Raw genomic sequence first — 461373 nt, 5'->3', positions numbered from 1 at the left:
GCCGACACGCCGGATATTCTCGATCCGATCCGCCTCGGTAAAGCCCAGATCCTTGTTCAACCCGTGGCGGATATTGTCGCCGTCCAGCAGGAAGGTGTGCCGGTTCATCAGGTTGAGCTGTTTCTCGACCTCGTTGGCGATCGTCGACTTGCCCGCGCCCGACAGCCCGGTGAACCATAGCACCACCTGTTTCTGGTTCTTCAGACCGGCATGGGCCTCGCGGCTGATGTCTGTCGCCTGCCAATGGACGTTCTGCGAACGCCGCAGGCTGAAATGGACCATCCCCGCCGCGACCGTCGCGTTGGTGATCTTGTCGATCAGGATGTACCCGCCGAGCACCTTGTTCGGCGCCGCCCCCTCTTGCGCATAGGACTCGAAAACGATCGCGCGGTCGGTCAAGATCTCCGCGACGCCGATCGCGTTCAGCTCCAGCGTCTTGGTCGCAAGCCGCTCCATCGTGTTGACGTTGACCTGATATTTCGGCTCGCGAACGGTAGCGGATACCATTTGCGTGCCGAGCTTCAGCCAATAGGAGCGGCCGACGATCAGCGGCTCGTCGTCCATCCACACGATCGTCGTCTCGAACTGGTCGGCGGTCTCGGGCGGCGCATCGGCGGCAGCGATGACGTTGCCGCGCGAGCAATCGATCTCGTCGGCGAACGACAGCGTCACGGACTGCCCCGCGACCGCCTCGTCGAGGTCGCCGTCGAGCGTCGCGATTCGGCTGATCGTCGAAGTCTTGCCGCCGGGCAGCACGCGGATCGCGTCGCCGGGCTTGACCGTGCCAGCGGCGATCTGGCCCGAAAAGCCACGGAAATCGAGGTTGGGGCGGTTGACCCACTGCACGCTCATCCGGAACGGCTTGGCCTGGTCGTCGTCGACATCGACATCGACGGCTTCGAGATGCTCCATCAGCGTCGGCCCCGAATACCAGGGCATGGTGTCGGACGCGATCGAGATGTTGTCGCCCTTGAAGCCCGAGATCGGCATCGGCGTGAAGCTGGTGATGCCGATGCTCTTAGCGAACGTCGAATACTCCGCGACGATCTCGTCGTAACGCGCCTGATCATAGCCGATCAGGTCCATCTTGTTGACGGCGAGCACGAGGTTCCGGATGCCGATCAGGTGCGCCAGATAGCTGTGCCGCTTGGTCTGAGTCAGCACGCCCTTGCGCGCGTCGACCAGGATCACGGCGAGGTCTGCGGTCGATGCGCCGGTTACCATGTTGCGCGTATATTGTTCATGGCCCGGCGTATCCGCGACGATGAACTTGCGCTTTTCGGTTGAGAAGAAGCGGTAGGCGACGTCGATAGTGATGCCCTGTTCGCGCTCTGCGGCCAGCCCGTCGACGAGCAGCGCGAAGTCGATCTCCTGCCCTTGCGTGCCGACCCGCTTGCTGTCCGCTTCGAGCGCCGCAAGCTGATCCTCGAAGATCATCTTGGAATCGTAGAGCAGCCGGCCGATCAGCGTCGACTTGCCGTCGTCGACCGAGCCGCAGGTGATGAAGCGCAGCATCGTTTTGTTGCGATGCTGGTCGAGATACGCGTCGATATCTTCGGCGATCAGCGCCTCGGTCTGGTAGGCCGACTCCTGGGTTGCGATGTCGCTCATCAGAAATAGCCCTCCTGCTTCTTCTTCTCCATGCCCGCGCCGCCGGCATCCTTGTCGATCGCGCGACCCTGGCGCTCGCTGGTGGTGGTCAGCAGCGTCTCCTGGATGATCTCGGACAGAGTCGACGCCGTGCTCTCGACAGCACCCGTGAGAGGGTAACAGCCGAGCGTCCGGAAGCGGATCGAGCGATCGACAGGCACCTCGCCTGGCTGCAAGGGGAAGCGATCGTCGTCGACCATCAGCAGCATGCCGTCGCGCTCGACGGTCGGACGTACGCCCGCGAAATACAGCGGCACGATCGGCACGTCGTTGAGCTGGATATATTGCCAGACGTCGAGTTCGGTCCAGTTCGAGATCGGGAACACGCGGATGCTCTCGCCCTTCGATTTGCGTGCGTTGTAGAGGTTCCAAAGCTCCGGCCGCTGGTTCTTCGGATCCCAGCCATGCGTCGCGGTGCGGAACGAGATGATGCGTTCCTTCGCGCGCGATTTCTCCTCGTCGCGCCGCGCGCCACCGAACGCCGCGTCGAACCCATGCAGGTTTAGCGCCTGCTTCAGCCCTTCCGTCTTCCACATATCGGTGTGGAGCGCGCCGTGATCGAACGGGTTGATCCCACGCGCGATCGCTTCCGGGTTCTTGTAGACCAGCAACTCCATGCCGCTCTCGGCCGCCATCCGATCGCGCAAACGGTACATTTCCTGGAATTTCCAGGTCGTGTCGACGTGCAGCAGCGGGAAGGGCGGCGACGACGGGTAGAAAGCCTTGCGCGCGAGATGCAGCATCACGGCCGAATCCTTGCCGACCGAATACAGCATCACCGGCTTGTCGGCCTCGGCGACGACTTCGCGCATGATGTGGATCGCCTCTGCTTCGAGCCGTTCCAGATGGGTGAGTGTCTTCGCCATGATGTGTCTCCGCGGCGCCGTTTGCCCGGCATCGGGCGGTGTCGGCAATCAATGCATTCTTCGGCAGGGGAACGCTTCGCTATCTCATGCACTTGGCGATGGCGTCGCACCCTGCACGATTTCGCCGCGGACCATACGCCGGAGTTGCCCGCTCGCGATCGACGCCGTACGCCACGTGCCTGTTTCGATCCGTCTGGGACCATGACGCCATGTCCGTTGCATCGTTGAAAATGCGCTCCTGGTTGTTCGCGCCGGGCGACAGCGAGCGCAAGATGACCAAGGCGGTCGAGGGCAGCGCCGACATCGTCCTGTTCGATCTCGAAGACGCGGTGACGACGGAGAACAAGCCGCTCGCCCGCCAGACCGTCCACGACGTATTGACCGCCAACGTCGCGCACCGCGCGCGGATGTGGGTGCGGGTCAATCCGCTCGACGGACCGTACACGCTGACCGATCTCGCCGCGATCATGCCGGCGCGTCCGGGCGGGATCATGTTGCCCAAGGTCGCCGGGCGGCAGGACGTCGAGCGGCTCGACCATTATCTGTCTGCATTCGAGGCGGCGAACGGCATCGCGATCGGATCGACCCCGGTGATCGTGCTGATCACCGAAACCGCGGAGGCGATGTTCCACACCGGCGATTACAAGGGTGCCCCGCGGGTGGTCGCGCTGACTTGGGGCGCGGAGGATCTGGCGGACTCGATCGGCGCGAGTGCGAACTGCAATCCGGATGGAAGCTATCGCTTCACCTACGAACTCGCGCGGTCGATGTGCCTGCTGGGCGCCGCGGCTGCGGGGGTGACCGCGATCGAGACGATCCAGGGCGACTTCCGCGATCTCGATACGCTGAGGACGCGCGCCGAGCAGGTACGCCGTGACGGCTACCGTGGGATGCTCGCGATCCACCCGGCGCAGGTCGATGTGATCAACGCCGCCTTCACGCCGACCGAGGCGGAGATTGCCGAGGCGCAGGCGATCGTCGATCTGTTCGCGGCCAACCCCGGCGTCGGCACGATCGGCTACAAGGGCGGGATGCTCGACCGGCCGTATTTGTCGCGCGCGGAGCATCTGTTGCGGCAAGTCGGACGCGCGTGATCCAGGCGATCTAGCCGACGCCCCAGTCCGCCAGCAGCGCCGCGCCATCGGAGGTCGGTGCGATCCTTCCGGGCGTGCGGGACAGGCGCGGGGCAGGGGCCGCTTGCCAGATGCCGTCGACGACGACGCCGCGATCCGCCATGTGGCGATGCGTCGGCACTTCGTCGAGTTCCAGCACGGGCGCGAAGCAGGTGTCGGTCCCCTCCAACGCGTCGCACCAGTCGTCTCGCGATCTGGTCACGAACACCGCGGCGAAACGTCGCGCGGTTTCGGGCCAGCGCTCGAAGACCATCTGTTCCCCGGCGAGGTCCGCGGGAAGCCCCAGCCGATCGAGGAGTTCGGCATAGAATTTCGGCTCGATCGCGCCGACGGAAACATACCGTCCATCCGCGCAGGTGTAACAGCGGTAGAAAGGCGCCGCGCCGCCGAGCAGGTTGCGGTCGCGGTCCATCGACATCACCCCGGTCGGGACCATTCCGGCGAACAGCGCCATCATCGACGAAACCCCGTCGACGATCGCCGCATCGACGACTTGCCCCAGCCCCGATCGTGCGCGTTCGAGTAGGGCTGCGAGAATACCCGTGACGAGATACAGCGACCCACCACCGAAATCGCCGATCAGGTTGAGCGGTGGTGGCGGCGGCGTCCCCGGCGTGCCGATCGCCGCGAGCGCGCCGCTGAGCGCGATGTAATTGAGGTCGTGCCCCGCAACCTGCGCGAGCGGCCCGGTCTGTCCCCACCCGGTCATCCGCCCGTAGACGAGCCGAGGATTGTGTTCGAGCATCACGTCCGGACCGAGGCCGAGCCGCTCCATGACGCCCGGTCGCAGCCCCTCGATCACGACGTCGGCGCGGTCCGTGATCGCGAGCGAACGGTCGCGTCCCTCCGGCGTGCGAATGTCGAGCGCGAGCCGCGCGCGGCCACGGTCGAGCACCGGATTGCGAAAGCCGCCGCCGACCCGCTCGATCCGCAGCACCTCCGCACCGAGATCCGACAGCAGCATCGCGGCGTGCGGGCCGGGCCCGATGCTGGCGAACTCGACGACGCGGAGCCCGGCGAGCGCGGTCACGCGCCGATACTGCCGGATACGACAGCAGGCGTCTTGGTGAGCATCATTGCCATGCGATCCGATATCCGCGCTGTTCGACCGCAAGGTGCGACCGATGCCGAACCGGAGTCAAGAAAGCGGCACCATGTCCTTCAGCATGACGGCGGGATCGGCGAGGATGGCCCGGTCGATCACCGCGCCGGTCTCCACCAGCTTGCGACCCTGGACGTAATCCTTGACCGCACCCACGCAGTCGAGCGCTATGACGCGGCAGTCGCGCAGGTATACGACCGAGAATTTGCGCGTCGCCGGATCGCCGCGCAGGACCGCGTCGTCATAACCGATCGACAATCCGACGGTCTGCAGCTTCAGGTCGTACTGGTTCGACCAGAACCACGGCACCGCGTCATACACCGCTGGCTGGCCGACGATGTCCTTCGCCACGACGGTCGCCTGGTCGTTCGCGTTCTGCACCGATTCGACGCGCACCACCGCGCCGCCGGCAAACCGGTTGGCATGCGACGCGCAGTCGCCGATCGCATACACGTCCGGCAGGCCGGTCCGGCATGCGCCATCGACGGCGACGCCGTTGCCACCCGGCGCACCCGCGTCGATCAGGGGGGCGACTTCGGGAAGTATACCGATGCCAACGATGACCATGTCGGCGGCGATGACGGTGCCGTCCGCGAGCCGGACTCCGGTGACGCGGTCGTCGCCCAGGATACAGTCCACCGACTGACCGAGCCGCATGTCGACGCCGTGCGCGCGGTGCTCGGCCTCGAAGAACCGCGACAGGTCTTCGCCGGCGACCCGCGCGAGCACACGGTCGAGCGCTTCGAGCAAAATGACGGATTTGCCGAACTTGCGCAGCACCGCCGCGGCTTCGAGTCCGATATACCCGCCGCCGATGACGACCGCGGTCCCGACGTCGGGCAGTTCGGCGATCATCCGGTCGGCATCCGCGCGGTCGCGGACGGTGTGGACACCGGTGAGGTGATGACCCGCGCACGTCAGTCGCCGCGGCGTCCCGCCAGTCGCCCAGACCAGTCGACCATAACCGATCGTCGCACCGTCTGCGGCGGTCACTTCATGCGCGACCGTATCGACCGAAACGACGCGTGCTCCGAGCCGGAGACCGATCCGTTGCTCGTCCCAGAACGCCTCTTGCCGGATCAGGATTCGGCCGAATGCCTTTTCGCCCGACAGATACTCCTTCGACAGCGGCGGCCGTTCGTAGGGAAGTTCGCTTTCCTTGCCGACGATCAGCACCGATCCCTCGAAGCCTGCCTTGCGTAATGCGATCGCGCAGGCCGCACCGCCATGCCCGCCTCCAACGATGACGACCTCGGCAAAAGCGGGAGCTAGGTGTGACGTGTCGCCTATCGTGCTGGCCATTCGACATCCTCGTCCACGGAAGGCACCTGGCCAGATTGCCCGGCGCCTATCCGTGAGACGGCACTCCTATGGCTGATCCGCCGAGACCTCAATCCGCGAACCAGCTACCTGCCGGTCAACCCGCGCCTGGCTTCTTCTGCTCTTCCTCATAGTCGGCATCCGTTCCGACCTTCCCGGCAGCTTCGGCTTCGGCAACACCGGATGTCTCGACGACCTCGATCGTCTTGCCCTCCGCCGCGATCGCATGGGGTTTACGGTCGGCATCGGGGTCGGACGCGATCGTAGACGGTGCGTCGCCGCCCGATCCGGCCACGCCGTTAGCCGCGCTGCCACCGTCTTCGCCAGCCTGTCCGCCGCCGTGGTAGGCGATATCGGTCTGGCCGCCATGTGCCATGAAACCCGTGTTGGTCGGGGTCTTGCCAGCGTGGGGATTGGGATAGGCGCCACCGCCGCTTTCGCCGCCCTCGGACCGGCCGTGAACGTCACGGGTGGTGTCTCCCCGTGGCGAGTCCGAAACGCCGTCGGGTTGGCCCTTGGTTGCGGGATTGCCGGGAACGGGAGTTTGAACCTTGTCACTCATGGATATGTCCTTCTGAATGGGTCGGAACGCCGTACCGATCCGACCCGCTCGATAAGAACGGATCGGATCGCCATTAGTGTCACGGCCGCAGCACGACCTTGATGACCCCGTCCTGCTTGTCGCGGAACTTCTGGTACATTTCAGGCGCATCCTCGAGGCTGGCCGGGTGCGTCACGACGAAGCTCGGGTCGATATCGCCCGCTTCGATCCGCGCGAGCAGCGGCTTGGTATAGGCCTGGACGTGAGTCTGGCCGGTCTTGATCGTCAGTCCCTTGTTCATCATCGCGCCGATCGGGATCTTGTCGCCCATCCCGACATAGACGCCGGGGATCGACACCGTGCCGCCCATCCGGCAGCTCATGATCGCCTCGCGCAGCACGTGTACGCGGTCGGTGGCGAGGAAGGTCGCGGCCTTCACCTTGTCGATCACCGCATCGACTGCGCCATGACCGGATGCTTCGGCACCCACCGCATCGATGCAGCTATCCGGACCGCGACCCTTGGTGCGGAACTGGAGCTCGTCATAGACGCTGTCGACTTCGGCGAAGTTGATCGTCTCCGCACCGCCGGCCTCGGCCATTGCGAGGCGCTCGGGTACTTCGTCGATCGCGATCACGCGCCCTGCACCCAGCATCAGCGCCGAGCGGATCGCGAACTGGCCGACCGGACCGCAGCCCCAGATCGCCACGGTATCGCCCGCCTCGATGTTCGCGTTCTCGGCTGCCATATAGCCCGTTGGGAAGATGTCCGAGAGGAACAGCGCCTGGTCGTCGGTGACGTTGTCGGGCACCTTGATCGGACCGATATCGGCCATCGGCACGCGCAGATACTCGGCCTGGCCACCGCAATAGCCGCCCAGCATGTGGCTGAAGCCGAACAAACCGGCGGGCGAATGGCCCATCGCCTTGATCGCCATCTCAGCATTCGGGTTGGTCCGCTCGCATGCGGAGAACAGCCCCTTGCGGCAGAAGAAGCAATCGCCGCAGCTGATCGTGAACGGCACGACGACGCGGTCGCCGATCTTCAGATTGGTGACTTCGGAGCCGAGTGCGACGACCACGCCCATGTTCTCGTGACCCAGGATGTCGCCCGCCTGCATCGTCGGCTGGTAGCCGTCGAGCAGATGAAGATCGGATCCGCAGATCGCACAGGCCGAAACCTTGATGATCGCATCGCGGGGATGCTTGATCTCGGGATCCGCAACAGTATCGACCCGAACATCGCCTTTTCCATGCCAAACAAGTGCGCGCATCAGAACGTCTCCAATTCATAGTAACGGGTCGTAGAAATACGGTCGGCGCGACATGATTACGCCGGCCGATTAGAAACCAGGTCAGTCGTCATCGGTCTGCTCAAGTGACGCGAGGGTGGCACCGGGTAGCAAGCGACCCTGCGGATGCCGCCAAGTCTACGCTTCGAAGAGCATAGCGTTTGTGACCGCGTCATCGTTCCTGCGAAGCCGCATTAACGGGCATTTATATTTCATGTTGATCGGCATCAGTATTGGCGAGATTGTACCAGGATAACAAAGAAGATTGGGGCCAATTTCCCCGGCGAACCGTTTCAGCCGTGTCGCATTTCGCCGACGCGCCGGAGAAACCGGACCGTGATCGGTTCCGGGGCCTGGCGATCGGGCGCACATTCATTCCAGGATTTTACTATGCAGATCAAAGCGATATTCTTCGACATCGACGGCACGCTGGTCGACACCAACGACATGCACGTTCTCGCCTGGGAGGAGGCGTTCGCTGGTATCGATGCGTCGTTCGATCGCCAGGTGATCCACGATCAGATCGGCAAGGGGACCGACATGCTCGTGCCCACGCTCTTGCCGGATGCGGACGAAGACCAGCAGGAGGCGCTCGGCGAGGCGCATGGCGCGGTCTTCAAGGCGAAGTATCTGGAGACCGCCAAGCCGTTCGCACGCGCGCACGACCTGCTGGCGCACGCGCACGGTCTCGGCCAAAGCGTGGTGCTGGCATCGTCGGCGTCGGGGCCGGAACTCGACCACTATATCGACCTGCTCGATGCACGCGACCTGATTGCCGCGACGACGAGCAGCGACGATGTCGAGAAGACCAAGCCTGCCCCCGACATCTTCGCGACCGCCCTTAAGAAGCTGCCGGGAGTCGATCCGAGCGAAGTGATCGTCGTTGGCGACACGCCCTATGATATCGAGGCAGCCGCGAAGTGCGGTGTCGCTGCGGTCGCCGTACGGTCGGGCAAGTTTGACGACGAGCAACTCGAGGCTGCGGGTGCGGTCGCGATCTATGACGACGTGGCGGCCTTGCTCGCCGGTTACGCAACCTCGCCGCTGGGACGCTGATCGACATGGCCATCACGCTGAAACGCCTGCGCGATCAGGTCATCGTCGTCACCGGCGCGACCAGCGGCAATGGCCTCGCGATCGTCGAGGAGGCGGTAAGGCGCGGTGCCGCGGTCGTCGCGACGGCGCGTAACGAGGCGGCATTGGAGGCGCTTCGCGATCGCTTGTCCGCCGACGGGGGACGCATCGCGATCTGCGTGGCGGACGTGAGCGACATGGCGGGAGTCGAGCGGGTCGCCGCCGTCGCGATCGAAACGTTCGGCGGGTTCGACAGCTGGGTCAACAATGCTGGCACGGGCACCTACGGCACGCTCGAACAGGTGCCGGTCGCCGATCACCGCCGGGTGTTCGACGTCAATTACTTCGGCCTGTTGCACGGATCGCTCGTCGCCGCGCGGCATCTGCGCGGGCGGGGTGGCGCGATCGTCAATATCGGCTCCATCCTGAGTGATCGCGCGATCGTCGAGCAGGGCCCATATTGCGCAACCAAGCATGCGGTGCAGGCGCTGACCGATACGCTGCGGATGGAGTTGGAGCAGGAGGGGGCCCCGATCTCGGTCACGTTGATCAAGCCCGGCGCGATCGACACGCCGTTTCCTGAACATGCGCGCAACTTCATGGACCAGCCACCGCGCCTGCCGCCGCCGCTCTACGCGCCGTCGGTCGTCGCCGATGCCGTGCTGTTCGCCTGCGAGACATCGCGGCGGACGCTGTACGCGGGGGGCGGCGGTCTCGTGTCTTCACTTCTGTCGCGCGCCGCGCCGCGGTTGAGCGACAGGATCATGGAACTGGTCGGCACGACCACGCAGCAGAAGCCGGACGATCCCGGCGACCCGACGCGCCGCGACAATTTGTATGAACCGCGTGTCGATGCGTTGCGCGGAAGCCAGAACGTCCATGCGCGGACATCGAGCACCGTGTTGCAGGCGCAGAAGCTCCACCCTGCCTTTCTGATGCTCGGTGTCGTCGGCGCCGGGATCGCGGTGGCGCTCAGCCGGCCGAAACCTACCCGCCGATGACACCAGGCGTCGAAGCGGAAGAGGCCGTACGCAACTTCGACGTCGTGCTCGTCCTCAGTGGCGGCAACGCGCTCGGCGCGTTCGAGGCCGGGGTCTACGAAGCGTTGCATGACCTTGGCCTCCAACCCGACTGGATCATCGGCGCATCGATCGGTGCCATCAACGGCGCGCTGATCGCCGGTTCGGCCCCCGATCGCCGGATCGAAACCTTGCGGACGTTCTGGGCACCGGCTCGGTCGCCCGTAGCGTTCGATTTCCCTTGGCCAAGTGCGTTCGAAACGAGTCGCCGGACGAATGCGGTGGGTTGGTCCACCGCCCTCGGTCGCCCCGGGATCTTCGGGCCGATGTTGTCCGCCTTAACGCCGTGGAGCGACAACCGCCCGTCGATCTTCGAAACCAACCAGCTCGCGACAACGCTGGAGACGCTGGTCGATTTCGAGCGGCTTAACGTGGGCGCGTGCCGCTACACCGCGACCGCCGTCGATCTCGAAACCGGCGAGGACGTCGTGTTCGACAGCACCACGACGCAGATCGGACCCGAGCACATTCGCGCCAGCGCCGCGCTGCCGGTCGCGTTTCCACCGGTCGAAGTCGATGGCCGCTGGCTGGTCGACGGCGGCCTGTCCGCGAACCTGCCGCTCGACCCGGTTTTCCGCGACCCACCGTCGAGACCGACGCTGTGCATCGCGGTGGACCTGTTGCCACTCCACGGGCCGCGACCGACGACGCTTGGCGAAGCGGCCAGTCGCATGCAGGACCTGATCTTCGCCGCCCAATCCCGGCGTACCATCGAGCGGTGGCAGGTCGCCTATGCCGGCCGCGAGGACATTGCGGTGTCGCTAGTTCGGCTTGCCTATACCGAGCAGCAGGAGGAGGTCGCCGGCAAGGCGCTCGACTTTTCGCCCATTACGGTCGCGCGGCGCTGGTCCGCGGGGAAGCGGGCTGGAATGCTGGCGGTCGAAGCGATCGAAGCAGGGACGCTGTCGATCGGCGTTCCCGGTCTCAACACGGTCGAAGTCGGTAAACATCCGGTCTCGGCACGCGATTAACGTAAACCGCTCGCACTGTGTATTAGCAGCGTACCGGGCCCTTCGTTCGGACGGGGGATTGCCGAAGTGATTGCGGACGAAACTGCCGAGATACCGAAGGCGCATGCTTGGAAACCCGAGCATCTCCGCCTCGCCGTGGGTGCGGCGGGGGTCGCGCTCTGGGCCTGGAACGTCGACACCGATGGCTTCACGATGGACGAACGCGGTTTCGAGCTATGGGGCCTGCCGTGGCGTGCCGAAGTCACGTTCGAGGAATTGTCCGCGCATATCCATCCCTCCGATCGCGACCGCGTCCGATCGGCATTTGCGGCGACGCGCGCCGTGCTCGGCAGTTATGAAACCGATTTCCGGATAATGATCGGCGAAGAGGTTCGCTGGATTTCCGCGCGGGGGCAGGGTGAGGACGTCGGGATCGTCGGGCGGACGATGTTCGGAATCTTCCTCGACGTCACCGGGCGCAAGCAGGCGGAAGAGGGCAACGAACTCCTCGCCGGCGAGATGAGCCACCGCGTCAAGAACCTGCTCGCGATCGCCAGCGGCCTGACGGCGATCACCTCGCGAACCGCGCCCAATACGCAGGACATGGCGCGCGAACTGACCGAGCGGCTGAGCGCGCTGGGTCGGGCGCACGATCTCGTCCGTCCGCTGCCGGGCGGACAGGGTAATGCGGCGTTGCTCGGCGACCTGTTGTCGGTGCTGCTGGCGCCCTACGACGACATGGGTGCCTTCAAGGGGCGCATCCGTGTCGCGGTCGAACGGATGGGCGTGGGCGAGGCGGCGGCGACCGGCCTGGGACTGGTCATCCACGAACTCGCGACCAATTCGATGAAATACGGTGCGTTGTCGGCGCCGACTGGGACGCTCGACTTGTCCAGCACGGCGACCGACGACGACGTGATCCTGACCTGGCTCGAGCGCGGCGGCCCCGAAGTCGAGAGCCCGAACGCCGGCGAAGGCTTTGGCAGCAAGCTCGTGCGGCGATCGGTCGCGGGGCAACTCGGCGGCTCGATCGCGTATGAATGGTCGGCCGGTGGCGTGATCGTTACGCTCACGATGCGGCGGGACAGGCTGTCGTCGTGACGGAGTGTACCGATCCCGCCTAGTATTTTAGTACTGGGTTCGGGTGCAGGAATACTGCGGAAACATCCGCCGATCGATGGGTTATGTAGCTGTGCGATATGAGTTTCTGGTTCGTCAGGACCCGAACTTCACGAATTTGTGCGCGCCAGCGTTTTAACCAGCTGGACGAGGGTGGGATATTCCCGTCGGCTTCATCGTTTGAAGCCCCATCGTCCACTCATCGAAGGAGATCATTCATGAACACCGACACCCTCAGCGGCACGGCAACCGACACCAGCGGCAAGGTGAAGGAAACGCTTGGCGGCGCGATCGGCGACAAGTCGCTGCAGAACGAAGGCGTAGCCGATCAGCTTTCCGGTACCGTTCAGAAGACGGTTGGCCAGGCCAAGGACGTCGTCGAAGAGAACGTGCGCCCGCTGGTCGATTATGTCCGCCAGTTTTCCAAGGAGCGTCCGTTCGCCGCAGCGGCAGTCGCCGGCGTCCTCGGGATCGCCCTGATCAATACGCTTCGCGGCAAGTAAGCGGCGACGGAAGGACGACGGGATGCCGCAACATCCCGTCGTCACCATTTACCATCTCGACTTGCTCCGGTTGGAACAGGCAGAATGGTGGTGCATCGGCGCAATGTCGCCGAAACAGACGTTCCGTCCCTCGTGAGACGAACGGTCTAAACTAGAAATACGGAGCCGCGCATGGCGGATCATACCGATTACGACACCGACCTGGACTCAGATCTCGTTCTCGCGCACCGCGAACGTCGGTCCGAGCAGGACTGGGACGACGTGTGGAACAGCGACGACCGCAATCGCGAGACGCTCCACAAGATCGAGCTAGGCCTCGCGGTCATTGCCGCCGGCGTGGCGTTCGTGATCGTACGGGCGGGGTGGCTGCGGATGACATCACCACCGAAGCCCACCGTGCCGTCCGCTGGCGACATTCACGTGTGTCTGCCGACGCCGCGCTAAATATATTGCTCGAATTCGATTTTAATGTCGCGATGAAAGCAACTGCCGGCGCGCAAGCCGGCAGTCGCTTTCGATATTATGCCGCGGACCGTTCCGCCTGCTGATCTTCGATGCGATCAGCGGTCCGGTCGTTGGCTGCCGGTCCGGTAATCTCGATCCGGCGCGGCTTCATTGCTTCGGGCACCTCGCGCTTCAGGGCGATGCGCAACAGGCCATTGTCGAAGCTCGCATTCCGCACCTGCACGAAATCGGCAAGCTGGAAGCGCCGTTCGAACGCGCGCGTGGCGATCCCGCGGTGGACGAAACGGCCATCGTCACGCTCGTCGGGTTTGCGCCCGCTGACCGTCAACTGGTTGTTCTGCGCGACGATCTCGATGTCGTCGGGCCGGAACCCGGCGACCGCGAGCGTGATCTGGTAGCTGTCCTCGCTCTCGCGTTCGATATCGAACGGCGGGTAGCCATCGACCGTCTCGGTCCGCGCGGTAGCCTCCAGCAAGTCGAACAGCCGGTCGAAACCAACCGTGGACCGACGATACGGCGTAAAGTCGAAGTTCGTCCTCATATCCAAATCCTCCTCATGAGCAATCTGAGCACAAGGAGCACCGGTAAAGCCGGTGCCCTCAGTCACCGGACCGATCGACGCGTCCGGCGACCGGGGAAATAATCGCGCGATATCAGCCTTCAAGATTTGCCCGCGAAATTTTTTTCGGCTGGACCGAAGCGCCTATTTGATCCGCTTCCACGACTGCGTCTTGCAGCCGAACCCGGCGAACATGCAGCCTTCGCCGATCAGCGTGCGCGCATCGCCCTGGGTGATGGTACCGGAGACGGTCTGGCCGACATCGGGGATGAAAACCTCGCCGCTCCACCGACCGGGTTCGTCCTCGACGAAGTCACGGAACAGTTCTTCGCCGACCAGTCGATCGGCGCCGCCAGCCCGAGCGTCTTCGATCGCGGTTCGGCTGGCCCATATGACCGTGCCGCAAATCGCATCGCGACACCGCTTGAACGTGACGTGCACCGTGTTGCGCGGGTTGGCCCAGACCCCGGCGGGCGGCGACGTCCGCGCCGATGCCGGTGCTGCGATCAGCGCCATCGCCACGATCGCAGTCGAACATCTGAACAGCATGATACCTCTCACAAATCCCACCGGCTTCCAACGTACGAAGCCCCGCTTCGAGCCCCGTTTATTGCCCAGTTTATTACCTTGTCCGAACAGACTTCGCCGACTTGCGTATTGGCGGGTACCGTGTTGAATTGCCTCGTGTTGTATGTCGCAGCGTTGCGGTGACTTTGACACCATCCTAAATGTCGATCTTGACGCGACAACCGACGGGTAGACGGCCTTGACTGACACAATTGATCGCGCCGCCGAAAGCGCCCCGAAAATGACGGCGGATGCCGAGCGTATTGCGGCCGAACTGATCGCTCAGGATGTCGGGACCGATCCGTTCGTTGCGGCGGTACGCGCCACGCGGATGCCGATGATCATCACCAATCCACGCCTGCCCGACAACCCGGTCGTCTTCACCAACGACGCGTTCTGCCGGCTCAGCGGGTACAGTCGGGCGGAGATACTCGGCCGCAACTGTCGTTTCCTCCAGGGGCCGGAGACCGATCCCGCGACCATCGCGAAGATCCGCGAGGCTGTCAGACGCGTCGAATCCATCGAGATCGACATTCAGAACCACCGCGCGGACGGAGAGCGGTTCTGGAATCGCCTGCTGATGGCGCCGGTCTACGACACCGAAGGCGTGCTTGCCTATTTCTTCGCAAGCCAGGTCGATGTGACGCTGGAGCGGGATCGGCTGAAAGGTCTCGAATCGAGCAATGCATCGCTTCTGGCCGAACTGACCGACCGGTTGCGGATGCAGCAGGAACAGGAACTCGAGCTTGCGTTCACGTTGCGGGCGGCGCGTTTCGGGACGTGGAGCCTGGAGATCGCCAGCAACCGTCTGACCGCGTCCGAGACGTGCAAGGAAATATTCGGTCGACCGCTCGACGAACCCTTCACCTATGAAGACCGGCTCCAGGCGATCCACCCCGACGATCGTGCGAAAAGCACCGCCGAAGTCCTTCGCTGCGTCGACGAAGGTACCGACTATGACGTGGTCTATCGCATCTATCGCGACGGCGAATTGCGGTGGATCGCGTCACGCGGCCAGCCCTTCTTCAATACGGAAGGCGTGGCGTTGCGGATCGCGGGCGTCTCGACCGACATCACCGATCAGCGTCGCAGCGAGATCATGCGCGCCGCGCTCGTCGAATTGGCGGACGTGTTCCGCGATACCGAACAGCCGGAGGACATCTCGTTCGCGGCGGCGCGGATCATCGGCCGGACCGTCGAGGTCAGCCGCGTCGGCTACGGCGAGGTCGAACACAAAACGGAGACGATCACGATCGTTCGCGACTGGAGCGCGCCCGGCGTTAAGCCGCTCATCGGCAGCTTCGCGCTGCGCGATTACGGATCGTATATCGACGATTTGAAGCGTGGCGAGGAAGTGTGCATCGAGGATGCGCGGACCGATCCGCGGACGCAGTCCTCCGCCGTCGCGCTCGAGACGCTGGGTGCCCGCGCGCTGATCAACATGCCGATCATGGAGAACGGGCAACTCGTGGCGATGCTGTATCTCGGCAACGCATCCGAACGCCGCTGGAGGAAGGACGAGATCGGGTTCGTTCGCGAAGTCGCAGAGCGAACCCGGATCGCCACCGAGCGCCGCCGGACCGAGCAGGAGCTCGCCGCTCTCGCCGCGTCGCTGGAGCAGCAGGTCACGGACCGGACCGGCGAACTCCAGCATGCCGAGGACGCGCTGCGCCAGTCGCAGAAGATGGAGGCGGTCGGCCAGCTCACCGGGGGCGTGGCGCATGACTTCAACAATCTGCTGACCGTGATCCGATCCGCGACCGACCTGCTCAAGCGGCCGGACCTCAGCGCCGAGCGTCGCGAACGCTACGTCGACGCGATCTCCGACACCGCCGATCGCGCCGCGAAGCTCACCGGGCAGTTGCTGGCCTTCGCGCGGCGGCAAGCGCTCCAGCCCGAAGTCATCGACGTCGGGCAAAGCCTGCGCGTGATTGCCGATATGCTGGGGACGCTGACCGGATCGCGGATCGTCATCGACATCGACCTGCCCGAGACGCCACTGTTCACCAGCGTCGATCCCAGCCAGCTCGATACTGCGCTGGTGAACATGGCGGTCAATGCGCGCGACGCGATGGACGGTGCGGGACATATCCGTATCGCCGTGCGGCACGCCGAGGCCATCCCGGCGGTCCGCTCGCATCCGGCGGTGCAGGGTCGCTATGTCGCGATCTCGATGACCGACAGCGGATCGGGCATCGAGCCCGAGAAGCTGGAGCGGATTTTCGAACCGTTCTTCACGACCAAGGGCGTCGGGCAAGGCACCGGCCTTGGCCTCAGCCAGGTCTTCGGTTTTGCCAAACAGTCCGAAGGCGACATCATCGTCGAAAGCCCACCGGGCGAGGGTGCAACTTTCACGCTGTACCTGCCCGAAGTCGACGAGACCGACCGCCCGGCGGACGACGACGCTGTCCAGACGCTCGCGGACGGCCACGGCACGTGCGTGCTGGTCGTCGAGGACAACAAGGAAGTCGGTACGTTCACGACCCAGTCCCTGGCCGAACTGGGCTACGTCACGGTCTGGGCCGCCAATGCGCAGGAGGCATTGGCGGAGCTGGCGAAGGACGTATCGCGCTTCGACATCGTTTTTTCGGACGTGGTCATGCCGGGGATGAACGGCATCGAGCTCGGCAAGGCGATCCGCGCCGATTACCCGAGCCTGCCGGTGGTGCTCACCTCCGGCTACAGCAACGTCCTGGCGCAGGACGGCACGCACGGCTTCGAACTGCTCCACAAACCCTATTCGGTCGAGCAATTGTCCCGCGTACTGCGCAAGGCGGCCGGCTGGGCAAGCGCGGACCGACAGTCGGACGGCCCTTCGGAATAGGCCGCGCCACTGCGCTCACGTCCTGATGGGATCTGAGCAGGATACGCGGTGGGAAGATGCCGCTTGCGTCGATGTGCGCGACGGGACCATCTTGCGGCATCGTCTTCGGGGGGCCTCATGCGTCGTTTGTTCACTGCCATACTTCTCGCCTGTGTCGCGACACCCACGGTCGCCAGGACGGTCGCCGTCGAGGAGGTCTCGCTCGATCGGTTGAGAACGCTGATGACCGACGGCTCGGCAAGCAGCGTCGACATCACCCAGGCCTATCTCGCGCGGATCGCCGCGATGGATCGCAAGGGACCGGCGCTGCACAGCGTGATCGCGGTCAACCCCGATGCCCTTGCGCAAGCCCGGGCACTCGATGCCGAGCGCAAGGCGGGGCATGTGCGCGGTCCGCTGCACGGCATCCCGATCCTCATAAAGGACAATATCGAGACCGCGGATCCCATGCCGACGACTGCGGGCAGTCTGGCGTTGCGCGACAACATGACCCGCCGGGACGCGCCGATGGTCGCCTATCTGCGGCGTGCGGGTGCGGTCATCCTCGGCAAGACCAACTTGTCGGAATGGGCCAATATCCGCTCGACCCATTCGATGAGCGGCTGGAGCGCGGTCGGTGAGCTGGTGCGCAATCCGTATGCGCTGGACCGCACCGCGTGCGGTTCCTCGTCTGGATCGGGCGCCGCCGTCGCCGCGAGTTTTGCCGCGGCGGCTGTGGGCACCGAGACCGACGGATCGGTCGTGTGCCCGTCGTCGTTGAACGGGCTGGTCGGTTTCAAGCCGTCGATCGGCCTGGTCAGTCGTACGCACGTCGTGCCGATCAGCCACAGCCAGGATACGCCGGGGCCGATGGCGCGCAGCGTGACCGATGTCGCGATCCTGTTGTCGGGCATGGTCGGCGCGGACCCGGCGGACCGCGTGACGGCGGCTGCGGTGACCAAGGATTATGCCTCGGGGCTCTCGGCCAACGCACTGTCCGGCATCCGAGTCGGCGTCGTCCGGCCCGACACCATGTCCGCGGATCTCACCGTCCGCTACGATGCGGCGCTGGACGTCCTGCGTGCAGCGGGCGCCGTGCTGGTCGAGGTGAAGACACCGAAGCTGGCCGGCCTCGGCGAAGCGGAACTCATGGTCCTGAAAACCGAACTCAAGGCCGACCTGAACACCTATCTCGCCACCACGCCACCGGCGGTCCAGACCAAGACGCTGAGCGCGGTGATCGCGTTCAACCGCGCGAACGCCGCGACCGAGATGCCGTTCTTCGCGCAGGAATTGTTCGAGGATGCGGACAAGACCAAGGGGCTCGACGATCCCGCGTACAAGACCGCGCGCGCGACGTCGCTTCGGCTGGCCGGTGCACAGGGGATCGACGCGATGCTGCGCGCGGCGGGCGCGCAGATCCTCGTTGAGCCGACCTACGACGCGGCGTGGCTGAGCGATCCGGTATACGGCGATACCTATGGCGGACCCTCTGCCGCGACGCTGCCCGCGGTCGCCGGCTATCCGCATCTGACCGTCCCGATGGGATTGGTGCGGGGGCTACCCGTCGGCCTGTCGTTCATCGCCACCAAGGACGCGGACGAGACCGTGCTGGGTGCCGGCTATGCCTATGAACAGCGCGCCAAGGCCAGATCAGCGCCGCGGTATCTGCCGAGCATCGCGGTCGACCGGTAAGGCGAGGGGGCTTACCCGGCCTTCCGCTTCGTCTCGGGCATCGCGAAGACATAGAGCGCAAAGCCCGCGCCCGCGATCGCGGCCAGCGTCAGGAAGCTCACGCTGTATCCCGCCCAGACGATGATCGCGCCGGCCAACGTCGCGGACAATGCCGCGCCCAGACCTTGCGCGCTGGCGACTGCACCCTGGCTGACGTTGAAACGTCCGGTGCCCTTGGTCAGGTCGGCGATCACGACCGGGAACAGCGCACCGAAGATACCCGCGCCGATACCGTCGAGTGCCTGCACGCCGACCAGCCACCACGGATTGTCCGACACGGTGTACAGCGCACCGCGCGCCGCGAGGAACGCGAACGCAACGAGGAATAGCGGCTTGGTGCCCCATTTCTCGGTGTTCCGGCCGACCACGATCGCGACCGGTACCATCACCAGCTGCGCCGCGACGATGCATGCGGCGGTGAGCGACGTCGCCTGATCCTTGCCGACGGTGCGCGCCAGCAACTGGCTGACCGACGTCAACATCGCGGCATTGGCGAGGTGGAACAGGAACGCCGTCGCCGCGAAGATCATCAGCGGCGTATTCTCGACGAGCGCCTTCCACCCGCTCGGCTCTTCGCAATCGTCCTCGGGCTCGCAATCGAGTCCACGAGCGACCGCGTTGTCGATGTCGTCGTTCCGGATGCGCGACGCGGTCACGATGCTCGCTACGGTCAGCGCGCCCATTAGGTAGAAGACGACAACCGGTCCGAACTTCCACGCGAGCACGCCCGCCAGCGCTGCCGACACCGCATTGCCCGCGTGGTTGAACGCTTCGTTGCGACCGACGCGCTTGGCGAACAATTTGGGCCCGACCAGTCCGAGCGTGATCGCCGAGATCGCCGGGGCGAATACCGCACCAGCGATCGCCGCGATCGACTGGGTGATGGCGACGGCGGTGAACCCGCTCACGATCGGCAATGAGACGCTGCTCAGCGTAACGAGCAAAGCAGCGATCATCACGATCCGCGGCTTGTTCCTGCTGCGATCGATCAGGCCGCCCGCGGGTGTTTGCGAGATCAGGCCGACGATTCCGGCGATCGTCAGGATCATGCCCACCGTTGCCTCGTTCCAGCCATGCGCGGGCCCACGCACCGCGACGAGGTAGATTGCCAGGTACGGCCCAAGCCCGTCGCGGACGTCGGCCAGGAAGAAGTTCAGCGCGTCGAGCGTCTTGTTCGGCGCGGATGCCGTGTCCGTCGTGGCCATGAGAATATCCTGAAAGTCGGTGTCGTTGGAACCGGCGCCGCACGGAAACCCCGCCGCCCATCGGGCCGCTAAAGCTGTGGAGCGGTGACAAAGTTTCCGCGCTGCCGAAATTTCGTTCGGCTCGATAATCCCTAATGATGTCAAAAGCTAAACCGAAACTGAACCAGCCGGTTAAGTCGCGAAACATGACGCTATTGTCACGGAACGATCGGTGCCCAGTCTCGCTATGGGCGGCATGTGCCGATCATCTGTCGAACGACTTGAACAGCATTCAACGACAGGAATGCTGACCCGGATTTACTTCGCGATGTGCGCGCAGCAGATGACACGGGTCGCAGCGACATTCGCGCTGTGGACCGCAGCTATCGGCACTGTATCGGATTGGCTCCGGCGCAACGCGGACCCAACAGGAACGGACTCGATTGGTGAACCCCGCAATGACCGAACCTGCACGCTGCGCCCCAGCCCCAGCCCCGGTAACCGCTGCATGAGCGTGTTGCCGACGCTCGCCACCTACGCGATCTGGCTGATCTGCCTCGTCGCGACGATTGGCGTGATCACGCGCCCGTTCAAGCTGCCCGAGGCGGTGTGGGCTGTAACCGGCGCGGCGCTGTTGCTGTTGTTCGGGCTGATGCCAGTCAGCGACGCGTGGGCCGCAGTCCTGAAGGGCGGCGACGTCTACCTGTTCCTGATCGGCATGATGCTGCTCTCCGAAATCGCGCGGGAGCAGGGGCTGTTCGACTGGGTCGCCGAACACGCCGTCAGGCTGGCGAACGGATCGACCAGCCGCCTGTTCGCGCTCGTCTTCGGCGTCGGCATCGTCGTCACGACCTTCCTCTCGAACGATGCGACCGCGGTGGTGCTGACGCCTGCCGTCTATGCCGCGGCAAAGAGGGCGAAGGCCGATCCGCTGCCGATGCTGTTCGCCTGCGCGCTTGTCGCCAATGCGGCGAGTTTCGTGCTGCCGATCTCCAATCCGGCGAACCTCGTTCTGTACGGTGGCGCGATGCCGTCGCTCGGTGCGTGGATGGCGTCGTTCGCCCTGCCGTCGCTGCTGTCGATCGGCGTGACGTTCCTGATCCTCCGCTGGGTCGAGCGCGAGCGGCTGGCGGGCAAGTGCGAGACGCTCGTCGAGACCAGCACTCTGTCGCCCGGCGGCAAGATCGCGCTTGGCGGCATCGTCGCGACGGCGGTGGTGCTGATCGTCGCGTCAGCCAAGGGGCTGGATCTCGGCCTGCCGACCTGCATCGCCGGCATCGCGACGATGGTCGCGATCTGCATCGGTCGGCGGCGGTCGCCGGTCGAGACGTTGCGGTCGGTATCCTGGGCGGTCCTGCCACTCGTCGCCGGCCTGTTCGTCCTGGTCGAGGCCTTGGCGAGCACGGGCGTCATCGCGATGCTGGCCCGCTGGCTCGCCGACGGCGCTGCCGGATCGCCGACGACGACCGCCGGCGTCGCGGGGACGATCCTGGCGTTCGGATCGAACCTGATGAACAACCTGCCAGCCGGCCTGATCGCCAGCACCACGCTGCAACAGGCGCACGTCCCGCAGATCGTCACCGACGGCTTGCTGATCGGCGTAGACCTGGGGCCGAACCTGTCGATCACCGGCTCGCTCGCCACGATATTGTGGCTGACCGCGATCCGCCGCGAGGGCGAGGATGTAGGCTTCTGGCGGTTCCTGAAAGTCGGCGCGGTGGTGATGCCGCCCGCGCTGTTCGCCGCCCTCGGCGCGCGCCTGCTTATAGGCTGATCGCGCGCGCGGACGGTGGCCGATCAGATGCCGGCCGCCGATGTCTTCGCGACCGTCCCACGGTGCATGACGAACTCGACGTGTTCGAGCCGCGTGACGTCCTGCAGCGGGGAGCCTGTCACCGCGATGATGTCCGCGGTCTTGCCCGGCGCGAGTGTGCCGATGTCGTCGCGCCCGAGAAGGTCCGCTGCACCCACCGTGGCGGCGGCGATCGCCTGTGTCGGGGTAAGCCCGTTCCTGACCATCAGCGCGAATTCGGTCGCGTTGTCGCCGTGCTTCGACACGCCCGTATCCGTCCCGAACGCGATCTTGACCCCCGCGCTATAAGCACGGCTGTGGTTGGCCGCCATCGCTGCGGCCGCTGCCTCCGCCTTGACGATCGTCGCTGGCGGCAACGCACCGCCGCGCGCCTGGGCCAGTGCCGCGACGGGAGCGATCTCGGTCGGCACTAGATATGCGCCCTTGGTCTTGAACAGACGGATCGTCTCGTCGTCGAGGAAGGTGCCGTGCTCGATCGAGTCCACCCCGGCCTCCAGCGCGGCCTTGGTGCCCTCCGCCGCATGGCTGTGCGCGGCGACCTTGCGGCCGAGTGCATGCGCCGTCTCGATGATCGCGCGCATTTCCTCCGGCGTCATCGCGCGGCCGAGACCACCGCTGACGTTCGACAACACGCCGCCAGTCGCCGCGAACTTGATGACGCGCGCGCCCAGTGCAACCTGCGCCCGCACGGCGCGGCGGCAATCGTCGGGGCCGTCGCACAGGTTCATTTCCTTCGCGTGCACCATGTCCGCGAACTCCTCGGCCAACCCGTTGCCGCCGTCGCCGTGCCCGCCCGTCACCGAGATCATCTCGCCGGCATTGGTGATGCTCGGCCCTTCGACCGCCCCAGCATCGATCGCGTCGCGCAGCGCCCTGATACCGCGTGGATCGCCGCCCAGATCACGTACAGAGGTGAAGCCCGCCGCCAGCGTCGTGCGCGCATTGGCGACCGCGGTCATCTCGTCGTCGAACCGGTCGCGGTTGAGCGCCTCCAGTCGCGCGCGCATCGGATCGCCGCCGATACCCCAGAGATGGACGTGCATGTCGACCATTCCGGGCAGCACGAACGCGGTGCGCAGGTCGATCAGCCTCGCCCCCTGCTCCGGCACGACGAAGCCATCGCGCAGTTCGACGATCTTGCCGTCGCGAATGATGATCGTGGTGTTGCCGCGCGGCGCCTGGCCGGGCCGGTCGAGCACCGTGCCTGCCTGGATATAGGTCGTGGTCGATGGCTTGCCCTGCGCCAGTGCCGGAACCGCGACGATTGCCGTCAGCCCGATCATCAATGCCCTGATCATCACATATTCCCCCTTTTGATACGTGATGCTCGCCGATGCGCGACACGGCGGCAAGAGGGCATCGATCTATCTTCGAAATGGGGCGAGCAGCCGCGTGGCAGACTGCGCTGCGACGATCGGTAGCGAAATACGGACTCGGCGGCTGCAAGGACCCCGCCGGCCCAACAGGAAAGTAGCGATCGCGTGCGCGACCTGCCGATCACGCTGGACAAGGTGCTGATCTGATCGGAAAGCATACCGGCTGCGTCCACTATCGCCTCCAGGAACCGGCGTGACGGGCGTTCCGATCTGGCAGGGAAGAGTTGCGCGATGGCCTTTCGTTTCGTCTCCGCGGCATGCTTCGTCGCGCTGCTTTCTCTCGCAACGCCTGTCGCCACCGTAGCGAAAGAGGCGCCTACCAAGCGGCTCGTCCTGATCGATGACGACATCGTCGGACTGAACGGCGCGCCCGCGTTGCTGCTTCAGGCACCCGATGTCGAGGTGCTGGGGATCACCACGACCAGCGGGTCGGTCTGGCGCGATACCGCCACGGCCTATGCGCTGCGGACCGTCGAGATCCTTGGGCGAACCGACGTGCCGGTAGTGCCGGGCGCGACCTATCCGCTGCTCAACACGCAGGAGTCGACCAAGCGGTGGGAAGGGCTGTACGGACGGCTCGAGTTCAAGGGACCCTGGACCGAGCCTGCGTCCGGCGGTTCGCCCGGTACGCCGTCGCCTTCGGTCGTGCCCAGCCTGCCGATCGGCGATCCCGTCACCAAGCCTTCCAGCGAGATCGCCGCCGCGTTCCTTGTCCGGATGGTCCGCGCGCATCCGCACCAGATCACGCTGTTCGCCACCGGCCCGATGACCAACATCGCGCTCGCGCAAAGCCTCGACCCGAGCTTCGCCGCGAACGTGAAGGAACTGGTCTACATGGGCGGCAGTCTCAATCCGCAGCAGACTCTCGGCACGCCGGCGGCCGCTGCGTTCGCACGCGAGTTCGTCAACACGCCGCGACGCGAGTTCAACATCCGTTGGGATCCCGAAGCGGCGCGAATCATGGCGCACGGCGCGTGGCCGAAGGTGACGATGGTCCCGATCGACCCGTCGACCGGCACGCAGTGGACGCGCGGTTTTCTCGACAGCTTGAGGTCCGCGCATACCGCGCTGACCGACACGCTCCAGACCGGGCTCGAGCCGGGGTTTCCGATATGGGACGAGATTGCCGCGATGGTCTGGCTGGAGCCCGCGATCGTCACGCGTGCCGAGACGCTCTACATCGATTTCGACACGAACCAGACCGCCGGATACGGCGATACGCTGTCGTGGCACGAGGCGTACCGGCCGCATCTCGGCGAACGCGCCCAGACCGTCGTGCTCAGTATCGATCGCGTGAAGATGGAGGCGACGATGCGCGCACTCTACAAACGACCTTTAAAGCGTTGACCGTTGGCACGGTGACAGTTCGCGTTTCGGTGAATGTGAATGTCTGCGCTGGCGGTGATAACACCGGGCGCAGGCGACCGCTTAGGCGGAATAGGATGGCGTGAAGTCAAGCCATCGTAAAGAAGAAGTACGAGTAGAGACTACGCTTTACGGGTCGCTCCGAGGATCATCTCGTCGCCGGCAAGAGGATGGGCCGGTGCGTTAACACCGGCCCAGACAGTCAGTTGCTGTCCGAATCGTCGTCATTTTCTTTGTCGATGATCAGATATGCAACGCCGGCGATGATGCCTGCACCGATGACGAGCGGAACGATGCTCTGACCAGCAAGGTTGCTGGACTTCTTGGTCGACGTGCCTGCACGCGTTGCGGGAGCCAGCGAGAGCGACCCCGCCGAGTTCGCGCCGACGGGTGCTGCGGTGGCTGCAACCGGCATCGCGGTCATTGCGATGGCCGAAGCGCCCAGAATCCATGTTTTAATCATAAGTCACTCTCTCATGTACGAGCCGGTTCGGCCGCCTCGCCACAACGGTTTTGCCGGCTGATGGTTCCTTCCGCCGGCAAATGTCACGCTCGTGCAGCGCGGTGACGCGCGACATATATTGCACATTGATACAGTAACTGGCCTCCTCGAACGACGGCTCAGTCCTGTGACGTCCGCCACGCGCGTAGAGCGTCGTCATACGCGCGACGCGTTTTGTTCAGCGTGTCTTCCGCGTCCTGCAATCCCGCGGATCGTTCCTGCTCCAACGCGCGTCGCTCCCGCGCAAGCGCCGCTTCGCGCTTGACCAGATCCCTCGTCTTTCGGTCGAAATCCGCCTTCAGCGCGTCGAGAGCCTCTTCAGCGGCATCAATCTCGTCACGTTTGGGCTTCGGTTTGGGCGGCGGTTTGGGTTTCGGCTTCGATACCGTTTTCGGTTTCGACCGAGGCCCATCCTCCGTGGCAGGTTCGGCATCGACCGGTTTTGCACGCGTCGTTGGTTCGGGCAGTGCGGCAATCTGTTCCGCCGTCGTCCCGCGAGAATGCTTCACGACCGTACCGGGAGAGGACAGCGGCTCCGCCATCAACGCCGGGTCGGTGACCAGCTCCGCAATCCCACGCGCGAACAGGTCCCGTTCGCTTCCCCAGGCCTCCAGCGCCGCCTTCTGGCTCGGTGCGGCGACATACGCATCGTAGAAGCCGGCAACGGTGCGATACACCTTCAGTTTCTGCGCGCGCGCCATACCCGCCGATAGCGCGCCGGCGAAGTGATCGGAAGTCGTTCGTCGGAGATCCTGAGGAAGGCCTCTTCGCATACGGATCGCCGCACTCTTGAGTATGCGCGGAGATAGAACAGAGGCTCGGCTCAAATGCAGGCTGGAATATCTCCACTGCGAAGCAAGCCCACATCACGGCTGCCAGTGCACGGTCGATCCGACAATTTGGAGAATGGTGGACGCACTTGGGCTCGAACCAAGGACCCGCTGATTAAGAGTCAGCTGCTCTACCAACTGAGCTATGCGTCCATTCCGGGGCGGTTTTGAGTGGCGCCCTGGTGTGGCGCCCCGCTGCTGGAGGCGCGCTGTTAGCAGACTCATCGGGGGCCGCAACCCCCTTTTCGTCGATCCGAGTCCGTTTTCGTCGATCGAGCCGCTTTTTCGCGAATTAAGTCGGTTTTCGCCTCACCAGCCGACCGTCTTGCGGTTCTGGCGGTCGATCGACATCAGGACGCCGAGGCACAGCAGCACCGTCATCTGCGCCGAACTGCCGAAGCTCACCAGCGGCAACGGGATGCCGACGACGGGGGCCAGGCCCATCACCATCATCAGGTTGATCGCGACGTAGAAGAAGATCGTCGTCGACAGGCCCGCCGCCGTGAGCCGGCCGAAGCGAGTCTGCGCGCGCTGGCCGACCTCGATCCCCCAACGGATCACCAGCAGGAAGGCGAGGATCAGCAGGCAGCCGCCGACCAGCCCCCATTCCTCCGCCATCGTCGCGAAGACGAAATCGGTATGGCCTTCGGGAAGATAGTCGAGGTGGCTCTGCGTGCCTTGCAGGAAGCCCTTGCCCCACATACCGCCCGAGCCGATCGCGATCTTCGACTGGCTGATGTGATAACCGGTGCCGAGCGGGTCGCTCTCGGGATCGAGGAAGATCAGGATGCGGTTGCGCTGGTAATCGTGCAGCGCGAAGTTGATCGCGAGCGGGATCGCGACCGCGGCCCCGATCGCGCCGCCGACGAACAGCCGCAGCGGGACGCCGGCAAGGAACATCACCGTCGCACCGCCCGCACAGATCATCAGCGCGGTGCCGAGGTCGGGCTGTTTCATCACGATCGCCGCGGGCACGGCGATCAACAGAGCGGCGGGCCAGACGCCACCGAACCGGCGCGTCTCGCCGGGCGGGAGCATGTCGTAGAATTTTGCGACCGCCAGCACGATCGCAGGTTTCATGAACTCGGACGGCTGGAGGCGGATGAAGCCGAGATCGAGCCACCGCTGCGATCCGCCCGAAACCTTGCCGAGGATCTCGACCGCGATCAGCGACAGCACGATCAGCGTGTAGGCAGGCAGCGCGGCCGCCTTCCAGGTGCGCTCGGGGATGTAAGAGAGCCCGATCGCCCCCGCGAGCAGAACGAAGAAGCGGACACCTTGTGATAGCGCCCAGGGCTTGAGCGAGCCGCCGGCCGCGGAATAGAGTACGACCTGCCCGAAACAGCCGATCGCGACGACCAGCAGGAGAACGCGCCACGGCAGCTTGGCGAGCGGCTCTGGAACGATGCGGTTCATTGCTGGCGATCCCGGGACTCGTCCTCGGCGACCGTGTTGCCCGGGGTCGTGAGGGCTTCCTGCGTGGCGTTGGCCATGTTGGTGGCGTTCTCGACGGCAGGGGCGTCGCTCGGCACCGTGGCGTCGGTCTTGGTGGCGATGGCGGCCGGCGGGGCGGACTGCGCCTTGCGATAGGCGTCGGCGGTCGCCGCCATGCGGGTGCGGATGTCGCCGCCCCAGGTCGGTTCGACCTCGGCGAGCGACTTCAGCGCGCGCTCGCGGTCGAGCATGTAGGTCATGATGTCGCGGCCGATCATCGGTGTGTCGAGGTTGCGCACGGTGTGGCCGTTATGCTCGAGCACGACCGCCAGCGCATACCGCGGGTTGTCGGCTGGCGCGAAGCCGATGAACAGCGCATGGTCGCGCATCTTGAACGGCAGCTGCCCGTTCTTGAGCACGCCCGAACGGCGCTCCGCCATCGTGATGCGGCGGACCTGCGCGGTGCCGGTCTTGCCCGCGATCGCGACGCCCGGGATCAGCAGCTTGGCCGCGCCGCCGGTACCACCCTGGTTGATCACCCCGAACATCGCGTCGCGGACGCGCGCGAGATGCTCGGAATCGATCGCGAGGGCAGGGGAGTCGCGGTGGACGTGGTCCGCGAGGATGCTCGGCTGCAACGCGCGGCCCGACGCGAGCCGTGCCGCCATCACCGCGAGCTGCAGCGGGTTGGCGAGCACATAGCCCTGGCCGATCGACGCGTTGAGCGAATCCGCGACCGTCCAGTCGTGCTTGTATTTCTTCAGCTTCCACGCCGGGTCGGGTACCGTCCCATATCGCTGCGTCGAGAAGGGCAGGTCGAACTTCTGCCCCATTCCCAGGACGCGCGCGACCGGCGCGATCGCGTTGTATCCGACCCGCCGTGCCATCTCGTAGAAATAGATGTCGCAGCTCTGCATGATCGCGTTCTTGAGATCGAGCGGACCATGGCCGCTCTTCTTGTGGCAATGGAACACGCTGGTCCCGAGCCGCATCGCGCCCGAACAGTTGATGCGCGTCGACGGATCGACGCCCGCGTTCATCAGCGCGAGGCCGTTCATCGGCTTGACAGTCGAGCCCGGCGGATACAGCCCCTGCGTCACCTTGTTCATCAGCGGCACGTGATCGTCGTCGCTCAGCATCTGCCATTCGAGATGGCTGATCCCGTCCGAAAAGCTGTTCGGATCATAGGCCGGCATCGACACCATCGCGAGCATCTCGCCGGTTCGGGTGTCGAGTACCACGACCGATCCCGAGTTGGTGCCGAGACGCCGCGCTGCATATTCTTGCAAGCCAGCGTCGATCGTCAGCCGTGCGGTCTTGCCCGGCACGTCCGGTTTCGTCGCGAGCTCGGCGACCAGCTTGCCGCGCGCGGTGACCTCGACGCGCTTGGCCCCGGCGACGCCGCGGAGTTCATCCTCCAGCATCTTTTCCAACCCGTCCTTGCCGAGCTTGAAGCCAGGCGTGACGAGCAGCGGGTCGCGGGTCTTCTTATACTGTTCGGCGTTGGGCACGCCGACATAGCCGGTCAAATGCGCGACCGCGGCGCCCGCCGGATAGCTGCGCGCGAACCCGCGCGTCGGCGCGACGCCCGGCAGCTCGGGCAGGCGGACGCTGACCGCGGCGAACCGCTCCCAGTCAAGATTCTCCGCGACCTGGACGGGCTGGAACCCGGCGGCGTGTTCCAGGTCGATCGCGATCCGCTCGACTTCCTCGGGCGGCAATTGGAGGATGCGGCCGAGCAGCGGCAGCACGCGCTCCTTGTCGCGCAGGCGGTCGGGGATGATGTCGACGCGGAAATCGGTGCGGTTGTTGGCGATCGGCACGCCGTGGCGGTCGATGATCCAGCCGCGGCGGGGCGGCAACAGCGTCATGTTGACGCGGTTGCTCTCCGACAACATCGTGTAGCGCTCGTTCTGCGCGATCGACAGCCACGCCATCCGCCCGGCGAGCATCAGCCCGACGCCGCCTTGCGCCGCGCCCAGCATCCACGCGCGGCGCGAGAAGCTATACGCCTGCGACATCTCGGTGACGATGCGCGGGGTGTTCCTCATTCGGCGCCGCGCTTGTTCTGGATCGCCGCGACGATGCGGGCCGCGAGCGGAAACATCAGGATCGTGACCGCGATCTGCGCGATCAGGATCGTGTCGACATGCGCGCCGACCGGCACTGCGATGAAGCGCCCGACCAGGATGCACGCCGCGATCAGCCCGCCGGCGATCAGCCAGTCCTGCCAATAGTCGCGAAAGGCGAGGCGTTGCTCGATCATGTCGATCGCGACGAACGCGAGCGACCACATCAGCACCGCGCTGCCCAGCGGCTGGCCGCTGACGAGATCGTCGAAGAAGCCGAGCGGCGCTGCGGCCCAGGGCCGGAACGCGAACCGCGCGAGCAGCCGCCACGCGAGGAGCATGACGAACCCGAACGGCGGGAGCAGCGGGATCGTCGCGACCACCGGGATGATCGTGATCAGCGATCCGGCCATCACCGTCGCCCAGGGGATCGCGCGCGATCGGCCGGCGGGGATCTTGGTCTCGAACGGCTTGTAATCGACGCTATCGACGATGCGGGCCCTGCTCATGGTAATGCGCTCATTGCTGAGTCACCGGTCGGGGTGGCGGCACCGGCATGAACATCCGCTCGACCAGCGCGAAGTCGAGCGTGTCTGGATCGGCGAACGCGCGCGCCATCACCGAATCCGAACCCGCCTTGGTCACCCGCGCGACGGGAACGCCGGGCGCGTAAATGCCGCCGGTGCCGGTCGTCACGAACAGGTCACCTGCGTTGAAGCGGACGTTGGTGGCGTTGACCGATCGGATGTCGATCATCCCGTCACCGCGTCCCGCCGCGATCGCGGGCAGGCCGTCGCGCGTCCGGCGTACGGGGACGATGCTGTCGCCGTCGCTGAGCAACAGCACGCGCGCCGCGTTCGGCCCGGTCTCAACCACGCGACCGATTAACCCGTCGGGCCCGCGCACCGGCATGCCGGGCAGGACGCCGCTCCACCGACCTGCGTTGAGCAGCGCATAACGCCGCCCGCTCGACGCGCTCGAACTCACCAGCCGCGCGGTCACCACCGGCACGGTCGAGCGTTCGCGGATCGCGAGCAGGCTGCGTAACCGGCGATTGTCGTAGGCGATCGTCCGTGCGCGCATCAGCAGTGCCCGCGTCCGCTCGCGGTCGGCGCGCAGCGCGACGTTCTCCTGCTTCACGAAGAAATAATTGCCGATCGCATCCGGGATGCCGGAGATCGAAGACCCGACCGTCGCTAGCCCCGTCGATACCGGCGTCGTCACCCCCGCGACACCCATGCGCAGTGCCGAAAACGCGGGCGGATTGAACGTGGACGCGACGAGCAGCACCAGGCCCACCACCGCTCCAGCGACGGCGAGCACATAGCCCATGAACACACCATATTGCCGACGCCGGGAAAACCCCGTGCGCCGGTCGCGGGCTGGCGCCATGCGCCTGTCCCCCTGTCTCGGGCGCCGCCGAAGCGCTGGGGGACCTACCCCTGCGACTCGGTCGACGCGATTTCGTGTCCGTGTGTCTTAAAGCAAAACCAAACTCTTAACCGCTCATCAGCACGCCGCGGAACAGCGGGTCCTCGAGCGCGCGACCGGTACCCAGCGCGACGCAGGTCAGCGGGTCCTCGGCGACCGTCACCGGCAACCCGGTCTCGTCGCGCAAGACTTCGTCCAGACCCTGCAGCAACGCGCCACCGCCGGTCAGCACGATGCCCTGGTCAACGATGTCCGCGGCCAGCTCGGGTGCGGTGTTCTCCAGCGCGACGCGGACGCCCTCGACGATCGTCGCGACCGGCTCGCTCAGCGCTTCGGCGATCTGGCCCTGGTTGATCTGGATCTCCTTGGGCACGCCGTTGACGAGATCGCGGCCCTTGATCTGGATGATCATGCCGATGCCGTCGACCGGCGGCTTGGCGATGCCGACTTCCTTCTTGATCCGCTCCGCCGTCGCTTCGCCGATCAGCAGATTATGGTTGCGTCGGACGTAGCTGACGATCGCCTCGTCCATCTTGTCCCCGCCGACGCGCACCGACGTCGTGTAGGCGAGGCCACGCAGCGACAGCACCGCGACTTCGGTCGTGCCGCCGCCGATGTCGACGACCATCGAGCCGATCGGCTCGGTCACCGGCATGTCCGCGCCGATCGCAGCCGCCATTGGCTCCTCGATCAGCCACACCTGCGACGCGCCTGCGTTCGACGCGGCATCGCGGATCGCGCGGCGCTCGACCTTGGTGGAGCCCGACGGCACGCAGATCACGATCTCGGGCCAGCGTGCGAACTTGCGCGGGCCGTGGACCTTCTGGATGAAATACTTGATCATCTGCTCGGCAACGTCGATGTCCGCGATCACGCCGTCGCGCAAAGGCCGGATCGCCTCGATGTTGCCCGGCGTCTTGCCCATCATCATCTTGGCGTCGTCACCGACCGCCTTCACGCGCTTGATCCCGTTGATCGTCTCGACCGCGACCACCGACGGCTCGTTCAGGACGATGCCGCGGCCACGGACGTAGACGACGGTGTTCGCGGTGCCGAGGTCGATCGCCATGTCGTGCGACATGAACTTGAAGAAACGCGAGTAGAAGGCCATTCAATCAGGGTCCCGTAATCCTGTCCGCCGGACGGGGCGAACCGCCAGCAAAACATGCGCACACACATCATCTCGCGGAGCCCGCCGGTGTTTTCGAGCACCGGGTGCCTATACTGTATTAAGTGGCGTTTGCGGGTCGCGGGATGCCGTCGCTTGGTCTAGACGCAAACCCATGTCAATACGGCGTCTCCCCGAGCATCTGGTCAATCGTATCGCCGCCGGTGAAGTGGTGGAAAGACCCGCCAGCGCGTTGAAGGAGTTAGTCGAAAACGCCATCGACGCAGGCGCAGGGCGCATCGCGATTCTCCTCGTGGAGGGCGGAACTTCGCGGATCGAAGTTTCCGACGACGGCTGCGGGATGACCCCCGCCGACATGGCCCTGGCGCTCGAACGCCACGCGACCTCGAAGCTGCCCGACGAGTATATCGAGTCGGTCGTGACGTTGGGCTTTCGCGGCGAGGCGTTGCCCTCGATCGCGAGCGTCGCCAGGCTTACGATCGAGAGCCGGATCCGTGGCGCCGAGGGCTGGGCGCGCACCGTCGACAACGGCCGGGTCGAGCGCGAAGGCCCCGCCGCGCTTCCGCCCGGCACGCGCGTGGTGGTCGAGGACCTGTTCGCCTGCGTCCCCGCCCGCCGCAAGTTCCTCCGCAGCCCCCGCGCCGAATACGCCGCCTGCCTCGACGTCGTCCGCCGCCTGGCAATGGCTAGGCCCGATATCGGCTTCACGCTGGAGCATGACGGCCGCCGCGCGCTGTCGGCGATACAGGTAGAGGACCGGCCGGGCAGGGTGGCGACACTCACCGACCGTGCACTCGCCGACAATTCCGTCGCGATCGACCTGGAACGGGAGGGCCTCGTGCTGGGCGGCGTCGCGAGCCTCCCGACCTACAATCGAGGCATCGCCGACCACCAATACCTCTTCGTCAACGGCCGCCCGGTGAAGGATCGCCTGCTGATGGGCGCGATCCGCGGCGCCTATGCCGAGATGCTCCCGCGCGACCGCCACGCCGTCGTCGCGCTGTTCCTCGACATCCCGACCGACCAGGTCGACGTCAACGTCCACCCCGCCAAGACCGAAGTCCGCTTCCGCGACCCCGCAATCGTCAGAGGCCTCATAGTCTCAGGCCTCCGCCGAGCCCTCGACGCCGCCGGCCACCGAAGCCAGCGCGCCAGCGAGTCCGCCCTCTCGATGTGGCAGCCGGAAAACTCCTCTCCCCTCGGGGGAGAGGAAGGGGCCCGTCCGCAAAGCGGATGGGAAGGTGAGGGTACGCCCCAAAGGCTACCGTTAGAAAGCCGCAGCTACGGCGCAGTAAACGACTCCCGCCCAACCTTCTTCGCCTCGCCCCCACAGGCAAGAGCCGAACCCGCCTGGACGCCCCCGCCCCAAACCACAGCCTTCCCCATGGGCGTAGCGCGCGGCCAAGTCGCCAAGACCTACATAGTAGCCGAAGCCGAAGACGGCCTAGTCCTCGTCGACCAGCACGCCGCCCACGAACGCCTCGTCCTAGAACGCATGCGCGCAGCCCTGATCGGCGGCACCATCGCGTCCCAGGCCCTCCTGATTCCCGAAGTCGTAGAACTCGACGAATCTGCCTGCGACCGCCTCGAATCCCGCGCCGAGGAACTCTCCGAATTCGGCCTCGACCTCGAACGCTTCGGCCCCCACGCGATGCTGGTCCGCGCCACACCCGCGCTCCTAGGCCAAAGCGACCCCAAAGGCCTCGTGACCGACCTCGCCGACGAACTCGCCGCCTTCGATGAAGCGCTCTCCCTGAAAGAACGCCTCGACGCGGTAGCCGGCACGATGGCCTGCCACGGCTCCGTCCGCGCCGGCCGCATATTGTCCGTCACCGAAATGAACGCGCTCCTCCGCGAAATGGAGGTCACCCCGCACTCCGGCCAGTGCAATCACGGCCGCCCAACCTGGGTTAAGCTCGCGCACGGGGACATCGAGAAGTTGTTCGGACGGAAATGAGTGGATGGGTGTGAGCGCGCCACGACGAGCCTAACCGAATTCCATCTTTCGCCGATACCGTTGCGACGACGGAACAACCTGTTCTTCGGAGTGTTTTTCCGAACAGTAACAGGGAGAGTATGATGTCAGATTACCGCACCACCGATACCGTTGTCGTGAAACGCCGCGGCCCGGGCCGGACGATCGCGATCGTCCTGCTGGTCATCGCCGTGATCGTTGGCCTGCTGTTCGCTACCGGCTTCTGGAGCGCCGACGTCACCAAGAGCGGCGCGCTTCCCGAGGTTTCGGTCAAGGGTGGCGCTCTACCCAAGGTCGATATGGACTCGAAGGAAGTCGTCGTCGGAACGTCGAAGACGACGGTCGAAGTCCCGAAGGTGAAGACCGAGACCGAAACCGTCGAAGTGCCGACCGTCGGCGTCAAGGACAACGGCGAGAAGTAAGTCGCACACTACCGCGATACGAAGGCCCCTGCCGTCCGGCGGGGGCCTTTTTTGTATCCACGGCGCGTCCCGGATATCCGGAAGAACGGTCGTCCCCGGCGCCGTACCAACCATGGCACCGGTCGATACTTGTCGCCATAGGGGCAATATGGACGCTCTTTCCCTATTCGGCCTAGCCGCGGTATCCTTCACCCTGCTATGCTACGCCAAGGAAGCCGGGTCGCACTGGTGGACGCTCGGCTTCGCCTTCGGGTGCGTGCTTGGCTCGATCTACGGGTTCCTCCAGGGCGCGTGGCCGTTCGGCGTGGTCGAGATCATCTGGACGGTCGTCTCGTTCCGCCGCTGGCTCGCGATGCGCCAGGCCGTGGCCGTTCCTGCGGAACCGCTGGCTTGACAGCGCGTTGGCGCGCGCTTATTCGAACTCTCCCCGACACGACGGTTCCGGCGGCGCTTGTTTGCGTTCGTCGCTATCGTGCGTTTCGGTTCATCGCTAAGAGATGAGGTTCGTGCAGCCATGCCGGACCTCGTGGAGCAGGAGAACCAAGTTCATGGCACGTATCGCGGGTGTTAATATCCCGACCAACAAGCGCGTGGTGATCGCGCTGACTTACATTCACGGCATCGGTTCGACCAAGGCCAAGGAAATCGTCGCGAAGCTCGGCATTGCCGATACCGCACGCGTTCAGGACCTGACCGACCAGGAAGTGCTGCACATCCGCGAGACGATCGACGCCGATCACACCGTCGAGGGCGATCTGCGCCGCCAGACCTCGATGAACATCAAGCGCCTGATGGATCTCGCCTGCTATCGCGGCCTGCGTCATCGCAAGGGCCTGCCGGTCCGCGGCCAGCGCACGCATACCAATGCGCGCACCCGCAAGGGCAAGGCCAAGCCGATCGCCGGCAAGAAGAAGTAATCCACTTTTCGAATGGATTACTCCGCCGGCGCTGGTCCCAACGGGCCGCCCGGCGTCACGCAGATACAGGTCAGGAAATACACCATGGCACGCGAACCTCAGCGCATTAAGCGGCGCGAGCGCAAGAACATCACCTCTGGCGTCGCTCACGTGAATGCCAGCTTCAACAACACTATGATCACGATCACCGATGCCCAGGGCAACGCGATCTCGTGGTCGTCGGCCGGCGCAATGGGCTTCAAGGGCTCGCGCAAGTCGACTCCGTACGCGGCCCAGGTCGCAGCGGAAGACGCCGGCAAGAAGGCCGCCGAGCACGGCGTCCGCACGATCGAAGTCGAGGTCAAGGGCCCCGGCTCGGGTCGCGAATCGGCACTGCGCGCACTTCAGGCAGTCGGTTTCCAGATCACGTCGATCCGCGACGTGACCTCGATCCCGCACAACGGCGTCCGCCCTTCGAAGCGTCGTCGCGTCTGAATTCTCCGACGTTGTCCGCGCGCGGTCGTCCCTGATCAGGTCGAACGTGCGTCGCGGATGCATTTTAATGGCCGGCGGAAGTCCTTTTCGTCGGCCCCCAAATTAGGGGAAGCATGTGTCTGTCAACGCAAAGAACTGGCAGGAACTCAAGAAGCCCAGCGGCCTGGAGAAAAAGGCCGGTGGCGACACCAAGCGCAAGGCGACCTTCATCGCCGAGCCGCTCGAGCGTGGCTTCGGCCTGACGCTCGGCAACGCGCTGCGTCGCGTGTTGCTCTCGTCGCTGCAGGGCGCGGCCGTCACCTCGATCAAGATCGAGAACGTGCTGCATGAGTTCTCGTCTCTGGCCGGCGTCCGCGAGGACGTGACCGACATCGTCCTCAACGTGAAGCAGATCGCGATCCGCATGCAGGGCGAGGGGCCAAAGCGCCTCCAGCTCTCGGCAACGGGTCCGGGTGAAGTCAAGGCCGGCGACATCGCCGTCTCGGGCGACATCGAGATCATGAACAAGGATCTCGTGATCTGCCACCTCGATGAGGGTGCGACGCTCAACATGGAGCTGACCGCCGACATCGGTAAGGGTTACGTGCCCGCTGCCGCAAACCGCCCGGCCGATGCGCCGATCGGTTTGATCCCGGTCGACGCGCTGTACTCGCCGGTACGTCAGGTGTCGTACAAGGTCGACCCGACCCGCGTCGGTCAGGACCTGGATTACGACAAGCTGACGCTGACGATCGAAACCGACGGCACGATCACCCCGGAAGACGCAGTCGGCTATGCCGGTCGCATCCTTCAGGACCAGCTCGCGCTGTTCGTCCACTTCGACGACTCGTCGGTCACGCGTTCGTCGGCCCCGATCGGCCAGGCAGCACCCGCTGCCGGTGGTGCGGAGCCAGCAGGCGACACCCAGCAGATCAACCGTTACCTCCTCAAGAAGGTCGACGAGTTGGAGCTGTCGGTGCGTTCGGCGAACTGCCTCAAGAACGACAACATCATCTACATCGGCGATCTGGTCGGCAAGACCGAAGCCGAGATGCTGCGTACGCCTAACTTCGGCCGCAAGTCCTTGAACGAAATCAAGGAAGTGCTGTCGTCGATGGGTCTTCGCCTGGGGATGGAAATCCCCGGCTGGCCACCTGAGAACATCGAAGAGATGGCCAAGAAGCTCGAGCAGGAGATTATGGGGTAAGCGGTTCGGAGCCGAGTAATATCGGCCCCGACCTCTTGTTCACCCGCGAAGGCGGGTGCCCAGACTGGATCCCCGCCTTCGCGGGGAGACAACTAGGGTGACGGTGGCAGCCCTAAATGCCACCAGCTCCCGGGTACCTCATACGGCCCCTGAACGAACGAAAAGGTATTAAACATGCGCCATCGCGTAGGCGGCCGTAAGCTTCAGCGGACCTCGGCCCACCGTCTTGCTCTGTTCCGCAACATGAGCGCCGCGCTCATCAAGCACGAGCAGATCACCACCACCGTCGCCAAGGCGAAGGAACTGCGTCCCTACGTCGAAAAGCTGATCACGCTCGCGAAGAAGGGTGGCCTGTCCAACCGTCGTCTCGCGCACGGTAAGCTGCTCGACGATGCGCAGCTGATCAAGCTGTTCGACACGCTCGCGACCCGTTATGCGGATCGCAACGGCGGCTACACCCGCGTCATCAAGGCCGGCATCCGCATGTCGGACGCCTCGCCGATGGCCGTCATCGAGTTCGTCGACCGCGACGTCTCGGCGAAGGGCCAGGATTCGGGTCCGGTAATGTCGGACAACGAGTACGACGACGCAGCGTAAGACTGTTCTCCTGCGAACGCAGGAGCCCAGGATCAAAAGCGCAATCGTCCGTTACCCTGGCCTCCTGCGTCCGCAGGAGAACACGGAAACCGTAGAGGCCGCGTCCAGCAATGGGCGCGGCCTCTTTCGTTACGGGCCCCATCCGGCTATGCGCCCGACATGGAGCACCCAGACAGCATTCTCATCGTCGATTTCGGCAGCCAGGTAACCCAGCTGATCGCCCGCCGCGTGCGCGAGGCCGGCGTCTATAGCGAGATCGCCCCCTTCCAGTCCGCCGAGGCCGCGTTCGACCGGATGCAGCCCAAGGGCATCATCCTCTCCGGCGGCCCCGCCTCGGTCACCACCGAGAACTCCCCGCGCGTGCCGCAGCGCTTCTTCGAGGCGGGCATCCCGATCCTCGGCATCTGCTACGGCCAGCAGGTCATGTCCGCACAGCTTGGCGGCAACGTGATCGTCTCGGGCGACGGCGGCGAGTTCGGCAGCGCCTTCATCGAGGTGAAGAGCGCGTGTTCGCTGTTCGACGGCCTGTGGGCCGAAGGCGAACGCCACCAAGTCTGGATGAGCCACGGCGACAAGGTCGACGCGATCCCACCCGGCTTCACCCCCGTCGCGGTCTCGACCGGCGCGCCCTACGCGATCGTCGCGGACGAGGCACGACGCTTCTACGGCGTGCAGTTCCACCCCGAGGTTGTTCACACCCCCGATGGCGGCAAGCTGATCGCCAATTTCGCGCGCCATGTCTGCGGGCTGAGCGGCGACTGGACGATGGCCGAGTTCCGCGAGACCAAGATCGCCGAGATCCGCGCGCAGGTCGGCAAGGGCCGCGTCATCTGCGGCCTGTCGGGCGGCGTCGACTCCGCGGTCGCAGCCGTGCTTATCCACGAGGCGATCGGCGAGCAGCTTACCTGCGTCTATGTCGACCATGGCTTGATGCGCGCGGGCGAGAGCGAGCAGGTCGTCAGCCTCTTCCGCGGCGCCTACAACATCCCCCTGATCCACGTGAACGTCGAGGAACTGTTCCTCAGCGGCCTCGCCGGGATCACCGACCCCGAGCTGAAGCGCAAATTCATCGGCAAGACCTTCATCGACGTGTTCGACACCGAGGCCAAGAAGCTTGGCGGCGCGGAGTTCCTTGCGCAGGGCACGCTGTACCCCGACGTGATCGAGAGCGTCAGCTTCACCGGCGGCCCGTCGGTGACGATCAAGAGCCACCACAATGTCGGCGGCCTGCCCGAGCGCATGAATATGAAGCTCGTCGAGCCGTTGCGCGAACTGTTCAAGGACGAGGTTCGCGTGCTCGGCCGCGAACTCGGGCTCCCTGAGATCTTCGTCGGCCGTCACCCGTTCCCCGGACCCGGCCTCGCGATCCGCATCCCCGGCGAAGTCACCAAGGAACGCTGCGATATCCTGCGCAAGGCCGACGCGATCTACCTTGAGGAGATCCGCGCGGCAGGGCTCTACGACACGATCTGGCAGGCATTCGCGGTGCTGCTCCCGGTCCGCAGCGTCGGCGTGATGGGCGACGGCCGCACCTACGACAACGTGCTGGCTCTGCGCGCGGTAACCTCGACCGACGGCATGACCGCGCAGGCGTTCCAGTTCCCCGGCGACTTCCTGCCGCGCGTCGCGACCCGGATCATTAACGAGGTGAAGGGCATCAACCGCGTCACCTACGACTACACCTCCAAGCCCCCCGGCACGATCGAGTGGGAATAAGCTAGACGCACACTACGCGATCCTCCCCCGTAAGGGGGAGGTGGCTGGCCCTTGCCAGACGGAGGGGGAGGATAAGATGCCGACGTTACCGCTGACCGTCCCCTCCGTCAGGCTACGCCTGCCACTTCCCCCTGGCGGGGGAGGATCGTTACGCCGCACCAAATCACCGGTAGGCGCACTGGCGATCGCCGTTACGGCTCCACTTCTTCTAGGCGCAGCCGACCCGCCGGCCTGGACACGCCCGCAGGCACCGTTCCCGATCGCCGGCCCGATCACCTATGTCGGCAGCGAAGGCATCGCCGCTTACCTCATCAAGACCAGCGCAGGTGCCATCCTGATCGACGGCACGCTCGCCGAGAATGCAGGCATGATCGGGCGCAACATCGCCAAGGCGGGCGCCCGCCTTCGCGACGTGAAGCTTATCCTCGTCACTCACGCGCACTTCGATCACGCCGCCGGTGTAGCCGCGCTCAAGCGCGCAACCGGCGCACGCGTCGTTGCGGGCATCCGCGACGTCCGCGCGCTCGAAACCGGCGTGCCACCCGGCGAGACCAACTACGGCGTCATCCGCTTCCCGAAGGTGCACGTCGACCGCGGCATACGCGATGGCGAGACGGTGACCCTCGGCACCACCACGCTGACCGCGCGCGCGACACCCGGCCACACGCCCGGCTGCACCACCTGGACGATGCGCATCCCCGCCAGGCAGCGCCCGCTCGACATAGTCTTCCCGTGCAGCGTCAGCGTCGCGGGCAACCGCTTGATCGGCAGCCGCGCCTATCCCGGCATCGTCGCCGACTACCGCCGCAGCATCGCGATGCTCGGCACGCTGCACGCCGATATCGTCCTGCCGTCGCATCCCGAACTGACCGACGTGATCGCCCGCGGCAAACGCTACCAGGCCGGCGACACCACCGCGTTCGTCGACCCCACGCTACTCCCAAAGATCGTCGCGAAGGCCAAGGTCGCGTTCGACGCCGACCTCGCCAAGCAAGCGCGCTAGACGGCATGCTGGTCCTGTGCGGCATCGCGGTGATCGTCGCCGGCTTCCTGCTCCGGTTCAACCCGCTGCTCGTCGTCGCCGTCTCCGCGCTCGTCACTGGCCTCGCCGCCGGCATCGCACCGCTCGCGGTCCTCGCCGCGTTCGGCAAGGCGTTCAACGAGAACCGCTACGTCACCGTGATCTACATCGTTCTGCCGGTCATCGGCCTGCTCGAACGCCACGGCCTGCAGGAACGTGCCCGGCTCGCCATCGCCAAGCTCCGCGGCGCGACGGTGGGGCGCCTGCTGATCGGCTATTTGCTGTTCCGCCAACTCACCGCAGCCCTCGGCCTGACCTCCATCGCCGGCCCGGCACAGAGCGTCCGCCCGCTGGTCGCGCCGATGGCTGAAGCCGCCGCCGAAGCGCAAGGCGTCGCACCCGGCGGCGACCGCATCCCCGCGATGGCTGCGGCGACCGACAACATCGGGCTGTTCTTCGGCGAGGACATCTTCATCGCGATCGGCTCGATCCTGCTGATGAAGGGCGTGCTGGAGGGATACGGCATTGTCATCCAGCCGCTCCACCTCTCGATGTGGGCGATCCCGACAGCGATTGCCGCGTTCCTGATCCACGGCTTCCGCCTCTGGCTGCTCGACCGCCGACTGGCGCGCACGCAGTGATCGGCACCGGCTTCATCTACGGCGTCGCCGGCCTGATGTTCGCGGCGTTCGCGATCCTGAGCGCGACCGACCGCACCAACCCGAAGCGCTTCGGCAACGCAGCCTTCTACGCGGTGCTGGCGATCAGCTTCCTGCTCGGCGGGCGGCTGGGCGATATCGGCAACGGCGTGCTGGTCCTGGCCCTCGTCGCGATCGCCGGATCGAGCGCGATGGGGCGGGGCGGGCGTGCCACTACCACACTCGACGAACGGCGCGTCGAAGCCGCGCGGCTCGGCAACCGGATATTCCTCCCCGCGCTGATCATCCCCGCTGCGGCACTAGGCGGGACCGTCCTCTTCCGCGCGGTCCCGAACTTAGTCGACCCGAAACAAGCAACGCTCGTCGCCCTAACCTGCGGCGTCCTGATCGCGCTGGTCGCCATGCACCTCTGGTTCCGGCCCCGTATCGCCACACCGCTCGCGGAAGGCGTCAGGCTGATGGATGCGATCGGCTGGGCCGCCGTCTTGCCGCAAATGCTGGCGAGTCTCGGCGCAGTGTTCGCGTTGGCCGGCGTCGGCGACGTCGTCGGCGGGCTCGCCGGCCACGCGATCCCCGAAGGCAGCCTGATCGGCGCAGTCCTCGCCTACACACTAGGCATGGCGCTGTTCACGATGGTCATGGGCAACGCCTTCGCGGCGTTCCCCGTCATGGCCGCGGCGATCGGCATCCCGCTGCTCGTGCGCCACTATGGCGGCGACCCGGCGGTAGTCGCCGCGATCGGCATGCTCAGCGGCTTCTGCGGCACGCTGATGACGCCGATGGCCGCGAACTTCAATCTCGTCCCCGCGGCACTACTCGAGTTGAAGGACAAGAACGCCGTCATCCGCGCGCAGATACCGACCGCCTTGCCGCTGCTCGCGGTCAATATCGGCCTGCTCTACTGGCTCGGCTTCCGCTGACCTGATGTCCTGATCTTGGTCCCTAGCATGACCAGCTTGCCGTCGATGCCGAACCAGTGCGGCACCCCCGCCGGGATCAGGAACACGTCCCCGACCGCGAGCTTCCGCGTCGTCCCGCCCTCGATCCGGTCACCTTCGACAAGCCCCGGAAAGCGCAGCTTCGGCGCGACCAGCGTGCCGCCCGAGACCAGCGTCCCCGAACCCGCCATTACCGTCGCATATTCGGCCTCGTCGGGGTGCACCGCAGGCTTGCCCGGCGCCTTCCAATATTCGAGCGCGGCACTCGTCCCGTCCGCCTCCACCAGCGAAGCCATGGCGAACCCCTGGCCGGGCTTCATCGTCTTTTCGAGCGCAACGATCCGCGTGCGAACATCGGCCGATGCGGCAAAGCTCGTCGGATCGGTAGCAGTCTGCGCGGGCAGGGCAGAGGCTGAAACGAACGCCACCGCAGCAACAAGCAACGGCCGCATCACAGCTTCACCGTCCGACCTTCGCGCGCGGAGCGGTAGATCGCCTCGACGATCCGCATGTCGCGCAGGCCTTCCTCACCGGAAACGATAGGCTCGCGTCCGTCGAGAATGCATTCCGCCAGATGATCAAGCTGCCCCGCGAACTGCGTCTTGCCAGGCCCTGGAGGAGGACTGGTGATCGCGGTCTCGCGACCGTCGCGTCCGGTCCACATCTTGTTACCGTCATAGCGTGTCGCCGGTTCCAGCTCGACGCGCCCCTTGTCGCCCATCAGCAGGATATGGTTCTGGTTAGCGCTGTACATCGACTGGCATCCGGCGATCGCGCCGGAGGGAAATTCGAGCGTCCATTCGATCATGTCCTCGACCTCGCGGAAGCGCGGGTCACGGCGGTCGGTGGATTCGCGGGCGGTGACCGCGATCGGCTCCTCGCCCGTCATGTAGCGTGCGGCCTGCAGGCTGTAGATGCCCATGTCCATCAGCGAACCCCCGCCCGCCATCGCGCGCTTCAGGCGCCACTTGTTCGGGTCGCCCTGGACGAAGCCGTGCTCCGACCGGACATAGCGGATCTTGCCAGCCGCGCCGGACTTCGCCAGCCGCATCGCCTCCAGGTTGAACGGCTCGAAATGGCAGCGATAGCCGATCATCAGCTTCTTGCCCGCGGTCTTGCACGCGCGGATCATCGACTCGCACTCTGCGACAGAGATCGCCATCGGCTTCTCGCACATCACGTGCTTGCCGGCCTTCGCCGCGCGGATGGTGTATTCGGCGTGCATCGAATTGGGCAGGCAGACATAGACGATGTCGACGTCGGGATTGTCGCGGATGCGATCGAAATCGGCGTAGGTATAGATCGACCGCTCGGGCACGTCGTATTTGGCTGCGGTCGCAAGTGCCTTGGTCCGGTCGCCGCTGACCAGCGCGGTCACCCGCGAATGTTCGCAATTGACGAACTGCGGCAGGATCGTCTGCAACCCGTAATAGCCGAGCCCGACGATCGCATAGCCGAGCTTGCGATCGGTAGCCGCGCAGGCCACGCCGCTCGATGTGGCGGCCAGCGTTGCCGCGGCGACCAGGAGATCACGCCTGCCGAATTCCATCAGGGTTCCTTTCGAGAAACTGGGGGTATCTTCGCCGATCCATGCGGAATGAGCCAGCCTCCATCGGCAAGCCAGTCCGCCAATCGATCGGGCCAATGCTGGATCGAGATGCGCTCCGATCGCGTGCCCAGATTGAACGCGTGATCGGTGTCCGCGTAAAGGTGCAGCTCCGCCGAAACGCCCGCGGTACGAAGCTGTGAATACAGCGTCATCGCCGATGTCGCACAGCATTGGTCCAGCGAGCCCGCGACGAGGAACGCGGGCGGCGCACCGGCGGGAGCCTTTGCCGGTGTACCAAGCGGCCCGGGATAGACGAGGACCTGGAAGTCCGGGCGTGCGCTCACGCGGTCGATCGCATCCGCCGGCGTCTGTGCCGGCGCGGGGTTGTCGGCGACAAGCGACACGAGTTCGCCGCCTGCGGAAAAGCCCATCACGCCGATCCGGGCAGGGTCGATCGCATAGTCGCTCGCATGCGCGCGGACCCGCCGGACCGCCCGTCGCAGATCGGCCACCGCATCGCGCTCGATATCGTAAGGCGAGCCGGGATCACGCGCGAGGCGGTATTTCAGCACGAACGTCGTGACGCCGTAGCGGTTGAGCGCCTTCGCCGGTACCTCGCCCTCGTTAATCCACACCAGCATGCGGTGACCGCCGCCGGGCGCCACGATCACCGCGGCGCCGTTGGCATGGCTCGGCGCGGGGCGGTAGATCGTCAGAGAGGGGTTGTGGACGTTGCTGACATAGCTGTCCTTCACCGTCTCGGCTTCGGTCCGCCGCGCTTCCGATCCGGGCGCGCCGTTCGGCCAAAGCGTAATCACAGGGGCCTGCTGCGCGACGGCGGGCGCTGCGACCAGCATCAGGGCGAAAGCTACGCGTAACGACATCGACGATCCTCGACCGCACTCGTGCACGAGTGTCCGCTGCCGAGTGTCGGCGTTGTCCGCCGCCGTGGCTATTACGACCTTGGTCGTGCGTCTGCGGGTATCTCGGCAGCGCTGGGCATCTCGTGACCGATCCAGGCAAGCGCTTCGGCACAGAGTCGATCGGGCGCGTCCTCCGCATCGAGCGTGACGGCGCGCTCGTCGGGGCCGAGTTCCTCCAGGGTATCGAGCTGGCTCGCGAGCAGGCTGGCAGGCATATAATGCTCCGTGCGGTGGGCCAGACGTCGTGCAAGTTCGCCGCTGTCCTTCGTATCGAGGAACACGAACAGCAACGGCATGCCGACGGCCTCCGCCAGTCGATCGCGATAGACACGCTTCAGCGCCGAACACGCTGCAACCGCAGTACCATCCGTGCGGGCCGCATTACGCAACCCTGCCGCGATCCGGTCGAGCCAGGGCCAGCGATCCTGGTCGTCGAGCGGTTGGCCTGATCGCATCTTCGCGACGCTGTCCGCGCTGTGGAACGCATCGCCTTCGAGGAACGCGCAACGCAGACGTCGCGCAAGTTCGGCACCCAGCGTCGACTTGCCGCTACCGCTGACGCCCATCACGATCAGGGCATAGGGTGGCGCGTCGGCCTGATTTGGGGTCGGTTCGGGGGAAGGAGGCACTGGCTCTCCATAAGCTGCGCGCGGTCGGTTCGTCACCGTCTATCGTCCGTGCGCGCGGCATCGGCTACTACGACCTTGGTCGTGATCGCCTATGGTCGCATGCGGCACTACCTGCGATGCAGACTGGCGGACATCGTCCGGCGCGTCCCACAACAATCTCGGGTGAGCCTGTGAAACTGACGCTAACCACCGCGATCGCGCTTCTCGGGACGACCGTTCCAGCGTTTGCCGCCCCTCGTTCGGCCTCTCCATCTCGATCGGTATTTCTCACCGCGCCGGCAGATCCGCGTGCGGTGACGGTACGGGGCCGCGGTGACGGCCGGGCGGACGATACCGCCGCCATCCAGGCCGCGATCGATAGCGCGGCGAGCGCGAAGGGCGGCGAGGGCATCGTCTTCCTTCCCGCCGGCCGCTACCGCATCTCGCGGACGATATTCGTCTGGCCGGGCGTGCGCGTGTTCGGAACCGGCAAGACGCGCCCCGTCATCACGCTCGGCGCCGCGACACCCGGATTCCAGACCGGCGTGGCGAACATGCTGTTCTTCACCGGCACGCGGGCCGACACCCGGGCTGCACCACCAAGGGTACCCGTGCCGCCGCCGACCAGCGTACCGTTGGATGCTTCGATCGCCGACGCGAATTCGGGCACGTTCTATTCCGCGCTCGGCAACGTCGATTTCGAGATCGGCGACGGCAATCCCGCTGCGACCGCGGTGCGGTTCCACTTGGCGCAGCATGCGTATCTGAGCCATGTCGACTTCCACATCGGCTCCGGGTTGGCCGGTATCTACCAGGTCGGCAATGTCGGGCAGGACCTGCGTTTCTTCGGCGGGCGGTACGGCATCCTGAGCGAGAAGACCTCGCCCGCATGGCAATATACGCTGCTTGATTCGTCGTTCGAGGGCCAGCGCGATGCCGCGATCCGCGAGCATGAAGCCGGGCTGACGCTCGTCAACACCAGCATCCGCAACGTCCCCGTCGGGATCGAGATCGACCGCGGCTATGGCGATTGGCTATGGGGCCGCGATGTGCGGTTCGAGAACGTCTCGGACGCCGCCGTCGTCATCAGCAACGAAGACAATGTCTATACGCAGATCGGTTTCCAGGACGCCACCGCCAGCGCCGTACCGATCTTCGCGCGGTTCCGCGATAGCAAGAAGACCGTGACCGGGCAGGGCGCGCGATACCGGGTAAAGGCGTTCACCTATGGCCTGACGCTGCCGGGTCTCGGCGCAACCGGCAAATACGAGACGCGCGTCGATGCCGCGCCGATCCCGGCAATGCCCAAGCGGATACCGCCGGCGATCCGCTCGCTCCCGCCCGTCGCGCAATGGTTCGACGTGCGGACCGCGGGGGCGAAAGGCGACGACGCGACCGACGATACCGCGGCGATCCAGCGCGCGATCGACACGCACCGCGTGGTCTATTTCCCGACCGGCTTCTACCGCGTCTCCGATACGCTGAAGCTGCGGCCCGACACGGTGCTGATCGGCTTGCATCCCGACATGACCCAGATCGTGCTCGCCGACGACACGCCAAGCTTTCGGGGTATCGGTGCCGCCAAGGGCCTGATCGAAAGCGCAAAGGGCGGCGCGGCGATCGTTTCCGGAATCGGCTTGACGACAGGCGGCATCAACCCGCGCGCGACCGCGCTGCTGTGGAAGGCCGGCGCGAACTCGCTGGTCGACGACGTCCGCTTCCACGGCGGCCACGGCACCAGCCGTGCCGACGGCAGCCGTATCGTTCCGTACAACGCCAACCATACCGCGGATGCTGATCCGCTCAAGCGCTGGGACGGGCAATATGCCAGCCTCTCGGTCACCGATGGCGGCGGCGGCACGTTCAACAATCTGTGGACTCCCAACACCTTCGCGGCTGCCGGACTCCACGTCTCGAACACGAGCACGCCGGGGCATGTTTACGAGATGTCCGCGGAGCATCACGCGCGTGCCGAGATCGTGCTGGACGGCGTGAAGAACTGGGAGTTCCTCGCGCCGCAGACCGAGGAAGAGGCGGGCGAGAGCCGCAACGCGCTGTCGCTCGAGGTCCGCAATTCGAGCAACATCCTGTTCGCGAACTATCACGCCTACCGCGTGACGCGGTCGCTCCAGCCGGCACCATCGGCGGTACGGATCTACAATTCCGACGATATCCGCTTTCGCAACATGCACGTGAACGGTGAGAGCGGGCTGGCATTCTGCGACGCGGAAGGCCTGCGGTACGGATCTGCGCGCGAGCAAGTTCCCGTACGAGAACGGGGTCCAGGACATGACCACCGGGGCGGAGGTGCGCGAACGCGAGTTCGCGGTGCTGGACGTGAAGCGCGGGGCGACGCCGGTCGCGACGAGCACCAGCCCCGTGGTTCGCAAGCTGGAAGACGGGTTCTACTCGATCGCCGGTGCAGCGGTGGATGCGAAGGGCAAGCTCTACTTCGTCGAGCATAATACGCACCGCATCTATGGCTGGACGGCGGGCGAAGGGCTGTCGGTCGCCGCCGACGCGCCCGTCGATCCGGTCAACCTCGCGGTCGATCGCTCGGGTAACCTGATGGTGCTGTCGTCCGACGGCGCTGCGGGGACGGTCTACAGCATCAAGCCCGGCGACCCCGACAGCATCGCCGTGATCCCGCTGACGCCGATCGCCAAGCACAGCAATGCCGCCGTCGCGCTGCCCGGCAATTTCTGGGTGAACGGCGAGTTCAAGGATCAGATCGATCCGCGAACCTACCAGTTCACCACGCTCGGCGAGATGTTCACCCGCGACATGGCCGTGCCCAAGCCGCGCGAATACGTCTCGCCGGACGGATCGCTGGTCCTGCCCGCCTATCGCACCGTCCAGCAGGGGCCGCCCAACCATCTCGGCTGGCGCTTCTCGGACGCACTCGACACCTATGGCTTCGTGAAGGCCAAGGTCGGCGAGCGCGTCTTCGTCAGCAACGGCTCCGAAGCCAGGACCTATAGCGGACTGGTTGGCGCAGGCGGCAGCCTCACCGATCTGAAACCGTTCGCCAATCGCGGCGGAGAAAGCGTCGCGGTCGGGCCGGACGGTCGCGTCTACCTCGCCAACGGCCAGGTGTTCGTCCACGACGCCGACGGTCGCGAGACCGGACGGATCGACGTCCCCGAGCGCCCGCTGCAACTGATCTTCGGCGGCCCAAACGGATGCACCCTGTTCATCCTCACTCACCACGCGCTCTACGCGGTCGAAACCTGAGCCACGTTCGTTGCCTCGGCCGCACCGCTGAAGCATGACACGCGCCGATAGCTGCAAAGGAACGGGCATGACCGACTGGACCACGACACGACGGTCGGCCCTGACCGCGATGGCGGCAACGATCGCTTTCCCCGCAGTCGCGGCCGGCGGTGCCAAACGGGCGGTACGGCTGATCGCCGGCACTTACGCACGCGAAGGCGGCAAGGGCGTGTATCCGATCTCGTTCGATCCCGATCGCGACGCATGGCAAGTCGGCAGCCCGGTATCCGGACTCGAGGACGCCTCGTTCGGCGTCGGCGGCGGCCCAGGCGGTGCGTATTGCTTCGTCCGCGAGAAGGCCGCGGGCGAGATCGCCGCCTACGCGGCCGACTGGTCGCAGCGCGGCATTGCCTCCACGGCAGGTGCCGACCCATGTTATGTCGCGATCGACCGCGCCAGCGCCTGCCTCGCCGTCGCCAATTATTCGAGCGGCAGCGTCGCGTTCCACCGGCTCGACGCGCGCACCGGCGTGCCCGGCGAACCGGTGGTGTTCCGCCACACGGGCCATGGCCCCGACAAGGCCCGGCAAGAGGCACCCCACGCGCATTGGGTCGGCTTCAGCCCGGACCGCCGGTGGCTGCATTCGGTCGATCTGGGGACGGACACGATCTTCGCCTACCGCTTCGATCCGCGTGCGCGAACGCTAGCCGAGCCGGTCGCCGCGTGGCGTGCGCCGCCGGGGGCGGGGCCGCGCCATCTCGTCCACCATCCCCGCCGCCCGCTCGCCTACGTCGTGTGCGAACTGTCGAACGCGGTCATTCTACTCGACGCCCGCGCGGACGGCAGTTTCGCGACCCGCCATAAGATCTCGACGTTGCCGAGCGGGTATCAGGGCATATCCCAGGCCGCGCATATCGCGATCGACCGAGCCGGGCGGCGGCTCTACGTCTCCAACCGCGGGCACGACAGCGTTGCCATCTTCGCACTCGATGCCTCAGGCGTGCCGAGCCTGCTCCAGCACATCCCGAGCGGCGGCAACTGGCCGCGCTTCCTGCTGGTCCTCGAAGCGCAACGCCGTGTCCTCGTCGGCAACGAGCGGTCCGGCACGCTGGCGATATTCCGCATCGAAACCGATGGCCGACTGACCACAACCGGACAGAATTTGTCGGTGCCCGGAGTGGTCTTCGTCGGCCAGATCTAGCCTCAAGGCACTCGCCGCTCCAACAACGGCGTCGCCGCAACATAGCGCGCCTGCTCGACGAACGGTTCCGAACGCGTCTGCACGTCGACGATCTGGCGCGGAATGACGCCCCCCGCGGAAGGTGCCGGCGACCAAGCCGGCAGCCCCGCAGCATTCGGGTTACCGGTCTTGATGAACGCGGTGAAATATCCCTGGAACACCGTCGAGATCCGGCGATCGTCCGCCGTCCAGGCATAGGCCGGGTTCGTGTCGAGGTTACCCAGCGCGTATTCGATCTCCGCGCTGTGCACCGCCCCGATCGGCGGCACGTCGGGGTTCGTGAGCGGCGGCAGCGCGGCGGGGCGAGGGTGCGCGAAATGATAATAATAGGTCGGCTGACGCGTGCCGCGGTGCAGGTCGAACCACTTCCACGTCGACGCGCCGAGAAACGCGTCGCTTGCCAACGCGGTCGCCGCGACCGGTACGTCGGCATCCGACTTCACCGGGTACAAGGCGAGCAGTCCGTCCGCGTCGGTAAAGAGCTTCGCAACGCCCGCCCGATAATTCGCGACCGTCGGCGGTTGGCCCGCCAGGATGCTCGTCCAGCTTCCCTCCTGCGAGTTCGCACCGACCAGCAGCGGCACGCGCGCCGCGCGTCCCGCCGTGTAAGTATCGACCGGCGGCTCCGTCAGGAACTGCCCGTCGACGATGAAGTCCGCGCGGAACCGCTGCGTACCCTGCGCCGCAAGCAACGCTTCGGCGGGCATCGCGCGAAGTGCGTCGAGCGAGGGCGCCCCCGCCCCCGCCGCGACCGCGACCGCGAACGCGTCGCCGTCCTTCGTCGCCACCGCGAGCGGCTTGGGGCGGAAGGTCGGCGGCAGGACGCCACCGCTCTCGCCGATCGCCCCTGCGAACTGCGTGCGGGTGAGCGGCGACGTCATCAGCACGCTGACCGACATCGATCCCGCGCTCTCCCCGCCGATTGTGATCCGCTGCGGATCGCCCCCGAACGCGGCGGCGTTGCGCCGGACCCAGGCCAGCGCTGCTGCCTGGTCGAGCAGGCCGTAATTCCCCGCGGAATGCGCCGGCGACTCCGCTGCCAGCGCGCTGGTCGCGAGGAACCCGAACGCGCCCAGCCGGTAATTGATCGTCACGACGACGATACCCTTCTGCGCCATCGCCGCCCCGTCGTAGCGCAGTTCCGACCCGTCACCCGCGATCGCGCCGCCACCGTGAATGTAGAACAGCACGGGCAGGCGCGCGCCCGGTTTCGTGCCCGCCGGCGTCCAGACGTTGAGCGTCAGGCAATCCTCGCTGATACCCGGCGAGCGGAACTTCATGTCAGCGAACAGCGGTTGCTGCATGCAGCGCGCGCCGAACCGGTCGGCTTTGCGCACGCCGGTCCATTGCGCAGCCGGTCTCGGTGGCTGCCATCGCGATGGGCCCACCGGTGCCGCCGCATAGGGAATGCCGAGATACGCATCCACCGGCGTCGCGGCGGTCGAGACGTGTGTACCCTCAAGCTGGCCGGTCGCAACTTGCACCCGCTGCGCCGTCGCCGGTGCAGCCAGCAAGCCGACCGCCATTCCCCAAGTCGCCAACCGCATATCGCTCTCCCTTATCGTTTGCGACGATGGTCGCACCTCGGCCGTCATTTGCCAAGGCGGTGGGAAACCCGAACCGGGAACGAAAGTAGGTCTTCGAGGAAATGCCGATCAGGCTGAGGCGAAACCTGCCGCGAGAGCCGGCAAATCGAGCTCGCTTTCGGAGACCACGCGGATCGTGCCGCCAAGCCGCCGATACTGCTCGGCACGGCGATACGCACCGCTGTTGCGCACCGAATAGCTGAACGGCGCGCGCCCGGTGATGACGAGCATCGTCGTCGTGTTACCGACCGCCGACACGATCCGTCCGCCAAGCGCGGCAATCGCGCAAGCAAGCCGCCCATCGCGTGGCTCGCCGAGAAGCGCGATGCGTTCGCCAGCAAGTGGTCCGGCCGCAGCGGGGCGCGGGGCCGGGCCGGGCTTGCGCGGTGGCTTCAGCCATTCGTCGAGCGCGATGCCCGTATGGTCGATCGCCTTGACGATCACCCAGCCGGCGGCACGCGCGTCGCTCAGCGCGTCATGATGCTTGTGCGTGATCCCGAGATATTGCGCGAGGCCGCCTAGCCGGTGACTCGCCAGATCGGGCCAAGCACGCTGCGCAACGCGGACGCTGTCGAGCCAGACCGTCTGGATCGGCGGACGGTCGTGAATGCGGCATGCGGCGGCGAGTGCGCCCTTGTCGAAATAGGAATGCGCCACCGTCGTCCGGCCCGACAAATGGCCGTCGACGATGCCGTGGATGTCCCCGAAGCACGGTTTGCCCGTGACGTGATGCTCGGTGATCCCGTGGATCCGGGTATTGAACACGTTGAACTCGTCGCGTGGATCGACCAGCGTCTCGTATTCGAACATCTCGCGGCCATCACGAAACCCGACGATCCCGACCTGGCATATACTGCTGACGCGCGAACATGCCGTCTCGACGTCGATGACGACGAAATCCGGTGCGAGGAAATCCGGCGCGAGCATGTCGGCGTCGTCGGTTTGGCTGGCGGGCGCGGGGTCGAGCATTGCAGGTCCATATGTGGCGCCGGGTGCCGTAAGCAACCATTGCCGCCGAACGTTCGCTTGCGGCCAGGCCTTACTTCGCCTGAGAGGCGAGGTCTGGATAACGATCGAGGATCGCGCTGGTGACGCCGTTGGTCCAGCCGAAGCCGTCCTGCACCGGATATTCGCCCCCGCCGCCCGGCGTACGCTGCTCGATATTGTATTTTTCGAGCATCTTGCCGGTCTCGGCATACGCCGCGCCGACCGTCCCCAGCCAGCGTTTGGCGATGTCCTTGGCGAGTGCCGGTTCGCGATTGGCGTCGAGCCCAGCGATCGCCACCCATTGCAGTGGCGCCCAGCCATTGGGTTCGTCCCATTGCTGCCCGGTGTTCAACGTCGTCGTCCGCAGGCCACCCTCTGCCACCAGCGATTTGCGCACCGTCGCGGCAACAGCCTTGGCCTGCGCAGGCGAGGCGAGTCCGACGAACAGCGGGTGCAGCATCGCAGCGTTGATGCTGGCGGTCGGCTCGCGCTTCGACAAGTCCCAGTCGGCGTAGCGCGCGGTATTGGCCTGCCAGAGATAACGGTCGATCGCGGTCTTGCGCTTCGTCGCGAGCGTCGTGAACGCGGTCGCGCAGGGAGTGTCGTTGACAGTACGACAGCGCTCGGCGATGCGGCGCTCCATCATCCATAACAGGCTGTTGAGATCGACTGGCACGATGTCGATGGCATGGATCGTCGCGAGCGACTGCGGATCGCGGAGCCAGCGCGAACTGAAGTCCCATCCGCTTTCGGCCCCTGCACGTAGGTTGCGTTGCGTATCGGCAGCAAGGCGCGGCGCCGCCTTCCCCGCGGTCTCGACGTCTTCGGCATAGGATTCGTCACGCGGCGTATCGCGGTCGTCGTAATAGCGGTTCAGCACGCTGCCATCGGGCATTCGCACCACGCGCAGGCAGGCGGGCTTGCCGTTCAGGCAGGCCGTGCCCTTCATCCAGAATGCGTGCTCGGCCCGCAGCGCAGCCAGCCGGCGCTTCGCAACCACGGGGTCGGTGTTGGTCGAGAGATCGAGCATCAGCGCATAATAAGGCGGCTGCGAGCGGCTGAGATAATAGGTCCGAGTCCCGTTCGGAATATGGCCGTATCGCTCGATCAGACTGGTGAAATCCTCGATCATCGACTCCACGAGCGGCTCCTGGCCATCGACCTTCAACCCCAGCATCGTGAAATAGCTGTCCCAGTAATAAATCTCGCGGAAGCGCCCGCCGGGGACCACGTAGGCGGCAGGAAGCGGCAGCGCGGAACTGCCCGCGACCGGCGCGACCGGCTGGCGCACGAGTTGCGGCCAGAGCCTCCGGACATGCGTCCTGAGATCGCCCGAGCCACGATCATTCTCGCCGGGCACCACGAAATTGGCGAGCACGAACGCCTTGAGGGCAGGGCCCGCGGGTTTGGTCCGCGCATAATCCGCCATGATCGCAGCCGTCGCCCGCTTCGGCACGGCGTCGACGAACGTCTTCCCGTCGGCAAACACGTGACCCTGCTGCACGGCGTCGAACAACGGGCCATAGAGGTCGGCGGGCGAACGAACGGACGAAGACGGCGTGGTCTGTGCAGGGGCCATCGTCGCGATCGATGCCAGTGCGGCGAAACGGCAAAGGGTTCTGATCAAGTACGAATTTCCCGGTCCGGTGGGCGATCTCGAAGCAATGAGAGTATCGCCCGCACGAGGCAAGCGTCCCGCGCGTCCAATCCTGTCCGGTTCAGGCAGGGCTTGGTCCCACTCGTCGCTGGCGGCGACCGTCATTGGCGGGCTATGGCACCGCCATTCTCCAAGGCGACCGACCCGATCCGATGAAAAATCTTCCCTCCCGTTTCCGACGTCTCGACGGTGCCCTCGCCGATCTTCCGCTCGAGGAGCCGATGCTGCTCACCGAACTCGACGGCTTCCTGACGGCCTTGGTGGTCGGCCCCGATACGATCCCGCAGGGCGAGTGGCTCCAGAGCATCTGGGGGTCGGACGACAGCGACGAACCGCCGTTCGACGATCCCGCCGACGTCCAGTGGTTCGTCGATGCGGTGATGGCGCGCCACGCCGAGATCGTCCGGGACCTGACACGCGGCAAGCCCCAGCCGATCTTCGATACCGACGACCGCAATGGCGACGTACTCTGGGAAGGCTGGATCGACGGTTTCGCCGAAGCGGTGGCGCTCAGGCCTGAAAGCTGGACGGCGTTGGGTGAGGGTACCGATCCGGATACCGCAGAGGCTCTAGCGCAGATCATGGCGTTGATCGCGATCGTCACCAACGAAACCACGCTCGACAGTATCGAGGTCAACGCCCTCGACGCGCACGCTCCCGCGCAGATCGTCGCCGCGGTCCTGAAATTCCATGCTCGAAGCACCGGCGCAACATCGACCACACCGGCGGCCGCACCCTCGACGAAGATCGGCAGAAACGATCCCTGCCCATGCGGCTCAGGGAAGAAATCTAAACGCTGCTGCGGATAACAGCGCGGTACGTCGAGAATGTCCGGGGCGCAGACAGCGGCAACGGCCTGCTGACGAAAAGCTGGTGCCCCCGGCGAGATTTGAACACGCGGCCTACGGTTTAGGAAACCGTCGCTCTATCCGGCTGAGCTACGGGGGCATCCGATGGCGCATTACGCTCGTCGGGTGGGACGATCAAGCGTGGGAAATCTCGAACAAGCTCGCGGCTTGCGTCGGGTCGTTCACGATCACGTTCGCGCAACCACGGTAATTTCGGGATTGCGAACCCTCGAACGGTTCGATCAAGGGCGACGGGTATCGCTTGCGATGCCCCGTCGCCGCTTGCCGTGCAGTGCGGGCGGTTAGGCCTTGACGTGCTGCGAGATGTACTTGTTCATCTCGAACATCGTGCACTTGTCACGCCCGAAGACCTTCTTCAGCTTCTCGTCCGCGAGGATCTCGCGCTTGTTCTCAGGGTTCTGCAGGTTGTTGGCCTTGATGTAGACCCAAACCTTGCTGATCACTTCGCTGCGCGGGAGCTTGTCGTTGCCGACGATCTCGCCGAGCTCGGGAGAGGGCTGGACGGGGGCGTGGATGCCGCCGGTCTTGGGAGCTGTAGCCATAAGCATTCCTTCCTGTTGCGCGCGTGCGTTAGGCACTGCGCGCGTGGTCACGCCTTGGTGAGCGCGTCCGCCTTGTGCGCTGCCTTGCCGCCCTTGTCACTCTTTACGATGAACTGGGGCTCGTCCTTGGACGCCCTGACGGTGTGGCCCTTTATCTTGGTGTCGGTGGTCTGCTTCTTTTCGACCGTGCCGTGCGCCTCGCCGCCGTGCGATTTCCAGGTGACCTCGTCGCCCTTCTTCGGATCCTTCATCGTCGCATCTCCTTGATAAGCAACGATCAAGCGCGGGAACGCGGCATTGGTTGCATCGCCTACGGGTTGCGGAGCCGGGGCGCCGGGGGCATCAGGGCGGCAATCAAGGAGACCGACCGATGAAGACCCGCGCCGCCGTAGCCTTCGAGGCAAAAAAACCGCTCGAGATCGTCGAACTCGACCTCGAAGGGCCGAAATTCGGCGAAGTGCTCGTCGAAATCATGGCGACGGGCATCTGTCATACCGATGCGTACACGCTCGACGGGCTTGATTCGGAAGGGTTGTTTCCGAGCGTGCTCGGCCATGAAGGCGCCGGCATCGTCCGCGAGATCGGCGCGGGGGTGACCAGCGTCGCGGTCGGCGATCATGTCATCCCGCTTTACACCCCCCGAATGTCGCCAGTGTAAGTCGTGCCTCAGCCAGAAGACCAACCTGTGCACCGCGATCCGCGCCACCCAAGGCAAGGGCCTGATGCCCGACGGCACGACGCGGTTCAGCTACAAGGGGCAGCCGATCTTCCATTACATGGGCTGCTCGACCTTCTCGAACTTCACCGTGCTGCCGGAGATCGCGGTGGCGAAGATCCGCGAGGACGCGCCGTTCGATACGTCGTGCTACGTCGGCTGCGGCGTGACCACGGGCGTCGGTGCGGTGGTGCACACGGCGAAGGTCCAGCCGGGCGATACGGTCGTGGTGTTCGGGCTCGGCGGGATCGGGCTCAACGTGATCCAGGGCGCGCGGCTTGCCGGCGCGGGGATGATCGTCGGCGTCGACATCAATCCCGACCGCGAGGAATGGGGGCGTCGCTTCGGCATGACGCACTTCGCCAATCCCAAGGATGTGGGCGATATCGTCCAGCACATCGTCGCGCTCACCGACGGCGGCGCGGACTATACGTTCGACGCGACTGGCAACACGACGGTTATGCGGCAGGCGCTGGAGGCGTGCCATCGCGGCTGGGGTACTTCGATCGTGATCGGCGTGGCCGAGGCGGGCAAGGAAATCTCGACACGACCGTTCCAGCTCGTCACCGGGCGCAACTGGCGCGGGACGGCGTTCGGCGGCGCGCGCGGGCGGACCGATACGCCCAAGATCGTCGACTGGTACATGAACGGGATGATCGAGATCGACCCGATGATCACGCACCGCCTGACGCTCGACGAGATCAACAAGGGCTTCGACCTGATGCACGCCGGCGAGAGCATCCGCTCCGTCGTGATCTACTGAGGAGCGCGCCTATGTTCACGCACATCATGCTCGGCGCCGACGATATCGCCGCGTCGAAGGCGTTCTACGACGCGGCGCTGGGCGCGCTTGGCGTTCCCGAGGGTGTCGTCGATGACTGGGGGCGCGTCGTCTACGCGCATGATGGCGGGCGTTTCCTGCTGACCAAGCCGATCGACGGGCAGCCGGCGAGCCACGGTAACGGCAGCACGATGGGCTTCGCGGCGGCCTCGACCGAAGCGGCCGATGCGTGGCATGCCGCGGGGCTGGCGAACGGCGGGACGGCCTGTGAGGATCCGCCGGGCATGCGGCAAGCTACCGGGGGGCGGAAGCTTTATCTGGCGTATCTGCGCGATCCGTCGGGGAACAAGATCTGCGCGCTGCACCGGATCGCGTGATGGAGACCGTCTCCACCAGCAAGGCGTATGGCGGCACGCAGGGCGTGTACCGCCACGCCTCGACCGCAACCGGTACCGACATGACCTTCGCTGTCTACGTCCCGCCACACGACGAAGGCGCGCAATTGCCGGTGCTGTGGTTCCTGTCGGGGCTGACGTGCACACACGCCAACGTCATGGACAAGGGCGAGTACCGGCGAGCCTGTGCCGAACTGGGCGTCATCCTGGTCGCGCCCGATACCTCGCCGCGTGGCGACGACGTGCCCGACGACGACGCGTACGACTTCGGCAAGGGCGCGGGCTTCTACGTCGATGCGACCGAGGAGCCCTGGGCGACGAACTTCCAGATGCGGTCCTATGTCGAGGACGAACTGCCGGCACTGATCGCAGCGCAGTTTCCGATGGCGGACATGGCGCGACAGGGGATCTTCGGACATTCGATGGGCGGCCATGGTGCGTTGACGATGGCCCTGCGCAACCCCGACCGCTTCAAGAGCGTATCGGCGTTTGCCCCGATCGTGGCGCCGTTGCAGTGCCCCTGGGGCGAAAAGGCGCTCGGCGGGTATCTCGGGCCGGACCGTGCGGCGTGGCGGGCGTATGACGCCTGCGCGCTGATCGCGGATGGCGCGCGGGTGGCGGGGATACTGGTCGACCAAGGCGATGCGGATGGCTTCCTGGCCGAGCAACTAAAGCCGGAACTGCTTGCCGAAGCGTGCAAGGCCGTAGGAATCGCGCTGATCTTGCGAATGCAGCCAGGCTACGATCACAGCTACAACTTCATTTCGACGTTCATGGGGGATCATGTCGCCTGGCACGCCGAACGCCTGAAATAGCCTTCCGAATCCGTCACCTCAGCGGACGCCGGGATCTCATCTCGGGGCGAACGCACGTGCCACGTGAGAGACCCCAGTTGCCGCTGGGTGACGGATCGGACCGCCCGAAAGCTAGAACCTGAACCCGGCGGCTACACCATAGCGACGCGGTTCGACCGTGAAGACGTTGGTGAACAACCCCGACGACTGGTCCGTCACATACTGGCCGGTGATGGCGTCGTTGCTCGTCAGGTTCTGGACGAAGCCGCGGACGTAATAGCGCTCGCCCGGCCCGTTGAACTGGATCTGCGCGTTGACGACCTCATAGCCCTGAACGCGGTTGATGTTCTCGTTGAAGATGCTGGCCGAGAAGCCACCGGTGTAGGCCAGATCGACACGCGGGACGATCGTGAAGTCGCCGATCCCAGCGACATACTGCGCGCCCGCCGAGAATTTGTAGCGCGGCGCTTGCGGCAGTTCGTTGCCACGGATGTTGACCAGCACGCCGCTGCGATCGACCACGAACGGCAATGCGCCGCTTGCATTCGTCCCGAACCCCGCGTTGAGCGGCGCCTGCAGCGCAGCCAGTGCCGGGTTGTAGTTCGCCAGTGCGCCAGCGGTTGCGGCGGCGAGCGCGTCGCATGACGAATACGCGCCGGTGGTACCGTTGGTCAGCAACGCCGTTGGTGGCCGCAGCCCAAGTGCCGAGTTCACCGCGCCGACGAACGCGTTGACCCCGGCCGCATTGCCCGGCGTGGTCGGCCGCACCGCGCAGTTCGACGCGGTGGTGATGTCCTTGATGACCACTGAATCGGCTCGACCGCCCGACGGATCCTGCGGATTGCCGATGAACTTGTCCTGCTTCACCTTCGACTTCAGATAGCTGAAGTTCATGTTGACGGTGAACTTGGGCGACGGCCGCATGATCGCTTCCGCCTCGACGCCGTAGATATCGGCGTCGATATTGTCGTTGACCGCGGTGCGGGCGACGATCCGGCTCAGCTGGAGCTGTTTGTATTTGTAATAGAAGCCGGTGAGATTGAGTTGCAGCGTCCGGTTCAGGAAGCTGTTCTTCGAACCGATCTCGAACGAGTCGACAGATTCCGGCCTGAACGCCTGGTCGACCGCGAACACCGGCGACAGCGGCGGGTTGATGCCGCCCGATTTATACCCGCGCGAATAGGACGCGTAGACGAGATTGTCGGGCTTGATCTTGTATTCGAGGACCGCGCGGCCCGTCAGTCGGCCAAACGAGACGCTGGCGACGCCGAACGGCTGGTTGCCCGCGGTGAACGGATCGTAATCGAGCGCGGCATAGTTGATCGCGTTCTCCAACGCGTTGGTACCGTAGGGGCTGAGCGCGGTCGTGACCGCGGAGACGACGATCGCATTACCCTCTGCATCGCGTACCGGTGCACCGCCCGCGCCGACGAGTGTACGCGTCTTGTTGTCGAAGATGAACGACGTGCGCGCGCGAACCTCCTTCTCGTCGTGATTGTAGCGCAGGCCGAGCGTCAGCTTGAGTTTTTCGGTAAAGTCGAAATAGGTTTCGCCGAAGGCCCCGTACGACTTGAGATGCACCGAGTCCGTGAAGCTGCGATAAAACGGCGTCGAGCCGAATGAATTGGGCAACGTAGCGCCGGCGACGCGCCCGCCCAGCACGTTGGCAGCGCCGATGACTGCGGCACCGTAATCGAGCGGGAACGCGGTCACGTAATAGCTGTTGTCGCGGATCTTCTGGTCCAGATAGATGCCGCCGATCAAGAAATTGAACATCCCGTCGAAACGGCTGTCGAGATGCGCCTCGGCCGAGAATTGCCGCGAGCGTGCGTTCGAACGATCGACGTCCTGGCTGCTCGGGCCGCACAGCTTGCTGCCGCTGAAGACGCCCAGATCGGGACCCGGCGCCGATTGGCAGATCGTGCCGGTATTGCCGTTCGGGAACAGCGCGGCGACCGCGTTGGTGAAGGGATTGACCCCGCCGGGGAACGCAGCCCCGGGTGCCGCTGCGGTGCCGATCAGCGTGAGCGCGCCGACGTTTGCGCCGAGCGGGTTCTCGACGGCGAGGTTATAGTCGTTGGTCGAATCCACCGAGTTGCGCGCATAGCCGCCGGTGAAGTTGAACGAGACCGGCCCGAAATCATGGAAGATCTTGGCGGTATATTGTTCCTCGTCGCTGAAATAGGTCGGCTTGTAATCGATGTTGACGGTGCGGACGTCGGTCGGGTTGACGACCCCGGTATAGGTGTCGCGGCCATACAGGCTCTGCAGCGCATAGGGCGTGAACGCGGCGCCGAGCGCGAACCGGTAGAATTCGCTCGACGAATACACCGCGGCGAGCGTGGAATTGCCGTTCGTCGTGCCGTAGTCGAGCCGATCGGGGAGGCAACCGAGCACGCCGGTCGGATCGCGGTGGCAAAGCTGCTTCTGGATGCGCGAGCGATTGTCGCGTTCATGGAAATAATAGCCGATCAGGTCGATGCGCGTGGCGCTGTTCGGCTCCCACGACAGCGTGCCGCGGACCGAATAGAGATCGCGGTCGTCGATCCGGCCGCCGTCGAACAGATTCTTGGTGTAGCCGTCGCGCTTCAGATACTGGCCGGCGACGCGGATCCCGATCGTGTCGGTGATCGGCAGGTTGAACATGCCCTTCACGCGCTTCGAATCGTAATTTCCGTATTCGAATTCGCCCGCGGCGTGGATCCCGGAGAGGTCCGGCTTGGCGGTGATGAAGTTGACCACGCCCGCGGTCGCGTTTCGACCGAACAACGTGCCTTGCGGACCGCGCAGCACCTCGACGCGTTCGAGATCGTAGAACTCGGATTCGAACAGCCTCGTTGATACCAGTGGCATGTCGTTGACGTGGATCGCGGTGGCGCTGTCGCAGGACGCTCCGACGCAGAGATCGCCGATGCCGCGGATCGTGAAGCTCGACGAGGTGAAGTTGGTCTTGGTGAACGTCACGTTGGGCAGCGTCTGCTGAAGCGCTATCGGATTGACGATCTGCTGCTTCTCCAAATTTTCCGCGGTAAAAGCGCTCACAGCAATCGGAACATCTTGCAGACGTTGCGATTGGCGTTGCGCGGTAATCACGATATCCTGCGACGCGTAGACGCTGGATGGGGTATCGGCGGGGCCAGGTTGTGTTGGGACAGTCGGCGTTGGGCCGGTCTGCGTTGAGTTTGTCTGCGCCGATGTTGCCTCCTGGCCGGGGCCATTGGTCGGTGCGGTGTCTTCGGCCGACGTCGTAGTGGCCGTTTGTCCCATTGCCGGCGCAATCGACAGGAGTATCATCGCCGAAGCGGCGAGCAGTTCGAACTTAGCCATGTCAGTCCTCTCCCCGATCGTGCCGGTCTTTGCCGATTCACGATTTAGTTTTTCCGGTATGGCGAAGTAACGACGAAAAAAATCTACCGTCAACGCTTTTTGAAGCCCGGATTACTGGGATTTATGCCGCGTTGCTCAAATAAAACAGTTGCAAAAGAGGACCCATGTTCTGATGTTTGGGTATGCTGACAAAGGGTGTTGCGATGCGGGATGAAACGGGCGGGGCGGATGGTCGGTCGGCCATTGCCGACGAACTGGGACCCGATGGCAAGGTGATTGTGCCCGAAGACGTAGCGTCGGCGATCCGTACGCTGATCCAGTGGGCGGGCGACGATCCGACCCGCGAAGGGCTGCTCGATACGCCGCATCGTGTTGCACGTGCGTGGAAGGAATATTGCGCGGGCTATGGCGACGATCCGGCGAAACATCTCGAGCGCGTGTTCGAGGAAGTCGGCGGCTATGACGAAATCGTGCTGCTCAAGGACATCCCGTTCCAGTCGCATTGCGAGCATCACATGGCGCCGATCATCGGCAAGGCGCACATCGCCTACCTGCCGCGCAACCATGTCGTCGGCATTTCGAAGCTCGCACGCGTGCTCCACGGGTTCGCGCGGCGTTTGCAGGTGCAGGAGCGGCTGACCGCGGAAGTGGCGGACTGTATCTGGGACAACCTCAAGCCGCAGGGCGTTGCGGTGGTGATCGAGGCGAGCCATGCGTGCATGACCGCGCGCGGCGTGCGGACGCCCGGCGTGACGATGGTGACGAGCCGGATGATGGGCGTGTTCCGCGACGACGAACGCAGCCGCAAGGAAGTGCTGGCGTTGATGGGGCGCGGCGCCTGATGCGGACCGTGCTGGTCACGGGTGGGGCTAAGCGGCTGGGGGCTGCGATTGTCCGGCGGCTTGCGGCGGATGGTCATGCCGTGATCGTGCACCAGGGCCATTCGCCGGATGAGGCGGCTGCGCTGGTGGCGGAGGTCGTCGGCAAGGGCGGGCGTGCTACTGCGGTGGCGGGCGACCTGAGCGACCTCGCCGCGATCGGCGACCTGTTCGCGGCGGCACGCTCTTCGATTGGCGGCCCGATCGACGGGTTGGTGAACTGCGCGTCGAAGTTCGAGTTCGATCGGCCGCCGAGCGTCGATCCGGCGCTGTTCGCCGAGCTTGGCGCGATCAACTGTGGCGCGCCGGTGCTACTGGCCTCCGCGCTCGCGTCCCAGGACGATGTCACAGACGGCGCGGTGGTCAATGTGCTCGACCAGAAGGTGGCGAACCTCAACCCGGACTTTTTCTCGTACAGTTGCGGGAAGATCGCCCTGGAGGGTGCGACGATGATGCTCGCACAAGCGCTCGCGCCACGCGTCGCGGTCAACGCGGTGTCGCCGGGCCTGACGCTGCCGAGCGGCGACCAGACCGACGATGAGTTTGCGGCGGTGGCGAGCGACAACCTGCTCAAGCGACCGGTCGGCGCGGAGGCTGTCGCGGATGCGGTCGCTTGGCTGCTGACCGCGAAGGGCGTGACGGGGCAAAATGTGTTCGTCGATTGCGGGCAGCGATTTCTGACGCGCGACAGCGACGTGATGTTCGACCGGGATCCTGGGGGACGACATGGCTGAATTCACGACGATCCTCGACGGGCTCGAGGTCATGATGCGGCTCGGCATCCACCCGCATGAGGTGGCGCCGCAACGCGTAGTCGTCTCGGCCGAGATGACGGTCGTGTATCCCGCCCCGCTCGGTGAGGATGCCATCGACGAAGTGCTCGATTACGACTTCGTCCGCGCGGGCATATTGGCCATGGTCGCGGACCGCCCGTTCGCCTTGCAGGAAACCCTCTGCGAGGCGATCGCGACGCTGTGCCTCGCGGACGAACGGGTGCGTCGAGTGAGGGTCCGCACCGTGAAGGCCGACGTCTACCCCGACGCCCGCGTAGGCTGCGAGATCGTTCGCACCCGCTAATCCTCCCCGCGAGCGCCTGACTGCTCCCTTTCCCTCCGGGGAGAGGGCTGGGGTGAGGGGCTGTTCCGGGCGAAGCACTGCTTGGCTGCCCCTCACCCCGACCCTCTCCCGTAGGGGAGAGGGAGAGCCGCATTACGCGCGGTTCGCGGCCGACAACACCGCACGGACCGAGGCGGTCGCGATGTCGGTGTCCATCCCGACCCCGAACACCGTCTTACCCTCGGCAGTCCGGCATTCGACATACGCCGCCGCCTGCGCATCTGCACCGTGGCCGATCGCATGCTCGTTGTAATCAACCACGTCCAAAATAGGCCCGGTCGACTCCGCGATCGCCGCAATCACGCCCGAGATCAGGCCGTTGCCACGCCCCGAAATCGACCGCTCCTCACCATCGATCGCAACCCGACCGATGAAGACCCGCTGCCCCGAGGCACCGCTTTCCTCGTAATCGCGCAACTCCACCCGGTCGTCCGCCTGCGGCATGTAGGTCCGCTCGAACAGGCCCCAGATATCCGCGGCATTTAGTTCGCGGCTGGTCTCGTCCGCATAGGCCTGGACGTGCCGGCTGAAGTCCGCCTGCAACCGCTTGGGCAGCTTTAGCCCCTTATCCTGCTCGATCACCCAGGCGACGCCGCCCTTGCCCGACTGCGAATTGACGCGGATCACCGCCTCGTAGCTGCGGCCGAGATCGGCGGGGTCGATCGGCAGATACGGCACTTCCCACAGCGTGTCGTTCTTCGCCTCTTGCGCCGCGAACCCCTTCTTGATCGCATCCTGGTGCGACCCGGAAAACGCGGTGAAGACCAGATCGCCGGCATAGGGCGTGCGCGGGTGGACGGGGATGTTGGTGCAGTAATTGACCGTGTTCACGACCCCGTCGATGTCCGACAGGTCGAGCTTCGGATCCACCCCTTGCGTGTACATGTTGAGCGCGACGGTCACGAGATCGCAATTGCCGGTGCGTTCGCCGTTGCCGAGCAGGCAGCCCTCGACCCGGTCAGCACCCGCCATCATGCCGAGCTCGGCGGCGGCGACGCCGGTGCCGCGATCGTTATGCGTGTGCAGGCTGATCGCCACCGCGTCGCGGTTGCGGATGTTGCGCCCGAACCACTCGATCTGGTCCGCATAGATGTTCGGCGTCGCGCACTCGACAGTCGCGGGCAGGTTGAAGATGATCGGGTTGTCGGGCGTCGGCATCAGGACGTCCATCACCGCCTCGCAGACCTCTAGCGAGAAATCGAGTTCCGCGGTCGAGAAGGTTTCGGGGCTGTATTCGAACTGCCAACGGACGTTCGGCTGCTTGGCGGCTTCGTCCCGCAGCACTTTCGCGCCATCGATCGCGATCTGCTTGACCTGCGCGCGGTCCATCCCGAACACGATCTTGCGCCAGGCTGGCGACACCGCGTTATACAGATGCACGATCGCGGTCTTCGCGCCGACGAGGCTGGCGAAGCTCGTCTCGATCAGGTCGCGCCGCGACTGGGTGAGCACCTGGATCGACACGTCGTCGGGGATCCGTCCGGTCTTCACCAGGCCGGAGATGAAGTCGAACTCGGTCGCCCCGGCGCTCGGGAAGCCGACCTCGATCTCCTTCAGGCCGACCTTGCAGAGCAGGTCGAAGAAGCGCGTCTTCTTTTCCGCATCCATCGGGTCGATCAGCGCCTGATTGCCGTCGCGCAGATCCGTCGAGAGCCAGCGGGGCGGCTTGACGATGGTCTTTGACGGCCATTGGCGGTCGGGCAGGTCGACTTGCGGGAAAGGTCGGTATTTGGTCGATGGGTCGCGCAGCATGGCCAGTCTCTCGTATCGTCGGGAGCGTTCGGGTCAGCCCTTAGGCGCGAGGCGCGGGGCATGGCCACCGCGCAAACGATCGGCGCGCCTAAGGGCGCGTAAGTCGAAGCAGCAGAAGGCGGCCATACGTCATTGATAGCGTCCCTATCGCGCGGACATGCTCCATGTCCAGCGCGATAGGAATTTTGGTAGTTTATTGCGCGGCGAACGCGGCGTTGATCGTCAGGTCGACCTTGTCCGACACCACCGGTGCGTAGGCGCCGACGTTGAAGTCGCTGCGCTTGATCGAAGTCGTCGCGCGGAAGCCGAAGTTGAGCTTCTTGTTCATCGGGTTCGCGCCTGCGCCGACGAAGGTCGCCTGGAGCACGACCGGCTTGGTGACGCCTTTGAGCGTGAGGTCGCCGGTGATGGTCGCCTTGTCGCCGGTCGCGACGACCTTGGTCGAGACGAACTTGGCGGTCGGATAGGTCGCGGCGTCGAAGAAGTCCTTCGATTTAAGATGGCCCGCGAACGGTGCCGAGGTGACCGAAAGCTGGTCGATCGCGAAGTTCACTTCGACCTTGGTCGCGTTCGGCTTGGCGGGATCGATGGTGATGCTGCCCCCCGACGCGCCGAGCTGCCCTTCGAGCATCGAGAAGCCCATGTGGTTGACCTGCCACGTGACCTGCGTGTGGTTTGCGTCAACCGCGTAAGTGCCAGCGGTCACGCGCGCCTTGACGGGGGCGCCGGGGACGGCGGCGGTCTGGGCGAGAACGGGTGCCGCGGTGAGGGCGAGGACGGTGGCTAGGACTAGGCGCATGCGGGGTCTCCTGTTGATCGCGCGATGCTGGCCGAGGTGAGGGGGCGCGTCAAACGACGTTATGCCAACGCTGTGTTTCAGGATTGGGTCGGTGGGGGCGGGGGGGTAAGGGCACCGCCAGCTCTCGTTCCCCCGCGAACGCGGGGGCCCAGCTAAACCACGATCACCGCCCGAGATCCTGGGCCCCCGCGTTCGCGAGGGAACAGGATAGGCTGCGACTGACGCTTCCTCCAAACCGCCGCCACCCCGGCGAAGGCCGGGGCCCAGTTGGAAAGGTCGAGGTAACGGAGCGTTGCCTTCCCTTAGCAACATCCCCCAACTGGGCCCCGGCTTTCGCCGGGGTGGTAGGGTAGGGGCATGCTTCACGCTGACCTCAGCACGTTCCCCACGCCAACCCGTCGGAGCCGGCGAAGCCGTGCCCTATGGGCAGGCTCCGTCGTGCCGGCCGCGCTCACGCGCGTTCGCTTCGCTCAGTTGCGCTCGCGATCCACCAGCGCATTCTTCCCGATCCAAGGCATCATCCCACGCAGTTCCGACCCGATTTTCTCGATCGGATGCGCCAGCGCCTGCTTCCGCGCCGCCTTCAGCTCAGGCTGCCCCGCACGGTTGTCGAGGATGAAGTTCTTCACGAACCGACCCGACTGGATGTCGGCCAGCACGCGCTTCATCTCGGCCTTGGTCTCGGACGTGATGATCCGCGGACCCGTCGTGATGTCGCCATATTCCGCGGTGTTCGAGATCGAGTAGCGCATGTTGGCGATCCCGCCCTCATACAGCAGGTCGACGATCAGCTTGGTCTCGTGCAGGCACTCGAAATACGCCATCTCGGGCGCGTAGCCGGCCTCAACCAGCGTCTCGAACCCGGCTTGGATCAGGTGAGTGATGCCGCCGCAGAGCACGGCCTGTTCGCCGAACAGATCGGTCTCGCATTCCTCGCGGAAGTTGGTCTCGATGATCCCCGAGCGCCCGCCGCCGACGCCGCTGGCATAGGCGAGAGCGATGTCATGTGCGTTGCCCGACTTGTCCTGGTCGATCGCGATCAGGCAGGGGACGCCGCCGCCGCGGACATATTCGCTGCGCACGGTGTGGCCGGGGCCCTTGGGCGCGATCATGATGACGTCGAGATCGGCGCGCGGCTCGATCAGGCCGAAATGCACGTTCAGGCCGTGCGCGAACGCGATCGTCGCGCCCTGCTTGAGGTTGTCGTGCAGGTCCGCAGCGTAGATCGCCGCCTGATGCTCGTCGGGGGCGAGGATCATGACGATGTCGGCCCAGGCGGCGGCCTCCTTGTTCGACTTGACCGCGAAGCCCGCGTCGATCGCCTTCTTGGCGGTGGCCGAGCCTTCGCGCAGCGCGATCGCGACGTCCTTGACGCCCGAATCGCGGAGGTTCTGCGCGTGGGCATGGCCCTGCGAGCCGTAACCGACGATCGCGATCTTCTTGTCGGTGATGAGGTTCAGGTCGGCGTCGCGATCGTAATAGACACGCATTGGATTCTTCCTTCTTTCGTCATTCCGGCGAACGCCGGAACCCAGGGTTCCAGGCGGCGCCAATTGTGGCTCTGGGTCCTGACTTTCGTCAGGATGACGCAGTAATTTAAGCCGGCTCTTTGCCGCGGGCGATCGCGACGATGCCGGTGCGGGCGACTTCGATCAGACCGACTTCGCCCATGAGTTCGACGAACTTGTCGATCTTGTCGATCCCGCCAGTGACCTCGAACACGAAGCTCGACGTCGTCGCATCGACTACGCGCGCGCGATAGACGTCGGCGAGGCGCAGCGCTTCGATCCGGTGATCGCCGGTGCCGCGAACCTTCACCAGCGCGAGCTCGCGTTCGACGTGCGCGCCCATTGCGGTGAGATCGGTGACCTTGTGCACCGGCACCAACCGATCGAGCTGCGCGATGATCTGCTCCATCGTCGCCGCGCTCGCCGACGTGACGATCGTGATCCGGCTGACCGACTTGTCGGCGGTGATCTCGCTGACCGTCAGGCTCTCGATATTATAGCCGCGCGCGGTGAACAGGCCAGCGATCCGGGCAAGGATGCCCGGTTCGTTGTCGACGATGACGGCGAGCGTGTGCCGCTCGGCCTTTTCCTGGGAAATGTGCATGGTTCAGTCTCCCCCCCGCCCGCTTGCGGGAGGGGGTAGGGGGTGGGCGCGCGGATGGCCGCAGGCGATGCCGGTCGGGATTGAGCGCGAGCCCACCCCCGGCCCCTCCCGTTCACGGGAGGGGGGAAGAAGTGAATGCCCCATCAAACCAGCGCCTTCGCTTCGTCGTCCATCGTGCCGGACACTTCGTTCGCCTGCAGGATCATGTCGGTATGCGCCGCCCCCGACGGGATCATCGGGAAACAGTTGGTCAGCTGCGACACGCGGCAATCGACGATCACCGGGCCGTCATGGGCCAGCATCTCGGCGATGCCGCTGTCGAGCTGGTCGCGCGTCTCGATCAGGATGCCCTTCCAGCCGTAAGCCTCGCCCAGCTTCACGAAATCGGGCAGCGAATCCGAATAGCTCTCGGCGTAGCGGCTCTCATAGGTGAGCTCCTGCCACTGGCGGACCATGCCCATATACTGGTTGTTGAGGATGAAGATCTTCACCGGCAACCGGTATTGCGACGCGGTCGCCAGCTCCTGGATGTTCATCTGGATCGACGCCTCGCCGGCGATGTCGATCACCAGCGCGTTCGGATTGCCGAGCTGCGCGCCGATCGCGGCGGGCAGGCCGTAGCCCATCGTCCCGAGACCGCCCGAGGTCAGCCACTTGTTCGGCTTCTCGAACCCGAAATGTTGCGCCGCCCACATCTGGTGCTGGCCGACCTCGGTCGTGATGATCGGCGACTGGGCCTGCGTCGCGTCGAACAGCGCCCGGATCGCACGCTGTGGCATGATCTCGTTCGGGTCGTTCTCGGGGAAATCGAGGCACTTCACCGCGCGCCAGCCCGCGATCCGCCGCTGCCAGTCGGTCGTGTCGGGCTTGGGATGCTGGCGGCTCTTCCAGATCCGGACCATGTCCTCGAGCGCATGGCCGACATCCGCGATGATCCCGAGATCGACGCGCACCGTCTTGTTCACCGACGAGCGATCGATATCGATATGCACTTTCCGCGAGTTCGGGCTGAACGCATCGAGCCGCCCCGTCACGCGGTCGTCGAAGCGCGAACCGAGCGCGACGACGAGGTCGGCCTGGTTCATCGCCATGTTCGCCTCGTACGTGCCGTGCATCCCGAGCATGCCGAGCCACTGCGGGCCGGACGCGGGATAGGCGCCGAGGCCCATCAGCGTCGACGTCACCGGCGCACCGGTGATGCGAACGAGTTCGCACAGCAACTGGCTCGCAGCCGGGCCCGAATTGATGATGCCGCCGCCGGTATACAGGATCGGGCGTTCGGCCGCGGCGAGCATGTCGACGAGCTGCTCGATCTGCGACTGGTCGGCCTTGACCTGCGGGCGATAGGTCTTGTGCTGGATCGGGCCGGGCTTCTTGTACCGCGCCGTGGCGACCTGCACGTCCTTGGGAATGTCGACGACCACCGGGCCGGGACGACCCGAGGTGGCGATGTGGAACGCCTCGTGGATCACGTCGCCCAAGCGAGCGGGATCCTTCACGAGGTAATTATGCTTCGAGCAATGGCGTGTGATGCCGACGGTATCGGCCTCCTGGAACGCGTCGGTGCCGATCAGCGCGGTCGGCACCTGGCCGGTGATCACGACCATCGGAATTGAATCCATCAGCGCGTCGGTGATCCCGGTGACCGCGTTGGTCGCGCCGGGGCCCGACGTCACGAGCACCACGCCGGGCTTGCCGGTCGAGCGCGCGTACCCTTCCGCGGCATGCGTCGCAGCCTGTTCGTGGCGCACCAGAATGTGCTTGATCCGGCCGCTGCGGAACAGCGCGTCATAGATCGGCAGCACGGCACCACCCGGATAGCCGAAGACGACCTCCACGCCGAGATCGCACAGCGCCTCGATCAGGATATCGGCTCCACTCTTCTCGGTCATTTCATATCATCCTTTGCGAGAACGCTGCCTTTAGCGTCTCGTGGATGGGCCGGCTACCGATATAAAAGATGCGTGTCAAACATCATTTGAGCAATATAGTTTCAAATTGCTGCAGGCGCGTTGGGAGATCGAGGGCTTCGGTGCGGGTCCACGCGGCGGGCGGCTGGTGTCGGACCCACGTGTATTGGCGCTTGGCGTAGCGCCGCGTGGCGAGCGATCCAGCGGCGATGGCGTCGGGTTTCGAGGTCTCGCCGCGAACGAGCGCGGCGATCTCGGGCACACCGATCGCGCGGCGGATCGGGGCGTCCCAAGGGATGTCGGTGCGGGCGAGCAGCGCGGTGATCTCGTCGCGGCTGGTGTCGGCCATCTCGGCGAAGCGCTGGTCGATGCGCGCGTTGAGCCAGTCGCGGTCGGGGATCAGGATCAGCGCACGGACGTCGATCGTGTCGCCGATCCCGCCGACCTTCTCGGTCTGCCAGTCGGCGAGCGTGCGGCCGGTGCCGCGGACGACTTCGAGCGCGCGGGCGACGCGGGTAGTGTCGGCTGGGTTCAGCTTGGCGGCGGCCTGCGGGTCGAGGTGCGCGAGCGCCGCGTGGGCCTCAGCGACGGGGAGGGCGCGGACTTGCTCGCGGAGGGCCGGGTCGATGGCGGGGACGGGGGCGATGCCATCGAGCAAGGTGCGGACATAAAGCCCGGTGCCACCAACCAGGATCGGAAGCCTGCCGTCAGCGAGTGTGTCACGGATCGCCTGCGTCGCCTCGGCGGCCCAACGCGCAGCGGAGTAGGTCGCGTCGGCGGCATCGACATGACCGAACAGCCGGTGCGGGGCGCTGGCCTCCTCTTCGGGCGAAGGCCGCGCGGTGAGGATGCGGAGGTCGGCGTAGACTTGCGCGGAGTCGGCGTTGATGATGACGCCGTCGTGGGCGGCGGCGATGGCCAGCGCGAGCGCGGACTTGCCGCTCGCGGTCGGCCCTGCGATGAGCGCGACCTTCGGGAGAGCGCCCGTTGATTGGGAGATGGGTATGTTCACTGCAACGCTTATAGCCTCGGGCACGCTGACCGCAGGCGATATTTCGACCGCGGTGGACCGCCTGCGCGACGCAGGCTGCGCGCCGGGCGCGAGCGGCTGGATCGACGAGGGCGACGCCGCCGACCTGATCTTCGGGATGGCGCCGGATGCGGCGCGCGTCGCGCTGGAGGGCGCTTTCGCCGGGGCGGACGTGGTCGTGCAGTCCAGCCTGACGCGCACCAAGAAGCTGCTGGTCGCCGACATGGATTCCACCATGATCACCGTCGAATGCATCGACGAACTCGCCGATTACGCCGGCATCAAGCCGCAGATCGCCGAAATCACCGAACGCGCCATGCGCGGCGAACTCGATTTCGAAGCAGCGCTCGATGCCCGTGTGGCGCTGCTGAAAGGACTGGCCGAAAGCGACATCGAACGCTGCCTAACCGAACGCGTCACGATCATGCCAGGCGCCAAGGCTTTGGCGCGGACGATGCGCGCGCGTGGGGCACTGGCGGTGCTGGTATCAGGCGGCTTCACCCGCTTTGCAGAGCCTGTCGCCAAGGAGATCGGTTTCGACCGCGCGATCGCCAACGTGCTGGAGATCGACGGCGGCATGTTGACGGGGACGGTTACGAAGCCGATCGTCGGATCGCACACCAAGCTGACGACGCTGCGAGCCGCAATCGCCGAACGAGGGATCACAGTCGAGGAATCTCTCGCGGTCGGCGATGGCGCGAACGACCTAGCGATGATCGAGGCGGCAGGACTTGGGGTGGCTTACCACGCCAAGCCGGTCGTCGCGGCGGCAGCGGCCGCGCGGGTCGATCACGGCGACCTGACAACGCTCCTCTACGCGCAGGGTATAGCGCGCCGTGACTGGATGCTGGACTAAAGTCTTCCCCCCTCCCTGGAAGGGAGGGGCAGAGGGTGGGTCGGCTTCCGCATGTCCAAACCCCAGTGACTCAAGCGGGCCGACCCACCCCCAACCCCTCCCTTCAAGGGAGGGGCGCAGAAGTGAAGGTCAGCCCTTAGCCAACGGCGTACCGCTCGCCGCACACACATACGTCGCCAGTTCCTCACGCAACGGCAGCCCCTTGATCGGCCGCAGCGGGCCGTCATGCGCGATGTTGGTCTCGACCAGCGCACGGTTCGGGCCGACGCCAAGCACATGGAACAGACGGTTGGCGCAATCGGTCTCGGTCCGAGCATAGGCGACCTTGCCCGCATGCTCCTGCCGCAGGATCGCGATGATCGTGCCGCCGACGGCTTTCCGCTCGCGCAGCAGGAAATGGCGAGAGGTCGGGTCGGACGGGGTGGGGATCAGCCGCCCCTTGACGGTCATTTGGCCGGGTTTTGGCACTGCCACGTCGGTCTCGGCAAGGTTGCGCAACGATACGCCGTTCTCGGTCATCGTATCGGTATTGGTAGTCGCAGGCTGCTCGCCGGAACACGCGGCCAACAGCGTCGCGCCGGCAAGTGCCAGCGCCAAGGTCTTCGAAATCATTCATCTAGCTCCCGGTCGATGTCGAAACGAAACGACCGGTCCGCGTCTTTCGATCCCTGCCAGACCCGATCGTTCATTGGCCGACGGTCAGCGCGCCCGCTTGTCGACACCCCGGTCGGCTCGTGCCGCAGCCTTCGCAGGCGCGGGAGGCTCGCAGATGCGACGCGTCGGCTGGCAGGCGATACCGACTGTCGAACATCCTTTTACGCTGCCCTCGGTCGGACAGGCACGGCATTGCTGTTTGATCTCGGTGCAGGTCGGTGACGCGGACACCAGCGCCAGGGTCAAAAAGAACATTCACACATCCTCGCCATAAATATCGGGTTCCAGCGCATCCCGTCAGGGCGCAACGATCACGCACGGCACGCCCGCCGCCGAACAAGCCCGCGTCGCGTCCGCCTTCGACGCGAAGCCGCCGGCCTGGAGCCGCGTGACGCCGTTAGCCTTCGCGTAGAAGGGCTGGGCACCGCGCAGCTTGCCGCGAACCTTGCTCCACTGCGTCTCCGCATTGCCCTGATCCCGGAACGCGCCGAGCTGTACCCGCCAATTGCCCGTCGAACGCACAGGCGCAGGCTTGGACTGCGCTTGCATAGCCGGGGCCGTCTCCCGCGTAGGCCCGGGAACGCGAGCAGGAAGCGAACTTGGCGGCAGTTTGGACGGGCGAGGCGTGTCGACGATCCGTGAGGGCGCCACCGGCGTCTGCCCGATCGTCGCACGAGCCGTCCCCTGGGCCGGTCCCTCGCCCGGTCCCTGGGGCGTCGACTGCACCGCATATTGCTGGGCCAGCGCAGTGCCCCTCTCGCGGTCGGCCGGCGATATATACTGGTCCATCTGCGCCAGCGCCTCAGAGGCGGGTTGCAGCCCCGACGCCGAGGCCCGCGTCATCAGCGCATAGGCCCGCGGAAAATCGCGCGACACGGCATCGCCATTGAACAGCATCGTCCCCAGAACGAGTTGCGCCCGCGGCTCCCCATGCGCGACCGACTTCTGCAACCAGGGCAGCGCATCCGTCTTCTTGCCCGCCTGGAACAGGGCAAGGCCGTAATTGTCGGCGGCCTGCACATGGCCTTGCAGCGCGGCCTTGCGGAACCAGCTCTCGGCCAGCGCGGGATCAAGCGGGACGCCGCGACCGAGCTTGTACGCTTGCGCCAGGTTGAACTGCGCATCGGCATCGCCCGCCACCGCCAGCGGGCGCCACTCGGTGATCGCCCGCGGATAGTCGCCCTTCGCCCAGGCGTCGACGCCAGCCTTCACATCGCCAGCCTTCACATCGCCAGCCTGCACATCGGCAGACGCAGGGACGGCGGCCAGCATCCCGCTCAACGCGACCGCACCCACCAAAAGCTTACGCCCAACCGTCATCGCCATCCCTCATACCGTCCGACCGTCCGACCGTCCGACCGTCCGACCGTCCGACCGTCCGACCGTCACCATGCCGTCGTTCGTCCCGCAAGGCAAAGGGCGACCGTTCCTTCGCCGACCATCGTCGGTCGGTAAGTCATTATGAAGTCGCGTTAACCGCTTGGACCCCGCCATGACAATCGACGCAAGAATACCGGAGGTCGGGGACTTATGCGCGTTCTGGCGTTTGCATCGCAGAAGGGAGGATCGGGCAAGACAAAGCTATCTGCAGGCGGCCGCTTCACGTCGGCGTTTCGCGCATTCGCGGATACGCTGGAGCTATCGCCGAGCAACGGCAAGGCCGCGCCCAACCTTGCTCTGTCGCAGGTCGCGACCGGGGATTGGCAGCAGCGCGGCATACGCTCGAGGGCAACGCGGCGACCATTCCGGCGATCGATCAAGGCCTGGCGCTGTCGTTGTCGGGGGATACGGCGGGCGGCGTCGCGTTGCTGACCAAGGTTGCACCCTCGCCCGCAACGAGTGCGAAGGTCCGGCAGAATCTCGCGCTGAGCTATGCACTGGCCGGTCGTTGGCAGGAGGCGCGCGTCGTCGCGGAGGCCGACATGGCGCCCGTGGACGTCGACGCGCGACTGGAGCAATGGGCGCTGCTCGCACAGTCGACGGCCGCGTCGGATCAGGTCGCAGCCCCGCTCGGTGTACGGGGCGGTGGCGGACGCGGGGCAGCCGGCCGCGCTTGCGTTGAACCGCGGTGCACCGGCCGGGCCCAGTGTTCCGTAACAAGCCTTAGCGGCGGCGGATCCGGCCGTTGCGCAGGTCGGAGCCGCCCCGTTCGGGGTCGCTTCGCCCCCTGCTGCCCGTCTTTCGAAAATATCGTTCGGACCGCGACAGGGGATCGTCCAAGCCTTGCCCGCGATCATGCTCCGTCCGGCGGGTGGCCCGGTCAAGCTCGCATCAGCTTCCGCGTCGCCCGGAAGCGGCACAGCGACCGCAGCGTATGAGGTAAAGGCACCGGCGACGGGCACCCGGTACGTCCAGCTCGGCGCGTTCGACAGCGCGACCGTAGCCAAGGACGCCTGGAACCGCGCCTCGCGCCGGTTCGCGATGCTCGCCGGGCATTCGCCGAACGGCATGACTTTCAAGGCGAACGGCGAAGATGTCTACCGCCTCTCGGTCGGAGGGTTCAGCCGTTCGTCGGCCGACACCCTGTGCCGCCAGTACCGTGCCAAGGGCGGCGCCTGCTTCATCCGCCAAGGCGCGGGCGACGTAATGGCGCAGTGGTTGCGCAAACCGGAATGCAGATGGCGCAGATGGCGTCGCGGTAAGGGCGGCTGTTCGTCCCACCGCTTCGACCAACACCACCCCGGCGCAGGCCGGGGCCCAATCGGGAAACGTTGCCAACTGAGCGCAGCGTTCCGTCACTCCGGCCTCGCCAACTGGGCCCCGGCCTCCGCCGGGGTAGTGCCATGTTGGTTGTGAGGATGTCCTAACCGAACCTCGCGCCCACCCTCCCACAAGCGCAACACGCGCCCCTGCACCGGCAGGCCACCGAACGACGTATTCCCCGCCTCCGCCTCGAACGCATTCCCTTTCATACCACCCCGGCGGAGGCCGGGGCCCAGTTGGGAAAAGCCGTTAATTGAAGGCAGCGCTTCGTTACGCCGAATTGCCAATTGGGTCCCGGCCTCCGCCGGGGTGGCGCACTGTGACCCGTGAGGGCAGCCTCACCGAACCTCGCGCCCACCCTTCCACAAGCGCAACACGCGCCCCTGCACCGGCAGGCCATCGAACGGCGTATTCCCCGCTTCCGCCTCGAACGCATCCCCGACGATCTGCCACGGAGCCTGCTGGTCGAACAGCATCAGGTCGGCCGGCTTCCCTGCCTCTAGCGTCCCCGTATCGAGGCCGAGTACCCGCGCCGGGTTACTGGCCAGCAACGCGAACAGGCGTTCCAATGTCAGCAGTTCGTCGCGCACAAGCATCAGTGCGAGCGGCAGCAACGTCTCCGCACCGGCCATCCCGCTGCTCGAATCGGTGAACGGCAGCCGCTTCTCCTCCGGGCCGCGCGGCTCGTGTCCCGAACACAGCACGTCGATCGTCCCGTCGGCAACGGCGTCCAGCGCCGCGCGTCGATCATGCTCGGCGCGCAGCGGCGGCGATAGCAGCGCGAACGACCGGAAGTCGCTGACCGCGATCTCCGACAGATGCAGGTGCGCCGGCGTGATGCCGCACGTGACCGCGACGCCACGACGTTTCGCCGCACGGATCAGGTCGAACCCGGCCGCTGTGGTCACCTGGCGGATGTGTATACGCGCACCGGTATCCTCGGCGAGCATCAGGTCGCGCGCAATCGCCAGCGCCTCGGCAACCGCCGGCGCGGCGGGCAAGCCGAGCCGGGTCGCGGTTTCGCCCTCGGTCGCGACCGCCCCGGCCGTCAGTCCGCCATCCTCGGCATGCGCGATCACCGTCACGTCCAGGTCGTGTGCATAGGCCAGCACGCGACGCATCACCCCGCTGTCGGCGATCCAGTGCTTGCCCGTGCCGACCGCCTTGGCGCCTGCGGAGAGACAGATCGCCATTTCGGCAAGGTCATGGCCTTTGAGGCCGCGGGTGGCGGCGGCGATCGGGTGGATCCAGAGGTCGGGCTTGCCGATCAACGCGGCGCGCTGGACGATGCCGGGGTCGTCCAGCACCGGCGACTGGTCGGGCATGAGGCCGATCCGCACGATCCCGCCTGCGCGGAAAGCCGCACGATCGACCTTCGCCACGCCGAGATCGACGATCCCCGGTGCGATGGTCTTGCCCGCGCAGTCGATGATCTCGGCGTCCGACGGGATGTCGACGATACCGGTCGCGACGATCGCGCCATCGCGAACGAGCATATTGCCCTTCGACACGCCGCCGACGGGGCAGACGAGCGTTGCGTTGGTGAGTGCGAGGATCATGCCCAACCCTCCACGCCGCGCGCTCTTCGGGTCAGCACGTCGAGGCAGGCCATGCGGACGGCAACCCCCATCTCGACCTGCTCCGTGATCGCCGAGCGTGCGTGGTCCGCCACGGCGGAGTCGATCTCGACGCCACGGTTCATCGGGCCGGGGTGCATCACCAGCGCATCGGGCGCAGCCTTCGCCAGCCGGTCGAGCGTCAGCCCGTAGCGCAGCCGATATTCACGGGTGGAGGGCACGTAAGCCCCGTCCATCCGCTCGTTCTGGAGCCGGAGCATCATCACCACGTCCGCACCCTCCAGCGCCCTGTCGAAATCGGTGAACGCGGTGACGCCCATCCGCTCGATCATCGGCGGCATCAGCGTCGACGGGGCACACACGCGGACCTCGGCAGCGAGCGCGGTGAGCGCCAGGATGTTAGACCGCGCGACCCGGCTGTGCAGCAGGTCCCCGCAGATCACGACGCGCTGGCCGGCGATGGCGCCCTTGCGCCGGCGGATCGTCAGCGCATCGAGCAAAGCTTGGGTCGGATGCTCGTGGCGCCCGTCACCCGCGTTGAGCACCGGACAATCGACCTTGTCCGCGATCAGCCGCACCGCGCCCGACGACATGTGCCGAATCACGATCACGTCGGCGCGCATCGCGTTGAGCGTCATCGCGGTGTCGATCAGCGTCTCGCCCTTTTTCACGCTCGACTGCGCCGCGTGCATGTTGACGACGTCGGCGCCCAGCCGCTTGCCTGCGATCTCGAACGACAGCAGTGTGCGCGTGCTGTTCTCGAAGAACGCGTTGATCTGGGTAAGACCCGCAAGCCGCTTGTCCGGCGTCGCATGCGTGCGGTTCGCCTCGACCCACGTTTCCGCCTCGTCGAGCAGGAAGGCGATCTCGTGTGGCTGAAGCCCGTCGATACCGGTGAGGTGCCGGTGCGGGAAGACGGCGCCGCCTTCGATGAGGGCGGCGGGGCGGTGATCTGAGGTTCGCATAAAAGCTGCGGGATAGTGGGGGTAGGGGCAGGGGGCAAGCGCCGCGGAGGCGGTCGGTTCCATTCGTCGTGGTTAACCCGAATTTTAGCGTGGGCGTGGCAAGGCGAAGGCGAACGGGGGCATGATGCAGGGTACAGCGGCGCGAACGATGGGGCGATGGTGGGAAACGCAGTGGTTCGCGCTGGCGCTGGTCGTGGCGTCCGCGGTGCTTGCTATGGCCCGCGCTGCCTCCGCTCGGCGACCTGCCGGGACAAATGGGCCGCTGGCATATCGCGATGGCACTGCCGACCTCGTTCACCAACGAGCAATGGGCGATCGACGGTCAGCAGGCGCTGCATATCCGATACGCGGTCGCCGCACCCTATACCGTCGACCCCAGCCAGAGCGTCTACCCGTCGATCTGTCCGGAGATCGGGTCCGACTTCGCGACCGCGATCGCACATTTCCCGCGCGCGGCGTTCACGCACGTATGGACGATCGGCTTCCCGCCCGGTGCCGCAAAAGCGCGCGATCTCCGCGTGATATGGACCAACGGCAACTCCACGCTCTACCGCGTCGCCCGCTAGATCTGCGCCGTCACCAGCGCATCGATCGCCCCCTGGAGGATGTAGGCGGCGGCCATCTTGTCGACGAGTTCGGCACGTTTGGCGCGGCTCGCATCCTGTTCGATCAGCGTGCGGGTGACCGCAACGGTCGACCAGCGTTCGTCCTGGAGCAGGATCGGGAGCCCCATGTCCTTGAGGTTCTGCGCGAACGCCCGCGTCGATTGCGACCGCGGGCTCTCGCTACCGTCGAGGTTGATCGGCAGGCCGATGACCAGCCCGACGACCGCCTGCGCCTTGATGATCTCCGCCAGCGCAGTCTTGTCCTTCTGGAACTTGGTGCGGCGGATCAGGAGCGCGGGGCTCGCGAACGACCACCCGGCGTCGCACAGCGCGGTGCCGATCGTCTTGCTGCCGACATCGAGCCCGATCAGCCGGCCCCCGTTGGGGAGCGCGTCGCGGAACTGCGCGGCGGAAAGCGTGATCATTGCGCGAAAGCCTCGAGGCGTCGGTTGGCGTCGGCGCGGATGTTCGCCCAGAACAGGCTATAGTCGTAGACGTGGTAGTTGTTGCCCGGCAGCACGTACGGCCCGAGGTTCGGGCCTTCGCCGATCAGCAGGAAACCGTGGTCGGCGCAGCGCGCGGGAACGTTGCCGACCGCCATCGTCGCAGTCCTCAGGTCGGCGGACGGAACGAGCGTGCCGAGGTTCGCGGTGGCGGGCGCGGTCGCGTCGGCGGTGCCGGTCAGCGGGTTGGTGCAGACGATCGGCGTGCCCTTGCGCGGTTGGCCGTTGAAGCCGGTGGTCTGGTCGTAGGTGTCGACGATCAGCGACGGATCGGCCGGTTCCGCAAAGCTTTCCCACGACAGGATGCAGCCGGTCTGGTCGACGGCGCGGCATTCGGGCAGGCCCATGCGCGGCAGGTCGGTCGCGCGCGAGACGGGCCAGCCGACGACGTATGCCGCAACGATCCGCGCCTTCAATTTCGGGTCGGTGGCGACGCGGTCGCGGAGCAGGCGGGTCAGGTGCAACGCGCCCTGGCTATGCCCGGCGAGGATGATCGGCCGCGTCGGGCCGGCTTCCTTGAGGAACCGGTCGAACGCGGCGGAGACGTCGCCATACGCCAGCGCCAGCGCGCGTTCGCTATCCGCGACGCTCGTCAGGAACGCGCCGAACGTCGCCTGGCGATAGCGTGGCGCCCAGATGTCGCCGGCCTCGTTGAACGCGCTCGCCTGCCCGCGCAGGAAGAGTTCCGCCCGCGCGTTGGTTTCCGGATCGTCGATCGGCGCGTTCCAGTGGTCGCGATTGATGTACGAGGTCGGATGGATGAAGAAGATCGCCGCACCCGTGCCGAGCTTGCCAGGGGCGTAGCCGGGCGGCGTCCAGAGCGCGGGATTGCCGGGTGCGTCGGGACGCGCCAGCCACATGATCTTCCGCGCATAGATGTTGCGCGGAGCTTCGCGTTGCGCCTGGAAATTCTCGCTCGGGACCATGACCGCGCGCATCAACTGCGTGCCGAACAGGCGGTAGGCGAGCAGGGCGGCGATCGCGAGAACGATCATCGCGGCGACGAAATAGAGAAACTTGCGGGCCAAGCGGGACCTTCCGTGCAGGCGTTGGGGCTCCCGTGCCGTAATGAGCGCATGGTTGCAATCGGCGGCAGTCTACGGCGGATCGACATTCTGCACGCGCGCCTCGGTTGTCGCGGTCGCAACTCTTCTCCCCTCCCTGAAAGGGAGGGGCTGGGGGTGGGTAGGTCGGCTTGAGCCACCACTCTCTGAACATGGGGAACCCGACCCACCCCCGACCCCTCCCTTCCAGGGAGGGGAGAAGAACTGCGAACGCCTCTATTTCAATCGGCCAGCCTGAAGCACCCACGCCAAAGATGTTGCGCCCCCGGCGCGCCGGGTGCTAGCCGCACGGCATGTCCGTAGATACTGCAACCGTGAAGCGGATCGCGAGCCTTGCGCGCATCGCGATCACCGACGAGGACGCCGCCCGCATGGCGCCGGAACTCGGAAACATCCTTGGCTGGATCGAGATGCTCGAAGAGGTCGATACGACCGGCGTCGAGCCGATGACCGCCGTCATTCCCAACACGCTGCGGCTGCGCGACGACGTCGTCAACGCCGACCCGCTGACCGGCGGCGGCATCCGCGAGCAGGTCCTCGCGAATGCGCCCGCAGCAGAGCACGGGTTCTTCGCCGTGCCGAAGGTGATCGAATGATCACGGTACGTTATCATTCGATCATCCCCGCGCCGGCGGGGATCCAGGAATCAAAAGCATGACCGACCTCACAGATCTCGGGATCGCCGGCATCCGCGACGGCGTCCGCGATGGCTCCTTCAAGGCGCGCGAAGTCGCCGATGCGTTCATCGCAAAGGTGAGCCAGGCCAAAGCGTTGAACGCGTTTCTCGTCGAGACGCCAGACCACGCGATCGCCGCCGCCACCGCCGCCGATACCGCGCGCGAAGCCGGCGAAACGCTCAAGCCGCTGGCCGGCGTGCCGATCGGCATGAAGGACCTGTTTTGCACCAAGGGCGTCACGACGACCGCGGCGAGCCACATCCTCGAAGGCTTCACGCCGACCTATGAGTCGACCGTCTCGCAGAATTTGTGGGACGCGGGCGCGGGGATGCTCGGCAAGCTGAACATGGACCAGTTCGCGATGGGCTCGTCGAACGAGACCTCGGCGTTCGGCAACGTGATTTCGCCTTGGAAGCGCAACGACGGCGGCAACGCTTCGCTCGCGCCGGGCGGTTCGTCGGGCGGTTCGTCGTCGGCAGTTGCCGCACGGCTCTGCCCCGGCGCGACCGGCACCGACACCGGCGGCTCGATCCGCCAGCCTGCCGCTTTCACCGGCATCAGCGGCATCAAGCCGACCTATGGCCGCTGCTCGCGCTGGGGAACGATCGCGTTCGCCTCGTCGCTCGACCAGGCCGGACCGATGGCGCGCGACGTCAAGGATTGCGCGATCCTGCTCGAGGCGATGGCCGGGTTCGACGCCAAGGACGGCACCTCGTTGCAGCTCGACGTGCCGAAATGGGAAGCGGGTTTGTCCGCCAATCTCAACGGCCTGCGCGTCGGTATTCCGAAGGAATATCGCGTCGACGGTATGCCCGAGGAGATCGAGGCGCTCTGGCAGCAGGGCATCGACTGGCTGAAGGATGCCGGCGCGACGATCGTCGAGGTCTCGCTCCCGCACACCAAATACGCGCTGCCAGCGTACTACATCATCGCCCCCGCCGAAGCGTCATCGAACCTCGCGCGCTATGACGGCGTCCGCTACGGGATCCGCGACTTGCCGACCGGTGCCGGCCTGCAGGACATGTACGCCGCGACGCGTGCCGACGGCTTCGGCCCCGAGGTGAAGCGCCGCATCATGATCGGCACGTACGTGCTGTCGGCCGGCTTCTACGACGCCTATTATACGCAGGCGCAGAAGGTCCGGACGCTGATCGCGCGCGATTTCGAGCGGGCTTGGGAAACATGCGACGTCCTGCTCACCCCGACCGCGCCTTCCGCAGCGTTCGCGCTCGGCGAGAAGTCGGCCGATCCGATCGCGATGTACCTGAACGACGTCTTCACCGTGCCGTCTTCGCTGGCTGGGCTGCCCGCGATGTCGGTGCCGGGTGGTCTGGACAAGCAGGGTCTGCCGCTCGGGCTGCAGATCATCGGTAAGCCGCTCGACGAGCAAGGCGTGCTGAACGCAGGGCTCGCGATCGAACAGCGGGCGGGGTTCGTCGCGCGGCCGGATGTTTGGTGGTGAGTTGGATCGGCGAGATGTTTTTCCAAGTCATTGGGGAAGGTCTTGCCGATAGCTTTAAGCGGTTACGCTTCGGTCGATCGCGATCGACGCCCATTAGCCGAGAACGACAGAAAACGCTGAAACGGCGCGCGCTGCAGCGCCAGAACAGACGGAAGAACCGATGAGCGATTACAGGATTCAGGGCGAAACCGGCGAGTGGGAGGTCGTGGTCGGCCTCGAAGTGCACGCGCAGGTGACGTCGAACGCCAAGCTCTTCTCGGGCGCGGCGACCGCGTTCGGCGCGGAGCCCAACACGCAGGTGAGCCTCGTCGACGCGGCGATGCCGGGCATGCTGCCGGTGCCGAACCGCGAGTGCATCCGCCAGGCGGTCCGCACCGGCATGGCGATCGAGGCGCAGATCAACAAATGGTCGCGGTTCGACCGGAAGAACTATTTCTACGCCGATCTGCCGCAGGGTTACCAGATCAGCCAGCTCTATCACCCGATCGTCGGTGAGGGGGCGATCGATATCAGCCTCGACGACAAGAACCCCGACGCCGCCGGCAAGCGGATCGGTGTCGAGCGCATCCATGTCGAGCAGGATGCTGGTAAGCTGATGCACGACCAGCATCCGACCCAGTCCTACGTCGATCTGAACCGCTCGGGCGTCGCGCTGATGGAGATCGTGTCGAAGCCCGATCTGGCATCGCCAGCGGAAACAGGGGCTTACCTGCGAAAGCTGCGATCGATCCTGCGCTATGTCGGATCGTGCGACGGCAACATGGAGGAAGGCTCGATGCGCGCCGACGTCAACGTCAGCGTGCGCAAAGTCGGCGACGAGCTGGGCACGCGGACCGAGACGAAGAACGTCAACTCGGTGCGCTTCGTGATGGCAGTGGTCGAGCAGGAGGCCAAGCGTCAGGTCGAGGTGCTCGAAGCGGGTGGCAAGATCGTCCAGGAGACCCGGCTCTACGATCCCGATCGCAACGAGACGCGCTCGATGCGGTCGAAGGAAGACGCGCATGATTACCGCTACTTCCCCGATCCCGACCTGTTGCCGCTGGTGCTCGACGACGCGTTCCTCGCCGAGTGCCGCGCGTCGCTGCCGGAGTTGCCGGACGCAAAGCGCGCGCGGTACGAGGCGCTCGGGATCGCGCCGTACCAGGCGACCGTTCTGACCGCCGAGGTCGAGGCGGCACGCTGGTTCGATGCGTTGCTCGATGCGGGTGCGAAGCCGGCGGCGGCGGCGAACTGGACGACGTCGGAGCTGTTCGGGGCATTGAACCGGACCGGCAAGGACATCGAGAACTCGCCGGTCTCGCCTGCTCAGGCCGCGGAACTGCTGGGACTGATCGCGGACGGTACGCTGTCGGGCAGCTTGGCGAAGCAGGTGTTCGAGGTTATGCTCGAAACCGGCGACGGCGCGGCCAAGGTGGTCGAGGATCGCGGGTTGAAGCAGACGAGCGATACCGGCGCGATCGAGAAGGTCATTGCTGAGGTGATGGCCGCGAATGCTGACAAGGTCGCCGACTATCGCGGCGGCAAGGACAAGCTGTTCGGCTTCTTCGTCGGCCAGACGATGAAGGCGATGGGGGGGAAAGCCAACCCCGCCGTGGTGAACGAGGTACTGAAGGGCGCGCTAGGGGAGTCGGTGGCGCCATAACCCGGCGGTCGGAGGCCCAACCGCTCCCGCCCTTTTCGCGTTCCCGCCCCTCCCGTCCTCCCGCGAAAGCGGGAGCCCAGGGTAACGGAACACAACCCTGCTCGATCCTCGCCCCCCGCATTCGCGAGGGGAACAGCAGAATTAACACCAGCGCGTCCCAAGTACCGCCACCCCGGCGAAGGCCGGGGCCCAGTTGGGGAACGCTGCTGACTGTTCCCGGCGCTCCGTTACTGCAACCTTCCCAACTGGCCCCCGACCTCCGCCCAAACTGAACCACCCCGGCGAAGGCCGGGGCCCAATTGGGGGACGTCGCTAACGCAGGTCGGTACCTCGTTACTGCGGACGTTCCAATTGGGCCCCGGCCTCCGCCGGGGTGGTTGTTTCGTGAGATGAGGTCGGAGTGAAAACCAGCACAAGTAACCTTACGCCCCCTCAACCTTCTGAGGATGATGCGGCACAAGAATCAAAATATTCCCCTCCACCCGCCAAGACGCCAACCGCGACAAAAAGTTCATCCCCAGCACGTTCGTCGCGCCAAACGCCGGCGACACCACGACCTGCAAGTCCCGCGCAACGATAGCGCCCAGCGACAGTTCAGTGATCTTCCCCGTCTTCGCCGCGATAGACCCGTTGGCGGTCTGCAACACGATCGGCACCAGCCCGACCCGCGCGTCGATCCCCGCAGCCTCCGCTGTCTTGTCCGAGATCGCGGTAATCGTCGCCCCGCTGTCGATCAGCAGCCGCTGGCTCACCCCGTCGATCGTCGCGCGCGCCCAGAAATGGCCATCCGGCGACATGCGGATGCGGACCTCGCCGCCCACTACCTGCTGGTCCTCGATCTTCAGGAAGCGCGCGATCTTGCCGATGTACGGATCGAACTGGCGCCGCTGGTCGACTGCTATGAACAGCATTCCGACCAGTACCAGCGTCATCGCCACGTTGACTAGCGTTCGGATGATGGGGATGCGCTGCGCGACGATCAGCACCAATACGGCAACCCCGAGCGCTATATAAAGGCTCTGGTGCTCGGCGAAGTTGGGAATGGTGGAGATTATCGGGTCCTGATTGGCGGGAGTGACGCCGTATGGATAGCCACTCCCGCCTGTATGGTTGCTGACGCAGGCTTACTGCGCGTCGTTGTCCTGGTTCTTCACGACACCGCCCGTGCCACCGACGCCATCGTGCAGGCCGCTGTCGGTGAACGTCTCGGGCTCGTCGCCGCCTTCGCCGCGCTCGACCGCGTCGGAGCGGGACTCCACCGCCTGTTCGATGTCGCTGCGGGTATCCTCGTCGCGCTTCTCGGGGAGCGTTTCGGGGTTCGTGCCGGAATGCGGATCACTCACGGTCAAAACTCCGGCTGCACGGGTGCGGGATCGTTCGACGGAGTCCCAGGTGCCGGAAAGTCGACGTCCGGCGCGGGCGGATTGAACTCGGGCGGCGGCGCGGTCGGCTCGACGGGCGACGTCGGGGTCGGAAACTCTGCCGGGGGTTGGGTAGCCATGATGTCTCTCCTTCTGGGTGCTCAACGCCCGTAATCGAGCACGGTTGCCTCGGGAAGTTGCCTATGTACTTGCCCCCGCATACATCGTTGGTATAGACGCGCCCGCTACGGCGATGTCCTGTGCGGGCGTGGCGGAACTGGTAGACGCGCTTGGTTTAGGTCCAAGTATCGCAAGATGTGGGGGTTCGAGTCCCTTCGCCCGCACCAGCCCGCCCGCAGGCGAGGCGACCGCCTGACGAAATTATCCCGAATGCTCTTATAACAAAGGCCGGACATGCAGACTGTCGAGACGTTGAACGAGGGCCTCAAGCGCGCCTACACGCTCACCATCACCGCGAAGGATATCGATGCCAAGGTCGATGTCGAACTGAAGCGCCTCGCGCCGCAGATGAAGATGCCGGGCTTCCGTCCGGGCAAGGTGCCGGCGAACCTCATCCGCAAGATGCATGGTCCGGCACTGACCCAGGACGCGGTGAACGCCGCGATCCAGGAGGGCGTTCAGACGCTCGTCGCCGAGAAGCAGCTTCGCCCGGCGATGCAGCCTTCGGTCGCGCTGGAAGACGGCTATGACATCGGCAAGGACGCCGTGGTCAAGGTCGATATGGAAGTCCTGCCGCAGGTCCCAGCTCCCGCGATCGACGGCATCAAGCTCGAGCGCCTGACCGTTCCCGTCGCCGACGAGGCCGTTACCGAGCAGCTCCAGAAGTTCGCCGACCAGCAGAAGAAGTGGGACGACGCGGCCGACGATTACGCGGCCAAGATGGGTGACCTCGTCACCGTCGATTTCGTCGGCAAGACCGCCGATGGCGTCGCGTTCGAGGGCGGGCACCGGCACCGACATGGGCGTCGAGCTCGGTTCGGGTCGTCTGATCCCCGGCTTCGAGGATCAGCTCGTCGGCGTGAAGACCGGCGACGAAAAGGTCCTGAACGTGACCTTCCCGGAGGAGTATCAGGAGAAGTCGCTCGCGGGCCAGCCGGCGACGTTCGACATCACCGTCAAGTCGGTGAAGACCGCGGGCGAGAGCAAGATCGACGAGGATCTGGCGAAGTCGCTCGGTCTCGAGAGCCTCGAGCAGCTCACGGGCTTGCTCAAGGGTCAGATCGAGCAGGAGCATAACGGCCTCACGCGTACCCACATGAAGCGCAAGCTGCTCGACCAGCTCGCCGAGGGTCACGACTTCGAAGTGCCGCCGTCGATGGTCGAAGCCGAGTTCAACCAGATCTGGTCGCAGCTCCAGCACGAAGCCACGCACGAGGCCGATCCCGAGGCCGCGATGGCCGAGATGGAAGGCGAGCGCGACGATTACCGCAAGATCGCCGAACGTCGCGTGCGCCTTGGCCTGCTCCTGTCCGAGATAGGCCAGGCGAACGGCGTCGAGGTTTCGAACCAGGAGATGCAGCGTCTGCTAGCGCAGGCAGCGCAGCAGTATCCGGCCGAGCAGCGTCAGCAGTTCATGCAGTACATCCAGCAGGAGCCGATGGCCGCTGCTCAGCTGCGTGCGCCGCTGTACGAGGACAAGGTCGTCGACTTCCTGTTCGAAAAGGCGGAGATCACCGACCGGGAAGCTACGCGCGAGGAGCTTGAAGCCGCGATCGAGAGCGAAGACGGTTTCGCCAGCGGCACGCACACGCATGATCACGACAACCACAAGCCGAAGAAGAAGGCTGCCACCAAGAAGAAGGCCACTGCTTCGGACGAAGCCGTGACCGAAGAGGCGCCTGCTTCGGACGCCGCGGAAGACGATAAGCCCGCCAAGAAGGCACCTGCCAAGAAGAAGGCGGCGCCTGTCGAAGCCGAGACGACCGTGACGGAATCGTCGCCGGTGGCTGCCGAGAACGCAGAGGGCACCGAAGCTGCCGACGCTCCGGCGAAGAAGCCGGCCGCGAAGAAGCCAGCTGCCAAGAAGGCCGCGACCAAGACCGAGGCGTAACACCTTCCCGTCACCCCGGACCTGGTTCGGGGTGACAGGTCGCACTGTACGACCCGTAAAAGGGGCACTTCCCCGGCGGAGGCCGGGGCCCAGTTGGAAAGGTAGCTGTAACGAGCCGCAAAGCTCCGTTATGGGCCTTCCCCAACTGGGCCCCGGCCTTCGCCGGGGAAGTGCGTTTTGGGATGGTGCGTTGACTGACGTTTCGACCGCTGCTCGATCTCCGATGTCGTCTTTCAACTCCGTAGGGCAGGGCATGACCGAACCGAGAGTCGCCGTCCTGCTCCCGTGCTACAACGAGGAAGCCGCCATTGCGCAGACGATCGCCGGGTTCCGCGACGCGCTGCCGGGCGCCACCATCTACGTCTACGACAACAACAGCGCCGACCGCACCACCGAGGTCGCGCGCGCCGCGGGTGCGGTCGTCCGGACCGAGCGGATCCAGGGCAAGGGCGCGGTCGTCCGCCGCATGTTCGCCGACATCGACGCCGACATCTACGTCATCGCCGACGGCGACGCGACTTACGACGCCGCCTCCGCGCCGAACTTGGTCGCGCGCGTCCTCGACGAGCAGCTCGACATGGTCGTCGGTTCACGCATCAGCCAGGTCCAGGAAAGCTATCGTCGCGGGCACCGCTTTGGCAACGCTCTGCTCACCGGCATGCTCGCGCGCCTGTTCGGCCGCAGCTTCACCGACATCCTGTCCGGCTACCGCGTGTTCTCGCGCCGGTTCGTAAAGAGCTTTCCGTCGTTGTCGGCCGGTTTCGAGATCGAGACCGAGATCAGCGTCCACGCGCTCGAACTTAAGATGCCGATCGGCGAGGTCGAGACGCCCTATTACGCGCGCCCGGAAGGGTCCGAATCGAAGCTCAGCACCTATGGCGACGGCTGGCGCATCCTCCGCACGATCATGACGCTGTATCGGATCGAGCGGCCGCTCTGGTTCTTCGGCGCGATCGGCGGCGTGTTCGGGCTGCTCGCGCTGATCCTCGGCATCCCGCTGGTGTTGACCTATATCGAGATCCATCAAGTGCCGCGCTTCCCGACCGCGATCCTGATCACCGGGCTGGGCATCTTCGCCGCGCTCAACGTCTTCACCGGCCTGATCCTCGACACGGTAGTAAGAGGCCGCCGCGAAGTGCGAAGGCTGGCATACCTGGCGTATCCCGCCCCAGGCATCTGACTCCCTCGCCCCTCCGGGGAGAGGGAAGGAGGAGCCACTTGGCGACGGAAGGGGGAGGGGAGGTTGGCGAATCCCAACGTCCCCTCACCCTCCCACCCGCAAGTGCGTGCGGGCCCCTCCCTCTCCCCGGAGGGGCGAGGGGAAGCTGTCCCCATGCCAAGGTGCGAAGGGCTTGAACTCCCCTCCCGGACAGCCGATGTTAGCGGTTCACTGGGGCATAAGAGAGATTTCCATGCACAATCCGTTCGAGACCGGCGATTTCGCGAGCCCGTTGGCCAGCGCCGGGCTCGGCCTGCAGCAGACGCAAGCAGGCCTGGTTCCCATCGTCATCGAGCAGTCGAACCGCGGCGAGCGTTCGTTCGACATCTTCTCGCGCCTGCTTCGCGAGCGCATCATCTTCGTGACCGGCGGCGTCGAGGACGGCATGGCCTCGCTGATCACCGCACAGCTGCTCTTCCTCGAGTCCGAGAACCCAAAGAAGGACATCTTCATGTACATCAACTCGCCGGGCGGTGTCGTCACGGCGGGCATGGCGATCCACGACACGATGCGGTACATCCGTCCGCGCGTCGGCACCGTCTGCATCGGCCAGGCCGCCTCGATGGGCAGCTTCCTGCTCGCGAGCGGTGAGCCGGGTATGCGCGTCGCGATGACCAACGCGCGCATCATGATCCATCAGCCATCGGGTGGTGCACAGGGCATGGCCAGCGACATCCGAGATCCAGGCCCGCGAGATCCTGCGTATCCGCAAGCGCATGAACGAGCTGTATTCGCAGTACACCGGTCAGCCGATCGAAGAGATCGAACGCCGGATGGATCGCGATACGTTCCTCGAAGCGAACGAGGCGAAGGATTTCGGGCTGATCGACGAGGTATTCGACAAGCGTCCGGCGGTATCCGAGGATGCCCCGAAACCCGCTTGAACGAGACGGGCATGGGGTGAATCGTAAACCCCGCCGGTTTATTTGATTGTAGGAACTCCGGGGTGCGTTACGGTAGCGGCCCCGGAAACGGCACGTGCACCGACATGCGCGAGAGGTGATTGAATGACGAAGCTGAGCGGTGGCGACTCGAAGAGCACCCTCTATTGCTCGTTCTGCGGCAAGTCGCAGCATGAGGTACGCAAGTTGATCGCGGGTCCAACCGTGTTCATCTGCGACGAGTGCGTCGAACTTTGCAACGACATCATCCGCGAGGAGACGAAGTCGGCCTTGGTGTCCAAGAAGGATGGCGGCGTCCCGACTCCGCAGGAGATCTGCGACGTCCTCGACGATTACGTGATCGGCCAGAAGCGCGCCAAGCGCGTCCTGTCGGTGGCGGTGCACAATCACTACAAGCGGCTCAACCACGGCGCCAAGGGTGCCGATGTCGAGCTGTCCAAGTCGAACATCCTGCTCGTCGGGCCGACCGGTTGCGGCAAGACGCTGCTCGCGCAGACGCTCGCCCGCATCCTCGACGTGCCGTTCACGATGGCCGATGCGACGACGCTGACCGAGGCGGGTTACGTCGGCGAGGACGTCGAGAACATCATCCTCAAGTTGCTCCAGGCGTCCGACTATAACGTCGAGCGGGCGCAGCGCGGGATCGTCTACATCGACGAGATCGACAAGATCTCGCGCAAGGCCGAGAACCCCTCGATCACCCGCGACGTGTCGGGCGAAGGCGTGCAGCAGGCGTTGCTCAAGCTGATGGAAGGCACGACCGCGTCGGTGCCGCCACAGGGTGGGCGCAAGCATCCGCAGCAGGAATTCCTGCAGGTGGATACGACCAACATCCTGTTCATCTGCGGCGGTGCCTTCTCGGGTCTCGAGAAGATCATCGGCGATCGTCTGCAGGGCAAGTCGATCGGTTTCGGCGCGTATGTCGCCGGACCGGACGAGCGCAAGACCGGCGAGACGCTGAAGTCGGTCGAGCCCGAGGATCTGCTGAAGTTCGGGCTTATCCCCGAGTTCGTCGGCCGTCTGCCGGTGATCGCGACGCTCGAGGATCTCGACGTCGACGCGCTGGTGAAGATTCTGAAGGAGCCGAAGAACGCGCTGGTCAAGCAGTACCAGAAGCTGTTCGAGATGGAGGACGTCGCGCTCGGCTTTACCGACGACGCGCTGGTTTCGGTCGCCAAGAAGGGCATCGAACGCAAGACCGGCGCGCGCGGACTTCGTTCGATCCTTGAGAGCATCCTGCTCGACACGATGTTCGACCTGCCCGGCATGGACGGCGTCGACGAGGTGATGATCGACAAGGACGTGATCGAAGGCCGCAAGGAACCTATTCGGGTGTATGCGGAAAAGAAGAAGACCGGCGACGCTGCTTAAAGCGGAAGCGGTTTGAGATATGGGAGAGGGCGCCGAGCGATCGGCGCCTTTTTTTCGTTTTGGTGAGAGCGTGCGGTACACAAACGCCCCACCCGTTGGGGTGAAGCTCGCCCATAAAACCCGATCCGTCATCCTGACGAAAGTCAGGACCCAGAGCCAAGAAGACCTGCGCTTAGTACCCTGGATCCTGACTTTCGTCAGGATGACGGACGGCATCAGCCGGGCAGGGATCACTTCGATCCTCCCCTGCAAGGGGAGGTGGCAGCGCAGAGCGCTGACGGAGGGGTGACCCGCTCTCGATAGGCCATCACCCCTCCGTCGCTTCGCGCCACCTCCCCTTGCAGGGGAGGATCTCTTGCTTGGCCTGATCGTCCGCCTCGTCGTCCCCTTTGTTCGTGGTAAGGCTGAGGGCGATTCTGATGCTACGTCAACGAGGTCAAAAGCCGAACCCGTTCCAGATCCTTCGGACGCCCGAACAGCCTGAGCATCCCGGCTAACTCCGCGCGCTCTGGTACGTAGACAGCGCACGCTTCGACGAGGACAGGTACGCGCGTCCTCGGTAAAACCTCCGTCCACCCAGCCGACGTCGCAACGTGGAACCCCGCCATGATCTCGACGACCAAGGGTGGCGTCTCCCACCGCCCGAACACGGTCGACCGAAAGAGCGAACTGGCGCCATCCTCGATCGGAGGGATCCCTAGCCCATGCATCACCCGCCGAGCATCTGCCACGCTCGCGACCACATCGACATCGCCAACCTCGATCGGCGTTACCCCGTGCAGCGCCACCGCCGCGCTGGAAATGACCCACCACGGGCCCTGCGTGTCGCGCATCGCCTCCTCCACCATGACCAGCGTTTGGCGGAGATCGGGAGCCAGCATCGCCACAACCTACGCCATCCCGTCTGTCACACAACCGCCCCGACTCGGACCCTTATCGGCCGTCACGCATTCGTTATCCAAGTGGAACGAGGGAGACTGCATGACGATCGAAGTGGCCGACCGACCGAATAACTATGTGGCGGAGACGATGCCGGACCGCCTGGCGCTCCCGCTCTGGACGCTGATCGCGCCGGGCCTGGGTTTGATCGCCGTCCTCGTCGGGCTCGCCAAGTTGGGCGCGCTCGGCACCGCGGCCGCCGTCATCGTTTTGATCGGCAGCGTCCTCGCCGCAGTGCATCATGCCGAAGTCATCGCGCACAAGGTGGGTGAACCGTTCGGCACGCTCGTCCTCGCGATCGCCGTCACCGTGATCGAAGTCTCGCTGATCGTGTCGCTGATGCTGGCGGATGCGGCGGACGCTGCGGCGCTTGCGCGCGATACGGTGTTCGCCGCGATCATGATCATCCTCAACTTCATCGTCGGACTGTGCCTGCTGGCGGGGGCGGTGCGGCATCATGAGCAGTGCTTCACGCTGAAGGGTGTGAGCGCGGCGCTGGGCGTGCTGGCGGCGATGTCGGTTCTGTCGTTGATCCTTCCCAATTATACCTCGTCAACGACGGGCCCGACCTATGCGCCGTCGCAGTTGATATTCGTCGCGATCGTCTCGTTCGTTCTCTACGGGACGTTCGTCCTGGTCCAGACCGTGCGCCACCGCGATTATTTCCTGCCCTCGGCCAATGACGCGCACGCGCAGGCTCATGCCGCCCCGCCGTCAATACGAGCGACGGGAATCGCGTTCGGTGTGCTGCTGGTCGCGCTGGTTTCGGTGGTGCTCCTCGCAAAGACCTTGTCGCCGACCATCGAGGCTGCCGTGCTGAGTGCGGGGTTGCCGCTCGCAGTGGTCGGCGTGGTCATCGCGGCGCTGGTGCTCGCCCCGGAGAGCCTCGCGGCCTACAAGGCGGCGCGGCGCAACCGGCTCCAGACCAGCCTCAACCTCGCGCTCGGCTCTGCACTGGCAACGATCGGGCTGACGATCCCGAGCGTCGCGATCGTATCGCTGGTGCTCGACCTTCCATTGGCCTTGGGGATCGACGGCAAAGGCATGACGCTGCTCGCGCTGTCGCTGTTCGTCGCGACGCTGTCGCTCGGCACCGGGCGGACGACGGTGCTGCAAGGCGTCGTCCATCTCGTGATCTTCGCCGCCTATCTGTTCACGACGGTTGTTCCCTAGGGGCGGGGGCCTTGCGTCGACAGATAGGCGATGACGTCGGCGCGGTCCCTCGGGTCGGGCAGGCCGGCGAAGGCCATCGTCGTGCCGGACACCATCCGGCGCGGGTTGGAGAGCCACCGGTCCATGCGCTCCGCGTCCCAGTTGCCGCCCAGCGCTTTCAGTCCGGCCGTGTAGGAGAAGCGCGGGCGCCGCTCGCCGATCGGTCCGCCCATCACGCCGTAGAGATTGGGACCATCCGTATCGCCGGCATATTGCCCGATCGTGTGGCACGCGGTGCAGCGCCGGAACACGCGTTCGCCCCGCGCGATCTGGTCGGTCGAGGCTGCGTCGTCGCCTGAGCCGCACCCGGCGAGCGACAGCATGAGCAGGAGCCAGCCCGTCGCCTTCATCGTCTTTGACGTGCAGCCAAGGCAAGACCCGCGGCGATCTGCACCACCGCATAGAGGCGCCGACGACCGGGGCGGTCGACGAACGGCTTTACCAGCTTCTCCGTGCCGAGTGCATTGTCCTTCCAGAGGTCGACATGACGGCGCGGCTGAAGCAGGCCGATCAGGCCATCCCCGACCATAAAGATCGCCGCCATTTCCGCCCCGCACGCGACCCTGTTCTCCTGCAAACGCAGGAGAACAGGGTCGCGTGCGCTAGCGCCTGGGACTCCTGGGCTCCCGCCTTCGCGGGGGAGCGGCTGTGATGTCATTGCGTCTTCTCCTTCGCAGCTTGCGCGGCTTTCCAGGCGGCCGCGTCTTCCAGCGCGACACTCCGCCGCAGGACCAGCGCGTCGGGATCGATCACGACATGCGCGCCGGCCGGGACGGACAGGCTCGCCTTCCCCCCAGTCATCGGCAATTTCCGCGTCTTCCCATCGATCTGCACCTCAACCGGCAGCGGGAACGGTCCGTTACCCGGCATCTTCCATGTCAGCGACAAAATATTCCCCGTCCGCGTCTCGACCAGTTCGGGCAGCGCCGCTTGCCGCAGATACACGTCGAAGAACCATTTATAGTTCTTCCCCGTCACTTTTTGGACGAGCGCCTCATACTCCTTCGTCGACCCGAACCGCGGTGCGAAATTCCCCGGCTTCGGATCCGCGCGCCCATACACCGCGAGCCGCGTGACGTCGAAGAACGCCTTGTCGCCGATCAGCCCGCGCAGCGTGTGGAGCATCCACGAGCCCTTGTAATAGATGTCCTGCCCGGCGCCGCCCTTGTCGAGTTCGTACACCTCCTCCTCGGTGGTGACGCGCTGCTGCGTGATCGGCTTGAGGTTCATGATCGAGGTGCGCTCGCCCTGCATCATCGCCGCATACCGCGCACGCCCCTCGCGCCACTGGCCGTAGAGCGGCTGCATGTACGTGCCATAGCCCTCGTGGAGCCAGTAATCGTCCCAGTTGGCGGCGGTCAGCTGGTTGCCGAACCACTCATGTGCGAACTCATGCTGGAACAGCCAGTCGAACCCCTCCGGCGCCTTGGCGTATTCGTTGCCGTACGCGTTGATCGTCTGGTGCTCCATGCCCTTGTGCGGCGTCTCGACCACGCCGAGCTTCTCGTCGCCAAACGAGTAGGGGCCGATCATGCTCTCGAAGAAATCGAGCGTCGGCGCGAACTCGGCGAACAGCTTCTCCGCCTGCGGCTTTTCGCCCGGCAGATACCAGTAATACATCGGAATGCTGTTGCCGAAGCGGCTCTTGTAGCTGCCGCTGATCTCCTCATACGGCCCGACGTTCAGCGCGATACCGTAGGTGTTGGGGTGCTTGGCACACCAGTTCCAGGTCGTGCGCCCATCGGCCAGCGTATCGACGCCGAGCAGCACGCCGTTCGAGGGCGCCTTCAGCCCCTGCGGCACGGTGATGTGCAGCGTCACCAGCGCGGGCTCGCCGGTCGGGAAGTCGAGGCACGGCCAGAACAGGTCGCAGCCATAGCCTTCTGCGGTCGTCGCGAACCAGGTCCGGCCGTCGGGGGTCTTCGACCAGACCATGCCGTCGTCCCACGGCGCTTTCACCGCGACGTGCGGCGTGCCGGCATAGGTGATCTTCGCGGTGACTTTCCCGCCGGCCGGGACGGGTTTCGGCAACGTGATGATCAGCCGTCCCTCGGGATTGCTCCACGCCGAGGGGGCGAGCGGCACGCCGTCGATCGCGATCGCGCTGACCGGCAGGTTGCGGTCGAGGTCGATAGGCAGGCGGGCGAGGGGGGCCTTGGCGGTGAAGACCAAAGTCGCCACGCCGTTCAGGCTCTCCGTCTCCGGCAGGACCTCGAAGGCGAGGTCGGCGCTGTCGAACCGGAGCGCGGTCTGCTCGGGCGTAAGCACCCCGCCGGAGCGCTGCGTCTGCGCGGTGATCGCCGGTTCGCCCTTCTTCGGTAGCGGTGCGGCGGCGAGGAGCGCGGTGGCGCTGGCGGCGAGGAGGAGACGGGAAATCATGCCACGTTCTCGCGCCTGGGAGGCCCGCATACAAGTGCGATCCGGCCTCTTCGGTTCTCCTGCGAACGTAGGAGCCCAGGATCACGAATACCGCCGCTTGCTACCATGGACCCCTGCGTTCGCAGGAGAGCGGTTGGGCTGGGGTGCGCGCGAAAACCCGTAACAACCGCCAACCAATTGATGGACGCTTCATCCTCACCATATAAGCTACAGACTATGCCCCCATGCAGGCACCCACCGGAGCGTTCATGACCCAGTACCCCGTCCTTCCCCTTCGCGACATCGTCGTCTTCCCGCACATGATCGTGCCGCTGTTCGTCGGCCGCGATAAGTCCGTTGCCGCGCTCGAAGCGGCGATGGCGGCGGACAAGGAGATCTATCTCGTCGCGCAGGTCGACCCGGCCGAGGACGATCCCGCGCGCGACGACCTGTATTCGATGGGCGTAACCGCGACCGTCCTCCAGCTGCTGAAGCTCCCCGACGGCACCGTCCGCGTGCTGGTCGAGGGCAAGCAGCGCGCGACGTTGGAGACGCTGGACGAATCGGGCGACTTCCTGACCGCCACGGTCGAGACGGTCGCCGATGCCGAGGTCGAAGGCGCCGAGGTCACCGCGCTGATGCGATCGGTGGTCGAGCAGTTCGAGAATTACGCCAAGCTCAACCGCAAGCTTGCGTCCGAGACCGCGGTCCAGATGTCGGAGATCGACGACGCGTCGAAGCTGTCCGATGCGGTCGTTGCCAACATCGCGATCAAGGTCGCCGAGAAGCAGGCGATGCTGATCGAGACCAACCCGTCGAAGCGTCTCGAAATGGCGATGGTGGCTATGGAGGGCGAACTGGGCGTCCTGCAGGTCGAAAAGAAGATCAAGAGCCGCGTCAAGCGCCAGATGGAGAAGACGCAGCGCGAATATTACCTCAACGAGCAGTTGAAGGCGATCCAGCGCGAGCTGGGTAACGAGGACGGCGAGGGCGAAGGCGACGAGATCGCCGAGCTGACGCAGAAGATCGCCACGCTCAAGATGAGCAAGGAAGCGCGCTCTAAGGCCACAGCCGAGCTGAAGAAACTGAAGACGATGGCGCCGATGAGCGCCGAGGCGACCGTGGTGCGCAATTATCTCGACGTGCTGCTCGGGCTCCCCTGGGGCAAGAAGTCGAAGATAAAGAAGGACATCGCCGCCGCACAGGTGACGCTGGACGAGGATCATTACGCGCTCGAGAAGGTCAAGGACCGGATCGTCGAGTATCTCGCCGTGCAGGCGCGCACCAACAAGCTGAAAGGCCCGATCCTGTGCCTCGTCGGCCCTCCGGGCGTCGGCAAGACCTCGCTCGGCAAGTCGATCGCCAAGGCGACCGGGCGCGAGTTCATCCGCCAGTCGTTGGGCGGCGTGCGTGACGAAGCCGAGATCCGTGGCCATCGCCGGACCTATATCGGCTCCCTTCCCGGCAAGATCGTGACCAATCTCAAGAAGGCCGGCACGTCGAACCCGCTGTTCCTGCTCGACGAGATCGACAAGCTCGGCCAGGATTTCCGCGGCGATCCCGCGTCCGCGTTGCTGGAGGTGCTCGACCCGGAGCAGAACGGCAAGTTCCAGGATCATTATCTGGAGGTCGACATCGACCTGTCGGACGTGATGTTCGTCTGCACCGCGAACTCGCTCAATCTTCCGCAGGCGCTGCTCGACCGGATGGAGATCATCCGTCTGGAGGGCTATACCGAGGACGAGAAGGTCGAGATCGCCGAGCGTCATCTGATCGAGAAGCAGATCGAGGCGCATGGCCTGAAGCCGGGCGAGTTCACGTTGACTCAGGAGGGGCTGCGGACGCTCATTCAGCAGTACACGCGGGAGGCGGGCGTGCGTACGCTGGAGCGCGAGATCGCCAAGCTGTGCCGCAAGGCGCTGCGCCAGATCCTCGAGAACAAGACCACCAGCGTCACGATCACGCCGGAAAACGTCGGCGAATATGCGGGTGTCCAGAAGTATCGCCACGGGCTCGGCGAAACCGAGAACCAGATCGGTGCGGTCACCGGGCTCGCCTGGACCGAGGTCGGCGGTGAGCTACTGACCATCGAGAGCGTCACGGTCGCGGGCAAGGGGCAGGCCAAGCTGACCGGTACGCTCGGCGACGTGATGAAGGAGTCGATCGAGACCGCGTTCAGCTATGTGAAGGCCCGTGCGCCGAGCTACGGGATCAAGCCGAGCCTGTTCGCGCGCAAGGACATCCACATCCATCTGCCCGAGGGTGCGGTGCCGAAGGACGGTCCCTCGGCGGGTATCGGCATGGTCACGTCGATCGTCTCGACGCTGACCGGCGTGCCGATCCGGCGCGAGGTGGCGATGACCGGCGAGGTCACATTGCGCGGTCGCGTGCTGCCGATCGGTGGGCTCAAGGAGAAGCTGCTCGCGGCGCTGCGGGGCGGGATCGAGACGGTGCTGATCCCGGCCGAAAACCAGAAGGACCTCGCGGAGATTCCGGCGAACATCAAGGCGGGGCTGAAGATCATTCCCGTCAAGCATGTCGACGAGGTGCTCCGTCTGGCGCTCACCGAGCCGCTGGAGGCAATCGAGTGGACCGATGCCGACGAGCTGGCGGCCCTGCCGCCGGCACCGATTACGCCGGTCGGGGGTGGCCTTCACCACTGATCCATGTTTGGATCGTAAGCTATAGCGCGGCGGTTTCGTTTGACAGCAGACGGGGCCGCCGCATTATTGCGCGCTGATTGCGGCCGCGACTCCATCGCGGCTGATTCGAGTTTTCCCGGGGGATTATATGAACAAGCAGGAGCTGATCGCGACGGTTGCCGACACGTCCGGACTAGTGAAGGCTGACGCGGTTAAGGCGGTCGAGGCGGTGTTCGATGCGATTGAGGCATCGCTAAAGAAGGGCGACGAGGTTCGCTTGGTAGGCTTCGGCACGTTCTCGATCTCGAAGCGCAAGGCCTCAACCGGCCGCAATCCCCGCACCGGGGAACCGATGACGATTAAGGCCTCGACCCAACCGAAGTTTAAGGCCGGCAAGGGCCTGAAGGACGCGGTTAACTAAAGCGGCGTGGCAGTATGATTCTCTCCCGGTTGGGAGCGATTGCTGGCGATTGCCAGACGGAGGAGGCGGTAGGCGAGCATTGAGGTTCCATGTCCTCCTCCGTCGCCTACAGCGCGCCCCCTAGTTGTGCCGATCGAAAGGCTAACCACTTAAGGGCTGGACAGGCAGGCATCGTCTGCCTAAACGCCCGCTTCCGAACGAGTTTCGGGCGCGTAGCTCAGCGGTAGAGCACACCCTTCACACGGGTGGGGTCACAGGTTCAATCCCTGTCGCGCCCACCAGATTTACGCCGGTTCCTTCGCACGAAGGGGCCGGCGTTTCTGATTCTGGCCACGGCGTCACCCTTCGTCCTTTGCTTTTAGGAAGGCGCTCCTTCTTCCCCCCTCCCTGAAAGGGAGGGGCTGGGGGTGGGTCGGCTTCCGTATCGGCGGACGGTTGCGGCACAAGCGGGCCTACCCACCCCCAACCCCTCCCTTTCAGGGAGGGGAGGAGCGTCTGAATAGAGCCTGACGACCCTATCCCCAAACATGACATCTTCTTCATTAGGCTCATTCGTTCGATCGAACTAAGGACGCGGTGTGGTCCAGTCTCGACTCCTCGACATCGCGATCAGCGAATTCGGCGCCAAAGGCCTCGAAGGCGCCAGCACGCGCGGCATCGCCGCCGCGGCCGGCACAGCGATGTCGTCGATCACCTATCACTACGGCGGCAAGGAGGGGCTGTACCTTGCCGCTGCCGACCGGATCGCCGAGCGCATGACTGCGGTGATGGGAGACCCGAACGACCTTGACCATGACATCGCCGCGGACGACGCAGCCGGTGCGCGCGCGCAAATCCATCGCATCCTAGGCCGTCTCGCAGACAAGATGGCGAGCGCCGATAGCGCTGACTGGACGTTGTTCGTGCTGCGCGAACAGATGAAGCCGAGCGAGGCGTTCGAACGGATCTACGGCGGCGTGATGGGCCAGATGGTGCGACAGCTCGGCGAGTTCGTGTGCATCGCGACCGGCCTGCGCAACGTCCGCACCGCCCGGATCGCGACAATCACGCTGCTCGGGCAGGTAGTGGCGTTGCGATCGAGCCGCGCGACCTGCCTCAAATTGCTCGAGCGCGACACGCTCGAGCCTTCCGACATCCTCGATATCAAGGCGCGGATCGACGCCAATATCGACGCCATTCTCGATTCGATGCGTGCTGAAGAACAGGGCCAGGCATGACCGACCAGACGAACCACTCAGATGCCGACCACGAGGACGACGGCCGCAAGCCCGACCCGAACGGCGAGGACCAGCAGTCCGATACCGAGCAGCAGGACGAGGCGGACGAAGACGACAAGAAGCCGTCGGTGTTCAAGAAACCGTTGTTTTGGATCATCCTCGTCATCGTCGGCGGCGGGCTTATCATCGGCGGGGTGCTCTACTGGCTGCACGCGCGGCAGTTCGAGTCGACCGACGACGCGTTCGTCGACACGCACATCGTCCGCCTCGCGCCGCAGGTCGCAGGCACGCTGGTACAGGTCGCCGACATCGACAACCGCCACGTCGAGGCCGGCCGCCTGCTCGCCGTCATCAAGGCATCCGGCCGCGACGCCCAGGTCGCCGAGGCGCAGGCGAACGAATCGCAGGCCCGCGCGCAGTTCGCGCAGGCGCAGGCGCAGGTGACCGCTGCCGAGGCGCAACGCCAACAGGCCGCGGCGCAGGCGCGCGTGCCGATGGCAGCTGCGGTGAAAGCCCAGCAGGATCTCGCGCGCTATGAGGCGCTGCTCCGGCTCGATCCGAGCGCCGTCGCGGGCCAGCAGCTCGATCAGGCGCGTGCCACCGCGCGCCAAACAGCCGCCGATGCCGCCGCCGCGCGCGAGCAAATCGACACCGCCACCGCCCAGATCAGCGTTGCCCGCAAACAGGTCGGCGCCGCGAAGTCGGTGATCGACGCCCGTCGCGCACAGGTCGAGCAGGCGAACGTCACGATCGGCGATCTCCGCCTGACCGCCCCGGTCGCAGGGCAGGTCGTCAACCGTTCGGTCAACGTCGGTTCCTATGTCGCTCCCGGCACGCAGCTGATGGCGATCGTCCCTGATAAAATGTGGGTGACTGCCAATTTCAAGGAGACGCAGCTCACGTTAATGAAGATCGGCCAGCCGGTTGATATTCATGTTGATGCTTATCCCGGGGTGGAGTTCAAAGGTCATATCGACTCGATCCAGCGCGGGGCGGGCCAGGCCTTTGCCTTGCTGCCTCCGCAGAATGCGACCGGCAATTACGTGAAGGTCGTTCAGCGCGTACCCGTCCGGATCGTGTTCGATGCCAAGAACGGCCCCGATCCGAAGCGCTATCCGATCGGCCCCGGCATGTCGGTGGTGCCTACCGTCAAGGTGCGCTGAGGTGGCCAACGCGCCCGCTCAACAAACTGGGGCGAAAGTCGATGCGGGGGGCGGTCACACCTGGTCGCCGAGCCGGTCGGCGGCGGGCAAGTACAGCCCGTGGCTGATCGTCGCGATCATCTCGATCCCGACTTTCATGGAGGTGCTCGACACCTCGATCGCCAACGTCGCGCTCGATCATATCTCGGGCGGGCTGTCGATCACCACCGATCAGGCGACCTGGGTGCTCACCAGCTACCTCGTCGCCAACGCGATCGTCATCCCGATCTCGGGCTGGCTGTCCGACGCGATCGGGCGGAAGCGCTATTTCCTCCTCTCGATCGCGCTGTTCACGCTCGCCTCGCTGCTCTGCGGCCTGGCACCGAACATCGGTACGCTCGTTGTCGCACGCGTGCTGCAAGGCATAGGCGGCGGCGGATTGGCGCCGGTCGAACAGTCGATCCTCGCCGACACCTTCCCGCCCAAACAGCGCGGCATGGCGTTCGCGGCCTTCGCGATCGTCGTCGTCGTGGGACCCGTGCTCGGGCCGACGCTCGGTGGCTACATCGTCGAATATTCGAGCTGGCATTGGGTGTTCCTGATCAACGTGCCGGTTGGCATCGGCGCGTGGTTCCTCGTCGAGACGTTCGTCGATGAGCCGCCGCAGGTGAAGAAGGACCGCGACGAGCGCTTCAAGAATGGCCTGACGATCGATTACGTCGGCGTCGCGCTGGTCGCGCTGGGGCTCGGCTTCCTCGAACTCACCTTCGATCGCGGCGAGCGGGAGGATTGGTTCGCGAGCGGCTTCATCGTCATGTCGGCGATCATCGCCGCGGTATCGCTGGTCAGCCTCGTCATCTGGGAATTGAACCACAAGGACCCGGTGATCGACCTCAAGCTGATGAAGAACCGCAACTTTGCGCTGACGATCGGCATCATGGGCGTCACCGGGATGATCCTGTTCGGTACGACGCAGCTGATCCCGCAGATGCTGCAACAGGTGCTCGGCTACAGCTCGCTCGACGCAGGCCTCGCGCTGACCGCCGGAGGTCTCGCGACGCTGGTGATGGTGCCGTTCGCGGGGCGATTGAGCGGGCTCGTCGACGTCCGTTTCCTCCTGTTCCCGGCGTTGCTGGTGCAGGCGTTCGCGCTGTGGAACATGAGCCACCTGACCGCCGACATTGCGTTCTCCGATGCGGCCTTCGCGCGACTGTTCCAGGCGATGGCGCTGCCGTTCCTGTTCGTGCCGATCAACGCGATCGCCTATGTCGGGCTCAAGCAGACGCAGACCGCGCAGGCATCGAGCCTGCTCAACGTCTCGCGCAATCTCGGCGGGACGATCGGGATCTGTTTCGCACAGACGCAGCTTGCAGGCGGGTTGCAGCGGCACCAGTCGGAACTGACCCAGACGCTCAACCCGCTCGATCCGAACTATAACGACTGGATGCAAAAGGCGGCGGGAGTGTTTGCAGGGCAGGGGGATCCATCCACCACACCACTCGCGGTACTTTACAGCCAGATGCAGCGGCAGGCGACGATGCTCGCGTTCCTCGACGTGTTCCGCGCGATGATGGTGGTCGTGCTGGTCGTCGCGCCACTGGTTTTATTCATGCGCTCCGGCAAGACCGGCGGCGCACCCTCGGGAGGGATGCATTGATGCGTGCGCGGTTCATGGTGGTTGCGGTCGCGGCCCTGCTCGCGGGGTGCACCGTCGGCCCGAATTACATTGCGCCAGAGATGCCGGTGCCGCCGGCATTCGTCGGGCCGCAAGCGACTGTTGGTGCCGCGGTAGATCCGGCGCGCTGGTGGTCGGCGTTCCGCGATCCGCAGCTGGACGGGCTCGTCGAGCGAGCGCTGAAGGGCAATCCCGACATCGCGATCGCCGCATCGCGGGTGCGCCAGGCGCGGTTGCAGGAGATCGTCGCGCGGTCGCAAGGGTTGCCGAGCGTCAACGCGAGCGCCAGCCCGAGCCATATCGAGTTCAGCAAGAACGCCGGCCTCGCGTCGATCGCGCGCGCATTCAGCGGCGGTACGGGCGCAGGCGGCACCGGCTCGACCGGCGGCATCGCGCTGCCCGGTAGCGGGATCACGACGTATTCGGTCGGGTTCGATGCCAGCTGGGAGCTCGACCTGTTCGGCGGTGTCCGACGCAGTACCGAGGGCGCGCGGGCGCGGACGGAGGCTGCGGTCTGGTCGAAGCGCGACGCTGCGGTGACGCTAGCCGCCGAAGTCGCGCAGGCGTATTTCGCGCTGCGGCTCGATCAGGCGCAACTCGCAACGATCGAGAGCGAGATCGCCAACCAGCAGCGCGCGCTGACGATCGCTGGCAACATCGCCAAGGTCGGCCTCGTCCCGCCGATCGACGTAACCCGGCAGCGTGCGTCGATCACCTCGACTGAGGCGCGCGCCGAGCCGGTCCGCGCCGATGTCGACGTGCGGATGCACGCGCTGGCGATCCTACTGGGTGAGCCGCCCGGCTACGTTGATGAGCGAACTCGCGGCGCCTTCGGTGGCACCGCTTGGTGTGCCGATGATTCCGGCCGGGTTGCCGTCGGAGCTGTTGCGTCGTCGTCCTGACGTGCGGGCGGCAGAGCGCGATCTGGCGGCATCGACCGCGGATATTGGTGTGGAGGTCGCGGATATGTATCCGAGGTTCAGCCTCACCGGCATGAGCCAGTTGATCTCGACTGCGCTCGGCAATCTGTTCTCGGGCGACAGCCTCCAGCTGACCGCGTCCGGCGCGGCGCAATTCCCGTTGCTCGACTGGGGGCGGCGCAAGGCGACGGTGAAGTCGCGCGAGGAGGACCGCGAGCAGGCGTATCTGCGCTATCGCTCGACCGTGTTGCAGGCGTTGCGTGACGTCGAGGATCCGCTCGCGCAGATCGCGGCCGAACGGCGTCGGAATGCAGCCTTGCAGCGGGCGGTAGTCGATGCGCAGAGCAGCGCGAAGGCGGCGGAGTCGCAGTACCGGACCGGCTTCGTGGCGCAGACTACGCTGCTGAATGCGGAGACGGACGTGCTGACGGCGCGGGAACAGCTGGTATCGAGCGATGCGCAGTTGCGGCAGCTGACGGTGGCGCTGTTCAAGGCGCTGGGGGGCGGTTGGGAGCAGGCGGAGTAGGGTTTCGCCGACGATCCCCTCCCTTTCGGGGAGAATTGCTGGGGGCGCTGACTTCTGCGACCGCTCACATTGTTCTCCCGCGAAGGCGGGAGTCCAGGCTGGGCTCCCGCCTTCGCGGGAGAACAACGTGATTAGAGGACTGCGCTGTTTTCAAGCGCCACCCCGGCGGAGGCCGGGGCCCAGTTGGGGTACGTCACCAACGGCGGTCTGCGCTTCGTTACTTCGACTTTGCCAGCTGGGCCCCGGCCTTCGCCGGGGTGGTGGCTTAAGTGAAGCGAGCGGTTTGTAACATCGCGGTAGCAAGGGCGGCACGACGGCCGCCCCGAAATCACTTCTTCTTGTTCTTCCGTGCCGCGTACTTTGCGTCGCGAATCGCCTTCTTCTCGGCGTCGGTCAGTTCGACCTTGGCTTCGGCTTCGCGCTTCTTCGCGGCAGCAGCCTCGGCTTCGGCCTTCTTGGCGGCCTTGGCCTCGTCCTCGGCGGCGCGCTTAGCAGCGCGCTTCTCGCGCTCGGCTAGTTCTTTGGCTTCGCGCGCGGCGAGGCGTTCGGCGACGACGGCTTCGTCGATCGGCGGCTTGGCACGAAGCGCTTCGAGCGCCTTCTGCTTGGCGGCGGCTGCGCTGCTCGTGCGGTCCTGGAAACTGGGGTCCTTGAAAGAGGCCATTGTCGTCGAATAATCCTGTAATGATGGTCTGGCCACGCAGTCGCAGGGATGCGCCGCGGGTGACTCTGGCAGCGCCTGTAAATCATCGCGCGCCGGATCGGAAGAGATGTGTTCGATGGCGCGGTTTTCAACCCCGTGGCCGAACACGTTGCCGAGCACGCCCCCGATCGACAGTCATCGAACCGTCATATCATCGTCATGCAAGCGTCACCTAAATCGCATCGCAGCGTCATCTGGCCAGCCTAACCGCCAAGTCACGGTCGACAGGGGGGAGCCTGGGTCGATCCGAACACACAACGGTACGACTCGGGAGTCCTTCGCATGACCAGCTTTACTCGCCTCGGCACGATCCTGCTGACCGGCACGGCCTGCCTCGCACTCACCGCATGCGGTGGTGCCGACGACGTCGCTTCGCCGGGCGCGGGCACGGTGATCATCACCCCGCCAGCCACGCCGACCCCGACGCCGTCCACACCGACGCCGACCCCATCGGCGATCACCGCCGCCCAGTTCGCCTCGACCTCGGGCGGACGCTCGGATGGGACGATCACGATCAGCGCCGACGAGCAGCTTGCGATCGTCAATGCCGGCACCAACAACAACGTCAACGGCACCAACGTCCTGACCGGCGTGTATCCGACTGCCGCGACGTCCGCCACGACCGCGACCGATCCGTCGTCGATCAACCCGTTCTTCACTAGCACCAACTTCGTCGGCGCGCTGAACGGCCCGACCGACACCGCGTTCCAAGGTTGGACCTGCGCCTCCACGTCGGCCGAGTTCGGCGGCAGCACGACCGCGCGCTGCACCGCGGTTCCTGCCGTCGGCGCTGGCGGCTCGGCCGCAGCGTGCCCGACCGGCACGATCGACGATGGTCTGGTCCAGACGTTCCGCGCCTGCCGCCTGCCGACCGTCATCTCGTCCAGCCTGACGCTGCCGAAGATCGCCGGCGTGTTCTATCGCCTGCGTGGCCAGACCGAAGTCGGCGCCGATGTCGGCACGACCGGTGCCGATACCGGCGTGACGCTGACGATCGCACCGGGCGTGGTCGTCGCAGCCGACTCGACCGAAGTCACCGCCGATCTCCTCCTCGTCAACCGCGGGTCGAAGATCAGCGCCGTCGGTACGCGCGACGCGCCGATCATCTTCACGTCGCAGCAGAACCTGACCGCCAACGGCGTCAGCGATGCGACGCAGGGCCAGTGGGGCGGGATCATCCTGCTCGGTCGCGCCCCCGTCGGGGTCTGCGCGACCGGCACCGGTCCGAACAATGCGGGTGGCACCAGCACGACCTGCCAGCAGGCGATCGAAGGCGTCACCGGGCGCTTCTACGGTGGTCCAACGCAAGCGGACAACAGCGGCACGATGCAGTATGTCCAGATCCGCTACAGCGGCATCGCGATCAGCGACGGCAACGAGCTTCAGGGCCTGACGCTCGGCGGCACCGGTTCGGGCACGACGATCGATCACGTCCAGAGCCACAATTCGGCCGATGACGGCGTCGAGATCTTCGGCGGGACCACGAACGTCAAGTATTTCGCGGTTACCGGTGCGGACGACGACGGCTTCGATATCGACAACGGTTATCGCGGCTTCATGCAGTTCATCATCGCCGCACAGCGCCTGCTCGGTGCGACCGCCGACTCGTTCTCGACCGAGATCGACTCGAACGGCGCCGAGGATCTGTTGCCACGCACCTTCGGTCAGTTCTCGAACTTCACGTTCGTGCAGACCGCGCTTGCGCCGGCCGCGATCCGCCAGCGTGGTGGGTCGGACATGCGCTTCGTCAACGGCATCGTGAAGACGCCGGCGACCGTCGCCTGCCTCAACCTGGTCGCGCAGGAAGCCAGCCAGGCCGATCGCTCGACCGTCCGTGCGGCTGATGCAGCGAAGCAGGACCAGGGTCCGCCGATCTTCACCTCGGTCTACTTCAACTGCAACGGCCGGTAACGGCGCGCCCTCGACCCCTTAGTCGGCCTGCTAGCCAGCTGGTGCGGTCGATGACGTGAGCAGCGATGCCGGGGTGGTTCGAAAGACCGCCCCGGCATTCGCCCATAGACTCCTGATCTGGATATTCGGCCATGCAGACGCGCTTCGGCTATGCCACCTTACTTCTCCTGACCTCGCAGCTGGTCGCGCCCGCGGTGCTGGCGCAGACGGCCCCTGCGGCTGGCGGCGCTGCGCCGGCTCCGGCTGCACCACCGCCCGCGTCGACCACGCCGACCGGGCCGACCTCGACGCCGGTGGACACGTCCGCGCCACAGGCTGCCGGTGCGCAGGCCGAAGTCTCGACGCCTGGCTATGATCCCAATGGCGGCGAGGACATCGTCGTCGTCGGTCGCAACATCCCCAATTTTGTCCGCGCGACGCCGCAGGTCGTGTCGATCCTGTCGACCGAAGATATCGCGCGCACCGGCGAAGGCGACATCGCCGGCGCGCTGTCGCGCGTCACCGGGCTCAGCATCGTCGGCAACGGCTTCGTGTATGTCCGCGGTCTCGGCGATCGTTACTCGTCGTCGCTGCTCAACGGCTCGCCACTGCCTAGCCCCGAGCCGCTGCGTCGTTCGGTGCCGCTCGATATCTTCCCGACCACGATCGTCGGGTCCGCGCTGGTCCAGAAGACCTATTCGGTGAATTATCCGGGCGAGTTCGGCGGCGGCGTGATCAATCTCACGACCAAGGCGATCCCGGACAAGAACTTCCTGTCGTTCGGCGGCTCGGTCTCGGCCGACACCGCTACGACCAGCGAACTCGGCTACACCTATTATGGGGGCGATGCCGACTGGATCGGCTTCGACGACGGCACGCGGAAAGTGCCGAGCTTCATCAAGAACGCGCCTAGCGGCAACGGCAACATCTCGGCGGCGCAGGCTGCGACGCTCAGCAACGCTTCGACCTCGCTACTCCAGCGCAATAACCAGCTTCCCGCAAATTTCTCGGGCGAGATCAGCGGTGGCTCGGTGTTCGATATCGGTTCGGGGCGGCTCGGGGTGATCGCGTCGGTCAGCGCGAGCAACACGTTCCGTACGCGCAGCATCACGCAGCAGGATTCGGTCACCAACGAGGGTCTGCTGCGCAACGATTTCCAGACCTTGCTGACCGACAACCGGATGGTCGCCAACGCGCTGATCGGCGTCGGCTATGAGTTCGGCGAGAACAGCATCAAGCTGACCAACGTCTATATCCACGATACGCTGAAGCAGGCACGTGGGTCGGCGGCGACCACCTACAACAACTCCAGCGGCCTGCGTTTCCAGCAGAACACCAACTGGTTCGAACGCCAGCTGTTCGAGAGCCAGCTGGTCGGCGCGTTCAAGCCGGTCGACGCACTGACGCTCGACGTGCGTGGCGCCTATGCCAATTCGAAGCGTAACGCGCCGTACGAGCGGCAGTTCGACTATCTCTGCTCGAACACCACGACCACAGGCCAGCCGATCGCGGTGCAGGATCCGAACGGGACCGGCGGCGCGCAGTGCAACGGCGCGTACCAGGTGACGCAGCGCTTCTCGCCGTTCGCGTCGATCATCTTCAGCGAACTGAAGGAAGACCTCTACAGCGGGCAGGCGGACGCGGCGTACAAGCTGTCGACCGATCGGCCGATGACGCTGTCGACCGGCTATTTCTTCTCGGATACGAAGCGTACGTCGTCGCGCCTCCAGTTCAACTACCAGACGCCGCGCGGTGGTGGCACCGCGCCGGGCTATCCGTACAATCTGCTGCGTCCGGATTACCTGCTCGCGATTGACACCAACGATCCGCTGAACTCGCTGGAATTGCAGTTCAACACGCCGCTGGGTGCATATCAATATGACGCGTCGCTGCGGATCCATGCGGGCTATGTCCAGGCCGAGGCAGAGGCGACCGACGGTGTCCGTGCGACGATCGGCGTACGCTACGAGACGGCGGACGAGCGGGTTACCCCGATCGGCTCGGGGACGACGCGGCTGAAGAACGATTACTTCCTGCCGGCCTCGACACTGACCTGGAATTTCGCGCCCGACATGCAGCTTCGTGCGAGTGCGTCGAAGACGATCTCGCGCCCGCAGTTTCGCGAGCTTGCGCCGCAGCAGTTCCGCGATCCAGAATCGGATCGCCTATTCTTCGGTAACCCGCTGTTGCAGGACACCAAGCTCTACAACCTCGACGCACGCTACGAATGGTTCTTCGCGCGCGACCAGCGCTTCACGCTTGGTGCGTTCTACAAGCGGATCGACAAGCCGATCGAGCAGGTCGGTTTCTATACCGGCGCCGACGATCGTCTCCAGACCGGCTTCACCAACCTGCCCAAGGCCAAACTGTACGGCGGCGAGGTCGAGTTCCAGAAATACGTGCCGCTCGACACCCTCGGCAGCGATTTCTTCGCGACGCGCCGACTGCTGTTCATCGCCAACTACACCTATACGCAGTCGTCGATCACCGTGGATAACACCTGCGTCCCGAACGTCGTGGACCAAAGGACGGCGACCGGGGGATGCCAGGTCGGCTTCGCACCTGCGACCGGCAATTTCCGCGACGGGGCGCCGCTCACTGGCCAGTCGGACCATCTGGTCAATGTCCAGCTTGGGCTGGAGGACACCAAACGGCTGTCGCAGATCACGTTGCTCTTCAACTATGCGAGCGACCGCGTGACCAACCGCGGCCCGTCCAACCTTGGTGGCACGGGCTTCCTGCCCGACATCATCGAGAAGCCCGGCATCCGCCTGGATCTCGTCGCCCGCCAGGGTGTCGAACTGCGCGGTGCCAGGTTCGAGGTGAAGGCCGAAGCGCGTAACCTGACCAAGACCCGCTTCACCGAGGGCCAGACGTTCGAGAACGGCAACCAGGTGTACATCAACCGGTATAATCTGGGCCAGGTGTTCACGCTCGGGATCAGCACGACGTTCTGAGGACGTCTTGAGAGGGGCCTCCCCGGCGAAGGCGGGGGTCCAGTTGGCGAGGTCGGCGTAGCGAAGCGTTGTCCTCCGTTAGCGACGTTGCCCAACTGGACCCCGGCCTTCGCTGGGGAGGTGCCTGGGTGCTCGGCGCCTGAGGCATAGACGCATAGACGCATAGACGCATAGACGCATAGACGCATAGACGTTGAGGTGTCGTGGTGGTCGCTAAGATCCTTCATCGCACCCTCGAAGGCCGCCGCGCGCAATCCTGCCCCGTATGGGGGAGGTGTCACCGAAGGTGACGGAGAGGGAGGACACGGAACGGCGGTTAATGCTTACCCCCTCCTCCGTCGGGTGAGTGCCTGTCACCCCGCCTGGCGGGCGAGGATTGTAGCCCGAGCGAACCGCCGCGACGTTAGCCCCAGGGCTTCTCGCGAAACCATTTGGTGATCACGTACTTGACCCCCGACCGCACTTTCATTCCGTGATGCAGTGTCGCGGGGTTCATGCTTCCATCCGCACGCCGGTTGTTCCAGGCGAGCAGCTTGCCGGTCTCCGGCTGGACGATCTTGTCGATCGCCTTGAACCGCGTCGCGCCGCCGGCTTCCGGTTGGTTGAGGTAGATCATCACGGTCCAGGTGCGATTGCCGGCGACGCCGCAGTAGCGCTGATAATCGACGCCGTTCGGCTCGAAATAATCCGTGTGCCCTTTGAACTCCTGCCCGACCGCGTAGCGCTGCCCCTGGAGCGCTTCGCCGTGCGCCGGGTCGAGACCAGTCAGCGCCAGGATCCGACGCTCGACGTCGATCACCACCGGATCGCCCGCGAACAGGTCGCCCGTCTCGCTGGTTCGATAGCTCGCGTCGCCGTTCGAATCAGAGATCGTCGACGGCCGCCGCACCGCGTCGATCCGCTCGATCAACGCCGTACACAGGTCCGGCGGCAGGAAATCCCTGCGCACGAACAGGTCGAGCTTGGCGTTCGGCACCCGCTGCACGCCGGGGACCGACAATCGCGCGATGACCGGTTCGGGGGGCAGGCCGGAGCCGCTGGACGGAAGAAGATCGGACATGCTGCCTTCTGCCAACCCCCGGCGCGGAGCGCTACCCCGTCGGAATATGGGCAACCGACGCGCAAGCCATTGACGCGGAATTGTAACATGGCATGCCTACGCGACGAGATGCGGGAAAATGGGGTGGGTCGCGGATGCGATTGAAGCTGGACGCGCGGGCGCGCCGTATCTTGCGGCGTATGCCGGTCGTGAATGTCTATAGTGTCGTCGAACTCGCGCTGCTGGCCGGGTTGGCGGTGCAGTGCGCGCGGCTGGCGTGGACGATCGTGACGCCGATCACGCCGCTGGGCGACTGGCGCCCGGCCGCGCCGATGGTCGTCGGGTCGCCCGCCGATATTTTGCGCGGGTTCGACCCGTTCTTCCGCCTTGGTGGTGTCGCGGGAGCGCCGGCCACCGTTACCTCGCTCCAGTTGACCCTCTTCGGCACGCGCATGGACGAGGCGATGGGCCGCAGTTCGGCGATCATCGCCGGTCCCGACGGTGTCCAGCAGAGCGTCGCAGTCGGTGACGAGATCCAGCCGGGCGTGCGTCTCAAGGCAGTCGCGTTCGACCATGTCACGATCGACCGCGGCGGGGCCGACGAAGACCTGTTCCTCGACCAGTCGGGCTCCGTGACGCCGGTCGTTCCGGGCGCGTCGCCGGCTGGCGCGACCGCAGCGGCTGCCCCTGTCGTCGGCATCCCCGTCGAGCAGTTGCGGAGCGAGATCGGCTTCATACCGCGGATCGACGGTGGCCGCATCAGCGGGCTCACCGTCCGGTCGCAGGGCTCGGGCAACGCGTTTCGCTCGGCAGGACTGAAGGACGGCGACGTGGTCACCTCGATCGGCGGACGGCCCGTCTCGGGACCCGGCGACCTCGACCGCATCGCCAAGGATTTCGCGGGCGGCGGCAACGTCCCCATCACCGTAGAACGCGGCCAGGATACCCTGCCGCTCGCCATCACGATCGCGCCACCCAAATGAAAACGGCCAAATGAAAAAACTTCTTCTCGGTCCGGTCGTAGCGCTAGCGCTGGCCGCCAGCGTCCAAGCGCAGACCACGCTCAACGTCCGTGACGCCGATATCCGCGCGTTCATCGCGGATGCCGCCAAGGTTACCGGCCGCACGTTCATCATCGACAACCGGGTGGCCGGCAAGGTGACGGTGGTCACCGATCGCCCGCTGAGCCGCTCCGAATATTTCGAGATATTCCTCTCGACTTTGCGCGCCAACGGCCTCGTCGCGGTGCCCACCTCGAACGGTGCGTTCCGCGTCCAGCCGCTGGACAACGCCGCCTCGCAGCCGAGCCGGATCGGTGTCGCGGGCGCAGCGCGGAACAGTTACGTCACGGAGATCATCCGTCTTCGTGCGATCGACGCGCAGTCCGCGGTCGAGACGGTTCGCCCGCTGGTCAGCGCGCAGGGCTCGGTCAGTGCGAACCGCGGTGGGAACAGCCTCGTCGTGGTCGATTTTGCCGACAATATCCGCCGTATCCGCGAAGTCCTGCGCAGGATCGACACCGACACGTCATCGACTCGCGTCGTCGCTCTGAAGAATGCGAGCGCAAAGGAGATCGCCACTGCGCTCCAGGGCCTGATCGGCACTGGAACCGGCGGTGGTCAGGGCGGGCAGGGCGGTGGCGCCGCATCCGGCCCGAGCGCATCCGTGGTCGCGGTGGAGGGTTCGAACGCGGTCGCGTTGCGGGGCGATCCGACCACCGTGGCGCGCCTCGCGCAGGTCGCCGCCGACCTCGACCAGAAGGCGCGCAACGGCACCGAGATCAAGGTCGTGTTCCTTGAGAATGCCGATGCCGAGCAGTTGCTTCCCGTACTTCAGGAACTCGTCGGCCAGACTCCCACGCAGCCCGTGCAGACGGCGTTGTCGCGTTCGAACTTCGGATCGAGCAGTACCAACGGGGCGTCCGGTGGACAGTCGAACTTTTCGCAGCCTCAGGTTCCGCAATCCGGCCCGTCGCCGAGCGGTGGGGGCGGTGGATCGGGCCAGCCCGCGATCACCGCGGCCGGCGGCAAGACCGCGGCGGTGGTCACGCGCTTTGCCGGCGCCAACGCGATCGTCATCGCCGCACCTGCCGAGATCCAGCGGCAGCTGAACGAAGTCGTCCGCCAGCTCGACACCCGCCGCGAACAGGTGCTGGTCGAGGCGATCGTCGCCGAGGTCTCGGATTCGACCGCGCGCACGCTTGGCGCGCAGTTCATCGTCGGCGATCCCAGCGGCGGCGCGTTCGGCGCGTCGACCTTCTCGAATTCCGCACCCAACATCCTGCAGATCGCGGGCGCGATCGGTGCGCGCTCGATCGGCGGTAACGGCACGACGGTCGTCGCGCCCGATGGCACGCGCACCGAAACGAACACACCCAATGCCGCGGCGGACACGTTGCAACAGTCGGCGATCGCGTCGATCCTCGCGGCCTCCGGCGGTTTCGGCGGGTTTGGCGGCAAGATCGGCAGCACGTTCTTCGGCGCGATCATCAACGCGGTGAAGAGCGATACGACCTCCAACCTGCTCCAGGTCCCGCATCTCGTCACGCTCGACAACCAGGAGGCGCACAGCCTGGTCGGGCAGGAGATCCCGATCACCACGGGGCAGGCGCTCAGCACCAATTTTGACAACGCGTTCCGGACTACGCAGCGGCAGAATGTCGGCATCGAGCTGACGGTGCGGCCGCAGGTGAACTCGTCGGGCACGGTGAAGCTGAATCTTCGCCTGGAGGTCAGTTCGATCGCAGGGCCCGTGTCGAGCGACAACAGCGACCTGATCCTCAACAAGCGCGAGGTCGAGACCGTCCGTACCGTCGACGATGGCCAGATCGCGGTGATCAGCGGGTTGCTCGACGACAACGAGCGTCGGACGATCGAGAAGATTCCGTTGTTGGGTGATATCCCCGTGCTCGGGCATTTGTTCACGTCGAAGGCGAAGCAGCGGTCGAAGACCAATTTGATGATCTTCATCCGTCCGACGATTTTGCGCACCGCGGAGGACAGTCGGAAGCTGACCGAGCAACGTTACGGCTATGTCCGGTTGCAGCAGGGATTGCAGGAGCCGGGCGCCGAGCCGTCGATCGACCAGCTCGTCCGCGATTACATGGGGGCAGCGCCGCCGATCCCGAGCGCACCCATCCCCGGTAACATCGAGGACCCCCGCGTCGCTGTGCCGGTGCGCACCTCGACGATGGTCGTGCGGCCGAAGAAATGATCATTCGCGAAGGCCACGAGATCGACGCTCTTCCTTCCCCCCTCCCGCAAGCGGGAGGGGCCGGGGGTGGGCGCCCGACCTCCTTCATCGGTATCGCTGACGGAGAGCGCGAGCCCACCCCCGGCCCCTCCCGCTTGCGGGAGGGGGGAAGCGATGTGGTCTCCTCCAGCGCTGGCGAGATCGACCTTCCCCAGATCACCATCCCCTACGCCTTTGCCAGAAAGTTCGGCGTCGTCGTCGACCACACCGACACCGACTCGCACCTCACGATCGCCATGCGCGCCGGCGCAGACCCGAAAGTCCTGCTGGAACTTCGCCGCTATCTCGCCCGCCCGTTCGACGTGACCTTCGTCGAACAGATCGCCTTCGACCGCCTCCTGTCGAACGTCTACGCGATGGACGGCCAGGCCAACGCGCTCGCTGCGGTTGGCATGGGCGACGAACTCGACCTGCTCGCGGGCGACATGCCGACCGCGGAGGATCTGCTCGACACCGCCGACGATGCGCCCGCGATCCGCCTGATCAACGGCATCATCGCCGACGCCGCGCGCAACGGCGTGTCGGACATCCACATCGAGCCGTATGAGACCGGCCTCGTCGTCCGTATGCGGATCGACGGCGTGCTGCGCGAGACGTTGCGCATGCCGCCCAACGTCGCGCCGGTCGTCGTCAGCCGCATCAAGGTGATGGCGCGCCTCGACATCGCCGAGCGCCGCGTGCCGCAGGACGGCCGCATGGGCCTGACGCTGGGCGGCAAACTGCTCGACGTCCGTGTCTCGACGTTGCCATCGCGGGCGGGCGAGCGCGTGGTGCTGCGTATCCTCGACAAGGAAAACGCCGGCATCGACCTGGAGGCGCTCGGACTGCCGCCCTCGCTGTTCGCGCTGCTGAACGAGGCGCTGAGCGAGCCCAACGGCATCATCCTCGTCACCGGCCCGACTGGTTCGGGCAAGACCACCTCGCTCTATGCCGCGCTACGCCTGCTCAACGACGGCAGCCGCAACATCCTGACGGTCGAGGACCCGGTCGAGTACGCCGTCGACGGCGTCGGTCAGACGCAGGTGAACCCGAAGGTCGGCCTGACCTTCGCGGCGGGCCTGCGCGCGATCCTTCGCCAGGATCCCGATGTCGTGATGGTCGGCGAAATCCGCGACCGCGAGACTGCCGAGATCGCGGTGCAGGCATCGCTCACCGGCCATCTCGTGCTGTCGACCGTCCACACCAACGACGCGATCGGCGCGATCACCCGCATGCGCGACATGAAGGTCGAGAGCTTCCTGCTGGCCTCGACGTTGCGCGCGGTGATTGCGCAGCGGCTGGTGCGGCGGCTTTGTCCGACCTGTCGCAAGGCCGTGCCCGCATCGGACACCGTTGCGCCCCTGCTCGGGATTGCGCCAGACGCGGTCATTTACGTCGCGCAAGGCTGCGAGGACTGCAACCAGACTGGCTACAAGGGGCGCATCGGTGTGTTCGAAGCCGTCCGCATCGACGACACCATCCGTCGTCTGATCAACACCGACGGCCACGAATCGGAGATTACCGCGCACGCCTTTGCGAAGTCTCCGAACCTGGCACAGTCCGCGCGCGACCTAGTCCTGTCCGGCCAGACCACGGCAGAAGAAGCCGTCCGAGTATCCCGCCGCGACACGTCCGAAGTCGTGGAAGAGGTGGCCAATGCGTAACCCTTCTGCCCCCCTCCCTGAAAGGGAGGGGCCGGGGGTGGGTCGGCCGGCTCGGGCCACCGCCTTCCGCCTAACAAACCGACCCACCCCCAACCCCTCCCTTTCAGGGAGGGGGGCACGTCGTGGCTGATTTCGACTACATCGCGATCGACACGAAGGGCGCCGAACGCCGCGGCCATGTCGCTGCGCCCGACATGGACGTCGCGCGCGCCACCCTCGACGCGCGCAAATTCTACGTCGTGAAGATCACCCCCGGCGCGCCGCCTCAGGCAACGAAGGGCCGCCCGCTCTTCGGCCTCCAGCTCGGTACGCCGAAGATGTCGGGCAAGAATCTCACGCTCTTCACGCGCCAGCTCGCGACCTTGAACCGCGTTTCTCCGCTGGAGGAATCCCTCCGCACGATCACCCGCCAGACCGAACAGGACAGCGTCCGCACGATCGTCCAGCACGTCCATGCCGGCGTCGTCGAAGGCCGGAGGCTCGCCGACGCGATGGCGCGCGAGCCGAAGAGTTTCCCGCCGCTTTACCGCGCCATGGTCTCCGCCGGTGAAAGTTCGGGCTCGCTCCCGACCATTCTCGATCGCCTTGCGGCCCTGCTCGAACGCCAGGCTGAAATCCGCGGCAAGCTCATCACCGCGCTGGCCTATCCCTCTATCCTCGCGCTCGTCGCGCTCGGCGTCGTGACCGCGCTGATGATGTTCGTTGTGCCCCAGGTGGTCGAGCAATTCGATACAGTTGGCCAGCAATTACCGTTACTTACGCGGATGGTGATGGCCTTCTCGGCCTTCCTGGTCGGCTATTGGTGGGTGATCGTTCTTGGCCTAACCCTGTCTAACCTACTTTTGTGGCGCGCCCTCAAGGACCCCACCTTCCGCCTCGCCTTCGACAGCTGGCTGCTCCGCATTCCGATGCTCGGGCGCCTCCTGCGCGATCTCCATGCTGCCCGGATGGCGCGTACGCTCGGCACGATGGTCGCTAGCCGCCTGCCGCTGCTCGATGGTCTCAATCTCACCGCCAGCACGATCCACAACCGTCGGCTCCGCCAGGCATCGGACCAGATCGTCGATGCGATCCGCGGTGGTGGATCGCTTTCCGCCGCGATGCGCCGGGCGGGCGTCTTCCCCCCGTTGCTGACGTATCTCGCAGCGTCGGGTGAGGCAGCAGGCCGTCTCGACGAAATGCTGGAGCGCGCCGCCGACTATCTCGAACGCGAATTCGACCGCTTTACCGCCACCGCACTCTCGTTGCTCGAGCCGCTGATCATCGTCGTGATGGGCGGAATCGTCGCGACGATCGTGCTATCCATCCTGCTCCCGATCCTCCAGCTCAACACGCTGGCCGGACAATGAGGTTTCGTATGCGTCCCGAACTGAAGAAACGTCGCCGCGAGGCAGGCTTTACCCTCGTCGAGCTCATGGTCGTGATCGTGATCATCGGCCTGCTCGCGACGATCGTCGCGCTCAACGTGTTGCCCTCGGGCGACACCGCGCGGATCCAGAAGGCGAAGGCCGACATCGCGCAGATCGAGGGCGGGCTGGAACTCTACAAGCTCCAGAACATGACCTTCCCCAACACCACGCAGGGACTGAACGCGCTCGTCACCGCACCCGCCGGCCTGACCGATCCCTCGCGCTATCAGCGTGGCGGGTATCTGAAGAAGTTGCCGAACGATCCCTGGGGTCGCCCGTATCTCTATGCCTCGCCTGGCACGCACGGTGAGGCCGACGTCTGGACCTTCGGTGCGGACGGTAAGGAAGGCGGCGAGGGGATCGATGCCGATATCGGCAGCTGGCAATAAGCGCGAAGGCGGTTTCACGTTGGTCGAGCTGATGGTCGTCGTCACGATCATCGGTCTCGCATCGGCCGTGGCCGTGCTTGTCATGCCGGACCCGCGTGGCCGTGTGCTCGACGAGGCGACGCGCTTCGCGTTGCGCGCCCGCGCCGCGCACGATTCGGCGATTGTCGAGGCGCGTCCGGTGAGTGTCTGGATCTCCGGCGGCGGCTACGGGTTCGATCGGCGCATGGCCGGCGGCTGGACCCCGATCGCGGAGAAACCGATGCGCGTCGAACGCTGGAACGACGGGACCAGGGCCAGCATCGGCGACACCAGCGGCCGCCTGCGCGTGACGTTCGACCCGACCGGCCTCGTTGATCGGCCGGCAGAGATCCGGCTCGATCGTGGCGGGGTGGCGGCGACGATCCACATCGACGCCGACGGCAGCGTAAGAGCCGATGCGGGCTGAGCGCGGCTTCACCCTAATAGAGATCATGGTCGCGCTGGCAGTCTTCAGCCTCGCGGCGATGGCGCTCGTGCGTTTGGAGAGCGCGACGATACGCGGCGCGTCGATCCTCGACGAAACGCTGGTCGCGCAGATGGTCGCTCGCAACGTGGCGATCGACGCGGTCACCAGCGCGCAGCCACCGACGGCAGGCCGCGTCACGGGTGTCGAGACGAACGGCGGGCAAGCGTGGACGTGGACGCGGCAGGTCAGTGCGCTCGGGGGATCGAGCGTGTTGCGGATCGACGTGGCCGTCGCCGACCGGACCGGCACGCAACTCGGCCGCCTGACCATGGTGCGACCCGCGCCGCGGATGGTGATGTGAGGGTGCTTCGTTCCACGGCGAAGGTCGGGGCCCAGCTGGGTAAGCCTAGCAAGCGAACACCTATGTCCCCCAACTGGGCCCCGGCCGTCGCCGTGGAACGGCAGGAAAGCACGGAAGCCGGTTTCACGCTTATCGAAGTGATGGTGTCGCTGATGATCTTCGGCATGATCGCAGCGACGGGTGTCGCGATCCTGTCGTTCAGCGTGAAGGCGCAGAGCTCGACCGCCGCGAAGCTCGACGACATCAGCGCGCTGACCCGGACGATGTCGATCCTATCGGCCGATCTCGCCCAAGCGTCGAACCGCACCAGCCGCGATGAGGCCGGCACCAGCATTCCCGCGTTCGTCGGCGAGAGCGGGTCGGGCGTCACGCCGATGCTGCGACTCGTCCGTGCAGGGTGGAGCAACATCGACGGCGCGGCGCGGTCCAGCATGCAGAAGGTCGCTTACCGCGTCGACGGCGGCACGCTCCAGCGGATCGCCTATCCGATGGTCGACGGCGCGCAGCCGCTGCCGCCCGCCGCGTTGCTCACCAAAGTCCGCCAGGTCGGACTGCGCTATCGCATCGCGGGTGCCTGGAGCGATCGCTGGGATGGCGCGAGCGGCAGGCCGTTGCCCGACGCGATTGAACTGACCGTCCAGCGCGACGATGGGACGCAGTTTCGTCAGATGTTCCTTATCGGTACCAGTTACGTCCCGGCGCCATCTGATGGAACTGGTACCGCCACGACCCCACCGGCCGCCACACCTCCTGGACAGGAGACGCCCGGTGCGCGCACCTGATCCGGGTATTCGACGTGGGCAAGAACGGGGTGCGGCGTTGCTCACCGTGCTGATGCTCGTCGCGATCATCGCGGTGATGGCGGGCGCGGCGCTGGAGAAACTGCGGCTGTCGACACGGCTTGCGAGCAACGCCGCGACCGGCGAGCAGGCGCGCGCCTATGCACTCGCGGCGGAGACGATGGCGCTGACCCGCGTCTCGAACTTACTCGCGTCAAAACCCAAGCAGGTCACGCTGGCTGGCGGCTGGAGCAATACGCCGTTCGGCCTGCCGGTCCCCGGTGGCTTCGCGACCGCGCGCGTCCGTGACGGCGCGAACTGTTTCAACCTGAACTCGCTGGTCGGCATGACCACGCCGGGCGTGTACGTCGCGCGCGGCGACGTGCGACCGCAGTTCGTCCGCCTGATGCGGCTGCTCGACGTGCCGGCGCAGGTCGCGGAACAGGTCGCGGCGGGCACGACGGACTGGATCGACAGCGATCAGGACCAGCAGCCGATGGGGGCCGAGGACGGCGCGTATCTCGGTCGCGATCCAGCGTATCGCACGGCCAGCACGCTGATGAGCGACCCCAGCGAACTGCGCGCCATCGCCGGGATGACGCCGGATATCTACGCGAAGATCCGGCCGTGGATCTGCACGTTGCCATTCGCCAGGCCTTCGCCGATCAACGTCAACACGCTGCTGCCCGAACAGAGCGTGCTGTTGGCGATGATGTATCCCGATACGCTGTCGGTCGGGGGCGCGCAGCAATTGCTGCTGCGGCGACCGGTGCAGGGTTATGCGACCATCGACGAGTTGCAGAAGGGTGCGTCGCTGCTAGGTGCGGCGAATATAGCGCCTGGAGTCGATGCGCAGATGCTGTCGACATGGTTCACGCTCGATATCGACGTGACGCTAGGCACTACGCAAATGCAGGAACGTGCGCTGATCGACGCGAACCGACTTCCCGCGCAGCTCGTATCGCGGCAATGGGGCGAGCCATCATGACGACCTTACTGTTCCTCCCTGCCGGCGAGACCGGATATCGCTGGATGCGCGTCGTCGATGCGCGCGTGGTCGGGGAGGGGGAGGGTATCCCCGATGCGATCGACGACGAGACGATCGCCGTGGCGCCCGCCGATGCGGTGACGCTGCACTGGGCGGAACTGCCGTCGCGATCGGCGGCGCAGGCGACGGCGGCCGCGCGGATCCTCGCCAGTGAGGCGAGCGCGTCGCCGCTTGCCGAACTGCATGTCGCGGTCGGGGACGAAGGCGCGAGCGACAGGCCGATTGGTGTCGTCGGCGCCGCGACGATGCGCGACTGGCTGCGAATGCTCGCCGAGGCGGGTGTCGATCCCGTCTCGGTCATTCCCGCGCCGATGCTCCTGCCACGGCCTGATGAAGGATATGCGCGTGCTGAACTCGCCGGCAGCGGCGTGGTGCGCGGCACGTCGAGCGGATTTGCCGACGAGGCACGGCTGACCGAGTTGGTAACCGGCGGCAGCGCGCCGACTACCACTGGCCGTGAGACATTGGAGGCCGCCATCGTTGCTGCGGTTGCGTCACCGCCTCTCGATCTGCGGCAGGGACCATTCGCACGACGGCGACGGTTCGCGATCGACTGGGGGCTGATCCGGCGACTGGCACTGTTGTCGCTGACGATCCTGGCGGTGACGTTGGCGATCTCGCTGGTCCGTATCGCCAAATACAGCTTCGGTGCCGACGCTCTGGAAGCTGAGGCGAACACCGTGGCGGTAACCGGCCTGCCGCGCGGCGAGACGGTGGTCGACGCGGATCGGCAGCTCGACGAGCGCCTGTCGCGCGTGCGGGGGCCGGGGCTCGGGTTCACCAACACGACTGCGGCAGTATTCGCGGCGATACGCGCGACGCCGGGCACCGAAGTCACCGCGCTCGATTTCCAGGCGAACGGCGACCTGCGCCTGTCGGTGGCGGTTGAGCGCGAAGCGCTGGCGACCGACCTGAAGCGGGCGCTCGAAGACGCAGGCTTTTCGGTCCGCGCGGGCGTGTTCCAGGCGGCGGCCGGTCGCGTGACGGGTGAACTAACGATCAGCCCGGAGAGCGGACGATGACCGGACTGAAGACGTGGTTCGAAGGGCGCTCGCTCAGGGAGCGGCGGCTGCTGCTCGCAATGGCTGCGCTCGCGGTGCTGACGTTGCTGTGGGCCGTGATCATACGCCCGGTCGGCGATGGCCTGTCGAGCGCCCGCGAGCGTCATGCCGACGCCGTTACGCGGCTCGGCGAGACGCGAGCGCAGGTCGCGACGTTGCGCGATATCCAGCGGGCGCGCGCGACGCCGTTGACCGGTACGCTGGCCGACGTCGTGCGCGCCGAGGCAGACCAGGCCGGGTTCGCGCTCGCCTCGCTCGATCAGGATGGGGCGAGCCGGGTTCGGGTCGGTATCCAATCCGCGCGCCCTGCAGCGCTAACCGCGTGGCTGGCGCGGCTCGAACGGCTCGGCATCCTCGTCGATTCGGTGGCGATGACCGACAAGGGTGACAAGACCGTCGCTGTCGCGCTCACGTTGAAGGCGCGCGCGGCATGAGGCGGATACGGCTACGCACCGGCCCCGCCGCGCTGTTCGGCGGGATGCTGTTGATCGCGTTGATCGTGTTCCTGCCGATGCGTGCGGTGCTCGGCTGGGTCGGGGTCGGCGACGAGGGGCTGGTCGCGCGGCGCGTGTCGGGGACGATCTGGGGCGCGACGCTGACCGAGGCGCGGTTCGGCGATCTAGCGCTTGGGAACCTTCACGCGCGGTTGTCGCCGCTGCCGTTGCTGGTCGGCCGCGCGACGATCGTCTTTACCGGTCCCGAATCGGTGTCCGCCAAACCGTTGCGCGGTTCGGCAAGCGTTAGTCGCCACGGCTTCGGCGTCGATCACATGACCGCTACCGTCGCGACGGGGCGGCTGTTCGCACCGGTGCCCGTTACCGCGCTCGATCTCGACGACGTGTCGGTCCGCTTCCGCGACGGCCAGTGCGAGGCTGCCGAGGGGCGCGTCCGGGCGACGCTGGCGGGCGACGTCGGCGGGATCACCTTGCCGCAGTCGGTCAGCGGCACCGCGCGCTGCGATGGTACCGCGTTGCTTCTCCCGTTGGCGAGCCAGGCCGGGACCGAGAGCATCGCGCTCAGGATCGAAGGGGCGGGAACCTATCGCGCGGAATTGTCGCTGAGTCCGTCCGATCCGCTGGCGGTCCAGAAGCTCGAACAGGCCGGCTTCGTGCGTGGGCCGAACGGGTATCAACTCGCCATCGAAGGACGTTTTTGACAGGTTTTTTGCAAGTCGGCGGTTGACGGAAGGCGCTGACCCCCGCTAGGGGGCGACGCCTACGCGGCGGTCGTAGTTCAATTGGTTAGAGCGTCGGCTTGTGATGCCGGATGTTGCGGGTTCAAGTCCCGTCGGTCGCCCCATTTTCCCTTATTTTCGTAAGCCCCCGCAATGAGGGCGCTTTGGGCTGGTAAAACCGGCCGGAAAATAATATTTCGCCTCCCGGTAATTTTATTCCTCCTCAGGAGCCGGCGATGACAGCGGTTTGGGACCTTCCCGATTTCGACGACCACGAGGGCGTACATGCCTTCACCGATCCCGAATCGGGCCTGCGCGCGGTAATTGCGCTGCATTCGACCAAGCTCGGGCCGGCGGCTGGCGGCACGCGGTTCTGGCATTACGCCGATAACGGGCGCGCAGTGACCGATGCGCTGCGCCTGTCGCGCGGCATGAGCTTCAAGAATGCGATGGCGGGCCTGGAGCTTGGCGGTGGCAAGGGCGTGGTCCTTGCGGCGAAGCCAGGCGACGTCATCACGACGGCACAGCTCGAAGCGTTCGGTCGCGCGGTCGATTCGCTCGGTGGACGCTATGTGACGGCGGAAGACGTCGGCATGTCCGAAGAGCGGATGAAGGTGATCGCCACGCAGACGCGCTACGTGTCCGGCCTGCCGGTCGCGAGCGGCGCTGCGGGTGGCGATCCCGGGCCGTACACTGCGCTCGGCATCTATCTGGGCGTGAAGGCGGCGGCGGCTCGCGGTCTCGGTGCGACCGACATGAAGGGCGTGCGCGTCGCGATCCAGGGTGTCGGCTCGGTCGGCGGCGGGCTTGCGCGGTTGCTGGCGAAGGACGGCGCTGTGCTGACGCTGGCGGATGTCGACGAGGGCCGTGCGCAGAAGCTCGCCGGTGAACTCGGCGCGACGGCGGTAGCGGCCGAGGCGATCCTGACGACCGAGGCGGATATATTCAGCCCGAACGCGCTGGGTGCTATCCTGACCGAGATGTCGATCGCGGCGTTGAAGGCGAAGGTCGTTGCGGGCGGTGCGAACAACCAGCTGAGCGTGCGCGAGGACGGCGCGCGGCTTCATGCACGCGGTATCCTGTATGCGCCGGACTACGTCATCAACGCGGGCGGGATCATCAATGTCGGGCTCGAATATCTCGGGCAGGGTGACGAGGCCGAGGTTAAGGCGCGGATCGCGCGGATCCCGGAGCGGCTTATCCAGGTTTGGGACGAAAGCGACCGTTCGGGCGAGCCGGCGTCGGATGTCGCAGATTCGATCGCAAAGCGTCTGATCGGCCGCTGACATCCTTCTCCCCGGCGGGGAGAAGGTGGCATGAATTGCCGGATGAGGGTGGTTGGGGCGATCCCAGCCTCACTTCCCCTCACCCTCCCACCGCAAGTGCGGCGGGTCCCTCCCTCTCCCCGGCGGGAGAGGGGCTTTAAGTCCGCGATGACTTGCCATAATGGGTGTCCCAGTGGCCACCCTACACGCCTTCGCAAACCCCGCGCGCTTCCTGAAGATCGCCAAGCCGTTGACGCCAGCGCTTTTCTGGGCCGGCGTCGCGCTGATCGTGCTGGGCTGCTGGGCGGGCCTGACGCAAACCCCGCCGGATTACCTCCAGGGCGAGACGGTTCGTATCCTCTACATCCACGTGCCTGCCGCTTGGCTCGGCATGGGCGGGTGGAGCGGGATCGCGATCTCCAGCATCATGTTCCTCGTCTGGCGCCACCCGCTCGCCAGCGTGGCGGCGCGCGCGATCGCGCTGCCGGGGGCGGTGTTCGCCGCGTTGTGCCTAATGACCGGCTCGATCTGGGGGCGGCCGACCTGGGGAACTTGGTGGCAATGGGACGGCCGACTGACATCGATGCTGCTGCTGTTCTTCGTCTATCTCGGCTACATGGCGCTGGCGAAGGCCGATGCTGACCGTGGCGGCGACGGTCGCGTGCCTGCGCTGTACGGGATCGCCGGATCGGTGCTGTTGCCGATCATACGCTATTCGGTGGTGTGGTGGAACACGCTGCACCAGGGGCCGAGCATTGGCCTCACGCAATCGACGATCGATGGCTCGATCCTGTGGCCGCTGCCGATCATGCTGGCCGGGTTCACGTTCGTGTTCGCCGGGATCGTCTTGATGCGGATGCGGACGATGCTCGCCATAACGAAGACCGAAGCCCGTATGCGCAGGATGGCCCGCGCATGAATCCCTGGCCATTCGTGACCGCCGCTTATGTCGTGACGCTGGGGGGCGGTGCGATCGCCGCATTGCTGAGCTATCTCGCGATGCGGAAAGCCGAGCGATGAAGGCCAAGCATCAACGCCTGACGCTCGCGCTCCTGGCGCTGGGTGCGGTCGTCGTCGCGGGTCTGCTCGCGCTGTCCGCATTGAAGGATCAGGCGGCGTTCTTTTACGCGCCTTCCGACGTTCGCCGCGACGGGCTTCCGCTCGGTCGCGCGGTACGGCTCGGCGGGATGGTCGAAGGTGGGTCGGTAAAGCGCGCTACGGACGGCATCACCGTGCATTTCATCGTCACCGATGGACGGGCGACCACCCCGGTCGTCTTCGCGGGGATCGTCCCCGACCTGTTCCGCGAGAAATCGGGCGTCGTCGCCGAGGGCCAGTTCCAGCCCAACGGCAGCTTCGCCGCGTCGAATTTGCTCGCCAAGCACGACGAAAAGTACATGCCGCCGGAAATGGCCGGCAAGATGCACGAGACCAAGACGCTCGAACCGGACGCCAAGCAGTGATCGCAGAGGCAGGTCTCGCCGCGCTGTGGTTCGCAGGCGCGCTGGCGGCGTTGCAGTTGGTCATGGCGGCGATCGCTATCGCGGGCGGGCGTGATGATGTGGCGGCGGCCGTACGACCTGTGGCGATCGTCCAGGGGCTGCTGGCGCTGCTGGCGATGGCGCTCCTGATCGAGCTGTTCCTCCACTCCGACATGTCGGTGAAGCTGGTCGTCGAGAACAGTCATTCCGCCAAGCCGTGGCTCTACAAGTTCGCTGGCGCATGGGGGAATCACGAAGGCTCAATGCTGCTCTGGGTCACGATCCTCGGGCTCGCCGGTGGCGCGGTGGCGATCTTCGAACGCTCGCTACCCGAACGCACGCTGACCGCGACCTTGGGCGCACAGGCGACGATCGCACTCGGCTTCTACGCGTTCCTGCTGTTCTCCTCGAACCCGTTCGCGCGGCTCAATCCCGCAGCGCCCGACGGCCTCGGGCTCAACCCGCTGTTGCAGGACCCGGGCTTGGCGTTCCATCCGCCAACGCTCTACACGGGGTATGTCGGCCTCTCGGTCGCCTTTTCGTTTGCCGTTGGTGCACTGGTCACGCGCGATGTCGGGCCGGCGTTCGCCAAGGCGATGCGGCCCTGGGTATTGATCGCGTGGATATTCCTGACGCTCGGGATCACCGCCGGATCGTATTGGGCGTATTACGAGCTCGGCTGGGGCGGCTGGTGGTTTTGGGACCCGGTCGAGAACGCTTCGCTGATGCCATGGCTTGCCGCGACTGCGCTGCTTCATTCGGTGACGGTGCTAGCGACGCGCGACGGCCTGCGCGCGTGGACGATCATGCTAGCGGTCGTCGCGTTCTCGATGTCGATGATCGGCACGTTTTTGGTGCGCTCGGGCATCCTGACGAGCGTCCATGCCTTCGCTGTCGATCCGGAGCGCGGCGCGTTTATCCTAGCGCTGCTCGCGATCTACATCGGCGGCGCGCTGGCGCTGTTCGCCGCGCGGATCGGCACCGTGCGCGCTGGCACGACCTTCGATCCGGTCAGCCGCGAGGGCGGGCTGGTCGCGAACAACCTGCTGTTGTCGGTGATCCTCGGCATCGTCCTGATCGGCACGCTGTACCCGATCGTCGCGGCAAGCTTCGACGTCCAACTGTCGGTGGGCCCTCCGTTCTTCAATAAGGCAGCGGGCCCGATCGCGTTGCTGCTGGTCGCGGTGATGGCGGTCGGGCCTTTGCTGCGCTGGCGGCGTGACGATGCGAAGGCAGTGCTCCGGCGCATCATGCTGCCGATCGGCGCGACGGTAGCGGCGGCGCTTGCGCTGTTGATCGTGTGGCCGGGTTGGCTCCCCTGGGCAGGGCTGTCGCTGGCCGCCGGTCTAGCCATCGCCAGTGTCGCTCCCTTGTGGAAGCGCAACCTCAAGCGAACGCCGCTGTTCACCTACGGCATGGTCATCGCGCATCTCGGTATCGCAGTCAGCCTCGCTGAGGATGGCGTCGGACAGCGCCTTTACCAAGGAGACGCTGTTCGCGGTGCGTGCCGGTGAACCGGCACGCGTTGGACCCTACACGGTGACCCTCGACGGCATCTCGCCGGTGATTGGCGAGAACTGGTCGGCGCTCGAAGCACGGCTGACCGCAACGCGTGGGGACAGCACGAGCATCCTGCGCCCGCAGCTCCGCTTTTTCGCGAACCCGCCGACCAGCACCAACGAGTCCGCGATCCTGACGGTACTCGACGGTCAACTCTACACCGTGCTCGGCCAGCCGGATGGGCAGGGGCGGTGGCAGCTTCGGCTGTGGTGGAAGCCGTTCGTGACGCTGATCTGGTTCGGCGGTGTGCTGATTGCGCTGGGTGGGATGCTGTCGCTGCTCGGCCGGGTGCGGCGCGAGCGGCGGGCGGCGATACGGGCGTACTGGGCATGAAGCGGTTCGCACTCTGGGCGCCGCTGGCGATCTTCGCACTGCTGTTTGCGGTGGTGGCGAGCGGGCTGTTCCGGCCTGCCGAGAAGGTGGTTCGGTCGGCGATGGTCGGCAAGCCGCTCCCCGATTTCGCACTGCCGGCGATGATCCCCGGCAAGCCGGGCCTGACCAGCGCGTCGTTCCGGCAGGGTAAGCCGCGGTTGCTCAACGTGTTTGCGAGCTGGTGCATTCCGTGCATCGCCGAGGCGCCGCAATTGATGCGATTGAAGGCGATGGGCGTGCCGATCGATGCGATCGCGATCCGCGACACCGCGCCGGCTATTGCTGGGTTCCTGCGCCGTAACGGCGATCCGTACGAGCGCATCGGCAGCGACAGGGCTAGCCAAGTCCAACTGGCGTTAGGTTCTTCGGGCGTGCCGGAGACATTCGTGATCGACGGCCGTGGGATCGTCGTGAAGCAGATCATCGGCGATATCCGGCCTGAGAATGTGGCGGAGATCGTGCAAGCCGTGAAGGACGCACGGTGAGGGGGCGTAAGCTAATTCCCCTTCCGCCTGCGGGTGGGGTTAGGGGAGGGGCTTCTTGTCCCTTGCCAAGCGCGCGCCCGCGTCATGCCCTCCTCCGACCTCTCCCGCGAGCGGGAGGGGAGGTTCTTGTGGCGCTGTTGCTCTGTATTGCGCCAGCCGTCGCCCAGCCGGTCACGCCACCAGCCCATTATGCCAACGTCCAACTTGCCGACCCTGCCAAGGAAGCTTCGGCTCGCGCGCTGATGGAAACCTTGCGCTGCCTCGTCTGCCAAGGCCAGTCGATCGCCGACAGCGATGCGGACATGGCGGCAGACATGCGTGCACTCGTCCGCGAGCGGATCGAGCGGGGGGAGACACCGGCGTCGATCCGCGACTGGCTGATCGCGCGCTATGGTGATTACGTGACCTACGACCCGCCTCTATCTGGGCTGACTTGGCCGCTGTGGCTCGCGCCGATCCTGCTACTCGTGATCGGCGGCTGGATCGCGCGGTCGAGCTTTCGGCGGAGGGTGCGCTGATGGGATATGTATGGCTCGGCGTGATCGGGGCGGTGGCGTTCGCGCTGCTTGCGGTGCTGAAGGTGAACCGCGTTCTGTGGACGATGGTTGCGGCCGCGCTGATGCTCGGTGCGGCGGGATATGCGTGGCAGGGGCAGCCGGGGCTTGCCGGTGATGCGGTATCGACCGGACTGGTACCGACGCCGGACGATGACGCGATGCTCGAACTGCGCGACCAGATGCTCGAACGGTATACGGGTGCGGCGGCGTATCTGGTCGCAGCGGACGCAATGACGCGGATCGGTGACCGGCGTGCGGCGGTGCAGGTTTTGCTCGGCGGGATCCGAATCGCGCCGAAGAGTCTGGTGCTGTGGACAGGGCTTGCCAATGCACTGGCAGCGCATGACGGCAATCAGGTTTCGCCGCCGGCCCTGTTTGCTTTCCAACAAGCGAGTCGGTTGGCGCCGAAGCATCCGGCACCACCGTTCTTCCTGGGGCTGGCGTATGTGCGGGCGGGAGAGTTCGCGACGGCTCGGCCGTATTGGGCGAAGGCGTTGGCGCTGACGCCGGCTGACATTTCGTACCGCGGTGAGATTGCCACGCGGCTCGCTTTGCTGGATCGCTTTCTGGCTATGCAGGATACGTCGAACGCAGGCCAAAAATAATTCCGCCACCCTGGGCCAAACCCAGGATGACGGGTTAACGGGCTTACTGCCCGCGGCCGGTCTTAGACTGCAGTTCGTCTATCTTCTTCGACGCATCCGCTTTGGTCAGCGTCTCGTCGAATTCCTCGTGCGCTTCTTCGGACAGCGTCTTCAGGTAGCTCGCCTGTGCACCGGTCATCTTCTCATCGCCGGTGGTCCAGTCGTCTGGATCCTTCTCGGCGTTCGAGAACGGTTCGGACTTGGGGTTTGGGGTGTCGGACATTGGAAATTCCTTTCTCCTGTCCAACACCCATGTTCCGTATCCGTTCCCTGTCAGCCGGCCCAAGCTTCGTACGGTAAACCTAGATCATCGGCGACCGCCTTGTACGCGATCTTGCCCTTGTAGACGTTGAGCCCGTTGGCGAGGTGCGGATCGGCCTTCATCGCGGCCTCGGCACCCAGGTTGGCGAGCTTCAGTGCGAACGGAAGCGTGGCATTGTTAAGCGCGAACGCGGAAGTCCGCGCGACCGCGCCCGGCATGTTGGCGACGCAGTAATGGATCACGCCATCGACCTCGAACACCGGATCCTCGTGCGTGGTGGCATGGCTCGTTTCGAAGCATCCGCCCTGATCGATCGCGATGTCGACCAGCACCGAACCACGCTTCATCGTCTTCAGCATCTCGCGCGTGACGAGCTTGGGTGCAGCGGCACCTGGGACCAGCACCGCGCCGATCACAAGGTGGGCGTTCTTCACCGCCGCCGCGATCGCCGCCTTCGACGCGTACGCCGTCTTGATCTGGCTGGAGAAGAACATGTCGAGTTCGGCTAGCCGATCGTTCGAGATGTCGTAGATCGTCACGTCGGCGCGCATGCCGACCGCCATCTGCGCGGCGTTGACGCCCGAGACGCCGCCGCCGAGGATCGCGACCTTGGCTGGGGCAACGCCGGGAACGCCGCCGAGCAGGACGCCACGTCCGCCCTGCTCCTTCTCGAGATAATGAGCGCCGACCTGCACGGACATGCGGCCCGCGACCTCGGACATCGGCTTCAGCAACGGCAGCCCGCGGCGATTGTCGGTGACGGTCTCGTAGGCGATGCAGGTCGCGCCGGACTTCATCAGTCCCTCGGCCTGCGGCTTGTCGGCGGCAAGGTGGAGGTAGGTGAACAGCAGGTGGCGCGGTTCGAGCATCGCGATTTCGCCTGGCTGCGGCTCCTTGACCTTCACGATCATGTCGGCGCCGGCGAACACCGCGGCGGCGGTCGGCAGGATCGTCGCGCCCGCGTCGAAATAGTCCTGGTCCTCGAAATCGATGCCGGAGCCGGCCTGCGTCTCGACGACGACCTCGTGACCGGCCGCGACCAGTTCGGCGACCGACGGCGGGGTCAGGCCGACGCGATATTCGTGGTTCTTGATTTCCTTGGGGACACCGACGCGCATTGATTCCACTCCATTATCGTTTGCGCGATAGTAGCGCGCCTTGGACGGGAAGGGTTCGCAAACTCGTTTCGATACGATAGCGCGTTTGCAAGATACGTGCATCCATCGCTGTCAAAACGAGAAAATCTTGAGCGTTACGATCGAACGCAGGATTCTAGACCTGCTCGCTGCCAATTCCGACCTGACCAGCGCCGAACTCGGCGACGCGGTTGGCCTGTCAGCAAGTGCCGCGCATCGACGGGTCGCTCAACTGCGGGAGAGCGGCGCGATCACCGGCTACCGCGCCGTCTTGTCCCGCGCGGCACGCGGGGACCCGAGCATCGTCCTCGTCAACGTTACGCTCCGGGATCAGCGGAAGGAGACGATGGCGGCGTTCGAGACGGAGATCGTCGACTGCCCGCAGGTCGTGCAATGTTTCCTGATGAGCGGCGAGGCGGATTACATGCTCCATGTCGAGATTCGCGACGGCGAGACGTTCGAGCGCATCCACCGCGAGACGTTATCGCAATTGCCGGGCGTGACGCGGCTCGCCTCGCATTTCGTGATCCGCGAGGTCGTCACCCGTTAGCGTTTTACTGCGGATGCAGGAATTCAGGGCCAACAACGGTAGCGCCCGTTACCCTGGGCTCCTGCGTTCGCAGGAGAACGGCAGGGCCCGACCAATCCCGGTTAATCCATGCTAGTCGCCTCGCCGTTGCCGCCCTCTACCCCTCATGCTAAATGCCGCGATTGGGGCACAGGGTGAAATCGGAAATTCGATGATGATTGCTGCACTTCCGGGTCGATTCACCGTCCAGTGAGCGTCGATCAGACCGCCGCGGCTTCGACCGTGCCACCCGCCAATCTCGATCTCGAGACGGGGCATCACCATTCCGACGGCATGCTGAAGCTCGCCTTCGGGGCGATCGGCATCGTCTTCGGCGATATCGGCACCAGCCCGCTCTACGCCTTCCGCGAAACCTTCGCCGGCCACCACAAGCTAGCGCTCGACGCGGCGCACATCATGGGTGTCATCAGCCTGATGTTCTGGTCGATGATGATCGTCGTGACGGTCAAATACGTCATCATCATCATGCGCGCCGACAACAAGGGCGAGGGCGGTAGCCTCGCCTTGCTCGCGCTCGTCTCGGGCAAGACCAAAACAAAGCGCTGGAGCAAGGGCATCATCCTGCTCGGCGTGTTCGCGACCGCTTTGTTCTACGGCGACAGCATGATCACGCCCGCGGTCTCGGTGCTGTCCGCGGTCGAGGGCCTGGCCGTCGCCGCACCCGCCTTCGCCGGCTTGGTGCTGCCGATCGTGATCGTCATCCTGATCGCGCTATTCTGGGTGCAGAAGAGCGGCACCGCGCGGATCGGCCTCGTCTTCGGCCCGATCATGCTGGTGTATTTCAGCGTCATCGCGGTGCTCGGTATCCTCAGCATCGTCCAGACCCCCGGCGTGCTCTGGGCGCTATCGCCGCATTACGCGGTCGAGTTCTTCATCATCGATCCGGAGCGTGCGTTCCTGGCGCTCGGCTCGGTCGTGCTCGCGGTCACCGGTGCCGAGGCGCTGTATGCTGACATGGGGCATTTCGGGCGCAAGCCGATCGGCCTGTCCTGGCTGTTCTTCGTGCTTCCCGCGCTGATCCTAAACTATATGGGGCAGGGCGCACTGCTGTTCCGTGATGGCCAGGCCGCGCTGGTCAGCCCATTCTACAACCTTGCCCCCGAAAGCCTCCAGCTTCCGCTCGTTATCCTCGCGACGATGGCCGCGGTGATTGCATCGCAGGCAGTCATCTCTGGTGCGTTCTCGGTGACGCAGCAGGCGATCCAGCTCGGCTTTATCCCGCGCCTGCGGATCGAGCACACAAGCGCCTCGACCGCCGGCCAGATCTACATCCCGCTCGTCAACGGGGCGCTGATGGTGATGGTGATCCTGCTGGTACTGTTCTTCCGCACCTCGTCGAACCTGACGAGCGCGTACGGAATCGCGGTGACCGGCGCGATGTTCATCGACACTTGCCTGCTCGGCGTCGTGCTGTTCCGCCTCTGGAACTGGCCGAAGATCGCGGCGATCCCGTTGCTGGCGATCTTCTTCACCGTCGATGGCGCCTATTTCGCGGCGAACTTGACCAAGGTTCCAGCGGGCGGCTGGTTCCCGCTGCTGGTCGGCTTCATCATCTTCACCTTCCTTACGACCTGGTCGAAGGGGCGGCAGTTGATGATCGACCGGATGCGCGAGGCCGCGATGCCGATAAAAGTCTTTATTGGGTCGGCCGCCAGTTCCGCCTCGCGGGTGCCGGGGACCGCCGTGTTCATGACCTCGACCGCGGACGGTGTGCCGCACGCGCTGCTCCACAACCTCAAGCATAACAAGGTGCTGCACGAGCGCGTTATCCTGCTGACCGTGAAGATCGTCGGCCAGCCTTACTGGCCTGCTCACGATCGTGCGGTACGCGAGGAACTGGGCGACGGCTTCCACCGGCTTATCCTGCGCTACGGCTTCATGGAAGACGCGGACGTACCCGCAGCACTACGGCAGGTTCATACTTGCGGTGCGGACTTCAAGATGATGGACACCAGCTTCTTCCTGTCGCGCCAGACGCTGCTCGCCTCGGACAATCCGGGCATGATGCTGTGGCGAGAAAAGCTGTTCGCGTGGATGCTGCGCAACGCTGAAAGCGCGATGGAGTTCTTTCGCCTGCCGACCAACCGCGTCGTCGAACTCGGCAGCCAGATCGAGATTTGAACGTGACCGATACGGGACCCGCCCCCATCATCGTTACCGCCCTGTTCGGACGGCGAGACACGGCGTTCTTTGATGCCATGCGCCGCGAGCATTTTCGGCCCGAGCGCAATCAACTCGACGCGCATCTTACGCTGTTCCATCATCTGCCCCCCTCGGGACTGGACGAACTCAAGCACCGACTCAACCAGGAAACGCGTGGCATCCGTGCCCCGCAGGCGCGGATCGGCGGACTGATGTCGCTCGGCCGCGGTGTCGCCTACCGGATCGAGTCCCCCGAGCTCGTCGGCATCCGCGCGCGGCTCGCAGATGCGTTCACCGGCATGCTCACCCCGCAGGACGCCGGCGGTTGGCGACCGCACGTCACGATCCAGAACAAGGTCAGCCCGCAAGTTGCCAAGCTTTTGCTCGGCAATTTGCAACGCGATTTTGTCCCGAAGGACGTCGAAATCGCCGGTCTAGGCGCGTGGTGGTACCGCGGCGGACCGTGGGAAGCGATTTCCCGGCACATGTTCGCTTGACCGCCTCGAAACCGCTTCCTATAGGCCGCGCCTCGCAGGGAAGAACGCTTCCCTGACGGACGGTACGGCGAAGTAGCTCAGTTGGTTAGAGCACGGGAATCATAATCCTGGGGTCGGGGGTTCAAGTCCCTCCTTCGCTACCATTTCGGACTTAGCGTGATGCGTCGTCCGCCCGCTATCCGCAGACAGACGCAACCGATCACCGAGTGCGGGAAACTCGTCTTCGCAATAGGAAAATGCCGTTCTATTGCCCTGGGTTAACGGTCAGCCGTCGCGTCGCGTATTCGGTGCCCGCGTGGGCCTGACCTTACGGGAGACACGAATATGCGTGAGAAACGCCCTGATGGGATCGCCGATTACACGGGTCCGGCCGGCGGATGGGGAGCGCTCAAAGCGGTCGCCGTTTCGCTGAAGGCGCAACAGATCGTCGTGCGCGGTGGCCAGACGTTGCTCAAGTCGAACCAGCCCGACGGCTTCGATTGCCCCAGCTGTGCCTGGCCCGACCCGAAACATACCTCCTCCTTCGAATTCTGTGAGAATGGGGCCAAGGCCGTTGCCTGGGAATCTACCGCCAAGACGATCGGCGCTGATTTCTTCGCCGCGCATAGCGTGTCCGACATCTGGAAGCAGAGCGATCACTGGATCGAGGATCAGGGCCGCGTTACCGAGCCGCTCCGCTACAACGCCGCGACCGATCACTATGAGGTCGTGAGTTGGGACGAGGCAATGCGCGAGATTGGCGCTGGCCTCGCCGCCGTGCCGGATCCAAACCAGTCGGAGTTCTACACCTCGGGGCGCTGCTCGAACGAAGCTGCCTTCCTGTTCCAGCTCTTCGTCCGGCTGTACGGCACCAATAACTTTCCCGATTGCTCGAACATGTGCCACGAGGCGACTTCGGTCGGGCTGCCCAAGTCGATCGGCATCGGCAAGGGCACGGTCAGCCTCGAGGATTTCGATCACGCCGACCTGATCCTGTCGATCGGCCACAATCCCGGCACCAACCATCCGCGGATGATGGCGACCTTGCGCGAAGTGTCGAAGCGCGGCGGCAAGATCATCGTCTTCAACCCGCTCAAGGAACGCTCGCTCGAACGCTTCGAATCGCCGCAGTCCGTCGTCGAGATGGCGACGATGTCGGCCACCCCGATCGCCAGCAGCTATTACCAGGTGAAGGTCGGCGGCGACGCGGCGGCGCTGAAGGGCATCGCCAAGGCGCTGGTCGCACTCGACGAGGCGGCCAAGGTATCGGGCGGCGAACGCGCGCTCGATCACGCGTTCATCGCCGAGCATACCGCCGGGCTTGACGATTATATCGCGGACCTCGCGACCACCGAATGGGCGGAGATCGAACGCTCCAGCGGGCTTTCGCGTAGTGATCTTGAAGAGGTCGCGTTCGCCTATTCGAAGTCGAAGGCAGCTATCTGCTGCTACGGCATGGGCGTCACCCAGCATCGCACCGGCACCACCAACGTCCAGCAGATCGCCAACCTGCTTCTTCTCCGTGGCAACATGGGCCGCCCCGGCGCGGGCATCTGTCCGCTTCGTGGCCACAGCAACGTCCAGGGCGACCGCACCGTCGGCATCACCGAGCGGCCAATGCCGATGCTGCTCGACAACATGCGCGACGTATTCGGCTTCGAGCCACCGCGCGAGCACGGCCATTCGGTGGTCGAGAGCATCGCCGCGATGCGCGACGGCAAGGCCAAGGCGATCGTCTGCCTCGGTGGCAATCTCGCAATCGCCTCGTCCGATCCGCAGGCCTGCGCGGAGGGCTTCCGCAACCTCGATCTCGCGGTCCACATCACCACAAAGCTTAACCGCACGCAGTTGCTGATGGCGAAGGCGACCTACGTGTTGCCGTGCCTGGGGCGGACCGAACTCGACATGCAGGCGACCGGCCAGCAGTCGGTAACGGTCGAGGATTCGATGTCGATGGTCCACGCCTCGCGCGGCTTCCTCATGCCACCGGGCGAGAACGTGAAGTCGGAAATCTGGATCGTCGGCGAGATCGCCAAGGCCACCTTTGCTGCCAAGGGCCGCGCGCCGATCGCAATCGACTGGGATGCCTATGTCGGCGACTACAGCCTGATCCGCGACAAGATCGAAGCGGTGTTCCCCGCGTTTGCCGATTACAACGCACGCATCCGCAAGCCGGGTGGTTTCCACCTCCCGAACTCGGCGGCGATGCGCGAGTGGAAGACGGACAGCGGCAAGGCGAACTTCATCGTCGCCAAGGGCGTCGAGGAGGACGAGACCGTTGGCGATCCGACCGTCCTGCGACTGACGACATTGCGTGCGCACGACCAGTACAACACGACTGTCTACAGCCTCGACGATCGCTATCGCGGCGTGTTCGGACGCCGCGACATTCTGTTCATGAACGAGCGGGACATGGCACGGCTTGGGCATAAGGAGGGCGACGTCGTCGATATCGCCACCGCGCTTCAGTTCGCGCGGCCCGATCGCGTCGTGCAGAAGCTGATGCTGGTTCGCTATGCGCTGCCCGACGGGTGCGTCGCATCCTATTACCCCGAGACGCAGCCGTTGATCGCGCTCGAGGATCACGATCCGCAAAGCTTCACGCCCTCGTATAAATCCATTCCGGTGACCGTCCGTCCCGCGGCGGCCGACATGGGTTCGGATCGTGGCGTGGTGCGCGCGGGGATCGTCGGCCAGAAAAGCAAAATTGACGCATGAGCACCGGTTACACGTCGACGATCGACACCTACGCTACCCTTGCCGCAACCAAGGCGGAGGCGCTTCGGCGCTCTCCGGCAGGGTTTTTCGCCGGCGCGATCCTCGCGGGTACATATATCGGCATCGCGATGATCCTCGCGCTCAGCACCGGGTCGGGGCTCGAACCGGGCGTGCGCCCGCTGGTAATGGGCGCGACCTTCGGACTCGGGTTGATCCTGACCGTGTTCGCGGGCGCCGAGCTGTTCACCGGCTATGTGATGTATCTCGGCTTCGGTCTCGCAAAGCGGACGATCACCGTCGCGGAGGCCGTAAAGCTGACCGCCGTCGTCTGGATCGGTAATCTGATCGGTGGACTAATCCTGTCGGCAGTGTTCGCGGCTGGCGGCGGCGGCGCCGTGTTCGCCAACGCGGACACGATGTTCCATGCCTATGTCCAGCACAAGGTCGAGGCGAGTGCGGTCGCATTGCTTGCACGTGCGGTCCTTTGCAACTGGCTGGTGTGCCTGGCAATCTGGACCGCTGCCCGCATGACGGGTGACGCTGCGAAGTGTATCGCAATGGCATGGATCCTACTCGCCTTCGTCGCGGCCGGGTTCGAGCATTCGGTTGCCAACATGACCGCATTGACGCTCGGACTGATGGTGCCGAACCCTTCGATCGACATCACCGGGATGGTCCGCAATCTTGCGATCGTCAGCGTCGGCAACATTATCGGCGGGTTGGTATTCGTCGTCGGCGGTTACCTAGCCGCTGCAAAGACCGACGCGGTTCTCGCCGCGAAGTAAGCTACTCTTCGCCTGGCCGCACTGCGTGCGGCTAGGCGAAGAGGTCCCACGGATCGTTGACCACCAGGATCGCATCGCTGCGGGCGAGCGCGAGCAGTGTCAAACCGTGCGCGCGCGAGTGCTCGATCGCCAGGCTCGTCGGTGCGGAGATGCCCATCAGCATCGGCGCGCCGGCAATCAAAGCCTTGTCGACCATCTCGAAACTGATCCGCGAGGTGACGAGGATGAACCCGTCGATCGCATGGCGCTTTATCGCCACGCCACCAACCAGCTTGTCGAGCGCATTGTGGCGACCGACGTCCTCATAGGCAGCGATGATCCGGCCTTCGCGGTCGCACGCAGCCGCCGCATGAATGGCGCCCGTAGCGGCGTTGAGAGGCTGATGCGTGCGCAGCCCACCCAGTGCGGCAAAAAGCGCGCTTACGGACGTGTCAGGCTTTGGCGGCGTGTGCGGGACGGGTTTGCGTAACTGTTCGAGCCCGGAAATTCCGCACAGCCCGCAACTCGTGTCGCTGGTCCGATGACGGACACGGTCGTGAATGCGCCCCTTGCACCGCTCGGACAGGCCGACGCGGACGATCCAGCCCGCCTCGGCCTCGAACACGTCGATGTCGCGCACGTCCTCGGCGCTGTCGGCCAGCCGCTCGGTCAGCAGGAACCCGGTCGTGAACTCGGTGAGATCGGCGGGTGTCATCATCATCACCGCATAGCCGAGCCCATCGATCTCGATCGCGACGGGCACCTCGACTGCGATCGTTCGGTCTCCCGTGGTGACCGAATCAGGGCGAAGGATCTTGATCGGCAGCGTGCGGGAGGTCGTCATAGGGCGGCGATGTCTTCCGGCGTATTAATGTTGAGGATCGGCGCGGGCGCAGCGATCGGCACGGCGCCGATCGCCGCCGCCCAACCGCGAACCGAGCGGCGTGGCGATGTCGCGATATGCTCAAGCAAAGCCTCTATCGACGCGGTATTCCAATGGCCGAGCACCGGCGCATCCGGGCAATAGGCGGGCGCTCCCCGTGCGAGCGCCGCCAGCAAACCATCGGGCAGCACCGGCATGTCGCATGCGATCGTCAGGACCGACGTGAAACCCCGTTCGCCGGCATAGGACAGCGCTCCGGCGATCCCGCCCAAAGGGCCGAGATCGGGGCCGGGGAGGTCGGCGATCGGGCCGTCTCTGCCAACGATGACCGCCGTATCGACGTACGGCACCAGCAAATCTCGCGCATGCTCGGAAAGCGTACGCCCTCGAAACATCGCCCGTGCCTTGTCCGAACCGAACCGGGACGATCGCCCACCAGCCAATACGACGCCAAGGATATTCGTGTCGGTCAGCGCGTCTTCTCAATCCGTACCGGCACCGATTTCGCCGCCGGCACATGGCTTTCGCGGGCATGGTGCGCGACCGGCATGAGCAGGTTGCTCTCGGGGTAATAGGCACCGACGCAGCCCTCTGGGATTGAATATTCGACCACGCGCAGCTTGTTGAGACGGCGATCCGAATTGCCGCCCGCATCGCCGACCAGGTCGACGTCGTCGCCGTCGGTGATCCCCATCCGGATCATGTCGCTGCGGTTCATGAAGACGATGTCACGCGTGCCCTTCACGCCGCGGAAGCGGTCGTGATAGCCGTAGACGGTCGTGTTGAACTGATCGTTCGATCGCAGCGTCATCAATCGGAAGCGGCCCTCCGCCTCCTCGAACCCGGTGACGTTGAGGGATTGCGGCACGTTGATCTCCGCCTTGCCGCTCTCGGTCTTCCACTCGCGGTGCGCGGCGGGCACACCCTTCCAGAAGCCACCGGGCGTGAACATCTTCGCGTTATAGTCCTTGAACAGTTCGGGATACGTCACCTCGATCGCATCGCGAACGCGCGCATAATCCCGCACCCATGCGTCCCAGTCGAGTTTCGGATTGGGCGCGAGCGTCGCCTTGGCGATCCCCGCGACGATCGCTGGCTCGGACAGCAGCGTCTCGGCGGCCGGCGTCGCTTTGCCCTTCGATCCGTAGATTTGGCTGAACGAATCCTCGATCGAGACGCTCTGCGGCCCGGTGCCCTGCATATCCGTCTCAATTCGGCCGAGGCAGGGGAGCAGATACGACGTCTCGCCGGGCAACAGGTGCGAACGGTTGAGCTTGGTCGCGATATGGACCGTCAAGTCGAGGCCGCGCCATTTCGGCTCCATCCGCGCGTGATCCGGGATCGCGCGGACGAAATTGCCGCCGAGGCCGATGAATGCTTGCGCGCTGCCGTCGAGCACCGCCTCACACGCTTCGATCGTGTCCCAGCCCTTCTCGCGTGGCGGCTCGAACCCGTATTGCTCGGCGAGTTTGTCGAGCGGCGCGAGTTCGGGCTTCTCCGTGATCCCGACGGTACGCTGGCCCTGAACGTTCGAGTGACCGCGGACCGGGCCCATGCCCGCGCCGGGCTTGCCGATGTTGCCACGCAGCAGCATGAGGTTGACGACCATGTGGACGTTGTCGATCCCACCGACATGCTGGGTCAGGCCCATGCCGTACACTGCGATCACTGCCTTCGACTTGGCATAGACCTTCGCCGCCGCCTCGATCTCGGTGCGGGCTAGGCCGCTCTCATGCTCGATCGTCGCCCAGTCGGTCGCGCGCGCGACTTCGGCGAATGCCTCGAAGCCGGTCGTATGCTCGGCGAGAAACGCATGGTCGAGCACGGGGAGACCGTTGATCCGCTTGGCGTTGTCATCCGCCTCGATCAGATATTTGCACATCCCCATGATCGCGCCGACGTCGCCGCCGGTCTTCACTTGGTGATATTGCGAGGCGATCGGCGTCGACTTGCCCGTCACCATCTCGATCGGGTTCTGCGGATCCTGGAATTTCTCCAGCCCGCGCTCCTTGAGCGGATTGAACACGACGATCTCGACCCCGCGCTTCGCACAATCGCGCAAGGGGTGCAGGAACCGCGGGCTGTTCACGCCCGGATTCTGCCCGAAGTAGAAGATCGCGTCGCATTTCTCGTAGTCGGAGAGATGGATGGTGCCGACCGCCGAGCCGATCGCGGACTTTAGCCCGACCGAGGTCGTCTCGTGGCACATGTTCGAGCTGTCGGGCAGGTTGTGGCTGCCGTACATCCGCGCGAGCAGGCTATACATGTATGACGTTTCGAGACTGGCGCGACCCGAGGCATAGAAAATGACCTTGGTCGGGTCGTAGGTCTTCAGCTTGGCACCGATTCCCGCGAAAGCCTCGTCCCAGCTGCACGCGGTGTATTTGTCGGTGGTCGGATCGTATTTCAGTGGATGCGTCAGGCGCCCGGCCTGTTCGAGATCGTAATCCTTCCAGCTCAGCAGTTCGCTAACGGTATGCTGCTCGAAGAATGCGGGGGTGACACGGAACGAGGTCAGTTCCCACGCGGTCGCCTTCGCTCCGTTCTCGCAAAACTCCGCGACATGCGGGTGCGCGGGCTTGCCCCACGCGCAACTCACGCAGGCAAAGCCATCTGGCTTGTTCTGCCGCGTGAGTTCGCGGATCACTTCCGGCCCGACCTTTTCGCGGACGGAAATTTCCACAAGCGACTTCATCGAGCCCCAGCCGCCTGCTGGTGCCGTGTAGTCCTCGATCTCTACGGTCCGGTCGTCGCTCATGCTCATCTCCGCTTTTATAGCCCCAACGAAGCGGCAAAGCTTTCGATGCAGGCGCGACAGATTTACCGGCGGTTCAAATCTGGGCGCGCATCCACTAGATGCAGTCTCGAATCTCCAAGGAACTCCAATGACTACCCATACCACACGGATGCTTATCCTCGGCTCGGGCCCCGCCGGGCTCTCTGCCGCGATCTATGGCGCGCGTGCCGGGATGGCACCGATCGTCGTGCAGGGCATACAGCCCGGCGGCCAGCTGACCACGACCACCGACGTCGAGAACTATCCCGGCTTCAAGGACGTGATTCAGGGCCCGTGGCTGATGGAGCAGATGCAGGCGCAGGCCGAGCATGTCGGCACGCGGATGATGTGGGATACGATCGTCCAAGTCGACCTGACCAGCCGCCCGTTTCGTCTGATCGGCGACAGCGGCGACGTTTACGAGGGCGATACGCTAGTGATCGCGACCGGCGCGCAGGCGAAATGGCTCGGGATCGACAGCGAGGAGCCGATGAAGGGCAAGGGCGTCAGCGCCTGCGCGACCTGCGACGGCTTCTTCTATCGCGGCAAGAAGGTGGCCGTCATCGGCGGCGGCAACACTGCGGTCGAGGAGGCGCTTTACCTCACCAACCACTCGCCCGACGTGACGCTGATCCACCGCCGCGATTCGCTCCGGTCGGAGAAGATACTCCAGGAGCGGCTGTTCGCGCACAAGGGCGTGACGGTGCTGTGGAACAAAGAGGTCCGCGAGTTCGTGGATGGCGGCGGCAACGCGGGGCTGGTCGCGCTTGAGCTCGAGGACACTGTGACCGGCGAGCGCTCGCGGCTCGCGGTCGACGGGGGATTCGTCGCGATCGGGCACCATCCGGCGACCGAGCTGTTCCGTGGGCATATCGATCTCGATTCGGATGGGTATATCTCGGTCGAGACCGGCTCGACGCGGACCAGCGTCGAGGGCGTGTTCGCGTGCGGCGACGTCGCGGACAAGGTGTATCGGCAGGCTGTGACGGCGGCTGGGACGGGTTGCATGGCGGCGCTGGACGCCGAGCGCTTCCTGGCGGCGGCCGAGTTCGCGGAACTCGCCGAAGCCGCTGAATAACGGGCGTTATCGCGAAAGAAGATTAGGCCAGGTTACGCCTAAGTGCGGTCTCCAGCGCGGCGGCCGCCGGACCGGTGAAGCTGTGCGAGTCGGTGTCGATCGTCACTGACGGGACGGCGGTGCCGGCCGCCGCTGCGAAGGCCATGGCAGTCGCGTCGCCGCGGGCCAGGATGACGGCGGCGTTGGTTTGCAAAGCTGCGATCGCGGTCAGGACCGGGCCGGATAGCAGGTTTCGGCTTTCCTCACCAGTCTGAATGACCCTCAACAAGCCCTTGGTATATCTTGTGATATCTTACTTTCCGGACGGCGTTCGGCGCCATGTCGCCAGGTCTCGCGACGCTGTGCGGTAGTGGTGCCGGATGGCGGCGGCGGGGGGATGTCGTCGATCGGTTCGATGACCCAGGGGTTGGCGAGAACGACCTTGTCGAAGCCGGCCGACCGTCCGAACAGCGCCAGCGTGCTGGCTGCGTCGCAATTGCCGAAGCCAATCAGGCGGGTGACATGCGGGGCTACGTTCCGGAACGCGGCGACAGCTGCGATCAGGTCGAGCTTGGCGCTCAAGAAGCCACCGTTATCGCCCGTAGAGTCTCCTACGCCGCGGCTGTTATAGCGGAATACGGGCGTGCCAGTCGCGGCCAGGCGTTGGGCTATCATTACCATTCCGCGGTGTGGGCCGCTGCGGATTTCGTTGCCGCCGGAGACTATGAGCAGTCCGGTCGTGCCGGGTGCATCGTCCAACGTAGCGGCAAGCGTTTCGCCTTCGCACGCGAACCCGATCAGCCTTCGAATGGTGCTATCCAATGTGCGATATCGGCTGCAAGCTGCTGTGCCAATGCGATATTGCGCCGGGTTTCGACCGACGCCAGAGCGGCGATCCGGCGTAGGTTGCATCGGCGGGTAGGGAATCGGTGTCCAGGCGGACGACGCGGTACCGTCCGCCCTCGCACGGCACGGCATCTCGGAGTTCGGCGAGCATCTCGGTCGACAGGCTGTTGCCGGCATACTCGTCCCCCTGGCCGGACTTACCCGCAATGGGCGCGGGTGCGTTCCAGGTCGCGGATGAGTCTGCGCCCGTTTGCGGAGCGAGGTGCCAGCGGCCGGCGAGGTCGGCGTCGGTATCGAGTAGCGCGCGCTTCTTATCGAAAGCGCGTAGCTATGGGCGCCAAGCGGTTGCGTTAGTTCGCGATAGGCCTAGCGCTGGTCGGACAGTTTGGCGTCGATTGCTGCCACGACACCCTCGCCGGTGCCGGGGAAGTCGGGGAGTACGCTGCCGATGCCGTGATCCGCGAGCGCGCGGAGGATCGTGCAGGCGAACTGGCGGGTGCGGTTCGCTTCTTCGAACAGGGGGGGGCGGTGATGACGATCAGGCCGGTGTCGGGGCCGAATCGCAGCATGGCTTCGCGTCCGCCGGGCCAGTCATAGGTATCGAAGCGGAGGCCGGTCATTCCGGCGGAGGCTAGACCCCGGTCAGGGTTAGACCAGCGCCTTGCCCGCGGCGAACTGGACGAGCGCGCCGAATGTCTCGAGCATCTCGCCGTCGATCTCGTCGTCCTCGATCAGGATGCCGAGCCGGTCCTCGAGTTCGGTGAGCACGCTCGCCACCGCCATCGAATCGAGTTCGGGCAGCGCACCGAACAGCGGCGTGTCGGCGGTGAACGTCGCGACTCGGTCGGCGCTGAGGCCGAGGATGTCGGCGAGGACGGCGCGTACCGTCGTTTCGACTTGGGAAGTACCTTCGAAGATCACGAGCATCGCCTGAACCGTTACGAACCGGGCTGCGCTAGCGTGTGGGGGTGAATTCGGCAACGGGTTCGCGCGATGGGGGCTTGGCGCTATCAGGGCCGCATGATCGCGCTCGACCCCAAGCCATACCCCATTGACCACATCGCGTTGCGTGGTGCGCCCGACGCCGTTGCGCTGGTCGACAAGACCGGCGCGATGACGTTTGCCGAGCTTGAGGCTGGGGTCGGGGCGCTGGCGGGGTGGCTTGCCGGCCGGGGGCTGTTGGCGGGCGATCGGGTGGCCACGTGGCTGCCCAAGACGCGCGCCGCGTGCCTGATGCCATTGGCGGTGGCGCGGGCGGGGCTCGTGCATGTGCCGGTCAATCCGTTGCTGCGGCGGGCGCAGGTTGCGCATATTCTTGGGGATAGCGGGGCGCGGTTGCTGGTGACGCAGGGGGCGCGGGCTGGGACGCTAAACGAGGGGGACGTTCCGGATGGGTGTTCGATCGTCGACGAGGCGGACCTTCCGTTGGTTCCCCGGCGAAGGCCGGGGTCCAGTTGGGATGATGCCGATGGTGTCGCGCAACGTGCTGTTACGATGGTTCTCCCAACTGGGCCCTGGCCTCCGTTGGGGAACCGCGAGCGAGAGACGATGGGGCCTTCGGATGCCGATCCCGACACCCTCGCAGCGATCCTCTATACCTCGGGCTCCACCGGCCGACCGAAAGGCGTGATGCTCAGCCATGCGAATTTATGGCTGGGGGCGATCTCGGTAGCGCATTATCTGAAGCTGGAGCCCGAAGACCGCGTGCTCGGCGTGCTGCCGCTTTCGTTCGACTATGGCCAGAACCAGCTGTTCTCGACCTGGGCGGCGGGGGCGTCAGTGGCGCCGCTCGATTATCTGGTTGCGCGCGACGTGGTGAAGGCGGTCGAGCGGGTCGGGGCGACGACGCTCGCGGGGGTGCCGCCCTTGTGGGTGCAGCTGCTGGAGACGGACTGGCCGGCGGAGACTGCGGCACGGTTGAAGCGGCTGACCAACTCTGGCGGCGCGCTGACGCCGCGACTCGTGCACGGGCTTCGGGAGCGGTTTCCGGCGGCGGATGTGTACGCGATGTATGGGCTGACCGAGGCGTTCCGATCGACCTATCTCGATCCCGCGCTGATCGATGCGCATCCCGATGCGATGGGGCGGGCGATACCGTTTGCCGAGGTTTTGGTGGTGAAGGCCAACGGCACGCGCGCCGCGCCGGGCGAGGCGGGGGAGCTGGTGCACGCTGGGCCGCTCGTTGCGCGAGGCTATTGGCGGGATGTGGAGCGGACGGCGCAGCGGTTTCGGCCGGCACCTGATGGCAACGGCATGGCGGTGTGGTCGGGGGATACCGTGGTCGAGGGCGAGGACGGGCTTTTGCGATTCGTTGGGCGCGATGACGAGATGATCAAGAGCGCCGGGAATCGGATCAGCCCGCTGGAAGTGGAGGAAGCTGTGCTGGCGGGTGGCGAGGCGCGCGAGGCGGTTGCGGTTGGGGTGCCGGACGAGCGGTTGGGGCAGGCGATCGTGGTGATGCTGGCCGGGGACGCGAACGGCGAGGCGGCGTTGCGGGCGCGGTTACGGACGGCACTGCCTAGCTTCATGCAGCCCGGCGCGTATCTCTGGCGGGATGAATTACCGGGTAATGCCAATGGGAAGCTGGATAGGTCTGCCATCGCGGCTGAGGTAAGAACTTGTTCCCTCGCGAAGGCGGGCGTCCAGTCTGGGCCCCCGCTTTCGCGGGGGAACATGGAGGGGAGTGCGTCATGAAACCGATCGGTGCTCTTCCTCCCGAGTTTGCTGCGCAGACAGACGCGTTAGTCATCGCAGGCCGAGCGGCTGATGATTGGGCCATGCACGCCGGCGACACACCGCTGTTCGTCTACGACATGGCGGTAGTAGCCGCCCGCATCTCGCGATTTCGCGCGGCGATGCCGGCGATCGATCTGCACTATGCTATCAAGGCGAATCCGCATGCCGACTTGCTGACCACCATCGCTCCGCTGGTCGACGGGCTCGACGTTGCTTCCTCGGGGGAACTCGCCAAGGCGCTCGCAGTCAAGCCAGCGGCTTCGATCAGTTTTGCCGGGCCCGGCAAGCGTGACGACGAACTCGTTGCAGCGATTTCCGCCGGTGCGACGCTCAACGTTGAATCCGAAGGCGAAGCGGCGCGGACGTTCGCGATCGGCGACCGGCTCAGCCTCACGCCGCGCATGGCGGTACGCGTGAATCCCGATATCGAACTCCGCGGCTCGGGCATGCGGATGGGGGGGCGTGCTTCGCCGTTCGGGGTTGATGCCGTGCGCGCGGCGGCGCTCGTGAAGGCGGTCGTCGCGGCGGGCGCGGACTGGCGCGGCTTTCATATCTATGCTGGCAGCCAGGCGCTCGATGCCGGTGCGATCGTCGAGACGCAGGCGGCGACGATCGCGCTCGCGGCACGGTTGGCGGACGAGTCGGGCGTCGCGCCGCCGCTCGTCAATCTCGGCGGCGGTTTTGGCGTGCCGTATTTTGCGGGGGACGTGGCGCTCGACGTCGAACGGGTCGGCGGTGCGCTGGCCGAAGCGCTGGCATCCCGTCCTGCAATCCTTGCCGAAACGCGGTTCGCAATCGAACTCGGGCGCTGGCTCGTGGCGGAGGCGGGCGTCTACCTGACCCGCGTCATCGACGTGAAGGAGAGCCAAGGCGAGACCTTCGTCGTTGTCGACGGCGGCCTGAACCATCAACTCGCGGCGAGTGGCAATTTCGGCACCGTCGTTCGCCGCAACTATCCGATCGCGGTCGCCGCGCGGATGGGCCAGGAGGCTGCGGACACCGTGTCCGTCGTCGGTCCGCTCTGTACTCCGCTCGACCGGCTCGGTGACAAGATCGCTCTCCCGCCGGTCGAAGTCGGCGACCTCATCGCGATCTTCATGGCGGGCGCATACGGGGCGAGTGCCAGCCCGACCGCGTTTCTCGGGCATCCACCAGCCGCCGAGATCGTTACTGCGATATAAGGCGCAGTTGCAGTGCCTTGGCGGTGCGTGGTTGGGCGCGCTCCTAACGCTATCTTCACCTGTTACTTGCATCGCGAAGGCTGAGCTAGCCGCCCGTCAGCAACCGATGGATGGTGCGGCGCCAGGAAAGTTGCCCATGCGTTCCGGATCTGTATCGCAGTCCCTGCTGACCCGAGGCCTCGTCGCGACCAAGCTCGGTGCCTGCACGACCACCGGTACGCGTCCCCAGTTGCTGCCTGCGGCATTCGTCGCGAACCAGGAATTGCCGGGCGAGGAGTACGTAATCGGGCCGCTCGACCAGCTCAACATCTTCGTCTGGCGCAACCCGATCGGCAACACCATGACCGCCAGCGCTTCGGTACGTCCCGGTGCGATCGCTCCGTTCGGCATCACTTTAAGCGGCGCCTATGATCGCGAGACCGCCAGCCAGCTGAAGCAACGCTACGAGGGTTATTACGGTCGCGGCGACATACTCCAGCCGATCTCGCCCTATGTCGCACTGACCGCCGGCGTCGGTTACGAGAAGATCGAGACGAGCCAGAAGGACGCGGTCGTCGATGCTAGCGGTACGCCAGTGCTCGATCGCGACGGCCGCTTCGTCACCGACGGGGCATCGCCGCGTCGCGTCGCCTATCGCACCGACGGCATCTATTACGACGCCGGCGTCGTCTGGCGCCCCAATCGCCGCACTTCGGTGGAGGGGCATGTCGGGCGCCGCTACGGATCGCTCAGCTACACCGGCACCGCGACCTATCAGGCGTCGCAATCGGTAGGCGTCGCGGTCAATGTGTATGACGGCGTGCAGACCTTCGGCCGGCAGCTCCGGACCGGCATCCGCAATCTGCCGAAGAGCTTCCTGACCGGCAACCAGCAGGGCTTCGGCCAGCAGTTCAACGGCTGCTTGTTCGGCTCCAGCGGTCCGCAACCGGGCGGCTGCCTCAACGACGTGTTCCAGTCGATCTCGACCGCCAGCTACCGCGCACGCGGGATCGACGGCGTGATCAGCGCGACCCGCGGACGTTCCACCTGGGGCGCAGGCATAGGCTATGCGAACCGCAAGCTGTATGCACCACGGCTTGCGCCCGGACTGGTCGTCACCGGCCTCGACGACGAGAGCTATTATGGCCAGCTATTCTACACCGGCAGGCTCACCCGGGTTTCCGGGGTCAACGCCGACCTGTTCGTCAACTATTATGATAGCGGGGTAGACGACATCCCCGGCGATATCGGCATATGGTCCTATGGCGGGACAGGGACGTATTTCCATAATTTCGGGCGATTTGGCACAACCGCGTCGCTTGGACTTTACAGCTTCAAGGTCGGCGACCTCGACAACGACTGGTCGGCGCAGGCGCTGATCGGTGCGCGGTACCAGTTCTGAAGGCGAGCAGCAGATGTACGACGAACATTACGGACTGACGGGTCGGCCCTTCCAGCTTACCCCCGATCCCAAATTCTGGTTCGAGACCGCCACCCACCGCAAGGCGATGGCGTATCTCGGCTATGGCCTGGCGCAGGGCGAGGGCTTCATCGTCATCACCGGCGATATCGGCGCGGGAAAGACGACGCTGGTCGGCCATTTGATGGACACGATCGACCACCAGCGGCTGAACGCGATCAAGCTCGTGTCGACCGCGATTGAGGCGGACGACCTGCTGCGGATCGTGGCCACCGACCTGAACGTCGATCCGGCCGGGCTGAGCAAGGCCGAACTGCTCACCGCGATCGAGCGCGGGCTACATTCGGTCGCACGGACCGGCAAGCGCACTCTGCTGATCGTCGACGAGGCGCAGGCTTTGCCCGTGAATGCGCTCGAAGAACTGCGGATGCTGTCGAACTTCCAGGCGGGCGGCCACGCGCTGTTGCAGATCGTGCTGCTTGGCCAGCCCGAGTTCCGTGACCGGTTGCATGGCTCGGATCGCCTAGAACAGCTCCGCCAGCGGGTGATTGCGATCCATCATCTCGATCCGATGGAAGAGCATGAGGTCTCCGAGTATCTCACGCACCGCCTGACGGTGGTCGGGTGGACGGGTAACCCCGACTTCACCGATGACGCGTTCGCAGCGTTCTTTACAGGGTCGGCGGGCGTGCCGCGTCGCCTGAACCAGTTGGCGGGGCGGGTAATGTTGCACGCCGCGATCGACGAGCTCTCGGTGATCGACGGCGACGCGGTCCGGACGATCCAGCGCGATCTGGAGGGCGACCTGCCGGTGCTCGCGAACGACAAGGGCAAGGGTGCGCGCGTTGCGGACGCATCGCCCGAACCGGTCGGTGCGCTGCGTGGGACTATGCCGCGCACCGATCCTGCGGTCGAGGAGCGGCTTGCCGAACTGGAGGCACGTGTGGAGATGCAGGACAAGGCGCTCCGCCGCGTGCTGACGCTGCTGGTCGACTGGGTCGAGAGCGACAACGAAAAGCCGGAATATGCGCCTATCCGTGGCGTCGCAGCTTGGCATGATGCCGCGTAATATGGCTGTTCTCAGTGGCCCCGTTATCAATAGTATGTCGGTCGATGTTGAAGAGTGGTTTCAGGTCGGCGCGTTCGAAAGGTCATCGACAAGGCTGACTGGGACTCGCTCCAGACCCGGGTCGAGGCGAACACCGATGCGGTCCTGGCGCTGTTCGCCGAGCGCGATACGGAGGCGACGTTCTTCGCGCTGAGGTTGCCAGCCATGGCTGGGATCACCAGCGCATCTTCACGATGACGCCCGACGTGTTTCGCGCGGACCTTGCGCGTGCTCGGGCCGCGATCGAGGACGCAGCGGGGACGAAGGTCACGGGGTATCGCGCGCCGAGCTTCTCGATCGACCAGCGTACGCCTTGGGCGCATGTCGAACTGGCCGAGGCGGGCTATGACTATTCCTCCAGCGTCGCGCCGTTGAAGCACGATCATTATGGCTGGCTCGACACGCCGTGCTATGGCTTCAAGCCGCTTGCCGACAGCGCGTTGATCGAAGTCCCGGTGACGGTGGCCAAGTTCGGCGAGCTCAAGCTGGCCACCGGCGGCGGGTTCTTCCGTCTGCTCCCGGCGGCGATCACCGACTTCGCGGTACGCCAGGTCAACCAGGAAGACCGTCCGGCGATGTCCTACTTCCACCCGTGGGAGATCGACCCTGCGCAACCGCGTGTCGCGGCGGCACCAATGCGCACGAAGTTTCGTGACTATTCGCGTTTGGGGGCGATGGCGGGCAAGCTCCTCGGGTTGCTCGATCGACATGCATGGGGCCGGGTGGATACGGTCGTCGCACGCGAAGCGGTCCGACTGGCGTGACCGCGCCGATGCCCGTCGGCGTGCGCGAAGTGGACCTTCGCGATCCGGCTCAATGCGCGCGCATCACGGCGTTCGTCGAGGTTACCGACGGCGGCACGCCGTTTCACCTGCCGGCTTGGAGCCTCGCGGTGCAGGACGGTTGCGGCCAGCGTGCGCACTATCTGGTTTCGGAGCGCGAAGGGGCGATCGTCGGCGTTCTGCCATTGACCGAAATGCGCTCGTCCATGTTCGGGCGCGCACTGGTTTCGACCGGGTTCGCGTTGATGGCGGCGTACCGGGTGACGCGGTCGAAGAGTTGTCGGTGGGGGCTTGGAACCTTGCGCTGCGGATCGGCTGCGCCTCGGTAGAATTGCGGTGAGGCCCTGCGCCGAATAGCTGGGATAGTAACGACACGAGCTATATAGGCTTCGTTCGCGATCTGGCAGCGGACGGTGATGCGGAACTGCTCGCGATTCCCCGGAAGCAGCGTGCCGAAGTCCGCCGCGCGCTCGGTTTTGGCTTGGACATCGTCATCGGAAGCTGCTCGCCGAGCATTACCGCGTTTACGCCGAGTCGGTTCGCAATCTCGGTACGCCGGTTTTTCCCACCAAACTTTTCCGAAGCGTTGCGGGTGTTATGGACGCGGGTGTTCTCACGGTTCGCCTCGAGGGAAGGGCGGTCGCCATCCGCCGTGCGGGGTCTGGCTAGCGATCACGTCACCGTCACCGGCAAGGTCGATGATGTCCGCGGCTGGCTCGACGCCGCGGACGTTTGTGTCGCGCCGCTGAAACTCGCGCGCGGCATCCAGAACAAGGTGCTCGAGGCGATGGCGAGGCCGGCGGTCGCCTCGACAGCTGCGGCCGAAGGCATCGACCATGCCGACACGATCCTCGTCGCCACGACCACGCAGGAGTTCGCAGACCGCATCTGCGAGTTGCTCGAAGCCCCCGACGTCGCTGCAACGCTCGGGCAATCGGCGCGTGCGCAGGTCATGCGCCGTTACGGTTGGGACGCACGCCTCGGGCCGCTGGACGCGCTGCTCGGCCTTCCGGTTTGACCGTGTGGCGTCGTCACGCGCTCGCGCTTGCGGTCGTCGCGGCGCTGATCCTGCTGACGTTTTGAAGCGACGTCGCCGATCTCGCGCATATCTGGTGGACGAGCACCACCTTCGGGCACTGCCTCTTCATCGGCCCAGTGATTGCATGGCTCGTTTGGCAACGCCGTGCCGAACTCGCCCGCTCACGCCGGCCGGCTGGTGGCCTGGGCTCGCGGTCGGGGGTTTCGGCTGACTGATGGGCGACGCCGCCTCCGTCGGGTTCGCGCGCCAGCTTGGGCTCGTCATGATGCTGCAAGGCGCGATCCTCGCCATCCTTGGCCCCCAATGTCGCGCGAGCATTGCTCTTCCCGCTCGCCTACGCGTTTTTCCCGTGCCGATCGGCGAAGGTCTCAAACCGCCGTTGCAGACCGTGACGGTCGCGATCGTCATGCCGTTGCTCCATTTGGTCGGCGTACCAGCGGTAGTCTACGGCGTGCGTGATCCACGCCGGCCGCTATTATTTCGAGGTGGCGGAAGCCTGTTCGGGCGCCAAGTTCGTCATTGCGATGGTTGCGTTCGGAGTGCTCGTCGCCAACCTGTGCTTCGTGTCGTGGAAGCGCTGCGCGGTGTTCCTCGCGGTCTCGATCATCCTCCCCGTCATCGCCAATGACCTCCGCGCGTTCGGACTATCTGGGCGGCGGACCTCACCTCGGTAGAAGCGGCGACCGGGATCGACCACATCGTCTATGGATGGGTGTTCTTCGCGCTCGTCATGGCGGGCGTGCTGGCGATCGGCTGGCGCTGGTTCGATCGCGCGCCCGATGATCCTGCGTTCGATCCCGCGCGTCTTCAGGCCATACCGAGGCACCGGACCGATCTCGCCATCGCCACTGCGCTGGTGCTCGCTACGGTAGGGGCGTTCCCGGCCTGGAGCGCAGCGATCGCGGGTCGCGCGCAGCCGCTGCATGCGCATATCGACTTGCCGGACGTTTCTGGCTGGCACCGCGTTCCGATCAGCACGCGCGCGCCCTGGGCGCCCTATTACCCCGGCGGGACCATTATCTGTTCGGCCGCTATGCTGATGTGTCGGGTGCGCGGGTCGACATGAGCATCGCGGTGTTCGGCAGCCAGCAGGAGGGCAAGGAACTGATCGCATACGGGACCGGCGTCCTGCGCGAGGAAGATCGCTGGGTTCGCGTCGCCGATCTACCCGAAATCGCAGCCGGTAGCGTCATGCGGATCACGGCGCCCGGACCCGTAGAGCGGATCGTCGCGACGTGGTACCGGGTCGCCGACACGACCACGCAGGACGAAACGCTGGTGAAGATCGAAACGATGAAGGCCCGACTGTTCGGCGGCCCGCAACGCGCGGTAGCGATCCACCTCTCGGTCGAGGGCGCCGACCCGCGCCCGATCACACGCTTCCTCGCCGCGCTCGGGCCTATCGCGCCGGTCGCGGATCACGCTGCGGGAATGCGCTAGATGTGCGGCATCGCCGGGATCTTCCATCCGGGTACGCCTAAGCCGGTCGACCCGAACCGCGTCCATGCGATGATCGCCGCGCTGTCGCACCGTGGGCCGGACGGCGATGGCATCTGGACCGCACCTGGTGTCGGCCTCGGCCATCGCCGCTTGTCGATCATCGACCTCAAAGGTTCGCCGCAGCCTATGTCCGACGGCTCGCTGACGATCACCTATAATGGGGAGGTGTATAACTTCGCCGAACTGCGCGACGAACTGACCGCAAAGGGCGCGATTTTCCGCACAGCGGGTGACACCGAAGTCCTGCTGCACGCCTGGCGCGCCTGGGGGCCGTCGATGCTCGATCGGCTGAACGGGATGTTCGCCTTTGCGATCCACGACACCGCTGCGCACACGCTGTTCCTCGCGCGCGATCGGATGGGCGTGAAGCCGCTCCACTATGTCGAGCTGGCGGACGGATCGCTGGCGTTCGCGTCCGAGTTGAAGGGCCTGCTCGCGCATCCGCAGCTCCGGCGGGTACCTGATCTCGGCGCGGTCGAGGATTACCTGGCGTTCGGGTACGTGCCCGATGATTCCTGCATGGTCGCGGGCGTGAAGAAGCTTGCTGCGGGGCACTTCCTGCTGGTCGAGCGCGGCAAGTCTGTACCGCAGCCGCGCAAATGGTGGGACATCGACTTCTCCAACCGCGCGACTGGTTCCGCCAAGACGCTGGGCGAGGAACTGGTCGACCGGATGCGCACGGGCGTGCGCTCGCGAATGGTCGCCGACGTACCGCTCGGCGCGTTCCTGTCGGGCGGGGTAGATAGCTCCGCGGTCGTTGCGCTTATGGCGGAGGCTAGCCCGAAGGCGGTTCGCACCTGCACGATCGGGTTCGACGAGGCCGGGCACGACGAACGCAGCTATGCCAACACGGTCGCGCGCCGTTTCGCGACCGATCACCGCGAGCGCGTCGTCGCATCAGGTGATTTCGGGTTGATCGATACGCTGGTCGCGAGCTTCGACGAACCCTTCGCCGATGCCTCCGCGCTCGCCACCTATCAGGTCTGTGCGCTGGCTCGCGAAAGCGTCACCGTCGCGCTGTCCGGGGACGGTGCGGACGAAGCACTCGCCGGATACCGCCGCTACAAGTTCCAGTCGGTCGAGGAGCGCGTCCGCGGCTTGCTGCCCTCGCATCTCCGCGCCGACGTCTTCGGTACGCTCGGGCGCTGGTATCCAAAGGCCGACTGGGCGCCGCGGCCGCTTCGCGCTAAGTCGACGCTGCTCGCACTCGCGCAGGGTGGCGGCGAGGCCTATGCTCGCTCGGTCGGCGTCACCACGCCGGAACTGCGCGCGCAGTTGTTCAACGGAGGCGCACGCGCGAAGCTCGGTGGGTACCGCGCCGAAGACCGCTATGTCGCGACGATGGCGAACGCTCCGGCGCGCGACGCGATCGACCGCGCGCAATATGCCGACATCAAGCATTGGCTGCCCGGCGATATTCTCACCAAGGTCGACCGCACCAGCATGGCGGTCGGCCTCGAGGCGCGTGAGCCGTTGCTCGACCACCGCCTGGTCGAGTTCTGCGCGACGCTGCCCGCCAACATGCGGTTGCGGCACGGCGAGGGAAAATGGCTGATGAAGAAGGCGATGGAGCCGTATCTGCCGCGCGACATCCTCTATCGGCAGAAGATGGGCTTCGTGACGCCAATCAGCGCCTGGTTCCGCGGCGCGCTGGCGGGGGAGGCGACCGCGCTCGCCAAGTCGCGCACGCTGGGGGAGACCGGGTGGTTCGACATGGCGACGATCGCGCGGATCGCCGACGAGCACCGGATGGGTCGCGCCGAGCATGGGCGTACACTGTGGCAGTTCGTCATGCTCGAACGCTCGATGAAGCGGATGTTCGGGTAAAGGCGGCTTCGGATACCCCCCGCAAAGGGTGGCACCAAAGGTGACGGAGGGGGGATACGGGACCGGCGTTTCGCGTGTTCCCTTCCGTCTGGCAAATGCCATCCACCTCCCCCTGACGAGGGAGGATTGTAGGGTATTTAGAAAAGTCCTTCGATCAGGCCCTCGTCGTTCAACCGGATCGCTTCCGCCGCTGGAATCCGCGGCAGGCCCGGCATCGTCATGATCTCTCCGCAGATCGCGACCACGAACCCGGCACCCGCTGCGAGACGGACCTCGCGCACCGGCACGATGTGTCCGGTCGGCGCGCCGAGCAGGGCGGGGTCCGTTGAGAAGCTATACTGAGTCTTCGCGAGGCAGACCGGCAGGTGGCCGTAGCCAGCATCTTCCCAGCGCTTCAACTGCGCCAGCACGCTCGGCTCCGCGACCGCGTGTTCGGCGCGGTAGATGCGACGCGCGACGGTGTCGATCTTGTCGAACAGCGACAGCTCATCGCCGTAGATCGGCGCGAACCCGCCGCCATGCGTGTCGCACAGTTCGGCAACCGCATCGGCCAGTTCGACCGCACCTTCGCCGCCCTCCGCCCAATGCCGACAGAGAATCGCGCGCGAACCATGCTGCGCCGCCGCTTCGACGATCGCGGCGATTTCCGCGTCGCTGTCGGTGTAGAAATGGTTGATCGCGACGACCGCGGGCACGCCGAACTGACGGATGTTCTCGATGTGGCGGACGAGGTTGACCGCACCGCGGCGTACTGCGTCCACGTCTTCACGCCCCAGGTCAGCCTTGGCGACACCGCCGTTCATCTTCAGCGCGCGTGCGGTCGCAACGATCACCACCGCGTCGGGAGCGAGCCCCGCCTGACGGCATTTGATGTCGAAGAACTTCTCCGCACCGAGGTCCGCGCCGAAGCCCGCTTCGGTCACGACGTAATCCCCAAGCGACAGGGCGGCGCGCGTTGCGATTACCGAGTTGCAGCCGTGAGCGATGTTGGCGAATGGGCCGCCGTGCAGAAAGGCGGGCGTGCCTTCGAGCGACTGGACGAGGTTGGGCTTGATCGCCTCCGCCAGCAGCACGGCCATCGCGCCATCGGCCTTCAGGTCGCGTGCAGTGATCGGCGTGCGGTCACGCGTGTAGGCGACGACGATATCGCCCAACCGTCGCTCCATGTCGGCGAGCCCGTCGGCGAGGCACAGGATCGCCATCACCTCCGACGCGACGGTAATGTCGAAGCCGGACTCGCGCGGATAGCCGTTGGCGACGCCACCGATCGACTGGACGATATCCCTAAGCGCCCGATCGTTCATGTCGAGCACGCGCCGCCAGACCACGCGGCGCACGTCGATCTGGAGCGCGTTACCCCAGTGGATGTGGTTGTCGATCATCGCCGCCAGCAGGTTGTGCGCGGCCGTGATCGCGTGGAAATCGCCGGTGAAGTGGAGGTTGATGTCCTCCATCGGCGCGACCTGCGCGCGCCCGCCGCCGGTCGCGCCGCCCTTGGTGCCGAAGCAGGGTCCGAGCGATGGTTCGCGTAACGCCAGCACCGCCTTGCGCCCGGTATGGCGCAGCGCGTCGGCAAGCCCGATCGAGGTGGTGGTCTTGCCTTCGCCTGCCGGGGTTGGATTGATCGCCGTGACGAGAATGAGCTTGCCGTTCGCCGAAGACTTGCGCGCGTTCAGCCATTCGAGCGAGATCTTCGCCTTGTACCGACCGTAAGGCTCGATCGCCTCGTCGGGAATGTGCAGGCTGTCCGCGATGGCGGCGATAGGGCGCAGGGCGACGCTGCGAGCGATGGCGATATCGGTTTCCATGGCGCCAGACCTAGCGGGGGAGGGGATAGCTTTCCAGACTGATGGGCGTCTCCAATGCAGAACGGCGCCAGCTTTTCGAGGCAGGCGCCGACTGTATCCGACAATCAAACCGAACCGCGTGCGATTACATCGTCTGCAGTTCGGTGATATGCGTCTGAACGACCGGCACGATCCCGGCCGCAACCGTCTTCAAGCCCGGTACGGTGCCCTTTGCCGCATAGCCCTGCTGCAACGTCAGTGCCTTGGCGTGTGCCGCCTTCTGCTGCGTCACGTACAGCCGGTCGCGCGCCGTACCCTTCGCTGCGCGGAGTGCCGCGACGTTCTTGGCCCCCATCGGATCGAGCTTCGGCGGTGCGACCTTTACGTTCGCCGCCATCGCCGCGACCTTCACGTCTTCGGTGCTTTTCGTGTGATCGGCGATCATCATCTGCGCAAAGCTCTTGAGCTTCGGATTGGTGGTCGTCTCGAGCAGGATCTGGCTCGACGTCTTCTCGTACAGGTCGCCGGCACCGGCCTTCATCACATAGGTCGACGCAGGCATCGGCGCTTGGGCCGAAACGGCGGCGATCGGCAGCGCGATCAGCGCGGCGGCGGTCAGAAATCGTGTCATGGTCTTCTCTCCTGTTGAATTTAAGTCAGTCGTTCGCGGTGCCGGGTTCGGCCATCTTGCGGTGCATCTCGGCGAGCACGGCGTTCGGCGTTACGTTGGCGATCGACGACTGAATCTTGTTCTTCCAGCCGGATACGACGGCCGCCTTGCCGGACATCAGCGCGTCCCAGCCGTCCTTGGCGACGTCGGCCGGATCGCTCTTCTTCGGATCGGTACCGACATCGGTGTCCATCATGTGCGCGCGGTCGAAGAACTCGGTATCGACCGGGCCGGGCATCAGGTTGGTTAGCGTGACGCCGTCCGCATCCTTGATCTCGTTCTGGATCGCCGCGACGAAGCTGTCGACGAAGCTCTTCGTGCCGTTGTAGACCGCCTGGAACGCACCGGGGATGTACCCTGCGATCGATCCGGTCACGAGTACCTTGCCCGCGTTGCGCGCGACCATCGGCGGCAGGATTTTCTGCAACAGATACGCCGTACCGACGACGTTGGTGTCGACCACTTTGCGCCATTCCGCGAGGTCCTGGTCGAGGAATGCCTGGCCGAGCCCGCGTCCGGCATTGGCGCAGACCAGATTGACCGTCCGGCCGTTCGTTGCCGCTAGCAGTTGGTCGACACCTTCGATCGTCGAGAGGTCGGCCTGGACCGCCTGTACGTCGGTGCCGAACTGCTTGAAGTCCCGCGCCGCCGCTTCGATCAAGGCTTCGTCGGCTACGACCAGGATGTCGTAGCCATCCTTTGCGGCAAGCGTGGCGAGTTCGAAGCCGATGCCCGTCGAGGCGCCAGTGATGATTGCGAATTTATCAGCCATTGTCAGATATCCTCAGTTGAAGCCGGGCTTCAGCACGACCTTCGTCACTTCGTTCTGGTTGTTCTTGAACATGTCGTAGCCCTTGGGCGCGTCCTCCAGATCCATGCGGTGCGAGATCAGGAAGGTCGTGTCGATCTTGCCTTCCATGATCGCGTTGAGCAGCGCGGGCATGTAATGCTGGACGTGAGTTTGACCGGTCTTGAGCGTCAGACCCTTCTCCATGAAGGCGCCGAGCGGGAACTTGTCGACGAACCCGCCGTACACCGCAGGCATCGACACCCGCCCGCCCTTGCGACACGCGATGATCGCCTGACGGATGGAATGCGTCCGATCGGTGCCGAGGAAGGTCGACGCCTTGATCTGGTCGATTACGTTGTCGACAAAGAAGCCGTGCGCCTCCAGGCCGACGCTGTCGATCACCGCATCGGGACCGATCCCGCCAGTCATGACCATCAGCGCCTCGTAGACGGCGCTTTCCTCATAGTTGATCGTCTCGGCGCCGAATTTCTTGGCGAGCTCCAATCGGTGCGGGAAATGGTCGATCGCAATGACGCGTTCAGCACCCATCAGGAACGCCGATTGCACCGCGAACAGCCCAACCGGACCGCAGCCCCAGACCGCGACGGTATCACCCGGCTCGATCTGCGCATTCTCTGCCGCCATCCAGCCGGTCGGCAGGATGTCCGACAGGAACAGCACCTTCTCGTCGTCGACGCCGTCGGGAATGACGATCGGACCAACGTCGCTGAACGGCACGCGGACATATTCCGCTTGGCCGCCCGCATAGCCGCCAGTCATGTGGCTGTAGCCGAACAGGCCGGACATCGGCTGTCCATAGATTTCCTGCGCGATGTCCTGATTGTCGGCGGGCAGGCCGTTGTCGCACGCCGAGTACTGATGCTTGCCGCAATGGTAACAACTGCCGCACGCGATCGTGAACGGGACAACGACCTTCTGGCCCTTCTTCAACGTCGACTTCGCACCGACCTCGACGACTTCGCCCATGAACTCGTGGCCCAGGATGTCGCCGGCCTGCATCGTCGGGATATAGCCGTCGTACAAATGCAGGTCGGATCCGCAGATCGCGGTCGCAGTGACCTTGATGATGCAGTCGCGTTGATTGACGATTTCGGGATCGTCGACGGTATCGACGCGGACGTCGTGCTTACCGTGCCATGCCAGAGCGCGCATCAGGCCATCTCCTCTTCATGCTGCTTGCGGTTCATCGCGGCGGTCGCGATCTCGCCGGTTTCCATCAATTGCTTGAAACGTCGCAGGTCGCGGCGCGCCTGGATTGCGGGCTCGCGCTGGAACATCTTCGCGATCAGCTTGCCGATCGCGCCGCCCGGCGGATCGTACAGGATCGTGGCAGTCACGACCGTGCCACGGGCGCCGGCATCGCGGAACTCGACACGGCCACTGTTCGGGACGTCTGCGCCGTCTTCGGACGACCATTCGATCAGCCGGTCCGGCACTTCGTCCGTGACGGCCGATGTCCATTCATAGGACTTGCCGGCGGGGCCCTTGACTACCCAGTGCGAGCGACGCTGATCGAGGACTTCAATGCGCTCGACATTCTCCATGAAGGTCGGAAGGTTCGCGAAGTCTCGGAAATAGGCGAACAGCTCGCCGACAGGGCGGTTGATCGTTACGGCGCGCGCAACGATGCTGCTGCCCTTACCGTCGGCCAAGTCCTGCGTCGCGTCCGCGACGGCGTCGCGTCGCTTGGAAGCACTTAACGGAGCATCGTCTCTGGGATCGCTTTCGGTCATGATGGTCTCCAAGCTGCGAAGCCTGTTCAACAGCATCGGGAGAATGAATGTTCCGGGGTTTTGGTAATGAAAAGCGGGGTGTTAATCTGAATTAGGATGTTGTTGCGACTGAGTAGAAGATGTTGTCAAGAACGTTACAGATGGACATAGCTATAACGGCGTTCGTGACACCGATACCCCTATAATACGTCGCTAACTGAGTTGGCAGGTGTAAATAAGCTACACGACGATCATCGCAGCAGACGAGGATCGCCCGTGACCTACCAGACGCACATCGCCCAGTTGACCAACCTCATTGCCGACCGGAACGGTACGTGGGACGCGATCTCGCCCGAGTCCGTCGCGCGCATGCGGCTCCAGAACCGGTTCACCACTGGGCTCGACATCGCACGCTATACCGCCGAAATTATGCGCAAGGACATGGCCGCCTATGACGCGGATCCGGCGCATTACACGCAGTCGCTCGGTTGCTGGCACGGGTTCATCGCGCAGCAGAAGATGATCAGCATCAAGAAACATTTCGGCACGACCGATCGCCGGTATCTCTACCTGTCGGGCTGGATGGTCGCGGCGATGCGGAGCGAATTCGGCCCGCTGCCGGACCAGTCGATGCACGAGAAGACCAGCGTGCCCGCTCTGATCGAGGAACTCTACACCTTCTTGCGGCAGGCCGATGCGCGTGAACTCGGCATGATGTTCCGCGATGTCGATGCGGCACGCGCCGCCGGTAACGCGATCGAGGAACAGCGCCTGCTGAACGCGATCGAGAACCACCAGACGCACGTCGTGCCCATCATCGCCGACATCGATGCGGGCTTCGGCAATGCGGAGGCGACGTACCTACTCGCACGGAAGATGATCGAGGCGGGGGCGTGCGCCCTCCAGATCGAGAACCAGGTCAGCGACGAGAAGCAGTGTGGGCACCAAGACGGCAAGGTCACCGTGCCGCACGAGGACTTCCTCGCGAAGGTCCGCGCGTGCCGCTACGCGTTCCTCGAACTCGGCGTCGAGGACGGCATTATCGTCACGCGTACCGACTCGCTCGGCGCCGGCCTCACCAAGCAGATCGCGGTCAGCAAAAAGGCGGGCGATCTCGGCGACCAGTATAATTCGTACCTCGACTGCGAGGAGATCGACCCCGCCACCGCGCAGAACGGCGACGTTATTCTCAACGGCGGCGGCAAGCTGCTCCGTCCGAAGCGCCTGCCGTCGAACCTGTTCCAGTTCCGTGCGGGGACCGGCGAGGATCGCTGCGTGATGGATTGCATCGCATCGCTACAGAACGGCGCGGACCTGCTGTGGATCGAGACCGAGAAGCCGCACATTGAGCAGATCGCCGGCATGGTCGACCGCATCCGCGAGGTCGTTCCGAACGCCAAGCTCGTCTACAACAATTCTCCGTCGTTCAACTGGACGCTGAACTTCCGCCAGCAGGTGTTCGATGCATGGTCGGCTGCGGGCGAGGACGTCTCGGCCTATGATCGCGCGCGTTTGATGAGTGTCGATTATGATGGCACGACGCTTGCCGACGAGGCCGACGAACGCATCCGCACCTTCCAGGCGGACTCGGCAAAGCGGGCGGGGATCTTCCACCATTTGATCACGCTGCCGACGTATCACACGGCGGCGCTTTCGACCGACAACCTCGCCAAGGAGTATTTCGGGGATGCGGGAATGCTCGGCTATGTGAAGGGCGTCCAGCGCAAGGAAATCCGCGAGGGGATCGCCTGCGTGAAGCACCAGAACATGTCTGGCTCCGATCTCGGCGACGATCATAAGGAGTATTTCGCGGGTGAGGCTGCTCTGAAGGCTGGCGGCGCGCACAATACTATGAATCAGTTCGCGGCCTGACGCCAAGCCGGAGCGACAGCTCCGGCGCGGACCCGCGGCAGGCCCGGCCGGCGGGGCCAAAAGCCACGTCCGACCACGCGGCTTTGCTGGGGCGCTAAGCTTCGCTTCAGGACTGTTCGCGGAAACAGGTGGTTCTTCCGACGATCCTCCCCTTGGCGGGGAGGATCGTTCGGTTGCGACTGACTCTACTCCGGCGAGTCCACCCGGTCCGCCGCCAGCGGTTCCGCCAGCGCTGTCTCCCCCAGCGATGCCAGCACGGCCGCCGCCAGCGCATCCAGCCCGTACGGCTTCTCCAGCATGATTGCGTCCATATCGCCTTGCACCGATCCAATGTCACCGCTCGCAAAAACGATCCCAACGCCAGGCCGCAGCGCGCGCGCGGTGCGGGCGAAGTCCGGGCCCGATACGCCCGGCAGGTTGATGTCCGTCACCAGCGCGTCGATCGGCACGGTCTGGAGCGCGGTCATCGCGTCCTCCGCGCTCGCCGCGTCAACCACCACGAAGCCGCTGCCTTGCAGCATCTCGGCGGTGTTCGCGCGGATCATCTCGTCGTCCTCGACCAGCAGCACGGTGCGTCGCGCCGATGCGTCGAGCCGGCGCTCGGCCTCGATACGCGCATCGCGCGCGATCTTGGCGGCAGGAGCATCGTTGCGCTGCCTATTGGTAAGCACTTCGCGGAATTTCCGCGCCAGCGCCTCACGCGCATACGGCTTCGACAACAGGTCGACCCCGGCATCGAGCTTGCCGCCGTGGACGATCGAATTTTCGGTATAACCAGAGGTGAACAGCACCGCGAGGTTCGGCAACCGCTCCTTGGCTTTCCGCGCAAGCTCAGGGCTTTTCAGCGTTCCGGGCATCACCACGTCGGTGAACAGGATGTCGATCGGTACGCCGCTCTCGACCACGTTCAGTGCGCTGGCCGCATCGACCGCCTTGAGCACGCTGTAGCCGAGGTCGGTCAGCAACTCGACGACCGTCGCACGGACCTCGTCATCGTCCTCGACCACCAATACCGTTTCCGTGCCGCCGCAAATCGGACCGGCATCGGCAACGACCTCGAAATCCTCGCTCTCCATCGCGCGTGGGAGGTAGAGCTTGATCGTGGTGCCTTCGCCAACCTCGGAATAGATCTTCACATGGCCACCGGACTGTTTGACGAAGCCGTAGACCATCGACAGGCCCAAGCCTGATCCCTTGCCCTCGCCCTTGGTCGAGAAGAACGGTTCGAACACCTTCTCGATGATGTCGGGGCTCATGCCGCTGCCGGTATCGGACACTGCGAGAAGGACATATTGCCCCGCCTCAACTTCGTCGTGACTGCGCGCATAGGCGTCGTCGAGATGCGCATTGCCTAGTTCGATCGTCAACTTACCTTGGCCGTCCATGGCGTCGCGGGCGTTTATCGCGAGGTTCAGGAGGGCGTTCTCGATCTGGGCAGGGTCGATGAAGGTGTTCCAGAGGCCGCCGCCGACGACGGTCTCGATCTCCACGCCTTCGCCGATCGCGCGGCGCAGCATGTCGTCCATCCCGCGCACGAACCGCGTGACGTTGACGACCTTCGGCTCGAGCGCCTGGCGCCGCCCGAACGCGAGCAGCTGCGAGGCGAGCTTCGACCCGCGCGTGACGCCGGCCATCGCGTTGGCGACCCAGCGCTCGGCACGCTCGTTGCCGGCGAGGTTCTTGCCGAGCAGCTGGAGATTGCCCGAGACGACCTGGAGCAAGTTGTTGAAGTCGTGCGCGACGCCGCCGGTGAGCTTTCCGACGGTTTCCATCTTCTGCGACTGGGCGAGCTTGGCCTCGGCCTCGCGGCGTTCGCCGATCTCGGCGATGACGCGTGCCTCCAGCGTTTCGTTGAGCTGGCGGAGCTGATCCTCGGCGCGCTCGCGGTGGCGGACCTGACGGGCGAGCGCCTCGGCCTGCTCGCGGAGCGCGGCTTCCGCAGCGCGCTGGTGCGTGATGTCGGTATGGACACCAACCCATTCGACGATGTCGCCGGCGGAGTCGAAGATCGGCAGGCTGCGTACGGCGAAGGTGCGCCATGCGCCGCAATGCCGACGGACGCGGTGTTCGAAGACGAACATCGACTTGCCCAGGACAGCGGCGGTCCAGGCCTTGATCGTCGATGCGACATCGTCGGGATGGATCGCGTCGGCCCAGCCGAAATTCTGGTATTCGTCGATCGACTGGCCGGTCAACGCAGCCCAGCCGGGCTGTTCGCCGACCATCCGGCCGTCGGGGCTGTTGGTCCAGAGGACGCCGTGGACCGCATCCATCGCGGTGCGGAACCGGCCGTTGCTGATGCCGAGTGCCGCCTCGCGTTCGGCACGCTCCTCGACGTCGATGCCGAGCACGTAGATGCCGGCGACCGAGCCGTCCGTAACGGTATGCGGCACGTAGCGGAACTCCGCGCGGCGCGGGCGGCCGTCGCGGTGCGGGAACACGGTCTGCGCGATGAAGCTCTCGCCAGCCAGCGCGCGCTCGAACGAGGGGCGGCGATCCTGGTAGACCGCCTCGCCTAGCACCTCGCGGACGGGCTTGCCGATCATCGCCTCGGGCGAGACGCCGAGCCATTCGTCATATTGCGCGTTGGCGAGACGATAGACGTGGTCGCGATCGACGTACGCGATGAGCATCGGCACGGCGTCGGTGACGCGGCGCAGTTCGGCTTCGCTCGCGGCGAGGCGGTGTTCGGCTTCGACGCGACCGCTATTGTCGACCATCGTGCAGAGGACGCCCCCGACGATGCTGCCGGTAGGGCCGCCGGCGCAGTAGACGGGCGTGTAGAACAGGTCGAGCGTCAGCGTTTCCGGGCCATCGGGACGCTGGAACAGGATCGGCTGGTCGCGGTAGGCCACGGTCTCGCCGCGCAGGCCGGCTTCGAGAACGGCGCGGTTCCAGTCCCAGACTTCGGGGAACGCGGTCGCGACCGGGCTGCCGAGTGCCGCGGGATGGCGATCACCGGCGACGGCGCGGTAGCTGTCGTTGTAGAGCATGATGTGCTCCGGGCCCCACATCACGACCTTGGCTACGGGTGAGTGGAGAATATTGGCAAGCGTAACGCGGAGTTCCGGGGGCCAGGAGTCGATCGGGCCGAGCGACGTCGCGCTCCAGTCGCGCTGGCGGACGAGCAAGCCGCATTCGCCACCGCCGACCAGGATTTCCGGTGGCGCGGACGATGCGGAGTCACGGTCACGCATCTGTTCGAGCGCGGTGCGGACGATGGCGGCGACGTCGCCATGCCCTCCGTCGGTCAATTCGTCGATGTAGCTGCCGAGATCGGACGGCAGGGAAATGGTGCGCGACGAGCCAGGGGTTGTCATGCCGGACTAGTGGGTATGTGCCGCGCGCGTGTCAATGATTTGGGGTGGTGTGGGGGAGGGGGGCGTGGAGGCGTGGAGGCGTGGAGGCGGGCATCCAGCCATATCCCGGCACCACCCCAGCCCCACCCCGGCGGGGGCCGGGGCCCAATTGGGTGACGTTGCTAATGGAGCGCTTTCCCCCATTATTGCCACCTTTCCAATTGGGCCCCGGCCTTCGCCGGGGTGGTGTTGGGGTGGTGTGGGGGCGGGGCGGGGGGGGAACGACCTCCAGTATGTTTCCCCGCGAAGGCGGGGATCCAGACTGGGCTCCCGCCTTCGCGGGAGAACAAGGGGCAGGGGGCTGTCGTACGTAAGCCATCCCGGCGGGGGCCGGGGGCAATTGGGTGACGTCGCTAATGGAGCGTTGCCCCCCTATTATTGCCACCTTTCCAACTGGGCCCCGGCCTTCGCCGGGGTGGTGTTGGGGTGGTGTGGGGGCGGGAGCGGGAGTGGAAACGATCTCCAGCATGTTTCCCCGCGGAGGCGGGGGGGGCAGGGTGGGCTCCTGCCTTTGCGGGAGAACAAGGAAGGGGGCGCTGCCGTACGGAATACGGGAGCGCCCTCTGTCTTATCATCCCGAGTCGATCAGCCCTCGGTGCGCGGGAGGCCGAGCGGGTTGTCGTGCTTGACGGCCTTGGGGAGCAGCGCGTCGGGGAGGTCCTGGTAGCAGACCGGGCGCAGGAAGCGCTCGATCGCCGCCGTGCCGACCGAGGTCGTGCGCGGGTCCGAGGTGGCGGGGAAGGGGCCGCCGTGTACCATTGCTGGTGCGACTTCGACGCCCGTGGGCCAGCCGTTCGCGAGGATGCGACCGGCCTTGCGCTCGAGCACGGGCACGAGTGCCGCAGCGTCGGAATAGTCACCCTCGTCGATCTGGAGCGTGATCGTCAGCTGGCCTTCGACCTGTTCGAGGACCTGGCGGACCTCGGCCAGATCGGCGCAGCGGACGATGATCGAGGCTGCACCGAACACTTCGTGCGACAGCGCCGGGTCGGCGACGAACGCCTTGCCGGTGGTCGAGAACAAAGCCGCGCGACCGCGGTTTGCGCCCTCGGCCTCGGTGCCGCGGGCGACAGTCTCGACTGCGTCGTGACCGGCAAGCGCCGCGACGCCCTTGTCGTAGCTGGCGTAGATGCCCGGGGTCAGCATGACCTGTGGTGCAGCCTCACCCAGTGCGGCAGCGGCTGCTTCGACGAAAACATCGAGCTCAGGGCCATCGACGGCGATGACGATGCCCGGGTTCGTACAGAACTGGCCCGAACCCATCGTCAGCGAACCGACATAGGCCTTGCCGAGCGCTTCGCCGCGCGCCGCGAGGGCGGCCGGGAACAGGAGTACCGGATTGACGCTGCTCATTTCGGCATAGACCGGGATCGGCTCGGGACGGGCCGCGGCCAGTGCGACGAGCGCGAGGCCACCGCCGCGCGAACCGGTAAAGCCGACCGCCTTGATGCGTGCGTCCTTGACCAGAGCCGCGCCGAGTTCGTTCGCCGGACCCTGGACCAGCGAGAACACGCCCTCGGGCAGGCCGCACTTGGCGACCGCGGTCTGGATCGCCTTGCCGACCATCACCGACGTGCCGGGATGCGCGGGATGGCCCTTGACCACGACCGGGCAACCGGCGGCGAGTGCCGACGCGGTGTCGCCACCAGCGACCGAGAAGGCGAGCGGGAAGTTCGAGGCGCCGAACACCGCGACCGGGCCGACCGCGATGCGGCGCTGGCGCAGGTCGGGACGGGGGGCGGGTTTACGCTCGGGCTGTGCTTCGTCGATGACGACCGAGGCCCAGGTGCCCTGACGGAGGTGCTTCGCGAACAGGCGGAGCTGCCCGGTGGTACGACCGCGTTCGCCTTCGAGGCGCGGGCGGGGGAGGCCGCTCTCCTGAATAGCGCGGGCGACGAGCGGATCGTGGATCGCCTCGATCTCGTCGGCGATCGTCTCGAGGAATTTCGCGCGGGTCTCGGGGTCGGTCTCGCGGAAGGTGTCGAACGCTGCTTCGGCGAGCTTGCACGCCTCGGCGACGTCGGCCTCGCTCGATACCGCGAAGGCGGGCTCGATCTTCGCATCGGCCGACGGATCGATCGCGAGGAAGGTGACGTCGCTGTCTACGGCGCGTGCGCCGATCGGGAAGGTACCGTCCATGTCAGTTCTCCAAGTCAAATCGAGGGACGCGCAGGCCGGAACGGCAGAGCGTCGGGAAATCGTCGGCGGGGATGCGCGCGCGCAATGAAGGTCGCGCTATCATTCCTGGGCCCTTGATCCAATGTGGGGCGCATGCGGGTCATGTTCCAGACCGTAGTACCGTTCGCGGACGGCAATATGACATCGCCGCCGAGGCCCTGGGCGAGAGGACGGATCAGATCGTGTCGCACGCGTTCCTCTTCCCTTCGCCCGTTATGTTTGTGCCCAGTGTGCCTATACAGGCCCGGCCGAAGATCCGCATCATACGGCAGCGCAACTCGGTTGTCCGACTAATATTGGGAGCGATAACACGCAAGTGCGAACCCACCGGAGCCGATCTTCTCTGAGTATACGACCACGGCATTTGCGATTGCATGCTGATAATATCGCAATCACCTGCTAAAAAGCGCAGCATGAGCCTCGCCACGCGCAAGCCGCGCAACACTTCGGGCCGCAGAAGCGGCGCACCCACGATTTCCGACGTCGCGGTTCTCGCAGGCGTTTCACCGATGACCGTTTCGCGAGTCATCAACGGCGAGGCCAAGGTCCGCGAGGCGACGCGCGAGGCGGTCAACACCGCGATCGACACGTTGCGCTATGCGCCCAACCGGGCCGCGCGGAGCTTGGCCGGGGGCGGGCAGATGCGGATCGGCCTGCTCTACAGCAACCCGAGCGCGGCGTATCTGAGCGAGTTCCTGGTCGGCAGCCTGGAACAGGCGAGCCGCAGCGACGTGCAGTTGATCGTCGAGAAATGCGACATCGGCGACCACGAGATCGAGGTGGCGCGGCACATGATCGAGAGCGGGATCGACGGCGTGATCCTGCCGCCGCCGCTGTGCGATTCGCGCGCGGTGCTCGACGTGCTGACGGAGGCCGGCGTGCCGACCGTCGTCGTGGCGACCGGATCGCCGCCGGACGGGTCCGCCGCCGTGACGATCGACGATTTCGAAGCGGCGCGTGCGATGACCGAACATCTTGTGAAACTGGGCCATTCGCGGATCGGGTTCATCATCGGCAACCCGAACCAGACCGCTAGCCGCCTGCGTCACGAGGGGTATCTGGCGGCGATCGCCGATGCCGGTCTGGCGCCCGACGAGTCGCTCGTGGTCGGTGGCCTGTTCACCTATCGCTCGGGCCTCGACGGTGCGGAACAACTGCTCGATGCGAAGGACCCGCCCACCGCGATCTTCGCGAGCAACGACGACATGGCGGCGGCGAGCGTCGCGGTCGCGCACCGTCGCGGTCTCGACGTGCCAGGCGACCTGACGGTGTGCGGGTTCGACGACAGCGCGCTGGCGACGACGATCTGGCCCGAACTGACGACGATCCACCAGCCGATCGCCGACATGTCGCGCGCGGCGGTCGAGCTGCTCGTGTCGGCGATCTTCAATCGTCGCAGTGGCGGCCAGGATGCGAACGGCCATGTCGTGCTCGATTATACGCTGGTGCGTCGTCAGTCCGACGCCGCGCCGCGCCGCCGACCGCCGTCGCGCGTTCATGTGTAGCCGTACAGGCGCTTGACCGACCGACGATCGTCGCGGTAGCGCTCCCATAAGACAATAGACCGCGTTCAGGAGAGTTTGCAGTGGACCGTGTACCGGTGAAGCCGTTTCGATCGCGCGACTGGTTCGCCGATCCCGCCCGGTCGGACATGACCGCCCTCTATCTCGAACGCTTCATGAATTACGGGCTGACCCCGGCGGAGCTGCGCTCGGGCCGGCCGATCATCGGCATCGCGCAGTCGGGCAGCGACCTTTCGCCGTGCAACCGCATCCATCTCGAGCTCGCCAAGCGGACTCGGGACGGGATCCGTGATGCGGGCGGTATCGCGATGGAGTTTCCGGTCCATCCGATCTTCGAGAATTGCCGGCGGCCGACTGCGGCACTCGATCGCAACCTGGCGTATCTGGGGCTGGTCGAGACGCTGTACGGCTATCCGATCGACGCGGTCGTTCTGACCACCGGCTGCGACAAGACCACGCCGTCGGGCATCATGGCGGCGTCGACCGTCGATATTCCGGCGATCGTGCTGTCGGGCGGGCCGATGCTCGATGGGTGGCATGATGGCGAGCTGGTCGGGTCGGGCACCGTGATCTGGCGTAGCCGGCGCAAGCTGGCGGCGGGCGAGATCGACGAGGAGGAGTTCCTCAACCGCGCCACCGACAGCGCGCCGTCGGCTGGGCATTGCAATACGATGGGCACGGCGTCGACGATGAACGCGGTCGCCGAAGCTCTGGGGCTGTCGCTGACCGGGTGCGCGGCGATTCCCGCGCCGTACCGCGAGCGCGGACAGATGGCGTACGAGACCGGGCGGCGGATCGTCGAGATGGCGTATGAGGATTTGCGGCCGTCAAAGATTTTGACGCGCGAGAGCTTCCTGAACGCGATCCGTGTGGTCAGCGCGATCGGCGGGTCGAGCAACGCGCAGCCGCATATCATGGCGATGGCGCAGCATGCCGGCGTGACGCTGTATCCGGAGGACTGGTCGGATCATGGGTACGACCTGCCGTTGCTGGTGAACATGCAGCCTGCGGGGAAGTATCTCGGCGAGCGGTTCCACCGGGCGGGCGGCGTTCCCGCGGTTCTCCACGAACTGATCGCGGGCGGGAAGCTCGACACGAGTTGCCTGACCGTGACGGGGCGGTCGATCGGCGAGAACATCGCGGGGCGCGAGACGCGCGACCGCGAGATGATCAAGCCGTTCGACGCGCCGATGATGGAGCGCGCAGGCTTCCTGGTGCTCAAGGGCAATCTGTTCGATTTCGGGATCATGAAGACCTCGGTGATCTCTGCGGCGTTCCGTGCGCGCTATCTGTCGGCGCCGGGCGCGGAAGATCGGTTCGAGGCGCGGGCGATCGTGTTCGAGGGGTCGGACGATTATCACCACCGGATCAACGATCCTGCGCTCGACATCGACGAGGGCTGTATCCTCGTCATCCGCGGCGCGGGGCCGATCGGCTGGCCGGGCTCGGCGGAAGTCGTCAACATGCAGCCACCTGACGCGCTGATCCAGCGCGGCGTGCTGGCTCTGCCGACGCTGGGGGATGGACGGCAGTCTGGGACGTCGGACAGCCCTTCGATCCTGAACGTCTCGCCGGAGAGCGCGGTTGGCGGCGGGTTGTCGTGGATCCGGACGGGCGACGTGATCCGGATCGATCTGATTGCGGGCACTTGCGATGCGCTGGTCGAGCCCGATGAGATCGCGCGGCGCAAGGGCGAGGGGCTGCCCCCGGTGCCCGAGAGCAATACGCCTTGGGAAGAACTCTACCGCGAGAAGACCGGGCAGTTGGCCGAAGGCGGCGTACTGGACTTCGCGGTGAAGTATCGCGGGATTTCGGCGAAGACGCCTCGGCATAACCACTGAGGTTTGGGGGCGGGGCCTGGTGCCTCGCCTCTCGTCCATCAAGCGATCGTGATCTGGCGTAAGGCCGCCAAGGCTGAGCTTTTCGATATGCTCGCCATGGCCTGTTGCCCGTCCACCCGGCACGCGCTGGTCTCCCCATGCCGTCGATCTATGACCGCCACTCAAGTCGTGGTGGGTGTCGCCTTGGGCGCACCTCCCGGCGGGGGCCAGGGCTTAGGTGGGGAGCGTTTGCTGGCGGAGGGGGCGCGCCGTTACTTCGGCCTTGCCAACTGGGCCCCTGACTATGCCGGGGTAGTGATTTTAGGTGGTAGGCGGCTTTTGGCCCGTCCTACCGTCCTAAGGGGCTGCTGAGGTGAGCTGCCCTTATCCAGCGGACCGCGAGCCGGGGCCGCGGTCCGCCGGTTAGCATCAACCTACCATGTCTTCCAGCTCGCGGCCGCGGGTTTCCGAGACCATCTTCCAGACGAAGAAGAACGAGACGAACGCGGACAGGGCGTAGAAGCCGTAGGTCAGCGACAGGCCGAGCGAGATCGCCATCGTCGGGAAGCTCACCGAGATCGCGAAGTTGGCGAACCACTGCGCGAAGCCGGCGACTGCCAGACCCGAACCGCGGATCTGGGTCGGGAACATCTCGCCGAGCATCACCCACATGATCGGGCCCCAGCTCAGGTTGAAGAACACGACATAGGCGTTGGCCGCGATCAGCGCGATCAGGCCGTTCTGGTCGGACAGTCGCAGCGAACCGTCGACGATCGCGCCGCTGGCGAAGCAGATCGCGACGATCGTCAGCGCAACGGTCATGCCCGCAGAACCGATCAGCAGGAGCGGCTTGCGGCCGATCTTGTCGACCAGTGCGACGGTGAGCAGGCAGGCAATGATCGACAGCGAGCCCGACAGGATGTTGATGAGCAGCGAATCGCTCTCGCTGAAGCCGACCGACTGCCACAGCACCGAACCGTAGTAGAACACGATGTTGATGCCGACGAACTGCTGGAAGATCGCGAGGCCGATGCCGGTCCAGACGATCGGGCGGATCTTGCCGCTCGCCTTGTCGATCAGATCCGACAGCTTCGGGCGGTGCGCGTCGACCGACAGCGAGCCGCGGATCTCAGCGACCTTGCGCGTTGCCTCTGCGGCACCGAACAGGCGCGTGAGAACGACCTGTGCTTCGTCGTACCGGCCCTTGAGCACCAGGAAGCGCGGGCTTTCGGGGATCAGGAACAGCGTGGCGAGATACACGGCAGCCGGGATGACCTGCATCCAGAACATCCAGCGCCATGCCGGGTAATCGAGCCAGAACAACGCGGTCGACGAACCGGCGATGCGGGCTAGATACCAGTTGGCGACGAACGCGCCGGTCAGGCCGGTGATGATCATGATCTGCTGCACGCTCGAAAGCCGGCCGCGAACGTTCGCAGGGACGACTTCGGAGATGTAGACGGGGGCGAGCACGCTGGCGGCGCCGATGCCGAGGCCGCCGATGATGCGGGCGAGCACGAACATCGTCGCGGACGTTGCGGCACCTGCGCCGAGCGCGCTGATGATGAACAACACGGCGGCGATCATCATCACGTTGCGACGGCCGAGATTGTCGGCAAGCCGCCCGGCCATGAACGCGCCGACCGACGAACCGATCAGGATCGCGCCGACGGTGAAGCCGGTACCGAGCGACGACAGCGCGAAGGTGCTTTCGAGGCCTGCCTGCGTGCCGTTGATCACGCCCGAGTCATAGCCGAACATAAACCCGCCGATGGTCGCGACGATGACGATCATCGCAATCAGGGCGCGGTTCACTTGGGGCGCGGATTCTGCCGCAATAGTCATTGGTTTTCCTCTCCGTGACGGCGCTCTGACGGCGACGTTTGTCGTAAAATGGGGTTCATTACAGGGTAATCGGTTCGACCGGTACGCCGGGAACGGCGACGCGGAACGTGAACAGGTTTCCGGCCAGAGGTTGGGCCGCGAGCGCTTCGTCGTCGAGTCCCTTGGCTGCGGTCGTCGCATAGGCGGTGCGACCGTCGGGGCCACCGAGCGTGATCTTGGTGATGTTCGCGACCGGGAAGCGGACGATGTCTGTGCAGGTGCCGTCCGGCGCGAACCGGCGTGCCGCCCAACCGCCGAAGAACCCGACCCAGACGCCACCTTCGGAGTCGCAGATTGCGCCGTCGGGATGACCGTCGTCGGGGCCGATCGTCAAGAAAGGGCGGGGCTCGCCGACCGTACCGGCCGCGTCGATCGGGTAGGCGTCGATCCGCTTGCCGAGCGTATCGACCGCATAGAGCGTCCGACCGTCGGGCGAGATCGCGGGGCCATTGGTGATCGCGACAGGCGGGATGTCCGTCTTGGTCAGTTCACCGTCATGCCAGTGATAGACGTGGCCGGTGTCCTCGGACTCGGCATTGTCCATCGTCCCGAACCATACGCGGCCGGTGGGATCGCGCGCGGCATCGTTGAGGCGATTGCCGGGAGTCTCGGCGTGGACCACCGCGATCTGGTCGAAAGCGCCGGTCGCCGGATCGAACCGGTGAAGGGCACCACGGACGCCTGCGAGAAACCCGCCATCGTCCGCCGGAATGATCCAGCCGACCTGGTCTGGCGCTTCCCAGGTGTCGAGCGTTCCCGTCGCCGGATCGAACCGGTGCACGCACGGTGCCTTGATATCGACGAACCAGAGCGCTGCATCGCGCGCGATCCAGATCGGGCCCTCGCCGAGCGTCGCGCCGACATCGCAGATGCTTTCCGCCCTGATTTCGACGGGGCTCTCGACGGGAACCTCGTGGCTCATCTTAGCGCCACCCGGCATCGACGAAATAGTCGTGGCCGGTGCACATCCGTGCATCGTCCGACGCGAGGAACAGCACCAGCGCCGCGACGTCCGCGGGCTGGACGCGGGTCTTGAGGCACTGTGCGCCGATGATCTCAGCCTCGCCTTCGGGCGTGTACCATTTGAGCTGGCGCGGCGTCTCGACGTTGCCGGGGACGATCGTGTTGACGCGGATGCCGTCGCCGCCGAGATCGCGCGCCATCGCGCGAGTCATGCCCTCGATGCCGGCCTTGGCGGTCTGGTAGATAAGCAGTTCGGGCAGCGCGAGATGCCACGAGATCGAGCCGAAATTGAGGATCACGCCGCCGCCGGCGCGCTTCATCGACGGCACCACGGCCTGGCCCGTGAAGAACAGATGGCGCAGGTTGGTCGCCATCCGCTCGTCCCAATAGGCGGGCGTGATTTCCTCGATCGTGTGGCGATCATCGTTCGCGGCATTGTTGACGAGCACGTCGATCCCGCCGAGCCGATCCTCGATCGTCGCGACCGTGGCCTTCAGCGCGTCAATGTCGCGCAGGTCGAGCGGCAGAAATATCGGCGCGGTCGCGACGTCGGGCGTCAGCGTCTCGATCAGCGCCTCCGCGGCGTCCTTGGCCATGTCGACGAACGCGACATGCGCGCCCTGACGCGCGAACGCCTCGACCAGACCGGCGCCGATCCCCGATGCGCCGCCGGTAATGAGGACGCGCTTGCCCTTCAGGCTTGGATAGATCGCCGTCTGGTCGGCCATTTCGGTCTTCTGCAACACGCGTTACGCCCCTTGATTCTTGGTATGCCCGAGTAGGCCCCGGCTCGCGAGGTTCCGCATCAGGTCGCCGATCCCGTAATTCCACGGTGCCGCGTCCTTCGACGTCGTCACCGGATTGACGAGCGCGCCGAGCTTCGGGTTCGAGATCGTGACGATGTCGCCGACCGCGTGCGTGAAACCGCGACCCGGCTCGTCGCGGTCCTGCGTCGGTGCGAACAGCGTGCCGAGGAACAGCACGAAGCCGTCGGGATATTGGTGCTCGCTCATCGCCTGGCGGACGAGTTCCTCGGGATCGCGGCTGATCTGGTCCATCGAGCTGCTGCCTTCGAGGCGGTAGCCGTCAGCGCCTTCGATCGTCAGTGCGATCTGCGCGGCGCGAACGTCGTCCATGCCGAAAGTGTCGTCGAACAACCGAATGAACGGCCCGATCGAACAGGACGCGTTGTTGTCCTTGGCCTTGCCGAGCAGGAGCGCCGAACGCCCCTCGAAATCGCGCAGGTTGACGTCGTTGCCGAGCGCCGCGCCGACCGTCTTGCCGGTGCTGTCGACGACGAGCACGACTTCCGGTTCGGGGTTGTTCCAGGTGGAGTCGGAGCGGATGCCGATCTCGCCACCCCAGCCGATCGTCGACAGCGTCGGGCTCTTGGTGAAGATCTCCGCGTCGGGGCCGATCGCGACCTCGAGATATTGCGACCACATGCCGTCTTCGATCAACGCGGCCTTCAGCGCGGCGGCTTCGGGCGAGCCGGGCACGACCGAGCGGATGCTGCCGCCGACGCGCTCTTCGAGGCGGGCGCGGACTGCGGTCGCGGCCGACGCGTCGCCGCGAGCGCGCTCTTCGATCACGCGTTCGAGTGCGGACACCGCGAAGGTAACGCCCGATGCCTTGACGACGTGGAGGTCGATCGGGCTCAACAAGCGCGTCTTCGCGTCGGCTGCCGGTGAAAGTTTCAGGTCGTCGAGGGCGCCGAGGTCGGAGCCGGCAGCGGTGTCGAAATTCCCGCCAGCGATCAGATCGGCGACTGTCGGTGCGACGGCGGACATGTCATACACGCGACCACCGCGAACGATTACCGGCGTCGGGCCGTCGCCCAGGTCGACTCGGCCGAGCAATGCCGCCTGTTCCCAATCGGCGGGCAATGCCCCAGCCGATGCGAATGCGATCTCCACGATGTAATCCCCTCCAGATTTGTTAGCGGTACCGTATGCTGCGTAGCGGCAGCGTCAAGTCCCCAATCGCAACGCGGTTTCGCCGAACGGCAGCCGACCGACTTGCACGATCCGTAAAACCACGCCATTAATCTTACAAATGACATTCGCGGTCAACACAGACACGCGTGGCGGGAGACGGGGAGGGGTATGATCGATGAAACGCAACGCGACCGCCTCGGCCCCTTGATTCAGGTGGTACCGATATCACCCGCCCTCGTCCTTGAAGGACCAATAGCGCCTGTGTTCGGTCTCGGACCGGATGGCAGCGATGATGTGTCGGACGTGACGACATTCCCACGCGTAGCCCCATGGCCAGGCGTATCCCGGCACCGATCGGCGGGGGGCATTCGCTGCGGACCCGTCTTCACCAAGAAGGATTGATGATGGTTCGTATGAAACGCGCGCTCGCCGGGCTGGCGTTGTCGGCATCGATGATTGCCGGCATCGCGTCCGCGCAGACCGCTACCGAGACGCCGCGGATCGTCACCAAGGGCGGCCGTCATGCGCTGATGGTCGATGGGGCGCCGTTCCTGATGCTCGGCGCGCAGGTCAACAACAGCAGCAACTACGCGTCCGCACTGCCGCAGGTGTGGCCGATGCTCGACCGCATCCATGCGAACACGGTGGAGATCCCGATCGCCTGGCAGCAGGTCGAGGCGGTCGAGGGAAAGTTCGACCTCAGCTTCCTGCAGACGCTGCTCGACCAGGCGCGGGCGCACGACAAGCGCGTCGTGCTGCTCTGGTTCGGGACGTGGAAGAACACGTCGCCGGGCTACACGCCGGATTGGTTCAAGGCTGACAACAAGCGCTTCCCGCGAATGAAGATGAAGGACGGCACGGATCATTACGTCCATTCGCCGATGTTCCGCGCGACGCTGGAGGCGGACAAGCGCGCGTTCGTCGAGGTGATGAAGTACCTCAAGGCGCATGATCCGCAGAACACGGTGATCATGGTACAGCCGGAGAACGAGGTCGGCAGCTATCGCTCGCCGCGCGATTATGGGGCTCAGGCCAATGCGGTGTTTGCCAAGCCCGTGCCCGCCGAGCTGGCGAAGGCGTTGAAGAAGCCAGGCGGAAGCTGGACGCAGATGTTCGGGGCGCAGGCGGATCGCGCGTTCAACACCTGGCATACCGCGCGTTTCGTCGACGAGATCGCGGCGGCTGGGAAGGCGATCAAGCCGTTGCCGATGTACGTCAACGCATCGCTCGCCGGGCCGTCGAACGTGCCCGACCCGACCGGGGTGGCGAGCGGGGGGCCGCAGCAGGACGTGCTGGATATCTGGAAGGCGGCGGCGCCTGCGCTCGATTTTCAGGCGCCGGATATCTACGACCGCGATGCTGGGCACGTCGCGCTGTATCTCGATGCGTATGCGCGGCCCGACAATGCTTTGATGGTCCCCGAGATCGGCAACGCGAAGGAGTTCGCGCGGTTCTTTTGGGCGGCGCTGGGACGCGGCGCGATCGGCTATGCGCCGTTCGGCATGGATGACACCGGGTATTTCAATTACCCGCTGGGGGCGAAGGTGCTCGACGACGAGACGCTCGATGCGATCGGGCTGAAATACGGTGCGCTGGCGACGATGGCGCGTGACTGGGCGAAGATCGCGTTCGAACATCCGACCTGGGGTGCGGCCAAACCCGAAGATGGCGCGGGCCAGGCCCCGGCTCAGTCGATCACGATGGGCGATTGGACGATCGGCACGAGCTATGGCGAGTGGCAGTTCGGGCAGAAGGACTGGACCTGGATCAAGTCCGAGCCCCCCGTCTGGGCGAAGGAAGCGGTCGGCGGTGTTGCGGTCGCGCATCTGTCGCCGAACGAGTTCCTCGTGGTCGGCGATCATGTCCGGCTGAACTTCGGGACTGCCAAGGGCGGACCCAAGAACGGCTCGGTATTCCGCGTCGAGGAGGGGCGCGTGGTCGATGGGCGCTGGGTGATGAGCCGCGTGTGGAACGGCGACCAGACCGATTACGGGATCAACCTCATCACACCGGTCATCCTGAAGGTGACCATGGGCAGCTACAAATAACGAGCGCGAAGCTCGGCGATATCAAAGGGATGACGATGATGAAGGCTTTCGGTTTCGCGGTGCTGCTCGCGGGCAGCGCACTTACCCCGGCACTTGCGCAAGGACAGGTGGCCAAGGGCGGTTTCGAGAAGATCACGGGCGGGATCGGCGTTGTGCCTTCCAGCGGCCCGGCGGGCTGGGTCGAGGTGACGGTGCACGGGGACGGGATCATCCATGTCGTCGCGAGCCCGACGCGCACGACGACCGCGCCGAGCCTGATGGTGCCAACGCCGCCGGTCGCGGGTCAGTACACGGTCACGCAGCAGGGCAAGCGCGTTCTCGTCGCGACCGCGCGCGATACCGCCGAGGTCGATCTGAAGACTGGCCGCGTGCGGTTCCTCGATGCTGCGGGGAAGGTCGTGCTCGATCAGGCCGCGGCGCCTGCGTTCGTCAAGACGAGTGCAGACGGGAAGCCGTTCGTGGTCGCCTCGCAGCAGTTCAACCGCGGCACGGACGAGGGGCTGTACGGTCTCGGCCAACACCAGAACGCGCAGATGGATTACAACGGCGAGGACGTGGAACTCGCGCAGCACAACATGGACATCGCCGTCCCGTTCGTCGTCTCGACGAAGAATTACGGCCTGTTGTGGGACAATGACGGCATCACCCGCTTCGGTAATCCGCGGCCCTATTCGTTGGTCGGCACAGATAGCCTGAAGGTGACGAGCGGCGGCAAGCCGGGTTTTACGGCGCAATATTATCTCGGCGACCGGCTCGCGGTGACGCAGCAGGAAGCGTCGATCAACTACCAGTATATCAAGGATCAGGCGAAGTGGCCCGCCGCCGCCAAGGCCCAGACGGTCGCCGCGACAGGCGGGCAGAACACCGCGGGCAATGCGGTCGAGACGCAGAAGGTCGTGTGGACCGGCGACGTGACGCCGGACGTCAGCGGCGTGCACAAGTTCCAGCTCTACGGCTCGAGCTATTTCAAGGTGTTCGCGGACGGCAAGGAGGTGCTGAACCGCTGGCGCCAGAACTGGAACCCCTGGTACGCGAATTTCGACCTGCCGATGACCAAGGGCAAGCGCGTCGCGGTGCGGATCGAGTGGGAGCCCAACGCGGGGTATATCGCGCTGCTCCACAATAATCCCCTGGCGGCGCCCGATCGCCATTCGGTGTGGTTCACCAGCGATATCGCGAAGTCGGTCAATTATTGGTACGTGCCCGGCAAGGACATGGACGAGGTCGTCGCGGGCTATCGCTCGCTCACCGGCAAGGCCGTGATGATGCCGAAATGGGCGTATGGCTTCTGGCAGTCGCGCCAGCGCTACAACACGCAGGACGAGGTCGTCGACGTCGTCAAGAAGTACCGCGACCTGAAGATCCCGCTCGATAACATCGTCCAGGACTGGTTCTACTGGCCGGAGAATGCGTGGGGCAGCCACGCGTTCGACAAGGCGCGCTTCCCCGAGCCGCAGAAGATGATCGACAAGATCCACGACATGAACGCGCGCTTCATGATCTCGGTCTGGCCGAAATTCTATCCGACCACGGAGAACTACAAGGAGCTGGCGGCGAAGGGCTACACCTATCGCGGCAACCTCGATTACGGGAACAAGGACTGGGTCGGGCCGGGCTATCTGAACACCGACTACGATCCCTATGCGCCCGAAGCGCGGACGATCTACTGGCGGCAGATCAAGGACAGCCTCGCGAAGATCGGCACCGACGCATGGTGGCTCGATGCGAGCGAGCCCGATATTCATTCGAACCTGTCGATTCCCGAGCGGATCGCCACTATGGGCCCGACTGCCGCGGGACCGGCTGCGCAGTATTTCAACAGCTATCCGCTGGTGCATGTCGGCGCGGTCTATGACGGCTGGCGGCAGTTCAAGCCCGACGTCCGTCCGTTCATCCTGACGCGGTCGGGGTTCGGCGGGTTGCAGCGCGAGGGCGCCGCAGTGTGGTCGGGCGACGTCGCGAGCCGCTGGTACGATCTGCGCGCGCAGATTTCGGCGGGCGTGAACGTCTCGATGTCCGGCATCCCGAACTGGACGCACGATATCGGCGGCTTCGCGCTGGAGGATCGCTATGCGAGCAAGACGCCGACCGCGGCGAACCTCGACGAGTGGCGCGAGCTTAACCTGCGCTGGTTCCAGTTCGGCGCGTTCAGCCCGCTGTTCCGCAGCCACGGCGAGAGCCCGTACCGCGAGATCTACGAGATTTCGCCCGAGGGGTCGCCGATGCGCAACTCGATGGTCTGGTACGACCAGCTTCGCTACCGCCTGATGCCGTATATCTACACGGTCGCGGCGGACACGTGGTTCAAGGACGGCAGCATCATGCGCGGCCTCGTGATGGATTATCCGAACGATGTGCAGGCGCGGAAGGTGAACGACGAATATCTGTTCGGCGACAGCTTCCTCGTCGCGCCGGTGACCGAATATCGCGCGCGGTCTCGCTCGGTGTATCTGCCGGGCGCTACGGTCTGGTACGACTTCAACACCGGTCAGGCGTATCGCGGCGGACAGAGCGTGACCGTCGCGGCGCCGTATGAACGGATGCCGCTGTTCGTGAAGGCCGGCGCGATCGTGCCGATGGGGCCGGTCACGCAATATGTCGACCAGAAGCCCGACGCACCGCTGACGCTGGCGGTCTATCCGGGCGCGAACGGGAGCTTCGGGCTGTACGAGGATGACGGCACTAGCGAGCAGTATCGTGGCGGCGCGTATAGCCGGATCCCGGTGACGTATGACGATGCGACCGGGGTGGTGACGCTCGGGGCTCGCGAAGGGCAGGGGTATAAGGCGATGCCTGCCAGCCGGACGGTACGGGTGCGCTGGATGACGGCTGGGCGTCCGCTGGATCTTGATGGGACGGGGGATGCTTCGGTCGTTTATCGTGGGGCTGCGGTGGAGGTTAAGCGGCCGGCTCGGTGAGGGATTGGGCGGTCTCGCCTGGGACCGCCCTCCGTCTTGCAGAACGGCGGGTCTGAGGCGATTCAATTTCACTGGGCTACCGTGGGCATGATCTCTGCGTCATCCCGGCGAAAGCTAGGATCCAGAGCTACGGACGATGCGCTGTTTGGCTCTGGATCCTGGGTCGAGCCGAGGATGACGGAGTGGTGGATCGAAAGCTCAGGGCACCACCCCGGCGGAGGCTGGGGCCCAATTGAGGGACGGTGGTAACGGCGGGCATCGCTTTGTTTACTACGACCTTTCCAATTGGGCCCCGGCCTTCGCCGGGGTGGGGCGATATGGTGGTGATGGCTCCCTCGCGGTCGTCTTGGCGGGGTAGCGGTGGCAGGCTTAGGTCAGCCCGCGGCCTTCTAGCCTCAGTACGGGCACGAACCTCCCGCGCGTGTTCGACGGGATCGTCACAAGCAGGCCTCTTGCATCCTGCTTGTGCGCGATCACGCCGCCACCGAGCAGCGTAACCCGTTCGACCACGCCGCTGTTCACCGAGCGCGCCAGCGAGCCGATCGTCGCCGCGCCCTCCGGCCAGCCGAGGAAGAGCGCATACAGCGCGCCCTTGTTGGTCGTGAACCGGATGTCCTTCGCGGTGAACGGCTTCACCGTCTCGTTCTGCATGCCCGTCGGCAGGATCGTCGGACCCTCGCCATAGCGACGCCACGGGCGCGAGCCGAAGATCGCTTCGCCGTTGATCGCGACCCAGTCGGTCATGCCGTCGAGGATATGCTCGACCTCGCTGTCGATCGAGCCGTCGCCGGGTTGCGGCACCGAGAGCAGCAGGTTGCCGTTCTTCGACACGACGTCGGCCAGCCGCTGGATGACTTCCGGCGCGCTCTTGTAGCTTTTGTCGCGGAGGCGGGCGACGTTGTAGAACCAGTCGCCCAGGCACGTGTCCGTCTGCCACGGCTCGTCCCAGATATGGTCGGTGTAGCCGCGCTCGACGTCTTCGACCAAGCCGAAGCGGTGGCTCGGCTGGATCTTCTTCGCGGTGAGGACGACGTCGATCTTGCCGTGCCACTGGATCGAGCGGTTGTAATAGTCGGCGAGCGATTCCAGCCCAATCGGCCCGAACGGAAGCTCGTAATCGTCGAAATAGACCATGTCCGGCTTGTACTTGTCGATCAGGTCGGTCTGGCGGAGCAGCCATTTCGCCGCATAGCCGGGCGCGTTCTTCGGGCCGTGCTCCATCCACTGGCCGTCGTTCTTGTCGTGCCAGTCGTTCATCGCCGCGATGCTGTCGATGCCGTCGGGCGCGGCCATGTGCGCGCCGGTGTAGAGCTGCTGCGGGTCGAGGCCGTCCCACCATTTGCCCTTGCCGTCCGCCTTGCGGAGCGTGGACGCGTCGTAGCGCACGCCCTTCAGGGGGCCGGTCGGATCATAGGCGTAGCCGGTCTGGTACCAGTGCCAGGCGTGCGCGGCATGGTTCGAGACGCCGAACCTGAGGCCGGCTTTCCGCGCCGCCTTTTCCCAGATGCCTACGATGTCGCGCTTCGGGCCGACGCGGAGCGAGTTCCACGCGTGATACCGGCTGTCGTAGCAGTCGAGATTGTCGTGATGGCAGGCGAGCGACATGAAGTATTTCGCCCCGGCCTTTTTGTAGCGTTCGATCAGCGCGTCGGGATCCCAGCGGTCCGCGGTCCAGCGGTTCTGGATGTCCATCATGCCGGTCTTCGACGGATGGCCGTACGTCTTCAGGTGATGCTCGTACATCGGATGCCCCTGCATATACAGGAACCGGCCGTACCAATCGCCTTGTTCGGGCACCGATTGCGGGCCCCAATGCGACCATAGGCCGAGCTTCGCGTCGCGGAACCAGTCGGGGTAGCGGTACGCGTTCACCAACGAAGGCCAGTTGGGCTGCACCGGCCCGGCGGCCAGACCCATCGGGCTTTGCGCTACCGCTCCACGTGCCGCGCCGAGCGCCGCGATTCCGGCGAGGACCGACCGCCTGTTGAAATCCATCATTTGGTTTTCCCGCCAAGAGTTTTTGCGATCGCAGCCAGCGCCAAGGGCTTCATCACGGCATAGCCCTGCGGCGTCGGGTGGACGCCGTCGGTGGCATACCCCGGCTTCATGCCGCCGTCCGGGCCGGCGAGTGCGGCGTGGTAATCGACATAGGTGAAGCCATTCTTCGCCGCATAGCCGCGCAGCCATGCGTTAAAGGTGACGATCTGAGGCGCGGGTTTCATCGCCGGGCTCCAGGGGAAGGCGGCGGCGGGGGGCGTCGAGGCGAGGATCGCCTTGATGCCATGCGCGCGCGCGAGTTCGGCCATCGTCTCGATATTGCCCTGCACGGTCTGGATCGTCGCCGCCCCGGTGTTCCCGGCGATATCGTTGGTGCCTGCCATGATGTGAACGGCGAGCGGCTTCAGCGCGAGCACGTCGGCGCGGAAGCGGACGAGCATCTGCGGCGTAGTCTGGCCACCGATGCCACGATCGACGAGGCCATCGGTAAACAGCGTCGGATCGGCACCGATCCAATTGTCGGTGATCGAATCGCCCATGAACACGACGCGGACCTTCGCGCCGGACGTGGCGAGCGCGACGTTCTGCGCGGCATACCGGCACAGCTGGCCGAAATCGCGCGTGAGCATATGCAATTTCCATGCGTCCCAGCCCGCGCCATCCGCAGGCTTTGGATGCGCCGGACATGGATCGGCGACGATGCCGACCGGGTCGGCAGCATAGGGGTCGCCGGGCACGACCGTCTGCGCGATCCCGGCCTGCACTGACAGCGCGCCGATCAACGCAGCGCCCACGCTACCGACAAATCGTGAATTGATCATATCTGTTACCGTTTCCGACCAGGTGTTGTCTGACAATACTAAATGCGACCGAATTTAGCAGGAAGTTATACGATCGTCTGCAAGGATCGGGGTGTCGTGACGGGGGAGGCCGCGTCGATCTATCATAAATACTCTTTCAAATACCGATTTGCGTGATATGACAAATCAAGGCCGTTGGCGCTATCGCCGACTTCAAAGGTCGAAGGAGGGAACGGGCAGGGTCGAACGATCCGAGCCGTGCCATCGAAACTAGAGGCGGGAAACCGCGCGCCCGGAATGAACGTCCCGGGAAGCAATCGGCGCGATTGCGATGACGCGGCGTGCCATTCGATGTGTTGAAAGGGATTATCATGTTCATCCGTTCGCAGCGCGAGATCGCGCTTCGCCTGCTCGCCGGGTCCTCCGCCGCCGTACTCGCGTTCGGCCTGATCCCTGCTGCCTTCGCACAGGATGCGACGTCCGCGACGCCGGTCGCCGATGGCCAGGTCGCGCCAGCGGCGCAGTCGGCCAGCGGTGCGAACACGGCCCCCAGCGGCGACCAGGGGCAGGGCGTCGAGGCGGCCGCCGCACCCGGCGGCGACGATATCGTCGTGACCGGCGTGCGCGCCAGCCTTCGCAGCGCACAGGCGATCAAGCGCAATTCCGACCAGATCGTCGACTCGATCGTCGCGGAGGACATCGGCAAGCTGCCCGATCGCAACGTCGCCGAGGCGCTGCAGCGCATCTCGGGTATCCAGGTCACGCGCAACTATGGCGAAGGCAGTTCGGTCGCGATCCGCGGCCTGACGCAGGTCCGCACCGAGCTCAACGGCCGCGACATCTTCACGGCCAGCGGCACCGGTACGTCGCTGAGCCTCGAGGACATTCCTTCGGAGTTGCTCGCCGGCATCGACGTCTACAAGAACCCGTCGGCGGACCTGATCGAGGATCAGCTTAGCGGCACGATCAACCTTCGTACCCGCAAGGCGTTCGACTTCGACGGCTTCAAGATTTCGGCAGGCGTGGCGAACACGTATTACGACCTCGCGCGCAAGAGCCAGCCGACCGCGTCGGTGCTGCTCAGCGATCGCTGGAATACCGGCATTGGCGAGATCGGCGTGCTGGTCAGCGCGTCGTACCAGAAGACGGTATTCAGCCAGGACACGATCTCGACCGAGCCGTTCAACACGCTCGATCCGAACGATCCTGATGCAGCAACGCGCGCCGCGTCGATCGCTTCGCTCGCGACGCTCGGCCGTACCGGCCAGGTCACGACCTTGCCGCGCGGCACCGGCATCGGCCAGGTCAACGGTGCGCGCCGTCGCTTCGGCATCGACGCATCGCTCCAGTGGCGCCCGACCGATACGCTGGAATTCACCGGCGAGGTCTTCCGTAACGATTACAAGTTCCGCTACGACGACTTCAGCTATTTCGCGCAGCCAACCGAGGGTGTGACCAACGTCTCGCCCTTGCCCGGCGCGCCGTTCACCTTCGCTCCGAACGGCGATTTCCAGAGCGGCACGTTCCAGAACATCCGTGTCGCGGCCAATACCAGCCTCGAGAACCGTCACTCGACGACGACCGACTATTCGCTGAACGGCAAGTGGCGGCCAACCTCCAACCTGACGATCACGGCGGACGGCCAGTATGTCGATTCGAAGACCACGCGTACGCGGTCGATCGTCGGCTTGAACGGCAACAACGACGGCACGCTGTTCCAGGACATCTCGGGCGATGTACCGTCGTTCCAGATCACGACACCCACCGGTCTGACCAACGCCGCGACCTATGGCTCCGCTTTCTATCTGGACAACCTCAATCGCTCGCGCGGCAAGGACAAGACGGCGCGCCTCGACGGTGAGTATAAGTTCGACAACAGCGTGTTGCGGTCGATCAAGCTCGGCGTTCGCTATGCAGATCGCAGCAATCTCTACAGCGACACCGGCTATCGGTATACCGGGCTGAACGCCGTGCCGAGCCAACTCGAATTCGCCGATTTCAGCAAGTTCTTCCACGGCGACGCCGACTTGTTCGGCAACGCGCTGCTGTTTTCGCGCGGTATCACGCAGGATTACGACCTGACGCGCGCCACGCTGGGCATCACGACGCTGCCGAGCTATCTGCCGAGCAGCACGACGACGCAGTCGCAGAAGACCTATACGGGCTATGCCACCGCGTTCTTCAACGCCGCCGACCTGCCGGTGCCGATCGACGGCAATATCGGTCTGCGCGTCGTCCAGACCAAGCTCGCGGTCGCCGGCTTCTATCAGCAGACCGATCTGATCACGCCCCCGGGCGGGACGGCGCAGGTTACGGGACCGACGACCTTCGTCGCGGCCGGCAACAAGGACGACTATACGTCGGTCCTGCCGAGCGCGAACTTCCGGGCGCATCTGACCGAAAGGCTCCAGCTTCGCTTGGCGCTTTCGAAGAACATTTCGCGCCCGGACCTCAACCAGCTCAACCCGAGCCTCAACATCACCGAGCCTGGTCGCGCGCAGATCGCACAGCTGCAGTATACGTCGGGCGGCAATCCGAACCTGAAGCCGATGACCGCGAAGAACGTCGACGCTTCGGCCGAATGGTATTTCGCGCCGACCGGTTCACTGACCGTCGCAGGCTTCTACAAGGACATTTCCGACTATATCCAGACCGGCATTTCGAACCGGGCGGTGACGTTCACCGACGGTCTGACCGCGAACTATAGCGTCACGTCGTACAGCAACGTCTCCAACGCGAAGGTGAAGGGTGCCGAAGTCGCCTATCAGCAGTTCTTCGACTTCCTGCCAGGACCTCTTGCTGGCCTTGGCGCCCAGGCAAACTTCACCTTCGTCGACTCGCAGGCACCGAGCCCGGCGACCGAGGGTCCGGTGCGCGATCTGCCGCTGCAGGGTCTGTCCAAGTACAACTACAATTTGATCGGCATCTACGAGCTCGGCATCATCTCGGCACGCGTGGCGTATAACTGGCGCAGCAAGTATCTGGTGGCGACGTCGAGCAACGGCTCGGGCAACCTGCCGGTGTTCCAGAAGCCGTCGGGGCAGCTCGATGCGTCGATCACCGCCAACGTGACGCCGCATTTCTCGCTGACGCTGAACGCGGTCAACCTGACCAACACCGTACGCTCGACCTTTTACGGTATCACGACCCGCCCGCGTGATTCGATCATGAGCGATCGCCAGATCGCAGGGGTCGCGCGCATCACGTTCTGATTTCACCCTCTTTCAACGTCTCTCCCCGACTGGCCGGATCCCACGATCCGGCCATTTTTTTGTGTCTTGTCGGGATGCGGAAAGCGGTTGGCGCGCCCGGAGGGGTTCGAACCCCCGACCGAGGAGGTAGAAGCTCCTTGCTCTATCCAGCTGAGCTACGGGCGCGCGCTGCGGCGACGACTAGCGCGGATTGTGCGGGCTTGGAACCTCGATCATAACCGGCTCCATGGATATTGAAGGGAATGGGGAGCGGGGGCCCGAACCGGTTGCCGCGAGCGCGGTGTCGGGCGGGCAGTTTCGCTATTACGACTTCGTGATGGCGGCGTTCGTGACGATCCTGCTGCTGTCGAACGTGATCGGCGCAGGCAAGCGCGCGGTGATCGACCTGCCGTTCATCGGAGCATGGCCGTTCGGCGCGGGCATCCTGTTCTTCCCGGTCAGCTACGTGATCGGCGACGTCCTGACCGAGGTCTATGGGTACGCGCGGGCGCGGCGCTGCATCTGGGCTGGCTTCGGCGCGATGCTGTTCATGGTGTTCATGTCCGCGGTCGTCGTGGCGCTTCCGCCTGACCAGGGATGGACGGGCCAAGCCGCGTACGAATCGGTGTTCGGGCAGGTACCGCGGATCGTGTTCGCGTCGATCTGCGCGTTCTGGGTGGGGGAGTTCGCCAACAGCTTCGTGCTCGCGCGGATGAAGATCTGGACGCAGGAGCGAATGCTGTGGACGCGGACGATCGGCAGCACGGTCGTGGGGCAGGCGTTCGACAGCCTGATCTTCTATCCGCTCGCGTTTTACGGCGCGCCGGACTGGCCGGTCGAGGCGATGCTGATGGTGATGGTCAGCCAGTTTTTGCTGAAGGTGTCGTGGGAGGTGCTGCTGACGCCGCTGACCTATTTGGCGGTGGGGTGGTTGAAGCGGCGTGAGGGTGTCGATGTGTATGACCGGGGGACGGACTTTTCGCCGTTCCGGACTCGGGTTTGAGACCTGCGACCCTCATGATTCCGTTCCCGCATCCGTCCCCCCACACGTTCGTGCTGAGCGAAGTCGAAGCACATGGGTCTCAGGCCCTTCGACTTCGCTCAGGGCGAACGGCAGGGGGGGGGATGGCGAAGAGGTCGTGACGGAGCTAGGTGCTGGGTCGCTTAAGCGCTGACAGCCTCGAGCAGACCTTCGAACAGACGTCGGCCATCGGTGCCGCCGTGGGCCGCTTCGATGCGACGTTCCGGGTGCGGCATCATGCCAAGGACATTGCCCTTGTCGTTCAGCAACCCGGCGATGTTGCGCGCCGAGCCGTTGACGCTTTCTGCGTAACGGAAGGCGACGCGGCCTTCGCCTTCGAGGCGGTCGAGTGTCTCGGTATCGGCGAAGTAATTGCCGTCATGGTGCGCGACCGGGAACGAGACCCGCTCGCCGGCCTCGTAGCCGGAGGTGAAGGTCGAACTTGCCGTCTCGACCGTCAGTGCGACGTCACGGCAGACGAAGTTCAAGCCTTCGTTGCGCATCAAGGCGCCGGGGAGAAGCCCCGCTTCGGTCAAGACCTGGAAGCCGTTGCAGATGCCGAGCACGGGCAGGCCCTTGCCCGCCTGCTCGACGACCGCGCGCATGATCGGCGAGCGTGCCGCGATCGCGCCCGAGCGGAGGTAATCGCCGTACGAGAACCCACCGGGTACTGCGACCAAGCCGACGTCCGCAGGCAAGTCCGCGTCGCCGTGCCAGACCATAAGCGGCTTGACGCCAGTCACGCCCTCCAGCGCGACGGCGATGTCGCGGTCGCAGTTGGAGCCCGGAAAGACGATGACGGCGGTCTTCACGCGCGCTCGACCCGGTAATTCTCGATCACCGTGTTGGCGAGCAGCTTGCGGCACATGCCGTCGATCGTCGCGTCGTCGGTATCGTCGGCGACCTCCAACTCGATCAGCTTGCCCTGGCGAACGTCCTGCACGCCCTCGAAGCCGAGGCTCCCGAGCGCGTGGTGGATCGCCCGACCCTGCGGATCGAGCACGCCCGGCTTCAATGTCACGAAAACCTTGAGTTTCATTTACTTGCCCCGGTTCTTGCGATGCTTTTCGAGGTCGAGGACGGCGTTGTCGGCACCCTCGGGCAGCAGGCCAAGACGGCGTGCAACCTCTTGATACGCTTCGACTTCGCCGCCAAGATCGCGACGGAAGCGATCCTTGTCCATCTTCTCGTTGGTTTCCATGTCCCACAGACGGCAGCCATCGGGGCTGATCTCGTCGGCGAGGATGATCCGACCGAAGTCGTTGTCGAAGATGCGACCGAATTCGAGCTTGAAGTCGACGAGGCGGATGCCGACGCCGGCGAACAGCCCGCACAGGAAATCGTTGATGCGGATCGCGAGGTCGGCGATGTCGTGCATCTCCTCCTGGCTCGCCCAGCCGAACGCGGCGATGTGCTCGTCGGAGATCATCGGATCGCCGAGCGCATCGTCCTTGTAGTAATATTCGATGATCGTGCGGGGCAGCTTGGTGCCTTCCTCGATCCCGAGGCGCGTCGAGATCGAGCCTGCGGCGACGTTGCGCACGACGACTTCGATCGGCACGATCTCGACCTGGCGGATCAACTGCTCGCGCATGTTGAGCCGGCGGATGAAGTGCGTCGGTACGCCGATATGATCGAGCAGCGTGAAGATGTGCTCGGAAATTCGGTTGTTGAGCACGCCCTTGCCGTTGATCGTGCCCTTTTTCTGGGCATTGAACGCGGTCGCGTCATCCTTGAAATACTGGATCAGCGTGCCTGGCTCGGGACCCTCGTAGAGGATCTTGGCCTTGCCTTCGTAGATCTGGCGGCGGCGAGCCATGCGCGGTCCCCTGGAAATCGAGCGGTGAAAATCGAGCGGCCCCAGCCTACGCGATATGCACCGCGAAGCCGAGGCCGGAATAGGCCGCGCCTATAGGCGAAGGGTGCGGGGGGTGCAATCAGGCGTGATCGTTCTCTTCGCGGCGGCGGCGGCGGCGGCGGCGGACGCGATCGCGGACCGTACGCCATCCGACGTAACCGAGCCCGACAAGCAAGGCCCAAGGCGTAAGGAAGATCAGTGTGCTGAGTATGGCCGCGATGCCGATCGTGAAGGTGCTCCACGAGCCGGCAATAGCCTCACCTAGCCCGGACCTCGGACTGCCGGGATCGGCCGCGACCGCATCGTAGCTGATCTCGACCGTCGACATGGCGACGCGTCCGCGAAGTTGGCCGAGCCAGCCCTTGGCCTGATCGATCTCTTCCTGCGCCGCGGCGACGCTGCGTTCGGCCTCGACGAGTTCCGAGACCTTGCCGGTTCTCGTCCTGAGTATCTCCGTCAGGCGTTCGACCAAGAGCGTTCGCTGGCGCAGACGCGCTTCGGTATCGACGATATCCTTCGACACGTCCTCAGCCGCAATCGAGCTCGATACCGCGCGACCGCCGGCCTTGGCGACTGTGTCCTGCAATTGTTGGCCGAAGCGGCGGGCAATACTGCTCTGGAGGCGCAGTTTCAGCGTTCCGGTCGATGCCGTACCATCGCTTTTGCCGCTTTCCAACGCAAGCACTTGGCATCGCGCGGGACCGAGCCTGTCGCACAACGCGACGTGCATTTGTTCGGCTCGGCCAATCGCGTCGCCGGCCAGCCGGAACGCGTATTTATAGGAATACGCCATTTGCGGGATCGCGACCGCGATCGGTTGCGGCGCGTTCGCCGCGCTCGGTGCTTTCGCGGGTTCCTGCGCCGAGGGCTCAACGTCGTAGGTGTTCAGCTTCTGTGCCGGCGCTCCGTTTGGTGCCTTGCTACAGGCCGTGAGCGACAGGATTACCGCACCAATAACCACGTATCGCATGCCCGCTCTCCCGTTCTTCAGGATATACTATCAATGCGATCAGGATTGCGGTCAATCGAGATCAGGTGACGGCAAGTCGTGTCGAGAAGCGCGGGTCCTTCCAACTCTTACTAATAATGATCTGATGCAGCATCTCGCCCGCGCGCCACACATCTTCATGGCTCAGGTACAAGGGCGTGAGACCGAGGCGGAGGATGTCGGGGTCGCGGAAGTCGCCGATTACGCCTTGCGCGATGAGGGCCTGGGTAAGTTCATAGGCGTGCGGATGGCGGAAGCTGATGTGGCTGCCGCGTTTGGCGGGGTCTCGGGGACTGACGCAGTCAAGGCCTAGGGTGTCGCCTGCTGCTGCGAGGATGTCGAACAGTTGGGCGCTCTTGGTGGCGACGGCCTGTTGATCGACGTCGGCCCATAGGTCGAGTGCGGTTTCCAGTGCTGCAGTCGAGAGCATTGCAGGAGTACCGGCGAGCCAGCGTTTCATGCCGGGGGCGGGGCGGTAGGCATCTTCGAACGCAAACGGCGCGGCGTGGCCCATCCAGCCGGAGAGTGGGCTGGCCAGTACGTCCTGCCAGCGTTTTGCGACGTAGAGGAACGCGGGTGCGCCGGGGCCGCCATTGAGATATTTGTACGTACAACCGACGGCGAGGTCGGCGTTCGCGCCGTTGAGATCGATCGGGACGGCGCCGACGCTGTGGCTGAGGTCCCAGAGTATCAACGCGCCGGCGTCGTGCGCGCGCGCGGTCCAGGTGGCTAGGTCGAAGCAGTCGCTGGTCTTGTAGTGGACGTGGGTGAGGAGGAGGACCGCGGTGTCTTCGTCGAGCGCGGCGGCTAGGTTTTCGCGGGCGACGATCTTCAGGCGTGTGCCCGGAACGCAGGCGACTGCGCCTTCGGCAATGTGGAGGTCGGTGGGAAAGTTGCCGGCTTCGCTGACGACGGTGTGACGGTCAGGGTTGCTGCGAAGGGCGGCGACCAAGGCCTTGAAAAGATGCGTCGACGTCGTGTCGCCGATGATGACTTCGTCCGACGCGGCGCCGATCAGGGGGGCGATTTTGGCGCCGATCCGCTGGGGGGCGTCGATCCAGCCTTCGTTCCAGCTGCGGATCAGGCGGTCGCCCCATTGGCGGGTGGCGACGTCGGCGAGTGCTGCGGGCGTGGCTTTGGGAAGCGCGCCGAGCGAGTTGCCGTCGAGGTAGATCACGCCTTCGGGCAGCGTGAACTGGTCGCGGTAGCCGGCAAGCGTATCGGTCGCGTCGAGCGCGCGGGCGTCTTCGAGGGTCACTGGGTTTTTCCGAAATAGGACAGGATCAGGCGTTTGGCTTCGGCCCATGCGGGGGTTTCGGGCGCGATCAGTTCGACATGGCCGGTCGCCGGGATAGTGTGGAGCGTGGCGGTGTCACTGGCCGTCCTGGCCTTGGCGATATAGTCGGTCGCCATCACGGCGGGGATGATCCGGTCTTCGCGGCCGTTGATCAAATCCTGCTTTGCGCCGAGCGGGAGGAGGCGCGGGACCGAGGTATCGGCGTAGACGTCCGGGTGCTGCGGGGTGGGCGCGCCGACGAGTTTTGCGACGACCTCCGTGCCGCAGCCATTGTCCGCGTTGGTCGCCGTAGCTTCGAGATCGGGGAGACCGCCTAGGCTGATGACGTGGCGGACGCGCAGCGGGCGGGCAGTGTGGAGCACGCTCGATGCGGGAAGCTTCGGGCGGGCGGCGAGCCAGAGTGCCAGATGACCGCCGGCGGAGTGGCCAATCGCCAGCACGCGGCGGGTGTCGAGATTGAATTTCTTCGCGTTTGCCGCGAGTTGGTCAGCTGCCTTCGCAGCGTCCGCGAACGTGCCGGGATAGCCGCCGCCGGTCCGATCTACGCCGCGATAATCGATATTCCAGACCGCGACACCAGCGTTGCGGAGGTCGTCGGCGATCCAGTTCATCAGGCTGCGGTCGGCGATATCGGTCGTCCAGCAGCCGCCATGCACCATCACGACCACCGGGAATGGGCCCTTGGTTTTGCTCTTGGGGAGCCAGACGTCGACCTTCTGCATCTGGTCGGTGCCATAGTCGATAGTCGCGTCAGGCAACGGCTTCGGCCGCTCGGTCAAGTCGGGCCACGTCAGCAGCTTGGCCGGCGGGGGAACGGGCGTTTGCGCCATGACGGGCGTGGACATGGCGGCGAGCGCGAGAAAGGCGATGCGGATCATGGAGTTGGTGTAGCTGGCTCGATCGGCCGCGTCATGCTGGCATATCGTCCGGTCCCGGCGAGCGGGACGCGTCGTGCGTTCATGCTTTGATCGTTTCGCTCGCGCTGCTATCGCTGCACGCAATGGCCACCGATTTCAAAGATCCGTTCGACTCCATTGTCGACGCCCCCTTCGACAGCGCGCTGTCCGAGCGGTATCTCGTCTATGCCTTGTCGACGATCACCGCGCGATCGCTGCCCGACGTCCGCGACGGGATGAAGCCGGTGCATCGGCGTCTGCTGTGGGCGATGCGGCTGCTCAAGCTCGATCCGGCGCAGGGGTACAAGAAGTGCGCGCGCGTGGTCGGCGACGTTATCGGTAAGTATCATCCGCACGGCGACCAGTCGGTCTACGATGCGATGGTTCGCTTGGCGCAGTCGTTTGCGATGCGGTACCCGCTGGTCGACGGGCAAGGCAATTTCGGCAACATCGACGGCGATAACGCTGCCGCCTACCGCTATACAGAGGCGCGGCTGACGCAGGTCGCGATCGACCTGATGGACGGGCTCGACGAGGACGCAGTCGCGTATCGCCCGACCTATAACGGCGAGGATCACGAGCCCGAGCTGTTCCCGGGGCTGTTCCCGAACCTGTTGGCGAACGGCGCGAGCGGGATCGCGGTCGGTATGGCGACGAGCATTCCGCCGCACAATGCCGCCGAACTGCTGGAGGCGGCGATCGTGCTGATTGATACGCCCGATGCCGACGACGCGGCAATTCTGGAGCATGTGAAGGGGCCCGATTTCCCGACTGGCGGACTCGTCGTCGATCCGCCTGCGGTCATCCGCGAATCCTACGCGACCGGGCGTGGCGGGTTCCGCGTCCGTGCGCGCTGGGAGACCGAGCGGGAGAAGGGCGGCGGCTGGCAGCTGATCGTCACGGAGATTCCGTACGGCGTGCAGAAGGGCAAGCTGATCGAGCAGATCGCCGAGCTGATCAACGCCAAGCGCCTGCCGATCCTCGCCGACGTGCGCGATGAGTCGGATACCGAGATCCGCATCGTGCTCGAGCCGCGCAGCCGCACGGTCGATCCGCAGATCCTGATGGACGGGCTGTTCCGGCTGACCGATCTCGAGACGCGGATCAGCCTCAACCTCAACGTGCTCGACAAGGATCGCACGCCGCGCGTGATGTCGTTGCGCGAGGCGCTGGCGGCGTGGGTCGATCACCAGTTCGTCGTGCTGCGCAGGCGGACCGAGCACCGGCTGAGCAAAATTGCCGACCGGGTGGAGCTGCTCGACGGGTATCTGATCGCGTATCTGAACCTCGACCGCGTGATCGAGATCATCCGGACCGAGGACGAGCCGAAGAAGGTGATGATCGCCGAGTTCGCGCTGACCGATCGTCAGGCCGAGGCGATCCTCAACATGCGGCTGCGTTCGCTCAGGCGGCTCGAAGAGTTCGAGATCAAGACCGAGCGCGACAAGCTCGACAAGGAGCAGGCGGCGCTGTCGGCTTTGCTGGCGGATCCGAAGAAGCAGCGCGCGCGGATGAAGCGTGACATGGCGAAGATCCGCGACCGCTATGGGCTGGAGACGGTGCTCGGCAAACGGCGCACGACGATCGAGGAAGCGGCCCCGACACGCGACATTCCGCTGGAGGCGATGATCGAGCGCGAGCCGATCACCGTGATCCTGTCGCAGCGCGGCTGGATCCGGGCAATGCGCGGGCATAACGACCTGGCGAGCCCGGAAGCGCTGAAGTTCAAGGAGGGCGACGGCCCGGCGTTCGCGTTCCACGCGCAGACGACCGACAAGCTGTTGCTCGCGGCGGAGAACGGGCGGTTCTATACGCTGGCGGCGGACAAGCTGCCGGGCGGGCGCGGGTTCGGCGAACCGGTGCGGGCGATGATCGATCTCGACGGCAGCGTCGGGATCGTTGCGTTGTTGCCGGCGAGCAAGCATCCCAAGCTCTTGGTGGTGGCAACCGATGGACGCGGCTTCTCGGTGAGTTCGGCGGAGGTGATCGCCGAGACTCGCAAGGGCAAGACGGTGATGACGCCGCGGCCGGGCGCGCAGCTCAAGATCGTCCGGCCGATCGGACCGAACGATGATTATGTCGCGGCGATCGGCGACAATCGGAAAATGCTGGTGTTCCCACTCGCCGAGCTGGTCGAGATGACGCGCGGGCAGGGGTTGCAGTTGCAGCGCTACCGCGACGGTGGACTGGCTGACGCGATCACGTTCGTCTTCGCCGATGGGCTGAGCTGGGCGATGGGCGGCGGTACCGGGCGTACGCGAACAGAATCCGATCTTGGGCCGTGGCGTGCGGCTCGTGGGGCTGCCGGCCGTATGCCGCCGACCGGTTTCCCACGCGACAATCGTTTCGGATAATGGATGAGAAAGGCCCCATTCAGGGTTTTTCAGGGCCTCTTAACGAACGCGGGGTATCGGAAGGAATGCCGTTGCCCGCCCTTGATGAGACTGCAAAGCCGATCGTGACGCGTGACTTGGTCACGCGCGGGCTCGAACTCGTGCCGATCCCCGCGGTTCACGTCATGTTGAACGCTGGACAGTTCGACCTGTTCGCGATGAACCGTGCCTATCGTCTCGCTGGGTTTGGTGTCGTTGCGGAGCGGTCGCGGATGATTACCGAGCTCGGCGATCGGATCCGGACTTTCCTCGGTTCGGAACAGACGAGGTCCGATTTCGATTGGGTCCTCGGCGACGAGACCGACCGTCGGCATTACCGCGTCACGATCGCGCGATCCGACCCCAAGTTTCGTGAGCGCTGTACGATCAGCTTCATCGATCTGACGTCGCAGGTGCAAACCGAACGCAGCCTGCGTCGCGAGATGACCACGGACAGCCTGACCGGACTGCTGAACCGCGATGGGTTTGCGGATCTTATCGAGGGTATCGAGGATCATGCGTCCAGCGCCGTGCTGGCTATCGACCTCGATCGGTTCGGTCGACTGAACTCGTGCCTGGGCTCGTCGGCCGGTGACGAGTTGCTCATCACGGTGGCGCGTCGGATCAAGGGCGCATTGCGCGCGCGCGATACGCTGGCCCGGATAGGCGGCGACCAGTTCGGTATCCTGATGTCGATCGATAAGGATCGTGAGGAAGCGCAAGCGCTTGCCGAGCGGATCCACCGGACGCTCACGACGCCGTTCCGACTGACCGGGTATGAGATCAGCGTCGAATGTTCGGTTGGCATAGCCTATGGCGCCGACGAGTCCGGCGACAGCGCCGAACTGGTTCGCCACGCGCAGTTCGCGGTGAAGCGTGCGAAGGTGAGCGGACGCGCCGAATTATACCAGTTTCAGGATTTCGCGATCGCGCGGGCGCAATTCGGCATGGAGACCGAACTGCGTCGGGCGATCGACAACGGCGAATTGCGGCTGGCGTACCAACCGATCTGCGATCTGTCGTCCGGCCGTGTCGTCTCGTTCGAAGCGTTGGCGCGCTGGACCGACCGGGACGGCCGCGAGCATTCGCCGACCAACTTCATCGCGGTCGCCGAGGAGTCCGGATTGATCGTGCCGCTTGGGCGATGGGCGATCGAAGAGGCGGCGCGGACGCTGGTGCGTTGGGATGCGGCAGCCCTGACGCCGTGCAAGATCAGGATGGCGGTAAACCTGTCGGCCATCCAGTTGCAGCGCGACGCCATCGCACCGGTGCTGCAGGCCGTGCTCGATTCGTCGGGGCTGTCCGGCGATCGCTTCACACTGGAACTGACGGAGAGTGCGATCGTCACGGACCCGGACGGGATTGCCGACACGATGCACGCGTTGAAGGCACTCGGCACGACGTTGGCGATGGACGACTTCGGGACCGGCTATTCGAACCTGGCCTATCTTCAGAAACTGCCGATCGACATCCTCAAGATCGACCGCAGCTTCGTCACCGGGATGCTAGCGGACCGCGACAAGGTGTCGATCGTCCGCGCGATCCTCAGTCTGGCACAGGCGCTGGGGATGCGGACGACGGCCGAGGGCGTCGAGACGCACGAACTCGCACAGACCCTCGCGGCGCTGGGGTGCACGTACGGGCAGGGGTATTTTTACGCGCGACCGCTGGAGGCTGATGCGGCCTATGCGATGGTCCAGTCCGGTTCCGCCCCGAGCTAAGCGGAAACCTCCGCCACCAGTGCGTCGGCGATGATCGCCACGCGCCCTGCGTCGGGAAACCCTTCGGCGATCCACTGCGTCTCGACCCTGCGGAGCATTGCCGCGACGTCGGGACCCTTGCGGAGACCCCGTTCGACCAGCGCGCCGCCCGAGAACGGGAACGCAGGCGGCGTCCAGTCCTTGATCGCGGACACGTCTTCGCCAGCGATAAGCAGACGGTCGACTGCGCCGGCCACGCCGACACGGTACGCTAATGCCAGCGGGCCTTCCGCGCCGGGCCCGGCGGTGGCGGCGATCAGGCGCTTGCGGTCGACGTTCGATAGCTTCAGCCGCGCTCCGACGGCTTCGGCGGCGGCAGGCGCGATTGTCATGGCAAGGCGACGGATCGGGTCGGGTGCGATGCCGGCGTCCGCCTCGCGTTCGGCCAGCACGCCGAGACGGGCCGCTCCCTGCGCGTCGATCTCGGGCAATACCGCGCGGAAGATGCCGCGCTCAACCATCAGCGCGACGACGGGCACGGCGTTAGTGGCGACCAGCAGCTTCAACACTTCGCTCGCGATGCGTTCGCGGGAGAGCGCCATCAGGTCGTTGGCGCGCGCGGTACAAGCGTCGAGGCCAGCTTCGTCGATCGTGGTGCCGAAGCGCGCGTGGAAGCGGAAGAAGCGGAGGATGCGCAGGTGATCCTCGGCGATCCGCTGCAACGGGTTGCCGATGAAGCGCACGCGTCGTGCCGCGAGGTCGTCGAGACCGCCGAAATAATCGAAAATCTCGCCCGTCGCCGGATCGGCGTAAAGCGCGTTCATCGTGAAGTCGCGCCGTGCCGCGTCCTCGCGCCAGTCGTCGGTATAGGCGATGATCGCGTGACGGCCGTCGGTCGAGACATCGCGCCGCAGCGTCGTCACCTCGACCGGACCCGCGGGCGTGACTGCGGTGATGGTGCCGTGCGCGAGGCCGGTCGGGACCGCCTTGATACGCGCATCCTGGAGGCGTTCGATCACCTCCTGCGGTGGCAGGCGGGTAGCGATGTCGACGTCGGCGACGTCGATTCCGAGCAACGTGTCGCGCACCGCGCCGCCGACGAAGCGCGATTCACTTTTGGTCGCGCCAAGGACCTTCGTCAGCGCTTCGAGACCGTCACGGTCGCGCCATGGCGCGTTCGGGAGGATCATGACCACCTCAGGCGCCGTGCGAGGTTGACGATCATCGCGGCGGTCGCGCCCCAGATCCGGCGCTCGTTCCAAAGGATTTCGTAATAATGTCGGTCCTGCCCCTGCCATTCGAGCGTTGCCTCGACATGGTTCGCCTCGTCGAGCAGGAAGGCCAGCGGCACTTCGAAGATGCTCGCGACCTCCGCCTCGCTGGGCGTGAAGATAAGGTCCGGCGGAATGACGCCGATCACCGGCGTCACCTGGAACCCGGTTATCGTGCGGTAGCTGTCGGCCTCGCCGATCACCGTCACGGTATCGCGTGGCAGTCCGATCTCTTCCTCGGCCTCGCGCAGGGCGGCGGTGAAGACGTCCTCGCCAGGATCGATCCGACCGCCGGGAAACGCGATCTGGCCCGGGTGGCGGCTCATCGTGTCGGTGCGCTGCGTCAGGATTACGCCGGGATCCGCACGGTCGGTCACCGCGATCAGGACCGCGGCGGGCAACAACGTCTCGGCCGCGGTGAGATCGCCGTCATGCTGGTCGCCGGTAAGGAGGATCATGTGCGACCCGGCGCCCTTCGCCAGTGCCGCGGTCAACCGGTCAGCCAAGCTCATGCAGCGGGCTCCAGCGGGAAGAAAGCCCCGTCGCTCCACACCCCGGCTGGCGTCGCATCGTCAACGATCGCCCGTTCGGCGAGTTCGTAATACACGGAGCGGACGACCAGCGCCTCCATCCCGCCGCGGACCGTGAGATAGGGGCGTGGGCCGCCATCGCCATCGGTCGCGTCCTGAACGAACCGCAGGGGATGATCCGGGCCGGCGGTGACGAGGTCGCCGGTGTTCAACCGAAAGGCGAGCTTGGAGTCCGGGCCGCTGCCTTCGGCCTTCATCTCCACCGCGACGAACGGTGCGTCCTCGACCTCGATATCGAGCTTTTCGACGGGCGTGACCAGGACGTGGCTGCCGTCGGGCTCGCGGCGCAGGATCGTCGAGAATAGTCGGACCATTGCCGGGCGGCCGATCGGCGAGCCCTGATGATACCAGGTGCCGTCGCGCGCGATCCGCATCTCGCTATCGCCGCAATGCGTCGGATTCCATTTTTCGACCGGCGGCAGTTTCGCCTCTTCGACCAGCTTGGCGATCTCGGCGAGGCTTAGCGAGGCGATGTCGGGAATGGGATCCATGGGCATGGCGGCGGACTAGGCGGGCAGGGGGCCGAGGTAAAGCGGCGCCTTATACGGATGCGGTAACCGGTACGCATTCTGCAAGGCGGGGGCCCAACATGCCGCTGGCGTCCGGCACCGCATCGCCGCGCGCGAGCAAGCGGTGGCGCTCGACCGGGCCGGGCGCGTTCCAGCGAGCGGTGCGCTCTGCCGAGAAGCCGAAGAAGCGCCCGTAATAGTCCGGGTCGCCTATCAGCATGAGTGCCGTGTCGAGGCCTTCGCCAGCAGCTGCATCGAGTGCGTGGGCCATCAGGCGGCGACCGATGCCATCACCCTGATGATCGGGGGCGACGGCGACCGGGCCGAGCATGACGAGCGGAAACATCCTGTCGTCGCCCGCCAGCGCGATCGGCCAGCACTGGATCGAGCCGACTAGCACGCTGTCCTCGACCGCGGCGAAGCTGAGCGCGGCGACCGGCTTGGCGCCGCCGCGGATCGTATAGGCGGTGCGCGTGAATCGATCGGGTCCGAAGGCGGCATCGAGCAGCATCTCGACTGCGGTCGGGTCGACGCTGGCGAGGGGGACGAGAGTGATCAACGGCATCTCCTGCCCGCATGCGCCATATTTGGGTGCGAAGGGCAGCGCGCTTTAGCCGTGGCTACGCCGAACGCAAGGATAACCGGACCGGTATCGACCTGCTCGTGCCTGCGCTGCTCGGGTCAAAGGCGTACCTTTCATCTCGCCGTACGTCTGCTAGAGGCGCGCATATGGAAGACAGTCTCCAACTCGAAGTCCACGATCTCGAAGTGCAGGTCCTGACCGGCATCTATTCGGAAGAGACGCATCTGCCGCAACCGCTGCGGATATCGCTGACCGTCGACATGGTCTGTCCGAAGCGATTCGCGCCGGATACGCCGTTGTCGGCGTCGAAGAATTATCTGGATCTGAAGAACGCTGCGACCACGGCGCTGCCGCCCGGCGTGCATTTCACCCTGATCGAAGGCGTCGCGGATCATATCTGCGAGACGCTGTTCCTGCAGGATGCGCGCGTGCTGCGGGTGATGGTGAAGATCGTCAAGCTTGCGATCGCCGAGGCCGACGAGGCGATCGGCGTGACGCTCGTCCGCCATCGCCGCTGACCGGCATGCTGCTGGAACTGGAGCCGGGCGGGAACATCGCGGCGCTGGTGCGCGGCGCGGTTGGCGAATCGCGGATCGTGCTGATCCCGGCAACGCTCGATCCGTTGACGATGGCGCAGGCGAAAGCGGCGATCGGGCCACTCGCGATCGAACTGGCGCCCGCGGTTCGCGTGAATGCGGTGGTCGCGACGGGAGGCGCCGATCCGGCTGATGTGGATGCGGCCGTCACGTTCCTCGAAAACGCACCATCGACCACCGGGCAGTTGCTCGACATCCTCGCACGCTGAGCCTGGGCGATCCTCCCCCGCAAGGGGGAGGATCGTGACGACGGCGCTTAGCTTTTGCGAGTCCGTCCGCATGGTCCCAGCGCGGCCAGGACGAACGCATAATCTTCACGCGCAATGGTCGCGTCCGCGGCTTCGAGCGATCCCGTGCTCCGTTCCGGCAAGGTCTGCGGCAAGGCACAGCTCAACCGATACCATAGCAACGTCTCCGGAGCGGGGGGCGCGGCCGATTCGTCGACGATCTCGCTCAACGCGACCGCCCAGCGCGGTTGTTCGCCGGGGCGACGCAGCACCGACAGCGATACCGGACGCTGGTCCGCGGTGGTCAGGAATATCTGTGTCTCGCCCTCGCCGGGCAGCGCGCCGGGCACGTGGAAGGCATTGCCGATTCCGGTGATGACCGGCGGGGCGTCGCTTGCGAGCGCGTCGCGTGCGATTTTCCGCGCCCGTGCGTCGGCGGTCGGCGTCCAATCCAGCTGCGCATCGGGCGCCACGAGTTGGACCTGGTTCACGGCCCCTGGGACCGGACGCGCGAAGATCAGCACGCGGGCCTTCTTGAATTTGGGCACGCGGCCGGCGGCGTCGGGCACGACGTCGAGCAGATACCCGATTCGCGGCGGAAGCCCGTCGGCGCCGCGGATTAGCGCGGTGACATCGACCTCGATATATAGTCTGACATGTCCCGGAACGAGATTCGGCGCCTCGGCGGGCTTGATCTTGGTGGTCGACCGGACGGTCGCGTCGGCGATCACTGGGGCGGACAGAACCAGGTCCGCAATGTCCGAATACCCGATGCCGCCAGCCGTATGCTGCTGCACTGCACCTGAAGAAACCCTCGCATTATCGGCAGAAACCTGCGGCGGAACCTGGGCTTGCTGGGCGTTGACGGACCCCGCGGCAAGGATGACGGATAGGGCCGAAGCCGTAACGTGAAGGAGACGATTCATGCCTTCAGGCTACGCCACGCAACCTGAACGATACAGAAATAATTCTGCCATCGTACGGTTGTACGTTTGTTGCGTCTGACAAAGCGTTTGCGTGTCGCAGAACGTGGCGATAGGACTTGGGCACTGCCCCGTGGTTATTCCGGCCAACGGCAGACGTATGTGTCGCGTACCCAGTGCGGGCCCGTGCGTACGGAGCAGGCAGATTAAGGGAGTGTCGTTTCTGAATGGCCTATACTGACCAGAAGATGTCCGGAGGCAAAATCGTCGCGATTGTGATCGTCGCGTTGATTCATGCGGCCTTGGGCTACGCTTTCGTCACGGGCCTCGCGTACCAGTACGTGAAAAAGGCCCAGGAGAAGATGACGACGTTCGACGTGGAGCCGCCGCCGCCGCCGCCTCCGCCCGACGAGCCCCCGCCGCCGCCGCCCGACCAGCCGAACCTGCCGCCGCCACCGACTACGGTCGTGACGCCGCCGCCGGTCGTGGTTACGCCGCAGCCAGCGCCCGCGCTGACGACATCGAGCATCATTCCTCGGTTCCAGCCGACGGCCCCGCCGTCGCCGCCAGCACCACCAGCACCGCCGGCTCCGCCAGCAGTGCCGCGTGTTTCGCAGGCTGCTGGTCTGAAGGGTAACCCAGGGCAGTATTTCGGCGCGGACAACTATCCGCCGTCGGCACAGCGCGAGGGTGCTCAGGGTCGCGTTTCCGCAAAGCTGACGATCGGTACGGATGGTCGCGTGACCGACTGTTCGGTGACGTCCTCCAGCGGCAATACGACGCTGGACGATGCGACCTGCCGGATCTCCAAGGCCAGGGTGCGTTTCACGCCGGCCAAGGACGAGAACGGTAACGCCGTAGCGTCGTCGTACCAGCTGAACATCAGGTGGGTCCTGCCAGAAGATTGATCCACCTACCGTCAACCGCACCAGATAAAATTCAGTCAGAGGACTAAGCGAACATGATCACCACCATTCTTGCAGCGGCAGGGCCCGCCGCAGCCGACGCCAACCCGTACGGCCTGCAAGCCGCACTCCGCGAAGGCGGTCTGATCTCGCAGACCGTGTTCGGCATCCTTGTGCTGATGTCGGTCGTGTCGTTCTACATCTTGTTCTCGAAGCTGTTCGAGCAGCAGAAGATCATCGGTCAGGGCAAGCGCGTCCGTCAGGCGTTCTGGTCTTCGAACAGCCTTCGCGAAGGTTCGGCCAAGCTCGAGAAGAACTCGGCCTACAAGCAGATCGTCGACGACGGCCTGGCTGCTCAGGAGCAGCATTCGAAGCTGACCGATCCGGTCGAGGCGCATGACTGGCTGCACGGCTCGCTGGCCCGCTCGGAAGCCGCGATCAACTCGAAGCTGGGTGGCGGTCTCGCCTTCCTCGCGACGGTCGGTTCGGTTTCGCCGTTCATCGGTCTGTTCGGTACGGTTATCGGCATCTACCGCGCACTGGTGAAGATCGGCGCATCGGGTCAGGCATCGATCGACAAGGTCGCAGGGCCGGTCGGCGAAGCACTGATCATGACCGCCCTGGGTCTGGTCGTCGCGGTTCCTGCCGTTCTGTCGTACAACTGGCTGCAGCGCCGCAACAAGTCGATCGCAGAGGACCTGTCGGCCTTCTCGAACGACGTGCTGGGCTTCCTTGCTTCGAACGGCGCCGTGCGTCCGTCGATCGCAACGGCTGCCAAGCCGGTTTCGGCCAAGCCTGCTACGACGACCACGACCGCCGGCCAGACCGGTGGCGTACCGCGCGCCAACTAAGACGCGAAAGGCGGGGCCTGCTGTCCGCAGCGGCCCCGCTTCATTGCCGCCGGCAGTTCCGGTGGCGATTAAATGGATAGGATAGTTCGCACATGGCGATGAGTGTTGGTGGCGATTCCACCGAGAGTTCGATATCGGACATCAATACGACGCCGCTGGTCGACGTCATGCTCGTGCTCCTGATCATCTTCCTGGTGACGACGACCGTCGCGGTCCAGGCGGTGCAGCTGAAGCTTCCCGAGGTTCGCTTCGATCCGACGATGACCAAGCCAGAGAACGTCTCGCTGTCGGTGACGACCAAGCCCGACGGTAGCTGTGCGGTCTATTGGGGCATGTCGCCCGTCAGTTCGACCGAACTGCTCGATCGCGCCGTGGTCAAGCTGAAGGCCGAGATCGATCGTCAGGGTGGCCCGACCGCCGCTGGTCTGGAACTGCCCGAGGCGCATATTCGCGGTGACGTGAACGCGCCCTACAAGTGCATCGGCGGCACGATCTATACGATGCAGCGCGCTGGTTTTGCCCGCGTCGGCTTCATCTCCGAACCGCCCCCCGGCGTTTCCACTGAACGCTGATGGTCGCTCGGAAGAATTTAGGAGTAGTATAGAATGGCAATGAGCGGCGGCAAAGAAGATGGCTCGCCGATGATGGAAATGAACATGACGCCGTTGATCGACGTCCTGCTCGTTCTCCTCATCATGTTCATCATCACGATCCCAATCCAGACGCATGCGGTCAAGGTCGACCTTCCGGTCAACAGCCCGAACCAGCCGCAGAACCCGGTCAATCCCGAGAAGAACAAGATCTCGATCGATCCCGCCGGTGTTATCGCGTGGAACGGTGCGCCGGTCGACGAGGTGACGCTGCGCCAGTATCTGGACCAGTCCGCCGGCATGACGCCCGAGCCCGAACTCCACTTCCAGCCTGATCCGCAGGCGCGGTACGAAGTGGTCGATCGGACGTTGGCCGTGATCAAGCGGTCCGCGATCACCAAGCTCGGTTTCATCGGCAACGAGCAGTATCGCAACGACTTCTAAGTCGCTCTGCATACAGTATCGAACGTCCAAAGGGCGGTCCTCCGGGGCCGCCCTTTTTTGTTGTGGTCGCGACGTCCGTGGAGTGGCTGAGTTGGAGCAGTGGGGAGGGCTGGGCGTATCGCGGATGAAAGTCTGCCGTCGTGCGAGCGAACTTGATCAATGTACTTGTATGACAGTCATCGAAGTGACACACCGTTGTCACAAAAATGAAACCTTCCAAAACGCGAAGGTCAGTGGAGATGGATGATGCGCAAAAGTGTCCTGTTCGTTCTCGCAACCCTCGGCGCAGCGACGCCCGCTCTGGCAGGCCAGTCGGCGACGGTCGATCGTACCGGCTACACCGCGATCGCGGCGGGTGATCTGTCCACGGCCGAGCAGCGCATTCTTGCCGAGCGGAAGATCTTTCCGCAGCGCCCCGAACTGATGCTCAATCTGGCGTCTGTGTATCGTCGGACCGGCCGGGAGTCGGAGGCACGCGCCTTGTATGCGGCGGTGCTGGACCGGCCGTCTGTGGCGATGGACCTGCCGTCGGGCACGGTGATGTCGTCGCACGATCTGGCTAGCCGTGCGCTTGCCCGGCAGGGGCAGCAACTCGCGACTCGATGAAAGCTGAGCAGGTGATCTGATACGGTCGCTTGCAGTCTTGTTCTCCGGCGGAGGCGGGAGCCCAGTTTGGGTCCCCGCCTTCGCGGGGAAACAGCACGCTCTGGGCTAAGATTGGCTACCGTTCTTAGGTATGGACCTACGGGAAACAGCTAAGAGCTACGGTACGCCTACCCATGGCCGCGTAGTAGGATAGTCCCCGGTTCCCCAGGATCTTCACCCACGAGTTGGGTTCCGTGCGCGTTCGACTTGTGTGCGATCTTACCGTTCAGCAGCTGGAAATGTCGTTTGCTGCGACAAGCCCCACCACCACCCCGGCGAAGGCCGGGGCCTAGCCGGGGAACGTGGCCAACTGAGTGGTGCGCGTCGTTACTGAGACCCTGCCAATTGGGCCCCGGCCTTCGCCGGGGAGGTGGTGTGGTGTGGAGATGGGGTGCAGCCGCATCTGTAAGTGCATGACAGCGGGTCCGGGCGCGCGCCAAGAAGGTGGTGCGGACGTGAGGATCAGCTAATCGGGACTAACGGCACTTCGCAGTGAAACCCTGTGTAGCCGCCCGCGCAAGCCTACCCTGAGCCTGAGCCTGAGCCTGAGCCTGAGCCTGAGCCTGAGCCTGAGCCTGAGCCTGAGCCTGAGCCTGAGCCTGAGCCTGAGCCTGAGCCTGAGCCTTAAGCCAAAAGCTTTAAAGCCGTGGCAGCGTCACTCCGCGCTGCCCCATATATTTACCTGCCCGGTCCGCATAACTGACCTCGCAAGGCTCGTTGCCCTTGAGGAACAGGAACTGGCACGCGCCTTCGTTCGCGTAGATCTTGGCGGGCAGCGGCGTAGTGTTGGAGAATTCCAGCGTCACGTGCCCCTCCCATTCGGGCTCCAGCGGGGTCACGTTGACGATGATCCCGCAGCGCGCATAGGTCGATTTGCCGAGGCAGATCACCAGCACGTCGCGCGGCACCCGGAAATATTCGACGGTGCGGGCGAGCGCAAAGCTGTTCGGCGGGATGATGCAGACGTCGGTCTTGCGGTCGACGAAGCTGTTCGCGGCGAAGTCCTTCGGGTCGACGATCGCGCTGTCGACATTGGTGAAGATCTTGAACTCGTCGGCGACGCGCGCGTCGTAGCCATAGGACGACAACCCGTACGAGATGCAGCCGTCGCGGCGCTGCGCTTCGTGGAACGGTTCGATCATCGCATCGCCCAGCGCGCGCTCGCGGATCCAGCGGTCGGACATCACGGACATGGCAACTCCCTTTTCGCGAGCGGCTTTCGCGCGGATGCCGCCCGACGGCAAGGGGGACGAGCGGAATCGCGTTCGATCCCGAACCCGTCCTGCTTCTCGCGCCGTTCGCCCGCACGGTGCGTTGGCTATTGATGCGTCAGGGCGGTGGCGTCACATTGGCCCATCACGATCGCCGCGATCATGACTGTGCCGTCGGTGCTGGCCCGATGGCTATGAGGGAATCTGGCTTGAAGTTCATCGAGACCCCGTCACCCAATTTCGACGATCGTTCGCTCCCCATCACGATGATCGTGCTGCACTATACCGGGATGCAGGACGGCGCGTCGGCGATCGCCCGGTTGCGCGATCCGGAGGCGAAGGTGTCCTCGCATTACCTGGTCGAGGAGGACGGCACGGTCCTGCGGATGGTCGCCGAGGACAAGCGCGCCTGGCATGCCGGCAAGTCGCACTGGCGCGACGTCGACGACGTGAACTCGGCGAGCATCGGTATCGAGATCGTCAATCCGGGCCATGAGTTCGGCTATCGTCCGTTCCCGCTCGAGCAGATTGCGTCGGTCGTGCAGCTGGTCGCCGAGATCAAGGATCGCCACGAGATCACGCGCGGCAACATCGTCGGCCACTCCGATATCGCACCGCTGCGCAAGCGCGATCCGGGCGAGCTGTTCCCGTGGCACGAATTGGCGAAGCGGCGGTTGGCGTTACCCCGGCCGACCAAGAATCTGATGGACCCCGGCTGGACCGAGGGTGGATTCTGCCTCGCGCTCGAACGCTTCGGGTATGACGTTGAGAACCGGATGGCGGCCACGATGGCGTTCCAGCGGCGGTTCCGGCCGGAACTGGTCGATGGCGAGGTCGATGCGGAGTGTCGCTGCATATTGCTGGCGTTGTTGTTGCCCAAGCCGATGGGGGGTGACTGACCTCTTTCCCCCCTCCCTGGAAGGGAGGGGTTGGGGGTGGGTCGGTTTCCGTATCACGGGACGGTCGCGACCAAAGCTGGCCTACCCACCCCCAGCCCCTCCCTTTCATGGAGGGGAGCGCGTTGCGGTTGGAAAAGCGCGCTCGTTAAAAACGGTGGTGCATCTCACCCACCCACGCTAGGGCTCACCCCGCCAGAGGGTCGGGCGGCCGCGGGGATGTTGTAATGGCATCCGCGAGGAAAGTCCGGGCTCCGCGAAACGACGGTGCCGGGTAACGCCCGGCGAGGGTGACCTTAGGGAAAGTGCCACAGAGAGCAGACGGCCAACCCTCGGCGCAAGTCGGGGCGGTCAGAGTGAAAGGGTGCGGTAAGAGCGCACCGCGCGCCTGGTAACAGGGGCGGCACGGCAAACCCCACCGGGAGCAAGATCGAATAGGGGTGGCACATGGGCTTCGTTTCAGCTCGTCACCCGGGTTGATTGCTTGAGGCGGCGGGCAACCGTCGTCCTAGAGGAATGGTCGCCTAACTTCCGTATCGAAGGATCGGAAATGGACAGAACCCGGCTTACAGACCCTCTGGCATCCTTCTCCGAACCATTGCAAGTTGCACGCAAACGAGGCGTGGGGTTGCGACGTGGGGGATGTGATGCGTTTCAAGAAGACGGCGCTGTCGAGCGCGGGCGCTCTGGCGATGGCGACCGGGCTGGTGCCCGTGGGTGCCCAAACGCCGCCGTCCACGCCGCCAGCGACGACGACGATCCAGCAGGACTTCGACGCTGCAACGGCGCTGGACGCCAAGCCCGATCGCGCGGCGTCGCTGGCGGCCTGGGAAAAGCTGGAAGCACGGACGAAGCCTGGGTCGCGCAGCCGCGGCATCGTGCTGGTGCGCAAGGCACCGACGCTGTTCGCGCTGAACCGCGCCGACGAGTCGGTGAAGGCTGCGCGGGCTGGGCTCGCGCTGCTTCCGGCGGACGATGCCAGTCTTGCGGAGGATCGGACGCGCGCCTTTCTCGTCCTGGGTCAGGTTGCCACCGATACGCTCGATTATGCGGGCGCCGTGACCGCGCTCCAGCAGGCGGAGGCGAGTGCGGTCAGTACCGCCGACAAGCTGGGCGCGATGCTGTCGCTGGTGACCGCGCAGATCTTCATCGATCCTACGGCCGCGGCGGCGACCTTGGCGCGGAGCGACGCGTTGGCCGGTACGGTAGAGCTCGAGAAGAGCGTAGCCGCACGTTTCGCGCGCGAGCGGACCCTGCTGAAGCTCAATACCGGTGATATCGCCGGCGCCCGTGCCAGTGCGCTGCAGGCGATCAAGCTGCTGGGCGGGCTCGAAACAAACAAGGTCGATATCATGGACGCCTCGGCCCGGTCGGATGCCGCTATCGCGTTCCTGCTGGGTGGCAACGCCGACGAGGCGCGGCGGTACATGGCCTATACCGGTGCAGGGCGCATGGTGAAGGGATCGTTCGATCCCGCCGCCGAAATGCGCTCGCCGGACTGTGGCGGCGATGCCGGTCTCAGGCCGCAGGACGTCGCGGTGGTCGAGTTCAACATCGCATCCGACGGCACCATCGACCAGGCGGTGCCGATCTATGCGGCGGGTGGCGGGCAGGTCGCGCTGGAGTTTGTGCGTGCGGTGAAGGGTTGGTCATGGCCTGCCGAAAAGGTCCAGGCGATCCCCGCTTTTTTTCGCTATCACGTGCGGGTCGAGATGCGCTGTTCGACCGCGTTCGAGCGGCCGTCGATCGACGACGGACTCGACGGAGTCCTGGAGCAATGGCTATCCAGCAAGGGCGTCGCGGTTGCTCCCGAACCGACCGGGTCCAAGGCGGCTGCGCTGGCTGGACAGCGTGCCGAACTCGCATCGGCGCTGGCGCAGTCGCCTAATGGTCTGCGTACGCTCGCCGCGATCTATCGCCTGACGAACAATCCTACCGTAGCGCGGGAGGAGCGTGCCGCCTTGTCTGCGCGCGGTCTGGCGATCGCGGTCGCCAACGATGCGCCGCCGAGTGCGCGACTGACTTTCGACCTCGCGGGGCGCATTGACGCGGTCACCGACATCTGGAGGTCGGGGGTATTTCAGCGAACGCTGATGCCGATGCTGTCGGAGCCCGTCTATGCGAACGATCCCCAGGCCCGGGCGGCAATCCGGCTGATGATGGTCGATGGCGCTGTGGCGCGGACGCGAAAGTCCGAAAAGAACGACACGGCGATCGTGACGCTCAGACAGGTGGCGGACGACAAGGCGTTACGGCCGAACGACCCGCTGCGTGTCGGTGCGCTGATCCGGATCGCGTCGATCGAGGAACGCAACGGCCAGATCGATGCCGCGCGCGCGACGTTCGCGTCCAGCGGCCTGACGGCGAACCAGTGTGCGATCATGGATGCACCGCCCAAGGTCGTATCCATGCCGGGATCGGAAGCGTTTCCGATGGAAGCCCAGCGATGGGGATTCGAAGGCTGGACCCAGGTTCAGTTCGACATCGGCGCGGACGGCAACGTCATCAACCAGCGCGCGCTGCTGAGTTATCCGCCCTTCATCTTCTCGGAAGCGGGCACCAAGTTCTTCACCAAGACGAAATACGCAAAAACCTACCGGCCCGACGGTGGGCTTGGGTGTGGCGCCACGACCAACCGCATCAAGTTCCTGTTGCCGGGATAACCATGACCACATCTATCGTTTGGGCGAACGATAGATGTCGTCCTCGTTACACCAGTACCTTGTCCGGCCGTCCGACCTCTTCCAGCACGGTCTTTGAATCGATTTCCATCATCGGTTTGATCAGCCCGTCGCGGATGTCGTAGACCCAGCCGTGCAGCAGCACTTCCTGGCCACGCGCGAACGCACCCTGGATCGTCTTGGTGCGCGCGAGGCGGATCAACTGGTCGCGGACATTGACCTCGACCAGCCGGTTGACCTTTTGCTCGCGGTCGGGCTGCGCGTCGATCTCGTCTGCATGGTCGTGCAGCACGCCGCGCGCGGTCGAGAGCCAGTCGTCGACCGGGCCCGTGGTGCCGCCATCGAGCGTCGCGCGGATGCCGCCGCACGCATAATGGCCGCAGATGATGATGTGGCGGACACCGAGCACGTCGACCGCATATTGCAGCACCGACATCAGGTTCATGTCGTCGTCGTTGACGAGGTTGGCGATGTTGCGGTGGATGAACATGTTGCCCGGCGGCGTCATCGTCATCTGTTCCGGGCTGACGCGGCTGTCGGAGCAGCCGATCCATAGGAACTCCGGGTTCTGCCCGACCAGCTGGCGCTGGAAGAAGTCGGCGCTTTCCTCGATGATCTCGGCCGACCACGCCTTATTGGCGAGCAGGAGCTGCTTGTATTGCCTCATGCGAAACGGACCTCGGTCTGGGGGGCGTTGATCAGCTTCACCGTGCGGAGCGCCAGATCGCCGCGGATCAGCACGGTGATGCCGCGGTATTGCGCGCCCTTGATGAACGCGTTGATGATGTCGACGTTGTCGAGATCGACATAGCTGGTCGACGAGAGATCGATCAGCAGGTTCGCGTTGTCCGGCACGCGATCGAGCGACTTCTGCAGTTCGTATTTATGGATGAAATACAGGTTGCGGCGGGCCCGGACGAGGCAGTCCTCGTCGTCGCAGGCGAAGGTGATCGCGGTGCGGAAGTTGCGCGCGACGACGAACACGAAGCCGACGGCGAGGCCGATGACGATGCCTTCGAGAAGGTCGGTGAACAGGATCGCACCGACCGTCACGACGAAGGGGATGAACTGCGTCCAGCCCTGCTTGAAGCGCTCGGTATAGAGCTTGGGCTTGGTCAGCTTGTAGCCGGTCGCGATCAGCACTGCGGCGAGCGCCGAGAGCGGGATCAGGTTCAGAACCGCGGGGATCAGCGCGACGCTGACCAGCAGCCAAAAGCCGTGGAGCACCGTCGAAAGCTTGCTCTCGGCCTTCGCGTCGACGTTCGCCGACGAGCGGACGATCACCGACGTGACCGGCAGGCCGCCGATCAGGCCGGACAGGATGTTGCCGCCGCCCTGCGCCATCAGCTCCCAGTTCTTGTCCGTCGAGCGACGACGCGGGTCGATCTCGTCGACCGCCTTGACGCTCAGCAGCGATTCTAGGCTGGCGACGATTGCGAGCGTGACCGCGCTGCTCCAGACGATCCCCATCGTGATCCCGGAAAAGTCGGGGAAGGTGAACAGCGATGGGAATTGCGACAACGTCTGCGTGATCGGGACCTGGACGAGGTGCGTCTCCTGCAGCTGCCAATCGGGCTTCACGGCACCCAGCAGCATGTTGCCGAAGATGCCGATCAGCACGACGACCAGCGGGCCGGGAACGAAGCGGAGCGGCCCGTTCTTGGGTTTTGCGCCATCCCACCAGAACAGGAAGGCGAGGCTGACGCCGGCGATCAGGATCGCGCCCGGTGTAACCGCCGCGCTGAGGCTCTCGGTGATCCGCGAGAAGGTGTTGATGCCGTTCGCGGTCGAGAACTCGAAAATACCCTCGGCCTCGCGGTCGAAACCAACGGCGTGCGGGATCTGCTTGAGGATCAGGATCAGGCCGATCGCCGCGAGCATGCCGGTGATGACCGACGACGGCACGAACTCGCTGAGGATACCCGCACGCGTGAGCGAGAAACAGATCTGGAGAACGCCTGAGAGCACGACCGCCATCAGGAACATCTGGTAGCTCGGCATGCTCTCGATCGCAGTGAGAACGATGACCGTCAGCCCGGCCGCGGGGCCGCTGACCGACAAAGGCGACTTGGAGAACAGACCGACGGCTATGCCGCCAACGATACCGGAGATGATGCCCGCGAACAGCGGCGCGCCGGACGCCAATGCGACACCGAGACAGAGGGGAAGCGCGACGAGCGCGACGACGATGGAGGCGGGAAGATCCGCGCGCCATGTGGTAAGCTTTGGAATGAGAGTCGGCACCAGGGCTCCTGTCGCTGAGGTGTCGGCTGGGAATACGTCCGCACCGGACGCATCTATCCATGCCACATGACAAATAGTTCATGTTCATTAATCGATGAACGGGTGCTGACTCAAGGTGGAAGATCGCAACGCGGAATATAGTTGGGTCGGTGAGTTTCGGTCCTCTTCGAAGCCCATGGTTGCGTTGTCGGTGGGGACGCCTATCTCGGGCCGCTATGGCTCGAAGCACTACACGTTCGTCCGACTGGGGTTTTCCGCGCTGGCGCGCTTACGGCGCGAGCACCGAAGCGGTGACCGTTCGGCTGTGCGATCGGCATGGCTGCAACGAGCCCGGCAACTGCCCGGCACCGAAATCGCCCAACAGCCCGGACCGCTGGTATTTCTGCATGAACCACGCGGGCGAATACAACCGCGGCTGGAATTACTTCGAGGGGTTGAGCGCAGAGGAAGCCGCCGAGCGCGAGGCCGCCGAGACGCGAACCGCGGACGGCTATACGGATCCGAAGCACTATGCTTGGGCTGGTTCGGGCGACGGCAGCCGCTCGCGTGACGAGATGCGCGCGCTGGAGGTACTGGACCTGGAACCCGATGCGACGTTCGAGGACGTGCGCGCGGCATGGCGGCGGATGGCGAAGGCGAACCATCCAGATGTCCGGCCGGACGACAAGGACGCGGCGAAGCGGTTCCAGGGCGTGCAGGCAGCGTATGAGGTATTGAAGGCGGCCGAAGATCAGCGGACCTGGAAGCCGGCGTGATCCGGGTACTCGCCAGTCGCTGGCAGGGTAGCGTTCTGGTTTGCGGCAAGTGTTCGAAGAAGCTCGGTGGCGGGTTCGGCGATAAGGGGCGGACGCCGCTGGTCAAACTGTTGCGTCAGGCGCTGGGGGTGAAAAAGGGTCGCAAGGCGGACCGCGGCGTCGTTGAGGTGAAGTGCCTCGGGGTGTGTCCGAAGAACGCTGTGGTGATGGTGGACGGGGCTCGACCGGACCGGTGGATGCTCGTGCCGGCTCGGGTTGACGTTGACGATGTCCTGGAGGCGCTGTCTCATTTGGAGCGAGCGGCTCTACCGCCTGTGTCCTCACCCTCGCCGCCTTCGGCTTCTCTCCCTCTCCCCTGAGGGGAGAGGGAAGGGGCCCGCGGCCACTTGCCGTGTGGGAAGGGTGAGGGCACGTTATTTCTCGTACCGCTCCGCCGTCTCCCGGATCAACGCGATCATGTTCGGGATCCCTTGAGTCCGGTTCGAACTCAACTGCTTGCTCAGGTCGAACGGCGCGAGTTCCGCCTTGATGTCGGTCGCGACAATCGCGCTGGGCGCCTGATCCTGTACCGTCAGCAGTACCAGCGCGATGATCCCCTTGGTGATCGCCGCATTCGAGTCGGCCAGGAAGTGGAGCCGACCGTCGTCGGTCGTAGTCGGATACACCCACACCGACGCCGAACACCCTCGCACCAACGTCGCATCGGTCTTGAGCGCATCCGGCATCGGCTCGAGTTCTTTGCCGAGGTCGATCAGCAGGCGGTAGCGGTCGTCGGGTTCGAGGAAGTCGTATTCCTCGCGGATGTCGGTGAGGGTGGCCATGTGGCTGTGGGTAGCGGTTCGCTCGTAGCGCTTCAACACCGGGGGCAAACCAGAGAGCATATCGTTGGACATCACCACCCCGGCGAAGGCCGGGGCCCAGTTGGGGGACGGCTATGGCAAGGCCTAGCTCGCTGTTATTACAACCTTTCCAACTGGGCCCCGGCCTCCGCCGGGGTGGTCCACGGCTTCCGAAGAGACCCTATAGATCCACCCCGGCGGCGATCGCTTCGAGCTTTTTGATGCGCTCCTTCAGGTCCGCGATCTCGATCCGCGATCCGGTCGACACCGCCACCGGCATGCGACCGTCCTGCATCTGGTCCAGTTCCATCCGCCGCAGCGAGAGCCAGCCGCGCCATCCGGCCAATCCGCCCCCGACGATCATCGCCAGCCCTACAAGGCTCGCCAGCGCCAGGATGATGTAGACGTTAGGTTCGATCATGTCCGCCTCCTCTAGCGGTCGCGGAGCCGTTCGATCTCTCGGTCGAGATCGACGCTCTTGTGGTTGTCGGTGATCACGCGCTCCAGGACCTGGATGCGCTCCTTCATCTGCTGCACTTCGTCGCGCAGCCGAAGGGCGTCGATGCTGTCGACCGGATTCTGCGGGATATTTTCCATCGCGCGGTAACGGGCAGTCAGGACCCTGGCGACCATCACGATCAGGACGATGCAGACGACCATGGAAAAGGGATTCATCGGTATCTCTCCAACGTCGTGGGCTTAGCGGTGGCGAAGCGCTTCGATTTCACGAGCGGTGCGCTCGGCGGGATCGGTGGCGATGCGTTCGAGGACCGCGATCCGCTCCTCGAGACGGAAAACCTGGCCGGTGAGGCGCTCGTTCTCGCTGCTGAGCAGTTCGACTTTTCGTTCGCTTGCCGGGTCCTGCTTGTGCCCACCTCCCCAGTTCATCGAGTTGCCCCAGTCGTCGCTCGGCGGATAGCCGTGCTTGGTACGGATCCAGTTGTTCGCGATCCAGCCGATGGTCGTGATGGCGATGATCGCGATCACGAGCCCAGGTCCACCCCAATTCATCGTCATTCTCCCTGTTGACGCCGCGTCTCAGCGCAGGCTGTCGATCTCTGCCGCGAGGCTGGTGCTGTTGCGGCTGGTATAATGCGTCTCGATGTCGGCGAGGCGGCGGTCGATGTCGCGGAACTTGCTCCGGACCTCGGCGGTCGAGCGCTTCGGGTTCGACCGCACTCCCTGCCAGAACTTCGCGTCGTCGGGCGTCTCGTACAGCCCGATCGGCTTGGCATGCCCCATCCAGGCGACCAGCCAATAGGCAAGCAGCGTCCAGGGAAAGCCGCCGGCGAGCGTGAGCACGACCATCGCGACGCGGACGAAGAGCACGTCGATCCCGGTATAATCGGAGATCCCGGCGCAGACGCCCTTCCACTTGGCATTCTGCTTATCGAGGTAAAACTGGGTGCGGCTGCCGGACATTTCAGTTCCTCCGATCAGAAGTGCGGTCGGATTGCTGGTCCGACAGATACGGCGATTGCGTGGTGCCGAGGCCCGGCTTCCAGTCCGGATTGTCGGCGGCGATGATCCGTTCGACGGTCATCACGCGGTCTTCGAGGCGGCGGGCGAGCATCTGCATCTCGTCGAGCAGCTTCTCGTCTTCCTCGGTGATCCGCGGCGCCTGCTTCCACTTGGTAATGTAGTGCAGGATCACCCACGGCAGCCCGATGAACAATACCGCGCAGACGAGAACGGGGGTCAGGTCATCCATCTCAATCGTCCTTCTTCATGCGCGCTTTCAGCGCGGCGAGCTGGGCGTTGACCTTGTCGTCGCTGCGCAGCTCGGCGATTTCCTCCTCGAGCGTCTTGACGACCCCGAGCCCCATCGCGTCCGCGCGGCCCTCGGCCTCGTCGACGCGGCGGTCGAGGATCTCGAAGCGGCTGAACGCCTCGTGCGTCTTCGGACCGTTGTACATTTCCCGAAGCCGGGTGCGGTTGTTCGCGCTTTCGAGCCGAGTCTGCACCGCGTTCTGCTTGGTGCGCGCCTCGCGGAGCTTGGTCTGGAGCTTGGCGATGTCCTCTTCCGACGCCCGAAGCGCATCGTCGAGTACGCCGACTTCGGCCTTGAGCTGCTCGGCCATGTCGAACGCCTTTTGCCGTTCGACCAGGGCAGCCTTGGCGAGGTCCTCGCGGTCCTTGCTCAGCGCCAGTTCGGCCTTCTCGGTCCAGTTGTCCTGAAGCTGCTCCAGCTTCGAGATATGGCGGCGCATCTCCTTCTGGTCGGCGATGGTGCGCGCGGCGGAGGCGCGGACCTCGACCAGCGTCTCCTCCATCTCGAGGATGATCATGCGGATCATCTTCGACGGGTCTTCGGCCTTCTCGATAAGATCGGCGAAGTTGGCGGCGACGATGTCGCGGGTGCGGGAAAAGATGCCCATGTAAATCCTACTCCAGGGGTCGGCCCGAGGCTCTCGGGGAGCCGTCGGGGTCTTATGCCACGATCGAGGTATGTACCGCGATAGGCGTTGCGTTGTTTGCGATGGCGGGACCGACCGCACCGAGGACGCAGGTTGCGCTGACGACGATGGTGCAGAGGGTGGCGACGACGGTGCGGGCGATGTTGGTGTTGAACATGGTGGGTCCCCTTTAAGACTGGTTGGTTCCGCTATTCGGCGGGTTGCCTCAAGCATTGCATCTGTCGTGCCAGTTTCGAAAATGGCCGAATTGCAGGGGTTTGCGCGATTTTGGGTGTTCGGGCGTTGGCGTAAGCTTGCCAAGAGTTGGGAATTCGCGCCACATCTTCGTCATGGAGCGAACGACACAGGTCATCGGCGAGTCCGGCACGTTCATGGCAGCGCTCGAACGTGCGTCTCGGGCGGCAGCTTTGGACCGCCCGGTGCTGGTGATCGGCGAGCGTGGGACGGGCAAGGAACTGGTCGCCGAGCGCCTGCATCGCCTGTCGCCGCGGTGGGACCAGCCTTTGGTCATCATGAACTGCGCGGCGTTGCCCGAGACGCTGATCGAGGCGGAATTGTTCGGGCATGAGGCGGGCGCGTTCACCGGTGCGACCAAGGCGCGGGTAGGGCGGTTCGAGGAGGCCGATGGGGGGACGTTGTTCCTCGACGAGCTGGGCACGCTGTCGATGGCGGCGCAGGACCGGTTGCTGCGCGCGGTCGAATATGGCGAGATCACCCGGATCGGCTCGTCGCGGCCGATGCGCGTCGACGTGCGGATCGTGGCGGCGACCAACGAGCATCTGCCCGACAAGGTCGACCGGCATGAGTTTCGCGCCGATCTGCTCGACCGGTTGTCGTTCGAGGTCGTGACGTTGCCGCCGTTGCGCGCGCGGACCGGCGACGTGGTCGTCCTTGCCGAGCATTTTGGCCGGCGGATGGCGTCGGAGCTAGGGCGCGAACGCTGGGAGGGGTTCGGCCCGGCGGCGATGGACGCGCTGATCGCGTATCGCTGGCCGGGGAACGTGCGTGAGTTGCGCAACGTCGTCGAGCGCGCGGTGTATCGATGGGAACAGGCCGGGCCGATCGATGCGATCGAGATCGACCCGTTCCAGTCGCCGCATCGCCCCGGCGCTTCAGCTGCGGCGAAACCCATGGTGGTGACCCCACGTGCTGCCGAGGCGGACGAAGGCGAGGACCCGGTGGTCGCGTGCGAGGAAGGCCCTTCCGACTTCAAGTCTCGCGTATCCCGGTTCGAACGCGACCTGTTGTCACGCGCCCTGGCGGAACACCGCTTCAACCAGCGCGCCACCGCCGAAGCGCTAGGCCTGAGCTACGACCAACTCCGCCACGCTCTTAAACGTCACGACCTGCTCAACGCGGGAGCTTAACCCCAACGTCCGTCATCCTGACGAAAGTCAGGATCCAGAGCCAAGCAGCACGGCGTTCGTTACTCTGGATCCTGACTTTCGTCAGGATGACGGGCGGGGGTCAGGCGCTCTTCCCCACCAGCCCCGCCAGCTTCTTCAACTTCGGTGCGACCATCGGCACGGTCAGCATCGTGCTCGCGAGCGCCATCAGAAGTAGTGCGGTGAAGGTCTCGTTGGTGATGATCTTCTTATCCAGCAGGATGTTGACGAAGATGATCATTATCAGCGCCTTGGTCTGGAGCAGCCAGCCGATCGCCGAGGCCTCGCCCGGCCGCCATTTCAGGATCCGCCCGGCGGCGTGAACCCCTGCGAGCTTGCCGCCGACCGACGCGACCAGCAGCAACGCCGCCGCGCCGAACACGGCATAGCCGCCAACCGCCCACTGTGTCTTCAGGCCCGTCGACAGGAAGAACACCGGCATTACCGCGAGCAGCACGAAGTGGCGGAACTGGTCCATCTTCGCCGTCGTGAACCACTTGGCGTCGAGCACCGCGCCCGACAGGAATGCGCCGACCATGAAGTGCAGCCCCGCCCAGTCCGCCGCGAACCCGCAACCCGCAAGCCAGATTAGGCTGACATACCAGCGGTCGCTCTCCTCGATCATCCCCATCAGCTTGCGCACCAGCATTGTGGCGACCGCGAACCCGACCAGAAAGCCGCCCTGCCGACCGACGCGCTCCCAATCGAGCAAGATCAGCGCGAGTACGCCCCAGATCGCGATGTCGTCGAGGCTGGCATAGCGCAGGATACGCTGGCCAATTGGTTCGCGCAGGATCTCGAGCTTTTCGAGGAACAGCACGAGGATGGGAAGAGCGGTGACCGCGCAGGCCATGCCGATGCCGAGCACCACTTGCCACGTCGCGCCGTCCGGCCCGCGCCAGCCGGGGTAACGCAGCATCAGCGCCGCAGCGATGCTGCCGGTGATCAGCGGCACCGCGAGCGCGAGCCCTGCGGTCACACCGGTCTCCCCCCGCCGCTTCCACGCCTCGCCGATATCGAGTTCGATGCCGGCGACCCACACGAACATCATCACCGCCCACCAGGCGATGCCGTTCAGCGAACCCATCGTCGCGGGCGTGAAGATCGTCGCGTAATAATCGGGATACGCCGCGCCGAGCACACCCGGCCCGAGCAGGATGCCGCCGAAGATCTGCACTACCACCAGCGGCGCCCAGTAATCGGTTCGCCCCAGTCGCCACACCAGATACGGCGCGGTGAAAATGATAAGTATCGCGAGGAGGAAAACCTCCGTCGGCGTCATGGCGTGCATCTGGATCCCCCGGCACCGATCGGTTCCCCCCGCCGGCTTCGTTACGGGTGCGACAGTATTCGGGGGAAGCGGGCGCGGCAACCTATCGATGTCCCAATCGGCCCGTCTCGGTTCATTCTGTCCGCTGCGTCATATCGAGACAGGCGTCGAAATGGGTGGGGGGCGACTGGCCGAAGCGCGCCGTTCCAGGCGATCACGCAACGAACGTCGCTGGCGAGCCATTGTCGCGGAAAAAGGAGGGTTTTCAGGTGAAACGAACGTTGCTGGCGCTCGCGCTGTTCGCCGCTCCCGCGTTCGCGCAAGGGGCTGCGCCATTCACGGTCGACGGTCAGGGGTTCGCGACGTTGCAAGAGGCCGTGTCGTCGATCCGCATGGGCACCGCGACGATCCTGATCGCGCCCGGCACATACCGGCAATGCGCGGTGCAGGCCGCGGTCGCATCACCTTCAAGGCGGTCAAGCCGGGCACCGCTATATTCGAGATGGTGGCGTGCGAGGATAAGGCGGCGCTGGTACTGCGGGGGCAAGGCTCGGTCGTCGATGGCCTCGTCTTCCGCGGCTACCGCGTGTCGGGCGGCAACGGCGCGGGGATTCGCAGCGAGATGGGCAACCTGACCGTCACGAACGCGATGTTCCTCGACAGCCAGGAGGTCATTCTCGGATGAGAACCGACCTCGAAGAAGATCACGATCGATCATTCGACGTTCGCAGGGGCTAGGCCAGTGCGGCGAGTCCCCCGGCTGTTCGCACGCGATCTACCTCGCGAACATGGGCAGCGTGACGATCATCAATTCGCGGTTCGAGCGTGGGACGGGCGGGCACTACGTCAAGCTGCGCGTGCCGACCGTGTCGATCACCGACAACAGCTTCGACGATACCGCCGGGCGCAGGACGAACTACATGATCGACCTTCCCGAAGGCGCGACCGGCCTCATTGCGCGCAACACGTTCGTGCGGGGGCGGAACAAGGAGAACCACATCGGGCTGATCGTGGTCGCAGCGGAGGCGAAGACGTACCGTTCGACCGGGTTGCGGGTGGAGGGGAACGATGCGCGGTTGTCTACTGGGGATAGCAGCAGCCCGGCTTTCCTGGCGGATTATAGCCATGACAAGCTGGCACTTGGCACGAACCGCCTAGGAGCGGGGTTGCGGCCGTTCGAGACGCGGTAAGCGCTCGGACCTTCGCCGACCCCTCTCCGTCATCCTGACGAAAGTCAGGATTCAGGGTAACGGGCGCCGCCCTTTGTGGCTCTGGATCCTGACTTTCGTCAGGATGACGGGGAGAGGGCAGGATGACGGGCAAGGGGGAAGGCGCCATGCCAGCCTCAAAGTATGTTCTTCCGCGAAGGCGGGAGCCAGATTGGACTCCCGCCTTCGCGGGAGAACACACCAAGGCGAGCAAGACCTTGCTCAGCTCGGACACGTGCTCGCTGCACCCGGATCGAGATCGAGGCACCGCCCGTCCAGCCCCTTCACCGGCAACCCGATCGTCGCGGCCAAGGTCGGCACGATATCCACCGTCTCCACCGACAGGGGCTGCTCGAACCCCGTCATACCCTTGCGCCAGAACAGGATCGGCACCCGGCGATCGTAATCCCATGGTGAGCCATGCGTCTCGACATAGCCGCTCGCCGGCGACACGATCGTCGTCACGCGCGGCTTGAGCAGCACCACCAACTGCCCCGAGCGCTCCGGATCGAACGACGCACGGGCCCGCTCGATCAGCGTCCAGGTCTCGGGCGGAGACTTGGCCATCGGCGTCGCCATGATCTCGGCGGCGGAGTACGCCCCCGCGATCTGCGGCAGCGCGCGATACCGGCGCAGCGCTTCTCCGAGCACCTTCGCGCGCGTCTTCTCCGGCAGCGAATCATCGATATAGACGTCGCCCTCGGTGCCGAGCAGCACGCTCCTCGACAGCCCCATGTCCTTGGCGATCGCCGTGCCGACCTGCTTGGCCAGCACGTTCTCGTCCATGTGCGCCTCCATCGGCATCGCCCGCTGCTGTTGCCGCTCGGTCGCGTCGTGCGCGCCGTGATCGGCGGTCAGCACGACCTCGTAATCGACCCCGGTCTCGTCCATCACGTCAAGGAAATCGCCCAGCGTCTTGTCGAGCTGCGCCATCTGAATGCACATCTCGGTGCCCTGCGTGCCGTAGGTATGGCCGATATAATCGGTCGCCGACGCGCCGATATCGATGATGTCGGTCTGCGGCCCCTTGCCGAGCTTCATGTCCTGCACCAGCGCCGCCGCCATCGCGAACACCGCGGCATCCGACGCCGGCGACACGCGGAAGCCCTTCGCATCGCCCGACTCGCGCTCGAAGCGGCCCTGGCCGTAGGTCTTGCCCGCGATCACGATCGGATGGTTCACGCCCGCGCAATAGCCGGGCAGCGGCAACGCCGCCTGCGGCTTGGCGATCAGCGCGGCGACGGCGTCGCGCGTACGCTGCACGGCCGGCGGCACCGCGCGGTCGGCGTAGGAGACGTACGTCTTGCCGTCCCACCACCAGAGCTCGTCGACCTTGTGGCCGCCCATCATCACCGCCGCGCGATCCTTGCCCGCGACCGACACCGAGCGCGTCCGCGGATCGCGCGCCTTCATCATCTCGCCGAGCGTCGGCACCTTCAGATGCATGTCCGACACGGTGTAGCTGTCGTGCGTGCTCCCCGTGACGCGCTCGTCCTCCGAGCAATAGACGATCTTGTCGGGCCGCCCGGCGCGCTGATCGACCCAGTTGTTGGCGATGATCCCGGTATGCGCGGGCCGCATGCCGGTCAGGATCGTCGAGTGACCAGGGCACGTCTCGGTCGCGGCATGGCTCTGATACCCGCTCGGAAACACCGCGCCGTTCAGCAGCCGGGTGAAGCCGCCGGTGTAATGGTTGCGATATTGCTGGAACAGGTCGGCGGCGAACTGGTCGACCGAGATCGCAACGATCAGTTTCGGCGGGGTGGCGGGAGCCGCCGCCGGCGTTGGCGGCGCGGGTATCGGTGAGGTCTGGGCGGAGACCGAAGCGGCCGAAGTCAGCAGGAGCGCGGCGATAAGTGCTTTCACGAACAGTCCTTTAGCCAGCGACGACCATCGAGCGAGGCCGTCGCTTTGAAGTGCAATACGACAAGGTCACCGCTATGGCTTTGTGCGATGAACGAAACAAGGATGGCCATGCGCGGATTACGTTGCGTCCTGATGACGGTCTTGCTGGCCGTCTGCGGGCTGGCGAGCGGCCCTGCGCTAGCGGAATCGCTGAACGGTTCCAGCCAGCATCTGATGATGAAGCTGGTTGCCGAAAGCGATCACCCCAGGGCCGGCGCTCCGCTGACGATCGCGCTGGCGACAACGCCGGAGGCCGGCTGGCATGGCTATTGGCAGAATCCCGGCGATGCCGGCTTTCCGGCGACGTTCGACTGGACGCTGCCTGCGGGCGCGAAGGCGGGCGAGCCCGAATGGCCTGTGCCGACGACGCTGCTGATCGCGGGGCTGATGAACTACGTCTACGAGGCGCCCTATGCGCCGCTCGTGACGATCCAGGTCCCGGCGGGGCTGGCGGCGGGGACGAAATTCCCGATCCGCCTGAAGACGAGCTACCTCGTCTGCTCCGCGACGATCTGCGTGCCGGAGGAGAAGGCGTTGTCGCTCGACCTCACGATCGGTGACGGTGCGCCATCGCAGGCGCCATTGAAGTCGGGGGCGTTCGCGGGCTGGCGGCAGGCTATCCCCAAGCCGCTCGACGCGGGCGCTACCTATGCGGCGGGCAACGGGACGATGCGGATCGCCATCCCGTTCCCCGCGGGCGCGAAGGCCGACAAGGCATATTTCTTCCCCGTCACGACCGGCGCGATCGAGAACGGTGCGGCGCAGACTGTCACGCGCGACGGCGACCGGCTGACGATCAGCACCAAAATCGCGGCGAATGCCAAGACCGGCGGCCCCATCGAAGGCGTGTTGCGGATCGGGGATGGGCAGGGGCTCGGCGTCAAGGCGACGCCCGGCGCGGTCGGCGATGCGGCCGGCAGCGGCTCGACCGGCGCGAGCGGCGAAAGCATCTGGCTGACAGCGCTGATCGCCTTCGCCGGCGCAGTGCTCGGCGGCCTGATCCTCAACATCATGCCGTGCGTGTTCCCGATCCTCAGCCTCAAGGCGCTCAGCCTCGCGCGCGGTGGCGCCAGCGAGAAGGACGCGCGCGGCGAGGCCTTGGCCTATACCGCGGGCGTCGTGCTGGTCTGCCTCGGCCTCGGCGCGGCGATCCTTGCCCTGCGCGCAGGTGGCTCGGCCGTCGGCTGGGCGTTCCAGTTGCAGCACCCCGGCGCGATCGTCGCATTGCTGCTGCTGAGCACCGCGATCGCGTTCAATCTCGCCGGACTGTTCGAGGTGCCGACGCCGCGCTTTGCCGGCGAGAGCGGCGCGAGTGGGGCGTTCGCGACCGGCGCACTGGCGGCGTTCATCGCGACGCCGTGCACCGGGCCGTTCATGGGCGCGGCACTCGGCGCGGCGCTCGTGCTCCCCTGGCCGGCGGCGCTCGCTGTGTTCGGCGGGCTCGGATTGGGGCTGTCGCTCCCCTTCCTTGCGATCGGGTTCATTCCGTCGTGGCGGCGGTGGCTGCCCAAGCCCGGCGTCTGGATGGAGACGTTCCGCCACATCCTGTCGGTGCCGATGTTCCTCACCGCGATCGCACTCGGCTGGGTGCTCGGGCGTCAGACCGGCGTGGACACGCTGACGCTGGCGCTGGTCGCGGTACTGACGGTCGGCGCAGTCCTCTGGATCGGCGGCTCGCGCCAGCGCAAGGGCAAGTCGTTCGGCGTGGTCGCGCAGGTCCTGTTGCTCGTCGTGTTCCTCGGCAGCGCCGTGCTGATCTCACGCGCGCCGCCGGTCGCCGCCAAGAGTGCCACTACCGGCGACGAAGCGTTCACCGAGGCCAAGCTTGCCTCGCTGCGCGCCGAGAAGCGCCCGGTGTTCGTGTACTTCACCGCCGACTGGTGCCTGACGTGCAAGGTCAACGAGAAGGCGGCAATCGACACGACCGGTGTCCGTGATGCGTTCGCCAAGCACAAGGTCGCGGCCTTGATCGGCGACTGGACCGACGGCGACCCGGTGATGGGCCGCTTTATTCAGGCCCACAACCGTGCCGGTGTGCCACTGTACCTGTATTACGCGCCGGGCGCTGCCGAACCCACCGTCCTCCCGCAGGTCCTGACACCTGGACTACTAGAAGGCCTGGGGGCTTAAGAGGATTCCCCTCCCTGGAAGGGAGGGGCTAGGGGTGGGTCGGCCCATTGGCTGACGTCGCACTAACCCCGAGCCGACCCACCCCCAGCCCCTCCCTTCCAGGGAGGGGAGCAGGTCAGTTAGTCATATTCTTGACTTGTGCAGCGCAGCGAAGCGTTGCAGCATGGAACCGCAACGCTTGATGGGGAATTGATCGTTCCGATGGGGAAACAAGCGTTCGACGAGATCATGGGGACACCGGGCGACACGACCGCCCGGCCCGAACTGGCGGCTCTCGGCAAGTGGATCGAGGATACGCCCGACGCCGAGCTGCGCCGCCGTCAGGAAGCCGCCGAGACGACGTTCCGTCAGCTTGGCATTACCTTCGCAGTCTACGGCGAAAACGAAGCGGCTGAGCGGATCATCCCGTTCGACATCGTCCCACGCGTATTTCTCCACGACGAATGGACGCGGCTGTCCGACGGGCTGGTGCAGCGGGTCGAGGCGATCAACGCATTTCTCGATGATATCTACGGTGAACGGCGTATCCTGAAGGAGGGCATCCTTCCCGAGGATCTCGTGCTCGGCAACGCGCAGTTCCGGCCCGAAATCGCCGGTATTCGCCCCCCGCACGGCGTCTGGGCGCATATCTGCGGGATCGATCTGGTCCGCACCGGCCCCGACGATTTCTTCGTGCTCGAGGACAATGCGCGTACGCCCTCGGGCGTCAGCTACATGCTCGAAAACCGCGAGGCTATGCTCCGGCTGTGTCCTGAACTCTTCCGCGAATTCCGCGTCGCGGCGGTCGACAGCTATCCCGACCTCCTTCTCGAGACGATGAAGTCGGTCGCGCCGCATGGCACGGGCTCGAACCCGACGTGCGTATTGCTGACCCCCGGCCACTACAATTCCGCCTATTACGAACACAGCTTCCTCGCGGACTCGATGGGCATCGAACTCGTCGAAGCGGCCGATCTGGTGGTCGACGACGATGTCGTCTGGATGCGGACGATCGCGGGCCGTGTGAAGGTCGACGTGATCTATCGACGGATCGACGACGATTATCTCGATCCGCTCGTTTTTCGCCCCGATTCCGCGCTCGGCGTGCCCGGGCTTATCGCTGCCTATGCCGCCGGCAACGTCGCGATCATGAATGCGCCGGGCAACGGCATCGCTGACGACAAGGCGATCTACAGCTACATGCCCGACATCGTGAAGTTCTACTCGGGCGGCGAATGCAAGCTGCGCAACGTCGAAACCTGGCGCTGCCGCGAACCCCAGGCGCTGAAGTACGTCCTCGACAATCTCGAAGACGTCGTCGTCAAGCTGGTCGACGGATCGGGCGGTTACGGCATGCTTGTAGGCCCGACCGCGTCGAAGCAGGAGATCGAGGACTTCCGCGCGGCGCTGATCGCAGAGCCGCATCGCTACATCGCGCAACCGACGCTCGCTTTGTCGACCGTCCCGACTATGGCGAAAGGCGGCCTCAGCCCACGTCACGTCGACTTCCGCCCGTTCGTGCTGAGCGGCTCGAAGGGCGTACAGGTCGTCCCCGGCGGCCTTACCCGCGTCGCGCTCAAGGAAGGATCGTTGGTGGTCAATTCGAGCCAGGGCGGCGGTACGAAGGACAGTTTTGTCCTGATGGCGGACCAATCGCAGCGGATGAACGCTGGCGGTATGTCGCAGACGATGGGCGGGATGACGCAGACTTCGGGCGCGCAGACCTCCGGGGGGAATTCCTGATGCTGTCGCGCACGGCATCCTCGCTCTACTGGCTCGGCCGCTATTTCGAGCGCGCCGACTTTATCGCCCGACTGGTCGAAGCTACCGTCCGCCTCGACGTGCTTTCCTCGCAACCCTCGGGCGATGCCGCCTGGGCATCTGCCTTAGCCGTTACCGAGACCGACGAGGCCTTCGCTGCGACCGGCGTGGGGATCGGCCAACGCGACGTCGTTCGGTTCCTGACGCTCGATTCGAGCCATCCGGGTTCGATCGTCCGGTGTCTCGACATGGCGCGCAACAATGCCAAAGCGGTCCGTACCGCTCTGACTCGTGAGGCCTGGACCGCGATAAACCGCGCGTGGCTGCTGTTCGAGAACCGTGCCACGCCGGGCAGCACGACCTCGCAGCTGAACCTCGTCGAGGCGGTCAAGAACGAGACGCGCGGGTTCGAGGGTGCGGTCCACCGCATGCTCCGCAACCAGACGACGTGGTTCATTCGACTTGGGCAGGCAGTCGAGCGCGCTGACAACACCGCGCGGTTGCTCGACGTCAAATACCATATCCTGTTGCCCGAGGGCGAGCGGCTTGGCGGCGCGATCGATCGCGACCAGTGGACGACGATCCTCCAGACAGTGTCCGCGGTCACCGCCTATCGCTGGCTATACAATGACGGGCTTCGTCCTGCCGACGTCATCGACCTGCTACTGGCACGGTCCGAACTGCCGCGCAGTCTGGCCGCGTCGGTTGAGGAGACGGTCGACGTGCTCAACCTGCTCGCCAAGCGGACGGGAAACCATGGCGAGGCCGATCGCATGGCGCGGATGCGCGCGTCGCGGATGGCGAAGACGCGATCGGGCGAGGTTATCGCCTCCGGGCTGCACCAGTATCTGCAGGCGTTCATCGCCGAGAACGCGCTGCTGCACGGTGCGATCGGCCGTCAGTTCAAGTTCCTCTGATGCGGTTGTCGATCGATCATCACACGATCTACCGCTTCGCGCAGCCGCAAGGCCGGCTTGTGCAGATGCTCCGGCTCACGCCCGAGAACACGCACGACCAAACGGTTGCGTCGTGGCGGATCGACGTCGATTGCGACGCGCGGTTGCGACCGGGGCGGGACGGTTTCGGCAATGCCGTGACGATGTTGTACGCCGAGGGGCCCGTCGAAGGGATTGAGATTACGGTGAAGGGCGAGGTGCTGACCAGCCATTCGGATGGCGTCCTGCACGGGGTGCACGAGACTCTTCCGCCCGCACTGTTCCTCCGGTCCACCGAGGCGACTGCTCCCGACACGGCCATTGCCAAGTTCGCGGTCAATGCTGCCGCGGGCGCCCGCGATCGGATCGGCGCGCTACACCGCTTGAACCGTGCGTTTCACAAGCGGTTCGTCTTCGACGCCGGACGTCCCGAGCCGGGTCGAACGGCAGCCGCCGCTTTCCGCATGGAGAGCGCCACGCCGCGCGACATGGCACACATGTTCGCCGTCGCCGCGCGGTCGCTCGGCGCGCCGGCGCGGTACGTGTCGGGCTATCACCATAACGATCACGAAGTCGTACATCTGCCTACCCCGCACGGCTGGGCCGAAGCGTTCGTCGACGAGCTCGGCTGGGTCGGGTTCGATCCGTGCACGGGCATGTCGCCGGAAGAGCATTACGTCCGCGTGGCGATGGCGCTCGACGCGGCTGGGGCTGCGCCGATAGCGGGTTCGCGATTGGGCGAGGGCGGCGAGGAGCTCGACGTCGACGTGGTGGTCCAGCGCGAGGACTAAGCCTGTGTCCCCGCGAAGGCGGGGGCCCAGACTCCTGCTTTCGCTGGAGAACGTGAGAAGCGGAATGCGAAAAGGCCCCCCCGGCGAAGACCGGGGCCCAATTGGCAAGGTGTTCGTAACGAAGTGGTGCGCGCGATTAGCAGCGTTTTCCAATTGGACCCCGGCCTTCGCCGGGGGGTGGCTTTTAAAGTGCTGGCTAGCCACCCAACCTTCAGCATCGACAACTCAAACCAAAACCGCAACCCTCGCAGGTGCCGGCACGAGATCCGCATCCTCCAGCCGCCGCCACCCCGCCGGTCCTAAGACCTCCAGCGGCCGATACCGCGTCTTGTACTCCATCCGCGGCGAGCCCTTCACCCAGTATCCAAGATACACATACGGCAGCCCGGCATCTCTCGCGCGCAGGATGTGGTCCATGATGATGAAGTTGCCGAACCCGGGCCAGCGTGCGTCGTCGGCGGCAAAGAAGCTGTAAACCATCGACAGCCCGTCCGCCTGCCGATCGGTCAGGCAGGCGCCGATCAACGCGCCCGGCACGCCGTCGACGCCCGGTTCGCGGTACTCGACGATCACAGAATTGACCGGCGAATGCTCGACCATGTCGGCGTAATCGTCCTCGTCCATCCCCGCCATGCCGCCACCGGGATGACGCGTACCCAGATAGCGGCGGAGCAACTGGAACTGTTCGTCGGTTGCCCATGTCCTGCACGCGGTCACCTCGATATCGCCGAGCCGCTTCAGCAATTTGCGCTGCGTCGCGTTGGGCACGAACTCATCGGTCACCACGCGCACAGAGACGCACGCCGTGCATCCTGTGCAGGACGGGCGATACGCCACGCCTTGACTGCGACGAAAGCCGATCCGCCCGAGTGCATCGTTCAGTTCGTTCGCATGCGGACCGGTCAGCTCGGTGAACACCTTGCGCTCCTGCCGATCCGGCAGATACGGGCACGGCGCAGGGCTGGTGACGAAAAAGCGCGGGAAACGAAAGGGCGCGGTCACCGAGCGGAAAGTCCTTCAGGCAGGCGCGATCAGCCGCGTCGCCTCGTATATGGCTGCCCCGCGCAAACGTTCAATCGGTTTGCCACGAATGTCGGTGAACGCGGTAAATCACCGTATCAGAATGGGATTATGCCAGCTCAACGGTCGATGTCTCATACCCGCCAGCGCGCAATGCTCCCACCAGCCGGTCGAGATGCGCGCGGTCGCGAAGTTCGCATTCGATGTCGGTGATCAGGCCCTTCGCCGGCAACGTCGTGAAGACCCGCTGGTGATAGATCTCGATGATGTTGACGCGTTCCTGGTCGAAGATCCGCGCGACGTGGAATAGCGCACCCGGCTTGTCCTGCAACCGGATCCGCAATCGCGCGAGGCGTCCCGAACGCGCCAGATCGCGCAACAGCACGTTGGCGAGCAGCCGCGTATCGATATTGCCGCCGCACAGAACGATGCCCACGGTCTTCCCGGCAAACCGCTCGGGGTGCGACAGCAGCGCAGCAAGCCCGGCAGCCCCCGCGCCCTCGACCACGGTCTTCTCTATCTGGAGCAGCAAGCTGACCGATTCCTCAAGGCTCCGCTCGCTGACGAGGACGATCTCGTCGACCAGTTCGGCGACGATCTTTGAGGTGATCGCGCCCGGTTCCTTGACCGCGATGCCCTCGGCTAGCGTATCTCCAGCGCAGGCCATGTCGGTGCCGTTGATCCGGTTGTACATCGACGGGAACAGCTCGGCCTGCACGCCGACGACCTCGATCGGGTGACCACCTGGCGCTTCGCTCAAAGCCCGCGCGACCGTCGACATGCCCGAGATCAGCCCGCCACCGCCGATCGGAATGACTAGCGTATCGAGTTGCGGCACGTCTTCTAGCATCTCGATCGCGACGGTGCCTTGGCCCGCGATAACGCGTGGGTCGTCGAACGGGTGGACGAAGGTAAAGCCACACTCGCCCTCCAGGATGCGGGCATGCGCATAAGCCGCGTCGAACGTCTCGCCGTGCAGCACGACGTTGGCGCCATGGCCTTCGGTCTGCATGACCTTCACGGTGGGCGTGTTGGTCGGCATCACGATCGTCGTCGGGATGCCAAGCCGGTTGGCGTGATAGGCGAGGCCCTGCGCATGATTGCCCGCAGACGCCGCGATGACGCCCTGGGCGCGCGCTTCGGCCGACAGCTGCAACAGCGTGTTGAGCGCGCCGCGCTCCTTGTACGCCGCTGTGAACTGGAGGTTCTCGAACTTCAGATACACCGTCGCGCCGGTCATCTTGCTCAGCGTCTTGCTGATCAGCGTCGGCGTGCGGACGATCGAGTCGCGGATCCGGTCGTGCGCGACGCGGACGTCGTCGATCGAGACGGGGAGAGTGGGTGCCGCTACGGCAGCGTCGGTAGCCATGCCCGACCCGCTAGACCATCTGGCGCGCATGGGAAACACCGCTTATGCGCGGAGGCTATGGCAAAACTGGCATTCATCGGAACCGGCGTCATGGGCGCGCCGATGGCGGGACACCTCGCCGCGGCAGGGCACGACGTCACTGTCTATAATCGGACTCAGGCCAAGGCGTTGGCATGGGCCGATAAATATGGCGGCACGGTCGCCGACACGCCGGCCGCCGCTGCGAAGGACGCTGACGCGGTGTTCGCCTGCGTCGGTAACGACGACGATCTTGCCGCTGTCACGTTAGGCGACGATGGCGTGTTCGCGACGATGCGCGACGACGCGGTGTTCGTCGATCACACCACGGTCTCCGCCTCGATCGCACGGCGGCTGGCCGGCGAGCGTGCGCTGGTAGTCGACGCGCCCGTATCGGGCGGTCAGGCCGGCGCGGAGAACGGCAAGCTCTCGATCATGTGCGGCGGCTCGGCCGAGGCGATGGCTAAGGCCGCACCCTTTATGCAGGCCTATGCGGCGCGGATCGTCCATGTCGGTGAAGCCGGCGCGGGCCAGACCACCAAGATGTGCAACCAGATCGCGATCGCCGGCGTGATCCAGGGCGTCGCCGAATCGCTGCGGTTCGCGCAAAACTCCGGGCTCGATCTCGACAAGGTATTCGAAGCGATCTCGGGCGGCGCGGCGCAAAGCTGGCAGATGGTCAATCGCTGGCCGACGATGGCGAAGGACGAGTTCGACTTCGGCTTCGCGGTCGATTGGATGCGCAAGGATCTTGGGCTCGCCCTCGACGAGGCGCGGCGCAACGGCGCGGTGCTGCCGGTCGCGGCACTGGTCGATCAGTTCTACGCGGATGTGCAGGCTATGGGTGGCGCTCGGCAGGACACGAGCGCGCTGGTACGGAGATTGCCGAAGTGACCCCTCCCAAGATTTCGACATCGCCCCCCTCGCTGAAAGGGAGGGGGGCGATGTTAGCGCTGTCGGCGATGCTCCTCCCGACCCCTGCGCTCGCCGACGGGATCGTCGACAACGTCAACGGCGTGACCATCGCTGATGGCGGCCGCGTCATTCACTTCAAGGCGATCCTGATCGACAAGGACGGTCGCGTGACGCGGCTCGTACCGCCCGGCGAAGAGCCGCCCAAGCTCAGTCGCAAGGAACTCAAAAAGAACGCCGGCAAGCCGCTCTACGACTGGCGCGTCGACATGCGCGGCAAGACGATTCTGCCCGGCTTCGTCGACGCGCATGGTCATGTCCTCGAGATGGGCTTCGGGGCGCTGTCGCTCGACCTCTCGATGACCAAGTCGCTCGAAGAGGCGAAATCCCGCATCGCCGCGTACATCGCGGGTAATCCCGATCGAAAGTGGGTTCTGGGCCGCGGCTGGAACCAGGAGGCCTGGGGCCTCGGCCGTTTCCCGACCGCTGCCGATCTCGAATCCGTGTCCGGCGGGCATCCGATCTGGCTGTCGCGCGCGGATGGCCATGCGAGCTGGGCGAACCGCGAGGCCATGCGCGAGGCCGGCATCACCGGGTCGACCGTATCGCCGGCCGGCGGACGCATCGAGAAGACAAATGGTGCGCCTGCTGGCGTGTTCGTCGACGGCGCGCAGGCGTTGATCGAGAAGGTCGTGCCGCAGCCGCTGCCTAAGGAGCGCGATGCCGCATTCCTCACCGCGCAACGAATCCTGCTCGGCTACGGCGTTACTGCGGTGGCGGACATGGGCACGACGCTCGACGACTGGCTGACCTATCGGCGGATGGCGGATATCGGCGGGTTGCGCGTCCGGATCATGAGCTATGCGATGGGTGTCGAGACCGCGAGCCGGATCGGCGGCAAGGGGCCGACGCCGTGGCTGTATAACGACCGCCTGAGGATGGGCGGCGTGAAGCTCTACGCCGACGGTGCGCTGGGCTCGCGCGGCGCGTGGTTGTTGAAGCCCTATGCCGATGCGCCCGGCCAGTCGGGGATCGGCTTCCTTACCGATGATCAGCTGCAGAACCAGATGAGCCGCGCGGCGATGGACGGGTTCCAGGTCGCGGTCCATGCGATCGGCGACAAGGCCAACCAGATGGTGCTGGACGCGATCCAGGTCGAGAGCGAGACCTATACCGGCGACCGTCGCTGGCGGATCGAGCATGCTCAGGTCATCGATCCGGCCGACCTCCCGCGCTTCGGCAAGTTCGGCACGATCGCGTCTATGCAGCCCACGCATGAAACCAGCGACCGGACGATGGCCGAGGCGAGGCTGGGGCCTAACCGGCTGACGGGTGCCTATGCGTGGAAATCGATGCTGACCAATGGCGCCAAGCTCGCGTTCGGGACCGATTTCCCGGTCGAGAAGCCCGATCCGTTCGCGACCTGGACCGCGGCGTTCACGCGGCAGGATGCCGACGGGCAACCGCAGGGCGGATGGCAGCCGCAGGAACTCGTCACGCGCGAACAGGCGTGGTGGGCGATGACCGGTGCTGCGGCCTATGCCGGGTTTGCGGAGAAGCAGTTCGGTGCGCTCGCGCCGGGCCAGCGCGCGGACTTCATCGTCGTCGACCGCGACCCGACGATGGCCTCACCGACCGACCTGCGCGCGACCAAGGTCGACGAGACGTGGATCGGCGGTGAGAAGGTCTGGACGCGCAAGTAACCTCAACGACTTACGGGGGTTACTAGCGCATCCGGATCAGCCCCTCCTGCGCGACGCTGGCAACCAGTCGGCCGTCGCGGGAGAAAATGCGCCCGCGGTTGAAGCCGCGGGCATGACCCGACCACGGGCTGTCGCACGCGTAGAGTAGCCAGTCGTCGGCGCGGAAATCCTCGTGCAGCCAGAGCGAATGGTCGAGGCTGGCGGTCTGCAAGCCAGGCGTGATCCAGTTCTTGCCATGCGGCAGAAGGGCCGTACCGAGCAGCGCCATGTCCGAGGCATAGGCGAGGATCGCGCGGTGCATCGCCGGATCGTCGCCAATCGGCGCGACCAGGCGGAACCAGTTGGCGTAGTTCGGCTCCTGCGGGGCGGGCTCGATCCAGTTGCGGGGGTTGACCGGCCGCACCTCGATCGGCCGCCAGCGCAGCATGTGCGCGCGGAATTTCTCGGGGATGCCGTCGATGTTCTCCAGCCGCAGGTCGCGGTCCGAGCGGAGGGTTTCGGGCGCCGGCACGTCGGGCATCGCGTCCTGGTGGTGCAGGCCCTCCTCGGGCATCTGGAACGACGCCGCCATGTTGAGGATCGGCTGTCCCTTCTGCATCGCGATCACGCGCCGCGTTGCGAAGCTACGCCCCTCGAAATCGCGCACTACGCGGTAGACGATCGGATAGTCCTCGTTCCCCGGCCGCATGAAATACGCGTGCAGCGAATGCGCCGCCTTTGGGCCGTCGGTGGAGCGTTGCGCGGCTTGCAGCGCTTGCGCGATCACCTGCCCCCCGAACACGCGACCGACCCCGCCGGGCTGGCGCTTGCCGACATAGAGATCGGTATCGACCTCCTCGATCTCAAGCAGGTCGACGAGACCTTGGGCGAGCGCTTCCGGTGAGGTATCGGCGATATCAGTCGTCATGTGGAATCTTCACCTTTGTTCCCCGGCGGAGGCCGGGGCCCAGTTGGGAAGGTCGCAATAACGGAGGATCATGGTAACCGGCAAGGTTCGCCCAACTGGGCCCCGGCCTCCGCCGGGGAACGGGCTTTACAGTACTCGGCCTTTCAAAACGCCGCTGTTCAATACCCCGCCGCGATCGCCAGCCGATCGGCGTGGAAGTTCGCATCCCCAAACATCTCGGCCAGCACCCGCGCGCGCTTCATGTAGAAGCCGATGTCGTATTCGTCGGTCATGCCGATGCCTCCGTGCATCTGGATGCCCTCCTGCACGCTGAGCGTCGTCGCCAGCGTCGTCATCGCCTTGGCCACCGACACCGCCTCGTCCGCCCGCTCGCTGCCTTGGTCTAGCAACTGCTGCGCCTTCAGCACGGCGGCCCGCGCCACCTCCATTTCCGAATACAGATGCGCGGCACGGTGCTGGAGCGCCTGGAAGCTGCCGATCAGCGTCCCGAACTGCTTGCGCTGTTTCATGTAGCCGACCGTCATGTTCATCGCCCCGCCGCCGACGCCGAGCAATTCTGCGGACGCACCGGTGCGACCTGCGCGCAAAAGGCGATCGAGCGGCGTACGGCCGGCATCGACCTCGCCGATCACCGCGTCCGCATCGACTTCGACGCCCTCGAACTCTAGCCGTGCGGCCAAGCTAGAGTCCGCGAGGCGTTCGGCGTTTGCAGTCAGTCCTGCGGTATCCTTCGGCACCGCGAACAATGTGATACCGTCCGTGTCGTTATCCGACCCTCCGGTACGCGCGGCAACGATGATCAGATCGGCGGTGTGGCCATGCGTGACGAACCGCTTGGCGCCGGTCAGCTTGAACCCGTTGCCCGAGCGTTCGGCCTTCATCGCGACGGTGTCCCGGTGCTTGGCGCCCTCGTCGATCGCGAGCGCCGCGACGGTCTCGCCCGCGATGATGCCCGGAAACCAGCGCTCGGCTTGCCCGGTACCCTTGAGGGCCTCGACCGCCGCGACCGCAGTGGACAGGAACGGGGAGGGCGACAGATTGCGCCCGATCTCCTCCAGCACCACGCCCGCCTCGACATGGCCGAGCCCGAGTCCGCCCTGGTCCTCGCCGACAAGGATGCCGGTAAAGCCCATCTCCGCGAACTGCTTCCACAGGTCGCGCGAGAAGCCTGTCTTGTCGTCCGCATCTCGCAGCGCGCGCATGTGGCTGACCGGCGCGTGTTCGGCGACGAAATCGCGAATGGTGTCCTGAAGGGCGGTCTGGTCGTCGTCTAGATACAGTGGCATTTCTTCGTCCTTCTACTCCCTCGCCCCGTCGGGGAGAGGGTCGGGGTGAGGGGCTGTTGGGTCGGATCGTCCGAGCCTCACCGCCCCTCACCCGCCTGCGCTTCGCTGCGGCACCCTCTCCCCGAAGGGGCGAGGGATAGGTTTACGCCGGCAATTCCAGGATCCGCTTGGCGATGATGTTGAGCTGGATCTCGCTGGTCCCGCCCTCGATTGAGTTTGCCTTGGTCCGCAGCCACGACCGCGGGATCGCGCCGCCGCGCGACCGCTCGCTGTCCCATTCGAGCGCGTCCGACCCGCCCGCTGCCATCATCAATTCGTACCGCGACTTGTTCAGTTCGGTGCCGTAATATTTCATCATGCTCGGCTGCGCCGGATGCGCCTTCCCCGCCTTTAGTTCGTCGATGAAGCGTTCGGACATCGCCCCGAACGCCTTCGCGCGCACCTCGAACATCGCAATCGACGCGCGCAACAATGGATCGGCCAGCCGCCCGTCATGCCCGAGCCCAACGGTCGCGATCGCCCCGTCGATCAGCGGATTACCGCCACTCGACGCCAGCCCCATCCCCGAGATCATCTCGCGCTCATGCCCGAGCAGGTATTTCGCGACGTCCCAGCCCTTGTTCTCTTCATAAACGCGGTTGACCTTCGGCACCTTCACATTGTCGAAGAACGTCTCGCAGAACGGTGAATTGCCACTGATCAGCAAGATCGGCTTGGTCGACACGCCGGGCGAGGCCATGTCGAACAGCACGAAGCTGATCCCGCCCTGCTTCGACGTCTTGTCGGTGCGCACGAGGCAGAAGATCCAGTCGGCCTTGTCGGCATAGGACGTCCATACCTTTTGCCCGTTGACGAGATAATGGTCGCTCTTGTCCTCGGCAGACGTCGCCAGCCCGGCCAGGTCGGAGCCCGCATTCGGCTCGGAATAGCCTTGGCACCAGCGGATTTCGCCGCGCGCGATCTTAGTCAGGTGATCGAGCTTCTGCTCCTCGGTGCCGTACTTCAAGAGCGCCGGCCCGAGCATCGAGATCCCAAACGAATTGAGCGGGTTGCGCGCCTTTATTGCTGCCATCTCTTCGCGGAGGATCTTAGTCTCGGCGGGCGAGAGTCCGCCGCCGCCATACGCCTTGGGCCAGTCCGGCACGGTCCAGCCTTTGGCGGCCATCTTGTCGAGCCACTCCTTCTGCGCAGGAGACGAAGGCTTGAACTGACGTCCGCCCCAGCAGACGTCGTCCTCCGAGCGCACCGGCTTGCGCATCTCGGGCGGGCAGTTCTCCGCGAGCCACGCGCGGGTTTCGGTACGGAAGGTGTCAAGGTCGGTCATATCGGTCCTTTCTCCCTCTCCCCTGCGGGGAGAGGGTCGGGGTGAGGGGCTGTAAGGGAGGGTAGCGTTCGCGGCGCCCCTCACCCCAGCCCTATCCCCGCAGGGGAGATGGGGCGGAAGTTACTTGATCTTACCGCCGGTTGCGGCTGCATCCTTCAACGACTTGGCAACGGTGAACCCGTATTTCTCGAGTCCCGTCACCACCTTCGGCAAGCCCTCGGACTGCGCCCAGAACATCGGTCCGCCGCGGTAGACCGGCCAGCCGTATCCGTAGATCCAGACCACATCGACGTCCGCCGCGCGCTGCGCCTTGCCCTCTTCGAGGATCAGCGCGCCTTCGTTGACCATCGTGTAGAGCGTCCGCACGACGATCTCCTCGTCGCTGATGTCGCGCGGCGTCACGCCCGACTTCTTGCGGAAGTCGTCGATGATCTCGGCGACCCGCGCAGAGTTCGACGGCGTCCGCTTCTCGTCGTAATCGTAGAAGCCCGCCTTGGTCTTCTGGCCCCAGCGGTTTTCCGCCGCCAGCGCATCGCGGATGTTCTCGATCCGGCTCGGGTCGCGGTGCCAGCCGATGTCGACGCCGGCGAGGTCGCTCATCTGGAACGGGCCCATCGGCATCCCGAACGCGACATGGACCTTGTCGATCTGCTCCGGGCTCGCGCCTTCAAGCAGCAGCTTGGTCGCCTCGACCTGCCGCGGCATCAGCATGCGGTTGCCGATGAAGCCGTAGGTGACGCCCGCCACCACGGCGACCTTCTTGATCTTTTTCGCGAGCGCCATGACGGTCGCGAGCACGTCGTCCGCGGTCTTGTCGCCGCGCACTACCTCGAGCAATTTCATCACGTTGGCGGGTGAGAAGAAGTGCATCCCGACGACGTCCTCGGGCCGCTTCGTGCACGCCGCGATCTCGTCGATGTTCAAATACGAGGTGTTCGACGCTAGGATCGCGCCGGGCTTTGCGATCGCGTCGAGCTTGGTGAATATCTCCTTCTTCACCTCCATCGTCTCGTACACCGCCTCGATGATCAGGTCGCATTCGGCGAGATCGGCGAAGTCGAGCGTCGGCTTCAGCGCGCCCATCGCCTGCTCGACCTGCTCGGGCTTCATCCGGCCCTTGGCGGCGGTCGCCTCGTAATTCTTCCGCACGACGCCGGTGCCGCGGTCGAGCGCGTCCTGCTGCATCTCGACGATCGTCACGGGGATGCCCGCGGACAGGAAGTTCATCGAGATGCCGCCGCCCATCGTGCCCGCGCCGATCACGCCGACGCGCTTGATCTCGCGCAGCTTGGTGTCCCCGGGGACGTCGTCGATCTTCGCGGCCTGGCGCTCGGCGAAGAAGATGTGGCGTTGTGCTGCCGACTGCACGCCGGTCATCAGCTTCATGAATTCCTGGCGCTCGAACGCTATGCCCTCTTCGAAGCTGGAGCCGTCGGCGGCCTTCTCGACGCAAGCGATGTTCGCAGCAGGCGCGTCGAAGTTGCGAAAACGGCGCGCATTCTCCTTCTTGAACGCAGCGACCGCGTCGGGATCGGCCTGCGCCGTCTTCTCGGACGCGCGGGGCAGCGGGCGCTTGGTCGCGATCTCACGGGCGAACGCGATGGCATCGGCTTCGAGTGTATCCTCACCGACGATCTTGTCGATCAGGCCGGCGTCGAGCGCCTTCTTGGCCGAGATCGGATCGCCCTTCGCGGTCATCTCCAGCGCGAGCTTCACGCCGGCGATGCGCGGGATACGCTGCGTGCCACCCGCGCCGGGGAGCAGGCCGAGCTTCACCTCGGGCGTGCCGATCTTGGCCGACGGGACGGCGACGCGGTAGTGGCAGCCGAGCGTGACTTCGCAGCCGCCGCCGAGCGCGGTGCCGTGGATCGCCGCGACGACGGGCTTCGACGACGCCTCGATCATGTCGACGACGGTGGGCAGGCCGGGCTCGACCATCTCCTTGCCGAACTCGGTGATGTCGGCGCCCGCGAAGAACGTGCGGCCGTCGCAGCGGATCACCATCGCGGTGATGCTGTCGTCCTTCACGCCTTCCTTGATCGCCGCTTCGAGGCCCTGGCGGACCGCGGCACCGAGCGCGTTGACGGGTGGGTTGTTCGAGATGATGACGAGCACGTCGTCATGGCGTTCGGTGCGGATCGGGCTGGTCATTCTAGTCTCCTGGTGCCGGCTCCGTGATCCCGGCGAACGCCGGGACCAGAGCCAAAATGTTTGTGCGTGCGGCCCTGGGGCCCGGCGTCCGCCGGGATCATGGCCGTTCGGGGATCAGGTCATCGCGGCGTAGATCATCGTCTTCAGCTCGCGACGGATGGGATAGACACTGCTTGGCGACAGCTGCGTCATGAACACCATCGACAGCCGCTCGACCGGGTCGACGAAGAACGCGGTCGAGAACATCCCGCCCCAGTAAAACTCGCCCTTCGACCCCGGCACCATCGTCTTCGCGACGTCGTCGGTGATCGCGAACCCGAGCCCGAACCCGGTGCCGGCGTTCGACGCCTCGCTGAACAGCGACTTCGACATCGTCGCGAGATCGGATTTTCCGGGCAGGTGGTTCTGCGTCATCAGGTCGAGCGTTTTCCGCCCGAGGATGCGCGCGCCGTCGAGTTCGCCACCATTGAGCAGCATGGTGTTGAACCGATGGTAATCGAGCGCGGTCGAGACGAGCCCGCCGCCGCCGGATAGGAGCTTCGGCGCGCGGCTCCAGGCACTCTCGGCACCGCGATCGTACATCACGCGGCCCTTGCCGGCGACGAGCGTGTAGCAGTCGGTCAGGCGGTCGAGCTTGTCGGCCGGAACCTGGAAGAAGGTGTCGTCCATCTTCAGCGGTGCGAAGATGCGCTCCTTGAAGAACTGGTCGAGCGGCAAGCCCGACACCCGCTGCACGACCGCACCGAGCACGTCGGTCGCGACCGAATAATTCCACGCGGTACCAGGCGAGAATTCGAGCGGGATCTTCGCCAATGCGCCGATGAACCCGTCTAGATCATGGCCGCCGTGCCAGCTCTCGATCTTGCCCTCGCGGTAGGCGGCATCGACGTTCGAACGGTTCTGGAAGCTGTAAGTCAGCCCTGACGTGTGCCGCAGCAGGTCGACCATCCGCATCGGCTCGGCGGTCGGCTTGGTCACGAACGGAACGCGGCCGCCGCCGCCATCATAGACGCCGATATCCTTGAACTCGGGCAGGACGTGATGGACCGGCGTATCGACCGCGACGAGACCCTGTTCGACGAGCATCATGAACGCGACCGAGGTGATCGGCTTGGTCATCGATGCGATCCGGAACAGCGATCCTTCGTCGATCGCGTTGCCGCCTTCGCGCGCCGCGCCTGCGTTCGAGAAGTGGATGATTTCGCCGTCGCGCGCGATCAACAGTTGCGCGTTCGGGAGCTTGCCCGAATCGATGTAGCGCGCCTGGATCAACGTATCGATCGCCGCCAACCGGCTCGCATCGAAGCCATGCGTCGCGGGCTTGGCGATTTTCATGATTCGACCGTTCCCGCCATCATCCGCTCCATACCCCTAGTTCGAACTTGTTGCCTCTATTGCCTTGAGTGCGGCAGGAATCAACTATAACCTGTCTTCGAACAGGCGATAAGCCAAACCCGAAATTCAACTCTGGAGTCAACCGGTCTTGGCAAGCGAACCGATCATCGCACTCGATCCCTCCTGGCCGGCGATGTCGCTCGCCGATGCCGAGCGAATGCTGACCGCGCCCGGCGCGAAATTCGAGATGGAAACGATCACGATCGACGGCATCGCGACGCGCATCTGGAAGAACGCACCGCCGTCGTTGCGCTGGCTGGCCGAGGCGGCGCGCGCGCATGGCGAGCGGGTGTTCACCGCGTATGAGGATGAGCGCGTTACCTATGGGGCGAATTTCCGCGCGATCGCGGTACTGGCGCAGCGGTTGCGCGAGATGCGGATCGGTCCCGGCGACCGCGTCGCGCTGGCAATGCGCAACCTGCCCGAATGGCCGGTCGCGTTCTTCGCAGGTGCGAGCATCGGCGCGATCATGGTGCCGCTCAACGCATGGTGGACCGGCGCGGAGATGGAATACGGTCTCGCCGATTCGGGTGCGCGCGTGCTGATCACCGACGACGAGCGGCACCACCGGCTGGAAGCGGCCTATGCGACGCTGCCAGCGCTGGAGCACGTGTTCGTCGCGCGCGCCGCGGAGCCGCTGACGGGGATCGTCACGCGGCTGGAGGATGTGATCGGCACGCCGCACGACTGGGCGGCGCTACCCGATGTCGGTCTGCCAGAGGCGACGATCGCGCCCGACGACGATGCGACGATCTTCTACACCAGCGGCACGACCGGCGCGCCTAAGGGGGCGCTCGGCACGCACCGCAACATGATGTCGAACATCCTGTCGGGCGGCTATTCGTCGGCGCGCTCATTCCTGCGCCGCGGCGAGGCACTACCTGAGCCGACGCCGCGGGTGACGCTGACGGTGATCCCGCTGTTCCATGTCACCGCCTGCTCGGCGGGCATGATGGGCGTGATCGCGACCGGCAGCACGATGATCTTCATGCGGAAATGGGACACGATCCGGGCGATGGAGATCATCGAGCGCGAGAAGGTCAACGTCACCGGCGGCGTGCCGACGATCGCGTGGCAGCTGCTCGAGCATCCCGATCGCGCGAAATACGATCTCTCGTCGCTCGAATCGATCGCCTATGGCGGCGCGCCCGCCGCGCCCGAGCTGGTGAAGCGCATCCATGCCGAGTTCGGCGCGATGCCCGGCAATGGCTGGGGCATGACCGAGACGATGGCGACCGTCACGCATCACGGGGCTGAGGATTACCTAAACCGCCCGACGAGCGCGGGGCCACCGGTCGCCGCCGCCGACCTGAAGATCATGGCGGACGACGGCGTGACCGAAATGCCTCTTGGGGAAGTCGGCGAACTCTGGGCGCGCGGGCCGATGATCGTGAAGGGATACTGGAACAAGCCCGACGCGACCGCAGCGACCTTCGTCGACGGCTGGGTGCGGACAGGCGACCTCGCGCGGCTCGACGAGGAGGGGTTCTGCTACATCGTCGACCGTGCCAAGGACATGATCATCCGCGGCGGCGAAAACATCTATTCGAGCGAGGTCGAGAACGTCCTCTACGCGCACCCTGCGGTGACCGACGCGGCGCTGATCGGCATCCCGCACCGGATTCTGGGCGAGGAGCCGGCGGCGGTGGTTCACCTCGCGCCGGGTGCGACGGCGACAGAGGCCGAGTTGCAGGGCTGGGTCCGGCAGCATCTGGCGGCGTTCAAGACGCCGGTGGCGGTGCGCTTCGTGCATGAGACGTTGCCGCGGAATGCAAACGGGAAGATTTTGAAGAAGGATCTTCAGGTGTTGTTCGAGGATCGGGTCGGGGTGACGGCGTAGGTCTAATCGCTGGCAAATCTCCGTCATCCTGACGAAAGTCAGGACCCAGGGTAACGGAGGGCAGCGATTTTTGGCTCTGGATGCTGACTTTCGTCAGGATGACGAAGAGCGGGGGTCTCGGGATCAAGGCATGATCAGACATAACGCGGTCTTTTCGAGGAATTCCATCACGCTGGCACCGCGCGCCGCTTGAATGCCGACCGCGATTACGGGATGGGGGTGGCAAAGGAATTGCCATGACGGACGCCATGACGGGCGAGGGACTTCGCCAGGAACCGCACCAGCCACAGGGCGAGGGCGGCGCCGTTGCGGAAGGTCCGCCGGCGGAGAGTGCGTTCGGGTTGCCGATTGCGGTCGGGGTCGAGGATGCGATGCGGATCGCGCAGCGTCGCGACCGGTTGCTCGCGGCGCTGACGCTGACCGCCGGGGTCGGGCTGATCCTCGCCATTCCGTTCGCGCTCAAATCCGGCGCGGAGTTCTTCCTGCCGCTCACGATCGCGCTTGTCATTTCCGTCGCGCTCGTGCCGGTGCTGGAGTGGCTTGAGCGGCGCCATGTGCCGTCGCCGCTCGCCGCGATCCTGTGCATCCTCGTTTTCCTGATCGCCGCGAACATCGCGATCGCCGCGATCCTCGTGCCGGCGACCGATTTCTTCCGGCTGTTGCCGACGCGGCTCGACCGGATCCAGAGCAATCTCGCGCCGCTGCTCGATCTCTATTCGAGCCTCGAGAAATACGTGAACAAGACGCTGCGGCAGGTCGCGTCGACGCCGATCAAGCAGCCGGCGACCGCAGGCGTCGCCGCGCCGGGATCGATCCTCGAACTCGCCGCTACGTCGGCGCCGGCGGTCATCGTCCAGTTCCTGTTCGGGGTGCTGATCGTGTTCTTCTTCCTGTCGGGCTGGACGCGGATGCGGCGGCAGACGATCACCGGCCGGACCAGCTTCGATGGCGCGATGGCGACGGCGCGCGTGATCCAGGACATCGTCGACGATGTGTCGGCGTATCTCGGCACGATCACGCTGATCAACATCGTCCTCGGGATCGTCACCGGGGTGGCGCTTTGGTTCATCGGCATGCCCTATCCGGCGATGTGGGGCGGGATCGTCGCGCTGCTCAATTACATTCCATATTTCGGGCCTGTGATCGGCGCGTTCCTGCTCGCGCTGGGCGGGCTGATGACGTTTTCCGACATCTGGATGGCGATGCTGCCGCCAGCGCTCATGTACGGGCTGCATCTGGTCGAGGCGAACGCGATCACGCCGTTCGTCGTCGGCCACCGGCTGACGATCAGCCCGCTGCTGATCCTGATCTCGCTGAGCTTCTGGGGATGGGTGTGGGGCACGTCCGGCGCATTGCTGGCGGTGCCGCTGCTGATCATCATCCAGACGGTCGTGAAGGCCGCTGGCAAGCCCGATATCGCCGGCTTCCTGTTCGAACACGGCACGCTAGTGCAGCCCAAAGCCGGGCGAAATCGCCGTCGCGGCGATCCGCCCGAGGCACAACGTGAAACTGGCGGATAATTTGGGTTGACGGTATCCGAACCCTCGCCTAGTTGCCGCCTCCACGCTGTTTCAGCGGGTGTAGCTCAGTTGGTTAGAGCGCCGGCCTGTCACGCCGGAGGTCGCGGGTTCGAGTCCCGTCACTCGCGCCATCGTTTGCCCTGACTGGGTAGATGGTTTGAGATTGTGTTAAGGTTTTGACGAGCCTTCCGCTGCGTCCTTCGGGACGCTAGGGTTCGTCAATGGGAATGCGGGTGTAGCTCAGTTGGTTAGAGCGCCGGCCTGTCACGCCGGAGGTCGCGGGTTCGAGTCCCGTCACTCGCGCCACCCTGATGGGGTGGCCGAGATCCTTCAAAAAATTTTCAAGATACTAACACCTGCTGTTCCCTCGCGAACGCGGGGGTCCAGGAGTTGGGTACGCTGCCGGTATTTTAGCTGGGCCCCCGCGTCCGCGGGGGAGCAGGTCTTGTCGCGATAGCGCCTACCGCTCGATTTCCATCCAGCGCAGCACAGGCTTCAGCGGTGCGATCCAGATCAGGCCGGTGAACACGTAGAACACCAGTTGAGCCAACCAGTGCCAGCTACCGACGATGTTCGAAAAGCTGACGATCGCCACACACCACACCAGGATCAGGAGCAGGATGCCGAGCATCCCGACGGGTTTGCGCCAGGTTGGCGTCATGGCGTGATCCATTCGAGTTCGGTGGCGATGGCGTGGAGCGGGACGTCCCACGGGTCTGGGGTCAGGCTATCGACCTGCTGCACCGACAGCGCAATGCCGACGCGCCAGGCATTCGGGTGCGCGAGGAAGGCGCGGTCGTAATAGCCGGCGCCCTGGCCGATTCGGTTGCCGCCACGATCGAAGCCGACCAGTGGCGTCAGGATGATGTCGGGTTCCAACTCAGCCGCGTCCTCGGCGGGCTGGTGCAGTCCGAACGGTCCGGCGATCAGCACCGCCTCGGTTTCCCACGACAGGAAGCGCATCGGCAGCGACCGGCGGACGACATGGGGCAGGGCGATGACGCATCCGGCGTCGACCGCAGCGCGGGCGAATGGCGACGGATCGGCCTCGCCACCGAACGGGACATAGGATGCGACCGTCAGTCCGGGTTTCAACCGCGCCAGAAACGTGGACGGCACGGGAATTTCGACGGGCGGGCGCGCTTCGCGGGCGGCGCGCAACGAGGCTCTCAGCGCGCTCTTGCCGGTCATGCGCAGGGAACCTCGCAATGGGATGGGGGTGGGGTGGCGGGCCCACCATGGCCGTGTGCCGGGTTATCCACTGACGCACGGTACGTCAGGTGGGGACCATATGCTTCGGACCAGGATCCTAACAGGGACAGCCCCCTATGGATGATGAATAGCCTCAGGGATAATAAAGGCTCGTACCGGGCAGAACCCGCCAGGCCCAATCTAGGCGCTCGGCGGGCTCAGCTCAAGGGCTTCCGCGAGTCCTTCGAGACGATCCGCGATTCGGGTGAGCGCGATCTCGCTGACCGCCGAGCCTTCGGGCGGACGATGAGCGGCTTCGTCGAGGTCGTCGGCGAGCATCAGCGCCACGAACAGCATCGCACGTTCGGCGCTGAGACCGCCTGCGGCACGGTCCGCGGTCGGCCAGCGCTCGGCGAGCATCGCACCCAGCAGGCGGACACGCGACTCTTCGCCGTCGCGGCAGGCAACGGCGTGCGGCCGGCCGCCGATATCGAGCATGACCTGTGCCATCAGTTGGGACTCCCGCGGGTGATCACATCGTCGAGCGCCGCGACGGCTTCGGCCATCCGTGCTTTCAACGCGGCATGACGTTTGGCAAGGGCATCCCCACTGCGCGCGCGAGCGGTGATCGCGGCTTCGATCCGCGCGATCGCTGCGTCGATCCGGTTCACCGCCGCATTGTCCGGGGTCGTCTCTGAAGTCGTGTCTGGAGTATCTGGCATGATGGTCGAGATAGCATGGCCGGAACACGCGGCAAGCCGGTTTCGCCCCTGCGGTCGGCGATCCACGGTGTTGACAGGGCGCCCCACCGCCCCGCAAAGGCATCGCGCCCGGAACGGACTCGCGGGCGTAGCGGAGATACAGCAATGACGGTCAAGGTTGCGATCAACGGTTTCGGGCGCATCGGCCGTCTCGTCGCCCGCGCAGTACTCGAACAGTCGAACGGCGCCCTCGAACTCGTCGCGATCAACGATCTCGGCGATGCGAAGTCGAACGCGTGGCTGTTCAAGCGCGATAGCGTCCACGGCAAATATCCGGGTGAGGTCTCGGCCGAGGGCAACGAACTGATCGTCGACGGCAAGCGCATCCGCGTCACCGCCGAGCGTGACCCTGCCAACCTGCCGCACGCCGAGTTGGGCGTCGACATCGTCCTCGAATGTACCGGCTTCTTCACCGACAAGGCGAGCTGCCAGAAGCATCTCGATGCGGGCGCGAAGAGGGTGCTGATCTCGGCGCCGGGCAAGGGCGTCGACCTGACCGTCGTCTACGGCGTCAACCACGACAAGCTGACCGCCGAGCACACGATCGTCTCGAACGCGTCGTGCACCACCAACTGCCTCGCGCCCGTCGCCAAGGTGCTGAACGATGCGATCGGCATCGAGCGCGGCCTGATGACGACGATCCACGCCTATACCAACGACCAGAAGATCCTCGACCAGATCCACCCGGACCTGCGTCGCGCGCGCGCTGCGGCGATGTCGATGATTCCGACTACCACCGGCGCCGCTCGTGCGGTTGCCGAAGTGCTGCCGGAGCTGAAGGGCAAGCTCGACGGGTCGGCGATCCGCGTGCCGGTGCCGGACGTTTCACTGATCGACCTGACCTTCACGCCATCGCGCGACACGACGCGTGAAGAGGTGAATGCGGTGCTGAAGGCAGCGTCCGAAAGCGGCCCGCTGGTCGGCGTGCTCGACTGGTCGGACGAGCCCTTGGTCTCTATCGATCTGCAGCATACGCCGGCTTCGTCGACGATCGACAGTCTGGAGACTGCGGTGATCGACGGCAAGCTGGTTCGTGTCGTCAGCTGGTACGATAACGAATGGGGTTTTTCGAACCGTATGGTCGATACCGCCACGGCGATGGCAAAGTTTATCTAAGGTAGACGGACGCTGCGTTTCATTCCTCCAGTCCGTCATTCCAGCGTAAGCCGGGATGACGGTGCGATGGCAGTTGGCACGATCGCCGGGATCGCCCGTCACGCTCGCGCAAAGGCCCCGATGGAGGTAATCGACCATGTCGAGATCACCATCGAGGCTGGTCTGCACGGCGACTTCCGCGGCTATGTGAAGCCCGGCGGCAGGGGACGGCGTCAGGTCACGCTGCTCGAACGCGGCGACTGGGCGGCGGCGATGGCGGAGGTGGGTCACGATATTCCGTGGTACCAACGCCGCGCGAACCTGCTGGTCGACGGCTTCGACCTACCCCAGATACCCGGCACCCGTCTTCGCATCGGTGCTGACGTCGTGCTGGAGGTGACGCGCCACACCGATCCGTGCGAACGCATGGAGGCACTGGCGCCAGGATTGTTCGCCGCGCTGACGCCCGACTGGCGCGGCGGGGCGTGTACCCGAGTTTTGATGGGCGGCATCGTCGCCGTCGGTGATGAGATCAGGATCGAAGAACCATGACCAAGCCATTCAAGACGCTAGATGATATGGGCGATATTCGGGGCAAGCGCGTGCTCGTCCGCGAAGACCTGAACGTACCGATGGCCGAGGGCCATGTCACCGACGACACGCGCCTGCGCGCGACCGTCGCCACGGTTGGCGAACTCGCCGACAAGGGCGCGATCGTCCTCGTCTTCGCGCATTTCGGCCGTCCCAAAGGTGTGCCGAGCCCGGACTTCTCGCTGTCGCAGGTCGTGAAGCCGTATAGCGACGTGCTCGGTCGCGAGGTCCGCTACGTCGACTGGGAGGGCGCGGATGATGCCGTCGCCATGCTCGAACCCGGCGACATCGCGGTGCTGGAGAACACGCGGTTTTTCGGCGGTGAAGAGAAGAACGACCCGGCGGTGGTCCAGCGTTTCGCTCGCCTCGGCGACCTGTACGTCAACGACGCCTTCTCCGCCGCACATCGCGCACACGCCTCGACCGAGGGGCTGGCCCACGTTCTCCCGGCCTATGCGGGCCGCGCGATGGAAGCCGAACTCGACGCGCTGCAGAAGGCGCTCGGCGCGCCCGAGCATCCAGTCGCGGCGGTCGTCGGAGGCGCCAAGGTTTCGTCGAAGCTAGACGTGCTGCGTCACCTCGTTACCAAGGTGGATCACCTGATCATCGGTGGCGGTATGGCCAACACCTTCCTCGCAGCGCGCGGCGTCGATGTGGGCAAAAGCCTTTGCGAGCATGAGCTTGCGAGCGTTTGCGAACAGATCATGGAAGCCGCGGACAAGGCGAACTGCACGGTCCACCTGCCGTACGACGTGGTGGTCGCCAAGGAGTTCAAGCCGAACCCCGCCACCCGCACCGTCAACGTTCACGAAGTCGCCGCCGACGAGATGATCCTCGACGTCGGCCCCGCCGCGGTCGAATCGCTCGGCGATGTCCTCAAGAACTGCCGCACCTTGGTGTGGAACGGTCCGCTCGGCGCGTTCGAGACGCCGCCGTTCGACAAGGCCACCGTCGCGCTCGCAAAGACCGCCGCGGCACTCACCGAAGGCGGATCGCTGGTCTCGGTCGCGGGCGGCGGCGATACGGTCGCGGCGCTCAACCACGCCGGTGTTGCGGAAGCCTTCACCTTCGTCTCGACCGCAGGCGGCGCGTTCCTGGAATGGATGGAAGGCAAGGACCTTCCGGGCGTCGCGGCGCTGACGCGTTAAGGCGATGGTTCCCGCAGCATCGGGACCAGCAGAGTATTGAGGTAGCTCGAACGCGCCGGCTTTAGCATAGCGAACGATGCTGGCGCGATCGACGATGTAGTTGGTGGGGAGGGCGCCCATCACCGCGAACGGCCCCTTGATCCGGCGTGCGGACGGGATCGCCATCGCCGCGAACAGCGGCTTCAGTTTGGATTCGGGCATCGAATCCTCCGTCGCCACAGCGAAAACCCGCAGGCCATTGCCCTTGCGAAGTCGATAATAGCTGTCGAGCAGCGGGAGTTACGCCTTGCAGGGGCAGCACCACGTCGCCCAAAAGTTCAGGACGACGACTTGTCCGCGCAGGTCGGCACTACGCACTTGATCCCGTCGATCAACGTCAGCTCGTAGGCGGCGCTTGCTCACCGGTCTTCACGGTGGCCGGCGCTGCGGACGCGGCCATGATAACCGCGCATGCGATGATGCTCCGCCAAACCCTCATTGCCCCGTCCCTTGTAGTGACGGTGTCGGCGTGGAAGATCCAACGTCAATCGCTGCCTTCACCGCCCCGGCAGGGGTTGATCCGTAATCCTTCCAAGCCTATGTTTAACATGTTAAACGGAGACTCGAATGCTCGGCGTCAGGCTAGATAGCGAACTCGAAGTTCGACTCGCGGCGGTTGCGCGCACCCAAGGGCGCAACAAGAGCGATATCGCACGTGAGGCGGTACGCCGCTACGTCGAACGGCATGACGAGGCGTTCCTGGCTGAGGCCAAGCGGCAGTCGCTCGCTGCTGCCTTGCAGGACAGTCGGGTACAGGATGAAGACTGGGATCTGTTGTTCGCGGCGCCCCTTTCATGAAATTCGCGCGCGGCATGATCGTGGTTGGGGCGGGCAAGGGTGACTTTCCGCGAAAACCGCGCCCTTTTCTCGTCGTCCAGTCTGACCTCTTCGCGGATCACGCGACGATTTCGCTGTGCCCGCTGACAAGTGTCATCAGCGGGACGAATCTGTTTCGCGTTTCGCTCGAGGCTTCTCCCGAGACCGGCCTTCTTCGCGACAGCGAGATCCAGGTCGACAAGCTTAATACGTTCGACCGCAACGCGATCGTAAAAATCATCGGTACGATCCCTATCACCACCATGACCCGGGTCGACGACGCGCTGCGCCGCTGGCTCGAACTCTAAGACAGGATTTTAGCATGACCTCGACGATCACTCCGCAAGTCAAAACCATTCTCGACAAGTACGAGGCCACCAGCTCGGCGGTAAAGGCGAACCTCGCGCGCATCCTGATGCAGGGCAAGCTCGGCGGCACCGGCAAGCTGGTGATCCTGCCAGTCGATCAGGGCTTCGAGCATGGCCCGGCGCGCAGCTTCTCGGTCAATCCGGCCGCGTACGACCCGCACTACCATTATCAGCTCGCGATCGACGCCGGGCTCAGCGCCTATGCGGCCCCGCTCGGCATGCTCGAAGCAGGTGCGGATACGTTCGCCGGGCAGATCCCGACGATCTTGAAGTGCAACAGTTCGAACAGCTGGGCGACCTCCATCGACCAGGCGGTGACCGCCACCGTGTCCGACGCGGTGCGGCTCGGCTCCGCGGCGATCGGCTTCACGATCTATCCGGGTGCTGACCAGTTCTTCGACCTGGTCGAGGAAATCCGCGAGCTGAGCGAAGAGGCTAAGTCGGTAGGCATCGCGACGGTAATCTGGTCGTACCCGCGCGGTGGCGAGCTGACCAAGGATGGCGAACTCGCTTTGGATGTCGGCGCCTATGCCGCGCACATCGCGGCGCTGCTCGGCGCGCACATCATCAAGACCAAGCTGCCGACCGCGCACATCGAGCAGAAGGAAGCCAAGCCGCTTTACGCGAACACCGACTGGTCGAAGCAGTCGGACCGCGTGAAGCATGTCGTCCAGTCAAGCTTTGCCGGGCGTCGAATCAACGTCTTCTCGGGTGGCGCGTCTAAGGGCGAGGACGCGATCTTCCAGGATGCGCGCGACATCCGTGACGGCGGCGGCAACGGCTCGATCATCGGCCGCAACACCTTCCAGCGTCCCCGCGACGAGGCGCTGGCGATGCTCGACCGGATCATCCGGATCTACAAGAACGAGGAATAAGCTGCGTCTTGCCGCCACGTCATCCCGGTTATGCGCTGGGGTGACGTGGCGGGCATCAGCGGCTAGGGGGCGGACATGACCGAATTCGAAGATCCGCTGGGCCCGCTCGATCCCAATTTCGCCGAGAATTTCCGCCGCGACATGCGGCGGCAGGCTTGCCAGCTTTACCTGGTGTCGCCGTTGGATGTCGGTGGAGACTTTCCCGAACGGCTGGCCCGGGCACTCGACGCCGGGCCGGTTGCCGCGTTCCAGTTCCGCGTGAAGGATATCGACCAGCACGCCGCCGCAGCGCTGGGCGAGCCATTGCGTGCGATATGTGCCGAGCGCGATGTCGCGTTCATCGTCAACGACGATATCGGGTTGGCGAAAAGGCTCGATGCCGACGGCGTGCATCTCGGCCAGGACGATGGCGATCCGCGCGAGGCGCGCGCGCAGCTCGGACCCAATGCACAGATCGGCGTGAGCTGCCATGGCAGCCGCCATCTCGCGATGGAAGCAGGCGAGGGCGGGGCGGATTACGTCGCATTCGGGGCGTTCTATCCAACCACGACGAAGGTTGCGACGCATACTGCGGAGCCGGTGATCCTGTCCTGGTGGTCGACCCTGTTCGAGATGCCCTGCGTTGCGATCGGCGGCATCACGCCGGAAAACGCTGCCCCGCTGGTCGCTGCCGGTGCCGACTTCATCGCCGTCTCAGGCGCGGTTTGGGGTGGCGACGAGGTCGCCGCGATTAAGGCGTTCGGCGAGGTTCTCGCCAAGCGCTAAGGCGGCGACACCCCTTGTAATCCTGACGGAAGTCAGGACCCAGGGTACCGAAACGCTGTTCTGCTTGGCTCTGGGTCCTGACTTTCGTCAGGATGACGGGCGGTGCCGCGGTTGTTTTCTAGAGCGGAAACAACCGTCGCCCCCGACCGTTTGATGCAGAAGCGTAACGGTTTGGGATGACGGGCATGACGGCATTTGTGACGAAAGCTTCGGTTCTGGCGGCTTGCCTGCTCGGAGCGGCATCAGCAGTGGCGCAGACGCCGCCGACCAAGCCGGTGCCGATCGACCGCAACATTCTCCACGTGCAGGTGATCCTCGATCATCTCGGCTTCGGGCCAGGCGTGCTCGACGGTCGCGGAGGCCAGTCGCTCGTCGCGGCGCTGAAGGGATTTCAGGAAGCCCAGGGCCTGCCGATCACCGGCAAGTCCGATGCGCGAACGTTGCAGGCGCTGTATCCGTATCGCGCCGCGCGACCGACCGTGGCGATCGCGCTGACGCCCGAGATGCTGGCCGGGCCGTTCGTCAATCCATTGCCCAAGGATCCCGCCAAGCAGGCCGAACTCCAGACCCTTGGCTATCGTACCGTGATGGAGAAGCTCGGCGAGATGTTCCACACGACTCCCGCCGTGATCATGGCGCTGAACTCGCCGAGCACGAAGCTCTCGCCCGGCACAAAGGTCGTGTTCCCGAACGCCTTGCCGACATCGCGCGCTTACGACGCCAAGTACCGGCCCGATTGGGTCGCGACCCTCAACATGCTGAACGTCGATGCGAAGCAACCGCAGGCGGATCATGTCGTCGTCGACAAGTCCGACGGCGTGCTCCGCGTGCTCGACGCGAACGACAAGCTGATCGCGCAGTTTTCCGCGACTATGGGGTCGAGCCACGATCCGCTGCCGCTCGGGAGGTGGACGATAAAGGGCTCCGACTACAATCCGAAGTTTCATTTCAACCCTGCGCTGTTCTGGGATGCCAAGAAGGGGCAGCAGAAGGAAATGCTGCCGCCGGGTCCGAACGGTCCGGTCGGGGTCGTCTGGATGGATTTGTCGAAGGATCATTACGGCATTCACGGCACGCCGAACCCGGAGACGATCGGGCGCGCGGAGAGCCATGGCTGCATCCGCCTGACCAACTGGGATGCGGCGCGGCTGTCGATGATGATCAAGCCGGGGACCAAGGCCGTCTTCCAGGCGTAATGCGATGACGCGCACGTTCTGGATCATTCTCGGGTTGATCGTCGTCGTCGCAGCCACGTTCGCCTCGATGCTGTCGTTCGGCAGCAGCGGTAGCGGCGTCGAGCGGAGGGTGCCGTGGCGCGAGTCTGCGCCATCCGTCGAGGTCGCCGCCGTTTCCGTGACGCCCCGGGCTCTGGCCGTTCCGGTCGCCGGTGTTCCGCGGAAGGCGATCGCGGATAGCTGGAACGATGCGCGGGGCGGCGGCCTTCGCGGCCATCGTGGGGCGGACATCATGGCGGCGGGTGGCACGCCGGTCGTCGCCGCCGCGCCGGGCCGGATTGAGAAGCTGTTCCAGAGCGGCCTGGGCGGGATTACGGTCTACGTACGTTCGCCCGATCGGCGCTGGACCTATTACTACGCGCACCTTGCCGGGTACGCGGACGGCATTCGCGAAGGCATGGCGGTTAGGGCGGGCGATACGCTCGGCTATGTCGGTGATACCGGCGACGCTGGGGCGGGCAATTACCACCTGCATTTCGGGCTGACCAAGATGCAGCCGGGCGAGCGCTGGTACCAGGGCGAGAACGTGAACCCGTACCCGCTGCTTGCCGGACGCGAGCGCGCCCGCTAAAGCCCGCCGCTTCGGGTTTCCGCAGAGCCAGGCCTCAAGGCCAGGCTTCGTGGACGGCCCCTAGCTCTTTCCAGCAGGAATCGGTCATGAAGATCAACGCGGTCGAGATTCGTCCCGGCAACATCCTCGAATATGAGGGCGGCATCTGGCGCGCCGTCAAGATTCAGCACACTCAGCCTGGCAAGGGCGGTGCTTATATGCAGGTCGAGATGAAGAACCTCATCGACGGCCGCAAGAACAACACCCGTTTCCGCTCCGCCGAGAGCGTCGAGAAGGTGCGGCTCGAGACCGTCGACTTCCAGTTCCTGTTCCGCGAAGGCGACATGCTCACCTTCATGGACAAGATCAATTACGAGCAGATTTCGCTCGACGCGGACATCCTGGGCGACGCCGCGGCGTTCCTGCAGGACGGCATGGACGTCGTGATGGAGCTCTGGGAAGAGCGGCCGATATCGGTCCAGCTACCCGACACGATCGAGGCGTTGATCGTCGAGGCGGATGCCGTCGTGAAGGGGCAGACCGCGTCGTCGAGCTACAAGCCCGCGGTGCTGGAGAACGGCGTCCGCGTGATGGTCCCGCCGCATATCGGCGCGGGTACGCGGATCGTCGTCGATGTGTACGAGCAGACTTACGTAAGGCGCGCAGACTAAAATCTGCTCCCCCTCCCGCAAGCGGGAGGGGGCCGGGGGGTGGGCGCCCGCCCTCCACATCGCGCAACGATAATGGCGCGATTACCTAGATGTTGCGCGACGACGATAGCGCGAGCCCACCCCCGGCCCCTCCCGCATGCGGGAGGGGGGAGTTAAATTAAAATGCCCAGCCATTCCGGCATCATGACCGTCATCGAGCGCGCCGCCCGCAAGGCCGCGCCGCGCCTGCGTCGCGACTTCAACGAGGTCCAGCAGCTCCAGGTGAGCCGCAAGGGTCCGGCCGACTTCGTCAGCCAAGCCGACCAGCGCGCCGAGCAGACGATCTTCGAAGAGCTCAGCCACGCCCGTCCCGATTGGGGCATGCTCATGGAGGAGCGCGGCGAGGTCGAGGGCGACCCGAACAAACCGCGCTTCATCGTCGATCCGCTCGATGGGACGTCGAACTTCCTCCACGGCATCCCGCATTTCTGCATCTCGATCGCGGTCGAGGAGCCGATGCCGAACGGCAAGCGCGAAGTTACGACTGCTCTGGTATACCAGCCGCTGACCGACGAGAGCTTCTGGGCCGAGAAGGGCCGGGGGGCATGGCTCACCGACCAGCGCCTGCGCGTGTCGTCGCGGCGCGATCTGTCCGAATCGCTGATCGCAACGGGGATTCCATTCCTGGGGCATGGCGACTTCGCGCAGTGGAGCCGAATTTTCGGTGCGGTTGCGCCCGAGGTTGCGGGAATTCGTCGCCTAGGCGCTGCGGCGCTCGATCTGGCATGGCTTGCAGCCGGGCGTTTCGACGGCTTCTGGGAATCGAACCTGAAGCCTTGGGACGTCGCGGCCGGCATGCTACTGGTGAAGGAGGCCGGCGGTTTCGTTACCGACTTCCGTGGTGGCGATCGTGCGATGGAGCGCAACGAGTTCCTGGCGGCGAACGATGCGCTGCATTCGCGGCTGCATAAGCTGGTGGCCGGCGCGCTACGCTAAGGCCGACGGGTCGTAACGAGTTTTAAGGCGGACCGGCTTCTTTTCCGTCATCCTGACGAAAGTCAGGATCCAGAGCCACGAAAGTTTCCGTTTGGAACCCTGGATCCTGACTTTCGTCAGGATGACGGGCAGTGGGGGCGTCAATCCGCTTGGAGCAACGGTAGTATGTTTCCCCGCGAAGGCGAGGATCCAGACTGGGCTCCCGCCTTCGCGGGAGAACAAGGAAGAGAGGGTTGTCATTCGGACGCGGCCTCATCGTTCCTACAGGGGGGCACGCACCCAAACGTCCGAGGTGACGGATCAAGATCGGGGACGAAGCCGTCATCGCCGACCGCCGCCTGCGCTCGCGCATCAAGTAACGCATGTTTACCGCCACCCCGTCTCCCTGTTGCGAGTGATTCTCACACCCTCCTAGCCTTGCCCCGGACCCCCCATCGGCCTAAAGCGGCCCCGTTCCGTTCGCACTTGCGAGAAGCAATTTGGTCGACCTGTCGCACTATCTTCCGATCCTCCTGTTCCTCGGGGTCGCTATCGCATTGTCGAGCACGTTCGTGTTCCTGCCGATGGCCGTTTCGCGTCTCACGGGGTCGCACAAGCCTACGCCCGAGAAGCTCAGCGAATACGAGTGCGGCTTCCCCGCATTCGAGGATCCGCGCAGCCAGTTCGACGTACGTTTCTACCTGATCGCCATCCTCTTCATCATCTTCGATCTTGAGGCCGCGTTCCTGTATCCCTGGGCCGTCTCGGTCTTCACGCTCGGCTGGACCGCGTGGATTTCGATGATGATCTTTATCGGCGAATTGGCCCTTGGCCTCGTCTACGCATGGAAGAAGGGAGCACTCGATTGGGAGTAGAGCTTCAGCCCGCACTCGGTGCCTCCAGCTCGCTGGTGCCGCCCGATCAGGGCTTTTTCGACGGATTGAACGGTGAGCTGACGGACAAGGGTTTCCTCGTCACGTCGACCGAGGAGCTGTTCCAGTGGGCGCGTACCGGCTCGCTGTGGTGGATGACGTTCGGGCTCGCCTGCTGCGCGGTCGAGATGATCCACGTCAACATGCCGCGCTATGATCTCGAGCGCTTCGGCGCTGCACCGCGCGCGTCCCCGCGCCAGTCGGACGTGATGATCGTCGCCGGCACGCTGTGCAACAAGATGGCGCCTGCGCTGCGCAAGGTCTATGACCAGATGTCGGAGCCGAAGTACGTGATCTCGATGGGATCGTGTGCGAACGGCGGCGGCTATTATCACTACAGCTACAGCGTCGTGCGTGGTTGCGACCGGATCGTGCCGGTGGACATCTACGTCCCCGGGTGCCCGCCGACGGCTGAGGCGTTGTTGTACGGTATCATGCAGTTGCAGCGGAAGATCCGGCGGTCCGGGAGCATTGAGCGTTGAGGGCTCCCGCACCCGCTTATGCGTCGAACGACGGCGTGATCGACACGGCGCGCGCTGCGCTTGGCGGCATGCTGCTCGACGCGGTCGATCATGTCGGCGAAGTCGCGCTGCACGTTCGTCGCGAGGACCTTTACGACGCGATGATCGCGCTGCGCGACACGCCGGGGCTTGCCTATCAGCAGCTCATGGAGATCGCCGGCGTCGACTATCCGGATCGGCCTGAGCGGTTCGAGGTCGTCTATTGCATGCTGTCGCTCACGCGGAACCACCGTTTGCGCGTGCATGTCGCGACCGACGAGGAAAAGCCGGTGCCGTCGGTGACGGGCATCTGGCCGGTCGCCGGCTGGCTCGAGCGCGAAGTGTACGACATGTACGGCGTGCTCTTCAGCGGCAATCCGGACCTGCGGCGCATCCTGACCGATTACGGCTTCCGTGGTCATCCGCAGCGCAAGGACTTCCCGCTGACCGGGTATGTCGAGCTGCGCTATTCGGAAGAGTCGAAGCGCGTGGTGTACGAGCCCGTGCAGCTCGCGCAGGACTTCCGGACGTTCGATTTCATGAGCCCGTGGGAAGGTGCCGAGTACGTGCTTCCCGGCGACGAGAAGGGCGCGCTGCCCGAGGCCAAGGGCGCACCTACGCCACTCAAGGCCGACACGATCGTCAAGGCGGATGCGGCGCAGAGCGCGACCAAGGCGCCGGACGCACCGAGCGAGTCCTATGCCAAGAAGGACGCGCAGGGGACGGCGCAAACCGGTTCGGGTGACGCCAATGCTGGCAACCAAAAGCAGGACAAGCCCGTGGAGTCGGATGTCATCCCGACCAAGGGCGGAGGACAGAACCAGTGAGGCTGTACGTAGAGGAGGTTCTGGGCGAGGCTGACGCTTCCGATCCGACGACCGGCGACGTCACGATCCAGAACTACACGATCAATTTCGGTCCGCAGCATCCGGCGGCGCACGGCGTGTTGCGCCTCGTCATGGAGCTCGATGGCGAGATCGTCGAGCGCGTCGATCCGCATGTCGGCCTGCTTCACCGCGGCACCGAGAAGCTGATCGAGTACAAGACCTACACGCAGGCGCTGCCGTATTTCGACCGGCTCGATTACTGCTCGCCGCTGTGCATGGAGCATAGCTGGGTGCTGGCGGTCGAGAAGCTGCTCGACCTCGAAGTGCCGGAGCGCGCGCAGTATCTGCGGGTGTTCTTCGCCGAGCTGACGCGCATTTCGAACCACATGCTCAACCTCGGGTCGCACGTCATGGACGTCGGTGCGATGACGCCGAACCTGTGGTTGTTCGAGATCCGCGAAGACTGCATGAACTTCTTCGAGCGCGTGAGCGGCGCGCGCATGCATTCGAACTATTTCCGTCCGGGTGGCGTGCATCAGGATGCACCGTTGAAGCTGCTCGCCGATATCGGCGACTGGCTCGACACGCGCCTGCCGCGGCTGTTCGAGGATGCGATCTCGCTTGTCGCGGACAACCGCATCTTCAAGCAGCGCAACGTCGACATCGCCGTGGTCAGCCGCGACGACGCGATCAAATGGGGCTTTTCCGGCCCGATGATCCGCGGTTCGGGCATTGCTTGGGATTTGCGCAAGTCGCAGCCTTATGACGTGTACGCCAAGATGGACTTCGACGTGCCGGTCGGCACGCGCGGCGATTGCTATGACCGGTTCATGGTGCGCGTCGAGGAAGTGCGTCAGTCGGCACGGATCATGAAGCAGTGCCTGCGCGATATGCCCGAGGGGCCGATTGCGTCGCTCGATCGCAAGGTCGTGCCGCCCAAGCGCGCCGAGATGAAGCAGTCGATGGAAGCGCTGATCCATCACTTCAAGCTCTATACCGAGGGCTTCCACGTGCCCGCCGGCGACGTCTATGTTGCCACTGAAAGCCCCAAAGGCGAGTTCGGCGTGTATCTGGTCGCCGATGGCTCGAACAAGCCGTACCGCTGCAAGATCCGCCCGACCGCGTTCTCGCATCTGCAAGCCATGGACTTCATGGCGAAGGGCCACATGCTGGCGGATACGACCGCGATCCTCGGCGCGATGGATATCGTGTTCGGCGAGTGCGACCGATGACCACCGCACAGAACGGCGCAGTGACCAACGAGCTGATCTATTCGGTTCTGCAGAAGATGCAGGGCGATATGTCCGAGATGAAATTCGACGTCCGCGATCTCAAGACGCGGATGACGATGGTCGAGGAGCATCTCGGCAGTTCGATCATCGCGATTTCCGGCGTCAATTCGCGGCTCGATCGGCTGTCTGATCGGGTCGAGCGGATCGAACGTCGCCTAGAACTTACGGATCACGGCTGATGGCTGAAGCACCAAAAATTCCCGACGAGGCCGAGACCCGCGCACGCTGGGGTTCGTTCGCGTGGACGGACGAGAACCAAGTGAAGGCGAACGAGATCCTCGGGCGCTATCCCAAGGGTCGCGAGCAGTCGGCGTCGATCCCGTTGCTCGATCTGGCGCAGCGTCAGGTTGGGGCGGAAACGCAGACGCAGGGCTGGTTGCCGGTTCCGGTGATCGAGTTCGTCGCGCGCCAGATCGGCGTGCCGTACATGCGCGTGTACGAGGTCGTGACCTTCTACACGATGTTCAATCTCGCGCCGGTCGGTCGTTTCCACGTTCAGGTCTGCGGTACGACGCCGTGCATGCTGCGTGGGTCGGACGATGTCCTTGCCGCGTGCAAGAACCGCGGGCTGGTCAAGGGCGGTACGACGCCGGACGGCATGTTCACGCTGACCGAGGTCGAGTGCCTTGGCACTTGCGCGAACGCGCCGATGGTGCAGATCAACGACGACAACTTCGAAGACCTCGATTACGACAAGACGACCGAGATCCTCGAAGCGCTGGCCAATGGCGGGCACCCGACGCCGGGGCCGCAATTCGGCCGTCGCGCGAGCTGCCCCGAAGGCGGCCCGACCTCGCTGAAGGCGATGGTCGATGCGAACCACGATTACCGGGGGGAGTGGGCCTGATGCTCGCCGACAAGGACCGCATCTTTACCAACGTCTACGGTTTCCAGCCGTGGACTATCGACGCAGCGATCATGCGCGGCGATTGGGACAATACCAAGGATCTGATGGCGCTCGGCCAGGACGCGATCATCGACGTGATGAAGGCGTCGGGCCTGCGTGGTCGCGGCGGCGCGGGTTTCCCGACCGGCACCAAATGGTCGTTCATGCCGAAGGAGCCGAAGCCGGACCGGCCGAACTTCCTCGTCATCAACGCCGACGAGTCCGAGCCGGGCAGCTGCAAGGATCGTGAAATCATCCGTCACGATCCGCACAAGCTGATCGAGGGCGCATTGATCGCCGGGTTCGCGATGCGCGCGCGTGCCGCGTACATCTACATCCGCGGCGAGTATATTCGCGAGGCCGAGACGCTCTTCGCGGCGGTCGCCGAGGCCTATGATCGCGGCTTCATCGGCAAAAACGCGTGCGGGTCGGGCTATGACTTCGACGTGTTCGTGCACCGGGGCGCCGGCGCGTACATCTGCGGCGAAGAGACCGCGATGTTGGAGAGCCTCGAGGGCAAGAAGGGCCAGCCGCGGCTGAAGCCACCTTTCCCGGCGGGTGCCGGTCTTTATGGCTGCCCGACGACGGTCAACAACGTCGAGTCGATTGCGGTCGCGCCGACGATCCTGCGGCGAGGCGCGGCGTGGTTCTCCAGCTTTGGCGCGGAGAATAACCGCGGCACGAAGCTGTTCCAGATCAGCGGCCACGTAAACAAGCCGTGCGTGGTCGAGGAGGAGATGAGCATCTCGTTCCGCGATCTGATCGAGACGCATTGTGGTGGTATCCGTGGCGGTTGGGACAATCTGCTCGCGGTGATCCCGGGCGGTTCTTCGGTGCCGCTGGTGCCGGCCGCGCAGATCATGGACTGCGCGATGGACTTCGACGGCCTGAAGGCGGTCGGCTCGGGCCTCGGTACCGCGGCGATCATCGTCATGGACAAGTCGACCGACATCGTCCGCGCGATCAGCCGCATCTCGTATTTCTACAAGCATGAGAGCTGTGGCCAGTGCACGCCGTGCCGTGAGGGCACCGGCTGGATGTGGCGCGTGATGGAGCGGATGCGCACCGGCGACGCCGAACTGTCCGAGATCGACATGCTTCAGCAGGTCACCAAGCAGGTCGAGGGTCACTCGATCTGCGCGCTCGGCGATGCCGCAGCGTGGCCGATCCAGGGCCTGATCAAGCATTTCCGCCCAGAGATGGAGCGCCGTATCCGCGAACGTGGTGGCGACACCGCGCCGATGATGGAAGCCGCAGAGTAATGCCCTTAGTCAAAGTCGATGGCGTAGAGATCGAGGTGCCGCAGGGTGCCACCGTGCTGCAGGCGTGCGAGCTTGCCGGCAAGGAGATCCCGCGTTTCTGTTATCATGAGCGCCTGAGCATCGCCGGCAATTGCCGGATGTGCCTGGTCGAGGTGAAGCCTGGTCCGCCCAAGCCGCAGGCGTCGTGCGCGCTGCCGGCGGCGGACAAGCAGGAGATCTTCACCAACTCGCCGATGGTCAAGAATGCCCGCGAGGGCATCATGGAATTCCTGCTGATCAACCATCCGCTCGATTGCCCGATCTGCGATCAGGGCGGCGAGTGCGATCTCCAGGACCAGTCGGTAGCGTATGGTCGCGGCCATTCGCGCTACGACGAGAACAAGCGCGCGGTCACCGAGAAGTATATGGGGCCGATCGTCAAGACGGTCATGACCCGCTGCATCCAGTGCACGCGCTGCATCCGGTTCGCCGAGGAAGTGTCCGGCGTCGAGGAGATCGGTGCGATCTTCCGCGGCGAGGACATGCAGATCACCTCGTATCTCGAGAACGCGGTTAAGAGCGAGCTGAGCGGCAATGTCGTCGATCTGTGCCCGGTCGGTGCGCTGACGTCGAAGCCGTACGCGTTCGAGGCACGCCCTTGGGAATTGCGCAAGACGCTGACGATCGACGTGATGGACGCGGTCGGCACCAACATCCGGCTCGACAGCCGCGGTCGTCAGGTGCTGCGTTGCGTGCCGCGGATCAATGAGGACGTGAACGAGGAGTGGGCGACCGACAAGACGCGCCATGCGATCGACGGCCTCGTGCGCCGTCGTCTCGACAAGCCCTATGTCCGCGTGAACGGCAAGCTCCAGCCCGCAACCTGGGATGAAGCGTTTGCGGCGATCAAGGCGGTCAACGCCGGGTCGAGCGTAGCGGCTGTCGCTGGCGATCTAGTCGATTGCGAGACGATGTACGCCGCCAAGGCACTGCTCGCGAAGATGGGCTCGAGCCTGCTCGAAGGCCGTCAGACCGGCATGGACTATGACGCGACGAGCATCGCCGCGGTCAATTTCAACACGACGATCGCCGGCACCGAGCGTGCGGATGCGATCCTGCTGGTGGGTACCAATCTGCGCTGGGAAGCGCCGCTGGTGAACACTCGGGTGCGCAAGGCGATCAAGAAGGGCGCGAAGGTCTTCGCGATCGGGCCGGAGACGGACCTGACATACAAGGTCGAATGGCTCGGCGACGATCTGTCGCTGCTCGGCAAGCTGCCCGAGGCGGTGACCGAGGCGTTCGGCAATGCGGAGCGTCCGATGGTGATCGTCGGTGGTGGCGCGCTGAAGGGTGGCCACGCGGCTGCGCTGAAGCTGGTCGATACGCTGGGTCTCGTGAAGGACGGCTGGAACGGCTTCAACGTCGTCCACATGGCGGCCTCGCGGATGGGAGGGCTGATGCTCGGCTATGCGCAGAAGGGCGGCATCGCCGACGTAATGGGGGCGAAGCTCGGTTTCTTCCTCGGCGCGGACGAGGTTGATTATTCGAAGTTCGCCGGCTTCAAGGTGTTCGTGGGCCATCACGGCGACAAGGGTGCGGCGGCTGCCGACGTCATCCTGCCGGGTGTCACCTATGCCGAGAAGTCGGGGACGTGGGTCAATCTCGAAGGGCGTGTTCAGCGCGGCGAGCGCGCGGTGTTCGCACCGGGCGACGCGCGTGAAGACTGGTCGATCTTCCGAGCGCTGTCCGACACGCTCGGCCACACGCTGCCGTTCGACAGCTTCGAGGGTTTGCGCGAGGAAATGTATTCTGACGTGCCTGCGCTGCGTCATCAGGCGCTCGCGACGTTCGAGTGGAACCCGCCTTCGCTTAGCGGCGAAGGGCAGGGCGTTCTCGCCGGCTATCCGGTCAAGGATTTCTACCTGACCAATGCGATCTGCCGTGCGTCGCCGACGATGCAGCGCTGCTCCGCCGAACTTCTCCATGGGGAAGATTACGCGGAGGCAGCCGAATGATTTCCTGGTTCGAATCCTCGCTCGGCTACGACTGGGCGTTCTTCCTAGCCACGATCATCGATATCCTCCTGATAGCCCTGCCGCTGATGCTGGCGGTGGCGATGATCATCTATGCCGATCGCAAGATCTGGGCGGCGATGGCGTTGCGGCGTGGTCCCAACGTCGTCGGCCCGTTCGGGCTGCTGCAGAGCTTCGCCGACGGCCTGAAGGTGTTCCTGCAGGAGACGATCGTCCCCGCAGCCGCCAACCGGACTCTGTTCCTGCTGGCACCAATCATCACCTTCACGGTCGCACTGATCGTCTGGGCTGTGGTGCCGTTCGGGGTCGGCCTCGTGCTCGCCGACATCAACGTCGGCCTGCTCTACATCCTCGCGGCGTCGTCGCTCGGCGTCTACGGGGTCATCTTGTCGGGCTGGGCGTCGAACTCGAAATACCCGTTCTATTCGGCCCTTCGAGCCGCCGCGCAAATGGTGTCGTATGAGGTCGCGATCGGCTTCATCCTGATTTCGGTCGTGCTGTGGACCGGCAGCTTCAACCTCTCGGCGATCGTGATGGCGCAGAAGTCGCACGTCTGGTTCTTCAACGGTTTCATCCTGAACCCGCTGTTGTTCCCGATGGCGGTGATGTTCTTCATCTCGAGCCTAGCCGAGACGCAGCGCGCGCCATTCGATCTGACCGAGGCGGAGAGCGAGCTGGTCGCCGGCTACCAGACCGAATATTCGTCGATGTCCTTCGCGCTGTTCTGGCTCGGCGAGTACGCCAACGTGCTGTTGATGTGCGCGCTGAACGCGATCCTGTTCTGGGGCGGGTATCTGCCGCCGGTCGACTGGGCGCCGCTCTATTACGTGCCGGGGATCATCTGGCTGTTCGCCAAGATCCTTTTCTTCTTCTTCCTGTTCAGTTGGGTGAAGGCGACCGTGCCGCGCTATCGCTACGATCAACTGATGCGGCTCGGCTGGAAGGTCTTCCTCCCCGTTTCGCTGTTCTGGGTTTTCCTCGTGTCGGGCTATCTCATGCTGACGCGCGTTGGAGTGGGTTCATGAGCGTCGCTCAGATCATCAAGTCGTTTACCCTGTGGGAATTCGTGAAGGCGCACGCGTTGACGCTTCGCTATTTCTTCAAGGAAAAGGCGACGATCAACTATCCGTACGAGCGTAATCCAGTGTCGCCGCGGTTCCGTGGCGAGCACGCGTTGCGGCGCTATCCCAATGGCGAAGAGCGGTGCATCGCGTGCAAGCTCTGCGAGGCCGTGTGCCCCGCGCAAGCGATCACGATCGAAGCCGAGCCGCGCGACGACGGTTCGCGCCGTACGACGCGCTATGACATCGACATGACCAAGTGCATTTACTGCGGCTTGTGCGCTGAGGCATGCCCGGTCGACGCGATCGTCGAGGGTCCGAACTACGAATTTTCGACCGAGACGCGCGAAGAGCTGATCTACGATAAGTCGAAGCTGCTCGATAATGGCGACCGTTGGGAAAGCGCGATCGCGGCGAACCTTGCCGCCGACGCGCCGTACCGTTAATGGCGCGGTCATTCTTCTCGTGGGCGTCTAAGGGGCCGCAATCGTGATTCAGGCCTTAGCCTTTTATCTTTTCGCCTTCGTCGTCGTCCTGTCGGGCGCGCTGACGATCGCGTCGCGCAATCCGGTCCACTCGGTGATGTGGCTGATTCTCGCGTTCTTCAACGCGGCCGGCCTCATGATCCTGGTGGGTGCCGAGTTCATCGCGATGCTGCTCGTCATCGTTTACGTCGGCGCGGTCGCGGTGTTGTTCCTGTTCGTGGTCATGATGCTCGACATCGACTTCACCGAACTGCGCGCAGGCGTCGCCCGGTATTTCGGGATAGGCCTTGCACTCGCAGTGGCACTCGCTGCCGAGGTGATGATCGCGATCGGCGCCTGGAGCACGGGTCCGATTCAGCTTGCCCGTCGCGTCGCGCCGATCGACGACACCGTGCCGAACATCCAGGCGATCGGTAACCTGCTCTACACGCGCTATCTGTTCGTGTTCGAGGGTGCCGGCCTGGTGCTCCTGGTCGCGATGATCGGGGCGATCGTGCTGACTCACCGCCAGCGCGGCGGCGTCAAGGCGCAGAACATCAGCCGCCAGAACGCGCGTCGTCCGCAGGATGCCACGCGCAACACGAGCCCGGTCGTCGGGCAGGGAGTCGAACTGTGACGATCGGTCTCGTCCACTATCTGGTCGTCGCGGCGATCCTGTTCACGATGGGGGTGCTCGGCATCTTCCTGAACCGCAAGAATCTCATCGTCATCCTGATGGCGATTGAGCTGATCCTGCTGGCAGTGAACATCAATCTCGTCGCGTTCTCGGCGTTCCTGCACGATCTCGTCGGACAGGTGTTCGCGATGTTCGTGCTGGCGGTGGCGGCGGGTGAATCTGCGATCGGCCTCGCCATTCTCGTCATCTATTTCCGCGGTCGCGGCACCATCGCGGTCGACGACGTCAACCGGATGAAGGGGTAATACGGTTGATCCAGCTTATCGTCTTCCTGCCGTTACTGGCCGCGATCGTTGCCGGGTTCGGCAATCGCGCGATCGGCAACGTGCCGGCGAAAATTGTCACCACGGCTGCGCTGTTCGGGTCGTGCCTGTTGTCCTGGCCGATCTTCATCGGTTTCCTGTCTGGCACCAGCACGGCCACCGTCGCGCCGTTGCTCGACTTCATCCATTCCGGCGACATGAACGTCGCGTGGTCGCTGCGCGTCGATGCGCTGACCGCGGTGATGCTCGTGGTCGTCACTTCGGTGTCGGCGCTCGTCCATCTGTATAGCTGGGGCTATATGGACGAGGATCCCGACCAGCCGCGCTTCTTCGCGTATCTGTCGCTGTTCACCTTCGCGATGCTGATGCTCGTGACCGCGAACAACCTCGTCCAGATGTTCTTCGGCTGGGAAGGCGTGGGTCTCGCATCCTACCTCCTGATCGGGTTCTGGTTCCGCAAGCCATCGGCCAGTGCAGCGGCGATCAAGGCGTTCGTCGTCAACCGCGTCGGCGATCTCGGCTTCATGCTCGGCATCTTCGGCACGTTCCTGGTGTTCGGCACGGTCTCGATCCCCGAGATTCTCGCCGCGGCCCCTGCCATGGCAGGCTCGACGCTCGGCTTCCTCGGCTACCGCTTCGACACAATGACGGTGCTCTGCCTGCTGCTGTTCGTCGGTGCGATGGGCAAGTCGGCGCAGCTCGGCCTGCACACCTGGTTGCCGGACGCGATGGAAGGTCCGACCCCGGTGTCGGCGCTGATCCACGCGGCGACGATGGTCACGGCCGGTGTGTTCATGGTCTGCCGCTTGTCGCCGATGTTCGAGATGAGCCCGGTCGCGCTGACCGTGGTCACCTCGGTCGGTGCCGCGACCTGCCTGTTCGCCGCGACCTGTGGCCTCGTGCAGACCGACATCAAGCGCGTGATCGCGTATTCGACCTGTTCGCAGCTCGGCTACATGTTCTTCGCGGCCGGTGTCGGCGCGTACGGCGCAGCGATGTTCCACCTCTTCACGCACGCGTTCTTTAAGGCGCTGCTGTTCCTCGGTGCCGGCTCGGTCATCCATGCGATGCACCACGAGCAGGACATGCGCTATTATGGCGGCCTGCGTAAAAAGATCCCGGTGACGTTCTGGGCGATGATGGCGGGTACGCTCGCGATTACCGGCGTCGGCATCCCCGGCATCTTCGGCAACACCGCGATCGGTTTTGCAGGCTTCCATTCGAAGGATGCGATCATCGAGGCGAGCTGGGCTGCGGGCCAGCCGGGCGTGTGGTTCGTCGGTGTGCTCGTCGCATTGCTGACCAGCTTCTATTCGTGGCGCGTGATGTTCCTGACCTTCTGGGGCAAGCCACGCTGGGCCGCATCGGAGCACATCCAGCATGCGCTCCACGACGCGCATGGTCACGACGACCACGCGCATGATGCGCATCACGTCGACGATCACCACGCGAACCCGGCGCAGGCCGAGGACGCAGGTCATGCGCCGGACGGTCATCACGACGCGGCGCATGCACCGGCCGAGGGCGATGGTGGCTATCACCCGCACGAGAGCCCGCTGCCGATGCTGATCCCGCTAATCGTCCTGTCGATCGGCGCGGTTCTCGCAGGCTTCGTGTTCCACGGCTTCTTCATCGAGCCGACCGCAGGCGAGGAGTTCTGGAAGGGCGCGCTAGCGTTCCGCGAACATCTGATGCACGAGATGCACGGTGTGCCGTTGCTCATCAAGCTGTCGGCGACGATCGCGATGCTGCTCGGCCTGCTGACGGCGTGGTACGCCTATATCAAGGCCCCTACGTTCCCGGCCAAGGTCGTCGAACAGTTTGGCGTGCTCTACGACTTTCTGCTGCATAAGTGGTATTTCGACGAGCTGTACGACCTGATCTTCGTCCGTCCGGCGTTCGCGATCGGCCGCTTCCTGTGGCACCGCGGCGACGAGAAGACGATCAACCGGTTCGGGCCCGACGGCTCTGCCTGGGTCGTCCAGATTGGCAGCCGCGTCGCCAACCGCTTTCAGACGGGATACCTCTACACCTATGCCTTCGTCATGCTGATCGGGCTTACCGCAGCCGTAACTTGGGCGATCGGACTGTAATGACCGGCTTTCCTATCCTCTCCGTCCTGATCGCGGTCCCGATGATCGCTGCAATCGCGTGCCTGTTCGTCTCGGCGAACACGGCCCGGACGCTGGCGCTGGCGGCGACGCTTATCGACTTCGTTCTCGGCGTCATGCTGTGGATGAATTACGACATTGGCGGCGCGCAGTGGCAGTTCGTCGAGCATGCACCCGGCATCTTCGGTCCGTTCGGCTGGTCGCTCGGCATCGACGGTTTCGCGCTGATGCTGATCATGCTCAGCGTGTTCCTGATGCCGATCTGCATCGGTGCCAGCTGGCGCTCGATCACGACTCGCGTGCCGGAATACATGGCGGCGTTTCTGTTCACCGAAGTGCTGATGATCGGCACGTTCGCGGCGCAGGACCTGTTCCTGTTCTATGTGTTCTTCGAAGCCGGCCTGATCCCGATGTACCTGATCATCGGCATCTGGGGCGGCGCGAACCGGATCTACGCGTCGTACAAGTTCTTCCTGTACACGCTGCTCGGCTCGGTCCTGATGTTCATCGCGATGCTGTACATGGCGAAGGCCGCAGGCACCACCAGCATCCCGGCGCTGATGAACTACGACTTCCCGGCGCATGTGCAGACCTGGCTGTGGCTCGCGTTCTTCGCCTCGTTCGCGGTCAAGATGCCGATGTGGCCGGTCCACACCTGGTTGCCCGACGCGCACGTCCAGGCGCCGACCGCAGGCTCGGTGATCCTGGCGGGCGTGTTGCTGAAGCTCGGCGGATACGGCTTCCTGCGCTTCCTGCTGCCGATGTTCCCCGACGCCTCGGGCCAGCTGACCTGGCTGATCTTCGGCCTGTCGGCGGTCGCGGTGGTCTACACGTCGCTCGTCGCGCTCGTGCAGTCGGACATGAAGAAGCTGATCGCCTATTCGTCGGTCGCGCACATGGCGATCGTCACGATCGGCCTGTTCGCGTTCAACCGTCAGGGCATCGAAGGCGCGATGATCATGATGCTGAGCCACGGCCTGGTATCGGGCGCGTTGTTCCTGTGCGTCGGCGTGATCTACGACCAGCTCCATACCCGCGAAATCTCGCGCTATGGCGGCCTGGCGATCAACATGCCGAAATACGCGATCCTGTTCCTGTTCTTCACGATGGCGTCGATCGGCCTGCCGGGGACCAGCGGCTTCGTCGCCGAGTTCCTGTCGCTGATGGGCACGTATCAGGTCTCGACCTGGACCGCCTTGCTCTGCACGACGAGCATCATCCTCGGCGCCGCGTACATGTTGTACCTGTACCGCCGCGTGGTGTTCGGCGAGATCAAGGCGGACGACGTCCGTGCGATGGTCGACCTGTCGGGCCGCGAGATGTGGTTGCTCGCACCGATCGCAGCCGTGGTGCTGTGGATGGGCGTGTATCCCGAGAGCTTCCTGGCACCGATGCGCAAGGACGTGGCCGTGTTGCTCGACCGTGTCGATCGCGCCAAGCCTGCCAGCGATTCAAACCCAACTGCGGGGAAACCCGCCACCGTCCATAGTGCCGCGCACGGGGAGGCACACTGATGGATTACGCCGCTAACATCGCAATGACGCTGCCCGAACTGGTGCTGGCGTTGGGTGCGATCGCCCTGATGCTCGTCTCGGCCTGGGGCGGGGACAAGTCCACGCGGGCCGTGTCGATCGCCGCTGTCTTCGTACTGGTCGGGGCAGGGATCGCCCTCGTCGGTCCGGCCTCGTCGGGCGGCTATGCGTTCGACGGCCTGTACCGTGCAGACGCGTTCGGTGCGTTCGCCAAGGTGCTGATCTACATCGCCTCGGCGGTCGCGATCGTCATGGCACCGAGCTTCTTCGCGCGCTCGCATGGCGACGATCTGCGTCCGGAATACCCGGTGCTGATCCTGCTGTCGGCATGCGGCATGGGGATCATGGTCTCGGCCACAGACATGCTGACGCTGTATGTCGGGCTCGAACTCCAGAGCCTTGCGGCCTACGTCCTCGCCAGCTTCATGCGGCGCGACGGGCGTTCGGCGGAAGCCGGCCTGAAGTATTTCGTGCTTGGCGCGCTGGCCAGCGGCATCCTGCTGTACGGCATCTCGCTGGTCTACGGGTTCAGCGGCACGACTTTGTTCTCGGGCATCTCGGAGGCCTATGCCGGCACCAAGTCGCTTGGCCTGCTGTTCGGTCTCGTGTTCGTGTTCGCAGGCCTCGCGTTCAAGATCAGCGCGGTGCCGTTCCACATGTGGACGCCCGACGTGTACGAGGGCGCACCGACCCCGGTCACCGCGTTCTTCGCGTCCGCCCCGAAGGTCGCAGCGCTCGCGCTCAGCGTCCGCGTGGCGGTCGATGCGATGGGCCCGGCGACCGATCAGTGGCGCCAGATCGTGATCTTCGCGGCGCTCGCCTCGATCATCCTCGGTGCGGTTGCCGCGATCGGCCAGACCAACATCAAGCGGCTGCTGGCTTATTCGTCGATCAACAATGTCGGCTTCGCGCTGATCGGCCTTGCGGCTGGAACGCCGGAAGGCGTGTCGGGCGTGCTGATGTACCTGACGATCTATGTCGCGATGACGCTGGGCTCATTCCTGGTCGTCTTGCAGATGCGCGGTGACGACGGCCAGCCGGTCGAGACCATCGACAGCCTCGCCGGCATGTCGCGGACGCGGCCTGCGCTGGCTGCGGCACTCGCGATCTTCATGTTCAGCCTCGCCGGCATCCCGCCGCTGTTCGGCTTCTACGCGAAGTTCGCGGTGTTCAGCGCGGCGGTCGACGCCGGGCTGTTCCCGCTGGCTGTCGTCGGCATCGCCGCCTCGGTGATCGGTGCGTATTATTACCTGCGTGTCGTCAAGACGATGTACTTCGACGATCCAGCACCGGCGTTCGCGCCGATGGAGAGCAAGGTCGAGGGCGGGCTCATCGCGGTCGCTGCGATCTTCGTGTCGCCAGCCGGCTACCTCCTCATCCCCGTGCTCGGCGCGTGGACGATGGCGGCCGCACGGGCGTTGTTCTGAGCATCATCCGCACCGTCGCGGAGACAGGATCGACCAACGCCGACCTGCTGGAGCTTGCACGCGGCGGTGCCGAGGACGGTCTCTGGCTGCGCGCGATCCGGCAGACGGCAGGGCGGGGGCGGCTCGGGCGCGAATGGTCGTCGTCCGAGGGTAACCTCTACGCGAGCACACTGGTCCGTTTGCGACCGAACGATCCGCCGGCCGCCAGCCTCGCGCTGGTGGCTGCGGTCGCCTTGCAGGAAACGGTGTCGACGTTCCTCGTCGCGGGGATCTGCCAGGGCACGACCGACGCGAGCGAAACGCTCGTCCTGAAATGGCCGAACGACCTGCTGCTTGCGGATGCCAAGCTGTCGGGCATCCTGCTCGAACGCGCGGATAACGCGGTGATCGTCGGCTACGGCGTCAACATCGCGCATCATCCCGATCTGCCCGACCGTGCGACGACCGATCTCGCCGCGCACGGCGTGGTGGTCGAGCCGGCGATGTTCCTCGACATTCTCGCCGACAGTTTCGCGCGCTGGATCGACCGTTGGCGCACCGAAGGCATTGCGCCGGTTCGCGAGCGTTGGGTCGATTGCGCACATCCCGCAGGCACTGCGCTGACCGCTCGGCTTCCCGATGGTAGCGGGATCGACGGCCTGTTCGTCGGCCTCGACACCGACGGCGCGCTGATCCTCCGCTTGGCGTCTGGCGAGCGGCGTGTCATTCACGCTGCCGACGTCTTCCTGCTTTGAGGCCCCGCTGATGCTGCTCGCGATCGATGCCGGCAATACCAATGTCGTGTTCGCGCTGGTAAATGCCGGCGAGATCGTCGCGCGCTGGCGGATCGCGACCGATCCGCGGCGGACGGCGGACGAGTATGCGGTGTGGCTGAGCCAGCTGATGCAGCTCGGCGGGCATGATCGCACTGCGGTCGAGGGCGTGATCGTCGCCACCGTCGTCCCGCGCGCGCTGCACAACCTGCAGGTTCTCGCGTCGAAATACTTCAACACCGAGGCGCTGATCGCTGGCCATGCGCCGGTCGAATGGGGGATCTCGATCGATGTCGACGAGCCGGCCTCGCTCGGTGCCGATCGTGCGGTCAACACGATCGCCGCGCATGCGCTGCATCCCGGCGACCTGATCGTCATCGATTTCGGCACCGCGACCACGTTCGACGTCGTCGACTATAGCGGTGCGTACAAGGGCGGGATCATCGCGCCGGGCATCAACCTGTCGCTCGACGCGCTGGTGACCGCCGCGGCGAAACTGCCGCGGATCGCGATCGAGGCGCCGACCGACACCAGCGTGATCGGGCTCAACACCGTCTCGCAGATGCACATCGGCATCTATTGGGGCTATGTCGCGATGATCGAGGGGTTGGTCGCGCGGATGAAGCGCGAGATCGGCCGCCCTGTGAAGGTCGTCGCGACCGGCGGGCTCGCCACATTATTCGAGAAACAGACCGACGTGTTCGACGTCATCGAAGCCGACCTGACGATCCAGGGGCTGGCGATGATGTGGGATCGTCACCATATCTAGGGCCATTGGGCTCGCGCCGACCGGCCTGCGGGCCATATTCCTGTATAATCCTGAAAGTAATCAATGACTCCGAAGAACGAACTCCTTTTCTGTGGCCTTGGCGGCTCCGGCGAAATCGGCATGAACGTCAACCTGTACGGCTGCCAGGGCAAGTGGGTGATGGTCGATCTCGGCATCACCTTCGCCGATCCGCAATATCCCGGCGTCGACGTGATCCTGCCCGACCTGTCCTTCATCGAGGACCGGATCGACGACCTGCTCGGCATCGTCATCACGCACGGTCATGAGGATCACATCGGCTCGCTGCCGTACCTCGCCGAAGACCTCGGCGTGCCGATCTATGCGACCCCGTTCACGATGGGCCTGATCCGCGGCAAGCTCGAGGAAGAGGGCATCGCCAACCGCGTGAAGCTCAAGATGATCCCGATGGGCGGCAATTTCCAGCTCGGGCCGTTCGGCTTCACCTTCGTCGAGATGTCGCATTCGATCCCCGAGGCGAACGCGCTGCTGATCGATACGCCTTATGGTCGCGTGTTCCACACCGGCGACTGGAAGCTCGATGCGAACCCGGTGATCGGCAATCCGACCAAGCCCGAGGGCTTCATGGCGATCGGCGACAAGGGCATCGACGTCCTCGTCTGCGATTCGACCAACATCTTCAACACGACCGCGTCGGGCAGCGAGAGCACCGTCCGTAAGGGACTGTTCGAGGAGGTCAGCAAGGCCAAGGGCCGGGTGATGATCACCAGCTTCGCGTCGAACGCGGCGCGGCTGCACACGTTCGGCGAAGTCGCGAAGGAAACCGGGCGCAAGCTGTGCGTGACCGGGCGGTCGCTCGACCGGATCATCAAGGTTGCGCGCGCGACGGGCTATCTGAAGGATTTCCCCGACACGATCAGCCCCGACGAGGCGATGCGCCTGCCGAAGAACAAGGTCTTGGTCATCGCGACCGGCGGCCAGGGCGAGGAGCGCGCGGCGCTCGCACGCGTCGCCAATGGCAGCCACACGATCACGCTCGACGCAGACGACACGGTGATCTTCTCGTCGAAGCAGATCCCGGGCAACGAGGTCCAGATCGGTCGCATCCAGAACACGCTGGCGGCCAAGGGCATCCGTATGATCACCGAGCGCCAGGCGCACGTCCATGTCTCGGGTCATCCGGGCCAGCCGGAACTCGCACAGATGTACGACTGGTTGCGTCCCGACGTGCTGGTGCCGACGCACGGCGAGATGCGTCATATGATGGAGCATGCGCGCTTCGGCCTCGAGCAGGGCATTCCGCGCGCGATCGTGCAGAGCAACGGCGACATCATCCGTCTGGCGCCCAAGGGCCCAGCGAAGATCGGCAATGCGACGGTCGGGCGTCTCGTGCTCGACGGCGACGTGATCCTGCCGGCGGACGGCGCGACGCTGAGCGAGCGGCGGAAGCTGGCGATCAACGGCCAGATTTCGGTCGGTGTCGCGCTCGGCAAGGACGGCCGGATGGTTGGCCAGCCGCAGGTCCGCGTGCAGGGTGTGCCCGTCGAGGAAGACCGTGCGGCGTTCATCGCCGACGCGGTCCAGGCGGCCGCCGACACGGTACGCGGCGGCAAGCGCGAGAGTGAGAAGATGCGCGAGCAGATTCGTCTCGCGGTGCGCAAGGTCGCCAAGCGCTGGACCGGCAAGCAGCCGATCGTCGATGTCCTGCTGATCGAGGGCTGAACCGATGCGCTGGACCTCGGCACTCGCGATCTACGTCCTATTCTGGGCGTTCTCGGTGTTCCTGGTCCTGCCGTTCGGCGTGAAGACGACGCGTGAAGTCGGGGGCGAGCACGTCCCCGGCCAGGCTGAGAGTGCGCCGCATGAGTTTCGCTCAGGGCGGACGGCTTGGCGGGTAACGGTGGTGGCGACGGTGTTGTTCGTGCTGTTCCAGCTGAACTATCACTACGGCTGGATCTCGCCGCAAAGCGTCGACCTGTTCGACCGCGGCAACATGATCACGCGCTAGGGGCGCGGCGTCACGATTCTCCCCCGCGAGGGGGGGTGGCACCGAAGGTGACGGAGGGGGAGGACACGGAACAGAAGTTTCCTTTACCTCCCCCTCCGTCTGGCAAGTGCCAGCCACCTCCCCCTGGCGGGGCAGGATCGTGAGGTTGCCATCACCCCGGCGACGCCGCTGACCCGGCCAGCAGGCCGCCATCCATATTGATCTCCGTCCCCGTGATATACGTGGCCTCGTCCGACGCGAGCATCACAGCGACCGCGGCGACCTCGTCGGGCATCCCGAACCGCTTTAACGGCGTATCCGCCACCAGCGCCGCCATCCGCGTCTCCCGGTCCGGACCATCCCCAGCATCGGCTCGCAGATCGGCGTCAGGATCGCCGCCGGATGCACCGAGTTGCAGCGGATCTTCCACCCCTGCTGCGCGCAATACAGCGCCACCGTCTTGCTGTGATTGCGGATCGCCGCCTTCGACGACGCATAGGCCGCAGCAAGGGGGATGCCGACCAGCCCCGACCGTGACGAGATGTTGATGATCGAGCCGGTCCCCGCCGCCTTCATCGCGCCGATAGCATAGCGGCAGCCGAGGAACGTGCCGTCGAGATTGACCGCATGGACCTCGCGCCAGTCGGCCAAGCTCGCATGCTCGGGATCGTGCGCGACCATGCCGCCCTCGAAACCGGTAATGCCAGCATTGTTGACGACGACGTCGGCAACCGGAACGATCTCCGCCAGTCGTTGCCAGTCCGCCTCTTCGCGGACGTCCAGCTTTTCGAACCGGCAGCCGATCGCCGCCGCAGTCTCGGCGCCAATGGTTTCGTCGATATCGGTGAGGATGACGATGGCGCCCTCGTCATGGAAGCGCTCGGCGATCGCGCGGCCGATGCCATGCGCTGCGCCGGTAACGACGCACGTCTTTGTATTCAGCCTTGGCATGCAAGCCTCGAATCTTGAGTCCGGTCGGCGGATTGCTCCGCTGGCGAGGGCCGCGTCAGCGGTGCCGCTGGATCATTTCGAATACCCCTGTGCGACTCAGCGCAACCGCTCGATCGCCTGTGCCAGTGCCACGTACAGCTTGCCCATGTCCGACGACAGCAACGTCACCCCAAGCGGCGACCCGTCCCGCTGCGTCAGGATCGCGCGGAGCATCGCCTCGAAGTCGTGGATGTAACGGTTGACCATCTCGCGGAACGCTTCGTCGTCGTCGTAGAGACCGGCGATCTCGCGCACTTCGCTCGCATCGAGAATGCGCACCGCGCGACGCGTGAAGACCCCGCGGTCGCCCTTGAGATACGCCCCCCACGCGCTGTCAGAGATTTCCGGCGCGATCGCTTTGGTGATGTCGATCGAGGCGGAGTTGAGCGACTCGATCAGGAGCGAGACGCGGCGGGCGAAGGTGTCCTGGTCGGCATCCTCGCGTTCGGTGCGAGCCTCCTGGATCCGCGTTTCGACGATCGCGGTCTGGTCGACGATCGCCTGTACTTCACGCGCAAGGCGTTCGGTCGCGCCGGTGGCAGCGTCGACAGCGGCTCCGGTCGCGTCGGTAAGCGCCTTGACCTGGCGTTCGACGGTATCGTTGGTGGCGCGGCGCATGGCGTTGGCACTGGCGGCTTCAAGCGCGGCAGCGGCCTCCGGGATGACCTTCGATAGCGTCTCGCGGGCCTTGTCGGCTGCAACCGCGGCGGTTTCGCGGACGCGGTGGAGCGCTTCGATCAACTGCGGGGCGGCGTCTTCGGCGAAATGCTGCGTGCGGCCGATCGCTTCGTCGACCATCTGGCCCAGCGCATCGGCCTTCTCGCGACCGGTGTTAAGCGTGTTCAGCAGGTCGGTAGAGAGCGTGTCGAGCACATGCCGTTGTTCGCCGACGACGCCTGCAATTGCCTCGATCGCGTTGTGCGTGCTCTCCGCAGCGGTGACTAGCGCCAGCAGTTCGGGGCGTGCCGAGACGACGATGTTCTTACTGGCCAGGACCTGCGCATCGAGGCGGCTGAGCGCATGGGGCATCGTCTCGTCGATCTCGCGGGCGGCCGCGTCGAGCGCCACCAGCAGCGTTTCGGTTGTCGTGATCGTCCGGTGCGCCATGTCGTCGCCAGCTCGCAGCGCTTCGGTCATCGCGTCGGCAGATCCGCCGAGCTGCCCGATCGATGCGGCGAGGTCCTGCGTGCGCTCTGTACCGTGGCGGTGCAGCAGTTCGATCCGCGCTTCTACCTCGCCAAGCCCGGTGTGGAGGTCGTCGACGATCCGGTCGCCGGCACTGCGTTGCAGGTCGAGACGGATCGCGACGCGTTCGATCGCATCTTCGACGGTGGCGATGCGACGAGCGAGCACTTCGGCGCTGTCGCGAGCGGCGCTGTCGAGCGCGGCCTGGTTCGTGCCGACCATCGCCAGCATCGCCTCACCCTGTGAAGCGATGCGCCGGCTCGAGTGATCGACCGCATCGGCAGTGCGATTGAGCAGCGCGTCGACGGCGGCGGACATACCGTTGGTGACTGATTCGAGATGCGAGCCTGCAGTCTGGCTGGTCGCTTCCATGCGGACGATGTGCGCGGCGAGGCGTTGCGCCGCGCCGCTCGCCATCGCGTCGGCATCGCGGCCGCGCTCGGCGAGCGCGACGATCTGCGCGTCGAGGGCGGCGGCATGTTCGCTTGCGGACAGGCCGGTGCGCTCGAGGCGTTTCGCGACGTCATCGATATCGGCCTGAGCACGGGGAAGGGTGGCGATCAGGACGCCGAGGCTGGTCTGTGCACCGGCGGTCGAAGTGGCGAGGTTGCGCGCATGTGCCGCAGCCTGGTCGATCTCGGACACCATGCCGCGGCCGATCGCCGCCAATTGCTCGGTTGCGCTACCGCCCATCGTCATCAGCGTATTCAGTTGCTCGGCCAATTGCTGGCGGTTGGCATCGATCGTGTTCGACAGCGCGGCGACTGTGCGCTCCAAACTGGCAGCCTCGTCGCGCATCGCCTTTGCGGTGATGCCGAAACGGTGCGCTTCGCTACGACTGGTCCGCATCACGAGCAGCCAGACGATGCCGACCAGCGCGGGCACGATGCAAAGCGCCGCGATGAACTGGGCCAGCGCAATTGGCTCGATCATCGCGAGCGATCCCCGCGCGAGCCAGAGCATGGTGCCGAGCCAAACGACTATGATCGCCACTGCGATACCGGCGTAGAGACGTCCGCGTTCAGGAGCAGGCTCCTCATACGCCTCGTCGAAACTGCGGTCTGAGACGGTGTCGGACATGTCTTCTATCACCGGATCCATCACGATATCCGCGCGAATGGGATGGGCATTGGCTGCCGACGCGCGAAACCCGATCATTGACGAACCCCCGTTCATGAACTGTCGAAGTATCATGGATTGCAGCCGGACAAAACGGATGATGCGATCCTTGTACGTTCATCCGTCCGGTAAGGAGGGCGGCACAGCGTGCGATTTGATGACTATAGCGTAGGGATCGTTGATTGAGGAACGCGAGAGGACCTTCAGCCTTTGGCAGCTGGTTTTGCCTCTGTAACGCCGAACCGAGCCTTCGCGTAGGGCGGTTCGGCCGAACGCGGGCTTTGCAGGACGGCGCGTACCGCCTAACAGCCTGCGATGCTTGCCGGCCTATTATTCGCGATTCATGACGCCGACGATCGCCCCGATCGTCTTGCTGCGACCTTGCCCTTTAGCGGGGTGACGTTGATCGAATACCAGGCGCGGTTGCTGATCGCCGCCGGTGTTTCGCAGATCATCATCGTCGTCGCCCGGATGACGCCGGAATTGCTCGGTGCGATCAACCGCATCGGGCGCCGCGGCGTCAGCGTAGATACGGTACGGTCTGCGATGGAAGCAGGCGAGAAACTCCACCCGCTGGCGCCGGTCCTGATGCTCGGCGATGGGCTCGTCACTACCGACGCGATCGTGAAGGCGATGGCAGTCGAAGACGGCGATTGCCTGCTCGTCGTACCCGAAAGCGATGCGGGGCCGGGGTTCGAACGTGTCGGCGGACAGATGGCATGGGCCGGTGTCGCACGGCTGAGTTCGAGCCGGATCGCGGAAGTCGCAGGCCTGCCGCAGGATTATGATCTCCAGTCGTCCCTGCTGCGGTTCGCGGTGCAGTCGCGCGCGGCACACGTGTTGTTGCCGACCGATGCGGTGCGCGGCGGGCACGGGATAGAGCGGCAGGCGCGGACGCTGGAGGAACGCGGGCGCGCCGTGCTGATGACGATCGTGTCGGGACGGCGAGGTTGGTTCGACCGGTTTGTGCTGGCGCCGATCGCACGACTGGCGTTGCCGCTGTTGGTCGACCGTGGTGCGGGCGGCACGACGGTCGGGGCGGCCGGTGCCGCGCTGGGCGTCGCCGGATTGGTCACGATCGGCGTCGGGCTTCCGTCGATCGGCCTGATGTTGTCGCTGGTCGGCTGCATAGCCTTAGCACTGGGTTCGGTGCTCAGCGGACTTCGCGACGATGCGTCGATGGCCCGTTGGCAGACCCTGGGCATCGGCGGCGTGGCGGCGGCATCGATCCTGGTCTTTGCCTTTTTCGTTAGCGGCTATGCAGGGAACAACACCGCATTGGCGATCGGTACCGCGCTCGTCGCGATCGGCACGCTGGCCGAACGTGCCATCCTCGAACGCGAACGGCAGCTTTGGTGGGGAAGCCCAACAGCCTATCTGTTGATCGTCGCGCTGTTTGCGATCTTGGGGTTCCCGGTCTTTGGGCTCGGCGTGACTGCGGTGTACGCGACCGCGACCCTGGCGGTCGTGATCGAACGACTTCGCCGCACGCCTTAGGCGGACCTTAACGTCCGGTGGCTAAGCACAGGATCATGTCGGTCGGTCCAGACCCAGTGCGTGACGTGATGTCACCCTATGATCCCGTTGCGCGAGCGGAGGATGCACGCCTGCGCGCGGAAACCCGACTGACGGCGACGATCGCGGATTTTTCTCTCGATGCGAATGCAAGGCTCGACGACCGTACGCGGTTGCTGCTCGCGCAAGTGCTCGAAGCGATCGTCGGCGCGATCGAATGGGACATCCGCCGACATGCCGCGCGTCTGCTGGCGGCGGGTGGTGCGACACAGGCTGGCGAGGCGATGCTGAGGGCCGGGGCGGAGAGCGTTCTCGATCGGCTTACGCGTGCCGGACTGCTCCGCGACGAAGAACTGATGGACGAACTGATCGCGCGGGTGCGGCACGACCTGATCGCCGCTTCCCTCCCAGTCGAGGTCGCCGAGCCCGACGAAGCGAGTTTGCTGGTGAGGTTGGCGGGGGTGCCTGACAGTGTGGTGGCATCTGGGGCGTCGGCGTTGCTGGCTGCGGAGAGTCGAAGGCGCGTGTCGAACGAGCAGGGGTCCGTGGGAGGCAGCGAGTTGCCGGCCGAACTGCATCACCGATTAGTCTGGTGGGTGGCTGCGGCTGTGCGCGACGGCTTGCAGTCCGTGACACATGAGAGTGACCGAGCGATCACGGATGCTGCGCAGCGCAGTCTGGCGGCGCATGACGAAGGCGAGCGGCCCGATGCAGTCGCGATGCGGCTTGCTGCGGCGCTGGATGCACGACCGAACGAGCTTCCCGCGGTGGTGGTCGAATCGATCGGCGACCGGCGTCTGTCGTTGTTCGTAGCCGTGTTGGCACATGCGGTCGGCATAGCGTTCGATCAAGCGCGCGCCATCACGCTGGATCCCGAGGGCGACCGGCTTTGGCTTGCGTTGCGGGCGATGGATCTCGATCGGCCGACCATCGCACGGATCGGATTTGCGCTGTCTGAGGCTGATCCGCGGCGGGATATCGAGGCGTTCGCCGATGCGCTCGACGCGATTGTGTCGGTGGGAGTAGAGGATGCGCGCGCGACGCTCGTGCCGTTGGCGCTGAGCCGCGATTTTCGGATGGCGTTGCGCGCGCTGGCGCGTACGGATCGGCGATGAGCGGGTTCGGCCCTTCCATCGAAAGTCCGATCGCGCACGCCATCGTCGCGCCGGACGGTTCGCTGTCATTCGCGGATCCCGCGTTGGTGGCGCTTAACCAGCGTGCGGGTGGGATGCGCGATGCGCCGCTGGCGGTGCCTCAGCTAGCGACGATAGCGCGGCTGGCGCAACGGCTGGGGATCGTCGTGTCGCGCGGGGTCATCGTTGCGGACGACGAGACCGATGTCGACCTCTGGGTTCGGGCTCAGCCTGACGGTGAGAATGTACGGCTGACCGTCAGCGGCTGGCGTGAGATCGCAGCATGGCGGCCGGAGCAACCTTCGCCTGGCACGCAGGACGATTTTCACGGCAGCGATACGGATTGGCGGTGGGAGACGGACTCGGCGTTGCGACTGACCTTCGTCACGCTCGACGCGGGGCCGAGGCATGGGTTCGACGCGTTCGCGTTGCTCGGTCAGCCGCTAACGGCGATGTTCTCGCTGGATACCGGCGTTGATGGGGCCTTACCGATTCTCGACTCGCTGGCCCGGCGACGTCCGATGACGGCGCAACCTGCGCGCCTGCGTAGCTCGGGGCGGGCGGTGACCCTCATTGCCAATGTTCGACATGATGCCGCGGGCGACTTTGCCGGGTTTGTCGGTGCCGCGCGGATGGTGGTCGAAGACGCGCCGCACACAGCGGTTTCTACCGAAGCGCTGTCGCCGACCTTTACGCGTGGTCTCGACAAGGCATTGCGTGTGCCGCTCGCGCGTATCGTGGCGAACGCCGACAGTATCAATGCGCAGGCGGACGGTCCGGTCCAGGGCGACTACGCGGACTACGCCGCTGATATCGCCAGCGCGGGCCGGCATTTGCTTGAACTGGTCGACGATCTCGTCGATCTACAGGCTGTCGAGCGGCCCGATTTCATGCTCGTGCCTGAACCGATCGACCTTGCCGATGTCGCGCGCCGTGCGGCGGGACTGTTGTCGGTGCGCGCGGCGAACGCGGACGTTACGATCACGCGTCCGGCGCTGGACCTCTGCGCTCCAGCGCTCGGCGATTTCCGCCGTGTTCTGCAAATTCTGGTCAACCTGGTCGGCAATGCTGTGCGCTACTCGCCGCGCGGCGCACAGGTGATCGTCACCGTGACGCGTACGCAAAGCCACGCCGTCGTCGTGGTCGCGGACAAGGGCAAGGGCGTCGCTCCCGAGGATCAGGTGCGAATTTTCGAGAAGTTCGAGCGGGTCGATCCGTCGGAGGCCGGCGGCAACGGACTTGGCCTGTACATCGCGCGGCGGCTGGCGCGGGCGATGCAGGGGGATCTCACGGTCGAGAGCGCACCCGGAGAAGGTGCGCGGTTCGTGCTGACGTTACCGGCGGATCCGGCGCGCCACTAAAATTAGCGCGAGGCCGAATGCGGCGAGGAATGCGCCGCGATCCGCCCAAGGCCGCTGGTCGAGCATGAAGCTTGACTGCGGCCAATGGACGTATCCGAGCCCCTGGCCGATCCAGAGCAGACCCATCAGCGCGCAGAGCACGCCGACGACCATCAGGATCGGCCGGAGCGTCTTCATCAGCGTGACGCCATCGGGACGTAGTCACGCGCGGTCGGGCCACTGTACAGCTGGCGCGGACGGCCGATCTTCTGGTCGGGATCAGTGATCATCTCGTTCCACTGCGCGACCCAGCCGACGGTGCGGGCAAGCGCGAAGAGGACGGTGAACATCGAGGTCGGGAAGCCGATCGCCGACAGGATCACGCCCGAATAGAAATCGACGTTCGGGAACAGCTTCTTCTCGATGAAGTACGGATCGTTGAGCGCGAGACGCTCGAGCTCGATCGCGACGTCGAACACGGGGTCGGTGACGCCCAACTCGCCGAGCACTTCCTTGACGGTCGTCTGCATGACGGCCGCGCGCGGATCGTAGTTCTTGTAGACGCGGTGACCAAAGCCCATCAGGCGGAACGGATCGTTCTTGTCCTTGGCGCGCGCGATATACTCGGGGATGCGGTCGACGGTGCCGATCTCATGCAGCATGTTGAGCGCGGCTTCGTTGGCGCCGCCGTGCGCGGGGCCCCACAGGCAGGCGATGCCGGCGGCGATGCAGGCGAACGGGTTGGCGCCCGACGAACCGGCAAGACGGACGGTCGAGGTCGACGCGTTCTGCTCGTGATCGGCGTGGAGGATGAAGATGCGGTCCATCGCCTTTTCGACGATCGGGTTCACGACATACTTCTCGGCCGGCACGCCGAACGTCATCTTCAGGAAATTGCCAGTGTAGCTCAGCGTGTTGTCCGGATAGACGAACGGCTGGCCGACGCTGTACTTGTACGCCATCGCGGCGATCGTCGGCATCTTGGCGATCAGGCGATGCGACGCGATCACGCGCTGCGCAGGATCATGGATGTCGGTCGAATCGTGATAGAAGGCCGACAGCGCGCCGACGACGCCGCACAGGATCGCCATCGGATGCGCGTCGCGGCGGAAGCCACGGAAGAACTGCGCGAGCTGCTCGTGGACCATCGTGTGGCGCGTGATCGTGTTCGAGAAGTTCGCCAGCTCGTCCGCGCTCGGCAGTTCGCCGTTCAGGAGCAGATAGGCGACTTCCATGAAGTTCGACTGCTCGGCCAGTTCACCGATCGTGTAGCCACGGTGCAGCAGCGTGCCTGCGTCACCATCGATATAGGTCAGCTTCGACTGGCACGACGCCGTCGAGGTGAAGCCTGGATCATAAGTGAAATTGTCCGTCTGTGCGTACAGCTTGCGGATATCGATGACGTCGGGCCCGACCGTTCCGGACATCACCGGATAATCGAAATCCTTGCCATCGACCTTGAGGGTTGCGGTCTCGCTCATGCTTGTATCCTTCCTCGAAATCTTATCAGCTAGCCATTCGGTCGGCGATCCGACCGAGGCTCTCGTCGCGCCCGAGCAGGTCGAGCACATCGAATATTCCCGGTGACGTCTTGCGTCCCGTCAGCGCGGCGCGAAGCGGCTGTGCGACCTGACCGAGTTTGACCCCTCGGGCTTCGGCCACGCGCCGTACCGCGCCTTCGAGCGCTTCCGTATCCCACTTGTCGAGCGCGTCAAGTTCAGCATGCGCATTCGCCAAAATCGCACTCGCTTCACCCTGCAAAAGGCTCGACGCGGCGTCATCCATCGCCAAAGGACGCTGGCTGAACAGGAAATTCGATCCTTCGGCCAGCTCGTTCAGGTTTGCGGCACGTGGCTTCAGGACCGGCATCGCGCGAGTCAGAAGCGCCAATCCGCCGTCCGGCAGACCGTGACCGAGCCGGTCGGCGGCAAGCTGCGCCAGCCGCGCATCGTCGGCCTCGCGGATATAATGGCCATTGAGATTCTCTAGCTTCTTGAGATCAAAGCGCGAGGGCGACTTGCCGACGCCCGACAGGTCGAACCACTCGACCGCCTGCTCGCGGCTGATGATTTCGTCGTCGCCGTGCCCCCAGCCGAGCCGGAGCAGGTAATTGTCGAACGCTTCGGGCAGAATGCCCATCTCGTCGCGATAGGCCTCGATACCGACGGCACCGTGACGCTTCGACAACTTGGCGCCGTCGGGACCGTGGATCAGCGGGATATGCGCGTAGATCGGCTCGGGCCAGCCCATCGCGCGGTAGATCGGCAACTGGCGGAACGCGTTGTTGAGGTGATCGTCGCCGCGGATGACGTGCGTGACGCCCATGTCGTGATCGTCGACGACGACCGCGAGCATGTACGTCGGCGTACCGTCGGAGCGGAGCAGGACGAGGTCGTCGATCTCTTCGTTCTTGACCGTAACGGCGCCTTGCACGCGATCCTCGATCGTGACGGCACCTTCCTGCGGCGCGCGCAGGCGGACGACATGCGGAAGATCGGGGGCCTCGCTCGCCGGACGATCGCGCCACGGGCTGCGAATGCGGAGCGGCTTCTTTGCGGCCTGTGCCTCGGCACGCATCGCGGCGATCTCGTCGTTGGTCATGTAGCAGCGATAGGCATGCCCGTTCGCCAGCATCTCGTGCGCGACCTGCGCGTGGCGCTCGGCCCCGGCGAACTGCATGACGACGTCGCCGTCCCAGTCTAGCCCGAGCCAGCGCATCCCGTCGATGATCGCGTCGATCGCCGGCTGGGTCGAGCGGACCCGGTCGGTATCCTCGATCCGCAACAGGAACTTACCCCCGTTCGCCTTTGCGAACAGCCAGTTGAACAGCGCGGTGCGCGCGCCGCCGAGATGCAGGAACCCCGTCGGCGACGGAGCGAAACGGGTAACCACGGGTGCGGCCGAATTGGCGGTGCCCGTATCAGATATTGCGCCCAACCGCGGGTGCTCCCAGACTGATGAAACAATGGAGAAACGATGGCCATAACAGCCGTCGCCGCCCCTAGCATGCGTCCTTGGCGGCGACAAATGGGCGTGCCGCGATGGGGGGCTGTCGTTGGGCTTGCCGTGGTCGGGCTGGCCGTGGAACGCTGGCTGGAGGCAGAGCGCGACCAACTGGTGCTGTGGCTGCCGGTAATGCTCGGCGGCGGGATCGCGCTGTGGTTTGCGTTACCGGACCCGGCAGCGTGGTGCGTCGCGGTGCTGCTGTTGGTCGCAGGCGGGTTGGCATGTCTGGCCGTGGGGCAGGGCGGTCGTGCGGCGCGGGCGCTGGCGATCGGGTTGCTGACGGCGGCGCTGGGGCTCGGGTTGATCTGGGCGCGGTCGGAATGGGTGGCGCGGCCGGTTCTGGGCGGTCCGACGATCGCGCGTTTCTCGGCGAAGGTTGAGGCGATCGAGCCGTTGGTGGCGCGGAAGCTGGTGCGGCTGACGGTATTGCCGGTTGGGAAGGGGGTGGAGACCGGCGGGCAGCCAATATCCTTGCCGTACCGCGTCCGCGTCAATCTGGCGGAAGCGGATGCGCCGAACCTGCTGGGGACGGGGGCGGTCATCCAGTTGCGGGCGCGGCTGATGCCACCGCCGCTCCCCGCGGTGCCGGGCGCGTACGACTTCGCGCGCGTCGCGTGGTTCGGCGGGATCGGCGCGACCGGGCGCGGCTTCGCACCGGTGGTCGTGACTAGGTCAAGCGAATCAGGCGCTGGCATCCGTGTCGCGCTGTCGCACCATATTGTATCGCGGCTGGATGGCAGCGCGGGCGGTATCGCGGCCGCGCTTGCGACCGGCGACGTCGGCGCGATCAGCGAAGAGGATTCGGAGGCGATGCGCCGGGCAGGTCTCGCGCATTTGCTGTCGGTGAGCGGACTGCACATTACCGCGGCGGTGGCGGCGACGATGCTGATCGTGTTGCGTCTGCTGGCGCTCAGTCCGTGGCTGGCTTTGCACGCGCGACTGCCGTTGATCGCCGCGTTGGCCGGGGCGGCGGCGGCGATCGGTTATACCTTGCTGACCGGGAGCCAGGTGCCGACGATCCGTTCGTGCGTCGCGGCGCTGCTCGTGCTGGCGGCGCTGGCGATGGGACGCGAGGCGATGACGTTGCGGCTCGTCGCGGCGGGGGCGGCGTGCGTCATGCTGGTGTTGCCGGAATCGGCGGCCGGGCCTAGCTTCCAACTGTCGTTCGCGGCGATCACCGCCATCATGGCCCTGCACGAACATCCGGTGATCCGCGCATTCTTCGGGCCACATGACGAGGGGCGAGGACGCAAGCTGGCACGCGGCGTCGCGTCGCTGTTGCTGACGGGGCTGCTGGTCGAATTCGCGCTGATGCCGATCGCGGTCTATCATTTCCACAAGGCCGGGCTGTACGGGGCGTTCGCCAACATCGTCGCGATTCCGTTGACGACGTTCGTCGTGATGCCGTTGGAAGCGCTCGCGTTGCTGCTCGACGCCGGCGGTCTTGGCGCGCCGATCTGGTGGCTGGTGCAGCGCTCGCTCGATGCGCTTTTGTGGCTTGCACATATCGTCGCTGGCGCCCCCGGTTCGGTGCGGTCCTTGCCGGCGATGCCGACGGCGGCGTTTGCGCTGATGGTCGTTGGAGGGATTTGGATTGCATTGTGGCGGACGCGGTTGCGGCAACTGGGGCTGCTGCCGCTGGTGGCCGGAGCGATCTGGGCGTTGACAACACCGGCGCCTGACGTTCTCGTTACGGGTGACGGTCGTCATGTTGCGGTGCGGACGGCGGCGGGGTTGGCTATGCTGCGTGATCGGGCTGGGGACTATACGCGGGACATGCTCGCCGAGAATGGCGGGGTGGACGGCGAGCCGCTGTTGCTTGCGGATCAGCCCGACGCTCGATGCAGTCGTGATCTTTGCGTCACCGATATCGCCGCTCGGGGAAGGATGTGGCGGATCCTCGCGACCCGCAGCGCCTATATGGTCCCAATCGCCGAACTGATCGCCGCCTGTCGCAGCGCTGACGTCGTGGTCAGCGAACGCGGTCTGCCGAAACGTTGTGTGCCGCGGTGGCTAAAGCTGGACCGCCGTGTTCTGCGACGGACGGGCGGGGTCGCGCTGACTTTGGGGACGGGGACGGTCGTGACGATCCTCGAGGCGGGCGATCGCCACCCCTGGCGCGATCCGCCCGTTCTTGAGCGTGCCGCGCGCTCGTTCAGTTCGCGGCACGCTCGGCTCCGCGATGGAGCGGTTCAGTCGTAGCGGCGGAGGATGCCGGAGAGTTTGCCCTGCACGCGGACTTGCGCGGGGGCGTAGCGTTGGGGGTCGTAGGCGCGGTTGGCCGGGTCGAGGCGGACCATCGCGCCTTCGCGGCGGAAGTATTTCAGCGTGGCTTCGCTGTCTTCGATCAGCGCGACGACGATCTCGCCATCGCGGGCGGTCTCGGTGCGGCGGATTAGGGCGTAGTCGCCGTCCAGGATACCGGCTTCGACCATCGAGTCCCCGGAGACTTCCAGCGCATAGTGTTCGCCGGTGCCGAGAAGCGCGGCGGGGACGGCTAGCATCGTGCTGCCTTCGAACGCCTCGATCGGGACGCCGGCGGCGATGCGGCCGTGGAGGGGGATCTCGATGACGTCGTTGGCCGGTTGCGGCGTTGCGGCGGTGGGGGCCGCCTTGACGTTCGACGCCTTCGACGGCGCCTTTTTCTCCGCCCGCTCGGGCATGCGCAGCACTTCGAGTGCGCGTGCGCGGTTCGGCAGGCGGCGGATGAAGTTGCGCTCCTCGAGCGCGCTGATCAGACGGTGGACGCCCGACTTCGACTTGAGGTCGAGCGCGTCCTTCATCTCCTCGAACGACGGCGATACGCCGGTTTCGTTGAGGCGATCGTTGATGAAGCAGACGAGTTCGTGCTGCTTGCGCGTGAGCATGGCGGTTCTCCGTCCGGAACAGACTGGGAACTTCTATGGAACATAATTAACGCCGTCAAGCGTCCGTATCACGCGATAACGAGGATTTCCGCCGATTCGCCTTCGTATGCCACCGGCGCGTTGCCGGCGCGGACGATCAGGCAGGTCGAGCGGGCCAGCGTGAGGAGCATCGAGCTGTCCTGGATCGTCGAGGCATAGGCCTTGCCGTCGCGGAGTTCGGCGCGGAGATAGTCGGTCCGAGCATTGTTGGCGGGGAGGTCTTCGCCGAGCAGCGCGTGGGTCGACTGAGGGAGCGGGTCGCGCGCGCCGGCCATGTGCGCCACGACCGGCTTCACGAACAGCGTGGCGGTGACGAACGCGGAGACCGGGTTGCCGGGGAGGCCGAGCACCATCATCTCGCCGATCCGGCCGGCCATCATCGGCTTGCCGGGGCGCAGGGCAATCCGCCAGAAATCTATCGTGCCGCCGGCCGCCTCGATTGCGGGGCGGACCAGGTCGTGATCGCCGACCGACGCACCGCCGGTGGTGACGAGCAGGTCGGCCTGCACGCTGGCGAACGCCTCGCGCAGGATTTCGAGATTGTCGGGCAGGATGCCGAGGTCGATGATGTCGACGGGCATGTCGGCGAGCATTGCCGCCAGCATGATGCCGTTCGATTCGGGGAGTGCGACGCCGTCGGTCGTCGAGCCGGGGGGGACGAGTTCGTCTCCGGTGGCGGCGACGGCGACGCGGACGCGGCGGTTGACGGTGAGGCTGCCATGGCCGCCGGTCGCGGCGACCGCGATGCGCGCGGGGCTGAGGCGGTCGCCGGCGGCGATCAGGCGGGTGCCGGTCGTGAAGTCGAGGCCTTTGCGGCGGGTGTTGCGGCCGAATGTCTCCGGGCCTTCGCCGGCGAGGATCAGGGTTTCGCCGTCCCGTTCGGCCTCTTCCTGGACCATGACGGTGTCGGCGCCTTCGGGCATCGCTGCGCCGGTGAAGATTCGCGTGGCTTCTCCGGGGGCGACTTTGCCGATGAAGGGGCGGCCGGCGGCGCTTTCGCCGATGACTTTCCAGGGGCCGGGGAGGTCTTCAAAGCGGATCGCGTAGCCGTCCATCGCCGAGAGGTCGGCGGCCGGCTGCGTGCGGCGGGCGAGGATGTCCTCCGCGGCCCAGCGGCCGGCGGCTTCGCGTAACGCCACGGCCTCACTGCCGACGCGGGGGGCCATGGCGAAGAGGCGGGTCTGGGCTTCGGCGACGGGGACTAGGGTCATGCGTAAGACTCTGTTTTCGGGCGTTTCTGAAAAGTGAAGTATAGGAAGTATAGACGCTGGGAGCAGTTTGGCGGTTTGTGCCTTGGGGCGGTTTCGTATGGGGGAAGCGCAGGGTGCGTGGGTATGTTCCGCGCTTTGCCATGGGTCTGGTGTGTAGGACAGGTGTTGTTGGGTTAGTGGGGTGTGGGTTGCGGATTGATTGGGGCGCTTTGAGCTGACGGGTATCGTACGTTAGTTACCTCCTCCTTGTTCTCCCGCGAAGGCGGGAGCCCAGGCTGGGTCCCCGCCTTCGCGGGGAAACAAGTGTTGGGCGGACGTCGCTCGTTATTGCGTCGGCTTTCCCAACTGGGCCCCGGCCTTCGCCGGGGTGGTATTTTTATTTGGGTGGGCGGCGCGCTTCTTCTGCGATGACGGGTGTGGGTTGGTCGCGATCGGGTCTTCTGGGGGCTTGGCCAGTGCGCGTTCATGGCGCGCGGGGCTTTGTTTGGGGGAAAGAGACACCAGATCAGTATGATGACACGCTATACGCCTCGGGCGAAAGACAGGATCGGGGCGGCGGTGGGTGCGGTGCTGCTGCCGGGGATGCTTGGTTATGCGCTGCTGTCGGGGCTGGTGGTGACGATGCCGGGAGCGGTGACCGATGCGTTGAAGGTGTTCGATGCGGCGCCGCCTCCGCCACCGCCGCCCGAGGAGAAGGTCAGGCCTCGGCCGTCGCCTAGCCGTAAGCCCGAGGGGGCTGCGTCGCCGTCTAACCTGAAGTCGAAGGCTACCGAGGTGGTGGCGCCGCCGCAGATCGTGCCGATCGTCGTGCCGCCGCCTGTCGTGGTGGCGGAGAAGGCTGGGGTGGGTGCGGAGGCGACTTCGGGGGCTTCGAACGTTCGCGGGCCGGGGACCGGGAGTGGCGGGATCGGTAATGGGACCGGCAGCGGCGGGTATGGAGACGGCGACGGCGGCGGCGGTGAGGAAACACCGCCGGAGTGGCGCAGCGGGCGGTTGAGGGACTCGGATTATCCGCGCGAGGCCGCAGAGACGGGGATCCGGGGGCGGGTGTTCGTGCGGTATTTGGTCCAGACCAATGGGCGGGTGTCGCGGTGCCGGGTGACGCGGTCTAGCGGGAGCCGGGTGCTGGATGACCTGACGTGCCGGTTGATCGAACAGCGGTTTCGGTATGACCCTTCGCTGGATGCGGCGGGGCGGCCGGTGGAGTCTACGATCGTGGAGAGCCACGACTGGTCTATGGATGGGGATTGAGGGGCCATAGCCGAGCGCGTTCTGTTTGGCTTGCCCTCACCCTCGCCGCCTTTGGCGTCTTTCCCTCTCCCCTTTGGGGAGAGGGTTCCTCGTTAGGCGGTCCAGTTTCCGGATTTGCCGCCGGATTTCGCGCGGACGCGGATGTCTGAGAGGACCATTGTTTTGTCGATGGCCTTGGCCATGTCGTAGATCGTGAGGAGCGTGACCGTTGCGGCAGTGAGCGCTTCCATTTCGACGCCGGTCTTGCCTTCGGTCGAGGCGGTGGCGGTGGCGGTTACGCCGGTTTCGTCGACGACTAGGTCGATCTCGACCTTTGTCAGCGGGAGCGGGTGGCATAGCGGGATCAGGTCGCTGGTGCGCTTGGCGGCCATGATGCCGGCGACGCGGGCTACCGCCAGGACGTCGCCCTTCTTCGCGGTGCCGGCGCCGATTGCCGTGGCGGCTTCGGTGGACATGGTGATGCGGCCGGAGGCGACGGCCTCGCGGGCGGTGACCGCCTTGCCGCCGACGTCGACCATTCTTGCCGCGCCGGCTTCGTCGATGTGGGTGAGGCCGGTCATCCGACGAGAGCGCGCGTTGCGGCTTCGATGTCGTCCTGGCGCATGAGCGCTTCGCCGATCAGGAAGCAGTGGATGTCGTGCTCGGCCATCGCGTCGAGTTCTGCGCGGGTTGTGAGGCCGCTTTCGGCGACGAAGGTGCAGTCCTTGGGCGCCTTGCCGACGAGATCGTAGGTGCGCTGGAAGTCGACGGTGAAGTCGCGCAGGTCGCGGTTGTTGACGCCGATCAGGCGCGACTTGAGCCGTAGCGCGCGCTCCATTTCATGCGCGTCGTGGACCTCGACCAGCACGTCCATCCCGCATTCGAGCGCGGACGCCTCGATCTCGGCCATCTGGATGTCGTCGAGCGCGGCGACGATGATCAGGATGCAGTCGGCGCCGATCGCGCGCGCCTCGGTCGACTGCCACGGGTCGACCATGAAATCCTTGCGCAGGACCGGGATCGAGACTGCGTCGCGGGCGGCGGTCAGATACGCGTCTGAGCCCTGGAACCACTTTTCGTCGGTCAGCACCGACAGGCACGCGGCACCGCCGGCTTCGTACGCGCGGGCGTGCGCGACGGGGTCGAAGTCGGCGCGGATCAGGCCCTTCGAGGGGCTGGCCTTCTTGACCTCGGCGACCAGTGCGTAGCCGGTCTTTGCATCGAGTGCGGCGCGGAAGCCGCGTGGCTTCGACATCCGGGCGATGCCGGCGTCGATATCGGCTAGCGAGGTCGTGGCTTTCCGCGCAGCGACTTCGGCGCGCTTGGTCTCGAGGATACGGTCGAGCATGGTCATGTCAGTAGGCGATCCAGCGGGCGAGCAGCGCGTCGGCGCTGCCGGTGTCGAGGGCGGCGGCGGCTTGCGCGGCGCCTTCGACGAGAGTGGGGACGGTGCCGGCGACCATCAAGGCGGCGGCGGCGTTGAGCAGGACGGCGTCGCGGTAGGGTCCCGCCTCGCCCTTGAGCAGGCGGCGGAGCGCGTCGGCGTTGTGGGCCGCGTCGCCGCCGCGGATATCGGTGGTGGCGTGGCGGGTGAGGCCGGCGTCTTCGGGCGTGATCCTTGCGGGGAGCGCGACGCTGCCGACCGAGGCGACGATGCTGGGGCCGGCGCCCGACAGTTCGTCGAGGCCTTCTTCGCCCGAGACGACGAGTGCGGCTTCGGTGCCGAGTTGTTCGAGCGCGTCGGCGTAGAGCGCGACGTAATCGGGGCGGGCGATGCCGATCAGCTGGCGGGTAGTGCCGGCCGGGTTGGCGAGCGGGCCCATCAGGTTGAAGATCGTGCGACGGCCGATGCGCTGACGGATCGGGGTGATGCGCTTCATCGCCGGGTGGTGGTTGGCGGCGAACAGGAAGGCGATGCCGATCTCGTTGAGGCTCGCCTCCGCGGTGGCGCCGGCGCGGTCCATGTCGAGTCCGAGCACTTCCAGCGTGTCGGCGGCGCCGGCTTTGCTGGAGGCGGCGCGGTTGCCGTGCTTGGCGACGGGCACGCCGGTCGCGGCGACGACGAGCGCGACGGCGGTCGAGACGTTCAAGGTGTGGTGGCCGTCGCCGCCGGTGCCGCAGACGTCGATCGCGCCGGCGGGGGCGTCGATCGGGATCATCCGGTTGCGGAGTGCGCGGGCGGCTTCGGCGATCTCAATGCTGGTCTCGCCGCGGGTCGCGAGATCGGTGAGGAAGGTGGCGATCGCGTCGTCGCTGGCGCGCGCGTCGAGGATGTCGGCGAACGCCTCGCGGGCGGATTCGCGCGACAGGGACGAGGTCGGGTCCGGGAGGAGCGTAGTCGTTGTCATATTCCCCTTCCGCTCGCGGGAGGGGTTAGGGGAGGGGCTTCCTGGCCAGCCAACGTCGTGGGTGCGGCGCTGCCCTCCCCCGACCCCTCCCGCAGGCGGGAGGGGAGTATGTGGGGGATGTCGGCTATCTTCAGGAAATTGGCGAGCATCTCGTGGCCGTGTTCGGTCGCGATGCTTTCCGGGTGGAACTGAACGCCGTGGATCGGCAGCGTCTTGTGTCGGAAGCCCATGACCGTGCCGTCCTCTGCGGTCGCATTCACCACCAGCGTGTCCGGCACCGCGTTGACGATCAGCGAGTGATAGCGCGTGGCGATGAAGGGGGAGGGCAACCCCGCATACAAGCCGGTGTCGTCGTGGAGCACGGGCGAGGTCTTGCCGTGCATGAGGCCGCCGCGCTCGACCTTGCCGCCGAAATGCTGGCCGATCGCCTGATGGCCGAGGCACACGCCGAGCAACGGCTTGCCGGCATCCGCGCAGGCCGCGACGAGGTCGAGGCTGACGCCTGCCTCGGTCGGCGTGCAGGGGCCGGGGGAAATGAGGAACGCGTCCGCGCCCGACGACAGAGCCTGCCCGGCGGAGATCGCATCGTTGCGGACGACCTCCACCTCGACGCCCAGTTCCATCAGGTAATGGACGAGGTTCCAGGTGAAGCTGTCGTAATTGTCGACGACGAGGATCATGGCGCCGCCATAGCCTAAGCGGGGCGGGGCGCAACATGCCGCTGCAACTTGCCCCTGTAACTTGGCGGCATGTGAATGTTAGGCGCATCGATGACGTTGCGACGGACTGCCCCGATTTCGCCACGTGGCAGTCGCGGATCGGCGAGGTCGTCCCTATATCCGATCTGCAGGCGGCGCATCATTCGGCGCGGAGCAAATGCCGCGGGACGGACGTTATCCGTTCAAAGGAGCTTAACCGATGTTTCGTACCGTCGTCCTCGCTGCACTGATCGCACTCCCCGGCATGGCCTATGCCCAGGACGCGCAGGTGGACACGCCGCCGCAGCGTATCCGAAGCGTGACGCTGACCGGCGGTCAGGCATGTCCCAAATCGACCGCCGGCGAAGTCGTGGTGTGCTCGACGCTAGACCAGCCCTATCGCATTCCGAAGTCGCTGCGCGAGGACAAGCCGATCGCGGCGCAGAACCAGAGTTGGGTGAACCGCGCGGCGTCGATGGACCAGATCGGTCGCGTCGCAGGCGGGTTGCCGGATACGTGTTCGGCGGTCGGCACCGGTGGCCAGTCGGGCTGCTTCCTTGCACGCAACAACGCCTATGCGGCGGAACGTCGTGCCCCGGCGAGCGAGACTGATACGACGCCGTAACATAGCAGAAGTTATTGTTTTCCCGCGAGGGCGGGAGCCCAGTCTGGGTCCCCGCCTTTGCGGGGAAACATTTTGTCTAAGGAATTACTGACCGAAGCTGGGTGCTTTCGCCCGGCTCACGGCCTCGCGGGCAGCGGCGAGGATCGCGCCGGCCTTGGCCTCGCACTCACGCTGTTCGTATTCGGGGATGCTGTCGGCGACGATGCCGGCACCGGCCTGGACGTGGATGGTGCCGTCCTTCACCACCGCGGTCCTCAGGACTATGCACGAGTCCATCGAGCCGTCGGGGGAGAAATAGCCGACCCCGCCTGCGTACGCGCCGCGGCGTTCGGGTTCCAACTCGGCGATGATCTGGCAGGCGCGAACCTTTGGCGCACCGCTGACGGTGCCGGCGGGGAAACCGGCGAACAGCGCGTCGAGCGCGTCCTTGTCGGGGGAGAGCGTACCGACGACGTTCGAGACGATGTGCATGACGTGGCTGTAGAACTCGACGCCGTAGCTGGCGGTCACCTTGACCGAGCCGGGCGAGGCGGCGCGGCCGACATCGTTGCGGCCGAGATCGAGCAGCATCAGGTGTTCCGCGCGCTCCTTCGGGTCGGCGAGCAGGCTGACGCGGTTCGCCTCGTCCTCGGCAGCGGTCTTGCCGCGCGGGCGGGTGCCGGCGATCGGGCGGATCGTCACCTCGTCGTCGCGGACGCGGACGAGGATCTCGGGGCTCGAGCCGATCAGCGCGAAGCCGGGCAGGTCGAGATGATAGAGGAACGGCGACGGGTTGATGCGCCGTAGCGAGCGGTAGAGCTCGAACGGCGGCAGCGCGAACGGCGTGCTGAAGCGCTGGGCGAGCACCACCTGAAAGATGTCGCCGGCGAGGATATAGTCCTTCGCGGTGGCGACCATCTCGCCGTAGCGGCCCTCGGGCAGTGCCGGCGTGTAGGCGGGTTCGGCGACGTCGGCACGGATCGGCGCGGGGACGGGGGTGCTGGCGAGCTTGGCCGCGACCGCGTCGAGACGCTCTTCCGCATCGGTCACGATCGCGTCGGCATCACGCGCAGGATCCGGCCACGCCGGCGCGACGAGGTACAGCGCGTCGGTCAGGCGATCGAACACGAGCACGACGGTCGGCCGCACGAAGATCATGTCGGGCAGGCCGAGCGGATCGACCGGCGGCTGCGGCAGGTCCTCGACCAGCCCGATTGTCTCATAGCCGAAATAGCCGACGAGGCAGGCGAGCGCGCGCGGCAGCTCGGCGGGAACCTCCGCGCGGCACTCGGCGACAAGCATCCGCAACGCGTCTAGGGTCGGCACCGGGCACGGCTCGAACGTGTCGCGATCGGTCGCCCAGTGGCGGTTGATCTCGGCGCTGTGGCCGTGCGCGCGGAACAGGAGGTCTGGGGCGAGGCCGATCAGGCTGTGGCGACCGCGGGTTTCGCCGCCCTCGACCGATTCGAGCAGGAAGTCGCCACGCCCCGGCTCGATGAGCTTCAGCGCGGCGGCGACCGGCGTTTCGGTGTCGGCGACCTGACGACGCCAGACGAGCGCGGGGCGCCCATCGGCCAAGGCTTCCCGCGCGCTCGTCATACGATCAGTTCCCGGTGCCGCCCTGGCCGAGCAGGTCGGCACGGACGCGCGCGAGCGATGTCGCGTTGGTCTTCACGCCGACCTCTGCACGGACCGCCTTGGCGAACTGCTCGACATATTCGCGACCGACCGACCGGCCGATATTGGCGCGCGCGGCCTTGATCGCGGCGTCGTTGCCCGCCGCGTTGCCGCTGGCGATGCTGTCGAGCTTGATGACGAACCAGCCGCTGTCGTCGGGCGCGGCGAGCGTCTTGGCGGTGTTCGGCGCCATGCTGAACATCAGCGCGAGTGCGGGCGGCGCACCACGCGGATCGGCGGCAATCTGCGCACGCGACGCGGTCACCGGACGCGGTGCGGGGATCGGCAGCTTGGTCTGCGCCAGCGACTGCGCGATCGGCATGCCCTTGTTGATCCGTGCGAGCACGTCCGCGGCAACTTTCCGCGCAGCCTGACGCGCGCGGTCGGCGCTAACGTCGCGCAGCACGGCGGCGCGCACCTGCGCCAGCGGACGCGGGGTGGCGGGAACGACCCGGCCGAGCGCGACGACGGCGAACCCGCCATCTGTGCCGAGTTGGACGAGCTGCGGGCCATCGCCCTCAGCCGCCTGGAACGCGGCGGCGACCAGCGGCGCGATCGCGGGATCGGGCTTGCTGGCGTCGTCGTCGGGATTGATGCCGTTGGCGATCAGCGCAGGCGTGGTGACGGGCGTGAGCTTCTGGTCGGCGACCACCTCGTCGAAGGTGGCGTTGCCCGAGAGCGAATCGTCGATCTTGTCGTGGATCGCGGACAGGGCCGCGGCCGACTTCTGGATGCCTAGCGCGGCGGCGATTTCGCCACGCACCTGGTCGAGGGTGCGGCCGGGGACGTTCTCGATTCTGTCGATCTTGGCGACGGTCCAGCCGAGCGGCGTACGAACCGGGCCGATCACCGCACCGCTGGCTGCGGCGAATGCGGCATCGGCGACCTGTGCTGACGTCGTACCGGCATAGGCGGCCTTCTCGACGCCGGTCTGGGTCGACGCTTCGAGACCCGCGGCGCGCGCGGCGTCGGCGAGGCTGGTGCCGGCCTTCACCTTGGCGGCGATCGCGTTGGCACCGGCCTGATCGGCGACGACGACCTGCGTGATCGTGCGCTTTTCGGTCGCGGCATAGCGTGCGCGATCCTGCTGATAGGTCTTGGCGATCTCGGCATCGGTCGGAACGGCCTGCGCCTTGACCTGATCGGGCGAGATGACCGCGTAGCGGACGATGCGGCGCTCCGGCACGGTGTAGCGTGCGATGTTGCGCTTGTAGAAGGTGGCGAGGTCAGCGTCGCTCGGCGCGGGGCCGGCGGGGACCCCCGCGGCGGGGATGAAGCCGATCGTGCCGGTGCGCTTTTCGAGCAGCAGCGAGGCGTAAGGGAGCGCGAGCTGGCTGGCGACCTGCGTCGCGCCGGTGCTTGGGATCGTCAGCTGCTGCGCATAGGTGTCGCGTACGATGTCGCTGCGGATCTGCGCGTCGGTCAGCTTCCGCTGGGCTAGCACCTGGCGGTAGAGATTCTCGTCGAACTTGCCCGTCGGGCCCTGCAGCGCGGGGATGCTGGCGATCTGGCCATCGACGGCGCGCTTGCTGACGACCATGCCCTGCGCACGGCCGAACTGCTCGAGCGCCATGCTGGACATGATCCGGTCGAGCGTGCCGTCGAGCCCGCCCTGGTTGACGAAGGTCGCCATGTCGAGCGTCGGCTGTTCCTGGCGGAAGCCTTCGAGCTGGGTCTGCGCCTGCGTCTTCAGCTCGTTCTCGGTGACCTCGGCCTTGCCGACCTTGGCCACGTCGCCGCCGGTGATCCCTGCGCCGCCGGTCATCGAGCTCAAGCCCGTGATATCGCCGGCCGCGAATGCGAGCGCGATCACGCCGAGCACGATGAAGGTGATGACCACGCCGACCTTCGAATGGGTAAGGCGGCGAAAGAAAGCGAGCATGGAAAGCCGATCGACAGGGATGGGAACGCGGTTGCTTTACGGGGGCGAGGGCGGCTCTTCAAGTCGGGCGCTTCAAGGTCGTGCGGGCTCGGGCGGCCGTCGACAGGCGCGCGCGGGGGTTGTGCGGCACGGGGGCGGCGCTATCGCTGGGCAAAATGTTCGGGGAGATAGTGATGCGGCGCAAGCTGGTAGCGGGAAACTGGAAGATGAACGGGTCGCGGGCGATGCTCGTCGAACTCGACGCGATCGCGGCGGCGGCGAGCGCTGCACCCGGCGTCGACGTGTCGGTCGCGGTGCCGTTCACGCTGATCGCGGCGGCGTCGGAGCGCGTGCCGAACCTCGCCATCGGTGCGGAGGACGTGCACGAGGCCGGACTCGGGCGCGCATACCGGGTGCGTGTCGGCGGGTATGGTGAAGGAGGTCGGTGCGTCGTTCACGATCGTCGGCCATTCCGAGCGGCGTGCGGACCAGCATGAGACCAGCCACGATGCGTGGGCGAAAGCGGCGGCGGCGCGGCGGCAGGGGCTGAACGTGATCCTGTGCTGCGGCGAGACCGAGGCGGAGCGCGACGCGGATCGCGCCGAGCGTGTCGTGCAGGCGCAGATCGAAAAGTCGGTGCCGGACAATGCGGACGGCAGCTGGTTTACGCTGGCCTATGAGCCGCGTTGGGCGATCGGTACCGGGCGCACGCCGACGCTCGACGAGATCGCGGCGATCCACGCCATCGCGCGCGCCAAGTTGCGGATGCTGATCGGCGATGCCGCGGCGGGGGTACGGATCCTGTACGGTGGCTCGGTGACCGGTGCGAACGCGGCACTCATCCTCGCGACTCCGAACGTCGATGGCGCGCTGGTGGGTGGTGCGAGCCTGACCGCGGAGAAGTTCGTGCCGATCATCGAGGCGGCGGCTTCTCTTTGACGGGCCCTTGGGTTCCTGGAATGCTTGCGTCGTACAGCGTTAAGTCTCGATAAACCCTATGATCTTAGGGTTGGTGGGATCTTAGGATTGGTGGGCGATTCGGCGACATGATCGTTGGTCGGCGTGACGCGGCTTTCGTGCGAGGGTTTTTATGGCCAGATGGTTTCCCGGATGCGTAGGCGCCACGATCGCGGTCTGTGCGGTGGCGTCTGCGATTCCTGCTCGGGCCGAGACGCCGCGGGAATTGCTGACTCAGGCCGGCTTCGTCGATCGTGACCGCGGGGTCGCGTTGGCGCGGATCGACAAGGCGGCGGCGGTCGCGGGACAGGCGCTGAGCCGCTCGCCAAACGATCAGGAGGCGGCGATCATGCAGGCCATGGCGAACGGCTATCGTGCGAAACTGCTTGGCAATCGCGGGCAGGCGATCGCCGCGCGGAAGCAATACGAGGCGCTGGTGACGCGGTATCCGCGGAATGCCGAGGCGCAGGCGGCGCTGGGGGCGTGGCATGTCGGGGTGATCGCAAAGCTCGGGCGGTTCGTCGGGCGTGCGGTGGCGGGTGCGCAGAAGGCGACCGGGTTCGAGGCGCTCGATCGGTCGGTCGCGCTGGGTGGTAATCGCGCGATGTTCGCCGGGTTGGCGGGGTTGCTGCGGCTGGAACTGGATCCGAACGATGCGCGGGGGCGTGCGCTGCTGGAGACGGCGAGCAGGGCGCCGACGCCGAGCGCGATCGACGGGTATGTGCGGAAAGCCGCGTTGGCAGTGCTGGTGCCGCTTCGCGCTGGCGATGCGAATGCGACGAAGGCGCTGGCGGATAAGTTGCTGCCGTTCGGGCAGTTTGCGACGGGGTGAGACCGTCTTCGCCACTGTAGCGAGCACCACCGTGTTCCCCCGCGGAGGCGGGGGCCCAGGATCTCACAGGGTAGCGTTCGTAACCCTGGCCCCCCGCCTCCGCGGGGGAACGGGCTAGGCGCTGTACCGCTTCGCCAGCATCGCGAAGGCCGCGCGCAGGGCGTAGGCTTCGCCGCCTTTCGGCCGCCCCGGCTTGGCCGACGGTCGCCACGCGAAGACGTCGAGATGCGCCCAGGCCGCGCCCTTCGGCACGAACCGGCGCAGGAAGAGCGCGGCGGTGACCGCGCCGGCAAAGCCGCCTTCGGGGGCATTCACCATGTCCGCCACGTCCGACTTCAACATCTCGTCATAGCCGTTCCAGAGTGGCAGGCGCCACATCTGGTCACCCTCCGCGATGCCGGCCGCGAGCAGGTCGGCGGCTAGCGATTCGTCGTCGGTGAACAGCGGCGGCAGGTCCGGGCCCAGCGCGACGCGGGCCGCGCCGGTCAGCGTGGCGAAGTCGAGGATCAGTTCGGGGTTGCTCTCGCCAGCCTTGGTCAGCGCATCGCCGAGGACGAGGCGACCTTCGGCGTCGGTGTTGGTGTTCTCGACCGTCAGGCCCTTGCGCGTGGCGAGCACGTCGCCGGGACGGAAGGCGTTGCCGGCGATGGAGTTCTCGACCGCGGGGATCAGGAGGTGGAGGCGGACCGGCAGCTTGGCGGCCATCACCAGGCTCGCGAGCGCGAGCGCGTGCGCGCCGCCGCCCATGTCCTTCTTCATCAGCCGCATGCCGGCGGACGGCTTGATGTCGAGCCCGCCGGTGTCGAACGTGACGCCCTTGCCGACCAGCGCGATGCGGGGGTGCGAGGGGTCGCCCCATTCGAGTTCGATCAGGCGCGGCGCGCGGTCCTTGCTGGCGGCCTGGCCGACGGCGTGGATCATCGGGTAGGCGGTCGCGAGTGCATCGCCTCGCGTGGTCGTGACGGTCGCGCCGTAGCGCTTGGCGAGCGCTTCGGCGGCGGCTTCGAGGTCCGCGGGGCCCATGTCGGACGCGCCGGTGTTGACCAGATCGCGGACGAGCGCGGTGGCTTCGACTAGGCGCACGGTTTCGTCGATATGCGCGGCATCGGCGGCCAGGAGTATGCGCGGGCCGGTCGCGTCGGGCTTCACGTACCGCGTGAACTGGTGCTGGGCGAGCATCCAGCCGAGCCCGGCGGCACCGACCGGCCCCTCCGCAAGGCGATACGAACCCGCAGGCAGCGACGCGCCGAGCGAGGCGATCCGCCACGGCGACGTCAGCGCCTCGTTGCAGACCAGCAGCATCGACCAGTCGTCGGCGGTGTCGCCCGGCAAGACCGCGCGGTCACCGGGCTTGCCGGTCAGCCGGTGCGCGGCGACGGTCGTGCGGATGCGCTGCGACTGCTTGGCGAGCCAGCCTTCATAGGTATCGGGATGGACGACGTGGATCGTCCGCGCGGGCTGGCCGCGGTCGGGTTGGAGCATCGAAGCGAAATCAGTCATTGTGCGGGTGCCACCAAAAGTTGTTCGTATCGGCCGGTCGCGCCGGGCTCGGCATAGGCGCTGAGCGATAGCGCGCGGTCGGGATAGGTGATGCGGTAGGTGCGGTTGACGAAGCCGCCGCGCAAGCGGGTCTTGCCGGTTTGTGCGAACGCGGTGGGGTCGCCGAGCGCGCCGAGGCTGGCCCTGTAATCGGCGAGCGCGACCGGCTTGAAGTAATAGTTGGCGTCCTCGGTCAGGCCCTTGCGGTCGAGCGTGCCGGTGCGGAGCTGGTCGTAGACGGCGCGGGCGTGGGCGAGGGCGGCGGTGTCTTCGGCGCTTGCGGCGGCGGGCTGCAGGACGATCTTGGCGACGCCGGCGGCGATGCGGCCCGTCGCGTCGCTGAACCAGCTGTTGGTGAGGACGACGATCGCGGCCTTGTCGTCAGGGTAGACGGTGTTCTCCGACAGGAAGCCGACCGCTTCGCCGCTGTGCTCGACATAGCGGCTGCCGTTCGCGCTGCCGGTGAAGACGCCGAGGCCGTAGCCGTTGCTGCTGCCGTCGGCGAGCTTGACGGGCGTTTCCTGCGCGGCCCAGTCGTCGGCGGGGAGCGTGGTGCGGTTCAACCGCGCGACGTCCCATTTGGCGAGGTCCTGGGCGCTCATCGAGAGTTCGCCGGCGGCGTAGAGCCAGCCGTCTGCGCTGGGTGTTTCGGGGCGGACGGGGCCGAGTGCGAAGCGGCCATAGCCTTGCGGGAACGCCTTGCCGATCGCCTTGTCCTGGTCGAGCGCGCGGATGTCGAGCGGCTTGAAGATGCGTTGCTGGAGGAAGCTTAGCAGCGGTTGGTGTGCGACCTTCTCGACGATCATGCCGGCGACGACATAGCCCGTGTTTGAATATTGCCACTGCGTGCCGGGCTGGAAATCGAGCGGCTTCTTGGCCCAGCGATCGACGATCTGCTGTGGCGTGACAGGCTTGGCCATCGCCGCGAAACTGTAATCCTGCGGCCAGTAATCCTGGAGGCCGGAGGTGTGGCTGAGCAGTTGGCGGATCGTGATGCGGTCGCCGCCGGTGATGCCGGGGATGTATTTGGCGATGGTGTCGTCGAGCGACAGCTTGCCCTCGTCTTCGAGCAGCAGGACCGCAGCGGCGGTGAACTGCTTCGAGATCGAGGCGATCTGGTACGGGAGCTTCGGGTCGGCAGTGGCGATCGCTTCGGAGGGTTTGCCATAGGCCTTGGCGAACACGATCCGCCCGCCGCGAACGACCGCGATCGAGGCGGACGGCACGCCGGTGTCGCCGAGCGCGCCGGTCACCAGCGTGTCGATCTGCGCGGTTTCTGCTGGGGTTAGCGATTGCGCGATGGCGGGGGCCGGCAAGAGCGCGGCGACGGCGAGAAGGCGGAGGATCATGGCGACCAACGAAGCAGAACCTGTCGGCGTGCGCAACGCCGTGATTTTTATTCCGTGGGGGTTGAGGGGCTTAGGATGTGACAGAAATGGTGACGGAACAGGGCGCGTTATAGCCACGTTTCACCCCGTGCCGGGAGGCCGATACTCTCAAAGGGGACCGAATAATGTTGTACACCATCGCCGTCATCCTGCTCATCCTGTGGCTGGCAGGCTTCGCCTTCCACGTCGCGGGCGGGCTGATCCACATCCTGCTGGTGATCGCGGTCATCGTCGTTCTGATCAAGCTGTTCACCGGGCGCAGCGTCGTCTGACGGACCCGCGAACTAAGCCGTTCTTCCGCGCAGACGGGAGTCCAGGGTCACAAGCGGTACCGTTCGTGATTCCTGGGCTCCCGCTTTCGTGGGAGAACGGTAAGTGGGATCAGACGGGGACGCCGTAAAGGTCGTGGTCGTCTGCGTCTTCGATCGTCACGGGGACGATGTCGCCTACCGTCAGGTGGCTGGCATCGCGGAGGAACACTTCGCCGTCGATCTCCGGCGCATCCGCCTTCGAGCGGCCGGTTGCGCCTTCTTCGTCCACCGCGTCGATGATCACGTCGAGCGTGCGACCAATCTTTGACTGCAACTTGGCCGCGGAGATTGCCGCGGTTTTTTCCATGATGCGGGCGTAGCGCTCTTCCTTTAGTTCCTCGGGCACATGGTCGGGGAGCAGGTTCGCCGCCGCACCCTCCACAGGCTCGAACCGGAACGCGCCGACGCGGTCGAGTTGCGCTTCGTCGAGCCAGTCGAGCAGATACTGGAAATCCTCCTCGGTCTCGCCGGGGAAGCCGACGACGAAGGTCGAGCGGATCGTGATGTCGGGGGCGATCGTGCGCCAGTTGTGGATGCGCTGGAGCACCTTCGCATCGTTGCCGGGGCGCTTCATCCGGCGCAGCACCGATGGCGCGGCGTGCTGGAACGGGATGTCGAGATACGGCAGCACGAGGCCTTCCGCCATCAGCGGGATGACGTGGTCGACGTGCGGGTACGGGTAGACGTAGTGGAGGCGGACCCAGGGCGCGATCTTGCCGAGTTCGCGCGACAGGTCGGTCATGTGCGCGCGGACCTCACGGGCCTCGCCGCGCGCCATCGGGCCGCCCGTCTTCACCGGCCAGCTCGCATGGCGCAGGTCTACGCCATACGCCGAGGTGTCCTGGCTGATGACCAGCAGTTCCTTGGTACCGGCTTCGACGAGCTTTTCCGCCTCGCGCAGGATCGCGTCGGGGCGGCGGCTGACGAGGTCGCCGCGCAAGCTCGGGATGATGCAGAACGAGCAGCGATGGTTGCAGCCCTCCGAGATCTTCAGATAGCTGTAGTGACGCGGCGTCAGCTTCAGGCCGGCGTCGGGGATCAGGTTCAGGAATGCGGACGGCGGCATTGGCGCGGCTTCGTGGACCGCGCCGACGACCTGCTCGTATTCGTGTGCGCCGGTGATCGCGAGGACCTGAGGGAAGCGCGCGCGGATCGCGTCGGCTTCCTTGCCCATGCAGCCGGTGACGATGACGCGGCCGTTCTCGGCGATCGCTTCGCCGATCGCCTCGAGGCTCTCCTCCTTGGCGGAATCGAGGAAGCCGCAGGTGTTGACGAGCACGATGTCGGCGCCGGCATAGTCGGGCGACATCTGATAGCCGTCGCCGCGGAGCTGGGTGAGAATCCGCTCGCTATCGACGAGGTTCTTCGGACAGCCGAGCGAGACCATGCCGATCTTCGGCGGGGAGGGAAGTAATGTTGCCATGAAGCCTGCGCACATAGGCGCAAAGTTCGGTTTTTTCTAGGCGCGCGAAATCGCTTCCGCCATAGGTGGGCGGATTGCGCGAGAAGGAACCGATATGCTGGCGATTGGACTGATGTCGGGAACGTCGCTCGACGGGATCGACGCCGCGTTGATCGAGACCGACGGCGAGGCGTTCGTGCGGCCGATCGCGTTTCGTGGCGAGCCGTATTCGGATGCGGCGCGGGCGGAATTGTCTGAAGCCACCCGTATGGCGCTGACGTTCGACAAGCCGCGCGCGAGTCCGCCGGTCGTTGCTGCTGGGGAGCTGATCACGCGCGCGCATGTGTTTGCGGTGCACAAGCTGTTGGCGGATGCGGGGGTTGCGGCGGCGGATGTCGATGTGATCGGCTTTCACGGGCAGACGATCGCGCATCGGCCGGATCGGCGCTGGACGTGGCAGATCGGCGACGGGGCGGCCGTCGCGCGGATTACCGGGATCACGACAGTGTCGGATTTCCGGTCGGCGGACGTTGCGGCCGGCGGGCAGGGTGCGCCGTTGCTGCCGGTGTATCATGCGGCGTTGGCGGCTGGGCTGGAGGGGCCGGTCGCGGTGCTGAACCTTGGTGGGGTGGGGAATATCACCTTCATTCCGGGCGGTGCGGACATGCATGATTCGCGGGAGATGTCGCCGGAGCGGGCGCAGGTTTCCGATCGCGAAGGGCTGGTGGCGTTCGATACCGGGCCGGCGAACGGGTTGATCGATAGCTGGGTCGAGGCGGAGACTGGCGCTCGGTATGATGCCGGGGGGGTGTTGGCGGCGTCTGGCCGCGTGGACGAGACGGTGTTGACGGCGATGCTGGATCACCCGTTCTTCGATGCGCCGCCGCCTAAGTCTTTGGACCGAAATGATTTTACGATCCAGCCGGCGCGGGGGCTTTCGGCGGCGGACGGGGCGGCGACGTTGACCGCGTTTACCGCGGCGACGGTGGCTGAGGCTTTGCGGCATTTGCCGGCTCGGCCGGTTCGGTTGCTGGTGGCGGGGGGCGGTCGGCATAATCCGACTATGCTGGCGATGATTGCTGAGCGGACTGGGTTGGTGGTGGAGCCCACCGATGTCCTCGGGTGGAACGGCGATGCGTTGGAGGCCGAGGGGTTTGCGTATATGGCTGTTCGGACGTTGAAGGGGCTGGCGATCAGTTTTCCAGGGACTACGGGCGTGCCGGTGGCGATGGTTGGTGGGGTTGTTGATCGGGTTTGAGGGGGGCGGGGGCCTGCCCCTGACCAGTAGTTAGCTTGTTCTCCCGCGAAGGCGGGAGTCCAGACTGGGCTCCCGCCTTCGCGGGAGAACAAGGTGCGGGCGAGCGTTGCTCGGTTATTGAACCCTGCTCGGTCTCAGTCCTACCCGAGTATTCCTCCCCGGCGAAGGCCGGGGTCCAGTTGGGGGATGTTGATAACAAAGCTCGCGCTACGTTACGGCGACCTTTCCAACTGGGCCCCGGCCTTCGCCGGGGTGGTCTCCTTCCAGGCAAGCTGCGTAGCTTAGCGTACGCCGAACCTACCCGCGCGCGGCAAATGCCGGACCGAAGTCCGGCATCCCAAAACAACCTCAGGCAGCCTTGCCCTTCTTGCCCTTGCCCGGCTTCGGATCGGCCGGTGTCGGGGCCTTCTTGTCCGCTTCCTTGGCCATCAACGCCGGTGCGGCGATCGCTGCTGCGATCCCAGCGATAACCGTCGCGCCGACCGCAATCGCAGTCTTGGGATGCGACTTTACCGCGTCGGTTGCCGTTGCGAGGCCGGCCTTGGCGGCGTCGGTCGCGTCGTCGACCCAGTCGCTGGTCGCTGCGGTCTTCTTCGCGTCGGGCTTCGGCTTGTGGTCGTCGTCGTGATGGACCTTGGCGTGGGGCATGGCGGAGTTGGGGATCGACGACATAGGGCTTGTCCTTCGGTGGGGGATGATGCCCGATAAACCGACCGCGTCCGTGACGGTTCCGTTACGGACACCCGCTTACCGCAGCAAAAATCACCGTTTCCGCGTCAGTTCGCGCATCGCGTCGTCGAGCCCGGCCAAGCTCAGCGGGTACATCCGGTCGTTCATCAACTCGCGGATGATGCGGACCGACTGCGAATAGCCCCATTGCGCCTCCGGCACGGGGTTCAGCCACGCCGCTGCCGGATAGGTGTTGGTCAGGCGCTGCATCCAGACCGCGCCCGGCTCCTCGTTGAAATGCTCGACCGAGCCGCCGGGGTGGGTGATCTCGTACGGGCTCATCGACGCGTCGCCGACGAAGATCAGCTTGTAGTCGTGGCCGTATTTGTGGAGCAGGTCCCACATCGGCGTGCGCTCCGCGAAGCGTCGCGTGTTGTCCTTCCACACGCCTTCATATGGGCAGTTGTGGAAGTAGAAGAATTCGAGGTTCTTGAACTCGGTCGTCGCCGCGGAGAACAGTTCCTCGCACAGCTTCACGAACGGGTCCATCGAGCCGCCGACGTCGAGGAACAGCAGCAGCTTGACCGCATTGCGGCGCTCGGCGCGCATGACGATGTCGAGATAGCCCTGGCGCGCGGTGCCGGCGATCGTGCCGTCGATGTCGAGTTCGTCAGCGGCACCGTCGCGGGCGAAGCGACGCAGGCGGCGCAGCGCCACCTTGATGTTGCGGGTGCCGAGTTCCTTGGTGTTGTCGAGGTTGCGGAACTCGCGCTGGTCCCACACTTTCAGCGCGCGCTTGTGCGTGCTTTCGCCGCCGATGCGGACGCCTTCGGGGTTGTAGCCGCCGTTGCCGTAGGGCGACGTGCCACCGGTGCCGACCCATTTGTTGCCGCCCTGGTGGCGTTCCTTCTGCTCTTCGAGACGTTTCTTGAGCGTCTCTATGATCTCGTCCCACGAGCCTAGCGACTTGATCGCCGCCATCTCCTCGGGGGTCAGGAATTTCTCGGCGACGGCCTTCAGCCAGTCCTCGGGGATCTCGCTCGACGCCGTGCCCGTGGCTAGGCCGCGAAAGACCTTGGCGAAGACCTGGTCGAACTTGTCGAGCAGCCCCTCGTCCTTCACGTACACCGCGCGGGAGAGGTAGTAGAAATCCTCGGGTGTCCGCTCGATCACCTCGGCGTCCAGCGCTTCGAGCAGGATGAGGTGTTCCTTGAGGCTGGCGGGAATGCCTGCGCTGCGGAGTTCGTCGAGGAAGTTCAGGAACATGGCCTCACTCCGTCACTGCTGCACGCCGGCCGTCGAAGGCCGCGGCGGTCGAAGGTGCCGGGCGCGCGACCGGCACCAGCGTGATCGTCAGAGTTTCAGCCCGCATCGTTGATCCCGCCATGTCCACGCTGTGGTGGTGCCATGTTTCGACGCTCGACGGCAATGCCGCAGATCAGCGCGCGATCGGTTGTCCACTAACCGGTACGTACGCGTCGATGAGTGCGCCGACGTAATCGGGGTTGCGGCTGGTAAGTTCGGCGGCTGCGTGCGCGCGACCGTAGATGAAGCCGTAGACCGGGTAGATCCCGCCGCCCAGACCGTCGACGTCCTTGTACCAGACCTTCACGTCGCTCCAGTCGTTGTTGCGCGAGACGTCGAACAGCGTGACGTCCTGCTCGGCATGCCCGCGTTCGCCGTTCTGGCGCGACCAGTTCGCGTGGGTGAGCATGACGACGCGCTTCTCGACGACCCGGCTGACGACCGCGACATGGCCAAACGGCAGTCTCGCGGTCTTGGCGAAGACGATGACGGCGCCTTCCTTCGGGACGTGCGTGCGTTCGTATTTGCCCTCAGCCTGCTCCCACCAGGTCCAGGCGTTACCGTAGATCTGGATCCCCGAGGCGGCGCGCGCGAAAGGGACGCACTGGCCGACGTAATCGAGCAGCGACGCCGATTTCGAGGCTGCGGCCGGCGCTGCCACGGCGATTGCCAGCAGTGCCGGCGTCCAACGACGGAAGGCGTACAATCTCATGCCGTCACCTTGCAGGAGAGGTGTGGCATTATCGTTGCCGCAGATGGTTAACGTGCGTCAATACCTATCCGTCCGCTCAACCCTGGTTCTTCTGGCGCTTTGCCATGAAGGCGAGGCGTTCGAAGAGCATGACGTCCTGTTCGTTCTTGAGCAGCGCGCCGTGGAGCGGGGGGATCGCCTTGGTCGGATCGCGGTTCTGGAGAATGTCGAGCGGCATGTCCTCGTGGAGGAGGAGTTTCAGCCAGTCTAGCAGCTCGCTGGTCGAGGGCTTCTTCTTGAGGCCAGGCACGTCGCGGACGTCGTAGAACAGGTCCATCGCCTTGCTGACGAGGATCTTCTGGATGCCGGGGAAGTGGACGTCGACGATCGCCTGCATGGTCTGGCGATCGGGGAATTTGATGTAGTGGAAGAAACAGCGGCGGAGGAACGCGTCGGGGAGTTCTTTCTCGTTGTTCGAGGTGATGATGACGATCGGGCGCTCGACCGCGCGAACGGTTTCCTTGGTCTCGTAGACGTGGAACTCCATCCGATCGAGTTCCTGCAACAGGTCGTTGGGGAACTCGATATCGGCCTTGTCGATCTCGTCGATCAGCAGGACCGGCGGGGCGGGTTGCGTGAACGCCTCCCACAGCTTGCCCTTGCGGATATAGTTGCCGATGTCGTGGACGCGTGCATCGCCGAGCTGCCCGTCGCGCAGGCGGGCTACCGCGTCGTATTCGTACAGGCCCTGCTGCGCCTTGGTGGTGGACTTGATGTTCCACTCGATCAGTGGTGCGCCGAGGGCTTTCGCGATCTCGTAGGCGAGGACGGTCTTGCCGGTGCCGGGTTCACCCTTGATCAGCAGCGGGCGGCGCAGCGTCACGGCGGCGTTGACCGCGACCTTCAGATCGTCGGTCGCGACGTAGCTCTGGGTGCCCTCGAAGCGCTTCATGCGATGTCCCGTCCGGTTCTGAATACCGGGTATGGATAGAGGGTGTCGGGCGGTCGACGCAAGCAGGTTACAGGTCGCCGCGGGCGCTCGACCGTGCTTCGAGCAGCGACCACAGGCCGCGGTGCTGTGCGAACAGTTGCTGCGCGCCGAACAGGATGGCGCGCTGCGGGCCGGGGGACGCACCGAGCGATGCGATGATCGCGGCGGTGTGGGTTTCCGACGGAAGGGTGAGCGAGGGGATGGCCACCCCGAACCGTTCCGCCGCGACATCGAGCACGAGGCGGATCGAACGCCAATCGATCAGCAACGCCGCGACCGCCCCGGTCGCGCACCCACGCCGCTCCGAACGGGCCAGGGTCTCCAGCGCGTGACGTTCGCCGACCAATGCCGATTCGGTCTCGGCCTGGCCGGGGGTCGAGGGCAGCGGACCCACCGCGGCGGTGAGCTGAGCGAGATAGGTGCGTTCGTCCGCGAAACCGCTGGCTGCGCGGACGAGCCAGTCCGACGCTTCGAGCTGGATCGCGCGCGCGAGCACGTCTGCGATCAGGCCCGGATGCTCGCCGTGGACCGCGCACAGCGCATGGACCGCATCGGAGAGATTGCGCTGGCCGGGACCGCCGGCGAGCAACCGCGCGTGATGCGGGTGAACCGTGCTGCCGTCGGCGTCGGCGAGACCGACGAGCGCGTCCCATGCGCTCCGCTCCCCCGGCCCCCCGCTTTGTATGCCCCCGTTCGATACCATTGTTTTCCGGCCATTCTGCACCACGGAAAGCCCAATCCGCGACGATGTTGTGCGCTCCATAAACGGAGGACGTAAATACGAAGTGTACGCCGCGTTCATTATGCCGCGTTCGATGGATGCGCCCTTTACGCCGACCCGCCGCGTCGCGATAACGCGCGACCGAACATTTTCGGGTCTGCCGGGCGGTATCCGGCGGGATGATCCCACGGAGACTACAGGATGCGCACATGGTTGCTCGGGCTTGCACTTGCTTCGGTCGGAACCGCCGCGATGGCCGCTGATCAGGTGACGCCACCGGCAGCGCCCGCCGCGCCGGCCCCTGCGCCCATCCGGCCGGTCGAGGCGGCGGCGCCCGGCGACCTGACGATGGCGCGCGTGTTCGGCAACCCGGACCTGTCGGGATCGCAGCCCCGCGCGGTGCGGCTGTCGCCGGACGGCACGCTGCTGACGAGCCTGCGCAACCGTGCCGACGAGAAGGAGCGCTTCGATCTCTGGGCGGTCGATACCGCGACGGGCCAGGCGCGGATGCTGGTCGATTCGAAGACGGTGGGCAGCGGCGCCGAACTGACCGAGGCCGAGAAGATGCAGCGCGAGCGGGCGCGGATCGGCGGTCAGAAGGGCATCGTCGCGTATGACTGGGCGCCCGACGGCAAGTCGATCCTCGTGCCGCTCGACGGCGACCTGTATCTCGCCGGGCTCGACGGCAAGGTCACGCGGCTGACCAACACGCCCGGCGGCGAGTTGAACCCGGTGGTCAGCCCCAAGGGCAGCTTCGTCTCGTTCGTCCGCGACCAGAACGTCTTCGTCCAACCGCTGAGCGGTGGCGCCGCGCGGGCCGTCACGACCGGCGGCGGGGGCACGGTCCACTTCGGCGAGGCGGAGTTCGTCGCGCAGGAGGAAATGGATCGCCGCACCGGCTATTGGTGGTCGCCCGACGAGCGTTACGTCGCGGTCGAGCGGTTCGACGAGGCACCGGTCCACACCGCCACGCGCGCGTCGATCGGCGCTACGGGCACCAAGGTGTATGAGCAGCGCTATCCGGCCGCCGGGACGCCGAACGTGCTGGTCGACCTGTATATCATGAAGCCCGACGGCTCGGGGCAGGTGAAGGTCGATCTCGGCACCGACCCGGACATCTATCTCGCGCGCGTCGACTGGACGCCGGATGGCCGGATGCTGCTGGTGCAGCGCCAGAGCCGCGACCAGAAGCTGTTGGAGATGCTCCGCGTCGATCCGGCGACGGGCAAGTCGACGATCCTGTTCACCGAAAAGTCGGGCGTGAAGAGCTGGCTCAACCTGTCCGACGCGTATCACGTGCTGAAGGACGGCAGCCTGATCTGGCGCTCGGAGCGAAGCGGTTACGGCCACCTCTACCGGTTCGCGGCGGGCAAGTGGACGCAGCTGACCAAGGGCGACTGGGTCGTCACCGACCTCGTTGGGGTGGACGAGACCCCCAAGGATACGAATGGGGCGCGGCTGTTCTTCCTCGGCAACAAGGACGACGTGCTCGAGCAGCAGCTCTACTCGGTCGACGTCGCCAAGCCGAACGCGATCACCAAGCTGACCGAGGCCGGCTGGTGGAACAGCGCGACGATGGATGCGGCGGCGAGCCGCTTCATCATCTCGCGCTCGAATCCGAAGCAGCCGACGCAGGTGTATCTCGCGGACGCGACCGGCAAGCGGATCTCGTGGATCAACGAGAATGCGGTGGTCGAGGGGCATCCGTACTACCCGTATCTCGCCAGCCATCAGGAAACCAAGTTCGAGACGCTGAAGGCCAAGAACGGCATGACGCTCCATTACGAGATGATCACGCCGCCGCTGGAGCCGGGTAAGAAATACCCGGTGTTCTTCGAACATTACGGCGGCCCCGGCACCGGCCAGCAGGTCACGCGCGGCTGGCAGGGTGCGCTGCCGCAGTATCTCGTCGATCGCGGCTGGATCTATTTCAAGATCGACAATCGTGGCTCGTATAATCGCGGCAAGGCGTTCGAGGACCAGATCTATCACGCGATGGGTACGGTCGAGGTCGAGGATCAGCTTTCGGGTGCGAACTATCTAAAGTCGCTGCCATTCGTCGAGCCGAGCAAGATTGCGACCTATGGCTGGTCGTATGGTGGCTATATGTCGTTGAAGATGCTGGAGAAGACGCCGGGCGTGTACGCCGCCGCCGTATCGGGTGCGCCGGTCACCGACTGGCAGCTGTACGACACTCATTATACCGAGCGCTATCTCGGCGATCCGGCGAAGGACCCGGCGAGCTACGCGACGTCGGCCGCGGTCGAGGAAGCGAACAAGATCGTCGATCCGTTGCTGCTGATCCACGGCATGGCGGACGACAACGTGTTCCTCGACAATTCGACCAAGGTGGCGGCGCGCATGCAGGCGACTGCAACGCCGTTCGAGATGATGTTCTACCCGGGCTATACGCACCGCGTGTCGGGGCCGGGGATCAGCGAGCATGTCTGGGGGACTATCCTGAACTTCCTCGACCGGACGGTGAAGGACAAGCCGGTGGCTGAGGCGGCTGCTGCGGCGCCAGGTTCGGCGAAGTAAACGCCGGTGCGGTTCGGCGAGACGGTCGGTATCCGACCGTCTCGCGACGTGTTCGCGAACTGCGGTTGAAAACGTCCACTTCTCGCCATTCGCTCGGTCTTCTGTGCTTCCCGATAGCGGTCAGTCGTTCAGGTCCCAATTACTAGCGGCAGCGTGTCGTCGCAGAAAGTTACCAACTTCTGCTCCCCCCAAATCATCGATGTGGAGGACCTAGCTATCGCCAATCATTGCGTCGGAAGTGCGCCGTCGCCGCTTTATTCTAGAAGCGGCGAGGTTCGTGCCCGATGGCGTCGCACGTGCCACGAAAGCCATAATTGCTCATGCCTCGGACCGTGATACGACCGCTACGCCGATCGATCACAATCTTTGGCTTATTTAAACCGTTCAAGCGATAGCTACCCTGGATCGTCTCCGGGCTTACGGAAACGTCGTACAAGTCCCACCATCCCTGATCCCCACGAGAATTGATTGGCGGGATCAGCGATTTGGGCAGTCGTATACGTCCACCACCGGCCCAGGTCTGCACCGTGAGCGAGGCGTCGAAGACCTCTTTTCTGGTTTCGGTGTAGTTGCCAGACTCGTATCGATCACGATCACGGTTCCAATTCCACGTGGTACCGCTGGCGAAACCGGTCTTCGATCCGTCTCCAAAACAAACGAGACCTAGCTCCACGTTTCTTCCATCAACGACCGGGCCAACCGACGGATAGCCGGCTTGTCCGCTACCGGCACCCGTTGGCGCGCGTCCATATGCAGGATCCGGTTCATAGTCAGGGCGCGGCCGTGACGCAGGCTGACGACCGTAGTTGGGGTCAGGACGAAGGTTCGCGGGTTTTCGGCAGTCGGGCGACGTGGTCGGTTGAATGGAATTGTAGCGGCCTTCCATCGTGGCGATGCTGACGCACTGCCGCCGGTCGGCGTTCCACCAATAGGTATAGCTGCGATCGTCACCTTGCTCCCCGCGGATGTTCACATAGCCGCGTCGCTGCAGCTCCATCTCACCCTGACCGGCACGGGCGCCAACCATGTCTTCAAGACCGGTAGATTGCGCGTGGGCAACCGCCGGAAGTGCGGATCCTAAGAGAAATATAGCCGTAATCTTCAACAGGCCTGCTGAACAACGCATCGCGGCTCTCCTGTTCGAGCGGAATAACCTCTTCATTACTATAGCGAGTTTATAAAAGAGGATTGACGGGGTCCATAGCTGTCGACAGCCTTCAGGCTCTGGTCACCACCGGGAATTGGGTAAATCAAGATCGTCCGTCCGGCCAAAGTGGCGCACGGCCGGCGATGGTTTGCAGCACACCCTGCCGCGTCCGTTACATTCTGTCTTTACCAACCATTAAGGCCTGACTTTGAAGGAAGCGAGCCGTTGCGATCGAAGTTGGAATCGAACATGATGCAGCATGGATTTCATGAAGTGGCTCAGTTCGCTTGACGAACTCCTCTACGAGGTCATGAGCTGGCTAATCTTCTTCCCGTTGACGCTATGGCGTGCGGTCTTTCAACCCATCGCCGTGATGGAGCAGGTCGAACGAGAAGCGGCACTTCCGGATGATGAGCAATATGCTGCCCTACTGAGGCCGCCGCTTTTCCTAGCCCTGGCGTTGCTGCTAGCGCATACAGTTAGCGCAGCACTTGGGCAGACCGACAAGATTATCGCCAACACCCATGGGCTTGCCGGATTCGTAAATGATAATGCCACGGCGCTGGCCTTCCGGGCCGTGATATTCGCGGCATTTCCTCTTTTTCTTGCCGCCCGAATTGTGCGTTGCCGCGGGGCCAAATTAGACCGCAGCTCCCTGCGACAGCCCTTCTATGTGCAATGTTATCCGGCCGCGGTGTTCGCCCTCGGGATAAGTCTCAGCGCCGTCCTGATTGATGATAAAAATAGCGATCTGACGCCGACGATTGGCCACTGGTTGATGGGGGTTAGCACTTTGAACTACTGGCTCGTGGTGACCGGTAGGTTCGCGAAGGTGCTTGGAACTGGCTATCTGCGTGGCACAGGTAACGTGGCTATCGGAATGTTTGAGGGCGCATTATTTCTCGTTGGCGTTGGTTTCCTGTTCACGAGATAGTCTTGCACTGTGCGGCGAATTATCAGGCGACGTTCCCGGAGTAGATAGCCCACGCCTGCGTGCAGGCGGCAAGCGGCTTGTTACCGCGGACGGCCAACCGAAGGCCGCCAGGCCTCTTTCCTCCCAAACCAGACATCAACTCGACCAAGGATCGCGAGGAGCTACTGACGATGCGAGTAGCACATGGTTCGACCACGACGAGCTCCACCCCGGCGGAGGCCGGGGCCCAATTGGGGGACGGTGGTAACTGAGCGCAGTTCTTTGTTACTGCGACCTTTCCAATTGGGCCCCGGCCTTCGCCGGGGTGGTGCTAACTTTTTGGGGTGGTGAAGCTACTATTGGGGTGGTGGTGCGAAAAGATTGTTCCCCCGCGAAGGCGGGGGTCCAGACTGGGCCCCCGCCTTCGCGGGGGAACAAGGGGGCGGGCCGTAACGTGGCGCATAATCTCGGCACCCCAAACCCCCGCTATCCGCGCAACAAGTCGAAAGCCGTTGGACCTGCCCGCGCAACGTCGGTACTGCGCGGCCAAGTCCAATCGGAGTTAAGACATGGGTTATCGGGTGGTGGTCGCAGGGGCGACCGGCAATGTCGGGCGCGAGATGCTCAATATCCTGGCGGAGCGCGAGTTTCCGGCGGACGAGATCGCCTGCGTCGCGTCGTCGCGCAGCCAGGGATTGATGGTCGATTACGGCGACACCGGCAAGCAGATCAAATGCCAGAACATCGAGCATTTCGACTGGAACGGCTGGGACATGGCGCTGTTCGCGATCGGCTCGGAGGGCACCGCCGTCTACGCACCGATCGCCGCCGCTGCCGGCTGCGTCGTGATCGACAATTCGTCGCTCTACCGCATGGACCCCGACGTGCCGCTGATCGTGCCCGAGGTTAACCCCGAGGCGATCGACGGTTACAAGGTCCGCAACATCATCGCCAACCCGAACTGCTCGACCGCGCAGATGGTCGTCGCGCTGAAGCCGCTGCACGACGCGGCGAAGATCCTGCGCGTGGTCGTATCGACCTATCAGTCGGTGTCCGGCGCAGGCAAGGCGGGGATGGACGAGCTGTTCGAGCAGAGCCGCAACATCTTCGTCGGCGATCCGGCCGAGCCCAAGAAGTTCACCAAGCAGATCGCCTTCAACGTGATCCCGCACATCGACAGCTTCCTCGACGACGGTTCGACCAAGGAAGAATGGAAGATGGTCGTCGAGACCAAGAAGATCCTCGACAAGAAGATCAAGGTCACCGCGACCTGCGTCCGCGTGCCCGTGTTCGTCGGCCATTCGGAAGCGATCAACATCGAGTTCGAGAACGAGATCTCGGCCGAGGAAGCGCAGAACATCCTCCGCGAGGCGCCCGGCATCATGTTGGTCGATAAGCGCGAGGACGGCGGCTACATCACGCCGATCGAGTGCGTCGGCGACTTCGCGACCTATATCAGCCGCGTGCGCGAGGATCCGACCGTCGAGAACGGGCTGAACCTTTGGTGCGTCAGCGACAACCTCCGCAAGGGGGCCGCACTGAACGCGGTGCAGATCGCCGAACTGCTCGGGCGGCGACATCTGCAAAAGGCCTGATCCGCGCGGCCGGGACGGACTGAACGACATTGCCGCGCCGCCGTTACGACATGGCGGCGCGGTTTTTTCTTGGGGCGCCACGTCGCCCGCCCGGTTGCGGTTCACGCGCCCGCGGGTTGACACTCCGGACCCGGGGACCGAATTGGCGGCACCCCCAGCACGACAGGATGAGACCGTGGCCAGCACCCCGAGCGATACCCAGTTTTTCGAGAGCTTCGACGCCACGCGGCTGGCGTGGCACGAGGTCGGCGAAGGTCGGGCCGTCGTGCTGATCCACGGCTATTTCTCGGACGCGAAGACCAACTGGATCCGCTATGGTCACGCCGCGAAGATCGCCGCGAAGGGCTTCCGGGTCATCATGCCCGACCTCCGCGCGCACGGCGACAGCGGAAAGCCGCATGGCCTCGAGGCGTATCCCGCGGATGCGCTGACGCAGGATGGTCACGCGCTGGTCGCTCATCTCGGACTGACGGACTATGACCTGGGCGGCTATTCGCTCGGGGCGCGGACGACGTCGCGGATGCTGGCGACGGGGGCGACGCCGCGGCGCGTGATATTCTCGGGGATGGGGCTGGAGGGGCTGACGCACACGTCGCGGCGTGCCGGGCATTTCCGGAACATCCTGACCAAGCTCGGGCAGCATGTGCAGGGCACGCCCGAGTGGCTCGCGGAGGCATTCCTGAAGACCACCGGCGGCGATCCGGTCGCGCTGCTCGGGATCCTGGAGACGTTCGTCGATACGCCGCTGGAGTCGGTGAAGGCGATCCAGCAGCCGACTTTGGTGGTGTGCGGTGGGGAGGACCAGGATAATGGCTCGGCCCCCGATCTGGCTGCGATCCTGCCGCATGGGACGTATGTGGAGACGCCGGGCGGGCATATGAGCGCGGTGGTGAAGCCCGAACTCGGCCAGGCGATCGCGGACTTCCTCGCACGATAAAGCCAAACTGCCCGCCTCAAGCCGTCATCCTGACGAAAGTCAGGACCCAGGGTAACGCGCGTCGTCTTATGCGGCTCTGGATCCTGACTTTCGTCAGGATGACGGAGGAAGGCGGCCATTACCCTCGGCATGGTGGCTTGACCTCGCCATGCTCCATCCGCAATCACTGCCCCATACAAAGGGGATAATGATGGTTCGGTTCAGCGTTTCGATGTTTGCTCTGGCCGGCGCGCTGTGCGCCGTGCCGTCCGTTGCCGTCGCGCAAGTTGCGGCAACTACGACCGGCAAGCCGACCGTCGCGCAGGCGGATGCGTTCGTCGCCGAAGCCGAGAAGGTGATGGCCGCTGCGTCGCTCGACGCGAACCGCGTGGCGTGGGTCAACGCGACTTACATCACCGACGATACCGATGCGCTGGCGGCGAAGTCGGGCGCGGAAATGACCGATCTCGGGGTGAAGTATGCGCTCGGCGCGGCACGGTTCGCGTCGCTGCCGGGGCTGTCGTTCGATACCAAGCGCAAGCTCGACCTGCTCCGCGGCGGGCTGACCCTGCCGGCGCCGACGCGGGCTGGTGCGTCCGAGGAACTGTCGACGCTGACCACGAAGATGTCGTCCTCCTACGGCAAGGGCATGGGGACGCTCGACGGCAAGCCGATCAACGGCTCGGATATCGAGGCGGCGATGGGTGACAGTCGCGATCCGGCGAAGCTGCAGGAGATGTGGACGAGCTGGAACGACAAGGTCGGCGCGCCGATGCGCGGCGATTATGCGAAGATGACGTCGATCTCGAACGAGGGTGCGCGCGAGCTCGGCTACAAGGACGTCGGTGCGCTGTGGCGTTCGGGCTACGACATGACGCCGGAGCAGTTCGCCGCGCTCACCGACAAGATCTGGAAACAGGTCGAGCCGCTCTACATGGCGCTGCACACCTATACGCGGTGGAAGCTCAACGAGAAATACGGCGACGCGGTGCAGGCCAAGACCGGGCCGATCCGCAGCGACCTGCTCGGCAATATGTGGGCGCAGGAATGGGGCAACATCTACGACATCGTCGCACCCAAGGGCGCGGGCGATCTCGGTTTCGACACCGGTGAGTTGCTCAAGGCTAAGGGCTATGATCCGCTGAAGATGGTGAAGCAGGGTGAAGGCTTCTATTCGTCGCTCGGCTTTGCGCCGTTGCCGGAGACGTTCTGGAAGCGGTCGCAGATCACCAAGCCTGCCGACCGCGACGTGATATGTCATGCGTCGGCGTGGGATCTCGACGCCAAGGACGATATCCGCGTCAAGATGTGCACGAAGGTGAACGCCGACGACTTCGTCACGATCCACCACGAGCTCGGCCACAATTACTATCAGCGCGCGTACAAGGCGCAGCCGTTCCTGTACGCGAACGGCGCGAACGACGGTTTCCACGAGGCGATCGGCGATACCGTTGCGCTGTCGATCACGCCGGATTATCTGGTGAAGATCGGGCTGCTCGACCAAGCTAGGGTGCCGAGCGCGGACAAGGACATCGGGCTGCTGTTGCGCCAGGCGATGGACAAGGTCGCGTTCCTGCCGTTCGGGCTGCTGATCGACAAATGGCGCTGGGGCGTGTTCTCGGGCGAGATCCCGGCGACCGGCTATCAGGCGGCGTGGGACCGGTTGCGGCTCCAGTATCAGGGGATCAAGCCACCGGTCGCGCGCGACGAGACCAAGTTCGATGCGGGTGCGAAATACCACATCCCCGCGGCAGTGCCGTACACGCGCTACTTCCTGGCGCGGGTGTTGCAGTTCCAGTTCTACAAGGCGGCGTGCGACCAGTCCGGCTGGAAGGGACCGCTGCATCGCTGCTCGTTCTACGACAACAAGACGGTAGGGACGAAGCTGAACGCGACGCTGAGCATGGGGCAGTCGAAGCCCTGGCCGGATGCGTTGCAGGTGTTCACCGGCAGCCGCGAGATGTCGGGCGCGGCACTGGTGGAGTATTTCGCGCCGTTAAAGGCTTGGCTGGACGTGCAGAACAAGGGGAAGCCGACTGGGTGGTGAGGGGGGAAACGTTGGCTAAGCGCCGGCGGACTTTTGCCCGCTAACTTCTAGTTCCCCCGCGGAGGCGGGGGCCCAGGGTTACGAACGCTCCCGCGATTTAGCTGGGCCCCCGCATCCGCGGGGGAACGGGAACAGTGCGGGGATTTCTTGAAATTGCACCACCCCGGCGTAGGCCGGGGCCCAGTTGGGACGTCTTGAGTAACGAAGCAGACCGCTTTGTTAACAGCGTCCCCCAACTGGGCCCCGGCCTTCGCCGGGGTGGCGTACTATCCGGAGTGGTGAGCTGTTCGGCGCGAGCAGCTTACTCCGGAACCGTCCCCGGATCGGCGATCCCGGCCTCGAACGACTTCGACGAATCCGCCCCGTCCGCCTGATGCGCATGCTTGCCCTCGGGCTTCGGCGACGCCGGAACCTTGGGCGTGCTTCCCCGCAAGGTTAGCAACGCGCCGACCGCCGCTCCGGCAACCGCGACACCGCTGAAGATCGCCGCCGCACCCCATTTGCCGCGCGTCTTCTCCGGCGCCTTGGCAACCACGAGCGGCGCGACCGCCTTTCGGACCGGGGCGGGGCGGGGCGTGCTGCGCTTGGTCGAGCGCGGCTTGGGCGCCGGTTTGGCGACGGCCTTCGTCGGTGCGGCAGTTTCGGACTTGTCCGCGACCGGCACCGGCTTGGCCGCTATCGGCTTCGTGGAGGACGCGGCCGGAGCGGCCTTCGGCGCACTCGTCTTGCGTGGCGCACGGCGGCGGGTGACGGGCTTCTTTGCTTCCGTATCGGGCGTGTCGGTGTCGGCCACGGTTATCTTCCCTCAGCAATGATTCCGGAAGCGTAACGCATTCCCGCGCGATCCGCTCCGGTTTTTAGCGGCCCCTTATCGGAAGGGAGGCTCGTCGAACGCACGCAGCTTGCGGCTGTGGAGCTTGGCGCCCTCCAGACGAAGCTGTTCGCACGTTTCGATCCCGATCCGCAGATGCTCGCTGATCGCGCGCTCGTAGAAGCGATTGGCCTGTCCCGGCAGCTTCAGCTCGCCGTGCAGCGGCTTGTCCGAGACGCAGAGCAACGTCCCATAGGGCACGCGGAACCGGTAACCCTGCGCGGCGATCGTCGCGGACTCCATGTCGATGCCGACGGCACGGCTGAGTGAAAAGCGCAGCGCCGACTTCGAGTAGCGGAGTTCCCAGTTGCGGTCGTCGGTCGTGACGATCGTGCCGGTGCGGAGGCGACGCTTGAGTTCTTCGCCCGACTGGCCCGAGACGATCTCGGCGGCCTTGGCCATCGCCACCTGGACTTCGGCGATCGCGGGGACTGGGATCTCGGGCGGCAGGACGTCGTCGAGGACATGGTCGTCGCGCAGATAGGCGTGGGCCAGAACATAGTCGCCGATTCGCTGGCTGGGTCGGAGCCCGCCGCAATGACCGATCATCAGCCACGCCTCGGGACGCAGCACCGCGAGGTGATCGCAGATCGTCTTCGCGTTCGACGGGCCGACGCCGATGTTGACGAGCGTGATGCCGGTGCGGTCGTCCGCCATCAGATGATAGGCGGGCATCTGGTGCCGCCGCCACGCGCTGTCGGAGATGATCTTGTCGATGTCGTCGCCCGACGAGATCGTGATCCCGCCCGCGCCCGACAGGCTGGTGAAGCGCGACCCTTCACCAAGCTGCGTACCGGCCCAGCGAACGAATTCATCGACATAACGGTGATAGTTGGTGAACAATACGAAGCGCTGCGCATGCTCGGCCGGGGTGCCCATGTAGTGGCGCAGGCGAGCGAGACTGAAATCGGTGCGCAGCCCGTCGAACAGTGCGAGCGGGCGCGTCTCGTCCTGCGCGATCCAGAGGCCGTCGGCGATCTCGTCGCCGATATGCGCGAGTTCGGTCGCGGGGAAATGGCGCGACAATTCGGTCGCGGAAACCTCGTCGAGGCTCAGCGCGTGGCCGGGTTCGATCACGTACGGGAACGGGATTTCCTGACGGCCTTCGACCGCCTCGACGGTGACGTCGTAATCCTCGATCAGCAGGGTCAGCTGCTCGGTCAGATATTCGGCGAAGATCGCGGGCTTGGTGACGCTGATCTTGTATTCGCCGGGGGTCACCATGCGGCCGAACGAGCGCAGCGGGGTGGGGCGATCAACGCCGCCCTTATAGGTGAGCCGGATCTCGGGATAGGCGAACGACCCGTCGGTGCGGCTGGCGGGATCGGGCGTCGTGCCGTCGGCGATATACGCGCTCATCGCGGCTTGGAGGCGCTCGACGGAGGCGCGGTAGAGGCGGTCGAGTTCGGCGACGAGGTCGGATGCGATTGTCATCGCGCAGTGTTACGCGGGCGAGGTTACGGTGGCAAGACCACCTAAATCCTCCCCGTGTCGGGGAGGTGGCAGCCCGCTTGGGCTGACGGAGGGGGCGCTCCACGAGCGTAACGCTTGTGGTGAGCCCCCTCCACCATTCGCTGTGCGAATGGTCCCCCTCCCCGTTCCGGGGAGGATTAAATCTCGCTAAGCAGATGCTCGGCCGAGCTCACTTTGAACTCGCCCGGTGCCTCGACGTTCAGCTGCTCCACCACGCCGTCGTTAACGATCATCGAATAGCGCTGGCTGCGGATGCCCATGCCATAGCCCGAACCGTCCATCGTCAGGCCGATCGCCTTCGCGAAATCGCCATTGCCGTCCGCCAGCAACGTGATGTCGCCCGCACCCGCCGACTTGCCCCAAGCGCCCATCACGAACGCGTCGTTGACCGAGACGCACGCAACCTCGTCGACGCCCTTGGCCTTCAGCTCGGCTTCCTTCTCGACGAAGCCGGGGAGGTGCTTGGCCGAGCAGGTCGGCGTGAACGCACCGGGTACGGCGAACAGCGCGACCTTGCGGCCCTTGAAGAAGCTGTCGGTGTCGACCTGATCGGGGCCATCCGCGGTGGCCTTGACGAGATTGGTGGTGGGAAGGCGGTCGCCGACGCTGATCGTCATCTGAAATCTCCTGTCGCCGCGAGCTGGTCTCGGGCGAGCCGTACCTTGGACGCGGCCGCGGGTATTTCAAGCGTGGCGGGGCCCCCCGTGCGTCGCTATGGTGCAATGCATGGACAAGACGCCCTTTCTTTCCGGACAATTCCTGCTCGCGATGCCGGGGATGAGCGACCCGCGGTTCGCGCGCGCGGTGATCGCGATCTGCAGCCATGACGAGAGCGGGGCGATCGGCATCGGCCTGGGCGCGACGATCGACGGGCTCGGCTTCCACGATCTGCTCGAACAGTTCGGGATCCAGCCCGGCGATGCGCCCAACGCACCGGTGCATTTCGGCGGCCCGGTCGAGCCGCGGCGCGGGTTCGTGGTGCATTCGTCAGACTGGGGCGGGCAGGATTCGGTGGACGTCGCCGGTCGGTGGAAGCTGTCGAGCACCGTCGACGTGCTCCGCGCGATCGCCGAGGGGAAGGGCCCTTCGCAGTGGGTGGTGGCGCTCGGCTATGCCGGTTGGGACGGCGGGCAGTTGGAAGGCGAGCTGTCGCGGCCCGGGTGGTTCAACGTGGCCGGGGATGCCGAACTTTTGTTCGATACCGCGGCGGAGGATCGCTGGACGATGGCGTTCGCGCAGGCCGGCGTGGATCCGCGGTTGCTCGTCGCGGAGACGGGTAGGGCCTGATCCATTCCCAACTAAAGGGAACTTACTTCCCCCCTCCCTGGAAGGGAGGGGCCGGGGGTGGGTCGGCCGGTTGGCTGGCTCTGCGCGCGCCTCAAACCGACCCACCCCCCGACCCCTCCCTTCCAGGGAGGGGAGTTCGAGACGGCGGCTTCGCGTTCGGCATGACGCACTTCGAACCATCATATAAAGATATCTTTATATTTGATTTGAGCCCCTCGATCCGCTAAGGCGCAGCCCATCCGGCACGGGCATGAGGCTCGCCGATCACAGAATTTCCAGGAGACCCATAGTGGCCACCACCCTCGCCCCCGCGCAGTCTGACAATGCGATCGATTACGTCGTCGCCGACATCAGCCTCGCCGATTTCGGCCGCGCCGAGATCAACATTGCCGAGACCGAGATGCCCGGCCTGATGTCGCTGCGCACCGAATTCGGCGCGTCGCAGCCGCTCAAGGGCGCGCGGATCACTGGTTCGCTGCACATGACGATCCAGACCGCCGTGCTGATCGAGACGCTGACCGCGCTCGGCGCCGACGTCCGCTGGGCGACCTGCAACATCTTCTCGACGCAGGACCATGCCGCCGCCGCGATCGCCGCGACCGGCGTCCCCGTGTTCGCGATCAAGGGCGAGAGCCTCGCGGATTACTGGAACTATGTCGGCGACATCTTCTCGTGGGACCGCGAGATCGAGGGCCAGACCGCCAACATCATCCTCGATGACGGTGGCGACGCGACGATGTTCGCACTCTGGGGCGCCAAGCTCGAAGCCGGCCACACGATGCCCGAGCCCGAGAACGAGGAAGAGGTCGAGATGCAGCGTGCGCTGAAGGCGTACGTCGCGAAGAACCCCGGCTATCTGACCGAGACCGTCAAGAACCTGAAGGGCGTTTCGGAAGAGACCACGACCGGCGTCCACCGCCTGTACGAGATCGCCAAGAAGGGCGAGCTGCCGTTCCCGGCGATCAACGTCAACGACTCGGTCACCAAGTCGAAGTTCGACAACCTCTACGGCTGCAAGGAATCGCTGGTCGACGCGATCCGTCGCGCGACCGACGTCATGCTCGCCGGCAAGGTCGCCTGCGTCGCCGGCTTCGGTGACGTCGGCAAGGGTTCGGCCCAGTCGCTCCGCAACGGCGGCGCGCGCGTGATGGTCACCGAAGTCGATCCGATCTGCGCGCTGCAGGCGGCGATGGAGGGCTTCGAGGTCGTGACGATGGAAGAGGCCGTGACCCGCGCCGACATCTTCTGCACCGCGACCGGCAACGCCGACGTCATCACCGCCGATCACATGAAGGCGATGAAGCCGATGTCGATCGTCTGCAACATCGGCCACTTCGACTCGGAGATCCAGATCGCCGCGCTGTCGAACTACGACTGGACCGAAGTGAAGCCCGGCACCGACCTGGTAAAGTTCCCGGACGGCAAGCAGATCATCATCCTCGCGAAGGGTCGCCTGGTGAACCTCGGTTGCGCCACCGGCCACCCGTCGTTCGTAATGTCGGCCAGCTTCACCAACCAGACGCTCGCGCAGATCGAGCTCTGGACCAAGGGCGAGAACTACAAGAACGAAGTGTACGTCCTGCCGAAGCATCTCGACGAGAAGGTCGCGATGCTCCACCTCGAGAAGCTCGGCGTGAAGCTCTCGAAGCTGTCCGACAAGCAGGCCGGTTACATCGGCGTGCCGGTCGAAGGCCCGTTCAAGCCGGATCACTACCGCTACTGATCTTGAGGATTATGTAGAGTTTTTGAAAGCCGCGTCCGCCACCAGGCCGGCGCGGCTTTTTCGTTATGGAGCCGTAGTTACGGGACTACGCGAAAGCGGAAGCGGTACGAATTCGACGCATTGCCACCGCCATTGCCATCGCGCACCTCACCCAGCAAGACGCTAGCGGTTCCGCTCGATGGCGCGCGCAGTCTGATCAAGGCGACCTGCGGTAAGCCGGGCGCTCCGACCGAACGATCGGGATCGTCGATCGTCGTGATGGGGGCCGCGAGCGTCACCCGCTTCGCCGACAATATCTGCCACCGATAGTTTGAGCCGATAGAATACGGCAACGCGATCCGGATCTCCGACTCAGGCTTGACGAAGACCAGTCGGCCTACGTCTTTCACTCGCAAAACGTCGGTCGTGCCCGCGGCCGGTTGAGCGGTTGCCAGGCCCGAAGCTGCCAGCGCCATCGTCCCAATTCCCGGTACCCAGTTCATCTGTAATACTCCCGTGGCAAAGATCGTCAGTCTCGATTAGATGCGACAGACTTACTTACCTTCTGCGCAATAAAAAAGGGGAGCCGTTTCCGGCCCCCCTCCTGTTTGATCGGGAAGGTCGCTTAGAACGACATGCGAACGCCTGCGTAATAGCGGCGGCCAAGCGGATCATAGATCGAGGTGTTCGTATCCTGTCCTGCGCTTGCGCCGATATCGGCAATGAACGGCGGCTTGTTGTTCAGCAGGTTCGAGCCGCCGACGTAGAATTCGAAACCGTCGGTGGTCCGGAAACGAATCTGGGAGTCGAGGTAGAACTGTGGACGTACGCGGTATTGCGGATCGCTGCCTGGGCGAACGCCCGTCAACTGGTCGTCAAGGCTCGCCTGGCTTAACCACGTACCCGTCAGCGTCAGGCCAATGCCAGCAATATCATAGCCGGATGTGATGCTGAACTTGTCGCGCGGCGCCGCGATATCCGTGCCGACTTCACCTGCGAAATAGTCGCGAGCGGAACCCGGCAACGGTACGTTGTAGCCGCTGATGAGGTGCGTGTAGGCACCATGCAGCGTGAGATCGCCGCCCAAGCCGAGCGACGACAGGTTCGAGCGCCAGTCGACCGCGACGTCGATACCCGATGTCTTTGCGCCGCCGCTGTTGCTGGGCGAAGTGTTTACCTCGTCCAGCGAACCGGCGCTGTTCGGACCCGATGCGGCCGGACGACGGACTACCAGATCGCAATATTGCTGGATCGCCGAGTTGTAGCACTGGTTCAGGATGAACTGGAGCGGAGTCGTGACAATCGCATCGTCGATCTTGATGTTGAAGTAATCGACGCTGAGGACGAGGTTACGCAGTCCGGCAACCGATCGTGGGTTGATGACCACGCCAGCGGTGAACGAATTGCCCTTCTCTTCCTGCAGCGCCGGGTTGCCGCCACCGAAGCTGGTGATACCCTGAAGATCAGCCTGATTGACCGCGAACGCACCGTTGCTTGCGATATTGGCTGCGACTCCAGTTGCACCGCGGCACTGCGTGCCGAGAGTTCCCGCCGTCGCTGCCGTCACGCCTGCGCAGGGATCCTGAAGACCGGTCGGGAAATCCTGCTGGGCAGGCTGGAACAGCTCGTTCACGTTCGGCGCGCGCACGGAGCGTGCCTGCATCACACGGAAGCGGACGTCCTGGATCGGCGCCCATTCGCCGCCATAGTTATAGCTGACCGTGGTGCCGACGGTCGAATAGTTCGACACGCGGACCGCGCCGCGAACCGACAGCGAATGGAAGAACGGACGATCCTGGAGCAGCGGCACGATCGTCTCGGCAAAGCCTTCGATAAGGTCGAAACTGCCGCTCGTCGACGGCAGCGCGTTGTTGCCGTTCAGGCCCTGCTGGGTGAGCAGATCGAAGGTGTTGCTGCTGCTCTCACGGCGATATTCGGTACCGACGCTGAAGCCGACCGGGTCCGCGCCGAACAGCGAGAAAAGCTTGCCCGACACGTTCGCACCGGCGACCGTCTGCGTGATCTTCGAACGCAACGACGTCGGTACCGCGAGGTAGTCGGCGGCTGGAGCAAGCGCGTTGATGCCGTAGATGTTCGCAGGAACACAGCCGGCTGCGCGTGCTGCGGGATCGGCACAGACGATCTGGCCGGTTGCCGGATCGCGGTACGAATTCAGCGCCTGGTTGAACTTGGTGCTGTCATACTGGCCGTTACCGGTCTGGTTCTCGATCGTTTGGCCATAGATACCATAGACTTCGTAGTTGAAGCGATCGTCGAGGAACTTGCCGTTCAAGCCGCCGGCGATGCGGAACATGTCGCGCGTCGCGCTGCTCGTGCGGGGCCCGAAGTCGGTTAGGCGACGATCGAAATAGATGTCCCGGAGGCCGTCACCATCGGTATCGGTCGCTGCATTGAAGATCGCGTCCGGCACATAAGGGTTGCGATAGGTTACGCCGCCGACGACGGTCTGGATCGGCACCTGCCCGCCGGACGCAATGTTGACGAGGTCTGAGCTGAGTGGGAATGCCTCGATATTGGTGCGCGCCTTGGTCTTCGCGTAATTGCCTTCGATGAAGACGTTGGCGGCTGGCGAGAACTCGTAGTTCGCGCGGCCGGCGGCCAGATAGCGCTCGACAGGCACGGCAAGGTAACGCGAATCGGAGCGGTTGAAACCACCACAGCTTACCGTGGTGCAGTTGCGGAGCGTGTTGTCCGTGCCGTAGCTGAAGGTCTGCCGTGTCGCACCCTCGCCAGCGAAAAAGCGACCGCCCGGGATAAAGCCGGACAACAGGACTTCGGGATCGTTCGGCGTCAGCGTCGCGCTGGTGCGGTCGATCGCGCTCGAACCGGCCTCGGTCGAGCGGTCCTTCTTCAGGACGGTGCCCTGCTTCGAATAGCCGCCGAACAGCATGATGTTGCCGCGACCATCGGCAAAGTTCTTGCCGGCGAGCAGGTTGATCTGGCGGTCGGAACCATCGCCATATTGCGAGATGCCCTGCTGCGCATCGATGTTCAGCCCGTCGAACTTGGTCTTGTAGACGAAGTTCACGACGCCTGCGACGGCATCCGAACCGTACACGGCCGATGCACCGCCGGTAAGGATGTCCGTGCGCTCGAGGAACTGCGCCGGGATCACGTTGAGATCGACTGCGCTGCTACCGGGAACACCCGAGACGAAGCGACGGCCGTTGACGAGGACGAGCGTACGATCCTCACCCAGGTTGCGCAGGTTGACGGTGGCAACGCCGGCCGACTGAGTCGCAAAGCTGGAGTTGGTACGGCTGATGCCCGGCGCGCCGAACGTCGGGTTCTGCAACAGCACGTCCTGGACGTTGACCGCGCCGGACTGGCGGATCAGGTCCGCGCTGATCGACTGCAACGGGGAAGCAGCAGTGGCCGATGGCGAGGAAATGCGCGAACCGGTGACGACGATATCGCCCGCGGGTTCGTCACCCTGTGCGGAGGCGCTGCCGGTCGCCTGCGCGGCGGGATCGGCTGCCGACTGTGCAGTTGCTTGATCGACGGGAGGCTGCGACGCCATTGGGTCGGTGGCGGGAGCTTCGGTCGGTGCGACCTGGGCAACGGCGGGTGCGGCTAGGGCAACGGCACCCACAAACAATGTCGTGGCGAGCAAACGGCGGCGATATGTCTGCATTCTGGGGAGTCCTGGCTTGGGATGCGAGCGAAACGACAAAGGGGCTGTCGTTCGTGGATGCGACGCTGCCTAGGGCTGGGACATGGCTTCTGCCATTGTCTTGCGGCAAGCCGCGAACGATTCTTGCGTGGTGTTTCTTCCTTGCAACAGTCTGGCAAGGTTGGAGACATTTGGCGGTGTCCGTCCGACTGCGGCGCGCGCAGGGGCATCGCGCGGCGAAAATGCGGTCGGCATTTGCCATCTGCCTTTCCGATCGGTCTCGAGGTGCCTAGACGGGTAGCGATGATCTCGCTCCGTATCCCCTCCGCTTTACGATGATCACGGTTAGCCTTGGAACGGCGGTGCTGGCGGGCGTGCTTTTGCTAGCGCTGGTCGCAGCGGGCGGCGTTCTCATTTTCGTAGGGCTGCGTGCGAGAAGTGCCGCCGCGGATGTCCTCGAGAGTAACGCGCAGTTGCAGGCTATCCTCGACGGGTCGCCGGCGATCGTCACGGTGATCCGGTCCGGGGGGCGGATCGAGATGACTCAGCGGATGGCGGATTGGCTTGGGCTGGACGCGCCGCCTCGGTCGATCGCCGAGCTTGCCACCGGGGGCACTGCGCTGTCGGCGGACGATGCGGCGCGGTTGATTGCCGACGTCGCCGCGGCACAGCGGGCCGGGCGCGCGTTCGTGCGGTCGGTGCGGTTGCAGGGTTCGACGCGGGCGATCACGTTTCGCGGCGCGCGCGCGCCGGGCGAGATGGGCGCGACCGGGGCGGTTCTGCTCTGGGCGTTCGATGCCACCGATAGCGAGGCGGAGATCGCCCGGCTTGGGGCCGAGACCGCACGGCTCGGCGAGGCGTATGAGTCGCTGACCGGCCTGATCGAGGCGGCGCCGATGCCGATGTGGTACCGCGCCACCGACCTTCGGTTGGCGATGGTCAATTCGGCGTATGTCGATGCGGTCGAGGGTCGCGATGCCGCCGATGTCGTCGCGCGTGGACTGGAGTTGGTCGAAGGGTCCGGGCGTGGCGGTCCGCTCGCCGGCGCGGCGGTCGCGCGCGAGCAGGGGCGGCCGCACCAGCAGGTCCTGCCCGCGACCATCGACGGCGCACGGCGATCCCTGCAGATCTATGACGTACCGCTACCGAGCGGCGGCGTGGCCGGGTTCGCGATCGACATCGAGGAGCTGGAGCAGGCACGGTCGGGTGCCAAGCGGTTCGCCGAAGCCCAACGGGCGATGCTCGACCGGTTGTCGGCGGGCGTGGCGCAGTTCGGCGGCGATCGGTCGCTCGTATTCTGCAACCAGCCGTTCCGGCGGATGTTCGCGATGCGCAGCGAATGGCTCGCCGACCGCCCCGAGTTCGACCGCGTGCTCGAGCGGATGCGCGAGGCGAACCGACTGCCCGAAGTCCGCGATTTTCCGAGCTGGAAGGCGGAGCGCCGCGATTGGTTCATGCAGACCGGCTCGGCGCAAGGGGGCGCGGCCGGTGGGGGCGCGATGGAGGAGAACTGGCACCTTCGCGGCGGCACGCACCTTCGCGTCGTCGCGCAGCCTTTGCCCGACGGCGGCCTGCTGCTGATCTTCGAGGATCGCACCGAGCAGGTGCAACTCGCGAGCGCGCGCGACACGCTCCTGCGCGTTCGGACCGCGACGTTCGACAATCTGTTCGAGGCGCTCGGCGTGTTCGCGGCGGATGGCCGGTTGCAGCTTTGGAACAACCGGTTCCGCGCGCTCTGGGGTCTGGACGAGGAGTTCCTGGCCTCGCATCCGCGCGTCGATGCGTTTGCCGAGGCGGCGGGGGACAAGCTCGCGACCCCCGGCAGGTCCGTGCTGATCCCCGATCTCGTCCGCTCGGCGACGGTCGGCCGCCAGCAGCGCGGCGGGCGGGTGGCGTTCGCCGACGGGCGGCATTTCGAGTTTGCCGGCGTGCCGCTGCCCGATGGAAATGCGCTGTTCACGATGCTCGACATCACCGACAGCCGGCGCGCGGAGCAGGCTCTGCGCGATCGCGCCGATGCGTTGGAGGCGACCGACAAGGTGAAGACCGCGTTCGTCGCGAACATGAGTTACGAACTGCGCACGCCGCTGACGTCGATCAGCGGGTTCGCGGAGATGCTGCATGGCGGCTATGCCGGGGCGTTGACGCCGCAGGCCGAGGGCTATGTCGGGGCGATCCTCGAGTCCGTCGAGCGGCTCGGGCTGCTGGTCGACGACGTGCTCGACCTGACGCGGGCGGAGAGCGACCGTGCGGAAACGGATCGCAGCGATGTCGATCTCGCGACCACGGTCCGCGCGGCGGCGGAGACGATACTGCCGTCGGCCAAGCGTCGGAAGCTCGATTTTGCCGTCGAAGTCGGGCGCTCGACCGGGCGGGTGAACGGCAATCCGAAGCGGTTGAAGGAGGTCGTCGAGCACCTCCTGCGCCATGCGGTCGCCGCGACGCCGGACGGCGGGCGCGTGCTGCTGCATACCGACGGCAACGCGACGTCGGCGCGGATCGTGGTGTCGGACGATGGTGTCGGGATGGACGCGGACGCGGTCGCGCATGCGTTCGACCGGTTCGCGGAGTCCAAGCCCATGGGGGATCGGGCGTTGGGGTTGGGGTTGCCGTTGGCGAAACAGTTCGTGGAGGCGCACGGTGGAACGATCGAGCTGCTCTCGGAGCCGGGCGAGGGCACGCTGATCACCGTAGAATTGCCGCGACGATGAGGATTTTAGGTCTCCTCCCTCGCCCCTTCGGGGAGAGGGTCGGGGTGAGGGGCTGCCTAGCGGTGCGGCGCCCGGAACAGCCCCTCACCCAACCCCCTTCCCGAGGGGGAGAGGGCTCATGCGCATGATCCTCCTACCCGATCCCCAGGCGACCGAGGCGTTCGGGGCCATGCTCGCCGAGCGCGTTCAGCCCGGCGACGTAATCACCCTCGAAGGCACGCTCGGCGCCGGCAAGACCAGCGTCGCGCGCGGACTCCTCGCCGCGCTCGGCCTAGCCGGCGAGGCGCCATCGCCGAGCTTCGCGATCGTCCAGCCCTACGAGCCGCCCGAGGTTCGCTTCCCCGTGCTCCACGTCGACCTCTACCGCATCGACGATCCCGCCGAGATCGAGGAACTGGCGCTCGACGACGCACGCTATGATTCGCTGCTGCTGATCGAGTGGCCCGAGCGCGCAGGTCCCGATTACTGGCCGGACGCGCTTCGCTTGAGCCTGACGATCGAGCCGGAAGGCACGCGCGGCTTGACAGTCGAGGTGCCGGAAGCTTGGAGGTCGCGATGGCCGACATGACCCCGCCGCCCGGCGCCGCCGCTTTTCTCGACGCTCATGGCTGGGGTGGGGCGCAGATCCTCCCGGTCGCGGGCGACGCGTCGTTCCGGCGCTATTTTCGCGCAGTCGATGGAGTACGTCGGGCGATCCTGATGGACGCACCACCGCCGCATGAAGACCCGCGCCCATTCATCGCCGTGGCGGAGTGGCTGGTCGAGCGCGACTTCGCGGCGCCGGCGATCCTGGCGTGCGACCTCGACCAGGGGCTCGTGCTGATCGAGGATTTCGGCGACGATCGGTTGCGCGAGGCGATCGATGCGGCGCCCGCCGAAGAACTCTCGCTCTATGCGCCGGCGATCGACCTGCTGGTCCGGTTGCGCGGCCATCCGGCGGGCCCCGTTCCTCCCTATGACCGCGCAGTGCTGCGGCGCGAGGCGCGGTTGTTCGTCGAATGGTACTGCCCTGCGGTCGGGATCGAGCCCGATCTGACAGGCTGGGACGCGGCTTGGGAAGGGGTGTTCGATCACGCTATCGCCCATACGCCGGTCACGGTGCTGCGCGATTATCATGCCGAGAATCTCATGCTGGTCGGACCGACGCGCTTGCTCGGCCTGCTCGATTTCCAGGACGCCTTGGCGGGGCATCCGGCCTATGATCTGGTGTCGCTGTTGCAGGATGCTCGGCGGACGGTCGATCCCGCGGTCGAGGCGGCGATGCTCGAGCGATATCGCGCGGCGGCGGACGCGGGGGAAGGTTTCATGAACGCGTATCACGTGCTCGGCGCGCAGCGGAATGCGAAGATCCTCGGGATCTTCACGCGCCTGTGGAAGCGCGACGGCAAGCCGCATTACCCGACGATGTGCCCGCGCGTGTGGACCTATCTGGAGCGCGACCTCGCACAGCCGGGGATGGCGCCGGTCGCGGCGTGGTTCGCGGCGAACGTGCCGCCAGCGCTCCGCGGCGATCCGCTGGCCCTGGGCGCGTGACCCGCCAGCAGACGATCCGCCCTGTCCCTCGCGGAGTGGTGCCCGAGACGGCGATGGTGATGGCGGCGGGCCTGGGCAAGCGGATGCGGCCGCTCACCGTTACGCGGCCCAAGCCGCTCGTGAAGGTCGCGGGCAAGCCGTTGATCGACCACGTCTTCGAGCGGTTGCAGGCGGCCGGCATCAAGCGCGCGGTCGTCAACGTGCATTATCTCGCGGATACGTTGGAGGCGCACGTCACCGACCGGTTCGAGGGGATCGACGTCGTGATCTCCGACGAGCGCAAGATGCTGATGGAGACCGGCGGCGGGCTCGTCCAGGCGCGGCACCTGCTCGGCGATGCGCCGGTGCTGGTCGTCAACAGCGACAATCTCTGGATCGACGGGCCAATGGACGCGATCAAGCTGCTCGCATCGCGCTGGGACGACGCGACGATGGACGCGCTTCTGCTCATGGTGCCGCTCGCGCGTGCCAACAACCACGGTGGGACGGGCGATTTCTATCTGGCCAGCGACGGGCGGATCGCCGGGCGGCGCAAACTCGGCCGGGTCGCGCCGTTCGCCTATACCGGCATCCAGATCCTGCATCCGCGCCTGATCGCGGACTGGCCGGAGGGGCCGTTCTCTACCAACCTGTTCTGGGACCGCGCGATCGCGGCGGGCCGCGCCTATGGTCAGGTCCACCAGGGCCTGTGGTTCGATGTCGGCACGCCCGCCGCGATCCCGAAGACCGAGGCGATCCTCGCGGATGGCTGATCTGATCGCGACGGATCGCCCGACGCTGTACACGATCCCCGCGCACCGGGCGTTCGCGGATGCGCTGGTTGCCGGGCTGACCCGGCGGGCGGGCCGTGATCCGCTCGCACTCGCGCGCGCACTCGTCGTGCTGCCGAACAATCGCGCGGTGAAGGCGGTGACCGAGGCGTTCGTCCGCGCGAGTGGTGGCGGGCTGGTGTTGCCGCGGCTGGTCGCCTTGGGCGATCCGGAGATGGGCGAGGCGGTCGGCGCCGCGCTCGATCCCGCGGACGACATCGATCCGCCACTGCCCGGCGTGCCGCCGTATCAGCGGCGGATGATCCTCGCGCGGCTGGTGTCGGAGGAGCGCGCGCGCGAAGGCCATCCGGTCGATGCGGCGGAGGCGGTGCGGCTCGCGGGCGAACTCGCGCGGACGCTCGATCAGTTGCTGGTCGAGGAGGTGCCGCCGACGAAGTTGCGCGATATCGAGCTTGGGCCCGAGCTGACCGAGCATTGGCGGCGCGCGCTGGCGACGTTCGAGATTGTGCTGCAACGTTGGCCGGGCGAACTGGCGCGGCTTGAGCGGATCGACGCGGCGACGCGACGCTCGGCGTTGCTTGACCGGCTTGCCCAGCGCTGGCGGAGCGCGCCGCCCGCCGGGATCGTCTGTGCGGCAGGCGTGACCGATTCCGCACCTGCCGTCGCGCGGCTGCTCCGGTGCATCGCCGACATGCCGCAGGGGATGGTTGTGTTCGCCGGGCTCGACCTCGCGCTGCCGGACGAGGAATGGGATGCGCTCGGGCCGCATGATCCGAACCCGGTGACGGGGCTCACGCGGCGGTCGATCGAGACCCATCCGCAGTTCGATGCCAAGCTGATGCTCCTGCGCATGGGTATCGCGCGCGGCGAGGTGCAGACGTGGCGCGAGGGCGGGGGACATGACGCCGATGCCGCGCGCGGGCGTGCGATCGCCAACGCGCTGGCGCCCGCGGACTTCACCGGCAAGTGGACGCAGATCGCCGCGGAGGATCGCCGATTGAAGGGCGTGACCGCCGCCGAACTCGCGACCCCGGCGGAGGAGGCGCAGGCGATTGCGCTCGTCCTGCGCGAGGCGTTGGAGGTGCCCGAGCGTACCGCCGCACTCGTCACGCCCGATCGTGCGCTTGCGCGGCGGGTGGCGGCGCATCTCGGACGCTGGAATATCGGCATCGACGACAGCGCGGGGCGGCCTCTTTCGATCCTTCCGCCGGGGACGTTGTTGCTGGCGCTTGCAGAGGCAGCGGCGCAGCGCTTCTCGCCGCTCGCGCTGCTGGCATTGCTGAAGCATCCGCTTGTGCGCGCAGGCGAGGATCGCTTGCTGTGGCTCGACGGCGCGCGCGCGCTGGACCGGCGGTTGCGCGGACCGCGACCGGCGGCGGGGCTCGACGGGATCGCCGGGCATCTGGAGGAGCGCAAGGGTACGGCTGCAACATGGTGGGCCGACGTTCAGCCGTTGCTGACGCCACTGGCAGGCGCGTTCGATCAGGGGCCGCAGCCCTTGGCGTCGGTGCTCGCCTGCCTGCGCGAGACGGCGCAGACCCTGTGCGGCGACAATCTCTGGTCGGGGCTCGCCGGTCGCGCCGCGGCGGAGTTCCTCGCCGACCTCGAAGCCGAGGCCCCCGCCGGTCCGCCGCGGATCGATCCGCGCGAACTCCCGCAATTGCTGCGGACGTTGCTCGACGAGGTCGCGGTACGCCCAGCCCCGGGCGGGCATCCCCGGCTCGCGATCTACGGCCTGATCGAGGCGAGGTTGCAGACGGCCGACGTCATGGTGCTCGGCGGTCTGAACGAAGGCGTTTGGCCGGGCCGGCCTGCGCCCGACCCTTGGCTGGCGCCGCGTATCCGCATGGAACTCGGACTGCCGGGCTTGGAACGGCGCGTCGGCACCGCCGCACATGATTTCGCGCAGGCTTTGGGAGCACCGCGAGCAGTCGTCACGCGGGCGCGGCGTGATGCAAAGTCGCCCGCCTTGGCGTCGCGACTTTGGCTAAGGTTGCAGGCGCTCGCCGGCGATCGGTTCGAACGCGCTACGGCCCTCGAAGGCTGGACGCGAGCGCTCGACGATCCTGGCGAACATCTACCCGCCGACCGGCCCGCACCGTCACCGCCAGCGCTGCTGCGTCCGAAGGCCATCTCCGTCACCGAGGTCGACCGCCTGAAGGCCGACCCCTATGCCTTTTACGCCCGCCGCGTGCTCGGGCTGATACCGCTCGATCCGGTCGATGCCGATCCGAGCGCGGCTTGGCGCGGGACCGCGGTACACGACATCCTCGAGCAGTGGTGGAAGCAGGACAATTGCACCGTCGATACGCTGCGACAGCGCGCGAAGGCGATGCTCGACGACGAGCGGACGCATCCGATGATGCGCGCGCTCTGGCAGCCGCGGTTACTCGAGGCGATCGACTGGATCGCGGGCGCTATCGTCGCGCAGGGCGAGGACGGCCGCACCGTCGCCAGCGCCGAGGGCAAGGGCAAGATCGAGATCGCCGGCGTCACTTTGTCGGGGCGCTACGACCGCATCGACAAGCTGCCCGACGGGCGTCTCGCCGTGATCGACTACAAGACCGGCAAGCCCCCTTCGCCAACCGCGGTCCGTGCCGGCTACAGCCTGCAACTCGGGCTGCTAGGCCTGATCGCCGAGCGCGGCGGGTTCCCGGACGTCTCCGGCACCGCAGGCGCGTTCGAATATTGGTCGCTCGGCAAGAAGCGCGACGCGTTCGGCTATATCGAGAGCCCGGTCGATCCCGAGGGCAAGCGCGACAAGATCCCGACCGCCGAGTTCACCGCGATCGCCGCGCACAACTTCACCGAAGTCGTCGGCGAATGGCTGACCGGCAGCGCCGCGTTCACCGCGAAACTCGTCCCCGAATACGCCCCTTATGCCGAGTATGACCAGTTGATGCGACGCGACGAATGGTATGGCCGTGAGCGGTGATACGCTCGCCACGCTGCCCCGACTGAGGGGCGCGCAGGCCGATGCGAGCAACCCGGCCTCGCACGTCTGGCTGTCCGCGTCGGCGGGTACGGGCAAGACGCAGGTGCTGGCCGCCCGCGTGTTCCGGCTGCTGTTGCGCGGCGTCGATCCCGGCGCGATCCTGTGCCTGACCTTCACCAAGGCAGGCGCGGCCGAGATGGCGCAGCGCATCAACGGGCGGCTCGCGGCCTGGGTGCGGATGCCCGCGCCCGCGCTCGCGGCGGACCTGATCGCGCTAGGCGAGAGCCCGGTACAGGCGCTGCAGGATCGCGCGCGCACGCTGTTCGCCAAGGTGCTCGACGCGCCGGGCGGAGGTCTGCGCATCCAGACGATCCACGGCTTCTGCCAGGGCTTGCTCGCGGCGTTTCCGGTCGAGGCCGGGCTGACGCCGGGGTTCCGGCCGTTGGAGGCGCGCGAAGAGGCGGGGCTAGCGCGGGAAGCACTGGCAACGATGCTGTCGGACGCCGAGCGCGAGGGACGCGAGCGCCCGGTCGAGATCGTGGGGCGGCTGTCGCTGCGGATGGGCGAGGGGGGAGCGGAGGCGTTCCTCCTAGCATGCGCCCGCGCGCTGCCCGCGCTGGAGGCTCTGCCGGTCGGTATCCAGCCCTGGCTCCGGCGCGAACTCGGGTTGCCTTCCGGCGATATCGACGAGGCGATCGCGGAATGGTGCGCCGCGCTAGACCTCGACGCGATCGCGCGGATCGCCGCGGCCAATCGCGCCTGGGGGACGGCAACGGGGTTGGCCGCGGCGGCGACCGTCCAGCGCTGGCTCGACTCCGAGGATCGCGCGGCAACGTTGGCAGACCTTGCCAGCGTCGTGCTGACCGGCACGGGCACGCAGCGCAAAGCCTCGAAGAAACTGATCGATGCCGAACCCGACTACGAAATCCTCGCGGGTGATCTGGGCGAGGCGTGCACCGACGTGCTGTCGATGGTGCAGCGCGCAACCTATTGCGACCTGCTCGCCGACGGGCTCGAGGTCGGGCGCGACTATGCGCGCGCCTACGCCCTAGCCAAACGCCGCGCAGGCGCGGTCGATTTCGACGATCTGATCGCCACGACGGTGGCGCTGCTCGATCAGCCGGGGATCGGCGAATGGGTCCGCTACAAGCTCGACCAAGCGACCGAGCATCTGCTCATCGACGAAGCGCAGGACACCAACGGCCACCAATGGCGGATCGTCCGCGCGCTGGCGGACGAGTTCTTCGTCGGGCGCGGCATCTATGCGCCGTCGACACGGACGCTGTTCACGGTCGGCGACTACAAGCAGGCGATCTTCGGGTTCCAGGGCACCGACCCGCTCAATTTCCAGGCGGCCGAGCAGTATTTCGGCGGACGTGCGAGCGAAGCGGAGGGCGACGACGACTGGCCCGAGGAGGAGCGCGGACTTCCCTTGGCGCGACTGTCGCTCCGCCACTCATTCCGGTCGACCCGAACCGTGCTGGAATTCGTCGATGCGGCGATCGACGCGATCGGCGAACCGGGGCTCGGGATCGCGGGCGAGGTCGAACGTCACGCCAGCGAGGTCGCGGGCCCCGGCACGGTGACCTTGTGGCCGCCGGTATCGGCAGGCGGCAGCGAGGATGACGAGGAAGGCTGGGTCGACGACGCGGTCCGCAAGCTCGCCAGCGACATTGCGCGCGCGGTGAAGGGCTGGATCTCGCCCGACACAGGGCTCATGCTGGAGAGCAAGGGGCGGCGGTTGCGGCCGGAGGACGTGATGATCCTCGTCAAGCGCCGCGGCGATCTCGCGTCGCTGATCGTCGCGCGGCTCTATGCCGAGGGCGTGCCCGTGGCGGGGGTCGATCGCCTGCGGCTGAACGCACCGCTCGCGGTGCAGGATCTGCTCGCGACGATCCGCTTCGTGTTGCAGCCCGAGGACGACCTGTCCGTAGCCGCGCTGCTCGTCTCACCGCTGATTGGGTGGACGCAGGACGAGCTCATGGCCGCAGCACCGCGCGAGGCCGGCCCATTGTGGCGGCACCTGCAACGCACACAACCCGCGACAAGACTGGCCCCGTTGCTGGCGATGCTCGCGCGGGCGGACATCGCCACGCCCTACCAGTTCCTTGAGGAGCTGTTGTCCGGCCCGCTCGACGGCCGCCGGAAACTGATCCGCCGCCTCGGCACGGAGGCGCGCGATCCGATCGAGGAACTGCTTAACGCCGCTCTGACCTTCGAGAGTACGACGACGCCATCGCTACAGCGCTTCCTCGACTGGTTCGACCGCGGCGATGTGGAGATCGTACGCGACCCATCCGCCCCCCTCGATGCCGTCCGCGTGATGACGGCGCACGGCGCGAAGGGATTGCAGGCGCCGCTCGTCATTCTGGCGGATGCGACCGCTGACCCGTCGGCGGCGCCGCGCTCGATCCTCAAATGGGCGCCCGAACCCGGCGCTGCGCCGATCCCCGTGTTCCGTCCGCGGTCGAGCGAACGTGGCGGGCCACTCGATGCGGTCGTGTCGGCGGCCGAGCAGCGCGAACTGGAGGAGCATTGGCGTCTTTTCTACGTCGCCGCGACGCGCGCGGAAGAACGGCTGGTGATCGCCGGTGCGCTCGGGCCGCGCGCGAAAGGCGTGCCACCCGAAAACAGCTGGTACGCGGCGTCCGATCGTGCGCTGACCGCGCTTGAGGTGCCGGTAGGTGAGGGGTCGAGGACCTTCGCCGGGGCCGAGCCTCAGCCTGCGGTAATCGCCAAACCTGCGGCCTCGATCCGCGAGGTGGAGAACGCGCAGCTGCCGGCCTGGGCGCATGAGCCGGCCCCGCAAGAAGCGCGTCCCCCTCGTCCGCTGTCGCCCTCGGCCCTGGGCGACGACGCCGTCTCCGATCCGCCACCGACGCCGGCAATGCGCGTTGCGGCGGAACGCGGCCGGCTGATCCATGCGCTGTTCGAGCGTCTGCCGGCCGTCGCGGTGGCGGACCGCGCGGCGGCGGCGGATCGCTGGCTGGCCAAAGCCGGCGGCGTAGACGATGCCGCGGCGCGCGCCGAGATCGTTCGGAGCGTCGTTGCCGTGCTCGACGATCCGCGCTTCGCCGAGCTGTTCGGCGCGGACACGCTCGCCGAAGCCCCGATCGCGGCCACCCTGGCGAACGGTCTCGTCGTGTCGGGAACGGTCGATCGCCTGCTGATCGAGGCGGACCGGGTCCGGGTCGTCGACTTCAAGACCGGCCGCCGCGCGCCGAGCGGCCTCGATGACGTGCCGGACTATCATCTGAAACAGATGTCGGCCTATGCCGAAGCCTTAGCCGTGATCTTCCCGGGCCGCTCGGTCGAGGCGGCCTTGCTGTACACGGCGGGACCACGCCTGATCGTGCTGGGCGCCGAGAAGCTGGCCGCGAACAAGCCGCACTATCGGCCCGCGGAGCAAAGCTAGCGCCCCGGTGGTTGAGCCTGCGTCACCGCACCCCTAGATTACGTACAACCAAGGAGAATTCACGATGGCGACCAAGCAGATCACCGATGCCAGCTTCGATGCGGACGTTCTGAACGCAGACGGTCCCGTGCTCGTCGATTTCTGGGCGGAATGGTGCGGCCCGTGCAAGATGATAGGACCGTCGTTGGAGGAAATCTCCGAGGAACTCGGCGAGAAGGTGACGATCGCCAAGCTCAACATCGACGAGAACCCCGACGCGCCGGGCAAGTACGGTGTCCGCGGCATCCCGACGATGATCCTGTTCAAGGGCGGCGCTCCGGCGGCAATGAAGGTCGGCGCGGAGCCCAAGGGCCGGTTGAAGGCTTGGCTTGAGGGCGAACTGGCCTAAGCTAACCTCCCTCCGTCATCTCGGCGACAGCTGGGATGACGGGATTAGGGGGTATTAGCTCCGATAGTCGGCGTTAATTGAGATATAGCCATGCGTAAGGTCGCAGGTCCAAACCGTGGCCCGACCTTCGCCTAGAGCCAGATCGACACCGATCTCGATTTCCTGGCCCTTCAGATGCGCCGCCACAGGCGCCTCGTCATACCCGCTAAGCGCCAAGCCCCCCTCGGCAACCTGCGTATTCCCGAACCGGATCGAGAGCGTGTCGCGGTCCGCAGGTTCGCCGGCCTTGCCGACCGCCATGACAATCCGCCCCCAGTTCGCGTCCTCCCCAGCAACGGCAGTCTTCACCAGCGGTGAGTTGGCGATACTCATCGCGATCCGGTGTGCGCTGCGGTCGCTCTCCGCGCCGGTCACCTGGATTTCGATCAACTTCTGCGCGCCTTCGCCGTCACGGACGACGAGCATGGCGAGCTGGTGGCACAGATCCGCTAGTGCCGCGCGGAACGCATCCGCGCCGACACTCTCGTCGTCCGCAAGCGTAGCATTGCCTGCCTTGCCGGTCGCGAACGCCAGCACCGTGTCGCTGGTCGAGGTATCGCTGTCGACAGTGATGCACGAGAAGCTCGGTGCGTTCGCCTTCGACAGCGCAGTCTGCAGAAACTCCGGCTCGGCCGCGGCGTCGGTGAAGATGAACCCGAGCATCGTCGCCATGTCCGGCGCGATCATCCCCGAGCCCTTGATGATCCCCACCAAAGTGACGGTGCGATCCCCGATCACCGCCGTCGTCACCGCCCCCTTGGTGAAGGTGTCGGTCGTCATGATCGTCGCCGCCGCATCCTCCCAGCCGCATGGCTCGGCAGCGAACGCCGCATCAAGCCCCGCCTCGGCCTTGTCGATCGGCAACGGCACGCCGATCACCCCAGTCGACGCAACGAACACGTCCGAAGGCTGGCACCCAAGATGCGCCGCAGTCCGCGCCGCGATCGCCTCGACCGCCGCACGCCCCCGCGAGCCGGTAAACGCATTCGAGTTACCGGCGTTCACGACAAGCGCCCGAGCCTGACCCAGCGTCAGCGCCGCACGGCACCATTCCACCTCAGGAGAAGGACATTTGCTCTGCGTCAGCACACCGGCGACCACGGTTCCCGGCTCCAGCGTCACGAACGTCAGGTCGCACCGGTCCCAGGTCTTGTACGCCGCGCGCGCGACATGCAGCGCGACTCCGTCGATCGAAGGGGCGGCGGGGAAGGGCAAGGCGAGCGGCGAGGTCTGCATCCCGCCTTCATAGTCGCTGCCCGGCGGGCGGCAAGATCGCTGGTGACACTTGACCCGCTGACGTGCGCCGGTGTCCAAGGTCGTGGGGAGAAGGACGCAGCATGATCGACGAGGACATGAGCGCAGCACCCGGTGCACGGTTCGACGGCAGCACCACCTGCGTGATGGTCGTCGTCGCATCGATCGTTGCGCTCAGCTTCGCCTTGGCCGCATGCATCTTGTCGATCGCGAGCAATGGCTATCGCTGGTGGCGCGCACCGTTCCCAACGACGATCCCGCGCAACCTCCCCTTGGCTACCACGCCAGCCAAGCCGATCGGACGCTATGCCGACTGGTTTGGTACCGACGATTACCCGGCATCCGCTGCTCGCGAGGGCAAGGAAGGTGCCGTCAAAGCTGCCCTGCTCGTCGCGGCGGATGGATCGGTCGAAGCGTGCGAAGTCCTCGCGGGTAGTGGGACCAACTCGCTTGATCACGGAACGTGCCGCGCCGCGGTTCGCCACGGCCAGTTCACTCCCGCGCGCGATGCGAACGGGCAGGCCATCGCCTCGCGCATCGAATTGCCACGCGTCCGATGGGCGCTGCCGTGAGACGAACGGTAGATTTATCGCCCGGGCTCGCATAAAGCCAGTCTCGCATGAACCTCCTGCTGCTCCTCTCTGCCCTCCTGTCCGCGCTGACCGGCGCGGTTCCGGGTGCGCGTGGCCAGTCGGCACAGGCCGTCGCGCAGGGCAGCGTCTGCTCGCAGTCCGTGGCAGCAATGCCCGCCAAGGTCTTGATAAAGCCTGTATCCGGCATCGTGACGCTACCCCAGGTCGCGGTCGCCACTACGCTGCGCACCATCGCCGTCGTTTCGCTGCCGCTATGGGCCGAGCGCCGCCGCGAATAGCGTCTTGGTGTGACCTTATAGTAACCTTTGGATCCGAGTGATCCGCGTCCGCGTGCGCCCACCGTGTGTCGCCGCGCCATAATTTCAGGAAATCAGCCCATGTTCGGTGGCCTCGCCAAATCCTTGTTCGGTTCGTCCAACGACCGGTACGTCAAGTCGCTCAACCCGATCCTCGCCAAGATCGCCTCGTTCGAGCCGTCGCTCCAGGCGATGTCGGACGAGGAACTCTCCGCGCAGACCGTCAAGTTCCGTGCGCGTCTCGCGAACGGCGAGAAGCTCGACGACCTGCTCCCCGAGGCGTTCGCGACCGTCCGCGAGGCCGCGCACCGCGTGCTCGGCCAGCGCCATTACGACGTGCAGATGGTCGGCGGCATCGTCCTTCACCGCGGCGAGATCGCCGAGATGCGGACCGGCGAGGGCAAGACGCTCGTGGCCACGCTCGCGACCTATCTCAACGCGCTGCCCGGCGACGGCGTCCACGTCGTCACCGTCAACGACTACCTCGCCGCGCGCGACGCCGAGTGGATGGGGCAGGTCTATACCTTCCTGGGCATGACGATCGGCGTCATCATCCCGAACCTGTCGGACGAGGAACGCCGCGCCGCCTATGCCGCGGACATCACCTACGGCACCAACAACGAGTTCGGCTTCGACTATCTGCGCGACAACATGAAGTACGAGCGCAGTGCGATGACGCAGCGGCCGTTCAACTTCGCGGTGGTCGACGAGGTCGATTCGGTGCTGATCGACGAGGCGCGCACGCCGCTGATCATCTCGGGTCCGACCGACGACAAGTCCGAGCTGTATATCCAGGTCGACGCGGTCGTGAAGCAGCTCGTCCCCGGCGACTACGACAAGGATGAGAAGCAGAAGACGATCATCCTCACCGAGGACGGCACCGAGAAGGTCGAGCGGATGCTCGAGGCGGCCGGGCTGCTCGAGGGGCAGAACCTGTACGACTTCGAGAACACGCAGGTCGTGCATCACCTCAACCAGGCGCTGCGCGCGATCGTGATGTTCAAGTCGGACATCGACTACATCGTCAAGGACGGCAAGGTCATCATCATCGACGAGTTCACCGGTCGCATGATGGACGGCCGGCGCTGGTCGGACGGCCTGCACCAGGCGGTCGAGGCGAAGGAGGGCGTCCAGATCGAGCCCGAGAACCAGACGATGGCCTCGATCACGTTCCAGAACTATTTCCGCATGTACCCCAAGATCGGCGGCATGACCGGTACCGCGGCGACCGAGGCGGCCGAGTTCTACGACATCTACAAGATCAACGTCGTCAGCATCCCGACCAACGTCGAGGTGAAGCGCGTCGACGAGGAAGACGAGTTCTACAAGGATACCAAGGACAAGTTCGCGGCGATCGCCAAGAAGATCAAGCATCACGCCGACCTGGGTCAGCCGGTGCTGGTCGGCACGGTGTCGATCGAGAAGTCCGAGATGCTGAGCGAGTTCCTGGTCGGCGAGAACGTCGATCACAAGGTGCTCAACGCGCGCTTCCACGAGATGGAGGCGCACATCGTCGCGCAGGCCGGGCGCAAGTCCGCGGTGACGATCGCGACGAACATGGCGGGCCGCGGCACCGACATCAAACTCGGCGGCAACCTGGAGTTCCGTATGCTCGACGAGCATCCCGAGCTGGTCGAGGGCACGCCCGAATATGACGAGGCGGCGGCGCGGATCACGATCGAGATCGAGGCGGAGAAGCAGGCGGTGCTCGCCGCGGGTGGTCTGTTCGTGCTCGGCACCGAGCGTCACGAGAGCCGGCGCATCGACAACCAGCTGCGCGGGCGTTCGGGCCGTCAGGGCGATCCGGGCCTGTCGCGCTTCTACCTCAGCCTCGACGACGATCTGCTGCGGATTTTCGGGCCGGACACGCTGTTCGCCAAGATGATGCGCAACAACATCGAGGACGGCGAGGCGATCGGCAGCAAGTGGTTGTCGAAGGCGATCGAGACCGCGCAGAAGAAGGTCGAGGCGCGCAACTACGACATCCGCAAGCAGGTCGTCGAATATGATGACGTGATGAACGAGCAGCGCAAGGTGATCTACGAGCAGCGCGCGGACATCATGGATGCCGACACGGTCGGCGACGTGGTGACCGACATGCGCGCGGAGACGGTCAATGTCATCGTCGGCGATGCGTGCCCGCCCAACTCGTATCCCGAGCAGTGGGATGTCGCAGGGATGAAGACGCGGCTTGCGGAGGTGATGAACCTCGAACCGTCGATCGACGCGTGGCTGCTGGAAGAATCGGTCGATCCCGAGGTTCTGGAAGAGCGCATCCGCACGATGGCGGACGAGGCGATCGCGCAGAAGTCCGCCGATCTGGATACCGAGACGTGGACGTCGGTCGAGAAGTCGATCCTGTTGCAGAACCTCGATCATCACTGGAAGGAGCATCTGGCGACGCTCGACGCGCTGCGTCAGGTCGTCCATCTGCGCGCCTACGCACAGAAGACGCCGATCAACGAGTATAAGCAGGAGGCGTTCTCGCTGTTCCAGCGGATGCTCGAGACGATCCGCGAGGACGTGACCAAGACGATCGCGCATGCCCAGTTCCAGATGCAGGCACCGGTCGGGCTGCCCGAACTGCCGGACTTCATCACGACGCATTTCGATCCGTTTACGGGGGAGGACGACTCGAACGACTTCGACGGGGGGACGCGGGGGCACATCACGTCGCAGATGCCACCGTTGCAGATCCCTCAGCCGCAGGAAGGCGATATCGGCGAGGATCCTGCGAACTGGGAAGGTGTGGTGAGCCGCAACGCGCCTTGCCCGTGTGGGTCGGGGCGGAAGTACAAGCAGTGCCACGGGGCTGTTTGAGGGACGTTGCGCTCTCCTAACTGGTACCACCCCGGCGAAGGCCGGGGCCCAGTTGGAAAGGTTGGAGTAACGGAGCGCATCCGCAGTTAGCAACGTCCCCCAACTGGGCCCCGGCCTCCGCCGGGGTGGTGCAGGATGATATGGGCCCTCCATTCTCCCGAGGAGACATGAGTGCAGGCTGTTGGCGGGGAGACGGTAGCGTGGAGCAACCCCCTCGACCGATCGTTAGGACCCCATGCGCCAAGCCACCACGATCCTAACCATCGACACCACCCGCCAAGGCCTCGTCGACGTCACCGACCAGATCGCCCGCTGGACCCGTGACCAGCGCCTCACCGAAGGCTTGCTGACGATCTTCTGCCGCCACACCTCCGCCTCCCTCCTGATCCAGGAAAACGCGGCGCCTGAAGTCCGCACCGACCTCGAAGCCTATTTCGCCCGCATCGCCCCGGAATCGCGCGAGTACGAACATGACGACGAAGGCCCGGACGACATGCCGGCCCACCTGCGCACTGCGCTCACCCAGGTCCAGCTCTCGATCCCGCTGATCGACGCACGACTCGCACTCGGCACGTGGCAGGGCATATATATGTTCGAGCATCGCCGCCGCCCGCATCGCCGCACTTTGGCGCTGCACTTGATCGGCGTTTAGACGAATCGTGAAAAATGAGTCAGCAAGGTGGCGCATTGGAGCGAACCCGTTCATCAACCGTTCCACCACTGACGGCTAATAAGAGGCGTTTCGCCGCACTCGCCGCGAACGGAGACATACCATGTTCATGAAACCTGGTCGCAAGGTCGCACTGGCAGCGCTCGCAACGGGCGCCCTATTGCTGGCCGGTTGCGCGACCGAGACCACCTATCGGCCGGCGACGGGCCAGGGGTTCAGCCGCACCGGCTATAGCGACCGTATGATCGAGCCGGGCCGCTTCCTCGTCAGCTTCGCCGGCAACAGCGTCACGTCGCGCGATACCGTCGAGCGCTACCTGTTCTTCCGCGCCGCCGAACTGACGTTGCAGAACGGCTATGACTATTATTTAATGGCCGACCGCGACACCAACCTCCAGTCGCGCACCTACTCGACACCGGGTCTCGGCGGCGGGTTTGGGTATGGCGGCTTCGGCGGCTATTGGGGTCCGTCGTGGCGTTACTACGGCCGAGGCTTCGGCTGGCGTAACTGGAGCCCCGGCTTTGGCGGCGGGTTCGGTGGATTTGGCGGCGGTTTCGGTGGCGGCCCATGGGGCAACGACTTCGACGTCCGCACGATCGATCGCTACGAGGCGACCGCCGAGATCGTGATGCGCAAGGGCCCGATCCCGCGCGACAACATCCGCGCGTTCGATGCCCGGAAGGTCGTCGACAGCATTGGCCCGAGCGTCGTGCTGCCGAAGTAAGCCTAGGCTTTCAAACACTAAAAAGGTCGGGCTACCCCAGGGTAGTTCGGCCTTTTTCGTGCCACTGCTCCCTCTCCCCTACGGGGAGAGGGCCGGGGAGAGGGGCTGTTCTAGGCGACGTCCTACGTGGCAGCCCCTCACCTAACCCTCTCCCCAGAGGGGAGAGGGCTTAAGAAGCCGCTTTCGCCAGCCCCTTCGACAGCTGCAACGCCCCATGCAGCCGAGCCTTCGGATCGCCCCAAGCCCGCTGCAACACCAGCTTGCTGTCCGGCCGCAACCGCGCGACCCCGTTCAGCCGCTCAACATACGCCAGCAGCTTGTCGATGTTCGGCGGCTTGTCGTCGTGGAACGACACCAGCACGCCCTTCGGCCCAACGTCGATCTTCGACACGCACGCGCGCTTGGCGTTCAGCTTGATCTCGATGACCTTGATCAAATTCTCGGTCGCATCCGGCAACGGCCCGAACCGGTCGATCATCTCGGCGGCGAACGCCTCGATCTCCTGGCCCTCGTCGAGATCGTTGAGGCGGCGATACAGCCCCATCCGCAGGTCGAGATCGGGGACGTAATCCTCGGGAATGAGGATCGGTGCGTCGACCGTGATCTGCGGCGAGAAATCGCGCGGCCGCGACGACGTCATCCCGCCGGCCTTGGCGTCCATGATCGCCTCCTCCAGCATCGCCTGGTAAAGCTCGAACCCGACCTCCTTGATGTGCCCGGTCTGCTCGTCGCCGAGCATGTTGCCCGCGCCGCGGATATCGAGATCGTGACTCGCCAGCTGGAAGCCAGCTCCGAGTGAATCGAGATCGGACAACACCTTCAGGCGCTTCTCGGCCGTCACCGTCATCTGCCGCTCAGGCGGCGTCACGAGATACGCATAGGCACGCGTCTTCGACCGGCCGACGCGCCCGCGCAGCTGATACAGCTGGGCGAGGCCGAAGCGGTCGGCGCGATGGACGATCATCGTGTTGGCCGACGCGATGTCGATCCCGCTTTCGATGATCGTGGTGGAGACGAGCACCTCGAACTTCTTGTCGTAGAACGCCGACATGCGCTCCTCGACCTCGGTCGGCGACATCTGGCCGTGCGCGACGACGAAACGGATCTCTGGGACCTGTTCCCGCAGGAAGTCCTCGATCTCGGGCAGATCTGCCACGCGGGGGGTGACGACGAAGCTCTGCCCGCCACGGTAATGCTCGCGAAGCAACGCCTCGCGCAGCACAACGGGATCGAACGGCATGATGTAGGTCCGCACCGCAAGGCGATCGACCGGCGGGGTCTGGATCACCGACAGCTCGCGGATGCCCGACATCGCCATCTGGAGCGTGCGCGGGATCGGTGTCGCGGTCAGCGTCAGCATGTGGACGTCCGCCCGCAGTGCCTTCAGCCGCTCCTTGTGCGTGACGCCGAAGCGCTGTTCCTCGTCGACCACCACCAGCCCGAGCCGCTTGAAGTCGATATTCTTCGCGAGCAGCGCATGCGTGCCGATGACGACGTCGATCGTGCCGTTCGCGAGACCCTCCTTGGTCGCCTTCGCCTCGCTCGCGGTGACGAGCCGCGACAGGCGGCCCATGTTCATCGGGAAGCCTTCGAAGCGGGCGACGAAGTTGTTGTAGTGCTGGCGCGCGAGCAGCGTCGTCGGGCACACGATCGCGACCTGCTTGCCCCCCATCGCCGCGACGAATGCGGCGCGTAGTGCAACCTCGGTCTTGCCGAAGCCGACGTCGCCGACCACCAGCCGGTCCATCGGCTTGCCCGCGGCCAAGTCACCCAGCACGTCCTCGATCGCGCGATCCTGGTCCTCGGTTTCCTCGTACGGGAAGCGGTCGACGAAGCTGGGGTAGCCGCTCGCATCGGGTTCGAGCACATCGCCCGGATGCAGCGCACGTTCGGCGGCGGTCGCGATGAGTTCGCCGGCAATCTCGCGGATCCGCTCCTTCATCTTCGACTTGCGACGCTGCCAGCCTTCGCCGCCGAGACGGTCGAGCGTCGCGCCTTCCTCGGACGAGCCGTAGCGCGAGAGGACGTCGATATTCTCGACCGGCACGTACAGCTTGTCGCCACCGGCATAGCTCAGCGCGACGCAATCATGCGGGCTCTGGCCCACCGGGATCGAGGTCAGGCCCTCGTACCGCCCGATCCCGTGCTCGGTGTGGACGACGAGGTCACCCGGCGTCAGCGTCGCCAATTCGGCGAGGAACGCGTCGGCGGATTTCTTGCGCTTCTTGCGGTGGACGAGGCGGTCGCCGAGCATGTCCTGCTCGGTAAGAACCGCGATCCCCGGCGCGGTGAAGCCGTGATCGAGCGGCAGGACGATCAGCGCGACGCCGAAGCTTTGCGCGGTATCCGCGATGCCAAGCGCCTCCTGCCAGGTTTCGGCGTGCTTGCCGCCTTTCATGTCATGGTCGGCGAGCAGGCTCCCCAGGCGTTCACGCGCGCCGATCGAATAGCTGGCGAGGATCGGCTTGCGGCCCTGTTTCCGGAGCTTCTCGACGTGATCGGCGACGGCTTCGTAGATGTTCGTTTGCGCGGCGCGCTCGGGGCCGAAATCGCGCGGGCCGTCGACGTCGAAGTCGAGCACGGTGTCGCTTGGCGGTTCGTGGAATGGCGAGGTGATGTGCGCGGCGAACGCCTCGACGCCGCCGGACCATTCCTGCGCGTCGAGGTACAGCGCCTTGGCGGGCATCGGGCGGTAGCTGCCGGGCTGGGCGGCTTCGGCGCGCTTGCGGTTCTCGTAATAGTCGGCGATCGATTCGAGCCGGCTTTCGACCGCCGCGGCGACGCCGTTGTCGCGGACCACGACGTCGTCGGCGCCGAGATGGTCGAACAGCGTCGCCATCTTCTCCTCGAACAGCGGCAGCCAATGCTCCATGCCTGCGATCCGCCGGCCTTCGGAGATCGCCTGGTACATCGGATCGCCGGTCGCGGTCGCGCCGAACGCGTCGCGGTAACGAGTGCGGAAACGCTTGATCGAGTCCTCGTCGAGCAGCGCTTCGGAGGCCGGGAGCAGGACGAAGCCGTCGATCCGGCCGGTGGTGCGCTGGTCGGCCGCGTCGAAGGTGCGGACGCTCTCGATCTCGTCGCCGAAGAAATCGAGGCGGAGCGCGTGGTCTTCGCCCGACGGGTAGAGATCGACGATCCCGCCGCGCACCGCATATTCGCCCTGGTCGTGGACGGTGTCGGTGCGGACATAGCCGTTCGCCTGGAGCAGCACGGCAAGCTTGTCACGGCCGATCCGTTCACCGGGCGCGAGCCGTGCGACGAGCTGGCGGATGCGGAACGGGGTTAGGACGCGCTGAGTCGCGGCGTTGGCGGTGGTGAGGAGGAGCTGCGGACCCTTGGGCTTGCCTTGCAGACGTTGCAGGGCGGCGACGCGCTCGGCCATGATACGCAGCGTGGGCGAGGCGCGGTCGTAAGGGAGACAGTCCCAGGCGGGGAAGCTCAGCACTTCGAGATCGGGCGCGAAATAGGCCGCCGTCGAGGCGATCGCGCGCATCGCCGCATCGTCCGGCGCGATGAACACCGCGCGGGTTTTCGCGGCCCGGGCGAGGTCGGCGAGCAGCGACGGCTGGAAGCCGGACGGCACGCCCGACAGCGTCAGCGGGGTCGTCGCGGAGAGGATCGTCTTGAGGTCTGGCATTCGAACTCCCCCCTCCCTGGAAGGGAGGGGCTTGGGGGTGGGGTGGTATGAGGCGCGTGTCACGACCGCCAAGCGGCCGACCCACCCCAACCCCTCCCTTCCAGGGAGGGGCGCAGAAGGCCTACTTCACGACCGTCACGTAGTTGATGTCGCGCATCGCCTGCATCATCGGCCCGTCCCATTCGGGCGGGCACGCGATCGAGCCGATCGCCCAGCCCATGATGTCGACGTCCTGTTCCTCGAGCAGCGCCTCGAACCAGTCGAGCTGCTCGGGCGTCCACGTCCGGCCATAGGTTTCGAAGAAGCCGCCGATCATCATGTCGGCTTCGCGCGTGCCGCGGTGCGAGCTGCGAAAGCCCAGGCGCTTGAGGCGGGTCTCGTGGTCCATCGTATCTCCAAACACGAACAGCCGGCGACCGCTCTGGCAGCGGCCGTCGGCTTGGCTATATGAGGCAGATAGTCATGCGACCCGAAATCCTCAATCCGCTGTTCGCCGAAACCCTCGTCCTGAAGGGGGTGGGGCCTGCGCTTGCCAAGCCGCTCGACCGGCTCGGGCTCGCGCGCGTCGTCGACGTCGCCTTCCATTTGCCGACCGGATACGTCGATCGCCTGCCGCGCACCGAGCTGATGTCGAGCGATGCGGGGCGGATCATCACGATCACGCTGACCCCGCGCGACTACAAGATCAGTGCGGGGCGCGGTCCGACGCGTGTGCAGGCGACCGACGAGCACGGCAATTACGTCAGCCTCGTCTTCTTCGGGGGCAGCTCCGGCTGGGCGAAGAAGCTCCTCCCGATCGGCGAGGCCAAGCGCATCTCGGGCCGGCTCGACGAATACGGCCAGGAATTGCAGATCGTCCATCCCGACATCGTCGAGCCGGACGAGGAGTTGCGCGAGCGCGAGCCGATCTATCCGCTGTCGGAAGGCCTCACCTCGCGACGACTGGCGGCGCTGACCGCGCAGGCGGTCGCACGCGCGCCGGACCTGCCCGAATGGATCGAGCCGGGCCTGAAGGCGAAGCGCGAATGGCCGGGCTGGCATGAGTCGCTGGAACGCATCCATGCAGACCCGTCGGATGCGAAGGCGCGCGAGCGGCTGGCCTATGACGAGGTGTTCGCGAACCAGCTCGCGATGACGATCGTCCGCGCGGATACCCGCAAGCGTCGTGGCCGTGCGTTGCAGGGCGACGGGCGGCTGCGCGATCTGCTCAAGCTTCCATACACCCTCACCGGCGCCCAATCGCGGACGGTGGGCGAGATCGAGGGCGATCTCGCGCAGACCGCGCCGATGCTGCGGCTGCTGCAAGGCGATGTCGGCTCGGGCAAGACGCTCGTCGCGGCGATGGCGATGCTGATCGCGGTCGAGGCAGGCGCTCAGGCCGCGATGCTCGCGCCGACCGAAATCCTCGCGCGCCAGCATTACGAGACGCTGCGGAAAACGCTCGCCGGGCTGCCGATCAACGTCGGCGTGCTTACCGGTCGCGACAAGGGGCGCGTGCGCGAGGCAACGCTGATGGCGCTGGCGAGCGGCGAGATTGATATCTTGATCGGCACGCACGCGATCTTCCAGGATGCGGTCGGCTACAAGGACTTGGGGCTTGTGGTGGTCGACGAGCAGCACCGCTTCGGGGTCGCGCAGCGGATGACGTTGCAGGCGAAGGGCGTCGCGCCGCCGCATCTGCTCGCAATGACCGCAACGCCGATCCCGCGCACGCTGACGCTCGCGCAATATGGCGAGATGGACGTCAGCCGGCTCGACGAGATGCCGCCGGGCCGTCAGCCGATCGAGACGCGCGTGATCTCCGAAGACCGCCTCGACGACGTGGTCAACGCGCTCGGCCGGCATCTGGCCGATGGCGGGCAGGCCTATTGGGTGTGCCCGCTCGTCGAAGAGAGCGAGAAGAGCGACCTCGCCGCCGCCGAGATGCGCGCGGAGACATTGCGCGCGCGGTTCGGCGAGAAGGTCGCACTCGTCCACGGCCGCATGAAACCCGCCGAGAAGGACGCGGTGATGGCCGAGTTCTCCGCCGCCAACACCTCCGTCCTTGTCGCGACGACGGTGATCGAGGTCGGCGTCGACGTCCCCAACGCGACGCTGATCGTGATCGAGCATGCCGACCGCTTCGGCCTCGCCCAGCTCCACCAGCTCCGCGGGCGGGTAGGGCGCGGCACCGGGCGGTCGATCTGCCTGCTGATGCGCGGCTCTTCGCTGAGCGAAACGTCGCGCGCGCGCCTCGCGCTGATGCGCGAGACCAACGACGGCTTCCGCATCGCGGAGGAAGACTTGCGACTGCGAGGGGCTGGCGAACTGCTCGGCACCAAGCAATCCGGCGAGATGGCGTTCCGGCTCGCCACCCCCGACATGATGGCCGACCTGCTGCAATGCGCGCACGACGACGCGCGCCTGCTGATCGACCGCGATGGTGGCCTCGAAGGACCACGAGGGCAGGCGGCACGTACCGCACTTTACCTGTTCGATCGCGACGCCGGCGTGGCGCTGCTCCGCTCGGGGTGAACCGTCAGCTGTTGCGGGTCATTACCGTGAGCATCGTGTAATACTCGGCCAGCGGTATCGTCCGCTCGAGCTCGCAGCCGATCCGCCCGCCGAGCGACCAGCGTACGATCGTGTCGACATAGCCCAGGATCGGCAGGCGGATCCGCAGTCGTTCACCCGCCACCGGATCGCCGTCGCAGCGTGCCATGAGGCCGTTGGCGGACATGTTGACCAGCACGAGCCTCACCGTGCGATCGTCGCCGTCGAGCGCATGCGTCCGATGCATCACCTCGTCGCGGGGCTCGCCGCGCGTATCGCGAACGGCCGTTGCGTAGCGTGGCATCGATCGTTCCCCTGGAATAATCATCCCCCGGTGTACGCGTCCTCGCGTGAACCCGATACGGACGGTGATGCTTAACGCGGCGTTCTTCGAAACGAGACGGCGTCTATTACGAGGGGGTTAGCATCCCATGGCGTTTCTTGCCGAGGCTGAGCCGGACGGGTGAGGCGACGTCGATGCTCGCGGTTGGCTCGCGCATCGGTTCGCCGTCAACCCGCACCGCGCCCTCTGCGATCTTGCGACGGGCCTCGCCGTTGGAGGCGACAAAGCCCAGCCCGACCAGAGCCTCGACGACACCGATCGCGCCACCGGCAACGGCGTAGCTGGGCAGCGCGTTGCCCGAAGCGCCCTCCTCGAACGTCTTTCGCGCAGTCTCGGCGGCCTGTTCGGCTGCCTCGCGCCCGCGGCACATCGCGGTCGCTTCGTTGGCGAGGACGATCTTGGCGGCGTTGATCTGCGCGCCTTCGAGCGCTTCGAGGCGTGCGATCTCGTCGAGCGGGAGGTCGGTGAACAGTTTCAGGAAGCGGCCGACATCGCGGTCGTCGGTGTTGCGCCAGAACTGCCAGTAGTCGAAGTGCGGCAACTGGTCCTCGTGCAGCCATACCGCGCCCGACATAGTCTTGCCCATCTTGCCGCCGTCCGCGGTCGTGATCAGCGGCGTGGTGACGCCGTAGACCTCGGTGGAATCCATGCGGCGCGCCAGTTCGATGCCGTTGACGATGTTGCCCCACTGGTCCGACCCGCCCATCTGCAACCGGCACGTGGCGCGGCGCGACAGTTCCAGGAAGTCGTAGGCCTGGAGGATCATGTAGTTGAATTCGAGGAAGCTCAGCGACTGTTCGCGGTCGAGGCGGAGCTTGACCGAATCGAACGCGAGCATCCGATTGACCGAGAAATGCTGGCCGACGTCGCGCAGGAACGGGATGTATTCGAGCGCGTCGAGCCACTCGGCATTGTCGAGCATCACGGCGTCCGTGGGCCCGTCACCGAAGGTCAGGAAGCGTTCGAAAATGCGGCGGATCGAGGCGACATTGGCCTTGATGCCGTCCTCGCCGAGCAGTTTGCGCGCTTCGTCCTTGAAGCTGGGGTCGCCGATCTTGCCGGTGCCGCCGCCCATCAGGACGATCGGCTTGTGCCCGGTCTGCTGGAGCCGGCGGAGCAGCATGATCTGCACGAGGCTGCCGACGTGGAGCGACGGTGCGGTCGGATCGAAGCCGATATAGCCGGGGACGACCTGCTTGCCCGCGAGCGCATCGAGCGCGGCGGCGTCGGTCATCTGGTGGACATAGCCGCGCGAGGTCAGCGTGGTGAGCAGGTCGGACTGGTAGGTCATGGTGCGTCTCGTTCCCCTTCCGCTTGCGGGAGGGGTTAGGGGAGGGGCTTCGTCGTCCCCATGCCCTCCCCCGACCCCTCCCGCAAGCGGAAGGGGAGAATCAGGTTCGCGGCAGTTGCGACGTCGGATCCACTGGCGTGCGCCCCTTACGCAGTTCGAAGTGCAACTCCGGCCGGTCCGCAAACCCGGTATCGCCCGACAACGCAACCGTCTGACCCCGTTTCACGCTCTGGCCGCGCTGAACGAGCAGCTTCGATGCGTGGCCATAGACGCTCGTCCAGCCACCGCCATGCTTGATGATCACCAACCCGCCAAGCGCAGCGATGCCGTCGCCGACATACGCGACCACGCCGTCCGCCGCCGCATGGATCGGGGTCGAGACCGGCACCGCGATCTTGATGCCGTCGTTGCGCTCGCCGCTCGCGCCGTGGCCGAAGCGTTTCACGACCTTGCCGTCGACTGGCCACAGGAACCCGCCGCTCGCCAGACGGGCTGGCGCGGTCACGACGGCGTTGGACGGGAGCACGCGGCGCGGTGTCGCGATCGGTCTTGCCGGCGCCTGGTTGCTCGCGAGCGCGGGTTCGCCACCGGTCAGGATGTCGTCGATGTCGAGCGTGAACGCCCGCGCGCGTTCGGAGGCGCTGGCGGTGCCGCCGCTTGCTTCGCCGGGGATCTGGATGCGCTGGTCGGCGCGCAGCACGTACGGTTCGACGAGTGCGTTGACGGCGACGATCCGCGACCATTCTACGCCGTAGGCGCGGGCGATCGCGATGCCGGTCTCGCCGCGGCGGACCTGGTGATAGCGGCCACCGGGGATCTGCAACCGCTGGCCGGTGCGGATCGTATAAGGAGGCTCGAGGTCGTTCGCGCGGGCGATCGCTTCGAGGCTCGCGCCGCTGCGATCGACGACGCGGCTCAGCGTATCGCCGGGCCGGACGATGTAGGTGGTGTCCGGAATCGTCTTCGCATCCGCGCTGACCGGCCGCGCCTCCCAAGCGGGGCGCGGGGCGGGCAGGGTGGTGACCTCGCCGGTATCGCGTCCGGGAATGTCCTGCACCGGCCTGTCGTCGCGAGGCCTATTCTCCCGCGGCGTAGTCTCACGGGGGCGAGGCGGATCGTCGCGGCGGGGCGGGGGATCGCGGTACGGGCGCTGCGGTGCGTTTCCGTAGCCGGCGGGACGATCGACCTTCGGAATGCACGCGGTCAGCGCGAGCGTCGCCAGCAAAACCAGGACGCCCGCACGCCGCATCAACGATAGGCCTGCGTCAGCATGTCCATCGATTCGAAATGCGTCAGGTCGAGGTGCAACGGCGTGACCGACACATATCCCGCCGCCGTCGCTTCGAGATCGGTCGCGTGCGCCGGCGTCTCGACCGTCCGGCCGAGCGCGAACCAGTGATATTCGTACCCGCGCGGATCGGTGTTGCTGACGATCTGCAACCGCCCATAGTCGCGCAGGCCCTGGCCGACGACACGGACGCCCTTCACCGCGTCGGCGGGACAAGCGGGGAAGTTGATGTTGACCAGCGTCCGTGGAGCGAGCGGCGCATCGACCAGCGGCCGCAACACGCGCTCGCCCCAGGCAGCTGCCGCCTCGAACGGTACGCTGTCGCCCATCCCCTCGCGACTGTAGATCTGGCTCAGCGCGATCGACCGGATGCCGCCCAGCGCGCCCTCCATCGCTGCCGAAACGGTGCCCGAATAGGTCACGTCCTCGGCGAGGTTCGCCCCGCGGTTGACGCCGGACAGGATCAGGTCGGGCTGGCAATCCTTCATGATCTTGGCCAGCGCCATCATCACCGCGTCGGTCGGCGTGCCCGCCACCGCGTAGCGCTTCTCGCCGTGCTTACGGACGCGCAACGGTCGCGACAGCGTCAGCGAATGGCCTGCGCCCGACTGTTCCTCCGCCGGCGCCACCACCCAGACGTCGTCCGACAGCGTCTTGGCAATCGCCTCCAACACCTTGAGTCCAGGGGCGTAATAGCCGTCGTCGTTGGTCAGCAGGATCCGCATCAGCGCTTCGGCTCCAGCATAGTCAGCCCGCCTAGGTACGGCTGGAGCACCGCCGGCACTGCGACCGAGCCATCCTCCTGCTGGTAATTCTCCAACACCGCGACCAGCGTGCGGCCGACCGCGAGCGCGGAGCCGTTGAGCGTGTGGACGAACCGCGTTCCCTTCTCGCCCTCGGGCCGATAGCGCGCGTTCATGCGGCGCGCCTGGAAATCGGTGCAGGTCGAGACGCTGCTGATCTCACGATACCGCGCCTGGCCCGGCAGCCAGACTTCGAGATCGTAGGTGCGTGCCGCGGTGAAGCCCATATCGCCGGTGCATAGGAGCATCCGCCTGAACGGCAGCTGCAACGCATCGAGCACGCCCTCCGCACACGCCGTCATCCGCTCGTGCTCGGCCTCGGACATGTCGGGCGTGACGATCGAGACCATCTCGACCTTGTCGAACTGGTGCTGGCGGATATAGCCGCGCGTATCGCGCCCCGCAGCACCTGCCTCGGAGCGGAAGCACGGCGTCAGCGCGGTGAAGCGCAACGGCAGCTCGGCCTCGGCTAGGATCTGTTCGCGGACGATGTTGGTGAGGCTCACCTCCGCAGTCGGGATCAGCCAGCGACCATCGGTGGTGCGGAACAGGTCCTCGGAGAATTTGGGCAACTGGCCCGTGCCGAACACGGCTTCGTCACGCACCAGCAGCGGTGGCGAAACCTGTTCGAAGCCGGCCTCGGCGACGTGATCGAGCATGAACTGCCCGAGCGCGCGTTGCAGCTTGGCGGCAGGACCACGGACCAGCGTGAAGCGCGCGCCCGACATCGCCGCGCCGGTCTCGAAGTCGAGGCCGATCGCCGGACCGATCGCGTCGTGTTCGCGGGCAGCGAAGGCAAAAATCGTCGGCGTGCCGCGGGTGTGGACGAGCGCGTTATCGTCTTCGCCGCCGCCTTCCGGCACGTCGGTCGCGGGCAGGTTGGGGATCGCCGCCAGCATATCGTCGAGTTCGCCACTCAGTCGCGCTTCCTCCGCTTCCAGCTGCGGCAGCGCCTCCTTCAGGCTCGCGACCTCGGCCATCAGCGCCTGCGCCTTGGCCTCGTCCTTCTGCGCCTTGGCTTGGCCGATCGCCTTCGACAGTTCGTTGCGCCGCGTCTGCGCGGTCTGCGACTCCGCGATCGTCGCTCGGCGCTGTTCGTCGAGCGTCACCAGCGAGGCGGACTGCGGTGCGACACCCCGCTTGGCAAGGGCGGCGTCGAAGGCGGCGGGATCGTCGCGGATCAGGCGTATGTCGTGCATGGCTGGGCTATGCCGACCGCCGGGGGCGTACGCAAGGCAGCGCAACCTCCCCGGTACTGGGCGCGTTAACCCCGTGTACGCATAGCGAAAAGGAGAGACCCGCATGCATCTTCCCCACAACTCCGTCGTGCTCGTCGCGGACGGCCGGAAAATGCTGTTCCTGCGCAACGAGGGAGACAATGAATTTCCCAATTTCGTCGTCGAAAAGGCCCAGGAGCAGGACAATCCGGCCACCCGCGACCAGGCGACCGACTCCGCGGGCCGCGCCTCGTCTCCGCAGGGCGGTGTGCAGAGTTCGGTCGAGCCGACCGATTTCCACCAGATCGAGGAAGATCGCTTCGCTGCCGACGCAGCCGACTTCCTCAAGATGGGTGCGCTGAAGAACAAGTATGACTCGCTGATTGTCGTCGCACCGCCGAAGACACTTGGTGAATTGCGCAAGCATTACCACAAGGAAGTCAGCAGCCGCCTCAAGGGTGAACTCGACAAGGACCTGACCGGACATCCGATCAAGGACATCGAGAAAGCGCTCCAGAACGCCTGAACCTCAGATACGAAAAAGGCCCCGTCGGAGCATATCCGGCGGGGCCTTTTCTCTGCGGCATTCGGGCGTTTAGGCGGCAACGCCCTTTGGCTTGGCGAAACGCTTGCGTGCCACAAGTGCTGCCGCTGCCGCGCCGAACAGCAACACCATCGGCGGCGCGGGAACGGGTGCCGGCGGACGCCCGCTCGATCCCGTGCTGCCACCGGAACTCGCACTGCTCGTGCTCGATCCGCTGCCGGTCGAGGAGGACACGTCGCCGGTCGATCCACCCAATGCCGAGGAGACGTTGCCGCTCGATCCGCCGGTCGAAGACCCGCCAGTGGAGGTCGATCCGCCGCTCGACGTCGACCATATCACGATGCTCCCGCTCGATCCGCTCATGTGGATTCGGAAGCGGCATCGTTAACGTACCGCACCGGGACAGGCCGATTCCCCGCCGCACCGCACTTCGCCCAATATGAGTCGATTGCCGCAGCGACACGCACGGTCCGCCGCTCGCAACATAATGTCGGTTTGCAGGTCGAATGTGTAAGTCCTGTCGCTTGTGGTCGCCGACACGTGAGACTATAGGCGCTTTCACCATTTGGGGGCGGTCCCTGGAAATCAGCGAGGCTGATGCGACGGGGCCAGAGGGAGAGTGGTATGGCGACCGTAATGAATCGTATGGACGACACCGGGAATTCCAGTCGAGAGGCCGCTAACGACAGCGGTGAAGACGGCTATCGTCCGGATGCGGACGAGCCGTTCATGAGCTTGAAGCAGCAGGCCTATTTTCGTCGCAAGCTTCAGGAGTGGAAGGAATCGATCCTTCGGGAGTCGCAGGAGACGCTTTCTCAGTTACAGGTGGATTCGCTGCGCGAGGCGGATCTCACCGATCGCGCATCGAGCGAAACCGACTGGTCGATCGAACTGCGGACGCGCGACCGTCAACGCAAGCTCGTCTCGAAGATCGAAGCCGCGATTCGTCGTATCGACGAAGGTGAATATGGCTATTGCGAAGTCACCGGTGAGCCTATTAGCCTTGCGCGGCTCGAAGCGCGTCCGATCGCCACGATGACGGTCGAGGCGCAGGAGCGGCACGAGCGTAACGAAAAGGTGTCGCGCGAGGATTGATCGCGCACCGACGAGGAAGAAACAGCATGCTGTGTTCGATCATGGTAAAATCGGTCGCGGCATGAGCGTGGACACTGGATCGGCCGACGGTAACGGCAACCGGCGACAGCGCGATCGCGACAGCCTGTTGCTGGTCGCGCAGGTGCGGATCGGCGACGAGGCGACTCCTAGCGACGCGAGGGTCCGCAATCTCTCGGAAACGGGGCTGATGGCGGAACTCGCCAAGGTCGTCGATGTCGGTACGCCGGTCACGGTAACGTTGCGCGGGATCGGCGATGTCGCCGGAACCGTAGCGTGGTGTACCGAGGGTCGGATGGGCATATCGCTCGATTCGCCGATCGACCCGCTCCGGGTGCGTAAGTCATCCAGCGGGGTCAAACCCTCGGTGTAGCCTCCTATTGCACCGCCTCCTATCGCACCGCCTCCTATCGCAAAGGCATCCGACAGCGCGTACGCGTTGCGTAATCCGAAACCGCGATAGCAGGGCAAGTCGCTCCCCGGATCGACCCGGGGAGCGGTATCGCGACCGTTACAGGCTGACGATCTCTTCCTTCAGTCGCAGCTTCTGCTTCTTCAGGCTCGCCAACAGGTTCGCGTCGGGTAGCGGACGATGCGTTTCGTCGGCTATCCGCTGATCCAGCACGGCATGCTTGGTTTCCAGGGCTGTCTGATGAGTCGTCTGCACGGTGGGTTGCCTCCTGCATTCGGGTTGGGGAGCGAAGTAAACCACTCCGTCATCGAAATGTCTTCATCGGAAACGGACCAAATCGATTGTCCGAGCGATTTGCCGCGACGGACTGATCGGACGACGGCCGTCCTCCCAAGGCTACCCCTCGGGCTGTCCCTCGGGATGTCCGTCGAGTGGGGGCGGGGGCCACGTAACATGTTTTCGACGTCCTCGCAGGTCAGCGGCGGTTTCGTGCTCGCGCCGTGCGCTGTGTTTGCTAAGGACCCGTCACACGACGGCAGCCATCGGGGGACGAGTGGACGACGCGCAGACCAGAGTTCGACTTGACTCGATGCGGATAGAGCATCGCGATCTCGACGATGCGATCGCCGCGCTCGCGCTGGCGTCGACGCCCGACCAGTTGCAGATGGCACGGCTCAAGAAGCGTAAATTGCGGCTCCGTGATGAGATCGCGTCTCTTGAGGACTTGCTCATCCCGGATATTATCGCCTGATTGCAGCGCTCTAAACTGGAGCGCTCACATACTGGCGCATTTTGGGACATGTGATGGTTAGCGGGTCGTTAACCTCTCTGGATGGCGTCGAGGCGGTGTGGCATCTGCCCGGAAGATGACCCACCCCAGATATGAATCGCGGATGCAGCGCCAGGTGTTCGACGCGCTGTATAGCGAAGCGATGATATTGGCGGATGAAGCGCGGACCTATTTCGACGAAGCCGGCCGGGTGGAGCGCGAGGCGCTCGACCCGTTGATCCGCGTCAGCTTCAGTTGCGAATCCCTGAAGGTCACGACGCGGCTGATGCATGTCGTCGCTTGGTTACTGACGCAGCGCGCCATCGAGTCCGGCGAATTGCTTCCGCGCGACGCGCTCGATCCCGCGCGACGCCTGGGGGATGCTCCCGTTACCGACGCTGCGCTGCTCGCGATGCTGCCGGCGCGTGCGCGGGAGATGATCGGGGCCAGTACGGACCTGCATCGGCGCGTGGCTCTGATGGATGAGGCGCAGGATATGCCGGAACCGGATGCGAGTCCGGTTCGATCGATGCAGAAGCGGATCGCCAACGCGTTCTGAACTGCCGGACGCCTTCGGGCGGCAGGCGGACCCCTAAGGGTACAACGCTCGCGACATCGAGAAGAGTTTGGGTTCGGGGTAGGGGCAAACTCACCCCGTAAAAATCGGCAATGGTCGGGGCGATAGGATTCGAACCTACGACCCCTGGACCCCGAGACCAGTGCGCTACCAGACTGCGCCACGCCCCGACAACATTGCCGGTGAGCCCCCTAGCCGCGACATCCCGAACGTTCAAGACAAATATGGGGGAGCATGTTGAGTGTTGCGGCGATCTATCGCGCACGCGGCGTCGCTGCTAGGAGCGCGCCATGACTCCGCTCGACCGCATCCGCAATTTTTCCATCATCGCCCATATCGACCATGGCAAGTCGACGCTCGCCGACCGGCTGATCCAGGAAACTGGCGGCCTTACCGCGCGCGAAATGTCCGAGCAGGTGCTCGACAACATGGACATCGAGAAGGAACGCGGGATCACGATCAAGGCGCAGACCGTGCGCCTCGCGTATCACGCGAAGGACGGCCTCGATTACGTCCTCAACCTGATGGACACGCCGGGCCATGTCGACTTCGCCTATGAGGTGAGCCGCAGCCTCGCCGCATGCGAAGGCGCGCTGCTGGTGGTCGATGCCGCGCAGGGCGTCGAGGCGCAGACGCTCGCCAACGTCTACCAGTCGATCGAGCACGACCACGAGATCGTCCCGGTGATCAACAAGATCGATCTTCCCGCCGCCGAGCCCGAGAAGGTTCGCAAGGAAATCGAGGATGTGATCGGCATCGACGCATCCGAGGCGGTGCTCGCGTCGGCCAAGTCGGGTATCGGCATCGTTGAGATCCTCGAGGCGATCGTCACCAAGATCCCGCCGCCCAGCGGCGATCCGGAGGCGCCGCTGAAGGCGATGCTGGTCGACAGCTGGTACGACCCGTATCTCGGCGTCGTCATCCTCGTGCGCGTGATCGACGGCGTTCTGAAGAAGGGCCAGCAGATCAAGTTCATGCAGACCGGCACGATGCATCTGGTCGACCGGGTCGGCTGTTTCCGCCCTAAGATCGAGCAGCTGACCGAACTGGGCACGGGCGAGATGGGCTTCATCACCGCGCAGATCAAAGAGGTCGCGCAGACGCGCGTCGGCGACACCATCACCGATGCCAAGCGGCCTGCGCTGGAGGCCCTCGCGGGCTTCAAGGAAGTCCAGCCGGTGGTGTTCTGCGGGATGTTCCCGGTCGATGCCGCCGAGTTCGAGAAGCTGCGCGAGAGCATCTCGAAGCTGCGGTTGAACGATGCGAGCTTCTCGTTCGAGATGGAAACGTCGGCAGCCCTGGGCTTCGGCTTCCGCTGCGGGTTCCTCGGATTGCTGCATCTGGAGATCATCCAGGAGCGCCTCACGCGCGAATATGATCTCGACCTGATCACCACTGCGCCTTCCGTCGTATACGAGATCGAGCTGACCCACCCCGATCCGTCCGGCACGACGCATATCGAGCTGCACAACCCCGCCGACATGCCCGAGTCGAACAAGATCGCGACGATCAGCGAGCCGTGGATCGAAGCGACGATCTACGTCCCCGACGAGTATCTCGGTAGCGTCCTGAAGCTCTGCCAGGACCGCCGCGGCATCCAGAAGAACCTCACCTATGTAGGCGGCCGTGCGCAGGCCACCTACGAACTCCCCCTCAACGAAGTTGTCTTTGATTTCTACGACCGCCTAAAATCAATGTCGAAAGGCTATGCGAGCTTCGATTATCATCAGATCGGCTACCGCGAGGGTGATCTCGTGAAGATGGGTATTCTCGTCAACGAGGAGCCGGTCGACGCGCTGAGCATGATCGTCCACCGCGGGACCGCCGAAGTCCGCGGTCGCGGCATGGTCGAGCGGCTCAAGGAACTGATCCCGCGCCATCTGTTCAAGATCCCGATCCAGGCGGCGATCGGCGGCAAGGTGATCGCGCGCGAGACGATTAGCGCGATGCGCAAGGACGTGACCGCCAAATGCTATGGCGGCGACGCGAGCCGGAAGAAGAAGCTTCTGGAGAAGCAGAAGAAGGGCAAGCTGAAGATGCGCGAATACGGCTCGGTCAGCATTCCGCAGGAGGCGTTTATTGCCGCGCTCAGGATGGGCGACGACGCCTGAGGCCAAGCTTTGCTTGGACGAGGACAAGCGTCTAGCCGGACGGCGACCGGCCGAGCTGGTACTCGGTCGTGTCGTCCGACGACGCGGCTTTGCCGCGGCGCGACTACATTGCTTTCGGCAGTAACAGGCCTAAGCTCGCCTAATGCCGCAAATCGCACCCAAACCCTTGGAGTCCGAGTCCTCGATCTCAGCGGAAGCCTATGATCGTTGGCTACGCGAAAAGATTGCGCGGTCGTTGGCCGACCCCCGTCCGTCGATCCCGCACGATGATGCCGTTGCCGCGATGAGATTGGTTTTGGACTCTGCCGATCGATCAGGCGGAGATCGCTGAAGCTGCTCTGGCGCCCCGAGGCAGTTGAGGATGCCACCACGATTCTAGATTACGTCGCCGACCGGAACAGGGGCGCAGCACTCCGCCTTGCGACATCGATCGAGGCATGCGTGCACCGGCTCGTCGATCATCCGTTCATGTACCGGCCGGGCAGGGCCGACGGCACGCGCGAAGCTGTCATCCGTCCCAACTATCTGCTGATCTATCGCCTCGTCTTGGATACGGTCGAGATCGTCAACGTCGTGCATGCGCGTCGGGATTACCCGTAATCTCCATCACCAACTGTCATCATACCAACACAATCCCGACCTAACCGCCGGGTCGGGGAGTGAGCGTCGCGAGGCGTCTTCGTGCCGTCCAGGGAGGGCGGTCGACGACTAACAGCGGCGTTGCATATTGGATGTGCGGCCGGTCGTCAGGGACGGCGCCGCACGATTGGGGAATATCATCTTGAAGATTTCGGTCGTTAAGTCGGCGCTGATGCTCGGCGTCGCATGTGGTTCGGTGTTCGGTGGTTCGGCCGCGTTCGCGCAGGCTGCTCCCGCCACGGAGCAGGCCGCTCCAGAGGAAGGCCTCGGCGATATCGTCGTCACCGCCGAGCGTCGCTCCGAGAACCTCCAGAAAGTGCCGCTGTCGGTCGGCGTCGTCTCGGGCGCTGACTTGCGGACGTTTACGGCGGGCGGCGACGATACGTTGCTCGCGCTGTCGGGCCGTGTCCCCGGCCTGTACGTCGAATCGACGACCGGCCGCATCTTCCCGCGCTTCTACATCCGCGGCCTAGGCAACATCGATTTCTACCTCGGCGCGTCGCAGCCGGTCACGATCATCCAGGACGACGTGATCCTCGAGCATGTCGTGCTGAAGTCGAACCCGGTCTATGACGTCCGCCAGGTCGAAGTGCTGCGCGGGCCGCAAGGCTCGCTGTTCGGGCGCAACACCACCGCGGGCATCATCAAGTTCGACACGATCAAGCCGAGCAATGATTTCGAGAGCCGCGCGTCCGCGTCGGTCGGCTCGTATAACAGCGTCAACTTGGACGCCGGCGTCGGTGGCCCGCTGATCAAGGACCTGTTGTCGATCCGCCTCTCGACGCTGATTCAGCACCGTGAGAATTACGTCGACAACCGGTTCGCGGGCGTCAGCGCCGACAACACCGCGACGCCGCGCAAGGACGCGATGGGCGGCTTCGACGATCGCAACGTCCGCGTGCAGCTTGCGCTGACCCCCGGCGAACGCTTCACGCTCGACCTGTCGGGCCACGCCCGCTGGTATGACGGCACCTCGACGCTGTTCCACCGTGGCGCGCTGAAGAAGGGCTCGAACGACGTTTCGGCCGAGCCGCGCAACAGCGTGTCGCTCGACGAGGGGAACGACAACCCGCAGAGCTACAACACCTATGGCGGCTCGGTCCGCGCCACCTACGACTTCGGTCCGGCCGCGCTGACCTCGATCACCGCGTACGAGACCACGTCCGGCTTCAGCCGCGGCGATACAGACGGCGGTGCAGGCGCGAACTTTCCGGTGCGCGGCGTCGCCAACGGCTTCGGCGAGTCGCAGGGCCAGATCCGCGACCTCGACCAGTGGTCGCAGGAGTTGCGCGTCGCCGGCACGCCCGGTGGCCGCTTCAACTGGCAGGTCGGCGGCCTGTATTTCGACAACCGCGACATCACCGACTTCTACCAGCGCACCTACTTCCTGACGGGCGCGGCGCGTAATCCCAACAACTGGGTGCGCCTGCGCGACGTGAACACGTCCTGGGCCGGCTTCGGTCAGGTCAGCTACGAGCTGATGGACAAGCTGACGGTGACGCTCGGCGGCCGCATTACCGAAGACAAGAAGCGTACGCAGCTGCTGAAAACGGTGCAGACCGCAGGCGGCGTCAATCAGTATCCGGCCAACGGCCGTCGCGACGTCACGCTGAAGTCGACCAAGCCGAGCTGGGATGCGAGCATCCTGTATCAGGCGACGCCCGACATCAGCCTGTATTCGCGCGTCGCGCAAGGTTTCCGTGGACCGACGATCCAGGGGCGTTCGGCGGTGTTCAACTCGGACTTCTCGACCGCAAACTCCGAGACAATTCTGTCTTGGGAGACGGGGATCAAGACCCGCCTGCTCGACAACACGCTGACGCTCAACGCCACGGTGTTCGGTTACCGCGTCAACGACATTCAGCTCAACGGCAACGACGTCAACGGCAACGGCATCCTGTTCAACGGCAACAAGGCCGAGGCGTATGGCATGGAAGCCGAAGCCAATTGGAAGCCCGTTCCGAACCTCACGCTGGGTGCGGGCCTCAGCCTGTTGCACAGCGCGATCCGCGACAAGACGACCGAGGTGCAGATCTGCGCGCTCAACAACGTCGTGGTCTGCACGCCGTCGGCGCCGGTCCGTGCGGTGCCTGGTGCGTTCGGTACGACCTATCTGGTCAAGATCGACGGCGAGCCGTTGCCGAATGCGCCCGAATATAATGTCGACCTGACCGCGCGCTACGACCAGCCGCTTGGCAATGGCGGTCGCGCGTTCGTCGCGGGCGACTTCAACATCCAGGGCTATACGCAGTTCGTGCTCTACAAGACCAAGGAGTTCACCGCGAACGGCAACTTCGAGGGTGGCCTGAAGGTCGGTTATGCCGCGCCTGACGATGCGTACGAGCTTGCGGTGTTCGCGCGCAACATCACCGGCGAGAAGAACCTCAAGGGCGTGATCGAGAACTACATGGCGGCGGTGTTCAACGAACCGCGGATCATCGGCGTGTCGCTCAGCGGCAAGTTCCGCTGATTTTCTTCCCCCCTCCCACGAGCGGGGGGTGGGGGTGGGATCGCGCTGTCACTAGGCGCAGCACGCGTGCTGGCCGGGCGCCCACCCCTCGGTCCCCTCCCGCTTGCGGGAGGGGATGAAGAGAATTCTCAGATTGTTTCTAACGCACGCGTGACGCATTTGTCAGAAGCGTCCGCGTGACACGCGCTGTAGCCGCCTGAAATGGCAATTTGCCGTTTTTCCTTCGCCGGTTGATACTTAACTCATGTCGCACAATCCTGTATTCTATGATGCAAGCGGCCGTCGGCGTCGGCGGTTCACCTTCGGCGTTGCTGCGTTCGTCGCACTGCTGTTACTGGCGATCGCGGTATTCGCCGTCTCGATCGGTGCTGTACCGACTGCGCCGTTGCTGCCGATCGAACCCGAGCATCCCGCGCTCCACAAGCTGCCCGCGCCCCGTGGCGGTCTTCTTCGGGAGACCCGTCGCGATCTCAACTATTACGCCAAGCAACTGTTCGGAACGAGCGCGGCCAAGTCTGGTGTTGGTAACGGCGCGAACCCGCCGCTCGCGATCGCCTTCCACGCGCCGTGGGACGAGGCGAGCACGGCCAGTCTCGCGCGGCACGTCGAACAGCTCGACTGGCTGATCCCCGGCTGGGTCTCGATCACCGGCAAGGATCACAAGATTACCGTGTTCCGCGACCAGGCCGGGCGCGATATCCTGAACAAGGCGGTGCACCGCCCGGTGATCCTGCCGATGGTGCAGAACGCGGTTGACGGGGACTGGGATGGTGCTGGCAGCGCCGCGCTGGTTGCCGATCCGAAGGCGCGTGCTGCCTTCCTTGATAAGCTCGTACCGTTTCTCAGCGCGAACCATGCCGGCGGCGTGTTCTACGATTTCGAGGACCTGCCCGCGTCCGCGCAACCCAACTACCGCGCGTTCCTCGCCGAGACACGCGCGCGGTTTGCCCCGCACGGCTGGGTCGTTGCGATTGCGGCGCCGGTCGCCAACCCGGACTGGAACCTGCCCGCCTATGCCAAGGTGACCGACAAGATCTTCCTGATGGCGTATGACGAGCACGAGACGAGCGGCGCACCCGGCCCGATCGCCTCGCAGCGCTGGTTCGCGCGTACGGTCGCCGACGCAGCACGCGGTATTCCACCCGCCAAGCTGGTCGTCGCGATCGGCTCCTACGCTTACGACTGGCATGCCGGTGCGGAGAGCGGCAACGGGGAGGCGCTCGATGTCGAGGAGGCCTGGCAGAACGCGGCAGATTCGGGGACGATGCCGACCTTCGACAAGACCAGCGGAAACAGCAGCTTTGCCTATTCGGAAGGCGGTGTGCAGCATCAGGTCTGGCTGCTCGATGCGGCGTCGGCGTACAACCAGATCGCATTCCTGCAAAAGGCAGGACTGGGGAGCGTCGCGCTTTGGCGTTTGGGGTCTGAAGATCCGGGGCTCTGGTCGATCTGGGGCCGAGATCACCGCAAGCTGCCGATCCCCGACTCTATCGACAAAATGCCGGCCGGCACCAACGCCGATATCGAAGGCAGCGGCGAGATCTTGAAGATCGCCGCCGAGCCGGTCACTGGCATCCGCGACGCTGTGCCGGCGAAGGACGGCACGATCGCGGACGTCAACTTCAAGCGGATGCCATCGCCCTATGTCGTGGTTCGCACCGGTTATCGCGCGAAACAGCTCGCGCTGACCTTCGATGATGGTCCCGATCCCGAATGGACGCCGCAGATCCTCGACATCCTCAAGCGCGCGCACGCGCCGGCGACGTTCTTCGTGATCGGCGAGAATGCGCTGACCGAGCGGCCGTTGCTCGAACGAATGGTCGCCGAGGGGCATGAGATCGGCAGCCACACCTACACGCATCCCAATCTCGCCAACGTGTCGGCGCGGCAGGTGAAGTACGAACTCAACGCGACACAGCGGTTGTTCCAAGCGTTCACAGGGCGCTCGCTGCGGCTGTTCCGCGCGCCGTATTTCGGCGATGCCGAGCCGAGTACCGCGGACGAGATCGTCCCGGCGCTCGAAGCGCAGCAGCGCGGCTACATCTCGGTCGGCCTCCACGTCGATCCCGACGACTGGAAGCGGCCGGGCGTGCAGGCGATCATCGACCGCACGATCGCCGGCGTCGAGGCGGGTAACCCGGAGCGTAGCGGCAACGTGATCCTGCTCCATGACGCCGGCGGCAATCGCGCTCAAACCGTTGCAGCTCTACCGATCATCATCGAGCGATTGCGCGCGATGGGCTACAGCTTCGTCCCCGTATCGACGCTCGCGGGCTTGTCGCGCAATGCAGCGATGCCGGTGATCTCGTCGAGCGACCGGGTCGCGGCGGTTGCGGATCTCGCGCTGTTCAGCACGCTCGGCGGCATCGTCGTCGCGCTCCGCTGGATCTTCGGCATTGCGATCACGATCGGGATTATCCGCGCACTGGCATTGTCTGCCCTGGCGCTGATCCAGGCACGGCGCGAACTGAAGACGGTGTTCCCGGCAATCGATCCGTCTCGGTTCGTCACGGTGATGATCCCGGCGTTCAACGAGGAGCGCGTGATCATCCGTGCCGTACAAGGCGTGCTCGCCTCCGCCGAGGTTGCGATCGAGGTGATCGTGATCGACGACGGTTCCAGCGACGGCACCAGTCGCGTCGTGTCCGAGGCGTTCGAAGGTGACGACCGCGTCCGCCTGCTGACGCTGGAGAACGGCGGCAAGGCACGCGCGCTCAATCGCGGGCTGGAACTGGCGCGGGGCGAGATCGTGATCGCGCTCGATGCCGATACGCAGTTCGAGCCGATGACGATCGCGCGCCTCGCACGCTGGTTCGACGATCCGAAGCTGGGCGCGGTCGCAGGCAATGCCAAGGTCGGCAATCGCGTCAATTTGATCACCAAGTGGCAGGCGCTGGAATACATCACCGCGCAGAACCTCGAACGGCGTGCGCTCGCACGGCTGAACGCAATGACGGTCGTGCCGGGCGCCGTAGGTGCGTGGCGGCTGGAGGCTATCCGCAGCGTCGGCGGCTATCCCGATGATACGCTCGCTGAGGATCAGGATCTGACGATTGCGATCCAGCGGCATGGCTGGACCGTTCAGTACGACCAGTTCGCGATCGCCTGGACCGAGGCGCCGGAGACCATGCGCGCGCTCGCCAAACAGCGGTTCCGCTGGGCGTTCGGGACGTTGCAGTGCCTCTACAAGCACCGCTCGGCGATCGGCCGGTCGCATCCGCGCGGGCTTGGCTGGGTCGGGTTGCCACAGGCGATCGTGTTCCAGATCGTGCTGGCCTCCATCTCGCCGATCATCGATCTCGCGCTGCTGGTCAGCTTCGCCTCGACCTATCTCGCGGTGCAGGCCCATGGCTGGGAGCAGACGAGCCACGACGTCTATACGATGCTGGCCTACTGGCTGATCTTTACTGCGATCGACCTGCTGGCAGCGACGATCGCGTTCGCCTTGGAGCGCAGGGAACGTTGGAGATTGCTATGGCTGCTGATTCCGCAGCGGATCGGGTATCGGCAGGTGATGTATTACGTCGTGCTGAAGGCGATCGCGCAGGCCTTGCGCGGTCCGCTGGTTGGCTGGGGAAAGCTCGCGCGGACCGGGCGAGTGACGGCGAATTAGCGGTCTCCGCCTAGTCTTCTCAGGATGACGGCGGAGCGCGGCATTATCGGTTTCCTGTGGCATTATGACGGGCCGCTATATATCCGCTCGATCTGGCTCCGAGAGGTAATCGAATGCGGTATCTGACGTTGGCGCTGATCGTGCCGCTGGCCTTGCCGGGCGGCGCACACGCGCAGCGCGCGCCGCTGGTGCTCGCTGCGGCATCGTTACAGGAGTCGCTCACCGCAGCTGCCGATGCTTGGGCGAAAAAGGGGCATGTCAAACCGATCGTCTCGTTTGCTGCCTCGTCGGCGCTTGCGCGGCAGGTGGAATCCGGCGCACCGGCCGACCTGTTCGTGTCCGCCGACGAGGGTTGGATGAACGAACTGGCCGCCAAGAACCTGATCGTCGCTTCGACCCGCGTGACGTTCCTCGGCAATCGCCTGGTGGTCGCCGCGCCCGCCGGCAGCAAGATCCGCATTCCGGTACGACCGCCCGCTGCTCTCGCGCGCGTGCTGACAGCAGGGCCGCTCGCGATGGCGGATACCGCAGTGCCGGCGGGAAAATACGGCCAGGCGTCGCTGAAAAAGCTTGGGGTCTGGGCGCGGGTGTCGCGCAAGGTGGTGCGTGCGGAGAATGTCCGCGCGACGCTGGCACTGGTCGAGCGCGGCGCGGCGCCGCTCGGGATCGTCTACGCAACCGATGCAAAGGCGTCCGCCAAGGTACGGATCGCAGGCGTTTTTCCCGAAAACACGCACCCGGCGATCACCTATCCGATCGCGCGGCTGAAGACATCGGCCAACCCCGAGGCCGAAGCGTTCCGGCGCTACCTTGTCTCACGCGCGGGTAAGGCGATCTTCGTGCGCTACGGATTCTCCGCGCGCTAGATGCTCGACGCGGCCGAATGGGAGATCGTCGCGCTGTCGCTGAAGGTCGGCGGGGTGGCGATGCTGGTGACCCTGCCGGTCGCTTTCGCGCTGGCCTGGCTGCTCGCGCGCGTCCGGTTTCCCGGCAAGGTGATCGTCGATGCGGCGATCCATCTGCCGCTGGTGGTGCCGCCGGTGGTGACCGGATGGTTGTTGCTGCTCGCCTTCGGGCCGAACGGCCCGGTCGGCGGCTGGTTGCAGGACTGGTTCGGGATCACCGTCTTGTTCCGCTGGACCGGCGCGGCGATCGCGGCGGGCGTGATGGCGTTGCCGCTGATGGTGCGGGCGATGCGGATTTCGATCGAGGCGGTCGACAGGCGATTGGAGAACGCCGCACGGACGTTGGGAGCAGGGCCGTGGCGCGTGTTCTGGACGCTGACGCTGCCGCTCAGCATTCCCGGCGTGCTGGCGGGCGCGGTCCTCGGCTTCGCGCGGTCGATCGGTGAGTTCGGCGCGACGATCACGTTCGTCTCCAACGTGCCCGGTGAGACGCAGACTTTGCCGCTGGCGATCTACTCGGCCTTGCAACAGCCCGGGGCAGACGCGCTGGTCTGGCGATTGTCGTGTGTATCCGTCGGCTTGTCGCTGATTGCTCTGATCGCGTCGGAACTGCTCACGCGGCGCGCTGGACGGGGGCTCCATGTCCTTTGAGATCGATATCGAGAAGCGGCTCGGCGACGTACGGGTATCGCTGACGCTTGACGCGGGCGAAGGCGCGACCGTGCTGTTCGGTCCATCGGGGGTGGGCAAGTCGAGCGTCCTAAACATGGTCGCCGGGCTGTTGCGGCCCGATCGCGGGCGGATCGCGATCGACGGCGAGACCCTGTTCGGCGACGGGATCGACGTTCCTCCCGAACGCCGTCGCGCCGGCTATGTGTTTCAGGAGGCGCGGCTGTTTCCGCACATGCGCGTCCGCGCAAACCTGCTCTACGGCGTCCGCGGCGAGCCGGAACGGTTTGAGGACATCATCGGCTTTCTCGGCATCAGCCATCTGCTCGAGCGCTGGCCCCGTACGCTGTCGGGCGGCGAGGCGCAGCGGGTGGCGATCGGCCGTGCACTGCTCAGCCGGCCGCGCTTCCTGCTTCTCGACGAGCCATTGTCATCGCTCGATCGCGCGCGGCGCGAAGAGATCATGCTGGCGATCGAGCATGTCCGCGACGTCATGCGCCTGCCGATCCTGATGGTCACGCACGACCCCGAGGAGGCCGAGCGGATCGGAAACCGGGTCGTGCGGATGTAGCGGTGTCTGCTCGCGAAGACGGGACCCAGACTGGGTTCCCGCCTTCGCGGCAAGACAGGCGTCAGACCAGTTCGAAGCTTTGTTTATCGCCGTCGATCGAACTGGTCGCGATCCAGACATCGAACATTCCCGGCTCTACGACCCAATCGCCGTCGCCCCAGAAGCGGAGGTCTTCGCGCTTCAGGGTCAACGTCACGCGCTTCGATGCGCCAGGCGCCAGCGAGACGCGCGCGAAGCCCTTGAGGTCGCGGACCGGGCGGGTCCGGCTGGCGACGCGGTCGTGGATGTAGAGTTGGACCACTTCGTCGCCGGCTCGCGCACCGGTGTTGGTGACGGTGGCGGTGACGGCGAGCGTGTCGGTCATCCGCGCCGGCACGACGACGTTGGAAACCGCGAAACTGGTATAGCTCAGGCCGTGACCGAACGGGTAGAGCGCCTCGTTCTTGGTCTCGCGGTAGCGCGACTTGTATTCCTGGCTGCCCGTATCCGGTGCCGGGCGGCCGGTGTTCTTGTGGTTGTAGAAATAGGGTTCCTGGCCGCTTTCGTTGGGGAAACTGGCGGACAGCTTGGCGGACGGATTGACGTCGCCGAACAGGACGTCGGCGATCGCGTTGCCGCTTTCGGACCCGAGGAACCACGTCGCGACGATCGCGGGTGCATCCTTGACCGCGCCGTGGAGCGCCAGCGCGCGGCCGTGGCGGAGCAGGACGACGACCGGTTTGCCCGTTGCCGCGACGGCCTCGGCAAGCGCCATCTGCGGGGCGGGGATGGTGATCTCGCTGCGGGACTGCGCCTCGCCCGACATGAGTTGCGATTCGCCGACCGCGAGCAGGACGATGTCCGCGCTTTGCGCAGCGGCCACGGCGGCGGCGATCCCGCCGGGCAGGGGGGCTTCGATCTCCGACCCCGGCGCCGTCGTGACGGTCAGCCCACGCGCGCGCAGGCCTTGCGCGATCGAGACGTTGAGCTTCTCGTCGGCCATGAACGCCCAGGTGCCGACGACGTTCTTGCGGTCCTCCGCGAATGGCCCGATCAGCGCGATCCGGCCGGGGTTCTTCTTCAACGGCAACAGGTTGCCATCGTTCTTTAGCAGCACGATCGAACGCGCCCCGGCCTCGCGGCTGAGCTTCAGCATCGCGGGTGTCGAGACGCTGGTGCGCTCGGCCTTCTGGCTGATCGAGCGATAGGGGTTGTCGAACAGCCCGATCGCGTCCTTCAGATGCAGCACGCGGCGGACGCCTTCATCGAGCCGGGCGAGCGGGACCTCGCCCTTCTCGACGAGGTCGGGCAGCCACAGATTGAACAGGTTCGACTGCATGGCCATGTCCATGCCCGCCATGAACGCCTTCTTCGCGGCGTCGCGACCGTCCTTGGCATAGCCATGCGCGATCAGTTCCTCGTCCGCGGTATAGTCGCCGACCACCATCCCGCGGAACCGCCATTCGCCGCGCAGCAGATCGGTCATCAGCCAGTGATTCCCGCTGGAAGGAACGCCGTCGATGTCGTTGAACGCGCTCATCAACGTCGCGACCCCTGCGTCGACCGCGGCCTTGAACGGTGCGAGATGGACCTCATGCAGCGTGGCGGGCGAAATCTCGGTGAAATTGTAATCCTGCCCGCCCGAGACTGCGCCATAGGCCGCGAAATGCTTGGCGCAAGCAGCCATGCGCGTCGGATCACGCAGGTCGTCGCCCTGGAAACCGCGGACGCGCGCTTTCGCCAACTGAATGCCGAGATACGGATCTTCCCCCGACCCTTCGGCGACGCGGCCCCAGCGCTGGTCGCGCGCGACATCGACCATCGGCGCGAAGGTCCAGTGAATGCCGAGCGCGGTGGTTTCCAACGCCGCGGCGCGCGCGGTGCGCATCGCAAGGTCGGGATCGAACGCACAGGCCTCCGCGATCGGCAGCGGGTAGGCGGTGCGCAGGCCGTGGATGACGTCGCCCGCGAAGATCAGCGGGATCTTAAGGCGGGTCGCGAGTGCGGCGTCCTGCGCGGCCTTGGCCCCAGCATAGCCGACGCCGTTGAAGAGCATGCCGATCTGCCCCGTCTTGATCCGCGCAATCTGTTCGGCCGCACCGCCTGTGGCAAGGCCGGGGTTAAAGGGGACCCCGATCGGGCGAATCTGATCAGAGAAGCAACTCAGCTGGCCGGCTTTTTCGGCAGGCGTCATCTTCGCGATCAGGCTCTCGATCCGGTCGCTCTGCGCGAACGCCGTAGTCGAACCGAGAGACAAACCGGCAATCGCCGCGCCGCCGGTGAGCATCTGGCGGCGGTCTAGAATGGATGACATATCCCGCTCCTCAATCTTTGGAGCGGGGGTAGTCGTTGGACCGCGGTTCCGCAAATCTGCAGAACCGCGGTCCAGGCGCTCAGCCCAGCGCGCGCGTGAACAGGCGCGTCAAGCGAGCAGAGAACGCCCGAGCGTCGATCGGACGCTCCCCATCGGCGATCTGGGCCTCGTCGAATAACAGATGCGCGGCATCCTCTCGGAGCGAGGTCTCGTCCTCGCCCAGCGCGGCCAGCTTGGCGATCAATGCCGAGCGCGGGTTGATTTCCAGCACCGGCTTGGCCGCAGGCATCGCCTGACCGCTCATGGCAAGGATACGTTCGAGCTGGCGATCCATGCCGCTGTCCGCTGCGACCAGACAAACTGCGCTGTCGGTCAAGCGCTCGGAGGCACGGACCTCCGAGACGGCGTCGGCCAGCGTCGTCTTCACGAACGCGATGAAGTCGGCGACCTCGGGTGTCGCATCGGCGGTCGGCTGCTCGGCGCCGTTGATCAGTGGGATCAAGCTAAGATCGGCCGCACCCTGCGTGACCGACTTGAACGGCTTGCCTTCGTGATCGATGCCCGCCGTCACCCAGAACCCGTCGACCGAGTCCGGCAGCAATAGCACTTCGATCCCGCGCGCGCGGAACCCTTCGAGTTGCGGCGAGGCTTCGAGGCGATCGAGGTCGGTGCCGACCGCATAGTAGATCGCCGTCTGGTTGTCCTTCATTGCCGCGACGTACTCTGCGACCGAGCGCCACGCACCGCCGGACGTCGTAGTCTTGAAGCGTGCGAGCTTTAGCAGCGCTTCGCGACGTTCGAAATCCTCATACAGACCTTCCTTCAGGACCGCGCCGAAATTCTCCCAGATCTTTGAATAGCCCTCGGGATCGCGGGTCGCGAGCTTGTCAAGTTCAGCGAGTACCCGGCCCGTCACCCCCTTGCGGATCGCCGAAAGCATCGGGCTTTCCTGGATCATCTCGCGCGAGACGTTCAGCGGCAGATCAGACGAATCCACCAACCCGCGCATGAAGCGGAGGTAGCGCGGCAGTACCTCGGCATCGTCGGTGATGAAGACGCGCTTCACGTACAGCTTCATGCGACCGTTGCGGTCGGGGTCGAACAGGTCGAACGGCTTGGCTCCCGGCACATAGGCGAGTACCGAATATTCGTGCAGTCCTTCCGCCCGGTAGTGGAGCGTCAGTGCGGGCTCGTCATACTGGCCGGACACGCTGCGGTAGAAATCGGCATAGTCTCCTGCCGAGATATCCGCCTTCGGCTTGGTCCACAGTGCGGCGCCGTCGGCGATATCGACCGGATCGGCATCCGGCTTTTCGCGCAGCGTGATCGGCACGGGGACGTGGCCCGACTGGTCCTTGATCAGGCGCTCAACGGTGAAGCGGTCGGTGTACGTGGTCGCGTCTTCGAGCAGGTGGAGTACGACGCGGGTACCGCGGGCGGGGGCGTCGCCGGCGGCGACATCGGCGATCGTGTAGGTGCCGAGGCCGTCCGACGACCAGAGCGAGGCGGTGTCTGCGCCGGCGCGACGCGAGATCACGTCGACCTTCGATGCGACCATGAATGCGGAATAGAAGCCGACGCCGAACTGGCCGATCAGCTGCGCGCCGTCGGAGCCGCTGGATGCAGCGATCCTGTCCATGAAGGCCTTGGTGCCCGAGCGCGCGATCGTGCCGAGCGCTTCACCCATGTCGTCGGCGGTCATGCCGATGCCGTTGTCCTCGATCGTCAGCGTGCGCGCCTCGGGATCAAGCGTTATCGCAATCGCCAGCCGGGTTTCGTCGCCGAGCAGATCGGGCGCGCTCAACGCCTCGTACCGCAGCTTTTCGCACGCATCCGCAGCGTTCGAGACCAGTTCGCGTAAGAATACGGTCTTATCCGAATAAACCGAGTGCACCATCATATGGAGCAAACGTGCGACATCGGCCTCGAAGGCGTGGGTTTCGGGAGCGGATGTCTCGGGGGCTGGAGCGGTTTCGGTGGTCATAGGATGAGGCAGGTCTCTTATTGAAAGGATCAGTCCGAGAATTGGCCGGAGGTCGAGCGGAATTCAAGGCCCGTAGATCCGGTGGTAATGCAGTGGATTGAGGACGGCGGTTTAGTTCCCGGTCAAGGAAGATTTCATTTGCGTTACATTCCAAAGCAATGTTCAATCCGAATCGTTCAGTCAAAAGATGCAACGTGTCGAACTAGGGTGCGGAAAGGAACGATGTGTTCTTTTCTGTTTATAGTCTGACGTCCATCGGGACTGATCGGGGATGATGATCCTGCGAGGCTGCTGACGGGGTCGACCCGTCGGTGTTTCTGACGTCCGGCGGGCCCTGGGAAGGCTTGCCGCTTCGGGGGGCCTCGATGATTACGAACACCGCGATTACACGCAGGACGATATTGCGACGACTTGGCTTGATGGGAGGGCTGAGCGCTACACTCGGTGCTATGCAGGCGCTGGGACTGACTGAAGGACTGATTGGGACGTCGCATGCCGAAGCGCTCGCAACGCTGACGCCGACTTTAGGCAAGGGTACGCACGTCGTCGTGCTCGGGGCCGGGATCGCCGGGCTGACGGCCGCCTACGAGCTCGAACAGGCGGGCTTCCAGGTTACGTTGCTCGAAGCACGCGAGCGGGTCGGTGGGCGCGCCTGGACGGTGCGCGACGGCGACAAGATCGAGATGATCGGGGAACAGACGCAGACTGCGAAGTTCTCCGACGGGATCTACTTCAACGCGGGACCGGCGCGTATCCCGAGCTTTCACCAGGGACTGATCGGGTACGCGAAGAAGTTCGAGGTGCCGCTCGAGGTAGAGGTCAATTCCAGCCGCTCGGCCTATGTGATGGGCGAGAACGGTAGCAAGATCCGCATGCGGACCGCGATCAACGACATGCGCGGTCACATCGCCGAACTGTTGGCGAAGGCGATCAACCAGGGCGCGCTCGATCAGTCGGTGACGGTGGCGGACAAGCAAAAACTGCTGCCGTTCCTGAAGGCGTATGGCGATCTCGGCACCGACTATGCCTTTGCGGGCACCGAGCGGTCGGGGTTCGGAACGGCACCGGGGGCGGGTGTCACCTTCTCGTCAGCGGGCAGCGCGGTGCCGATGGACCAGTTGCTGGCGAACGAACGGCTGCCGATGACGCTGTTCGAGGACAATCTCTACATGCAGGCGACAATGTTCGAGCCGGTCGGGGGTATGGACCGGATCCATACCGGGTTCGATCGCAACCTGCGCCGCCCGGCGATCCGCGGCGCCGAGGTGACCAAGATCCGTCATACCGCGCAAGGCGTCGACGTTGTCTACCGCGACAAGGCGAGCGACGTGGTCGACACCGTTAAGGCGGATTACATCATCTGCACGATCCCGTTCCCGGTGCTCGCGACGATCGATACCGACTTCTCGCCCGCATTGAAGAAGACGATCGCCGGCGTCGTCTACGATCATTCGAACAAGGTCGCGTTCGAGAGCCCGCGCTTCTGGGAACGCGAGCAGATCTACGGTGGGATCTCGTTCGTCGGCGGCCCGACAACGCTGATTTGGTATCCGTCGGCGGGGCTGCATTCCGAGCGCGGCATGATCCTCGGTTGTTATTCGTCGGGACCCAATGCCGCGGAGTTCGCCAAGCGGCCGATCGCGGAGCAGATTGCGTTCTCGCGCGGGGTGATCGACCGGCTGCATCCCGGGCATGGCGGCGACCTGGTCAACGGGATCGCCGTGAACTGGCATAAGATCCCGTACAGCCTGGGGCCGTGGCCTGACTGGAATGCGGGCAGCTCGAACGGGCGGCAGGAAGGGCATATCGATACGCCCGAGTTTCGCCTGCTCCAGAAACCCGACGGCCGTGTCTATTTCGCGTCCGCCGCGCTCAGCCAGACTCCGGGCTGGCAGGAAGGTGGCATCCAGTCCGCACAGGGTCAGGTCGTGGCGTTGGCCAGGCGGGTCGCAGCTCAGGGCGCTAACAGGGCCGCGACGGGTTCGGACCGCGTGAAGCGCGCGGCGTAAGTCAAAGCAGCACGTCCCAAAACGTTGCATTTGAGTGACACCCTGAACAATAGTTCGGAGATATCTCAAATATTGTACCGAATCGGTTGTCTTGCGACGCGACGAAGCCAATCATGATTAAGGTTAGAATTTCTTGAGAATAGTTTTTACTACCACGAACTGCGTTTCGTATCGAGAATAACCATGTCAGGATGACATTAGATCATCGAACTAACCAGAGGATGACTGAAGGAGCTCAACAATAAGGGGGGAAACCTTATGCGGATCGTCACCAGTATTTCACGCGGCGCACTCATTGTGGCGCTCGCCAGCGCCGGACACATGACGGCCTCGGCGCAGACCGCGTCGGTTACCGTGACCGACCCCCAGACCGGATCATCGGAAATACCCGACGACATCATCGTTACCGGCACGCGTGCAACGGGCATCACCGCAGCGGAAAGCGCGGCACCGATCAAGGTGCTCGACGCCGAACTCATGAGCCATGTTGGCCAGCCGAACCTCAATCAGGTGCTGACCCAGCTCGTGCCATCATTCACCGCGCAGGCGTTCGGCGGCGACACCGCCAACCTTACGCTGTCGGCTCGGTTGCGCGGGCTGAGCCCGAACCACACGCTGGTGCTGATCAACGGCAAGCGCCGTCACGGGACCTCGAACCTTGCCGTCCTGGGCGGACCATATCAGGGCGCGGCGACCGCAGATCTCGACCTGATATCCCCCTCCGCGATCAAGCGCATCGAGGTGTTGGAGGATGGTGCGGCCGCGCAATACGGTTCGGATGCCATCGCCGGGGTCATCAACATCATTCTCAAGGACGACAAGGAAGGCGGCGACGGCTACGTGACCGCGGGCGAAAACTACGACACGGGCGGTCGGACCTATGCCGGCACGCTGCACCTCGCGACCAAGCTGGGCGATGCGGGTTTCATCAATGTCACCGGCTTCTATCGCTATCACGACTTCACGCAGGTCGGCGGGCTCGACCGGCGCGTGACCGACATCAACGGCAAACTGCTGACGAGCGCAACGACGCCGTCGATCACCCCGCTGCAGCAACAATTGTATCCGGGGATGTCCGACTTCCCCTACGTCAACAAGATCAGCGGCGATGCACAGTCACGCCTCATCAACCTCCAGTATAATTCTGCCTATAATTTCGGCGACGTCGAGGTCTACAGCTTCGGCACCTTTTCGCGCCGGATCGCCAGTGCCTACGAGAACGTCCGCGTGCCGACCCGTGTGTCGCGCACCGTGGGCGGCGGTGACGACCTATTTCGACCCGGAAGACGACAGCCCGGTCAACGGCTTCTCTCCGCGCGAGAAGATCCGCGAGGAGGACATGGCGTTTACGGGTGGCCTGCGCGGCGACGTCAGCGGGTTCCACTACGATCTCTCATCGACGTTCGGGCAGGACAAGAACGAGATTTATACCGTCAATTCAGCCAACGCGTCACTCTACGCGGATACCGGCTTTACCCCGACCACCTTCTACAACGGGTTCTTCAAATCGAGCGAACTGACCGTAAACGCCGATTTCACGCATGAGATCGAGGCCGGAATGGCGGCCCCTATCAACCTTGCCTTCGGTGGCGAGTATCGCAAGAACGTCTATCAGATCGGCGCTGGCGATGCCGCCTCGACCTACAAGGAAGGCGGCCAGTCCTATCCCGGTTTCCGCAGTTCGGATGCGGGCGTCAACGGTCGGAATTCACAGGCGGGTTATGTCGATGTTGCGCTGATGCCGGTCGAGGGCTGGAAGGTCGATGTCGCCGGCCGCTACGAGCATTATTCCGATTTTGGCAGCAAGTTCATCTACAAGGGGACGACACGCTACGACTTCTCCGACGCGTTCGCGCTCCGCGGCACCTTCTCGACGGGGTTCCGCGCACCGACGCTGGCGGAATCGTTCTACTCCGCGACCAACGTCTCGCCGACCTCGGCGTTCGTTCAGTTGCCGGCCAATTCGGCGGCAGCCGAGCTACTCGGGTTCGCCAATCTGAAGCCCGAGAAATCGACCAACTACAGCCTCGGGACAGTGATCCGGCCGGTGCCGCGCCTGACGATCACGATCGATGCGTATCAGGTGAAGATCGAGGATCGCATTCTCGGCACGGGTTCGCTGTTCGGCGGGGGCGGTGCGACCTCTCCGGTCAACGTCAACTTCCCCGTCGTGACGGCGGCAATCCGCGCGAACGGCAACGTCCTTGATCCGACGGTGACGCAGACCGGCATCAACATCTTCACCAACGGCGCGGATACCCGGACCCGCGGCGTCGATATCGTCGCCAGCTATGCAAGCGATTTTGGCGAATATGGCAACGCGACCTGGACCCTGTCGGGCAATTACAACCAGACCAAGATCACCAAGGTCATGTCCGCACCGCCGCTGGTCAACGTCCTGGGGCAGACGATCACGGTGCCGCTGTTCGACGAGGGCGCCCGAGCCAATATCGAAACCGCATCGCCGCGGGTGAAGGTCATCGGCTCGACCTTCTATTCGATCGACAAGTTCTCAATGACGTTGCGCGGTACGGTCTACGGAAAGAGCTCGGCCAGATACAGCCCAGACGGCGGCACCTTCTACAAGCAGACGATCGGCACCGCGTTCATCGGCGACGTCGAGCTGAACTTCAAGGCGACCGACGATCTGGAGCTGTCGATCGGTGCGAACAACGTCTTCAATAGGAAGTCGCCGACGCTCGGCCTGGTGCCGGGCACGACCAACGCGACCTTGGTCGGCGGCGGCAACCAGCTGGATGCGCCGCTGACGTTCAGCCCGTACGGGATCAACGGCGGCTATTATTATGCGCGCATGAACGTCAGCTTCTGAGAGATCGGGCGCGGCGCAAGATCCGCCGCGCCCGAACCATTCGCATGGGTAATTGGGAGAGAGACATATGACGATTACGACGAAGACCATCGCCTTGGCCGTGGCGACCTGCACGATGCTTGCCTTGCCTGGCGTGGCGATGGCCGCCGATAGCAAGCCGGCGATCGTCCGGCACGCCAACACCCCGCCCGGGTTGATCCTCCAGGGCGTCACCGTGCCGACGGGTGCGAAGATGCTGTATCTGAGTGGGCAGCTGGCGGCGCCGATCGATCCGGCCAGTAAGACGCCGTCAGCACAACTGACGATCGCCGATTTCGGCGACACCAAGACGCAGACGATCAGCGTCTTCACGAAGATTAAGGCGATCCTCGCGGCGCAGGGCTATGCGATGAGCGACATCATCAAGCTTACCGTGTTCGTCGCGGGTGACCCGAAGCTCGGCGGCAAGATGGACTTTGCCGGCATGAACGACGCGTTCAAGATGTATTTCGGGACGGCAGAGAACCCCAACACCGTCGCGCGCTCTACCGTGCAGGTTGCGGCACTCGCAGGGCCGGCGTTCCTGGTCGAGATCGAGGCGACAGCGGCGAAATAAAATCGCGAGAGGGGCGGTCCGTGTTCGCTTTTTGATATCAGGCGCTTGGTCCGATCGAGCGAGTACTCTGGAGGGGTGAGCGACTACATCGACGCCAGATCGGATACGTAACGAATTGACGCTCGTGGCGACGCGTGGGACGATGTTGGACACCGGATCGGAGACTACCATGCTCGTCCCCCCGCTCGTCAACGGACTGATCCTGGCGTTCGTCATCGGCATCGTCGCGGGGTTGCGAGCGATGATGGCACCGGCCGCGATCGCCTGGGTGGCGAGCAAGGGGACGTTGCCGTTGCACGGGACGTTGCCGTTGCACGGGACGTGGCTGGCGTTCCTCGGCTACCGGTTTACGCCGTGGATCTTCGCGCTGCTGGCGGCTACCGAACTCGTCACCGATCAGTTGCCGTCGACGCCGAGCCGAAAGGTGCCGCCGCAGTTCGCCGCGCGCCTGCTCACCGGCGGGCTCTCGGGTGCGGCCGTGGGGTATGGCATCGGTGCGCCGTTGCCGGGGATCGTTCTCGGCGTGGTCGGTGCGGTCGTCGGCATTTATGGCGGCGCGGCTCTGCGCGCGCGGCTGGCGGCAGCGTTCGGCAACGATCGACCCGCTGCGCTGATCGAGGATGCGCTCGTGATCCTCCTGGCCGTGCTGGTGGTGCTGTCGATCTGATGCGGAATTTCGACGCGATCATCGTCGGCGCCGGGCAGGCCGGACCACCGTTGGCAGGCCGCCTTACCGCCGCGGGCATGACGGTCGCGCTGATCGAGCGCAAGCTGGTCGGCGGGACCTGTGTCAATACCGGCTGCATGCCGACCAAAACGCTCGTGGCGAGCGCCTATGCCGCGCACCTCGCGAGGCGAGCGGCGGATTTCGGGATCTCGACCAGCGACGTCACGGTCGACATGCCTGCGGTCGCAGCACGTGCGCGGAATGTTGTGCTGGATGCGCGCTCGAGCAACGAGCGCTGGTTGGAGGGCATGGCAGGCCTCACCTTCCTGCGCGGCCATGCGCGCTTCACCGGACCGCGGACGATCGCGGTCGACGGCGAGGAGCTGACCGCGCCGCGCATCTTCCTCAACGTCGGCGGCCGCGCGAGCGTACCGGACATGCCCGGCGTCGGCGACGTGCCCCACCTCGACAACACCGACATGGTCGCGCTGGAGCAGGTCCCCGCACATCTCGTCGTCGTCGGCGGAAGCTATGTCGGCCTCGAGTTTGCGCAAATGTACCGGAGGTTCGGCGCCGCGGTGACCGTCGTGGAGCGTGGCGAACACCTGATCGGGCACGAGGACATCGACGTGTCCGATGCGGTGCGGGCGATCCTGAAGGACGAAGGGATCGCGGTGCGAACCGGCGCGAACTGTATCGCGTTCGCGCGCCATGCGGACGGCGTCGCGGTATCGGTCGATTGCCACGCGGGCGATCCCGAGGTGATCGGTAGCCACGTGCTGCTCGCGGTCGGTCGGTGCCCAAATACCGACGACCTCGGTCTCGATCTCGCCGGGATCGCGACGGATGCGAAGGGCTATGTCATCGTTGACGACATGCTGCAGACTAACGTGCCGGGCGTCTGGGCGCTGGGCGATTGCAACGGGCGCGGCGCGTTCACGCATACCGCGTATAACGACTTCGAGATCGTCGCGGCGAACCTGCTCGAGCACGACGGCCGGACGCTGAGCCAGCGGCTGGTCGGCTACGCGCTCTATACCGATCCGCCGCTTGGTCGGGTCGGGATGACGCAGTCGCAGGCGGAGAAGACGGGCCGACCGATCCTGGTCTCGAAGCGGCCAATGACGCGTGTCGGCCGCGCCGTCGAAAAAGGTGAGACCAAGGGGTTCATGAAGATCGTGGCGGATGCGGAGACGCAGCGGATCCTGGGGGCGGCGATCCTCGGCACGGGCGGTGACGAGGCGATCCACGGCATCCTCGACATGATGAACGCCGAGCAGCCGGTGTCCGCGCTGCGCTGGGCGGTGCCGATCCACCCGACCGTGTCCGAACTGATCCCGACGCTGCTGCTAGCGCTCGAACCGGTTGCACGCGCATGAGCGATCTCGGCGCGCGCGACCACCAGATGTTCCCGGTGTTGAATGCCGAGCAGCTTGAGACGGCGAAGCGCTTCGCAAGCGGTCCGGCGCGTGTGTTCGCAGCCGGCGAGCAGGTCTACGCGATCGGCGAGCACGGCGTCGCCGCCTGGCTGGTGCTCCAAGGAACGATCGACGTCGTCCGCCGCGACGGGCTGAGCCACGAGGCGCCGATCACCACGCACGGTCCGGGGCAGTTGACCGGCGAGGTCAACCAGCTCGCCGGTCGGCCGACGATTGCGGGTGGCACCGCAGGAGCCGGAGGATGCACCGCGCTGCCGTTCGACCCGGCGCATCTGCGCGCGCTGATGGTCGGCTCGGCGGACGTCGGCGAGATCGTGATGCGCGCGCTGATCCTGCGCCGCGTCGGATTGATCGAGCAGGGCAGCGGCGGAACGGTGATCGTCGGCCTGCCGGACAGTCCCGACGTAGTCCGGCTACAGGGGTTTCTCACGCGATCGGGCTATCCGAACATCGTCCTCGATGCGGCGTCGGACGACGAAGGGCGTGCCTTGGTCGAGCGGACCGGCGTCGCGTCGAGCGATTTGCCCCTAGTCGTTTGCCCGAACGGTACGGTGCTGAAACGGCCGTCCGATATCGAGGTTGCGGCGTGTCTCGGGATCACACCCGATCTAGATCCGGACACGGTGTATGACGTCGCGATCGTAGGCGCGGGGCCGGCGGGGCTGGCGGCGGCGGTTTATGCGGCGTCCGAGGGGCTGTCGGTGATCGTGCTCGACGAGCGTGCGATCGGCGGACAGGCGGGGGCATCGGCGCGGATCGAGAATTATCTGGGCTTCCCGACCGGCATTTCGGGGCAGGCGCTGGCGGGCCGCGCGTTCAACCAGGCGCTGAAATTCGGCGCGGAGATCGCGATCCCGCTGACGGTCGAGCACCTCGATTGCGACGAGGATCGGCCCGCGGGCGACCCGCTCGTGCTTGAATTGCCGGGCGATCGACGCGTTCAGTCACGGACGGTGATCGTTGCGTCCGGCGCACGCTATCGCCGGCCCGACATTCCCGACCTGGCGGAGTTCGAGGGCGCCGGCGTGTCCTACTGGGCATCGCCGATCGAGGCGCGGTTGTCCGAGGGCGAGGAGGTTGCGCTGGTCGGCGGCGGCAACTCGGCCGGGCAGGCCGTGGCGTTCCTCGCACCTCGCGTGAAACACCTGCACCTGATAGTGCGCCGCCCGTTGGCCGCGACGATGTCGAAATACCTGATCGACCGGATCGCCGCACTGCCAAACGTGACGATCCGCGTGGGCACCGAGATTGTCGGGCTTGAGGGGGAGCGCGCGACCGGGCTGACCGCAGCTATCTTCCGCCAGCGTAGCGACGGTACCGAAACGCGCTGCGCGATGCGACATCTGTTCCTGTTCATCGGTGCCGATCCCAATGCGGGCTGGTTGAAGGGCTGCGTCGACACGGACGAGAAGGGGTTCATCGTGACCGGCGGCGCGACGCTGCCGTTGCAGACGAGCCGCACCGGCGTTTTCGCGATCGGCGACGTGCGCGCGGGCTCGACCAAGCGCGTCGCGGCGGCGGTCGGCGAGGGCGCGGCGGTGGTCGCGCAGATCCACACGATATTGGCCGACATGGCGGAGAGGCGCGCGGAATGAGCTACGGCTGCACCCACATGGATACGATCCGCGACGTAACGCCGAGCGCGAAGGGGTGCGAGGAGTGTCTCCGGATCGGCAGTGAGTGGGTGCATCTGCGGTTGTGCCGGGAATGCGGCCATGTCGGCTGCTGCGACGACTCCCCGTACCGCCACGCGACCGCACACTTCCACGCGACGCAGCATCCGATCATCGAGGGCTATGACCCGCCGGAGGGCTGGGCTGGCGTTCCGTGGACGAGACCATGGTGGATTTGCCGGACCAGACGCCGCAGGTCGGGCCGATCCCGCTCTATGTTTGAGGGGGGCGATCGCTTCGGTAGCGATGCCTCTCGGGAATATTTGGCGGCAACTATCCCGCGCTGACGAGAACTCAGGTCGGACCGTCCACCAATCCCCACCCCGGCGGGGGCCGGGGCCCAATTGGGCAACGTGGCTAACGAAGGTTCGCGCGAAACCACTCGGGCCGTGCCAATTGGACCCCGGCCTCCGCCGGGGTGGTGCGCAAGATGGAAACGTCAGCTATACTGATCGAAGGTCGGAGCAAGGGGTGGGCGGCACGTTCTCGAACTGGCTCCGCTATAATGTAGCTCCGATCACCACAGGGTCCCCGCGCTTGCCTCTCCGTAAACGTACAGGTAGCCGACGCCATCGGTAAAGGCGTGAGTGATCGAAATGCGACGTTTGATGATTGGCTTCGTAGCCATTGCGGCCTTCGCGTCCCCGGGAACGGCGCAGCCGGCGAGGCGGTCGGTACAGCGCCCCGAACCCGGACCGAAGCCGGGCCTTGTCCGCGTCCGCCTCGTCACGTCGGAGGGGCCGATCCTGCTGGCGCTCGACGCGCGCCGCGCCCCGAAGACGACCGCGAATTTCCTCGCTTATGTCGACGACGGACGGTTCGACGGCACCGACTTCTATCGCGCCAGCCGCCAGAAGTCCGCGCCGAAGCTCGGCTTCATCCAGGCCGGTATCCGCACCGATGCGAGGCGGATCCTGCCGCCGTTTCCGCTTGAGACCACCGCGATGACCGGGATCAAGCATCTCGACGCGACGATCTCGATGGCGCGGGGAATGACGCCGGCGTCCGCTGGCGGCAATTTCTTCATCACGATCGGGCCGGCGCCGGCGATGGACGCGCGCGCAGGCTATCCGGGCTATGCGGCGTTCGGGCACGTCGTCGGGGGGATGGACGTGGTGAAACGCATCCTCGCCAAGCCGACCGGCGGCGGGATGGACGCGTTCAAGGACCAGATGATCCTGAAGCGGGTGGCGCTGGTGAGTGCTCGGCGGCTCGACGGGGTGGCGAAGCCGACGCGATTGCCGCGCGCGTGGTTGATCGAGACGGGGCCGCGGCGGCGGATGTGAGTGGCGGGGTGGCGGCCTGCACCTCCACTAATACCATGCCTCGTGTTTCTTGTTTCGTCGGGGGAGCATCATCCGCTCGCAAGCTTCTGTCGCACCGTGGCCGTCATTGACTTCCGCACCGCCCCGGCGAAGGCCGGGGTCCAATTGAAAGGTCAGAGTAACGATGCTCTGGCTTAGTTAGCAGCGTCTCCTAATTGGACCCTGGCCTTCGCCGGGGAGGTGCTAGATGCATTGGTCCTGGCAATCAGGTACCTGGAACAGCTGCCACAGCCCTCTGTGTTCTCCCGCTAAGGCGGGAGTCTAGGATGACGACCGCTACCGCCTGTGATTCCTGGGTCCCCGCCTGCGCGGCGGAACAAGGAGCTTCAGGGTTACGCCACCAGACTAAGCGCAACCGCTTCCGCGACCTTGATGCCGTCGACTGCCGCGGACAGGATGCCCCCCGCATAGCCAGCGCCTTCGCCCGCCGGGAACAGGCCTGCGGTGTTGAGGCTCACGAAATCATCGCCCCGCGTGATCCTGACGGGCGACGAGGTCCGGGTCTCCACCCCCGTCAGCACCGCGTCAGGATGATCGTAGCCGGGAATTTCACGCCCAAACGCAGGCAATGCTTCCCGCAAAGCGGTGATCGCGAACTCCGGCAGGCATTCGGACAGGTCGGTCATGTGCACGCCTGGCTTGTACGACGGGATCACCGAGCCGGGCGCGGTCGACGCGCGCCCCGCGAGCAGATCGCCAATCCGTTGCGCGGGAGCCTTGTAGTTCGAGCCGCCCGCGACATAGGCGCGCGACTCCCAGTGGCGTTGCAGTTCGATTCCCGCCAGCGGGTGGCCGGGATAGTCGCGCTCGGGGTCGATGCCGATCACGATCCCCGAGTTCGCGTTGCGTTCGTTGCGCGAATATTGGCTCATGCCGTTGGTCGCGACGCGGCCCTCTTCGGAGGTTGCTGCGACGACGGTGCCGCCCGGGCACATGCAGAAGCTATAGACGGTACGCCCGTTTTTGCAGTGGTGCGACAGGCTGTACGCCGCCGCGCCGAGATCGGGGTGGCCCGCGCAGGGGCCGAAGCGGGCTTCGTCGATCCAGGATTGCGGATGTTCGATGCGGACGCCGATCGAGAAGGGCTTCGCCTCGACATGCACGCCCTTCGCGTGCAGCATCTCGAACGTGTCGCGCGCGCTATGGCCGACCGCGAAGACGACGTGGTTGGCTTCGAGATAGTCGCCGGTGCTCAGGTGGAGGCCGCGTAATTGCCGCGTGCCGGCCTCCTCGACGATGTCTAGGCCGTCGACGCGGGTCGAGAAGCGGTACTCGCCGCCGAGCGCCTCGATCGTCTTGCGCATGCTCTCGACCATCGTGACGAGGCGGAAGGTGCCGATATGCGGGTGCGCTTCGGTGAGGATTTCGGGCGGCGCGCCGGCTTTGACGAACTCGGTCAGGACCTTTCGACCCAAGTGGCGCGGGTCCTTGATCTGGCTCCAGAGCTTGCCGTCGGAGAAGGTGCCGGCGCCGCCCTCGCCGAACTGGACGTTGGATTCAGGGTTGAGGACGCTCTTGCGCCAGAGGCCCCAGGTGTCCTTGGTACGCTCGCGGACGACTTTGCCGCGGTCGAGGATGATCGGGCGGAAGCCCATCTGCGCTAGGATCAGGCCGGCGAAGAGGCCGCAGGGCCCTGCGCCGACGACGACTGGGCGGGGGCCGGTGTAGCTCGGACCGCCTTTGGTGACGAAGCGATAGCCGGTGTCCGGGGTACGCTGGACGTGGCGATCTTTCCGGAAGCGGGTGAGGACGGTGTCCTCGTTCTTCAGCGTGACGTCGACCGAATAGACGAGCTGGATGTCCATCTTGTCGCGTGCATCGTGCGCGCGCCTCGCGATCGTGTAGCGGATCAGGTCGCGCGGGGTGACGCGCAGGCGATCGCGGATCGCGGCGGGGAGCGCTTCGTCGGCGTGGTTGAGCGGGAGCTTGAGATCGGTGATGCGGAGCATGGGGGACGCTCTAGCGCCGCGCGCCGCGATCCGCCATCGGGTGCAGGAGAGGACATGATCATGCGGACCGACGACGAGCAGAATGCCAAGAGCGCTAAGCGCAAGGAGGTCCACGATAAGATCGTCGCGAGCAAGACGATCGAGAAGGGCTTGATCATCGTCCACACCGGCAAGGGCAAGGGCAAGTCGACCGCCGCGTTCGGCATGGCGGTGCGGATGATCGGGCATGGGCGGAAAGTCGGCGTGGTGCAGTTCGTCAAGGGCGCGATGGCGACCGGCGAGAAGGCGATCTTCGATGCGTTTCCGGACCTGTGCGAGTTCAAGCCGATGGGCGAGGGGTTCACCTGGGATACGCAGGACCGCGCGCGGGATATCGCGGTGGCGCGCGAGGGTTGGGACGAGGTGAAGCGAATGATCGCCGATTCGTCTTATGCGATGGTGGTCGCGGACGAGCTGAACATCGTGTTGCGGTATGAGTATCTGCCGGTCGACGAGGTGCTGGCGGTGCTGTCGGCCAAGCCCGAGATGACGCATGTCGTGGTGACGGGGCGGAACGCACCGGATGCGCTGATCGAGGCGGCGGATCTGGTAACCGAGATGACGCAGGTGAAGCATCCGTTCCGGTCGGGGGTGAAGGCTCAAGCGGGCGTGGAGTTCTAAGGCGATTTCACGCGAAGGTTCTGCCGGTCACGGCGCTAGCCAAAAATGCTACGTCATCCTGACGAAAGTCAGGACCCAGAGCCACGAAGGCTACCGCCCGTTACCCTGGGTCCTGACTTTCGTCAGGATGACGGCGGATTGGTGGAACTGCTGGAGCGAGCGCCCAACGGCGCGCCGCCATCTTGCGTCCCCCCAGCCCCGCGCCTATCGCTCGACTTGCGACAGGTTTTCCCGAGGCGGCAACGCGTAGGGAAATGAAAATGGGAACGGGAAACACCCGGCTGCCCCTGCAACTGTACGCGGCGAGCCATCGTGCCACATGCCATTGGGATACTCCCGAGAAGGCGGCTCGGACGGCGTTGACCCGCGAGCCAGGAGACCTGCCTGTCGCGGTCGTCTTTCGTCCGGCCAGGGTGCGCCGAACGGACGGGTAACACCCCGAGCGACGACATCGCTTCGCGTCGCGCGGAGGCCGGAGGCGTGCGCCTTTTGCCCCTCGCGCGGTGCGGGATCGACTGTCCGAAGGGGTAACTATGCCAGGTTCACATCAAGTTGCGATCGTCTTGGAACGGACATGCTGAAGTCGGTCGAGGACGGCGTCGCGGTGGTCGCGTGCAATACGTGTCGCCATTCCGCGGACGCGCGCGACGACGAGCAGGGCCAACGCGGCGGCGCGCGGCTGGTCAGCGCGTTAAAGGCAGTACAGGCGAGCGATCCCGCTTATGCCGACGTCACCGTGCAGGAGATGCCGTGCCTGTTCGCGTGCCAGGATTTCTGCACGATCCACCTGCGCGCACCCGCCAAGGTCGGCTATGTGCTCGGCCGGTTCGAGCCGACCGAGGATTCCGCGCGCGCGATCCTCGATTACGCGCGGCTCTACGGCGACAGCGCGTTCGGGCAGGTGCCGTTCAAGCAATGGCCGCAGGGTGTGAAGGGCCATTTCATCACGCGCACGCCGCCCGCTGGGTTCGTCGTCGAATGACCGCATTCGCAACGCCCGTCGCGTTTCTGGCGGCCTTGCGCGGCTTGCCGCAGGCGGACGCCGCGGCGCGATCCGCGGCGATCACCCGGGAGGGGGAACTGACCAAGCCGCCAGGCTCGCTCGGGCGGCTGGAGGATATCGCGGTCTTCATGGCCGGCTGGCAGGCTAACCCGCTGCCTCGGCTCGATCGCGGTAGTGCGGTCGTGTTTGCAGGCAATCACGGCATCGTCGCGCGCGGTGTGAGTGCGTTCCCGGCCTCGGTCACCGCGCAGATGGTCGCCAATTTCCAGCATGGCGGCGCGGCGATCAACGCGCTGTCGCGCGCGGCGGGCCTTGAGCTGAAGATCGTATCGCTCGATCTCGACCGGCCGACCGCAGACTTCACCGAAGCCCCGGCGATGTTGGAGGAGGAGTGCCTCGGCGCGATCAACGCTGGCGCGGCGGCTGTCGCGGATGCGCCCGATCTGCTCGTGCTCGGCGAGCTGGGGATCGGCAATTCGACTACCGCTGCGGCGCTATGTCTGGCGAGCTTGGGCGGGGCGGCGAGCGACTGGGTAGGGCCGGGTACCGGCGTCGATGGCGAGGGCATCGCACGGAAGATCGCCGTCGTCGAGGCTGGGGTCGCGCTGCACCGGGATGCACTGGGCACGCCGTTCGAGATCTTGCGGCGGCTCGGCGGACGCGAACTGGCGGCGATCGCGGGTGCGGTGGTCGCGGCACGGCAGGCGAGCGTGCCGGTGATGCTCGACGGCTTCATCTGCTGTTCGGCTGTGGCACCGTTGGCTGCTGCGTGCCCCGACATTCTCGCGCATTGCCTTGCCGGGCATGTCTCGGCCGAGCCGGGGCATCGTCTTTTGCTCAAGCGCATGGGGCTCGAGCCGTTGCTATCGCTCGGCATGCGGCTGGGTGAGGGCAGCGGAGCAGCTACCGCGACGTTGCTCGTCCGCGCGGCACTGGCGGTCCATGCGGAGATGGCGACGTTCGCCGAGGCGGGCGTTTCGGCGGCGTGAGCGCGTACATGCTGTACCTGATGCGGCATGGTGCGCCCGCGGTGGCGGGTCGGTTGCTTGGGCGAACCGACGACCCGGCAACCGAGGCAGGGATCGCCGCCTGCGTCGCACGCGCGAAGGGCATCGCGGTGGAACGAATCAGAGCATCCGATCTGATCCGCGCGCGTGCCTGTGCGGATGAGATCGGTGGGCCGCGCGGCGTTTCGGTCGAGGTCGATCCACGCTGGCGGGAACTCGACTTCGGCACCTGGGACGGTTTGGCCCCCGCTGCGATAGAGCCCGCCGAGTTGGCGGCGTTCTACGATGATCCCGATGCCTCACCACCGCCCGATGGCGAACGCTGGTCCGCGTTGCAGGACCGTGTGGCGCGCGCACTGGCAGAGATGCCACCGGTCTCGACATTGGTGGTGACGCATGGCGGCGCGATCCGGGCGGCGCTCGCGGAATTGTGCGGGTTCGATCGACGGCAGATCTGGGCGTTCGACCTGCCCTATGCCGCGCTCGTCTCGCTGCGCATATGGCCGCGCCCGAGTCGGACCGTGCAGATCGTCGGGCTGGCGGCATGAAACGGTTGATCGTCGCGTTCGGCTTTCTGACCCGCCTGCCGATGCCGCGCGTTGAGGTGACCTCGACTGATTTCGCCGCCGCCATTCGGTTCTACCCTGTCGTTGGTCTCGTGATCGGCCTGATCGTCGCGGCGGCCGGATGGGCGGGTGCGCTAGTCGATCCGTGGATGGGGGCCGGTGCTGCCCTGCTGACCTGGATCGCGGTGACGGGGGCGCTGCATCTCGATGGGCTTGCCGACCTCGCCGACGGGCTGGGCGCAGCGCATGGCGATCGGACGCGCCTGCTTGCTGTCATGGCCGATCCGCATATCGGGAGCTTCGGCGTCGTCGCGATCGTCTGCCAGATGCTCGCCAAGCTCGTGCTGCTGCATGCCGTAGGGGTGGGCTGGGGGCTGGCCCTTGTGCCGTTCGCGGCGAGGATGGGGCCGCTCGCATGGGCGAGACTGTTGCCGCCACTACGGCCCGGCGGGCTCGGCGCAGCGGTCGCCGGCGCGGTCCGCGCCCGCGATCTGCTGGGATGGGGCCTGTTGCTCGCGCTCGCGGCCGTCGCGGTGCCGGCGCTGATCGCTCTCCCGCTGCTCGTGCTCGGCGTCGCGGCATGGTTGCGGCGGACGCTGGGCGGCGTGACCGGCGACGCGCATGGCGCCGGGATCGAGATCCTCGAGACCGGTCTGCTAGTCGCGCTCGCGGTGGCCGGCGCGCTCGCTTAGCGCCAATAGCGCATCGAGATCGACATGCCGTTCGAGCGTCGCGGCGATCGCGTCGAGCGCAGCATCGATCGACGCGCCATGATCGGGCCCGCTGGCCGCGACGCCGAGCCGCGCAAGCCACGCCGCGCGTTGCTCCGCGAGCGCGAGCAGGCCGTGGACGTAGCTGCCCGACACCAGCCCGTCCGCACTCGTCGCGCCTTCGGGGCTGCCATCGGCGCGGTGGCCGATTGGGCGCGTGGTCGCGGGCCCAGTGGTTGCGCCCATGTGCATCTCATAGCCCTCGAACGCCGCGCCCTGCGCCCGGCCGCGCACCCTTTCCAGTGTCTTGCTGCCGGTGAGGAACGTGTCGATGTCGAGCAGTCCGAGCCCGTCGACACGCCCCGCCGGTCCCTCGATTCCGTCGGGGTCGGCGATGCTGCGACCGAGCATCTGGTAGCCCCCGCAAAGCCCGAGCACCGGCTTGCCGCGGCGGTGATGCGCACGGATATCGATGTCCCAGCCTTGCGCGCGGACAAAGGCGAGGTCGGGGATCGTCGCCTTCGATCCCGCGAGCACGATCATGTCGACGTCCGGGATCGGCGTCCCCGGCGGTACCATCACCAGCGCGACACCGGGCTCGAGCCGAAGCGGATCGAGGTCGTCGAAATTGGCGATCCGCGGCGTGATTGGGCAGGCGATCGTGACGCGGCGTTGTGCACTAGCGGAAGGGCGTTCGAGGATCACCGCGTCCTCGCTCGGCAACCTTACCGCGTCGGCCAGCCACGGCACGACGCCGTACCCCCGCCACCCGCTCCGCGCTTCGATCGCGCGATAGCCGTCGTTGAACAGCGCTGGGTCGCCGCGGAACTTGTTGACCAGGAACCCGTGGATCATCGCCGCGTCGGCCGGATCGATCACCGTGCGCGTGCCGACGATCGCGGCGATTACGCCGCCTCGGTCTATGTCGCCGACAAGTATAACGGGAACTTCGGCGGCGCGGGCGAAGCCCATGTTGGCGATGTCGCCGGCGCGCAGGTTGATTTCCGCCGGGCTGCCCGCGCCCTCGACGACGACGAGATCGCAGCCTGTCGATAGCCGTTCGAAGCTGTCGAGCACGTCGACCAGCAGCCCTTCGCGCCCCTCCCGCCAGCGCGCCGCGGCGAGCGTGCCGCGCACCTGGCCGCGTACGATCAACTGCGACGTGCGGTCCCCCTGCGGCTTGAGCAGCACCGGGTTCATGTCGACGCTAGGCTCCACGCGGCAGGCGATCGCCTGCGTCGCCTGCGCACGGCCGATCTCGCCTCCGTCGGCGGTAACCGCGGCGTTGTTCGACATGTTCTGAGGCTTGAACGGGCGGACCGACAGCCCGCGATTGGCGAAGGCGCGGCATAGTCCGGCGACGAGCACCGACTTGCCGACGTCCGAGCCGGTCCCCTGGAGCATCAGAGCGCCCATGCGATTCCTCCGGCAATGACGAGTAGCAGCACGCACGCCCGGCGATAGATGCCGAGCGCGGCGCGAAGATCCGATGCGGTGGCGTCCGCACGGCCGTCGCCGATATACGGCTTGGCGACACGCACCCCGTCATAGGCGATCGGGCCGGCAAGGCGCAGACCAAGCGCACCGGCCATTGCAGCCTCGGGCCAGCCGGCGTTGGGCGAGGCATGATTGCCAGCATCGCGCCGCATCGTCCGCCATCCGCCGAGCCCGGCGACGCAGAGCAACACACCGCTGAGCCGCGCGGGGATCAGGTTCGCGACATCGTCGGTCCGCGCCGCCGCCCAGCCGAATGCGCGCCATCGCTCTTCGCGGTGCCCGATCAGACTGTCCGCGGTATTGATCGCCTTGTACGCCCAAAGCCCCGGTAGCCCGGCGACGAGCAACCAGAACAGCGGCGCGACGACGCCGTCGCACACGCTCTCGGCAAGGCTCTCGATCGCAGCTCGCGCCACGCCCGCTTCGTCGAGCGAAGCGACGTCCCGCCCCACGATCATCGCGACGCGCGCACGGGCGCTCTCCAGATCGCTGGCTTCGAGCGCGCGAGCGACCGGCACGACGTGATCGTACAGGCTGCGGATCGCGACCCCCGGCGCGGCCATCAAGCCGATCGCGAGCCAGGCTGCCGGGCCGAGCACGAGGCGGGCAAGCGCAGTAGCGGCAAGCGCCACGCCGGACGCGACGGCGACGACTCCTACGATCGTGACGACGCCGGCAGCACGACGGGTGGCAGCCGACCATTCAGGTCTGTTCCAGCGGGTCTCCGCCAAGCCGATCAGGCGAGCGAAGCCGCCGACCGGGTGACCGATCCGCGCGTAGAGCGGGGCAGGCCAGCCGATTGCCGCGTCGACGGCGATAGCCAGCACGGCAACCGGCTCAGCCACTGCCGAGCGCTCGTTCGAGCCGCGCAAACGCAGCGTCGTTACCGGGAACGCCCATGCGTAGCCAATGCGGTGCGTGATCGAAGGTGCGGGTCAGGATGCCGGCCTGCGCGAGCCGTTCGAACAATGCGGGCGCCGCATCCCTCTCGACCAACCGGAACGAGCCGCAGTCGCCGCGCACACGCAGGTCGTGGCGTGACAGCAGTGCGTCGAGCCTTGCCGCTCGGTCGACGATCGAGAGACGTGCAGCAGCGATCCAGGCGGTATCCCGGTAGGCGGCGGTGCCATAGGCCACGGCATGGGCGGATATGGGCCAGCTGCCGAGCCGCTTCCGCATCGCCGCGACGTGTTCGGGCGGGGCTATCATGAACCCGAGCCGCACGCCGGGCAGGCCGAAGAACTTGCCGTACGACCGGAAGACGATCGCGCGGTCGTCGGGGCGGAGCAGGGGAACGATGCTCGATTCAGGTGTCGCATCGGCAAACGCCTCGTCGACGACGAGCCAGGCACCCGCGCGCGCGATCGTGAGCAGGCGCTGCGGCGTGTCGCAATGACCGTCCGGATTGTTGGGATTGGCCAACAATAGCGTGCCGTCCTCAACCGTATCGATCGCGTTTCGCGTGATCGGAACGGCGCCGTCGATCGCTTCGGCATGCGTAGCGTAGCTCGGCGCGACGAACCGGACGGGGCCCGGCAGGTCCAGCGTGGCGAGCGTTCGCAGGCCGAGTTCGCTACCGGGCAGTGCGACGACCCGGTCGACGGTCGTGCCGAATACGGCAGCAGCGGCGGTTTCCAGATCGGCGATTGCGGCGGGCGAGGGGAGGCTGTGCAGATCGACGATCGGCACGGTCCCGGTCGGCCAGGCGCAAGGGTTGATGCCGGTCGACAAGTCGAGCCAGGGGCGCGGCGCATCCGGGTAGAGCATTGCGGCGAGATCGATCCGTCCACCGTGGATGCGCAGCGCGTTCATACCATCTTTCACTCGGACCCGCGGGCTTTCGCTTGATCTTCCGCGCGTCATCGTCATTCCGGGCCCGTCGAGCAAGCGCGAAGGAGACGGTGGGATGCAGTCGATCGGAACACCGTTCGGGAAAAGCCTGTTCGTGCTTGGCGGCGCACGGTCGGGGAAAAGCCGACATGCGCAGGCCGTAGCGGAAGCAGCAGCGGCAGCGGCAGCGGGGGATCGCGCAACGCGGCTAGTCTATATCGCGACCGCGCAGGCGTTCGACGGCGAGATGGAGGACCGGATCGCGCGTCACCGCGCCGACCGTGACGATCGGTGGCGGACCGTCGAGGCTCCGCTCGCGCTCGGCGAAGCGTTGCGACGCGAAGACGGTACGGAAACGGTGATGCTGGTCGATTGCCTGACGCTGTGGATGTCGAACCTACTGCTTGCCGACGAGGCCATCGCGGCGCGCGTGGACGAGCTGGTCGAGACGATCGCGCGGTTGGAAGGCCGCGTCATCCTCGTCTCGAACGAAGTCGGGTTGGGGATCGTCCCGGATAATTCGCTGGCGCGACGTTTCAGGGATGCCGCGGGGTTGCTGCACCAGCGGATCGCCGCGCAGGTCGATTCGGTCGACATGGTCGTGGCTGGGTTGGTTCAGCGCTGGAAGACGCCGAACAATCACTAAGCGTCATGGAATGAATATCGACCGACAAATTCGTGCCTATCAAGTATCGGCCGCAAGTAAAAACTAACATTTGTTTGCTGAAGAAAGCTGATCTGCCTGTTGAACGGCGGAACTTCTGCGTCGTCATCGACGAAAGCTGAAACCGGTAATTTTAATTTTGGTTGGGTTATTCGTGAATTGATTCGAGCAAATCGGGTAGCTCGAACATTAATTAAACATTTTCACTCAGGTTATGTTAAAAGACATCATCGCCAGCCGATTTTTGGGCTCTGACGACCGAGAGATGCATGTGCTCCCGCCCCGATCTCTGCGGGATTACACTCATGGCTACGACGCCCAGCCCCCTGGCGCTGATGGTTCGGAAGTTGGAAACGCACGCGGTGCTGGACGACGACGACCGCACGGCTCTGCTCGCTCTGCCGTACACATTGCGGACGTTCGAGCCGTCGTCGTATCTCGTGCGGGAAGGCGACGTGCCCGACCAATGCGCGGTGCTGTTGTCGGGCTTCGCGTATCGTCAAAAGCTGACCGGAGCCGGCATGCGACAGATCGTGTCGCTCCATATCCCCGGCGAACCGCTCGACTTTCAGCATCTGTTTCTGGATGTGGCGGATCACAACGTGCAGACGCTGACCCGGGCCGATGTCGCTACGATCCCGAGGTCGGCGCTGCGCGAACTGGCACGGACACGTGCGGCGATCGGTAACGCGATTTTCGTCAACACGTTGGTCGAGGGATCGATCTTTCGCGAATGGATCCTGAACATCGGTCGGCGCGACGCCCGATCGCGGCTGGCTCATTTCCTGTGCGAATTCGCGATCCGTCTCGATCGACAAGGGCTGACCGGACCGGACGGCTACGAGTTGCCGATGAGCCAGGAGCAGCTTGGCGACGCGCTCGGCTTGACCGCAGTGCATGTCAACCGAACGATCAAGTCGTTGGAGTCCGATGGGCTGATCGGACGCAACCGTCGTCGCATCAGCTTTCCGCGATGGGATGCGCTGCGCGAACTGGCCGACTTTTCGAGCCGGTACCTGCATCTCACGCCGCAGACGAGTTGATCAGTCGATCTATCGCTCGCGTGCTTGGTCGACCGAATCGATGATCCGCCCGCCTGCCATGAATACGGCGATCGGGCAGGCGGCGAACAGTAGCCAGCCGCCATATCCCGGATATTGCTGGAGATAGTGCATCCCGCGTTCGACGGCACCGAGCCACAGGCCGTAGATGACGAGGAAGGCCTCGAACTTGGTCTTGATGATGAAGAGGCGCGTAAATCGGGTCCACATGGCGAGCGGATCGGCAAGATACGTACCAGTGGCCGATATCCGCCATTCCCTCGCGCATTGACGTAGTTAACTGTAAATTAACCCGACATTGAGGCGCCCGACCCGGCAGTCAAAGGCGAGCTACGTGGGTAACGTGGTCGGCCTCGCGGACATCTAGCGCGCGTGCGCAATCTTCCGTCAGCACGACGCCGTCCTCGGTCTCGCGGACCTTGCCGAATGCGGCGCGAAAGTCTGCGAGGTGGCCGGTCGCGACGAGGGTCTCCTTACCGCCGTCGTCGCCGATCGCGACCAATTTGCTGTCGCGTGCGTCGGCGATCGAGCGGACCTGGTCGGTGCGCGCGGTCATCGTCGGGCCGCCGTCGAAGATGTCTACATAGTTTTCGAATGCGAACCCTTCGTTCTCCAGCATCCGCATCGCTGCGCGGCCCGAGGGGTGGGGAAGGCCAATCGCGGCGCGCGCGGTCTCGGTGAGCATCGCGGTGTAGATCGGGTGCTTGGGCATCAGGTCGGCGATGAACTGGTGGCCGTTGATCGCATTGAACTGATCCGCGTCCTGGAAATTCATCCCGAAGAAACGGCCGGCAAGGCCGTCCCAGAACGGCGAGCCGCCGGCCTCGTCGATCACGCCGCGCAGTTCGGCGAGGATGCGGTCGGCGAAGCGCGCGCGGTGCATCTTGATGAACAGATAGCGGCTGCGGGCGAGCAACAGGCCGAGGCCACCTGCGCGTTCGCCGGGATGGAGGAAGAGTCCCCCGACTTCGCTCGCGCCTTCAAGGTCGGTTGCGAGCGAGAGCATGTCGGCGCGGAAGGTCCGGTTCAGCTCGCGGCTATGCTGGGTGAGCTGGCCGATCCGGTAGCTGTAGAAGGGGTAGCTTTGGCCGACCAGCGTGAAGATCTGACAGGTGCCGCGGACTTCCTTCGTCTCGATATTTTCGAGGATCAGCACGAACAGCTCGTCCTGGACCGGGCCGTCCGTGCGCGCGAAGGCGGCGTGGCTGCGCTCGAGCTTGGCGGTCAGCGCGCGGCGATCGGGCGGCAGGTTGGTGAAACCACCGCCGGTCAGCTTGGCCATTTCGTAGAGGTGCTGGAGATCGTCGTCGACCGCGGCCCGGATCCTGAAGCTCACAAACGGCCCTCCGCGATGCGCAATATGGTGACCGCCGACAGCGCCGCGCGCTCGGCGAGGCTGTCGGGGATCATGAACTCGTCAGTCGAGTGGATCGCGCCACCGCGGACGCCCATCGTGTCGACGACCGGCACGCCGGCGGCGGCGATGTTGTTGCCGTCGCAGACGCCGCCTGTGGCTTTCCAGGCGATGTCGAGGCCGAGGTCGGCACCGGAACTCTTGACCAGATCGAACAGGCGCGCGGCGCTCGCGTCGATCGGTTTCGGGGGGCGATTGAAACTGCCATGGACTTCGATCCGGACGTCGTGCTCGGCAGCGACCGTCTCGACCACGGAGTCGATGTGCGACCTAGCGCGGGCGATGTCGTCGAGTGTCGCGGGGCGGAAGTTGATGCGGAGGATGGCGAGGTCGGGGACGACGTTGTTCGGGCCGCCGCCTTCGATCCGTGCCGGGTTCACCGCGAGGTCAGGGCCGCGCACCTTCGACAGGCGCACCGCGATGTCGGCGGCGGCGACGAGTGCGTTGCGGCCGTCCTCCGGGTTGCGACCGGCGTGCGCGCTGCGGCCGTGGACGATGATCGAGAAATTTCCCGTGCCGCCACGCGCCCCTGCGAGCGTACCGTCGGCGAGCGCGGGTTCGTAGGTCAGCGCGGCGACCTTGCCGTGAGCCGCGCGTTCTAAAAGCGCGGCGGAGGAGAAGGAGCCGGTTTCCTCGTCGGAGTTGATGACGACTTCATAGCCTATGCGTGCGGGGAGGGGGCTGGCCTCGACCGCTTGGAGCGCGGCGAGCATGACCGACAGCCCGCCCTTCATGTCCGCGACGCCGGGACCGTTCAGCCGGCCGTCGTCCAGCCATTGCAGCGACTGGAACGCGTGATCGACCGGGTAGACCGTGTCCATGTGGCCAGTGAACAGCATGCGGACTGGCGCGTTAGGGCGGACGACGAGATGCAGGTGTTTGCCGTGCTCGATCGCCGAGACCACGCCGTCCGCGCCGACGCTGTCGACCGGGGTCGGCTCGACGAGCGTGATCTCGCCCGGCAGGACCGCGAATGCATCGCCCAGCAACCCGGCCATCGTCGCGAGGCCCGCGAGGTTGCGTGTGCCGCTGTTGACGACCGCCCACGCCTCGACCTGCGTCAGCATCGGTGCGGCGCCCGCCGTGTCGACGGCATCGCGCTCTATCGTCGAAAGTCCCCTCATCACGCGATCCTATCGAGGCCGGGCGCGCGTGGGAACAGCGTCAGAAGCTGTAGACCAGCGACGCGCGGCTGGTTGTGTCGGTCGAGACCGAGCCGATCGGCGGTTCGCTTTCATACTGGACGCTATACGACAACGCGGCGGACAGGGGGCCGATCAGCTTGGCGTTGATCGAGGTCGTGCCGCTGAGCGTGCTGTTGAAGCGCTGGACATAGGCGGACGCGACCTGGCTGACCGACAGGCCGCTGAGGATGCGGATGCTGAAGTTCGCGGTGCCACGCGCGGCGAGGCTGCTCTGCACGGTATCGTCGGTGAATTCGGTGTGACGATAGGCTGGTCCGAGTTCGAGATCGAGCTTGGTACCGGCGGTCTTGATGACGCTGTAGCCCGCGCCGATCGAGGTCGAATAGCGGTTGTAATAGCCCAGGAACCGGTCGCCTTCATACTGGCCGACGCCGTAGACATACGCGCGATCGTCGATCTTGTAGTTGGGCTCGTACGAGGCGAGGTAATGCTCGCGCGTCGTGATGTTGAGGTTCGACTGGTAATCGGCCTGGGCGTGGAACTTGTGACGCCAGCGCAGGCCTTCGCGGTTGAGGTCGAGCACCGCGGTGCCGCCCGCTGTGTCGGAATTGCCGGTCGTGAGGTAACCGCCGACTTCCGCCTTGCCGCTCCAGAGGTCGAGGAAGCTCGCCTGGCGGATGACCTGCGTGCGCTGGGCGGCGCGATCGGCCTTCCACTTCTCGGCAATCGCCAGCACCGCGTCGCCGCTGAGCGGATCGGCGGCGCGGGCGTATTTGGCGATCGTGTTGACGTCCGCCTCGTTGCCCGCCTCCAGCGCGGCGTCGAGCATCGCGCGGATCGTTTCGGGGATCATCACCGATTGCGGATCGGGGGCGTTCGCCAATAGGAACGGGGCGAACAGAAGAGGGGATAAGCGGCGCACAGCCGTTCCGTAACGGCAGCGTAGCGGATTGGGAACTGCTCAGCGTGCCGAGGTTGCGCCGAGATGTGGCGCGAAGGCGGCGAGTACCTGTTCGTAGAGCGCCTTCTTGAATGGCACGATCAGCCGCGGCAGGTCGGCGGGATCGCTCCAGCGCCATGCACGGAATTCCTCGTGCTCGGTGGCGATGTTCACGTCGGCGTCGGTGCCGTGGAAGCGGTACAGGAACCAGCGTTGCGTCTGGCCGCGCCATTTGCCCTTCCAGACCTTGCCGAGCAGTTCGGGGGGGAGGTCGTAGACGAACTCGCCGGGCGCTTTGGCGATCAGCTCGACCTTGTCGGGCATGACGCCGGTTTCCTCGCCGAGTTCGCGCAGTGCGGCGGCTTCGGCGTCCTCGCCGGGATCGATTCCACCCTGCGGCATCTGCCATGCCTCCAGCGGCGAATCGTTGCGCTGGCCGACGAAAATCTTCCCTTCCGCGTTCATGAGCATGATGCCGGCGCAGGGACGATAGGGGAGAGTCGAATAATCGGTCACAAAAGTCTCCGGAACGCAGGCGCTTGAACGGTTGGCGGCTTGGGCGGCGGGCAGCGCGCTCCTACCTACGGAGCATGATCCATGTCGTCCACCATCCCGACTATGTCACGCCGGCGCCAGTACGCTCGACCTATCGCTGGAACAAGAACGGGCTGATCCGCGACCTGCTGCTCGACAAAGGCGATGCCGTCGCATGGCATCGCGCCGAGACGACGCCGACCGCGTGGCTGGAGGCGGTGCATGACGAGGATTATGTCGCCGAGGTGCTTCGCGCGGACGTGCCGAAGGAGAAGGAGCGGCGGATCGGGTTTCCGGTGACGGAGGCGGTGGCGTCGCGCGCGGCGATCGTGCCGCACGGGACTTGGCTGGCCGCGTGCCTCGCTTTGGAGCACGGGTTTGCTGCGAATACGGCGGGGGGGAGCCATCATGCGCTGGCGAACACGGGGGCGGGGTTCTGTGTTTTCAACGACCTGGCGGTCGCGGCTGCACGGTTGATCGACGAACGCCGCGTGGCGCGTGTTCTCGTCGTCGATTGCGACGTGCATCAGGGTGACGGGACCGCTGCGCTGCTCGCGGGACGGCCGGAGATCGCGACCTATTCGATCCACGCGGAGAAGAATTTTCCGGTGCGGAAGGCGCGGTCCACGATCGACGTGCCGCTGCCGGACAAGGTCGGCGACGAGGTTTATCTGGGGACCCTGGAAGCGACGCTGGTGCCGTTGCTCGACGAGTTTCGGCCGGAGCTGATCCTGTATCAGGCGGGGGTGGATCCGTTCGATGGCGATCGGCTGGGGCGGTTGTCGCTGACCCTGGATGGTCTGGCGCGGCGGGAGCGGCTGGTCGCGGGCCTCGCGATCGCGCGGGGTTTGCCGCTCGCGAGTACGGTCGGCGGCGGGTACGGCGAGGATGCGCTGGCGATCGCCGAACGGCACGTCGCCGCGATTCTGACGCTCGGCCAAACTTTTGCCGCCGCGGGTGACGCCGGACTGCGGGTTGGTGCATTGAACGCGCGATGACGACACCTTCCCTGCTCTGGCTGCGCCAGGACCTTCGCCTTCACGATCAACCCGCGCTGATCGCGGCCGCGCATGCGGGGCCGGTGATCCCGGTCTATGTGCTCGACGACGATGCGCCGGGGAAATGGAAGATGGGCGGGGCGCAGCGCTGGTGGCTGCATCATACGCTCGACGCGTTCGGGACGTCGCTGGCCGACAAGGGATCGAGGCTGATCCTGCGGCGGGGGGACGCGGTCGAGGTCCTGATCGCGCTGATGGAGGAAACCGGCGCCGGGCAGGTGCATGCGATCCGGCATTACGAGCCGTGGTGGCGCAAGGCCGAGGCAGCGCTCGGCGATCGGTTGTGCCTGCATGACGGCAACCACCTCGCGCGCGTCGAGGACGTGAAGACGGGCTCGGGCGGGCAGTTCAAGGTGTATTCGTCGTTCTGGAAGGCGCTCAACCAGATGATGCCGCCGGGTGAGCCCGAGCCTGCGCCGCGGACGATCCCGGCGCCGTCGAAGTGGCCGAAGAGTGAGAAACTGGCGGAATGGGAACTCCTGCCGACTAAGCCGGATTGGTCGACGGGGTTCGAGGACTGGGCGCCGGGCGAGGCTCAGGCGTTGGAGAATGCGAAGGCGATGGCGCCGATCGTCGAGGCGTATGATGTCGATCGCAACATGCCGTCGATCGAGGGCACCTCGCGCTTGTCGCCGCATCTGCATTTCGGGGAGATATCGCCGCGTACCGTGTGGCATGCGGTCGATGGCCATGGCGATGCGACGACGTTTCGCAAGGAACTCGCGTGGCGGGACTTCACCGATGGCGTCGTGCTGACGATGCCGGATTACGGCGACACGAACGGGCGGCCCAAGTTCGACAAGCTGCCCTGGCGGTCGGGCAAGGACGTCGATGCCGACCTGAAGGCGTGGCAGGAGGGCAAGACCGGGTATCCGATCGTCGACGCCGGAATGCGCCAGCTTTGGGCGACCGGGTGGATGCATAACCGCGTACGGATGATCACGGCGAGCTTCCTGGTGAAGCACCTGCTGATCGACTGGCGCGAGGGGGAGCGGTGGTTCTGGGATTGTTTGGTCGATGCGGATTACGGGAATAATTCGGTGAACTGGCAGTGGGTGGCCGGGACCGGGGTGGATTCGAATATGTTCGGGCGGATCATGGCGCCGTTGTCGCAGTCGGAGAAGTTCGATGCGGGGGATTATATCCGGGAGTGGGTGCCGGAACTGGCGACGGTGTCGAGGGGGGCTGTCCACGATCCGGAGGAATCCGGGTGTCGGCCTCGCGACTATCCGGCGAAGATCGTCGGGCATCGGGAAGGGCGGGAGCGGGCGCTCGAGGCTGGGCGGCACGCTCGGTAGGGTCCGTCTGCTCCCCTCTCTGGAAGGGAGCGGCTGGGGGTGGGTTGGCCGGTTCGAGCCGATGACGGTCGACCAAGCGGAACCCTACCCACCCCCAACCCCTCCCTTTCAGGGAGGGGGGAGCGTTGCGGTGTTGTCGCCGTCGGAGACGTTCGATGCGGGGGAGTATATTCGGGAGTGGGTGCCGGAGTTGGCGACGGTATCGGGGGGCGATCCATGATCGGGAGGAGTCTGGGTGTCGGCCTCGTGACTATCCGGCAAAGATCGTCGGGCATCGGGAAGGGCGGGAGCGGGCGCTCGAGGCTGGGCGGCACGCTCGGTAGGGTGCGTCCGCTCCCCTCCCTTTCAGGGAGGGGAGCGCCTTGCGGTGTTGGCTGGGTGATCGCGTTCCAGCCGTTTCCGCGCCGACGGCTCTTTCCTAGCTGCCAAGCGTGTTGCATGGAGCGCCGCGATGACTGCCGTTCCCGCTTTCGACGATGTGCCTGCCACGCAAGCTTCCACGGTTGCTCGCCTCGTCGCGCCGGTTTTCCACCGATTGCTCGACCAGATCGACGCGGGGCTCGAGAGCGGCGGGATCGATGCGCGACTGCCTGATGGCACGCGGCGGCTGATCGGCGGACGTGCGCCGGGACCTTTGCCGGTCGTTACGGTGCATCGCTGGCGTGCGCTGGTGCGGCTTGCGACGGCGGGGTCGGTTGGCTGGTACGAGGGCTGGGCGGCGGGCGACTGGTCTAGCCCCGATCCGGTGCCGCTGTTCGACCTGTTCATGCGCAACCGGCGATCGCTCGGGGGCGCGGCGCGGTCGGGGGGCGTGGTGCGGCTGGCGGCGCGGGCGTGGCACAGGATGCGTCGGAACGACCCGACTGGCTCGCGGAAGAACATCGCGGCGCATTACGACCTCGGCAACGATTTCTACGAGACGTGGCTCGATCCCAGCCTGACCTATTCGAGCGCGATCTTCGCCGAGCCGTTCGATGATGCCGAACCGCATGAGGCGGCGCAGGCGACCAAGCTGCGCGCGATCCTCGACCGGACGCGCGCGCGGGCGGGGGATACGATCCTGGAGATTGGTTGTGGCTGGGGGTCGTTCGCCGAGATGGCGGCGCGGGCGGGGGTCGGCGTGCATGCGCTGACCTTGTCGGTCGAGCAGAAGCGGCAGGTCGACGACCGGATCGCGGCGGCGGGGCTCGATGGTGTGCGCGTGGCGCTGACCGATTACCGTGACGTCACCGGGACCTATGACGCGGTGGCGAGCATCGAGATGGTCGAGGCGGTCGGCGAGGAATATTGGCCGGTGTATCTCGACGCGATCGCGCGTGCGCTGAAGCCGGGTGGGTGCGCGGCGTTGCAGTATATCTCGATCGACGATGCGATCTTCGACTCCTACTCGCGGAGTGTCGATTTTATCCAGCGCTACGTGTTTCCGGGCGGGATGCTGTTGTCCGCGCCGCGGTTTCGCGCGCTGGCGGAGGCGCGGGGGCTCGTGTGGGAGGATCGGCGCGGGTTCGGGTTGCACTATGCCGAGACGTTGCGGCGCTGGCGGGTGGCGTTTGATGCTGCGGTGGCCGAGGGGCGGTTGCCGGCGCGATTCGATGCGCGGTTCGTGGCTTTGTGGCGCTATTATCTGATGTATTGCGAGGGTGGGTTTCTTGGCGGCGGGATCGATGTGGCGCAGGTTACTCTGGTGAAGCGGTAGCGCCTGCCATTCCCAATCCGTCATTCCCGCGCAGGCGGGGATCCATATTGGCGAACATCGTTGATTGAGTCGCTTGGCCAGCCAGTCTGGGTTCCCGCCTCCGCGGGAATGACGGGGTAGTGGCTTAACCGACTCGTTCGCAATGGCCGGGTTCGAAGCCTTCGATCGCCAGCGCTACGATGCGGTCGGCCACTATTGTCGGCTCTTTCACCGAGTTCGGATCTTCGCCCGGGTACGCCCGTGCGCGCATTTTCGTGCGCGTCGCACCCGGATCGACGATCGCGGTGCGGATGGCGCTGATCTCGGCCATCTCGTCGCCGTATGCGCCGAGGAGGGTTTCGAACGCGGCCTTCGACGCGCCGTATAGGCCCCAATAGGCGCGGGGCTTCCGGCCTACGCTGGAGGTCACGCCGATCACCCGGGCCGACTTCGCTTTCTTCAGCATCGGATCGAATGCCGCGATCAGGGCGGCCTGCGCGCTGACGTTGAGCGTCAGGACCTGCGCCATTTCCTTCGGATCGATCGCCGGGACGGACGACAGCGAGCCGAGCATGCCGGCGTTGAGGACGAGAATATCGAGCGCGTCCCAACGGTCTCCGATCGCCGTCGCGAGCCGCGCGATGGCTTCGCTCTCCGCCAGATCGAGCGGAGCTATCGTTGCGGAGCCGCCGGCTGCGTGGATCGTCGCCTCGACCTCTTCGAGGCCGCCAGGAGTGCGCGCCGTCAGGACGACGTGTGCGCCCTTTGCCGCCAGCGCGATCGCGGTCGCGGCGCCGATGCCGCGGCTGGCACCGGTGACCAAGGCCAGTCGGCCTTCGAGAGGCTTGTCCGTCATAATCGCTCCGGGGATATCAGATGACGCGTTCGGCGAGCATCGCGAACTGGTCGACTTCCGAGCCTTCGTCATGGTCGGTCAGCGTGGTCGGATAGTCGCCGGTGAAGCACGCATCGCAATATTTCGGGCGGACATCCGCGCGCTTCGCCTCGCCGAGCGCCTTGTAGAGGCCGTCGATCGAGATGAAGGCGAGGCTATCGGCGTGGATGAAGCCGGTCATGCCGCCGAGATCGAGCTTGGCCGCGAGCAGCTTCTCGCGCTCGGGCGTGTCGACGCCGTAGAAGCATGAGTGCCGCGTCGGCGGGCTGGCGATCCGCATATGGACTTCGGCGGCGCCGGCTTCGCGCATCATCTCGACGATCTTCAGTGAAGTGGTGCCGCGGACGATCGAATCGTCGACAAGGATGACCCGCTTGCCCTTGATGAGCGCACGGTTGGCGTTGTGCTTGAGCTTGACGCCGAGGTGGCGGACCTTGTCGCCCGGCGAGATGAACGTGCGGCCGACATAATGCGAGCGGATGATGCCGAGCTCGAACGGGATGCCCGACTGCTGCGCATAGCCGATCGCTGCCGGGGTACCCGAATCGGGGACGGGGATGACGAGATCGGCATCGACCGGCGATTCGATCGCGAGCTGCGCCCCGATCGCCTTGCGGACCGAATAGATCGAGTGATCGTCGACGATCGAATCGGGGCGCGAGAAATACACCCATTCGAAGATGCACGGCCGCGCCGCCATCGGCGCGAACGGGCGGATCGAGCGGATCTCCGAACCTTGGACGATGACCAGCTCGCCGGGCTCGATCGCGCGGACGAAAGTGGCGCCGACGACGTCGAGCGCGACCGTCTCGGACGCGAATATCACCGCGTCGCCGAGCTTGCCCATGACTAGGGGGCGGATGCCGAGCGGATCGCGGCAGGCGATCATGCCCTCCGGCGTCATCACGATCAGCGAATAGGCGCCTTCTATCTGCTTCAGCGCATCGATGAAGCGATCGAGCAGCGTCCGGTAGTTCGACGTCGCGACGAGATGGATGATCGTCTCGGTATCGCTGGTCGACTGGAAGATCGAGCCGCGGCGGACGAGCTCGCGACGCAACCGCATCGCGTTGGAGATGTTGCCGTTATGCGCGATCGCGAAGCCGCCGGTCGAGAGTTCGGCGTAGAGCGGCTGGACGTTGCGCAAGGCCGTCTCGCCGGTCGTCGAATAGCGGACATGACCGCAGGCGACGGTGCCGGGGAGGGCGCGGATCACATCGTCGCGGTCGAAATTGCCCGCGACATGCCCCATCGCGCGGTGGGTGTGGAAATTGGCGCCGTCGAAGGTCGTGATGCCGGCGGCTTCTTGTCCGCGGTGCTGCAGCGCGTGCAGCCCCAGGGCTACGAGCGCGGCCGCGCCATCGGTGGCGGAGACGCCGAACACCCCGCATTCTTCGCGGAGTTTGTCGTCATCGAAAGGATTGGTCGTCTGCATGCCGGATCTCACGTCGTGCGGAAGCAGCCCTATACGAGCGGTTGGCGGCGTTGTCGCCTGTTTGTAATAACATTGCGTGCTGCTGGTCGCATCTGGGCGGCTTTCGGGTATATCCGGGGCATGACACACAGCCGCGACACGGGCCTGACGCTCGATCCGAAATTCGACTCCGCCGGGCTTCTGACCGCGGTCGTCACCGACCGGGTGTCGGGCGACGTGCTGATGGTCGCGCATATGAATGCGGAAGCGCTGGCGGAGACGCAGGCAACCGGCGAGGCGCATTTCTGGTCGCGGAGTCGGGAGAAGCTCTGGAAGAAGGGCGAAACGTCGGGGAACGTGCTGCGTGTCGCCGAGCTGCGGATCGATTGCGACCAGGATGCGGTGTGGGTGATCGCCGATGCCGCGGGCCCGGCGTGCCATACCGGTGAACGCACCTGTTTCTTCCGGCGGATCGAGGGGGGCAAGCTGGTGCCGGCCGAATGAGGCGGGTGCTGCTGCTTGCTTTAGTGTTGGGCGGATGTGGGCGAGAGCCGTCCAACGTCGTGGCGGACAGTGCGGGGACTCGGCTGGAGGCGGCGGCCGAGATGGCGGGGATCGTGCCGGACCCGAACGCCCCGCTGCAGGGATCGTGGGCGCGCGATACGGACCGCGTCTGCGTTGTCGGAACCGAGAAGACGAGCCGCATCGGGGTCAGCGTCGATTATGGCGAGGCCCAGGGCTGTACCGCGTCGGGCACGGTCGAGCGCTCGGGCGACGCGCTGAAGGTCGCGTTCGGCGTGTGCAAATTCAACGCTAAGTTCGATGGCGACCGGATCGTGTTCCCGGCCGAGATGCCCGAGGCCTGCGAATCGCTGTGTACCGGCCGGGCATCGCTGGCCGCGGTGACCGTCGACCGGATCAGCGAATCGCGGTCGGAGGCCTCGACGTTGCGATCATCTGCGGGGAAGTTGCTCTGCGCTAATTGACGTTGACGTAAACGAGAGTTATCTCTTTGGGGATGGCGACACGAGCTTCTCTCTCTCCGGTTTCTCCCGAGTCCTATGCGGTGATCGAACCGCGGCATGACCGGGAGAGCTTCACGATCTCCGACCTGTCGGCCGAGTTCGACGTTACCGCGCGGGCTCTGCGGTTCTATGAGGACGAGGGACTGATCGCGCCCGAGCGACGCGGCACGCAGCGTATCTATTCGCACCGCGACCGCGCGCGTCTCGCCTGGATCCTGCGCGGCAAGCGCGTCGGGTTCAGCCTGGGCGAAATCCGCGAGATGATCGATCTCTACGATCTCGGTGACGGCCGACGTGCGCAGCGGCAGGTCGTGATCGAGCGCAGCCAGGCGCGGATCGCGCTGCTGACCGCGCAGAAGCGCGACATCGATCTCGCCATCGACGAACTTACCAGTTTCGTGGCCCTTCTCGAAGTGAGCCGCGCCCAAGACACCCCGCAAGGATAAACCATGCCCCAGTATACGCCCCCCGTCCGCGACACGCGTTTCGTCCTCGAGCATGTCGTTGGCCTGCCACGCTATTCCAATCTTCCCGGCTTCGATGCGGCCTCGCCCGACGTCGTTGACGCGGTGCTTGAGGAGGGCGGCAAGTTCGTCGCCGAAGTGCTGTTCCCGCTGAACCTGTCGGGCGACCAGCAGGGTTGCACGCGGCATGAGGACGGCTCGGTGACGACGCCGGACGGCTTTAAGGAAGCCTACAAGCAGTATGTCGAGAGCGGCTGGGCGACGCTCGGCAACCAGCCGGAGTATGGCGGGCAGGGCATGCCGCACGTCGTGTCGACCGCGTTCCAGGAATACATGATCTCGTCGAACATGGCGTTCGCGATGTATCCAGGGCTCACGCACGGCGCGATCGCCGCGTTGATCGCCAAGGGCTCGGACGCGCAGAAGGCGATGTACGTGCCCAAGATGGTGTCCGGCGAATGGGGCGGGACGATGAACCTGACCGAGCCGCAGTGCGGCACCGATTTGGGTCTGATCCGCACCAAGGCCGAGCCGCAGGCGGATGGTTCGTACGCTATCACCGGCACCAAGATCTTCATCTCGTCGGGCGAGCATGACCTGACCGAGAACATCATCCACCTCGTGCTGGCCAAGACGCCGGGCGCGCCGGACAGCTCGAAGGGCATTTCGCTGTTCGTAGTGCCGAAGGTCATGGTGAATGAGGACGGGTCGCTCGGCGCGCGCAACGGCGTCACCTGCGGCTCGATCGAGCACAAGATGGGCATCCACGCGAACTCGACCTGCGTGATGAACTATGATTCGGCGACCGGCTGGCTCGTCGGCGAGGAGATGAAGGGCCTCGCTGCGATGTTCATCATGATGAACGCCGCACGTCTCGGTGTGGGCTTGCAGGGCCTCGGCGTGGCCGAAGTCGCGTATCAGAACGCCGTCCAGTACGCGCAGGACCGACGCCAGGGTCGCGCGCTGACGGGGCCCAAGGAGCCGCAGGAGAAGGCCGACACGCTGTTCGTCCATCCCGACATCCGCCGCATGCTGATGGAGGGCAAGTCGCTGACCGAGGGCCTGCGCGCGCTGATCCTGTGGACCGCGCTCCAGGCCGATCTCGAGCATCATGCCGATACGGAGGAAGAGCGCCAACTGGCGGGTGACATCATCAGCCTGCTGACCCCGGTCATCAAGGGCTACGGCACCGATAAGGGCTACGAGATCGCGACCAACGCGCAGCAGGTTTACGGCGGCCACGGTTACATCGCCGAATGGGGCATGGAGCAGTATGTTCGCGATGCCCGGATCGCGATGATCTACGAGGGCACCAACGGCGTTCAGGCGATGGATCTGGTCGGACGCAAGCTCGCGCAGAATGGTGGGCGCGGGATCCAGGCGTTCTTCAAGCTGGTCGCGGACGACGTCGCCGCGGCGAAGGCCGATCCGGCAACGGCGGTGTTCGCCGAGGCGCTGGAGAAGGCGAACGGCCAGCTTCAGGCGGCGACGATGTGGTTCATGGCGAACGGCATGAAGAACCCGGAGAACGTCGGTGCGGGCGCGGTCAGCTACATGCACCTGATGGGGATCGTGGCGGTCGGCGTGATGTGGCTGCGGATGGCCGTCGCTGCGACCAAGCTGAAGGCAGCGGGCGAGGGCGAGGCTGCGTTCCTCGACGCCAAGCTGGTCACCGCACGCTTCTATGCCGAGCGGATCCTCCCCGATGCGGGCGCGCTGCGTCGCAAGATCGAGGGTGGCGCGGAGTCGCTGATGGCGCTGCCGCCTGAGATGTTCATGGCGGCCTAATTGGCGCGGGCGGACCTTCGTTGGTCCGCCCGACTTGTTTCGATTGCGCCGGCCGGGGCCCAATCTTCGTTTAGGTAGCGGTCGAACTGTCGCGGTCGAACTATAGCGTGGCTGCCAGGTCCGCTTTTTAAGCTAGGGTTTCACGGCTACTTGACGTGCGCTTTCGAGGACGTGGACACGCGGCGGAACATCCTGCCCGCGGCCGAAGTCGGTTGTCGATGCGGTATCGCGATGCGCTAGCCATTGGCGGACGAGCTTGGGGAAACCTACCCACCCCCGCCCCTCCCTTTCAGGGAGGGGGGAAGTGCCGCTACCGCGTGGGTAGTTCGGTGCTTCGCGCGTGAACAACGTAGAAAGCAGTCAAGCGGGTCGGACTGTACCGAGGCGCTACCGCCCGGACGCCGATCCGATCGGGATTTTCTGAGCGTAACACTGGTACCGAAGACCACGCATTGGCGTCGCCAAGGTGAGATACGCATGGTCTTGCCGGCCGCTGAGAGTATCCAGCGGCCGTGGGGACGTCAGGCGGCTTCTTCCCAGTCTCTCGTTTCTTCCGCGGGCATGCGGATCAGGTAGTCGAACGCCGACAACCCTGCTTTCGACCCTTCGCCCATCGCGATCACGATCTGCTTGAACGGCACGGTCGTGGCGTCGCCGGCGGCAAAGATACCGGGCTGCGACGTGTGGCCGCGGTGATCGATCTCGATCTCGCCACGCGGGGTGAGGGCGATCGCATCGCGCAGCCATTCCGTGTTCGGGACGAGGCCGATCTGTACGAAGATGCCCTCCAGTTCGACCTGATGCATCGTGTCGTGATTGCGGTCCCTGTACGAAAGACCGGTCACGCGATCACCGTCGCCGTGGACTTCGGTGGTCAGCGCCGACGTGATGATGCGGACGTTGGACAGGCTTGCCAGCTTGCGCTGAAGCACCGCGTCCGCGCGCAGATCGCTGTCATACTCGACCAGGGTGACGTGCGCGACGATACCCGCAAGATCGATCGCCGCCTCGACGCCCGAATTGCCGCCACCGATGACCGCGACGCGCTTGCCCTTGTACAAGGGACCGTCGCAGTGCGGGCAATAGGCCACGCCCTTGTTCTTGTACGTGTCCTCGCCCGGCACGTTCATCTGGCGCCAGCGGGCACCGGTCGACAGGATGATGGTGCGGGCCTTCAGCGACGCGCCGCTCTCGAACACCACCTCGTGCAGGCCGCCTTCGCTCGCGGCCGGGATCAGCTTGTCGGCACGCTGCAGGTTCATGATGTCGACGTCATAGTCGCGGACATGGCGCTCCAGCTCCGCGGCCAGCTTCGGGCCTTCGGTATGCGGGACGGAGATGAAGTTCTCGATCGCCATCGTGTCGAGCACCTGTCCGCCGAACCGCTCGGCGGCGATACCGGTGCGGATGCCCTTGCGTGCGGTGTAGATCGCCGCAGCGCCGCCGGCGGGTCCGCCACCGATGACGAGCACGTCGAACGCATCCTTCTGCGAGATCTTCTCGGCGATGCGGGCGGTCGCGCCGGTGTCGAGCTTGGCGACGATCTGCTCCAGCTCCATGCGCCCCTGGCCGAACGGCTCGCCGTTGAGGAAGATCGTCGGCACCGCCATGATCTTACGCTCGGTGACTTCGTCCTGGAAAAGCGCGCCATCGATCGCGGTGTGCGTCACGCCGGAATTGAGGACCGCCATCAAATTCAGAGCCTGCACCACGTCGGGGCAATTCTGGCACGACAGCGAGAAATAGGTCTCGAAGTGGAATTTGCCGTCGAGCGCCTGGACCTGCGCGATCAGATCCTGCGCGGCCTTGGACGGATGGCCACCGACCTGAAGCAGCGCCAGCACGAGGCTGGTGAACTCATGGCCCATCGGCATGCCCGCGAAGCGCACGCCGATATCGGTGCCGGCGCGGCGGATCATGAAGCTCGGCTTGCGCTTGTCGTCGGCGGTAACCACCGTGATCTGGTCCGACAGGACAGCGATCTCGTCGATCAGCTCGCCCATCTGGCGGGATTTGGCGTCGTCGCCCAAGCTGGCGACCAGTTCAATGGGCTGGCGGATGTTGACCAGATAGGCCTTCAGCTGCTGCGTCAGATTGGCGTCGAGCATGGGGTAAACTCCAGTTTTCCCAGTGTCTCTGGGTCGTTTTTCTATGTCTAGAACGCGAACGGCCCGGGAGGATGTGCTCGTCCCGGGCCGCCTTCACTCAGTTCCGCAAGGGAGCCGAGAATGTTTAGATCTTGCCGACGAGATCCAGGCTCGGGGCGAGCGTGTCTTCGCCCTCTTCCCACTTGGCAGGGCACACTTCGCCGGGATGGGCTGCGATGTACTGTGCGGCCTTGATCTTGCGGAGCAGTTCGGCGGCGTTGCGGCCGACACCCTCCGACGTGATCTCCATCAGCTGGATGACACCGTCCGGATCGACCACGAACGTGCCGCGATCCGCGAGGCCCTGGCCTTCGCGCAGGACGTCGAAGTTGAGGCTGATGCTGTGGTTCTGGTCGCCCAGCATGTAATAGTTGATCTTGCCGATCGCCGGCGAGGTGTCATGCCATGCCTTGTGGCTGAAATGCGTGTCGGTCGAGACGCTAAACACTTCGACGCCCATCTTCTGCAGGGTCGGGTACACGTCGGCCAGATCCTCGAGCTCGGTCGGGCACACGAACGTGAAGTCCGCCGGGTAGAAGAAGAACACCGCCCACTTGCCGAGCACGTCCGTGTCGCTGACCGATACGAACTTGCCTTCCTTGTACGCCTGGGTGGTGAACGGCTTAATCTTGCTGCCGATAAGGGCCATGCGTCGTCTCCGGTTGATTGCTTCGGACCGGATGTAGGAGCTTTATGCTGCAGTGCAAAATTGATCTGGTTGAGCTGAGTGATCGCCTGAGTCGATCACTCACGGATCTGTTGATGTGGAGGGCGATCAGCCACAGGCGTCGCCGCGTGTCGCGGTCCGACGCACGATCGACCTAGAAGCTTTTGTTTTCGACGATCGTGCTGGTCTTGATCTTGTAGTCGACGCGACGGGCGGGATCGATGGATTGCGTCCAGCTCGCCCCGGCATAGAGGCGCTTGGGCGGCAGCGCGCGGCAGTCCTTGCCGTTGGCATCGCACTGTCGGCCATCATATATCTCGACGTTCGTGCTGCCGGTATTCGCCAGTGCTAGGCTTGCGCCGTTGCGCTGGCCGGTGATCGTGCCGGAAAGGACGGTCGGCCGGACGATTACCAGCATGTCGTATCCGACCAGCACCTTCAGCGCCGAACCGGCCGCCGTGATTTCACCGGTCACGGGTTTTACGGTCACGCGGTAGATCCGGTCGCGGGCGCCGCGGGGAGCGACAGCGGCGATTCGAAGCAACTTGCGCTCGCCCGGCTCCAGGATCATCTTTTGTGGCGTCACCAGCAAACCGGTGACCGCGGGATCCGGGCTGGCCTGTCGCCGCTCTTCCGGCTTACCGGGATCCACGATTTCCGACGGTTCGGCAACGACATACATGCGTTCCTTGCCGGTGTTCGACGCTTCGACGTCGACGCGAGGGGCGGCATTCGGCAGCATGTCGACGACGACCTGACTGAGTACCAGGTCGGCGTAGGCCGGGGTTGCCCAGGTGCCGGCTATCGCAATCGCCGCCGCTACGCCCGCGATCGCCGTTCGTCTGTGCGTGCTCGTCATTTTAGTATCCTTTCGTATCGTCATGGAGTCGGGTCCGCCATCTCGGGACCGGGACGTCGGTGACCGCATCTGAGAGTCCCGAGCGCTGCGTAGCTTTCGGTCGAGGGGGTTGCGGTGACCTGTAGCCGGCACTGCCGCCCGTCGACCGCCTGGACCTTCAACACCGATCGAGAGCCTGCCTCGATCTGGAAATAGCCGTTGTCGTCGGTGTTTCCGATAGCGTCGGACGCGTGGACCGCGGCGTTGGCGACAGGGGTGCCGTCGGCCCAGACGATCCGGCCGAACATCGCCACGACACGCTGCGCCGACCAGCGGACCCGCGCCACTGTGCCCGGATAGACGCTGACCTGGCGGGCGACGCCATCGACCCGCATCAATGCGTCGCCGACGGAGCGCAAGCGCACGGCGTAGCTGCGATAGGATGCGACGGGAACCGACAGTGAACGGCCGGCACGAACGATACCGCGTGTCGTATTGTCGACCAGCACTTCGAACGGAGCGCCGAGCGGCGCACCGTCCGGTTCGCGATCGACCGACACCAGGATCGCGCTATCGCTGCGTTCCAGGCCTTGGAAAACGACGGTTTTCCCGGTGAGTGCAGCGGTGGTTTGGAAACTCAGGCCGTATTGGGTCGCGCCGTTGCTGCCGGTGATCGGCTGCGCCACGTCCGCGTAGATCGTCGCGCTCTTGGCACGCAGATCGGCATGACCGCGCGCGAGGGATCCCGCAACCTCGCGTTCCAGTCCGCCGGAAAGCGCCAGATTACCGCCCAACACGCCCGTTTTCTGCCACGATCCGCCGATGTCACCGACCAGCGCTGCGCCGCTGCCAATGCTGCTGCCCGAAGTCGACCGTCCGCCGAGGCTGGCGGTGAGCGACGAGGTGCCGCGTAGTCGTTGAAAGCTGAGGCCCAGGAACGCCGAGGTGCCGCGGTTCGAGAGCGTCATGTCGCCGCGGAGCATCACTTGCATGCCCGCGCGTTCGATCAGGGGAAAATAGGCGGTCGGGCCGATGCCGTAACTGCGGGCGGCACGCGAATCGCTGCGGTAGAAGCCGCTGATGCCGATCTGCCCCGGGCGTAGCGTGTAGCCGAGCGTCGCATTGGCCTGGGTAAAGCTGCCGGCGGACAATTGCGCGGCGCGATCGATCGTGACGACGTCGTAGCCGCGCTGTTCGCCGACCGGGATCAGGGGACGGTCGCCTGCGCTCCACACGCGTCTTAGGTCGAGGGCATAGCTGAGCGCGGCGGTTCCCGAGGAATAGGTCTGGAACAGCACGCCTAGCTGGCCGCGAACCGAGGCGACTGCGGCCGCACGGATCTGCGCCGCGGTGGTCAACCAATAGCCGCCGACCTCGACCAGCGCCCTGCGGTCGGTACCCATCATCGTCGCGTCGAGCGCCAAATGCGGGGTGAGCCGCCGTGCGACGCCGGCCTCGTAGAACGGCTTGCGCGACACCGCGATCAGCGAGCCGTACCGATCATTCGCCAGCAGACCTGCATAAGCGAAGACGATCGGTTCGCCGACCGCGGCGATCGCAGCGTTCTTCGTGAAGAACCGCCGTTCGTCGCGGCTGGCACCGCCGGCCTCCTGCACGTGCAGAATGACCTCGTACGCGCCGTCCGGCAGTCCGGACGTATCGAGCGCTTGGTTACCAGCGTCATAGATGCGTGAGGTCAGCAGCCGTCCGTCGCGCAGGATGTCGACGCGCGAGCGCAGCGCCAGCGCGACGACCAGCGGGGTGCCGGCGATCGACGTGCGGTCCAACCGCGTGTCGATCTGGCTTTGCATGCCGACGCCGACGAACTTGCGACGGCCCGTCAGGCCGATGCCGGGCGCCCACATCGCACCGGCCGCATAGCGAAGGCCGGGCTTGTCGACCTCGGCGACCAGCGTGTCGGCGATGAGCCCATAGCGCGAGGAGTAGGACAGTTCGCCGCGCAGGCGTCCGTTGCGATAGCCGAGGATCGCGCGGTTCTGGATGGTGTAGTCGGCATCGCCGCCGCTGCCCGCGATCGTGCCACCGAGTTGGTCGACGAGCGACAGGCGGGCATCGGGCGTCGGCAAATACTCGCGCTGTGCGGCCGTTCGGACAGCGAGTTGCCGTGCGTCGATGAACAGGTCCACGCGAAACCGCGCCTCGTCGAAGATCACGCCGGCGACTGCAGGTTTCAGCACGCCACAGGTCCCCGCGTCGGCTTCGGGTGCGCAGATCAGGTCGGCGTTCGTATCGAGATCGGGCGCGGCGAGCGCAGCGCGCACCGCCGCGGGGTCGATCAGGTCGGGGATCCGCCCGAGAACGGTGTCGATATCGAGGAACGTGATCTTGCCCGCGGCATAGCGTACCCGCGTCTGGCCGATCGCGCGGCCCCCGATATAGACGTCCACCACCGCCTCTTGCGGCGTCAACAGCGCATCGAACCCGGCGGGCGTTCCGCCGCTGATCCGCGTGGCGTCGGCGGGCGTTTGGGCGGATACCGCGGTTGGATCGTACAGCGCAAACGCGGCGAGCGTACCGCACCAGGTCCGCGCGGAAGTACGTACGCGCTTCCTCGGGCCGCCGCTATTCGGGTGCGATGACAAGGGTCAGGGTGCCGGAATAGGCGCCAGCCGTCGCTTTGCTCAGTTCCGCCGCGCGCAGCACTATGATGAGACTGGCCGTGTTGCTCAGCAGGCAATTGAGGTTCAGGCCGAGCGCTGCGGTGGTCAGGCCACCGAGCGTCTGGCCGGGAACCAGTGCGGTCCCGGACTGCTGGCCCACAGTGCCGTTCCACTGCACTTCGTATGCCAGCGGCGCGCCGACGCCCGCAAGCGTGAAAAGCCCGCCGCTGCCGCTGCCGCTGGCGCGCACGTTATACCCGCCGAGACCCGTCGTAGAAATGCAGACGTTGCCGCTCTGCCGAATGTCGCTCGTCGTGGTCGTCAACAGACCGAAGCTGAAGTCCGCGAGACGGTCGATCCGCACGCGCTGTGCTTCAGCCGGACCACCGACGAACAGGCCCAGCAGCAATGCGATGCGTGCGCAACGGACGGCGAGGGCGGGGCGCAGGCTCTTCATTCCTCCGCGCCCCGCCGCCCGCCGATCAGATAGGGTTGACCAGCAGCGTCAGCGTGCCCGTGTAAGGCGTCGCCGACGCCATCGTCTCCAGCTGTCCTGGGGCGACCGTCACGATCAGGCTGGCGCTTGATCCGGCTACGGTGCAGCCCGGGAGCGCTGCGTTCGAGACAAAGCTGCTCGACGCGGCGGCCGGCGTCAGTGCGGTGCCCGTCGTCTGCCCGGTCGTCCCAGCCCATTGTACAGCGTAGGAGATCGGCGCGAGTTCCCCGGACGCGAGCGTGAACGCATTGCCGGTACCGCTTCCCGAGGCGGTGATCGTATAGCTCTTAGTCGCCGTGTTGGTCCACACGCACGGGTTTTGCGGACGCGACGCCACGCTGCCCAGCTCGGAATTGGTCAAATCGACGTCTGTCAGGTTGGAGATCTGTACGCGGCTGGGGACCGAGACGCTGATCTGCACGGAGCCCTGAGACGTGGCGCCAAGCGTTCCCTGGGTCGAGGCGTGCGCAGGTGCAGCGATGAGCATCGAGGCAGTGACCAACAGAGCGAAACGCCCCATCGTGGTGCGAAGTATATTCGAAGTGGTTGTGTTGATCATCGGAAGCATCGTCATTCCCTGATTGAGCAAGATGGTTATGCTGCCGAAGGCTGACCCGCAGCATAGCCTGATGACGCTACCGATTTGCAGCGCGATCAACCTGAGTCAGGCTCTTCTCATTTATAGATTAACGATATGTTTATTTCGGACCATGGCGATATCATGGGAACCAAACTATCGAAACCAAAACTGGTCTATAAAGAACTGCACCGAATATGGTTGGCCCTATCGCTCGATCATTGCTGCGAGACTGTAGTGTGACGGGGAGCGGGGGCGAGCCTCTTCGACGTCGAAGCGTTGCCCGTCGGCGGTTGGACTGATCGAGTGCCCGCCGAGACCTTGCAATCCGAGGCGGTGCAATCGGAAGAAGCGATCGGGAGTAAGTGTAGGTGTGCGAACCGTTTCGCATCGCCGCCAACGCTCGGGGCGCAGGCGTTGGGGATCTCGCCTTCATCGTCCGAAGGACTTGGTTTTGAGAATGCCGATCCGAGGCTATCGGAATTGGGTCATCACAATAGCGCTGGATCGTGGTAATGCTGGCGACTCGCCCGCCCGCGGCTTGCTCTGGAAGTGGCGCGATTACGGGAGCTATGGCCTTGGCCAGTGCTAAACCGAGTCGATCGCGCAAATCGGGTTCGAAATACTCTCCACCTCGGAGAATGAACCAAGACGAACGCCGACAGCCGCTCACCGAGACTGTCGGACGACGGTCTCGGTGAGCGGCTGTCGGGTAGCCGTTTTACCGTGATCGATCGCTACGCGCGACCGATCAGCAGATATCAATTATCGCGTTCGGCGCGCTTGCGGTCAGCCTTGCGGGCACGGCTCACCGCGGCAGCATGCTCACGTGCACGCTTTTCCGAAGGCTTCTCGTAATGCCGACGAAGCTTCATCTCGCGATACACGCCTTCGCGTTGCAGCTTCTTTTTTAAAGCGCGGAGGGCTTGGTCAACATTGTTGTCACGGACGATGATCTGCATTCGAATGAGGCTCTCGGCTATCGTGGTGGTCTAGCGGACAGGCCGCTTTATGGCTGACGGGCTGAAAAGCCAAGGTGGAAATGTTCACCCCCTGTCGCAGCGACGTTATTCTCAGGTCTCGGGCGCGATCGTCACACGCAATCCGTCCAACGTATCGGCGAACGGAATCTGGCACGAAAGACGTGAAGTAGGGGTGCGATCATCCAGACCGTCGAGCAGATCCTCTTCGTCGTCGGCGACCGAAGGAAGCAGCGCGGCTTGCGCCGGATCGACGATGATATGGCATGTCGCGCAGGACAGGGAGCCGCCGCAAAGCGCGAGCAACTCGTCCACTCCGCCATCGCGGATGATTTCCATCACCGAAAATCCCGGTTTGCCTGCCAACGTCCGAATATCGCCGTCGCGCATCGTTACGATCAAATCTGCCATGTCTTATCCTGCGGGTAGGGTATCAACGCGGTGTCCTGGAACACCGCGACGGGAAGAATTTCTGGTCTTGGGGAACTGGCGTCGGTGGCGCCGGTGCATCTCGTTTGCATGCCTCATCCGGTCACGCCCTACGAAATAGTCCGCCCCGCCGGGTTCGACCGGGGGGACGGAAGCTATGTCGACCAGATGGCATCCGTTCCAAGTAGCAACGGCATGCAGGCGCACCGAATATCATTGCACGTCATCGACCGGGTTCGATCGTCCCGCTCAACCATCCTGGTTCAATAGTGGAACCTGAACTCGACGCCGACTCGGCGAGGTGTCAGTACGCCGCGCGAGTAATAGCGTTCGACTACGTCGCTACGGACCTGGTTGAACGAGGACCGATCGTTGCTGATCGCCGTCACCGCGTATTTGTCGAAGATGTTGTCGGCGAACAGCCCGACCTCGAACGGCTTGGTGACGTAGTTGAGCGAGGCGCTGTGCGTCACGTAGCCCGGCATCGCCTCGCCATTGCCGCGCAGGCCGACTCGCGAATAGATCTCGCCTCGGTAGATCGTCGCCCACGTCGCCTCGATCTTCCCGCCGTCGCCCAGCGGATAGCTATAGATGAGCCGCGCGCTTCCAGAGTTTTTGGCCGAGCCCGGGAGCCTGTCACCGGAGAAGGCATTGTCGCGCACGCCCTGGCTCACCACCAGCCCGACGACGTCCTCCGTCAGATGCGCGTCGACATAGGAATAGGTGCCCGTAAGCGCGAGGTTCGGCGTGATCTTGACCGTGCCCTGGAAGTCGAACCCCTGCGACACCGCCTGGGCACCGTTGACGGTGATCCCGATCGCGCCGTTGACCGTCTGGCTCGGCACCTGCACGCCCGACCATTTGACATGGTAGCCGTCGACCGTGAGCAGGAGCCGTTTGTCGAACAGGCTGGCGCGGACGCCCAGTTCTATGTTGCGCGTGCGATCGGGGCCGTAGCCCACTTCGTTCGGCAGCGCGCACAGCACCTGCCCACCGGCTGCGGCTCTGGCCAGATCCTCCGGCGTGCAGGCGATGACCTGGTTCACGCCGCCGACGCGGTAGCCCGTCGAATAGGTTGCATAGGCGAGCAAATTGTCGCTGAACTTGTACGAGGTATTGGCCTTCCAGACGATGCCGTCCTTGCCGGTCGAGCCGGGCTTGAACCGGTTCGCGTTGATCGTCGTGGACGGAAAATCGCCGATACCGACGCCGATCAGTGGCAGCGCCGACCCGCCCACGATGGTCGCGTCGTACTTGAAGTAGCGGATGCCACCCGTCACCTGCCACGCGTCGGTCAGGTGAAGCGACGCCTCGCCGTAGAGCGCCTTTTCGACGTTCTTGCTGTTGAGCTTCGAGACATATTCCAGGTCGTCAGGCCGCCCGGCGCCGGCGAAGTCCGAGAAGCCCGGCGTATATTCGTGCCGGTCGCTCGCGTATTTCTGGCGGTTGTAGAATCCGCCGATCACCCAGCTCAGCGGGCCGCCATGCGTGGAAACGAGACGCACTTCCTGGTTGAGCTGCTTATATTTGCGTTCGTTGTTGGCAAAGGACGAGAAGGCGGGAAACGCCTCGTAACCATAATCGAGATCGAGCAGCAGATCGGTATTGTCGTCGACGCTGCTGATATCCTGCTTGGTATAGGCGGTGGTGCTCACCAGCTGGGCGATGCTGCCCAGGTTGATGTTGAACTCCGCCGAGAAGAGGTCTGCGCTGCGATCGACGGGCTCGAGATACCGGAACGGCGCCTCGTACTTACCGGTACCCAGTACGCCGGCGCCGTTCGCCTGGCGGCCGCCGGTCTTGGTCGTCTGGTGCGCGTAGGTCAGGTACGCTTTGATATTGGGGTTGTATTCGAGCAGCAGCTGGTTGCGCGTGGTGAAGGTGTGTTCGTAGTTCACATCCTCCTTGCGCTTGAAGTTCGCGGCGTAATCGGCCGTGGTGCCAAGCGAACCGGTCGAGGTGGCCGTCGCGCGGCCGGGCTGCGGGTCGGAGACGCCCGGCTGCTGCAGGATGTAATTGTAATCGATGAAGCCGGCATTGTCGTAATAGCCGGTCGACGTACGGAAGGCGACGTGATCGGTGATGATCGGCACGTTGATCGCGACGTCGCCGACCCCGCCGAAATCGTCAGAATGCGACTGCGCATAGCCGCGGCCATGGACGTCGATCGAGAGGCGATCGGTCTCGGGACGGTTGGGAATGTAACGGACCGCGCCGGCGAGCGTGCCGAGGCCGTAGAGCGTGCCCTGCGGTCCTTGCAGGACCTCAACCCGGTTGACGTCGATCAGCTTGAAATCGAGGTAGAGCGGGACTTCGCCGAGATACACGCCGACCGAATTGCCGCTGTTAGCGCCGAACACGCTGGTATCCCCCGACGCGATGCCGCGCAGGATGATGCCTCCGGTCGATGCCGGTCCGGTATCGGCTACGGTGACGCCGGGGATGAACGAGGCGAGCGAACGCACGTCGTCGAGCCGCTGCGACTGGATCGTTTCCGCGGACACCGCGCTGATATTGATCGGCGCGTCCTGCAGCGTGGTTCGCCGACGGCTGCCGGTCACGATGATCTCGTTGGACTCGGCCTCTGCGGTTTGCGCCGCGGTGGGAGTTTGTCCTGCGGCGGACATGGGTGGCGCTTGTGGAGCATCCTGCGCCAGCGCCGGAACGCTAGCCGCGCTTGCCAGCGCCGTCGCGCACAATAAACCCGCGCGCGAGAATCGTCCTGCCATTTAAGCCCCCTTGGTACGTAAAACGCTATCGCCTCTCCATGTTCGTCCTATCGGCGTCGGCGCCTCGCTCGGGGCCAATCGCTTATGAGTAGAGTGTGGATATTATCGGCGGACCAACATGGGGCGTTTGACGTAAGCCGGTCGCGCATCCGGACCGAGGCGCTGCGACGACCTACGTCAAACGGCGCATGCCTCGCGCGAGCGTGGGGCGGTATCCGGTCGTCATGGTTCGTCACGCTACTTCTCGCGCGATACGGTTGGCGGTCGGCCTTTCTTGCGCTCTGACGATCATCGCGCCGGCGCAGGCGGAGCGGCAAACGCGGGCCCGACTGGTTTCCTGCGGCGAGAACAGCTGTCTGCGGCTGTCGGGATATCGGACGCGGGCGGACATGGTCGTCAGGATCGGTGAGCATGATCTAACCGTCGAGGGCGACCGTGCGTGGCAGGCTACGGTCCCGCTGGATGTCGCGCGTGCCTGGCCGATTGCTGGGAATTATGCGCTGCGGGTGGCCTTCGTCGATCCCGATGCGGGGACGGAGCGGGTGGAGACGGTGATGCTGCCGCCGGGGTCGCTGGGATCCCGCACCGAAATCGCCTCGTTGATCGTCAGCGCCCGCTGAGGATCGCGTAATTGTCGTGTGCTTGTGATCGTGCCGCGGCAGTCTTACATTATCGTCACCTGATCGCCGGAGAGCGATAGGCCCGCGAACGCAGGAGATGATGATGAAGATTGGCCTGGCGGCATGTGCCGCAATTCTGATGGCGACGCCCGCCATTGCCGCACCCGGCGAAAATCCCTTTTCGGCCGACAGCGCCGTACTCAATCTCAGCGGGATCGATCTCGCGAGTGTCGATGGGCAGGAGCGTCTTGCGATCCGCATGGATAACGTGGCGAACAAAGTCTGCGGCGAGGGACTGAGCTCGATCCATCTGACGCTCGGCGCTCAGGCGCGGGGGTGCCGGGCGGACGTGATCGCCGACATGCGGACGCGGATCGCTACGGCAACGGCGTCGCGTGATTCCGCGCGTGGCATGCAGCTGGCGTCGCGTTGACCGTTTGAATGGAGCATCAACCGGGGCGATCGGCGCCTCGGTTGCTGCTCCGTTAAATGGCGTATGGGCGCCTGGATTGCGGCGCCTACGGTTTGCGCATGAAGCGTGTCATCCTCGAGCGCGACAACGCGGGCTCCGGTCTGCGTCTTGGTGCGCTGACCGCCGTTGCGGCTCTTTTGCTTGGCGCTGCACCATCCGCCACTGGGCCGCGTTTCGCGCACTGGATCGATGGCAGCACGCCAACTGAGCCCAAGACCCAGGTGCAGCGGATCGATGACGATAGCTTCGTCATCCGCCAGTCAGTCAGGACCAATTTCGAGGCACCCTTCCTCTATCTCCTGTTCGGTACCGATCGCGCGCTGCTGATCGACAGCGGCGCGGGCGGGCTGAAGATCCGGCCGACGGTGGACCGGGTGATCGCCGACTGGCGTACACGCCATCAGGGGCGGGCGATCCGACTGGTCGTCGCGCATTCGCATTCGCACGGCGATCATCACGGCGGCGACGAGGAATTTCGCGATCAGCCGGATACCGAACTGGTCGGGCTTCAGCCGCAGCAGGTTGCCGGCTTTTTCGGCATCCGCGACTGGCCGAACGCAATCGGCCGGTACGATCTGGGGCACCGCGTGCTCGATATCGTGCCTACCCCGGGACACGAAACTGCGCACATCATGATCTATGACGCGCGTACGCGCCTGATCTTCTCGGGCGACATGTTGTATCCCGGTAGGCTCTATGTGCCACGCGATCGGTTCGACGTGTTTCGTGCGAGTGCGGTTCGGCTGGTGGACTTTGCAAAAACCCATCCGGTCCGCGCGTTGCTTGGCGCGCATATCGAGATGACGACGACGCCCGGGCAGGATTATCCGATGGAAGCGGCCGCCCATCCGTCGGAGCACGGCCTTGCGCTACCACCGTCGGCGATCAAGGAATTGGAGAAGGCTACGGCTAGGGCGAAGTCACCGCCGCAGATCGATCGCCATGCCGATTTCATCATCTATCCGGTCGCGCCCAAGCCGGTCTGAAGGCCGGTTGAGCGCAACATATTGCGGTCGCTCAGTTTCCGATCGTCTTGGGTTTGCGCCACCACGACATCGTGTGCGCGTCATGCGCCGTCGTCCAAACGCCCGCGCTTGTATAGCGGAGTGCACCGCTGCCGGCGGGGGCACCCATGCGTGCGGTGATGGCAAGCGACGTAGGGTCGATCACCACGAAGGTCTGTCCGGCCGTGGTGCGCAGCCACACCTTGCCGCCACCCGTGTCGATGTCGCCGTATTTCAGCGTCTCGTCCACCTTGACGCGGCCCGAGACCGCAGCGGTTGCCGGATCGATCTTTGCGACGGTGCCGTCACCTTGTTCCTGGACCCATACCGATCCTTCGCCCGCCGCCAGGAAGCCGGGTTCGCGGCCAAGCGCGGTCGTCGCGACGACGGTATTGGTGGCCGGGTCGATCTTCTGCACGCTCTGCTGCGAGCCGCTGACCGCCCAGAGCGACCCCATGCCGAAGGTCAGGTAAAAGCTGTCGGGATTGGTCGGGATCGACGCGGTGACGGAGTTGGTGGCGGGATCGACGCGCGCGACCACGCCCTTGGCGTCGCTTGCCACCCAGATCGATCCGGCGCCGGCGACGACGTTCAGTTCGCCCTTCGGGTTGGCTATCCCGGTCGCGATGACGGCGGTGATCTTCGCGGTCTTCAGGTCGATCCGGTTAAGCGTGAAATCCTTGCAGTCCGCGACCCATAGCGAGTTGAATGCTATCGTCATCGCGCCGCACGGATGGGCCATCGGCACTTCCGCGCGCTTGCCCTTGCGCGACCAACGCTCGACGCGGCCGCTGTTGGTGGCCCATACCGTCTTGCCATCGACCGCGAGGAAGTCCGCGAAGCCTGGCACTGGGATGACCTGTTCGCGCGGGGCGGCAGCCAATGCGGGCGTTACGGCCGCGGCGATGCCGAACATCGCGGCGGCCCATGTCGTTGCAACTATCTTATTCACTCTGTGACTTGCCCCCGTATGTAGTCAGTATCGTTGGTTACGCAGGGACCTCTGCATCGGCATCCGACTGCCGCGCCTTGACGCGGTCGATCAGCGGGCGTGTGGGAAACAGGAATTGTTCCGGGATCGACAGCCGTCGGCGGTCGTCCTGGCCGACCAATTCGGCTTCGCCGCTGCGGTACGTGCCGAAGATGCGATCGAGCAGGATCAGCGAATTGCCGTAATTGCAGCGCGTGTCCTCATAGGCCACCGAATGGTGGAGGCTGTGGTTCTGGATCGTGGTGAAGACGAACGCGTACCAGCGTGGCGGATCGAAGCGCGTGTTGGCATGCGCAAATGTGGAGACCACCGCGAGGATGTTGAGCGCGCAGAAGATCGCGGCCTGCGGCAGGTCGAGCAACGCGACGACGCTGAGGCTGATCAGGAACAGTTCGAGCGGATTGCCGACCGCGCCCTTCATCGCATTGAGCTGCGTCAGGTGATGATGCGGCGCATGCGTCGACCAGAAGAAGGACTGGTTGTGCATCAGGCGGTGCAGCCAATATTGCCCGAACTCGATTAGGACGACGACCAGCGCGACCTGCACCACGAACGGCAGGTGCATCGCCCAAGGTGTCGCGATGCCGAGCGCACGTTTGGCGGCCATCATCGGCTCGTCGGCGAAGGTCTTCGTTGCCCAGGCGATCATGGTGTAGCTGAGCACGACGTAGAAGACGTCTGTGAAGAACTCCTGCCGGGTCAGGCGCCAGCTCGAATGCCGCTCCTTGACCCATTCCAGCGCCTGGATCAGCGCGGTGGTCGTCAGGGTCGCGACCACGATCGACCAGGGGTTGCTGATCCAGTCCGCCGGTCCGAATGCCCAGAACAGGATGATGGCCGCGACCATCACGGGCTGCACATAGCTCAGAAGCACTTTCTGCATCGTGACTTTCTGCATCGGATCGCACCTGATTGGGTTGGCGGTGAATGCGACCGCGCTGCGTTGTGACGTTAGGATGGGACGGCTTGCGTCGCAGGTGTGCGAATGACGTACGCCGGCGGCAAGTCGACGGTGATTCCGTGACGCTCCAGGAAGTCGCGCGCGGGCGCCAGCGCGTCGGCGTGGAGACGCCAGCGATCGATCGAGTCCCGGTAGAGCGGCCGGCGGACCTGCGCGGCGCTAGGTGTCGAGACCGGCGCAGTGTTGGTATGGAAATCGAGACAGGCGTCCGACCATTCCAGTCCGCAATGGTTGAGCAGGCGGGCGGTTTCCTCTCGCTGGTTGTCGACGAGAGTCTCATACTGGAGTTCGAGCACGCGGCCAGGCAGCACCTCGCGCCACAGCGCCATCATGCGGTCGAAGCGTTGGTAATAGGCGGCAATGTCGAGCAGGTCGTAGCTGTAGTCGTAATAGCGCGAGCCGATCGCGAACAGGTTGCGGAAATTGGCGAGGATCGTGTCCATCGGATTGCGCCGAAGGCAGACGATCTTCGCGTTGGGCAGCGCGCGGGCGATCACGCCGACATAGAGGAAATTACCGGGAAATTTGTCGACGACGCGCGGTTTCGTACCGGAGGCGTGGGACGCGGCGCGAGCGAGATAGTCGCGGCCGATCGCGCCGAGGTTTGCGCTGGCGGCAGCGCGGATCGTCTCGGGGTCGAGTACGGTTCGGCTGCGTGTTTCTGCGGCGGCTTTTACGGCTAGCGGCATGGATTGGAGTTCGCCGGCGCTCTCGACCTCGGGGTGCGATGACAGGATGCGGTCGACCAGTGTGGTGCCGGTGCGCGGCATGCCGACGATGAAGATCGGCGATGCAGGTGATGGGTTCGCGACCCGGGCCTTCGCGATCGTCGGCCAGCAGGCCTCGACCGCGTCGAAATTGGCGGCGTCGTCGGCGAAGCGATACGGCAGCGTGGCGCGGTGCTCGGCGTTGGTCTCGGTGAGGATGGCGAACGCGGCGTGCGGATCGGCGAGGTCGTCGATCTCCTTGGCGAGCGCATAGCCCAGCAGCAGGCGATCATGCGGTGACCGCGTCGTCTTGCGGACTGCGGAGAGTCGGTCGACATGGTTGCGGTCGGGTGTCTGGCGGCGCAATCCGGCCAGCAGATGGTGCGCGCGGGCATCGGTCGGGTTCAAGGCGAGCAGGTCTTCCAACGCCTGTTCCGCTTCGCCCTGCCGCCCGAGGAAGCTCAGCGCCGCGGCTTGGTTGTAGCGGAACGCGGTGTTGGCGGGCGCTCGTCGCACGGCTTCGCTGAAGTGGGGAAGCGAGGCGGCATGATCGCCCAGCCGCGCGTAAACGCAGCCCATCGTGTCGCGTCCGAGCGGATCGGTCGGCGGTGAGAGCTCGGCTGCGGCCAGCGCCGATGCAGCGTCCGCGTCACGCCGGACGAGCGTGTAGAGTCGCGCGAGTTGGGCTTGGTATTCGCCGTGCCCGTCGAGCGCGACCGCTGTCTCGATCAGGTCGATCGCGATGCGTATCTTGCCGAGTTCCGCCGCGCTGATCCCGGCGAGGAAATGCGCTTCGGCTGCGTCTGGCACTTCCGTGCGCCAGCGGGTTGCGGCGGCGAGAGCGCCCTCGTTGTCGCCCCGCGCGAGTGCCGCTCGGATAGCTGTGGCGCGGGTGGCCTCCATGCTCCCTCGACCTATCGCGTCAGCGTGGTGACGGCGATCGCCGTCGCGGACGCACGGTTCTCTACGCCCATCTTCTCGAAGATCTGTTCGAGATGCTTGTTCACGGTGCGCGGACTGATCTCCAGGATCTCGCTCACCTCGCGGTTCTGCTTGCCGCGGCTGATCCAGAGCAGGACTTCCGCCTCGCGCGAGGTGAGGCCGTGCTGGGCGGCCAGCATCGCCTGTTCCTCGCCTTCGTGGCGCTCGGTCAGGCGAAACACCCACTGGTCCGCGGCGGTGTTGCGCAGCAGGCCTGCTTCCAGCGTGCGATCGCCGGCATCGACCGTGATGAAGGCGCCCGGCATCGGCGGGCGCGCCTGCAACACGCTGAGCGCCGCGAGGAAGGGCTCGGGCAGCCCGCCGGACGCGCAGGACCAGCCGGGAAACAGCCGTTCCAGCATCGCGCTAGCGGCCGGGGTCAGCCATTGGGGTTCGCCGCTCCCGTCGACAGCCAGCGCGGGCCGGCCGCTCATGTCGAGCGCGAGCTGACTGCCGTGCGCGACGCGCGCCGTTGCCAGGTGAACCCGGATGCGCGCGAGAAGCTCCTCGATCACGATCGGCTTGCTGACGAAGTCGATCCCGCCAGCATTGAGCCCGCGGACGACATGCTCGGTCTCGGTCAGCCCGGTCATGAAGATGATCGGCAGATGCTGGAACGCCGGAATGGCCTTGATCCGCAGAGTGGTTTCGAACCCGTCAAGATTGGGCATCACCGCGTCCATCAGGATCAGGTCGGGCGTGATGTTCTTCAACAGCGCGAGCGCGGCGAGCCCGTCGATCGCGATCAGGACGGTCATCCCAGCGCTTTCGATGGTCGTGGTCAGGAACCGCAACGCCTCGGGCGTGTCGTCGACGATCAGGATGACCGGCCGTGCCGCGTCTGCGGGATCAACGCGCTGCATCGTCGAGCGTCTTTTGGAGTGAGGCGAGATCGAGGTCGCTCGACTGGCGCCGGAGCACCGCGATCAAGGGGGCGGCGGTCGGTATCGTCTGCTCGAACATATCGAGTGCGTTTTCCAACCCGCGGAGGTGACCGATCTTCGCGAGGTCCCGCAGGCGATCGAGGAAGGGCAAGGCCGCCGCGGGTAGGGGGGCGGATTCCGCGGGCGTCTCGGGTATGTCGGGGACCGCTGCCTCGTCCCAGCGCAAGTCGAGCTGCGTGCCGATCAGCGTGATCAGCGCGTCGAGTTCGACCGGCTTCGTCACGAACGCATTATGGTTGCCGCGGCTCTCGCCCCCGATGTGGAGTTCATGCACGTCGGCGGACACCATCACGATCCGCAGCGCTGCGCCATGCGTCGCTCGCAGCCGGGCCGCGACCTCCCATCCGTTCATTCCCGGCATCTGGATGTCGAGCAGCACGATATCGGCGGGGATGCGTTCGGCCAGCAGGAGCCCGTCCGTTCCATTCGCGGCGGTATGCACGACGAAGCCCAGCGCGGCGAGCAGCGCCTGGAGGATGGCACGTTGTGCGGGATCATCGTCGATCACGAGCACGGTCCGCAGGGGCCCCGCATAGCCGGTGATCCTTGCCCCCTGCACGGGCGCGCGCGATGCGACCATCGGGGCGGGCAGCATGATGCGGAAGCGGAAACTGCTTCCGACTCCCGGCGTGCTTTCCACGGCGATGTCGCCGCCCAGTACGCTGGCAAGCACGCGTGTGATGGCGAGGCCCAGGCCGATGCCGGGCTGACTTTGCGCCTCCGCGGAGTTGCCGCGCTCGAACGGTTCGAACACGCGCTCGAGGTCGCCCGCGGCGATGCCGATGCCGGTGTCGCGGACCTCGATATCGGCGACCTGGCTGCGGTAGCCGACCTTGACGGCGACGCTGCCCGACTGCGTGTATTTGATCGCGTTGGAGACGAGGTTGATGAGGATCTGGCGCAGGCGCTTTTCGTCCGTCTTCACCTGCGCGGGCAGCCGGTCGTCGATTTCGAGCGTCAGCGCCAAGCCCTTGGCGGCGGCCTGCATCCGGAACATGTCGACGATGTGGTCGAACAGCGGGCGGATGTCGATCAGGTCCGAGCGGATCGTCAGGACGCCGCTCTCGATCCGCGAGATTTCGAGCAGTCCTTCGACGAGATTGGTGACGTGTTCGGCGGAGCGACGGATGATCGTCCCGACTTCCGCGCCCGACAGCGTGTCGTCGCGCTCCAGCAACTGCGCGTAGCCGTAGATGACGTTGAGGGGCGAACGGATCTCATGGCTGACCGCGACGAGGTAGCGGGTCTTCGCCTCGTTGGCGGCTTCGGCCGTGACCTTGGCGCGCTGAAGCTCGGCCAGGGTTGCCGCATGGGATGCGTTCGCTGCGGTCATGAGCCGCTTGGACGGGAGAGCGTGGCGATATAGGCGCGCCAGCCGCCCAGCGCGGTGATGTCCTCGGCGCCGACGATCGCGCGCGGCTCGGCGACGAAGCCCTTGACGACCGATCCGTCGGCGAGCGTCACCGAGCCGATCGCAAGCGGCGCTGGGACCTCGACGACGAAGCTGCCGAAGGCGGCAACGTCGAGCTCGTACACTTCCACCGCGATCGCGGCACCGTCCTCGTCGCCGACATAGATCAGCGCAGGCTTGGGCGGTGTGGAGTTGGCCATCGCGTATAGCCGATAGGTCGACGCGGTGGTTGTGGTACTGACCAGCCGCGCTTCACGGGAGGTAAGCTGCCAGTGGAGCGGCATGCCTTCGAGATGCGCGCCGACGACGGCGAGTTTCACGGTTTCCATACTATCCTCGATGTTGAGTGGCGGGGGTGGGGGAAGCGCGGCGGCGGCGAGATAGGCCTCGCCGACGTCGAGCAGTCCCTGATCGGTCCAGGCGGGCGCGATCAGCGTGATGCCGAAACCGGTCCCGTTTTCGCGCCAGCCGGCAGGAAGGGCGAGCGCGGCCATGTCGAGCAGGTTGACGAAATTGGTATAGAGCCCGAGGTTGCTGTTGAGCGCGATCGGCGCCGCGCGCATCTCGGCGATCCGGTAGATCGTCGGCGTGGTCGGCAGCGCGAGCAGGTCGATATCCTGCCACATCGCTTCGGCGATCCGCTGAAGCGCGGCGAGCCGATACTGGCCCTCGAACACGTCTACGCCACTGACGGAACGTCCGGCTTCCATGATCGAGCGCACCGTCGGGTCGATCGCCTCGGGGTGCGTATCGAGCAGCGGTTGGGCTGCGGCGGTGCGTTCCGCCACCCAGGGGCCGCCGTAGAGCAGCATCGCCGCCTCGCGGAGTGGGGCCATGTCCACCTCGACCAGTTCGGCACCGCCCGCGGCCAATGTTGCCAGTGCCTGTTCGTACAGGCGGGCGGCGGTGGCATCGCCGAGAAAGATACGCTGGTCGGGCGTGGGGACGCCGATCCGACGGGTGGCGACGGGGCGGTCCTCACGCGGGCGGGAATAGGGATCGGCGGCGTCAAAGCCGGCCAGCACGGTGTCGATCGCGCGGGCGTCGACTGTCGAGTGCGCGAGCACGGTGATGCAGTCGAGCGTGCGACATGCGGGCACCAGGCCGGTGGTACTCCAGCGGCCTTTGGTCGGTTTCATGCCAATCAACCCGTTGAACGCGGCGGGGACGCGACCCGATCCTGCGGTATCCGTGCCGAGTGCGAACGCCACCAATCCAGCCGCGACCGCGACCGCCGAGCCGGAGCTTGATCCGCCGCTGACATAGGCTCGGTTGAACACGCAGGCTGGCGCGCCATAGGGGCTGCGGGTGCCGTTCAGCCCGGTGGCGAACTGGTCGAGGTTGGTCTTGCCCATCGGGATCGCGCCCGCGGCGATCAGGCGTTCGACTACGCTCGCCGAGACGGACGGCGTATAGGCGAAGTCGGGGCACGCGGCCGTGGTCGGCACGCCGGCGAGATCGATGTTGTCCTTGATCGCGAACGGCACCCCGGCAAGCGGCAGCACCTTGCCCGCGGCGATCTGTGCATCGACGCGGCGTGCGTATGCCAGGACATCGGCGTCGGCGATGCGGGTGATCCACACCGCGGGCTGGATCGCGGCATAGGCTTCGATCCGTGCGAGCGCGGCTTGGGCGACGCTGACCGCATCGGTGCGCCCGGACGAGACGGCGGCGGCGATTGCGCCGACTTCGAACGGCCCGTCCATCATGCCACCTCCACTGCGAGCATCGCGCCGCCGGGCGAGAGCGGTTGCCGTTCCTGGACGTAGATGCGGCGTATCGTACCGGTAACGGGGCTGATCACGGGCGATTCCATCTTCATCGCCTCGATGATGCCGATTGTGTCGCCCTCCGTCACTTCGGCCCCTACGGCGACCAGTAGTTTCCACAGGCTGCCGCCGAACGGGGCCTCCACCAGTTCGCAGCCTTCGGGCAGGTCGATCTCGGCGGTGCCGGCACCAGCGTCCGCTTCCTCGGTCAACGCTGCGACCCGGTCGAATTCGCCGTTGCGCTCCCAGTCGGCGCGCTCCTCGTCGAAGGCCGCCTGGCGCTGTGCCTGGAATGCGGTGATCGACGGCGCGTTGTCGGCAAGGAAGGTGCGATATTCAGTGAGGCGGAACACCTCCTCCTCGATCCGGATCGCGCGCCGTCCGAGCGGGAAATCGCGGCGCCACTCGGTCAGTTCGTCATGGCTGACCGGGAAGAAACGGATGCGGTCGAAGAAGCGTAGCAGCCACGGCTTGCCGTCTCGAAACGCATCGGTCTGCCGCCAGGCGTTCCAGACTTGGATGGTGCGGCCGAACAGCTGGTATCCGCCGGGCCCTTCCATGCCGTAGATGCACATGTACGCGCCACCGATGCCGACGACGTTGGGCGGCGTCCAGGTGCGCGCGGGATTGTATTTGGTGGTGACGAGGCGGTGCCGCGGATCGATCGGGGTCGCGACCGGCGCGCCGAGATAGACGTCGCCGAGGCCCATTACGAGATACTCGGCGTCGAATACGATACGCTGGACGTCGTCGATGCTGTCGAGCCCGTTCACGCGGCGGATGAACTCGATATTGTCAGGGCACCATGGCGCGTCGTCGCGCACCGATTCCATGTATTTGTCGATCGTCTGGTAGATCGCCGGGTCTTTCCACGACAACGGCAGATAGACGACGCGCGAGGGGATCTCGAAATCGTCGAGGCCACCGAGCCGCTCCTCGGCCTCGGCGAGCGCATCAAGCAAAGCGGCCTGCGAAAGCTGGCGGCTGTCGTAATGGATCTGGAGCGAACGGATGCCCGGGGTCACGTCGATGATACCGGCGAGCGCGGCCTTTTCGACTTCGAGCATCAGCGCGTGAACGCGGAGCCGGAGTTCGAGATCGAGCATGATCGGGCCGTATTCGACCAGCAGGTTGCGATCGCCCTGCTGGCGATAGGTAACCGCCGGACGTACGCCCTGCGCTTCGATCGCGCGCAGGATCGGCGAGCCGAGATGGTCGCTCGCCTCCACCGGCGCGAGCGGGGCGGAGAGCGTGGCGACGAGCCGGTCCTGCGCCTGCTCGGCCGCTACCGCGGTCGCATTGTCGATCGGTGCGAAGCGGACGCTGTCGCCCGGTGCGAGCTGGCCGACCTTCCACAGGTCCGCCTGAGCGACCACGAACGGACAGACGAAGCCGCCGAGCGAGGGACCGTCGGGGCCGAGGATGATCGGCATGTCGCCGGTGAAGTCGACCGCGCCGATCGCATAGGCGTTGTCGTGGATGTTCGACGGGTGGAGTCCTGCCTCGCCGCCGTCCTTGCGTGCCCATTGCGGCTTTGGCCCAAGCAGGCGGATGCCGGTGCGGTTGGAGTTGTAGTGCACCTTCCACGCCGTGCTGCGCAGCATCGCGATGTCGTCGGGGGTGAAGAAATCGGGTGCGCCGTGTGGACCGTAGAGGACGGCGAGCGTCCATTCGCGGGTGATCGCGGGGCGGTCGGCTAGCGCGAGCGTTGCTGCCGGTACGCTGGGAGGATCGGTTCGGGCCAGATGCAGCGTGTCGCCGGTCATCACCGCGCGCCCGGCGTGGCCGCCGAACTCGCCGAGCGTGAAGGCGCTGCGGCTGCCGAGGAACAGCGGCACGTCGAGCCCGCCGGCGATCGAGATATAGCCGCGCATGCCGCCACCGGTGACGCGCCCGATCTTGAGGATCTGGCCTGCTGCGATGTCGATCGGTTCGTAGGATGACACTGGCGTGCCATCGACGGCCGCACCGAAATCGGCGCCGGTCAGGCAGATCCGGGTGGCGACGTTGAAGAGCAATGTCGGCCCGGCAGCGGTGATCTCGAGTCCCGCCGTGTCTTCCGCGTTGCCGAGCAGCCGGTTGCCGAGGCGGAAGGCGAGTGCGTCTATCGGTCCCGAGGGCGGCACGCCGACATCCCACAGGCCGAGTCGGCCGGGATAGTCCTGGACCGTGGTGGAGGCGCCGCCCGCCAACACGCGGATCGACCGCGGCGTGTAGGCGATGTCGGCGAGCGCACGGGTGGAGACTTCGCCACTGGTGAAGACGGGCGATCGCACCACGGTACGCAGCCAGTCGAGGTTGGTCTCGATCCCGGCGATCATGGTGTGGTCGAGCGCGTCCTGCATCGCCTGTACCGCGGCGTCGCGAGTCGGCGCGGTGACGATCAGCTTGGCGAGCATGGGGTCGTACCAGCTCGACACTTCGGTGCCGGCGGCGATCCAGCTGTCGATGCGCGGGCCTTCGGGGAAGGATACGCCGACCAGCCGGCCCGAGCTGGGCCGGTAATCCTGCGCGGGATCCTCGGCATAGAGGCGGACCTGGATCGATGCGCCGACCGGCTTCGCCTCGAAACCGTCGAGGAAGGCGAAGTCGTCGGCCGCGCCGCGCACCATCCATTCGACGAGGTCGACGCCGGTGACCTGTTCGGTGACGCCGTGTTCGACCTGGAGCCGAGTGTTGACCTCGAGGAAGAAGAAGTCGTCGCGTTCGGCATCGTAGAGGAATTCTACCGTGCCTGCCGAGCGGTAAGCGGCGGCGGCGGTGAGCCGGACCGCGGCGTCGATCAGCGCCTGGCGCGTCGCTGCGGGGAGCAGCGGGGCGGGGGTTTCCTCGACGACCTTCTGGTTTCGGCGTTGGAGCGAGCAATCGCGTTCGCCGAGCGCTACGACGTGACCTGCGCCGTCGCCGAACACCTGCACTTCGATGTGTCGCGCGCGGGCGACGTAGCGTTCGAGGAATACGCCGCCGTCGCCGAAATTGCCTGCGCCGAGGCGGGCTACGGTCGCGAAACCATCGCGGATATCGGCTTCGTCGGCACAGACCTTCATCCCGATGCCGCCGCCGCCAGCGGTTGCCTTCAGGATCACGGGATAGCCGATCCGCTTTGCCGCCTCGACCGCGGCGGCTTCGTCATGGAGCAGGTCGGTGCCGGGTGCGAGCGGCACGCCCTGCGCGGCGGCGAGATCGCGGGCAGTGTGCTTCAAACCGAAGGCGCGAATGTTGTCGGGGGTCGGACCGATGAACGCGATGCCGCGCGCGGCGCATGCCTCGGCGAAGGCGGTGTTTTCCGAGAGGAAGCCGTAGCCGGGGTGGATCGCCTCGGCGCCAGTTGCCTCCGCGGCGGCCAGGATCGCCTCGACGTTCAAATAGCTTTCCGCGGCCGGCGCGGGGCCGATCCGAACAGCCTGGTCGGCCTGGGCGACATGCGCGGAGCCGGCATCGGCGTCGCTGAATACCGCGACGGAGCCGACCCCCATCGTCTTCAGCGTGCGGATGATGCGGCAGGCTATCGCGCCGCGATTGGCGATCAGGACCTTCCTGAACATCACGCCGACACCTGCATGCGCACGGGCGTCGGGTTGAAGCCGTTGCAGGGATTGTTGATCTGGGGGCAGTTGGACACGACCACGATGACGTCCATTTCCGCGCGCAGGTCGACCGTAAGCCCGGGCGCGGAAATGCCGTCGACGATGCCGAGCGTGCCGTCCGCCTCGACCGGCACGTTCATGAAGAAGTTGATGTTCGACACCATGTCGCGCTTGCCGCGGCCGGCGCGGATATTGGCGTCGAGGAAATTGTCGACGCAGCTATGCTGGGCCTTCGTATGGTGGCCGTAGCGCAGTGTGTTGGACTCGCACGAGCAGGCGCCACCGATCGTGTCGTGATAGGCGACGCTGGTGCCGGTGATCGTCATCATCGGCCGACCTTCGTTGGACAGCAGCACTGCGCATTCGCGGAGGAACAGGTTGCGCTGTGCCGCGATCGTGTCCTGCGCGCTGTACCGCTCGGAATCGTCGTCGGCGGCGTACATCAGGAAATCGACCGCCTGATTGCCTTCGAGATCGACGATGCGCAGCGTTTCACCAGCGGCGACGCGGTGCATCCAGGGTGCGCGGGCAGGAACGATCTCGTCGTGGCGGATGGTACCGGGGAGGGGGGAAGTGGTCATGTCGGTCCTTCAGCGCGCGTAGAGATCTTCGGTGTTGAGGAAGGCGCGGAGCCCTTCCGGCGTTGCGGTGCGTACAGGGTCGTCCTCGGCGGCCGGTTCGCCACGCCACGCCGTCGCGCGCAGCGACGTGACCGTGAAATCGGCGCGGGTGTCGAGCACGTGCGGGCAGTTGGCGAGTACGACGACCAGTTCCATTTCCGCGCGCAGGACGAGCGTCCGGCCGGGCGGAAAGGGGCCGGTCTCGGGCAGGGTGGCGCCGTCGTCGGCGATCCGGACGCCCTTGAACCAGTTGATGCAGGGGTGGACGTCCTTGCGACCGAGCCCGTGCCTGGCGACACCCAGCATGAAACGATCGCGCGCGTTCGGATGCGCGCCGTAATTCTTGCCATCGCCGTAAGCACGCGCGTTGGACGCCTCGTTCGATGCGCCGCAAAATGCGTCGTGCGTGCCGGCGTCGTCCTCCAGAATGGTCATCATCACGCGGCCCATGTCCGACAGCAGCAGCCGACCCGCACCGAGATAGCCGTTCCACTGCACCTTCAGCGTGTCGGCGACGTTCAGTCGCTCGGTCGGCGTCTCGGCGTTGAAGACCAGCATCGAGGCGCAGGCGTCGCCGGCGACGTCGATCAGCCGCAGTCGTGTGCCGCGCGCGATCCGGCGCGACGTGTAGCCCGCAGGGGCGATCGTCTCTTCCCAGACGGTTTCGCCGGGAGCGTCGAGGGCGGCGGCGGGGAGGGTGGGCATGGCCTCCACGCGCGTGCCCGTCATCGCGCGGGCGTGATCGCGGGCGCCGTACGGATCGGCGGTGGTGGTCGTCATGCGAAGTCTCTCCGTGGAAGATCGGGCCGTGGAAGATCGGTGCCGCCGATCGCGTCGACCAGCGCTTGCGGTGGCAGTGTCTTGCGATCGAGCGGCAGGTCGTAGGTGGTGGTCGCGCCGAAGCGGTGCGGCGCGTGCGGGTCGTGGCGACGCTTGTCGAAGGCGAGCACCCGCGTGCCGAGCTTGAACGCCTCGCCGATGTCGTGCGTCACCATCACGATGGTGAGCCCCTGTTCCTGCCAGAGGCGGGTGATGAGCGCGTGCATGTCGAGGCGGATGCCGGGGTCGAGCGCGCCGAACGGCTCGTCGAGCAGCAGGATGCGTGGATGCTTGACCAGCGCCTGGGCGATGGCGAGGCGTTGTTGCATGCCGCCCGACATCTGTGCCGGATAAACGTCCAGGCTGTGTTCGAGGCCGACCGCCGCGAGCATCTCGACCGCGGTTTCGCGTGCGGCGCAGCGCTGCGCACCGAACAGCCGCGCGGCAAAGGGCGCCTGCGCGCATTCGATCCCGAACATCACGTTGCGCAGTGCGGTGAGATGCGGGAACACCGAATAGCGCTGGAACACGACGCCGCGATCGGGGCCGCATTCGGGGCGCATCGGCTTGCCGTCGAGGAGCACCTGGCCGCGGCTCGGCGCTTCCTGGCCAAGGATCAGGCGGAGGAAGGTGCTTTTGCCGGCACCCGAGGGGCCGACCACCGCGACGAAGCTGCGTTCGGCGATCTCGAGCGAGACGCGTTCGAGCACGATCTTATCGCCGTATTCAACCCAGATGTTGCGGAGTTCCAGAAGCGGAGTCATCGGCCGCCGCCGTGTGCCCAGGGGAAGCCGCGGCGGCTGACGAACAGCAGCAGCGCGTCGGCTGCGATCGCGAGCAGCGAGATCCAGGCGACGTAGGGCAGGATGATGTCCATCGCGAAATAGCGTCGGACCAGGAAGATCCGGTAGCCGAGCCCGACATCGGAAGCGACCGCTTCCGATGCGATCAGGAACACCCAGGCGGGCCCCATCGACAGCCGCAGCGCTTCGATCAGGCGCGGCATCAGCTGGGGCAGCGCGACGCGGATCGCGAGCTGCCAGCTATTGGCGCCGAGCGTCTGCGCCTTGACGGTCTGCTCGACCGGGAGGTTGGCGACAAAGCTCGTCAGATCGCGTGTCATGAATGGCGCGATGCCGATCGCGATCAGCGCGATCTTCGAGGCTTCGTCGAGCCCGAGTACGATGAACAGGATCGGCAGTACCGCGACCGGTGGAATGACCGCGATCACCGCGACCGTTGGGCCGAGCACGACGCGCGCGAGCGGCATGACGCCGAGCAGCAGGCCGAGGACCAGCGCGCTCGCGGTCGCGATGGCGAGGCCGATGCCGAGCCGGTACAGGCTCGCCAGCGTGTCGGCGACGAGGATGATGCGATCGGTCGACGGGTCGCGATCCGTGGTGAAGCTGCGAATGGCCTGCGCCATCGCCTCGAAGGTCGGCAAAACCTTGTCGGCGGGATTGTCGAGGTGGCGCGCTTCGGAGGCGAGCAGGTAGACGAACAGCAGCGCCACGATCGGCAGCGCGCCGAGCAGCAATCGTGCCCCGCGTCCGAGGCGAATGTCGACGAGCCGGGTCAACGCTGATGCCCCGGCGCAACGCGTCGTGCGCGCCTGTCGGGCGTCGGCATGGCGGAATGTGTTGGCAGTACGCTCATTTCATCCCCCGATTTCACGCATGCCCCGGGCATGCTTCTCCGTTCGTCGAAACGCTGTTCCGACGTTGCCTGTTGGTCCTGTCAGCGCGAGGCTACAGCTTCCCGTCCGCCGCCAGCTTCATGTAGCTCGGGTCGAACCGCAGCTTCACGTTCTTGGTATCGCCGAGCGTCTTGCCGCCGGCGAAGGTGATGCCGATCGTATCGACGGACTTCGCGCTCGGACCGAACAGGCCGTGCGCGAAGCTGAACTGACGGACCCGGTCGGTCACGGTGATCAGGTCCGGGTTCTCCGCATAGGCAACCGCGTCCTGCGGCTTCGCGTACAGATGCGTCGTCTTGAGCTGTTCGTCGAAACTCGCCTCGGTCGTGCCCGCAGCCTTGGCCATCGTGGCGCGCGCGGCGCGGCCCGCCGCGTCGTTGCGGGTCATGATAGCCATCGTCTCATACCAGATGCCGGCCAGAGCCTTGCCGAGGTTCGGGTTGGCCTTGAGCGTCGCGGTGCTGACGTTGAGCGTGTCGAGAATTTCGTTGGGGATCTTCGAGCTGTCGAAGACCTGCGTAGCGCCCGGTGTGGCGCGGATCGTGGAAAGCTGAGGGTTCCAAGTGACGACCGCGTTCACGGTCGGGGAGGCGAACGCACCGACGATGTCGGCGTCGCCGGTGTTCACCGTCTTTACGTCGGCGAGCTTCATGCCGCTCAGTTCCAGCCCGCGGGCGAGCAGGAAATGCGACACCGACAGTTCGACGAGCTTGACCGAGCGCCCCTTGATATCCGCCATCGTCCGGCCGTTCTTGAGCACCACGCCGTCATTGCCGTCGGAATAATCGCCGATCAGCAGCACGGTGGTATCCTTGCCACCCGCCGCCGGAATGGTCAGCGCGTCCATCGTCGTGCAGACCACGCCATCGAGCTTGCCCGCGGCGTATTGGTTGACGGATTCGACATAGTCGTTGACCTGGACCAGCCGGATCTGGATGCCGTATTTATCGGCCCATTTCTTCACGATCCCGGACTGCTGCGCATAGGCCCAGGGCATCCAACCGGTGTAGATTGACCAGCCGATCGCGAAGTCCTTCTTCACGACGCCGGCGCCGCTCGCCGATCCCGACGGCTTGCTACCGCAACCGCCTAGCGCGAGCAGTACAGCGACGGCTGCAACGCCATTCAGCCACGGTCGAGACACCATCAAGCACACCCCTTAGCCACCCGATGATGCCAGCGCGCCGCCGTGCCCTTTTATGTGAGGGAACGGGAACAGCGGATGCGGGCATCATCCTTGGGTAACGTTGGCCTGCCGGGGATCATCAATGAAGAGGTAAAATACTGATGAAAGGCATAGGCTGTATCTATGCCCTACGTTGCGCGCGGTGGCGTCGGGTGACTTCATCGAGGAACAACTGGGTTGCGGTATCGCGTGACGGATCGGCTCGCGCGAGCAGGAAGATGTCGTAGGCGGGCTCGGCGTCGGCGTGGAGCAGCGGCCATAGCCGGCCCTTGGCGACCGCATCCGCCGCGGCGAGCACGGGCAGGAAGCCGATGCCGACGCCCAGGGTGATCAGCCGTGCCGCCTCGTTGATATCCTCGGCGTGACCCGTCGCCTTGGTGCCGAGACGATAGCGTCGGCGCAGGCGGGTGATGGTGTCGAGTTCGTCGTCGCCGGTGAGCACGAACCCCTCGTCCTTCAGTTCGCCCAGTCGGTCGACGCGGTGTCCGAAAAGCGGGTGACTGCGCGCGCAATAGAGTTGCTGACGTTCGACGAACAGCGGTTCGTAGACGAGACTGCTTCGTGGGTTGCTGTCGTAGCCGACGCCGATCTCGGCATCGCCTTGCTCCAGCGCGTTGAGGACTGCGCGCCAAGGCGAGACGCGGATTTCGATATGGATGTTGGGGTTGCGGCGGTGGAAGCTGACGATCGCCTCGTCGAATTCGGTCGAGGTCACCGCCGAGATAAGCTGGATGCGGACGATGCCCTCGACGCGCTTGGTGGCCTGCGCGACCTGATGCGGAACCATTCGCGCCGCTTCGAGCATCTCCTCGCACAGCCCGAGAAGCGCCGTGCCGGCTGCCGTCATCTCGACGCCGGACGAAGATCGCTTGAGCAACTCGACACCGACCTGATCCTCTAGCCGTTTCAGCGCGGCGCTGATGCTCGGTTGCTGCTTGTTCAATTTGCGCGCGGCTGCGCCGATCCCGCCCGCCCGAACGATCTCGACGAAGGTGCGCAACAGGTTCCAGTCGACCCGGCTCGCGAAGGTCTTGTCAGGCAGGATCGCGTTATCGTCCAAACACTCGGCTCCCGGATTGTCCGGGCGCACCTTTAGCTGCGTGTCGTTCTGGCGCAACGCGTGCGGCATGCGCCGTCCGCGTTGCGAAGCGGGTCCAATCCGCTAGGTGCCCAGCAGGCTCTTTCGGAACAGCGCCTTGATCCGGCGATCTTCGAGAATGCGGCCGACGGCATACAGCGCGGCGAAAATGCCCGCGAACACATAGCCCGGTGTCGGCGACGGCTTCTTGTCGTCCTCGTCCTTCTTGCCCTTCTTTTTGGGTGGGTCAGGCTCGGGAGCGCCTAGCGCCTTGTCGATCGGGTTCAGGACCACCGGCGGCTTCTTGACCTCGGGCTTCTTGCCCTTGGCCTCGGTCCTCGCCTTTTCGAACTTGCCGAGGACGATCGTCGCCTGGGCGAAGGCGAGAAACAAGAGCGGCGCGAGGAAGCAGAACAGCAGCGCGCGGCTGGCCAGGCGGTATCGCAACATCAGGCCGGGTGCGTCCTCTTCGATCCGTAGAACGCCGCCGTCGAACACCGCCATCTTGTCCTGTGCGGCCTGGATTTCCTTGCGGAACGACAGCGTGTCACCTGATCGTTCGCGCGTTGTCCCGGTCTGGCGGAAGAGTGGTTCGAGCCGGTCGAACGCGTCGTCGACGGACTGGCCCGGCGCGAGTGGGAGGCTTCCCTCCACGTGCCAGATCCCATCGATAAAGCGCCGATACACCGAATATCCCAGAGATGCGCGTGGTGCCGTTGGATCAAATGCCGTGGCTCGGTCTGCAGTCGGAGCGGCTCCGGTCATTCTGCCGGCACCATCGGAGCGGGCGCCATCGAGCCGATCGACCGCCGACCGAACCGTTCCTTGATCGACTTCCACCCTTCGGTGAAGGTGTAGGTCATCGTCTCGCGGACCGACATGGGGCGTCCGCCTTCCATTCCAAGCAATTCGGCTTCGCCGTCGACGCAGGTTCCGAACACGCGGTCGATGATGACCCAGGTGTTGGAATAATTGCTCCGGCTCGCCTCGTAATCCTGCGAATGATGCACGCTGTGATGCTCGGTGGTGTTGAACAGGAAGCGCCACCAGCGCGGCGAATTGAACCGGACGTTGATGTGCTGGTAGGTCCCGACCGCCAGCCCGAAGGACCCGGCGAGCAGCGCGGCGCGCGGCACGAAATCGAAGAACCCGCCGACGCCGAGACCGATCAGGAACAGCTCGACCGGGTTACCGACCGCGCCCTTGTTGATGTTGAGCTGGGTAATGTAGTGATGCGGCGCGTGCGCCAGCCACAGCGGATGCCAGTTGTGCATCCCGCGGTGCATCCAATATTGCCCGAAATCGAACACGAGCGAGATCATCAGCGCCTGAACCAGCAGCGGCAGGCCGGTGAACCAGGCGAACTTCTCCCAGTCGAACGAATGCTGGATCGCCTCGATCATCGCACCGTCGCCGATATAGCCGTCGATCATGCGCAGGACGGTGTAGCCGAGGCCGACATAGAACAGGTCGGTGGTCAGTTCCTTCCACGTCAGTCGCCAGCTTTCATGCCGCGGCGTCAGCCATTCGAGGCCAAGCAGCAGCACCTTGAAGCCGATACCGATGCCGATCGCGGTCGATGCCTTGGCGATCGAATTGGGCGCGTAGAACCAGAACGCGATCAGCGCGAACAGCATCGTCGGCTGGAACCAAGTGAAGAAGAACTGCTTTGCCGGGCCGCCCTGTACTTTCGGGATATTCTCCCAGCCCACGATGACGGGTGCCTGTGCCCCGATCACTCTCTTGCCGACGCGAACTCCGCTCATAGTATCCCCGCGATGCCAAGTTTCTACGAGGAAGATGCCCCAGATCGCGCGGGGGCGTCATACGTCATCGGACGTATATCGACGTGGTTTGGCTGGCGGTTTGGGGGCCTGGGGGCGCTACGTTATCGATCGACGCTGCGCGGCGGCGCCCGGTCGGCGACCGGCCCTTTCTTCGGCGCGATCTCGTCGACGCGTCCGGCGAGGTCCAGCAGGTCGCGGTGCAGTCGTCCGGCGGCAAAGGCGAGGCCGAATACGCGTCCCGATGCTTCGAAATCCAGGGTCGCCGCGGCATCACTTCGGCGGAACACATCCAGTGCGGTGCCGAACGTGCGATAACAAGTCTCGACATCGCCTCGATCGACCGTCCCGCCGTTGCGAAGCGCTGCGGAGCACCGTGCTGCGAGTGCCGCATGGGCCGTCAGCATCGCCGCGGACGGTCGTGCCAGCGCAGCCAACGCCGCCTGCGGCAGGGGTTCGTCCAGTGCGCGACCGCTCAGCACCAGATCGTTGCGGATCCGCCAGAGCGTGCGCGGTACGGACGCGGGAATGCCGTGATCGGCGAGCCGCGATGCGCGTTCCCGGTCGGCATCCTTCATCGCAAGCTCGACCGCGGCCAGCGCCTGCCGGAGCGCACCATGTTGGGGCGACGAAGGGAGCGCCAGCCCAGCCGTCAGCGCATCCGCCTGAGCACGCAGCATCGCTTCGATATGGCTGAGGACAGCCAACGTGCGTGCGATCACGACGCCGTGCGACCGTGCCGGCAGGATCAGCATTGCCGCCAGCACGCCGATCACACCGCCAAGGCCGATCTCGATGATCCGATCGCGGACGAACAGTTCCACCGGCGCACCGGGTGGAGCGCTGAGCAACATGATCGCCGCCGTCACCGGCGCGATCCGCAATCGCGGCCGGATCGACGCGACCAGTGCGGCGATACCGGTGACTGTCACGAGCACCAGCCCGAGTTCCACCGTGTCGGTCCGCCCGAGTGCGGCGCCGATGCCGCCGAGGACAGCGCCCAACAAAGTTCCCAGGAGGCGATCCGTCGCCGCGCCGAGCGTCCCCCCGATCGATGCCTGCATCACGATCAGCACCGTGAAGACCGCCCAATACCCCTCGTGCAAGCCAAGCGTCTTGTACGCCGCGAACGCCGCCGCCGTCGCGGCGATCACGCGGACCGTCTGACGCAGGTTGTCCGCGTTCGCCGTGATGACGGCGCGAGGCTGGAACTCGAATGTCAGCGCGTCCTCCTTCGACCTAATGTACGCACCTATGCAGTGTCATCGCCCGCCCTGAAAAGCGAATGTGAAGCGGTACGGCGGCGATGTCCGATGATGCTCGGCTGTCGACCGGGGTGGTGTCGCCGTCACCAAGGTCAAGCTGCCGTCGGCAACATTGACGGGTGTGCCGAGCGTGAGGTCGAGCTGCCGCGCCCATCCGCCGCCCAATACCGTAACGCGCACCACCAAGCGACCGGCCCAAACGCACTGCACGTCGGTTGGACAGCGGCTGTCTTCGATGACACGCTCGGGGCGCACCCTCGGTCCGTCGACGGACGCGATCTGGCCCAGGCGTACCGGTCCCTCGATCGGGCCGGTAGCGGTACAGCCGGCAAGGATCGATACAGCTACCGCGAGAACGGTCGTCTTTACCGGTTCGGACAGCGCCGACAAACGCTCAACCACAATAGGCGGAAACCACTCGGCCTTCCGCCACCGTCACGGTGATGCGTTCCTGCCGATAGTCCTTCGTCGTGCTGTCGCCAGGGGCAATCCGCCTGAGTATCGTGCTTCCGGTCCGACGCAAAATGCTGGCATCGTCGGGCGCCGCCAGTCCGACCAGCGCCTTGGCGGCCTCCACGTTGCAAGTCGCCGGTTCAGCGCTGGCGATCGTACCCGTAGAGGCGCAGGCACCGAGACCGATTAGTCCCAACATCACCGCAACCGTGCCCATCATATTGGTCTTCATCGTCGTACCTCCGTCATGTCAGAACGACCTGCGGGGTAACAGGCCGAAGCTGAACGATAGACGTTGCCGATAGCGCAAAGCCTTGGTTTACTGTTCATCCGTTCCCCATGGCCTCGGCGGTGCGCAGGCCTGAAAATGTCAACGCTCTCCGATCAACGCGGCGATCGGCAGCGCTTGCGGGGCGCTGCGCAAGGCCTCGGCGAGCGTGCGGTGCGCGTCGCGATCGCAACCATAGTCATACACCAGGTGACCCGCGCTATTCTGGCCGGTCCACGTCACGTCGGCCGAGGGCAGGTCGGACGCATATGTCTTGCAGGTGTCCGGGCCAGTCAGCCTCAGTTCGCCAACGGGTAGATAAGGCTGGAGCCGGCCGAAGAACTCGGCGACCTGTTGCTGCGTCGCCGTAAAGCGGCGTTCGCCGATGGCGGCGGTGTGACGGTCGCCAGTGAAGACGCCAGCGCCGTCGAGACTGATGGTAACGGTATAGACAGGGCACGTTCCGTGGCATGGCGTCGTGGCATAGGTCACGCGATCGATCTGTGGTGCGGCGGTCCCGCCTGTTTGCGGCCCACTCTCACGCCCGGTCGTGGCACATCCGCTCAACGCAAGCGCCGCTGCCGTCATCCATCCCATCGATCGCATCGCCCGCATCGTCACTTCCTTCAATATCACTGTCGTTGACCTAGACTCATGTCGTCACGCGGCCACAAGCTCGATGTTCGGATGATCGGCGATTATTTCGAGGACGATGTCGAAATAGGTTTGCCCGACGCCGCGTTCGAGTGCGTCGAGTTGCTGTGCGATGACGCCGATATTGAAAACATCGGGTCGTTGCAGCTTTTCTCTGAGGAAATCGCGGGTCGTCTCCATGCCGAGCGTCGACGCGCTATTTGCCATGTCCTGCCAGACGAGCCGGATCGGCTCTCGCCCCTTGATCGCGCCGTACCCGCCATACAGCAGGTCGTTCAACGCATCGAGGCTGTTCGCCAGGTTCCAGTCCTCGTCGGCCATGAAAACGCGGTTTATCTCGGCGTAGAAACTTGGAATGTCGTGGATATTGGCACCGATGATCGTCAACGCTTTTACCATCGGGGGGCAGCCTTGCTCACGTTGGAATTCGAATGCGCTGTTTCAGCCTGTAGGATACCATCAAGACTTCCCCGCGACGTCGACCATTGCTTCAAATTGATCTGCGCAACTGGGCAGCAGCGCATCCGCAGCGCTCGGGGGCATGGCGACAGTCATCACGTATCGTCCGATACGCTTTGTTCGGCTGGCGGCAACGTCCCTGTACTGCGTATCCGCCGCGCCGACCGGCGATGGTTTGATCGCCTCGCCTATGAGCAACAGCGACGGATCGTCATCGCTGATCGTCTCGACCAGGAAGGCGAGCGCTGACAGGCGGCCGCGGAGAATGCGTTCGGTCGGGAGCGAGACGTTGACCGCGACCATCACCGGCGTGTCGGGCGCGCGGCCGGCGGCGATCAGGTTGCGCGAGACTTCGGCCGCGGCGGCGCGGCCCATATAGACGGCGAGCGTTGCATCGGGGGCGGCGAGCGCGGTCCAGTCGAGATCGAGCGCTTCGCCGGCGCGAGCGTGTGCGGTCACGAAGGTGAGTTTCCGCGCGAGGCCGCGTAGCGTCAGCGATGCGCCGCCCGAAGCCGCGGCGGCGCTGGCGGCGGTGATGCCGGGGCAGATCCGTACCGGGATGCCGTGGGCGGCGAGGTGGTCGATCTCCTCGGTCGAGCGGCCGAAGATCGACGGGTCGCCACCCTTGAGACGGACGACGCGCTTGCCGGCGAGCGCGGCGGTGGCGAGCAGGGCGTTGATCGAGAGCTGGTCCTTCGAATGTCGGCCCGACCGCTTGCCGACGCTCACGATTTCGGTGGCCTCGGGGATCAGCGCGAGGACGCCCGCGCCGACCAGCGCGTCGTAGAAGACGATATCGGCCGCCGCGATCAGCCGTTCGGCCTTGCGCGTCAGCAGGTCGGGGTCGCCGGGGCCGGCACCGACCAGCCAGACCGAACCGGGCGAGAAGTCATGCGACATGGGCTGATCCTTGCGTGACGAGGAGTTTGGCGAGGGCAGGGCGGCACGATCCGCAATTGGTGCCGGCTTTCAAGGCCGCCCCGATCGCGGGGACGTCGGCGAGATGCTGGTCGGCGATCGCGGCGAGGATGGCCTTCAGCCCGACATCGAAACAGGCGCAGACGATCGGACCACGGTCGACCTGCATGCCGGGTGCTCGGCCTGCGAGCAGGGTGGGCGCGGCGACCGCCTCGCTCAGTTGCGCCACGAGCCAGTCGCGGGGCGGGAGTGTGCCGTCACGCGTCACGAACAGGACGGCGGCGAGCCTGCCGCCCTGAAGGATCGCAATCCGGCGGCTCCCGCGGGCAGAGTCGATCGCCTCGATCCGCTCGCCTTTGGGCAGTAGCGCATCGAGTGCGGCGGCGTCGCCATTGCCCGCCATGTCCCACGCCGTTCCACCCGGAACCGCGACGCGCGTTGCCCACAGGCAATCGGGGCGCGTTGCCAGTTCGCCACGCACGACGACGAAGCCGCGCCATTCGGTAGCGACCGGCTCGATCCGCACGGGGGTCGATTTGAAACCCGGCTGGCCCGAGATCGGATCGGCGAGCGGGCGGGGGAGCAGGCCGGTGCGGCCACCGGTCGCGGTGCGGTCGGTCCAGTGGATCGGCACGAACAGCTCGCCAACCCGCTGGGCCGTGACGACGCTTGCGCGGAACAGGCTGTCGCCCTGCGGCGTCGTCACGCGCGTGAGGCCGCCATCGACGATCCCGAGCCGTTCGGCATCATCGGGGTGAACTTCGACCAGCGGTTCCTCGCGGTGGCGTGCAAGCTTCGGTGACAGGCCGGTGCGGGTCATGGTGTGCCACTGATCGCGGTAGCGGCCGGTATTGAGCGTCATCGGCCATTTGGCGAGCGGTGCGGCGACCGGCTTCTGCACGACCGGCACCAGCCGCGCGCGGCCGTCGGGCGTCGAGAAACGCCCGTCGGCAAACGGCGTGCCGCCCCAGCGGAACGGCGTCATCGCGTCATACTCGGCATTGCCCTTGGCCGCGTGACCGGGGAGCGTGAACAGTCGCGCGCCGTCATTCTCGTATGCCGACAACCGGCAATGCTCGCGCCAGATCTCGGCCGGGCGGTCATAGGAAAACGCCGTCTTCCACCCCATCCGCCGCGCGACCTGCGTGACGATCCACCAATCGGGTTTGGCTTCGCCGGGCGGCACCATGAACGCGCGTTGGCGGCTGATCGTACGGTCGGAATTGGTGACGGTGCCGTCCTTTTCTCCCCACGCCGCGGCAGGCAGGCGGACATGCGCGTGGACCGAGGTGTCGGTGGTCTCGATCACGTCGGACACCACGACGAATGGGCACGCCGCTAGCGCCTCGCGGACGCGGCCGGCGTCGGGCATCGACACCGCGGGGTTGGTCGCCATCACCCACAGCGCCTTGATCCGGCCGTTGCCGAGCTCGCGGAACAGGTCGACCGCCTTCAGCCCCGGTTTGGTCGCCATGGTCGGCGCGGCCCAGAACCGCCCGACACGGGCGACGTTCTCGGGCGCGAAATCCATGTGTGCGGCGAGGCTCGACGCGAGCCCGCCGACCTCGCGCCCGCCCATCGCATTGGGCTGGCCGGTGATCGAGAAGGGCGCCGCACCCGGCTTGCCGATCCGCCCGGTCGCGAGGTGCAGGTTGGTGATCGCATTGACCTGATCGGTGCCCGACAGCGACTGGTTCACGCCTTGGCTGAACATGGTGACGGTCTTCGGCGTCGCGGCGAACAGTTCGTAGAAGCGCCTGAGGTCTTGAGGCGGCACGTCGCAGATACGGGCGACGGACCAAAGGTCGCTGCCCTCGCCGAGCTGGTCCCAGAAAGCGTCGGGCGTTGCGACGTGCGCGGCGAGATAGTCGTGATCGACCACCCCCGCGTCACGGCACCAAGCGAGCAAGCCGTTCATCAGCGCGACGTCGGTGCCGGGCCGGATCGCGAGGTGCAGGTCTGCCTCGTCCGCGGTCTCGGTGCGGCGCGGGTCGATGACGACTAGCTTGGCACCGGCGTCGCAGCGCGCGCGGATGCGTTGATAGGCGATCGGGTGGCACCAGGCGGTGTTCGATCCGACCAGCACGATCAGGTCGGCGGCGTCGAGATCGTCGTAGCTTGCCGGCACGACGTCCTCGCCGAACGCGCGCATGTGGCCTGCGACCGCGCTCGCCATGCAGAGCCGCGAATTGGTGTCGATGTTGGCCGAGCCGATGAAGCCCTTCATCAGCTTGTTGGCGACGTAGTAATCCTCGGTGAGCAACTGGCCGGAGACGTAGAAGGCGACGCTGTTGGGGCCGTGCTGCGCGATCGTGTCGCGGAAGCGTTTGGCGAGGAGGTCTAGCGCCTTGTCCCACGATGCGCGGCGCTGGCCGATCATGGGGGTGAGGAGGCGGCCTTCGAGCCCGATCGTCTCGCCGAGGTGGGTGCCCTTCGAGCAGAGCTTGCCGGTATTGGCGGGGTGGTCTGGGTCGCCCTTGATCGTGACGGAGCGCTCGCCGGTAGGAGTCGCGATGATGCCGCACCCGACACCGCAGTACGCGCAGGTCGTGCGGATATCCTCCCCGGCACGGGGAGGGGAACCATCCGAAGGATGGTGGAGGGGGGCTCCCGCAGGCGTCCCTCCTCGTGGAGGCCCTCCTCCCGCAGGCGTATCCCTTCGGGGAGGCCCCCCTCCACCGCCTGCGGCGGTCCCCCTCCCCGTGCCGGGGAGGATCACGCGGCGGCTTTCATCGTCGCGGTGCGGCAGAGCAACACCCGCCCACCCGACACCTTAACCGGGATCACCGGCGTACACCCCTTGTCCTCGCCCAGCGCCTCGCCCGTATCCAAAGCGATCCGCCAGTTGTGCAGCGGGCACGCCACCGCGCCGCCGTGCACGATCCCCTGCGACAGTCGCCCGCCCTTGTGCGGACAGCGATCGGCGAGTGCGAACACCTTGCCGTCACCGGTACGGAAAACTGCGATGTCGCCGCCGCCGGTGACCTGCACGGTGCGGCTGCCGCGGACCGGGATCTCGTCGACCCAGCCGATATCGAGCCATTCGCCGATCATGCCATTTCCCTCGTTCCGTCGATGGGGGTGAAGCGCGCCATCGGCGCATGCTGTTCGCGGTGCTCACCCGCCGCGCGTGCCGCCCACGGATCGTCCTGCGTGAACTGCTGCGAGAACAGGAACCGCGCCGCCAGCGCATCGCGACCCTCGGGATCCTCGGCGATCCGTTCGCGGATATACTCGACGCCGATCCGCTCGATCCACGGCGCGGTGCGCTCGAGATAGCGCGCCTCCTCGCGGTACAATTGGATGAACGCGGCGCAGTACTGCATCGCCTCTTCCTCGGTCGCGACCTTGCACAGGAAGTCGGTCGCGCGGACCTTCATCCCGCCATTGCCGCCGACCGACAGTTCGTAGCCGCTGTCGACGCAGACCACGCCAAAGTCCTTGATCGTCGCCTCGGCGCAGTTGCGCGGGCAGCCGCTGACCGCGATCTTGAACTTGTGCGGCATCCACGAGCCCCAGGTCATCCGCTCGACCTTGACGCCGAGCCCGGTCGAATCCTGCGTCCCGAACCGGCACCAGTCCGACCCGACGCAGGTCTTCACGGTGCGCAAGCTCTTGCCGTACGCATGCCCGCTGACCATCCCCGCGGCGTTGAGATCGGCCCAGACCGCGGGCAGGTCCTCCTTCTTGATCCCGAAGATGTCGAGCCGCTGGCCACCCGTCACCTTGACCATCGGTGCGTCGTATTTCTCGACGACATCGGCGATCGCGCGCAGCTCGCGCGGGTTGGTCAGCCCACCCCACATCCGCGGCACGACCGAATAGGTGCCGTCCTTCTGGATGTTGGCGTGCAGCCGCTCGTTGACGAACCGGCTCTGCTGGTCGTCCTTATAGTCGCCCGGCAACGCGCAGAGCAGGTAGTAATTGAGCGCAGGGCGGCACGACGAGCACCCGTCGGGCGTCGACCAGCTCATTTTCTGCATCACTTCGGGGATCGATCGCATGCCCTGCGCGACGATCTCGCGGCGGACGTCGTCGTGGCCGAAGCTGGTGCATTTGCACATGGTCTTGACCAAACGTTCGCCCGAATATTCGTCACCCAGCGTTACCGCGAGCAGTGTCTCGACCAGCCCGGTGCACGATCCGCACGACGCCGACGCCTTGCAGGTCGCGCGAACCGCGTCGAGCGTCGTGTTGCCGGCGCCGATGCACGCCACGACCTTGCCCTTGGTGACGCCGTTGCAGCCGCAGATCTCCGCATCGTCGGAGAGCGCCGCAACGGCTGCCTTAGGGTCCGCCGCGCCTCCTCCCGAGGCGAACGACTGGCCGAAGATCAGCATGTCGCGGATGGGGGCGATGTCTTCCGCCCGCTTGAGCAGGTCGAAATACCAGCCGCCGTCGGTCGTGTCGCCGTACAGCACCGCGCCGACGATCCGGTCGTCCTTGACCACGACACGCTTGTAGATGCCGCGCGACGCATCGCGCAGTACGATGTCCTCGCACGCCCCGCCGCCCGAGAAATCGCCCGCCGAAAACACGTCGAGCCCGGCGACCTTCAACTTGGTCGAGGTGACCGATCCGCGATAGCCGCTGTGACTGTCGGTAAGACCATTGGCGAGCGCGCGGCACATGTCCCACAGCGGCGCGACGAGGCCGTAGACGTTGCCGTCATGCTCGACGCATTCGCCGACCGCGAGGATCGACGGGTCGCTGGTGACCATGTGGTCGTCGACCTTGATCCCGCGACCGATCTCCAGCCCGGCGTCGCGCGCGAGCGCTACGGAAGGGCGAATGCCGACCGCCATGACGACGAGGCTGGCGGGGATCACCGTGCCGTCCTTGAGCAGCACGCCCTCGACATGGGTATCGCCAACGATCTCGGCGGTGTTCGCTTCGGTGAGGATCACCTGGCCGCGTGCCTCCAGCGCCGATTTAAGCAGCCAGCCCGCCGCCTCGTCGAGCTGGCGTTCCATCAGCGTCGGCATCAGGTGGATCACCGTCACCTTCATGCCGCGCAACGTGAGTCCGTGCGCCGCCTCCAGCCCGAGCAGCCCGCCGCCGATCACCACCGCCGCGCCACCCTTGCCGGCAGCCTCCAGCATGTGATCGACATCGGCCATGTCGCGGAACGAGATGACGCCGGGCAGGTCCTTGCCGGGGACGGGGATGATGAACGGATCGGAGCCGGTCGCGATCAGCAACCTCTCATACGATACCGTCAGCCCCGACCGCGCGGTGACGGTCTTGGCGGCGCGGTCGATCGCCTGCACCGGATCGCTCGTCACCAGCTCGATCGTGTTGGTCGCGTACCAGGCGTGGTCGTTGATGACGATCTGCTCGAACGTCTTCTCGCCGGCCAGCACCGGCGACAGCATGATGCGGTTGTAGTTCACATGCGGCTCGGCGCCGAAGATCGTCACGCGGTACCGGGTCGGGTCGCGCGCGATCAGCTCCTCGACCGCGCGACAGCCGGCCATGCCGTTGCCGATCACGACGAGATGCTCGCGGGTGTCGGGGGAGGGGGTTTGGTGTTCCATCAGATCGTCCAGTCGCGTTGGAGCCGGGGAAGGGAGGTCACGCGGGGAGCGCGCCGTTCACGGAGCGGTCGCTGTTGCGGCGCGCGTCGAGCGCAGCGTCGAGCAGCGCGCGCTCGTCCGATTTGTGCGTGGTTGAGAACCGCACCGCGAGCGCACAGACCGCGGTGCCGGCGACGATGTAGCCGAGCATTACGAGGCATTGCTGCGGGGTGGCCGAGGCCTTGTTGAGGAACCCCGCCGCGACCGCGCCGATGTTGCCGCCCGCGCCGATCAACCCGGCGACACCGCCTAGCGCCTTGCGGTCGACGAACGGCACCAGCGCATAGGTCGCGCCGCACGCCATGTGCGTGAACAGCCCGAACATCGTCATCGCCAGGATCGCCAGCGTCACGCTGCCGGCATGCCCGAACAGCACCAGTCCGCCGCCTTCGCCGAGCATCAGCGCGAACAGCAGCAACGCGCGACCGTCGAGCCCTTTCACGAGCGCGATCCGGTCGCTGGCGATCCCGCCGAGCGCGCGGGCGAACAGCGCGAGGCCACCGAAGATCCCCGCCGCCAGCCCCGCATTGGTCAGCGAAAGCCCGAACCGGTCGACGTAATAACTCGCGGCGATGTTATGGATAAAGATCTCGACCCCGAAGCATGCGCCGTAGGTCGCGGCGAGCATCCAGGTGCGGTAATTGGCGGCGGCGCGGCGGAAGATCGCCATGCCGGTCGCCTTGCCGCCATCGAGTTCGATCCCTGCCGCGCGGAGGTCGACGATGTCGCCCTGCGGCGTGTCCTGCGTGTAGCGCGCATAGACGAACGCCATCGCGACCATCGCGACGCCCGGCACGAACATCGCCGCGCGCCATCCGAAGGCATGCTCGACGCCGAGGCCGATCAGCGCCGCGACGACCAGCGGCATCAGGCTCTGCGCCGCGCCACCGCCGGCATTGCCCCAGCCGCCGACGGTCGCGTTGGCGGTGCCGACGACGTTCGGCGCGAACATCACGCTCGTATGATATTGCGTGATGACGAACGACGCGCCGATCGCGCCGATCGCGAGGCGGAAGAACAGGAACGTCTCATAAGTCTGCGCGAACGCCAGTCCGAACACCGGAATCGCACCGAGCAGCAGCAGCCACGTATAAGTACGACGCGGCCCGAACCGGTCGCAGAGCGGCCCGACCACCAGCCGCACCAGGATCGTCACCGCGACCGCGGCGATGTTGATGTTGGCGATCTGGTCTTTGCTGAGCCCGAACTCGGTCTTGATCAGCGGCATCAACGGTGCGGCGGCGAACCACGCGAAGAAGCACACGAAGAACGCGAGCCACGTGACATGGAACGCGCGCATCTGCGGCGTGGCGGCACTGAACAGGTCGATCCGCGTGGCTTTCGGCGCGGTAGTGTCGATACCCGGTGATGCGAACAACATGGTCGGTCCTCCATCTGCGATGGACAAAGAAAAAGCCGCCCCGACGGCGACCTTGCGGACGCATCGGAGCGGCTTCGTTGCCTATAGACGATCGGTGGATCGCCCTACGCGGTCAGGCCCCCTCGTTGGAACCGGTCTCGCGATGATTTCGTGCCCGACTCCCTTGCCGGACGATGTGAAGATGACCGAAGTGGCCTTATCGCGCAAGCGGCATTTCGCGTGTGCAGCAGATTTGGGTTTGGAGGTGATCGACCGCTAAAACTCCCTTTCCTGAAAGGGAGGGGCAGGGGGTGGGTCGGCTTCCGCATGTTCGTACTGGAGTGGATTAAACCGACCGACCCACCCCCAACCCCTCCCTTTCAGGGAGGGGGGAAGCCAAGGTTCAGGGCAACCCTGCGAGATACCCTTCGATATCCTCCGGATCGAACGCGCGCCGGTCGAAGAATGCATCGCGCCCCAGGATCAACCGACCCTGCGTAGATCCCGCACCGATGCTGTCCGCGCCGATCGCTCCCTCCAGTTTCGAGCTAGCATTGGGAAGCGGCGCGTCTGACCCGGCGAGTGCCGCGCGGTAAATGTCTGGCCGGAACACCCCTTGCGCGACATCCGCCTCCTGGGCCGAGAACGGTGTGCCGTCCCACCGCACCATCTGCGAATACAGCCACGCCGCTTGGCTGCGCCACGGGAAGTTCGCCGCCTCGCGGTACTGGAACATGAAGTCCGGAACGTGGATCGGCACCGCATCCTTCACCAGCCGCACCCGGTCGCCGATCGCGCGCGACACCGCATCGACCGGCGCATCGAGATAGTCCGCGCGAGACAGGATCGCCGCATTCGCCTCAAGCGTATCCGGATCGACGAACTGCGCAGCCGCAGCGTGGAGCGCGCGGATGAGCCGATGAACGACGTCGCTTCGCTCGGCCAGCGTAGCCTCCCGCATCGCCAGCACCTTCTCCACGCCCCGCTGCCAGACCTGCGCCGTCACCAGCGCGATCCGCCCGACCCCGCGATCGACCGCGACGCCGTTCCACGGCTCCCCGACGCAGATGCCGTCGACCTCGCCCGCCGCGAGCGCATCGGCGGCGAAGGTCGGGCTGGTCGTCACGATCTCGACATCGATATCGGGCCGGATGCCAACGGCGGCGAGCCAGTAGCGCAGCATGTAATTATGGCTCGAATAGCGATGCACCACACCGAACCGTAGCCGCCGCCCCACCGCGGCGCGCGTGACCGCAACGGCCTTCAACCGCTCGCCCAGCACGACCGGATCGCCCAAAGCATCCCCGTCCAGCACTTCGGCGGCCAACGGCAACGACAGCGTGATAGCGTTGCCGTTGAGCCCCAGCACGAACGGCACCGCCATCGCCACCGCCGGCCGTCCCCGCCCCAGCGCCGTCGCGATCGCGAGCGGCGCGACCATGTGCGCGGCATCGGTATGGCCGTACAGCAGCCGGTCGCGCACCGTCGCCCAGGTCATGTCGCGGACCAGCTCGATCTCCAGCCCCTCGGCCTCGGCGAACCCGCGTTCGCGCGCCATGATCGGCAGCGCCGCATCGACCAGCGGCAGGAAGCCGATACGGACCCGGTCGAGCGCCATCACAAATCTCCCATCAGGACGTCGCTGGTGATGATTGCGTCGGCGATCTCGGCGATCCGTCGGTTGGATCGCATCGCCTGCGCGCGGAGCAGGCCGTAGGCGGTCGGCTCGTCGATGCCGCGACGTTTCATCAGGATCGCCTTGGCGCGGTCGACCGTCGTCCGATCGGCCAGCGCGCTGCGGGCCTCGTGCAACTCCGCCTGCAACCTTGCGAACGCCTGAAACCGGCGGATCGCGAGGTCGATGACCGGCTTGATCCGCTGCTTGGCGAGCCCGTCGACGATATACGCCGACACCCCCGCATCGACCGCCGCGTTCGTAGACTCCGCATCGCTCTGGTCGACGAACATCGCGATCGGCCGCGCCAGCGCGCGCGACACCGCAAAGAACTCCTCGAGCACGTCGCGGCTCGGATTTTCGAGGTTGATCAGCACCACTTCGGGCGCTGCCTTCTCAAGCGCAGCGACCATCCCCAAAGTGCCGTCGATCACCACGATATCGTCAAGCCCCGCCTCGCGCAGGCCATCCGAGATGATCGCAGCACGCGTCGTGCTCGTGTCGATGATCGCGATCCGCATGCCGCAATCCTATGCTGCGCCGCACCGAATGGCGAGCCTAGTTGCGGGATCCGCTTACGCAGGCGTCGCCAACCCATTCGCGGTCAGATATTCGGAAACTGCATCGCGCAGTGTCGCACCTCCGTGGATGCCGAGCTTCGTCCGCCGCCACAGGATGTCCTCCACCGAGCGCGCCCATTCACTTTCGACGAGATAGTCGACCTCGCGCGTGCAAAGGCCGTGGCCGAGGTCGACGATGCTGGTCGCGTCGCCCAGCACGGCGTCGATCCGCGTGCCATACGCATGCGCCATCCGTAGCGCGGTCGCGTCATCCAGGAACGGCCAGCGTTTGCCGACCGTCTCCACGAACGCCGCGATCCCGCCCGGGGGCAGGTCGCCACCGGGAAGCGGCGCGTCGTCGGTCCACGCCTCAGTCATCGGTGGAAGGAACGGCGCGAGTTCCTCCAGCGCATGTTCCGACAGGCGGCGATAGGTCGTGATCTTGCCCCCGAACGCGGACAATATCTGGGGCGCATCGGCGGTACCAAGCTTCAGGACATAATCACGCGTGACCTTGGATGCGTTCGCGTTGCCGTCGTCGAACAGCGGGCGGACCCCCGAGTAACTGGTGACTACGTCGTGGGCCGAGGTCTGGCGGGTGAAATACCGGTTCACGCTGGCGCAGAGATACTCGGTTTCGTCGGGATCGATCGTCGGTGCGGACGGATCGCCGTCGAACGGCTTGTCCGTCGTACCGACCAAGGTGAGGTCGCCCTGATACGGAATCGCGAAGATCACGCGCTTGTCGTCGTTCTGGAGGATGAAGGCATGGTCGCCGTCGAACAGGCGGGGCACGACGATATGACTGCCCTTGACCAGCCGTGGCGGGGGCTCGTGATGCGCCGCCGGCATGTCGTCCAGGACCTTGCCGACCCAGGGACCGGACGTGTTCGCGATGGCGCGCGCGTGCACAATGCTGCCGTCGCCCAGCTTGGCAACCCAACGGTCGGTTTCGCGCGTCGCACCTTCGAACTTAACATGCGTGCGGATGTCGGCACCGCGTTCCGCCGCGTCGAGCGCGTTGAGGACCACCAGTCTTGCATCGTCGACCCAGCCGTCAGAATAGACGAAACCGCGTTTGACCGGCTTCAGCCCCTTGCCCCATGCTGTGCGGTCGAGCCGTACGCCGACCGATTTGGGCAGCCGGCTGCCGCCGCCGATATGATCGTACAGGAACAGCCCGATCCGGATCAGCCAGGCCGGTCGCATGCCGTCCGCCAGCGGCATGACGAAACGCATGCCGCGGATCAGGTGCGGCGCGATGTCGAGGAGCTTCTCGCGTTCTTCCAGCGCTTCGCGCACCAGCCGGAACTCGTACATCTCGAGATAGCGCAGGCCACCATGGATCAGCTTCGAACTCGCGGACGACGTATGCGCGGCCAGATCGTCCTGCTCGACCAGCATCACCTTCAATCCTCGGCCGGCGGCGTCACGGGCGATGCCGGTGCCATTCACCCCGCCACCGATGACGAGAAGGTCGACATCTCTGGACTTGGTACTGGTCGTCATGCCCTGGTCCTCGAACGCGTTCGATCGACGGCCTCCTGCCACCCCGCCATCAGGGCCGTTCGCTCGTCCGTCTTCATCACCGGATGAAACGTCCGATCCTCCCTCCAGGCTCCGGAGATGTCGTCGGGACCGTTCCAGATGCCGACCGCCATGCCCGCGAGGAACGCGGCACCGGCCGCTGTCGTCTCGATATTGGCGGGGCGAACCACGTCGGTATCGAGCATGTCCGCGAGAAACTGGCAGAACCAGTCGTTCGCGGCCATCCCGCCGTCGACCCGAATCTGGCGGGCATCGCGCGCGCCGTCGGCAACCATCGCGTTCATCAGGTCGGTCGTCTGATAAGCTACCGACTCCAGCGCGGCGCGGGCGATGTGCGATCCGGTCGCGGCGAATGTGAGCCCGGTAATGCTTGCACGCGCTTCGGGATCCCAATGCGGCGCGCCGAGGCCGACGAACGCCGGCACCAGGTAGACGCCGCCATTGCCGTCGAGCTTGGTCGCCATGTCGTTGGTATCCGCCGCGTGGTTGATCAGGCCGAGGCCGTCGCGCAGCCACTTCACCGCGGCGCCCGCGACGAAGATCGATCCCTCCAGCGCATAGGTGATCTCGCCGTCGAGCTGGTAGGCGATCGTCGTCAGCATGCCGTTCTTGCTCGTCACCGCCTGCTTGCCAGTGTTGAGCAGCACGAAGCAGCCGGTGCCATAGGTCGACTTGGCATCGCCGGGCTGGAAACAGGCCTGGCCGACCACGGCCGCCTGCTGGTCGCCCGCCATCCCCCCGATCGGGACCGACTTTCCGAGCAGGTCGGATGTCGTTTCGCCGAAGATCGCGCTGTTGTTCTTGACCTCGGGTAGCAGGCTTTCGGGGATGTCGAGCATTCGCAGCATGTCCGGATCCCACGCGCCCTTGTGGATGTCGAACAGTAGCGTCCGCGAGGCATTCGATGCGTCGGTCGCGTGGACCTTGCCGCCGGTCAGCCGCCAGAGCAGGAAGCTGTCGATCGTCCCGAACGCCAATTCGCCCCGGTCGGCGCGAGCACGGACGCCATCGATGGTGTCGAGTATCCATTTGAGCTTCGTCCCCGAGAAATAGGGGTCGAGGATCAGGCCGGTCCGCTCGCGAACCAGCGGTTCGTTGCCGTCCGCCTTCAGTTGCGCGCATAGCGCGGCGGTACGGCGATCCTGCCAGACGATCGCGTTGTGGACGGGTTTGCCAGTCTCGCGGTCCCACACGACCACCGTCTCGCGCTGGTTGGTGATGCCGATCGCGGCGACCTTGCCGCCGTCGGCTTCTGCGGCTTCCTTCAGGGTCTCGACCGTGTCGCGCCAGATGTCCTCGGCATCATGCTCGACCCAGCCGGACTGCGGATAATGCTGTGGGAATTCGCGTCGTACGGTCTTGCGGGGAACGCCGTCGGTGCCGAACGTCATGCTGCGGGTCGAGGTCGTGCCCTGGTCGATCGCCAGGATGATGGTGTCGGTCACGACTTGCACTCCTTGGTCGGTACGGGGATGAACTCGCTTGCCCACGCGACGGTCCGCCCTCACCGGACTGTAGCTTGCCGATCTAGGATAGCGACGCGAACCCGCTGACTAACGCGTCGAATACGGTGCGACAGCGCGGGCTGCTGCGCAAATCCTCGTGCATCACGATCCACACGGGAAGGTCGATCGCGAAGGCATCCGGCAGCACGCGGACGAGTTGCGGGTGCCGCTTGGCGATCGGGACCTGGCAGATACCGATCCCGAACCCGGCGCGGATCGCGGCGAGCTGCGCGACGTCGCTGTCGATCCGTAACGCGAAGGCGCTCCGCCTGATGTCGGGAAAACTCTCGACGAACGCGCGGATCGCTGGCGTCTCGGTATCGAAGCCGATGATGTCATGGTCGGCGATATCGCGCAGTGTCGCCGGAGTGCCGCGCCGCGCCAGATAGTCGGCGTGGGCGTGCAAGCCGATCGGGATCGACGGCATTTTCCTGGCGATCAGCGACTGCTGGACGGGCTGGGTCATGCGCACCGCGATGTCCGCCTGCCGCTGGAGCAGGTCGTCGACCGTGTTCGACGCCGAGATCTCAAACGCGAGCGCGGGGTGGCGCTGCCGTAGTCGTGCCAGCATCGCCGGCAGGTGTTCCGCACTGACCACCTCGCTAGCGCTGATCCGAACCGTCCCGGCGATCGCACCGGCGCTGCCCGCGGCGGTACGCAGCAATGCGGCGGAGGTGGAGGCGATCGCATCGGCATAGGGTTTCAACTCGACGGCCGCCTCGGTCGGCGTCAGGCCGCGCTGCGATCGCACGAACAGCTCGCGACCGATGGCCTGCTCGAGCGCGTCGATATGCCGCGAGACGCTGGGCTGAGTCAGCCCGAGCGCGCGGGCGGCACCCGACAGGGACCCCGTGCGCAACACCGCTTCGAACGTACGGTAGAGGTCCCAGCTCGGCGATCCGTTCATGCATTTTCGTATAGATGATCCACGACATTCGGCAATTTCGTTTTAGTGTCGAAAGCCGCATTTCTCGCTCAGATGCAATGGAGACGAGACATGGAACGCAAGACCGCTTTAGTATTGGGTGCAACCGGCGGGATCGGTGGCGCGGTCGCACGACTGATGGAGCAGCGCGGCTGGCAGGTGCGGGCACTGCACCGGGATCCGGACAGCGTGGTTGCGAAGCACGGCTTCGATTGGCGCAAGGGGGACGCGATGGTCGCCAGCGACGTCGCCACCGCTGCCGAGGGCGTTTCCTTGATCGTTCATGCCGTGAACCCGCCCGGCTATCGCAACTGGGGCAAGCTGGTGCTGCCGATGATCGACAACAGCATCGCTGCGGCGCGTGCCAACGGTGCCCGGATATTGTTGCCGGGAACGGTCTATAACTACGGTCCCGACGCGTTCCCCGACATAGCGGAAGACGGTCCCCAACACCCGCAGACGCGCAAGGGCGCCATTCGGGTCGAGATGGAATGTCGACTGCGCGCGTTTGCGGAGAGCGGCGCGGGGACCGTGCTGATCGTGCGCGCCGGGGACTTTTTCGGTGCGGCTGCGGCGAGTACGTGGTTCAGCCAGATCGTGCCGGCGGGCAAACGACCAACCGCTATCACCTATCCGGGCCGGCGCGGGGTCGGGCATCAATGGGCGTATCTCCCCGACGTCGCCGAGACGATGGTGCGCCTGATCGAAGCCGATGGCCTCGACGCCTTCGCGACCTATCACATGCAGGGCGTCTGGGATGCCGACGGCACGCGAATGATCGACGCACTTTGTCGGGTGCTCGGCGACCCGGCAGTCGCGGTCCGGCGAACGCCGTGGTGGATGATGCGGCTGGCTTCGCCCTTCGTGCCGACCCTGCGCGAAGTGATGGAGATGAAATACTTGTGGGACCAGCCCGTCAGGTTGTCGAACGACCGTCTGACGGCCAAACTGGGGACAGAACCGCACACGCCGCTGGACGTTGCCGTTCGTGAAACGCTCACGGCGATGGGGTGCCTGGATGCGGCCCCGGTAGTTCGTCCTCGGGAAGCCATGCCGTCATACGTCGTGCCGGTACCGCTTCCGATCGATGCGGCGAGCGTTGTGACACAGTAGAAGGAGGTTCGATGACCGCCACGAATGCGCAAGAGGCCACGCTGGCACTCCTTGCGAGCCGTGCACCAACCGCAACGGTTTGCCCCAGCGAAGTCGCACGAGCGCTTGCCAGCACAGCCGGTCCCGAGGCGGGGGCAGTGTCGTGGCGCGATTTGATGCCAGTAGTCCATGCGACCGTCGATCGGTTGGTGATCGACGGCCACGTACGATTGAGCTGGAAGGGGCAGGCGCTCCCAACGCGATCCGGACCTTATCGGATCGGTCGGGCCTAGCGCGGGTAGAGCGTTCAACCGCCGCTCCGTAGGTGGAACGGGGCAACGCACCCCGCCCTGGTATTACGCCCCGCCGGCCACCGGCGAGAGAGTCTGCTGGTGCTGCACCACGCGCCATTCCTCATGGCTCAAGCGCCGCATCGTCGTGGTGCAATAGGCGACATAGCCACTGGATCCGTCGCGGCTCGCTTCGGCTTTGTACGCGATTGTGATCAGCCCTTCCTGCGGCCGCATGACCTGCTGTTCGCTGAACGCTACCTTCGACCAGCGCGGTGTATCGGCGACCGCTTCGATAGCCTGCGCGCCCGTCATCACGAACGGGGTTTCGGGCAGCACCATGACGCATTCGTCGTCGATCAGCGCCCGGTAATGCTCGGCGTCGCCGGTCCAGAGGCTTTCCTCGAATTCCCAAATCCGGTTGTCGTCCATCATGCATCTCCTATCCGGATGTGGAGCGCGGGGCCGGGATGAACGTTCCGCGGCTGTTGGAATAAAGCTGCGTTCGCAAGGCGGTACGACGGTTGATCGCGTCGGATCGCTTGTCAGAGTCCGATCTTGTCGAGCGCCGCGGACAATTCCGCGCTTCCAGCATCTCCGTCCTTCGGCGTTAGGCGGTTCAGCGTGGTCCGCACGCGTTGTTGCGCGACCTGAAGCGTCTTGTGACGGACTTCCCGGGTGGCGTTGGTCCGCCACGACGGGCTTTCGCCGAGCAGTGCCGCCCATTTGGCCTCTTCCGCCGCAAGGATCGCAAGTGCCAGCCGGAGGCCGTCCCGTCGACCATGCGCGTACTCGTCGGACATCCAATACCTCCCGTGGAACGATCGACTTCCCTCTACGGAATCGAACGGCGGGGCAACCTGCACGCGTTACCTCTGGGCGGCGCACTGGCGAGGCCCTTTCCGGCCCCGCGAAAACAGGTTCGGAGCCCGAACCGCCGCTGGTGCGTTCGGCATGCCACAGTATCTGGAGTTCGGCATGAAGGCGATGACATTGCGGTCCCCCATCGGGTTGGACAGCTTGAGAATGGAGGATCGTCCCGATCCTGGCGCGCCCGGTCCCGGTGCGATCCGAGTCGCGTTGCATGGCAGTTCGCTCAACTTTCACGATCTGGGCGTGGCAACGGGGCGTATGCCAACCGCCGACGGGCGCGTACCGCTCGCCGATGGCGCAGGCACGGTCGAGGCGGTCGGCGAGGGCGTCACCGAATTCGTACCCGGCGACATGGTCGTATCGTGCTTCTTCCCCGATTGGCTAGACGGAGCGCCGACCGTCGGCGACTTCGACCGTACGCCCGGGGACGGCATCGACGGTTTCGCCCAGGACTATGTCGTCCTGCCGGCAACTGCCTTCACGCACGCGCCCAAGGGTTTCGATGCGGTCGAGGCGGCGACCATCACGACCGCGGGCCTGACGGCATGGCGTGCGTTGGTCGTCGACGGAAACCTCAAGCCGGGCGACAGCGTGCTTCTGCTCGGCACGGGCGGCGTGTCGATCTGGGCGCTCCAGATCGCCAAGCTGATGGGTGCGACCGTCGCGATCACCTCGTCGTCGGACGAAAAGCTCGATCGCGCGCGCTCGCTTGGTGCCGATTTCACGGTCAACTACCGCGAGCAGGACGCGTGGGGCAGGGCCGTCCGTGACTGGACCGGCGGCCGCGGCGTCGATCACGTGGTCGAAGTCGGCGGGCCTGGCACGCTCGCGCAGTCGATCGAGGCGGTGCGCGTCGGCGGGCATATCTCGCTGATTGGCGTGCTGACCGGTGCCAGCGGCGACGTGCCGACAGCAGCCCTGATGGCGAAGCAGGCGCGGCTCCAGGGCCTAATCGTCGGCAGCCGACGCGAGCAGCAGGACTTCGTCCACGCGCTCGACGGCGGCGCGATCCGACCGGTCATCGATCGCCGCTTCCCGTTGGAGGAACTCGTCGACGCGTTCCGATACGAGATGGGCGCCGGGCATTTCGGCAAGATCGGCATCGAATGGTGACTGGCGTCGTAATCGTCGGTCGCGGTCGCCTGGATTCGAGCAGGTAGAGGTCGCGGCGATTACGACGATGTTAAAAGACCGGACTGCGTCGACGACCGATCGACGGCCCCGGCACCAACCATTCCAAACCCGATCGGAAATCGAGCATCGCGGACGCCATGCCGATACCGCGTCGTGGGTCCTGGTAGCCGTCATGACCGTCGGCTGTATCGTGCTGGGGTATGCAAACGGCTTCGTGGTCGATGCTTGGCGTGCGCTGCCGGTGTGCGCGGCGTTGGCGATCCTGTTCGGCGCGATCGTCTTCGGCCGGGCGCGGCAGCAGCCACGCTTGACGGCGGGGGCGACGGCATTCCTCCAGATGACCTTGTTCACCGTCAACGGCGTCGTCCTCGCCTATGTGCTGGCAGCGCAGGCCGGACCGCTTTTGGATCGAGAGCTGGCCGCGGCGGACCGCTATCTCGGCTTCGATTGGGCTACGCTATATCGGACGCTCGACACCGTTCCGATCGCGATATGGATCGGCGGGATCGCGTATCATAGTCTTACGCTGCAGATGGTGGTGTGCATCGTCGCGCTCAGCGCCACCGGACGGAGCGACAGGCTTCGCTTGATGGTGGCCGCGGCCGTCTCGAGCGGTATCGTGACGATCCTGATTTCGGGAGCGGTCCCAGCGATGGGCAACGTCTTCGATCCGGCGGGCTATCACGCGCTCTGGCCCTCCGTCGCGTGGTTGGAGCACGACCTCATCACCGGACTGCGCGACGGATCGGTTCGCAAGCTGGATCTCACCCAGCTTATGGGGATCGTGACCTTCCCGAGCTACCACGCCACGCTGCCGATCATCCTCGCCTGGGCACAACGCGACGTTGCACGGCTGCGTATCATCGCTCCGGTCTGGGCAGTGGTGACGATCCTCGCGACGCCGGTATTCGGCGGGCACTACGGCGTGGACGTACTGGCCGGGATCGGCTTGGCGGTGGGGGGAATCGCCGTTGCGCCCACGCTTACTCGTAAGCGGTCGACGACACCGTAAGCCGTCGGGTACTCGGTTCCAGAACCGAGTGGATCGCCGCTGCGGCCTGGGCGGCGCCACCGTCCGCCTCGATAGCAGTCGCGATACGGCGAGCGGCCAAACGATAGGTCGGTTGGGTCATCACCTCGTGCAGCGCATTTGCCAAGGTGCGTACGGTCAACGATCGCGCCGAGACTACCCGCCCTGCACCAACCCTCGCGAGCCTCGCGGCGGTCGCGGGCTGTTCGAAGGCGATCGGCAAGGCCACGATCGGGACCCCTGCTGCCAGCGCGTCGAGCACGGTGTTGAACCCGCCGTGCAGCACGGCCGCCGCACAATGGCGCAAGACGGCTTCCTGCGGCCAGAAGGCACGTACGAGCGGATCGCCCGGCAGCATTGCCTCTTCGGCAGTCGTCAGGCCGCCGGCATGCCCGATCACCGCCCTGGCGCCTACGGCCGCGCAGGCTTGCGCCATCACCGCGAACAGGGCTCGCCTCGACCCCTGCAACGTACCAAGCGAGCAGAAAACCAGAGGTCGTCCGTCGTTCGGCAACGTCGTAGCTTCGGCTCGAGCTTCACGCCACGGCGATCCGTACAGAAAATTGGCAGGCAGATGGTCGCGCGGATAATCCAGTTCTCTCGGACATTGCGCGACCTGCACTAGCGGGGGGCGTTCGTCCGGGCCGATCCCCCAGTCCAGGCGCGCGGCATCCAGAACGGTCGTGATCGGCCGCATCAGCCGGTCCGACACCGCGTAGCCGCCGCGATTGCGGAATCGAGCTAGCGCGCCGGGGCGATAACGCCAGCCGAGGAAGGGCGGGGGAACACCCTCCTCGCGGATTAGCGGTAGCCCCGTTGCTGCAACGACATAGGGAAGGCCGAGGTGTTGGGCGATCAGCGGACCGGCAGGCTCCACCGCATCCGCGATCAACGCATCCGCGCCGATCCGTCGAAGAACGTCGGGTGCGTCGGCGAGCAGTGCGCCCGTGATGCCCGCAGTCGCGCGGATCATCCGCCGAAGCCCTATCGGCCCCGTCGGCCGGGCAAGCTTTTCTCTATATAAATCCAGGCGTTCCCGCCCCGGATGTTCCGGCAGGGGGACGAAAGCGATGCTGTCGTTCGTGATGAACCGCTCGGTCCCGCGGACATGGACGATCGTCACGCGCCAGCCCAACGCGTCGAGTTCCGCGCCCAGGACTTGCAGCGGATTGAGATGTCCGGGCACGGGAGAGGTGATGA

At 65.4% G+C, this 461373-nt stretch carries 407 protein-coding genes, 10 tRNA genes, 1 other RNA gene, 13 pseudogenes and 1 riboswitch (2 of these 432 cut by a window edge); of the genes and pseudogenes, 229 read left to right on the top strand and 202 right to left on the bottom strand.

Annotated features, from left to right (window positions below; translation table 11 throughout):
* Both cysN and cysD read right to left on the bottom strand, forming a co-directional pair.
* Positions 1 to 1611, bottom strand: partial view of a sulfate adenylyltransferase subunit CysN gene (cysN, locus tag QFZ54_RS07960; protein ID WP_307086079.1) — the 5' portion only. It extends 327 nt beyond the left edge of the window; 1611 of the gene's 1938 nt are visible here — the first part of the coding sequence; its start codon is at positions 1609 to 1611; its stop codon lies off the left edge, out of view.
* Positions 1611 to 2516: a sulfate adenylyltransferase subunit CysD gene (cysD, locus tag QFZ54_RS07955; RefSeq protein ID WP_307086077.1), complete on the bottom strand. Its 906-nt coding sequence runs from the start codon at positions 2514 to 2516 to the stop codon at positions 1611 to 1613. The genes cysN and cysD overlap by 1 nt, the downstream gene beginning before the upstream one ends.
* Before the next feature lie 230 nt (positions 2517 to 2746).
* Here cysD and QFZ54_RS07950 point away from each other — a divergent pair, with 230 nt between their 5' ends.
* On the top strand, positions 2747 to 3610 hold the full coding sequence (locus QFZ54_RS07950; RefSeq protein ID WP_307086075.1) for an HpcH/HpaI aldolase/citrate lyase family protein: 864 nt from the start codon (positions 2747 to 2749) through the stop codon (positions 3608 to 3610).
* A gap of 10 nt (positions 3611 to 3620) precedes the next feature.
* Here QFZ54_RS07950 and QFZ54_RS07945 read toward each other — a convergent pair whose 3' ends face one another.
* The 4 genes from QFZ54_RS07945 to QFZ54_RS07930 form a co-directional block, all read right to left on the bottom strand.
* Positions 3621 to 4679 (bottom strand): CaiB/BaiF CoA transferase family protein, encoded by a 1059-nt coding sequence (locus QFZ54_RS07945; protein ID WP_307086073.1) that lies wholly within the window; start codon positions 4677 to 4679, stop codon positions 3621 to 3623.
* Positions 4680 to 4787: 108 nt separating this feature from the next.
* Complete coding sequence (locus tag QFZ54_RS07940; RefSeq protein ID WP_307086071.1) at positions 4788 to 6053, bottom strand: NAD(P)/FAD-dependent oxidoreductase; 1266 nt, start codon at positions 6051 to 6053, stop codon at positions 4788 to 4790.
* Positions 6054 to 6168: 115 nt separating this feature from the next.
* Positions 6169 to 6633: a hypothetical protein gene (locus QFZ54_RS07935; RefSeq protein WP_307086069.1), complete on the bottom strand. Its 465-nt coding sequence runs from the start codon at positions 6631 to 6633 to the stop codon at positions 6169 to 6171.
* Positions 6634 to 6712: 79 nt separating this feature from the next.
* Positions 6713 to 7885, bottom strand: a complete 1173-nt coding sequence (locus QFZ54_RS07930; protein WP_307086066.1) for a zinc-dependent alcohol dehydrogenase — start codon at positions 7883 to 7885, stop codon at positions 6713 to 6715.
* Positions 7886 to 8293: 408 nt separating this feature from the next.
* Between QFZ54_RS07930 and QFZ54_RS07925 the strand changes: the two genes are divergently transcribed.
* The 6 genes from QFZ54_RS07925 (at position 8294) to QFZ54_RS07900 (ending at position 13072) form a co-directional block, all read left to right on the top strand.
* A complete protein-coding gene (locus tag QFZ54_RS07925; RefSeq protein ID WP_307086063.1) occupies positions 8294 to 8959 on the top strand; it encodes an HAD family hydrolase in 666 nt (221 codons plus the stop codon).
* Between the two features lie 5 nt (positions 8960 to 8964).
* Positions 8965 to 9978 (top strand): SDR family oxidoreductase, encoded by a 1014-nt coding sequence (locus QFZ54_RS07920; RefSeq protein WP_307086060.1) that lies wholly within the window; start codon positions 8965 to 8967, stop codon positions 9976 to 9978.
* Positions 9975 to 11027, top strand: coding sequence for a patatin-like phospholipase family protein (locus tag QFZ54_RS07915; protein ID WP_307086059.1), 1053 nt, complete (start codon positions 9975 to 9977; stop codon positions 11025 to 11027). The genes QFZ54_RS07920 and QFZ54_RS07915 overlap by 4 nt, the downstream gene beginning before the upstream one ends.
* Before the next feature lie 66 nt (positions 11028 to 11093).
* Positions 11094 to 12107, top strand: coding sequence for a sensor histidine kinase (locus tag QFZ54_RS07910; protein WP_307086056.1), 1014 nt, complete (start codon positions 11094 to 11096; stop codon positions 12105 to 12107).
* A gap of 236 nt (positions 12108 to 12343) precedes the next feature.
* Positions 12344 to 12628, top strand: coding sequence for a CsbD family protein (locus tag QFZ54_RS07905; RefSeq protein WP_307086055.1), 285 nt, complete (start codon positions 12344 to 12346; stop codon positions 12626 to 12628).
* Positions 12629 to 12799: 171 nt separating this feature from the next.
* Positions 12800 to 13072: a hypothetical protein gene (locus QFZ54_RS07900; RefSeq protein WP_307086053.1), complete on the top strand. Its 273-nt coding sequence runs from the start codon at positions 12800 to 12802 to the stop codon at positions 13070 to 13072.
* A 76-nt stretch (positions 13073 to 13148) separates the two neighbouring features.
* Here the strand turns inward: QFZ54_RS07900 and QFZ54_RS07895 are convergent, their stop codons facing one another.
* Entirely contained in the window at positions 13149 to 13634 is a 486-nt protein-coding gene (locus tag QFZ54_RS07895) for an Hsp20 family protein (protein WP_307086051.1), read from the bottom strand.
* A gap of 162 nt (positions 13635 to 13796) precedes the next feature.
* A complete protein-coding gene (locus QFZ54_RS07890) occupies positions 13797 to 14201 on the bottom strand; it encodes a DUF2147 domain-containing protein (protein WP_307086049.1) in 405 nt (134 codons plus the stop codon).
* Positions 14202 to 14418: 217 nt separating this feature from the next.
* Between QFZ54_RS07890 and QFZ54_RS07885 the strand changes: the two genes are divergently transcribed.
* Together QFZ54_RS07885 and QFZ54_RS07880 are read left to right on the top strand one after the other, a co-directional pair.
* Positions 14419 to 17043 (top strand): PAS domain-containing protein, encoded by a 2625-nt coding sequence (locus QFZ54_RS07885; protein ID WP_307086047.1) that lies wholly within the window; start codon positions 14419 to 14421, stop codon positions 17041 to 17043.
* Between the two features lie 117 nt (positions 17044 to 17160).
* Entirely contained in the window at positions 17161 to 18717 is a 1557-nt protein-coding gene (locus QFZ54_RS07880; protein ID WP_307086045.1) for an amidase, read from the top strand.
* A gap of 11 nt (positions 18718 to 18728) precedes the next feature.
* Here the strand turns inward: QFZ54_RS07880 and QFZ54_RS07875 are convergent, their stop codons facing one another.
* A complete protein-coding gene (locus tag QFZ54_RS07875) occupies positions 18729 to 19961 on the bottom strand; it encodes an MFS transporter (protein ID WP_307086042.1) in 1233 nt (410 codons plus the stop codon).
* A 487-nt stretch (positions 19962 to 20448) separates the two neighbouring features.
* Between QFZ54_RS07875 and QFZ54_RS07870 the strand changes: the two genes are divergently transcribed.
* Positions 20449 to 21714, top strand: coding sequence for an arsenic transporter (locus QFZ54_RS07870; RefSeq protein WP_307086041.1), 1266 nt, complete (start codon positions 20449 to 20451; stop codon positions 21712 to 21714).
* A 23-nt stretch (positions 21715 to 21737) separates the two neighbouring features.
* Here the strand turns inward: QFZ54_RS07870 and QFZ54_RS07865 are convergent, their stop codons facing one another.
* Positions 21738 to 23051, bottom strand: coding sequence for a metal-dependent hydrolase family protein (locus tag QFZ54_RS07865; RefSeq protein ID WP_307086039.1), 1314 nt, complete (start codon positions 23049 to 23051; stop codon positions 21738 to 21740).
* Between the two features lie 309 nt (positions 23052 to 23360).
* On the opposite strand from QFZ54_RS07865, the gene QFZ54_RS07860 reads away from it, so the two are divergent.
* Positions 23361 to 24476, top strand: coding sequence for a nucleoside hydrolase (locus QFZ54_RS07860; protein ID WP_307086037.1), 1116 nt, complete (start codon positions 23361 to 23363; stop codon positions 24474 to 24476).
* Between the two features lie 220 nt (positions 24477 to 24696).
* On the opposite strand, the gene QFZ54_RS07855 is transcribed toward QFZ54_RS07860, so the two are convergent.
* The 8 genes from QFZ54_RS07855 to QFZ54_RS07820 form a co-directional block, all read right to left on the bottom strand.
* Positions 24697 to 24918: a hypothetical protein gene (locus QFZ54_RS07855; RefSeq protein WP_307086035.1), complete on the bottom strand. Its 222-nt coding sequence runs from the start codon at positions 24916 to 24918 to the stop codon at positions 24697 to 24699.
* Positions 24919 to 25115: 197 nt separating this feature from the next.
* The gene (locus QFZ54_RS07850; protein WP_307086033.1) at positions 25116 to 25697 is read right to left on the bottom strand and encodes a hypothetical protein; all 582 of its coding nucleotides are present in this window, start codon (positions 25695 to 25697) and stop codon (positions 25116 to 25118) included.
* 206 nt (positions 25698 to 25903) lie between these two features.
* Positions 25904 to 25979: transfer RNA gene (locus QFZ54_RS07845), tRNA-Lys, on the bottom strand.
* 156 nt (positions 25980 to 26135) lie between these two features.
* The gene (gene rodA / locus QFZ54_RS07840) at positions 26136 to 27242 is read right to left on the bottom strand and encodes a rod shape-determining protein RodA (protein WP_307086031.1); all 1107 of its coding nucleotides are present in this window, start codon (positions 27240 to 27242) and stop codon (positions 26136 to 26138) included.
* Positions 27239 to 29311: a penicillin-binding protein 2 gene (gene mrdA, locus QFZ54_RS07835; protein WP_307086029.1), complete on the bottom strand. Its 2073-nt coding sequence runs from the start codon at positions 29309 to 29311 to the stop codon at positions 27239 to 27241. The genes rodA and mrdA overlap by 4 nt, the downstream gene beginning before the upstream one ends.
* Positions 29308 to 29838, bottom strand: coding sequence for a rod shape-determining protein MreD (mreD, locus tag QFZ54_RS07830; RefSeq protein ID WP_307086026.1), 531 nt, complete (start codon positions 29836 to 29838; stop codon positions 29308 to 29310). Before mreD ends, mrdA begins: the two co-directional genes overlap by 4 nt.
* A gap of 10 nt (positions 29839 to 29848) precedes the next feature.
* The gene (gene mreC / locus QFZ54_RS07825; protein WP_307086025.1) at positions 29849 to 30721 is read right to left on the bottom strand and encodes a rod shape-determining protein MreC; all 873 of its coding nucleotides are present in this window, start codon (positions 30719 to 30721) and stop codon (positions 29849 to 29851) included.
* Between the two features lie 106 nt (positions 30722 to 30827).
* Positions 30828 to 31871 carry a rod shape-determining protein gene (locus tag QFZ54_RS07820; protein WP_055878614.1) on the bottom strand — a complete coding sequence of 348 codons (1044 nt, stop codon included), beginning with the start codon at positions 31869 to 31871 and terminating at the stop codon, positions 30828 to 30830.
* Positions 31872 to 32043: 172 nt separating this feature from the next.
* Between QFZ54_RS07820 and mutL the strand changes: the two genes are divergently transcribed.
* The 11 genes from mutL to QFZ54_RS07765 all read left to right on the top strand — a co-directional run bounded on the left by mutL (position 32044) and on the right by QFZ54_RS07765 (position 41776).
* Positions 32044 to 33846: a DNA mismatch repair endonuclease MutL gene (gene mutL / locus QFZ54_RS07815; RefSeq protein WP_307086022.1), complete on the top strand. Its 1803-nt coding sequence runs from the start codon at positions 32044 to 32046 to the stop codon at positions 33844 to 33846.
* 122 nt (positions 33847 to 33968) lie between these two features.
* Positions 33969 to 34286, top strand: a complete 318-nt coding sequence (locus QFZ54_RS07810; protein WP_307086020.1) for a hypothetical protein — start codon at positions 33969 to 33971, stop codon at positions 34284 to 34286.
* A gap of 148 nt (positions 34287 to 34434) precedes the next feature.
* Entirely contained in the window at positions 34435 to 34680 is a 246-nt protein-coding gene (locus tag QFZ54_RS07805; RefSeq protein WP_307086018.1) for a hypothetical protein, read from the top strand.
* 154 nt (positions 34681 to 34834) lie between these two features.
* On the top strand, positions 34835 to 35203 hold the full coding sequence (gene rpsM, locus QFZ54_RS07800) for a 30S ribosomal protein S13 (RefSeq protein WP_056015521.1): 369 nt from the start codon (positions 34835 to 34837) through the stop codon (positions 35201 to 35203).
* Between the two features lie 84 nt (positions 35204 to 35287).
* Positions 35288 to 35677 carry a 30S ribosomal protein S11 gene (rpsK, locus tag QFZ54_RS07795; RefSeq protein WP_031395237.1) on the top strand — a complete coding sequence of 130 codons (390 nt, stop codon included), beginning with the start codon at positions 35288 to 35290 and terminating at the stop codon, positions 35675 to 35677.
* Positions 35678 to 35792: 115 nt separating this feature from the next.
* On the top strand, positions 35793 to 36863 hold the full coding sequence (locus QFZ54_RS07790; protein ID WP_176499632.1) for a DNA-directed RNA polymerase subunit alpha: 1071 nt from the start codon (positions 35793 to 35795) through the stop codon (positions 36861 to 36863).
* A 174-nt stretch (positions 36864 to 37037) separates the two neighbouring features.
* The gene (rplQ, locus tag QFZ54_RS07785; protein WP_307086007.1) at positions 37038 to 37460 is read left to right on the top strand and encodes a 50S ribosomal protein L17; all 423 of its coding nucleotides are present in this window, start codon (positions 37038 to 37040) and stop codon (positions 37458 to 37460) included.
* A 159-nt stretch (positions 37461 to 37619) separates the two neighbouring features.
* A complete protein-coding gene (gene guaA / locus QFZ54_RS07780) occupies positions 37620 to 39176 on the top strand; it encodes a glutamine-hydrolyzing GMP synthase (protein ID WP_307086004.1) in 1557 nt (518 codons plus the stop codon).
* A 76-nt stretch (positions 39177 to 39252) separates the two neighbouring features.
* Positions 39253 to 40179 (top strand): subclass B3 metallo-beta-lactamase, encoded by a 927-nt coding sequence (gene bla / locus QFZ54_RS07775; protein ID WP_307086001.1) that lies wholly within the window; start codon positions 39253 to 39255, stop codon positions 40177 to 40179.
* A 5-nt stretch (positions 40180 to 40184) separates the two neighbouring features.
* The gene (locus QFZ54_RS07770; protein ID WP_307085999.1) at positions 40185 to 40838 is read left to right on the top strand and encodes a DUF969 domain-containing protein; all 654 of its coding nucleotides are present in this window, start codon (positions 40185 to 40187) and stop codon (positions 40836 to 40838) included.
* Positions 40835 to 41776 (top strand): DUF979 domain-containing protein, encoded by a 942-nt coding sequence (locus QFZ54_RS07765; protein ID WP_307085997.1) that lies wholly within the window; start codon positions 40835 to 40837, stop codon positions 41774 to 41776. The genes QFZ54_RS07770 and QFZ54_RS07765 overlap by 4 nt, the downstream gene beginning before the upstream one ends.
* Here the strand turns inward: QFZ54_RS07765 and QFZ54_RS07760 are convergent.
* From QFZ54_RS07760 to QFZ54_RS07745, 4 genes are all read right to left on the bottom strand, one after another.
* Positions 41755 to 42246 carry a cupin domain-containing protein gene (locus tag QFZ54_RS07760; RefSeq protein ID WP_307085994.1) on the bottom strand — a complete coding sequence of 164 codons (492 nt, stop codon included), beginning with the start codon at positions 42244 to 42246 and terminating at the stop codon, positions 41755 to 41757. The two genes, QFZ54_RS07765 and QFZ54_RS07760, sit on opposite strands and share 22 nt — an antisense overlap.
* Complete coding sequence (locus QFZ54_RS07755; protein WP_307085992.1) at positions 42246 to 43343, bottom strand: Gfo/Idh/MocA family protein; 1098 nt, start codon at positions 43341 to 43343, stop codon at positions 42246 to 42248. The genes QFZ54_RS07760 and QFZ54_RS07755 overlap by 1 nt, the downstream gene beginning before the upstream one ends.
* Entirely contained in the window at positions 43343 to 44227 is an 885-nt protein-coding gene (locus QFZ54_RS07750) for an alpha/beta hydrolase (RefSeq protein WP_307085990.1), read from the bottom strand. Before QFZ54_RS07750 ends, QFZ54_RS07755 begins: the two co-directional genes overlap by 1 nt.
* A gap of 71 nt (positions 44228 to 44298) precedes the next feature.
* Entirely contained in the window at positions 44299 to 44895 is a 597-nt protein-coding gene (locus QFZ54_RS07745; protein ID WP_373458472.1) for a gluconokinase, read from the bottom strand.
* Positions 44896 to 45011: 116 nt separating this feature from the next.
* Between QFZ54_RS07745 and QFZ54_RS07740 the strand changes: the two are divergent.
* Both QFZ54_RS07740 and QFZ54_RS07735 read left to right on the top strand, forming a co-directional pair.
* Positions 45012 to 48108: pseudogene (locus tag QFZ54_RS07740) on the top strand (glycosyl hydrolase family 28-related protein).
* Between the two features lie 67 nt (positions 48109 to 48175).
* A complete protein-coding gene (locus QFZ54_RS07735) occupies positions 48176 to 49288 on the top strand; it encodes a lactonase family protein (protein WP_307085988.1) in 1113 nt (370 codons plus the stop codon).
* 2 nt (positions 49289 to 49290) lie between these two features.
* Here QFZ54_RS07735 and QFZ54_RS07730 read toward each other — a convergent pair whose 3' ends face one another.
* The 3 genes from QFZ54_RS07730 to treF all read right to left on the bottom strand — a co-directional run bounded on the left by QFZ54_RS07730 (position 49291) and on the right by treF (position 53479).
* Positions 49291 to 50874 (bottom strand): carboxylesterase/lipase family protein, encoded by a 1584-nt coding sequence (locus QFZ54_RS07730; protein WP_307085986.1) that lies wholly within the window; start codon positions 50872 to 50874, stop codon positions 49291 to 49293.
* A 108-nt stretch (positions 50875 to 50982) separates the two neighbouring features.
* Positions 50983 to 51882, bottom strand: a complete 900-nt coding sequence (locus tag QFZ54_RS07725) for an exonuclease domain-containing protein (protein WP_307085985.1) — start codon at positions 51880 to 51882, stop codon at positions 50983 to 50985.
* 70 nt (positions 51883 to 51952) lie between these two features.
* On the bottom strand, positions 51953 to 53479 hold the full coding sequence (treF, locus tag QFZ54_RS07720) for an alpha,alpha-trehalase TreF (protein WP_307089337.1): 1527 nt from the start codon (positions 53477 to 53479) through the stop codon (positions 51953 to 51955).
* Positions 53480 to 53709: 230 nt separating this feature from the next.
* Between treF and QFZ54_RS07715 the strand changes: the two genes are divergently transcribed.
* A complete protein-coding gene (locus QFZ54_RS07715) occupies positions 53710 to 54366 on the top strand; it encodes a UPF0149 family protein (protein ID WP_307085984.1) in 657 nt (218 codons plus the stop codon).
* A 62-nt stretch (positions 54367 to 54428) separates the two neighbouring features.
* On the opposite strand, the gene QFZ54_RS07710 is transcribed toward QFZ54_RS07715, so the two are convergent.
* From QFZ54_RS07710 to QFZ54_RS07700, 3 genes are all read right to left on the bottom strand, one after another.
* Positions 54429 to 54505, bottom strand: a tRNA-Arg gene (locus QFZ54_RS07710).
* A gap of 202 nt (positions 54506 to 54707) precedes the next feature.
* Complete coding sequence (locus QFZ54_RS07705; protein WP_056411383.1) at positions 54708 to 54968, bottom strand: SWIB/MDM2 domain-containing protein; 261 nt, start codon at positions 54966 to 54968, stop codon at positions 54708 to 54710.
* Positions 54969 to 55015: 47 nt separating this feature from the next.
* Positions 55016 to 55219 carry a hypervirulence associated TUDOR domain-containing protein gene (locus QFZ54_RS07700; protein ID WP_307085981.1) on the bottom strand — a complete coding sequence of 68 codons (204 nt, stop codon included), beginning with the start codon at positions 55217 to 55219 and terminating at the stop codon, positions 55016 to 55018.
* 119 nt (positions 55220 to 55338) lie between these two features.
* Between QFZ54_RS07700 and QFZ54_RS07695 the strand changes: the two are divergent.
* The 3 genes and pseudogenes from QFZ54_RS07695 (at position 55339) to fghA (ending at position 57674) form a co-directional block, all read left to right on the top strand.
* Positions 55339 to 56446 (top strand): annotated as a pseudogene (locus tag QFZ54_RS07695) (S-(hydroxymethyl)glutathione dehydrogenase/class III alcohol dehydrogenase).
* An 11-nt stretch (positions 56447 to 56457) separates the two neighbouring features.
* On the top strand, positions 56458 to 56841 hold the full coding sequence (locus tag QFZ54_RS07690) for a VOC family protein (RefSeq protein WP_307085980.1): 384 nt from the start codon (positions 56458 to 56460) through the stop codon (positions 56839 to 56841).
* Positions 56841 to 57674, top strand: a complete 834-nt coding sequence (gene fghA, locus QFZ54_RS07685; RefSeq protein WP_307085978.1) for an S-formylglutathione hydrolase — start codon at positions 56841 to 56843, stop codon at positions 57672 to 57674. Before QFZ54_RS07690 ends, fghA begins: the two co-directional genes overlap by 1 nt.
* A gap of 111 nt (positions 57675 to 57785) precedes the next feature.
* Here the strand turns inward: fghA and QFZ54_RS07680 are convergent, their stop codons facing one another.
* A complete protein-coding gene (locus tag QFZ54_RS07680) occupies positions 57786 to 60980 on the bottom strand; it encodes a TonB-dependent receptor (RefSeq protein ID WP_307085976.1) in 3195 nt (1064 codons plus the stop codon).
* Positions 60981 to 61183: 203 nt separating this feature from the next.
* Between QFZ54_RS07680 and folE the strand changes: the two genes are divergently transcribed.
* From folE to QFZ54_RS07665, 3 genes are read left to right on the top strand one after another with little or no spacing between them, the layout of a single operon-like run.
* Complete coding sequence (folE, locus tag QFZ54_RS07675; protein WP_307085974.1) at positions 61184 to 61822, top strand: GTP cyclohydrolase I FolE; 639 nt, start codon at positions 61184 to 61186, stop codon at positions 61820 to 61822.
* Positions 61822 to 62592, top strand: coding sequence for an SDR family NAD(P)-dependent oxidoreductase (locus tag QFZ54_RS07670; RefSeq protein ID WP_307085972.1), 771 nt, complete (start codon positions 61822 to 61824; stop codon positions 62590 to 62592). Before folE ends, QFZ54_RS07670 begins: the two co-directional genes overlap by 1 nt.
* Complete coding sequence (locus QFZ54_RS07665) at positions 62585 to 62935, top strand: dihydroneopterin aldolase (RefSeq protein ID WP_307085970.1); 351 nt, start codon at positions 62585 to 62587, stop codon at positions 62933 to 62935. Before QFZ54_RS07670 ends, QFZ54_RS07665 begins: the two co-directional genes overlap by 8 nt.
* A gap of 132 nt (positions 62936 to 63067) precedes the next feature.
* Here QFZ54_RS07665 and leuA read toward each other — a convergent pair whose 3' ends face one another.
* From leuA to miaA, 6 genes are all read right to left on the bottom strand, one after another.
* Entirely contained in the window at positions 63068 to 64726 is a 1659-nt protein-coding gene (leuA, locus tag QFZ54_RS07660; protein WP_307085967.1) for a 2-isopropylmalate synthase, read from the bottom strand.
* A gap of 193 nt (positions 64727 to 64919) precedes the next feature.
* The gene (locus tag QFZ54_RS07655; RefSeq protein ID WP_307085965.1) at positions 64920 to 65525 is read right to left on the bottom strand and encodes a YceI family protein; all 606 of its coding nucleotides are present in this window, start codon (positions 65523 to 65525) and stop codon (positions 64920 to 64922) included.
* A gap of 470 nt (positions 65526 to 65995) precedes the next feature.
* Positions 65996 to 67015: a ketol-acid reductoisomerase gene (ilvC, locus tag QFZ54_RS07650; RefSeq protein WP_307085963.1), complete on the bottom strand. Its 1020-nt coding sequence runs from the start codon at positions 67013 to 67015 to the stop codon at positions 65996 to 65998.
* A gap of 106 nt (positions 67016 to 67121) precedes the next feature.
* Positions 67122 to 67637, bottom strand: coding sequence for an acetolactate synthase small subunit (ilvN, locus tag QFZ54_RS07645; RefSeq protein WP_254685964.1), 516 nt, complete (start codon positions 67635 to 67637; stop codon positions 67122 to 67124).
* Between the two features lie 143 nt (positions 67638 to 67780).
* Entirely contained in the window at positions 67781 to 69529 is a 1749-nt protein-coding gene (locus QFZ54_RS07640; RefSeq protein WP_307085958.1) for an acetolactate synthase 3 large subunit, read from the bottom strand.
* Between the two features lie 82 nt (positions 69530 to 69611).
* A complete protein-coding gene (gene miaA / locus QFZ54_RS07635) occupies positions 69612 to 70559 on the bottom strand; it encodes a tRNA (adenosine(37)-N6)-dimethylallyltransferase MiaA (protein ID WP_307085956.1) in 948 nt (315 codons plus the stop codon).
* Here miaA and serB point away from each other — a divergent pair.
* Positions 70552 to 71433, top strand: coding sequence for a phosphoserine phosphatase SerB (serB, locus tag QFZ54_RS07630; protein WP_307085954.1), 882 nt, complete (start codon positions 70552 to 70554; stop codon positions 71431 to 71433). The genes miaA and serB overlap by 8 nt on opposite strands.
* Before the next feature lie 129 nt (positions 71434 to 71562).
* On the opposite strand, the gene QFZ54_RS07625 is transcribed toward serB, so the two are convergent.
* The 3 genes from QFZ54_RS07625 to QFZ54_RS07615 all read right to left on the bottom strand — a co-directional run bounded on the left by QFZ54_RS07625 (position 71563) and on the right by QFZ54_RS07615 (position 73407).
* On the bottom strand, positions 71563 to 72045 hold the full coding sequence (locus tag QFZ54_RS07625) for a hypothetical protein (RefSeq protein WP_307085952.1): 483 nt from the start codon (positions 72043 to 72045) through the stop codon (positions 71563 to 71565).
* Between the two features lie 87 nt (positions 72046 to 72132).
* Complete coding sequence (locus QFZ54_RS07620) at positions 72133 to 72342, bottom strand: hypothetical protein (protein WP_307085950.1); 210 nt, start codon at positions 72340 to 72342, stop codon at positions 72133 to 72135.
* Between the two features lie 42 nt (positions 72343 to 72384).
* A complete protein-coding gene (locus QFZ54_RS07615; protein ID WP_307085948.1) occupies positions 72385 to 73407 on the bottom strand; it encodes an SPOR domain-containing protein in 1023 nt (340 codons plus the stop codon).
* A gap of 903 nt (positions 73408 to 74310) precedes the next feature.
* On the opposite strand from QFZ54_RS07615, the gene QFZ54_RS07610 reads away from it, so the two are divergent.
* Positions 74311 to 74883, top strand: coding sequence for an SPOR domain-containing protein (locus tag QFZ54_RS07610; protein ID WP_307085945.1), 573 nt, complete (start codon positions 74311 to 74313; stop codon positions 74881 to 74883).
* Positions 74884 to 75128: 245 nt separating this feature from the next.
* On the opposite strand, the gene QFZ54_RS07605 is transcribed toward QFZ54_RS07610, so the two are convergent.
* Together QFZ54_RS07605 and QFZ54_RS07600 are read right to left on the bottom strand one after the other, a co-directional pair.
* Positions 75129 to 76349, bottom strand: coding sequence for a dihydroorotase (locus tag QFZ54_RS07605; protein WP_307085943.1), 1221 nt, complete (start codon positions 76347 to 76349; stop codon positions 75129 to 75131).
* Complete coding sequence (locus QFZ54_RS07600) at positions 76346 to 77332, bottom strand: aspartate carbamoyltransferase catalytic subunit (RefSeq protein WP_307085941.1); 987 nt, start codon at positions 77330 to 77332, stop codon at positions 76346 to 76348. Before QFZ54_RS07600 ends, QFZ54_RS07605 begins: the two co-directional genes overlap by 4 nt.
* A 254-nt stretch (positions 77333 to 77586) precedes the next feature.
* Here QFZ54_RS07600 and QFZ54_RS07595 point away from each other — a divergent pair, with 254 nt between their 5' ends.
* A complete protein-coding gene (locus tag QFZ54_RS07595; protein ID WP_307085939.1) occupies positions 77587 to 77898 on the top strand; it encodes a hypothetical protein in 312 nt (103 codons plus the stop codon).
* Here QFZ54_RS07595 and ruvX read toward each other — a convergent pair.
* Together ruvX and QFZ54_RS07585 are read right to left on the bottom strand one after the other, a co-directional pair.
* Complete coding sequence (ruvX, locus tag QFZ54_RS07590) at positions 77895 to 78362, bottom strand: Holliday junction resolvase RuvX (protein ID WP_307085936.1); 468 nt, start codon at positions 78360 to 78362, stop codon at positions 77895 to 77897. The two genes, QFZ54_RS07595 and ruvX, sit on opposite strands and share 4 nt — an antisense overlap.
* Positions 78359 to 79468 (bottom strand): DUF3089 domain-containing protein, encoded by a 1110-nt coding sequence (locus QFZ54_RS07585; RefSeq protein WP_307085934.1) that lies wholly within the window; start codon positions 79466 to 79468, stop codon positions 78359 to 78361. Before QFZ54_RS07585 ends, ruvX begins: the two co-directional genes overlap by 4 nt.
* A 329-nt stretch (positions 79469 to 79797) precedes the next feature.
* On the opposite strand from QFZ54_RS07585, the gene gatC reads away from it, so the two are divergent.
* The 3 genes from gatC (at position 79798) to gatB (ending at position 83285) form a co-directional block, all read left to right on the top strand.
* A complete protein-coding gene (gatC, locus tag QFZ54_RS07580) occupies positions 79798 to 80100 on the top strand; it encodes an Asp-tRNA(Asn)/Glu-tRNA(Gln) amidotransferase subunit GatC (RefSeq protein ID WP_307085932.1) in 303 nt (100 codons plus the stop codon).
* 58 nt (positions 80101 to 80158) lie between these two features.
* A complete protein-coding gene (gatA, locus tag QFZ54_RS07575) occupies positions 80159 to 81643 on the top strand; it encodes an Asp-tRNA(Asn)/Glu-tRNA(Gln) amidotransferase subunit GatA (RefSeq protein WP_307085930.1) in 1485 nt (494 codons plus the stop codon).
* 160 nt (positions 81644 to 81803) lie between these two features.
* Positions 81804 to 83285 carry an Asp-tRNA(Asn)/Glu-tRNA(Gln) amidotransferase subunit GatB gene (gene gatB / locus QFZ54_RS07570; protein WP_307085928.1) on the top strand — a complete coding sequence of 494 codons (1482 nt, stop codon included), beginning with the start codon at positions 81804 to 81806 and terminating at the stop codon, positions 83283 to 83285.
* A gap of 422 nt (positions 83286 to 83707) precedes the next feature.
* On the opposite strand, the gene QFZ54_RS07565 is transcribed toward gatB, so the two are convergent.
* The 3 genes from QFZ54_RS07565 to QFZ54_RS07555 all read right to left on the bottom strand — a co-directional run bounded on the left by QFZ54_RS07565 (position 83708) and on the right by QFZ54_RS07555 (position 84786).
* Positions 83708 to 84271 (bottom strand): retropepsin-like aspartic protease family protein, encoded by a 564-nt coding sequence (locus tag QFZ54_RS07565; RefSeq protein ID WP_307089336.1) that lies wholly within the window; start codon positions 84269 to 84271, stop codon positions 83708 to 83710.
* A 138-nt stretch (positions 84272 to 84409) separates the two neighbouring features.
* A complete protein-coding gene (locus QFZ54_RS07560) occupies positions 84410 to 84628 on the bottom strand; it encodes a hypothetical protein (RefSeq protein ID WP_307085926.1) in 219 nt (72 codons plus the stop codon).
* Positions 84629 to 84630: 2 nt separating this feature from the next.
* The gene (locus tag QFZ54_RS07555) at positions 84631 to 84786 is read right to left on the bottom strand and encodes a hypothetical protein (protein WP_307085924.1); all 156 of its coding nucleotides are present in this window, start codon (positions 84784 to 84786) and stop codon (positions 84631 to 84633) included.
* Between the two features lie 122 nt (positions 84787 to 84908).
* On the opposite strand from QFZ54_RS07555, the gene QFZ54_RS07550 reads away from it, so the two are divergent.
* The 5 genes and pseudogenes from QFZ54_RS07550 (at position 84909) to clpX (ending at position 90209) form a co-directional block, all read left to right on the top strand.
* Positions 84909 to 84993: transfer RNA gene (locus QFZ54_RS07550), tRNA-Leu, on the top strand.
* A gap of 67 nt (positions 84994 to 85060) precedes the next feature.
* Positions 85061 to 86717, top strand: a pseudogene (gene tig / locus QFZ54_RS07545) (trigger factor).
* Positions 86718 to 86970: 253 nt separating this feature from the next.
* Positions 86971 to 87897, top strand: a complete 927-nt coding sequence (locus QFZ54_RS07540) for a glycosyltransferase family 2 protein (protein WP_307085923.1) — start codon at positions 86971 to 86973, stop codon at positions 87895 to 87897.
* A 232-nt stretch (positions 87898 to 88129) separates the two neighbouring features.
* Positions 88130 to 88820 (top strand): annotated as a pseudogene (locus QFZ54_RS07535) (ATP-dependent Clp protease proteolytic subunit).
* 123 nt (positions 88821 to 88943) lie between these two features.
* Positions 88944 to 90209: an ATP-dependent Clp protease ATP-binding subunit ClpX gene (gene clpX / locus QFZ54_RS07530; protein WP_056048170.1), complete on the top strand. Its 1266-nt coding sequence runs from the start codon at positions 88944 to 88946 to the stop codon at positions 90207 to 90209.
* A gap of 422 nt (positions 90210 to 90631) precedes the next feature.
* On the opposite strand, the gene QFZ54_RS07525 is transcribed toward clpX, so the two are convergent.
* Complete coding sequence (locus tag QFZ54_RS07525; RefSeq protein ID WP_307085918.1) at positions 90632 to 91090, bottom strand: hypothetical protein; 459 nt, start codon at positions 91088 to 91090, stop codon at positions 90632 to 90634.
* A 100-nt stretch (positions 91091 to 91190) separates the two neighbouring features.
* Here QFZ54_RS07525 and QFZ54_RS07520 point away from each other — a divergent pair, with 100 nt between their 5' ends.
* Positions 91191 to 92321, top strand: a complete 1131-nt coding sequence (locus QFZ54_RS07520) for a calcium:proton antiporter (protein WP_307085917.1) — start codon at positions 91191 to 91193, stop codon at positions 92319 to 92321.
* Here the strand turns inward: QFZ54_RS07520 and QFZ54_RS07515 are convergent.
* The 3 genes from QFZ54_RS07515 to QFZ54_RS07505 all read right to left on the bottom strand — a co-directional run bounded on the left by QFZ54_RS07515 (position 92318) and on the right by QFZ54_RS07505 (position 94739).
* Positions 92318 to 92710, bottom strand: coding sequence for a c-type cytochrome (locus QFZ54_RS07515; RefSeq protein ID WP_307085915.1), 393 nt, complete (start codon positions 92708 to 92710; stop codon positions 92318 to 92320). The genes QFZ54_RS07520 and QFZ54_RS07515 overlap by 4 nt on opposite strands.
* A complete protein-coding gene (locus QFZ54_RS07510; protein WP_307085913.1) occupies positions 92707 to 92904 on the bottom strand; it encodes a hypothetical protein in 198 nt (65 codons plus the stop codon). The genes QFZ54_RS07515 and QFZ54_RS07510 overlap by 4 nt, the downstream gene beginning before the upstream one ends.
* Before the next feature lie 110 nt (positions 92905 to 93014).
* Positions 93015 to 94739 carry a M1 family metallopeptidase gene (locus QFZ54_RS07505; RefSeq protein WP_307085911.1) on the bottom strand — a complete coding sequence of 575 codons (1725 nt, stop codon included), beginning with the start codon at positions 94737 to 94739 and terminating at the stop codon, positions 93015 to 93017.
* A 248-nt stretch (positions 94740 to 94987) separates the two neighbouring features.
* Here QFZ54_RS07505 and lon point away from each other — a divergent pair, with 248 nt between their 5' ends.
* From lon to QFZ54_RS07465, 8 genes are all read left to right on the top strand, one after another.
* Positions 94988 to 97381 (top strand): endopeptidase La, encoded by a 2394-nt coding sequence (lon, locus tag QFZ54_RS07500; RefSeq protein WP_307085909.1) that lies wholly within the window; start codon positions 94988 to 94990, stop codon positions 97379 to 97381.
* A gap of 103 nt (positions 97382 to 97484) precedes the next feature.
* On the top strand, positions 97485 to 97781 hold the full coding sequence (locus tag QFZ54_RS07495; RefSeq protein ID WP_268795398.1) for an HU family DNA-binding protein: 297 nt from the start codon (positions 97485 to 97487) through the stop codon (positions 97779 to 97781).
* Between the two features lie 206 nt (positions 97782 to 97987).
* Positions 97988 to 98062 (top strand) — tRNA-Val (locus QFZ54_RS07490).
* A gap of 297 nt (positions 98063 to 98359) precedes the next feature.
* Complete coding sequence (locus QFZ54_RS07485; RefSeq protein ID WP_307085907.1) at positions 98360 to 98998, top strand: CerR family C-terminal domain-containing protein; 639 nt, start codon at positions 98360 to 98362, stop codon at positions 98996 to 98998.
* Positions 98995 to 100161 (top strand): HlyD family secretion protein, encoded by a 1167-nt coding sequence (locus QFZ54_RS07480; RefSeq protein WP_307085905.1) that lies wholly within the window; start codon positions 98995 to 98997, stop codon positions 100159 to 100161. The genes QFZ54_RS07485 and QFZ54_RS07480 overlap by 4 nt, the downstream gene beginning before the upstream one ends.
* Before the next feature lies 1 nt (position 100162).
* On the top strand, positions 100163 to 101797 hold the full coding sequence (locus QFZ54_RS07475) for a DHA2 family efflux MFS transporter permease subunit (RefSeq protein WP_307085903.1): 1635 nt from the start codon (positions 100163 to 100165) through the stop codon (positions 101795 to 101797).
* Positions 101797 to 102717, top strand: coding sequence for a TolC family protein (locus QFZ54_RS07470; protein WP_307085900.1), 921 nt, complete (start codon positions 101797 to 101799; stop codon positions 102715 to 102717). Before QFZ54_RS07475 ends, QFZ54_RS07470 begins: the two co-directional genes overlap by 1 nt.
* Positions 102701 to 103261 (top strand): TolC family protein, encoded by a 561-nt coding sequence (locus tag QFZ54_RS07465; protein WP_307085898.1) that lies wholly within the window; start codon positions 102701 to 102703, stop codon positions 103259 to 103261. The genes QFZ54_RS07470 and QFZ54_RS07465 overlap by 17 nt, the downstream gene beginning before the upstream one ends.
* A 328-nt stretch (positions 103262 to 103589) precedes the next feature.
* Here QFZ54_RS07465 and QFZ54_RS07460 read toward each other — a convergent pair whose 3' ends face one another.
* The gene (locus QFZ54_RS07460; protein ID WP_307085896.1) at positions 103590 to 104084 is read right to left on the bottom strand and encodes a DUF6481 family protein; all 495 of its coding nucleotides are present in this window, start codon (positions 104082 to 104084) and stop codon (positions 103590 to 103592) included.
* 162 nt (positions 104085 to 104246) lie between these two features.
* Here QFZ54_RS07460 and QFZ54_RS07455 point away from each other — a divergent pair, with 162 nt between their 5' ends.
* Together QFZ54_RS07455 and QFZ54_RS07450 are read left to right on the top strand one after the other, a co-directional pair.
* Entirely contained in the window at positions 104247 to 105875 is a 1629-nt protein-coding gene (locus QFZ54_RS07455) for a hypothetical protein (protein WP_307085894.1), read from the top strand.
* A gap of 131 nt (positions 105876 to 106006) precedes the next feature.
* A complete protein-coding gene (locus tag QFZ54_RS07450; RefSeq protein ID WP_307085892.1) occupies positions 106007 to 108811 on the top strand; it encodes a TonB-dependent receptor domain-containing protein in 2805 nt (934 codons plus the stop codon).
* 403 nt (positions 108812 to 109214) lie between these two features.
* On the opposite strand, the gene QFZ54_RS07445 is transcribed toward QFZ54_RS07450, so the two are convergent.
* Positions 109215 to 109871: a prolyl hydroxylase family protein gene (locus QFZ54_RS07445; RefSeq protein WP_307085890.1), complete on the bottom strand. Its 657-nt coding sequence runs from the start codon at positions 109869 to 109871 to the stop codon at positions 109215 to 109217.
* Between the two features lie 134 nt (positions 109872 to 110005).
* On the opposite strand from QFZ54_RS07445, the gene QFZ54_RS07440 reads away from it, so the two are divergent.
* The 20 genes and pseudogenes from QFZ54_RS07440 (at position 110006) to QFZ54_RS07345 (ending at position 127736) form a co-directional block, all read left to right on the top strand.
* Positions 110006 to 110833 carry a type II secretion system protein N gene (locus QFZ54_RS07440; protein ID WP_307085888.1) on the top strand — a complete coding sequence of 276 codons (828 nt, stop codon included), beginning with the start codon at positions 110006 to 110008 and terminating at the stop codon, positions 110831 to 110833.
* 10 nt (positions 110834 to 110843) lie between these two features.
* Positions 110844 to 113063 carry a type II secretion system secretin GspD gene (gspD, locus tag QFZ54_RS07435; protein ID WP_307085886.1) on the top strand — a complete coding sequence of 740 codons (2220 nt, stop codon included), beginning with the start codon at positions 110844 to 110846 and terminating at the stop codon, positions 113061 to 113063.
* Positions 113064 to 113218: 155 nt separating this feature from the next.
* Positions 113219 to 114745 (top strand): GspE/PulE family protein, encoded by a 1527-nt coding sequence (locus QFZ54_RS07430; RefSeq protein WP_373458471.1) that lies wholly within the window; start codon positions 113219 to 113221, stop codon positions 114743 to 114745.
* Positions 114746 to 114867: 122 nt separating this feature from the next.
* Positions 114868 to 116094, top strand: a complete 1227-nt coding sequence (gene gspF / locus QFZ54_RS07425; protein WP_307085884.1) for a type II secretion system inner membrane protein GspF — start codon at positions 114868 to 114870, stop codon at positions 116092 to 116094.
* An 8-nt stretch (positions 116095 to 116102) separates the two neighbouring features.
* Positions 116103 to 116543 carry a type II secretion system major pseudopilin GspG gene (gene gspG / locus QFZ54_RS07420; protein WP_373458470.1) on the top strand — a complete coding sequence of 147 codons (441 nt, stop codon included), beginning with the start codon at positions 116103 to 116105 and terminating at the stop codon, positions 116541 to 116543.
* Complete coding sequence (locus QFZ54_RS07415; protein WP_307085880.1) at positions 116518 to 116988, top strand: GspH/FimT family pseudopilin; 471 nt, start codon at positions 116518 to 116520, stop codon at positions 116986 to 116988. The genes gspG and QFZ54_RS07415 overlap by 26 nt, the downstream gene beginning before the upstream one ends.
* Positions 116978 to 117349: a type II secretion system minor pseudopilin GspI gene (gene gspI, locus QFZ54_RS07410; protein ID WP_307085878.1), complete on the top strand. Its 372-nt coding sequence runs from the start codon at positions 116978 to 116980 to the stop codon at positions 117347 to 117349. Before QFZ54_RS07415 ends, gspI begins: the two co-directional genes overlap by 11 nt.
* 62 nt (positions 117350 to 117411) lie before the next feature.
* The gene (gspJ, locus tag QFZ54_RS07405; RefSeq protein ID WP_307085876.1) at positions 117412 to 118131 is read left to right on the top strand and encodes a type II secretion system minor pseudopilin GspJ; all 720 of its coding nucleotides are present in this window, start codon (positions 117412 to 117414) and stop codon (positions 118129 to 118131) included.
* Entirely contained in the window at positions 118118 to 119116 is a 999-nt protein-coding gene (gene gspK, locus QFZ54_RS07400) for a type II secretion system minor pseudopilin GspK (protein ID WP_307085874.1), read from the top strand. Before gspJ ends, gspK begins: the two co-directional genes overlap by 14 nt.
* The gene (gene gspL / locus QFZ54_RS07395) at positions 119113 to 120198 is read left to right on the top strand and encodes a type II secretion system protein GspL (RefSeq protein ID WP_307085872.1); all 1086 of its coding nucleotides are present in this window, start codon (positions 119113 to 119115) and stop codon (positions 120196 to 120198) included. Before gspK ends, gspL begins: the two co-directional genes overlap by 4 nt.
* Positions 120195 to 120671, top strand: coding sequence for a type II secretion system protein GspM (gene gspM, locus QFZ54_RS07390; protein ID WP_307085870.1), 477 nt, complete (start codon positions 120195 to 120197; stop codon positions 120669 to 120671). The genes gspL and gspM overlap by 4 nt, the downstream gene beginning before the upstream one ends.
* Positions 120668 to 121393: a type II secretion system protein N gene (gene gspN, locus QFZ54_RS07385; RefSeq protein WP_307085868.1), complete on the top strand. Its 726-nt coding sequence runs from the start codon at positions 120668 to 120670 to the stop codon at positions 121391 to 121393. Before gspM ends, gspN begins: the two co-directional genes overlap by 4 nt.
* A gap of 66 nt (positions 121394 to 121459) precedes the next feature.
* Positions 121460 to 121536: transfer RNA gene (locus tag QFZ54_RS07380), tRNA-His, on the top strand.
* A gap of 111 nt (positions 121537 to 121647) precedes the next feature.
* Positions 121648 to 122697 (top strand): Leu/Phe/Val dehydrogenase, encoded by a 1050-nt coding sequence (locus tag QFZ54_RS07375; protein WP_307085865.1) that lies wholly within the window; start codon positions 121648 to 121650, stop codon positions 122695 to 122697.
* A 172-nt stretch (positions 122698 to 122869) separates the two neighbouring features.
* Complete coding sequence (ccmC, locus tag QFZ54_RS07370; protein ID WP_307085863.1) at positions 122870 to 123595, top strand: heme ABC transporter permease CcmC; 726 nt, start codon at positions 122870 to 122872, stop codon at positions 123593 to 123595.
* Between the two features lie 97 nt (positions 123596 to 123692).
* Positions 123693 to 124139 (top strand): cytochrome c maturation protein CcmE, encoded by a 447-nt coding sequence (gene ccmE, locus QFZ54_RS07365; RefSeq protein ID WP_307085861.1) that lies wholly within the window; start codon positions 123693 to 123695, stop codon positions 124137 to 124139.
* Positions 124136 to 126050, top strand: a pseudogene (locus tag QFZ54_RS07360) (heme lyase CcmF/NrfE family subunit). The gene ccmE and the pseudogene QFZ54_RS07360 overlap by 4 nt, the downstream one beginning before the upstream one ends.
* The gene (locus QFZ54_RS07355; protein WP_307085859.1) at positions 126047 to 126574 is read left to right on the top strand and encodes a DsbE family thiol:disulfide interchange protein; all 528 of its coding nucleotides are present in this window, start codon (positions 126047 to 126049) and stop codon (positions 126572 to 126574) included. The pseudogene QFZ54_RS07360 and the gene QFZ54_RS07355 overlap by 4 nt, the downstream one beginning before the upstream one ends.
* A gap of 128 nt (positions 126575 to 126702) precedes the next feature.
* Positions 126703 to 127092 carry a cytochrome c-type biogenesis protein gene (locus QFZ54_RS07350; protein WP_373458468.1) on the top strand — a complete coding sequence of 130 codons (390 nt, stop codon included), beginning with the start codon at positions 126703 to 126705 and terminating at the stop codon, positions 127090 to 127092.
* Positions 127092 to 127736, top strand: coding sequence for a tetratricopeptide repeat protein (locus QFZ54_RS07345; RefSeq protein WP_307085857.1), 645 nt, complete (start codon positions 127092 to 127094; stop codon positions 127734 to 127736). The genes QFZ54_RS07350 and QFZ54_RS07345 overlap by 1 nt, the downstream gene beginning before the upstream one ends.
* Positions 127737 to 127779: 43 nt before the next feature.
* On the opposite strand, the gene QFZ54_RS07340 is transcribed toward QFZ54_RS07345, so the two are convergent.
* Complete coding sequence (locus tag QFZ54_RS07340) at positions 127780 to 127998, bottom strand: DUF3072 domain-containing protein (protein ID WP_056058060.1); 219 nt, start codon at positions 127996 to 127998, stop codon at positions 127780 to 127782.
* Between the two features lie 50 nt (positions 127999 to 128048).
* Positions 128049 to 129155: an alanine dehydrogenase gene (ald, locus tag QFZ54_RS07335; RefSeq protein WP_307085850.1), complete on the bottom strand. Its 1107-nt coding sequence runs from the start codon at positions 129153 to 129155 to the stop codon at positions 128049 to 128051.
* A 127-nt stretch (positions 129156 to 129282) separates the two neighbouring features.
* On the opposite strand from ald, the gene QFZ54_RS07330 reads away from it, so the two are divergent.
* From QFZ54_RS07330 to QFZ54_RS07305, 6 genes are all read left to right on the top strand, one after another.
* Positions 129283 to 129723, top strand: coding sequence for an Lrp/AsnC family transcriptional regulator (locus QFZ54_RS07330; RefSeq protein ID WP_307085848.1), 441 nt, complete (start codon positions 129283 to 129285; stop codon positions 129721 to 129723).
* A 261-nt stretch (positions 129724 to 129984) separates the two neighbouring features.
* Complete coding sequence (locus QFZ54_RS07325; RefSeq protein WP_373458585.1) at positions 129985 to 131883, top strand: potassium transporter Kup; 1899 nt, start codon at positions 129985 to 129987, stop codon at positions 131881 to 131883.
* A gap of 2 nt (positions 131884 to 131885) precedes the next feature.
* Positions 131886 to 132401: a 2'-5' RNA ligase family protein gene (locus tag QFZ54_RS07320; protein ID WP_307085846.1), complete on the top strand. Its 516-nt coding sequence runs from the start codon at positions 131886 to 131888 to the stop codon at positions 132399 to 132401.
* A gap of 66 nt (positions 132402 to 132467) precedes the next feature.
* Positions 132468 to 132544: transfer RNA gene (locus QFZ54_RS07315), tRNA-Met, on the top strand.
* Between the two features lie 181 nt (positions 132545 to 132725).
* A complete protein-coding gene (locus tag QFZ54_RS07310; protein ID WP_307085845.1) occupies positions 132726 to 135098 on the top strand; it encodes an FdhF/YdeP family oxidoreductase in 2373 nt (790 codons plus the stop codon).
* Entirely contained in the window at positions 135095 to 135883 is a 789-nt protein-coding gene (locus QFZ54_RS07305; RefSeq protein ID WP_307085843.1) for a formate/nitrite transporter family protein, read from the top strand. Before QFZ54_RS07310 ends, QFZ54_RS07305 begins: the two co-directional genes overlap by 4 nt.
* A gap of 31 nt (positions 135884 to 135914) precedes the next feature.
* Here QFZ54_RS07305 and fdhD read toward each other — a convergent pair whose 3' ends face one another.
* Genes fdhD through QFZ54_RS07290 form a run of 3 tightly spaced genes read right to left on the bottom strand, consistent with a single transcriptional unit; the run spans position 135915 to position 139503 of the window.
* Positions 135915 to 136706 carry a formate dehydrogenase accessory sulfurtransferase FdhD gene (gene fdhD, locus QFZ54_RS07300; protein WP_307085841.1) on the bottom strand — a complete coding sequence of 264 codons (792 nt, stop codon included), beginning with the start codon at positions 136704 to 136706 and terminating at the stop codon, positions 135915 to 135917.
* Positions 136703 to 137188, bottom strand: a complete 486-nt coding sequence (mobA, locus tag QFZ54_RS07295) for a molybdenum cofactor guanylyltransferase (RefSeq protein WP_307085838.1) — start codon at positions 137186 to 137188, stop codon at positions 136703 to 136705. The genes fdhD and mobA overlap by 4 nt, the downstream gene beginning before the upstream one ends.
* Before the next feature lie 26 nt (positions 137189 to 137214).
* The gene (locus tag QFZ54_RS07290; protein WP_307085835.1) at positions 137215 to 139503 is read right to left on the bottom strand and encodes an FdhF/YdeP family oxidoreductase; all 2289 of its coding nucleotides are present in this window, start codon (positions 139501 to 139503) and stop codon (positions 137215 to 137217) included.
* Positions 139504 to 139630: 127 nt separating this feature from the next.
* Here QFZ54_RS07290 and trxB point away from each other — a divergent pair, with 127 nt between their 5' ends.
* On the top strand, positions 139631 to 140599 hold the full coding sequence (trxB, locus tag QFZ54_RS07285) for a thioredoxin-disulfide reductase (RefSeq protein WP_056048273.1): 969 nt from the start codon (positions 139631 to 139633) through the stop codon (positions 140597 to 140599).
* 22 nt (positions 140600 to 140621) lie between these two features.
* Here the strand turns inward: trxB and QFZ54_RS07280 are convergent, their stop codons facing one another.
* The 3 genes from QFZ54_RS07280 to QFZ54_RS07270 form a co-directional block, all read right to left on the bottom strand.
* The gene (locus QFZ54_RS07280) at positions 140622 to 140867 is read right to left on the bottom strand and encodes a hypothetical protein (protein ID WP_307085832.1); all 246 of its coding nucleotides are present in this window, start codon (positions 140865 to 140867) and stop codon (positions 140622 to 140624) included.
* Positions 140861 to 141400, bottom strand: a complete 540-nt coding sequence (locus tag QFZ54_RS07275; RefSeq protein ID WP_307085830.1) for a hypothetical protein — start codon at positions 141398 to 141400, stop codon at positions 140861 to 140863. Before QFZ54_RS07275 ends, QFZ54_RS07280 begins: the two co-directional genes overlap by 7 nt.
* Before the next feature lie 672 nt (positions 141401 to 142072).
* Positions 142073 to 142351 carry an acyl carrier protein gene (locus QFZ54_RS07270; RefSeq protein WP_132740135.1) on the bottom strand — a complete coding sequence of 93 codons (279 nt, stop codon included), beginning with the start codon at positions 142349 to 142351 and terminating at the stop codon, positions 142073 to 142075.
* A 93-nt stretch (positions 142352 to 142444) separates the two neighbouring features.
* Here QFZ54_RS07270 and QFZ54_RS07265 point away from each other — a divergent pair, with 93 nt between their 5' ends.
* The 13 genes and pseudogenes from QFZ54_RS07265 to QFZ54_RS07210 all read left to right on the top strand — a co-directional run bounded on the left by QFZ54_RS07265 (position 142445) and on the right by QFZ54_RS07210 (position 152996).
* Complete coding sequence (locus QFZ54_RS07265; protein ID WP_307085827.1) at positions 142445 to 144118, top strand: acyl-CoA ligase (AMP-forming), exosortase A system-associated; 1674 nt, start codon at positions 142445 to 142447, stop codon at positions 144116 to 144118.
* The gene (locus tag QFZ54_RS07260; RefSeq protein ID WP_307085826.1) at positions 144115 to 145341 is read left to right on the top strand and encodes a pyridoxal-dependent decarboxylase, exosortase A system-associated; all 1227 of its coding nucleotides are present in this window, start codon (positions 144115 to 144117) and stop codon (positions 145339 to 145341) included. The genes QFZ54_RS07265 and QFZ54_RS07260 overlap by 4 nt, the downstream gene beginning before the upstream one ends.
* A 136-nt stretch (positions 145342 to 145477) precedes the next feature.
* Complete coding sequence (locus QFZ54_RS07255; protein WP_307085824.1) at positions 145478 to 146722, top strand: hypothetical protein; 1245 nt, start codon at positions 145478 to 145480, stop codon at positions 146720 to 146722.
* A 13-nt stretch (positions 146723 to 146735) separates the two neighbouring features.
* Positions 146736 to 147809 carry an ExeA family protein gene (locus tag QFZ54_RS07250; protein WP_307089323.1) on the top strand — a complete coding sequence of 358 codons (1074 nt, stop codon included), beginning with the start codon at positions 146736 to 146738 and terminating at the stop codon, positions 147807 to 147809.
* A 1-nt stretch (position 147810) separates the two neighbouring features.
* A pseudogene (locus QFZ54_RS07245) lies at positions 147811 to 148612 on the top strand (DUF3473 domain-containing protein).
* Complete coding sequence (locus tag QFZ54_RS07240; RefSeq protein ID WP_307085822.1) at positions 148609 to 148959, top strand: hypothetical protein; 351 nt, start codon at positions 148609 to 148611, stop codon at positions 148957 to 148959. The pseudogene QFZ54_RS07245 and the gene QFZ54_RS07240 overlap by 4 nt, the downstream one beginning before the upstream one ends.
* A gap of 305 nt (positions 148960 to 149264) precedes the next feature.
* A pseudogene (locus tag QFZ54_RS07235) lies at positions 149265 to 149648 on the top strand (glycosyltransferase); the annotation flags it as partial.
* Between the two features lie 89 nt (positions 149649 to 149737).
* Positions 149738 to 149884, top strand: a complete 147-nt coding sequence (locus QFZ54_RS20370; RefSeq protein WP_373458584.1) for a hypothetical protein — start codon at positions 149738 to 149740, stop codon at positions 149882 to 149884.
* Positions 149884 to 150063: pseudogene (locus QFZ54_RS07230) on the top strand (EpsI domain-containing exosortase); the annotation flags it as partial. The gene QFZ54_RS20370 and the pseudogene QFZ54_RS07230, both read left to right, overlap by 1 nt.
* Positions 150064 to 150124: 61 nt before the next feature.
* Complete coding sequence (locus tag QFZ54_RS07225; RefSeq protein ID WP_307085818.1) at positions 150125 to 150343, top strand: archaeosortase/exosortase family protein; 219 nt, start codon at positions 150125 to 150127, stop codon at positions 150341 to 150343.
* A 38-nt stretch (positions 150344 to 150381) separates the two neighbouring features.
* Positions 150382 to 150735 carry a hypothetical protein gene (locus tag QFZ54_RS07220; RefSeq protein WP_307085816.1) on the top strand — a complete coding sequence of 118 codons (354 nt, stop codon included), beginning with the start codon at positions 150382 to 150384 and terminating at the stop codon, positions 150733 to 150735.
* Positions 150624 to 151109: an exosortase C-terminal domain/associated protein EpsI gene (locus QFZ54_RS07215; protein WP_307089321.1), complete on the top strand. Its 486-nt coding sequence runs from the start codon at positions 150624 to 150626 to the stop codon at positions 151107 to 151109. The genes QFZ54_RS07220 and QFZ54_RS07215 overlap by 112 nt, the downstream gene beginning before the upstream one ends.
* Positions 151110 to 152996 carry an XrtA/PEP-CTERM system amidotransferase gene (locus QFZ54_RS07210; protein WP_307085814.1) on the top strand — a complete coding sequence of 629 codons (1887 nt, stop codon included), beginning with the start codon at positions 151110 to 151112 and terminating at the stop codon, positions 152994 to 152996.
* A gap of 137 nt (positions 152997 to 153133) precedes the next feature.
* Here the strand turns inward: QFZ54_RS07210 and QFZ54_RS07205 are convergent, their stop codons facing one another.
* The 5 genes from QFZ54_RS07205 to QFZ54_RS07185 form a co-directional block, all read right to left on the bottom strand.
* On the bottom strand, positions 153134 to 154804 hold the full coding sequence (locus QFZ54_RS07205) for a formate--tetrahydrofolate ligase (protein WP_307085812.1): 1671 nt from the start codon (positions 154802 to 154804) through the stop codon (positions 153134 to 153136).
* 124 nt (positions 154805 to 154928) lie between these two features.
* Positions 154929 to 155414 carry a DUF4142 domain-containing protein gene (locus QFZ54_RS07200; protein WP_307085810.1) on the bottom strand — a complete coding sequence of 162 codons (486 nt, stop codon included), beginning with the start codon at positions 155412 to 155414 and terminating at the stop codon, positions 154929 to 154931.
* Positions 155415 to 155439: 25 nt separating this feature from the next.
* On the bottom strand, positions 155440 to 156225 hold the full coding sequence (locus QFZ54_RS07195; RefSeq protein WP_307085808.1) for an SDR family NAD(P)-dependent oxidoreductase: 786 nt from the start codon (positions 156223 to 156225) through the stop codon (positions 155440 to 155442).
* A 12-nt stretch (positions 156226 to 156237) separates the two neighbouring features.
* Positions 156238 to 157416, bottom strand: coding sequence for a zinc-dependent alcohol dehydrogenase (locus tag QFZ54_RS07190; protein WP_307085805.1), 1179 nt, complete (start codon positions 157414 to 157416; stop codon positions 156238 to 156240).
* Positions 157416 to 157997 (bottom strand): SRPBCC family protein, encoded by a 582-nt coding sequence (locus tag QFZ54_RS07185; protein ID WP_307085803.1) that lies wholly within the window; start codon positions 157995 to 157997, stop codon positions 157416 to 157418. The genes QFZ54_RS07190 and QFZ54_RS07185 overlap by 1 nt, the downstream gene beginning before the upstream one ends.
* Positions 157998 to 158252: 255 nt before the next feature.
* Here QFZ54_RS07185 and QFZ54_RS07180 point away from each other — a divergent pair, with 255 nt between their 5' ends.
* A complete protein-coding gene (locus QFZ54_RS07180; protein WP_307085801.1) occupies positions 158253 to 159848 on the top strand; it encodes an isocitrate lyase in 1596 nt (531 codons plus the stop codon).
* Between the two features lie 185 nt (positions 159849 to 160033).
* Here the strand turns inward: QFZ54_RS07180 and QFZ54_RS07175 are convergent, their stop codons facing one another.
* Together QFZ54_RS07175 and QFZ54_RS07170 are read right to left on the bottom strand one after the other, a co-directional pair.
* Complete coding sequence (locus QFZ54_RS07175; RefSeq protein WP_307085799.1) at positions 160034 to 163168, bottom strand: PAS domain-containing protein; 3135 nt, start codon at positions 163166 to 163168, stop codon at positions 160034 to 160036.
* Between the two features lie 624 nt (positions 163169 to 163792).
* Entirely contained in the window at positions 163793 to 165346 is a 1554-nt protein-coding gene (locus tag QFZ54_RS07170) for an aldehyde dehydrogenase (NADP(+)) (protein WP_307085797.1), read from the bottom strand.
* A 452-nt stretch (positions 165347 to 165798) separates the two neighbouring features.
* On the opposite strand from QFZ54_RS07170, the gene QFZ54_RS07165 reads away from it, so the two are divergent.
* Positions 165799 to 166890: a LacI family DNA-binding transcriptional regulator gene (locus QFZ54_RS07165; RefSeq protein WP_307085795.1), complete on the top strand. Its 1092-nt coding sequence runs from the start codon at positions 165799 to 165801 to the stop codon at positions 166888 to 166890.
* Between the two features lie 80 nt (positions 166891 to 166970).
* Positions 166971 to 168749 (top strand): IlvD/Edd family dehydratase, encoded by a 1779-nt coding sequence (locus QFZ54_RS07160; RefSeq protein WP_307085793.1) that lies wholly within the window; start codon positions 166971 to 166973, stop codon positions 168747 to 168749.
* Positions 168750 to 169157: 408 nt separating this feature from the next.
* Here QFZ54_RS07160 and QFZ54_RS07155 read toward each other — a convergent pair whose 3' ends face one another.
* From QFZ54_RS07155 to QFZ54_RS07140, 4 genes are read right to left on the bottom strand one after another with little or no spacing between them, the layout of a single operon-like run.
* Entirely contained in the window at positions 169158 to 170573 is a 1416-nt protein-coding gene (locus tag QFZ54_RS07155; protein WP_373458467.1) for a sugar porter family MFS transporter, read from the bottom strand.
* Between the two features lie 58 nt (positions 170574 to 170631).
* Positions 170632 to 171534 (bottom strand): SMP-30/gluconolactonase/LRE family protein, encoded by a 903-nt coding sequence (locus QFZ54_RS07150; protein ID WP_307085791.1) that lies wholly within the window; start codon positions 171532 to 171534, stop codon positions 170632 to 170634.
* Position 171535: 1 nt separating this feature from the next.
* Positions 171536 to 172303: an SDR family NAD(P)-dependent oxidoreductase gene (locus QFZ54_RS07145; protein ID WP_307089317.1), complete on the bottom strand. Its 768-nt coding sequence runs from the start codon at positions 172301 to 172303 to the stop codon at positions 171536 to 171538.
* Positions 172304 to 172324: 21 nt separating this feature from the next.
* Positions 172325 to 173494, bottom strand: coding sequence for a fumarylacetoacetate hydrolase family protein (locus QFZ54_RS07140; protein WP_373458583.1), 1170 nt, complete (start codon positions 173492 to 173494; stop codon positions 172325 to 172327).
* Between the two features lie 431 nt (positions 173495 to 173925).
* On the opposite strand from QFZ54_RS07140, the gene QFZ54_RS07135 reads away from it, so the two are divergent.
* Positions 173926 to 175560 carry a DUF5597 domain-containing protein gene (locus tag QFZ54_RS07135; protein ID WP_307089316.1) on the top strand — a complete coding sequence of 545 codons (1635 nt, stop codon included), beginning with the start codon at positions 173926 to 173928 and terminating at the stop codon, positions 175558 to 175560.
* 38 nt (positions 175561 to 175598) lie between these two features.
* Positions 175599 to 178478: a TIM-barrel domain-containing protein gene (locus QFZ54_RS07130; protein ID WP_307085787.1), complete on the top strand. Its 2880-nt coding sequence runs from the start codon at positions 175599 to 175601 to the stop codon at positions 178476 to 178478.
* Positions 178479 to 178847: 369 nt separating this feature from the next.
* Here QFZ54_RS07130 and QFZ54_RS07125 read toward each other — a convergent pair whose 3' ends face one another.
* Together QFZ54_RS07125 and QFZ54_RS07120 are read right to left on the bottom strand one after the other, a co-directional pair.
* Positions 178848 to 180476, bottom strand: coding sequence for an alpha-L-fucosidase (locus QFZ54_RS07125; RefSeq protein ID WP_307085784.1), 1629 nt, complete (start codon positions 180474 to 180476; stop codon positions 178848 to 178850).
* Positions 180473 to 181297, bottom strand: coding sequence for an SGNH/GDSL hydrolase family protein (locus QFZ54_RS07120; RefSeq protein WP_307085782.1), 825 nt, complete (start codon positions 181295 to 181297; stop codon positions 180473 to 180475). The genes QFZ54_RS07125 and QFZ54_RS07120 overlap by 4 nt, the downstream gene beginning before the upstream one ends.
* Positions 181298 to 181647: 350 nt before the next feature.
* Here QFZ54_RS07120 and QFZ54_RS07115 point away from each other — a divergent pair, with 350 nt between their 5' ends.
* Positions 181648 to 184488 carry a TonB-dependent receptor gene (locus QFZ54_RS07115; protein ID WP_307085780.1) on the top strand — a complete coding sequence of 947 codons (2841 nt, stop codon included), beginning with the start codon at positions 181648 to 181650 and terminating at the stop codon, positions 184486 to 184488.
* A gap of 88 nt (positions 184489 to 184576) precedes the next feature.
* Here the strand turns inward: QFZ54_RS07115 and QFZ54_RS07110 are convergent.
* A tRNA-Arg gene (locus QFZ54_RS07110) sits at positions 184577 to 184653 on the bottom strand.
* A 61-nt stretch (positions 184654 to 184714) separates the two neighbouring features.
* On the opposite strand from QFZ54_RS07110, the gene QFZ54_RS07105 reads away from it, so the two are divergent.
* A complete protein-coding gene (locus QFZ54_RS07105) occupies positions 184715 to 185470 on the top strand; it encodes a queuosine precursor transporter (RefSeq protein ID WP_307085778.1) in 756 nt (251 codons plus the stop codon).
* A 161-nt stretch (positions 185471 to 185631) separates the two neighbouring features.
* Here the strand turns inward: QFZ54_RS07105 and purQ are convergent, their stop codons facing one another.
* From purQ to QFZ54_RS07075, 6 genes are all read right to left on the bottom strand, one after another.
* Complete coding sequence (purQ, locus tag QFZ54_RS07100) at positions 185632 to 186300, bottom strand: phosphoribosylformylglycinamidine synthase subunit PurQ (RefSeq protein WP_307085776.1); 669 nt, start codon at positions 186298 to 186300, stop codon at positions 185632 to 185634.
* A complete protein-coding gene (gene purS / locus QFZ54_RS07095; protein ID WP_060527016.1) occupies positions 186297 to 186527 on the bottom strand; it encodes a phosphoribosylformylglycinamidine synthase subunit PurS in 231 nt (76 codons plus the stop codon). The genes purQ and purS overlap by 4 nt, the downstream gene beginning before the upstream one ends.
* On the bottom strand, positions 186528 to 187307 hold the full coding sequence (purC, locus tag QFZ54_RS07090; protein ID WP_307085772.1) for a phosphoribosylaminoimidazolesuccinocarboxamide synthase: 780 nt from the start codon (positions 187305 to 187307) through the stop codon (positions 186528 to 186530).
* Between the two features lie 118 nt (positions 187308 to 187425).
* Positions 187426 to 188316 carry a DUF4349 domain-containing protein gene (locus QFZ54_RS07085; RefSeq protein WP_307085770.1) on the bottom strand — a complete coding sequence of 297 codons (891 nt, stop codon included), beginning with the start codon at positions 188314 to 188316 and terminating at the stop codon, positions 187426 to 187428.
* A 61-nt stretch (positions 188317 to 188377) separates the two neighbouring features.
* The gene (gene kynU / locus QFZ54_RS07080) at positions 188378 to 189592 is read right to left on the bottom strand and encodes a kynureninase (RefSeq protein ID WP_307085768.1); all 1215 of its coding nucleotides are present in this window, start codon (positions 189590 to 189592) and stop codon (positions 188378 to 188380) included.
* Positions 189589 to 190509 carry an alpha/beta hydrolase family protein gene (locus QFZ54_RS07075; protein ID WP_307085766.1) on the bottom strand — a complete coding sequence of 307 codons (921 nt, stop codon included), beginning with the start codon at positions 190507 to 190509 and terminating at the stop codon, positions 189589 to 189591. The genes kynU and QFZ54_RS07075 overlap by 4 nt, the downstream gene beginning before the upstream one ends.
* Positions 190510 to 190631: 122 nt before the next feature.
* On the opposite strand from QFZ54_RS07075, the gene parC reads away from it, so the two are divergent.
* Entirely contained in the window at positions 190632 to 192881 is a 2250-nt protein-coding gene (parC, locus tag QFZ54_RS07070) for a DNA topoisomerase IV subunit A (RefSeq protein WP_307085764.1), read from the top strand.
* A 164-nt stretch (positions 192882 to 193045) separates the two neighbouring features.
* Positions 193046 to 194620: a putative bifunctional diguanylate cyclase/phosphodiesterase gene (locus QFZ54_RS07065; RefSeq protein WP_307089315.1), complete on the top strand. Its 1575-nt coding sequence runs from the start codon at positions 193046 to 193048 to the stop codon at positions 194618 to 194620.
* On the opposite strand, the gene QFZ54_RS07060 is transcribed toward QFZ54_RS07065, so the two are convergent.
* Genes QFZ54_RS07060 through QFZ54_RS07045 form a run of 4 tightly spaced genes read right to left on the bottom strand, consistent with a single transcriptional unit; the run spans position 194617 to position 197528 of the window.
* Positions 194617 to 195789, bottom strand: coding sequence for a CCA tRNA nucleotidyltransferase (locus QFZ54_RS07060; RefSeq protein ID WP_307085762.1), 1173 nt, complete (start codon positions 195787 to 195789; stop codon positions 194617 to 194619). The two genes, QFZ54_RS07065 and QFZ54_RS07060, sit on opposite strands and share 4 nt — an antisense overlap.
* Complete coding sequence (locus QFZ54_RS07055) at positions 195786 to 196382, bottom strand: CoA pyrophosphatase (protein WP_307085760.1); 597 nt, start codon at positions 196380 to 196382, stop codon at positions 195786 to 195788. The genes QFZ54_RS07060 and QFZ54_RS07055 overlap by 4 nt, the downstream gene beginning before the upstream one ends.
* Positions 196379 to 196957, bottom strand: a complete 579-nt coding sequence (locus QFZ54_RS07050) for a DUF1285 domain-containing protein (protein WP_307085758.1) — start codon at positions 196955 to 196957, stop codon at positions 196379 to 196381. The genes QFZ54_RS07055 and QFZ54_RS07050 overlap by 4 nt, the downstream gene beginning before the upstream one ends.
* A 43-nt stretch (positions 196958 to 197000) precedes the next feature.
* Positions 197001 to 197528, bottom strand: a complete 528-nt coding sequence (locus tag QFZ54_RS07045) for a GNAT family N-acetyltransferase (protein ID WP_307085756.1) — start codon at positions 197526 to 197528, stop codon at positions 197001 to 197003.
* A 170-nt stretch (positions 197529 to 197698) separates the two neighbouring features.
* Between QFZ54_RS07045 and QFZ54_RS07040 the strand changes: the two genes are divergently transcribed.
* Both QFZ54_RS07040 and QFZ54_RS07035 read left to right on the top strand, forming a co-directional pair.
* Positions 197699 to 198070 carry a dihydroneopterin aldolase gene (locus QFZ54_RS07040; protein ID WP_176499510.1) on the top strand — a complete coding sequence of 124 codons (372 nt, stop codon included), beginning with the start codon at positions 197699 to 197701 and terminating at the stop codon, positions 198068 to 198070.
* A 5-nt stretch (positions 198071 to 198075) separates the two neighbouring features.
* On the top strand, positions 198076 to 198357 hold the full coding sequence (locus QFZ54_RS07035) for a Rossmann fold domain-containing protein (protein ID WP_307085753.1): 282 nt from the start codon (positions 198076 to 198078) through the stop codon (positions 198355 to 198357).
* Positions 198358 to 198404: 47 nt separating this feature from the next.
* On the opposite strand, the gene QFZ54_RS07030 is transcribed toward QFZ54_RS07035, so the two are convergent.
* Positions 198405 to 199301, bottom strand: a complete 897-nt coding sequence (locus QFZ54_RS07030) for a hypothetical protein (RefSeq protein ID WP_373458466.1) — start codon at positions 199299 to 199301, stop codon at positions 198405 to 198407.
* A 224-nt stretch (positions 199302 to 199525) separates the two neighbouring features.
* Here QFZ54_RS07030 and QFZ54_RS07025 point away from each other — a divergent pair, with 224 nt between their 5' ends.
* From QFZ54_RS07025 to QFZ54_RS07005, 5 genes are all read left to right on the top strand, one after another.
* On the top strand, positions 199526 to 200206 hold the full coding sequence (locus QFZ54_RS07025; RefSeq protein WP_307085749.1) for an energy transducer TonB: 681 nt from the start codon (positions 199526 to 199528) through the stop codon (positions 200204 to 200206).
* Between the two features lie 53 nt (positions 200207 to 200259).
* Positions 200260 to 201054 carry a MotA/TolQ/ExbB proton channel family protein gene (locus QFZ54_RS07020; protein WP_307085746.1) on the top strand — a complete coding sequence of 265 codons (795 nt, stop codon included), beginning with the start codon at positions 200260 to 200262 and terminating at the stop codon, positions 201052 to 201054.
* Between the two features lie 92 nt (positions 201055 to 201146).
* Complete coding sequence (locus QFZ54_RS07015; protein WP_307085745.1) at positions 201147 to 201626, top strand: ExbD/TolR family protein; 480 nt, start codon at positions 201147 to 201149, stop codon at positions 201624 to 201626.
* Between the two features lie 33 nt (positions 201627 to 201659).
* On the top strand, positions 201660 to 202088 hold the full coding sequence (locus QFZ54_RS07010) for an ExbD/TolR family protein (protein ID WP_307085743.1): 429 nt from the start codon (positions 201660 to 201662) through the stop codon (positions 202086 to 202088).
* 246 nt (positions 202089 to 202334) lie between these two features.
* Entirely contained in the window at positions 202335 to 202694 is a 360-nt protein-coding gene (locus QFZ54_RS07005; protein WP_307085741.1) for a tetratricopeptide repeat protein, read from the top strand.
* Between the two features lie 677 nt (positions 202695 to 203371).
* On the opposite strand, the gene dcd is transcribed toward QFZ54_RS07005, so the two are convergent.
* A complete protein-coding gene (dcd, locus tag QFZ54_RS07000; RefSeq protein WP_055878967.1) occupies positions 203372 to 203926 on the bottom strand; it encodes a dCTP deaminase in 555 nt (184 codons plus the stop codon).
* A 284-nt stretch (positions 203927 to 204210) separates the two neighbouring features.
* On the opposite strand from dcd, the gene QFZ54_RS06995 reads away from it, so the two are divergent.
* The 3 genes from QFZ54_RS06995 (at position 204211) to QFZ54_RS06985 (ending at position 207503) form a co-directional block, all read left to right on the top strand.
* A complete protein-coding gene (locus tag QFZ54_RS06995) occupies positions 204211 to 204843 on the top strand; it encodes an N-acetylmuramoyl-L-alanine amidase (protein ID WP_373458582.1) in 633 nt (210 codons plus the stop codon).
* 192 nt (positions 204844 to 205035) lie between these two features.
* Positions 205036 to 205425, top strand: an RNA gene (rnpB, locus tag QFZ54_RS06990) — RNase P RNA component class A.
* 62 nt (positions 205426 to 205487) lie between these two features.
* Complete coding sequence (locus QFZ54_RS06985; protein ID WP_307085733.1) at positions 205488 to 207503, top strand: hypothetical protein; 2016 nt, start codon at positions 205488 to 205490, stop codon at positions 207501 to 207503.
* A gap of 46 nt (positions 207504 to 207549) precedes the next feature.
* Here QFZ54_RS06985 and QFZ54_RS06980 read toward each other — a convergent pair whose 3' ends face one another.
* Both QFZ54_RS06980 and QFZ54_RS06975 read right to left on the bottom strand, forming a co-directional pair.
* Entirely contained in the window at positions 207550 to 208188 is a 639-nt protein-coding gene (locus tag QFZ54_RS06980) for a carbonic anhydrase (RefSeq protein ID WP_307085731.1), read from the bottom strand.
* Complete coding sequence (locus tag QFZ54_RS06975) at positions 208185 to 209765, bottom strand: SulP family inorganic anion transporter (RefSeq protein WP_307085728.1); 1581 nt, start codon at positions 209763 to 209765, stop codon at positions 208185 to 208187. The genes QFZ54_RS06980 and QFZ54_RS06975 overlap by 4 nt, the downstream gene beginning before the upstream one ends.
* Before the next feature lie 215 nt (positions 209766 to 209980).
* Between QFZ54_RS06975 and QFZ54_RS06970 the strand changes: the two genes are divergently transcribed.
* Positions 209981 to 210520 (top strand): J domain-containing protein, encoded by a 540-nt coding sequence (locus QFZ54_RS06970; RefSeq protein ID WP_307085726.1) that lies wholly within the window; start codon positions 209981 to 209983, stop codon positions 210518 to 210520.
* Here the strand turns inward: QFZ54_RS06970 and QFZ54_RS06965 are convergent.
* The 9 genes from QFZ54_RS06965 to QFZ54_RS06925 all read right to left on the bottom strand — a co-directional run bounded on the left by QFZ54_RS06965 (position 210496) and on the right by QFZ54_RS06925 (position 213933).
* A complete protein-coding gene (locus QFZ54_RS06965) occupies positions 210496 to 210810 on the bottom strand; it encodes a hypothetical protein (protein WP_307085725.1) in 315 nt (104 codons plus the stop codon). The two genes, QFZ54_RS06970 and QFZ54_RS06965, sit on opposite strands and share 25 nt — an antisense overlap.
* 123 nt (positions 210811 to 210933) lie before the next feature.
* Complete coding sequence (locus QFZ54_RS06960; RefSeq protein ID WP_307089314.1) at positions 210934 to 211341, bottom strand: SufE family protein; 408 nt, start codon at positions 211339 to 211341, stop codon at positions 210934 to 210936.
* A 199-nt stretch (positions 211342 to 211540) separates the two neighbouring features.
* On the bottom strand, positions 211541 to 211780 hold the full coding sequence (locus QFZ54_RS06955) for a hypothetical protein (RefSeq protein WP_307085724.1): 240 nt from the start codon (positions 211778 to 211780) through the stop codon (positions 211541 to 211543).
* A gap of 11 nt (positions 211781 to 211791) precedes the next feature.
* Positions 211792 to 212034, bottom strand: a complete 243-nt coding sequence (locus QFZ54_RS06950; RefSeq protein ID WP_307085723.1) for a hypothetical protein — start codon at positions 212032 to 212034, stop codon at positions 211792 to 211794.
* Positions 212035 to 212058: 24 nt separating this feature from the next.
* Positions 212059 to 212370: a hypothetical protein gene (locus tag QFZ54_RS06945; protein WP_307085722.1), complete on the bottom strand. Its 312-nt coding sequence runs from the start codon at positions 212368 to 212370 to the stop codon at positions 212059 to 212061.
* Positions 212371 to 212397: 27 nt separating this feature from the next.
* Complete coding sequence (pspC, locus tag QFZ54_RS06940) at positions 212398 to 212781, bottom strand: envelope stress response membrane protein PspC (protein ID WP_187502365.1); 384 nt, start codon at positions 212779 to 212781, stop codon at positions 212398 to 212400.
* A 1-nt stretch (position 212782) separates the two neighbouring features.
* Positions 212783 to 213070 (bottom strand): envelope stress response membrane protein PspB, encoded by a 288-nt coding sequence (gene pspB / locus QFZ54_RS06935; RefSeq protein ID WP_187502364.1) that lies wholly within the window; start codon positions 213068 to 213070, stop codon positions 212783 to 212785.
* Position 213071: 1 nt separating this feature from the next.
* Entirely contained in the window at positions 213072 to 213737 is a 666-nt protein-coding gene (gene pspA, locus QFZ54_RS06930; RefSeq protein WP_187502363.1) for a phage shock protein PspA, read from the bottom strand.
* Positions 213738 to 213789: 52 nt separating this feature from the next.
* Complete coding sequence (locus tag QFZ54_RS06925) at positions 213790 to 213933, bottom strand: hypothetical protein (protein ID WP_307085719.1); 144 nt, start codon at positions 213931 to 213933, stop codon at positions 213790 to 213792.
* A gap of 172 nt (positions 213934 to 214105) precedes the next feature.
* Here QFZ54_RS06925 and pspF point away from each other — a divergent pair, with 172 nt between their 5' ends.
* A complete protein-coding gene (gene pspF / locus QFZ54_RS06920; protein WP_307085717.1) occupies positions 214106 to 215143 on the top strand; it encodes a phage shock protein operon transcriptional activator in 1038 nt (345 codons plus the stop codon).
* Between the two features lie 100 nt (positions 215144 to 215243).
* Here the strand turns inward: pspF and QFZ54_RS06915 are convergent, their stop codons facing one another.
* Entirely contained in the window at positions 215244 to 216452 is a 1209-nt protein-coding gene (locus tag QFZ54_RS06915) for a cation:proton antiporter (protein WP_307085715.1), read from the bottom strand.
* 248 nt (positions 216453 to 216700) lie between these two features.
* Here QFZ54_RS06915 and QFZ54_RS06910 point away from each other — a divergent pair.
* Positions 216701 to 217621: pseudogene (locus QFZ54_RS06910) on the top strand (right-handed parallel beta-helix repeat-containing protein).
* Between the two features lie 240 nt (positions 217622 to 217861).
* On the opposite strand, the gene QFZ54_RS06905 reads toward QFZ54_RS06910, so the two are convergent.
* Positions 217862 to 219505, bottom strand: coding sequence for an alkaline phosphatase family protein (locus QFZ54_RS06905; RefSeq protein ID WP_307085714.1), 1644 nt, complete (start codon positions 219503 to 219505; stop codon positions 217862 to 217864).
* Between the two features lie 108 nt (positions 219506 to 219613).
* On the opposite strand from QFZ54_RS06905, the gene QFZ54_RS06900 reads away from it, so the two are divergent.
* The 4 genes from QFZ54_RS06900 to QFZ54_RS06885 all read left to right on the top strand — a co-directional run bounded on the left by QFZ54_RS06900 (position 219614) and on the right by QFZ54_RS06885 (position 225140).
* Positions 219614 to 221674, top strand: coding sequence for a protein-disulfide reductase DsbD family protein (locus tag QFZ54_RS06900; RefSeq protein ID WP_307085711.1), 2061 nt, complete (start codon positions 219614 to 219616; stop codon positions 221672 to 221674).
* Between the two features lie 201 nt (positions 221675 to 221875).
* A complete protein-coding gene (locus tag QFZ54_RS06895) occupies positions 221876 to 223396 on the top strand; it encodes a circularly permuted type 2 ATP-grasp protein (protein ID WP_307085709.1) in 1521 nt (506 codons plus the stop codon).
* On the top strand, positions 223396 to 224331 hold the full coding sequence (locus tag QFZ54_RS06890; protein WP_307085707.1) for an alpha-E domain-containing protein: 936 nt from the start codon (positions 223396 to 223398) through the stop codon (positions 224329 to 224331). The genes QFZ54_RS06895 and QFZ54_RS06890 overlap by 1 nt, the downstream gene beginning before the upstream one ends.
* Positions 224331 to 225140: a transglutaminase family protein gene (locus QFZ54_RS06885; protein WP_307085705.1), complete on the top strand. Its 810-nt coding sequence runs from the start codon at positions 224331 to 224333 to the stop codon at positions 225138 to 225140. Before QFZ54_RS06890 ends, QFZ54_RS06885 begins: the two co-directional genes overlap by 1 nt.
* 225 nt (positions 225141 to 225365) lie before the next feature.
* Here QFZ54_RS06885 and QFZ54_RS06880 read toward each other — a convergent pair whose 3' ends face one another.
* Both QFZ54_RS06880 and QFZ54_RS06875 read right to left on the bottom strand, forming a co-directional pair.
* Positions 225366 to 226142: an arginyltransferase gene (locus QFZ54_RS06880; protein WP_307085703.1), complete on the bottom strand. Its 777-nt coding sequence runs from the start codon at positions 226140 to 226142 to the stop codon at positions 225366 to 225368.
* Between the two features lie 127 nt (positions 226143 to 226269).
* Positions 226270 to 227529: a threonine ammonia-lyase gene (locus QFZ54_RS06875; RefSeq protein WP_307085701.1), complete on the bottom strand. Its 1260-nt coding sequence runs from the start codon at positions 227527 to 227529 to the stop codon at positions 226270 to 226272.
* Positions 227530 to 227586: 57 nt separating this feature from the next.
* Here QFZ54_RS06875 and QFZ54_RS06870 point away from each other — a divergent pair, with 57 nt between their 5' ends.
* Complete coding sequence (locus QFZ54_RS06870) at positions 227587 to 228441, top strand: NAD(P)-dependent oxidoreductase (RefSeq protein WP_307085699.1); 855 nt, start codon at positions 227587 to 227589, stop codon at positions 228439 to 228441.
* A gap of 50 nt (positions 228442 to 228491) precedes the next feature.
* Positions 228492 to 230162, top strand: coding sequence for an amidohydrolase (locus tag QFZ54_RS06865; protein ID WP_307085696.1), 1671 nt, complete (start codon positions 228492 to 228494; stop codon positions 230160 to 230162).
* A gap of 22 nt (positions 230163 to 230184) precedes the next feature.
* On the opposite strand, the gene QFZ54_RS06860 is transcribed toward QFZ54_RS06865, so the two are convergent.
* From QFZ54_RS06860 to QFZ54_RS06840, 5 genes are all read right to left on the bottom strand, one after another.
* Positions 230185 to 231069 (bottom strand): acyl-CoA thioesterase, encoded by an 885-nt coding sequence (locus QFZ54_RS06860; RefSeq protein WP_307085694.1) that lies wholly within the window; start codon positions 231067 to 231069, stop codon positions 230185 to 230187.
* A 158-nt stretch (positions 231070 to 231227) separates the two neighbouring features.
* Positions 231228 to 232355, bottom strand: a complete 1128-nt coding sequence (locus tag QFZ54_RS06855; protein WP_307085692.1) for an acyl-CoA dehydrogenase family protein — start codon at positions 232353 to 232355, stop codon at positions 231228 to 231230.
* Positions 232356 to 232497: 142 nt separating this feature from the next.
* Positions 232498 to 233679 (bottom strand): acyl-CoA dehydrogenase family protein, encoded by a 1182-nt coding sequence (locus QFZ54_RS06850; RefSeq protein ID WP_307085690.1) that lies wholly within the window; start codon positions 233677 to 233679, stop codon positions 232498 to 232500.
* 120 nt (positions 233680 to 233799) lie between these two features.
* The gene (locus QFZ54_RS06845; protein WP_307085689.1) at positions 233800 to 235830 is read right to left on the bottom strand and encodes a 3-hydroxyacyl-CoA dehydrogenase NAD-binding domain-containing protein; all 2031 of its coding nucleotides are present in this window, start codon (positions 235828 to 235830) and stop codon (positions 233800 to 233802) included.
* 114 nt (positions 235831 to 235944) lie between these two features.
* Positions 235945 to 237165: a serine hydrolase domain-containing protein gene (locus QFZ54_RS06840; RefSeq protein WP_307085687.1), complete on the bottom strand. Its 1221-nt coding sequence runs from the start codon at positions 237163 to 237165 to the stop codon at positions 235945 to 235947.
* Between the two features lie 193 nt (positions 237166 to 237358).
* Here QFZ54_RS06840 and QFZ54_RS06835 point away from each other — a divergent pair, with 193 nt between their 5' ends.
* From QFZ54_RS06835 to QFZ54_RS06820, 4 genes are all read left to right on the top strand, one after another.
* Complete coding sequence (locus QFZ54_RS06835) at positions 237359 to 239065, top strand: class I adenylate-forming enzyme family protein (RefSeq protein WP_307089312.1); 1707 nt, start codon at positions 237359 to 237361, stop codon at positions 239063 to 239065.
* Positions 239066 to 239436: 371 nt separating this feature from the next.
* Positions 239437 to 240585 (top strand): AI-2E family transporter, encoded by a 1149-nt coding sequence (locus QFZ54_RS06830; RefSeq protein WP_248521478.1) that lies wholly within the window; start codon positions 239437 to 239439, stop codon positions 240583 to 240585.
* Positions 240586 to 240639: 54 nt separating this feature from the next.
* Positions 240640 to 240716 (top strand) — tRNA-Asp (locus QFZ54_RS06825).
* A gap of 98 nt (positions 240717 to 240814) precedes the next feature.
* Positions 240815 to 240891, top strand: a tRNA-Asp gene (locus QFZ54_RS06820).
* Between the two features lie 154 nt (positions 240892 to 241045).
* Here the strand turns inward: QFZ54_RS06820 and QFZ54_RS06815 are convergent.
* The 4 genes from QFZ54_RS06815 to QFZ54_RS06800 all read right to left on the bottom strand — a co-directional run bounded on the left by QFZ54_RS06815 (position 241046) and on the right by QFZ54_RS06800 (position 242498).
* The gene (locus QFZ54_RS06815) at positions 241046 to 241246 is read right to left on the bottom strand and encodes a DUF2842 domain-containing protein (RefSeq protein ID WP_307085685.1); all 201 of its coding nucleotides are present in this window, start codon (positions 241244 to 241246) and stop codon (positions 241046 to 241048) included.
* A complete protein-coding gene (locus QFZ54_RS06810) occupies positions 241243 to 241776 on the bottom strand; it encodes a 5-formyltetrahydrofolate cyclo-ligase (protein ID WP_307085683.1) in 534 nt (177 codons plus the stop codon). The genes QFZ54_RS06815 and QFZ54_RS06810 overlap by 4 nt, the downstream gene beginning before the upstream one ends.
* A gap of 201 nt (positions 241777 to 241977) precedes the next feature.
* Positions 241978 to 242286 carry a cell division protein ZapA gene (locus tag QFZ54_RS06805; protein ID WP_307085681.1) on the bottom strand — a complete coding sequence of 103 codons (309 nt, stop codon included), beginning with the start codon at positions 242284 to 242286 and terminating at the stop codon, positions 241978 to 241980.
* A complete protein-coding gene (locus QFZ54_RS06800; protein WP_307085678.1) occupies positions 242286 to 242498 on the bottom strand; it encodes a hypothetical protein in 213 nt (70 codons plus the stop codon). Before QFZ54_RS06800 ends, QFZ54_RS06805 begins: the two co-directional genes overlap by 1 nt.
* 144 nt (positions 242499 to 242642) lie before the next feature.
* Between QFZ54_RS06800 and gap the strand changes: the two genes are divergently transcribed.
* The 3 genes from gap (at position 242643) to QFZ54_RS06785 (ending at position 245371) form a co-directional block, all read left to right on the top strand.
* Complete coding sequence (gene gap, locus QFZ54_RS06795; RefSeq protein ID WP_307085676.1) at positions 242643 to 243653, top strand: type I glyceraldehyde-3-phosphate dehydrogenase; 1011 nt, start codon at positions 242643 to 242645, stop codon at positions 243651 to 243653.
* Between the two features lie 66 nt (positions 243654 to 243719).
* Complete coding sequence (locus QFZ54_RS06790; protein WP_307085674.1) at positions 243720 to 244184, top strand: MOSC domain-containing protein; 465 nt, start codon at positions 243720 to 243722, stop codon at positions 244182 to 244184.
* Positions 244181 to 245371, top strand: coding sequence for a phosphoglycerate kinase (locus QFZ54_RS06785; RefSeq protein ID WP_307085673.1), 1191 nt, complete (start codon positions 244181 to 244183; stop codon positions 245369 to 245371). The genes QFZ54_RS06790 and QFZ54_RS06785 overlap by 4 nt, the downstream gene beginning before the upstream one ends.
* On the opposite strand, the pseudogene QFZ54_RS06780 reads toward QFZ54_RS06785, so the two are convergent.
* Positions 245368 to 245810, bottom strand: a pseudogene (locus QFZ54_RS06780) (TlpA disulfide reductase family protein). The gene QFZ54_RS06785 and the pseudogene QFZ54_RS06780 sit on opposite strands and share 4 nt — an antisense overlap.
* A 167-nt stretch (positions 245811 to 245977) precedes the next feature.
* On the opposite strand from QFZ54_RS06780, the gene QFZ54_RS06775 reads away from it, so the two are divergent.
* The 27 genes from QFZ54_RS06775 (at position 245978) to QFZ54_RS06645 (ending at position 270418) form a co-directional block, all read left to right on the top strand.
* Positions 245978 to 246208, top strand: a complete 231-nt coding sequence (locus QFZ54_RS06775) for a ribbon-helix-helix protein, CopG family (RefSeq protein ID WP_307085671.1) — start codon at positions 245978 to 245980, stop codon at positions 246206 to 246208.
* Complete coding sequence (locus QFZ54_RS06770) at positions 246205 to 246534, top strand: type II toxin-antitoxin system PemK/MazF family toxin (protein ID WP_307085669.1); 330 nt, start codon at positions 246205 to 246207, stop codon at positions 246532 to 246534. The genes QFZ54_RS06775 and QFZ54_RS06770 overlap by 4 nt, the downstream gene beginning before the upstream one ends.
* 14 nt (positions 246535 to 246548) lie before the next feature.
* Entirely contained in the window at positions 246549 to 247469 is a 921-nt protein-coding gene (locus tag QFZ54_RS06765; protein ID WP_307085667.1) for a class I fructose-bisphosphate aldolase, read from the top strand.
* Between the two features lie 75 nt (positions 247470 to 247544).
* The gene (gene thiE / locus QFZ54_RS06760) at positions 247545 to 248234 is read left to right on the top strand and encodes a thiamine phosphate synthase (protein WP_307085665.1); all 690 of its coding nucleotides are present in this window, start codon (positions 247545 to 247547) and stop codon (positions 248232 to 248234) included.
* Between the two features lie 185 nt (positions 248235 to 248419).
* On the top strand, positions 248420 to 249430 hold the full coding sequence (locus tag QFZ54_RS06755) for a L,D-transpeptidase family protein (RefSeq protein ID WP_307085663.1): 1011 nt from the start codon (positions 248420 to 248422) through the stop codon (positions 249428 to 249430).
* A 4-nt stretch (positions 249431 to 249434) separates the two neighbouring features.
* The gene (locus QFZ54_RS06750) at positions 249435 to 250040 is read left to right on the top strand and encodes a M23 family metallopeptidase (RefSeq protein ID WP_307085661.1); all 606 of its coding nucleotides are present in this window, start codon (positions 249435 to 249437) and stop codon (positions 250038 to 250040) included.
* An 86-nt stretch (positions 250041 to 250126) separates the two neighbouring features.
* The gene (gene efp, locus QFZ54_RS06745; RefSeq protein ID WP_056482276.1) at positions 250127 to 250690 is read left to right on the top strand and encodes an elongation factor P; all 564 of its coding nucleotides are present in this window, start codon (positions 250127 to 250129) and stop codon (positions 250688 to 250690) included.
* 162 nt (positions 250691 to 250852) lie between these two features.
* On the top strand, positions 250853 to 251665 hold the full coding sequence (locus QFZ54_RS06740; RefSeq protein ID WP_056048515.1) for an inositol monophosphatase family protein: 813 nt from the start codon (positions 250853 to 250855) through the stop codon (positions 251663 to 251665).
* Between the two features lie 479 nt (positions 251666 to 252144).
* Positions 252145 to 252519, top strand: a complete 375-nt coding sequence (locus QFZ54_RS06735) for an NADH-quinone oxidoreductase subunit A (protein ID WP_121903273.1) — start codon at positions 252145 to 252147, stop codon at positions 252517 to 252519.
* Positions 252510 to 253058, top strand: a complete 549-nt coding sequence (locus QFZ54_RS06730; RefSeq protein ID WP_187504417.1) for a NuoB/complex I 20 kDa subunit family protein — start codon at positions 252510 to 252512, stop codon at positions 253056 to 253058. The genes QFZ54_RS06735 and QFZ54_RS06730 overlap by 10 nt, the downstream gene beginning before the upstream one ends.
* Entirely contained in the window at positions 253055 to 253903 is an 849-nt protein-coding gene (locus QFZ54_RS06725) for an NADH-quinone oxidoreductase subunit C (protein WP_307085651.1), read from the top strand. Before QFZ54_RS06730 ends, QFZ54_RS06725 begins: the two co-directional genes overlap by 4 nt.
* 20 nt (positions 253904 to 253923) lie before the next feature.
* Complete coding sequence (locus QFZ54_RS06720; protein WP_373458581.1) at positions 253924 to 255135, top strand: NADH-quinone oxidoreductase subunit D; 1212 nt, start codon at positions 253924 to 253926, stop codon at positions 255133 to 255135.
* Positions 255132 to 255374: a hypothetical protein gene (locus QFZ54_RS06715; protein ID WP_307085647.1), complete on the top strand. Its 243-nt coding sequence runs from the start codon at positions 255132 to 255134 to the stop codon at positions 255372 to 255374. The genes QFZ54_RS06720 and QFZ54_RS06715 overlap by 4 nt, the downstream gene beginning before the upstream one ends.
* Positions 255374 to 256042 (top strand): complex I 24 kDa subunit family protein, encoded by a 669-nt coding sequence (locus QFZ54_RS06710; protein WP_248521011.1) that lies wholly within the window; start codon positions 255374 to 255376, stop codon positions 256040 to 256042. The genes QFZ54_RS06715 and QFZ54_RS06710 overlap by 1 nt, the downstream gene beginning before the upstream one ends.
* Entirely contained in the window at positions 256042 to 257343 is a 1302-nt protein-coding gene (gene nuoF, locus QFZ54_RS06705) for an NADH-quinone oxidoreductase subunit NuoF (protein WP_107955021.1), read from the top strand. The genes QFZ54_RS06710 and nuoF overlap by 1 nt, the downstream gene beginning before the upstream one ends.
* The gene (nuoG, locus tag QFZ54_RS06700) at positions 257343 to 259337 is read left to right on the top strand and encodes an NADH-quinone oxidoreductase subunit NuoG (protein WP_307085643.1); all 1995 of its coding nucleotides are present in this window, start codon (positions 257343 to 257345) and stop codon (positions 259335 to 259337) included. Before nuoF ends, nuoG begins: the two co-directional genes overlap by 1 nt.
* On the top strand, positions 259334 to 260380 hold the full coding sequence (nuoH, locus tag QFZ54_RS06695; RefSeq protein WP_307085642.1) for an NADH-quinone oxidoreductase subunit NuoH: 1047 nt from the start codon (positions 259334 to 259336) through the stop codon (positions 260378 to 260380). Before nuoG ends, nuoH begins: the two co-directional genes overlap by 4 nt.
* Positions 260377 to 260862: an NADH-quinone oxidoreductase subunit NuoI gene (gene nuoI / locus QFZ54_RS06690; RefSeq protein ID WP_031393837.1), complete on the top strand. Its 486-nt coding sequence runs from the start codon at positions 260377 to 260379 to the stop codon at positions 260860 to 260862. Before nuoH ends, nuoI begins: the two co-directional genes overlap by 4 nt.
* 43 nt (positions 260863 to 260905) lie before the next feature.
* Complete coding sequence (locus tag QFZ54_RS06685) at positions 260906 to 261517, top strand: NADH-quinone oxidoreductase subunit J (protein ID WP_307085637.1); 612 nt, start codon at positions 260906 to 260908, stop codon at positions 261515 to 261517.
* The gene (gene nuoK / locus QFZ54_RS06680) at positions 261514 to 261822 is read left to right on the top strand and encodes an NADH-quinone oxidoreductase subunit NuoK (protein WP_373458463.1); all 309 of its coding nucleotides are present in this window, start codon (positions 261514 to 261516) and stop codon (positions 261820 to 261822) included. The genes QFZ54_RS06685 and nuoK overlap by 4 nt, the downstream gene beginning before the upstream one ends.
* A 5-nt stretch (positions 261823 to 261827) precedes the next feature.
* Positions 261828 to 263933 (top strand): NADH-quinone oxidoreductase subunit L, encoded by a 2106-nt coding sequence (gene nuoL, locus QFZ54_RS06675; protein ID WP_307085636.1) that lies wholly within the window; start codon positions 261828 to 261830, stop codon positions 263931 to 263933.
* The gene (locus QFZ54_RS06670) at positions 263933 to 265465 is read left to right on the top strand and encodes an NADH-quinone oxidoreductase subunit M (RefSeq protein ID WP_307085634.1); all 1533 of its coding nucleotides are present in this window, start codon (positions 263933 to 263935) and stop codon (positions 265463 to 265465) included. The genes nuoL and QFZ54_RS06670 overlap by 1 nt, the downstream gene beginning before the upstream one ends.
* Positions 265465 to 266910 (top strand): NADH-quinone oxidoreductase subunit NuoN, encoded by a 1446-nt coding sequence (nuoN, locus tag QFZ54_RS06665; protein WP_307085631.1) that lies wholly within the window; start codon positions 265465 to 265467, stop codon positions 266908 to 266910. The genes QFZ54_RS06670 and nuoN overlap by 1 nt, the downstream gene beginning before the upstream one ends.
* 2 nt (positions 266911 to 266912) lie before the next feature.
* Complete coding sequence (locus QFZ54_RS06660) at positions 266913 to 267644, top strand: biotin--[acetyl-CoA-carboxylase] ligase (protein ID WP_307089308.1); 732 nt, start codon at positions 266913 to 266915, stop codon at positions 267642 to 267644.
* A gap of 10 nt (positions 267645 to 267654) precedes the next feature.
* Positions 267655 to 268431, top strand: a complete 777-nt coding sequence (locus QFZ54_RS06655; protein ID WP_307085629.1) for a type III pantothenate kinase — start codon at positions 267655 to 267657, stop codon at positions 268429 to 268431.
* 63 nt (positions 268432 to 268494) lie between these two features.
* A complete protein-coding gene (locus QFZ54_RS06650; protein ID WP_307085627.1) occupies positions 268495 to 270132 on the top strand; it encodes a ribonuclease J in 1638 nt (545 codons plus the stop codon).
* Between the two features lie 4 nt (positions 270133 to 270136).
* Complete coding sequence (locus QFZ54_RS06645; protein WP_307085625.1) at positions 270137 to 270418, top strand: DUF1467 family protein; 282 nt, start codon at positions 270137 to 270139, stop codon at positions 270416 to 270418.
* Positions 270419 to 270569: 151 nt separating this feature from the next.
* On the opposite strand, the pseudogene QFZ54_RS06640 reads toward QFZ54_RS06645, so the two are convergent.
* Both QFZ54_RS06640 and QFZ54_RS06635 read right to left on the bottom strand, forming a co-directional pair.
* Positions 270570 to 271348, bottom strand: a pseudogene (locus QFZ54_RS06640) (SDR family oxidoreductase).
* Positions 271349 to 271444: 96 nt separating this feature from the next.
* A complete protein-coding gene (locus QFZ54_RS06635) occupies positions 271445 to 273730 on the bottom strand; it encodes a hypothetical protein (RefSeq protein WP_307085622.1) in 2286 nt (761 codons plus the stop codon).
* A 276-nt stretch (positions 273731 to 274006) separates the two neighbouring features.
* On the opposite strand from QFZ54_RS06635, the gene QFZ54_RS06630 reads away from it, so the two are divergent.
* Genes QFZ54_RS06630 through QFZ54_RS06620 form a run of 3 tightly spaced genes read left to right on the top strand, consistent with a single transcriptional unit; the run spans position 274007 to position 277700 of the window.
* Entirely contained in the window at positions 274007 to 275188 is a 1182-nt protein-coding gene (locus tag QFZ54_RS06630; protein ID WP_307085620.1) for a hypothetical protein, read from the top strand.
* 35 nt (positions 275189 to 275223) lie between these two features.
* Positions 275224 to 276321, top strand: coding sequence for a DUF2336 domain-containing protein (locus tag QFZ54_RS06625; RefSeq protein WP_307085619.1), 1098 nt, complete (start codon positions 275224 to 275226; stop codon positions 276319 to 276321).
* The gene (locus tag QFZ54_RS06620) at positions 276318 to 277700 is read left to right on the top strand and encodes a sensor histidine kinase (protein ID WP_307085617.1); all 1383 of its coding nucleotides are present in this window, start codon (positions 276318 to 276320) and stop codon (positions 277698 to 277700) included. Before QFZ54_RS06625 ends, QFZ54_RS06620 begins: the two co-directional genes overlap by 4 nt.
* On the opposite strand, the gene QFZ54_RS06615 is transcribed toward QFZ54_RS06620, so the two are convergent.
* From QFZ54_RS06615 to gltX, 3 genes are read right to left on the bottom strand one after another with little or no spacing between them, the layout of a single operon-like run.
* Positions 277674 to 277877, bottom strand: a complete 204-nt coding sequence (locus tag QFZ54_RS06615; RefSeq protein ID WP_056058354.1) for a hypothetical protein — start codon at positions 277875 to 277877, stop codon at positions 277674 to 277676. The genes QFZ54_RS06620 and QFZ54_RS06615 overlap by 27 nt on opposite strands.
* Positions 277877 to 279160 carry a citrate synthase gene (locus QFZ54_RS06610; RefSeq protein WP_307085614.1) on the bottom strand — a complete coding sequence of 428 codons (1284 nt, stop codon included), beginning with the start codon at positions 279158 to 279160 and terminating at the stop codon, positions 277877 to 277879. The genes QFZ54_RS06615 and QFZ54_RS06610 overlap by 1 nt, the downstream gene beginning before the upstream one ends.
* A 25-nt stretch (positions 279161 to 279185) precedes the next feature.
* Positions 279186 to 280616: a glutamate--tRNA ligase gene (gene gltX / locus QFZ54_RS06605; RefSeq protein ID WP_373458462.1), complete on the bottom strand. Its 1431-nt coding sequence runs from the start codon at positions 280614 to 280616 to the stop codon at positions 279186 to 279188.
* A gap of 39 nt (positions 280617 to 280655) precedes the next feature.
* On the opposite strand from gltX, the gene QFZ54_RS06600 reads away from it, so the two are divergent.
* The gene (locus QFZ54_RS06600; protein ID WP_444965515.1) at positions 280656 to 282887 is read left to right on the top strand and encodes a ComEC/Rec2 family competence protein; all 2232 of its coding nucleotides are present in this window, start codon (positions 280656 to 280658) and stop codon (positions 282885 to 282887) included.
* On the opposite strand, the gene lexA is transcribed toward QFZ54_RS06600, so the two are convergent.
* Complete coding sequence (lexA, locus tag QFZ54_RS06595; protein WP_248520978.1) at positions 282878 to 283552, bottom strand: transcriptional repressor LexA; 675 nt, start codon at positions 283550 to 283552, stop codon at positions 282878 to 282880. The genes QFZ54_RS06600 and lexA overlap by 10 nt on opposite strands.
* 68 nt (positions 283553 to 283620) lie before the next feature.
* Complete coding sequence (locus QFZ54_RS06590; RefSeq protein WP_307085609.1) at positions 283621 to 284802, bottom strand: molybdopterin molybdotransferase MoeA; 1182 nt, start codon at positions 284800 to 284802, stop codon at positions 283621 to 283623.
* Positions 284803 to 285315: 513 nt separating this feature from the next.
* Here QFZ54_RS06590 and QFZ54_RS06585 point away from each other — a divergent pair.
* Positions 285316 to 286053 (top strand): energy transducer TonB, encoded by a 738-nt coding sequence (locus tag QFZ54_RS06585; protein WP_307085606.1) that lies wholly within the window; start codon positions 285316 to 285318, stop codon positions 286051 to 286053.
* A 92-nt stretch (positions 286054 to 286145) separates the two neighbouring features.
* On the opposite strand, the gene moaC is transcribed toward QFZ54_RS06585, so the two are convergent.
* The 4 genes from moaC to QFZ54_RS06565 are packed head-to-tail and all read right to left on the bottom strand — an operon-like array spanning position 286146 to position 289060.
* Complete coding sequence (moaC, locus tag QFZ54_RS06580) at positions 286146 to 286613, bottom strand: cyclic pyranopterin monophosphate synthase MoaC (RefSeq protein ID WP_307085604.1); 468 nt, start codon at positions 286611 to 286613, stop codon at positions 286146 to 286148.
* The gene (gene trpC / locus QFZ54_RS06575; RefSeq protein WP_307085603.1) at positions 286610 to 287386 is read right to left on the bottom strand and encodes an indole-3-glycerol phosphate synthase TrpC; all 777 of its coding nucleotides are present in this window, start codon (positions 287384 to 287386) and stop codon (positions 286610 to 286612) included. Before trpC ends, moaC begins: the two co-directional genes overlap by 4 nt.
* Before the next feature lies 1 nt (position 287387).
* Positions 287388 to 288380, bottom strand: a complete 993-nt coding sequence (gene trpD, locus QFZ54_RS06570; RefSeq protein WP_307085601.1) for an anthranilate phosphoribosyltransferase — start codon at positions 288378 to 288380, stop codon at positions 287388 to 287390.
* On the bottom strand, positions 288377 to 289060 hold the full coding sequence (locus QFZ54_RS06565) for an anthranilate synthase component II (RefSeq protein WP_307085599.1): 684 nt from the start codon (positions 289058 to 289060) through the stop codon (positions 288377 to 288379). Before QFZ54_RS06565 ends, trpD begins: the two co-directional genes overlap by 4 nt.
* A gap of 238 nt (positions 289061 to 289298) precedes the next feature.
* On the opposite strand from QFZ54_RS06565, the gene QFZ54_RS06560 reads away from it, so the two are divergent.
* The gene (locus QFZ54_RS06560; RefSeq protein ID WP_307085597.1) at positions 289299 to 289703 is read left to right on the top strand and encodes a hypothetical protein; all 405 of its coding nucleotides are present in this window, start codon (positions 289299 to 289301) and stop codon (positions 289701 to 289703) included.
* 84 nt (positions 289704 to 289787) lie between these two features.
* Here QFZ54_RS06560 and trpE read toward each other — a convergent pair whose 3' ends face one another.
* Together trpE and QFZ54_RS06550 are read right to left on the bottom strand one after the other, a co-directional pair.
* Positions 289788 to 291281, bottom strand: a complete 1494-nt coding sequence (gene trpE / locus QFZ54_RS06555; protein ID WP_307085595.1) for an anthranilate synthase component I — start codon at positions 291279 to 291281, stop codon at positions 289788 to 289790.
* A 4-nt stretch (positions 291282 to 291285) separates the two neighbouring features.
* Positions 291286 to 293241 (bottom strand): peptidylprolyl isomerase, encoded by a 1956-nt coding sequence (locus tag QFZ54_RS06550; protein WP_307085593.1) that lies wholly within the window; start codon positions 293239 to 293241, stop codon positions 291286 to 291288.
* 206 nt (positions 293242 to 293447) lie between these two features.
* Here QFZ54_RS06550 and tpiA point away from each other — a divergent pair.
* Together tpiA and QFZ54_RS06540 are read left to right on the top strand one after the other, a co-directional pair.
* Positions 293448 to 294159 (top strand): annotated as a pseudogene (gene tpiA / locus QFZ54_RS06545) (triose-phosphate isomerase).
* A gap of 151 nt (positions 294160 to 294310) precedes the next feature.
* A complete protein-coding gene (locus QFZ54_RS06540) occupies positions 294311 to 295009 on the top strand; it encodes a hypothetical protein (protein WP_307085591.1) in 699 nt (232 codons plus the stop codon).
* A gap of 114 nt (positions 295010 to 295123) precedes the next feature.
* On the opposite strand, the gene QFZ54_RS06535 is transcribed toward QFZ54_RS06540, so the two are convergent.
* Positions 295124 to 296509, bottom strand: coding sequence for a leucyl aminopeptidase family protein (locus tag QFZ54_RS06535; protein WP_307085589.1), 1386 nt, complete (start codon positions 296507 to 296509; stop codon positions 295124 to 295126).
* A complete protein-coding gene (locus tag QFZ54_RS06530; RefSeq protein ID WP_307085587.1) occupies positions 296506 to 297897 on the bottom strand; it encodes a serine hydrolase domain-containing protein in 1392 nt (463 codons plus the stop codon). The genes QFZ54_RS06535 and QFZ54_RS06530 overlap by 4 nt, the downstream gene beginning before the upstream one ends.
* Before the next feature lie 164 nt (positions 297898 to 298061).
* On the opposite strand from QFZ54_RS06530, the gene QFZ54_RS06525 reads away from it, so the two are divergent.
* Positions 298062 to 298208, top strand: a complete 147-nt coding sequence (locus tag QFZ54_RS06525; protein WP_307085584.1) for a lmo0937 family membrane protein — start codon at positions 298062 to 298064, stop codon at positions 298206 to 298208.
* A 109-nt stretch (positions 298209 to 298317) separates the two neighbouring features.
* On the opposite strand, the gene rimO is transcribed toward QFZ54_RS06525, so the two are convergent.
* Complete coding sequence (rimO, locus tag QFZ54_RS06520) at positions 298318 to 299670, bottom strand: 30S ribosomal protein S12 methylthiotransferase RimO (RefSeq protein ID WP_307085582.1); 1353 nt, start codon at positions 299668 to 299670, stop codon at positions 298318 to 298320.
* A gap of 94 nt (positions 299671 to 299764) precedes the next feature.
* Between rimO and QFZ54_RS06515 the strand changes: the two genes are divergently transcribed.
* Positions 299765 to 300907 carry an anhydro-N-acetylmuramic acid kinase gene (locus QFZ54_RS06515; protein WP_307085580.1) on the top strand — a complete coding sequence of 381 codons (1143 nt, stop codon included), beginning with the start codon at positions 299765 to 299767 and terminating at the stop codon, positions 300905 to 300907.
* A 348-nt stretch (positions 300908 to 301255) separates the two neighbouring features.
* Here the strand turns inward: QFZ54_RS06515 and QFZ54_RS06510 are convergent, their stop codons facing one another.
* From QFZ54_RS06510 to QFZ54_RS06490, 5 genes are all read right to left on the bottom strand, one after another.
* Positions 301256 to 301579, bottom strand: a complete 324-nt coding sequence (locus tag QFZ54_RS06510; protein WP_307085578.1) for a hypothetical protein — start codon at positions 301577 to 301579, stop codon at positions 301256 to 301258.
* A gap of 90 nt (positions 301580 to 301669) precedes the next feature.
* The gene (locus tag QFZ54_RS06505; RefSeq protein WP_307085576.1) at positions 301670 to 302842 is read right to left on the bottom strand and encodes a vWA domain-containing protein; all 1173 of its coding nucleotides are present in this window, start codon (positions 302840 to 302842) and stop codon (positions 301670 to 301672) included.
* 172 nt (positions 302843 to 303014) lie between these two features.
* Entirely contained in the window at positions 303015 to 303593 is a 579-nt protein-coding gene (locus QFZ54_RS06500; RefSeq protein WP_307085574.1) for a CHAP domain-containing protein, read from the bottom strand.
* A 76-nt stretch (positions 303594 to 303669) separates the two neighbouring features.
* The gene (locus QFZ54_RS06495; RefSeq protein WP_060525606.1) at positions 303670 to 304524 is read right to left on the bottom strand and encodes an AAA family ATPase; all 855 of its coding nucleotides are present in this window, start codon (positions 304522 to 304524) and stop codon (positions 303670 to 303672) included.
* Positions 304525 to 304591: 67 nt separating this feature from the next.
* A complete protein-coding gene (locus tag QFZ54_RS06490; RefSeq protein WP_307085567.1) occupies positions 304592 to 305266 on the bottom strand; it encodes a DUF6975 family protein in 675 nt (224 codons plus the stop codon).
* A gap of 219 nt (positions 305267 to 305485) precedes the next feature.
* On the opposite strand from QFZ54_RS06490, the gene QFZ54_RS06485 reads away from it, so the two are divergent.
* The gene (locus QFZ54_RS06485; protein WP_307085565.1) at positions 305486 to 307822 is read left to right on the top strand and encodes a S9 family peptidase; all 2337 of its coding nucleotides are present in this window, start codon (positions 305486 to 305488) and stop codon (positions 307820 to 307822) included.
* Between the two features lie 259 nt (positions 307823 to 308081).
* Here the strand turns inward: QFZ54_RS06485 and QFZ54_RS06480 are convergent, their stop codons facing one another.
* Complete coding sequence (locus tag QFZ54_RS06480; protein WP_307085563.1) at positions 308082 to 308948, bottom strand: hypothetical protein; 867 nt, start codon at positions 308946 to 308948, stop codon at positions 308082 to 308084.
* Between the two features lie 280 nt (positions 308949 to 309228).
* Here QFZ54_RS06480 and QFZ54_RS06475 point away from each other — a divergent pair, with 280 nt between their 5' ends.
* The 4 genes from QFZ54_RS06475 to QFZ54_RS06460 all read left to right on the top strand — a co-directional run bounded on the left by QFZ54_RS06475 (position 309229) and on the right by QFZ54_RS06460 (position 314440).
* Entirely contained in the window at positions 309229 to 309903 is a 675-nt protein-coding gene (locus QFZ54_RS06475) for a hypothetical protein (protein WP_307085561.1), read from the top strand.
* Positions 309904 to 310451: 548 nt separating this feature from the next.
* Entirely contained in the window at positions 310452 to 311477 is a 1026-nt protein-coding gene (locus QFZ54_RS06470; protein ID WP_307085559.1) for an aspartate-semialdehyde dehydrogenase, read from the top strand.
* Positions 311478 to 311652: 175 nt separating this feature from the next.
* Positions 311653 to 312414 carry an alpha/beta fold hydrolase gene (locus QFZ54_RS06465; protein WP_307085557.1) on the top strand — a complete coding sequence of 254 codons (762 nt, stop codon included), beginning with the start codon at positions 311653 to 311655 and terminating at the stop codon, positions 312412 to 312414.
* Between the two features lie 190 nt (positions 312415 to 312604).
* Complete coding sequence (locus QFZ54_RS06460) at positions 312605 to 314440, top strand: M2 family metallopeptidase (protein ID WP_307085554.1); 1836 nt, start codon at positions 312605 to 312607, stop codon at positions 314438 to 314440.
* Positions 314441 to 314741: 301 nt separating this feature from the next.
* Here the strand turns inward: QFZ54_RS06460 and QFZ54_RS06455 are convergent, their stop codons facing one another.
* The 3 genes from QFZ54_RS06455 to QFZ54_RS06445 all read right to left on the bottom strand — a co-directional run bounded on the left by QFZ54_RS06455 (position 314742) and on the right by QFZ54_RS06445 (position 317401).
* Positions 314742 to 315233, bottom strand: coding sequence for a hypothetical protein (locus tag QFZ54_RS06455; protein ID WP_307085552.1), 492 nt, complete (start codon positions 315231 to 315233; stop codon positions 314742 to 314744).
* Between the two features lie 75 nt (positions 315234 to 315308).
* Positions 315309 to 316745 carry an AMP nucleosidase gene (locus tag QFZ54_RS06450; RefSeq protein WP_307085550.1) on the bottom strand — a complete coding sequence of 479 codons (1437 nt, stop codon included), beginning with the start codon at positions 316743 to 316745 and terminating at the stop codon, positions 315309 to 315311.
* A 176-nt stretch (positions 316746 to 316921) separates the two neighbouring features.
* Positions 316922 to 317401 carry a peroxiredoxin gene (locus tag QFZ54_RS06445; RefSeq protein ID WP_307085549.1) on the bottom strand — a complete coding sequence of 160 codons (480 nt, stop codon included), beginning with the start codon at positions 317399 to 317401 and terminating at the stop codon, positions 316922 to 316924.
* 109 nt (positions 317402 to 317510) lie between these two features.
* Between QFZ54_RS06445 and QFZ54_RS06440 the strand changes: the two genes are divergently transcribed.
* Entirely contained in the window at positions 317511 to 318071 is a 561-nt protein-coding gene (locus tag QFZ54_RS06440) for a YqgE/AlgH family protein (RefSeq protein WP_307085547.1), read from the top strand.
* Positions 318072 to 318399: 328 nt separating this feature from the next.
* The gene (gene ahcY / locus QFZ54_RS06435) at positions 318400 to 319794 is read left to right on the top strand and encodes an adenosylhomocysteinase (protein ID WP_307089305.1); all 1395 of its coding nucleotides are present in this window, start codon (positions 318400 to 318402) and stop codon (positions 319792 to 319794) included.
* Between the two features lie 77 nt (positions 319795 to 319871).
* Here the strand turns inward: ahcY and QFZ54_RS06430 are convergent, their stop codons facing one another.
* The gene (locus tag QFZ54_RS06430) at positions 319872 to 320276 is read right to left on the bottom strand and encodes a hypothetical protein (RefSeq protein WP_307085545.1); all 405 of its coding nucleotides are present in this window, start codon (positions 320274 to 320276) and stop codon (positions 319872 to 319874) included.
* A 122-nt stretch (positions 320277 to 320398) separates the two neighbouring features.
* A complete protein-coding gene (locus QFZ54_RS06425; protein ID WP_307085543.1) occupies positions 320399 to 323428 on the bottom strand; it encodes a TonB-dependent receptor plug domain-containing protein in 3030 nt (1009 codons plus the stop codon).
* Positions 323429 to 323742: 314 nt separating this feature from the next.
* Between QFZ54_RS06425 and QFZ54_RS06420 the strand changes: the two genes are divergently transcribed.
* The 7 genes from QFZ54_RS06420 (at position 323743) to trxA (ending at position 335159) form a co-directional block, all read left to right on the top strand.
* A complete protein-coding gene (locus QFZ54_RS06420; protein ID WP_307085541.1) occupies positions 323743 to 326118 on the top strand; it encodes a PAS domain-containing sensor histidine kinase in 2376 nt (791 codons plus the stop codon).
* Between the two features lie 124 nt (positions 326119 to 326242).
* Positions 326243 to 326686, top strand: coding sequence for a tRNA (adenosine(37)-N6)-threonylcarbamoyltransferase complex ATPase subunit type 1 TsaE (gene tsaE, locus QFZ54_RS06415; RefSeq protein ID WP_307089303.1), 444 nt, complete (start codon positions 326243 to 326245; stop codon positions 326684 to 326686).
* A complete protein-coding gene (locus QFZ54_RS06410; protein ID WP_307089301.1) occupies positions 326683 to 327651 on the top strand; it encodes an aminoglycoside phosphotransferase family protein in 969 nt (322 codons plus the stop codon). The genes tsaE and QFZ54_RS06410 overlap by 4 nt, the downstream gene beginning before the upstream one ends.
* Positions 327648 to 328403, top strand: coding sequence for a nucleotidyltransferase family protein (locus tag QFZ54_RS06405; protein WP_307085539.1), 756 nt, complete (start codon positions 327648 to 327650; stop codon positions 328401 to 328403). The genes QFZ54_RS06410 and QFZ54_RS06405 overlap by 4 nt, the downstream gene beginning before the upstream one ends.
* Complete coding sequence (gene addB / locus QFZ54_RS06400) at positions 328396 to 331356, top strand: double-strand break repair protein AddB (protein ID WP_307085537.1); 2961 nt, start codon at positions 328396 to 328398, stop codon at positions 331354 to 331356. Before QFZ54_RS06405 ends, addB begins: the two co-directional genes overlap by 8 nt.
* Complete coding sequence (addA, locus tag QFZ54_RS06395; protein ID WP_373458459.1) at positions 331340 to 334771, top strand: double-strand break repair helicase AddA; 3432 nt, start codon at positions 331340 to 331342, stop codon at positions 334769 to 334771. Before addB ends, addA begins: the two co-directional genes overlap by 17 nt.
* Positions 334772 to 334835: 64 nt before the next feature.
* Positions 334836 to 335159 (top strand): thioredoxin TrxA, encoded by a 324-nt coding sequence (gene trxA / locus QFZ54_RS06390; protein ID WP_307085533.1) that lies wholly within the window; start codon positions 334836 to 334838, stop codon positions 335157 to 335159.
* Between the two features lie 54 nt (positions 335160 to 335213).
* On the opposite strand, the gene argJ is transcribed toward trxA, so the two are convergent.
* Complete coding sequence (gene argJ, locus QFZ54_RS06385) at positions 335214 to 336434, bottom strand: bifunctional glutamate N-acetyltransferase/amino-acid acetyltransferase ArgJ (RefSeq protein ID WP_307085531.1); 1221 nt, start codon at positions 336432 to 336434, stop codon at positions 335214 to 335216.
* A gap of 101 nt (positions 336435 to 336535) precedes the next feature.
* On the opposite strand from argJ, the gene QFZ54_RS06380 reads away from it, so the two are divergent.
* The 5 genes from QFZ54_RS06380 (at position 336536) to QFZ54_RS06360 (ending at position 341555) form a co-directional block, all read left to right on the top strand.
* Positions 336536 to 337024 carry a TonB family protein gene (locus QFZ54_RS06380; RefSeq protein WP_307085528.1) on the top strand — a complete coding sequence of 163 codons (489 nt, stop codon included), beginning with the start codon at positions 336536 to 336538 and terminating at the stop codon, positions 337022 to 337024.
* Between the two features lie 47 nt (positions 337025 to 337071).
* Complete coding sequence (locus QFZ54_RS06375) at positions 337072 to 337323, top strand: hypothetical protein (protein WP_307085526.1); 252 nt, start codon at positions 337072 to 337074, stop codon at positions 337321 to 337323.
* Between the two features lie 99 nt (positions 337324 to 337422).
* Positions 337423 to 340161, top strand: a complete 2739-nt coding sequence (gene secA, locus QFZ54_RS06370; RefSeq protein ID WP_307085524.1) for a preprotein translocase subunit SecA — start codon at positions 337423 to 337425, stop codon at positions 340159 to 340161.
* Between the two features lie 235 nt (positions 340162 to 340396).
* Positions 340397 to 340813 (top strand): secondary thiamine-phosphate synthase enzyme YjbQ, encoded by a 417-nt coding sequence (locus tag QFZ54_RS06365; protein ID WP_307085522.1) that lies wholly within the window; start codon positions 340397 to 340399, stop codon positions 340811 to 340813.
* Positions 340814 to 340940: 127 nt separating this feature from the next.
* Entirely contained in the window at positions 340941 to 341555 is a 615-nt protein-coding gene (locus tag QFZ54_RS06360) for a CC0125/CC1285 family lipoprotein (RefSeq protein ID WP_307089299.1), read from the top strand.
* A gap of 169 nt (positions 341556 to 341724) precedes the next feature.
* Here the strand turns inward: QFZ54_RS06360 and mfd are convergent, their stop codons facing one another.
* Both mfd and QFZ54_RS06350 read right to left on the bottom strand, forming a co-directional pair.
* Complete coding sequence (gene mfd, locus QFZ54_RS06355) at positions 341725 to 345195, bottom strand: transcription-repair coupling factor (RefSeq protein ID WP_307085520.1); 3471 nt, start codon at positions 345193 to 345195, stop codon at positions 341725 to 341727.
* 121 nt (positions 345196 to 345316) lie between these two features.
* Positions 345317 to 345583 (bottom strand): FAD assembly factor SdhE, encoded by a 267-nt coding sequence (locus QFZ54_RS06350; protein ID WP_307085518.1) that lies wholly within the window; start codon positions 345581 to 345583, stop codon positions 345317 to 345319.
* 74 nt (positions 345584 to 345657) lie between these two features.
* Here QFZ54_RS06350 and recG point away from each other — a divergent pair, with 74 nt between their 5' ends.
* Positions 345658 to 347709: an ATP-dependent DNA helicase RecG gene (gene recG, locus QFZ54_RS06345; protein WP_307085516.1), complete on the top strand. Its 2052-nt coding sequence runs from the start codon at positions 345658 to 345660 to the stop codon at positions 347707 to 347709.
* A gap of 4 nt (positions 347710 to 347713) precedes the next feature.
* On the opposite strand, the gene QFZ54_RS06340 is transcribed toward recG, so the two are convergent.
* The 5 genes from QFZ54_RS06340 to serS form a co-directional block, all read right to left on the bottom strand.
* Entirely contained in the window at positions 347714 to 348031 is a 318-nt protein-coding gene (locus QFZ54_RS06340; RefSeq protein ID WP_307085513.1) for a PilZ domain-containing protein, read from the bottom strand.
* A gap of 106 nt (positions 348032 to 348137) precedes the next feature.
* Positions 348138 to 349361: a tyrosine--tRNA ligase gene (gene tyrS, locus QFZ54_RS06335; RefSeq protein ID WP_307085511.1), complete on the bottom strand. Its 1224-nt coding sequence runs from the start codon at positions 349359 to 349361 to the stop codon at positions 348138 to 348140.
* 100 nt (positions 349362 to 349461) lie between these two features.
* Positions 349462 to 350610: a M23 family metallopeptidase gene (locus QFZ54_RS06330; protein WP_307085509.1), complete on the bottom strand. Its 1149-nt coding sequence runs from the start codon at positions 350608 to 350610 to the stop codon at positions 349462 to 349464.
* Positions 350610 to 351374, bottom strand: coding sequence for a 5'/3'-nucleotidase SurE (gene surE / locus QFZ54_RS06325; protein ID WP_307085507.1), 765 nt, complete (start codon positions 351372 to 351374; stop codon positions 350610 to 350612). The genes QFZ54_RS06330 and surE overlap by 1 nt, the downstream gene beginning before the upstream one ends.
* Positions 351374 to 352651 (bottom strand): serine--tRNA ligase, encoded by a 1278-nt coding sequence (serS, locus tag QFZ54_RS06320; protein ID WP_307085506.1) that lies wholly within the window; start codon positions 352649 to 352651, stop codon positions 351374 to 351376. Before serS ends, surE begins: the two co-directional genes overlap by 1 nt.
* Before the next feature lie 103 nt (positions 352652 to 352754).
* Here serS and QFZ54_RS06315 point away from each other — a divergent pair, with 103 nt between their 5' ends.
* The 4 genes from QFZ54_RS06315 to QFZ54_RS06300 all read left to right on the top strand — a co-directional run bounded on the left by QFZ54_RS06315 (position 352755) and on the right by QFZ54_RS06300 (position 354699).
* A complete protein-coding gene (locus tag QFZ54_RS06315) occupies positions 352755 to 353195 on the top strand; it encodes a host attachment family protein (protein WP_187504089.1) in 441 nt (146 codons plus the stop codon).
* A 103-nt stretch (positions 353196 to 353298) separates the two neighbouring features.
* Complete coding sequence (locus QFZ54_RS06310; RefSeq protein ID WP_307085503.1) at positions 353299 to 353601, top strand: hypothetical protein; 303 nt, start codon at positions 353299 to 353301, stop codon at positions 353599 to 353601.
* 236 nt (positions 353602 to 353837) lie between these two features.
* Positions 353838 to 354308: an RNA polymerase-binding protein DksA gene (gene dksA / locus QFZ54_RS06305; protein WP_307085501.1), complete on the top strand. Its 471-nt coding sequence runs from the start codon at positions 353838 to 353840 to the stop codon at positions 354306 to 354308.
* A 61-nt stretch (positions 354309 to 354369) separates the two neighbouring features.
* Complete coding sequence (locus tag QFZ54_RS06300; RefSeq protein WP_307085499.1) at positions 354370 to 354699, top strand: PilZ domain-containing protein; 330 nt, start codon at positions 354370 to 354372, stop codon at positions 354697 to 354699.
* Between the two features lie 138 nt (positions 354700 to 354837).
* On the opposite strand, the gene QFZ54_RS06295 is transcribed toward QFZ54_RS06300, so the two are convergent.
* Entirely contained in the window at positions 354838 to 354993 is a 156-nt protein-coding gene (locus tag QFZ54_RS06295; protein WP_176499386.1) for a YdcH family protein, read from the bottom strand.
* Between the two features lie 334 nt (positions 354994 to 355327).
* Here QFZ54_RS06295 and QFZ54_RS06290 point away from each other — a divergent pair, with 334 nt between their 5' ends.
* Together QFZ54_RS06290 and QFZ54_RS06285 are read left to right on the top strand one after the other, a co-directional pair.
* On the top strand, positions 355328 to 355489 hold the full coding sequence (locus QFZ54_RS06290) for a DUF465 domain-containing protein (RefSeq protein WP_274705245.1): 162 nt from the start codon (positions 355328 to 355330) through the stop codon (positions 355487 to 355489).
* Positions 355490 to 355631: 142 nt separating this feature from the next.
* Entirely contained in the window at positions 355632 to 356066 is a 435-nt protein-coding gene (locus QFZ54_RS06285; RefSeq protein WP_307085492.1) for a DUF1465 family protein, read from the top strand.
* Between the two features lie 111 nt (positions 356067 to 356177).
* Here the strand turns inward: QFZ54_RS06285 and QFZ54_RS06280 are convergent.
* Positions 356178 to 356254 (bottom strand) — tRNA-Pro (locus tag QFZ54_RS06280).
* 120 nt (positions 356255 to 356374) lie between these two features.
* On the opposite strand from QFZ54_RS06280, the gene lepA reads away from it, so the two are divergent.
* The 8 genes from lepA (at position 356375) to QFZ54_RS06245 (ending at position 367062) form a co-directional block, all read left to right on the top strand.
* Positions 356375 to 358195 (top strand): translation elongation factor 4, encoded by a 1821-nt coding sequence (gene lepA / locus QFZ54_RS06275; protein WP_307085490.1) that lies wholly within the window; start codon positions 356375 to 356377, stop codon positions 358193 to 358195.
* 142 nt (positions 358196 to 358337) lie between these two features.
* Complete coding sequence (gene relB / locus QFZ54_RS20365) at positions 358338 to 358526, top strand: type II toxin-antitoxin system RelB family antitoxin (protein WP_373458457.1); 189 nt, start codon at positions 358338 to 358340, stop codon at positions 358524 to 358526.
* Complete coding sequence (locus QFZ54_RS06270; protein WP_307089297.1) at positions 358484 to 358795, top strand: type II toxin-antitoxin system RelE/ParE family toxin; 312 nt, start codon at positions 358484 to 358486, stop codon at positions 358793 to 358795. Before relB ends, QFZ54_RS06270 begins: the two co-directional genes overlap by 43 nt.
* 211 nt (positions 358796 to 359006) lie before the next feature.
* Positions 359007 to 361304 (top strand): TonB-dependent receptor, encoded by a 2298-nt coding sequence (locus tag QFZ54_RS06265; RefSeq protein WP_307089294.1) that lies wholly within the window; start codon positions 359007 to 359009, stop codon positions 361302 to 361304.
* 244 nt (positions 361305 to 361548) lie between these two features.
* Entirely contained in the window at positions 361549 to 364917 is a 3369-nt protein-coding gene (locus QFZ54_RS06260; protein WP_307085488.1) for a polysaccharide deacetylase family protein, read from the top strand.
* 113 nt (positions 364918 to 365030) lie between these two features.
* Positions 365031 to 365783 carry a molybdate ABC transporter substrate-binding protein gene (gene modA / locus QFZ54_RS06255; protein ID WP_307085486.1) on the top strand — a complete coding sequence of 251 codons (753 nt, stop codon included), beginning with the start codon at positions 365031 to 365033 and terminating at the stop codon, positions 365781 to 365783.
* Entirely contained in the window at positions 365784 to 366473 is a 690-nt protein-coding gene (gene modB / locus QFZ54_RS06250) for a molybdate ABC transporter permease subunit (protein WP_187503764.1), read from the top strand.
* Positions 366463 to 367062, top strand: a complete 600-nt coding sequence (locus tag QFZ54_RS06245; protein WP_307085483.1) for an ATP-binding cassette domain-containing protein — start codon at positions 366463 to 366465, stop codon at positions 367060 to 367062. Before modB ends, QFZ54_RS06245 begins: the two co-directional genes overlap by 11 nt.
* Positions 367063 to 367123: 61 nt before the next feature.
* Here QFZ54_RS06245 and QFZ54_RS06240 read toward each other — a convergent pair whose 3' ends face one another.
* A complete protein-coding gene (locus QFZ54_RS06240; protein ID WP_307085481.1) occupies positions 367124 to 369355 on the bottom strand; it encodes a glycoside hydrolase family 3 N-terminal domain-containing protein in 2232 nt (743 codons plus the stop codon).
* Between the two features lie 79 nt (positions 369356 to 369434).
* Positions 369435 to 371339, bottom strand: coding sequence for a molecular chaperone HtpG (htpG, locus tag QFZ54_RS06235; protein ID WP_307085478.1), 1905 nt, complete (start codon positions 371337 to 371339; stop codon positions 369435 to 369437).
* 365 nt (positions 371340 to 371704) lie between these two features.
* Between htpG and QFZ54_RS06230 the strand changes: the two genes are divergently transcribed.
* From QFZ54_RS06230 to QFZ54_RS06190, 9 genes and pseudogenes are all read left to right on the top strand, one after another.
* Entirely contained in the window at positions 371705 to 373348 is a 1644-nt protein-coding gene (locus tag QFZ54_RS06230) for a flavin monoamine oxidase family protein (RefSeq protein ID WP_307085476.1), read from the top strand.
* A gap of 258 nt (positions 373349 to 373606) precedes the next feature.
* A pseudogene (locus QFZ54_RS06225) lies at positions 373607 to 374083 on the top strand (TonB-dependent receptor plug domain-containing protein); the annotation flags it as partial.
* 526 nt (positions 374084 to 374609) lie between these two features.
* On the top strand, positions 374610 to 376178 hold the full coding sequence (locus tag QFZ54_RS06220; RefSeq protein ID WP_307085474.1) for a TonB-dependent receptor plug domain-containing protein: 1569 nt from the start codon (positions 374610 to 374612) through the stop codon (positions 376176 to 376178).
* A 67-nt stretch (positions 376179 to 376245) separates the two neighbouring features.
* Positions 376246 to 376773, top strand: a complete 528-nt coding sequence (locus QFZ54_RS06215) for a RidA family protein (protein ID WP_307085472.1) — start codon at positions 376246 to 376248, stop codon at positions 376771 to 376773.
* Between the two features lie 169 nt (positions 376774 to 376942).
* Positions 376943 to 377440, top strand: a complete 498-nt coding sequence (locus QFZ54_RS06210) for a DUF4126 domain-containing protein (RefSeq protein WP_307085470.1) — start codon at positions 376943 to 376945, stop codon at positions 377438 to 377440.
* Positions 377437 to 378819, top strand: a complete 1383-nt coding sequence (locus tag QFZ54_RS06205) for an FAD-containing oxidoreductase (protein WP_307089293.1) — start codon at positions 377437 to 377439, stop codon at positions 378817 to 378819. The genes QFZ54_RS06210 and QFZ54_RS06205 overlap by 4 nt, the downstream gene beginning before the upstream one ends.
* Positions 378816 to 380474 carry an FAD-dependent oxidoreductase gene (locus QFZ54_RS06200; protein ID WP_307085468.1) on the top strand — a complete coding sequence of 553 codons (1659 nt, stop codon included), beginning with the start codon at positions 378816 to 378818 and terminating at the stop codon, positions 380472 to 380474. Before QFZ54_RS06205 ends, QFZ54_RS06200 begins: the two co-directional genes overlap by 4 nt.
* On the top strand, positions 380471 to 380839 hold the full coding sequence (locus tag QFZ54_RS06195) for a UBP-type zinc finger domain-containing protein (RefSeq protein WP_307085465.1): 369 nt from the start codon (positions 380471 to 380473) through the stop codon (positions 380837 to 380839). The genes QFZ54_RS06200 and QFZ54_RS06195 overlap by 4 nt, the downstream gene beginning before the upstream one ends.
* Before the next feature lie 321 nt (positions 380840 to 381160).
* On the top strand, positions 381161 to 381838 hold the full coding sequence (locus QFZ54_RS06190) for a peptidylprolyl isomerase (protein WP_307085463.1): 678 nt from the start codon (positions 381161 to 381163) through the stop codon (positions 381836 to 381838).
* A gap of 371 nt (positions 381839 to 382209) precedes the next feature.
* On the opposite strand, the gene QFZ54_RS06185 is transcribed toward QFZ54_RS06190, so the two are convergent.
* Positions 382210 to 383826 carry an NAD(P)/FAD-dependent oxidoreductase gene (locus tag QFZ54_RS06185; RefSeq protein WP_307085461.1) on the bottom strand — a complete coding sequence of 539 codons (1617 nt, stop codon included), beginning with the start codon at positions 383824 to 383826 and terminating at the stop codon, positions 382210 to 382212.
* 54 nt (positions 383827 to 383880) lie between these two features.
* Between QFZ54_RS06185 and cobO the strand changes: the two genes are divergently transcribed.
* From cobO to cobS, 5 genes are all read left to right on the top strand, one after another.
* Positions 383881 to 384486 (top strand): cob(I)yrinic acid a,c-diamide adenosyltransferase, encoded by a 606-nt coding sequence (cobO, locus tag QFZ54_RS06180; RefSeq protein ID WP_307085459.1) that lies wholly within the window; start codon positions 383881 to 383883, stop codon positions 384484 to 384486.
* Positions 384487 to 384692: 206 nt separating this feature from the next.
* Positions 384693 to 384888, top strand: a riboswitch (cobalamin riboswitch).
* A gap of 172 nt (positions 384889 to 385060) precedes the next feature.
* A complete protein-coding gene (locus tag QFZ54_RS06175) occupies positions 385061 to 385468 on the top strand; it encodes a DUF1636 domain-containing protein (protein ID WP_307085457.1) in 408 nt (135 codons plus the stop codon).
* The gene (gene cobT, locus QFZ54_RS06170) at positions 385465 to 386478 is read left to right on the top strand and encodes a nicotinate-nucleotide--dimethylbenzimidazole phosphoribosyltransferase (protein WP_307085453.1); all 1014 of its coding nucleotides are present in this window, start codon (positions 385465 to 385467) and stop codon (positions 386476 to 386478) included. Before QFZ54_RS06175 ends, cobT begins: the two co-directional genes overlap by 4 nt.
* Positions 386475 to 387044, top strand: coding sequence for a histidine phosphatase family protein (locus QFZ54_RS06165; protein ID WP_307085450.1), 570 nt, complete (start codon positions 386475 to 386477; stop codon positions 387042 to 387044). Before cobT ends, QFZ54_RS06165 begins: the two co-directional genes overlap by 4 nt.
* Positions 387041 to 387754: an adenosylcobinamide-GDP ribazoletransferase gene (gene cobS, locus QFZ54_RS06160; protein ID WP_307085448.1), complete on the top strand. Its 714-nt coding sequence runs from the start codon at positions 387041 to 387043 to the stop codon at positions 387752 to 387754. The genes QFZ54_RS06165 and cobS overlap by 4 nt, the downstream gene beginning before the upstream one ends.
* On the opposite strand, the gene QFZ54_RS06155 is transcribed toward cobS, so the two are convergent.
* From QFZ54_RS06155 to QFZ54_RS06145, 3 genes are read right to left on the bottom strand one after another with little or no spacing between them, the layout of a single operon-like run.
* The gene (locus tag QFZ54_RS06155; RefSeq protein ID WP_307085446.1) at positions 387719 to 389188 is read right to left on the bottom strand and encodes a cobyric acid synthase; all 1470 of its coding nucleotides are present in this window, start codon (positions 389186 to 389188) and stop codon (positions 387719 to 387721) included. The two genes, cobS and QFZ54_RS06155, sit on opposite strands and share 36 nt — an antisense overlap.
* On the bottom strand, positions 389176 to 390114 hold the full coding sequence (cbiB, locus tag QFZ54_RS06150; protein WP_307085443.1) for an adenosylcobinamide-phosphate synthase CbiB: 939 nt from the start codon (positions 390112 to 390114) through the stop codon (positions 389176 to 389178). The genes QFZ54_RS06155 and cbiB overlap by 13 nt, the downstream gene beginning before the upstream one ends.
* Complete coding sequence (locus QFZ54_RS06145; protein WP_307085442.1) at positions 390107 to 391081, bottom strand: threonine-phosphate decarboxylase; 975 nt, start codon at positions 391079 to 391081, stop codon at positions 390107 to 390109. The genes cbiB and QFZ54_RS06145 overlap by 8 nt, the downstream gene beginning before the upstream one ends.
* Before the next feature lie 94 nt (positions 391082 to 391175).
* Here QFZ54_RS06145 and cobU point away from each other — a divergent pair, with 94 nt between their 5' ends.
* Together cobU and QFZ54_RS06135 are read left to right on the top strand one after the other, a co-directional pair.
* A complete protein-coding gene (gene cobU / locus QFZ54_RS06140) occupies positions 391176 to 391745 on the top strand; it encodes a bifunctional adenosylcobinamide kinase/adenosylcobinamide-phosphate guanylyltransferase (protein WP_307085440.1) in 570 nt (189 codons plus the stop codon).
* Positions 391746 to 392068: 323 nt separating this feature from the next.
* A complete protein-coding gene (locus tag QFZ54_RS06135) occupies positions 392069 to 392806 on the top strand; it encodes a Crp/Fnr family transcriptional regulator (RefSeq protein WP_307085438.1) in 738 nt (245 codons plus the stop codon).
* Positions 392807 to 392815: 9 nt separating this feature from the next.
* Here QFZ54_RS06135 and QFZ54_RS06130 read toward each other — a convergent pair whose 3' ends face one another.
* The 5 genes from QFZ54_RS06130 to QFZ54_RS06110 form a co-directional block, all read right to left on the bottom strand.
* Positions 392816 to 393034: a hypothetical protein gene (locus tag QFZ54_RS06130; RefSeq protein ID WP_307085436.1), complete on the bottom strand. Its 219-nt coding sequence runs from the start codon at positions 393032 to 393034 to the stop codon at positions 392816 to 392818.
* A 109-nt stretch (positions 393035 to 393143) separates the two neighbouring features.
* Positions 393144 to 394160 carry an arginine N-succinyltransferase gene (locus QFZ54_RS06125; protein WP_307085434.1) on the bottom strand — a complete coding sequence of 339 codons (1017 nt, stop codon included), beginning with the start codon at positions 394158 to 394160 and terminating at the stop codon, positions 393144 to 393146.
* Entirely contained in the window at positions 394157 to 395362 is a 1206-nt protein-coding gene (locus QFZ54_RS06120; RefSeq protein WP_307085432.1) for a hydrolase, read from the bottom strand. Before QFZ54_RS06120 ends, QFZ54_RS06125 begins: the two co-directional genes overlap by 4 nt.
* A 40-nt stretch (positions 395363 to 395402) precedes the next feature.
* Positions 395403 to 396305 carry a DUF481 domain-containing protein gene (locus tag QFZ54_RS06115; protein ID WP_307085430.1) on the bottom strand — a complete coding sequence of 301 codons (903 nt, stop codon included), beginning with the start codon at positions 396303 to 396305 and terminating at the stop codon, positions 395403 to 395405.
* A gap of 39 nt (positions 396306 to 396344) precedes the next feature.
* The gene (locus QFZ54_RS06110) at positions 396345 to 396839 is read right to left on the bottom strand and encodes an RNA pyrophosphohydrolase (RefSeq protein ID WP_307085428.1); all 495 of its coding nucleotides are present in this window, start codon (positions 396837 to 396839) and stop codon (positions 396345 to 396347) included.
* Positions 396840 to 396913: 74 nt separating this feature from the next.
* Between QFZ54_RS06110 and QFZ54_RS06105 the strand changes: the two genes are divergently transcribed.
* The 3 genes from QFZ54_RS06105 (at position 396914) to QFZ54_RS06090 (ending at position 400909) form a co-directional block, all read left to right on the top strand.
* The gene (locus QFZ54_RS06105) at positions 396914 to 397855 is read left to right on the top strand and encodes a histone deacetylase family protein (protein ID WP_307085425.1); all 942 of its coding nucleotides are present in this window, start codon (positions 396914 to 396916) and stop codon (positions 397853 to 397855) included.
* Positions 397852 to 399213, top strand: a complete 1362-nt coding sequence (locus QFZ54_RS06100) for a cryptochrome/photolyase family protein (protein WP_307085422.1) — start codon at positions 397852 to 397854, stop codon at positions 399211 to 399213. The genes QFZ54_RS06105 and QFZ54_RS06100 overlap by 4 nt, the downstream gene beginning before the upstream one ends.
* 451 nt (positions 399214 to 399664) lie before the next feature.
* The gene (locus QFZ54_RS06090) at positions 399665 to 400909 is read left to right on the top strand and encodes an SAM-dependent methyltransferase (RefSeq protein WP_307085420.1); all 1245 of its coding nucleotides are present in this window, start codon (positions 399665 to 399667) and stop codon (positions 400907 to 400909) included.
* 124 nt (positions 400910 to 401033) lie between these two features.
* On the opposite strand, the gene QFZ54_RS06085 is transcribed toward QFZ54_RS06090, so the two are convergent.
* Both QFZ54_RS06085 and purF read right to left on the bottom strand, forming a co-directional pair.
* Positions 401034 to 401744 (bottom strand): SDR family NAD(P)-dependent oxidoreductase, encoded by a 711-nt coding sequence (locus tag QFZ54_RS06085; protein ID WP_307085418.1) that lies wholly within the window; start codon positions 401742 to 401744, stop codon positions 401034 to 401036.
* 16 nt (positions 401745 to 401760) lie between these two features.
* Positions 401761 to 403218 (bottom strand): amidophosphoribosyltransferase, encoded by a 1458-nt coding sequence (purF, locus tag QFZ54_RS06080; RefSeq protein WP_307085415.1) that lies wholly within the window; start codon positions 403216 to 403218, stop codon positions 401761 to 401763.
* Between the two features lie 120 nt (positions 403219 to 403338).
* Here purF and hisI point away from each other — a divergent pair, with 120 nt between their 5' ends.
* From hisI to QFZ54_RS06060, 4 genes are read left to right on the top strand one after another with little or no spacing between them, the layout of a single operon-like run.
* Complete coding sequence (hisI, locus tag QFZ54_RS06075) at positions 403339 to 403701, top strand: phosphoribosyl-AMP cyclohydrolase (RefSeq protein ID WP_307085413.1); 363 nt, start codon at positions 403339 to 403341, stop codon at positions 403699 to 403701.
* On the top strand, positions 403698 to 404183 hold the full coding sequence (locus tag QFZ54_RS06070) for a hypothetical protein (protein ID WP_307085411.1): 486 nt from the start codon (positions 403698 to 403700) through the stop codon (positions 404181 to 404183). The genes hisI and QFZ54_RS06070 overlap by 4 nt, the downstream gene beginning before the upstream one ends.
* Before the next feature lie 32 nt (positions 404184 to 404215).
* Positions 404216 to 404668, top strand: a complete 453-nt coding sequence (locus QFZ54_RS06065; protein ID WP_307085410.1) for a MerR family transcriptional regulator — start codon at positions 404216 to 404218, stop codon at positions 404666 to 404668.
* 3 nt (positions 404669 to 404671) lie between these two features.
* Positions 404672 to 406474 carry an acyl-CoA dehydrogenase C-terminal domain-containing protein gene (locus QFZ54_RS06060; protein WP_307085408.1) on the top strand — a complete coding sequence of 601 codons (1803 nt, stop codon included), beginning with the start codon at positions 404672 to 404674 and terminating at the stop codon, positions 406472 to 406474.
* A 521-nt stretch (positions 406475 to 406995) separates the two neighbouring features.
* Here QFZ54_RS06060 and ahpF read toward each other — a convergent pair.
* The 9 genes from ahpF to QFZ54_RS06015 all read right to left on the bottom strand — a co-directional run bounded on the left by ahpF (position 406996) and on the right by QFZ54_RS06015 (position 417958).
* A complete protein-coding gene (ahpF, locus tag QFZ54_RS06055) occupies positions 406996 to 408582 on the bottom strand; it encodes an alkyl hydroperoxide reductase subunit F (RefSeq protein ID WP_307085406.1) in 1587 nt (528 codons plus the stop codon).
* A gap of 124 nt (positions 408583 to 408706) precedes the next feature.
* Entirely contained in the window at positions 408707 to 409270 is a 564-nt protein-coding gene (gene ahpC, locus QFZ54_RS06050) for an alkyl hydroperoxide reductase subunit C (RefSeq protein WP_307085404.1), read from the bottom strand.
* Positions 409271 to 409442: 172 nt separating this feature from the next.
* Entirely contained in the window at positions 409443 to 410147 is a 705-nt protein-coding gene (locus QFZ54_RS06045) for a fimbrial biogenesis chaperone (RefSeq protein ID WP_307085402.1), read from the bottom strand.
* 20 nt (positions 410148 to 410167) lie between these two features.
* Positions 410168 to 412729 (bottom strand): TcfC E-set like domain-containing protein, encoded by a 2562-nt coding sequence (locus tag QFZ54_RS06040; RefSeq protein WP_307085401.1) that lies wholly within the window; start codon positions 412727 to 412729, stop codon positions 410168 to 410170.
* The gene (locus tag QFZ54_RS06035; protein WP_307085399.1) at positions 412710 to 413204 is read right to left on the bottom strand and encodes a hypothetical protein; all 495 of its coding nucleotides are present in this window, start codon (positions 413202 to 413204) and stop codon (positions 412710 to 412712) included. Before QFZ54_RS06035 ends, QFZ54_RS06040 begins: the two co-directional genes overlap by 20 nt.
* A 25-nt stretch (positions 413205 to 413229) precedes the next feature.
* Positions 413230 to 413802, bottom strand: coding sequence for a hypothetical protein (locus QFZ54_RS06030; RefSeq protein ID WP_307085397.1), 573 nt, complete (start codon positions 413800 to 413802; stop codon positions 413230 to 413232).
* Positions 413803 to 414581: 779 nt separating this feature from the next.
* The gene (gene rpsU, locus QFZ54_RS06025) at positions 414582 to 414782 is read right to left on the bottom strand and encodes a 30S ribosomal protein S21 (protein ID WP_031393196.1); all 201 of its coding nucleotides are present in this window, start codon (positions 414780 to 414782) and stop codon (positions 414582 to 414584) included.
* 111 nt (positions 414783 to 414893) lie between these two features.
* Entirely contained in the window at positions 414894 to 415211 is a 318-nt protein-coding gene (locus tag QFZ54_RS06020) for a 2Fe-2S iron-sulfur cluster-binding protein (RefSeq protein WP_307085386.1), read from the bottom strand.
* Positions 415212 to 415492: 281 nt separating this feature from the next.
* Complete coding sequence (locus QFZ54_RS06015) at positions 415493 to 417958, bottom strand: TonB-dependent receptor (RefSeq protein ID WP_307085384.1); 2466 nt, start codon at positions 417956 to 417958, stop codon at positions 415493 to 415495.
* Positions 417959 to 418215: 257 nt separating this feature from the next.
* On the opposite strand from QFZ54_RS06015, the gene QFZ54_RS06010 reads away from it, so the two are divergent.
* The 3 genes from QFZ54_RS06010 (at position 418216) to QFZ54_RS06000 (ending at position 420036) form a co-directional block, all read left to right on the top strand.
* Positions 418216 to 418578: a hypothetical protein gene (locus QFZ54_RS06010; RefSeq protein WP_307085383.1), complete on the top strand. Its 363-nt coding sequence runs from the start codon at positions 418216 to 418218 to the stop codon at positions 418576 to 418578.
* A gap of 103 nt (positions 418579 to 418681) precedes the next feature.
* Entirely contained in the window at positions 418682 to 419011 is a 330-nt protein-coding gene (locus QFZ54_RS06005) for a UrcA family protein (protein ID WP_307085381.1), read from the top strand.
* A gap of 98 nt (positions 419012 to 419109) precedes the next feature.
* Positions 419110 to 420036, top strand: a complete 927-nt coding sequence (locus QFZ54_RS06000) for an MBL fold metallo-hydrolase (RefSeq protein ID WP_307085378.1) — start codon at positions 419110 to 419112, stop codon at positions 420034 to 420036.
* Between the two features lie 31 nt (positions 420037 to 420067).
* Here QFZ54_RS06000 and QFZ54_RS05995 read toward each other — a convergent pair whose 3' ends face one another.
* The 30 genes from QFZ54_RS05995 to QFZ54_RS05850 all read right to left on the bottom strand — a co-directional run bounded on the left by QFZ54_RS05995 (position 420068) and on the right by QFZ54_RS05850 (position 455736).
* Positions 420068 to 420970 carry a Vgb family protein gene (locus QFZ54_RS05995; protein WP_307089291.1) on the bottom strand — a complete coding sequence of 301 codons (903 nt, stop codon included), beginning with the start codon at positions 420968 to 420970 and terminating at the stop codon, positions 420068 to 420070.
* A gap of 73 nt (positions 420971 to 421043) precedes the next feature.
* The gene (locus tag QFZ54_RS05990; protein ID WP_307085376.1) at positions 421044 to 421943 is read right to left on the bottom strand and encodes a sterol desaturase family protein; all 900 of its coding nucleotides are present in this window, start codon (positions 421941 to 421943) and stop codon (positions 421044 to 421046) included.
* A gap of 53 nt (positions 421944 to 421996) precedes the next feature.
* Positions 421997 to 423616, bottom strand: coding sequence for a tetratricopeptide repeat-containing sulfotransferase family protein (locus tag QFZ54_RS05985; RefSeq protein ID WP_307085374.1), 1620 nt, complete (start codon positions 423614 to 423616; stop codon positions 421997 to 421999).
* 11 nt (positions 423617 to 423627) lie between these two features.
* Positions 423628 to 424557: a response regulator transcription factor gene (locus QFZ54_RS05980; protein WP_307085371.1), complete on the bottom strand. Its 930-nt coding sequence runs from the start codon at positions 424555 to 424557 to the stop codon at positions 423628 to 423630.
* Positions 424544 to 425971, bottom strand: coding sequence for a hybrid sensor histidine kinase/response regulator (locus tag QFZ54_RS05975; RefSeq protein ID WP_307085370.1), 1428 nt, complete (start codon positions 425969 to 425971; stop codon positions 424544 to 424546). Before QFZ54_RS05975 ends, QFZ54_RS05980 begins: the two co-directional genes overlap by 14 nt.
* Positions 425968 to 427758 (bottom strand): allophanate hydrolase, encoded by a 1791-nt coding sequence (atzF, locus tag QFZ54_RS05970; RefSeq protein ID WP_307085368.1) that lies wholly within the window; start codon positions 427756 to 427758, stop codon positions 425968 to 425970. Before atzF ends, QFZ54_RS05975 begins: the two co-directional genes overlap by 4 nt.
* On the bottom strand, positions 427755 to 431363 hold the full coding sequence (uca, locus tag QFZ54_RS05965) for an urea carboxylase (protein WP_373458455.1): 3609 nt from the start codon (positions 431361 to 431363) through the stop codon (positions 427755 to 427757). The genes atzF and uca overlap by 4 nt, the downstream gene beginning before the upstream one ends.
* Positions 431363 to 431986, bottom strand: a complete 624-nt coding sequence (locus QFZ54_RS05960; RefSeq protein WP_307085365.1) for an urea amidolyase associated protein UAAP2 — start codon at positions 431984 to 431986, stop codon at positions 431363 to 431365. Before QFZ54_RS05960 ends, uca begins: the two co-directional genes overlap by 1 nt.
* Before the next feature lie 9 nt (positions 431987 to 431995).
* Complete coding sequence (locus tag QFZ54_RS05955) at positions 431996 to 432805, bottom strand: urea amidolyase associated protein UAAP1 (protein ID WP_307085363.1); 810 nt, start codon at positions 432803 to 432805, stop codon at positions 431996 to 431998.
* Complete coding sequence (locus tag QFZ54_RS05950) at positions 432802 to 433608, bottom strand: ABC transporter ATP-binding protein (RefSeq protein WP_307085361.1); 807 nt, start codon at positions 433606 to 433608, stop codon at positions 432802 to 432804. The genes QFZ54_RS05955 and QFZ54_RS05950 overlap by 4 nt, the downstream gene beginning before the upstream one ends.
* On the bottom strand, positions 433605 to 434423 hold the full coding sequence (locus QFZ54_RS05945; protein WP_307085359.1) for an ABC transporter permease: 819 nt from the start codon (positions 434421 to 434423) through the stop codon (positions 433605 to 433607). The genes QFZ54_RS05950 and QFZ54_RS05945 overlap by 4 nt, the downstream gene beginning before the upstream one ends.
* 169 nt (positions 434424 to 434592) lie before the next feature.
* The gene (locus tag QFZ54_RS05940; RefSeq protein WP_307085357.1) at positions 434593 to 435687 is read right to left on the bottom strand and encodes a putative urea ABC transporter substrate-binding protein; all 1095 of its coding nucleotides are present in this window, start codon (positions 435685 to 435687) and stop codon (positions 434593 to 434595) included.
* A 160-nt stretch (positions 435688 to 435847) separates the two neighbouring features.
* The gene (locus QFZ54_RS05935; protein ID WP_373458453.1) at positions 435848 to 436855 is read right to left on the bottom strand and encodes a LysR family transcriptional regulator; all 1008 of its coding nucleotides are present in this window, start codon (positions 436853 to 436855) and stop codon (positions 435848 to 435850) included.
* A 33-nt stretch (positions 436856 to 436888) separates the two neighbouring features.
* Complete coding sequence (locus tag QFZ54_RS05930; RefSeq protein WP_307085355.1) at positions 436889 to 437458, bottom strand: hypothetical protein; 570 nt, start codon at positions 437456 to 437458, stop codon at positions 436889 to 436891.
* A gap of 107 nt (positions 437459 to 437565) precedes the next feature.
* Complete coding sequence (locus tag QFZ54_RS05925) at positions 437566 to 438570, bottom strand: sterol desaturase family protein (protein ID WP_307085353.1); 1005 nt, start codon at positions 438568 to 438570, stop codon at positions 437566 to 437568.
* 122 nt (positions 438571 to 438692) lie between these two features.
* Positions 438693 to 439742 (bottom strand): FUSC family protein, encoded by a 1050-nt coding sequence (locus QFZ54_RS05920; RefSeq protein ID WP_307085351.1) that lies wholly within the window; start codon positions 439740 to 439742, stop codon positions 438693 to 438695.
* Between the two features lie 108 nt (positions 439743 to 439850).
* Entirely contained in the window at positions 439851 to 440243 is a 393-nt protein-coding gene (locus tag QFZ54_RS05915; protein WP_307085350.1) for a hypothetical protein, read from the bottom strand.
* A gap of 4 nt (positions 440244 to 440247) precedes the next feature.
* Positions 440248 to 440538, bottom strand: a complete 291-nt coding sequence (locus tag QFZ54_RS05910) for an I78 family peptidase inhibitor (RefSeq protein ID WP_307085349.1) — start codon at positions 440536 to 440538, stop codon at positions 440248 to 440250.
* Between the two features lie 138 nt (positions 440539 to 440676).
* Positions 440677 to 441189, bottom strand: a complete 513-nt coding sequence (locus QFZ54_RS05905) for a DUF6438 domain-containing protein (protein WP_307085348.1) — start codon at positions 441187 to 441189, stop codon at positions 440677 to 440679.
* Positions 441190 to 441234: 45 nt separating this feature from the next.
* On the bottom strand, positions 441235 to 441627 hold the full coding sequence (locus QFZ54_RS05900) for a barstar family protein (RefSeq protein WP_307085345.1): 393 nt from the start codon (positions 441625 to 441627) through the stop codon (positions 441235 to 441237).
* 60 nt (positions 441628 to 441687) lie between these two features.
* On the bottom strand, positions 441688 to 442587 hold the full coding sequence (cobA, locus tag QFZ54_RS05895; RefSeq protein WP_307085344.1) for a uroporphyrinogen-III C-methyltransferase: 900 nt from the start codon (positions 442585 to 442587) through the stop codon (positions 441688 to 441690).
* Positions 442577 to 445162 carry a nitrate reductase gene (locus tag QFZ54_RS05890; RefSeq protein WP_307089288.1) on the bottom strand — a complete coding sequence of 862 codons (2586 nt, stop codon included), beginning with the start codon at positions 445160 to 445162 and terminating at the stop codon, positions 442577 to 442579. The genes cobA and QFZ54_RS05890 overlap by 11 nt, the downstream gene beginning before the upstream one ends.
* A gap of 158 nt (positions 445163 to 445320) precedes the next feature.
* Positions 445321 to 445659 (bottom strand): nitrite reductase small subunit NirD, encoded by a 339-nt coding sequence (gene nirD, locus QFZ54_RS05885; RefSeq protein ID WP_307085342.1) that lies wholly within the window; start codon positions 445657 to 445659, stop codon positions 445321 to 445323.
* Positions 445656 to 448142 carry a nitrite reductase large subunit NirB gene (gene nirB / locus QFZ54_RS05880; RefSeq protein ID WP_307085340.1) on the bottom strand — a complete coding sequence of 829 codons (2487 nt, stop codon included), beginning with the start codon at positions 448140 to 448142 and terminating at the stop codon, positions 445656 to 445658. The genes nirD and nirB overlap by 4 nt, the downstream gene beginning before the upstream one ends.
* A 37-nt stretch (positions 448143 to 448179) precedes the next feature.
* A complete protein-coding gene (locus QFZ54_RS05875; RefSeq protein ID WP_307085339.1) occupies positions 448180 to 449562 on the bottom strand; it encodes an MFS transporter in 1383 nt (460 codons plus the stop codon).
* A 382-nt stretch (positions 449563 to 449944) separates the two neighbouring features.
* Positions 449945 to 451159: a CmpA/NrtA family ABC transporter substrate-binding protein gene (locus QFZ54_RS05870; RefSeq protein ID WP_307085336.1), complete on the bottom strand. Its 1215-nt coding sequence runs from the start codon at positions 451157 to 451159 to the stop codon at positions 449945 to 449947.
* Positions 451159 to 451737, bottom strand: a complete 579-nt coding sequence (locus QFZ54_RS05865; protein WP_307085334.1) for an ANTAR domain-containing response regulator — start codon at positions 451735 to 451737, stop codon at positions 451159 to 451161. Before QFZ54_RS05865 ends, QFZ54_RS05870 begins: the two co-directional genes overlap by 1 nt.
* A 54-nt stretch (positions 451738 to 451791) precedes the next feature.
* Positions 451792 to 453285: a glycerol-3-phosphate dehydrogenase gene (glpD, locus tag QFZ54_RS05860; protein ID WP_307085332.1), complete on the bottom strand. Its 1494-nt coding sequence runs from the start codon at positions 453283 to 453285 to the stop codon at positions 451792 to 451794.
* The gene (glpK, locus tag QFZ54_RS05855; RefSeq protein ID WP_307085330.1) at positions 453282 to 454769 is read right to left on the bottom strand and encodes a glycerol kinase GlpK; all 1488 of its coding nucleotides are present in this window, start codon (positions 454767 to 454769) and stop codon (positions 453282 to 453284) included. Before glpK ends, glpD begins: the two co-directional genes overlap by 4 nt.
* Before the next feature lie 82 nt (positions 454770 to 454851).
* Positions 454852 to 455736, bottom strand: coding sequence for a LysR family transcriptional regulator (locus tag QFZ54_RS05850; protein WP_307085327.1), 885 nt, complete (start codon positions 455734 to 455736; stop codon positions 454852 to 454854).
* 90 nt (positions 455737 to 455826) lie between these two features.
* On the opposite strand from QFZ54_RS05850, the gene QFZ54_RS05845 reads away from it, so the two are divergent.
* The gene (locus QFZ54_RS05845) at positions 455827 to 456867 is read left to right on the top strand and encodes an NAD-dependent epimerase/dehydratase family protein (RefSeq protein WP_307085325.1); all 1041 of its coding nucleotides are present in this window, start codon (positions 455827 to 455829) and stop codon (positions 456865 to 456867) included.
* An 11-nt stretch (positions 456868 to 456878) separates the two neighbouring features.
* Positions 456879 to 457139 (top strand): DUF3253 domain-containing protein, encoded by a 261-nt coding sequence (locus QFZ54_RS05840; RefSeq protein WP_307085323.1) that lies wholly within the window; start codon positions 456879 to 456881, stop codon positions 457137 to 457139.
* A 63-nt stretch (positions 457140 to 457202) separates the two neighbouring features.
* Here QFZ54_RS05840 and QFZ54_RS05835 read toward each other — a convergent pair whose 3' ends face one another.
* Together QFZ54_RS05835 and QFZ54_RS05830 are read right to left on the bottom strand one after the other, a co-directional pair.
* The gene (locus tag QFZ54_RS05835) at positions 457203 to 457571 is read right to left on the bottom strand and encodes a DUF4440 domain-containing protein (protein ID WP_307085321.1); all 369 of its coding nucleotides are present in this window, start codon (positions 457569 to 457571) and stop codon (positions 457203 to 457205) included.
* 110 nt (positions 457572 to 457681) lie between these two features.
* Positions 457682 to 457939, bottom strand: a complete 258-nt coding sequence (locus QFZ54_RS05830) for a hypothetical protein (RefSeq protein WP_307085319.1) — start codon at positions 457937 to 457939, stop codon at positions 457682 to 457684.
* A gap of 175 nt (positions 457940 to 458114) precedes the next feature.
* Here QFZ54_RS05830 and QFZ54_RS05825 point away from each other — a divergent pair, with 175 nt between their 5' ends.
* Entirely contained in the window at positions 458115 to 459122 is a 1008-nt protein-coding gene (locus tag QFZ54_RS05825; protein WP_307089286.1) for a zinc-dependent alcohol dehydrogenase family protein, read from the top strand.
* Positions 459123 to 459315: 193 nt separating this feature from the next.
* Entirely contained in the window at positions 459316 to 460155 is an 840-nt protein-coding gene (locus QFZ54_RS05820) for a phosphatase PAP2 family protein (RefSeq protein WP_307085317.1), read from the top strand.
* On the opposite strand, the gene QFZ54_RS05815 is transcribed toward QFZ54_RS05820, so the two are convergent.
* Positions 460127 to 461373, bottom strand: partial view of a glycosyltransferase gene (locus QFZ54_RS05815; RefSeq protein WP_307085315.1) — the 3' portion only. 28 nt of this gene lie beyond the right edge of the window; only the last 1247 of its 1275 coding nucleotides appear in the window; its start codon lies beyond the right edge, outside the window; it ends in the stop codon at positions 460127 to 460129. The genes QFZ54_RS05820 and QFZ54_RS05815 overlap by 29 nt on opposite strands.

The sequence above is a fragment of the Sphingomonas faeni genome (assembly GCF_030817315.1).
In the GTDB taxonomy this organism is placed as follows: domain Bacteria; phylum Pseudomonadota; class Alphaproteobacteria; order Sphingomonadales; family Sphingomonadaceae; genus Sphingomonas; species Sphingomonas faeni_C.
Note: the sequence above shows the minus strand (reverse complement) of the source record. Positions and strands in the feature narration are given on the sequence as shown.

Bases quoted from the DNA above. Each gene is read 5' to 3' on its own strand.
- cysD (WP_307086077.1), bottom strand. From the start codon at position 2,516: ATGGCGAAGACACTCACCCATCTGGAACGGCTCGAAGCAGAGGCGATC.
- QFZ54_RS07950 (WP_307086075.1), top strand. From the start codon at position 2,747: ATGCGCTCCTGGTTGTTCGCGCCGGGCGACAGCGAGCGCAAGATGACC.
- QFZ54_RS07940 (WP_307086071.1), bottom strand. From the start codon at position 6,053: ATGGCCAGCACGATAGGCGACACGTCACACCTAGCTCCCGCTTTTGCC.
- QFZ54_RS07935 (WP_307086069.1), bottom strand. From the start codon at position 6,633: ATGAGTGACAAGGTTCAAACTCCCGTTCCCGGCAATCCCGCAACCAAG.
- QFZ54_RS07930 (WP_307086066.1), bottom strand. From the start codon at position 7,885: ATGCGCGCACTTGTTTGGCATGGAAAAGGCGATGTTCGGGTCGATACT.
- QFZ54_RS07925 (WP_307086063.1), top strand. From the start codon at position 8,294: ATGCAGATCAAAGCGATATTCTTCGACATCGACGGCACGCTGGTCGAC.
- QFZ54_RS07920 (WP_307086060.1), top strand. From the start codon at position 8,965: ATGGCCATCACGCTGAAACGCCTGCGCGATCAGGTCATCGTCGTCACC.
- QFZ54_RS07915 (WP_307086059.1), top strand. From the start codon at position 9,975: ATGACACCAGGCGTCGAAGCGGAAGAGGCCGTACGCAACTTCGACGTC.
- QFZ54_RS07905 (WP_307086055.1), top strand. From the start codon at position 12,344: ATGAACACCGACACCCTCAGCGGCACGGCAACCGACACCAGCGGCAAG.
- QFZ54_RS07900 (WP_307086053.1), top strand. From the start codon at position 12,800: ATGGCGGATCATACCGATTACGACACCGACCTGGACTCAGATCTCGTT.
- QFZ54_RS07895 (WP_307086051.1), bottom strand. From the start codon at position 13,634: ATGAGGACGAACTTCGACTTTACGCCGTATCGTCGGTCCACGGTTGGT.
- QFZ54_RS07890 (WP_307086049.1), bottom strand. From the start codon at position 14,201: ATGCTGTTCAGATGTTCGACTGCGATCGTGGCGATGGCGCTGATCGCA.
- QFZ54_RS07880 (WP_307086045.1), top strand. From the start codon at position 17,161: ATGCGTCGTTTGTTCACTGCCATACTTCTCGCCTGTGTCGCGACACCC.
- QFZ54_RS07875 (WP_307086042.1), bottom strand. From the start codon at position 19,961: ATGGCCACGACGGACACGGCATCCGCGCCGAACAAGACGCTCGACGCG.
- QFZ54_RS07870 (WP_307086041.1), top strand. From the start codon at position 20,449: ATGAGCGTGTTGCCGACGCTCGCCACCTACGCGATCTGGCTGATCTGC.
- QFZ54_RS07865 (WP_307086039.1), bottom strand. From the start codon at position 23,051: ATGATCAGGGCATTGATGATCGGGCTGACGGCAATCGTCGCGGTTCCG.
- QFZ54_RS07860 (WP_307086037.1), top strand. From the start codon at position 23,361: ATGGCCTTTCGTTTCGTCTCCGCGGCATGCTTCGTCGCGCTGCTTTCT.
- QFZ54_RS07855 (WP_307086035.1), bottom strand. From the start codon at position 24,918: ATGACCGCGATGCCGGTTGCAGCCACCGCAGCACCCGTCGGCGCGAAC.
- QFZ54_RS07850 (WP_307086033.1), bottom strand. From the start codon at position 25,697: ATGGCGCGCGCGCAGAAACTGAAGGTGTATCGCACCGTTGCCGGCTTC.
- rodA (WP_307086031.1), bottom strand. From the start codon at position 27,242: ATGAACCGCATCGTTCCAGAGCCGCTCGCCAAGCTGCCGTGGCGCGTT.
- mrdA (WP_307086029.1), bottom strand. From the start codon at position 29,311: ATGAGGAACACCCCGCGCATCGTCACCGAGATGTCGCAGGCGTATAGC.
- mreD (WP_307086026.1), bottom strand. From the start codon at position 29,838: ATGAGCAGGGCCCGCATCGTCGATAGCGTCGATTACAAGCCGTTCGAG.
- mreC (WP_307086025.1), bottom strand. From the start codon at position 30,721: ATGGCGCCAGCCCGCGACCGGCGCACGGGGTTTTCCCGGCGTCGGCAA.
- QFZ54_RS07820 (WP_055878614.1), bottom strand. From the start codon at position 31,871: ATGGCCTTCTACTCGCGTTTCTTCAAGTTCATGTCGCACGACATGGCG.
- mutL (WP_307086022.1), top strand. From the start codon at position 32,044: ATGTCAATACGGCGTCTCCCCGAGCATCTGGTCAATCGTATCGCCGCC.
- QFZ54_RS07810 (WP_307086020.1), top strand. From the start codon at position 33,969: ATGTCAGATTACCGCACCACCGATACCGTTGTCGTGAAACGCCGCGGC.
- QFZ54_RS07805 (WP_307086018.1), top strand. From the start codon at position 34,435: ATGGACGCTCTTTCCCTATTCGGCCTAGCCGCGGTATCCTTCACCCTG.
- rpsM (WP_056015521.1), top strand. From the start codon at position 34,835: ATGGCACGTATCGCGGGTGTTAATATCCCGACCAACAAGCGCGTGGTG.
- rpsK (WP_031395237.1), top strand. From the start codon at position 35,288: ATGGCACGCGAACCTCAGCGCATTAAGCGGCGCGAGCGCAAGAACATC.
- rplQ (WP_307086007.1), top strand. From the start codon at position 37,038: ATGCGCCATCGCGTAGGCGGCCGTAAGCTTCAGCGGACCTCGGCCCAC.
- guaA (WP_307086004.1), top strand. From the start codon at position 37,620: ATGGAGCACCCAGACAGCATTCTCATCGTCGATTTCGGCAGCCAGGTA.
- bla (WP_307086001.1), top strand. From the start codon at position 39,253: ATGCCGACGTTACCGCTGACCGTCCCCTCCGTCAGGCTACGCCTGCCA.
- QFZ54_RS07770 (WP_307085999.1), top strand. From the start codon at position 40,185: ATGCTGGTCCTGTGCGGCATCGCGGTGATCGTCGCCGGCTTCCTGCTC.
- QFZ54_RS07760 (WP_307085994.1), bottom strand. From the start codon at position 42,246: ATGCGGCCGTTGCTTGTTGCTGCGGTGGCGTTCGTTTCAGCCTCTGCC.
- QFZ54_RS07755 (WP_307085992.1), bottom strand. From the start codon at position 43,343: ATGGAATTCGGCAGGCGTGATCTCCTGGTCGCCGCGGCAACGCTGGCC.
- QFZ54_RS07750 (WP_307085990.1), bottom strand. From the start codon at position 44,227: ATGTCGTTACGCGTAGCTTTCGCCCTGATGCTGGTCGCAGCGCCCGCC.
- QFZ54_RS07735 (WP_307085988.1), top strand. From the start codon at position 48,176: ATGACCGACTGGACCACGACACGACGGTCGGCCCTGACCGCGATGGCG.
- QFZ54_RS07730 (WP_307085986.1), bottom strand. From the start codon at position 50,874: ATGCGGTTGGCGACTTGGGGAATGGCGGTCGGCTTGCTGGCTGCACCG.
- QFZ54_RS07725 (WP_307085985.1), bottom strand. From the start codon at position 51,882: ATGCTCGACCCCGCGCCCGCCAGCCAAACCGACGACGCCGACATGCTC.
- treF (WP_307089337.1), bottom strand. From the start codon at position 53,479: ATGGCCCCTGCACAGACCACGCCGTCTTCGTCCGTTCGTTCGCCCGCC.
- QFZ54_RS07715 (WP_307085984.1), top strand. From the start codon at position 53,710: ATGAAAAATCTTCCCTCCCGTTTCCGACGTCTCGACGGTGCCCTCGCC.
- QFZ54_RS07705 (WP_056411383.1), bottom strand. From the start codon at position 54,968: ATGGCTACAGCTCCCAAGACCGGCGGCATCCACGCCCCCGTCCAGCCC.
- QFZ54_RS07700 (WP_307085981.1), bottom strand. From the start codon at position 55,219: ATGAAGGATCCGAAGAAGGGCGACGAGGTCACCTGGAAATCGCACGGC.
- QFZ54_RS07690 (WP_307085980.1), top strand. From the start codon at position 56,458: ATGTTCACGCACATCATGCTCGGCGCCGACGATATCGCCGCGTCGAAG.
- fghA (WP_307085978.1), top strand. From the start codon at position 56,841: ATGGAGACCGTCTCCACCAGCAAGGCGTATGGCGGCACGCAGGGCGTG.
- QFZ54_RS07680 (WP_307085976.1), bottom strand. From the start codon at position 60,980: ATGGCTAAGTTCGAACTGCTCGCCGCTTCGGCGATGATACTCCTGTCG.
- folE (WP_307085974.1), top strand. From the start codon at position 61,184: ATGCGGGATGAAACGGGCGGGGCGGATGGTCGGTCGGCCATTGCCGAC.
- QFZ54_RS07670 (WP_307085972.1), top strand. From the start codon at position 61,822: ATGCGGACCGTGCTGGTCACGGGTGGGGCTAAGCGGCTGGGGGCTGCG.
- QFZ54_RS07665 (WP_307085970.1), top strand. From the start codon at position 62,585: ATGGCTGAATTCACGACGATCCTCGACGGGCTCGAGGTCATGATGCGG.
- leuA (WP_307085967.1), bottom strand. From the start codon at position 64,726: ATGCTGCGCGACCCATCGACCAAATACCGACCTTTCCCGCAAGTCGAC.
- QFZ54_RS07655 (WP_307085965.1), bottom strand. From the start codon at position 65,525: ATGCGCCTAGTCCTAGCCACCGTCCTCGCCCTCACCGCGGCACCCGTT.
- ilvC (WP_307085963.1), bottom strand. From the start codon at position 67,015: ATGCGTGTCTATTACGATCGCGACGCCGACCTGAACCTCATCACCGAC.
- ilvN (WP_254685964.1), bottom strand. From the start codon at position 67,637: ATGCACATTTCCCAGGAAAAGGCCGAGCGGCACACGCTCGCCGTCATC.
- QFZ54_RS07640 (WP_307085958.1), bottom strand. From the start codon at position 69,529: ATGACCGAGAAGAGTGGAGCCGATATCCTGATCGAGGCGCTGTGCGAT.
- serB (WP_307085954.1), top strand. From the start codon at position 70,552: ATGTTCACTGCAACGCTTATAGCCTCGGGCACGCTGACCGCAGGCGAT.
- QFZ54_RS07625 (WP_307085952.1), bottom strand. From the start codon at position 72,045: ATGATTTCGAAGACCTTGGCGCTGGCACTTGCCGGCGCGACGCTGTTG.
- QFZ54_RS07620 (WP_307085950.1), bottom strand. From the start codon at position 72,342: ATGTTCTTTTTGACCCTGGCGCTGGTGTCCGCGTCACCGACCTGCACC.
- QFZ54_RS07615 (WP_307085948.1), bottom strand. From the start codon at position 73,407: ATGACGGTTGGGCGTAAGCTTTTGGTGGGTGCGGTCGCGTTGAGCGGG.
- QFZ54_RS07605 (WP_307085943.1), bottom strand. From the start codon at position 76,349: ATGATCCTCGCACTCACCAACGCAACGCTCGTCTGCCCCGTCGGCGGC.
- QFZ54_RS07600 (WP_307085941.1), bottom strand. From the start codon at position 77,332: ATGCGAACCTCAGATCACCGCCCCGCCGCCCTCATCGAAGGCGGCGCC.
- QFZ54_RS07595 (WP_307085939.1), top strand. From the start codon at position 77,587: ATGGGCCGCTGGCATATCGCGATGGCACTGCCGACCTCGTTCACCAAC.
- ruvX (WP_307085936.1), bottom strand. From the start codon at position 78,362: ATGATCACGCTTTCCGCCGCGCAGTTCCGCGACGCGCTCCCCAACGGG.
- gatC (WP_307085932.1), top strand. From the start codon at position 79,798: ATGTCCGTAGATACTGCAACCGTGAAGCGGATCGCGAGCCTTGCGCGC.
- gatA (WP_307085930.1), top strand. From the start codon at position 80,159: ATGACCGACCTCACAGATCTCGGGATCGCCGGCATCCGCGACGGCGTC.
- gatB (WP_307085928.1), top strand. From the start codon at position 81,804: ATGAGCGATTACAGGATTCAGGGCGAAACCGGCGAGTGGGAGGTCGTG.
- QFZ54_RS07555 (WP_307085924.1), bottom strand. From the start codon at position 84,786: ATGGCTACCCAACCCCCGGCAGAGTTTCCGACCCCGACGTCGCCCGTC.
- QFZ54_RS07540 (WP_307085923.1), top strand. From the start codon at position 86,971: ATGACCGAACCGAGAGTCGCCGTCCTGCTCCCGTGCTACAACGAGGAA.
- clpX (WP_056048170.1), top strand. From the start codon at position 88,944: ATGACGAAGCTGAGCGGTGGCGACTCGAAGAGCACCCTCTATTGCTCG.
- QFZ54_RS07525 (WP_307085918.1), bottom strand. From the start codon at position 91,090: ATGCTGGCTCCCGATCTCCGCCAAACGCTGGTCATGGTGGAGGAGGCG.
- QFZ54_RS07520 (WP_307085917.1), top strand. From the start codon at position 91,191: ATGACGATCGAAGTGGCCGACCGACCGAATAACTATGTGGCGGAGACG.
- QFZ54_RS07515 (WP_307085915.1), bottom strand. From the start codon at position 92,710: ATGAAGGCGACGGGCTGGCTCCTGCTCATGCTGTCGCTCGCCGGGTGC.
- QFZ54_RS07510 (WP_307085913.1), bottom strand. From the start codon at position 92,904: ATGGCGGCGATCTTTATGGTCGGGGATGGCCTGATCGGCCTGCTTCAG.
- QFZ54_RS07505 (WP_307085911.1), bottom strand. From the start codon at position 94,739: ATGATTTCCCGTCTCCTCCTCGCCGCCAGCGCCACCGCGCTCCTCGCC.
- lon (WP_307085909.1), top strand. From the start codon at position 94,988: ATGACCCAGTACCCCGTCCTTCCCCTTCGCGACATCGTCGTCTTCCCG.
- QFZ54_RS07480 (WP_307085905.1), top strand. From the start codon at position 98,995: ATGACCGACCAGACGAACCACTCAGATGCCGACCACGAGGACGACGGC.
- QFZ54_RS07470 (WP_307085900.1), top strand. From the start codon at position 101,797: ATGCGTGCGCGGTTCATGGTGGTTGCGGTCGCGGCCCTGCTCGCGGGG.
- QFZ54_RS07455 (WP_307085894.1), top strand. From the start codon at position 104,247: ATGACCAGCTTTACTCGCCTCGGCACGATCCTGCTGACCGGCACGGCC.
- QFZ54_RS07450 (WP_307085892.1), top strand. From the start codon at position 106,007: ATGCAGACGCGCTTCGGCTATGCCACCTTACTTCTCCTGACCTCGCAG.
- QFZ54_RS07445 (WP_307085890.1), bottom strand. From the start codon at position 109,871: ATGTCCGATCTTCTTCCGTCCAGCGGCTCCGGCCTGCCCCCCGAACCG.
- QFZ54_RS07440 (WP_307085888.1), top strand. From the start codon at position 110,006: ATGCGATTGAAGCTGGACGCGCGGGCGCGCCGTATCTTGCGGCGTATG.
- gspD (WP_307085886.1), top strand. From the start codon at position 110,844: ATGAAAAAACTTCTTCTCGGTCCGGTCGTAGCGCTAGCGCTGGCCGCC.
- gspG (WP_373458470.1), top strand. From the start codon at position 116,103: ATGCGTCCCGAACTGAAGAAACGTCGCCGCGAGGCAGGCTTTACCCTC.
- QFZ54_RS07415 (WP_307085880.1), top strand. From the start codon at position 116,518: ATGCCGATATCGGCAGCTGGCAATAAGCGCGAAGGCGGTTTCACGTTG.
- gspI (WP_307085878.1), top strand. From the start codon at position 116,978: ATGCGGGCTGAGCGCGGCTTCACCCTAATAGAGATCATGGTCGCGCTG.
- gspJ (WP_307085876.1), top strand. From the start codon at position 117,412: ATGTCCCCCAACTGGGCCCCGGCCGTCGCCGTGGAACGGCAGGAAAGC.
- gspL (WP_307085872.1), top strand. From the start codon at position 119,113: ATGACGACCTTACTGTTCCTCCCTGCCGGCGAGACCGGATATCGCTGG.
- gspM (WP_307085870.1), top strand. From the start codon at position 120,195: ATGACCGGACTGAAGACGTGGTTCGAAGGGCGCTCGCTCAGGGAGCGG.
- gspN (WP_307085868.1), top strand. From the start codon at position 120,668: ATGAGGCGGATACGGCTACGCACCGGCCCCGCCGCGCTGTTCGGCGGG.
- QFZ54_RS07375 (WP_307085865.1), top strand. From the start codon at position 121,648: ATGACAGCGGTTTGGGACCTTCCCGATTTCGACGACCACGAGGGCGTA.
- ccmE (WP_307085861.1), top strand. From the start codon at position 123,693: ATGAAGGCCAAGCATCAACGCCTGACGCTCGCGCTCCTGGCGCTGGGT.
- QFZ54_RS07355 (WP_307085859.1), top strand. From the start codon at position 126,047: ATGAAGCGGTTCGCACTCTGGGCGCCGCTGGCGATCTTCGCACTGCTG.
- QFZ54_RS07345 (WP_307085857.1), top strand. From the start codon at position 127,092: ATGGGATATGTATGGCTCGGCGTGATCGGGGCGGTGGCGTTCGCGCTG.
- QFZ54_RS07340 (WP_056058060.1), bottom strand. From the start codon at position 127,998: ATGTCCGACACCCCAAACCCCAAGTCCGAACCGTTCTCGAACGCCGAG.
- ald (WP_307085850.1), bottom strand. From the start codon at position 129,155: ATGCGCGTCGGTGTCCCCAAGGAAATCAAGAACCACGAATATCGCGTC.
- QFZ54_RS07310 (WP_307085845.1), top strand. From the start codon at position 132,726: ATGCGTGAGAAACGCCCTGATGGGATCGCCGATTACACGGGTCCGGCC.
- QFZ54_RS07305 (WP_307085843.1), top strand. From the start codon at position 135,095: ATGAGCACCGGTTACACGTCGACGATCGACACCTACGCTACCCTTGCC.
- fdhD (WP_307085841.1), bottom strand. From the start codon at position 136,706: ATGACGACCTCCCGCACGCTGCCGATCAAGATCCTTCGCCCTGATTCG.
- QFZ54_RS07290 (WP_307085835.1), bottom strand. From the start codon at position 139,503: ATGAGCGACGACCGGACCGTAGAGATCGAGGACTACACGGCACCAGCA.
- trxB (WP_056048273.1), top strand. From the start codon at position 139,631: ATGACTACCCATACCACACGGATGCTTATCCTCGGCTCGGGCCCCGCC.
- QFZ54_RS07270 (WP_132740135.1), bottom strand. From the start codon at position 142,351: ATGCTCGTGATCTTCGAAGGTACTTCCCAAGTCGAAACGACGGTACGC.
- QFZ54_RS07265 (WP_307085827.1), top strand. From the start codon at position 142,445: ATGATCGCGCTCGACCCCAAGCCATACCCCATTGACCACATCGCGTTG.
- QFZ54_RS07260 (WP_307085826.1), top strand. From the start codon at position 144,115: ATGAAACCGATCGGTGCTCTTCCTCCCGAGTTTGCTGCGCAGACAGAC.
- QFZ54_RS07255 (WP_307085824.1), top strand. From the start codon at position 145,478: ATGCGTTCCGGATCTGTATCGCAGTCCCTGCTGACCCGAGGCCTCGTC.
- QFZ54_RS07250 (WP_307089323.1), top strand. From the start codon at position 146,736: ATGTACGACGAACATTACGGACTGACGGGTCGGCCCTTCCAGCTTACC.
- QFZ54_RS07210 (WP_307085814.1), top strand. From the start codon at position 151,110: ATGTGCGGCATCGCCGGGATCTTCCATCCGGGTACGCCTAAGCCGGTC.
- QFZ54_RS07205 (WP_307085812.1), bottom strand. From the start codon at position 154,804: ATGGAAACCGATATCGCCATCGCTCGCAGCGTCGCCCTGCGCCCTATC.
- QFZ54_RS07200 (WP_307085810.1), bottom strand. From the start codon at position 155,414: ATGACACGATTTCTGACCGCCGCCGCGCTGATCGCGCTGCCGATCGCC.
- QFZ54_RS07195 (WP_307085808.1), bottom strand. From the start codon at position 156,225: ATGGCTGATAAATTCGCAATCATCACTGGCGCCTCGACGGGCATCGGC.
- QFZ54_RS07190 (WP_307085805.1), bottom strand. From the start codon at position 157,416: ATGCGCGCTCTGGCATGGCACGGTAAGCACGACGTCCGCGTCGATACC.
- QFZ54_RS07185 (WP_307085803.1), bottom strand. From the start codon at position 157,997: ATGACCGAAAGCGATCCCAGAGACGATGCTCCGTTAAGTGCTTCCAAG.
- QFZ54_RS07175 (WP_307085799.1), bottom strand. From the start codon at position 163,168: ATGACAACCCCTGGCTCGTCGCGCACCATTTCCCTGCCGTCCGATCTC.
- QFZ54_RS07170 (WP_307085797.1), bottom strand. From the start codon at position 165,346: ATGGACGGTACCTTCCCGATCGGCGCACGCGCCGTAGACAGCGACGTC.
- QFZ54_RS07165 (WP_307085795.1), top strand. From the start codon at position 165,799: ATGAGCCTCGCCACGCGCAAGCCGCGCAACACTTCGGGCCGCAGAAGC.
- QFZ54_RS07155 (WP_373458467.1), bottom strand. From the start codon at position 170,573: ATGACTATTGCGGCAGAATCCGCGCCCCAAGTGAACCGCGCCCTGATT.
- QFZ54_RS07150 (WP_307085791.1), bottom strand. From the start codon at position 171,534: ATGAGCCACGAGGTTCCCGTCGAGAGCCCCGTCGAAATCAGGGCGGAA.
- QFZ54_RS07145 (WP_307089317.1), bottom strand. From the start codon at position 172,303: ATGGCCGACCAGACGGCGATCTATCCAAGCCTGAAGGGCAAGCGCGTC.
- QFZ54_RS07135 (WP_307089316.1), top strand. From the start codon at position 173,926: ATGAAACGCGCGCTCGCCGGGCTGGCGTTGTCGGCATCGATGATTGCC.
- QFZ54_RS07130 (WP_307085787.1), top strand. From the start codon at position 175,599: ATGAAGGCTTTCGGTTTCGCGGTGCTGCTCGCGGGCAGCGCACTTACC.
- QFZ54_RS07125 (WP_307085784.1), bottom strand. From the start codon at position 180,476: ATGATGGATTTCAACAGGCGGTCGGTCCTCGCCGGAATCGCGGCGCTC.
- QFZ54_RS07120 (WP_307085782.1), bottom strand. From the start codon at position 181,297: ATGATCAATTCACGATTTGTCGGTAGCGTGGGCGCTGCGTTGATCGGC.
- QFZ54_RS07115 (WP_307085780.1), top strand. From the start codon at position 181,648: ATGTTCATCCGTTCGCAGCGCGAGATCGCGCTTCGCCTGCTCGCCGGG.
- QFZ54_RS07105 (WP_307085778.1), top strand. From the start codon at position 184,715: ATGGATATTGAAGGGAATGGGGAGCGGGGGCCCGAACCGGTTGCCGCG.
- purS (WP_060527016.1), bottom strand. From the start codon at position 186,527: ATGAAACTCAAGGTTTTCGTGACATTGAAGCCGGGCGTGCTCGATCCG.
- purC (WP_307085772.1), bottom strand. From the start codon at position 187,307: ATGGCTCGCCGCCGCCAGATCTACGAAGGCAAGGCCAAGATCCTCTAC.
- QFZ54_RS07085 (WP_307085770.1), bottom strand. From the start codon at position 188,316: ATGCGATACGTGGTTATTGGTGCGGTAATCCTGTCGCTCACGGCCTGT.
- QFZ54_RS07075 (WP_307085766.1), bottom strand. From the start codon at position 190,509: ATGATCCGCATCGCCTTTCTCGCGCTCGCCGCCATGTCCACGCCCGTC.
- parC (WP_307085764.1), top strand. From the start codon at position 190,632: ATGGCCACCGATTTCAAAGATCCGTTCGACTCCATTGTCGACGCCCCC.
- QFZ54_RS07065 (WP_307089315.1), top strand. From the start codon at position 193,046: ATGTTGAACGCTGGACAGTTCGACCTGTTCGCGATGAACCGTGCCTAT.
- QFZ54_RS07060 (WP_307085762.1), bottom strand. From the start codon at position 195,789: ATGATCCTCCCGAACGCGCCATGGCGCGACCGTGACGGTCTCGAAGCG.
- QFZ54_RS07055 (WP_307085760.1), bottom strand. From the start codon at position 196,382: ATGAGCTTGGCTGACCGGTTGACCGCGGCACTGGCGAAGGGCGCCGGG.
- QFZ54_RS07050 (WP_307085758.1), bottom strand. From the start codon at position 196,957: ATGCCCATGGATCCCATTCCCGACATCGCCTCGCTAAGCCTCGCCGAG.
- QFZ54_RS07040 (WP_176499510.1), top strand. From the start codon at position 197,699: ATGGAAGACAGTCTCCAACTCGAAGTCCACGATCTCGAAGTGCAGGTC.
- QFZ54_RS07035 (WP_307085753.1), top strand. From the start codon at position 198,076: ATGCTGCTGGAACTGGAGCCGGGCGGGAACATCGCGGCGCTGGTGCGC.
- QFZ54_RS07030 (WP_373458466.1), bottom strand. From the start codon at position 199,301: ATGAATCGTCTCCTTCACGTTACGGCTTCGGCCCTATCCGTCATCCTT.
- QFZ54_RS07025 (WP_307085749.1), top strand. From the start codon at position 199,526: ATGGCCTATACTGACCAGAAGATGTCCGGAGGCAAAATCGTCGCGATT.
- QFZ54_RS07020 (WP_307085746.1), top strand. From the start codon at position 200,260: ATGATCACCACCATTCTTGCAGCGGCAGGGCCCGCCGCAGCCGACGCC.
- QFZ54_RS07015 (WP_307085745.1), top strand. From the start codon at position 201,147: ATGGCGATGAGTGTTGGTGGCGATTCCACCGAGAGTTCGATATCGGAC.
- QFZ54_RS07010 (WP_307085743.1), top strand. From the start codon at position 201,660: ATGGCAATGAGCGGCGGCAAAGAAGATGGCTCGCCGATGATGGAAATG.
- QFZ54_RS07005 (WP_307085741.1), top strand. From the start codon at position 202,335: ATGCGCAAAAGTGTCCTGTTCGTTCTCGCAACCCTCGGCGCAGCGACG.
- dcd (WP_055878967.1), bottom strand. From the start codon at position 203,926: ATGTCCGTGATGTCCGACCGCTGGATCCGCGAGCGCGCGCTGGGCGAT.
- QFZ54_RS06995 (WP_373458582.1), top strand. From the start codon at position 204,211: ATGATCGTGCTGCACTATACCGGGATGCAGGACGGCGCGTCGGCGATC.
- QFZ54_RS06985 (WP_307085733.1), top strand. From the start codon at position 205,488: ATGCGTTTCAAGAAGACGGCGCTGTCGAGCGCGGGCGCTCTGGCGATG.
- QFZ54_RS06980 (WP_307085731.1), bottom strand. From the start codon at position 208,188: ATGAGGCAATACAAGCAGCTCCTGCTCGCCAATAAGGCGTGGTCGGCC.
- QFZ54_RS06970 (WP_307085726.1), top strand. From the start codon at position 209,981: ATGGCTCGAAGCACTACACGTTCGTCCGACTGGGGTTTTCCGCGCTGG.
- QFZ54_RS06965 (WP_307085725.1), bottom strand. From the start codon at position 210,810: ATGAGACAGCGCCTCCAGGACATCGTCAACGTCAACCCGAGCCGGCAC.
- QFZ54_RS06960 (WP_307089314.1), bottom strand. From the start codon at position 211,341: ATGGCCACCCTCACCGACATCCGCGAGGAATACGACTTCCTCGAACCC.
- QFZ54_RS06955 (WP_307085724.1), bottom strand. From the start codon at position 211,780: ATGATCGAACCTAACGTCTACATCATCCTGGCGCTGGCGAGCCTTGTA.
- QFZ54_RS06950 (WP_307085723.1), bottom strand. From the start codon at position 212,034: ATGAATCCCTTTTCCATGGTCGTCTGCATCGTCCTGATCGTGATGGTC.
- QFZ54_RS06945 (WP_307085722.1), bottom strand. From the start codon at position 212,370: ATGAATTGGGGTGGACCTGGGCTCGTGATCGCGATCATCGCCATCACG.
- pspC (WP_187502365.1), bottom strand. From the start codon at position 212,781: ATGTCCGGCAGCCGCACCCAGTTTTACCTCGATAAGCAGAATGCCAAG.
- pspB (WP_187502364.1), bottom strand. From the start codon at position 213,070: ATGGATGACCTGACCCCCGTTCTCGTCTGCGCGGTATTGTTCATCGGG.
- pspA (WP_187502363.1), bottom strand. From the start codon at position 213,737: ATGGGCATCTTTTCCCGCACCCGCGACATCGTCGCCGCCAACTTCGCC.
- QFZ54_RS06925 (WP_307085719.1), bottom strand. From the start codon at position 213,933: ATGTTCAACACCAACATCGCCCGCACCGTCGTCGCCACCCTCTGCACC.
- pspF (WP_307085717.1), top strand. From the start codon at position 214,106: ATGGAGCGAACGACACAGGTCATCGGCGAGTCCGGCACGTTCATGGCA.
- QFZ54_RS06915 (WP_307085715.1), bottom strand. From the start codon at position 216,452: ATGCACGCCATGACGCCGACGGAGGTTTTCCTCCTCGCGATACTTATC.
- QFZ54_RS06900 (WP_307085711.1), top strand. From the start codon at position 219,614: ATGCGCGGATTACGTTGCGTCCTGATGACGGTCTTGCTGGCCGTCTGC.
- QFZ54_RS06895 (WP_307085709.1), top strand. From the start codon at position 221,876: ATGGGGAAACAAGCGTTCGACGAGATCATGGGGACACCGGGCGACACG.
- QFZ54_RS06890 (WP_307085707.1), top strand. From the start codon at position 223,396: ATGCTGTCGCGCACGGCATCCTCGCTCTACTGGCTCGGCCGCTATTTC.
- QFZ54_RS06885 (WP_307085705.1), top strand. From the start codon at position 224,331: ATGCGGTTGTCGATCGATCATCACACGATCTACCGCTTCGCGCAGCCG.
- QFZ54_RS06875 (WP_307085701.1), bottom strand. From the start codon at position 227,529: ATGGCTACCGACGCTGCCGTAGCGGCACCCACTCTCCCCGTCTCGATC.
- QFZ54_RS06870 (WP_307085699.1), top strand. From the start codon at position 227,587: ATGGCAAAACTGGCATTCATCGGAACCGGCGTCATGGGCGCGCCGATG.
- QFZ54_RS06865 (WP_307085696.1), top strand. From the start codon at position 228,492: ATGTTAGCGCTGTCGGCGATGCTCCTCCCGACCCCTGCGCTCGCCGAC.
- QFZ54_RS06860 (WP_307085694.1), bottom strand. From the start codon at position 231,069: ATGACGACTGATATCGCCGATACCTCACCGGAAGCGCTCGCCCAAGGT.
- QFZ54_RS06855 (WP_307085692.1), bottom strand. From the start codon at position 232,355: ATGCCACTGTATCTAGACGACGACCAGACCGCCCTTCAGGACACCATT.
- QFZ54_RS06850 (WP_307085690.1), bottom strand. From the start codon at position 233,679: ATGACCGACCTTGACACCTTCCGTACCGAAACCCGCGCGTGGCTCGCG.
- QFZ54_RS06845 (WP_307085689.1), bottom strand. From the start codon at position 235,830: ATGACCAGCCCGATCCGCACCGAACGCCATGACGACGTGCTCGTCATC.
- QFZ54_RS06840 (WP_307085687.1), bottom strand. From the start codon at position 237,165: ATGAAAATCGCCAAGCCCGCGACGCATGGCTTCGATGCGAGCCGGTTG.
- QFZ54_RS06835 (WP_307089312.1), top strand. From the start codon at position 237,359: ATGTCGCTCGCCGATGCCGAGCGAATGCTGACCGCGCCCGGCGCGAAA.
- QFZ54_RS06830 (WP_248521478.1), top strand. From the start codon at position 239,437: ATGCGGATCGCGCAGCGTCGCGACCGGTTGCTCGCGGCGCTGACGCTG.
- QFZ54_RS06815 (WP_307085685.1), bottom strand. From the start codon at position 241,246: ATGACGCCAACCTGGCGCAAACCCGTCGGGATGCTCGGCATCCTGCTC.
- QFZ54_RS06810 (WP_307085683.1), bottom strand. From the start codon at position 241,776: ATGACCGGCAAGAGCGCGCTGAGAGCCTCGTTGCGCGCCGCCCGCGAA.
- QFZ54_RS06805 (WP_307085681.1), bottom strand. From the start codon at position 242,286: ATGGCACAGGTCATGCTCGATATCGGCGGCCGGCCGCACGCCGTTGCC.
- QFZ54_RS06800 (WP_307085678.1), bottom strand. From the start codon at position 242,498: ATGCCAGATACTCCAGACACGACTTCAGAGACGACCCCGGACAATGCG.
- gap (WP_307085676.1), top strand. From the start codon at position 242,643: ATGACGGTCAAGGTTGCGATCAACGGTTTCGGGCGCATCGGCCGTCTC.
- QFZ54_RS06790 (WP_307085674.1), top strand. From the start codon at position 243,720: ATGGCAGTTGGCACGATCGCCGGGATCGCCCGTCACGCTCGCGCAAAG.
- QFZ54_RS06785 (WP_307085673.1), top strand. From the start codon at position 244,181: ATGACCAAGCCATTCAAGACGCTAGATGATATGGGCGATATTCGGGGC.
- QFZ54_RS06775 (WP_307085671.1), top strand. From the start codon at position 245,978: ATGCTCGGCGTCAGGCTAGATAGCGAACTCGAAGTTCGACTCGCGGCG.
- QFZ54_RS06770 (WP_307085669.1), top strand. From the start codon at position 246,205: ATGAAATTCGCGCGCGGCATGATCGTGGTTGGGGCGGGCAAGGGTGAC.
- QFZ54_RS06765 (WP_307085667.1), top strand. From the start codon at position 246,549: ATGACCTCGACGATCACTCCGCAAGTCAAAACCATTCTCGACAAGTAC.
- thiE (WP_307085665.1), top strand. From the start codon at position 247,545: ATGACCGAATTCGAAGATCCGCTGGGCCCGCTCGATCCCAATTTCGCC.
- QFZ54_RS06755 (WP_307085663.1), top strand. From the start codon at position 248,420: ATGACGGCATTTGTGACGAAAGCTTCGGTTCTGGCGGCTTGCCTGCTC.
- QFZ54_RS06750 (WP_307085661.1), top strand. From the start codon at position 249,435: ATGACGCGCACGTTCTGGATCATTCTCGGGTTGATCGTCGTCGTCGCA.
- efp (WP_056482276.1), top strand. From the start codon at position 250,127: ATGAAGATCAACGCGGTCGAGATTCGTCCCGGCAACATCCTCGAATAT.
- QFZ54_RS06740 (WP_056048515.1), top strand. From the start codon at position 250,853: ATGCCCAGCCATTCCGGCATCATGACCGTCATCGAGCGCGCCGCCCGC.
- QFZ54_RS06715 (WP_307085647.1), top strand. From the start codon at position 255,132: ATGACCACCGCACAGAACGGCGCAGTGACCAACGAGCTGATCTATTCG.
- QFZ54_RS06710 (WP_248521011.1), top strand. From the start codon at position 255,374: ATGGCTGAAGCACCAAAAATTCCCGACGAGGCCGAGACCCGCGCACGC.
- nuoF (WP_107955021.1), top strand. From the start codon at position 256,042: ATGCTCGCCGACAAGGACCGCATCTTTACCAACGTCTACGGTTTCCAG.
- nuoG (WP_307085643.1), top strand. From the start codon at position 257,343: ATGCCCTTAGTCAAAGTCGATGGCGTAGAGATCGAGGTGCCGCAGGGT.
- nuoH (WP_307085642.1), top strand. From the start codon at position 259,334: ATGATTTCCTGGTTCGAATCCTCGCTCGGCTACGACTGGGCGTTCTTC.
- nuoI (WP_031393837.1), top strand. From the start codon at position 260,377: ATGAGCGTCGCTCAGATCATCAAGTCGTTTACCCTGTGGGAATTCGTG.
- QFZ54_RS06670 (WP_307085634.1), top strand. From the start codon at position 263,933: ATGACCGGCTTTCCTATCCTCTCCGTCCTGATCGCGGTCCCGATGATC.
- nuoN (WP_307085631.1), top strand. From the start codon at position 265,465: ATGGATTACGCCGCTAACATCGCAATGACGCTGCCCGAACTGGTGCTG.
- QFZ54_RS06655 (WP_307085629.1), top strand. From the start codon at position 267,655: ATGCTGCTCGCGATCGATGCCGGCAATACCAATGTCGTGTTCGCGCTG.
- QFZ54_RS06650 (WP_307085627.1), top strand. From the start codon at position 268,495: ATGACTCCGAAGAACGAACTCCTTTTCTGTGGCCTTGGCGGCTCCGGC.
- QFZ54_RS06645 (WP_307085625.1), top strand. From the start codon at position 270,137: ATGCGCTGGACCTCGGCACTCGCGATCTACGTCCTATTCTGGGCGTTC.
- QFZ54_RS06635 (WP_307085622.1), bottom strand. From the start codon at position 273,730: ATGATCGGGTTTCGCGCGTCGGCAGCCAATGCCCATCCCATTCGCGCG.
- QFZ54_RS06630 (WP_307085620.1), top strand. From the start codon at position 274,007: ATGCTTGCCGGCCTATTATTCGCGATTCATGACGCCGACGATCGCCCC.
- QFZ54_RS06625 (WP_307085619.1), top strand. From the start codon at position 275,224: ATGTCGGTCGGTCCAGACCCAGTGCGTGACGTGATGTCACCCTATGAT.
- QFZ54_RS06620 (WP_307085617.1), top strand. From the start codon at position 276,318: ATGAGCGGGTTCGGCCCTTCCATCGAAAGTCCGATCGCGCACGCCATC.
- QFZ54_RS06615 (WP_056058354.1), bottom strand. From the start codon at position 277,877: ATGAAGACGCTCCGGCCGATCCTGATGGTCGTCGGCGTGCTCTGCGCG.
- QFZ54_RS06610 (WP_307085614.1), bottom strand. From the start codon at position 279,160: ATGAGCGAGACCGCAACCCTCAAGGTCGATGGCAAGGATTTCGATTAT.
- QFZ54_RS06600 (WP_444965515.1), top strand. From the start codon at position 280,656: ATGGCCATAACAGCCGTCGCCGCCCCTAGCATGCGTCCTTGGCGGCGA.
- lexA (WP_248520978.1), bottom strand. From the start codon at position 283,552: ATGCTCACGCGCAAGCAGCACGAACTCGTCTGCTTCATCAACGATCGC.
- QFZ54_RS06590 (WP_307085609.1), bottom strand. From the start codon at position 284,802: ATGACCCTAGTCCCCGTCGCCGAAGCCCAGACCCGCCTCTTCGCCATG.
- QFZ54_RS06585 (WP_307085606.1), top strand. From the start codon at position 285,316: ATGACACGCTATACGCCTCGGGCGAAAGACAGGATCGGGGCGGCGGTG.
- moaC (WP_307085604.1), bottom strand. From the start codon at position 286,613: ATGACCGGCCTCACCCACATCGACGAAGCCGGCGCGGCAAGAATGGTC.
- trpC (WP_307085603.1), bottom strand. From the start codon at position 287,386: ATGACCATGCTCGACCGTATCCTCGAGACCAAGCGCGCCGAAGTCGCT.
- trpD (WP_307085601.1), bottom strand. From the start codon at position 288,380: ATGACAACGACTACGCTCCTCCCGGACCCGACCTCGTCCCTGTCGCGC.
- QFZ54_RS06565 (WP_307085599.1), bottom strand. From the start codon at position 289,060: ATGATCCTCGTCGTCGACAATTACGACAGCTTCACCTGGAACCTCGTC.
- QFZ54_RS06560 (WP_307085597.1), top strand. From the start codon at position 289,299: ATGTTTCGTACCGTCGTCCTCGCTGCACTGATCGCACTCCCCGGCATG.
- trpE (WP_307085595.1), bottom strand. From the start codon at position 291,281: ATGACGAGCGCGCGGGAAGCCTTGGCCGATGGGCGCCCCGCGCTCGTC.
- QFZ54_RS06550 (WP_307085593.1), bottom strand. From the start codon at position 293,241: ATGCTCGCTTTCTTTCGCCGCCTTACCCATTCGAAGGTCGGCGTGGTC.
- QFZ54_RS06540 (WP_307085591.1), top strand. From the start codon at position 294,311: ATGGCCAGATGGTTTCCCGGATGCGTAGGCGCCACGATCGCGGTCTGT.
- QFZ54_RS06535 (WP_307085589.1), bottom strand. From the start codon at position 296,509: ATGACTGATTTCGCTTCGATGCTCCAACCCGACCGCGGCCAGCCCGCG.
- QFZ54_RS06530 (WP_307085587.1), bottom strand. From the start codon at position 297,897: ATGATCCTCCGCCTTCTCGCCGTCGCCGCGCTCTTGCCGGCCCCCGCC.
- QFZ54_RS06525 (WP_307085584.1), top strand. From the start codon at position 298,062: ATGTTGTACACCATCGCCGTCATCCTGCTCATCCTGTGGCTGGCAGGC.
- rimO (WP_307085582.1), bottom strand. From the start codon at position 299,670: ATGGCAACATTACTTCCCTCCCCGCCGAAGATCGGCATGGTCTCGCTC.
- QFZ54_RS06515 (WP_307085580.1), top strand. From the start codon at position 299,765: ATGCTGGCGATTGGACTGATGTCGGGAACGTCGCTCGACGGGATCGAC.
- QFZ54_RS06510 (WP_307085578.1), bottom strand. From the start codon at position 301,579: ATGTCGTCGATCCCCAACTCCGCCATGCCCCACGCCAAGGTCCATCAC.
- QFZ54_RS06505 (WP_307085576.1), bottom strand. From the start codon at position 302,842: ATGTTCCTGAACTTCCTCGACGAACTCCGCAGCGCAGGCATTCCCGCC.
- QFZ54_RS06500 (WP_307085574.1), bottom strand. From the start codon at position 303,593: ATGAGATTGTACGCCTTCCGTCGTTGGACGCCGGCACTGCTGGCAATC.
- QFZ54_RS06495 (WP_060525606.1), bottom strand. From the start codon at position 304,524: ATGAAGCGCTTCGAGGGCACCCAGAGCTACGTCGCGACCGACGATCTG.
- QFZ54_RS06490 (WP_307085567.1), bottom strand. From the start codon at position 305,266: ATGGTATCGAACGGGGGCATACAAAGCGGGGGGCCGGGGGAGCGGAGC.
- QFZ54_RS06485 (WP_307085565.1), top strand. From the start codon at position 305,486: ATGCGCACATGGTTGCTCGGGCTTGCACTTGCTTCGGTCGGAACCGCC.
- QFZ54_RS06480 (WP_307085563.1), bottom strand. From the start codon at position 308,948: ATGCGTTGTTCAGCAGGCCTGTTGAAGATTACGGCTATATTTCTCTTA.
- QFZ54_RS06475 (WP_307085561.1), top strand. From the start codon at position 309,229: ATGGATTTCATGAAGTGGCTCAGTTCGCTTGACGAACTCCTCTACGAG.
- QFZ54_RS06470 (WP_307085559.1), top strand. From the start codon at position 310,452: ATGGGTTATCGGGTGGTGGTCGCAGGGGCGACCGGCAATGTCGGGCGC.
- QFZ54_RS06460 (WP_307085554.1), top strand. From the start codon at position 312,605: ATGGTTCGGTTCAGCGTTTCGATGTTTGCTCTGGCCGGCGCGCTGTGC.
- QFZ54_RS06450 (WP_307085550.1), bottom strand. From the start codon at position 316,745: ATGACAATCGCATCCGACCTCGTCGCCGAACTCGACCGCCTCTACCGC.
- QFZ54_RS06445 (WP_307085549.1), bottom strand. From the start codon at position 317,401: ATGACGATCAGCGTCGGCGACCGCCTTCCCACCACCAATCTCGTCAAG.
- QFZ54_RS06440 (WP_307085547.1), top strand. From the start codon at position 317,511: ATGGACAAGACGCCCTTTCTTTCCGGACAATTCCTGCTCGCGATGCCG.
- QFZ54_RS06430 (WP_307085545.1), bottom strand. From the start codon at position 320,276: ATGAACTGGGTACCGGGAATTGGGACGATGGCGCTGGCAGCTTCGGGC.
- QFZ54_RS06425 (WP_307085543.1), bottom strand. From the start codon at position 323,428: ATGCAGACATATCGCCGCCGTTTGCTCGCCACGACATTGTTTGTGGGT.
- QFZ54_RS06420 (WP_307085541.1), top strand. From the start codon at position 323,743: ATGATCACGGTTAGCCTTGGAACGGCGGTGCTGGCGGGCGTGCTTTTG.
- tsaE (WP_307089303.1), top strand. From the start codon at position 326,243: ATGATCCTCCTACCCGATCCCCAGGCGACCGAGGCGTTCGGGGCCATG.
- QFZ54_RS06410 (WP_307089301.1), top strand. From the start codon at position 326,683: ATGACCCCGCCGCCCGGCGCCGCCGCTTTTCTCGACGCTCATGGCTGG.
- addB (WP_307085537.1), top strand. From the start codon at position 328,396: ATGGCTGATCTGATCGCGACGGATCGCCCGACGCTGTACACGATCCCC.
- addA (WP_373458459.1), top strand. From the start codon at position 331,340: ATGGCCGTGAGCGGTGATACGCTCGCCACGCTGCCCCGACTGAGGGGC.
- trxA (WP_307085533.1), top strand. From the start codon at position 334,836: ATGGCGACCAAGCAGATCACCGATGCCAGCTTCGATGCGGACGTTCTG.
- argJ (WP_307085531.1), bottom strand. From the start codon at position 336,434: ATGCAGACCTCGCCGCTCGCCTTGCCCTTCCCCGCCGCCCCTTCGATC.
- QFZ54_RS06380 (WP_307085528.1), top strand. From the start codon at position 336,536: ATGATCGACGAGGACATGAGCGCAGCACCCGGTGCACGGTTCGACGGC.
- QFZ54_RS06375 (WP_307085526.1), top strand. From the start codon at position 337,072: ATGAACCTCCTGCTGCTCCTCTCTGCCCTCCTGTCCGCGCTGACCGGC.
- secA (WP_307085524.1), top strand. From the start codon at position 337,423: ATGTTCGGTGGCCTCGCCAAATCCTTGTTCGGTTCGTCCAACGACCGG.
- QFZ54_RS06365 (WP_307085522.1), top strand. From the start codon at position 340,397: ATGCGCCAAGCCACCACGATCCTAACCATCGACACCACCCGCCAAGGC.
- QFZ54_RS06360 (WP_307089299.1), top strand. From the start codon at position 340,941: ATGAAACCTGGTCGCAAGGTCGCACTGGCAGCGCTCGCAACGGGCGCC.
- mfd (WP_307085520.1), bottom strand. From the start codon at position 345,195: ATGCCAGACCTCAAGACGATCCTCTCCGCGACGACCCCGCTGACGCTG.
- QFZ54_RS06350 (WP_307085518.1), bottom strand. From the start codon at position 345,583: ATGGACCACGAGACCCGCCTCAAGCGCCTGGGCTTTCGCAGCTCGCAC.
- recG (WP_307085516.1), top strand. From the start codon at position 345,658: ATGCGACCCGAAATCCTCAATCCGCTGTTCGCCGAAACCCTCGTCCTG.
- QFZ54_RS06340 (WP_307085513.1), bottom strand. From the start codon at position 348,031: ATGCCACGCTACGCAACGGCCGTTCGCGATACGCGCGGCGAGCCCCGC.
- tyrS (WP_307085511.1), bottom strand. From the start codon at position 349,361: ATGACCTACCAGTCCGACCTGCTCACCACGCTGACCTCGCGCGGCTAT.
- QFZ54_RS06330 (WP_307085509.1), bottom strand. From the start codon at position 350,610: ATGCGGCGTGCGGGCGTCCTGGTTTTGCTGGCGACGCTCGCGCTGACC.
- surE (WP_307085507.1), bottom strand. From the start codon at position 351,374: ATGCGGATCCTGCTGACCAACGACGACGGCTATTACGCCCCTGGACTC.
- serS (WP_307085506.1), bottom strand. From the start codon at position 352,651: ATGCACGACATACGCCTGATCCGCGACGATCCCGCCGCCTTCGACGCC.
- QFZ54_RS06315 (WP_187504089.1), top strand. From the start codon at position 352,755: ATGCATCTTCCCCACAACTCCGTCGTGCTCGTCGCGGACGGCCGGAAA.
- dksA (WP_307085501.1), top strand. From the start codon at position 353,838: ATGGCGACCGTAATGAATCGTATGGACGACACCGGGAATTCCAGTCGA.
- QFZ54_RS06300 (WP_307085499.1), top strand. From the start codon at position 354,370: ATGAGCGTGGACACTGGATCGGCCGACGGTAACGGCAACCGGCGACAG.
- QFZ54_RS06290 (WP_274705245.1), top strand. From the start codon at position 355,328: ATGCGGATAGAGCATCGCGATCTCGACGATGCGATCGCCGCGCTCGCG.
- QFZ54_RS06285 (WP_307085492.1), top strand. From the start codon at position 355,632: ATGCAGCGCCAGGTGTTCGACGCGCTGTATAGCGAAGCGATGATATTG.
- lepA (WP_307085490.1), top strand. From the start codon at position 356,375: ATGACTCCGCTCGACCGCATCCGCAATTTTTCCATCATCGCCCATATC.
- relB (WP_373458457.1), top strand. From the start codon at position 358,338: ATGCCGCAAATCGCACCCAAACCCTTGGAGTCCGAGTCCTCGATCTCA.
- QFZ54_RS06265 (WP_307089294.1), top strand. From the start codon at position 359,007: ATGCTCGGCGTCGCATGTGGTTCGGTGTTCGGTGGTTCGGCCGCGTTC.
- QFZ54_RS06260 (WP_307085488.1), top strand. From the start codon at position 361,549: ATGTCGCACAATCCTGTATTCTATGATGCAAGCGGCCGTCGGCGTCGG.
- modA (WP_307085486.1), top strand. From the start codon at position 365,031: ATGCGGTATCTGACGTTGGCGCTGATCGTGCCGCTGGCCTTGCCGGGC.
- modB (WP_187503764.1), top strand. From the start codon at position 365,784: ATGCTCGACGCGGCCGAATGGGAGATCGTCGCGCTGTCGCTGAAGGTC.
- QFZ54_RS06245 (WP_307085483.1), top strand. From the start codon at position 366,463: ATGTCCTTTGAGATCGATATCGAGAAGCGGCTCGGCGACGTACGGGTA.
- QFZ54_RS06240 (WP_307085481.1), bottom strand. From the start codon at position 369,355: ATGTCATCCATTCTAGACCGCCGCCAGATGCTCACCGGCGGCGCGGCG.
- htpG (WP_307085478.1), bottom strand. From the start codon at position 371,339: ATGACCACCGAAACCGCTCCAGCCCCCGAGACATCCGCTCCCGAAACC.
- QFZ54_RS06230 (WP_307085476.1), top strand. From the start codon at position 371,705: ATGATTACGAACACCGCGATTACACGCAGGACGATATTGCGACGACTT.
- QFZ54_RS06215 (WP_307085472.1), top strand. From the start codon at position 376,246: ATGACGATTACGACGAAGACCATCGCCTTGGCCGTGGCGACCTGCACG.
- QFZ54_RS06210 (WP_307085470.1), top strand. From the start codon at position 376,943: ATGCTCGTCCCCCCGCTCGTCAACGGACTGATCCTGGCGTTCGTCATC.
- QFZ54_RS06200 (WP_307085468.1), top strand. From the start codon at position 378,816: ATGAGCGATCTCGGCGCGCGCGACCACCAGATGTTCCCGGTGTTGAAT.
- QFZ54_RS06195 (WP_307085465.1), top strand. From the start codon at position 380,471: ATGAGCTACGGCTGCACCCACATGGATACGATCCGCGACGTAACGCCG.
- QFZ54_RS06190 (WP_307085463.1), top strand. From the start codon at position 381,161: ATGATTGGCTTCGTAGCCATTGCGGCCTTCGCGTCCCCGGGAACGGCG.
- QFZ54_RS06185 (WP_307085461.1), bottom strand. From the start codon at position 383,826: ATGCTCCGCATCACCGATCTCAAGCTCCCGCTCAACCACGCCGACGAA.
- cobO (WP_307085459.1), top strand. From the start codon at position 383,881: ATGATCATGCGGACCGACGACGAGCAGAATGCCAAGAGCGCTAAGCGC.
- QFZ54_RS06175 (WP_307085457.1), top strand. From the start codon at position 385,061: ATGCTGAAGTCGGTCGAGGACGGCGTCGCGGTGGTCGCGTGCAATACG.
- cobT (WP_307085453.1), top strand. From the start codon at position 385,465: ATGACCGCATTCGCAACGCCCGTCGCGTTTCTGGCGGCCTTGCGCGGC.
- cobS (WP_307085448.1), top strand. From the start codon at position 387,041: ATGAAACGGTTGATCGTCGCGTTCGGCTTTCTGACCCGCCTGCCGATG.
- QFZ54_RS06155 (WP_307085446.1), bottom strand. From the start codon at position 389,188: ATGGGCGCTCTGATGCTCCAGGGGACCGGCTCGGACGTCGGCAAGTCG.
- QFZ54_RS06145 (WP_307085442.1), bottom strand. From the start codon at position 391,081: ATGAACGCGCTGCGCATCCACGGTGGACGGATCGATCTCGCCGCAATG.
- cobU (WP_307085440.1), top strand. From the start codon at position 391,176: ATGCAGTCGATCGGAACACCGTTCGGGAAAAGCCTGTTCGTGCTTGGC.
- QFZ54_RS06135 (WP_307085438.1), top strand. From the start codon at position 392,069: ATGGCTACGACGCCCAGCCCCCTGGCGCTGATGGTTCGGAAGTTGGAA.
- QFZ54_RS06130 (WP_307085436.1), bottom strand. From the start codon at position 393,034: ATGTGGACCCGATTTACGCGCCTCTTCATCATCAAGACCAAGTTCGAG.
- QFZ54_RS06120 (WP_307085432.1), bottom strand. From the start codon at position 395,362: ATGAGGGGACTTTCGACGATAGAGCGCGATGCCGTCGACACGGCGGGC.
- QFZ54_RS06105 (WP_307085425.1), top strand. From the start codon at position 396,914: ATGATCCATGTCGTCCACCATCCCGACTATGTCACGCCGGCGCCAGTA.
- QFZ54_RS06100 (WP_307085422.1), top strand. From the start codon at position 397,852: ATGACGACACCTTCCCTGCTCTGGCTGCGCCAGGACCTTCGCCTTCAC.
- QFZ54_RS06090 (WP_307085420.1), top strand. From the start codon at position 399,665: ATGACTGCCGTTCCCGCTTTCGACGATGTGCCTGCCACGCAAGCTTCC.
- QFZ54_RS06085 (WP_307085418.1), bottom strand. From the start codon at position 401,744: ATGACGGACAAGCCTCTCGAAGGCCGACTGGCCTTGGTCACCGGTGCC.
- purF (WP_307085415.1), bottom strand. From the start codon at position 403,218: ATGCAGACGACCAATCCTTTCGATGACGACAAACTCCGCGAAGAATGC.
- hisI (WP_307085413.1), top strand. From the start codon at position 403,339: ATGACACACAGCCGCGACACGGGCCTGACGCTCGATCCGAAATTCGAC.
- QFZ54_RS06070 (WP_307085411.1), top strand. From the start codon at position 403,698: ATGAGGCGGGTGCTGCTGCTTGCTTTAGTGTTGGGCGGATGTGGGCGA.
- QFZ54_RS06065 (WP_307085410.1), top strand. From the start codon at position 404,216: ATGGCGACACGAGCTTCTCTCTCTCCGGTTTCTCCCGAGTCCTATGCG.
- QFZ54_RS06060 (WP_307085408.1), top strand. From the start codon at position 404,672: ATGCCCCAGTATACGCCCCCCGTCCGCGACACGCGTTTCGTCCTCGAG.
- ahpF (WP_307085406.1), bottom strand. From the start codon at position 408,582: ATGCTCGACGCCAATCTGACGCAGCAGCTGAAGGCCTATCTGGTCAAC.
- ahpC (WP_307085404.1), bottom strand. From the start codon at position 409,270: ATGGCCCTTATCGGCAGCAAGATTAAGCCGTTCACCACCCAGGCGTAC.
- QFZ54_RS06045 (WP_307085402.1), bottom strand. From the start codon at position 410,147: ATGACGAGCACGCACAGACGAACGGCGATCGCGGGCGTAGCGGCGGCG.
- QFZ54_RS06035 (WP_307085399.1), bottom strand. From the start codon at position 413,204: ATGAAGAGCCTGCGCCCCGCCCTCGCCGTCCGTTGCGCACGCATCGCA.
- QFZ54_RS06030 (WP_307085397.1), bottom strand. From the start codon at position 413,802: ATGATCAACACAACCACTTCGAATATACTTCGCACCACGATGGGGCGT.
- rpsU (WP_031393196.1), bottom strand. From the start codon at position 414,782: ATGCAGATCATCGTCCGTGACAACAATGTTGACCAAGCCCTCCGCGCT.
- QFZ54_RS06020 (WP_307085386.1), bottom strand. From the start codon at position 415,211: ATGGCAGATTTGATCGTAACGATGCGCGACGGCGATATTCGGACGTTG.
- QFZ54_RS06015 (WP_307085384.1), bottom strand. From the start codon at position 417,958: ATGGCAGGACGATTCTCGCGCGCGGGTTTATTGTGCGCGACGGCGCTG.
- QFZ54_RS06005 (WP_307085381.1), top strand. From the start codon at position 418,682: ATGAAGATTGGCCTGGCGGCATGTGCCGCAATTCTGATGGCGACGCCC.
- QFZ54_RS06000 (WP_307085378.1), top strand. From the start codon at position 419,110: ATGAAGCGTGTCATCCTCGAGCGCGACAACGCGGGCTCCGGTCTGCGT.
- QFZ54_RS05995 (WP_307089291.1), bottom strand. From the start codon at position 420,970: ATGTTCGGCATCGCCGCGGCCGTAACGCCCGCATTGGCTGCCGCCCCG.
- QFZ54_RS05990 (WP_307085376.1), bottom strand. From the start codon at position 421,943: ATGCAGAAAGTCACGATGCAGAAAGTGCTTCTGAGCTATGTGCAGCCC.
- QFZ54_RS05985 (WP_307085374.1), bottom strand. From the start codon at position 423,616: ATGGAGGCCACCCGCGCCACAGCTATCCGAGCGGCACTCGCGCGGGGC.
- QFZ54_RS05980 (WP_307085371.1), bottom strand. From the start codon at position 424,557: ATGCAGCGCGTTGATCCCGCAGACGCGGCACGGCCGGTCATCCTGATC.
- QFZ54_RS05975 (WP_307085370.1), bottom strand. From the start codon at position 425,971: ATGACCGCAGCGAACGCATCCCATGCGGCAACCCTGGCCGAGCTTCAG.
- atzF (WP_307085368.1), bottom strand. From the start codon at position 427,758: ATGATGGACGGGCCGTTCGAAGTCGGCGCAATCGCCGCCGCCGTCTCG.
- uca (WP_373458455.1), bottom strand. From the start codon at position 431,363: ATGTTCAGGAAGGTCCTGATCGCCAATCGCGGCGCGATAGCCTGCCGC.
- QFZ54_RS05960 (WP_307085365.1), bottom strand. From the start codon at position 431,986: ATGACCACTTCCCCCCTCCCCGGTACCATCCGCCACGACGAGATCGTT.
- QFZ54_RS05955 (WP_307085363.1), bottom strand. From the start codon at position 432,805: ATGACGACCACCACCGCCGATCCGTACGGCGCCCGCGATCACGCCCGC.
- QFZ54_RS05950 (WP_307085361.1), bottom strand. From the start codon at position 433,608: ATGACTCCGCTTCTGGAACTCCGCAACATCTGGGTTGAATACGGCGAT.
- QFZ54_RS05940 (WP_307085357.1), bottom strand. From the start codon at position 435,687: ATGGTGTCTCGACCGTGGCTGAATGGCGTTGCAGCCGTCGCTGTACTG.
- QFZ54_RS05935 (WP_373458453.1), bottom strand. From the start codon at position 436,855: ATGCCGCACGCGTTGCGCCAGAACGACACGCAGCTAAAGGTGCGCCCG.
- QFZ54_RS05925 (WP_307085353.1), bottom strand. From the start codon at position 438,570: ATGAGCGGAGTTCGCGTCGGCAAGAGAGTGATCGGGGCACAGGCACCC.
- QFZ54_RS05910 (WP_307085349.1), bottom strand. From the start codon at position 440,538: ATGAAGACCAATATGATGGGCACGGTTGCGGTGATGTTGGGACTAATC.
- QFZ54_RS05905 (WP_307085348.1), bottom strand. From the start codon at position 441,189: ATGCGGGCGATGCGATCGATGGGATGGATGACGGCAGCGGCGCTTGCG.
- QFZ54_RS05900 (WP_307085345.1), bottom strand. From the start codon at position 441,627: ATGGTAAAAGCGTTGACGATCATCGGTGCCAATATCCACGACATTCCA.
- cobA (WP_307085344.1), bottom strand. From the start codon at position 442,587: ATGTCGCATGACTTCTCGCCCGGTTCGGTCTGGCTGGTCGGTGCCGGC.
- nirD (WP_307085342.1), bottom strand. From the start codon at position 445,659: ATGATCGGCGAATGGCTCGATATCGGCTGGGTCGACGAGATCCCGGTC.
- nirB (WP_307085340.1), bottom strand. From the start codon at position 448,142: ATGGAACACCAAACCCCCTCCCCCGACACCCGCGAGCATCTCGTCGTG.
- QFZ54_RS05875 (WP_307085339.1), bottom strand. From the start codon at position 449,562: ATGTTGTTCGCATCACCGGGTATCGACACTACCGCGCCGAAAGCCACG.
- QFZ54_RS05870 (WP_307085336.1), bottom strand. From the start codon at position 451,159: ATGGCGCTCGACCGGGTCCGTATCGGCTTCCTGCCGCTGGTCGATGCG.
- QFZ54_RS05865 (WP_307085334.1), bottom strand. From the start codon at position 451,737: ATGCGGATCGCGATCATCGACACGAGCACGACGCGTGCTGCGATCATC.
- glpD (WP_307085332.1), bottom strand. From the start codon at position 453,285: ATGACGACCAGTACCAAGTCCAGAGATGTCGACCTTCTCGTCATCGGT.
- QFZ54_RS05850 (WP_307085327.1), bottom strand. From the start codon at position 455,736: ATGAACGGATCGCCGAGCTGGGACCTCTACCGTACGTTCGAAGCGGTG.
- QFZ54_RS05845 (WP_307085325.1), top strand. From the start codon at position 455,827: ATGGAACGCAAGACCGCTTTAGTATTGGGTGCAACCGGCGGGATCGGT.
- QFZ54_RS05840 (WP_307085323.1), top strand. From the start codon at position 456,879: ATGACCGCCACGAATGCGCAAGAGGCCACGCTGGCACTCCTTGCGAGC.
- QFZ54_RS05835 (WP_307085321.1), bottom strand. From the start codon at position 457,571: ATGATGGACGACAACCGGATTTGGGAATTCGAGGAAAGCCTCTGGACC.
- QFZ54_RS05830 (WP_307085319.1), bottom strand. From the start codon at position 457,939: ATGTCCGACGAGTACGCGCATGGTCGACGGGACGGCCTCCGGCTGGCA.
- QFZ54_RS05825 (WP_307089286.1), top strand. From the start codon at position 458,115: ATGAAGGCGATGACATTGCGGTCCCCCATCGGGTTGGACAGCTTGAGA.
- QFZ54_RS05820 (WP_307085317.1), top strand. From the start codon at position 459,316: ATGACCGTCGGCTGTATCGTGCTGGGGTATGCAAACGGCTTCGTGGTC.